Raw genomic sequence first — 461,373 nt, 5'->3', positions numbered from 1 at the left:
CCGATCTACAATTATGCAGTTGTTACCGACAGTGAAGAAGGACTAATTCTCGTCGATATCAACACACTGGCCGATGGCGAGTTCCGCAACAATTTTTTCAAGCGGGCTGTCACCTGGAATGCGGACGGCGTTCTGAACGGGGCCAGGCACATCACCCTGGCCGGTCATTATGCCTATATCACGGCCGCGAGCGGGCTGGTGGTCATTGATCTCAACGATCCTTTGAAACCGCGCCATGTCGTCACCATGCCCATGACGGATGCGCGGGCCTCCGCTCTACAATTCCGATACATTTGGGTTACCGATGCACAGGGCGTGAAATTGTTCAACATCACGGATATGGAAAATCCGATTGCTGTTCCATCGGGTACAATCCCGCTCAAAAATGCTCGCCGGCTCTATCTGGCCCGCACTTACGCCTATATTGCGGCTAAGGATGAAGGACTGGTCATCGCCAATATCACCAAACCGGAAGCGCCAGTCATTTACCGCAAGGAAACATTTGGTGGTCAGATGAATGACGCAGAAGATGTGATTGTAGGATCGACCAATGCCACTTTATTCGCCTACGTCGCGGATGGCCGCAACGGGTTGAAAGTCATCCAGCTTACATCGCCTGATAGCCAGCCAAACTATTACGGCTTCTCGCCGCCACCAATGCCAGAGCTGATTGCCTTTGCCCGAACCCCGAAACCTGCCCTTGCCCTATCCAAGGGACTGGACCGTGACCGGGCGGTGGACGAAACCGGCGGCCAGATGGCGGTGTTTGGACGGCTCGGCTCTCGCCCATTCAACCGCAGTGAGATGCAGCGCTTCTATCTCAATAGCAAAGGCAAACCCTATTTCGTGAACGACGAAACCAACTTGGCAGATTGGATCGGACCGGTTCCACCGATGTTGGCAAGACGCTAGGGCATGATATAGTTACAAAGCAAAGCGGGGGTCGCAGCCTCAGACTGCGACCCCCTTTCCTCGATACGCGACGCGAGGAAGAGAAGGCCCTCTGTATTCAAAACGGATACAGAGGGCTTAACTTTATGCGATATACGGCCCGATCTTAGCAGTTGCCGTCAATTGCACGTCCTGCCAGTGCGCCGACTGCGCCACCGATAATCGTGCCTTCGGTTTTGTCACCACGGCCCGCAATCTCGTTACCTAACAGTCCGCCGGCAATTGCGCCGATGATCGTACCACCTGTACCGCGGTCACAGCCACGACGGCGATCGTTGCGATAGCGACGCTTTTCACGATAATAGCGACGGTCCCGACGATCATAGTAACGATCATCCCGGTAATAGTCGCCGCGGCGATAGTGGCGCCGATCATTACGAACTTGCTGGTAATAGCCATCGTTATAACCCTGATAATAACCACCCCGTGCTTCAGCAGGTGTGGCAAATGCCATCGCTGAAACAGCAGCGGTGGTGATAGCGAGTGTTCCTAAAACCTTGTTGATCATTGCTTCTACTCCAAGAGGATCTGTCGTGATCCGAATCGTTTAATGCCCGACGAGATTGGTTCTAGGCGTGGTGGCTTGACCGATTGCTGAATGTTGATTTTATCTGAGGTTCATATTCAACGCCTCTTTTATGAACATATTGAAAGTTTTGCTTGTTCCCCAATATGTTGAGGGGCGCATATTTAATGCCCTAGTCTTTTCAATCATTGCCGCGCCCGTCTGCTGTCGATAGCTCTGGGAGATCGAAAAACGGGAGAAGATCATGCAACTTAAAGGCAAAACAGCGGCAATTACGGGCGGCACGGCAGGCATAGGGCGCGGTATAGCCGAAGCCTTTTTAGCGGAAGGGGCCAATGTCGGGCTGATGGCGCGCAATCCGGACAAAGGCGCTAAAGTGCTCGAAGAACTTGATGCCGGTGACCGCGCTATTTTTGTGGCCGGTGATGTTATGCAGCAAAATTCCGTTGAAGGCTTTATTGATCAGACCGTATCGAAGTTCGGCACAGTCGATATTCTCGTCAATAATGCCGGTGGTGCTGGCGCCTTGGCCCCGCTCGCTGACCTGACTGATGAAGCCTTTGATGAAGCGATGAAGTGGAATATCTATTCGACATTCTGGGCGACGCGCCGTGCGCTGAAGCCGATGATCGCGCAGCAATCCGGCCGCGTCATCAATATCAGCTCAACCGAAGGCAAGATGGGCAAGCCGACGTTCGCGCCATACACCATCGCGAAGCACGGCATAAACGGCATGACCAAAGCTGTCGCGCAAGAAGTTGGCACTATGGGCATTACCGTCAATTCCATCTGTCCTGGCTTGGTACTCACCGATTTGATCCTCGATAATGGACCGACCACAGCCGAAGGTCTTGGCATGACCTTTGAAGAGATGATCGATATGTTCGCTCGGGAAAGCGCTCTCAAACGGCCCAACACGGTCGAGGAAGTCGCGGCCATGGCATTGCTGTTGGCTTCCGACGCCGGCGCAGGGATTACCGGCGCCATGCTCAGCGTTGACGGCGGTACGGCGCAATATTAGACTTTGGGGCATGAAAGTCCCCTGCACATGATCGGCTTGACCGAGCTCATCATAATCGCCGTTATTGTCATATTCGCGCTCCTTTGGTGGTTGTGGCCGAAAAATGATCGGCCTGATTTAACGGCACCGCCCAAAGATCTGCAGCCGCGCCAGAATATATTGGGCGACCAACATCAGATATCGGGTGAGAAAGGTCCGGCGGCGGCGCATGATCCGCTTGCCGGGACCATCCGTCACGATAGGACCGAACAGCCCGACACCGATCCACTCATGCAGCAGGCCTAGGCTGCGGTGCGCCGCGAGCACAAGATTGAAGCGATCAAACTTGTCCGGCAGGCCAAGAATATCGGGCTGGCCGAAGCCAAAGCGCTTGTCGAACGCCTGGAACTGCGCGACCCGTAGCCGCATCCTGGCCGCACCGGCTGATCCCGATCACACACGATCACACAGCGCACGCCCGTCCGAGCATCGCGTGACAGCTACCTATTTGTGGATAGCGGCGCCGCTATCCGGTCGCTTGTCCCAATCTATACCCAAATTCTAAAACCAATTATTGGGGTATTTTCCCACTTTTCAGTTTCAAGCAATATTGAGCAATCCGGTATCTCGTTATAATACGTTGATATATATGGATTTTCTAAAACTGGCACGCCCTATGCAAAGCTACAGACATCTTCGCAAACACAACCGCGAAGAACCAAATTTAACCAGAAGGAATTTCAAAATGTCGAACGTAAATATCCAAAATCAAGTTGTTGCCGCTTTTGCCGCTCTGTTCTCCGCCGCTGTTCTGATCAGCGCAAGTGTCGGCCCTGCCGTTCAAAACACCGCTTCATTCATCGCTTAATTTAATAACCCATTTTTAAAGGAAACCCTATCATGACCAGCAATCTCCAAAATCAAGTTCTCGCCGCTTTCGCCGCCCTGTTTTCAGCAGCTGTTATGATCAGCGCCAGTGTAGGCCCCGCTGCCCAGAACGCCGCATCTCTGATTTCATAATTTCAAACCCAAAACCCCAAAGGATCACATCATGCCCCGCAATTTCACCGCTCAAATCACTGCCGCCATCGCTGCTCTTATTTCCTCCGCCCTGTTCGTCGGCGCTAGCATCGTCCCTGCCACTCAGAATGCCGCTTCTCTGATCATCTAATTCCAGCGAAAATCCGGCCCAGGCATTTGCCGTGACCGGATTTTTGCTGTGTTAAATGAGATCAGACAACCACTTCAATCCAGTCATCTAATCCTTATAATCGACCTATAATCTATCGGCAGCGCAGCTCCCCGCGATCTATCTCCCGGCCCAACAAGGCACCGCCAGCTGCACCCAATACCGTCCCGACCGTCCGGTCCCGGCCACCATCTATTTCCCGGCCCAGCAAGGCACCAACCGCACCGCCGATGATTAAACCCGTTGTCCCGTCATCGCGTTTACAACGATAGCGCCCGTTGCGATCACGCCAATAGCGATCTCCACGTTTCAGCCGACGCGGCTTGTAATAGCGATCATCGTCATCATCGTCCCAATCATCATCACCGATGCGCAGAAAGTTGGCGACCGGCGCTGCGAAATCTCCATATCCGTCGGACTGTGCCAGCGCCGGCGTGGCCGGCAGGAACAGGGCGGCGGCGGTGAGGCTTACTATTGTGTTTTTCATATCAAACTCCCTTCGTTACGTCTGATTGTCAGGAATAACGCGAGAAATATGAACGAAGTCCAACAGGTCTATTCATCCCCTGCGATTGTCGTCAGGCCGTTTTCCGATTGCGACAAGTAGCTGTTTGGTTCTCGGTCTTGTAGCCGCAACGCCGCTGTCACGAACAAGGCCCCGCCGAACAGTTCCAGCGTCTCCTCGGCAAAACGCACGGCCTCCATTACGTCTAGCAAAACCGCGGAACCGATAACCATCATCGCGGCGGCCAGAGTGGGCCGACCGTGATCAGCCTGAAACCACATGACGATCTGCACCAAATGCCCCGTGCGATACATGAGAATGACCGCCAATACCGGTCCGACGATCGCCAGGATCGCCAGCAAAGGCATAAACCCCGTTGCCGCCGCCTGACGATAAGCCAGCATCACCAGATCCTGTGCCCCGTCCAGTTCGCCGCCGCCGGCCATTGCCGGCATCGAAAAGCTGAACAGTCGCGCCCCGAAACTCAGCTCGCTTAAACAGGCCAACAGCGCCAGGCCGCATAGAACCAGTCCGGTCCCGTTCCTATATAATCTCCGCCGAACACCGATGATCAACGCCACCAGAAACAGGAGAGCCGCGGTCGTTTCGACAATCCCGTCTTCCTTGAAAAATGGCCCGTGGCGAAAGTCGAACGAGGCCACGGCTATCGCCAGGATGCCTATTCCGGTGGCCGCGTAAACCGCCAGTTCGTGTTTCAGAGTAATCACCCTGATAGTTTCATGACAGTTTTGTGAAAATGTAAAGCGGGGTGGATAGCAAATTCTCAGCAATCACCGCGAACCAGCCCCATGCTGCCCGATTTAATCCTGCCACATATCAGACTTTTCAATAGCTTAGGTTTTTCGGCCGGGACCCGGATAATCTGCCAGCCCGCGCGGTTGCTCGTCGTGCGTTTCCACATATGCATGGCACCAAAATCACCGATCATGATCATAGGGGTGGTCATGCTGCCCGGAACGGGTACGCGGCTTGCCGCCGCCACAGTCTCTCTTCACATCCGCGATAAACGCTTTGCTGCTGGTATAGGACAGACCGTCGCTGTCATGTTTACAGCCAAGCCCCCTTTTCATTGGCATCATCCAGCACGGCCTGATCCCACTCGTCCGGCGATGGTGCCAACTGGTCGAGACGCGCTATCGCAGACAAAAGCGCTGAATTATCAGCCTTTTTCTGTGTTCCGACATAACGCCCGGCACGCATCATCGGGCGATAACGGCCGATGCGAACGCGCCGCAGAAGCGTTTCGAGTGTGACCTTTGCTTTTTGTGTTTTCGGCGCGCCCAATATCTCGTCCCAGACCGCGGCGAAATCCTCCGCACCGCGTTTGCGGCGCAGCCGATATGCACTTTCCCGGCTCATACCGACCGCTGCTGCGGCCTGTTTAACGCAGCGGGTTTCGGCCAGAAAGCCGATAAACTCTGCTTGCCGGACCGGCGTCCACCCGTCATGCCGCGCGCGAAGCTCGGCCGGGGTAAAGGCTGGGATATAGGAAATGCGGCGATTCTGGACAGCGGCGCTGCGTGGATCGGGTCTGGTGGGTGGCTGGTTTTTCATAAAGCTGATTAGGGCATAGAACGGCATGTGTAGGAAAGCGGTTTTTGCGCAGCTACCCGATAGGTGCAGCCACGCTCACCCCCGTCTGTCCCAAATCGAGACGCCCGGCTTTATCGCGCCGAATCGGTTGTTCGCAGGTGCAAAAAATGTTAATGTTTTGTTAGGGTTCGCAAAACTCAAGCACCGAAAGGCGCTTCATCCTGGCTTTCTGTCCAGGATTTACGGGGATTTTTGATGAAGAAATTGATTTTTGGTTCGGCTGCGGTTGTAGCTATGGCTCTAACTGCGCCGGCACAGGCAGCGGTTATTTCGTTTGACGGTCTGAGCGGCGGCAATGGCTCTGTCTTTACTGGCCCTTATGTGGAAGATGGCTTCACTGTCAGCGCCGGCCGCGGCGATATCTTTGAAGGGCAACTCTTTGGTAACCCAGCGCCAAGCCTGGTTGTCGGATCTGTCTTTGGCGGCGGTCCCATCGGCTCGGTCCAGGTGCTCGGCGGCGTCTTCAACTTCAACTCTTTCGATCTGGTGACGCAAAACGGTACAGGCGATTATCAGGTTGACGGATTTCTCAACGGAAGTTCGGTCTTTTCGTTGATGGGCAGCCTGTCCCCGAGTGGTTTTCAGACCATTGGCGGTCTCGCTGGCAACATTGATCAGCTTAATTTCACCCTGACCGCTAACGGCACGTCAGTTAACCTGGACAATATCAATGTCTCGGCTGCTGTGCCTGAGCCTGCAACCTGGGCGTTCATGATCCTTGGCTTTGGTGCCATCGGTGGAGCGCTGCGTCGCCGCAAGGCAAATGTGAAAGTCAGCTACGCCTAAGCCGCGCTGACACACGAAACACACAGACCCTGCCGGAGCGATCCGGCGGGGTTTTTTGTGGGTGGATTGGGCTGTAGGTCATGGTCGAAATAAATGATTTTAGCCTTTCTTAAATATCCTCCTGATAATTTTCCACGATGAGAAGAAACAAGGTCGAACCCTTTCCAGCAGCGCGCCAGCGCGAAGCCTTTCGGCGTGCGCGGCAAGGTCCGTTTCGCCCGCTACCCAAGGACAGTGATCGTTCGCTTATCGGTTGGCCCGCTTTTGCGATCATTACCTTGGCTGCTTGTTCGGCCCTATTTGCCGCCATCTGGTTCAGCGGCGGGCCGCCCGCCTCGCACAGCGCCGCGATTGATCCGCATCGCGCCAGCTTTGGCATTTGCTTTGGCGCGGTCCGCACCAATTGCGTGGTCGATGGCGATACATTCTGGTTTGAAGGGCGCAAGATCCGCATCGCCGATATCAACACGCCGGAAATTTCGAGCCCCGGCTGCGCGGCGGAAAAACGTCTGGGCGAGCGCGCCAAGATGCGCCTGCTCCGCTTGCTCAATGCAGATGGATTTGACCTTGAGTCAATCGACCGCGATCAGGACCAATATGGCCGCGCCCTGCGCATCGTGACGCGCGGCGGGAAAAGTCTGGGCACGCAGCTGGTCGACGAAGGGCTGGCGGAAGAGTGGCAGGGTTTTCGGCGGGATTGGTGCTAGGTCGGGTGGCTAACTAGTCGGTGTATTTAGGAAACTGTCACCGTAATTCAATGAAAAACATGGCGGCCATGCCAGCCAGAAATTTGAAACGGCTCACAAATCCACTCCCTTTAACCCGTGTTACAACGTGATAGATCGCTTTTGGCCGTCCCGTCTATGCTGCGGGTCACAGATCAACGGCGTGGAGCGGAGCGGGATGATTATTGGTGGTGATGGTGGCGGTGGCTTGGTGATTTTTGGGAATTAGTGCGCTGTCACCTCAATACCAAAATACTCGACTTTTGACCAAGTGGCATTATATCGGGCTACAAAGCTTCCGCTGTTTTTCGCAAGTCGTTCACCATCTTACTATCATCGTTTTCCGAGAGCAGATAATACACACGTGCTATATCGTAGCGTATTGGTGCAATTTGATGCGCTAGGCTATGATTGAGTTCCACTAGTGGCTTCGACTTTTTTGAGGCTTTTGTAGGCAAGATATGAACTAGCTCGAATTTTTCATCCTCGCTCAGCTCTTTAAGCGGCTTGCCTGATACTGGAGAACTTTTTGCGTATCGAAATCTCGGTTCCCAAACATACAAGCGATCAGGGTCTAATCCTTTATTACTTATCAAGTGATCCCTGATCTGTTCACATTTTTGCCGACATGAATCGGCACCGCCATTTCCGGGTTGGGAGAATTTCTCGATAGAAAATATTTGCTTGGCAGCTTTCCTAAACAATACCGCATTTAGGTGATCTGATATCACGTTGTCAGCTTCGCTATTGGTAAGCGACAATTGAAGTTCACGAAATTTATTCACGAAAAGTGACTCATCATGCTGATGCCATGTTCCCTCAGAAATATAGCCAATCACGTCATCTTGAGAATATGAAAGCAGTTGATTGTCCAAACAGGCCGTTGTCACCGCATCCAAGCTCCATTCTAGGGCGGCAACGGTTTTGTGATAAGGAATTTGAGAAAAGTCAAAAAACCTTCCAACCAACAAATGATCGACAGCTCTTAAAGCCTTAGTTGAAAAACAATATCGACGGTCTTTATCTAAAGTGGCTTGGCTAATTATAAAATCGACATCCACAGATCCGTATGGCGCTCCGCTATGATGAGCAGTCCTTTTCAAATAGTCTAAGCGATCACAATCGAGGTCAGACGAAATTATCGTCTTGATCGATTTTTCAACAAACTTATTCTTAATATCGTTGAAAGAAATCTCTAAGTCATCCAAGATTTCACTAATCTCGGTATCCAGTTCCAGAATTTTCTCACCAAGTTTTTCATGTTCAAACGAAGATTTAATCGCCCAAAGTTCACCATTATTGCTACTTTTGTCCGATTCGAAAAAGTTTCCGCTATAATAGTCACCTACAGAATGCTCCGTGGAATGCGAAAAAGGATAGTGCCCAAGGTCGTGGAAAAGCGCTCCTATCCGAAATATTTCTATATCTCTTTCAGAAAATTCCTGGCGCGAACGGTTGTGATTTATGCTTTCCATTATCCGCCGAGCATTAACTGCAGCGCCAACTGAATGCGAAAAACGAGAATAGCTAGCACTCGGAAAGACCAAATGAGCTAGCCCAAGCTGCCTAACATTGTGTAGTCTTTGAAAAGATTTGGTAGACATCAAACGGGCTTCTGCGTCTGATAACTCAATAGACCCATATATTGGGTCGGTTAGTCTTTTCCCTGATGATCTAGCCACAGAGTTACAGCAGTTGATTAGCTTCTAAATGTTGCACTGCTCTATCGTAAAAAGGAACCAACAGAGGTTTATCTTTTTCGATCAAAGCTCTGGCTTTGTTATCATCGCGCCTCAATTCATGGCGAGAATAGTGAACTGAAGCCAAAAGCTCCATCCATCGAGATTTCGAAAGCTGCACATCGTCCGGCACTTCAACCATTTCACAAACCGCCTGCGCAATTTGTCTGGCCGCTGGATTCAACTCCCGACCATCAACCAACGTTTGGTTCTGCAATTCATCGAGCTCATAATAGTCCCGCGTCAATGAAGTAGAATAGGGGCCATTTATGTACCAACTATATGAATATCCGAGTTTAATTCCTTTAGCCTGCATTAGATAAACCGCCTTTTGAAAAACAAGACGATCTTCCTTTGAGTCTATCGACGTTCCTGTGCCCACATCATTTAGGAGCAAGGTAAGCACAGCAAGCTTACTGTTCATAAATACCCTCTCATTTCAGATCGAGGTTATTAAATGTTTGTTCTGCATTTGTACAGGTAAAGTTTTTACCAAACGCGGCCCCCTACTCAGCCGCAACCCCCGCCTGCTCAAACATATCTTCGCCGTCGTCATCATTATCGGTCGCTTCGATGCCGATAATCTTGCCGCCTTTGCGTTGGTCAAAGCTGCTCCAGACTTCGTTCCAGTCGCCTTTGGTGGCGCCTTTGGAATATTCGGTGGCGCGGGTTTCGAAGAAATTGGCATGCTCGACACCGTTCAGCAGCGGAGCGAGCCAAGGCAGCGGGTGGTCTTCGATCATGTAGATCGGTTGGAAGCCCAGCTGGCCTAATCTCCAATCCGCGATGTAGCGGATATAACGCTTAATCTCTTTCGCGGTCATGCCGGTCACCGGACCGTCGCTAAAGGCCAGATCGATAAACGCATCTTCCAGCCGCACGGTTTTCTGGCAGCAGTCGATAATTTCTTCTTTGACATTCTTGGTCAGGCAATCGCGTTCCTGCACAAAGGTGTGGAACATTTTGACAATGCCTTCGCAGTGGAGCGATTCATCGCGCACCGACCAGGACACAATCTGCCCCATGCCCTTCATCTTGTTGAAGCGCGGGAAGTTCATCAGCATCGCGAAGCTGGCAAAGAGCTGCAAGCCTTCGGTAAAGCCGCCGAACATCGCCAGCGTCTTGGCAATATCTTCGTCGGTATCGACGCCGAATGTGCCCATATAATCATGCTTGTCCTTCATTTCCTCATATTCAAGGAACATGGAGTACTCGCTCTCCGGCATGCCGATCGTGTCGAGCAGGTGCGAATAAGCGGCGATGTGGACGGTTTCCATGTTGGAAAAGGCGGTCAGCATCATCTTGATTTCGGTCGGTTTGAACACGCGGCCATATTTGTCGTGATAGCAATCCTGCACCTCGACATCGGCTTGGGTGAAGAAACGGAAAATCTGCGTCAGCAGGTTGCGCTCATGATCGGTGAGCTTCTGCGCCCAATCGCGGCAATCCTCGCCCAGGGGCACTTCTTCCGGCATCCAGTGAATCTGCTGCTGCCGCTTCCAGAAGTCATAGGCCCATGGATATTCAAAGGGCTTGTAGGTTTTGCGTGCTTCCAAAAGTGACATTTTATTCTTTACTCCGCTCTATTTCCAAACCCTCTCCCGCTTTAGGGGAGAGGATAGTAAGACTTGGTAGCTTGCCTACCTAGTCGATCTTGGAGAGGGGGAGCGGGATGCCATTACGGCCGGCCCCCTCTCCAACTCCAATTACGCTGCTAAAGCAGCTAATTTCCGTATCCTCTCCCCTAAAGCGGGAGAGGACTATGCGCCTTTACCATCTGAAGAAAACGGCCTCCTCCCAAAAGGAGCAAAGGGAGGAGGCAGTGGGCAAAATCAATTCATAAATATTATCATCTGTTGGTTGCTAATCGTTTGGATTCTGTAACTGGAAGACCAGCTTCCGTAGGTACGTAAATCAATGACGCCTTCGAAGATTCAAGTGCCTGAATTTGAAGATATCGAAGATACCCTTCCGGCCCTCCCAAGCTATTCTGCAAAATTGCATTGGCTTTGGCAGCACCTTCGGCCCGAATCACCTCTGCATCTGCTAGTTCAATCGCACTTTCCTTCTTCGCCCTAGCCTCTAGCGTTGCGACCTGGCGAGAAGACTGTGCTTCTGCCAATGCAGCCTCACCTGCCAAACGTTGAGAATAGACATTATATTGGGGCCACAACACCAGTAACAGAATGAACAGAATTAATCCGATCACCGTAATAATAGCATAACCTCCAAAACCCATTCTCATTAAGCATCAACCCAAATCAAAAACTCAACTCCAACTCGATCAAAGTAATACTTTGATCGAAACCCTTACTGACATGCCAGACACTCGTCATAGTCGGTGGTCTCGGCCGTCATCAGCTCAACCGTTTTCGGGTCGAGCGTATTGTCCGCTTCCACGCCGCCAGACGCTGTTTCTTCGTTATTGGCAAAGCCGGCGCGCTGGATCGATTTCGAGCGCAGGTAATAGAGCGACTTGATGCCCAGCTCCCATGCGCGGAAGTGCAGCATGAGAAGGTCCCATTTGTCGACATCCGCCGGGATGAACAGATTCAGTGACTGCGCCTGATCAATATAGGGCGTGCGGTCCGCCGCGAGTTCGAGCAGCCAGCGCTGGTCAATCTCGAAGCTGGTTTTATAGGCATCTTTTTCCTCGGCAGAGAGGAAGTCGAGATGCTGGACTGAACCACCCTGCTCCAGAATCGAGTTCCAAACATTGGTGCTGTCCTTGGATTTCTCGACGAGCAGTTTTTCGAGATGCGGGTTTTTGACGACAAAGCTGCCGGACAGCGTTTTGTGCGTATAGATATTCGCCGGGATCGGTTCGATACAGGCGGAGGCTCCGCCGCAGATGATCGAAATCGATGCGGTTGGTGCAATTGCCATTTTGCAGGAAAAGCGCTCCATCACGCCCTGGTCAGCGGCATCGGGACATGGTCCGCGTTCCTTGGCGAGCATCATGCTGGCCTCGGAGGCTTTGGCTGAAATATGCTTGAAGATCTTCATATTCCACGATTTTGCCAGCGCACTTTCAAAGCCGAGGCCGCGGGCCTGCAGGAAGCTGTGGAAGCCCATCACGCCCAGACCAACACTGCGTTCGCGGCTGGCGCTATATTTGGCGCGCGCCATTTCATCCGGTGCGCGGTCAATATAATCCTGAAGCACATTGTCGAGGAAACGCATGATGTCCTCGATAAAGTCCTTGTCTCCGCTCCACTGATCCCAGGTTTCGAGGTTCAGCGAGGACAGGCAACACACTGCCGTCCTGTCCTCGCCCAAGTGATCGCGACCCGTTGGCAGAGTGATCTCGGAACACAGGTTGGATGTGGACACTTTCAGACCCAGATCGCGGTGATGCTTGGGCATCATCCGGTTCACCGTGTCGTTGAAGATAATATAGGGCTCACCCGTGGCGAGACGCGTCTCGACCAGTTTCTGGAACAGCGAGCGCGCATCAACCGTGCCGCGCACTTCGCCGGTCTTGGGTGATTTCAGATCCATCTCTGCGCCATCACGCACCGCTTCCATAAATTCGTCGGTCAGCAATACGCCGTGATGCAGGTTGAGCGCTTTTCGGTTAAAGTCACCGGACGGCTTTCTGATTTCCAGAAATTCTTCAATTTCCGGATGATCGATATCGAGATAGCAAGCCGCCGACCCGCGCCGTAGGGACCCTTGCGAAATCGCCAAGGTCAGGCTGTCCATCACCCGCACGAACGGAATGATACCGGATGTTTTGCCATTCAGGCCAACCGGTTCGCCAATGCCGCGGACACTGCCCCAATAGGTGCCAATGCCGCCGCCCTTGGAGGCGAGCCAGACATTCTCGTTCCAGGTATTGACGATCCCGCCGAGGCTGTCGTCAACACTGTTGAGATAGCAGGAGATCGGCAGGCCGCGACCGGTGCCGCCATTGGACAATACGGGCGTTGCCGGCATGAACCAAAGCTTGGAAATATAATCATAAAGCCGCTGGGCATGATCCTGATCATCCGCATAAGCATCGGCCACACGGGAAAACAGGTCCTGAAAACTCTCGTCCGGAAGCAGATAGCGATCCTTCAGCGTCTCCTTGCCAAAGTCGGTCAGCAAGTCATCGCGGGCATCATCCTGAACGATTTTGAACCGGCGCTTCTCGACACTATGACTGTCGCGCTCCGCCTTCAGTTCTTTCTCGTCATTTTTCTTTGTCGCTGCCGCCTCGGACTCAGCCTTTTTGCTGATTTCCGGTTCTTTGACGGGTGCTTTCTTCGCGGTGTTTTTGGCTTTGTCTTTCGGCGTGTCCAAAACTTCGGCTGCCATGTCACTCTCACTCATATCTCTATCACTATTCCCGGCATCATCCCGGTTATCTCTAAAATCCATCAAAGCCCCCTAATCAAACTACCAAACCAATCTTATTTGCCAGCTTTTCAGCCAGCCTTCTGGTGGGTTTAATACCGGGCCATTTGTTCTTGTATTGTTCGACTCGGACAATCTCTTGTAGCCGAGCCGCCTAACATAACATTTTTACAGCCTGGGCGGGCATTTTATTTTGCCCAAAAACCCGAAAAAATTCCTTGTGATTTAGACCAAAGGGAGCCGTTCACCGAGTCGGCGTTACGAGCGCGTAATACTAGACGTTGGTGTGCCCCCTTGGCCTAACCACAACCTATAGTGGCTGAATCAGAATTATATGCAAGAGGGTAAATGACATTTTAACGACTCTATTCGTCGTATAAATGAATCGCTTCATCGACAGCCGATTCATGCTGCAGTGCAGCGACGCGTGGACCCGCTAAGAGTGCAGCATAAGGCAATAGCAGCGATCAAATTTTACAAAATAATTATCCACACTTCATGCACAGGTGTGAATGACGCATTTGTGACACCAGATATGGTGTTTGAATGATTCAACGCCATGAAATTTTATTTCATACACCTTATCCCGTTGATCATACCAAATATGTTGCACGGCCCCTCTGCCGGCAACAAGGACCAAGCTTATTTTAGGCACAGTCTGACTAGACAGCATAGGTTCATTGAAGCAGGCTCATTATCGCTATCTGATATGTCGCATTGGGCCACTATGCTGCATCGGGGATGCGGCCTCTCTTTTTGAAGAAAATCAACTATGCGTAGTTTTTTCAAACTCCAGTCGCATGACATTGCGATTGATCTGGGCACTGCCAACACGCTTGTCTATCAACGCGGGCGCGGAATCGTACTGAACGAGCCGTCGGTGGTCGCATTAGAGACTAATGATGGAGTGACGAAGGTACGGGCGGTTGGCAGCGATGCCAAGTTGATGATGGGCAAAACGCCTGACAATATAAAAGTCATTCGGCCGCTGAAAGATGGCGTGATCGCTGACCTTGATGTTGCGGAACAGATGATCAAGCATTTCATACAGAAGGTGCATGATAAAAAGACCGGGCTGCTGAGGCGATTCGACATCGCGGTTTGCATTCCTTCCGGCTCTACCAATGTTCAACGCCGGGCGCTTCGGGATGCAGCATCCAATGCTGGTGGATCGCGGATCTTTTTTATCGAAGAGCCCATGGCCGCTGCGATTGGTGCAGGAATACCTGTTGCGGAGCCGATTGGCGCGATGGTTGTCGATATCGGCGGCGGAACCACGGAAGTGGCTGTATTGTCGCTACAGGGCTTGGCTTATAGTACGTCAGGACGCATGGGCGGCGATAAAATTGATGATGCCATAACGTCCCATATCCGCCGCAAGCACAATCTTGCCATTGGCGAAACCACTGCAGAAACGATCAAACATGGGATGGCGAGCGCCGTCAGCCCAATCGATAACGGACGCACCATGCATATCAAGGGCCGTGACCTCGTTAAAGGTATGCCGCGAAAGATCATCATCACGGAAGCCGAAATCGCCTACGCAATAGCCGAGCCCGTCGGTCAGATTACCGATAGCGTTCGCAATGCGCTTGAGAATACCGCACCGGAATTGGCGGCAGACATTGTCGATCAGGGTATTGTCCTGACCGGGGGCGGCGCGTTGCTCGGACGGATCGATAACCATATCGCGGAGGAAACAGGTCTCGCCGTAACAATCGCTGATGATCCATTGACCTGCGTTGCCAATGGTGCGGGACAGGCATTTGAAGATCCGCTCTATCGCAACGTTCTGATCCCGGCCTAGCATCGCTGGCCAGACTGCCGCTAAACCATAGAAAAACTTGCCGCCTTTCGTCATATCCGCCAAAAGGCTACCGGATCGCACCCCAAGATAGTTTCCGGAGCCACGATGACCGTTACGATAAAAACCGCCGACCTGATCGAAAGCGTCGCCGACGCGCTGCAATTTATCTCTTACTATCATCCGATGGATTATATCCGGGCACTGGGCGAGGCCTATGAGGCAGAGAAATCACCGGCGGCCAAGGATGCGATTGCGCAGATTCTGACCAACTCCCGTATGTGCGCCGAAGGACATCGGCCGATTTGCCAGGATACCGGTATCGTCAACGTTTTCATAAAATGGGGTATGGATTGCCGGCTCGATGAAACATCGCAGTCGATGCAGGAAATTGTCGATGAAGGCGTACGCCGCGCCTATCTCCATCCGGAAAACAAGCTGCGTGCCTCGATCCTCGCCGATCCCGCTTTCACGCGGCGTAATACCAAGGATAATACGCCGTCCGTGCTCCATGTGGAAATGGTGCCCGGCGACACGGTCAGCGTCGATGTTGCGGCGAAGGGCGGCGGGTCCGAAAATAAATCGAAATTCAAGATGATGAACCCGAGCGACAATATTGTTGATTGGGTGCTCGACATGGTCCCGCAAATGGGCGCGGGCTGGTGCCCGCCGGGTATGCTCGGTATCGGTATTGGCGGTACGGCGGAACGCGCTGTCCTGCTTGCCAAACAGTCGCTGATGGATCCGATTGATATGGGGCAGCTGAAAGAACGCGGCCCGCGCAATGATATCGAAGAATTGCGCATTACGATTTTTGACAAGGTCAATGCGCTTGGCATCGGCGCACAAGGGCTTGGCGGGCTTTCCACGATCCTCGACGTGAAAATCAATGACTGGCCGTGCCACGCGGCGGGCAAGCCGGTGGCGATGATCCCCAATTGCGCCGCCACGCGCCATGCGCATTTCACGCTGGATGGCAGCGGGCCTGCTTATTTGGAAGCACCGAAGCTGGACGAATGGCCGAACGTGAACTGGACCCCATCATCCGAAGCGAAGCGGGTTCATCTTGATCAGCTCGACGAAGCCGAAGTGGCAAGCTGGAAACATGGTGACCGCTTGCTGCTCAACGGCAAGATGCTAACCGGCCGCGATGCCGCGCACAAACGGATCAAGGATATGCTCGACAAGGGCGAAGAGCTGCCGGTCGAATTCAAGGGGCGCGTCATATATTATGTCGGCCCGGTCGATCCGGTTGGCGAAGAAGTGGTCGGCCCGGCTGGCCCCACCACCGCCACGCGAATGGACAAATTTACCGACATGATGCTGGAACAGGGCCTGCTGGCGATGGTCGGCAAGGCGGAACGCGGCCTCGATACCGTCGGCTCGATCAAGAAACATAAGAGCGCCTATCTGATGGCGGTCGGCGGCAGCGCCTATCTGGTGAGCCGCGCGATCAAGGGCTCCAAAGTCGTCGGCTTCGAGGACCTCGGCATGGAGGCGATCTATGAGTTTGAGGTGCAGGATATGCCGGTGACCGTGGCCGTCGATGCCGAGGGCCAAAGCGTCCACCATCTCGCGCCGCTGGTGTGGCAGGAAAAGATTAAGCGCGAGAAACTGCTGGAGGGCGTTTGAAACATTGGCGCCAGCTGTTCGAACCGGAGACATATCGGCGCGAAATTTTGGAGCAGGATGTCTGCCTGTTTTCACCGCTGGACCCGATAACTCTTGCCAACCGGCTCAAGGATGAAATGGAATTGTCGAAGACACGGACCGGCAGACAAGTTTATGGCTTCGGGACCGAGAAGAAAATGAACCTTGTTTATGCCAAACGCAAGGGATCGCGAGGCTTCGCAGCACAGCTGGCGGCCACCATGGAAGAGCATGAGGGCGGCACTTTAATGACGGGCCGGACCAAGCAGATTTTGAAAGATATTCCTTTTGTCATTCTCTGGTGCGCCTTCACCGGCATTTTTTTCGCGGGTTCGCTGGTATTTTGGTTCCATGATTTTGACTGGCTGGCCCGCCTGATATTTTCGGGCATTCCTGCCGCGATGTTCATCATGGTGCTGGCGCTCGAATGGGGCCGGCCGGAACGCAGGCCGCCCGAGGATATTGGCAGTGCCCAGGATATTATCGACTGGCTCGCGAAAACCGTGAACGCGTATCCGGTCGAGCAGAACCCGGGAGTGCAGATCAAATGAATACAGACCGAAAAGTCAAACTCTTCTCCCCGCTAGATCCGATTACGCTGGCGACCAAGCTCAAGGCGGAGATGGAAAAGCGCGAAGACAGCAAGGACTTTCATGTCTTTGGCGGCGGCACCGAGGAAGAAATCACATTGCTCTATGGCCGCCCGCATATCTTGACCGGGATTGAACCCAAACTCAGGGGCACGATGCGCGCGCATGATGGCGGGACCTTGATCGAGGCGAAGACCATGAAGCGCGGCAATCCCAAGAAATTCTTTGTCATCTGGTTCGCATTTCTGATCCCATTTGTGGCCATTGGCATCGGCTCGTGGTTTTTCGACGGACCACCGCTGATGTTCAAAATCATGTTTACCGGGATACCCGCCATCATGATGGGCGCTGGCATTTTGATGTTTCGCCAGTCGCTCAAGAAAAAGCCGGAAGACTTTGGCACAATCTATCATATCCTCGACTTTCTTGAGGAAACCGTCGATGCGCGGCCATTTAGCCGCTATTAATCGATTGCGGCCTCTTTGACTTTCCCCATCTGGATACCTGCCGCTCTGCTGGCCGCGCTGTTCCTCGCCTGGCGGATGGCCGTACAGCAACGCATCCGCGCCGAAATGTCGGTCAATGCAGCGGCGCTGTCGCGCTTCTTCTTTGGCTGGCCGATCGCCTGCGCCATGCTTGCCAGCTATATGGCGGCGACCGGACGGAGCACCCTGCCCCCGCTGGACGCATCCTTCTGGTGGTTCGCCTGGGCCGCCGGCTTTGCGCAGATGGTGGCGACAAACCTCATCATCATGTCCTTCGGCTTTCGCAATCTGGTCAGCGGCACGGCCTATATGAAGGTAGAAACCCTGATCGTGGCGTTTCTCGGCTGGCTGATACTTGGCGAAACTCTCGCGCCCTTGGCATGGCTGGGCATTGCTGTGGCTTTCCTGGGCATATTATCCGTTTCCATCGACGGCGGCGCGCGCGGTTTGTGGCAATGGCTGCGCGGCCTCAAACAGCCAGCCGCATTGACGGGTCTCAGCGCCGGTTTCCTGTTCGCGCTGACCGCAATCTTTATCAAGCAATCAGCCAATGCGGTTACCGATGTCGAGCGCACCTATGCTGGATTGATTGTCCTGACTGCGGTGCTGGGATTTCAGGCGCTGATGCAGGGCAGCTATGTCACCATCCGCGAACCGGACCAGTTTCGCGCGATGCTCAAGCGCTGGCGAGTCACGGCACAAGTGGGTGTGCTCGCCGCAACGGCTTCGGCGGGCTGGTTCATCGCCTATGCCCATGCACCGGTTGCCCTGGTCGGGATTGTTGGCCAGACGCAGATTTTAAATACGCTGGGCTTTGGACGGTTCTATCTGAAGGAGCCGCTTGGCCGCGGCGAACTGACCGGTATCATGCTGGTCGGAATCGGGGTGATCATGGCGCTTGCGTCCGCGCTCTAAAAGCGGGGGCTGCTTATTGCGGTTCCCGCCACATGGCTTCCAAAGGCGGACCACCCTCTCCGCAAGCAAAAACCTCTTTCCGCGCGAATCCGTGATGCGCATAGAAACCATGATTGTCCGGATTGCTGTTCTCCAGATAGCAGGGAATAGCCTGCGCATCGCAGGCCTGCAGAACAGGCGCGAGTAATGTCTTGCCAAGGCCCTTCCCGCGGGCGGATTGCCGCGTGCCAATGGTAAACAGATAGCAATGCGGTTCGCGCGGATGATGCGCGGCCATGATCTCACCTGCGCGCATCGCCCGCTTGAGGCCGCCGATGCTGCCTTGGATCAGCTGCGCAAGTGCGAACCGGGCCGTGGCGATGGCACCCATGTCGCCGCTTTGGCCGGGGCCGAGCCACATGGTCGCGCCGTCGTCGCCAGCAAGATGGCAAAAGCCTTCGCGTGTATAGATGTCCCTTGCTAGCGCCCGAAAGGAAGCGCGGATGGCCGTCTGGCTGCCGAACAGCCAGCTGTTAACTGGGTCTTCGGCAAAGGCTTCGGCGGTGATATCGGCAACTTTTCTCCAATCGCCGGGATCCGCTCGCCTGATAGGACCGGGAAGCTCAATATTCATCAGCGTTGCATCTTCGCGACAAATTTTTGTACATCATATTGGTCATCGCCCTCTTCGCGCGGTGCATATTCTGCAAACGCGGCTTTCATCTCGTCATAGCGCTCATCAAAGCGCACGACATTATAGCCATGGCTGACGACATAATATTCGCCTGCCTCGATCTGCGGCGCGATGATGGCGGCATATGCACCAACATCCATGGCCGCTGGCGCTGTGCGATTGAAATCCGAAAGTTCGGATTGCACCCAACCGGGAATGATGACTCCGGTGGTCAGCCACTCTGGCGCTTCCCGGCGGAGCACGTCCATCAAGCCGAAAATGGCGTGTTTGCTGGCGACATAGGCCCCGCCGCCAAATGGGAAGGCATTGAACAGCGCATTTTCTGACGCAACCGAATAGATGGCAGCCGGCTTCTCCTCGGCGAGAAACCGTCGGCCAAATTCCGAGATGCCTTTCCACATGCCCCAGAAATTGACCTCGAATATCCGCCGCGCCTCTTCGGGATCAGTCTTGATCACCGATTTCATCGAGCCGCCAATTCCAGCATTGTTGATCAACATGTCTGCCCGGCCATTTTCAGCCCAGGCAAAATCGGCCAGCGCCTTCAGAGCATCGGGATCGGTCACATCGCCGCATTGCGTTTTTGCATCAATGCCATCTGCGGTCAGATCGGCAGCCGCTTCCGCCAACCGTCCAGCTCGCGGTTCAAAGAGGATCAGCCGCGCACCGCATTTTCCAAGCTCGCGTCCAAGCGCGAGGCCAATGCCGGTCGCACCGCCCGTGATGACCACCGTCTTGCCATCGACTTTCATGAAATCCTCCCTTTTTTCCGCCTATACTGTCACATGAAAACCACCGCCGCGAATATATCGCTCACGGTCCCTGACAACAGCGACGAGACATCCTATATATAGCTTATGTATGTTTTTATCATCTTTGTCTGCGGCGTTGGTAATTTCGCCATGCACAAGGCGATGATGGAGAGCAATCATCCGATGATCACAGAGGCGCGGGGCAGCTTCTCGAAATTTCTCGGCCCCTATGGCAGTTATATCTTAGAGTTTTTCATGCTTGCCGCCGCACTGATCTTCGCGAATATGGGGATGCTCAGTGCTGTGTTCTTTTATGGCATATACACTTTAGCCAATGGCGCGGGCGCTTACGTCCTATTTTCAAACAAACGTTAAGATAGAATAGTTTATATAACCGTATCACGGATTCGGAGTGTAAAGTTGTTGATCCGACTACAGATGTAGTTTGTCGAAAGCCGGTATCTCCTGTAACCAACCGGTCATAGCAGGCGGGCAAGAACCGAACCAAACAAACATAAATTTAGTTCCGTTAGGGGGGATTATCTTGATCAAAGCCAACTGGTTACGCGTTAGCGCTGCTATTTCTGCGCTGACCGCATCAATTGCCATCTCATCTCCGACATCTGCGCAAACCGAAACGACCGCCCCAACCGCGACCAGTAATAATCTGCAACCACGGATAGAAAATGGGCGTCAGGTTTATGATGCGTCGCAATTTTCCCGCTTCAATCCTCGCACCGCCTTGGACATCGTCTCGCAAGTACCCGGCTTCATAATCGATACCGGCGATGATGAAGCCCGTGGCCTGGGTCAAGCCGATGAGAATGTATTGATCAACGGGGCCCGGATTGCCGGCAAGAATAATGATGCCTTCACGGTTCTGGGCCGTATCTCGGCAGCGAATGTAATGAGAGTTGAAATTGTCGACGGCGCGACGCTCAGCATTTCCGGTCTGTCGGGTCAGGTGCTTAATCTGGTTACCAATAGCGACGAGACCACTGGTATTACCGGCAATTTCAAATGGCGTCCGCAATGGCGGCGCGCGGGCGACAACTGGTTTGCTGGCGAAGCGTCGATTAGCGGTCGGCTTTTCAACGGCGATTTCACGATTGCCGTTGAGAATGACGCGTTTCGCAATGGCGCACAGGGGCCGGAGCGGATTACAAACGGATCAGGCGGCTTGCTTTTCTTGCGGGACGAAGTTGCCCGCACACGCGGCGACCGACCCTCCATCAATGTCTCTTATAACCGCACCAGCACCGCCGGATCGGTATTCAATATCAGCGGCGAATATGGCCTCAACCATTTTCGCCAGCGAGTCGACACGCTGCGCACGCAGCCCGACACGCCAGATATAATTGAACTGTTCACTGGCCGGGAGCGCGAATGGAATGCAGAGTTCAGCGCAGATTATGAGTTTAATCTCGGCGGCGGACGGTTGAAACTGATCGGTTTGCAACGGCTGGAGCATAGTCCGACGGAAGATTTTTTCAGTCGCACATTTACTGACGGAATAACTCCAACCCTCATCAGCGCCTTTGATCGAACTGTCGACGAAGGGGAATCGGTTCTGCGCGCCGAATATGGCTGGAAAACTTCTAGCGGTACCGACTGGGGCTTCAGCCTTGAAGGGGCCTATAATTTTCTCGAAAGCGAGGCCCAATTATCCAATGGTGATCTGGATAATTCCAATACCAAAGTGGAAGAGAAACGAGCGGAGTTGATAACCACCTATGGTCGGCCATTGTCGGATAATTTGACCCTGCAGGCAACACTGGGCGGTGAGTATAGCGAAATCAGCCAGGGTGATCTCAGCCGTTCGTTCGTGCGGCCGAAAGGGTCGGTCGCTTTGGCATGGAGACCGGTCGATGATTTTGATCTCAGCGTCAAATTGTCGCGGGAGGTGGATCAGCTCGACTTTTTTGATTTCATCGCTTCGGTAGAAGTTTCGAACGATGTGATCGACGCTGGCAATCCTGATCTGGTACCGCCACAAAAATGGCGCGCCGAAATGGAAGCAACCAAAAAGCTCGGTGCGTTTGGTTCGGCGACGGTTACGCTATTCGGCGAGAAGATTAGCGATATCGTGGACACGGTTCCGCGCGGCCCGGCGGCAGAGGCGCGCGGCAATATCGATAGCGCAGATCGCTTTGGCATCGAACTGGTCTCCACCCTGCTATTCGACCCGATTGGCTGGCAGGGCGCCAAACTGGATATCGAAGTTGAAGCGGCAAAAAGCAGTGTCCGTGATCCGATCACCTTCCGCAATCGCCGGATCGGGCAAGACGATATCTACAGCTACGAAATCACTCTGCGTCACGATATTCCGAATTCGGACTGGGCCTGGGGCGCGGGTATCGAAGATTTTGATGATGTCGGCAATATCCGCCTCGACCAGATAGCGGATTTTGACACGCGCGCACCCTATTCATGGGTTTTCATTGAGCACAAGGATGTCTTTGGCCTCACGGTAAATGCCAATCTCGGCAATTTGTTTGATCGCGGAGAGCGTTTTGTCCGCACGGCTTACGGGCTATTGGATGAAGACACTGGCGAATTCACCAGACTTCGTCGTGATGGACCAATCGGCTTTATAGAAAACCGGAACCGCAAATTCGGTCTAATATACCGGCTCACCATCAGCGGGAGTTTCTAAAGCCGCACATCGGCGCGCATAGACAATCAAGCGTCGCATCCCTACATCCGAGGGATGCCGCCAGACTATAGCACCAAGGGTCAGATCGACCCACCGATGATCCCAACGTTGAAGCGCTTTCTGCCTTACTTGTGGCCGAAGGACGAACCTACGTTGCGTCTGCGTATTGTAATTGCGGGGGTGTTAGTGCTGTGCGCAAAGGCGGCGGTTCTTTCGATGCCATTCGCTTATAAAGCGGTGGTTGATGGCATGACTGCTGGTACGGAAGCAGCGCTGACCGTGCTGTTCGCCCTGGTTGCCGCCTATGGCTTGGCGCGTTTCGGCCAAGTGATGTTCGACAATTTGCGCAATATTGTGTTCGAGAAAGTCGGTCAGGAAGCCGCGCGGCGTCTCGCGACCAATGTTTTTACTCACCTGCACCAACTGTCGCTGCGCTTTCATTTGGGACGGCGCACGGGCGAAATCACGAAAGTCATCGAACGCGGCACAAAGAGCATCGATATCATGCTCTATTTTCTGTTGTTCAATATTGCACCGACACTGATCGAACTGATCGCTGTGTTAATTATTTTTCAGGTGAAATTCGGTTTTGGTCTGGTCGCGGCGACCATGACAATGGTCGCCATCTATATATTTTTCACCCGCAAGGTGACTGACTGGCGCAACGCCCTGCGTGCGGAAATGAATGACATGGATACCCGCGCTATTGGACGATCCGTTGATGCCCTGCTCAATTATGAGACAGTGAAATATTTCACCGCCGAAGACCGCGAGGGTGAACGCTACAATCGAGCCATGCAGGATTGGGCCAATGCGGCAGTGAAATCCGAAAACTCACTGGGCATGCTCAATATTGGTCAATCGCTGATCACCAATCTGACGATGTTTGGGGCCATGAGTTATAGCGTCTACGGTTGGAGCCAGGGACAGTTGACGGTTGGCGACCTGGTGCTGGTCAACGCGCTGCTGATGCAGTTATTCCGTCCGCTGGACCTGCTTGGCATGGTCTATCGCACAATCCGTCAAGGTCTGGTTGACATGGATGCGATGTTCAAATTGATCGACACCGATCCGGAGATTAAAGACAAACCGGGCGCGGCAACACTCCATGTGCGCGCTGGAGCCGTGGCGTTTGAGGATGTCGCTTTCGCTTATGATACGGATCGCGAGATACTCAAAGGTCTGAGCTTTACTGTACCGCCCGACGGAACGCTGGCCATTGTGGGACCGTCTGGCGCAGGAAAATCGACCCTCGCGCGGTTATTGTTCCGTTTCTATGATCCCAAAGCAGGCGCTATCCTGATCGACGGTCAGGACATATCCAATGTTACCCAGAACAGCCTGCGCGGAGCCATTGGCATCGTCCCGCAAGACAGTGTGCTGTTTAACGATACGATCGGCTATAATATCGGCTATGGCCGTAATGGCGCGACCCAAGAGGAAATTGAGGCCGCCGCCCAAGGCGCGGCGCTAGACGATTTTATCGCCAAGCTGCCGGATGGATATGAGACGCAGGTTGGAGAGCGCGGGCTGAAACTATCCGGCGGCGAGAAACAACGCGTTGCGATTGCCCGAACTTTGCTTAAAAACCCGCCAATCCTGATATTGGATGAGGCAACGTCGGCGCTGGACAGTCGTACCGAAGATGAAATTCAGGCGACACTCGGCAAAATTTCCGAACGGCGGACGACTTTGATTATCGCGCACAGGCTATCAACCATCACTTATGCAGACGAGATTATCGTCCTGAACGACGGCCAGATTGCGGAGCGTGGCAATCACCGAATGCTGTTGGCCAAGAAAGGGCTTTATGCCGATATGTGGAAACGGCAAGCCGAAGACCGCCAATTGGAGGCCGTGTAAACCCTATCCCATTACGTGATTGATGCTAAACGTGGGGCTTGGGGAGATGCCGGTTTAATCCTTTTGATGCCTTCATATTTTCAATTTCAATGTTTACATTGTTGGCAAATATATAAGCTCCAATCTGGCATTTTTACATTATATTACAAATTCCAAAACCCTATTATGTTGCAAATTCAACGCTGAATAGGTTTACGTAACAATGTAATAGTGTAAATAGTGGCAACAGGGTAAGTTGTATTGTGACGTAATCGCGGGGGTATTACAGGCAAAAATGGACGAGGTCGGTGTCGAGATTGCTGCAATTAAAAATGCTCTCGTCGCAGCAGCCAAAAAGGTTGACACTCTGAGTGAGTTGATCACGGTTTCTGACAATTTGATTTCTAAAGATGACTGCTCAACCGCAGATGAAATGGACAATGCCGAGCTGATTAATCGGGCCGAAACCATGCTCCGATGGAGCCGGCTAAAAGCTAACATGCTCAATATGGGTGCCGGATTATTTACGGATTCCTGCTGGAATATGTGCCTGGATATCTACGTTTGTGACCTTAAGGACGAAAAGATCACGGTTTCCTCCATTGCTCATAGTTCGGGCATTCCGATGACAACTGCGATGCGGTATATCAATGTGATGGTGGAAGAAGGGTTGTTGGAAAAATCTCCTAATCCGTCAGATAATCGCATGATATTCATTTCCACGTCCACATTCTGCAAAGACAAAATCTCCCTGATCCTGCAGAGTTTGGGCTCACAAAAATCATAACGCAGCGCCTCGGAATTACAGATTTCAAAAGACTTTCTCACGCTTTCTGATGAAGTTAACCCGACTTTAACTATCTTTGTTCATTTCTGAATTTACCAGGTGACGGTTCGGAGATTGCGGGATCTCCGAACCACGCTTCCCCGGCAGTGCCGGATTATGTGGTTAGTCATCTGGGTAGTTGTATGAACGACGCAAATGTAGAAACGCTGTTAGCAGCCAAGCTGATCGGCAATAGTCCGAAAATGCAACAACTGCGCATGCTGGTAAAATTTGCGGGGCGTTGCAATTCCTCCATTATGATTTCTGGTCCTTCCGGCAGCGGTAAGGAAGTTGTCGCTGACGCCATCCACACCATTTCACAGCGGGCAGATGCCCCCAATATCACTGTAAACTGCGGTGCATTGCCGGAGCAATTGATCGAATCCGAATTATTTGGTCACGAAAAAGGCAGCTTTACTGGCGCTTTCAAACAACATGTTGGCCTGTTCGAACAATCAAATGGCGGCACCATTTTTCTCGACGAAATTGGCGATATGCCGCTCAACATGCAGGTTAAATTGCTCCGCGTATTGGAATCGCGCATCGTGAACCGTGTTGGCGGAAATCAGAACATCCCGATTGACGTCAGGGTCATCGCTGCTTCACACAAAAATCTGGGCACAGCAATCCAGCGGGGCTCTTTTCGCGAAGATCTTTTCTATCGGCTTTGTGTTGTTCCTATCGAAGTTCCTGCCCTTCATGAGCGGACCGAAGATATTCCAGCCTTGGTTGAACATTTCCTGAAGCATCAATCAGAAGATGTGCCATCGCCTATTTTCACGCCAGAGGCTTATGCCGTCCTGCAGAGCTATGACTGGCCGGGTAACGTTCGCGAATTGCGCAATGTTGTAGAGCGTGCGACGGTATTTTTTGCCGGCCAGCTGGTTCAGGCGCGTGACATTGCCGCCTTGGTGCAATCTGATATTGTTCCAGCCGCCCCCCGTGTTGATACGCAGCCGTCGTCGACATTCCATAACCAATCGGCAGCTAGCGAGGCTCCGTTCACGAGAAGCTTCCCAAATAACGGCCGGGAGACCCCATTTTCTGGCATGTTATCCTCCGCTCTGGGTCAACAAACAACCGATGTCGTGGATCTCAACGCCCATCTTCAAAGTGAAGAGCGCCGGATAATTCTGCACGCTCTCAACACATCGCATGGCGTGGTCTCAAAAGCGGCGCGATCCATCAATATTAAACGGACGACGTTTATTGATAAGATGCGCAAACATAATATCGACAAACATTTTGAAAATGACATGGCCCTCGCCGCTGGCTTTTAGCTTGCCCGGCGTAGTGAATCGACCTGCTGTGCGCCTGGTGCGATAGCCATCCAAGCTTTTTCGATTTCGTGCAGCATTTCCCTTGCAGACTCCACCCGTTCAATGAACGATACATCAATTTCCGCCTGAATACGCCGCGCAGCCTCTACGTAGATGGTATGTAATGTTTGGGCGAGATCTCCCGCTGCATCAAAATCCAACGACTCATCCAATCCATTCAGAATAGACAGCGCCTTCGCCCTACATTCAAACATTCTGCCCTTGTCATTCCGCCGGGCACTCTCGATCATGAGATCCAGACTATCGCGCAACTCAGCAAAAAGTACGGCCACCAGATCATAAGGGTTGGCTGACAGGACATTGCTGTTTTTCTGGATCGATTTATAGCTCGATGCGCGGCGGATGTTCGATTGGAATGTCATGCTCTATTGCTTTCTGACGTTAGTTATTATCGTTAAACGAGGCGAATTGTTGTTCGACATAGGATTGGGTTGCCCGCAAGACGGAAAGCTGCCGCTCTAAACCGGCAAATGTGCCCTGTAATTGCTCGCGCAAGCGATCACCCTCGTCATTAATCTTGACGCGCCGCTCCTCGATTGACTCCCTGATGCTGTCCAATCGCTCCTGAGCTTGAGCCAGCGCACCGCTCTCATCTTGTAAAGTCGCAGAAATTTTATCCAGCGCGCCAGACAATCCGATATTCGTCTCGGTCTCAACCGCTGGTTCCAGCATCAGTTTAATTGCATCAGCATCAATTTCGAGAGCCGCGTCCAGACGGGCGTCATCTATGCTTAAGGTGCCGTCACTCTCCGTCCGGACACCGATATCAGCCAATGTGTTGAATTCGCCGGTGTCGCTCAAGCGTGTCGATGTTAACTGACCGAGCTGCCGGATAACCTCACGAGCACCGCGGTCTCCTGCAAGCGGTCCGCCTGTACCACCGCCCAAGCCGGGTGCGGTTGCGTCATTCAAGGAAGAGCGCAGCTCATTATAAGCGGTAACAAATTCCGTCACCAGGCTCCGCACGTCAAGCGGCTCAGAGCCGCCATTAATCGTCAGGTTTGTGCCTGGCTCAGCTGCAAGCAACGAAATTTCGACGCCCGGTATAGCGCCAGATACTGTGTTGCTGCTGTTGGTCAATTCAATGCCATCAACCCGAATGATGCTGTCCTGTGCATTATCAATATTCGTAAAGTTTAACGGCGTTCCCAGAATAGGCCCACCAGCGGGCGCATCAGTCAGGGTAAAACTGTTATCAGCCCCTTCCCGTGCCTCCATTACCAACCGTGATCCGGCTTTGTCGGTTATGATTGATGCGGTCACACCGCTATTGCTCGTGTTAATCGCATCTCTCAATCCCGCAAGGCTGTCATTGGAGCTGTCTATGACGATATCGAAACTGCCACCGCTATTGTTGATTGTGATTGTCCGCTCACCAATTGGGTCAGATGCGCTGGCAAAAACGTCTGTTTTCTCCCGCTGCGCCGAAGCAGTTTGCACAATTTCAACCGAAGCGGGCAGACCTTCGGGTCGTCCGCCGTCAACCACCTTTGCGGTCGCCAGATCGGTGCGCGTCGAAACCAAGTCACCAACAAATCCTTGGCCGTTCAACGTTTCTTTTACTGCTGCTGCAAAAGTACTCAATGCAGAAGCCGTCGCTGCCATCGCTGAAATCCGCGTGCTGTTTAATTGGTCACGCTGGTTGAGCTGTCCCAGCTTTGCGCCGGTAGACGCAGCAACCAGATCTTCCACCAGCTGCGCACTGTTGATACCAGAACCCGCGCCTACGCTGTTTATTACGTTTGAGAACATAGTTGTTTCACCTTTCGGGAGATAGACGGTGATTTCCAGATCGGATTAAGGGGCTGCTCATTTTTGGTCACGCGAGCCTGCTCCCGTCGGCCGCAAATTGCATATCTTCCGGCACGTCAATCCGCGGCTGGTGCAGCGGACTGACCATTTTTGCATCGAGTTGGATCAAGAAGCTCAGCACCGCAGCAATAGCGGCATACAACCGGTCATCAATGACCTCACCGACCTGTGACGTGAAATATATCGACCGCGTCAGCGCGGGATATTCCATCACTGGCGTTCCGACCTCTGCCGCCATTTCACGCATGCCCAGGGCGATGGCGTCACAGCCCTTACCCAAGACGATAGGCGCATAGTCCTGATCCCGGTCATATCGTAACGCCACGGCGAAATGGGTTGGGTTGACCAGGATAACCGTGGCATCCGCGACGGCCTTGCGGGTTGAGTCGCTCAGCATCTCACTGCGGCGCTGACGCTGGATCGCGCGCGTATCGGGCGAACCTTCGGTCTGTTTATACTCGTCTTTGATTTCCTGTTTGGACATTTTCAATCGCTTGCCGCGCTGAAATAACTGGATTGGCACATCGACCATCGCAATCAACATCAGACTGATGGTTATCCCGACCAGCAATTGCATGAACAACGATGCATAGCTCGCCACAGCGATATTCAAATCCTGCGCACCCAATTGCATCACATCGCCAAGATGAACAAAAATAATCACGCCGCCGACAATCCCGATCAGCAAAACCTTCACAATCGACTTGCCCAATTCCATCAGACCGTTCGTGCCGAAAATTTTTCCCATTCCTTTGATAGGGTCCATTTTGGATGGCTTCGGCTTCATGGCGGACCAGCGAAAACCGAAGGAGCCAAGCATCGCGGGGACCACTATAGCCGCTGCCAGCAAGACAGCGAACAGGCTCATAAATTCCGGAAGAAGACCAGATACGAGAGCAGAACTGCGGCCGCTAATGTCGAAAATCTCGACATCCCGGCTATCGAAAACCAGTGCGCTCGTCAGCATGTCAGCCAAGGCTTGAAACAACGCGCCGCCAAATGTGAACATGGCAGCCGTGCCGACAAATATCACCGTCGCACCGCCAAGATCTTGAGACTTGAGAACATCGCCTTTTTCGGCACTGTCCTTCAATTTCTTTGGGGTTGGTGCTTCGGTCTTTTCGCCGCCGCCAGGTGCTTCTTGCGCCACTATTTCCCTCCCGAAATCAAGGCTGCCTGATCAAGGCCCATGCCTAACGAAAGAATGATCGTGTCCGCCATAATGGGTGCGGTAATCGCCAGCATCACCAGACCAGCGGAAATCGTTACCGGGATACCGACGGCAAACAGGTTGAGTGCAGGCGCAGTACGCGCCAGAAAACCCATGATCAGCTGAATAAGAATAAGCGCGCCGCCAACAGGAAGCGCAATGAGCAAGCCCATCGAAAACAGGGTTCCGCCAAATTTGACAATGCCCCATGCCAATTCTGCACCCAGAAAAGCATATCCCGGCGGTAACGCAGAATAGCTTTCTACAATGACCGCCAACAGCATTAAGTGGCCGTCAATCGCCAACAGCAGCAAAGTCGCCAAAATAGTCAAAAATTGCCCGATAACCGGCGTCGATTGTCCGGTCTGCGGGTCCGACATGCTCGCAAAACCAAGACCCATGGCATTACTAATCGTCTCGCCGGCAATGACGACGCTCGAATATCCGAGCTGTAGTGAAAAGCCTATAGCAACGCCTACCAACACTTCGCCCAGCACAAAAATGAAATTGCCAAGGCTAATGGCAGTATCGGCAGGCAAATCGAAACTGGCGCTATTTGTCGCCACCATGCCAATCATAAACGCCAAAATAATACGAATCTGAACAGGCACATTGGCTGCGCCGAAAACGGGTGTCACAACCATGGCAGCGCCGGGACGGATCATAGCCATCATCCACATCCAGATTTGCGCTTCCACATCTGCAAAACCCGGTGCGATCATAGCAGCAAATCCGGGATGCGGTCGAAAATCTCTCTGGTGAAGTCGACGATCAAGACCAGGATCGATCCACCGAAAACCGCAGCCATAGCCGCAACAATCACCAACTTGGGAACGAAGCTCAATGTTTGTTCATTAATCGATGTTGCGGCTTGCACCATGCCAAGCACTAAGCCGACCAGCAGCGCAGGAATAAGCAATGGTGCGGCCGCCAGTGCGGTGATCCACAATGCTTGCTGGGCAATGCCGAGGAAGAAATCTGTATTATCGGCCATGGCTATTTCGCAAACGAGGCTGCGAGGGAGCCCATAGTCAGAGCCCAACCATCAACCAGAACAAAAAGCAGCAGCTTGAACGGCATGGATATGATCACCGGAGATAACATCATCATACCAAGCGCCATCAACACAGCAGCAACGACGAGATCAATGATCAGGAACGGCAGGAATATGAGGAAACCAATCTGAAAAGCTGTCTTCAATTCACTGGTTACAAAGGCTGGCAACATGATCGAGAACGGGATGTCTTCGGTGGTTTCGAAACCTTCCTCATTGGCAAGGTCCATGAATAACCGAAGGTCGCTCTGGCGGGTCTGTTTCGCCATGAAGCTGTGCATGACCTTGCCCGATCTATCAATCGCTTCGGTCAAGGTGATCTGATCGGAGGAATAAGGTTCGATCGCCTGCTGGTTGATTTGTTCAATACTCGGAGCCATCACAAACATGGACAGAAAGAGCGATAATCCGATCAAAACCTGATTGGGCGGCGTCTGCTGCAAGCCTAGGGCGTGACGCAGTATCGATAATACAATGATGATCCGCGTGAAGCTGGTCATCATAAGAACTATGGACGGCAAAACCGTCAACAGTCCCATGACGATCAGTATCTGCAGCGTCACGCTCAGCGGCTGACCGTCGCCCGATACATCATCCAGAGCGCGCTCAAGCGCTTCGGAAGCGCCTGCTGGTGCTGCGGCCGGTTCAGCTGCGGGCAGCGCTTGTGCAAAAGCCGGATCTGCAACCAATGCAGAGACAGCGAGCGCAACCATCGCCCAAAAATAGGTGAATTTAATCCGCATTTTGAGCATCAATCTTGGCAACACCGTTGCGGGTGACAGACAGGAGTATCTTCCGTCCTTCGAAACTCACCACGGCCAATTTGTTGTTCACGCCGATCGGATGCACTTCGACGATGTTGAGGCTGCCAGTTTTGGCGCGCATCATCGATTGCGGCTGATACTTGCGATAAAGCCAGAGTGAACCGTAAATCAGCAAGCCAATTAGCGGCAGCATGATGAGCAGTTTGACGATGTAAAAGGTCATCAGTTGCGCCTTTCCACACGCGCTCGGGCCATACCGTTCGAAACGATTTCCGCGATACGCACACCGAATTTATTCTTGACTGGAACGACTTCGCCGCGTGCGACCAAAGTTCCGTTCACATTGATATCGATCAGCTGATCGACCTGACGATCCAACTCGACAATGGAGCCTTCTTTAAGGTCCATTATTTCGGATACCGTCATCGATACGCTGCCGACCTCAACCGATAACCGGACCTTGATATCGGCGAGAAATGCATAGTGATCCTGAGGCTCGCTGATGTTAACGCTCGCTTGCTCTGCGGCTTCAAGAGCCTCGCTGTCATGTGTCATATCGTTCATTATCTGGTCCTATAAAAAATGTTTGATTTTGAAGGCGACACCGCCATTTTGCTCACCAATACAGCCATGGGCGAAGACCCGGTCACCGATAATCAGTGGCACGTTATCGGTTGGCGAGACGGGCAGAATATCGCCCACTGCCATCCGTGATAATTGAGATAATTCCATTGTTGGCCGAGCCAATACGGAGCGGACTGGCATGTAAACTTGATCCAGAGAATCTTTCAGTGCGCTTTGCCAAACTGGATCTATCACACTGATTTCATGGGATAGTGGACGGTTCAGCTGTGGCTCAATCTCGGCCAGTCCATCTATCGATTGAATGAAGTCAATCGCTTCAATTGCATGGCCGGACAAAGCCACCCGCGCCGATCCGACCAGAATATTGGGATCATCCAAATCCATCTCGATGTCACCCTTGTCATGGACAAATCCAACAAAGCGAACCTTGGTTTCCAACACCGCCGACCATCCGTCGGTTAGGCCATCACCAATCGCCGCCGCCAGCCGAGCAATCATCCCTTTTTCAGAGCGGGTCAGATTACCTTTTGTACATGTCTCGCCATCAAAGTTTCCGCCAAAAAAGCAATCAACACTTGCTGTCAGGAACAATCGGGAAATACGGACCCAGATCGGTGTTGTTGAAACACCAAAGTGATATCGCAGGTAAACCGCGTCGGTTTCTTGCGCGGCATACCAGTCTAAATAGGCCAACGTGTCGCTGCTGGCCATTTCCACTGCCAATTCACATCCGATAATATCGGTCAAGCGGCGCTTTAATTGACCAGCGAGTTTTTTCTCAACCTTATGATAAACCGTTAAAAGCGTATCATCCGGGCCGCTTTTTTTAAGCAAGCTATGCTCTACCGCGGCCTGAGCTCGCTGTGTGTCGGCGCCAGTGGATTGCATGGCATCAGGGGATGGATTGGACATGACCTCGGCCTCCTCTATTCTCTACTGAACCACCAGGCTGGTGAAATAGACGTCCTCTATCCCGCCAAATCCGCTCTTCTCTCGCAAGGTCGCATTGATGACATCGCGAAGTTTTTTCTTGAGCAGCAGCTTCCCTTCTGGCGTTTCCAACTCCACCGGGTTCTGTTGTCCCAGCTCCATCAGCACCGCCGAGCGGATGGCGATTTCGTGCGCTGTCACGTTTTCAAAAACGCGCTCGTCATAATAGGTTGAAATGGCGAGCGACAATTGCGCAAAGCTCTCGGAACTATAAAGATTTGATGTGAACGGCTGCTCTATCTGATGGTATGATATGGTGAACTTGCTGGCGTCCGGCTCGGGCATGGCCGACTTTGCCTCTTTTTCACTGACCGCAGTTCCGTCTTTAAGAATGATCTTGGGCTTATTAGGGTCTTCCGGTTCTTGGCCTTCGCTATTCATCGTTCCAGCTACATAGAAACCGCCAGCCGCGCCGCCGCCGCCGAGCACGGCAACCGCGACAAGACCGACGATAAGCCCCTTCATCTTACCCTTTTTCTTTTTGGGCTTTTCTTCTTCTGGATTGGCATCTGACATATTGACCTCTGGAATTTATATTGGTTCTGATTATCTGATATTGGTTCAGGCGTAGCGGCTGTTATCCGTCGCTTCGCGACCGGTGGGATCGCTTCCGGTTGATATAGTGGTGCCGCGGTTTTGTGGCTGGGTTGCGCGCTCCTGATTGGCATTCGCGCTGTCCTGCTGCTCAAAATTCATGTTCGGATTTGGGTTAGCTGAAGACAGATTTTCTTTGACATCGACCCGCAGGATCAGATCAGAGCGTCCCTGCCCCTTCAGCATCTCTTGAATCGCTTGACTGTGCTGCGCAATGACATCGCGCGCTGCATCGCTTTCGGCCTCAATCCGTATAATCTCATTCGCGCCCTGGGCGACCAAGGATATCTCCAAGCGTCCCATATTTTTCGGGTTTATCTCAAATTTCTTGAGGTCACCGTTGATCCTCAGGTCGCTAATTTCCGAAGCAAAGCGCTCGGCAAATTGTGGCGCATTCCAGTTAAAGCTTAATGTCTTTTGCGTGGCTGTTTGAGAGGGACTGGCACCGGTTTGGGAAGTGGGTGTCACCGTTTCAACAGAGCTATCCAAAGAAGCGGCGGCGGGAAGATTCTCTATCTCCACAGTCGACGATTTGGCTTCCATCTTGATCGGTTTATCAGCAGAAATAGTAGGTTCAGGACCTTCAATTTCACTATTTTGAGAAACCTTGAAACGCTCGTCTTTGAGGCTGTTCGCCAATCGAAGGTCCAGCAAATTTTCTGTTTTCTGGCCTGGGGTAACATTCTGCGACGTTGTCGGCGCATATGATATCTCGGCATTTTCATTATCTACCTTGGACAGATTGAGCATATCCGCATCTGAAAAAGGCTTCACCGAAACCAGTGCTTTTGCTGCGTTGTCCAACGGCTTATTTTCCGTCTGTGTTTGGACAGTTTTGCCAGATGAAAGCTCAGCCAGCACTCTGCTATGGATCACAGGTTTCAGAGCCTCTGGCGATTTGCCGTCAACCACATGCTTATTTTCAGAGCCCGGGATGCCCCGCTGTTGATCGATATCGCTTGGAACAGCCGCATCAGGTTTGCCGGCGGGGCCATCGACAAAAATCAATGGAATAGAAGCAACTTTATTGACGTCGTCCAGCGCAAGTTTCGGCTTTTCAGTACCCTTGTCGCTTGTCGGCAAATTGACCGGTGCCAGGATTGGTCCTGTAGGAGATGAGCCGTTTGCAGAAGTTGCTTCATCGGTCCTTATAGCGGATGGAGTTTCGCTGACCGGCAATTGCGAAATGAAGCGTTCCGTTTCCGAAGCAGCCACCGAGGTATGAAAAGAACCATCGGAGAGCAATTCGGCGTTTTCACTGCGGCCTTCAGCCGAAGCCTTGAAAGTGCTAGACTGGGGAAGATGAAAACCGTTCGCTGTTGATACCGGTTTAGCATCAGAGTTTACGAACTGCTCCAGGAACTGCTGACCGCGCGCGTCCTCCACCATATCGGGGAGGCCATCTTCAACTGTCAAACGCGCCCGATCTTCACCGGGAGCGAGAAGGGAGCTGAACTCATTATTTGCCGTGCGTGTTTCCATACCCAAAGGCTTTGCAGAAAGCATGCCAATTATGGATTGAGCGGTTTCTGACATGATTTTACCGATCATCGCGGCGACCCTTTTTCTTGTTTTTACCTATATTATACAGTATGTTGTGCTTAATATCGGCTTTGAATGTTTCTGCTTTTTGTGCTTTTCGAAGGTTCGACTGCAGGATCTTCTCGGTGCTCTCATAGGTCGTCCGGGCGGCAAGACTTTGCCGCTCTGCCTGGGCAAATTCTTGCCTTGCCGTTTCTATCGAGGCCTCTATCGAGCGTTCCGCATCGACCAATCGGCCCGAAAGTTCCATTCTGGCTGACAACATGTCGGCGTCGATCGCTTCGACGTCCGAAAATATGTCTGTTTGCAAACCTTTGATACGCGCCGCGCTATTTTGTAGCGCTGTGCAATGGTTCCCCGCTTTCGCCAGTTCGCTTTCCTTCAGTTTTTTCTGGGTGTCGCGCACCTTCAAAATGCGCTGAAGGCCCTTCACCTTTCGTTTCATGGCTCGAACAGACTGGCCAGGTCGCTAACGCTTTGTTGGAAATTGATCAGCTCGCGCGGCTTTTGCTTGATATAGTCCACCATGATCGGCCACTGCGCCAGCGCTTCGTCAATATTGGGATCGCTCCCGGCCTGATAAGCGCCCATCAAAACCAAATCTCGGTTCTCTTCAAAGATCGACCAGAGCCGCCGAAAATGTGTCTGCGCGGCATGATGATGATCGTCGATAATATCGACCGCGACCCGGCTGATTGATTTACCGACATCAATGGCTGGAAAAATACCCTGTTCGGCGAGGGAACGTGACAGGATAATATGCCCGTCCGCAATCGCACGGGCGCTATCGACAACCGGATCATCCAGATCGTCTCCATCCGCCAAGACGGTATAAATTGCGGTAATAGAGCCACCAGTCTCACTATCGTTGCCGGCCCGCTCGATTAATCGCGGAATCATCGACAGCGCTGACGGCGGGTAGCCTTTCATCGTCGGTGGTTCCCCTGCCGCCAAGCCAATTTCGCGCTGCGCATGGGCGACGCGGGTCAAGCTATCGATGACCAGCACGACGGATTTTCCTTGCGAGCGGAAATGCTCTGCAATGGCCGTGGCCCGATGCGCTGCTTTCAACCGGGATGAAGGAGAGTGATCCGCAGGGACTGCTACCGTTATCGTCGGTACAGCATCCTTTTTGGCATTGCGGCGATTGACGAAGTCATTCACTTCACGACCACGCTCCCCGATCAGCCCAACGACAACGACATCCGCGACCACGCCATCCAAAATCTGATTGATCAGCATTGATTTGCCGACACCGGACCCGGCTATGATAGCAACCCGCTGTCCCTGGCCAAAGGTCAACAACCCATTGAGCGCTCTTATGCCCATATCTATCGGTTTGGTAACGCTGGCGCGGCGCATGACATTGCCTTCGAGACCTGACAGGGGCACGCTTTCGGTGGCCAATATCGGCCCTTTGCCGTCAATCGGTTCGCCCATCGGACCAACAATGCGGCCAAATAGCGCGTCTCCAACAGCGGCTTCGTTTGATTTCAGATAAGGCATCACGCGGCTTCCGCTGCGCAGCGGAGCGTCCTGTACCATCGGGATCATCAGAGCGCGTGATCCTTTAAAGCCAACCACCTCAGCGCTAATTTCCCGGCCGTCCGTTGCTATGACGCGGCCCGAATAGCCCAAAGGATAAGCAAAACCAGTTACTTCCAGCATACCATTGTCATGGGCAGATAATTTGCCGACATAGCGCGGCTCGTTGCTGATATGCTCGATGCGCGCCAATAAGCCCTGGATACCCTTTCCAGTATTGGGATCACTGACAAATTCTGGTTGCCCGTCAGTCATAATCGCTGTCCGATTGCGGATCGCTAAATTCGTCAATCAGGGCGTGCAGCTCGTCGAGTACCACCTCAGACCCTTTTTCGATCCAGCCGCCGGCATGACTGAGTTTCAAATTTCCGCGCAGCATTAATGGATCCGGCCGCAGCACTAATTTGCAGGCATCCTGATCGATCAATGCCAAATCATCGGGATGGAGAACGAGACTGGCGCCCTTCTGGTCCTGATCAATTTTATCAGCCAGTTGGGTGGCCCAAGCCTGCAACAATACAGGATCGGGCACAGCGAGTTCCGAACAGCGCCGAAACAGCGATTCAATCGCGTTCAGGATTAGAGAAAAACTGCCAGTCGAATGGAGGTCATTCAAATGGCGGATAGCCTCAGCAATATTGGTCGCCGCTTGATCATCTTGCGCCCGTTCGGCTGCGACAGCGGCTTGTCCATCTTCCCAACCCTTGCGATAGGCCGCCTCAAATATATCCTCTTCTTGGTCACCAGCGGGTGCCATGGTTTCTGAAGCTTCTTGATCGCCAAAGCTTTGAAAATGGTTGCCAGAAGTGGAACCGCCGGCCGGGTTTCCCGACCAAGCTGAAAACTCTTTCTGTTCGATCGGCATACGCCACAGCGGAACGACATCATCACCGTGCAAGTTTTTTTCCGAATGCAGGTCAGACATAATCAGCGCCGCCGGTCGACATACTGATTTCGCCATTGTCGAGCATCAGCTTGGCGACTGCGATGACGCCTCGCTGCGCATCAACCACAGCTTCCATAGGCAGTGGCGGCGCCTCTTCCATTTCGTCCTGGATAGTTTCGGCAGCGCGCTGCGACATAGATTCGAAAATCTTGGCTTTGAGCTCGCTTGATGCGCCACGCAATGCGGGAACCAATATGCTGGAATCCACCTTGCGTGCGACAGTGCCGATATCCTTTTTCGACAAGTTGATCAGATCTGCGAATACGAACATTTCATCTTCGATTTGTTTCGCGATTTTCTTGTTGCGGCGGTTAACGCCTTTGAGCACAGCCTGACCGACTTGCTTGGGCAGGTTGTTAACGATGGAGGCACTGTCCATCACGCCGCCAATTTCCATTGGCGGTGCGATTTCCTCGGCCGATGGCGTGTTGTTCTCTAATAAACCATGGATTTGAGCCAAAGCATGGGCGCTTACTGGGCCCAATGTCGCCACGCGATAGACCAATTCTTCCATCAATTCCGGAGCCACTAATTGCAACATGTCTGCAGCGGCCTCGGGTGTCATGAACGAAATTAGCACGGCCGCGATCTGCGGCGGTTCGCTTGACACGAGTTCTGCAAGATCTTTTACAGGCACCCATTTCAGAAGCTCAGCGATATTGCTCGGCCTTTTCGGCGCAAAACGGTTCATCATCGTTTCCGCGCGCGATGTACCCAGTGCTTGTCGGAAAACCCGGCTTACTTTTTCATCGGACTTGTAAGCCACCATCGTCCGGTTTCTGGTCAGCTGCAAAAACTTGTCCAGCGACCCATTAATCTGGACGGCATCGACATCGGCAACGCTGAACATCGCCTCACCGAGCAGCTCAGCTTCGTCTGGCTCAAGCCGCTCAAGAATCTTGGCCGCTTCTTCGTCATCAAATAACAGCATTAAGATCGCGGCGGTCTGACGACCTGTGATCAATTCCAGTTGCGCACCATCTTTTTCGGAAGCGCTGTCTTTATCGGTTGCTGCTTCAGCCATCCGCTTCCTCCAGCTCATCCGTTTCTTTCAGGAGTTCTTTCACAACCAGCGCGGCATGATCAGGGTTTTGACGAACAAAATTCTGGGTCAGCAATGCGCGTTCCTGATAGCTCGGCGCCGCCTGGATCATGTCGATTGTGACGGGGCTACCTTCATGCTGGACTGCTGAGATCACGCCGTTTCCCGCGCTGCCATTTGCCTGCGTTCCGTTCGGCAAGCTGCGATTTTGCATCATCAGATCAGCCGGAACATTGGCGCCTGCAGCAATATCGGCTTTGCGCTCTTTCTCAGCATTTAACCAACGCTTCAAAATAGGACGAGCAATCAGGAAGATTATGAGGAGGGCAACAATCAGGGCCGTTACATTTCTGCTAACAATCCCGAACCAAGGCGATTCATACCAGACCGCTTCTGCTTCCGTCTCGGTTACCGGACGGAACTGGCTGGCAGAAACTGCGATCTGATCGCCGCGTTCAGCGTTAAAACCGATCGTTCCCTTTACCAGCTTTTCAATGTCCTGAATTTCTTTGGGCGATTTGGCGTTTTTCAAGGCCTTGTCATCAATTGCAACGGCCACCGAGAGACGCGATACTTGACCGGTCGCTTGATTGGTCACGGCTATTTCCCGTGCAAGTTCAAAATTCCGCTTATATTCTTCGCTGGTTCTCAGCTGCTGAGTTTGCGCCGCACCCTGCTCTTCTTCACCTTCAGGCTGTTCCTCAAGTGTCGCAGCATCGGGTGGTCGATTGGCAAGGGCACCGGGGATCCCGCCCACTTGTGAACCACCAATTGGTTCTTCCGAACGCATTCCCTGCTCTGATCGCAATACCGATCCGTCGGTGGGATAGATTTCGCTCGTGGCCTGTTTTTCGTCGAAATTCACATCTGCGGTTACTTCGGCAACAAAATTTCCGGGGCCGACGATAGGTGTCAAAAGGCTCGCTAAGGATTGCCGATACCGATCTTCGATCGCCGCTTTGATTTTCAGCTGCGTATCATTTTCGTCAGACTCAGCGTCTTCACGGCCGGACAGCAACCGGCCATTTTGATCGATCACGGAAACATTGGCAGCCGACAGGCCAGGTACGGAACTGGCGACCAGGTTCAATATTGCTCGTGTCTGCTTATCATCGAGCTTGTTCGAACCAGCCAGTTGTAAAATGACCGAAGCGCCCGGCTCATTTCTATCACGCAAGAAGATGCTTGGTTGTTCAACCGCCAAATGGACCCGCGCAGACATGACATTGTCGAGCGCCTCAATTGACCGCGCCAGATCCATTTCTCTGGCCGCGCGCAATTTTTCCGATTCAACCGCGCGACTAGCGCCCATTGGCATGCTCGACATGATGGTGTCGCCGCTAGGAGCGGTGCGGGGAAGTCCCTGACCTGCCAATTCTATTTTGGCGGTGTGATAATCCTCGTTGCTGACCGTTAAAGTCCCGGTAACATCATCAACCTGATAGGGGATATTCGCGCTTTGCAGAGCCTGCATCACGGCAGATTTGTCGTTATCAGGCAGCCCACGAAACAAATCGCGCTGCGGCGGTTCCCGCAACACCAACCAGGCTGACAATGCGGCAATCAGGACGGCGGACAATATGATAAGCGGCATCGCCCGCGCAATGGCAGGTTGCCGTGCGAAATTTTGGATTGATCCCAGCACACCGCCGGTACTGGCCCCGCCGCCATTCGCCGAAAATGCCTGTCCGCCTGATGGAGCAACTGGCGCTAGATTCTGACCAAGAGGTAGTTCTTCAGCCATCTATCACACCGACATGTTCATAATGTCTTTGTAAGCAGACAATAGCTTGTTGCGGACCTGTAAAGTGGATTCAAAACCCAGCGATGCTTTATGTTTGGACAGCATGACGGCCGCGACATCATTGGTTTCGCCCATCTGATAGGCGGTTGTATTGGCCTTCGCCGTCGCTTGCAGCTTGTTCACTTCCTGAATGGCATCGGTCAACTGATCGGCAAAGCCGGTTGGTCCTGATGCTTTCTCGGTCGGCGCTGCCTGACCGGGTCCAGAGAGATTGGACGTTTTGTTAGCTATATCCTGCAACGCATTATTGCGGTTCAGGATCGCATTGCGCGCCGCCATCAGGCTATTCATATTGACCGAAGACATCTTCTATCTCCTGCTCAAGCCGCCAGCGCACGCATATCGGCCATCCGATAGCGCAGCGTCCGTTCTGAAATACCAAGCTCTTTGGCAGCCTCACGGCGGTTGCCGTTGGTTTGTTCCAAGGTTCTGTTGATCGCATCATATTCGACGCTTTTGGAAATGGAATGCAGGTCGCGGCCGCGTACAAAGCGAGCTGAACTCCCCGGTTGTACGGCATCCTGTTTGGGTTGAGCAGACAGGCTCTCACCGGAAAACATCAAGTCGCTGGCTTTAAGACGATCGCCATCACACATGACCAGAGCGCGCTGCAGAACATTGGCAAGCTCGCGAACGTTACCGGGCCAATGATGCGCTTTTAAGCGATCGATGCAACATTGTGAAAGCGACACAAAATTCTCGCGCCCTTTTTGAAAATCCATCATCATGAAGGTTGAAATAGCGACAATGTCAGCGGGGCGTGCAGCAAGCGGTTCCAGTTCAACCGGCATAACGTTCAAACGCCAGTACAAATCTTCACGGAATTTTCCGGCTTTCACTTCTTCCGCAAAATTTCGGTTGGCTGCACAAATGATACGAACGTCAATTTTCTCGTGGCGGGTAGCACCAACGGGCAGTATCTCACCTTCCTGGAGCACACGGAGGAGCTTGGATTGGCTTTCCAGCGGCATCTCGGTAATCTCGTCGAGAAAAATAGTGCCGCCGTCGGCTTCCTTGAACAACCCAATGGCGCTGGCATAGGCACCGGTAAAAGCGCCTTTCTTATGACCGAACAAAATTGACTCGATCATAGTTTCGGTAATCGCTGCACAATTAATGGTGACAAGTTGCTTGTCTGCGCGGGTGCTGTTTTCGTGAATATATCTTGCGACACCTTCTTTGCCGGTCCCGGTTTCGCCGGTGATCATGACATTGGCGTCGCTCTGCGCCACGCGGGCGGCATATTTATATAAGGCAATAGATTTAGGATCTGCAAAGGCCGGCCCTTTGCCCCCGCGCATGGATTCGATGATACACGACAGACCAAAAACTTTGTCTGCCTCACCAAATTCAATGCGTGGGGGCTGGCTGAGGGTAGCCGGAACGAAACGGAATGGGCCATCGCGATAAATCACGACGGGATCTTTTGCACCACCATCAGCATCTGTTTTTGCTGCACCATCAATGTGGGGTAGCCGGGCAGCAGCAGATAACAATGTGTGGTTAGAGCCGATAGATTCGACACTCTTGAGCATATCAACAAGCTCTGGAAACCTAGAGACCAGGCTAGATTTTATTGCGTTGTTGATCATCTCATTCCCTCACGTTTTACTCTGAACACGGGATCCTTATTGTGTTCGCCTGATACCTCGCAATGTGCGTGCCAGTTTTGGGAAATGGCTAAAAACCAAGGTATTCCTGTCTAAAGCTGTCGGTTTTCCGACGATATTGTCGGAAAGCAGACAGTTATTGAGGGCGCCTGTCGGAGAACCGACAAAAATTTTTTATTAATTAATTTCAGACCCACCGTTAATTCTTCTGAGGCCGCTTCTGGAGACGAGGTGACCCACAGTATCAATCGACTAAGTAAATTGTGAAAAGGAAGTCACCATGACTGTAATAGGAACCAACGTAACAGCGCTCCGCACCAGCTATGCTTCAAACCAAGCTGAGATGGGTCTCGCTAAATCAATCGAACGCCTTTCAACCGGCCGCCGGATCAACTCTGCAGCTGATGATGCTGCCGGTAACGCTATCGCTACCCGCATGACCTCTGAGGTTCGCGGCCTGAACATGGCAATCCGTAACGCCAATGACGGCATTTCGCTGGCACAGACCGCAGAAGGCGGCATGAACGAGATTACCAGCATGTTGCAACGTATGCGTGAACTGGCCGTACAATCTGCCAACGGTACGCTTTCCGGCGGTGATCGCACCAATCTTCAGACCGAGGTTAGCGCGCTGATCAGCCAGATTGGCGACGTGGCATCCCGGACGACATTCAACGATGTCGCCTTGCTCGATGGCACCAACGCATCAATCAGCATCCAGACCGGCAGCGACGCAAGTCAAACTGTTTCTGTTGCTTTGACCGACGTTGACGCCACTGCATTGGCCGTCAACGCACTGGACATCAGCACAGAGGCTGGTGCTAATACTGCATTGGGCGCTCTGGACACTGCTCTGGACACGATTACCACGGCTCAGGCATCTTTGGGTGCGTCGCAGAACCGTCTTCAGACCACTGTATCCAACCTGTCTGACCGGGTCGCTAATATTACAGAATCCCGTTCGCGTATAATGGATGTGGATTTCTCGGCTGAAACCACTGAACTGGCCAAGAACCAGATTCTGAGCCAGGCTTCTGCAGCCATGCTCGCTCAGGCGAACCAGACACAACAGTCTGTATTAAGCCTGATCCGGTAATTGATAAGCTCAATGTTTAGCGAAAGGCCTCTTCCCGGGAACGGGGGAGGCTTTTTCTTTGCGTGCACGAATGGCTTTAGAGTGCAGGAAACGCTGCACTGTGCTTATTCGGAAGTCATCGCGGCTTGCAGCTTTTCCAATGCGCGCTTTTTTATCTGGCAAATACGTACTGACGATACATCCAGTACAGCGCCGATCTCATCCAGTTGCATCTCCTCGATAAAATAGGAGTTCAAGACCATTTGTTCGCGTTCATTCAGTTTTTTCAAATTTGCCGAGAGCAGCTCGATCATTTGACTTTTCTCAAGTGCTTCATGCTGATCATCCTCGTCATCAGTGAACCAGCTGCTAGAGTCGGAATAGACTTCATCAAGCGAGTCCACATGAATATCGGCCGCACGATCGGCGTTTTTACGAAATTCAGCCTGATCGATGCCCATGGCTTCCGCCAATTCGACTTCATTGGGCTCCCGGCCATTTTGCTGGGCAAGCTGATCGCTAACCCGCCGAAGGTTTTTATTCCACTCAACCGCGCTTCTACGAAGGCTGCACGTCGTTCTTAGATAGTCGATCATCGCGCCGCGAACGCGCACGTATAAATAGGTGCTGAAATTATGGCCTTGATCGACATATTTTCCGGCCGCTTCAACCATTGCAACCAATCCAACCTGGATGAGGTCTTCCAGTTCGATCTGTTCCGGCGAAAATGATTTAATCTGCCAAGCGATCTTATTCACCAGACTCTGATTTTCTCTTACCAGTCTGACCTCATCAATTTGCATGGCACCATAGGCCTGAGATGCTTTGTTTTTCGATTGCAGCATAAGTTCATTCCACTCGATTATAATATCTAATTTGCTTCGACGCGGGGCATTTCCGGCCGCGCTTGCGGGACGCCGATTTTCGCTAGCACCTCGATCGATTTGTCTTCAGGCAGTTCCTGGTAGGAAAGCACCGTCAAATCCGGGAACCGGTTCTTGAGCAATGCGCCCAATGGCCGCCGGACAATGGGGGAGGTGATCAAAGCAATATTGCGTGCTTCCATTGGCAGCGTCCGGGCCGTTTCGTCCACGGCTTCAACAAGTTGCTGCGCCAATTGTGGTTCAATTGGATGACTGGCCTCCTCCCCGACTTTCAGGGCTTTCACGAGCAAGCCTTCCAGTTCAGCGTCCAGTGTCACGACGGGAAGCGGCAGGTTCATCGGCACCATAGTCTGGATGATCAGGCTGCCAATATGCTGACGAATTGCATCGACGATTTGATCGGTTTCGGTATGCTTGCTTGCAGCATCCATCATCGCCAAACAGATTTTCTGAAAATCTTTCACCGGCACTTTTTCGGCCAAAAGCTCGCGGCAAATAGCGGTGATGGCGAATAGTGACAGCGGCTGCGGCGTCAGGCTGTCCACAAGCTGCGGCGATGTTTCCTTCAGCAGATCCAGCAGTTTTTGCGCTTCATCCATACTGAACAGCTGTGCTGCATTTCGCCGAACAACATCGTTCAAATGCGTGGCCACCACGGTAGGTGCATCCACGACGGTATAGCCTTCTGCCACTGCCTGCGATTTTTTATCCGCACCAATCCAGATTGCGTCCATACCGAATGTCGGGTCTTTGCAAGGCCGTCCTTCGATGACCGCATCGACATGACCGTCGTCCAGAGCCAGAAAATCATTTGGCCATACTGTGTCTTCGCCGAGTACCACGCCGCCCATCATGATACGATAGCTATTGGGTTCCAATTCCAGATCATCTTTGATCCGGACCAAGGGAATAACAAAGCCCAGTTCCTTGGAAATTTGACGCCGGATGCCAGTGATCCGCTTCATCAACGGCGCACCCTTGCGGTCTTCCACCATCGTGACCAGACCATAGCCAATTTCGATTCCCAATCGGGCCTTTTCAGAGACGTCTTCCCAGTCAATCTGCTCGGGCAGTTTCTCCGGCTCCGGATCGCTGACTATCTCAACCGGTTTCGGTTTGCGGATCAGGTAAAAGGCCATACCGCCCGCAACGGCAGCAGCGGACAACACAACCATATGTGGCATACCCGGCAAGATACCTAATATTGTTAGGATGACTGCTACCGGAACCCAGGCCGCACCCGACCCGAATTGTGAGGTTATCTGATCGGGCAGGTTCTTGCTGGAAGACACCCGCGTCACGATTGCAGCGGCAGCGATAGAGAGTATCAGCGCTGGTACCTGCGCAACCAGCGCATCGCCAATTGCAAGCATGGAATAAGTGCTGGCCGCTTCTGCAAAAGACAGACCATGTACAGTGGCGCCAAGAACGATACCGCCAATGATATTGACTGCGAGGATCAATATCCCAGCGACGGCATCACCCTTCACAAATTTCGATGCACCATCCATGGATCCGTAAAAGTCTGCCTCCGTGGCGACTTCCACGCGGCGCTCTTTGGCTTCCTCTGGCGCGATCAATCCCGCGTTCAAATCAGCGTCAATCGCCATTTGTTTCCCGGGCAATGCATCCAAGGTGAAGCGCGCCGACACTTCCGACACCCGGCCGGCGCCTTTGGTTATCACAATGAGATTGATGATCATCAGGATCGAAAAGACGAATATCCCGACAATATAATTGCCGCCGAGCAACAAGCTGCCAAAGGCTTCGATAATCTGACCAGCGGAATCCCCGCCTTCATGGCCCTGCACCAGAACCACGCGGGTTGATGCGACATTCAGCCCAAGCCGCATAAGAGTGGCGAACAACAAAACTGTCGGAAAGCTGGAAAAATCCAGCGGCTTGTTCGCGTTCAATGCGACCATCAAAATCGCCAACGAGATCATGATGTTGGTAATGAAGCCGATATCGAGCAAAATTGTTGGCAGCGGCAAGACCATGAAGATGACCAGCAACAGCGTGGCTAGCGGGAGCAAACCCGATTTCATATTATTGGCCATCCGGTCCAAAGAAAAAAATTGTCGGTTCATTCTGGTTTACATCCCCAATGTAGCGAGCATCAGATAAGCGGCACGCGCCGGCTCACTAAATGGCTTCGATCTGTTCATTTCATTCTGGTCGGCGGCGTGGGCGCGAGCGATCCGGAGATAATCTGCCGGTTGCACAGTTCGCGCAGTGCTTTCTGATGGCGGCAAAACATTTCCGGAGGTCGGCAATGGATTGCCGATGCCAATGCGCTCGACAGCATCGGAAAGCTTCTGCTCGAAACGCCCTCTTATGGCTTCAAGGCTTCGTGCTTCTCCTGCACGATTAAAGAATATATTGCGGTTTGCGCGCGCGGCCTGCGGAAAGCTGGCCGCTGCGGGCGCGCCGGGATTGCCATCCATCTCATTCAGAAATTTTGCTGCGCCAGCTGCCCCCAGGAAATGCGCCAGATAGAGGTCTACCGATTCCGGCTTACGCCCTGTTTGCTGTTCAAGATAAGCGCCGTTATCACGCGCAAACTCACCCGCTAGATTTGCCGAAAGCTCAGGATTGTTTCTAAGCGCCAATATGCTGGCTTTCTGGGCGTTATCAGCAACGTTTAGCTTGCCATTGCCATTTCTCGAAATAGCATCCTGAGCCCAGCCCACGCCATATTTTCCGCCATTTTCCTTAACAAGACCGAGCCAGGTTTGTTCGATAAACTGATATAGTCCGGTGGCCGAAGAGGTTTGCGCCTTTGCATCAGGGCGCATACCACTTTCAAGCTCCGCTTGAGCGATCAGATATTGAAAATCTACGCCTGTCCGTTGCGCTGATTGCGCAATGACGCTTGGCAGGTCGCCGCGCGGGATAGCGTTCGTGATTGAAATATTGGACATGCTAGTAACAAAATCTCCTGCGAAGGAGATAAGCAATCATCATGCCAAAAATTGATCTGGGCCGTTTGTGCAGCCGGTTTCTTGCTGGCGCGGGCTGTCCTTAATCCACACGCACGAAAACACTTATTGGCTTTGCCATAAGTATTTGTTTATTTTAGATTATAGAAAGTTTTTTGAGAGGCTCAGCGCCCGTTGGCGGTGCCTGAATATGTGTTTGCCTGACTCTCGCGCCAACCGGCCAAAAGCTGCAAACGCGTCGCGCTATGATCCCGCAAAAAACGCAAGCGATAGATAGATGCCTGCATCAATTCATCCGCTTCCGACAATAACGGTTGAAGGCTCGGCTTCAGTTCGGTCTTGTCAAGTGCGCCAAGCTGCGACGCGGCCTGACCAAGCTGTTGGCTTGCTTCAAAAATCGCTTCACTGTCGTGTCCGTCCAATGCGGAAAACAGCATATCTTGCGAATGACGAAAAGACTCAACTATCTGGTTCATTTTTTCGTTTCCACCCCGAAGACGCCGGTTTCGAGCATCTTTTTTGCAAGGGCATCTGTATCGACGCGATAATCACCAGCCACAATTTTCTCACGCACTTCCGATACTTTCTGATCATCAAAAGGGGCCTTTTCGGTAGCCAAAAGAGACGCTGTAGTATTGATTACTGAAGCGTCTTTAGCCTTAGCAGCACCGCTGTCAGGTTTATTGGCCACGCTTTCTTGCAAGACTGGGCGATCCAGACGCGTGTTTATGGCAGAGTAGCTTTCTACGGGTTTCATTTCATTCTATCCTTAGTCGGTTTAACGTCGTGTCTTGAAAAGGTTTCATGACCCTCGGTTGAAACAGATATGACCTCTTTCATAACAGTTTACGGCGCGTTCGGAAAAAATTAATACATTAATCAAAAAATAATTATTGAGCCAGCTCCACTGACCCGGAACCAGAAACCCGCGCCATGAGCATTTTCGATTTCCGGCTGGCACGCACCGGAATATAGTCCCCGATCCTGCCGTTTTTCTGAGCCACCACATTATAGCTGATGCTAAAGCTGGGGCGCTTGACAACAAGTGTCAGCGGTTGATTTCGAAAAACAACAAATTCATCTTTAGCTGCGGCCCGATCCAATTGTCGTGATTGACCGCCCTGCACGGGCACGAATATGCGCCATCCCCAATCAGCGCAACTGACCAATACTGCATTTCGATTGGTATTCGAAAATTGGACGGGCCCGGCGCACCGTTTCAATTTCAATTTCGCATCAATAGGTGCGCGCGCGCCGCCGACATCGCCGATCGACGCATTCAAATAGGTCGCGACCTGCTGATCGAGCTTGGCCGTATCTTCAAATGGTGAAGTTGCGGCCAATGTCAAAACGGACAATAGCGGAATGGCAATACGATAGCTGGAGCGATAATGGGGCATTGGTTTATCCTGTGCATTTGAATTCTCCAAAACCAAGCAGGTTTCATGCCAGTTTATCACTTTTTCAATCCATCATTCAAAAGAACATTCTCTCGCTTCTGAAAACTGAGCGTAATTTCTTTCGATTGCTCGAAGCCAGAAACCAGCTTTTCGGGCATCTTCAGAACGATCATATCGCCCGCTTGGCCAGCCACTTCAAAAGCGTCGGCAATTGCCGCGGAACGCGCGGCTACCATCTCCCACTGTCTCAATCTTGCCCCGCCCGCTGTCTCCGGCAAAGCTGGCACAGATATTGTCAGCTCCTTGTTTTGCTCAATGCTCATAATCTTTGCAATTTCTTGTCGCGCTTCGTCGGTCAGCATCGCGTTGCTTGCACCAAAGAACCGGTCAGATGCATAATTATATGTGCTGAGCGCAGAGGATGGAATGACGGCTGTCTGGGACAGCGTCTCGCGGGTTTCCGGGTCGGCCAGATTAACGAAATGCGCATAAGCAAAGGCGCTGAGCAGCATCAAAGCCAAGTCAAGAAATGACAGAGTGGTTCGACCGGCTTTCATGGCTCACCCTGTCGCCCGAAGCGGCTGCGCTGGCGAAAAGTGGACTGGACCTATAGTCAGCAACTCCCGTTTGGCAATCGCGACTGTATGTTGCACGACCGCGGCACGGTAGGCGTTTAATATCTCTGCTCTTGCTTGCAACCGGACATAGATCGGATATGCGACGATATTGGCGATAAATAGTCCGTAGAGACTAGTGAGCAGCGTAAAGCTCATCGCAGGGCCCATTTTCAGAGGGTCAATCCCCGTCGCGAAAAGCTGAATCAATCCTATGACTGTGCCCATTAGTCCAATCGCTGGTGCGATATCAGACACCGAGCTCCAGTAGGTCGCCGCCATAGTTTGTTTCTTTTGGACTATATATGCCTCGAGATGCGCCCATTCTTCGAACGTCTTCGCGTCCTTGCCATTCAGCAATTGTGCGATCAAACGGCGGACAAACGGATCTTCGCTGGTAACGCGCTCCAGCCCGACAAGCCCATTTTCACGCAGAGCAAAGTCAATCCGGCGACACATGAAAGTCGCGTTCTCCCCGCTTTCAGCAAACGGATCCCGTCCGCAATTTAACAGAGCTGCAAAAGAAACCCAAAGTGATGTCCGGCCATTTTGAATCCAGGCCATAACAAGCACGCTGCTTAGCACCATGGCCAATGTAAGTGGATCAAAAAATTTTCCAATATTGGCAGAGATAATATCGCTCACGTCACTTCCCATTCAAAAGCGGCAAAAATTTTCCGCTCAGCGGCAAAAACTTGCCGGTCGGGATTAGCCGCTTTGTCCACCTGCCAATTCATCACCCTTAAACCCTCAAAAAACCAACATTCTCTAATAGGCTCCATAAAACTGGCACGCGCTTTGCTAGGTACCGTTCGGAAATGCCGATTCCGGTTTTTCTCATGCAACAGTGACGGCCACTAGGCCCGATAGTTAAGACAGGAATAAGTTTCGATGCCGAGTTTAGACCAAGTATTCGCATTAAATGGTGGAGCACTTCAGTTGCGCTCGCAGCGCCTGAATATGCTTGCGTCCAACATCGCCAATGCCTCCACCCCTGGATATAAGGCAAAGGATCTCGATTTTGATCGCGCGATGCAACAAGCCCAGAATGGCAGCTCGATAGAAAATTCTATGAGCGATCATACTGGTTTCCGCGTTCCGCTGCAGCCGTCCCTTGATGGAAACACTGTCGAATTGTCAGTCGAGCAGGCTTTGTTCGCGGAAAACGCCATTCAGTATCGCACGACACTCTCATTTCTGCAGGGTCAGGTTTCCACAATGAAACGCGCCTTGAAAGGAGAATGACGATGAGTGGTAGCATGAATGTTTTCGATGTCTCGGCGCGCGCCATGTCGGCCCAGATGGTGCGGCTCAATACAACCGCATCCAATCTGGCCAACGCCCGCACCGACTATGCGAGCAAGGATGAAGCTTATCGCGCCATGCGTCCGGTATTCCGGGCGGTGATGGACGACAATATGGCAACGGTCGACGTAGAGCGCGTGGTCCAGTCCGATCTGGAACCCCAAAAGCGTTATGATCCGTCCAATCCACTGGCAGATAAAGAAGGTTTCGTCTGGGAAGCGGCCGTGGATGAAACGGCAGAGCTGATCGACATGCTCGAAACCGCACGAAATTACAAAAATAACGTCCAAGTTTTGCAGACCGCAAAATCATTAATTTTAGAAACGGTAAGGAACCAATAATGAATATCGCACCACAAGTCTTTGAAAATAATAGTTCAAATATTGCTGGTCTCACCGCTGCGCAGCCAGCGAACGCCACCGGCGGCGGCGCGCTTGATCAGGATTCCTTTTTGCGGCTGATGACCACGCAGTTGAAGTTTCAGGACCCTTTTGATCCACTGGACAATCAGGCAATGGTTGCGCAGCTCGCGCAATTCTCCAGCGTCGCTGGCATATCTGAGATGAACCAGTCACTTACCGACATTGCTTCCATGTTGGGTGACAATCGTTTGTCCGATGCCAAAGAATGGATTGGCCATTCTGTATTGGTACCGGGTAATTTTACCGTCGCAAATAGTGACGGTGAATATTCCGGAGAGTTTGAACTAAACCAGCCAACGGAAAATCTTTCAATTGATCTTCTTAATGATGCTGGTGAAATCGTAATGTTTGCTGAATTGGGGCAGCAAGAAGCCGGCCCCATCCAGTTCAACTTTGACAGCAAAAATACGGCGGGCGAGCCCAATGATTTGGGAAGATTGCGCGTTCGTGTGAACGGCGGTTCGGTCTCTGACCTCGCCACATGGGTTCCGGTCGCATCGGTTAAAACGTCAGAATCGAGCGGCCCGCCAATCTTGGTGACGCCGATTGGTAATGTGCTGCCATCCGAAGCCCTTCGTATCGGATAAACGGAACCATCCCTCGACAAATTTCAACCAGGAGAAGATAATATGTCATTCTTTACATCCCTCAGCGGCCTGAAGGCTGCGCAAACCGACTTGAATGTGATTTCGAATAACGTCGCCAACACCAACTCCACCGGCTTTAAGAAAAGCCGCGCGCAATTTGGTGATCTATTCGCGGCCTCCCCGACACAGACGACCAAGACTGTCGCGGGTCAAGGCGTCCGTCTAAGCGGTATCACGCAACAATTTACCCAAGGTACATTGCAGGCCACTGACAAAACGCTGGATCTTGCCATCGCAGGTGACGGATTTTTCGCGGTCCGTGGTCAACCGCCGCGCCAGGATCTCAGCTTCACGCGCAACGGCGCATTTTCAGTAAATAGTGCGCGTGAAGTGACTGACACCATCGGCAGCAAGGTGCAACTTCTGCCTGTTGATGCGTCCGGCGTGGCTACATCGACGAGCGTAGCGGATATGTTCGATTTCATCTTGCCTGATGAAGATCCGGGTGATCCGGGATCCCTGCTCACCAATATTTCAATTAACGGTGAAGGCGTGGTCGCGGCAACCTTTTCCAATGGCAATCAGATTAACCTTGGTGCTGTTGCCATGGCCAGCTTCTCGGCCATCGAAGGTCTACGGCCAATCGGTGATGCCCACTGGCAAGCCACCGGCGATTCCGGCCCCGCACAGGTGAACCAGGCCGCCAACGGTCCGCTCGGTCAAGTTCGGTCCGGTACGCTGGAACTGGCCAATGTCGATATTACCGAAGAACTGGTGTCCCTGATCGCCGCACAGCGCAACTTCCAAGCCAATGCGCAGGCTATTGAGACCGCCAATACACTCAGTCAGACCGTGATTAACCTTCAGGTCTAGACTCTGACGACACTATCAACCCGGGAATAGCTCATGGATAAAATTGCCTATACCAGCGTCAATACAATGCAAACGCTGATGAAGCGCCAGACAGCTATCGCCAATAATATGGCGAATTCAAATACCGTCGGTTTCAAAGCCGATATGGTTTCAGCCGAAGCCAAATATTTGAATGGCCCGGGTCATGATAGCCGCGCTCTTGCGGTGGAACGCGATATGCAGGCCGACATGAAAAGCGGCAGCATGACACAAACCGGCAGACCACTGGATATTGCCTTGGAAGGCGATGCGATGCTCGCGGTTCAGACAACGGATGGCAAGGAAGCCTATTCGCGGCGCGGTGATTTAAGGATCGCTGCATCCGGAGCAATGGTAACAGGTGATGGTTTTCCGGTCCTAGGTGAAAGCGGGCCGGTTACCGTACCACCCTCGGATCGCGTCGACATCGGCGCAGATGGAACAGTGTTTGTCGTTCCGCAAGGCGGTGACCCCACACAGCCACAGGAGGTGGGCAGGTTAAAGCTGGTCAGTATGACCGGTAGTGCCATTTCCAAGGGCTCCGACACTTTATTCCATGTTGCTGATGACGGACAACTACCAGCCGATGAAAATGCGCGCGTTGTCTCGGGCGCTTTGGAAGAATCCAACGTGAACATGACCGCTGCGCTGGTTGATATGATCGAAACCAGCCGCGCCTGGGAAACACAGGCCAAATTACTGAGATCAGCGGAAGAGCTGGACGAAAGCAGTGCCAGCATCATGAATCTGCCGCAGTGATAATCTTGGGCTGAGCCCATAAAGGAGACGATGAAATGAGCAATGCTGCCTTACAAGTCGCGCGCACCGGACTAGATGCGCAAAACACAAAGATGCGCGTGATCGCCAACAACCTGGCGAACGTCAATACCACGGGATTCAAGCGCGATCGCGCCGATTTCGCGACATTATCTTATCAGAATATCGTGACACCCGGAGCACCGTCTGATGCGCAAAACCGCTTTGCTAGCGGTTTGCAACTCGGCACGGGTGTACGATTGTCCGGGATCGGTAAAATCGATACCCAAGGTACATTGCAAAATACTGAAAATGCTTTTGATTTGGCTATTGAAGGCGGCGGCTTTTTTCAGGTTGAACGTCCCGATGGGTCTACCGGATATACCCGTGCAGGGAATTTCAACCTGACCGCGGAAGGCAATGTCGTAACCAGTGATGGCTTGCCACTAATACCGGCCATTCAGGTACCGCAGGGCGCAACAGCTGTGACTATCGGTAATAATGGAACGGTCAGTGCATCACTGGCCGGGCAATCCGAAATCAGTGAATTGGGTCAGATTGAACTCGCCAATTTCACAAATCCTGCTGGATTGCTGTCAGTTGGCAATAATATTCTGACCGAAACCGCTGCCAGCGGACCTGCCCAGGTGGGTGAAGCTGGCGCGGAAGGACGTGGCAACATCCGTCAAGGGTCCCTTGAACAGTCCAATGTGAACATCGTTGAAGAACTGGTGAACATGATCGAGACCCAGCGCGCCTATGAGGTCAATTCCAAAATGATCTCGGCCACCGACGAAATGCTGCAATTTGTGAACCAGCAAATCTAATCAATTTTCGAACAAGAGGCATTTCTATCATGCGCCTATCATCTAATATGTATAAATTTTGTGCCGTCAGCGTCGCCCCTCTTCTTCTCATCAGTTGCATGGGTTCTGGCGGCATGTCAGCCGAGCCCGGCTTTGTCGGCGCTGTAGCCGACCCCTTGCCCGCACCACCACCAGCGGCAGCCAATGGCGCAATTTTCCAGCAAGCATCTGGCTATGCTGCGCTCACCAGCGGAATGCGAGCCAGCATGAAAGGGGACATTATCACCATCCTTCTGGTCGAAAATACGTCCGCTTCCAAATCTAACAGCGCATCCAAAGATCGTGGTGGCAGCATTTCGCTAAATCCGCCGACAACCGGCCTATTATCACTATTTTCGCCCAGTGATGTTGCGACCAGTGGCTCGCAAAATTTTTCGGGCACCGGCAACGCGTCCCAATCGAACTCGCTGCAAGGACAGGTCAGCGTCACAGTGGCCGAAAGCTACGCCAACGGAACGATGTTGGTCCGCGGACAGAAGATGACTTCACTCAACCGCGGCGATGAACATGTCCAGTTTAGCGGACTGATCCGCGCGATCGATGTCTCGTCGGACAACACAATTCCATCGACCAAAGTCGCCAATGCGCGGATCATTTACGGCGGCTCGGGCGAAATTGCATCGGCGAGCAAACAGGGCTGGCTGCAAAAATTCTTCTCTTTCATTTCCCCCTTTTAGTTCCCGATCAGGCGAAAAAATATGACCCTATCCCCGACACCATCCCGCATCATTCATCTGTTTGCTGCTTTGGCGATCACATTGTTGATTGCCATCCAACCCGCACAAGCAGAGCGGATCAAAGATCTTGGCCATTTTGATGGGATCCGGACCAACCAGCTGGTTGGTTATGGCGTTGTGGTAGGGCTTGCCGGAACCGGTGATGACAGTCTGGAATATGCAACATTAGGCGTCAAAGGCATGACCAGCCGCTTTGGTTTGGCTCTACCGCCCGGCCTCAATCCGGCAACAAAAAATGCGGCCGCCGTCATGGTAACCGCCGAAATGCCGGCCTTTGCAAAACCGGGCCAAAGAATGGATGTTACTGTATCAGCGCTAGGCAAAGCCAAATCGTTACGCGGCGGGACATTAATATTGATGCCGCTCTACGGCGCTGATCAACAGATCTATGCAATGGCCCAAGGCAATTTAGCAGTTGGCGGCCTTGGCATTTCTGCAGCTGACGGGTCGAGGCTGACGGTCAATATTCCTTCGGTCGGCCGGATCTCTGGTGGTGCCACTATTGAAAGAACCGTTGCCACTGGTTTCGAGAGCCAACCATTTCTGAGTTTCAATTTGACGGATGCGGATCTCACCACTTCTTTGCGGGTGGCTGAAGCGATTAATGAAGCTGTCGGCACCGATATGGCCATCGCTTCCGATGCCGTTACCGTGCGTATTGTTGCACCCGTCGGCGCGCAGGAGCGGGTCATGCTCATGGGCAAGATCGAAAATCTGATCGTAAAACCGGCTGAAGCCCGCGCCCGGATCATCGTCAATGCCAGAACCGGAACAGTCGTCATTAACGGCGCGGTGCGCTTAGGCCCTGCGGCGGTGAGTCACGGAAGTCTAACGGTGCGTGTCGAGGAAAATCCGACGGTTATACAACCTGCACCCTTTAGCCGTGGACGAACCGCAACCGAACCCAATAGCGATATCGCCTTGGAAGATAATGGAGCCCCGGCTTTTGAGATTGGGCGGCGCGCTTCTTTGTCAGAAATTGTCGAGACTATTAATTCCATCGGCGTTTCACCGTCTGATCTAACAGCGATACTTGAAGGATTGAAGCAAGCAGGGGCGTTGAAAGCGGAGTTGATCATCATATGAACATTACTCACAACACAGGCGGTATTGCGCCGCAGTCCCTGGCAAATCCAGTAAGCGATGCTGCGAACGGCTCGAAAACCCCACTCGAAACGATGGCGGCCGATTTCGAAGCGATTTTTGTCCGGCAGATGCTCTCGACCATGCGCGCTTCGTCCCTCGGCGAAGGCTTGTTCGATGGCCAAGGAACGGAAGAATTCCGGGATATGCAGGATTCCATGCTCGCCAAGGATATGGCGGATAAAGGCGTGTTCGGCGTCGCCGAACTCTTGAGCCGCCATGTGCAAAATAGCAGTGGTGGAGAAGAATAATGTCTGATCTGCTGTCTATCGGGCGCTCAGCCTTGCTCGTGAATAATCGGGCATTGGAAATCGTCGGATCCAACGTCGCCAACGCCGAAAATCCCGATTATGTCCGCCGCACGTTAAGTGTCGGCGACACGACCATCGATGGTTCTACCAATCCTATCTATCGCAATTTCACTGGCACAGGCGGCGTTGCCATCAACGGCATCGTCCGCGCCAGCGATCAGTTTCTTGAAGCCGCCACCCGCCAGACAGGAGCCAACCGAGTCCAGACTGATGTTTTGGTGCAATGGCTGGACCAGGGAGAAATTGCGCTTGCTAACAATCAATCCGATGTTGGCAGCCAGCTCACGCAGGTTTTTGCTAGCGCCGAAGAGCTTTCCGCTGTTCCTTTTGAACCGGCGCTTAGAAGCCAGTTTCTAGGTGACATTCAAAGCACAGTTTCCCGGTTTAACCAAACCGCGTCGAACCTGTCGGCGACGAAGACACTGATAGACGGCGCGGCTACGCAGGAAGTGACAGAGCTGAATGCGGCTTTGGACGAACTTGCCGCCATCAACGAAAAATTGCGGCCCACCCGTTCCGGTACGGCTCAAAATACCGCGTTGCTGGATCAGCGCGACGCGGCGCTCACCGTGATCACGGAAAAGCTTGATGTCGATATTAGTTTTCAGGACAACGGGCTAGTCGACATTTCCCGTAACGGCACCAGTCTGGTTACATTCGACAATGCTAGCCCAATTACATTTGTGGCAAATCCCGGCGCTGGGTTTGATATCGAAATTGGCGGATCAGTCCAGCCATCCCCAACCAACGGTACGCTGGGCGGACTGTATCGCGCACAGTCGGACGTGGCTGCTGTATCTACAAATCTCGATGCTTTGGCTGTTCAATTTGCCGATGAATTAAACACATGGCAGGCCAATGGTCGCACCGATGCGGGCGCAGCTGGAGCAGCAATCGTCTCGCACGGCGGCACCGCAGCCAGCCTCACAGCAACGGGTTTGACAGCAGATGACCTCGCACTGGCAGCATCGGGCGGGGCAGCCAACGGCAATATTCTGGCCTTAGCCGATTTGAGGACGCCGACGGGTACCGAACAGCGCTATGAAAATATCGTTGTCGGGCAGGCGCAGAATTTGCTTTCTGCCCGGAGTGAAAGCGAGGCGGCGACCGCTTTTGACCGGGCAACGAGGGAATCGCGCGACCGTGTTTCAGCAGTGGATTTGGACCGTGAGGCGGCCGACTTGATCCGTCTGCAACAGGCCTATGAGGCATCGGCGCGGATCATTCAGGTCGCCCGTGAAACAGTCCAATCCGTTCTGGCGATTTTTTAACTCGGGGTAGCTTTTAGGGAATGAACCATGGAATCGATCAATAGAACCAGGCCAGCAGATGCTATTCAGCGACAGAGCGAGCTGACCACGCTCATCGGCCAGACTCAAGAATCCATTGCGACCGGGATCAAGTTGAACCGGCCGTCAGAATCGCCTTCCAGCTGGGTCGAAATCTCCAGTATCGGCAGAAAGACAACGATTGAGGACTCGTGGTTGAACAATATCGGGCGTGCCCGTATTTTGGCACAACAGGCACAATCGACGTTCGATACAATATCCAATGGTGTCGTGCGGGCCCGGGAATTGATGGTGCTTGCAAACAATGAAACACTCGCACCGCAGGATCGGGATGTTATCGCTCTTGAACTTGAAAGCCTTCGCGAACAGTTTAACCAACTGACTCAGGCAAAAGACAGCTATGGCGGTCAACTATTTTATACCGGTGACCCCATTCAGGTGCGCATCGATAACGGCATATTGGTCACACCTACGCCGCCACAACAGGCGGTCTCTCAGGATATCGACATTGGCGGCGGCGCTACTGATAGTCTTGACGCAATCATGGCCAACATGATTACAGCCGTCCGAACCGGTACACAAGCAGAGCGCGCGCAGCAATTGGATCGGGTAGAGAGCCTGACAGATCATTTTTCAGGCCTGCTCGCGAGCCAGGGATTAATGGTGAATAGGTTGGATGAACAGGAAGACCGGATAAAGCTGTCGCAGATCAGTTCGATCGAACGGCGCTCAAATCTTGAGAATACAGATATTGCCGAGGCCATATCCCGTTTTCAATCTCTGCTGGTTAATTTGGAAGCGGCGCAGCGGCTTTATGCTCAGTCAGAGAGCACGTCATTAATTAGCCTTATCGGCTGATTTCATCATTATTCTCCCCTTAACCATCTGGGGTTTCTTCCGTTCACAAATGTGATGATTATTTGCTTCGTCCCTTGTGATGAACAAATAAATCTAAACGGACCTGTGGATTGGAAATTACGTTATGTTCGCTGGAATTGGTATTGTTGTCCTGCTCGTCATGGTGTTTGGCGTGTTTATGATTTCCGGCGGTGATCTGGGCGTTGTTGCAGCTGCTCTGCCTGTTGAAATGGGTATCATCGGCGGAGCAGCCGTCGGCGCGCTGATCATCGGCAATAGCAGTGGGCAGCTCAAAGCGTTGATGGGCGGTTTTGCAAAAGTCTTTAAAGGTCCAACCTACGTCAAACAGGACTTCATGGACTGCATATTGCTAGTTTCCAAACTGACAAAAATCCTCAAAAGCGAGGGTCCGGTTGCCTTGGAACCGCATATCGAAGATCCGAAAGCATCCCCGATATTCAGCGAGTATCCAAAGCTATTGAAGGACGATACACTGATCCATCTTATCGCTGATAGTCTGAGGCTCGTGGTTGTTTCCTCAGGCACGCTCGATCCGCACGCGGTCGAAGATGTTATGGATCAAGCGATCAAAACGCACCATCACGAAGCGATCGCACCGGCTGACAATCTGCAAAATTTGGCTGATGCCCTGCCCGCTTTGGGTATTGTTGCTGCTGTTCTGGGTATTATCAAAGTTATGGGCTCCATCGACAAGCCACCAACAATATTGGGTGGGATGATCGGCTCCGCGCTTGTTGGAACATTCTTGGGTGTTTTGCTTGCTTATGGCCTTGTTGGCCCAATGGCCAATCGTGCGCGTTCCGTGATTGAAAGCGATGCAAGTATTTATCATGTCGCCAAACAGCTGATCATTGCCAGCCTACACGGCCATCCCCAGCCGCTCATTATTGAAGCTGCGCGGACGAGTCTGCAGCATGCAAACCAGCCAAGTTTTTCTGACGTTTTTGACGCCATAAGGGCGAAATAAGTCATGGCCAAGAAAGCTGCTCCGGAGCCAGTTCAACCAATCATTGTCAAAAAGATCATCATGGAAGAACATAGCGGCCATCATGGCGGTGCATGGAAAGTCGCCTATGCTGACTTTGTGACAGCGATGATGGCGTTTTTCCTGTTGATGTGGTTGCTGGGCGCGACCGATGAAAAACAGCGGAAGGGCATTGCCGATTATTTCGCACCGACTCTGGCACAAGTGAAGCGTGATAGCGCGGGCGGGAAAGGCATGTTCGGCGGCTCGTCCGTTACAGATCCTGACAAATATCCTCACCCAGCGAGCAATAGCGGAACAGCCGCAATGTCAGTACCTCGCAATACGATAGGTGTCGACGATGAAAGAAAAGGCAGAGATGGCGGCAAAGAGGGTAAAGCCAAGTCAATCACGGCCAAAGAATTTGAAGAACGTATTCGTGAACAACTCAAAAATGATCCGGCCAACCTCAAATTGCTCTCCAACGTGCGCTTTACCGATACCAAAGAAGGGTTGCGGATCGACATTATAGACGAGGCCGATTTCAGCATGTTCGCATTGGCGACTGACAAGCTGAAATCCCGTGCCACGGAGCTTATCGGGCAAGTTGCCAAAATCATCGATACAGTCGACAATGAACTCATTATCCGCGGCCATACAGACAGCCTGCCTTATGCTAGCGGAAAGAGCATGAACAACTGGCTGCTATCCTCTGGCAGAGCGGAAGCCACCATGCAGGAACTTGTGAGACAGGGTGTATCGATAGACCGGATGGCTCGGATCGAGGGTGTTGCGGATACAGAACCCTATAATCCTCAAGATCGTATGGACGACCGAAACAGACGCATTTCGATAACGATGAAGACAAGCTGATTTATCGGTGACCAGATTAGTCCCAATTTGGGGTTAAAATGGTGCCGTCCGACCAAATTGGGCTGAAAATCGATTGTAACTCGTCGCTTTCCTTTGGATAACAAATTCAGAAGTTTAACTTCTGCCAAGACCATCACAACCCCCGCAGGTTGGGTTTTGGTTTACGCAGCGCACCTGGTCTGCGTGCGAACCGATTGGGCGAGATAGTGAAAGCTATCTCGCCCAATTACTTTCCAATGTCATGACGCTTGATAACATGCGTTGACTTAGCCATGGTGCAGATGAGGCACTTTCATCCAGATAATATATAGCGCAACCGAGAAGGCTCGAAGTGAGGCTCGACGTTTTCGCCTGCCTCATTGCGATAAATTATAGACTGGTCCTAGTTATCTGGTGGTTGTGCAGGATCAGTGACTTCAGCACCGAAACCCTGTTCCAGCACTGGCCAATCGCGCTCCGCCTACCGGTCATTCGAATATTTGAGAACCGTATTGCGGCCTTGCGACTTCGCTTCGTAAAGAGCAAGATCCGCTTTTCTAAGAAGGGATCGCTTGGTATCTGAAGGCAAGCATTTCGCAATACCAGCGGAGAATGTTAGCGATCCCAGAGGTCTGCCGGATTGCAGGTCGACCAGCGAACGGCCGGCCAATGACTGGCGGCACTGGTCAATCATCTTCCAGACATTATTGATGGTCTGACCTTCAAAAATGACAGCAAATTCTTCACCGCCATACCGCGATGTGTGGCAGTGGCTGTCCGAAAGTGAAGCCAGCTCATCAGCAAACATCCTCAGAACGCGGTCACCGCATTCATGACCAAACGTATCATTCACTTTCTTGAAATGATCAATATCGATGAAAACCAAGACCAGCTGCAATTTTTCTTCAGCCAATTTTTTCAGTTTTTCATCCAATGTCCGGTCAAATTTTCGCCGGTTGGGCAATTTGGTCAGCTGATCAAAATCAGCTTCATTTCTGGCTTGCTCAAGCTCATTCTGCAGCGTGGCCAGCTTTTTATTGGTCTCAGAAATTCGTTCTCGATTTTCACGTGTCGACTCTACCATCAACTTTGAAAGACTGAGCAGCTTTTTTATAGCAGCATCGATATCGGCAGGTTTGGCTCGGATATTATCAGCCTGCTCCATCAGGTTTTCTTCACACTCGGTGGTCTTCTTGTTTCCATCCTCGATAATTTTCGTAGTGGTTCGGATATGCTCGATGGCTTCCAACACTATTTTATCGATTTGAGCACCAACATCAGGGCTCAGATATTTGTCGAACAATTCACTGGCCGAGGCATTGTCAAGCCGACCGGCCGAGGAAAGCCCCATAATCTCGCTCTTCAGCATGCTATTGCCACCACAAATAAAGGCCCAAGCCAATTCAAGGTTGCGAGACGAAAGCAACAATCCATGCTGCCGGATGAAACCAGCTATAGCATAAAGAGGTGACCTTTGGCCGTCCTCTTCAGTGCAAACTGGGCATGTTTCGTCATTGCCATTTTCACGAAAATAGCTGTCCAATATATTCTTAATATCGATTTTCACGTCATGCTCTCAATTTGGGTTGTGGCATTCGGTTGTAAGCGTCGAGCGCCGCAACTTTGTAAGCCTCTGCTAATGTAGGAAAATTAAATACGGTGTCGGACAAATAATCGATGCCGCCATTGAGATTGAGAACGGCTTGACCAATGTGAATCAATTCTGTTGCCCCCTCGCCAACAATATGTACGCCCAGCAGCTTTCGATCATTGAGATCAAAAATGCATTTCAATAGGCCTTTGCAATTGCCCAAAATATGCCCGCGCGATGTTTCTTGGAAACGCGCCAATCCAATTTCAACCTGTAATCCCTTGGCTCTCGCGTCCTCTTCCGACAAACCGATGCTGGCGATTTCGGGAATCGAATAAATTCCCAGCGGAAAGCTATGCTCTGAACTGTGAATAGGGTGATTAAAAGCGTGGCAGGCTGCTAGTCGCCCTTGCTCCATCGAGGTTGATGCAAGCGACGGGAAGCCGATAATATCCCCGGCAGCATAGACATGAGGTTGGGTTGTTTGCAGTGTTTTTGGATCGACTGTTAACCGCCCTCTATTGTCCGGGAACACGCCGATCTTGTCGAGGCCAAGCCCGTCCACAGCGCCGACGCGACCCGCTGTAAAAAGCAGCATATCTGCCCGTAATTGACGCCCGTCGTCTAGCTGGACTTGCGGATGATCTTCTTTATCCAGCGTAATCTTGTCAACGGAACGCCCCAGACGCAGACTGATGCCTCGTTCTGAAAGTTGATGGCTGAAGTTGGAAACAATATCTCGATCAATAAATTCCAATATATTTTCGCGCGCTTCGACAACGGTAACCGGGATCTCAAGGGTTGAAAATATGGTGGCATATTCCAGACCAATGACACCGCCACCAATAATGATGATGGATTTTGGCATCGGCATATTTGCCGCGATGCAATCACTGTCGAGAATAGTTGTCCCGTTAAACGGTATTTGTTTTGGTCTATATGGTTTGGTGCCGACAGCGATAAGGAATTTTTCAGCTGTGACGCTGTAACTTATCTTCTTACCTTGAACTGTTTGTGAGACAGCCAGTTTGTTCGGACTAGCGAATTTTGCTTTGCCTTTCAGCGTCGTGATATTGTTGCGAGATAGTTGGCTGTCGATCACTTCAACTTCGTCACCCAGCGTTGTGGAAAGGCGTGAGGATATAGAATCCCGCGTCGCATCCGCACCGTCACGCTGCCGTCCGGACTTGAAATACTGATCACGCCACCCGGTAACGGATAGGACGGACTCCCTGATTGTTTTTGATGGGAGGGTCCCTGTATGAACCGAAACACCGCCTATTTTCTTTTGATCATCGACAATAGCAACGGCTTTACCCAGTTTCGATGCCTGGATCGCTGCTCTGCGGCCAGCTGGACCGCCTCCGATTATAACAAAGTCATAGTCAAAATCTGACATATCAACCCCTTTCATCCATGGTTAACGGTGAGGGACAAGAAAATTAACGGTCAGACCAAGATATGTTTTGCATGATAGGTTGCGACGCTAGAACTGACTTATCGAGGGATAAATTTCCCTCAAAATTCATGCTTCAGTTTGGGACATTACGTAAAAAGTTATCTTCTAGATCAAGGCGTGGGCAATTTTTGTTGAAAATGTAACTGGTTGGAACTAGTGCCCTAAATTCGCGTGTCGAATTGTAACTATCTTATCCTAGCTTACGAATTCACAATATTAATTTGGTTTATGCCAGTTTTTTGCTCATCGAAAGGCAATGTCGATAATAATGAAAACGGACAAGGTCGACATGCAAGATTTGATCGAGAATCTGGAAGATATTCTATCTAAACTCGACGGTAGCGGTCATGCGATTGCGGCCATTAAAATCGAAGAGGCCATCAATGCCTTGCAGCGGCTAAATGACGAGCGCAAAAACCCCAGCGGTTCTGTATGATTGAACGAGTAGCAATGGCTATGCCGATGCATGGAAACTCAAGCTCCTCTTATCTCTTCAGCTACTGACTTTCATATATGATTAAGACGCAATTTTTGATCATCCGGCGGGCCTCAAAATCACATTCATGCATACTAATGTCGGGTAAATTAAGGCTGTTGGAGCCCTTCGTGTTTGCAAAATTGTCGGAACGTAATTCAACGCCCTTTTGAATTTGTGCCCGAGCGACAACTGTGGCTTTAGAGGCTTGGTCACCGGCAGTGCCCGATTCGGCCTTTGTGGGAAAAGATAGGCTACCGAGCAATATGATGAAAAAGGCGATCAGCCATTTCGATACAAGTTGAGAGCCGACTAAGCGGGCTCTTTGTGTCATGTTGCACCCTCTGATAGTGAAATATCAGAACGAGTAACGTGTGAATGTCCGAGAAGTTAATATCTGTGCTGGCTGTTCTTTGTGTCAGCGATTATTTTATTCCCGCATGGAATTCAAATAGTCCGTACATTCGGTTTGAGCATCTTGCGTCAACCGTACAAAATCCGGTCCGCGATTTTCGCAAATCTCAATATAACCTTGGTCGAGAAATACAGTAAGCCAGCGAGATGCTATGGAAGTAGAAACTGATAGCCCCTCGTAAAGATCACCTTTCTTCACACAATCATGCTGTTCCGTTTCGATATATAATGCCAGCAACAATTCCCAAGCCGGATCGCCAAAGATGACATTATTGGCGAAAAACAAGCCTCTTTTTCGTTGTCTGTCGAGTAGCTTTCTGGCGCTCTCGACAGTATTGGCCAATAGCTGGTCCGTCATAACAATTTCATCTTTCGAAAACTTGACCATTTGCTGCCACCTATGACGATATGGTCGTGCAATTTTATTTCCAGTTCGCGGCAAAGGGTCTTAATCAGCATCGTAAACTTTACGTCCGACTGACTGGGCTGCACATTACCCCCAGGATGGTTATGAACCAGAATGATTGCGCTGGCATTCAACTCCAGAGCTCTTTTCAATATGCTTCGTGGTTGTACAAGCACCTTGCTAGGTGAACCATTTCCAAAGATCTGATCGCTAATCAAATGGTTTACATTATCCAGAAACAACACGCGCATAGTCTCAGTGGCAAGCGAGCCCATGCTGGCCTGCAAATATCTGATCAACTTTTCGTCTGTTGCCGATATCAGCTTTTTCGGCAGCTCATTTTGCAACTGCGCCATGAAGAGCTTTTCTGTCGCCATCAAAAGATTGATCACGGCGTCCTGCGACCCTAATACACGCCGTAACGCCTCTTCTGATTCCGACAGAATTCGTCCAATCGATCCAAACTCCTTTAACAGCGCTTCCGATAGCGTCGTAGCCTGATCAGGGGCTACTGACGCTATCAGCTGCGCCAGGACGGATCCATCCCGTTGGTTTTCAGCCTGCGCTGATGACAATATGTCCCCACCGCGAGAATTATCAGCAAGGGATAGGAAGAGGCGACTTGCATGATGTAATATGCCTGCGGGTGTATCGACACGTCCATCAGCTTTGCCAAATGTCCTACCAAGGCTATTGTTTGTAGCGAGACTACGCATAATGGCCAAAACCTTCTCGCTCGCATCGCAACTGCAAAAAACGCAAACCAGATCGCGAAATACGAACCGGTGACTGCACGCTTAGGTACTTCGCCAAGCAGGATCGGTGCCGTGTGTCGTCAATCTGCGCTGGTGGTAATAAGTTCCTAGCGCCATCGTTATTAGCAGAAGATAGGAGGAAGCGACTTGCATGATGAGATATGCCTGCGGGTGTATCGACACATCCATCAGCTTTACCACGTGCGCAACCAGCGAGATAGTTTGCAGCGACGTTACGCATAACGGCCAAAATCTTCTGGCACGAAGCGCCACTGTGAGCACACCAACCCAAACGAACAAATCGATGATAAAATGCCCAGGATCCATTTCCGTATATTCGACTGGCGTGAAGGTGTGAACCATGGGGTCCAACAAAACGCCGGCCAAGAGGATGGACGCAATAGACCGCTCCGGCGCTCCTCCCCGGTACAACGCGTAAAATATAGTTGTACAGAGGAGAAGAAAGAATATTGCTGTTCGCATTGCATAAGAGGAACATGCCGAAGCATCATAGTCAACACCTTGCTAACTCAGGCGACTATCGAGAGACGATTGTCATCTTTATCCGCTGCTTGAGCTGCTGGCGGGCAGTCTTCATGCATATCACCCCAAGCATATTCCTTGCCGACTTTTTTAAGTTCGCCATGGACACGCAATATGTCACTGCTGGCATCGACAAGCGCCATTTGCGCCTTAGCAAGCCGTAAAATCGCGGCCTGGCCGGTAGAAGCAGGCACGCCTGTAGAAAGTCGTGCATTCACGAGTGTAGACATCAAGTTAGATACAGAGACAAGCGCCTGATCAATGCTATATTCGCTGTGCGGCATATCTTGGCCGATTTGATCTGTAGCTTTTTTGATTTCGTAAGACATAAGATTCCCTTTCCGCGAAACGCGAATTCCAAAAAATTAAATTTAAGGTAGGCCTGCCTTGGCTTGGTTAGCCCAGTAGACCTGAAAGAGACTGAGAGACGGCTAGACCGATCAAAACAATTGCCAAGATGCCGACGGTCATGCCGACAATGATAGCTAGTCTTTGAACGGTACCCAGATCACCACTCGGTTCCTTCAGGGCTTGCAGCCAAAGATCAGAATCATGCGTCGAGTTGAAGTCGTATGGTACGGCTGCTTCTTCTAACATGAACGATTGTGGTTGTTCGCCCTGACTTGCTTTTGCGCTGGAATCGGGTTGATTGGGAAGATAGGCCGGATCATATATGATCCGATCATAGTCTCCAGCGGCGCGGGCAAAGACAATTGCGGCCTCATCACGTGACGCTACATCCAGTGTCCGCCGCGCGCTATCAAGACGTTGGTCCACGGCTGGCTTGGATATGTCCAATATCCGGGCAATCTCTTTTGATGATTTTCTGAGTACTACCAGATGCAGGCATTCGCGCTGCTTCGCAGTTAATTTTGCGACCCGCGCTGACTCTAATTCAAACTGGTCCAAACTGTATTCCCCAAAATACCTTATTAATATAGCTTCCCTATCGGTTATAAGCAACCGGCCATCGGACTAAACCTGATTTCGACCGATGAGCGATCATATACCCCCAACATGCGATCTTCTTACTCTTTCATCCATATAGTCTTTATTCGGTCGTTTTTCCATTATCACTATTGCACATAAACTTGGCATTTTTTGGCTTATTGATAGATTTAATCTATTCTAGAATAGAATTTTACACATTGTGACAGATTACGTTCATAATAGACTGCTTAATCACAAGCACAGATCAGGTCCGGAACGCAATATGTCCACCTGATCGATCTGGTTACCAGAGATAATGGAGCAATAAATGAAAGACGGTAACGAGAATAGCGCGTTCACCAACAATGCTCTAGAAACGGATAAAATTGTTACCTCGCTGCAGGATTTGCTCTTAGAACTTGATAAACAGGACCTATCCGTACCAGCCATTAAAGTAGCAGAAGCGATCGACTGTCTGGAGCAGCCTTAAAAATCTAATCCGCCTACAAAATAGCGCTCAGTATCGGGTGGAAAATATCATCGAATTGATATTCTCCCTGAATATAGAAAAATCATCAGATAAAAATTAATTCGGCTGTTAATCACTGCGAAGCAGAGCCGTATATATTTTCGGGCAGTGCGAACTGCCTTATACCGGCTAAACCCCGCGCTAATCATCCCCACAATGAAGCGGACAGTTTAGTAGGAATCTGAAAGGGGCGATTTCTGTCTGCTGGTCCTTACTGGATCGCCCCTTTCTTAGATTTCAATCTCATTGCCATAATGATCACTGTCCAGTGATTTTGCGAAACAGCAAAATATTCTGTCGACGAAAAACATCCTCACACAATAGTGTTCGGCTTCCTAATCTGCCAAGCCGTCCCAGGCTTCTTTGATTTTTGAAAAGAAACCGCTGCTATTTGGACTTTCGTCACCCGTCTCGGTCTCTTGAAATTCACGTAGTAATTCTTTTTGCCGGGAGGATAATTTTGTGGGCGTTTCAACCTCTATTTGAACAACCATGTCGCCGTTGCCTCTTCCTCGCAGGACAGGCATGCCGGCGCCGCGTTGGCGGATTTGTTTGCCGGATTGAATACCTGCAGGGATACGGATTTCATGTTTGGTCCCATCAAGACCGGGAATCACAATTTCTCCTCCCAGCGCTGCCACCGAAAAGCTAATCGGCGCGCGGGTAAATAGAGTCGTGCCTTCGCGCTCGAAAAGATCGTGGCGCGCTAGGTGGATGAAAATATAGAGGTCACCGGCAGGGGCGCCCCGTGCACCCGCTTCGCCTTTGCCAGATAGCCGGATGCGCGTGCCACTATCCACACCGGCCGGTATCTCAACTTCCAACGCCTGTGGTCTATCGACCCGGCCTTCACCGAGACAGACATGGCAAGGACTCTCGATCACTTCGCCGCGACCCTGACAGCTGGCACAGGTGCGCTCGACGACGAAAAAGCCTTGTTGCGCACGAACCTTGCCGTGACCATTACACATGTTGCAGGTTTTTACGCCTGTACCAGGCTCTGCACCGGATCCATCACATTCATCGCAGCCCACCGATACATCAATTTCGATTTCGGTTTGCTTGCCATGAAAAGCATCTTCCAGTGAGATTTCCATATCGTAGCGCAAATCTGCACCACGCGCTGGGCCGCGTTGTTGCTGTTGACCGCCAAAGCCGCCGCCAGCTGCGCCGCCGCCAAAGATCGTTTCGAAAATATCGCCAATATCGTTGAACGCCGCACCGCCAAAACCGCCCCCGCCAGCATTATTGCCACCACCGTTGGTGAAAGCCGCATGGCCATATTGATCATAAGCAGCCCGCTTCTGAGGATCTTTCAGCACATCATAGGCTTCGCTGATCGACTTGAATTTGGCTTCCGCAGCAGCGTCACCAGGGTTTTTATCAGGATGGTATTTCATCGCCAGTTTGCGATAGGATGATTTCAGCGTCGCGCCGTCGCAGCCGCGATCAACCTGAAGCTGTTCATAATAGTCTATTTCGGTTGCCATTACTCTGCTTCCCCCGAAGCTTTACATATACTCAAAAGCTGTGCCCCCGCGCAGGCGGGGGCCTCCTCAACCAATGGCGCTTGCCAGAGGAGATTCCCGCCTGCGCGGGAATACACCATATGTCGCATTACTCGGCCGCTTTTTCTTTTTTATCAGAATCAGCGTCGTCGCTATCGTCCACTTCGGAAAACTCGGCATCTACAACATCATCATCTGCCTTGGCTGCTGCGTCGGCTGCCGCTGCATCTGCAGCATCACCGCCAGCAGCTTGCTCGGCTTCGTAGATTTTCTGACCCATTTGCATGGAAACCTGCGCCAGTGCTTCTGACTTGGTCTTCATCGCTTCCGGATCACCACTTTCGATGGCTTCTTTGGTTTCCTTGACGGCTTCTTCGATCTGACCTTTCAAATCGGCATCAATCTTGTCGCCATGTTCGGACAATTGCTTCTCGGTCGTGTGGACAAGGCTTTCGGCATTGTTTTTGGCTTCCGCCTCTTCACGCCGCTTTTTGTCTTCTTCCGCAAATTTTTCAGCATCCTCGACCATCTGATCGATATCAGTATCGCTCAGACCACCAGAAGCCTGGATCTTGATCTGCTGTTCTTTGCCAGTGCCTTTATCCTTGGCGGAAACGTTCACGATACCATTGGCATCAATATCAAACGTCACATCAATTTGCGGCACACCGCGCGGCGCTGGCGGAATACCAACCAGATCGAAATTGCCGAGCATCTTGTTGTCGGCAGCCATTTCACGCTCGCCTTGGAATACGCGAATGGTCACGGCTTGCTGATTATCATCAGCGGTTGAATAGACCTGCGACTTTTTCGTCGGGATCGTCGTATTGCGGTCGATCATACGGGTGAAAACACCGCCAAGGGTTTCGATGCCCAATGACAATGGCGTCACGTCGAGCAAAAGAACATCTTTGACATCGCCTTGCAAAACGCCGGCTTGGATAGCAGCACCCATGGCAACCACTTCATCAGGGTTTACACCAGTATGAGGTTCTTTGCCGAAAAATTCCTGCACGGTTTCACGAACTTTGGGCATACGGGTCATGCCGCCGACCATCACAACATCATCAATCTCTGATGCACTGATACCAGCGTCCTTCAATGCCTTTTTACAAGGATCAAGCGTCCGTTTGATCAAGTCACCGACCAGTTTTTCAAGGTCGGAGCGGGTTATCGATTTTACCAGATGCTTGGGACCGTTTTGGTCAGCCGTAATAAATGGCAGATTGACCTCTGTGGTCTGAGCCGAAGACAATTCAATCTTCGCCTTTTCTGCGGCTTCTTTCAAACGTTGCAGCGCCAGCTTGTCCTGGGTCAGGTCAATGCTTTCGGTTTTTTTAAAATCTTCCGCCAGAAATTCAACGACCTTGGCATCAAAATCTTCACCGCCAAGAAACGTATCACCATTAGTGGACTTTACTTCAAAAACGCCATCACCAATTTCAAGGATCGAGATATCAAACGTACCGCCACCAAGGTCATAGACCGCGATGGTTTTGCCGTCATTTTTCTCAAGACCGTAAGCCAAAGCCGCAGCCGTTGGCTCGTTAATAATACGGAGCACTTCCAGACCGGCAATTTTACCAGCATCCTTCGTTGCTTGACGCTGGGCATCATTAAAATAAGCAGGAACCGTGATAACGGCCTGTGTAACGGTCTCACCAAGATAGCCCTCGGCAGTTTCTTTCATTTTCTGAAGCGTGAAAGCCGAAATCTGCGCGGGAGAATAATCTTCACCGCCAGCCTTTACCCATGCATCGCCATTGGAACCTTTGACAATTTCATAAGGGACGAGCTTCATATCTTTCTTCGTCATCGGATCATCAAAGCGACGACCGATGAGACGTTTCACCGCGAAAATCGTACTTTCCGGATTGGTGACCGCCTGGCGCTTGGCCGGTTGGCCGATCAGCCGCTCGCCGTCTTTGGCAAAGGCCACAACCGACGGTGTCGTCCGCGCGCCTTCTGCATTTTCAATAACTTTCGGCTTGCCGCCGTCCATAACGGCAACACAGCTGTTGGTGGTGCCCAAATCAATACCGATAACTTTAGCCATTTTTCCCTCAATTCAATTTCAAGTATTTTCTATAATTAGCAAAATAACCGCCCGGCCCTTTTCAATTGGCACCGTTACGGCTTCGAATTGGGATATAGGTGGCATTTTCTTTGGCACAAGTCTTGGCACAGGCACCAGGAGGCTGTACATATTGAGAAACGATCTAACAGCCCCCAAATTCAGGAGTTTTCTGCGAGTCATGACGAAACATCTTTCGATTATTTTTGCAAGCCTTGCGGTTATTTTTCTTAGTGCCTGCGGCCAAGGTGATGTGCTTCGTGTTGATGAAGTTGTCGTCAATCTTTCGCCTGTCGATGGTAATCCTTCCTCCGGATATATGACGATCCATGGCGGTCCGGACGATGTATCGCTCGTCAGCGTAATCGCAGATGATGTGATGCGTATGGAAATGCACGAAACGGTCGAAAAAGATGGCATGGCACAGATGCAAACCTTGACCGAAGTTGCGGTCCCTGCTGGCGAAAAAGTTAAGTTTGAGCCTGGCGGCAAACATCTTATGATCTGGGGCGTCGGCAGCGGTTCTATCCAACGCGGCACTTTACGGATGATCTTCATTTTCTCCAACGACGACCGGATTCAGGTCGATGGCGTTATCAGACAAGTTGGCGGCGCTGCGGCTGAAACCGCTGACGAAGATGACACAACAGACGAAGATAGCGCATCATAGGTGATTGTGGATGCTGGAGGGAATTCGGGCCGCCCGCTTACCGAAGCGGAGATAAGGTTGTGCCGATCAGTGTTTGGTGATGCGATCAATTATCCAGAGGTTCGGATATTTAACCGAAAATGGTGGCCGTTCCATCCTCGGCGCGTCACTATGGCACCAGATGGGAATATGTGGTTCCACCCCAAAGGCGGTCTATTCCGAGACGATTATGGCAGTAGCGACTTAAACCTACAGGGATTGTTCATTCACGAAATGGTCCATATCTGGCAACACCAGAAAGGCGTATTTCTACCGCTCTCTCGCCATCCTTTTTGTCGTTATGATTACGAACTGGTTCCGGGCAAACCATTTGAGAAATATGGTATTGAGCAACAGGCTGAGATTGTTCGCCACGACTTCCTGCTTAAGCAAGGGGCGCGATTGAAAAACGGATTTCAAGCTGAACAGTTTGTTGGCCTAGTGCCGTTTTAGGGATTAATCGAACAGATCTTCCAAGAACGATTTGCGGCGCTTCTTTTTGTAGCGGCGATTATCATAGCTATCGCTGTAAATGGTACGGTCCGGTCGATAGGTTTGCTCTGCTCGCGGTATTTCGGCTGGCCGTGACCTTTCGATAATCTTGTCAATTTCGCCGCGATCAAGCCATACACCGCGGCATTGCGGGCAAAAGTCAATTTCCACCCCTTGCCTTTCACTAATCGTCAAGCTGACTTGGCAAATCGGGCATGGCATGGCTGGTGTCGCTTGAGGGGTGCGAGAGCCATCTGGGGAATGGGAAGTCATAGGATGTCCTGGTTAGCATTGAAGGGGACGATGATTGGCAAAGCATGCTGGGCGGTAGGCTTGAGTTTCCGGCGGGGACCGGGGAGTGAAACACGGTGCATACCGCCCAACAATCTGGCCTGTCAGGTTGTAACAGGTGCCAGTTCGCGCTTTGCAGCGGCGATCTTGTCCTTGATCTGCAGGCGGATGCGCTTCAACTGCTGCATTTCCTGCTGCCGGCCAGCGGCACGGCAATTGTCGATCAGGCGGTTCAACCGACGGTGGCGTCTCACAAGTTCGTTAACATAGTTTTTCATAACGGCCTCCTTTGGTTATATTGCGTGAACAATATTTGCCAAAGATCTCCCGATTGATCCAATCGAAACGATTGCCCATCTTTCATAGCTTTTTGCTATCAGAAATATTCGAACGAGCCACGGCGCTCCGACACCTTAACCGGGTTAAGGCAACAGCCCGATCCGCTGCCGCATCATCCAACGGGCCAGCATCAATATTGCGACAATACCCAAACCGCTGGCGAGGCCAGTCCAAACGCCAATACCTTCCCAGCCCTGCCAAAAAGCAAGGCCAGCGCCGACGCCAATACCAATAAACCAATAGCCCATTAAGGCGAACACCATGGGAACCGTGGTATCATGCAATCCGCGTAGCATCCCTGCCCCGACCACCTGTGCGCCATCGACGATCTGGAAAATTGCCGCAATCGCCAGAAAACTAACCGCGAGTGTAGCAACTTTTTCATTGCCCGGCGCGCTGGCATCGATGAAAATGGCAATCAGAAAATCGGGCGCGAGAACGAATACCAACGCCATCGCCGCCATGAAGGACGTGCCGAGTACGAAGCTGACCCACCCAGCCCGCGTAATGCCCGCATGATCTTTCCGACCATATTGGATTCCAACCCGTACGGTGGCCGCTTGCCCCAAGCCCATCGGCACCATGAACGTCAGCGATGCCAATTGCAGCGCAATCGCATGAGCCGCGACAGATTCAGCATTGATGAGTCCCATCAACAATGCGGCAATACCAAAGACCGAACCTTCGAGCCCCATGGTCACCGCGATCGGCAAACCCAATTTCCACAGCGCCCGATAACGTTGCCAGTCGGCACGCCAGAAGCGGCCGAATAGATGGTAGCGGCGAAAGCGTTTGTGGAGGATGACCACCAAAGCCATGCCGCCAAACATCAACATATTGGTCATCACGCTGCCAATACCAGCGCCGATGACGCCAAAAGCGGGAACACCGAATTTCCCGAAAATCAGGGCATAGTTGAACAGCGCGTTGGCCAGAACCGCGATCACACTGATAATGAGCGCCCAGACCGGTTGCTCCAAGGCGGAAATAAAGTTACGCAAAATGATAAAGCATAGAAACGGCAATATCGACCACATATAGGCCGAGATATAAAGCCCGGCATTGCGCGCCAGATCCGGTTGCTGTCCAAAGAAAACCAAAATGCTTTCCGTGTTCCACAGCAATATCCAAAACGGGACAATGACCGTCACAGCCGCCCAAATGGCCTGCCGAAAGGTTCGGCGTACATCGCGCACGCTATGTCCCATGCGGCCAATCTCGCTGGCCATCATTGGCGCGGACGCGGTCACCAGACCCATACAGAAAATCGCGCAGCTCATGGCGAGGTTGAAACCCAACGTCGCCGCAGCCAGTTCCCGCGCACCGAGCCAGCCGATCATCAGCACATCGGTGGCGCCAATAAGTGCCATCGTCAGGTTCGAAAGGATAAGCGGCCAGGCGAGTTTCAGCGTCACCGAAGCTTCGCGGCGCCACGGGTTTGGTGATGGGAAAGAGTGCGCTGCGCTAGCCATAAAAGCCCGTTAGCCGAGCTTGCCCTGCGGCGCTAGCGAAACTCTATCCAAAATATGGCTGCAAAACTGCGCGCTATCCATCGATATGGCCCAGCCTATATGCGCCAGTTTTCATTCGATACCACAGTCAAACACGTACAACCGAGGCCAACGCTGGCTTAGCAGTTCGTTAACCATAACTGTTTATACTTCGCGCGAGCGACAGCATAATTCAGGGATAAGAGCATGGCGGATCAGCGTAGGCGAATATTATTCTATTTGCCCGTGATCACGCCATGGTGGTTCGCCAATATCGCGGTCCATCTTATCCGAACAATCGCCCGAACCGAAGAGGTGCACGTGCTGGTACCGCCCTTGTGGTGTAATACCGGGCTTGGTGAAGAGCAACTCGACCTGATTGCGGATCTCGATCATGTCCGCTGGTATGTGCTGGACGGCCCCGATCACCCGCGATTGCGCACAGATGCCAGCGCCGAAGATGATCTGTTGGAGCTGGTTCGCGATATTGATCCCGATTTTGTCCTGTGCCGCAGCGCGGATATCATCACGCCCGCTCGGTTCCCTGGCACTATTCGCTATATGATGGAGGGTGCGGCGCCGCCTTTTCAAACGGGCAACAACTGGATCACTCTGGCACCATCGCTGTTCGATCACGGCCTGATCCCAACGTTATCTCCCGAAGATACTGCTATTCTAGATCAGCTCGCCGGATCATTATGGGCGCAAATGCTGTCACATACGCAATTGCCCAGCCGCAACGCATTTCTGGCCGCGACCAACTTGCCGGACGACAAGACAGTTATTGCCCTGCCACTCGAATATGAGCATGAAGAAAATTTCTTCGGCCAGCATCATCGCTATGACAGCAACGCTGCGATGATTGAGGCTTTGGCAGCCGCGCTGAATGACGATACTATTCTCGCTGTCACCAATCATCCGTTAAACGAGCTCTATGGCGACAACAGAGCCGTCAAGGCCGTCATATCAGAGCAAAAAGACCGGGTGGTGATGCTTAAAACGACGCAGGAAACAGGCCCGATAACCCTGGCGCTCAGCCAATATTGTGACGGCATGATCGTTGGCAATTCCAAGAGTTGGTCGGCATGCGCTGCCTTTGGCACGCCGCTGCTGCGCCTGTCGGATTTTGCCAGCGGTACATGGCTTCAGGCCTACGACAATTTATCCGAATTTCTCACAGATATTGCAGCTGGAAATTGCAAGCTGCCTGACCCTGTATCAGTGCGCCGCTGGTTCGCCTTTCATCTCAGCAATTGCGTTTTCGACCCGGCCGATCCGGCCCTAAATGCCGACGATATTATATCACGCATGACCCAGCCGGTTGATCCCGAACGCTGGCATCCCGCCGCTGCGCGATTTCGCGCGCAACCCTTGGCACATGTGGCGTGATAGCTCCCACCAGAAAGGCTTTTTATGTATGATCTCGCTGTAATAGTTCCGGTCCGCCGCGGCAGTTCCCGCATTGCAGAAAAATGCCTGCTCCCGTTTGGGGACCAGGAGACATTGATCGAATGGAAACTTGCGCAGCTAACTAAAGTCATCGACCCGCAGCGCATTTATCTGTCCAGCGAGGACGAGGCGTTTCTGGACTTAGCGGACCGTTTCGGCGTGTCCCGCCATCGCCGCGCGCGGCATTTGGCAATCGACCATATCGCGCCGTTTCGCGATGTCATTACCGGTATCGTCCGGGACATCCCGCATGCTCATATTGCCTGGTCCACGGTTGTTTGCCCGCTCATGGCCCCGCAGGAATATTGCGATGCGTTTCGCGCCTATCATGACAGTGTGATTTGCGGTGACGATGATTCCTTGCTGGGTGTCAACCTGATGAAGGAATATTTCTGGTCGCGCGATGGCGCGCTAAACTATGAGGCGACCCGCAATCACACGATCTCTCAAGACCTGCCGGATTGGTACAAAGTCACCAACAGCATTTATATGGCACCCCGCCAACAGATTTTGGCGCGCGAATATTTCGTCGGTGACAATCCGGTCCTTCAGCCGCTGTCCAAACTGGCTGGCGTTGATATCGACTATATTGAGGATTATCGGATCGCCCAGGCGCTTTATGCGGTCTATGCCGAGGACGGATTGGATGTGATTGACCCGGCAACCCGGCTGGACTGGACGCGCGATGATCCCGATATCGCCATGGCAGTATGACTGTTCTGCGGCAGCAAGATGACCGTCAGACAGTTCTGTAGCCGGAGGTCAAATCAGGCCTTCAGTCAGGGTAGCCGGGTTCACCGCGACAATCATCATCCAGCTCGCCGTCATCATTATAGCCATCACAGCGATCATCTTTGTCAATGAAATAGCCCGCTGCGGCTCCGGCCGCTGCACCAATGGCTGCACCTTTCAGGGCATCATCTGTATCACCGGTTACCGCACCGATAATCGCGCCAGTAGCTGCACCGGCGGCAGCGCCTTCGCCGGCATAGTTTCCGGCACAGGCCGACAGAGATAATGCCGACACAGCGGTTACGGAAAGAATAGAAAGTTTTTTTGCAAATAGTCGCATGACCAAACTCCTGAGATTGCCTGCCCCCAACCATCGGAATAAACCCGATGATCGCAGTCTGGTTGCTGAACGGGAGAGGTTTATCGGACGAACGGCACCCAAGTTGCGACAATCGCCGTAAGCCAGTGCAGGCAGGCGGTTACGCTTTCCTACATACCTCTTGCCATGATAGTAGGCTGACGTTCTTTCTCATCCTGAGTATTCATCATCAATTCGCTTCGAAGCATCGGGCCAGCCGGTGTGATTTGTGTGAACTTTGACATCGGATCGATGCGCAAAACCTGAATCTAGCTTCGGTGTGATTTGTGTGAACTTTGGAATATATCAATCAGCAGCAAGCGCATTTCACGTCCTGTGAACTGTGTGAACTTTGGGAAGATCATGTGATAGAAAGTGCCCCAATAGAACCTTGTACACATTGTAAACTTAACCTTTATTCATCCCCAACACATTACCACAAAAGTCGGTCCATCTAGGAACCGCAATCCGTCTGGCACATATCCGATTCTTCATCCTCCAGCTCAATCTGAATGGTAATATGATGAATAGCGAAACGCTTTTTCATGGCGGCTTCAACATCGGCAAGGAATCTTTTGCCGGGATGACCGCCGGGAATGACCAGATGCGCCGTCAACGCATTTTCGCTAGTGCTCATTGGCCAGATATGGAGATCATGAACCGTCTGTACCCCAGGCAGCTCGGAAAGCGCGTCGAGCACTTCTTCCGCATCAATGCCCCGCGGCACACCGGCCAATGACATCCGGACGGCCTCTGTCAACAAACCCCAGGTGCTCCAGAAGATGAGTGCCACAATGAACAGGCTGATCAGCGGATCGATCCAGTTCTGGCCGGTATAGAATATCGCAATACCGCCAATGACAACGCCGGCCGACACAGCAGCATCGGCCATCATATGCAAAAATGCGCCGCGGATGTTTATATCTTCCTTCTGGCCGCGCATGAACAGCATCGCGGTTCCGAAATTTATGACAATACCGATCGACGCGACAATAATGACCGTTTGCGACGCAACTGCCTGAGGCGCATTAAACCGCTCTATCGCTTCCCAGGCAATCGCCCCGCAGGCAACCAGCAGAAACAAGCCATTAAGCAATGCCGCCAAGATAGACGACCCGCCAAGACCATAGGTAAATTGCTTGCTGGGAGGTTTCTTGGCGAGTTCCGCACCGGCCCAGGCGACGGCCAATCCCAAGACATCAGACAGATTGTGCCCGGCATCAGCAAGCAGCGCCATCGAGCCGGAAAGGAGGCCATAGGTGACCTCGACGATGATGTAGATAGTGTTGAGGGCTATGCCGACAGCAAAGGCACGGCTGAAATTTGTTGGCATATGGCCGTGCGGGCCGTGGCGATCATGATGGCTGTGAGAGATATGCCCGTGATGATGATGGTGGCCGGACATCTACGCTCCGATAAATTACTCAATAGCTGCTTGCCATTAAATACACAGATTTATCAGAGCGGTCTATGATTATTATTCAATGTTTTCTGTATGTTATATCATTCACGTGAGATATGATTTCGCGATTAGTCTACAATCAGGCCGATGGCGAGGTAAATGATAATCGCAGAACCGAAGCCGAAGATTGTTGCGAGTACGAAAATGATCCGTAGAAGATTGGCATCCATACCGCTCCAATTTGCAAGACCGGAACATACGCCCATTAGCTTGCCATTGGCTTTGTCGAGTTTCAGTTTGTTTTTCACTGGGCTGTTTTTCCTTTTATTTGATGAAATGGGTTCGGGCCAACTGGTGGGTTTGTTTTTATCTGCCATCAGATCACCATTGAACCGGCGTTATTGATCGCTGGAGCGACACTGGCGCTGACGAAAATTGCGGCGGAGAAAAGAGCGGCGAAGCCAGCAAGGAATTTATTTTTTAGTTCGTAGGTCATGATATTTCCTTTCGAGGAATGGGAGAAAAATTAGATTACCAAAGAGCCGGCATTGTTGATTGCTGGTCCAACGCTGGCACCAATTAGAACACTGGCTGAGACGATGGCAGCGAAAGCGGCGGCGATATTATTTGATACATTGGTGAACATTTTGATTTCCTTTTCATTTAAAACTGGGCTTCGCAGTTATGTTAGCGAAGATAACTCATACTCTGCATAGGCCGTGCCAGTTTTATGATATCTTTGTTTTTCAATAGTTTAAGCAACTATTCCCGCGCATGTGAAATTGTGTAAAACCGTAAAATGGTAAATTACACCAACTTTTAGTATTTAACGAACGGAGAATGAACGGCAGTGCCTTGAATTGCGAATTTCCTTCTCATCATATCACTGCAAGGCTAGAGATGGCTGCCTGTCATGACGATCTCTCGGCTCACACTCCAAAATTTTCGGAACTATCCGCAACTGCGTCTGGAAACTGCACCGGGCTTCATCGTGCTCAGCGGCGACAATGGCGCGGGAAAGACCAATATATTGGAAGCCGTGTCGCTTTTATCGCCCGGTCGCGGGTTAAGACGCGCGCTGATCAAGGATATGGCCTATGAACAAAGCAGCGGCGATTTCGCGGTAGCGGCCGAGCTCGGCGACGTTCAATTGGGGACCGGGACCAGCGCGGAATATCCCGAACGGCGCAAGACACGGGTCAACGGCGCGGCTGTGCCGACTAATGATCTGGCGCAATGGCTGTCGATATTATGGCTGACCCCGGCGATGGACCGCTTGTTTATGGAAGGTGCATCGGGGCGTCGCAATTTCCTTGATCGGTTAGTAACGGCTCTTGAACCGGAACATGCCAGAAACTGCACGCGTTATGATGCCGCAAGGCGGGAACGCAACCGACTGCTGGCCGATGAATATATGCCGGACAGCGAATGGCTTGATGCTCTCGACGGGCAATTGGCTGGTTTCGGGAGCGCTGTCGCCGAGGCCCGCTTTCGCATTACCGAAGCGCTTAACAGCGCGCTGACGGTCACCGATGATGGTTTGTTTGCGGCGGCCAGGCTTCATCTTGATGATAAACAGTTGCGCAGTGAGATGGCTTTGCTGGAGGCACTCAAAGCGAGCCGTCAGGCGGATCGGGGCGCTGGTCGGACTTTGACGGGACCGCATCGGGCTGACCTGACCGTATTTCACGGAGCCAAAGCTCAGGCAGCGGAAAAATGCTCCACAGGCGAGCAAAAGGCGCTGCTATTTTCAATCATATTGGCCCATGCTGATCTGATTGCTGAACAGCGTGGAACCAGGCCCATGCTCTTGCTGGATGAAGTGGCCGCTCATCTGGACCCCGGGCGCCGCGCGGCCCTGTTCAACCAGCTAGAGGATAAAGGTGGGCAAGTCTGGCTTACCGGGACTGAACCTGGATTGTTTGATGATATCCCCGAAAACGCGCTTCATTTTCAGGTCGCTGGCGGAAACGTAACCAGGCGTTAACCATCAATCTTAGCCGTTGGTTCGTTCTTTTTCGCCAATCGTGTCGGTATGGGAATCGATCAACAGAACTACGCAACGCGATTTTTGACCCGATTGGGCAGTTCGATCGTACCGATCCTGCTGGCGTTGCAGGCCGTGCTGTTTCCAGTGTTTTCCTGAACGATCGGGGAATTACTGGACAGGGCGGGCGGCTAAAGGCAAATTGAGTTCAGCGCTGTCTGCGCCGGAGTCAACGTAAATGAATGATAATCCTGCAACCTGCCTCGTCATATTGGCCGGCGGCCAATCCCGCCGGATGGGCAAAGACAAAGCTGTGATCTCGCTTGACGGCAAGCGGATGATTGATCGGGCCATTGCGCGATATCAGTCGTCAGTCGGTCAAATATGGCTATCCGCAGCCAGCGACTTTGATACCGGTTTTGACATTATCACTGATGACCCAGACGCGCCGGGCGGGCCAGTTGGCGCGATTTACACTATAGCGGCTCATCTGCCGATACTTTGTCCGGAGGCCATCGGCTTTGTAACGATACCAGTGGACGCGCCGTTCGCGCCCGATAATTTGATCGCACGACTTAGTGCCGTATCTGGCTGTTCCGTTGCACAGGGACCGGAACGCTTGCATCCGGTGTTCGGCTATTGGCGTTGTGATATTGTCAACAGCGTAAGGGGAACCCATGAAGTCGGTGAGCAATCGCCTTCATTGCATTGGCTGGCACGGCAATGCGATGCTCAGTTGATTAGCTGGCCGGATGAAGAAGCATTCATGAATATCAACACCCCGGATGATCTCGCCAAGGCTGAAGCCCAACTATAAAAGCCGGCGCATGAGGGGGTGCACCGGCTCCTATCGTCGCCAAAGGCGAGAAATTTCCGTCTCGCTTATTTGAGGCGGCGCAATTCTTTCTTGGTCAATGTCGTCATCAACTTGCCGTCTGTGTTGGACAAAGTCTCTGCCTGCACGCGGCGCACTTTGCCTTTGTAGATAACCAACACGTCGCCGTTATCCGTAACACGGTTCACCTTGGCAACACTTGAGCCGCTGGCATCATAGAGGCGGTCATTACGCTGCACATCCGCTGCAAATGCAGCAGGAGCGGTCAGGGACAAGGCAGTGGCAGCAAGGATTATCGAAGCAAATTTGGTCATGTTAGTCTCCAGTTGGGTTCGGGGAGGTTGTTTAGCCACTATGCTTACATGAAGGTAAGTTGCAATGTGAAATGTTGCACCCGCGAGTTGCATTTTTGCAATTGACTTGCACTTTTCGCAAACTTTTGGTTCCCGTAATATTGTTGCGCGATACCCCTTTGTTATGCCATCCCATGCTAAATCATCATTGCCACGGGGAAATTTATGAAACGCTTCGGTATCCTGCTCGCTTTTGCAACGCTACCCGCTACTGCCTATGCGCAAGATGCGCAGGAGGCCGAAATCTTGGGACAAATTGAAGCACGCTATGATGAAACTGCCAGCGTCGCACGGCAAATCTGGGAATGGGCAGAGGTTGGCTATCAAGAGGAAAAGGCCAGTGAACTCTTACAACAAAATCTGCGCGCGCAAGGGTTCAAGATAACCGCTGGCGTCGCCGAAATTCCGACAGCCTTCGTTGCCGAATATGGCAAGGATGGACCAATTATCGCAATATTGGCCGAATATGACGCTTTACCCGGTATCAATCAGGATTCTGTCGCTACCCGCTCGCCTATAACGGGCAAGAACGCATCCCACGCGTGCGGTCACAATCTGTTCGCCGCGGGATCAGTGGAAGCGGCCATTGCTGTCAAAAAATGGCTGCGGGAAACCGGAACTCCAGGCCGCGTCCGGCTCTATGGCACGCCTGCTGAAGAGGGCGGCAGCGGCAAAGTCTATATGGTCCGCGCGGGCCTGTTTGATGATGTAGATTTCGCCTTGCATTGGCATGCCGATGATGAAAATTCGGCCGCTGCGCGGACAACGCTGGCCAATCGCTCAGCCAAGTTCCGCTTCCGCGGCGTGTCAGCCCATGCTGCTGGCGCGCCAGATAAAGCGCGGTCGGCGCTGGACGGCGTGGAGTCTTTCAACCTGATGGTCAACATGATGCGCGAACATGTCCCGCAGGACTCGCGTATTCATTATGTCATTACGGAAGGCGGCACGGCTCCTAACGTCGTGCCCGATTTCGCCGAAGTCTTTTATTATGTCCGCCATCCCGATCCCGATGGCGTCGATGCGATATGGAAGCGGGTCGAGGATGCAGCGCGCGGCGCGGCACTTGGCACGGGAACCAAAGTCGACTGGGAAGTCATTCACGGCAACAATCCACTGCTGGTCAATGAACCGCTCGCCAAGATGATGGATACCAAGCTGCGTCAGGTCGGCGGAATTACATACACGCCGGAAGAGCAAAAATTCGCCGAACGCATATATGCCAGCTTCGACGGTCCAAAACTGGCACTTGGTAGCGAGTCAGAAATCCAGCCCTATGATGTCTCCCTTGGCTATGGCTCAACTGACGTCGGAGATGTTTCTTACGCCACACCAACGGTCGGCCTGCGCACCGCAACATGGGTTCCGGGTACGTCGGCCCATAGCTGGCAGTCCTCAGCCGCCAGCGGCATGTCCATTGGCTTCAAAGGCACTCAGGCAGCTGCCAAAATGCTAACCCTTGCCGCCATCGAGCTTTACACCAACCCCGAACTGCGCGCCGAAGCCAAAGCGGAATTCGATAAGGCCCGCGGCCCGGATTATAAGTATAAATCCCTCCTTGGCGACCGCGATCCACCGCTTGATTATCGCAAATAGTCAGGAATCCTATTTTGTAAGGTTCAGTACGGACTGTTCGTTATCGCGTTCTGAGCCGACTCAACAGCATTCGGCTTCGTTGCGTTTGCTATTAGCTCCCGCGCTGTTTTTTTAGCTGCACCAGCATCCATTTCACCATTTGCTATCTTGGTGCCCATTTCCAATATGTCTGCACTAATCACAGTTCCCGTTTGCGCTTCCTCTTCAACCACGACGCCGTTGTTTGACGCAAAGGCTGTTTCCCACGACTTACGGACTTCGGCCCAATAGCCTTGGGTCTTTGTCCAATAATCTTCAGCTGCCTGCACATTATAGCCATCAAATTTCGTATAAGTGTTGAGAACATATTCCTGCACAATGGGCACCAACTTGCCGTCGACCATTCCCATTTTCGTATTGTCTTGAAAATGGATCCAGCCATTCGGCATCGGGCTGTGACGATTGATGGCATAATAGCGGTCGTAAACCGGATCCCTCACTGCGTCGCGCCTGGCAAGTGGCCGCCATGTCCAGTTGGAGCGCCAGCGCCGGACACCGCCTTGGGTTTCCCATTCACCCAGACCGGCATAGCGGGGACTATCATCCACTTGATAGACGGTTTGCGACCAGCGGCCATTGCGGCGTTTCTCGGATATCGGTTGATATTCCCAACTATTCCTGTCGGAATAAGCAAGGATTTTTTCGGGCTCATACTCCCAGTCTTGACGCCAATGTTTGACGATAAAATCACTGTCGCCAGTGTCGACGACCAATAGATGCTGGAGCACTATTTTTGTTCCGGTGTCTTCGACTATTTTCACGACTTCATGGCCGCCTGAAATTTTACGATCACGCGGCGTGTAATCGGAAACCCACGGGGTTGATTCCTGCATATCAAAGCGAACTTTAAAATTCCCTGCCATCGCCAATATGTCAGCCCGGTCGGCTTCAAAGGCGGTCTTTTCGACATCAGCAGGGCGATCTGGAATCGGAGGATGGGCCAGTGCTGGCGATGTGATAAGGGCTAGTGAAAATAAGGCGGTACCTAGCTTTGTGGTATATTTTATAGACATAAAGTTTCTCCCAAAATCTAGAATGACAAACTGATCGACACGCTGGCGTTCCGGCCAGGCTGTGTAAAGGCATCGAACGGAGGCTGTGTCGGTAAACCGGCGACGTTGAGCGGCGCGTTTTCTCGCAAGCCTCTGACATCACTCCACAAGGAATATTTCTTGTCAGTGATATTGAATATACCGGCACGGATCTTGACGTTGTCGGTAACCCGGTAAAATGCCGTGGCATCAATCATAGCAGATTCTTGCGGTCGGAAACAGGCGTCGGCACAGACGCCAATAGTCTCATTCGCTTCTTTGCGTGCATTATAGCTCACGATAAGCTCGCCGCCGAAGCCGCCGTCGGGATCGCGATAGCCAACGCCCAAAATCGCATTGAGCGGATCGATGGTCGAAAGAGATTGGTCTGGCTCGCCCGGCCGGCCAGTCTCACCATCTGCAAAAGCAATGGCAAAACGAGCGCGAAAGCCATTATCGGCCTCGTAACTGGCTTGGGCTTCAAACCCTTTTACCTTAACGTCGACGATGTTGACGAACTGAAAAACCGCCGGATCGCCGGGCCGGAATGATCCACCGACTTGTTCCTGACTGATGAAATCATCATAGTCCGCGTAGAAGCCGATCAGCCCAAGACTTATACCATCGGCCACATATCTTATGCCGGCTTCAAAGCTGGCACTCGTTTCCGGTGTGAGGTCAGGATTGGGCGCTGACGTGTAGCCAAAGGCGAGATTTTCGAAGAAATTATTGACCTGGCTCGGCGTTGGTGCGCGGAATCCCTGTGCGTAATTTCCGAACAGGCGCACATCACCCAATTTGACAACAGCGCCCATTTTTGGCGAGAATTTTGAGCCATTTTGACCGCTGGGCGTGAATGTCGGTAGCAAGGGATCGTTGCGGGTGGGGTTAAGGTCATAGAAATCAAAGCGGACGGCAGGATATAAAGTGACTATTCCCTCGCCAAATTCTATCGCGTCGCCGAGATAAAGTCCGCCTAAGGTAAAATCGGTAGATGGAAAAGCCCGGGAAGGAAAAACTTCTCCAAAGGGCGGTTCAACGCCGTCACGCAGGCCATCTTGCTCTGTCTTGCTAACGTCGCCGCCAAAGGTCAACGTGTGCTTAACCGCCCCGGTATTGAACGTGGAACGAAAGTCGGCAACCGCGCCATACACCGTATTGTTGAAGGTATTTAATCTTTCCCGGTCCGGGCGCGGCGTTGCGCCGGTTGGCGAGCGGTCTTCATCCGCAAATTGACTGTCTTTGCCATCCTGCCAATAGGCAGCAAGATGGGCATAGTCGATAATCCCACCGCTTTCTTCGCCTGCATCATAAGTATAATCGATCGACGCGCGGGCTCGTTCGGTCTCATCATTTGCGGTCAGGCTATCAACAATCCAGCTGGGCGTCGGCGGGATCGCAGGATTGGAAGGAGGGCCAAAGGATAGAAAAACCGGACCGCGCCCAGAAAGAATGTCGGAGAAGACCTCCCGCTCGAGATATTCGCCCGTCAATCGGACCTTATGATTGTCATTCTCCCAAACGAGCTTGCCCAAAAAGGCGTTCGACGCTCCATCTTGTGGATTTGGTGTTGATCTGTTTACCCCTTCGCCACCAACTGTGCCTTTGTTATCCAGCTCTTCGAAATCACGGCGCGAATAAGCCAACATAGCGGAGAAATTTCCGGTTTGGCCCGCCAAAGCAATGGTTTCGGAAAACTCCTGATCTGCGGAACTATAAAGTGCTCGTGCAAAGCCGCCGAAGCTATTTCCCTCGTTGATAAGATCGACCGGATCAGATGTAGTAAAACTAACCACTCCGGACAGGCCGTCGCTGCCATAAAGTGCCGACGCGGGACCGCGCAATATTTCCACCGACTTGATCAAACCAACATCAGTTGCGTTGCCACGCCCGACATTCTGTGCACCAAAACTAAATCCCTGCGGCGACCTGATGCCATCGACTTGAATGAGCACGCGGTTGCCGCCGATGCCGCGAATGTTGAAGTCTTCGTTCCCGGCGCGGCCCGTGGTTCCAAGCGCGGCGCCAAAGCGTGCCGGCGCACGGCGCACTGTAATGCCCGGTTCAAAGCGAATGATGTCACGGACATCTGTTGCCAATTCATCCGCGATCCGTTCTTGATCAATGACGGTCACGGTCGCTGGCGCATCTTCAATTGCTACAGGTGCACGCGTCGCGGTGACCGTGATGGTGTCATCTTCAAAAACGGAGCCAGCATCATCAGCAGCCATTGCCGCCTGAGAGAAACCAAATGCTAGAAAGCTGCAGGAAAGCACCATCGCTCTGCGCCGGAAGTTCAAATTCATTTAGATTCCCCTTTTTCTATTCGCATTAATGCTAATGCAAATGATTCTCATTTGTAATTAGAGCTCGGGATTGGAGTCTGTCAATCGAGTTTTTTATATTCGTTGAGACCGGCTCTGAAATATTCGCTTTCAGGGCAAAATCGACATCCCGTTATCATTTACTTCCCATTCAAACACACACGACTTGATGGCAGCAAAGAATTGAAAGTGAATTTGCAATTCCTGCCGCACGGCGCTTAGGTCATGTCAATTGGACTAGTGGCAATAACTGGTTATCAAGCCTTATGAAGCGCAAATATATCAATGTTCACATTGATCAAAAGTGCCTCTCTGGGGAAATGAGATAGAATGGCAGACACGAATCCGGGCGATTTAGACGTCCATCTATGGACTGCAAGATTTGCTGCACTATTGGCCAAAGCCGATGGGGTAAGCGCAAGCACGCTTTTTGCAAAACAAGCGGCCTGGCGCGATCTGCTGGCTTTTACATGGACGATCAAGACCTTTGAAGGACGCAATGCAATTGGCGATTTGCTGCGCACAAAGCTTACTAATATTGACCCGACGAACTGGGCAGTCGAGGCTGAACCGGATGCCGATGAAGGCTGGCTCAGTTTTGAAACCAGGTTCGTCCCCTGCAAAGGCTATGTCAGGCTCGAAAATGGTCAGGCTTTGACATTCTTCACGGCGCTTCAAGACCTACACGATCACGAAGAACCAAGCGGCAAGCGGCGTCCGTCCGGATTATATGATGATGACGGGGATAAGGAGGGGGGCACACGCAATTGGCGCGATCGTCAACGAAATGAGCAAGCATCTCTGGGACGGGACCGACAACCCTATGTCCTGATTGTCGGCGGCGGTCAGGGGGGATTGGCCCTGGGTGCGCGATTGAAGGTCAATAATGTGCCAAGCCTGATTGTGGATCGCCATGATCGCGCAGGCGACGCGTGGCGCACGCGCTATAAATCTCTGACGCTCCATGATCCGGTTTGGTATGATCACATGCCCTATATTCCGTTTCCCGATAGTTGGCCGATCTACACGCCAAAAGACAAGCTCGGCGATTTTCTGGAAGCCTATGCCAAGATCATGGACCTGAATATCTGGAATGGTACCGAATTTACCGCAGCGTCCTATGACGAGGAAAGCAAGCGTTGGAATGTGACAGTTGAACGGGACGGCGTGCCTCTGCAGCTACAGCCGACGCACATCGTCATGGCGGTTGGCAATGCCGGGTTTCCGCGCAAACCGGATTTTCCGGGCGCATCTGACTTTACCGGCGAGCAATATCATTCCAGCGAATATACCAGCGGCGAAGAATTTGCTGGCAAACGGGTCGTCGTCATTGGCGCCAATAATAGCGCGCATGATATCTGTGCAGATCTCGTCAACCACGGCATCCAACCGACCATGATCCAGCGCTCTTCAACGCTGGTACTGCGCGGATCCACCAACAGCAAGATGGCACGCCCGCTCTATTCCGAAGAAGCGGTTGAACAGGGATTGACGACAGACAGAGCGGATTTCCTCAATGCCTCCATGCCGATGCGAATGAGCGAGCAAGCGCAAAAGCAAATCTGGACACAGGTTGCGAAATCCGATGCTGACTTTTACGCATCGCTCACGAACGCTGGCTTCCAGTTGGATTTTGGCGAAGACGGCACTGGCCTGTTCATGAAATATCTCCGAACTGCATCGGGATATTATATCGACGTCGGCGCAGCAGCGATGGTGGCCGATGGCCGGATCGCGCTGAAATCCGGTGTTGAGGTCGAGCGACTCACAGATACGGCATTGGTGTTGAGCGACGGATCGGAATTAACCGCCGATGCGATCATTTACGCTACCGGCTTTGGATCAATGGAACAATGGGTCGAACGTCTAATATCACCAGAAGTTGCCAAGAAAATCGGCCCTTGCTGGGGATATGGCTCTGGCACAACGGGTGACCCGGGGCCCTGGGAGGGTGAAATTCGCAATATGTGGAAGCCGACGGCGCAAGAAGGTCTGTGGTTCCACGGCGGCAATTTACAACAGTCGAGATTTTACTCCCGCTATCTGGCGCTTCAATTAAACGCGCGGTTTAAAAATGTTGAGATTGCGATCTGAGGCCGTCCGCCAGTCAAACAACGGAACACCATCAAGCAGCTTTCAAAAAATCACTCATCGCACTTTCAAGCCTTTCCAGATTATTGGCCGCTTTCCACTCCAGCATCTGTGTTTCAATTTCGCGCGCCTGATCACCTAGTTCAGCCTCACCAAAAAACGCTGCTGTGCCGACAAATTTATGGAGAAAGTCTTTCGCTTCGTTAAGATCGGTCTTGGAATAGGCTTTCTCTTGGATCAGGCTTTCCAAGCAGTCGACAAGCTCGCTCTTGCGATCAAGATATTTTTGCTGAAGTCCGTTGCTCATCTGCATGCCGGCCGATTTTGACGCGCTGACATCCTTGTTCATTGCGGCAAGCTTATCCCCACTTTCAGGCTTGTTCTCTCCGTCGGGTTTGATCCACCGGTCCAACTCCTGTTTCAGCTTATCGATCATGATAGGCTTTGAAATGTGGGCTTGCATGCCAGCGGCAATGCAATTTTCTATATCTTCGGCATAAGCGTTTGCGGTAATCGCGAGTATCGGCATCTGCTCGGCTGTTATGCCTTTCTTCCGAATAATCTCGCAAGCTTCCAACCCGCCCATTATCGGCATTTGCATATCCATCAATACCAGATCAAACAGCTGACCCGAGGCTTGTGCCTCGTCGACTTTTTCCACAGCCTCCACCCCATTTACCGCCAAAATGGTCTCATATCCCATTTTGGTTGTCATGGCCGTTATCAGCACCTGATTGATATCATGATCCTCGACCAACAACAGGCGCTTTTGTGATTTTACGGGCGGTTGCGCGACTGGATTTGATCTATCCCGTGGGGAACTCTCATGTTGCTCATCATCGATTGTTGCGGAAAATTGCAATGTAAACGTCGTGCCGTGGCCTTCTTTACTCTCCACGGTTATTTTCCCGCCCATCACAGCCGCTAGTTGTTGGCTGATGGTCAAACCCAGCCCGCTGCCACCAAACTCCTCAGCTGTATCGGGGCGAGCCTGCTCGAAGGGATCAAAAATGGCCGCCAGCCGATCTTCTGATATTCCGATCCCACTATCTTGAACGGAGATATTGACCATAACGCTATCCACATCGTGAGGCGTGGCGAAGGCCTTTAACCTCACGGCACCCTCATGCGTAAATTTCAAGGAATTACCGAGCAGGTTCAACGCAATTTGCCGCACGAAACTGCAATCCCCAATAACATGGTCCGGAACTGATGGGTCAATCTCGAGATGCAGAGCCAGATTCTTCTGGTCAGCGGTGGGCGCCATCAAATCGCAGCAGCTGCGTAGAACGTTTCTCATATTCATTGGCTTGGATTGAGATCGGGCATTTCCCGCTTCAACCTTTGAGATATCAAGGATATTGTTTAACAAGCGCATCATCGCGTTGCCGGAATCGTGGATCATCTGCATCTGGACACGTTGTTCCTCGGTCAGCTCACTTTCCAACAAAAGCTGTGTGAAGCCCAATACACCATTCATTGGTGTCCTGATCTCATGGCTCATACTGGCAAGAAAACGGGTTTTTGAATGCGCTGCTTTTTCAGCATCGCGGCGCGCCGATACGAGGTTTTTTTCCATTGCCTTGCGTTGGCTGATGTCCCGGATATTTCCAATTGAACCGAGATAGGCACCGCTATCATCAGTGAGCCTGGAGAGGCTCAGCTCGACATCAAATACCGATCTATTTTTGTGCTGAAATTGCCATTCAAATTGACATTGTGTCTCCTCACCCGACCGGATGGGGCTTAGCTTTTCGCGCAACAAATCAATTTCGCCGTCCACAAGGACATTGGAAACATGCTGCCCGATACTTTCATCCACCGACCAGCCTGTCAGATTTTCCCACGCCGGGTTGAGGAACACCCATGCGCCTTCTTCGTTTGTTCGGAAAATCACTTCCTTCATATTTTGCAGCATAGAGTCGCTGAGATCCTTATACTCTCTTAGCTCACCACGCATTTTTGACTTGTCCGCAAGAACTATCGAAACGGGAATGCCCACGGCAAAACACGATAATAGAAATATTTGTAAGACAAATAATTTGGTCGAAAGAGAGATATCGAGGGCATAGAATGGGCCAAGCTTCAGTGCGGCGCATAATGCAACAATGATCGAAATCTGAATGATTGATAAGGCTGTGCCCCAGATACCCAAGCGAAATGCACTAAGCAAAACCATCGGCGCGACGAGAAAAAACGCGGGAAAAGACATTATCCCAAATAGAAAGCCGGTCAAAAGAAACGTGATTGTTTGAATTACAATCCACTCTTTCGTGTGGGATTGATGGCGTATGGTTGCTGGCGCATTGCCATCTGCCTTTAAGCGAATACTGTCGATGATCATCATCGTAGCTGGGCCCAACAGGAGCATACCCAAGCCGTCCGTAGCCGACCATTGTATCCAAAAAGAGAGAATGTTGCCGGTGCTGGCATCGGCCAAATATAATGCCGCAATCAAACCCGAGGCGGCTGGCGCCAAAAGGCCGCCAATGAGTGAAAATTTACCGAGATCAGAAAGGCTTTGCATGTTCGGTCTCGCAAGGCCGATTTTCCGCATTGCAAGCCAAATCACAATTATTTCAAACTGGTTTATCATTGAAAGCATGCTGGCATGCATGACAGTATCGCCGACCATCAAGCCAGCGGCTATATTTGCCAGAAACGCTGCTGGTAAAAAACCAATCGCCTTTCGCGCTTCACTTCTGAGAAGTACGGCGACCATCACGGCATTAGCAAGCCAAACAACAGCTACACTGTCATCACCCCGCGTGAGGGCCACACTGACCCACGCCAGACCGCCAAAAACAATGGCGACCATTAAAGTTGCGAACAGATTTCGCAGAAGGTCGTTACTTCGCAATTGCACTTTCATTCAAGCAGACCGATCCCTTGTCTTTTGAGCCTATTAGGTAACGGTCAAACGACGCCATGATTAATGGGTTCATCGTTTCAAAAAAGAGCAGCAGCGCTTTTGAAAGCGTCGACCTGGCAGCGCCATCTGATCCTGAAAGCCGATGCCGTTAATCGAAACGACCACAACCTTGGTCGAAATCACCTGAGCAAGTATCGTTTGTTACGATAATCCGTCCGTTCACGTTGCTTGAGGCATATTGGAGCCGGGAGGGTATCTACATGCGGAAGCCGAAGACTCGGTTGGATAATTGCGCTGGTGCAGGACAATGAGCCTCACCAACATTGCCCTGAAATATCCCGCTGCTATTGCGGCCGCGCTGGCTTTGATCGCGTTGATTGGTATCGTCTCGGCCTTCAGCACACCGATACAGCTTTTCCCCAATATCGACCGCCCCAGCCTGAGCGTACAGGCTGGTTGGCGGGCGGCTAGCCCCAAAGAAATCGAATCTGAAATCACCATCCCGATTGAGGATGAGCTGCGCGGACTGCCTGGCCTGACCAGCGTGCAATCTTGGTCCAACAACGGCAATGTCTGGCTCAATCTGGAATTTGCCCTTGGCACCAATATGGACAAGGCGTTTGCGCAAGTATCAAGCCGTGTCCAGCGTGTGCGCAACTGGCCGCTCGACGCCGATCGTCCTTCGGTTGGCGGGGCCAATGGCGATCAGGGCGAGTCTCTCATATATTTGTTTCTTCAGGCTTTGCCCGATAGCAATCTGGACTCAGAAGCGCTTGCGACCTTTGCCCGCGATACCATCGCTCCGGAGCTGGAGTCCGTCGAAGGCGTCCAAGGTGTTAGCGTCGAAGCACCGACTGGCGAACGGATATTGCGCATTCGCTTTGATCCATGGCGGCTTGCTCAGCTTAATCTGACCATCGAACAGCTGTCTGCTGCTGTTGGTCGGTTTCAGGATGTTGGTGGCGGCACGGTCGATGTCGGGCGGCGTGGTTATGCTCTGCGCTTTGAAGGGAATTTCTCGGCTGAGCAAATCGGTGACCTGACTGTTGCGCAACGCGGGTCGACCGTGATCCGGATGCGCGACGTCGCCGATATCAATGTCGGTCCCGACAAAGCCTTTGGCGTTACCTATCAAAACGGCAACCCGGCAATCGGCATGCGGGTCGTGCGCCAACCGGGCAGCAACACGCTCGATGCCATTGACGGGGTTCTCTCCACCATAGCCACGTTCAACGAGAATGAATTGAACAGCATGGGCGCCAGGATCGAGAAGAGCTTTGATCCGTCCGTCTTCATCAAACGCGCGCTGTCTTTTCTGAGCGGGAACCTGTTGCTCGGAACTTTGCTTGCCATCGGCCTGCTCTGGTTGTTCGTCCGGCGCTGGCGCGCGACATTCATCATCGCAGCCACGGTACCGATCTGTCTTTTGGCGACCCTTGCCGTGATCGGCATGACGGGCCGCACGATCAATGTGATCTCGCTCGCCGGTCTGGCTTTTGCAACCGGCATGGTGCTTGATGCCGCCATTGTCGTGATGGAAAATTTCGTTCGCTTGCGCAATCACGGGCGATCACCCGGAGCAGCCGCGATAGAAGCGGTATCGCAAGTTTGGCCCGCCCTGTTTGCGTCAACCGCCACCACCGTCGCCATCTTCATCCCGATCATGTTTATCGAGGACGTTGAGGGTCAACTGTTCGCTGACCTCGCTTTGACGATCGCCATTTCCGTTGTTGCCAGCCTGATTGTGGCGGTGACCCTATTGCCAGCGGCGGCGCGCCATTATGGCCAGATTGATATGGAGGATAACGAACGTCGCTGGGATGGCTATGCCGACCGCATATTTGCCCTCATTGACAGCAAGAAGAAACGGAAAATCTGGATTCCTTCGCTGATCCTTGCGCCATTGGTCATCTCTTATTTCCTATGGCCGCAAACCGATTATTTGCCCGATGTGAAGCGCGATGCGGTGGATGCTTGGGTCGGATTACCATCGGGCGCGACACTGGAATCGGCGCGAACCGAAATTGCCGAGGAAGTTGTCGAGCGCCTCGATCCCTATTTGAAGGGCGAGAAGCAGCCGGAGCTGCTCAACTATTATCTGTTCGTCAATCCATGGGGCATCAACACGGGGATCCGGATCAAGGATCAATCCCGCATTGATGAGATGACGGGCATTGTAAATAATGAAATATTGGCTGGCTTCCCGGATGTACAGGCTTTCGCCCAACAGGGCAGCCTGTTTGGCAATTTCGGCGGCAATGGGTCGATTGAGCTTTATCTGCAGTCGGAAAATGATGAAAATCTGAGAGAGGCCGCGCTGGTCGCAACCGATACCATTCAGGCGGCTCTGCCCGGTGGCATGGTGCGGCCCAATCCCGATCCCAATGTGGTTGTTCCGGAACTGCGGCTCACCCCGAATGATCGCCGCATCGCAGAACTGGGCATGACCCGCGATCAGGTGGGACGCGCGGTTCGTGCTTTGGGCGATGGTCTATATTTGGGAGAATATGTTTCCGATGGCGAACGGATGCGGGTCATCATGCGCGGCTCAGAAGCGGCTGATCCAGAAGCAATTGAAAGCGCGCCGCTTGTCACCCCAAATGCGGGTACAGTGCCGATGGGCGAAGTAGCGACTCTGCTGCGCGGGGTTGGGCCGACACAGATTAGTCATGTGGACGGGCGCAAGACGGTGACTCTCAATATCAGCCCGCCGCCGGGCATGGCCTTGGGTGAAGCGTTGGAGATCATCCAGTCGACGGCCGAACCTGCTATCCGGGATGCGCTGCAAGGCAGTGGCACATTGCGCTATGGCGGTGATGCCGATGCGTTGATCAAGGCGATAAAATCGCTGAGCACCAACTTCATTCTGGCCGCCGCTTTATTGTTCGTCATCATGGCTTCAGTATTCCGGTCCGCCCGCGATGCGGCGCTGGTCATCATCGCTCTCCCCCTCGCAACGGTTGGCGGCGTGATTGCGATCCAGATACTCAACCTGTTCAAGCCAACACCGCTTGATCTGCTGGGTATGATTGGCTTTGTTATCCTGCTCGGCATTGTGGTGAACAATGCGATCCTGCTGATGGCACAGGCCCGTGAGAGCGAACGCGAAGGCATGGACCGGTCAGAAGCCGCGCGCACCGCGCTGCGTTTGCGCCTGCGACCAATATTGATGACTACCGGCACGTCGGTCATGGGCATGCTCCCGCTGGCGCTGGTACCGGGCCCGGGTAGTGCGATTTACCGCGGTTTGGCCGTCATCATTGTCGGCGGCGTATTGGTCTCGACAATTTTCACCTTGGTATTGCTTCCTGCGCTGATCCAGCTGGGATCGGCGAAGAAAAGCAAACCAAGCGAACCAGACACGCCTGACAGACCAAAAACATCCCCCGAGCCCGAGCCAAGTTTTGGCGGCGGACTATTGCCGGAGCCTGCTGAATGAGTTTTGCCTTACCCGATATGATCCGAGACAATTTGCGCTGGATAGCGATTGGCGGCGCGTTGATAATCGTCGCGCTCGCTTATTTTCTATTCTTCGCGTCCGATGCGGCGGAAGGGCAGGGTGGACCGGGGCAAGGTGGCCCACCTCCGGCCATAGTCACGCTCGCGAAGATCGAGAAATTGGCGCTTACCCCTGATTTCACCGCCCCCGGAGACATTGTCGCCAACCGCGATTCTGTGGTCGCGGCAGAGGTTGCCGGACGCATAGAAACCACCCTGGACATCGGCGCGCGCGTCAATCGCGGCATGGTCATTGCCGTGATTGATGATCGATCCGCACGGCTGGCCAGAGACCAGGCGCGCGCCGAGGTTGCTCGCCTGCAATCGGATCTGACCTATCAGAACCGGCTGGTCGGAAGACTCCAGCAATTGCTCAAAGAAGAAGCGGAATCCGAAGCGTCTCTGGATGAGGCGATTTCCGCGCGGGACCAGACCCGGGCACGTTTGGCCGCTGCGACAGTCGCTTTGGAAACCGCGCAAGTGGATTTGGCGCGCACCCGCATCCGGGCGCCATTTGCCGGACAGATGGTAGAGCGCCGCATTGAAGTGGGCGAATATGCGACGCCAGGTCGTGAAATTGGTCGAATTGTCGGCAGAACGGGTTCTGAAGCCCGCGTTCGCGTGCCGATCGCCGTCGCCGGATCACTCTCGCCCGGGCAAGAGGTCACCATTCTCGCCAACGGAGAACGGCGGTCGTCTCGCGTGCGGACGGTTATTGAGACCGGTGATGAAGTCAGCCGCACGGTTGAAGTTCGCGCACCCATGGGTAGCCATAACCTGAAAATGGGCAGTGCGATTTCGATCACTGTGCCGACCGGGGTCGAGCGCGATGTCTTGACCGCGCCGCGGGATGCTTTGGTGCTGCGCGATAGCGGTATTTTCGTCTATGTGATCAATCCTAAAGACAAGACCGCCAAGCGCATCGATGTGCAGGTTGGCGAGCCTGCCGGTGACCGGGTCGCCATTTCCGGACAGATTGCTGCCGGTGATATGATCGTGGTGCGCGGCGGGGAACGGCTGCGCGATGGTCAAAATGTGACTTGGGACGATGGCAAGAAAGCCAAAGCCAAGCCAGCGGCGTCCGCAGGATGACCGGCATGAGTTTGCGCGCATTTCCGATAATATGTCTCATCGCTTTATCGGCCTGTTCCATCCGGGGCGGTCCCGACCTTGATAGGACCGCTATTCCGGCGGCTCCAGATGGCTGGGCATCGCGCCCCGACTTGCCGCTGACCAATGCTGATAGTTTGCAAGCCGGCACGATCAGCAATGGTTGGATAATGAAATTTGGTGACGCGGATTTGGAGAGCGCCGTTCAGGAAGCCTTTGCCAATAATCGAAATTTGCAATCGGTCTTGGCCCAGTTGCGCGCGTCGCGTGCCGCCATGCGTGTGGCCCGTGCCGATCTGTTTCCCACCATTGATCTATCGGGAACCGCGACCGATGCGGAAAATGCAGCGACCGTGTATGACGGCGCGCTCGAGGCCAGTTGGGAAGTCGATATCTGGGGCCGCAACCTTTCCCTCGCTCGCGCCGGCAATGCGGAAGCCAAAGCCGCTGCGGCGGATTTTGCCGCCGCCCGTCAAGCGTTGGCCGCTGCAGTAGCGCAAGCCTGGTATGATCGCAGCGCGGCGCGCATTTCTCTCGGTCTGGCAACCAGTGATCTGGAGCGCCGCAAGGACACGTTACGGATAACCAATGCGCGTTTTCGTGCCGGCCTAGCGTCTCGTCTGGATGTCCGGTTGGCGCAGGTGGCTGTGTCCAACAGCGAAGACCGATTGGAAACCGCCTTACGCACGGCCCGAAACGCCGCTCGTGCATTGGAGGTTCTGATCGGACGTTACCCATCCGGTGATGCTGCTGGCGCGGACGATCTGGTTATGCCGCAGCCACTACCCGATATTACGGCACCGGTGTCAGTTCTCGCTGGCCGACCAGATTTAATTGCCGCCGAAGCACGCGTCAATGCCGCTGGTCTGCGCGCAGTGGATGCCCGGCACGCGATGTTCCCGCAATTGACCCTGCGCTTTGAGGCTACGACCCGTAGCGGCAATTTCGGTGACCTGTTTGATCCCAGCACCTATATCAACGCCATATCTGCTGGCCTGCTACAGCCACTTTTCAGAGGTGGTGAATTGCTCGCAGAAGCCGACCGGCAAGGCGAACTCGCGAAGTCGGCACTGTTTGACTATGCGCAATCAACCTTGACGGCCTTTCAAGAAGTCGAAGACCGGCTTGATGCCGAGGCAACGCTTGAACGGCAAGTTGCCTCGACCGCCACAGCCGCCGAAGAAGCGCGCGCAGCGGTAGATTTGACCCGCAGCCGCTACATTAATGGCCGTTCTACGATCTTTAACCTCTTGGACGCGCAAACAACGGCCATCGCATCGGAAACGCGGGCCATCGAAACCCGCCGCGCCCAAATCGAAAATCGCATCAACCTTCACCTCGCCTTGGGTGATGAGCCTTTGCCCGCTGAAAGCTGATCGAGCGCGCGCTCTAAGACAGGCCCGCTGCCAAGCGCCTTCTTTACTCCCACCAATAGACCATCCGCCGCCGGTCGCCTGTCACAACTTCATTCATTGTCACCGGGTCATACATCCGCCCATTGACCATCACTCGGTGGATCTTATCGCTATTGCGGATATCTGCTGTCGGATCGGCGTCGAGCACGACCAGATCGGCCAGTTTACCTGCCTCAAGAGATCCAATCTCATCCGCCATACCCAAAGACTTGGCCGAATCAATCGTGCCCGCGCGCAGAGCCTGTAGCGGCGACATGCCGCCACGAACAAACGACCATAATTCCCAATGCGTCGCGATCCCCGCTTGTTGACCGTGAGCACCAATGGATACAAGCACACCCTTTTCGGCCAGCTTCTTGGCTTCGCGGGCGTTGTCGTCATCGACAAAGTCCTCTTCCGGCGCCTTCGTCCGGCGTACGTTGGCGGCGGCCAATTGTTTGGGCGGTGTGTGCGTCAACAACGGATGTTTGAAAACATCGGTCGCCTGCCGCCAATAGGGATCACCGGCAAGGCCGCCATAGCTGACCACTATGGTTGGCGTGTAGTTTGTCTGTGATTGCGCGAACATCTGGACAACGTCGTCATAGAAGATATCAAGCGGGATATTATGTTCGAGCGTTGAGTTACCATCAGCAATCAATGCCATGTCCATGCCATAAAGCGATCCGCCCTCCGCCACGACCAGCATGTCTTCCAACCGCGCGGCTTCGACAACCTGCTGCCGCTGTTCCCGGCGCGGCTGATTATAGTTTTTGACGCTACTGCCTCCCTGCGCCTTTAGTCGCCGGACATGGTCTAGCGCATCATCGAGATTGTTGATTTCCGCATAAACACGTGGCGCTTTGGCACCATAGACGATTTCGCCGGTGGAGAAGATGCGCGGTCCGATCAGCTTACCTGCCCGTTGCATTTCCGCCGCGACGAAAATTTCGCTGGCTCTGCTGGAAGGATCGTGAATGGTCGTGGTACCGAGCGCCAGATTCTGGATCAAGGACCAGTTTTGCTGGGGCACCAGCTCGTCCGTGCCCTGTGCACCGTGGGCATGAGCATCAACATAACCGGGGACAATGGTCTTGCCGGTCACGTCCACAACCGTCGCGCCCGCCGGCACGGAGGTATTTCCGCGCTGTCCAATCGAAATGATTTTATTGTCCCTGACGATGATCGTCCCGTCTTCGACGATCCCACCCATATCGTCGCCCATCGTGATCAACCGAGCGCCAACCAAGGCGATTGTGCCATTGGGTTTATCAGCGTCGATGGTTCGTTCCAGAGAGATACCGCTGGTCGGTGGGGTAAATTTTGGTGCGTCTTTGGCGGCTGGCGCGTTGGGGAACAACGCATTGGTTTTCGCAGTGAATACCTGCGGCCCGATGCTCCAGTGCAGCTGCTGCCCGTTTTGCGACCAGTGGATATAATCCGCGCCGCCCTTACTGACCCGCGTCACCGGCAGCGATTTGCTATCCGGCGCAACCGCCACCGCTTGCGTGCCCGGCAATAGCGGCATGACAAAGGCTTCGTAATTCTGGCGGAAGGCAACATAATGCCCGTCTGGCGAGACGATATAATCATTGGCCAGCTCGCCGGTCGCATGGGTGCGTTTCGCCTCACCATTAAGGTCGCTGCTCATCAATACGCGCTTATTTTCTTCCTGCGCCATCATAAACACCCGGTCGCTGCTCGCGCCATATTGCGGGCCAGCCGCGCCCTTGGCCACGCGTTCAGGCGTGCCGCCGGATGCGGCGACGCGATAGACGCCGTCCTCCACCGAATAATCTGGCGAGGTCAGATAGCCGCCGCCCTGCATTTCGAAAATGATCGTGCGGCCATCGGGGGAGAAATGCGGCCGGGCATAATGACCGGGGCGATTGGTCACCACGCGGGCCGAACCGCCCGATGCGTTGACCGTCTTGATCCGGCCAAGATTATTGTCCGTCCAGCTGACAAAAACTATCGAGCGGCCATCACGGGACCAGGACGGGAACAGTTCACGTTCACCATCACTATTGGTCAAGCGCCGTGCCGCGCCACCGCTCATTGGTTTGATGTAGAGTTGCCCAAGGCTCTCGAACACAACCTGTCGGCCATCAGGCGACACCTCGGCAAAGCGCGGCATCTTGGCGGTGAAGCTGTCGGGTGCCACAGCGATTTTCGGATGCGGAGCATTGGCAACGCCGCGCGTATCATTAATCGCAAAGGGAATGACCGATGCACCGGAGCCATCGGCGGCAACCTTGCGGATTTTGCCGCCAGCCCAGAACACCAGACTGTTGCTGTCCGGCGTCCAGTCCATATTGGGATAGACACCAGTGACCGCCCAGGTTTCCTGTACATCCTGATCGAGATCATCGTAGATTTTGCGTTCTATGCCGGTCGCCAAGTCTTTGACATAAAGCTTGGACTCGGTCCGTTCCCGCCGGACAAACGCAATGCTATTTCCATCGGGCGACGGTGTTGGCCGCACTGATCCACCGAGGCCCGATACGGCTGTGGAGATTTCACCGCTTTCCAGATCATATTCCTCAATATTGAACAGATCCGTGTTGGAATCCTGAGCATAGATAAACTGGCCGCCCGGCGTGATGTTGCGGGTATAGTAAAGTGACTTACCATCGGGCGCGTAAATTGGCTCGCCGAGTTCTTTCTGATGCTGCTCATTGGGTTTCTTGACTAGCACCACCCCTGCCCCGCCAGACACATGATAGACCCAGATTTCGCCCGTGCCGAGCGAACGGCCAGTGGTGAAGTGTTTCTTGGCAATGATGTAGCGGCCATCGGGGCTCCAGCTTGGCTGATAGAGCAGACGGAATTTCTCTTTGGTGACCTGCCGCTTGTCGCTGCCATCGCGGTTCATGATCCAGATATTGTCGCCGCCGCCGCGGTCCGAGGTAAAGGCGATCCGCTTGCCATCAGGGGAAAAACGCGGCTGGACTTCCCAAGCCAGTCCCTCGGCAATCCGGGTCGGTGTGCCGCCCGCCATCGGCATGGTGTATACATCCCCAAGCAGCGCAAAAGCGATACTGTTACCATCCGGGCTTACATCTACATCGATCCAGCTCCCCTCATCCGTGTTTATCGGTACTTGCTTGATCGTCGCGCCTTTGGGCGCGTTGACGTCCCATTTTTCCTCTTTCGCTTTGTCATCAGCAGGTTGGGCATAAGCCTGACCGGCAAAAGAAATGGCGGCAAGCGCGGTGATCAGGTGATATTTCATGCGGACTCCCAATAGCTTTATGACGGCTTTATTTTATGTCGTAGATAAACAACAAAATTAGGCTGATGAACAGGAGAAATTTGGCGGCGGGCACATAATCAGATTCGGCTATTTTCGTCCGCCATCGTTAGCATCGATAACGCATGGCGCTTGGCTACCGCTATATGGTCATGCCCATAACCACCGCCCAGAGCGCTGGCCACGGGAATATTCCTGCCTCGCACCTGCCGGATGACGTAGCGCTCTCTTGCAACCAGCCCTTCATCCGTTAGTCCCAAACGCCCCAATCGGTCATCGCGATGCGGATCTACGCCAGCTTGATAGAGAAGCAAATCAGGGCTAAAATCATCCAATATCATCGGGATATGGCTGGACAACAGTTCCAAATATCCAGCGTCATCGATCCCATCCTCCAAACCGATATCCAAGGTGGAGCGCGCTTTGCGCACTGGGAAGTTTTTTTCCGCATGGACGGAAACTGTCATGATATCGCTGCGCCCGGCGAGCAGCGAGGCAGTGCCATCGCCTTGATGCACGTCAAGATCGAGGATCAGAATACGGCCAACACCTCCCTCGGCAATCAGGCGGTTTGCGCTCACCGCCAAGTCGTTAAACACACAATAGCCCGCCCCGGTATCGGCGAGGGCGTGATGGCTACCCCCTGCGCTATTGGCGGCATAGCCGAATTCAAGCGCGAGCTTCGCCGCCAGCCATGTGCCGCCTGACGTAAAGCGCACACGCTGCGCAATTTCTGCCGATACGGGAAACCCAATGCGTCGTTCTTTTTCATAAGGCACCGTCGCGGACAGCACTTGATCGACATAATCCGGGTCGTGCACCGCCTCCAGCCAATGGCGCTCCATGGCGTGGGGAGCGTGGACCATATGCTTGTCCGAAAGCTCCTTCACCGCCTCCATAACCAGCCGATATTTATCGAAGGCGAAACTACCTCTCGTGGGCGGCGGGGCGACATAGTCGCTGTGGTGCACAATATGCAACATAGCAAGGGGATAGAACAGCTTGGGCAAAAAAGACACTGTCCCTTGCGCCGTATCAGGGACGTCCGCCGACAGCCGAAGACCCAAAATGACGCCTAGCTAAACAAAGGGTGTGCTGCCGCATAACAACGTGACAAAAGAGTGCATGGCCGGCCTAGAGACCACCGCAGCAAACAAATTATCGGCTTCCAGTCGTTATCCCAATTATGTGCTTGGCGTATTGTTTGTTGTGACGATGCTCAATTTCCTTGATCGGCAGATTATTTCGATTTTGGCGGAACCTGTAAAACGCGATTTGGGGCTCACCGACACGCAAATTGGTCTCATGACCGGGCTCTCATTTGCGATTTTCTACACCACGCTCGCCATCCCAGTCGCGGCGCTTGCGGACAAATGGAACCGCAGTCGGATCATTGCTATCGCCATTGCCATCTGGTCCGCGATGACGGTGCTCTGCGGGCTTGCCACCAATTTCGTACAACTCTTTCTTGCACGCGTTGGTGTCGGCGTTGGGGAAGCCGGGTCTGCACCTGCCTCTCATTCGCTAATTGCTGATCTGTTTCCGCCAGAACGCCGTGCTGGCGCGCTTGGCATATTGGGTATGTCCGTACCGATTGGCGCCTTTATCGCTTATGCCGGTGGCGGCTGGGTTGCCGAAAACTTCAGCTGGCGCGTGGCTTTCCTGATGGCTGGCTTGCCGGGTATCATCATCGCGCTGGTCATCTGGTTCACCGTTCCTGATCCGCGCGGCAATGTATCACTGGCTGCGGCCTTCAAGCCCGACCCCGATAAGGTGGGCCTTAAAGAAGCGCTCAAAGAGCTGTCTTCCAAACCCGCCTATTGGCATCTGGTTGCCGCCGGTGTGCTGGTGCAATTTGTCTCGTACGGACTTGCCAGTTTTTATGGCGGCCTGTTCGTTCGGGTGCATGAGATCGGCTATGGCGAACTGGGTTGGAAGCTCGGCGTCATGGTTGGCGTTTCTGGCGGCTTTGGCGCATGGGTAGGCGGGAAAGCCGGTGACTATTTTGGCAAGCTTCGCCCGACGCTGCCGCTTTTGGTTGCTGCACTGATCATGGTGCTTGCTGCCCCAGGTATGATCTGGGCAATCTATGGGCCAAGCGCCAATGTCGCCGTCATTTTGCTTGCCATCCCGACCTTTGCCGCGACTTTTTACTATGGCCCCAATTTCGCGGCGTTGCAGAAATTGGCGAGTGACGAGACCCGCGCCATGGCGGTGGCGATTTATCTGCTGATCGCGGGGATTATCGGTTTGGGAGTTGGTCCGGTCTTTGTCGGTATCCTGTCGGACACATTTGCCGGTGAACTTGGTGAAGCCGCAGCCTTGCAGCGAGCCCTTGCCATATTGGCGCTGTTCAATATCTGGGCCGGTTTTCATTTCTGGCGCGCTACGCGGTCCATGCCCGAGTGATCATCGCACAAAATCCTATATTTCCACTTTAACGGTTTCGCTCTTTCGATCTGCTGGTTAGGACGGAGGCATGATCGAAAATCTCTTACCGCTGCTGAAATCAACCTTTGGGTTCAATGCACTTCGCGGCGTGCAGGATCAGGTAATTACGCGCGTGATGGACCGGCAGAATACACTGACCGTGATGCCAACCGGCGCTGGCAAGTCTTTATGTTACCAACTCCCGGCGATTGCCAATGAAGGCACGGTAGTCGTGATCTCTCCATTAATCGCGTTGATGCACGATCAACTGCGGAGCGCCGAAGCGGTGGGCATCCGGGCGGCAACCTTGACCTCGGCTGATGACAATCGCGCCGAAACTATTGCCCGTCTGAAAGCAGGCGAGCTGGACCTGCTCTACGCGGCTCCAGAACGCGCCTCCGGTGAGCATTTCCGCAATCTGCTGGAACAGACCAGGATTTCACTGTTTGCGATTGATGAAGCGCATTGCGTATCGGAATGGGGACATGACTTCCGGCCTGATTACCGACTGCTGCGCCCCTTGCTAGATCATTTTAGCCACGTGCCGCGCCTCGCGCTAACAGCCACCGCAGATGCCCATACTCGCGATGATATCTTGGTCCAGCTCGGTATCGAACAAGACGGTTTGATTATTGCCGGTTTTGACCGCCCCAACATCCGTTACAGTATTTCGCCGCGCAAAGGCCTGACCCGGCAAGTCGCCGATCTCGTTGAGCGCATTCCAGGACCTGGCATTATCTACGCGACAACTCGCAACGCAACCGAGAAAATAGCGGATCAGATTGCTCGGACTGGCCGCAGCGCGCGCGCCTACCATGCTGGACTCCCGCCCGAAATCCGGCAACGTAATCAAGCAGATTTTGTCGCCTCGGAAGACATGGTGATGGTGGCGACCATTGCTTTCGGTATGGGAATCGACAAACCTGATGTGCGCTTTGTAGCGCATGCCGGTCTACCCAAATCCATTGAGGCCTATTATCAAGAAACCGGCCGCGCAGGGCGTGATGGCGATCCCGCAGAAGCGCATATGTTCTGGGGCGCCGAAGATTTTGCCAAAGCGCGACAAAGGCTGACAGAAGTTGACGAGCAGCGGTTGAGCAGCGAACGGACGAGGTTGGCAGCCCTCGGCGGACTAGTCGAGGCAGCGGGATGCCGCCGGGCGATATTGCTGAAACATTTTGGCGAAGAGCCTCCCAAAAGCTGCGGCAATTGCGACAATTGTCTGAACGCACCAATTACCCGCAATGTCACAGAGCTTGCGCGCAAGTTTCTATCTGCCGTTTATCGCACTGGTCAGAGTTTCGGTGTCGGCCATCTCGAAGCTGTCCTGACCGGCAAGCAGGAAGATAAAGTTCTATCACGCGGGCATGACCGGTTATCGGTCTTTGACATTGTTGATGGCGAAGAAGCGCCGCTCATCAAACCAGTCTCGCGCTCGTTGTTGCTGCGCGATGCGCTGCGCAATACCGAGCATGGCGGGCTCATGTTCGGGCCAGAAGCGCGCGCGATATTGAAAGGCGAAGCGGAGGTTGCGATTGTCGAGCCGCCCAAACGTGAACGTAAGAAACGGCGCAGCGGTTCTTCTCCCAATCCGGTTGGCGACCCGCTGTTTGATGCCTTGCGGGCCAAGCGGATGGAGCTCGCCAAGGAACAAGGCGTGCCGCCCTATGTAATTTTCCACGACAGCGTATTACGTGACATGACGGGCTTCAAACCGCGCAGCCTGTCTGCGCTAGCGGAGCTCCCCGGAATTGGCGCAGCGAAGCTTGAAAAATATGGCGACCCGTTTCTGACCGTGATTCAGCAGGTTACCGAAGCGCAGGAGGAAAGCGTGTGAAGAAGCTTGCTGTTATGGCCAGCGCCATATGCCTCTCAGTAGGAATATCAGTTTCGGACGCGGCTCCGCTTGCGAAATCGCCGAACGCAGACGACCATTTCCCGCCGCTGCCATGGACAGATTTCTATGGCACTGAGCATTCGGCTGCCATTCCTGATGCTGTGCGCTCCTACATGATTGCAAAGCAAGTCTGTCACTATTTCAGCACGCTCTACTCAAACCGGTTCGGCGAGGCCGAATATCGCTATATTGAGGCCAACATCAAAGCCAACTGCACTGGTCTGGAATCGCGCGAGAAACAGCTGCAGGTAAAATTTGCCGACAATCCGATTGCCATGTCTGCTATAAGGCGACAGATTGCCGCATTGGGAAAACCGCAACCATGAAAATCCGCCACTTAGTAATCCTGCTTGCAGTGACAGCATGCAGCACCGAGCAGAAAGCCTCGGACGACGGGGTCAGCCCTGCGGCCGAGCTATTAGCCGAAAAGGAAGCCTCCACCATGTTCCGCTCCATCAACGAGAAAGTCAGCGTATCTCCACAGATCACACTAGAGGACATCGCGGCCGCGAAAGCGGAAGGCGTGACTCTGATTGTCAATAACCGCCCCGATGGTGAGGAACCCAGCGCACCACAAAGCGCCGATATCGAAGCGGCGGCCAAGGCCGCCGGCATTGACTATGTTAGCATCCCGATCACCCATAGCGGCTTTTCCGCACCGCAGGTCGACGCCATGATCGCGGCTCTGGCTGGCGCCAAGGGCAAGACGCTGGCTTATTGCCGCTCTGGCACACGCTCGACCCTGCTATGGTCACTGGCACAAGCCAAGAAAGGCGTATCTCCTGACGAGATCGCGCGCCTCGCCGGTAATGCCGGGTATGATATCACGCCCGTGCGCGCGATGGTGGAGGCTTTGGCAGGTGAAAGCTGATAGACGCTAGACAGCAACTTACATTCATGTAAATACCGTGGGCATGGAGAGCTTTCCGTCCCCTACCCTTTGGGCGATTCCCTTTTTCGTGGCAACTGTCGCGGGTGAGTGGCTATGGAGCCGAAAGAACCGGCATATCCGCTATGAGACCAAAGACGCGATGACTTCACTGCTGCTCGGCACGGGCAGTCTGGTGGCCGGTGTCTTGACAGGTGGCATGGTGCTCGCACTGTCGCTTTGGGTTTACGAATATCGCCTGTTCGACTTCGCAATCGGTTGGCCGCATGCGTTGTGGCTGATCCCACTGGCTTTCATGCTCGACGATCTGGCTTATTACTGGTTCCATCGCACAGCGCACCGGGTTCGCTGGTTCTGGGCCGCGCATGTCATTCATCACAGCAGCCAACATTACAATCTGACCACTGCGCTGCGGCAAACCTGGACCGGCTTTTTTGCCCTCAGCTTCATCTTCCGCATGCCGCTATTCTTCCTCGGCTTTCCGCCCGCTTTGATTTTCTTCCTCGCGGGGGTGAATCTGGTCTATCAATATTGGATCCATACCGAAGCGATTGATCGGATGCCGCGCTGGTTTGAAGCGGTAATGAATACACCGTCCCACCACCGCGTCCATCATGCGACCAACCCGCGTTATCTCGACCGCAACTATGCCGGGGTCTTCATCATCTGGGACAAGATGTTCGGGACGTTCGAGCCAGAGACTGCGGAAGAGAAAATTCAATATGGCATCATCAAAAATCTGAACAGCTATAATGTCCTTTGGGCCGCCTTTCACGAGTGGATCGGTATCTTTAAGGATTTATGGTCAGCGCCTTGGCGTTATAAACTGAATTATCTGATAAAACCGCCCGGGTGGAGCCATGATGGTTCCCGAGAAAGCAGCGAAACCATAAAGAAACGCTGGGCAAAGCAGGAGAGAGCAGCATGGCAGAATATGACATTATCGTCATCGGCGGCGGATCAGCAGGTAGCGCGGTTGCCGGACGGCTAAGCGAAGATGGCAAACGGTCCGTCTGCTTGATCGAAGCGGGCGGCAACAACAATAACTTCCTCGTCAAGACGCCGGGGATGATGCCATTTTTGTTGAAAAACGCAAATTGGCGGTTTGATACGGTGCCGCAAAAAGGGCTGAATGGCCGGATCGGCTATCAACCGCGCGGACGCGGGCTCGGCGGGTCCAGTGCGATCAATGCGATGGTCTATATTCGCGGCAATAAATGGGACTATGACAATTGGGCAGCTCTTGGCTGTGAAGGGTGGAGCTATGATGACGTCCTGCCCTATTTCAAGAAATCTGAAGGTAATGAGCGAGGCGGCGATGACTATCATGGCGGCGATGGCCCACTATCGGTCTCCGACCAGAAATGGCTGAACCCCGGCAGTGTTGCCTTTGTCGAAGCAGCGCGCAATTTGCAGATTCCAGTTCTGGATGACTTTAACGGCGCAGAGCAGGAAGGCATGGGCGTTTATCAAGTCACGCAGAAAGACGGCGAACGCTGGTCCGCCGCGCGCGCTTATGTCGAGCCGGGTCGCAAGCGGCAAAATCTGGATATCAAGACCAAGTCACTGGTTGAAAAGCTGATCGTCGATCAAGGCCGGGTTACCGGCGTGCAGATCAAACACGGCCTCAAGCGCGAAACGCTCTCCGCCAAGGGCGCTGTTGTGCTTTCCGCTGGGGCGTTTGGATCGCCGCATATCTTGCAATTGTCGGGCATCGGTCCGGCAGAGCATCTTACAGAAATGGGTCTGAAAGTTGCAGCCGACAAACGGGAAGTCGGCGCAAACCTGAAAGACCATATTGATTTTGTCTCGGGCTATCAGACGGAATCCAAAGAGCTGATCGGTGACTCGCTGCAAGGGACCGTGCGTATGGGCAAAGCGATGATTGAGCACCGTATGAAACGCACCGGCATAATGACCACCCCTTATGCCGAAGCAGGCGGCTTCTGGAGCTCTGACCCTGATGTGCCCGCACCGGATATCCAATATCATTTCGTACCCGCCATGCTGGAAGATCACGGCCGCGAAAAGGTCAAGGGCCATGGCTTTAGCTGTCACGCCTGCGTGCTGCGCCCGTACAGCAAGGGCACCGTGCGTTTGGGTTCCACCGATCCCAAATCAGCGCCCGCGATTGATCCCAATTTCCTCGATGATGACCGTGATATCGCAACCTTGCGTAAAGGTGTCAGGCATATGCAGCGGATTATGGAAGCGCCGCCGCTGACTGATTTCAAACCCACCAATCGGCATCCGATTGACATGAGCAACGATGACGCGCTCGATGCTCTAATTCGGGAGCGTGCTGATACCGTCTATCACCCTGTTGGCACCTGTCGCATGGGCAGTGATGATGATGCCGTGGTTGATAGCCGTCTGAAGTTTAAGGGTCTGGATGGGCTCTATATTGCTGATGCGTCAATCATGCCGGAGATAATCAGCGGAAATACCAATGCACCGAGCATCATGATTGGCGAACGGGCAGCAGACTTTATCAAGGCGGACTTGGTATAAAAGCCAAGATAGAAAAGCATAGCTAGGCCAATATGGTATAGCCCTCATCGCCCTGCCCACGGCACATTTGTTTCGACACGCGGGTTTCCTGACCGTCGATAATCGCGACATCGGTGATGCTGAGGCATTTGCGGCCATTAGGCTGCGTATTGAGCGCGGTGACCGTTGATGATCCCGATACACCGGCCCGGGTCGGGCTTTTCCACGTAGCGGTGGCACCAACCTCTTCTTTTTCGGTAACTTCTACCGTTGCTGCTACCGCCTCTTTCTGTTCTTCTTCAGTCAACTGACAAGCGATTTCACCAACCAGCACCGCTCCGGCGGCGCTGGAAATCAGCGTCCCGATTTTGCCCAGACCAGCAGCATTGCCAGCTACTCCGCCCAAAAGGCCGCCAAGCACACCGCCGCGCTTCTTGGCTTTTTTACATTTTTGCGGGCCTTTTGACTTTCTCGCGCTTTTAGTCTCGCCATTCTCGCTTTTTCCGGATGCGTCATCTTCTGCTACATATTCCGGCACCGGATAACCACCGCAGCCGGTATTGAAACAAAAGCGATCCTGCAGATAGGCACGATCCTTCTGATAGCGTTCCTCTAACGTCCGATAAACTGCCAGATTAGCGCCATCAGGATCAGAAGCGCCATGTTCTTGCATCATTGCCTTGTAAAAATCATCCCGGCTTTTTGCGGAATATTCCATTTTGCCGGCAACTTGACCGGTATAAATCGCCGATATCTCATTTTGGTGTTCAATCATGCGCTGACGAAACGGGGTCAGCACTTCGGCATAATAACCATCAAGCAATATCGTGCAGCGATTGGTATCTTCAGCCTTGTCAAACGGGGCCGCGATTTTCTGAAAATCTTCCCGGCAGTCGGGATAGCCATCCTGGCTGAGTACCGGCGTCGGCGGCAAAGCTGGCAAATCCGGTTCGGCTGTCACAGGAGCGACATAGGCGCGATCGGCCTCTGTTCCTTCTTGCTCTTGGGCGAATGCGGGCGATCCAATAGCAGCAAGCAGCAACGCTGTGATGAGCACATGAAACATGCGGGTTATTCTCGTCGTCATTAGATTGCCTCCCCCTGAAATTAGCTAGCTTTAAAAACATGTCACCGCAAGCTTAGCCAACCTGCATCAGCTACCTATCCATGATGAAGATATAATTTACGCCGCCTGTTTCAGTCTGTCTGTGAAATATCGCACTTCTTGTTACAAAATTCATATTAGCCTATGATACGACTGCAGCAGGCGGGAAGAATAAACATGAACAGATATTGTAAACCATTGATATTGCTGACAGCGATGCTGGCTGTTCAAGGAAACACTGCACCTGAAATAGACGCGGAAAACCCGACATGCCCCGCGAAACCGAATTGGACCAGCAACAAGAAAATGGAGCTCACACCAGTGGAGCGCGGCGGAACGAAAGTTCTTTTGGCGGAAGGTGTGGTGGATGTTGATCTGCCCGATCGGTTAAAAAAGACATTATCGGAGAACCCCGATATTACCGAAATCTGGCTACGCTCTCCCGGTGGTCATGCGCGCGCTGGCAACGAGGCCGGCCGCGTCATCCGGGAATTAGGCGGCTTGATGATCACTCGCATTCCCGCCGGATGGACCTGTTTCAGCGCCTGCAATTTTGTCTTCATGGGCGGCCGTGCGCGGATCATAGAAGCGGATGGCGACTTCATGGTCCACATGTTCACCATGACCGGCGATCGCAACGCGATTAATTACAGCATTGAGATGGGCACCGACTCGACAGTGGAACTCATTGGTGAGGTCGAGCAGGAAAGTGCGCTTCTTGCTACCGAAGATAACGACTTTCTGATCCGGATGGGTGTATCGCGCAAATTGTTGACCGACATTATGTACAAGCAGAAGGCGGTAAAAACGGAAGGATCAGACCAATCCACCCGCCGGTGCCTCACCAAAGCGGAAGCGCTTAAATATAACGTTGCAAATGTGGAGTAGTCGGGGCGCCCTCGGGCAACCTAACGACCAAGGAATACACATTTCTGTAATCTAAATAGCGCACTGATCTATCATGTTTAAAAAACTTCTCATTCTCGCTTTGTTGCTTTCACCAACGCCTGCTTTCGCATGGGGCGCCTATGCCCATCGCACAATTGCCGGGATCGCGGAGCAGAATATTGACCCGGTTACTAAAGCGCGGATGAATAGCTTGTTCCGGTCCGCTGCTTTGTTGGGAACCCCGCAATGCGATCTTAAAAATATCGGTGATGCCAGCGTCTGGCCTGATTGCATACGCCGGGACCGGTTGCGGTGGAATTACACCAGCCCCTGGCATTATCAGAATGTCGATATCTGCAAGCCCTTTGATCTGAAAAGCGCATGCCGCAACGGCAATTGCGTATCCGCTCAAATTGACCGTAATGCGGCGTTGCTCAAGGACAAGGCGCTGCCCGCCCACGTTCGGCTGGAAGCGTTAACCTTTCTGGTACATTTCGTAGGTGACATGCATATGCCGCTCCACAGCGGTGATCGCAGCGATCGCGGCGGCAACGATGTCAGCGCTGCTTATGGCGCTATCGAAGGCCGCATGAACCTGCATTGGTTGTGGGACGGCCCGCTGGCAGAACGGGCTATTACAGATGGACCAGAAATGGTGCGCGTCTATAGCGCAGAGGAAAAATCCGATAAATCATTCGGAACTACCGACTTTTGGGCCATGCAGGCTTGGCAAATTGCACGCGACTACAGTTACACGACGGTTGAGGACCAACCATCTTGTGGTCCGAAACTTACGCGCCGGGGCAAAGTGGACAATGATGAAATCCGGATGCTGATCCCGACCGCGCGACTCCAGATAGAACGATCTGGCCTGCGACTCGCAAGACTGCTCGAAGAATCTCTAAATTAACCAATTTTAACAGTTTCTTAAGGATATCTGTCAATATTTGGCGGTTTTCCGTAACTTTTTTTTAACTTTTTTTTCCGCAGAGATTCAAAGACTTGCGATCACATGTGCGGAAGGTCACGCCGAGATGGCGGAAAAATCCTATCTACATTTGCGTGAACCTTTATCTCTTCGTCGACGGAAAGAAACGGTTCACCGTCAATTCAGTAACGAACCTTAGTCTGCTGCGTAGTAAGTTTGGCAACAACCGAGAAGGAAGAACGATGTATTTGTCCCCAAGATCATTCGTCAACCGTCCTCAAGACGCTTTGGCCGAATCTACCGATTCACAACAGGCAGCTGTGCTGCAACGCGGATATCAACCGATGTATCATCTGGATATCGTCAATCGCTGTCCTGGATGCGGTAAATCCCATTGGCATGTTGGCCGGTTCAGCGCAGAATGCGCACATTGTGAAACGGCACTGCCGCTCGCAATTGTATCCAGCCAGCCCATGGAACCGCGCTTTACAGAAAGTTTCAGCAAAACGGCGATGGCAGCCTGATTGATTAGATCGGCGTTAATCTGACGACCCGACGACCCGGCTAAGCCACTGGCTGACAGGGGCCACATATAGTTGATGCGCTGTGGCACGGTTTTGATAAGCATAAGCAGCATATTTGTCAGGATATAGTGCCAAACCATGATCAGCCTGTTTTATCTCCAGCCATTCCGCTTGGGCATGTGAACGCCGGTTAATCATATCGACAATCATCCGATGCCCATGACGGGTTTCAAATTGTTCATATTCGCCAAATACGACCAATACGGGGACATCAAGAGACAACCAGGCTGCAAGAAAATTTTTCTCCGCAGCCTGCCAATGCCAGGCAAATGGTCGGCCATAATGATCGTCGGCATTTGTCCCGCGGATTTTCTGCCATATGCCCGCCAGTTCAGGATTGTCTGATACGACTTCATCCGGCGTTTTCTGACCGATTAAATAATGCTGAAGAAACGCTATTCGCTGGAGCATTTCAGGATGAATATTTTCCGGTTTCACAGCACCAGATCGTTCCACATATAAGCGTTCGAAGTTTATCATGCGTTCCAGATAGGTGACCGCGCCGCCACCTTGCACGACTACACCAGCGACATCATTATTTTGAGCAACCAGAGGAGCTGTCGTTGAGCCCAGACTTGACCCCAGAATAACCACCCGCTGCGGATTTACCCATGGATGCTGCTTGGCCTGGACTAAAGCCTCGCGATAGTGCCGCACCTCTGTATCATAATCGAGCTTATCACAGCCTGCCCCTTCGCTATCACCGGTTCCGGAGCGCTCGATGCGGATCATGACCATCCCGGACTGTTGCGCAAGCAACCGCAATTGGGTGTCGCGCTCGCCGGGAAAGACTATCGTGTCGCAAGAAACCCATTGGGTCACAAATATTACCGGCAATCGCTCACTGGTCCCTTCGGGGCGGGTAAGAATGCTGCGTAGGCGCAAGCCCTCTTGAGTGGTGATCGTCCCATATTCGGTTTCCAATCCCTTGGTCTGTTCCAACGGCCCGTCCGATGCTGTTTCCAGACCTCCTGTTACCCGGGTCTGGGCGTATATCGGATTCCCGTTTAAACCGGCCATCGCCATTGCGAGGACCAACCCTGTCAAAATTTGTCGCATAACCATCCTTTTCAGCCTCTTTCCTATGATGAGAGCAAACTGATAGAGGGGTGCAATGTTGCGCAGAAAGGGCAATGTGACGAAGGGACGAAATTTACGCCCTTGATATCGTTTACAGCAAAGCCGAACGGTAACGATTACCAGTCTTGAAGGTCAGGCCATTATTTAGAGTGACAATGTTGCCGGTTAAATCCTGAATATTTCGCCGCCGAACGAGAACGGATCGGTGGATCCGAACAAAATCATGCGCGGATAAGAGACTTTCCATCGCGGAGATCGACATCCGGTGCAATATCGGTTTCCCTGATCCGTGTAATTCAACATAATTGCCAGCGGCCATGACCCAATCAATCTGGTCGATAAGGAGGGGCAGCTCGTTTGAGGAAACCAGTTTTTTGGCCATGGCACGGTCCGATACGAAACGCTTCAATACCCATGACAGTGCTAGCATTCCCACGATAATCGCTGCACCCGGCAATCGTCTGGTCAGCTCAAACACCACATCACTGTCAAAAAATATGCTATCCAGATACGACATTCCGGCGGCGAAGATAACCACGATGCCCAATCGAACGGACCATGATCTGAGCCGCTTTGCAGCTTCAAAACATATCAACCATGGAACGATATTGAGCGCAGCCCAGATAATCCCATCGATCAGGGGTTCACCTCGCCCAGCAAGCGTGGTGTAAATCACGCAATATAAAGATGATACTAGCGTGAGAGCAAATGCCACGAGCAAAGCCTGGGCAGCAGTCAAGGGGCGAATGAAAATTCTGTCCAAACCGTCGCTCAACAAAGCCTCTGTCCCGTGTTTGTTTTCAATCCCTCTTTATTATCAGGATAACTGATAGCTGACTAGACATCACCAAATGCTTCGAGTGCCGCCCGGGCAATGGGCTCTCCCCATTCCTGCACAAAGTGGCCGCCACCTTCGATCATCATCGGTGCGGGGCAGCCGTTGATCAGCTTTTGTAATTTAAGCATGGCAGGTGGGCCAAGCACCGGGTCGGCATCGCCGATAGCCATGAAGCTGTCACCTTGCCATTCATCTTTCCAGAAAACGGCAGCTTGCGTGCTAACTTCTACCCCATCCATTTCGGGCGACACCGGGACAAGAGCGGGAAATTTGCGCGCGCCTGCCTGATAGGTAGCGTCTGGAAACGGCGCATCGTAAGCTGCAATTTCCTGCTCGGTGAGATGCGGCGTGCCACTGGCGATAATTTGACCGGTTTTGAACTCCGGCGTGTTGAGGGCAAATTCTTTCCATGCATTAAAGCCATCACCCGGCGTGCGGCCCAAACCAAGCCCTGTATTCATGACGATCAACCGTGACAGGCGTGCTTTGAAGGCATCGTCGACAGGTAGCGTCAAGCCAATCAACCCGCCCCAATCCTGCACAACTAGCGTAATATTCTTCAGGTCCAGTCGTTCGACTAATGCAAGAATATAGTTACGGTGAAAATCAAACGTGTAATCATCCAGCTCAGTCGGCTTGTCGGATCGGCCAAAGCCGAAAAAATCAGGTGCAACAACGCGCGCGCCGCTTTCGAGAAAAACCGGCATCATCCGGCGGTAAAGAAACGACCAACTCGGTTCTCCATGTAAGCATAAAAACGTACGGTCTGCATCTCTCGCACCTTCATCAATCCAAGCAGCGCGAAGCCCCTCATAGCCCGGCAAATCCTCTGCATAATGAACTGGGTAATCAAAATCAGGAATATCGGCGAAGCGTTCATCGGGCGTGCGGACGGCATTTATGGTCATGGCGTAGGGCTCCTCTTTTGGAATTCTGTTCTAGTTTTGATTCGAAACCTGTCAGCCGATAGCCAATCGGTCAAGGGCGCATATCCGCACCGAGGCATCGCAAAATGAAGCGCATCGGCGCGTCGAACGGCCAGGATAATCAAGGCTCATCAACCGCTTCGGACTGAAACGAACTGATACAAACTGATACGAATTGACCACATTGTCTCCACATTTCGGGCCAAGAAATTTTGGTGCGGGGCAAGCTAGTCCGGAGTCTTAATGCTTATATCGCAAAAAGCGAAGAACGTGTCACACCAGATTCGCCGGCGATTGCTAACCGCCGGCATGACACTTATTCTTGCTGCCTGCGGGCGTGATGGCAACGCAGAGTCTTCGCCAGTCAGCTTGCCGCCATCTAACCCCGTTCCAGCACCCATCCCAACTCCAACCCCTGCGCCAATGCGCGAATTTATTCCTGTCCCGGCTCTTTTGACTGGACGCCATGGATTGATTTTGAAAATGGCTGTTTCGCATTGATTGCACGGCGAGGAGAGCGAGCAACTGCGGAAGTTGGCATTAGGCTGGAACAAATATTGCAGCCGCTCATCATGGAAGTCATCGCCAAGCGCTGATCACAGATAATAGAGCGAGAGCCATATAATTGGCCGGAATTGTCATACCCAGCCAGCATATAATGGCTAAAATACAACAGTTTCAGACAGATTTTACATTATTTTAATTTTGCGACGAACGGTGGCGATCTGTCATTTTCCGTTCAGCTAAATTCGCGCATCGGGCACCTGTTCACAACGAACATAGTAATGTCTGTGGTCTGTTTTTCCGCAGATTTGTATGAATAGTAATATTGGAGTTAGTTATGAAATCCCCCCTAATACTCTCTCTCCTCGCTGGCAGTGTTATGCTTCCAGCGGCGGCACAAGCGCAGGAGCAATCTTCCTTTTCCGGTCCCCGGATCGAAATTCTTGGCGGCTATGATACCCTGCGCTCCGGCAGTGATGTCGACATCGACACCGACGATGACGGCATTTTCGAAGATAATGACCTTGATCAGTCGGTTGACGGCTTCGCTTATGGTGTAGCCGCTGGTTATGACTTCGACCTTGGATCGGTGGTCTTTGGCGTTGAAGCCGAATATATGGACTCAACCGGCAAGCAGGAAACCGACGAAGACATTGCCGCGCCATTTGGTTACCGGATCAATGTCAAACGGGACCTGTATCTTGGTGCCCGGATCGGTGCCAAAGTTGCTCCGCGTACTTTGATTTACGCCAAAGGTGGTTACACCAACACAAGCGTTGAATCGCGATTTCAGGACCGGATCGAAGATGATGGTTTCGAATTTGAATTTGACGATACACAGACGATTGATGGCTTCCGCGTCGGCGCTGGCATCGAACAACTGATCGGTCCAGGCTATGTCAAACTGGAATACCGCTATTCCAATTATAGCGGTCTGAAATTCGATGACGAGCTGTTCTCCGACAATAGTGAGATTGGCATCGACCTTGACCGGCATCAGGTCTTGGCCGGCGTTGGTGTTCGTTTCTAGTCACTGACGATAATGAAAAAAGAGGGCGCGCCAACCAATTGGTTAGCGCGCCCTTTTTATATTTATAGTGTAACAGTCTAGTCGTTGCCGACTGTTTCACCGCCCTCGGCACTGGCGCTTTCACCCGGTACTGGGAAACCGCGTTTCTTGAGGATATATTTAACCTCTGGGTCGCGGCCGCGGAATTTCCGGTAAGCCTCTTTGCGATCCGTTTCGTTGGCGGTAGAGAGAATGATCGAACGGAAACGCTCGGCGGTTTCCTCGTCCCAGACATCGCCCGCTTCTTCAAAAGCCGCCCACGTATCCGCGTCCATAGTCTCAGACCACAAATAGCTGTAATAGCCAGCCGAATAAGCATCGGATGAGAACAGGTGGTTAAACTGTGGCAAACGATGGCGCATCACAATCGTATCCGGCATGCCGATTTCCGCCAGTGTCTCGCGCTCAAACGCATCAGGATCGGTCACAGGCTCAGAGCGGTTATGCAGCTTCATATCAACGATTGCGGACGACAGATATTCCACCGTTGAAAAACCTTCATTGAAGGTTTTCGACTTGTTGATCTTATCGACCAAAGCTTGTGGCATCGGCTCGCCCGTTTCGGCGTGCTTGGCATAGTTGTCGAGCACATAGCGTGTCAGCAGCCAATTCTCGTTTACCTGGCTGGGATATTCAACAAAATCGCGCGGTGTGCCACCAAGGCCGGGATATTTAATATCATAGTTGAGATAATGCAGCGCGTGTCCAAACTCATGGAACAAGGTAGAGGCATCGTCCAGACTGATCAGCGTTGGTGATCCTTCGCCGCCTTTGACGAAATTGTTGTTGTTCGACGCCAACACGTACCGGTTATTACCGCCCAGTTCATATTGACTGCGATAGGTAGTCATCCAAGCGCCGGAGCGCTTACCGGCCCGGGCAAAATTGTCGAGATAAAACAGCCCGACCAGCCTGTCGCCGCGTTTAACTTCAAAGGTTCGGATATCGGAATGGAAAACCGGCACCGTTCCCGTATTTTCGGTAAAGGTCATGCCGTAAAGTTTATTCGCTGCGTCGAACATGGCTTCCACCATGTTGTCGAGTTTGAAATAAGGTTTGATCTCCGCTTCATCGAGATCATATTTCGCTTTGCGAACTTTCTCGGCATAGTAGCGATAATCCCACGGTTTGATCGTGATGCCAGCATTCTCAGCATCCGCAATTTCCTGCATATCCGCGACTTCTTCCTCGACGCGTGCAACCGCAGCAGGCCACACCTGCATCATCAATTCCATCGCCGTTTCAGGCTCTTTCGCCATCGTGTCGGCCATCCGGTAATGCGCATGAGTTTCAAACCCCAGCAGTTTCGCCCGATCAGCACGTAGCTTGAGGATTTTGGCGATGGTCATATTCGTGTCATTCGCATCACCATTATCTCCACGATTAATATAGGCGTTATAAACCTTCTCGCGCAGATCACGGCGGGTCGAGTTTTGCAAGAAGGGCTGCATGACCGAACGGGTATTCTTCAGTGCCCAGCCTTCTTTGCCCTGCTCTTTCGCAGCTTCAGCGATCGAAGCGATAAAGCTGTCGGGTAGACCAGCCAGTTCCGCCTCGTCGGTCAAGAAAATAAAGGTTTCTTCGTCTGCTAAAACTTTGTTCGAAAATTCGTTGAACGCCTTGGACAGTTCGGTGTTGAGTTCGATCAACTTTTGCTTGTCAGCGCCTTCGAGCAGTGCACCGTTGCGGACAAGCCCTTCATAGTCACGCTCAACCAGCCGCAGTTGCTGTGCATCAAGGCCAGCTGTCATCCGGCCATCATAAACGGCTTTATAACGTGCAAAAATCTTCGGATCCAGCGTCAGTTCATTGAAAAACGCGGAAATTTTCGGAAGCCATTCTCCCTGGATTTTGCGGACTTCGTCATTGGACAGATTGCTGGAATGCACACCCCATATCGCAAATAGTTCATTCGCTTTATTACCCGCAAGTTCTAGTGGGACGGTTGTATTTTCAAAGGTTGCTGGCTCTGGATTATCGCGCACGGTTTCAAATTCGGCTTTGATATCTTTCATCGTCTGCTCGAATGCCGCAGGGAAATCAGAGACTTTCACTTCATCCCATGGTGGTACGCCATCATAAGGACCGGTCCACTCCTGCAAGACACTGTTTTCAGATGCGTCAGAGGTTTTCTTCATGCCGCTATTTCCATTCGCGCTCATTTTGTTGAGTTCTGCTGTGGTCATCTTCTTTCCATGATCATCGGCCAACGCTGGGCTGCCGCCAAAGCCGAGTAAGGCTGCCGTGGATACGCCCAGAAAAAATTTGCGGCTGGAAACTGAAAGTCGCATTTATGTCTCTCCAATAAATAGCTGTTGTGGCCCCTGTTCAGGACACAAATCTCTACATTTTTTTACGCTTGATACCCCGATACAATAACAGTGTATCAAAGGCAAAAAGGTTGCGTTTGAAATCATGTTTTAGATAAACAGCGCTTAGCCGTCGATGAACGACACGGCTTTGGGGCGGCTCGCGCTATTTCTTTACAAATGCGTTGATCCGGTCCTGCATATCAGGTCCGGTGCCTTCATTCTCCATGACTTCCCATTGCAAACCAGCGTCCAGCGGGTTTGAATCCGTTGCCTCAAGCAAGCGTTTGTTCGCAGCATGCGAAAAGGCCGAATTCTCCAACATCCGCCGGGCCAGCGCCTCGGTTTCGGCTTCAAAATCAGCGACCGGAAAAACCTGTTCGGCCAGCCCAATTCGCAATGCTTCATCTGCCAGTATCGTTTCGCAAGTGAACATCAGTTTTTTGGCAGTGGCTATGCCAACCCGGCGCGGCAGCCGCTGGCTCATGCCCCAGATGGGAGTCAAAGCCCATTTTGCATGGGTATCACCAAATTTGGCATTGTCCGCTGCGACGATGAAGTCGGCAGCCAGCGCCACTTCCAGCGCGCCTGTATAGCAATGGCTGTGAACCGCTGCGATCACCGGCTTTGGCAGCTTTTCCATCATCCGCAAGGTTTCCGAATGCCAGCCACGCGAGGGCACCTCTTCCCCTTCGGAAATGTCATTCAGATCGTGGCCCGCGGAGAAGCATTTGCCCGCGCCTCGCAAAATGACACAACCGACTGTATCATCCCTGCGGATATCCGAGATATGCTGACGCAATTGTTTAAACAGACCGACGGTTAGGCTGTTCAGCTTGTCCGGCCGGTTTAATGTGAGAACCGCCAGCCCATCTTTATCGTCACGCAGCACCAAGTCTGTCACATCCATTCTCCATTACACTGAAACAGTCTTTGATCAACTATGCGCTATAGGGGATGAATTGACCAAAGAAAAAGCCCCGCCAGATCACTCTGGCAGGGCTTTTTGGTAATTTTGTTTTATTGGCGCTTAAGCGTAGCTTACTTTCACGTTCGCCTTACGCTGACGGCGCATTGCGCCCCCAATGGCTCCAAAGCCAAAGATCATGAACGCCCATGTTGCAGGCTCTGGAACAGCGCCAAATTGAACGTTGTCCAATGCGAAACCATCATCTGCTCCAGCAATTGTCTGAAATTCAATCGTCGTGAACGCCACGTCCGAAACTATTCCGAAGAACCCATCAACAGGAGCAACTTGCTCACCACCTGCAAAAAGCAAGGTTTTGTTTGGATTGCCATTATTTATTTCATTGAAGATGCCGGAAAATGACGAAATGCTGCTATCAAAGGTGAGGAAAATCGAACCCCCGTTTGAGATCCGGCCGGACAAATTTGGTGTTCCGTTTACGTCGAAGCTACCATTGGTTGGCGCCGGGCCAATAAGGTTTTGCGCCGGATTATTGCTATTGCCTGACAATGAAACGGTAAATGGTCCTGCATCAACAGGAGCAGCATTGAACTGCGCCGCCGTCGTGAAGCTATCAAATGTCTCGGTTGTTGTCACACCGGCCGCGGCATCGAAAGAGGCCTGATCCGTGTAGACAATGATCGCAGCGGATGCTGAAGTTGCCATGAAGCTTGCTGATATTGCTGCAGTTGCCAAAAGAAGTTTTTTCATGTTGCTTGCCCTGTATTAAAGTCTAGATCGGGGGAAAATTTGTTTCGAGGATTATTGATCCTAACGATTTGTTAACAGTTTTTACTTGGTTGAGCAATCAACTTTGTGCGTTACGGTGTCCTGTACTAATCTGGGACATATCAACCGGATAGAGCGGTTATTCCGGCCGCTCTGCCAGCAACGCCCGCACTAACGGCTGCAAATTCTCGTCATAGCGGGCAAGCATCACATGCTCCTCCGCCGTCTCAAAATGGCTGACCAGCTGTTTGCCGTTCCACCAATGAAGCGCGATGGCGGGCGGATCGGCCACGATCATGTTACGACCATCAGGATTTTCCGGGTCAATCGGTTCGAGATCAAAGGCGACTTGCGGAGCGGTTGAGGCACAGATGGACAGGCTTGTGCCCTCAAACGAGGTCGAAATATTGCGATGCAAATGGCCCGTGATCATGCCTTTGACTTGGTTATGTCCTTTAATCGTATCCGCCAGCGTCGATACCCACGGTTCACGCGGATCCGTATTCATCCAGGCAATGCCGGATTCCACAGGGGGGTGATGTAATATCAGCAATGTTGGCTTGTCCTGCTTTTCAGACAGCCGGTCGGCCAGCCATTTTGCCCTGACATCACAAAATGCACCGCCATGACGCCCCTCTTCAAGCGTATCAAGAAACAACAGACGTAGCGGACCATCATCAACCTCATATTGAACAAAACCACCAGCGGTCGGAACGTCAGGAAACTGCTTTTGGAACGGAGCGCGCAAATCATGATTTCCAAGACACATATAGACCGGAAACGGCAAGTCTGAAAAAGCGTCTTCGAGACGCATATAGCTATCCTGATCGCCGCGATCGACCAGATCGCCGGTGGCGAGTAACGCATCAGGGCGCGGCGTCATCTCGCATAACGCCTTAAGCGCCTGATCGAGGCGCTTGCGATTAAATTCCGACGGATTATCTGGATCGAAACCCAGATGAATATCCGTTACTTGCGCCAATAGCATGGGCGCTTCCCCTCTCTTGCATCGCCTTTAACGACTGGCAATCTTTTGCTTTCGAATTTTAACAGTCAGCTTATCAGAAGGCTTCCGTGCCTTATTGTCATTTGCCATATTATCTGGTTTTTTGCGTTTGTCCTTTTGCTGCTCTTTGATCAACCACGGCGCACCGTCGTCGGCATGATAGTCATGACACATCGCGCATGTCGATGGGACATCAGACGATTTCTGGAACTCGCCCCCATGACATTCGCGGCAGGTTTTAATGCCGGGCAACAACAAGTCGCTTGCATCGTTGGACTTGGTGGCTGCGTGACAGCTCGTGCAATCCTCATCATTATGCGCTTCGTGGCTGAACCAGCCCTTGTGCATATAGCGGTCGGTTTGGGTCACTGGTTTGATGCCATAGTCGACACGACCACGCGCCGTTGGCGGGGTAACGCCGTGGCAATCGAAACAGGCGCCGCCGCGTGAAAATACTTGCTGGATGGCGAGATTGGCGCGGCTCGGCCGGAATTGAACGGCGCGTGCATAGTCGCTGGCGACGCGGTTGTTATTCTGGGCACCAGGCCGACGGCGCTTCATACCGCCAAGATTAATCGGCCGCTGTGGACCGGTAGAACGATAATAGGCCCGCAGGTCCGCGCGAACCATGTCAGGCTCGCCGTGGCGCAACGTTCGCACCGTATTGCCGATTTCTTCGAAAGCGAGACTGTGGCACATCGCGCAATCTTCTTTCATGTCCACCGGTTCAAACCGAACGCCATTAGAATCCGGCGTATGACAATCTGCGCAGACGAGCGAATCACCAAAATCATATTTCGCCGACAGCCGCCGCCCCATTTGCGCGACACCGCCAGTTTTCGACATATGAACATCATGCGGGAATTTCAGACCATTATATTCGGTTGGCTTCTCATCCAATGAAACCCTTTTACGAGGCGGGTTTTTACCGCCGGGCTTGACCAGCAACGCAGGACGAAACTGCGGGTGTGAAATCCCGAAATCAGCTGCATTTTCAAGCTTCGTATCCGTCAAGCGCCCGTCCATTCCCTCGTGGCAATCCGCGCAGAATTTTTGCGCAGTGGGCTGCATAGCACCCTCGCCCTCATGCTCGGTGTGACATTCGACACACCTGCCGGGTGGCTTGTTAAAAGCGGAAGCAAAAGCCGCACCGACTTTTTCAAATCCTTCGGGCTCACCCATCGCGGTCAGCAGACGGTCTTTCTTGGCATGGTCGTGGGCGTCATCCTCATGACAATTCATGCAGGTCTTGTCCTGCACCGTGACAAAGGCATCGACATGGCAAGCCTGGCAATCGCCTTCCAGGCTGTGATGCGCTTCGCTCAACTCGCCCGACGACCACATTGTATCAGCATGGAACCCTTCGGGCCGTTCTTCGATGCCGCGATAGGTTGCCCAAGTGTATATCGGCCAGACCAGAAACGCGGCGAGCAGAAGCCCGATGAAACCCCATGCACTAATCCGTTTACCGGGTAACAATCCTTTGAGCGTGTAAAGCGCGCCCTCTTCCCGGTCTTCAGCGGAATCAGACAGAGCTTCCACCCGTTTGACAGTTAGAATGACGCCTTCGGCATCCTGGCTGACCGCTATCACATGGCCGCCAAAGCCAAGTTCTGCGCCTTTGGCGGGATCAATCGCCGCAGACATTTTTTCGCGGCCATCGACGGAAAATTTCTGGCCCGAAATACTCTCAATTTCTATCTGGCCGTCATCGAGCTGGCGAATGACCGCATGATCAGGATTAACGGCCAGATCCGGTAAGTGAATGGCATTTGCAGCGTTCCGTCCGATCCCGATTTGCGGGTCCGTAAACGGATTGGCGCGGATAATCTCGCGGCCATCGGCGGTGACGGCAATTTGGCGAACGATAAAGGTCATCAGTCTATCCCCCGCCTACCAGTAAAAGAAAACGCTGATGATATGCGCCGAGAGCGACGCGATCAGGGCGAAAGTCATGGGCACATGGACGAATAGCCAGACCTGCAGCAAGGCCTTCAATCGGAGATGGCGGCGCACGCGGGCGAGCGTAGCCTCTTTCTTTTCGAGCAACGCATCGACTTTATCGAGCGGATCATCACCCCCCATGCGCGGCTGATAAGCGCGTTCTCGCCGCAAATCAGCCTGCGCAGCGCGGGTAGCGCAATTGGGATATTTTCCGGAAACCCGTTTCAGGAAACCGCCGCCGAAAGGGTCCTGTTCCAGCGATTGCAGCACCAAAGCGGCATGTTCCGCCGATAGCGGTTGCGCCGCTTCATGCAATTGCCGGTCGAGCGAGCGCAGGCTTTCCAGCATCTGCGTCTCGGTCATCTCGTCGCGGTTGTTGGAGAGAGCCTGCGGGATGGTGGCATAGAAATATATGCCGAATATGCCGGAAATAATGACGATCATCATGAAGGCATAGGCGGCGGTGTGAATATTCCAGCCAAACTGAAAACCGGTATGCAAAGTGCCGATGACGATCAGGCTGAGACCGAGATAAATATGCGCCGAGGTCCAAGCTTTCAGCGACCATTTGCCCGCCGTCATGGCACGCTTACGGACACCGAGCATGGTGAGCCAGAGGATCAGCCCGGCACCAATCGTACCAAGCGTATAGCCATACCAGCTACCGCCATTATGGCGCGGGGAAACGTCGATAAAGAGATAACTGACGATCGATACCAGCATGATGAAGGAGGCAATTTTCAGCCATTTATAGCCAGCATGTTTTAAGAAGCCGTCATGCATTGCGACTTTCTTTTTGGTGACGCCGCCGGGAACTGGAACGGAGGCCATTATGAATGCCCTCCCATTCCCAGCGTCATCCCAGCGAAAGCTGGGATCTCCTCAAGTAGAGCGGTAACCTTGGCGAAATCCCAGCTTTCGCTGGGATGACGGTGCACGATATCGAAAAGCAGGCTCCTCATCATGCGTCCTCCTGCTCAAGTTTGGCGACGGTTAGGAATTCCTCCGGTGCCACACGAATGGCGGCTCCAGTAGGACAGGCGCGCACACAGGCAGGACCACCGTTAATCCCGGCGCACATATCGCATTTGATCGCTTTTTTCGGTTTTTCGACCGCTGGATCGCTTTTTTCCGCAACCCATTTCTTGTCCGGCTCACCAGGGCCAGGGCCAAAACCAAAGAGCAGCCAGTTCAGGATACCGGGCTTCTTCGGCGGCACCTTATCCATTCGGATCACACCATAAGGGCAATAGCGCTGGCAATTGCCGCAACCGATGCAGGTATCATCGATAAATACTTCGCCATCAGGACCACGATGGATTGCATCTGGCGGACAATCCGACATGCAGTGCGGATGCTCACAATGGCGGCAGCTGGTTGGGACATGGAGATGCGCATAGGTGCGCCCCGCCTCGCGGTCGAGACGGCTCAAGCCTTCATGGCTGTCGGCGCAGGCCTTCTCACAATTGTCGCAGCCAACACAGAGATTTTCGTCAATCAACAGCACATCCGTCGCTTCGCCAATACCGTTGTCGACAAGGAAATTGGCGACGCCGGAATACATATCCACGACACCGGAAAAGCTGTCCTTTTTTGCTTCGACAAAGGCGTTAATATCTTGCCGTGCGGCCATGTCTTTTTTGGCGCGGCGGAGCAAATCAGGATGCGCGTCTAACACTTTTTTAAACGCATCGCCCTGTATCTTGATGACTTCAGACTTGATCGCCGCCTTTACTGTTGCGGTGCGCATGCCGCCCGCAATGAGTGTCATTTCACCGACATAAGAACCGGCTGGCAGATAGGATAGGAAAACGGGCTTGCCGCCAATTTCCTTCTCAACCACCATCGACCCGACGCGGATCACATAAATGTCATTCCCGTCATCGCCCTCGTTGATAATCGCTTCACCCGCGCGGACATTCATAATCTCGCTAGTCTCAACCGCTTCGGATATGTCCTCTTTGGTCAAACCGGAGCCGAACATTTGCAGCAATTGCCGCTCGGTCGAGATGCGGGTGATCGCGCGCTTGGCCGCGGGCACGGAGGCCTGCAATTTTAGTGCCGCCGTACGCGACACTTCAATCGCGATCATGTCTTCGGCGGCCCTGATGGTGGCACCACGGCGACGGCCGGAGATCAGACCAACTTCGCCAAAGATCGAGCCTTCCTCAATCGGAATGACCACAGAGCTATCGCTGGGGTCAACCTCAACCAACACGGACCCCTGCGCAATGGCAAAAAGCGATGATCCGGGATCATTACGTTCAAAGATCGTTTCCCCGCTGCGATAGGCAATCGGTTCGCTGTCGAGCATGAATTCGCGCATTTGCAAAGGCGACAGATCGTTGAGGATCGTAACCTTCTCGCGGAAAAATTCGAGCCATTCATCGACCGACTTACCGCCGGGCAGGCTGGCAAATTTTGTCTCGAGTATCGGTTCATCAGCGGGTTTCAGGTCTTTGTTGCCGTTGATAAATTCAATGACATCATAGCCTTGGTTCATACAGTGCTTGATCAGCGGATAACCGGCCAGCGCACCGATGACATAGATGCCCTTCTTGGTGCTTTCGAAAGCGGGCGTTAGCTTGGGATAAGCCTCCCGATCCTCGCTCGTAAACTCAATCCCGCATTCCTCGACAAATTTGCGCGGCGGCGCGGAGCCCATGCGCGCGATGATGCGGTTGCAGGGAATGGTTTCCTGACCATCGCGGGTTTCCAGAACCAGCTCGCCATCTTTGACTTCGGCCGGCGTCGTCTCGTTACGGATCATCACCTTGCCTTGCTCACCCGCTTCCATCAGCAGCTTCACATTGGCCTTTTTCGCGCGGGCAAATTCCGCCGAACGGTTGAGAATGGTGACAATATTATTCTGCGCCGCATCCGCCGCCAGGCCGAGCGCATTCTCAATCCCGGCATCTCCGGAACCGATGACCGTAATATGCTCGTCATAATATTCACCGGGATCATCCAGCTGATACTGCACCAGTTTGTTATCACCGCCGGGGCAGCGCATCAGGTTGGGGTTACCCTGCGTGCCAATCGCCATAACAATCGTCTCAGCCATTACTTTATCGCCGTTTTTCAGGGTGATCGTGAAGTTTCCTTCGTCCCCCTCGATCTTCACCGGCTCGGCATTAAACTGCACATTGACTGCGCAAGCCTCGGTCTGCTTGTCCCAGATTTCGAGGATCGCCTCACGCTTGCCAGCGTCAAAATCCATATCCGAACGCAGCACCAGCTGGCTCGGCGTTGCCATGACATGCTTGCCTTTTTGATATTTGTAGATGGTGTCGGAAAGATGGCCGGTTTTTTCCAGCAGCACATGCTTTAGCTTCAACTGTGCCGCACGGCCAGCGGCGCTCATGCCGGCCGGGCCAGATCCTACGATCACTACTCGAAACTTATCCGCCACGCGCTTCTTCCCCCTTGCACCGCTTCAGCCCAACGCTCCCTCATGCGTTTCACAGACCAATGCAGTAATCTTTTCCGGCTTTAGCGCGACCCCAAAAGACTTAACTTACCAGCATCTTACCAAAAAGCTTTTGAGATACCAGTGGAAAATATCACAGTTTGCACCGCTTTGGTCTCTATCGACCAACGCGAACAAAATACTTGTCAAAACGGTTCAGTTTACGACAATGCACAGCTATCAACGGGGTCGCACCCATTAAGAAACGAGTTATAACCATGAGCGAGCCAGAAGAGACAGCGCCATCTACTAAGAAATCGGGCAATAATATCAGCCGTATAGCGCTGATATCGGCTGCTGTTCTGGCAATTGGCGCTGTCGGTGTGCAGGTTTATCGCGGTATGGATGCGGAAGGATCCGACAGCAGCGCAGGCACCGAAGTGGCGGCCGGTGAAACCGAAGCCGCCCCGAGTGTCGATGAAGTCATCGCCGGTCTTGAAAAAAAGCTTCAGGATGACCCGGAAGATGCCGAAAGCTGGCGCATGCTGGGCTGGAGCTATTTCGAGACGCAGAAATTTGCCGAATCCGCCACCGCGATGAAACGTGCAACGACGCTTGATCCCGATAATCCCGAATATTGGTCCATGCTCGGCGAAGCGCTGGTGATGTCCAGTGACGGTCAGCAAGTGCCCGGCGATGCGGCTGACGCGTTTAGAAAGGCGCTGGCCATCGATAAGAGCGACCCTCGCGCACGCTATTTCCTGGCGGTCCAAAAGGATATTTCCGGCGATCATCGGGGCGCGATCAATGACTGGTTCGCATTGCTTGAAGATACGCCCGCTGATGCGCCTTATGCCGCGGACATCCGCCGGGTGATCGGACAGGTTGCCGAGAAAGAAAATATCGACGTGGCAGCGCGGCTCGCCAAGATAACGCCTGCAGCGCCCACGGGCGGCATCTCTACCGACGGTCCGCAAGTCGCCACCGCCGCCATCCCCGGCCCCAGCCGACAGCAAATGCAGGAAGCCGCAGCCCTGCCCGCCGGTCAGCAGGAGGCGATGATCGCCAATATGGTTGATGGGCTTGAAGAGCGGCTTCAATCCAACCCCAATGATGCCAATGGCTGGATCATGCTGATGCGCAGCCGCCAGCAACTGGGCCAGACCGCCAAGGCAAGAAAGGCGCTGGCCGACGGATTGGCCGCTTTCAAGAATGATGGTGCTGAGGCGAAGCGGATCAGGGAAGCCGGCATGGCGCTGGGTGTCGGGGGGTAGTTCATTCCAGGTGGCGGCGGACAAAAGGAGATCCCAGCTTTCGCTGGGATGACGATGTAATTTATTCGCTGGGATGACGATGTAATTTAACTGTGGGCCTTTTCGTCATCCCAGCGAAAGCTGGGATCTCCTCAAGACCGGCACAATTACCCGTTCAATGTATCCCACAAGTCCAGCCAGTCCGCATTATGCGTCGCGATCAACTCGTGTCCTTCCAAGGTCGTTTCCAAGCCTTCATCGCTTTTTCACGCGTAATGGCTTCTATCATTGTTGGATATTCTTCGATGTGGACCAGGCGCGTCAGATTATAGCGCTTGCAATAAGCAGAACCTTTACCCTGACGGTGTTGATACACGCGCTCAGCGACATTAACAGTCACACCGATGTAAACCGGGCGGCGCGCCTGATTGGTCATGATGTAGACATAGCCGCCTTTTCGCATTTCCTGCGTGTAGATGGCTGGCTCAGCAGATTCCAGCTTTTGCTGGGATTACGGCCGATTTTGACAAAGAATTCCGTTCAGCATGGCTTGAAAAAAAAGATCACGCAAAGACACCATGCTGCCAAGTTGTCCCTCCCCGGCGGCATGTGCCTTCGCGTGATCTCCCTCCCGAAACTATAACGCTAGTTCATCGCTATAGCTTTATGCCCAGACCGACACCGACCACAACGGGATCAAGGTTGATACGAACCCGCTGCGTTCCCGCAGCTGTCGTGCGCAGCGTTGCGGTGGTATCGACATCAAGATATTTGACATCAAGGTTCAGGAAAATCCGGTCGTTAATCGGAATATCGAAACCGGCCTGCAGTGCATAACCAAAACTGCTTTTCAGGCTCACATCCGTTTCACCGACGGCGGCTTCCAGAGCATCCGAGGCGTTTTCATTATAGAAAATTGTATAGTTGACGCCGGCCCCGATATAGGGGCGGATCGCCGCGTCGGGCGCAAAATGATATTGCGCCGTCAGGGTTGGTGGCAACACCCAGGTCGATGCCAGACGCCCAATGCCGCCGGTTGTGCCAGATACACCGCTGGCGCTATGCTTGGTGGTCGCGGCGATCAGCTCGAACCCGATATTGTCGGTCGCCATATAGGTAATATCAACTTCCGGTGCGGGGCTGTTATCCACGCTCACCTGCTCACCGGGAAAGGCAGGCAGGATTGATCCGCTTTCCTCGCTCGGCATCACGTTAATCGCCCTTACGCGAACCAATATGTCACCCTGCTCGGCAAAGGCCGGTACAGAGCTGATAGCCATGCCCGATACCGCTGCCAGCGCCAAAAATTTCACTGTCTTACGCATTTGGAAAAATCCTTCTTACTTAGTCCCCAATAGTGGTTAGGCTGAGCAAGAAGACACCGCATTGATCCAACGCAAAAATAGTTTTGATCTGGGTCAATCGCACACAGCTTATGATAATTTTGCTGTCCTACAGGTGACCTGCTGTGGCATGATGCGGGCAGGCTCTTTGACAATGTTATGAATAATCTCATGCGCCCATGAAGAGGGTGAGACTTGTGTGAACTTTGGAATTTCTATTGCATGATGAGACAGCCCAAAAAGGGTCTGTAAACTTTGTAAACTTCGTGACGCCCAGCTTGAGACGCGATAGGCTGTGATTTGTGTGAACTTTGGAGTCTGATTGCGCGAAAAAGCAGCCCCTATGGGTTTGTGCACTTTGTAAACTTAACCGGATTTTGGAGGGCTGAATGCACAATAGACCGTCATCCTGAACCTGATTCAGGATCCAGTATTGCAAGTCACTTCAAGACACTCTGGATGCTGAATCAAGTTCAGCATGACGATCAAATCTCTCCAGCCTGTTGGCCAAATTCGTTACCGAAACAAAGGCTCGCCAAAGCTCCGCAACTTGCGGCTGTGCAAAGTACCGGCATCCGCTTCCTTGGCCAGCAGATCAATCGTCCGCAAGCCAATGGCCAGATGCTGCCCCACCCGTTCCTGATAAAAGGCATCAGCCATGCCGGGCAGTTTAATCTCACCGTGCAGCGGCTTGTCGGACGCACAGAGCAATGTCCCGTACGGCACACGGTAGCGGTAACCATTGGCCGCTACCGTCGCCGATTCCATGTCGATGGCGATCGCGCGGGACTGGTTCAGACGCTTGGCAATCTGCTCAAAACGCAGCTCCCAGTTGCGGTCACCGGTGGTGACGACCGTACCGGTACGCAAATGCTGTTTGAGCTGGGACTGATCAATGCCGGTTTCCTCCTGCACCGCCTTGGTCAACGCCAATTGCACCTCGGCAATGGTCGGCAGCGGGATGCTCGGCGGCAGGACATCGTCCAAAACATTGTCATCGCGCAAATAGGCATGGGCCAGAACATAATCGCCCAACCGCTGCGTCCGCCGCAATGCGCCGCAATGACCGATCATCAGCCAGACATGCGGTCGCAGCACAGCGAGATGATCGGTAATCGTTTTCGCATTGGATGGGCCGACGCCCATGTTGACCAGCGTCACACCCGGGCTGCCATCCTTGCGAACCAGGTGATAGGCCGGCATTTGCGGCGGCTTGGCTATGGGGGACAGGATGGCTTGCCATCCGCGCCGGTGACCCTGTTGCCCGGCTCCACCAGCATTTCCGCTTTACCGGATTTCACCTCTTCCAGACCGAATTCGATAAACTCATCGACATAGCGCTGATAGTTGGTGAACAGAATGAAGGGTTGAAAATAGTCCGGATCGGTCGCGCAATAGTGACGGATACGGTGCAGGGAATAGTCCACTCGCTCAGCCGTGAACAGCGATAGCGCGCTGTCGACATGGTCCTGGAAAATCTGGCCACCATCGACAATCTCGTCGTTGGTTTTCATCAGATTGGGCGTGTGGAAATGATTGGGCAGCGCATCCTTGCGATCCCGTTCCAACCCGCCGGCGGCATTTTCAATCGCAAAAGCCAGCGGAATGGGCGTGCTGGACAGGCCCACATGGATTTTCGCGGTGAAGATGCGGTTGATCCGCTCCAGCTGATCGAGCAGATAGCGCCGATAGAGTTTCGGCTGGCTGATTGTCGTGCTGTAACAGTTGATATCGGAAATCCGGCCCGATGCCAGATTGCTGGTTTCTGTGGCCTGATCGGCCGGGATCTCAACCGAAATCATCGGATAGACGCCCTGCTCGCGGTCACCATCGGACAGGTCGCCCTTGGCATAGCGGGCAAAACGCGCGGTGATCAGGTCAATTTGTTCTTGATAGAGTTTTTCGAGAAGAGCGACGGCCGCTGCCGGGCTGTCGCATAGCGCCAAGGATTGGCGTGGGGAAGAAGTTGTCATGTAGTCTCCGTTTACAGTTACAGGCCTGTAGCGGAAAATGTGCAAAAAGGGAAAAACTAACTACGGCAGAGGGTCAAAAATTGCTGGGCGGCAAAAAATTCAGCTTGCTTGATCCCGCGATTGGCGACGGCCAGATCATCACGCCCCCATTGCTGCTCCTGCCAGAGTTCTTCGAGATTCATCAGCGGCCACAATGTTTCCGCATCATATTCGCCCTCAATCAAGGCCAGCACGGCGATTAGTGATCCGGCCAATCCGACGAGAGACAACATGGCGGCAAGCGTAAAATCATCCTGTGCCTCGACCACTTCTGACAGCCGGGCGATGGTATGCTTAGATTGCGGCCGGTGCATAATCCCGCGCGTCAGAGTGAAGCTGACATCATAACGGGCGCGCGCCCAATTAAGCAACGGGTCCCACTTCTCGGCCTGATGGTCGGCCAAGGCCTGCTGGCTATCATCGCCGCGATAGTAGAGCATATCGCTATCAGAAAATGCGGCTATGCGGCGAACAACCCGCTCCCGTTCATGGGCAACCTGATCCAACGCGCCCTGCGCCAAGGCAGTGAGCGGCATGGTGACCGGATCAATCTCGTCGCCCTGCGCCGCCCATTCCGACGCTATAGCCTCGCCGAGTTGTTTGGTCGGCAGATGGAGCGGATTTCGCGCTGGCGTTTTAATCGGGCGTCCGTCGAGATGTATAGAAAAACCATTCTCAGCGACGACACTTGCGGCCCGCTTATAAAATCTTTTCATCGGCCGCTTCTTTGTCAGCTTCCTCCGCCACCTGCCGCTTGACGAAAGACCGCACCATAGTGATCGGCAGAATCCACGTTTGCGCCAAGCCGATTACGACCAGAACATAACCAACCGCTGCCGGAATACCGCCAAGCCGTCCGAGCGAAATTGCAATGCCCAGCATCAATATCGCAATCCCCAGAAGGCGAATGATGCTGACCATGAAATGCAACGTCTTGGCCTGCTTTTCTTTTGCAGGATCAGCGATGTAGATCGGATCTTCAGATTTTTCTGGCGGCTGTGTCATTGATTGAGCGTCTCATATAATTCGTCCATCGTTGCGGCCACGATATGCGCGCCCGCTGAGAGTAATTCATCGCTGTCATGATAGCCCCAATCAACGCCAATTGGTCGGACGCTGGCATTAACGCCCATTTCCATGTCGAAAGTCGTGTCGCCGATCATGGCTGTCGTTTCCGCAGCAGCACCGGCTTCGGATATCGCCAGTTGCACCATGGCGGGATGGGGTTTGGACGGGTGGCGGTCGGCGGTTTGAAGCGTCACAAACCGGTCCGTCAGCCCGTGGAGTTCCAGAACATGATTTAGCCCGCGATCCGACTTACCGGTGGCCACACCAAGCACCCAGCCATCGCTTTCGAGTCGGTCCATCAACCCAAGAAGCCCATCATATAGCGGTTCATGCACCACGCCTTGCTGGCGCATTTCGAAAAATCCGTCGCGGTAAGACTGGGTGACAGCTGTAACCAATGGCTCTTCTTCATTGGGCAAGAGCTGCCTGACGGCTTCCTGGAGGCTGAGGCCAACAATCCTCCGGGTCTGGTGATGGTCTGGCGGGGTCAAGCCGTGGGCGATAAAAGCCTGATCCATTGAGGCGCAGATATTGGCCTGACTATCGACCATCGTGCCATCGCAATCAAACAGGGCTAGCTTGTTCATTTCGGGCTAAACTCCCGCATCATATGGGCCACAGCCCGGCGGCCTATCGCATCCAGAGCATCTGCCGCATTGTCACGGGCGACGGCTGGTTTGTTCTGGCTGAATTTGACTGTCGGCCTCCAGGCCATGATTTCCATCTCGAAACCGACGATGGAATCCACCATCTTGTTAAATTTTCCCACATCCATTTTATCGCGATGCCAAGGTGTTTTCGGCGCGAGCTTCGCTTCGTTATGTTCGGCCAGATCATCCATGAACGCAACCAGCCCTTCCCGTTCCATCTCTCGGACCGGCCCATCCAATTCTAAGGCAAGATAGTTCCAAGTCGGAACCTGGTCGTCGAGCCCGTACCAGTCGGGGCTGATATAGGCGTCCGGGCCATTGATGACACAAAGCGCAGTCATCCCAGGAAGAGATTTGGTCAGCGCATTGCCGCGCGACAGATGAAATTGCAGCGCGCCGTCTCCGGTTGAAAACACTGGAACATGTGCCACACGGGGACCGTCCGGCGTCGTCGCGAAAATCATGCCGAAGCCAATTTGGGCGATCAGTGCTTCGAGCGCGGCCCGCTCATCAGCGTCATTATGGTCATTGCCCGACTTGGGCCATCGAAACGCGGGATCAGGATGCATTAACGGCCCTTTTGTTTGACTTTGGCTCTATGTGGCATGTTTTTCTTATGGGTGGCTTTGCCGGCATTGGGGCGCTCACGTTTGGTTGGTTTACCTGCTTTCGCAGGCTTGCCATCGCTCTCCCCGCGCCCGCGTCGTTCGCCGCGTTTGTCCTTGCGAATTTGTTTGGCATGGGCGCGGCCTTGCTGTTTGCGGACCATCTTGCCGCCAGGTTTTTTCTCGTCGAGCGGAAGATCTCCGAGGCTGAGGTCGAGACCCAGATTTTCGACCGTCTCGGCAAAATGAGGCGGGAGCTCAGCCTTAACGTCGAGCTTGTGACCGTCGGGATGTTCAATCCGCAGCCGCCTTGCATGCAGGTGCATTTTCCGGCTGATGGAGCCGGTGAGAAACGCGTCCTTACCGCCATATTTTCCGTCGCCAACGATAGGATGGCCAATAGCGGCCATGTGCACGCGAAGCTGGTGGGTACGGCCGGTAAACGGCTGCAATTCCACCCAGCAAGCGCGATTGCCCGCCCGTTCTATAATCCGGTAGCGCGATTTTGCCGCCTGCCCGTTTTCCTCATCGACATGCATTTTTTCGCCGCCGGAACCCGGCTGTTTAGACAATGGCAAGTCGATCATGCCATCGGCAATTTCCGGCACGCCCATAACCAGCGCCCAATAAACTTTGCGCGCGGTGCGGCCAGAAAAGCGTTTCGAGAAAAAGGATGCGGCGCCCGATGACCGGGCCAGCAATATTGCACCACTGGTATCTTTGTCGAGCCGGTGGACCAGCTTGGGCCTTCCCTTCGCGTCATAGGTAAGCGCGTCCAGCAAGCCATCCAAATGGGTGGTCGTCTTACTGCCGCCCTGCGTCGCCAGTCCCGGTGGTTTGTTGACTATTATGGCCGATTTGTCTTTGTGAATGACCAGCTCTTGCGCAAAATCAATCTGGTCCTGCGATAACTCTGTGCGCGGTTTCGCGACGCGGCCGGGGCGTTCGATCTCGGCGGGCGGTACGCGAATGACCTGCCCTGCTGCGATCCTGTCGCCGGGGCTGACGCGCTTGCCGTCAAGCCGCAATTGCCCGGTTCGTGACCAGCGTGATACAACATTAAACGGCACATCTTCCATATGACGTTTGAACCAGCGATCAAGCCGGATATCATCATCGTCAGCCGACACGGTAAACTGACGCACATCGAGCACTTTCAGCGCCTGTTTCTGTTCCTTGAGCTTGCCCTGGCCTTTCGGCTTCTCTTCTTCAGAGCCGCTATCATCCGTCGGATCAAATCCGCTCATGCTATCGCCCTCACCGCCATTAAGCCCGCAAATAGGGCGAGCACCGAGCCGACCACGGACAGCAATGCGTAGCCCAAAGCTATGCCCCAATTTCCGCGCTCAATCATATTCAAAACTTCCAAACTAAAAGCGGAGAAGGTCGTAAACCCGCCCAGCAAACCGACGCCGAGCAGCAACCGCCACGGCTCGTCGACAAAATCACTGCGCGCCAGCACTCCGGCCAACACGCCCATTAACAACCCGCCCAGCAAATTTGCGATCAACGTCCCAAAAGGAAGGCCCGTCCCGCCCCAATGAAAGATCAGCCGCCCGAGATTATAACGGGCGGCTGCACCAACCGCGCCGCCAGCCATAACAAGAAGCGTTGCATTCATGACGTTGCCTTAGTCGGCTTGAGCGGAATTTCCAAGCAGATCATGGGTCAGCCACAAGCGGATTGCAGTCGCCAGCCCCGGCGGCTCATCGGCTTCGAGCCGCTGAACATCAATTTGCGCCACCAGGGCGTTGATCGGAAGTCCCTGTTTTTCAGACGCAGCCCTCAACAATTCCCAGAATAGAGGTTCCAGCGTGATTGATGTCTGGTGCCCCGCAATCGTAATGCTGCGCTTTACCGGCGGATGGAAAATATCATCCGCGCCTAAACCCATCCGGCCAGTTCCCGGCGCATCAATGTGTCGAGCAGGTCGATACCGATGTCACTATCGTTAAGACAAGGAATATAGGCAAATCGCTCGCCGCCAGCTTCTTCAAAATCTTCCTTGCCGCGGATCGCCAACTCTTCGCAGGTTTCCAAACAATCGCTGGAGAAACCCGGTGCGAAAATCGCGACCTTTTTCTTGCCGTCCTTTGCGAGTTCTTCAAGTGTCATGTCCGTCGCGGGCTCTAACCATTTGGCCGGACCAAAGCGCGATTGAAACGCGATGGTCAGCTCTCGCCCCATCGCTTCCGACAACAGCCGCGCGGTTTTCTGGCAATGACAATGATAGGGATCGCCCAATTCCAATGTCCGTTTCGGCATGCCGTGGAAGCTGGCAATCACCGCGTCCGGTTCAAAATCAAGCGCTGCCAAACCGGCTTCGACGCTGGATTTTAGCGCCGCGATATAGGCAGGATCGTCGTGATAAGGCGGCAGCGTGCGGATCGCTGGATGCCAGCGCATCGCCTTGACCGCGTCAAAAACCGCATCATGGACACTGGCCGTCGTCGCACCGCTATATTGCGGATAAAGCGGCGCGACCAAAATGCGGTCACAACCTGCGTCTTTCAAAGCCTGCAAACGACTGGCGATGCTAGGGTTGCCGTAGCGCATTGCCCAATCGACATGGACCGTGTCACCATATTTCTCATCCAGCGCTTCTGCCTGTCGCCGAGTGTATAACGCAAGCGGTGATCCGTCCTCTGTCCAGACAAGACTATAAGCTTCTGCTGATTTTGCCGGCCGAGTGTTCAATATGACCCCGCGCAATATCGGCTGCCAGAATATGTCGGGTATCTCGACGACACGCTTGTCCGAGAGGAATTCTTTCAAATAGCGCTTGACCGATTGCTTGTCCGGCCCGTCTGGGGTGCCGAGATTGACCAGCAATAGGCCAACCTTTCCGGTCGCCACTGGCGGATGCCCGTCAGGCAAATGTTCAAGCGTCTGCATAGTCATGAAACCTCGGCAAATAGCGGCAATTGGCGGAACCGGGTTCCAGTTGCTGAAAATAGCGCGTTCGCAACTGCTGGCGCAACTGCTGGTACGCCGATTTCCTCAACCCCTACAGGGTCCTCTTCGCTGCGAATAAATTCAATCTGGATGGGCGGAATTTCCGCAAGTCTTGGTAAAGACAAGTCACTCATTCGGCGGGCAAGTGGTAGTCCTTTATGAAAGCGGGTTGCGCTGCCCAAAGCCATGGAGAGGCCGAAAACAATACCGCCTTCAATCTGTTGCCGGGCGATGTCGGGATGAATGATCCGGCCAATATCCACGGTCGCGGAAATGCGCCGCACTCTTAGCCCGCTTTCACCGCGATTGGCGCTTACTATGACAGCGATATGACCGCCGCGCATAGAATGGCAGGCGAGCCCCTGGCCGCTCCCGTCAAGGCCGCCATCCCATCCCGCCATTGCCGCGACGCCGGTCAAACAGCGCGCCAGACGCGGCCGTCCTGACATTAATTGCATCCGATAGGATAAAGGTTCAATTTTCGCTCTCGCTGCCAATTCGTCAATAAAGGATTCTACAAAAAAGGCATTATAGCTGTCGGCATTGCTGCGCCAGTTGCCCGTTGGTGCACCCATATAGGCGGGATGGTGGTCCAGTGTGAAATTCGCTATATTATATTGCACATCAGCGCCCGAAACAGCCTTGGCATCCGCTTCACCGATCGATGCGCGCATGGCCTCTATCTCGTCCATGCCCTGCACCACACGCTTGCTTTGCTCTCTTGCCGCAGCGGGCGCTGCAACTTTAATTTGCAGTGCTTGTATGCGGCCCACTTTGTCGGTTGCGGCATTGAGCCGCGCAGCGGTAGGTGGACGATAATGATCATGCATCATCTCTTCCGCTCGCGACCAAATCAGTTGCACCGGTCGTGCCATTTTCTTTGCTATGAAAGCGACCTGAGAGGCAATTTTGCTGTCAAGATTGCGGCCAAAAGATCCGCCAGCCAACATCGGATAAAGCGTTACATTATCAGCGTTGATCCCTGCTGCCTCGGCGGCGGCCTGCACGGCGGCGGCAGGTGCCTGGGTCGCCAGCCATAATTCCAGTCGTCCGTCGCGATATTCCGCGGTTGCTGTTCGGGTTTCCACCGGCGCATGCAGCGCGGCTTCAACCTGGTAAATCGCCTGAAAATTTTCGAACTCATCAAATGCTGGCTTAGTCTCACCGCGACTGGCGAACCGAGTGCCCGGGCCATCTGACAGGGCATTTTCTAATGCCAGGTCAACCGTGTCACTATCTGGCAGCAAACCGGTCGTTTCAAACATCGGACTCATTTGATCGAGCGCTTGATTGGCCGCCCACCAATTCGTTGCAACAGCCGCAATCCACCGGTCATGTTCGACCACTTCGACAAGACCGATAATCTTGCCAGCACCCTCCCGATTAAACGACTTCAAGCGGGTCGCACCAATCGGCCCCTGCCGGATCGATGCATATACCAAATCCGGCAAACGGATATCGCCAGCGAAATTGGCCGAGCCATCCAGCTTCGACGGCAAATCAAGGCGCGGAACATCTTGTCCCACCAGATTATTCACCGGGTTCGAGCGGAGCGGAACAGGATCTGGCAAGTCCTGTTCCAGCGCATCGCCGACCAATTCGCCGAAACGCAGCTTCTTTTCGCCATTAGAGACGAAGCCATTTTCGACAATACAAGATTCCCAGCCAACATCCCATTTCGCACCCGCAGCCTTGCTGAGCAGCACCCGCGCCGCGGCACCAGCTTCACGAAAGCTTGATGCATAGGCAGGCACTGAAGCGGAATCAGCGGTCACGATAAAGTCGTTTCGCGTGGCAACATTCTTGGCCATCCACGTGGCCATTTCCTCTTCGGTTAATTTTCCAACGCCCGGTGGCAACAATGTTTCCGCCCATTGCTGCGCCAGAAAACCGTTCGCATAAAGCGGATTAATAGGTGCAGGTTCGACCGCAATTGTGCGCCAATCTGCGCCCAATTCATCTGCCAATATCTGCGGTAGGATGGTGTAAACGCCCTGGCCCATTTCGCTCTGGGGCACCACAACTGTGACTTGGCCTTCTTTGGAAATTTTGAGATAAGCGCCGAATATCTCTTCATTCTCGGCGGCGCTGATATTCGGTTCATAAGCGCGCGGCCATATCGCCCAAGCGAGCACCAGTCCGGTCGCTGCACTGCCTCCGATCAGGAAATTGCGGCGGGTGAAAAGCCTTGCTGTTTTCTCATCCTCTTCCCGTTCGGCTTCTGTTTCCGGTTCAATCGGCATTGGCGCCCTTCATCAAACCCAGCCGGGGAATTTCGATTTTCGGACAGCGGTCCATCACGACATCCAGCCCGGCTTCCTCTGCCCGTGCTGCGGCTGGCCGGTTGATCACATTCAGCTGCAACCATATTGATTTTGCGCCGACCGCTATGGCTTCATCAACAACGCTTCCCGCCGCTTCTGAATTGCGGAAAATATCGACCATATCAATTGGGCCTGTGATCTTGTCCAAGGCCGACACTACTTCTGCGCCGTGCAGTTGTTGCCCCGCCAGTCCCGGATTGACGGGCACCACATCATAGCCCTGATCTAATAGAAATTTAAGAATGCGGTTGCTGGCACGCTCCGGTTTAGCGGATGCTCCAACCAGAGCGATACGTTTTGTATCGGTCAACAGACGGGCGAGATCCTGATCATTTTCCAAAGGCATGGCCGGTCTTTCCCTTCCCTGTTTAAAACTTACTGATTATCCAACCATGCCGCGAGCCGTTTGGCAATATCATGGAATGCCTTTCCTTGAAGGCTTTCAGAATAAGCAGGCGGCGTGCCGCCATCGCTGGACTTGCGAATTTCGATATCGAGAGGAACTCGTCCCATGAAGGCCATGCCCATCGTCTTGGCCGCTGCCTCGGCACCGCCCGCGCCAAAGGGGTCACTGACTTCGCCGCAATGCGGACAGATATAGCCCGCCATATTTTCGACCATACCGATAATCGGAATTTGGGCCTGCTCAAACAAATCAACCGCGCGCACTGCGTCCATCAACGCTAGATCTTGGGGGGTTGATACTATTAACGCACCAACCGGCTTGTGGTTCTGCATCATCGACAATTGTACATCGCCAGTGCCTGGCGGCATATCGACAATCAGCAATTCGGTATCGCCCCAATGGGCATCAATCAGTTGCTCCAGCGCCTTGCCTGCCATTGGCCCGCGCCACGCGATCGCCTGACCGGGTTTGGCGAGATGGCCCATGGACAGAACGGGAATATCATATTCGTTCGGCACGGGAATAAGCTGTTTACCCTCAGCTTCGGGTTTGCGTCCTTCGCAATTCAGGAGGCGTGGCTGTGAGGGGCCGTAAATATCGGCATCGACCATCCCTACTTTATGGCCCAACGCTTTTAGCGCAATGGCCAAGTTAGTAGACAAGGTTGATTTACCCACGCCGCCCTTGCCGCTGCCCACCGCGATCAAGCGGCGCTCGACTTTTTCGGCTGTCATAACGACATCCACCTTTTCGATGCCGTCAAGTTCGCGCAGCTTACCTTTTACCGCGATCTCGATCTGTCCGCGGTCGCGGACGTCAAGCCCGCCAACATTTAATACGAGGGAAACGCGGCCCTCATCAAGACGAACGGCGCTAAATCTTCCGCTTGCGACTTCTTCAAGAGCCGCCTCAATCATAGAAATATCGGTCATTTGCTTCGCATAGTTGCACTTTTATCGGATTGACACTGTTTTTCTGACCCCACGCTACCTATAAAGAAAACATGGATAAAAAAATTGACGGGCAAGCGGCCCAAAAATCGTTCTTGGGTTCTATACTGAACATGGCTAGCCCTTGGGGCAATGGCGGCGGAGATGACGGCAAGGGTGGCGGTCCTCGCAACCCTTGGGGCAATCCTTCGGGCGGATCATCAGGCGGTGGTGGCCGTAAAGGCGGCGCGACATCGCTGGAAGAGCTTTTCAAAAAAGGAACCGGCGGCGGTTTTAAAGGCGGCATACCAACGCGGCCCGGCGGCCGGCCCTGGTGGCCGATACTGCTCATCGGTTTTATCATATTGTGGGTGGCCCTGACATCGGTCCATCGTGTCAGTCCGCAAGAACGCGGCGTTGTCACATTATTTGGATCCTATTCCAGAACCATGCAACCGGGGCTGCATTTCTCCCTGCCCGCGCCAATTGAACAAATCACCAAGCTCGATGTCGAAGAAATTCGAACGATCGATATCCCAACCGGTGAATCGGAAAAATTGATCCTCACCGGTGACCAGAATATCGTCGACCTCGCCTACTCGGTACGTTGGAATATCAAGTCACCCGAGCTCTTTCTGTTCCAGATTGCCGAACAAGAAGAAACAATTAAAGAAGTCGCCGAGTCTGCAATGCGTGCAGCGGTGGCCAATTTTACGCTTGATGATACAATTGGCTCCGAACGGACGGAGATTGAACAACAGGTCGAACAGAATATGCAGGGCTTGCTTGATGGCTATGGTGCCGGCGTCGTTATTCGCGGTATCGCGATTAAGAAGGCCGACCCGCCTGCGGCTGTGAATGATGCGTTTAAGGAAGTGTCGGCAGCGCAGCAAACCGCACAAACCTATCTCAACGAAGCACGCGCTTACGCACAGCAGCTTACGGCACAAGCGCAAGGTGAATCAGCGGCCTTTGACAAGGTCTATGAAGAATATCGCCTGGCCCCGCGTGTTACCCGTCAACGTATGTACTATGAAACAATGGAGCGCGTATTGTCGCAAGTGGACAAGACCATTATCGAGGCCGATGGCGTAACACCCTATCTGCCGCTCCCTGAGATCAAGAAACGGGCCCAAGCAACGGCGCCGCAAGTTGTGGAGGCGAAATAATGGGTAACGCAATGAAGAATCCCGTCGCTCTGGCGATTATTGTTTTCGGTTTGATCCTGGTCCTCGTCAATACGCTGATCATCGTGCCGGAAACCCGTCAGGGCGTCGTTGTCCGTTTTGGTGAACCAGTAAGGATTATCAATCGTTATCAGGATGCTGTTCCATTTGGTCAGACCGGCGCTGGTCTGCTTCCAAAAGTCCCGTTCATTGAACAGGTGGAGTGGATCGACAAACGGATACTCGACGTAGAAATGGAACAGCAACAGGTTCTGTCCACCGACCAATTGCGTTTGCAGGTCGATGCATTCGCGCGGTTCCGGATTACCGATCCTCTGCGCATGTTCATTGCCGCTGGCAACGAAGCACGTGTTGCTGACGAACTTCGCCCGATCTTGGGTTCGGCTCTTCGCAACGAGCTGGGTAAGCGGCCGTTTGCGGCTCTGCTGAGCCCTGAGCGTGGTCAGGTCATGGATAATATCAAGACCGGACTGAACCGGGTTGCTCGTCAATATGGTGCGGAAATTGTCGATGTGCGGATCAAGCGCGCGGATTTACCCGACGGCACCCCACTTGACAGTGCCTACCAACGGATGCGGACAGCGCGCGAGCAGGAAGCCCGCACGATCAAGGCCCAAGGCGCAAAACAGGCACAAATCATTCGCGCAGAAGCTGATGCGAGTGCAGCCCGGACCTATGCTGAAAGCTTTGGCAAAGACGCGGAATTCTATGATTTTTACCGCGCTATGAAAAGCTATGAAACAACCTTTCGCAAGGGCAATGAAGGCGATCCCAGTTCATCCTTCGTCCTGTCGCCAGACAATGAATATCTGCGGCAGTTCCGCGGACGGTAATCCGCGCTTTGACGTCTGATCGGGGTTCCAATAGAGCCATTGTGAACGCCTATTATGAGGCGCTAGCCCGATTAGACGTCGACGCATTTGAAGCTCTGCATCATCCCGATGTCGTGTATAATGTGTCCGGAAACACAATTATTTCTGGCCGTTATAACAGCTTTGCGGCCCTGAAAACCATATTGCCGTTGATCTTTGAAGCGCTTGATTTTGAGCGTTTTCAGTTCGCCAAAAACTGGAAGATCATGACCGAGGGGCATGATTCTATTACCGCAATTATGGAAGCAGAAGGCGTTGCGCGTAATGGCAAACGCTATGATCAGCGCTATGCCCATATCTTTGCGTTTCGTGACGGTAAAATTACCTCTGTCCACGAATTTTTCGACACTCAACTGGCCAATGAATCACTCGAATTCACCGACAAAGACCCATGCCAGACCGATGGTGAGTTTACGTTATAATCGCAAAAAAAATGTCGAAATATCAGCACAAATTGCTTTGGGCTGCGCAGTATTGACTACATTTGTCGTTTTTTCTACCGAAGCGCGATTTTTTTCGACAAATCAGCTATTTTTGGGTTGCGAATGCGTTTTGTCACACCCAAATATTATGAAGTTGGGTAAAAACACCGATCTTAAGGCTGATCTTGGGGATCGACTGTGGTAACATTCAAATTCGGTTCATAAATTCTGCGCCAATGATTTATGTAACTTGACGGAATTTGGCATCGAAAAGACATTGTCGATGCTAGTAAATTGAGAGGAATATTATTGTGCGTTACGCTTACGGAATTTCAGCAGCTTTGCTTTTGGCAGGAGGCGCCGCGACTCTGTCTGGTGTAGGCTCCGCTGGTGCGCAAGTTGCTGCAAATGATAGCCAGGTAATGAGAGCCGCGGCCCCCCGCCCCGGCGCTCCGATGAGCTTTGCTGACCTAACCGAGCAATTGCAACCAGCCGTGGTCAACATCTCCACAACGCAGCGCGTACGGGTTAACAATAATCCATTCGCGGGCACTCCGTTTGACGGTCTGTTTGGCAACCGCCGCGGTAACAATGGCGGCAACGGACAAACCCGCCAGGCGCAATCTCTGGGTTCCGGTTTTATCATTTCTGCTGATGGCTATGTGGTCACCAACAATCATGTGGTGGCTCCCGGCAATCGCAACGCGACAATTGAAACGATCACAGTGATCATGCCGGATCGCACCGAATACGAAGCCACTTTGGTGGGTCGCGATGCGGCATCGGACATCGCCGTGCTGAAAATCAACGCAAAAGAGGACCTGCCGTTTGTCGAATTTGGCGATAGTCAAGGCGCCCGCGTTGGCGACTGGGTCATTGCCATCGGCAATCCCTTTGGCCTTGGCGGCACGGTAACAACCGGCATTTTATCGGCGATCCATAGGAATACTGGTCAAGGCGGTGCCTATGACCGTTTTCTGCAAACCGATGCGTCGATCAACCGCGGCAATAGCGGTGGACCGATGTTCGACCTGAACGGCAACGTGATCGGGATTAACAACGCGATTATCTCGCCCACGGGCGGCAATGTCGGCATCGGCTTTGCTATTCCAGCGGAGGTTGCAGTTCCGATTGTTAACACGCTGCGCAAAGGCGAAAAGATCGAACGAGGATATCTCGGCGTACAGATCAGTCCTCTGACCGAAGACTTGGCTGATTCCCTTGGTCTTGAGAAAAACCGCGGTGAATTTATCCAAAACGTTGTGCCGGGTGAAGGCGCTTCCAAGGCGGGTATTCAGGCTGGCGACGTGATTGTGAAAGTCAACGGCCGGGCCGTTACACCAGATCAGACTTTATCTTATCTGGTTGCCAATCTGCCCGTCGGTACAAAGGTTCCAATCGAATTGCTGCGCGACGGCAAAACTATCAAAGTCAGTGCCACACTCGGTGAACGGCCAACGGAAGAAGAATTAGCGGCCAACAGCTTTGATCCTGATGCCGAGGATCCGATGGGTACGGACGAAGATGGCGCAAGTGCCGAAGCAACCGCGGAGGCTTTAGGCCTTTCGGTCGTTGACCTGACCCCCGCCATAGCCCGTCAAATCCGCGTGCCATCAACCCAAAAGGGCGTCGTCGTATCGACGGTTGATCGCAATAGTGACGCGGCCCGTAAAGGGATCAGACGCACGACAGTGATCATCAGCGTCAACCGCCGTCCAATTAATACATCTGCAGATTTAGATAGAGCAATTAGCGCTGCCAAACGATCCGATCGTGAAGCGGTGTTGCTGCAGGTCAAACAAGGTGGCCGTGATCCACAATTTGTTGCTGTCCGGCTAAACGACGAATAAGCCAATTTAAAATTGTAACATTACCCAAAGGCCAGCGCATCGCGCTGGCCTTTTTGCTGGGTCAGGGATATCTTTCAAATATAATTGATTGAGGGGATTCGGGTGATGAGCGGTGCAACAGAAATTTTCCTGGGATTAGGCGGAGACGAACGTCAAAACCTGAACCTCAAACGTGCCAATCGCCATGGATTGATTGCTGGAGCAACCGGCACTGGTAAAACTGTAACGTTACAGGGTTTGGCCGAGAGCTTCTCTGCCAATGGCGTCCCGGTGTTTGTCGCGGATGTCAAAGGTGATCTCGCAGGGATTGCCATGGCTGGTTCGTCGACCTTCAAACATGCTGACAAGCTGGAAGAGCGGGCCAAGGAACTCGGCATGGACGACTATGCCTATTCCGATAATCCGGCAATATTCTGGGACCTTTATGGCAAGCAAGGCCATCCGATCCGCACCACCATCACCGAAATGGGACCGTTGCTACTAGCGCGCCTGATGGACCTGAATGACACGCAGGAAGGCGTACTCAACATCGTCTTCCGCTTTGCCGATGAAGAAGGCTTGTTGCTGCTCAACCTTGATGATCTGCAATCCATGCTGGCTTACACTGCCGAAAATGCAAAAGAGCTGTCCGCCAAATATGGCAATGTCAGTAAAGCCAGTGTTGGTGCAATCCAGCGTCAATTGCTGCAACTCGACAGTCAGGGCGCAGGGCAGTTTTTCGGTGAACCGGCGCTGGAAATCGATGATTTCATCAAATGTGATGACCAAGGGCGCGGCTATATCAACGTGCTCGCCGCGGATCAGTTGATGCGTAGCCCGAAACTCTACGCGACTTTCCTGCTATGGTTGCTCGCAGAATTGTTCGAAACGCTGCCCGAAGTTGGCGACCCGGATAAACCGAAGCTGGTTTTCTTCTTTGACGAAGCGCATTTGCTTTTTGAAGACGCACCGAAGGCGCTCGAAGACAAGATTGAGCAAGTCGTGCGCCTGATCCGGTCCAAGGGCGTTGGCGTTTATTTTGTAACGCAAAACCCGGTTGATATTCCCGAGGATGTCGCCGGACAACTGGGCAACCGTGTCCAGCATGCCCTGCGTGCCTTTACCCCCCGTGACAAGAAAGCGATCAAGGCCGCCGCCGACACTTTCCGGATCAATCCTGATCTCGACGTCGAAGAAGCGATTACCGAGCTGCGGGTTGGTGAGGCCTTGGTATCCACTTTGATGGAAGATGGCGCACCATCCATCGTCCAGCGCACTTTGATCAAGCCGCCGCGCTCCCGTCTGGGGCCGGTGACGGCCAAGGAACGGGCGATCATGCAGTCGATCTCACCCTATGATGGTAAATATGATGAAGAGATAGACCGCGAGAGCGCCGAAGAAATATTGGCCCAAAAAGTCATCGACGCCACCGAAACCGCCAAGGAAGTCGATGAAAAGGGCGAAGAGGAAGTCCGCAAGCAACCACGCAAAAGCAAAAGCATGTGGGAAAAAGCCTTTAGTCGCGGCGCCAAAGTTGCCATGGGCTCCGCTGCGGGGATGGCGGCTTCAACTATGCTGGGAAAAAAATCGCGGGCTAACCCGATGCGGTCTGGCGTAACTTCGGCGGTCGGCTCTATCGCGACCGAACTGGCTGGCCCGGTTGCCGGCCGGTTTGTCCGGAACCTGATCGGCGGGTTGATGCGCTAAATACTGGCGGAACAGTGCCCCTGCGCAGGAATATGAAGCTATTCCTTGGAACCAAAGAAATTGGCCGCAATATCCTTGGCGATTCGCATCGGGCGTAAGGTGTCTGCATCTACACAGCACCAGCTTGATTGTACTTCGGCGAGCACATCTTCGCCGCGGCGGATGATTGTGCTGTAAAAAGCGCGCGCGCCGTGGACTTTCTCCAGCAGCACTTCGGCGATGACATCATCCTCAAGAAACGCTGGTTTTCGGTAGGTTATTTCATGTTTCAGCGCGACCCAGAGATGGGTAGCAACCGCTTCTGATGGCGCAATTTTCTCCCAATGGGCCACCACAGCATCCTGCACCCATTTCAGATAATTGGCATTGTTCACATGGCCCATGAAGTCGATATCATCCGGCTCTATGGCAATATTATAGTGGTGGGGAACGCTGCTCATGATGCTAACAATAATGTTAGCGGTGCGTGATTGATAGAGCAAAAGCAAAAAAGCGACATATCGGTGCAATATAGTGGCGAATAGACACAATATTTTATGATAAAGCACTCTCGGGAAAAATGGCGGGGAGACATAAGGTGTCGATCAAATATATGCAGTTTCAATCGGGTTTTAGCGTACCAAATCCCAGCCCCTTTTGCATGAAGGGCGAGATTCTTCTGAAAATGGCTGGCGTCGAATATGCGTCGGAAATCATGGACGATCCCCGCAAGGCACCCAAGGGGAAACTGCCGTTCCTTATCGATGGTGGTACTGAAATTGCCGATACTGCGTTGATCCAGAGGCATCTTGAAAGCAAATATGATGTCGATTTTCACGCCGGTCTGACGACGGAACAGCGGGCGACCTCTCACGCCATGGCCCGGATGATTGAAGAACGGCTCTATTGGGTGACACTCTATAGCCGCTGGATTGACAACCATAACTGGCCAATCATCAGGAATTTCTGGTTCGGAAGCATGCCGCCGGTCATCCGCAATCTCGTGCCGATTATTGCCCAAAAACAGGTTAAGACGGGTCTCCAGGCTCAAGGTCTCGGGCGTCACACGGTGGAAGACATCTACGCCTTTGGCGCGGCTGATCTAGCAGCACTATCAGCACAATTGGGCAAGCAAGCCTTCATGTTCGGCGATCAACCCAGCAGCTTGGACGCCGTCGCCTATCCGATCATCGCCAACAGTCTCATTGAAAAACTGCCGGGGCCGCTCCTGGACGCAGCCAAGTCACACGCCAACTTCGCACCCTATGTTCAACGCTGCGAGGCTTTATGGTTTGCGGATTCAGGTAATTGATGCACAGCTATGTAAACTAAGCCAGCGCCAGCTTGAACTTCTCAAACACCAGCCTGCGGCCGTGCTGAAACTGTTGGAAACCGTCAGCGCCGTCAACAGATGACAACATGCTATCCACGGCACTTTTGTGAGCTTCCGCCAAGCCCGCATAATAGTCGAGCGCCCGCCGCAACATCCACAAACTAAACGGCGGCGCAATGCGTTGGGCGGTCACGCCCTCAACCGTGAAGTCCGCCATACCCAACGCACGCGGTATCTCAGCCCCCTCGTTGTCCTTGGCCCAAGCATCAAGCATATGAGCGGTCGTTTGAAGAAACGGCATCTGCTCCCTCATCATTCGGTTCAAAACGGGAAACAAGCTTTCCGGAACCTCATCATCGGGCAGAAACTCCCCGGACAAAGGCGTTTTCACGTTGACCATGCGTTCCACCCAAGTCGCAACGCGCGGCGCCAAGCGCTTCATGATCTCGCCCGATGCCGGGTCGCGATAAAGATGCGCATAAAGCGGTCCAATCAAGCCATAGTCGCCAATAGAAGGCCGCGAACCCAAGAGATAATCATGGGCAGCAAAATGCACATCAAGATCAGCCAATAGAGCTTCGTAACTCGCTTCAATGGCTGGAATAGTATGCGGGTTAATCCCCAAAATCGGACAAAACCCTTTGAAATTCGCACCTCGCTCTCGGCCAAGAGCCAGCTGTTCCTCGCTGGTTGCATCAGGAGCTGCGGTGGCACCAAACTCGCCGTAAACCCACTCCTCATTATAATTCCAGCGATAATGCATAGCCGGGATAACCAGCCATTCATCGCCAAAAGTTTCGAGCAACAAAGCCACCAACCGCTGCTTCGGTGTGTCAGGATAAACCGAAGGACCGGGGACGACCGCCTCGAAATGATCGATAATACAGGTCGTGTCCTGAATAGTGTGGCCGTCATCCGTGTCGATTACCGGGATGACAGGACGACCCACTTTGGGAACGATAATATCCTTGTAAACTTCTCCCGAAGACAACACTTCTTCGTAATCCACATCCTTCCAATCAAGATAGGCTCGGGCCTTTCCGGAATAGAGCGATAGTGGTGCAGCGTATAATTTATGCGCCATTAGCCGCGCCCCCGATAAGAGGCTACGCCCTGATCGGGGATCCACAAACCCTTGGGCGGCTCGCCGGATTGCCAGAATACATCGATCGGAATACCACCACGCGGATACCAGTAACCGCCGATGCGCAGCCATTTCGGCTTCATTTCGGTGAACAGACGATGAGCGATCCCCACAGTACAATCCTCGTGGAAAGCGGCATGGTTCCGGAAAGACCCCAGAAACAATTTTAACGATTTGGATTCCACGATGGTCTTATCGGGTGCGTAGTCGATTACCAAATGGGCAAAATCTGGCTGCGCGGTCACTGGGCAAAGCGAGGTAAATTCGGGCACTGCAAAGCGCGTTAGATAAAGCTCTCCAGTCCGCGGGTTCGGAACATAATCCAGGATTGCGTCTTCGGGCGAGGTCGGCAGAGCGCTGTCCTGACCAAGGAAACGTGGAGTGGATTTTTGCGTGTCATCATTTGTCATGCAGATCATCTAATGCACGAGGCGGCTCATGTCATCCCTGCCCCGATATTCATTGATGGTTCAGCGAATGAGGCGGCAAAAAGCAGGTCAGGGTTAAAAAGGGCGATGACGATAAATCACATGGGACGAATGATGCGCGTAAAATCGCTGGCAATGGTGATTGCCGGAACGCTTGGTCTGTCTATCGCTGCGATACCTTCCGCACAGGGCCAAGCCGTACCGAGGCAATTGCCACCAGATCCACCACCGGAACTACCTTCGGTCAGCGACTATTCTCTCCCGCCAGGTGAAGGCCAAAATCCAGCTGATGGTCAAGCCGAGGGACCTACGGAGGAAAATGGGCCAGCGCCGCAAGCTGCTCCGCCGTCGGGCAGCGCCCTGCCTGGCACGCAACCTGCAGCCCAACCGGCCCCTATATCCCCTGTTGATGCTCCCACAATTGGTGGCCAGACCCGTCCAACACCAACTGGCCCTGCACTATCCGGCAGTCCTCGCACCAGCGCGCCTGTCACTAATCCACCAACGGCTACACCAACGCGTCGTCCGGCTGGCGATCCAGCGGTCGCTGCGCCATCGGTGAACCGTCCAGCAATTGATAGTGACCAGCCGCAGCCAGGCTTTTCCACGGAACTGCCCCGTCAAACTATGCCATCCAACCCATCAGCGCCAAAGACTGTATCAGAGGCATCTCCGGAAATAAGTTCTGGTGGGACCATCTTACACTATGCTGTCGGCGGAATAGTCTTGCTTCTGCTGAGCGGATTGGGTGCCTATTTCTGGCGGCGTAAGACCGTCATGCCCTCGCAGGAAGAAGAGATTACGGATGACCCGGAACTATTGACCGCGACGGACTCCATTCCTGCATCTAAACCTCATAAACCCGCACCGAAAATCTATTCACCGCCCAATCCTTCGGAACCCGAAAAGCCAAACCCGCTATCGTCGAACGGATTTGTAACATCAAAAATTGGCGCCGTACCCAAACCACTGCCAACAGCCGCTAAAGGTCCACCGATAGCTCCAAAGCCGGACCGGAAACCGGGCGCAACAGATTATCTACAGATTGATCTAGCCGCCAATAGCGCCTCATCCACGTTGCTCAACGCAGTACTCAATTATACCATAACACTGACCAACCAATCGGATCAGTCGTTGCACGACATCCACCTTTCCGGCACGATGATGCAGGCTGATTCTGAAAACGCCAGGAATGGCGATATTGAAACAGGCGAACCACTGCACAAGATTGAAAATCTGGCTGTAGGAGAAACTATCTCTCTCACCGGCGATATACGCCTGCCGCTCAATGCTATCCGTCCGATCACCTTCAAATCACAGGCGCTTTTCATTCCCTTGGCCCGTTTTGGTGTCGTGTATGCCGATCAGAGCAATGTCGAATACCGGCAAGCAGCGTCATTCATCATCGGCCGGGAATATGAGCCCCGGCGACCAAAAATGGCACCATTTCGACTTGATCTCGGCCCACGGAATTTCAGTCCGGTGGGACAGCGGCCGCTAAACATCTGAAACCCATTTGCAAAATGCACCAAAGCACAGACTGTCTTTCATCGCCAAGCGTGCGATAGCGACAAGATGTCTAAGAAAACGCTCATTCCAATACTTGGTGACCAACTATCATTGGATATCTCGTCCCTTACTGATCAACAGCCCGATACATCTGTTCTATTGATGATGGAGGTCGAAGCCGAAGCCACCTACGTAAAACATCACAAAGCCAAGATTGCCTACATATTTTCGGCCATGCGGCACCATGCCTCAGCATTGCGCGAACGCGGCTGGACCGTTGATTATGTGGCGCTCGATGATACCGATAATAGCGGCAGCTTTACCGGCGAAGTCGCCCGCGCTTGCGAACGGCACGACATCGAATCTATTCGCATTACCGAAGCTGGCGAATGGCGGGTCATGGCGATGATTGAAAACTGGGAAGACCAGTTTGATGTTCCGGTTACCATCTGCCCCGATCAGCGCTTTATCGCCACCCATCAGGAATTTGAACATTGGGCAGAAGGCAAAAAGCAACTGCGGATGGAGTTTTTCTATCGCGAGATGCGCCGCAAGACAGGATTGTTGCTGGACAAGGATGGCAAACCGGAAGGCGGAAAATGGAATTATGACGCGGAAAATCGCAAGCCCGCGAAAAGCGACTTGATGATGCCGCAACCAATCCGCTTTCAACCGGACCAAATTACGCAGGACGTGATTGATTTGGTCACAGAGAGATTTGCAGACCATCCCGGTTCACTCGAGCAATTTCATTTCGCCGTGACCCATGAGGAAGCGTTGCGCCAACGGCGTAAGTTTCTGGACCATGCCCTTGCCCAATTTGGCGATTATCAGGATGCCATGCTGACCGGTGAGCCGTTCCTCTGGCATTCTATCCTTTCACCCTATCTCAATAGCGGCCTGCTTGATCCACTAGCTCTCTGCCAGGAAGTGGCCGATCTATATGCGGGTGGCAAGGTGCCTCTTAACGCCGCTGAGGGTTTCATTCGTCAGATAATCGGCTGGCGTGAATATGTCCGCGGTATCTATTGGCGCGAAGGGCCAGACTATGCACAGCGAAATTTTCTGGATGCCCAACATCCTCTTCCCGATTTTTATTATAACGGCGAGACCGACATGCTATGTTTGTCGGAAGCAATAGGACAGACACTAGACCTTGCTTATGCCCATCATATCCAGCGGCTTATGATCACGGGCAATTTTGCACTAATTGCAGGGATTGATCCCCACGCGGTTCATGAATGGTACCTGGAAGTTTATGCTGATGCTTATGAGTGGGTCGAACTCCCCAATACATTGGGGATGAGCCAATTTGGTGATGGTGGAATTATCGCCTCAAAGCCATACGCCTCGTCGGGCAATTATATAAACAAAATGTCCGATCATTGTGCATCTTGCGCTTATGACGTGAAACAGCGCACCGGCGACGAAGCCTGCCCATTCAACGCGCTTTACTGGGATTTTCTTGCGCGAAACGAGGACAAGCTTGCCGATAATAACCGCTTGGCAATGCCCTATCGCACGTGGAATAAAATGGATTCCGACGTCCAGAAACAGCTTCGCGCCAGCGCAAAAGCCTTTCTGGAACGGTTGTAATTCAATCATTTGCCGAAAAGCCACATAAGCTGTGGATTCCATCTCCAATGCAATATAGCCTCGACGGCTTGAACACGAATCGATAAACGTTGGCATATGGACGCAGAGGCGAAGTGATCGCCCGCTTGCACAAGGAGCATAAAATGGAACTGCTGGTAACCACTGACTGGCTTGCGAATGAACTGGGCGCATCAGATTTGCGTATAGTTGATGCCACCAAATTCATGCCCGATGCCGGACGCGATCCGGCCGCCGAATATGAAGCGGGCCATATTCCCGGCGCTGTGTTTATGGACCTGGGCGAGCTTACAGACACCGGTAACCCAGTTGAAAATATGCTTCCACCGCCAGAAAAATTTGCCAGCCGTATGCAATCGCTCGGTCTCGGTGATGGCAGCCGTATCGTGCTTTACGATGACAGTCCGCTGAAAAGCGCCGCGCGCGCATGGTGGATGCTGACGATATTTGGCGCACATGAGGTCGCAATATTGGACGGCGGTATTGCCAAATGGAAAGCCGAAGGGCGTCCGCTTGAAACTGGCAAAGAAGCATTGCGTCATCGTCACTTCACAGTCTGGAAAGATGATAAAGACGTCCGTACGAAAGCCGACATGCTGGCAAACCTGCACAGCAAGGATGAGCAGGTAGTCGACGCTCGCCCGGCGGGACGTTTCTCCGGTGCGGAGGAAGATCCGCGTCCCGGTATTGTTTCCGGCAGCATTCCCGGTTCGGTCAACATTCCGCATAGCGACTTTTTCAATGCTGATGGTACTTGGCAAAGCGCCGATGAAATAAAAGCATTGTTCGACGGTGTCGGTGTCGACCTTGCCAAACCAGTGGTTACGACCTGTGGGTCCGGTATGACAGCGGCCGTTGTGTCCTTTGCTGCGGCTGTAGCCGGTGGTGATAAAATAGCTCTTTATGACGGCAGTTGGTCTGAATGGGGTGCCGACGCAGACACGCCCAAAGCAACCGCCTGAGAAAGTACGTCTGCTTTCACCGTTAGGGCTGAGCCTGTCGAAGCCCGTCTCCAGTCTAGCAGCGCCCTTCGACAGGCTCAGGGCTAACGGAAATAACATTGGCCAATAGAGAAGACCAATCCAGTCATAAACCGGCGACGCAGATTGTTACTGGCGGCAGACGCAAGGAATGGACCGAAGCGGTTGTCAATCCGCCGGTCTGGCGCGCAAGTACCCACCTTTATGACAGTGTAGCGGATTTGCGAGCAGGCATCGGAAATAACGAAGACGGTCGATTTTTCTACGGCCGCCGCGGGTCGCCTACCCAATGGTCTCTTGCCGAAGCGTTGACGGAGATGGAGCCGGGAGCCGTTGGAACCATGCTCTATCCTTCCGGTGTAGCCGCGATAGCTTGCGCTATGCTGGCAATCCTCAAACCCGGCGATGAAATTTTACTGACCGACAGCAGTTATGACCCTAGCCGTAACTATGCTGATGCTTTCCTGAAACCTATGGGCATCACCGCCCGTTATTATGACCCATTAATTGGTGCAGATATTGGCGCGCTGTTAACGGACAAGACCAAGGCCATATTACTCGAAAGTCCCGGCAGCTTGACCTTCGAGGTACAAGATATCCCAGCGATCTGTGCTATGGCTAAAGAAGCTCGCATCGTGACTTTCCTGGATAACACTTGGGCCACATCTCGTTTCTTTCCGGCACTGGAACATGGCGTTGACATTTCGATTGTCGCAGCCACCAAATATATTGTCGGCCATAGCGATGTAATGATGGGGGCAGCGACAACCCATGAAAGATATTGGACACGACTCCGGCGCACGGCGCAGCAATTGGGGCAGGTTGTTTCTCCAGATGATGCCTATCTTGCCGCCCGTGGCCTCAGAACACTGGAAGTCAGGCTGAAACAACATGAGCAATCGGCGCTGACTGTCGCTCATTGGCTCAAAGACCGGCCTGAGGTCGGGCAAGTTTTGCATCCCGCTCTGGCTGGTTGTCCGGGCCATGACATCTGGAAGCGCGATTTCAAGGGATCATCTGGTCTATTCTCTTTTGAACTTAGTCAAGGCGATGAGAAATCCCGCGCGGCCTTTATCGACGCGCTGACGCTCTTTGGCATCGGCTATAGCTGGGGCGGGTTTGAAAGTCTGGCCCTGCCAGTTGATCCCGGAAAATATCGGACTGCCACCGATTGGATGATGACAGGCGCGCTCGTGCGGCTGCATATTGGTTTAGAAGACCCGGACGATTTAATCGCCGATCTTGCCAAAGCGTTTGAACACTATAACAGCGTCTTATGATGGAAGAAATTCTCGGCTACATAGAATCTCTGGCGCCGGATACACCGCGCAATGTGCAATATATAGAGAGCGCAGTGGCTGGCGGACTGGTGACTTTAGCGCTGGTCGCCGGCTGGTTTCTCAGCAAATATATTGGACCGAAACTTCGCCATGTCTGGGAAACGCGTGCTGGATATGAGAGTGACTTAGCCGGACGCCGCATCCGCGATATGACGCGGCGGGCGACGACCTTTATATTATGCGGCCTGTTCTTGGCGATATGGGATTGGCAGCTTGTCCCGCAAGTGGTCTTTGCCCTCACTATCGCGATTACCATGGGTCTGTTTACCAATGATCTGATCCGGGGCGTTCGCATGCCGGATTGGCTCGGCACCGTGATGGGGCTGACGGTGTTTATATCCGCAGCCCTTGGCCTCGTGGGTAATATTGACCGTATCACTATTGCCTTAGAGCGGGTCGGTATTGATGTCGGCACGCACCGTATTTCGTTACTGGCGGTTGTCACGACAATCATGACCGCCGTTATCCTGCTGGCGGTTGCCCGTGTGCTGATGAAACTCGTCAGTCATGTGATCTCGAACAGCCAACTCGATGGCGCGCAGAAAGTATTGGGGCAAAAACTCGCCACCGTTGCCATTTTGGGCGCGGCCTTCGTCCTCGGGTTAGATGTCCTTGGGATAGATCTCACCGCTTTAGCCGTCTTCTCCGGTGCTTTCGGTTTGGCCATTGGTTTCGGGATGCAGAAAACGATTGGTAACCTGATCGCGGGGATCATTTTGCTTATGGACCGGTCGATCAAGCCCGGTGATGTGATCGCGGTCGGCGACAGTTTTGGCTGGGTCAACAAAATCGGTGTCCGCGCTGTGTCGGTCTTGACTCGTGAGGGCAAAGAGCATCTTATCCCGAATGAAGACCTAATGACCCGCGAGGTTGAAAATTGGTCATATTCTAACAAGAATGTTCGGATAAGCGTACCGGTCGGTGTTTCGTATAACAGCGATATGGATCATGTTATTGAATTAATGAAGCAAGCCTGTGTCGACGTGCCGCGCGTTCTAAATCACCCCAAACCGGTGGTCTGGATGATGGAATTCGGTGACAATAGCGTGAATTTCGAAATCAGATGCTGGATAAACGATCCGCAATCCGGCGTTGGTAATTTTAAAGCTGCGGTCCTGAAACGAGTATGGGATCTGTTTAAAGAACATGAAATCGAAATCCCGTTCCCGCAGCGCGATGTTCATATCAAATCACTTCCGGACAAAGGAACTGCTAAACTGTCTGCAGAATGACCGTTTATTTGCGAAGCAAATCCAAAGTTTGGCGGCCCGACATCTGAATTTCACGCATTAATCGCTGAGCAGCGGTGCCGGTCCGGCTGCGGCCTTTGGAATTTAGCGCCAGCAAAGCCTTGGCTCCCGTCTGCGCCATAGCCGCGAGATCATCACATCCGCGATCAAAGCGCTTTTGGGTCATTGGAAAGCTATTGCGATAGGCCGATTCCATTAAAGCAGAGTCTGTCAGTTCGAAAGAAGCAATCTCTTCCGATCCAGCCATATTGGCAACGAGTCCGGCAACCGACTCGACGGCCTTCAGCCGAGCAAAGCTCTCGGCAAAGGGATCGCCCTCTCCATTAGCTCTTTCGATGGAATCAATTTTCGACATAATCCCGCGATAGATACTCATAGTTAACAAGCCCTAAACAGGCGTGACTGCAGCGAACGAGTCACATGTGGCTCGATTGCCACACTATCAAAATATGTCATCTTTGCTGTCATTTTTTTGTTGTGCAGCGCAGCAATATGCTGCAACTTTTATCTGCATGTTTTGAGATTGTCTGTCGTTGGCCTCGCTGACGCAATAAAAAGACAACCGAGACAAATTCCAGGAGGGGCGATACGCATCAACCAGAAAGGGATTTTCATGCGCACGTCCACAAAAGCCACACTAGGCTCAAAAACCAAATCGGGGATAATCGGTCTTTCAGCTATTTTACTGGCTGGCACAGCAGTACCAGCCCTGGCTCAAGAAGTTGAAGGCAGCGGAATTACCATTTCCGGCAATGCTGCGCTTACATCGGATTACCGCTTCCGCGGCCTGTCTTTTTCAGACGGTGATATTGCAGTTCAAGGCGGTATTGATGTCGCGCATGAAAGCGGATTCTACATCGGCACATGGGCTTCTTCGATCGAAGACAGTCCAACATTCGGCCACACTGAGCTTGACCTGTATGGCGGCTGGTCAGGCGATGTCACCGACGGCCTGACACTTGATGTCGGCTTGCTCTATTATGTTTATCCCAATGGTGAAGGCGGAGCTGCTGGTCCAAGCGACTATTTCGAACCTTACGCCTCTGTTTCGACAACCCTTGGTCCTGTCGAACTGACAACGGGTATTGCTTATGCATGGTCTCAAGCCAGCCTCGGCGACAATGACAATGTCTATATCTACACCGGCGTTTCCGGTGGAATTCCAAACACACCTATTTCGCTCAATGCCAATATCGGCATTAACGACGGATCGCTGGGCAATCCTGTTGGCGTCCTTGGCGATGATAATTATATCGATTGGACACTGGGAGCCGATTGGGCAATTACCGAAAATCTGACGGCGAGCGTAGCTTACACAGATACTGATGCGCCTTCGGTCAATAATTTCACCGATAGTGCCGTTGTATTTACCTTGGGCGTATCCTTCTAAGACCCACCGGGTTTGAATTCACAATTGGGTTCGTCAAAAATAAAGGCCGTTCTGGGGGCAGGGCGGCCTTTGTTTGTCGGACTAAGCTAACTCGCTGCAATCAGTCTTTTCGTACTGTCCGCGGTTGGACTATCAATCACCGACCCCATATCTCCCTCTTCAACCATGCACCCCTCATCCAATACTATGATCCGATGGCAAAGCCGACGGGCCGAGGCAATATCATGTGTTATAAAGATGATGCTGAGTTTATGGCTTCGCTGCAGCTTCGCTAGCAATCTAAGAATAGAAGCACCCACCAGCGGATCCAAAGCCGACGTCGCTTCGTCAAGAACAAGCAGTTGGGGGCTCGCTATAATAGCCCGAGCGATGGCCACCCGTTGTGCCTGACCGCCAGACAGACTGCCCGGCATCCGATCAAGGAATTCAGCGCCAAGCCCCACATGATCAAGCGCTTCATCCACCATTTTATTTCGATCCAACCGCAAAAGATCTGGTCTCAGATTCCTCAATGGTTCGGCAACGATATCCGCTACTTTCCACTGGGGATCGAGGCTTGCCACCGGATCCTGAAACACAGGTTGAATTAGTCGGCGCATAGCAAGACTGCGAGCGCGGCGTTCCGGCAATAGCTTAGATTGCCAGCGAACTGTACCGGATGTCAGCGGGCCGATGCCCGCAATAGCTCTGCCCAAAGTCGATTTACCGGACCCCGACCCGCCGACAATCGCCACCGCCTCACCTTCCCTCACCGTTATGCTTGCATCCACGATCGCTTTTATCTTGCCTCGCCGCCAACCTGGACGAGGGAACACAACCGTGGCGGCTTCCGTTTCCATCAGTATGTTTCCAACCGCTGGCAGATCGGGTGCAGGTTCATCCAGACGCGGCGTCGCGGCCATCAGGCGCCTGGTATATTCCTGCTGCGAATTGGCAATAATGTCAGTCGTTGTGCCGCTTTCAACCATTTTGCCCTGATCCATCACGACGAGATCATCGGAATGCCCCTCCACTGAAGCGAGATCATGGCTGACGAGCAACATCGCTAGGCCTTGTTCTGCTCGTAATTCATCAAGCAGCGCCATAATCTCCCCACGCAAGCTAGCGTCCAAGGCGCTGGTGGGCTCATCAGCAATCAACAATTTGGGCCGGTGGGCAATTGCCGCAGCGATCATCACCCGCTGCCGCTCACCGCCCGATAGGCGATGCGGGAATTGATCTAGCCTTTCATCTGCGCGCGGCAAACCGACACGTTCAAGCTTTTGGGCAAGTTCATGCCGGGACAATCGCGGTGGTCCGGCTTGCGCAGCAGCTTCCTGAAGCTGAGCGCCGATGGTTAAATGGGGGGTCAGCGCCGTCAATGGCTGTTGAAAGACAAATCCCGTCAACCGGCTGCGTGCTTTATGCATTTGATGTGCGTCCGCGCGCGTTAACTCAATCCCGTCGAGCCTGATGGACCCCAGCGCTTCGCCCGGTGTAAGGCCAAAAGGCGTCAGGCAGGACAGGCTTTTCCCAGAGCCGGAAGCGCCAATAATCGCGGTACATTTTCCAGCTTCGACCGTCAGATTGACGCCTTCGACGAGCCGCTCCCCATCAATCCGAATGGCCATATCGCGTATCTTATAAACGCTCACGAGTAGATATCTCTCAGGCGCTCACCTTCAATCGTGAGACAAACCAGCAGCAGGACCAATAGCCCACCCGGCAACAACAGTCCAAGCGGCGTCATGTCCATGTCATCTGCGCCCTCCTTGACCAATATACCAAGCGATGTCAGCGGTTCCTGAACGCCCAAACCAAGGAAAGACAAGAAACTTTCGACCATCACCACCTGCGGCACAGTGAGCATAAGATAGGCCAGCGCGACGCCCGCGATATTCGGTAAGACATGTTTTAAAATGATCGTAAGCGGCGGAGTACCGGCCGCTTCTGCAGCCAAAATGAAAGGCCGTTGCTTGAGCGCCATAACCTGCCCGCGCACCACTCGGGCCATAGTCAGCCATTCGACCAGGCCGATGCCGACAAACACCAACAATATCGAACGGCCAAAAATTACCATCAATAGAATCACGATGAACATGAAAGGCAAGGCATATAGCGCATCGACAAACCGCATCATCGCTTCATCAACTTTACCGCCAACCCAGCCCGCGGTCGCGCCCCACGCGATGCCAACGATCAGCGATACCAGAGCCGCCGCTATTGCAACCATCAAAGTGACTCGGGTTCCTGCCGCCAAGCGCGCCAAACGGTCACGGCCGATTTCATCGGTGCCAAAAATATGGGATCCGCTGAACGCAGGCGCACGGACGGCGTCCCAATCAATCTCATCATAAGTCCATGGCAAGACGAGCGGCAGGATTAGTGCCATTGCTATCAGGGCCAGGACCACCCAAAGCGGCCAATGGTTGCGGTCCAGTAACGTCCTCATCCTTCGCGCATCCGCGGGTCCAGCCAACCGTAAATCAGGTCGGCGAACAGGTTGAACGCAATGATTAGCGCCGCATAAAGCGTCACCACTCCAAGCACCAAAGGATAATCCCGGTTCAACGCGCCTTGAACAAAATAGCGACCCAATCCCGGCAGTCCGAATACGGTTTCCACAACCACCGCCCCGGTCAGCAATCCGGCCGCCGCCGGTCCGAGATAACTGGCAACAGGGACTAAAGCTGGACGCAAACCATGTTTGAACAGAATATTCGTTTCCGACAATCCCCGTGCTCTGGCGGTGCGAATATGGTCCTGTTTCAATACTGTCGCCAGACCCGCTCTGGTCAATTTGGCGATAGCGCCCGATACCGGCAGTGCCAATGCAACAACCGGCATGATGAGCCAAGACCATCCTTGGCCCGTACCTGAAACGGGCAACAAGCCAAGCCAAAGCCCAAAAAGCAAAGCCAATGCCGGACCGGTCACAAAAGTTGGCAATGCCGTCGCGACCGTTGCCAGCATCATGATCGTCTTGTCTGCTGTTTTACCGGCTCGAACCGCCGCAAATAGCCCGGCGGAAATACCAATCAACAAAGCCAGCAATATCGCCAGGCCGCCGAGGGTCAACGAAATCGGCAATCCCTGCGCCACCAGTTCAGAAACAGTAAAATCACGATAAACGAGTGATGGTCCGAAATCACCTTGCACCAGCCGCGAGACATAAAGCCACGCCTGCTCCCAAAGCGGCTTGTCCAATCCATAGGCGGTTTGCAGAGCGGCCTGGGTCTCTGGCGGTAACGGTCTCTCGCCGTCAAAAGGTCCACCAGGCGCTAGCCGCATCAGGAAAAAGGAGACCAATATGATCGCAAGCAGCGTCGGAACCGCTGTCATCAACCGCTTTGCGACCAGCGCTAGCATCTGGCGTTACAGCTCCATCTGGCCAAAACAACTGCGCACTTCTTTGACGAACAGCTCCGGCACTTCCATCGCAGCAAAATGGCCGCCTTTGTCCGCTTCACCCCAATATTGGAGATTTTTGAAGCGTTGCTCCGCCCAGCGGCGAGAGGGTGCCATAATTTCATTTGGGAAAATGCTGCATCCGGTGGAAAGATGGACAGGATCGACATTGGGATTACCAAAGCTCTCTCGATAGAGTCGTGCTGAGGAAGCTCCTGCATTGTTCAGCCAATAGAGCATGATATTGTCGAGCAGGTGATCACGGTCAAAACTGTCATCAGGGGTCGTCGCTCTATCCGACCAGCCCTGAAATTTCTCTAACACCCAGGCCATCTGACCCACAGGAGAGTCGGCAAGACCATAGCCTAATGTCTGGGGTTTGGTACGCTGGATTTCGGCATAGCCGCCACCTTGCGTCTGATAATCCGAGAACCGCGCCAGCGAGGCCTGTTCCTCGGGAGTCGGGTTTTTCATCACCTCTTCGGGCGGTGTTCCTACGACAACCAGATTAATATGGATACCCGCACATGATCCGAGATTCTGAACCCCGATAGCAGATGTGACCAGTGCGCCCCAATCACCCCCCTGCGCAAAATAGCGATCATAGCCCAACCGTGTCATCAACACATCCCAAGCGCTCGCAATCTTCTCCACGCCCCATCCGGTTTCGGTCGGCTTACCGGAAAAGCCATATCCGGGCAGTGAAGGAATGACGAGATGATAAGCGTCTTTGGCATTGCCGCCATGAGCCACAGGATCCGTCAGCGGACCAATGACATCCATAAATTCGACGATCGAACCCGGCCAGCCGTGGGTCATGATCAGGGGCCGTGCAGCAGCTTCCGGGGAGCGGATATGCATGAAATGAATATCAACGCCGTCGATTTCCGTCATGTGCTGCGGATAGTGATTCAACGCCGCTTCACAGCGCCGCCAGTCGTAATTTTCTCGCCAATAATCAGTAACTTGCTGAACATAAGCCAGAGGTATACCTTGGGACCAATCATCAACCGGTTCAGGATCAGGCCAGCGAACCATTGCCAATCGGGTCTCCAAGTCGTCCAATGTCGATTGCGGAATATCAATCTGAAAGTCTCTGATATTATCGCTCATCACATGGCCTCCATTTAGTCCAGCTTACATCGCCAAGTTACATTGTAGGCACCGGCGCCTGTCCCGAATAGTCATAAAAGCCCTTACCAGTTTTGCGACCGAGCCAACCGGCTTCGACATATTTGAGCAATATAGGGGCGGGACGATATTTGGGATCACCAAAATCATTCTGCAGCACGCGCAGTATTTCGAGCAATGTATCGAGCCCAATCATATCGGCCAGTGTTATAGGACCCATCGGATGGCCAAGGCCTAATTGCACGCCGCGATCAATGTCTTCCATCGACGCAGTACCTTCGCCCAAGGCAAAAAATGCTTCATTGAGCATAGGCAGCAATATCCGATTGACCACAAAACATGGCGAATCTTTGGCCAATACCGCTTGCTTGCCCAGCGCCTTCACATAGTCATTCGCCATGGCAACAGTTTGGTCGCTAGTTGCCAAACCGCGAATGACTTCTACCAAGCCCATTAACGGGACGGGATTGAAGAAATGCACACCAATGAAACGGGACGGGTCTTTAACCGCCTGCGCCAACCGGGTGATTGATATGGAAGATGTGTTGGTGGCCAACAGCGACTGGTGACCCAAAATTTCAGAAGCCGCGCCAAAGATTTGGCGTTTGATATCCTCTCGCTCAGTCGCGGCTTCAACGATGATATCCGCACTGGCCATCGGATCAAGCGAACCGATCGTTTCAATGCGGTCCAGCGCTGTTTGCGCAGCTTGTTGTTCGATTTTCTCTTTTTCTACCAATCGCGATAATTGTTTGGCGATGCCAGCTTTGCCTTTTTCGGCAATCTCCTGATTCATATCAGATAGATAAACATGATATCCAGCCTGCGCCGAAACCTGTGCAATTCCTGCGCCCATTTGCCCGGATCCAATGATGCCGATTGATTTCATTTGCCGTCCTTCTTCTTTATCATGACTTCGCTGTTAATGCTGATGTAACAAGGCACTAGCGATTGTCGAGCAAACTGGCTAGATTGCAATTATGTTCCCAGCTATTTCCACCATCGCCCTTTTGGCACTTACAGCGGCAACAACGACCAGCGACGCACAGCCGATTCCGAATCCTGGCGAGATTAAGGTCTTTAAGGACTGGTCCGTCGGATGTGACAATGGCGGTGATTGTCAGGCGATTTCCTTGGTCGATGATGCCAGGGGTGGTTTCAAAGAATGGGGTGGCCCCATTTCAATTGTCCGCACCGCTGGCGCAGACGATATGCTAAAGATACGCGTGCTTTTGCAAGTCACTGGTATTGAGGGATATCAACTGGTTGTTGACGGCAAAGTCATTAGGACTGGTCCAATGGCAGAGGGCGAATATCCGATCGAGATTGTTGGCCAAGACGCCAAAAAAGTTGCAGCCGCGATTGCCCGTGGTCGAAAACTCGAGGTTCAGGCTCCGAACGGTGATAGTCTGACAAAAATATCCTTATCAGGCTCCACTGCTGCGCTACGCTATATTGACCAGCAGCAGAAAAGAGCGCGCACATCAACGGCCTTAATTGCCAAGGGGCGCCGCACGTTCCGGCCCATCAAAACTGAAATTCCGGTTGTAGCCGTCAATCAATGGACCTCCGCGCAACGGATTCCCGCCACTACAGAAATTGTCGATCTGGTCGAGAATTCACCGTGCAAAGACGATAGATTTGGTGTGGTCGAAGATCAGATATTTCCGTTGGGCCAAAAAGACGATCGTTATCGCGCACTTATTTTGATCTCTTGCGGTTCCGGTGCCTATAATTTTTCCAGCGCCGCCTATATCGGCGAAATTAAAGGGGATGAGAAAAAAGGCGCCAGTTGGGCCTTCCGCCCTGCCACCTATGACCTAAAGCCTACTTGGGGCGGGGAAGACCGTCCCCCCCTCTTGGTCAACGCCCACTGGGAAGAAAACCGCCAGATTTTAAGCAGCTTTGCAAAAGGTAGAGGCATTGGCGATTGCGGCAATGCAGAGAGCTTCATCTGGGACGGGGAGACATTCCGCTTGATCGAGGCCAGCGGCATGCAAGAATGTCGCGGAGCTTATGAGTGGATCACAACTTGGCGCGCGAAATATCAAGATGCCAAAGAACTGGCCACCCAGACCGTCGCTCAAGACGAGTCCAACAATCAATAACATTATTTAAGTCCGTCACGCAGAGTTAAGGCGCATTTTTGTAAGGTTGCGCCTCAGCAAGGATTAGTGAGAAGTAATTTTTTTCATCGCTCCACTCCGTCACCGGTGACCAACCGCCTGCCCGCAACATCAACCGCGCATCACGCAAGCCGTATTTGTGGCTGTTTTCAATATGGATTCTTTGCCCCTTAGCCATATTATATTGGCGTGCATCAATTGAGAAATTGAGGTCTGACTGGGCCTCCAGATAAATCTCGATCCTTGCATAGCGATCATTCCAGATCGCGATGTGGCGGAATTGGTCTACAGCAATATCACCATCCATTTCTCGATTTATCCGGTGCAGCAAGTTAAGCGAAAATTGCGCCGTTACTCCAGCGCTATCATCATAGGCCGCAACAAGGACGTCCGGATCTTTGATCCGATCAAAACCAATTAGCAGCTGAGATCCGATACCCAGAGTTTCACGCATGAAGCGCAGCAAATCAACAGATGTGCGTGCGACCATGTTGCCGATGGTCGAGCCCGGAAAAAACCCAAGCTTTGGCATATCGGAAATTTCATCTGGCAAATTTATCCGCCGCATAAAGTCTGCCTCAAGTGGATAAATGGGCAGTTGCGGAAATTGGATTTGCAATTGCGCTGCGCTGGCAGCGAGAAACTCACCCGATATATCTATTGGCACATAGGCCGCTGGCTGGGTAGCGCGTAAAAGATGCGGTGTCTTAGTTGAACTACCAGAACCAAATTCGACGACCGCCCGCCCTTTGCCGCCCTTATCGGCCACTTCTGCACTATAACCTGCAAGCAGCGCTGTTTCAGTGCGCGTTGGATAATATTCGGGTAGTTCCGTAATCTGTTCAAATAGCTCCGAACCTGCATGATCATAGAGCCAACGCGCCGGAATCGCGTAATTTTCCTCTTCAAAGCAACACCGAATATCGTCGCGAAATGCCGGATCAATCCGACCAATTGTCATATCCATTTAGAAAACCGTCCTTGGCGGTCAGGGTGAAAATCAGATATCTTTGGTTTCGGTCTAGATATCTTTGGCAAGGCGCAGACCCGAAAACTGCCAACGTTGATGGGGATAGAAGAAGTTGCGATAGCTATTTCGAATATGGCCCGGCGATGTCGCAACGCTTCCCCCTTTCAGAACAAACTGCCCGGACATGAACTTGCCGTTATACTCGCCAACCGCGCCTTCCGCAGCCCTAAATCCGGGATAGGGACGATAGGCACTGCCCGTCCATTCCCAAACATTGCCGATATCCGGCAACCCGTTTTCCGCCGCGACTTCCCATTCTGCTTCGGTCGGCAATCGCGCGTTCGCCCAACTCGCATAGGCATCCGCCTCGAAAAGACTGATGTGGCGGACAGGCGCACATAAAACGACCTCGCGCCATCCTTGTAGGGTAAATTCCTCGGTCACCCCGTCCCGCTCTCGCCAGTGGAGCGGAGCATCGATTTTCTGTTTCTGCACCCAAGACCAACCGTCGGACAACCAATGGCACGGATCTGCATAACCATCATCCGCAATAAACCTTTGCCATTCACCATTGGTTACCGGGCGATCAGCGATAGCATGGGGGTGCAGCATCACCTCATGCCGCGGCCCTTCACAATCAAAAGCAAAATCTTTGCCATGATGGCCAATAGATTGCACACCAGTCACGCCTTCAATCCAGCCCAGCGGCGTATCGATAATAGCAGGTCGCGGTTTGGGCTCCAGCAAGGCCGGGCCAATCGGGTTACGCGAAAATAGATGCAATATATCGGTTAGCAGTAATTCCTGATGCTGTTGCTCATGATGCAGGCCGAGTTCGACCAAATCCAGTAAAGCCTCAGAAAAACCGTCCATTGCCTCGGCCATAGCGTCATCGACATGCGCTCTGAAGTTTAACACCGCTTGCAACGACGGTCGGGTCAACAGACCACGCTCCGGCCGCGCATGTCGCGCGCCCTCTGCCTCATAATAGCTATTGAACAAATAGGCATAGGCTTCGTTGAAGGCTTTATAGTCCTGCACATTGTCGCGCAGCAGGAAGGTTTCAAAAAACCAAGTTGTATGCGCCAGATGCCATTTAGCTGGAGACGCATCCTCCATTGACTGGGCGGTGGTATCGGCATCACTTAGTCCAGCAATCAATGAAACACTATGCGATCGAATGGTTTCAAACCTATCCACCAAATCTTGCGTTCTAGCGGTATTTAATGAAGTCGTAGACGAGATTGTTTTGGTGTCGGCTTGGCGAGCGATTAGTCCTACTCCGTCGATATGTCCGTTGCCTTAGAACATAGAGCGAACGACCTTAGGGTCAACCGCTTATATTTGAGCCGCTGAGGTGCAAATTTGTGATTTACAGTGCGTTTAGATGATGCGTAGCTTTGCTAGCGGGAGGCTCCGGGAACCCATAAGATGTCGGCTTTACCGCCATCGTTAAGAATCCGGCCGAGGACAAAAAGATAGTCTGACAGACGATTGATATAAGCCAAAGCATGCGGATTAATCGCCATCACCTGTGCAGCGCCTACGGCGGTTCGTTCCGCCCGCCGGGCAATCGCGCGTGCCAGATGAATGGCTGCGGCTGATTTGCTACCGCCCGGCAGAATGAAGCTGGTGAGAGGATCAAGATGGTCATTGACCGCATCAATCTCGCTTTCGAGCCGCTCTATCTGTGGCGGCGTTACCCGAAGGACCATTTCCGATGGAGCGAAATCGTCGCCCTCAACTGCCGGTGTCGCGAGATCCGCACCAAGATCGAATAAATCATTCTGTATAGTCCGGAGCGATTGTACCAACGCTCCATCAGCAATCTCGCATATCGCAACGCCCAACGCGCTGTTCAGCTCATCCACATCACCAATTGCCGCCATGCGTGCATCATTTTTTGCGACGCGCGACCCATCGACCAGCCCAGTGGTCCCATCATCGCCCGTCTTGGTGTAAATCTTGTTGAGCTTAACCATCGCCGCGTGGTTTTAACTTTGACCGCCAGCCAGCAACAACAGCAAAGCAACCAATATGACCGCAATGGCTTGATATTTGACACGAGCGAACATCATTTCATTCTGCTTTTTGTGCGATGCGGTCACGCCATCAGCATCAACGTCTTCCGGTTCCATGTTTACAAAAGCGATAAGTCCTCGAACCAAGGCAAAGACAACGGCACCCGCAGCCAACAAGATTAATAAAATCAATAAATAGCTCATATTTTCTAACTAGCCCTTCGATAACATGATTCCAACAGGGAAAATGTTTTCTCGTAATTTATCAGCTACGAAGTAACCGCGTTCACCAGCTTCTCGCAATACGGCTAAAGATGCAGAATCCCGGCTTTTCGAGAGCTTAACCCCTGTTTCATCCAGCAAAACTGGGTGATGAACATAGCAAGGAACGGGTAAGTCCAGCAGCGCTTGTAGCAATCGGTGGATATGGGTGGAGGCGAACAAGTCCTCTCCACGCACAACATGGGTGATCCCATCCCGCGCATCGTCCAACGTCACTGCCAAATGATAGCTAACCGGCGTATCTTTCGGGATGAGCACAACGTCTCCCAATGCCGTTGGATCAGCAATCTGATCTCCATGTCGCTCGTCATGCCAGCTCAAGTCTCCAACCAAGCTGATCGCCTTTGCCACGTCAAGCCGCCAACTATGCGGTTCGTTTTCCATCCTTTCTGCAGCCTCGCCCGCATGGAGATTGCGGCATGTTCCCGGATAAATCGGACCATCCGGTCCCTCCTCCAAAGCTTCCATCTCTTGCACGGCACGCATAGACGACCGCGTGCAGAAACAAGGATAAAGGAGTCCCTCATTCTTCAATCTCGTGGCCGTTTCAGCATAGCTATCCAGTCGATCGGACTGGAAAATTACCTTGCCATCCCAATCCAATCCCAGCCAGCGCAAATCAGCCAATATCGCGTCGACAAATTCTGGTTTGCTGCGCTCACTATCAATATCTTCGATCCTGAGCATCAGCTTCCCACCACGCTCCCGCGCATAGTCATGGACCACACAGGCTGCATAGGCATGCCCCAAATGCAACAAGCCGTTGGGGCTTGGTGCAAAGCGCACCACAACATATTGGCCAACATCCCCCCTTGACGTCATAGGGCAGATAATGTTCTTTGCATGTCAGTTGTAATGACCATGTCATGTTCTTGCGGATAAAGAGCAGTCAGTCAAAGACTAAGGAGTAGTTAGACTATGTATCACCCCGACCTGTTGCGGCATCCCGAAAGTTGCCCGTCGCTGGTGCTGAACGCTGACTATACACCGCTATCCTATTACCCATTGAGCCTGTGGCCCTGGCAAACCGCGATCAAGGCGGTATTTCTGGATCGAGTGAACATTGTTTCCAGCTATGAACGCGAAGTGCATAGCCCTAATCTGGATATGAAAATTCCATCGGTTATTGCGCTGAAAAACTATGTGAAGCCCTCTGAATATCCTGCCTTCACCCGGTTTAACCTGTTCTTGCGAGATAAGTTTAGTTGCCAATATTGCGGTAGCCTAGACAATCTGACTTTCGACCATGTCATCCCTCGCCGCCAGAAGGGAAGGACGACATGGGAAAATGTCGCGACCGCCTGTCTGCCCTGCAACCTGAAAAAAGGCGGCCGGACACCCAAAGAAGCGCATATGCAGCTGTCAAACAAGCCGATCAAACCGACCAACTGGCAGCTACAAGAACATGGCCGTGCGTTCCCACCAAATTTCCTTCACGATACATGGCATGACTGGCTCTACTGGGACATCGAACTCGAGGGATAGAGACAGCAGGATTTTCTTGACCACGTTGTCACAGCCGTGCAGCAACAAGGCATGACTGATATCCTCCCCAATGATTCATCGGCAACACCCTCATTGGTTGTGCGCCAAAATCCCGATATTAAGTATCTCGGCAAATTGCTGGGTGATGTGATCCGCAGCTATGGCGGCGAGGAGCTATATCGCCGTACCGAATATATCCGCTCGACCAGTGTAGACCGGCACCGCGGACTGGCCGATGCCGATGCGATTGATCCGGGTCTGGATGCGCTGTCGCTTGATGAAACCACCGCCTTTGTCCGGGGCTTCATGCTCTTTTCTCTGCTCGCTAATCTTGCTGAGGATCGTCAAGGCGTGGCGGCAGAAGAAGGCGCCAGCGTTGCCGAGGCCATAACAAAACTGGCCAGCGAAGGGGTCGATGAAAAAGCGATATTGGCTTTGCTCGACAATGCCCTGATCGCGCCTGTGCTGACCGCTCATCCCACCGAGGTCCGGCGCAAAAGCATGATCGATCACAAGGCGCGGATCGCAGAATTGCTGCTGATGAAAGATGCCGGGGCCGACCACACGCCTGAAGGGGATGTGCTGGACGAAGCGATCATGCGGCAAATCGCGCTGCTGTGGCAGACCCGGCCATTGCGGCGCGAGCGTTTGTTCGTGACCGACGAAGTGCAAATCTCGCAAAGCTATATGCGTGATGTGTTCCTGCCCGTCCTCCCAAAGCTTTATGGCAAATGGGAAAAAGTGCTTGGTGCGCGTCTGCCCAATTTTCTAAAACTCGGCAGCTGGATTGGCGGCGACCGCGATGGCAACCCATTTGTTGACGCTGATGCGATGCGGGAAGCTTTGTCGCGGGCGGCTGAAACCGTTATCGGCTATTATCTGGCCCGCATCCACGCGATGGGCGCAGAGCTTAGCATCTCGACCGAATTGGCGGATGTACCCAAGGAAGTGGTCGCTTTGGCAGAAGTCAGCGGTGACGATGCACCAAGCCGTAAGGATGAACCCTATCGCCGGGCATTGTCCGGTATCTATGCGCGTCTGTCCGCAACCCATCTGAAACTTTGTGGTCATGTCCCTGGACGACCCTCATCGATCATAGCCGAGCCCTATGACAATCCGCAGCAATTGCGTGAAGACCTTGTCACCCTCGCTCATGGTCTGCGCTCCGGCGGCAAAGGCGTTTTTGCGACATCGGGGGCCTTGGGGCGCCTGATCCGCACGGTTGAACTATTTGGTTTTCACCTGGCCACGCTCGACATGCGCCAGAATAGCCGCATTCATGAGCGCGTCGTCGCCGAATTGCTGGCAGAGGCCGGTGTTGAAGGCGATTATCTCGCTCTGGACGAAGACACACGCGTAAAAATACTGCGACAGGAACTGGCGAACAACCGCCCATTGGTCAGTCCCTGGATTACTTATAGCGAAGAAACGGCGAAGGAACTCTCAATTCTGCGCGCGGCAACCGAAGCTCATGATCAATATGGCCCGGAAGTTATCGTTAACTACAATATCAGCAATGGCGAGACGGTGTCCGACATATTGGAAGTCTATGTTCTGCTGATGGAGGCCGGCCTTTACCGCGCATCGGCGGACAACAAGGCCCCACCAACCTGCCCGATCATGGCTGTACCGCTGTTTGAAACCGTTGCCGATCTGGAGAACGCGCCGCAGGTCATGACCGATTTTTTCGCACTGCCCGAGATGCACGCTCTCACACGCGCCCGCGGTGCACAGGAAGTGATGATCGGCTATTCCGACAGTAATAAAGATGGTGGCTATCTCACATCAACCTGGAGCCTGTTCAAAGCCAGTCAGGCGCTGACCCCCGTGTTCGAAAACGCAGGCGTAAAGATGCAACTTTTCCATGGTCGCGGCGGTGCAGTGGGCCGCGGCGGCGGTTCGGCCTTTGGAGCGATCAAGGCGCAACCGAAAGGCACTGTTGACGGACGCATCCGTATCACCGAGCAAGGCGAAGTCATCGCCGCTAAATATGGCACAATGGGCGTGGCCGAAGCCAATCTCGAAGCGATGACGTCAGCGGTCTTGCTGCGCTCGCTCGAACCTGATCCATCGGATGAAAAAGTTCAGGCCGATTTTGCCGATGCGATGGATCAGATTTCTCAAACGGCCTTCGCCGAATATCGTGATCTGGTCTATGGTGACGACAGTTTCCGGACCTTCTTTCGTCAGATGACGCCGCTCACTGAAATTGCCAAACTGAAAATCGGATCGCGCCCGGCGAGTCGCACCAAAAGTGACAAGATTGAGGATTTACGGGCCATTCCCTGGGTATTCAGTTGGGCACAGGCGCGTGTGATGTTGCCGGGCTGGTATGGTGTCGGACAGGCGCTGACCGCTTTTGACGATGTCGGTAAACTCAAAGATATGGCGCAAAGCTGGCCGTTTTTTCAGGCGAGCTTGTCCAATATGGAAATGGTTCTTGCCAAATCAGACATGGGCATTGCCGCACGCTATGCGGAGTTGGTCGAAGACAAGGCTATGCGTGAGGGTTATTTCAATCGCATTCGCTCAAGCTGGGAACAAACCCGTGACATTTTGCTGGAAATAACAGACCAGCCCCATCTGCTCGCGAAAAACCCGTCGCTGTTTAATAGCATCGAGCTGCGCTTGCCTTATATCGAACCGCTCAACCACTTGCAGATCGAGTTGATGAAGCGCCTGCGTGCTGGTGAGGACGATCCGCGTATCGGTGAAGGCATACAGCTTTCACTCAATGCCATAGCGACGGCGCTTCGGAATAGCGGCTAAAGCTAAGGTTCGTTGGAAGTTTGTCGCTGTAACGCCAGAACACCGCAATAGGCGGTTTAAACTTTCAACCGCAAGACCGGGTTCGCGCCGTCTTCAAACATGTAGACAGGGTTTTGCGCGAGAAATTCTTCAACGGCTATTCTACAGCCGCCATAGTCATGAAAATCATCGATCACGATCACGCCACCAGGGCTCAGTTTCGCCGCGATGACCTGTAGGCAATATGCAACGGGCTCATACCAGTCACAGTCCACATGAGCAAAAGCGAGTTTATCCACTTTTACCGCAGGCCAGCTATGCTCGAACAATCCTTTGTAGAGGAAAATACCGTCTTCTCCGACGGTCAGCCCATGGCGAGAGAAGTTGTGTTTAACATCTGCGAGCAGATCTTCCCTGTAACCATAATATTGTTGACCATCGATACCGCACGATGCCCCTGATTTAATCGCTTCATATCGCGATTTTGATTTGGCGTCGTCTTTATCGGATGCCGGCTCTGGGATCATGCCAAAAACATCCAAGCCGTGAAAACTGCGAGCCTCGCGCTGGCTTGCGATAATTATGGCAGAGCCACCCAGAGCCACACCAAATTCTGCAAAATCTCCATCAACATCACTGACAGATTGCAGCGCTTTCTCAATCCTGAGCAATTTTGCTGGTGAGAGATAAGTCAAGCCTTCCTTCCGCACAGAACGAGAAAGCTGCGAAAGGTCATGACTGACTAAACGGTCACGAAGGCTCCGCGTCAATGGCCGAAGTTGACTGCGCATGGACATGTGGTGACAATAAGTGGAAACCGATAGAAGCCAATTCCATTTCCACCTCATCTGCGCACCCAGGACGTAAAAAAAGCACGCAATTGCGATGAAGCGAACGATAACCCGGTGCGCTACGCCATAATCTCGTCAGACCATAGCTAGCCGGAGCATTTTACCTGTTTTTTTCAGCAATCATAGTGCTTCTAGTCGCACCGGCAAACCATCTCTGGGTTGCGGGATCGGGAAGACCTGCCAATCCGGTTCATAATCCGGTCCGCCGCTGAGCACGACCCGGTTTTGTGTCAGCATCGCATGCATCAGGATTTTGATCTGCATATAAGCAAAATGCAGGCCCAGACACATATGCGCGCCGCCGCCAAAGGGAACCCAGGCATATTTGTGGCGCCCAGCGCTATTTTCAGGCGTGAAACGCATCGGATTAAATTTAGTGGGGTTCGGCCAGTGCTTTTCCATCTTGTGGACAAATTGAGGGCTAATGCCAATATTTGTCCCTGCGGGTATGGTATAGTTGCGGAAGGTAAATTCCTTGATCGCTCGGCGCGGAATGCTCGGAACCGGTGGGATCAATCTTAGCGATTCTTTGAACGCCATTTCGGTCAGCTCCAACTTGCCGAGATCTTCATAGGCCAGCGGCTGACCAGCCGGTGCCACAGAGAGACATTCCTCGCGCAGCTTATCCTGCCATTCGGGATGCTTGGCGAGCAAATAGGTCATGCTGGTCGCCGAAGAGGTGATCGTATCATGCGCCGCCATCATCAGGAAGTTCATGTGATCGACGACTTCGTCTTCAGTAAGAAGACTGCCATCTTCATGGGTCGCAAGACAAATTTGCGTGAATATATCTTCGCCGCCCTTTTCGCGCCGCTCTTTCACTTGGGGAGTGAAATAACTGAGCAGATATTCCCGCGCTTTCACACCGCGCCACATTTTTGTGAATGGAATCGGTTTGCGGGCAACCCCGACAGAGGCCTGCACCTCGTCTACAAACGCCTTGTTAATCTTGTCCGCTTCGGGTCCCCAGGGAATACCAAGTATAGCGCTGGCGGCCGTATCAAGGGAAAGCGACTTGATGGCCGGATAAAATTCGAAGCTGGTCCCACTCCATTCTGCCACACGTTCAGATATACCTTCATTCAGGACGGTGCAGTGATGTTTCATTGGCCCTGGCTTGAACGCGACCGACAGCGCCTTGCGGTCCGCCCGGTGGCGCTCAAAATCCATTAGCATCAGCCCGCGTGGAAAGAGATTGTTGAGCACCGGTCCCCAACCTTGCTCGCTAGAGAAAATCTTGTCCTTGTTGAACATTACGAGTTCGGTGGCATCCGCGCCAAGTAGTGTCACATTGTCTTTACCAAAATTATAAGTCCGGTAGACAGAGCCATATTTTTCAAACATTTGCCGGCCAAAGCCAATCGGATCCTTGATGATTTTCAGGGTAGAGCCAATGATCGGCAGACCATCTTCACCCGGAATATGGGCCAGCGCTTCTTTACCGGGCGGCTTAATCCAATGCGGGTTTGCAGTTTCGGTATAGGGATATCCGTGGGCTTGTGCTGCGCTTGCCAATGTGAAAGCTCCTGAAATGCTTAGGGTGTACCCTTGTAATAGCTACTTTCATTAATGTCAGCAAGCATCTGCGTTCATTTCCAATTCAATCCATCAATGTTACATAATAGGGCAACAGGAAATGAAATCAGACTCGCCATGCCGAGCCAGTTTAGAAGAGAGAATATCCGATCGGTAGTGCTTGATATCGCATGATCGATCCAATGAGGGGGATGAACATGACACAGTCCGGGATCCAGCAGTTCGTTAAACCAATATTGCTCGGCGGCGCAATGCTTGGCCTCAGCGCCTGTGCCTATGGCGGCGGTTCCTATGGCGACGGCTATGTCAATGGCGCCGGCTATGCCTGCGACCCTTATGCACCCTTTGATGACTATTATGCCTGCGACAATGGTTATGGCTATGCCAATATCGGATTTGGCGGCGGCTGGTATGACAGTTTTTACTATCCCGGTTACGGCATCTATATTTTTGATCGGCGCGGTTCACGCTATGCGATGAAACGCCATCATCGTTACCATTGGGCACGCCAACGTGCAAAATTTGGTTCCCGTCGTGGCGGCTATGATGGAATAGGTAGAGGTGGCCGCAACCTAACCCCCGAACAGCGCGCCGAACGCCGTGAACGCATACGCAACCTGACTCCGGAACAACGGGCCGAGCGGCGGGAGCGAAGGGCGGAAAGACGCGCCGAAAGAAATAGTGGTAATCGTGCTACCACCGGCCGTGCCGCGTTGCGAGATGGCGCTATCCGCGGTCAGCGCAGAGGCGAAGCCAGACAAGCACGACGCGGCAACCGTCAAGGCAATGGCGTCCGTTCCGAACGCCGCACTCGGCCAGCGGCTACACAGCAGCGAGGCCAGCAAACACGGCCAGCAGCTCGTTCAGCGCCACGTCAGGCCACAAGGGCTCGTCCAGCAATGCGATCTCCCCGCAGCGAGACATCCCGCCGAAACATCAATGATGATTGATGGATAAGGCGATATACCTTCGTCCAAAATAGGCTCAGGGCTTTGACCGTTCTCGCGCAATGATGATCAAAACCGATTGGGACGCAGTTGACTTACGGCGCTCGAAATATCTATGTGACACTTCATTACATTTTATGGTTCTTAGATAAAACCATATCCCGATCAAAGGATGATATCGGTGCGCGCAAAGACAAATTTTGCACCCATTACGCTTACCTTTTCCATGATATTTTTCATGGCAGGCTGTGCTGGTGACGGTGTAACACCCCCATCCATGAGTTCAGTCAATATACAGGCTAGGGAGATTGCAACCCTCTCTCCTGATTATTGGGGAGAATGGGGCATTGATACGTCTCATATCAACGACAACATCCGTCCTGGCGACGATTTTTACCGCTATGTCAACGATGGCTGGCTCTCGACTTTCAAACTACCGGACGACCGAACCCGCTATGGTGCCGGTTCAATTGCGGCGGAAAAAGCGCGAAAGCAAGTTGAATATATTATCTCTGATCTTGCTGCCTCAAAGGCGCCTTCAAATAGCAAAGAAGGCAAAATTTCAAAATTTTATCGCAGCTATCGCGATAGCGCCGCTATCGACGCGAAAGGCCTCAATCCTGCAAAAAAGTATCTCGATCAAATCGCGGCTATTGAAACGGCTGAAGGATTGGCGGCGATATTCGGGCAACCACATTTTGCCAGCCCTTTTGATGTTGGTGTTTTTATAGACTGGAAAGCCCCGGAAACAAACATCATGTTTACGTCGATAGGCGGCATGCAATTGTCTAATCGGGATCAGTATCTGAGCCTGGACGAAGCGTCCCGGAACATTCGTTCCAGCTATGTTGAACTGTTGGCGTTCCTGCTCACAAAAATTGGCCATGACGACCCGCAGACGGCGGCGGCTGATATTCTGAAATTAGAAACCGCCATTGCCAGAGCAGATTGGGTCCCGACATTGAAACGCAATCCCGACCTGACATATAACAAGTTGAGCTGGCTTGAATTTCAGGCGTTGATGGCGGACTTTCCTATAGATGCTTTCGCAAAGTCGGCTGGTTTAGAGGCGGCTGATAATGTGCTTGTCGCGGAAATACCGCCGACCGAGGCAGAAATGGACAGGCTTAATTATTCAAATGCACAAATCGAAAATCTCCAACGCGGCTATCCCGCGGTTATCGCGATAGTCAACCAGACTGATCTCGAAACCTGGAAAGCCTATCTTGCCACACATTTTCTGATCGATCATGCAGCCCTATTGCCGAGCGAGATTGATGATGCCGTATTCGCTTTCTTCGGTACAAAGCTGAGCGGTCAAACCGAGCGATCATCCAGAGAGCAACGCGCTGCAGTAGCCGTCAACAAGGCTTTTGGCGATGCCATTGGTGAAATCTATGTCGCCCGCCATTTCCCGAAGAAACGCAAACAATATGTTCTATCAATGGTCAATAATATTACCAGCGCTATGGAAGACAGCCTGAATAATGTTGGCTGGATGGAAGAGACCACGCGTGCAGAGGCACTGCGCAAGCTAGCAACGTTAAATTTGAAAATCGGATATCCTGAAACTTTCAAAAATTATGATGGCGTTACGATATCCAATGACGCTCTGGATAATGCTGTTGCGATCAAGCAGTTTTCATGGGCAGAAAACCCTGCCCGACTAGGTCAACCGGTCGACCGCAACATATGGTTTTATCCCCCGCAACGGGTTGGTGCCTATTACGCCACTGCTTTCAATGAGATCGTTTTCCCGGCGGCGATTTTGCAACCGCCATTTTTTAATGCCAGCGCTGATGCTGCGGTAAATTATGGCTCAATCGGGGGAATTATTGGTCATGAAATCAGCCACGCTTTTGATGACGAAGGCGCGCGATATGATGCCAAAGGCATGTTGCGAAACTGGTGGTCGGAAGGCGACCAGAAGGCATTTCAGGCAGTCGGCGAACGCCTAGCCGAACAATTTGACCGCTATTGTCCTTTTGATAACGGCGCTACTTGCGTGAATGGCCAGCTGACCTTGGGCGAAAACCTGGCCGATCTCGGGGGTGTAGCGCTGGCCTATCGCGCCTATAGGAAATCGTTGAACGGCAAAGAGGCGCCGGTTCTAGATGGCTATACTGGGGATCAGCGCTTCTTCATGGCATGGGCACAAGTCTATCGGTTCAAAGTTCGTGAAGAAATTACGCGCAAACAGCTTTCTCGCGATCCACATTCGCCAGCCGAATACCGCGTGAACGGCATCGTTCGTAACTTGGATGCCTGGTATGAGGCATTCGGGGTCCAAGATACAGATAGCCTTTATATCCCGCCGGAGGACCGGGTGCGTCCGTGGTGAGCAAACCAATTATGTGGACCTAAGATTTGGGCATCGCATCAGAAAATACTTAACGATAGTCGCCCAATGCCTCCATTCTGCATTGGGCGACTTATCTAGATTATAGCCATATGATTGGGACGGTTACTGACCAACCGTCACGCGGCCGACGCGATAGCCTTTTTCTCGCATTTCTTTCTTATAGTCTTTGTTCGCATCAGCGATTTCGTTGCGATATTCTTCCCTCGCATCCCGGCGATCTTCTTCATCCGTTGCCCGGGCGAGGTCTTTTTGCAACTCGTGCTCCGCCTCCCGAATATCGGCGACATAGTCAAACCAGTAGTTATTTTGTACGTCAGCAATCGGTTGGGTCAGAATTTCTTCGTGCTCACCGCGATGGGACGGATGCGCCGCGGCTCCGACGGCCGGTAGAATAATCATCGTCGCGCCAGTGGCGGTTAATATCATATTGCGAATCTTCATGTTCATTCTCCTTATCGATATTTCGACCGCTACAGAACGAACGAAAAGCGCTTTCCGCTTCATGAACAAGGCAAATCCTCAGGCGAACGGTATTGTTGATGCGATAAGGCCACAGCTGCGACAGTGGTATTGACCTGATTCCAAAGGAATCTTTGACCGGTTCGGTCAACTCGCACCATTTCGGTTCGGATAATAGTTAAGAGAATTGTAATCTTTGCCCAAAACCGTTAATTTCATTGATGTAAATAGCAACAGGGGCATATTACGATGGCGACGGCATTTCGCGACATCCAACCGGGCGAGTTTGAACCTACAGAGGCCCACCCACAACATGGTGTGATCATCGGCGGCCCGGCGGCCCGGGCAAAGCGCATTGAATATGGCATTTTGTTATCATCCATGGTGATCGGTTCGCTCGGCGCGCTTTATTGGACGCTAACCCATGCGACTGGTTGGGTCGAATGGTCTGCTTTTCTGTTTGGCTATATCCTGATTAATATGGGCGTGGGCATTGGCTATCACCGTTTTTACACGCATCGCGCTTTTGAAGCAGGACCGAAAATGCGCCTCGCAATCGGTATTATGGCGCAAATGGCCTGTCAGGCTTCAGTGCTGAAATGGGCTGCAGATCACCGTCGTCATCACGCTTTTTCTGACCGAGTCGGCGACTTGCATAGCCCGTATATCGACGGTCACGGCAAGAAAATGTCGAAATGGAAAGGCCTTGGCATTGCTCATTTCGGATGGCTGTTCGACAACACGACATCGGATATGAATGTCTATGGCAAGGGCCTGATCGATGATCCGCAGGTTCTTTGGTGCCACCGCCACCGTTGGTCCATCGCCGTTTTCTCCAGCATCATCTTTCCCGCGCTATGGGCGCTGGCCTTTGGCGGGCCGGAACATATTATTGGCACGATCCTGATTGGCGGTTTTTTCCGGAATTTCTTCTTCCTCAATTTCGTCATGGGTGTAAACAGCATCGGCCATGTCTTTGGCTCACAGCGATTCAAGACCAAAGACGGGTCACGCAATAATTGGTTCATGGCGTGGATGACCTTTGGCGACGGTTGGCACAACAACCATCACCAGCATCCGCGCTCTGCCTATGCTGGCCTGATGTGGTGGGAAGTCGATGTAAACGGCTATATAATATCGCTCTGGGAAAAAATGGGCCTGGTTTGGAACGTCCAGCGCGCACCTAAATATGTCCGCGATTCCGACGGCAATTGGGTACAGAAGAAGAAACTGAACGTCCAAAGTCCAGAGGCTATGTCGGAGGATGATGGCGGCCTTATGTTCGCTGACGGGAAAAAGACCGCTGAAACGAAGGCAACTGCCGACGCCGGCTAGTCGCCTACCTCAGGTTTTACAGATCGTAGCAGCATTGTTGCGACAACAGTGTCGTTTGCACCGGGGTTAACCGAGAGTTCTTCAACGGAAATACCGCGACCTTCTAGCGATGCCAACCAGCCAAATAACGCAGTAGGTTTGGCAGAATCAATGGCCAACCTAATGGTTCCATTTGTCTGCGGATCAAGCCGCCCGACCGCAAAGCCGGTTTCCCCGGCATTCTGGCTAATAAAAACATCCAATGGACCTGTAACCGGCGTCACTGTCTTATCAGCAGGTGCTGTCAAAGCGTTAACCTTCGCCTCAATCCTCGCTTGACTGTCAACAGCATCTACATAGCTTTTTTCGGCTGAGACATAAGCATTGATAAACGGCGCCACAATTGCATAATATCCGACCACGAGCGCAACAAGAAAACCCATTACGCCAATCAATATTTTTTCCCGTTGGCTGAGCGCCTGAAACCAGTCCTTGATCGCTGTCATCATGGGGCCCTTACCGTAACGTCCGCCTTGGCCGATCCAGTCGCATCCTGACGCGGATTAGCCGTTATCACAAAGCCGGATTCTTGGATGGCTATAAGCACTGGGTTTATTTCTTCATTTCTGACACCCGACAGAGTAGCTGAAACCGTTCCATCCTTGCGATAACTGATCCGATCGATCGATACGGCCGGGCTTTGTTGAAGCGCAGAAAATAAGGCTGATGCAGGAACGGAAAAAGCAATATTTCCGCGATTTTCACTTATCAAGCGGTCGGCTAACCGTTTGTCCGCTGCTTCGATGGTATCAACGGGCCCGATAACCGGTTCTGCAATGGCCAGAGCAGCGGCTTTTGCCTCGCTAGCGGCCCAATGATATTTCAATAGCTGCACCACCGGAACCAGCAATGAAACTATAACGACTGCAGCGGCTAACCAACCCAATGTCCGTTTCTGTTGGGCGGTCATGTATCTGGCGACTTTTTTGGCAAATGCTCCTGAACGCAAGTTCAGTGCGTTGTGATCGCCAGCATCTATCCCAGCTTCTATCCCAGCATCTATCAATGCCTGTTCCACTGAGGCTTTTGAAAGGACAGCGACTTTGCTGTCACCGATCAAATGTGCCCGCAATGACGGCTCGTCGGGTGCAATGATATGCTCGCCGCGCAAAACCTTTTCAAAACCGAAATCCGCTTCGACACATTCGTTTTCTTGCGGCGACACCAGCCAGCCTAAAGGAATAATCGCATCTGGATCAATACCGATGGCTTTCAGATGCAGCAAGCCACTGGCCATCACGTCTTTGCCAACAGAAACTGTTGCTGCTTGCCCCGATTTATCCAAAACCCCAGCGATATGCAGATTTTCCACATCTAGGCTGTTTTCTTGGGCCGCAAGACATGCTGCCGCCAATACCTGTTGTTCGGTAAGATCATCCAGCGGTTCGTGCCAGCGAACAATGCCGAGCGCGGAAGGCATTAAAGCTATATGGACAATCGGCTGGTTCTCAACAGATGGCAGCTTAAGCCCAGAGGCCAATAATGGGTCAACGTCACAGCCTTCTGCTTCCAGTCGACCATCTACTACAAACCACCATTGCAGAGCTTGAACCTCTGCCGTGGGAAAAACGGTTATAAAGAACTGAGATGCCGACATCAGCCGCGAAGGTTCCGCTTCATTAGACAAACGACAAGAGGCAGTAACGGATCTTGTTCCAACATGGCCTCCCCGACTCGGCTGAAAAACTTCATTGCTTCTCTAGCCGTTAGCTAGTCAATTTTGGGAGCGCTGTCACCTTCGGCAATTTTCCTATTCCGCGTAAATGTCGGCATTGTCGTCTTCGCCGCCAGGGGCACCATCCGCACCCAGCGAATAAAGGTCAAAACCGGGGCCATTGCGTCCCGGATTATCATATTGATAGGGCCGTCCCCAAGGGTCATCAGGAAGTTTCTTGATATACCCGCCTTGTCGATAACGAGCCGACGGTGGAAGCGAAGCTGGAGCGCTTGTCAATGCCGCCAAACCATCGGACGACGCCGGATAGCTTAGGTTATCAAGCCGGTACATTTCGAGCGCCTGTCCTAAAGTTGCGATATCAGCCCGCGCTTTTTCCACCATCGCGCGGTCCTGACTTGGCAATACGTTGATAACAACAACGGTCGTCAACAAACCAAGAATGAATATGACGACCATAAGCTCCACCAGCGTGAAGCCATTAGGTTTCGGTTTTTGCTTGGCATCACTTGCGCGCGCGCGGGCAATTTCTGCGATGGCACTGTTTAAAAAGCGTGACATATATTTTCCTATCAATCCGGCTCTATAGACCGGCAAGATTTTGAAGCTGCAATATTGGTAATAATATAGCCAAAATCACGACCGCTACAACACCGCCCAACAGAACAATGATCAGCGGTTCGAGCAGCGATAAAGCCGTGGAGGTGAAATTATCAAATTCGCGTTCCAGATAATCTGCCGCTCGCGCGAGCATATCGTCCAGCTGACCAGATGCCTCGCCGCTTGCTGTCAGATAAACCAGCATCGGGGGGAACACGCCAGTATTTTTGAGCGCTTTGGACAGGCTGCCGCCACCTCGGATTGTTTCCACCATATCCTCAGACGCTTTACGCAAAACGGTATTGCTGATTGTGTTGGTGGTTAGTCGAAGACCTTCCAATATTGGTAAACGGCTCGCCACCATAGTCGAGAGCGTTCTGGCCAACCGCGCAGCATTCAAATCACGCAGCAACCGTCCGAAAAACGGCAGGCGGAGCAAAAAAGCATCGAAGCGATACCGGATATGCGGCTCTTTCAAAGCACGCCACGCGAGCAATATAAAAACAGCGATGCTGGCGACCAGCGCCCACCACCAATTGGCCAGGAAATCAGAGATACCGATCACCAGTCGTGTCACAAGCGGAAGCTGTTGGTTCACGTCGTCAAATTGCTCGACGACCTTGGGAACGACTGCAATCATCAGCAAGGCTACCACCAATATGGCAACCAATGCCAATATGATTGGATAAGCCAGCGCGCTGATCAGCTTGCCGCGCATTTCAGCCTGACGCTCCAGCAGATTAGCCAGACGTTCGGTGATATCCGGCAATGTCCCCGAGCTTTCGCCAGCAGCGATCATCGCCCGGTAAAGGGACGGGAAACTGGCTGGCTCACGCCGCATGGCTTCGGCCAGGCGCTGCCCCTCAATGACGCCCCCATGGACTGAGCTTATGCGGTCCCGGACATGTGCCTTTTCATTTTGGCCACCAATTGTCCGCAATGCTTCTTCCAGCGGACTAACTTGTACCAGTGAGGACAATTGCCGCGTAAACAAAGTAAGTTCTTTGGAAGCAAGCTTCTTGGGACCAAATAGCGAGCGGGCCGGTTTGACCTCTGTGTCCTGTGCGGTCTCCATTCTCACGATATAAAAATTGCGTTCGGTCAATTTCGCACGGGCCGCATCATTGCTATCCGCTGCTATGCGACCAGTTTTTTCCCGGCCTTTGGGGTCTATTGCCGTGTAAGAAAAATCAGGCATCAACCTGTTCATCCAGCGATTCGCGGCGCGAAATACGAATGCCTTCTTCTGCCGTGGTTAGCCCCTCCCGAACCAGCGAACGAGCGGCGGACCCCAGATTGGGCTTTTTCAGAAAAGCGTGCGCTGCGATGCGGGCTTCATCACCGCCATCATTGATCAATTTGCGAATTGTTTCATCGACCCGGATAGCTTCAAATACACCAATTCGGCCCTGAAATCCGGTATGATTGCATTCATCGCAGCCCACTTCACGATAGACAACCGTGCCATTGTCAAAACCGAGCAGCGAGGCAAGACTGCCATCAGCCTGTATCGGTATCCGGCAATGCGGGCAGAGCTTGCGCACCAGCCGCTGCGCAATCACAGCCCGCAAGGTCGAGGCCAATAGAAACGGCTCAACCTTCATGTCGCGCATGCGCGTAATGGCTCCAACAGCATCGTTAGTATGTACCGTAGAGAGCACCAGATGCCCGGTTAGCGATGCTTGAACGGCAATTTCCGCAGTCTCCCGGTCACGAATCTCGCCGACCATAACCACGTCTGGATCCTGTCGCAAAATGGCGCGCAGGCCAGCGGCAAAGGTCAGGCCGACCTTGGCATTGACCTGTGTTTGGCCGATGCCCTCAATTGCATATTCCACTGGGTCTTCAACAGTAAGGATATTGCGACTACCATCATTAAGCTGTTTCAGGCCGGCATAGAGCGATGTTGTTTTACCTGAACCGGTTGGCCCGGTGACCAATATGATGCCATTGGGTTCAGCCAATGCTTCGGTCAAAATCTCGTGCGTGGTTTCGGACATTCCGAGCAGATCGAGGGATATCGCAGCGCTTTCTTTGTCCAAAATCCGCATAACAACACGTTCATTGGCACGATTGGGCAGCGTCGAAACCCGCACATCCAAAAGTTTGCCGCCGAGGGTCAAGCTGATCCGGCCATCTTGCGGGATCCTGCGCTCAGCGATGTCGAGCCGTGCCATCACTTTGATGCGGTTCACGATGACCGAAGCCACATGCGGTGGCATGCGAAGCTTTTCCTGCAACACGCCGTCAACCCGCATGCGCACCACAAGACCGGTTTCATAGGGCTCGATATGAATATCCGACGCGCCCTGCCTAGCCGCTTCTGCGATGATGCCGTTGATCAATCGGATCGTCGGTGCATCATCAGCGCTGTCGAGCAAATCTTCTGCACTCGGAATATCACCGGCAATATCATCAAGTGCATCATTGCTAAGGCTCATGTCGCCCGCCATCGCTGCTGCGCTGCCGTCCATCGCATAATGCTCGGAGAGCATTTTTTCGAACGCCTCGGGTGAGGCCATTTCGACATCGAAAGGCATGGCCAGATAGCGACGGACTTCTAGCAGCGCCTGCGGGTCAGACCCTTCGCGCAGCGCGACTGACAAGCGCTCGCCATCGACGCGCATCAACAAAACCCCGTTATCTCGGGCAAAAGCATAAGGTATATCGAGCAGCGGGGGTGACAGGGTTGATTCTTCGCCAACGGGCTTGTCATTATCGCCGGAAACGTCAGCATCTGTTCCCTTCGCGATTTTCATCAGTCACCCTTCTCTGCATCAGGACGGCTTGGTACCAAAGGCACTTGCTCTACAGTAGTTGGGTTCTGAGCTGCCGAAACCGCTCCGGGTGCGTAGATGATCTGGTCGCCGGGTAGCGTTTCGGTCATCGGAGGCACTGCGCCCATATAGTCCCTAACCAACACATCCAGCGAAGGCTCCAACTCCGGATCGCGGCGAAGCTGTCTGCCCCGAATATAGCCGTAACGGCGGGCAGAAAACGCGCGCGCGTCGGCCCGGCTGCGTAAAATTTTGGGGCGAATAAAGACCATCAAATTGGTTTTGACACGCTCTTTGCCTCGCGACTTAAATAACTCACCGATCAGAGGAATATCCCCCAAAAACGGGATTTTTTCGATCGTGCGACGTTCATTGTCATCGAGCAAACCGCCCAGTGCAATTATCTCACCATCACCCACGGTCACGGTGGTCTGAATCTCGCGCTTGTTGATGATCAGTTCGTTGAAATCATCCGAAACCGGCCCAGCAATAGAACTGACTTCCTGCCGCAGTTCCAGCCGCACTTCGTCACCGGCATTAATCTGCGGCGTCACTTCCAACTCGATACCGACATTTTGTCTTTGTATGGTGCGAAAAGCATTGTCGAAATTGTCTGATAACGCTTCACCCGTAGAGACCGGGATTTCCTGACCGAATAATATGCTACCTTTGAGGTTGTTATTGACCGTCAGGGACGGGGTAGAGAGCAAGTTGGAGTCAGAATCCCGCTGCACTGCATTGATGATCGTTCCCAAAATCGTATTGCCGCCAAGCGAAGTTGCAAAACCGGTGAATGAACCGCGGGCTCCTAAGATCGCGTCAGCGGCATTTTCCAAAAGCTTGTCGCCAACCGCACTGTTGGTTGTTGTCGTCGTTGCCGTATCGGTGGTCGTGGTGGTCGTCGTATCAAATTGATCTGCAAGCAGGCCTCCGGCAATATCGACAATATTGGGACCAGCATTGGAAAAATTGGTCACAGCAAATGGTGTATTCTTACCACCAATAAGGAACTGGATACCCAACTCACGCGCCAAAGAGTCGGAGATTTCAACAATAATCGCTTCAACCGACACTTGTTCCTGACGCGTATCAAGCTGACGGATCAGCTCACCAACCATCCGTTGAACATCCGGACTAGCGGCGACAATGACTGCGTTCGTCCCTTCATAGCGGGTAACGACAGCTGGTCCGCGCCGAGATATCCCGTTGCCGGAGCCAGTACCTGTGGACGCGGGAATAACAGCCGCTCCCTCTCCATTACCACCATTTCCACCGGTTGGCTGAGCGACACTGGTAGCGACTGGTGTAGTCCCATTGGTAGCTTGTCCCAAAAGCTGCTCGATAACAGGCAATAGTTTTTCGGCATCAGCATAGTCCAGTTGATGCACCCGGATTTCCGTGCCGGATTCAGCGCGTTGGTCCAATTCGCGCGCCATTTGCGCAAATTTGGCGGTCGCACCGGGGTCGCCCCGCAGAGCAATACTGTTGCTGCTGTCAATCGCGACCACGGTCACAGGTGCAACGATTCCTTCACCGCCTTGTTGTGCCAGGGCCTGCAAAGACGTGGCTATTTCTCGCGCACCGGCATTTTTCAGGTTGACGATCGTTGATGCTGCGCTGTCGCGGTCGATCCTCCGCACCAGTTCACGAACACGCCGGATATTGTCAGCATAGTCGACGATCACCAGGCTATTGGCATTGCGATTGGCGGTTATAGCGCCCTGCTTGCTGATCAAGGGACGCAGTGTTTCCAAAGCGGCTGTTGCCTCTATCGACTTAAGTCGGACAACTTCGGTCACAAACTGATTTGCCGCAGATTGCCGGGTACCAATTCGGGTGGGTTGGGTTGCCGCGCCGTCAGCAGGCTGAATACGATAGGCCCCGCCGGTGGTGGGAATGGCGACCAGATTATTGGCCCGCAAGGTCGAAAGGAAAATTTCGAAATATTCCGATCGGGACAGCGGCCTGTCGGTCACGACAGATACCTTCCCCTGTACGCGGCTATCAACAATGAAAGTCCGGCCCGTCACACGTGCGGCATCCTGAACAAACGCCCGAATGTCAGCATCACGGACGTTCAGACTGTGCTGGGCCAAAGCGGGGACCGTAACGACCGGTCCCAATATGGCCAACGACACTGTCAGCTTAAGAGCGATTTTCGAGAAAACGGTCTTCATCATTGCGCTCCCATATTAATGGCTATGGGAACCGTGTCCGCCCCGCGTTCCACTTCGACGGAAAGCCGGGCACCGGGGACGATTTGCCTTTTCAAAGTTGCGATGTCGCTGGCTGATGAAACGGGCTGACCATTTACGGACACGATGATATCGCCGTCCTGGAAACCAGCGGCGCGAAACAATTCGCCTTCGCCGCGCGGACTCACGACGATGCCGGTTACCTGGCCGCCAGCATTGCGCGGAGAAAGATCAACGGCAGCGGCAATCATATCTGCAGACGGCTTATTTCCGGAAACGGATGCAGTAGGCCTGCTTGATTGCTCGCCACGCGTGTTATCTGTTCCGACGGTTTCCGCCGGAATAGATTGGTCAAGATACAGGCTTTCTCTTACCCCACCACGGTCTATGACAACATGATCGAACAATACCGTGTTCAATTTGACGCCGGACATAATTTCATCTCCGACAGCATAGCTTTCCTGAACACCATCTGGTCCGGCCAATATTGCCGAACCCAGACCGGACCCTTCATTCATGCGGATTCCAAATAAGGTAAGTTGCAATGAAGTCACAACATTGGCGGTTGTGGCTGAGCCAGAACGAAAAAACGGGTCAAAACTATTGAACAATGATAGCCGTGATTGCGGTGACAACACTTGCACCTCCCGCGACTGCCAGTCTCCTACCAGTCCTAGCGGCGTCACTATCAGCCAGATCAGTCTGATCAGCTGAACCACTAGCAATACAGCCAATATACCCAGCAAAATCGAATAGAGGCCGGACATTGATAAAGCCCGGCCCTTGGCCAAAAACTGGTTAAATGATTGAATGACCACGAATCCCCGCACTCTGCTTCCCAGAGTTGCTATAACGGTTTGGTGACCAATCTGCGACTCATTGATGACAGAAAAATTACAAGCGGCTTTCCGCTGCCATAATGCCCGAAATCAACGATCAGAAGTTGATGCCGATGGTCATCGACAACCGCGTGCCAATATCATAGCCATTATTGATGATCCGTGTGTCGTTCAACGTCTGTGACTCGCGGTAATCCGTGCCCAGAAGATTGCGAGCTTCGAACTTCAGCTCAAATTCCTGACCAGCAATTTCCAGTTGCTCACGCATCACAAAATCGATCTGCCAACCCGTACGCTCGATGAGATCCGGCTGATCCTGAGGTCCGCGGGCAGTAACCCGCGGGCTGTTATAGGTCAGCAAAATCGTTTGTTGGGACAAGCCTTCTTCCGCTTCCATCCCAAATTGCAAGTTAGCGACATGAGTGGACTGACCGGTCAGGCGATCCCCGTCATCAAACAGGTTCAATGCACTTGTGGGTTGCAATGTAACCGGGTTGATAGCCGTATCACCATCGGCAACATTAATTTCTGATTTGGTGTAGGTATAATTTGCTGCCAACAAAAGACGGCGGTCTTCAAAAAAGTCTCCGCCGAATATGTCATAGAGCGGGAAATATTTGACCAGCTCGACTTCCGCGCCATAAAGCTTTGCATTGGGTGCATTCGAAAAACCGGTGAACAACGTTCCGCCGCCCTGCACAAAAGCAACATTTTCAATCGGATTATCGATATCCTTGTAGAAACCGGCCAGCGTAATGCGCTCGCCCCGGCCGATATAATATTCAAACCGGCCTTCGACATTGATCAGCTCACTATCCTGCAGCAACGGGTTACCGATGAACGTCCGGTCCGTATCAAGATCCAGAAACTGCTGCGGTGCCAGTTCACGGAACTGCGGACGTGCGACAGTTTTGGAAGCCGCGAGACGAAATTGCATATCATCGGCGAAATTCCAGGTCAGTGTACCCGCCGGCAGCCAATAATCATTATCCAGACCGGTAGCGACCGAGGCTTGCCCACCGGTTAGCGTGATCGGTAGAACTTCCTGCTGCGCATCTTCATAACGCACGCCGAGATTAAGACGCAGACCATCGGCAAGCTCGGCGTCAACCTGACCGTAGCCACCATGGATTTCCAATTCTGCAGTATATGCCGGCACCGACGTTTGCGCCGCCACTTCGCGCAATTCAATATCCTGTGTGAAAATATTGAAATCGGAAAGCAGGAAATCGATCCGTTGTTGATCAAATGGGCTCCCTAGCCCGTTTGCAGGAACAAAACGAAAATCCCGGCGCTGTGCGTCCCGGTCATTGAGATAATAGCTGTAACCAGCAGTCAGATTGATCGGCACACCAATATTGGTTTCGTAACCGAGGTCAATCCCAGCGCCATAAACATCGTCGTTCAGGTCACTGAATCTTATACGCGCTGACTCGCCAGGTGATGTCAGGTCGTTGACGAAATCATTCGCAAACTGGCTATCAAACCGATAACTATATGTCCGCTGATAAGGCGCGTCGCGCTTCGAATTGGCGTAGCTGCCGCGCAAATCGACCGAGACTTCATCAAATTTCAGTTCACCGACAAACTGGGTCGTAAACAGCTGCCGCTCAAACCAGCTCGTGCGGCTTTGATTAAGCAGAGTTTCTTCATCAACGTTAATCGCATCAATGCCCTGCTTGATCGAGGCATCTTTGACCGTGTCGTGAATATAGAGATTGGTGAACCGGAATTTATGCTCACCGACTTCTGCAGAAAGAGCCAGCAGCCCATTGACAATGATACGGTTTTCTGTGGTCAGAAAATTGAAATTCTGGTCCGGACGCAGGCCTTCTGTGCCGTCAATATTGACAATGCCTTGAGACGTCTGTTGCAAACCACCACGTGTGCGCCAGCTATTTTCAAAACCAGCTGTGGCGATGATACCGACAAAGGCATCGCCCACATCAATGGTTGTGCCACCAGTAACCTCGGCAGAAAAATTTGCCGGGATGTCGTTGTTACGCTGAATGACGGACGTTTCCGCATTGTTCAGGCTGGCGGCAAAATTCTGCAGATCAAGGCTGCTGAAATCATTGCCAACGGATATTGGAACATTTTGTGCAATCGCTTGGCCAAGACCATTGGGAATATCCCGCACACCGCTGTCATAACCGATAATATCCAGGTCCGAGCCATCATAGGTGTAGCCCAGATTGCCAGTTGTTTCACTATCACCGCTGAGGCCAAAGCTGAATTTCAGGAACGGCTCTTCCGGCGTCGCTTTGGTCGTCAGATTGATAACACCGCCGCCAAACTCGCCAGGATAATTAACCGAGTAGCTTTTTTGGACAACCGTCGAAGCAATCACGCTGGTCGGGAACAGATCGAGCGGAACCACACGGCGTAATGGTTCGGGCGAAGGCAGTGGCAAGCCATTCAGCAAAGCCAACGAATAGCGCTCACCCAAGCCGCGGACAAAAACAAAACGGCCACCGACAACACTCAATCCGGTTACGCGCTGCAACGAGCCAGCAATGTCACCATCGGCGGCGCGGGCTATTTCTTCCTCGCCCAGCACCGAAACAACCTCTGAAGTCGCACGGATGGGGTTGGGGATGAATTTGCCACGAACGATAATCTCGCCGCTGAAATCGCCGCCGGGTGCCGAGATATCAACATCGTCATCCGGAAGTTCCTCGTCCGTTGCTTCATCTGTCTGGTCCGGCTGCGCCGCCGCATCGGTTGCTTGTGCCAAGGCAGCAGGCGAAAACAGCGCCGTGCTCAAAAATAGACTGGTGACCAAAGATGCCCGCTTCGTCATCGGAAATTTCCTTTTTAATAACTCAAAAAATGGGATGACGGCTGCCCCCAACCGCCATCCCATCACTGCTTTTTCGATCAACCAATTGTTGGAGCGGTCGCACAATCGTCAGCATACAGACCACATGTCCAGCCCTGGAACCGCGTGTCATTCGCGTCCTGAACCGCGCCGATATAGGTCACATCTTCAAAGAACGCGTCCACACCGCTAACCGCAAATGGGGTCACTGCATTTTCGTTTGCGCCATTGATAAACGCAGCGAGGACCGCTGATCCGCCACCACTGGCCAATGTGGACGTACCGGATGCGGTATTGTTGCTGCCGGCGTTAAACAGCGTCTCGATCTGAGCCGCCGTGATATTGCCATCGTCGACAAATGGCGTTGCGCAGCTCATGAACATCGATTCAAACACGGGCGGCCCATTTTCATCCGCAGCTGCACCTGCCGCCTGAATGGTGGTCGCACTGTCGATATCGATACAAGCGGCCGCGCTATTGAATACGCTGTTATAGAAAGCATAGTCGCCGCCACCGCGCAGCAGGATCACATGATCCTCACCGCTGGAAACGAACGTGACATTGGCCAGCTTGTGATCCTGACGGGGTTCAGCGTCTTCATCCCCGTTCGAATCTGCTTCCATGACGTGGTCACCACCACCGGCGCGTTGAACGACCAGAACAAACTGGTTGTTGCCTTTATAGCCGGAGTCTGAGTCAACCGAGTCATCGTCAATACCGGTCATCACCAGATTCTTGCCGTTCACCCGGCCACCAAACCATTCGACACCATCGTCCGAACTGTTGTGCACCTGAATATTCTGGAAGAATGTGCCGCTACCGACCCCGGCGAGGGTAATTCCATTCAATTCGTTTCCGGGCGACACTTCAAAGCCGGGGTAGCGAACCTGTAAATATGTCATCCGACCACTGGAATCGGCCGGCAAAGTGCCGCCGTAAACTGCGTTGGCTGGCCCCTCCACGATCGCTTGACAATCTGTCCGGGCACCACCCGGGTTGGATGCCCCACCGGTTGCACAGTCGGAAATAGGCGCGCGGCCCAGAACGACCAAGCCGCCCCATTGGCCGATGCTGTTCGCGCCGGCCGATCCTTCGACATTTTGGCGTGAGGTCATAATGACCGGTTCGGACGCAGTACCTTGAGCAAAAATTTGCGAACCGCGATTGATCAAGAGAAAATCGCCGCCCGATGAACCAAAGATGACGACGCCGGCTTCAATGTTTATTATGGCGGTTGTGCCACCATCGACACCAATTTCCACTCCACCATTTAATGAATATATAGTGCCAGCGCGCTTTGGAACCGTCAGATCAGTCGTAATAACGCCGGATATCTGACAGTTACGAACTTCCTCACCATTGCCAGTCGTAAGTGTACCCACATTGGAGGTACCGGTCGGGCAATCAGCCGCAGGACCCGTTGGTGTTGGGGTCGGGGTCGGCGTTGGAGTGGGGGTCGGGGTTGGCGTGGGCGTTGGTGCCGGCAGGACAATCGTGCCTTCACCAGGGGACGCGACATCATCGGCACCGCAAGCGGTGACCGCAACCGCGGCTGCGCTTGCAAAAAGGACGGAACGAATTTGCTTATTCAACATGGATCAAGTCTCCGCAGATTACTGATTTAAAAAAATGTCAGATCAGATGATGTGGAAACGAATCAAAAATGCCCCCATCGCCTTCGGTCTTGGGCACTAGGCGCAGCAAATGACCCGGCGATGCCGTTTGCGTGACGGTTCAGAGACAATAATATTTCAGGATTGTTGCAGCCGGTTCAGGAGTGGCTGAAGCACTTGGTTTTTGATGCTGCGATGCAAAAAAGCATCAGTGTAAATATTCTTGAAACAAAAAAAGGCGGCCGCATGAGCGACCGCCTGATCATGTTGACAGGATTATCAGCTCAGCGCGAAGCCAGCCGTCCGTTGAGATTATTCAAGGCGATTTCCGCCGCTTTGCGAGAATCAATAACTTGGCCATTGGCCAGCACCAAATCAAAGCTGCGATTGCTGTTCATGGCTGCTGTGAACATTTTCGCTGCATCACCGGAACGTCCGGTACGAGCATAAGCCTGACCCAGATTGATCATGACAGCAGGATCGGAAAGCTTTCCGCTTTCAAGCTTATCAACGGCACTCTGATTGTCGCCAGACATCAATGCATCATAAGCCAAAGCGCCTTTGGCATAACCAATTTCACCATCTTGCGCCTGCGCAAGACCAGGCAAAGCGACCATGGTCAGGCCTATGGCAATGGCAATAAATTTTCCGTTCTTCATAACTCGCTCTCCTATTTCTTTGCCCTATTATTACACTTTTGTGAATTGCTTTGCAACATAACTGTAATAAAATTGTCATTGAAAAGTCATTAAAAAATGGCCGATAAGCGCCATTTTTATCAAAAGCGCTGTGCTTTCAATATGTTAAGATCGGAGAAAAACGATAATTTTGTGACGAAAACTGCTGTTATCCGAACGGCATATCCAGCAATGCATGCAAATCTTTCAGCGCTTGCTCCTCGCCCGTCACCTTGATTGCCGCCATCCCCAGAGTCGCGGCGGGTTTGCAATTGATGCCCAGATCATCAAGATAAATGCACTGTTCCGGCTTAACGTCCAGCGCCTCGCACATCATTTGATAAATGCGCGGGTCTGGCTTTCTGATGCCCGCTTTGCTGCTCTCGATAATATGATCGAACCGCGCCATGATCGCCGCGATGGCCGCTGCCTTGCCGTCATTCAACGCCATGCCAGAGCCCTTGCCGGACGGCACGTTATTGGTGATGCAGCCAATGGTGAAATCCTTGGCCTTGAGCGTATCGAGCATCTCCACCATCGCTGGCCGGATATCGCCCGCCAGGCAGGCGAGCACATCGCTGCCCTTCAGTTCGATACCAATGGCGCGCGCTTCCTCGGCAAAAAGCGCATCAAAACCCGCCGCATCAATTTCCGAACGTTCAAACTTGGCCCAGGCATTATCATGCGGATTGGTACTGTTGATCGTCCGCACGCTGTGGATCGGCACACCGCGCTCCGCCTCCAGCCGGTTGAATGCGTCGAAAGGCGAGCTGGTGATCACGCCACCAAAGTCGAAAATTACGGTTGAAAAATTCACTTATGAACCATCCTTCTTCTCTATCCACCGGTATCGGATATCCGGCTGTTTTTCTTCATTACGTTCGCCGTCGGTCATGTCCTCAACCACAAAACCGGCCTTTTCATAAAAGCGGCGCGCTCGTTCATTTGACTGAAATGTGTATAGCTGCAAGTCAGGTTGCTGGGCTTTAACATGATCCAGAAGAGCGCGACCAATTCCCCGCCCCTGAGTATCCGGATCAACATAGAGATGCTCTATCCAACCTGCTTCCAGCGCAACATGCCCCAACAACTTCCCTTTTTCGAACGCACCCCAGAAAGGTCCACGATCGAATGCTTTTCTGTAAAATGCTATAGTCTCATCAAGCGTGTGAAGCGTTGGATCAAATCCCGGTATCAGCTTCCCGCTCTTCCGGTGCTGGATCGCAGCTGTTTCAATTTCGGTGTCACGCAAGAGCCGGATTTCCATCAAAAGTTTAATTTCAGCCCTGGCCGTTTCCAGCGGGTTTTGACTAGTTTTCCGGTTGCAGACAGACAGATATAGGCATCCATCATATCGTCACCGCCAAAACAGATATTGGTGGTGAAGATATCAGGCGTTTCCACAAATTCGACCAGCTCACCGCTTGGAGAAATAACGCTGATCCCGCATTCGCCGATCGTCGCGACACAGATATTGCCGCTTTCCTCGACCGCGAGGCTGTCGAAAAATTTATAGCCCGCTGGACGATAGACCGGGATGCCGGGACCGCCCGGCCCCGCATCCGGTGCCACTTTGCCCGGCTCGGTAATGTTGAACTTCATCAGTCGGCAGGTGAAGGTTTCCGCGACATAAAGCGTCTTGCCGTCGGGCGACAGACCGACGCCGTTGGGATTTTGCGAAGGGAAGACGACCTCTTCCATGTAACTGCCATCGGCCTTGGCATAGAAAATCCCGACAATATCATGACAGCGATTTTCATAGTCGGTCTTGCCATGATCGGTGAACCAGAAGCCGCCTTGGTCATCAAAGACGATATCATTGGGACCGCGCAGGACACAGTCAAAGTCGCCGCTCTTGTAGAGCACTTCCACCGCGCCGGTTTGCGGGTCTATCCGTTCGATCCGGCCACCTGAATAGTCTTTCGCTATGCCGGCAGGGGTCAGATAGCCGCCCGATTCCTGATATTCAAAGCCGCCATTGTTGCAGACATAGATTTTGCCATCCGGGCCCAAGGCCGCGCCATTGGGGCCACCGCCCGGTTTGGCTATCACGTCCTTTGTACCATCGGCGGCGATGCGGGTCAGCTGCCCGGCTGCGATCTCGACCAATATGACGCTGCCATCCGGCATCGCAATCGGGCCTTCGGGGAACCGCAGGCCATCGGTGACAAGTTCCATATTTTTCCTCTCGATCTTTGTCACAGTCATTGCGGGAAAGCAGCGACAAGTCTAGTGCTGTCTCAACCGGTTACAGGAGCAACTATGTCCAACACTTACCCCCCCTCCCTGCAACTCCATATTGATGGCGAATGGATCGATGTCGAGGATCGTGACGTCCATCACGTCGTCAATCCATCAACGGGAAAAACCATTTCCGATCTGCCCAAAGCCAGCAAGGCCGATCTTGATCGCGCGCTGGATGCAGCGAAGCGCGCCTTCCCGATATGGCGCGATACGCCAGTTGCTGCGCGCGCCGCGATATTGCACAAAGCCGCCGACCTGATGCGCGAACGGGCGCCGGAAATTGGCCGGATGATGACGGCGGAACAAGGCAAGCCCGTGGGTCAGGCAACCGGCGAAGTCACCGCATCGGCGGCGATGTTTGATGTCATGGCCGAAGAAGCCAAGCGCTGTTATGGCCGCGTGCTGGTCCGCCCGACCGGACAGAATAGCTTTGTCAAATATCAGCCGGTTGGTCCTGTGGCCGCGTTTAGCCCATGGAATTTCCCGGTCTATACGCCCGCCCGAAAACTGGCCCCTGCCCTGGCCGCTGGCTGTTCGATCATTCTCAAACCAGCCGAGGAAACGCCGGCCAGCCCGATTGAAATGATCCGCTGTCTGCTGGACGCCGGCCTGCCCGCTGGCACCGCGCAAGTCGTGTTCGGTGATCCATCCGAAGTGTCATCCCACCTGATCGCGTCCGACATTATTCGCAAGATCAGCTTCACAGGGTCGGTTCCGGTCGGCAGGCATCTGATGAAACTGGCGACGGAAAATATGCAGCGCACAACCATGGAACTGGGCGGCCACGCACCGGTTCTGGTGTTTGACGATTGCGATTTGGACAAGGCGCTCGACCTGCTCGCCATGCAAAAATATCGCAATGCAGGGCAGGTCTGCGTTTCCCCGACCCGCTTCTATGTCCAGTCCGGCATCTATGAAAAATTTGCGAACGAATTTACCAAACGCGCTGAAAAAGTGCAGGTTGGCGATGGCTTTGGTGATAATATCGACATGGGTCCGCTCGCCAATCCGCGCCGTCCGGAGGCAATGGAAAAGCTAATCAGCGATGCCAAAGCCAAAGGCGCAACCGTGCGTTTGGGCGGGGAAGCGATGGACAGCGATGGCTATTTTTACCGGCCGACCGTGCTGACCGATGTCCCGCTACAGGCAGACATCATGAGCAACGAACCGTTTGGCCCTGTCGCTGCGATGCGTCCGTTTGACACATTGGACGAAGCGATTGAACAGGCCAATCGCCTGCCACTGGGTCTCGCCGCCTACGCCTTTACCAACAGCCTGCGCACCGCCAATATTGTCGGGGACATGGTCGAAGCGGGCATGGTCGCGATTAACAATCTCACCGTCAGCCCCGGCGATGCGCCCTTTGGCGGCGTGAAACAATCCGGGCACGGATCAGAGGATGGTCCCGATGGCCTCAAAGCCTATATGGTGACCAAAGCCATTCACCAGAGTTGATTTCCTCCCCCCGGGGGAGAGGATGTGGAGACTAGCGAACATGTTCGCTAGTCGTAGCTGGTGAGGGTGCACAATGCGCGAAGGCAGAGCACCCTCATCCAACGCCGCCTAACCAGCAAGCTGGCAAGGCTTTTTATCCTTCTCCCTCAAGGGAGAAGGAAAAGAAGGAAGAAGCAGATGACAGAACGTACCCCAAATGGGAGAACGGGCGCGCAAGTTTTGGTCGATCAACTGGTGATCCAGGGGACTGATCGCATTTTCACTGTACCTGGCGAGAGCTTTCTATCCGTGCTCGACGCCCTGCATGATTGCGGTTCTATCGAAACCGTCTCAACCCGTCAGGATGGCAGCGCCGCGTTCATGGCCGAAGCCGATGGCAAGCTGACCGGACGTCCCGGCATCGCCTTTGTTACCCGCGGCCCCGGTGCAACCAATGCCAGCATCGGTGTCCATACCGCGATGCAGGACAGCACTCCGATGATCCTGTTCATCGGCGATGTCGCGCGCGATGACCGTGACCGCGAAGGCTTTCAGGAAGTCGACTTTACTGCCATGTTCACGCCGCTCGCCAAATGGGCGGCGCGGATCGACAATGCCGCGCGTATCCCCGAATATATTGCGCGGGCCTTTGACACCGCCAGCTCCGGACGTCCGGGCCCAGTGGTGCTGAGCCTGCCCGAAGATATGCTCCGTGATGTGGTCGAAACCCTCGACCGGCCAAAAGTGGTCGCGCCGGTACAGCCCATGTGCGCCAATGCGATGACCACGCTGACCGACTTGCTGCGCGATGCCACCGACCCGATTGCGATTATCGGCGGCGCCGGATGGTGCGCCAGTGCGCGCGAAAATTTTGCCACCTATGCCGAGCGGATTGGCCTGCCGGTCGCCTGCGCATTCCGGCGTCAGGATAATTTTCCCAATACCAGCCCGGTCTATGCCGGCAATCTCGGCTATGGCCCCAATCCCAAACTGGTCGAGCGGGTCAAGGCCGCCGATCTGGTCATCGCGGTCGGGGCGCGGCTGGGGGAAGCCACCACCGATGGCTATACACTCATCACGCCGGATCATCCCGATCAGATATTGGTCCACATCCACCCCGACCCGGACGAGCTCAACCACGTCTATCGCATCGATCTGCCGATTTGCGCGGAGATGCACGAATTTGCGGAACAAGCTGCATTATGGGATGACGACTTGCTGAGCTTTGATGCCGGTAAAGCGGCGCATGCCGACTATCAACAATGGACAGCGGTGAAACCAACCGATGCGAAGCTGGATCTCGGGCCCTGCGTTGCGGCAATGCAGGACATGCTGCCTGCCGATGCGATCATCTGCAACGGCGCAGGCAATTTCTCCGGCTGGTGGCATCGTTACTGGACCTATGGCGATTTTCCGAGCCAGCTTGCGCCGACATCCGGTGCGATGGGCTATGGCGTGCCGGCTTCGGTCGCCGCTGCTCTGCGCTTTCCCGAGCGTGTCTCGGTGGTGATAGCAGGCGACGGCGACTTCATGATGAACGGTCAGGAACTGGCAACAGCGGTGCAATATGACGCCAACCTGCTTGTGCTGGTGATCGACAATGGCAGCTTTGGCACCATCCGCCTGCATCAGGAGCGCGAATACCCCGCGCGTCTGTCGGCCACTTCGCTGCAGAACCCCGATTTCGCGATGCTCGCCAAAGCTTATGGCGGATGGAGCGCGACGGTCGAAAGCACGGAAGAATTTGCCCCGGCTCTGGAGGAAGCGATGCAGCATAAAGGCCTGCGTTTGCTCCATCTCAAGACCGATGTCGAATATCTCACCGCCGCGGGTGCCACGGTCAGCGGGTTGCGGAACAAATAAGCGCAAAAGCCGTATGCTACGTGCTCCGCACTGGATGCGGAGTTTAGGGTTAGCTGTCACGCTCTCTCATCCTGGGCTCCGCATCCAGTGCGGAGCACAAAGATCAATATGTTCTCATATCCTCAGCCCCTGCGCTCACCCTGAGCCTGTCGAAGGGTGGCCACGAGAGCGGTGGCGATAACACCCTTCGACAGGCTCAGGGTGAGCGCGGTAGAGTGGAAAAGGCGCTTGGATCAAAGCGCTTTCCTACACGAGCGGCTTTATGATATTTCCTGAAGCCTCGCTCTTTCTCAGTCTTGAATATCCATGCGCATCGGTTTGCCATAAGCCGTTATTTTCTTTGGCAAACCACAAAAATCTTTTCGCGCTTTAGGGGGTGTGACCCTGTGTGACCCTCTATCGAAAAGCGGGCTATGCGGCCATCGCCAAAATCTCTTCCCATTCATCCTCGGTCACCGGTGCCACCGACAAACGGGTCTGCCGAATGATCGCTAAATTGGCGAGTTTCGGGTTTTTCTTCATTTCTTTGAGCGGCACCGCATTATCCAACTTACGCACCGGCTTCACCTTCACCGCAATCCATCGCCCGGTATCATCAAACGGGTCAGGAAATTGCTCTTCGCTGACTTCCATGATGCCGACAATTTCCAGTCCCTGGCGCGAGTGATAGAAAAACACCTGGTCGCCGACCTTCATCTTTTTCATATTGTTGCTGGCCTGCGCATTTTTGACGCCGTCCCAGGTGCCTTCTTTTTCCGCGATCAGGTCATCCCAGCCATATTCATCCGGCTCAGACTTCATCAACCAATATTGCGCCACCAAACGCTCCTTTCATCAGATCACCAAACTCCAATAGCGGGACGATGACCAATAAAAAAGGCCCCGCCAGTCCGGCAGGGCCTTTTCATAATTACACAATACGTTCAATTATCCGGGCATTACAACCGTATCAATGGCGTGAATGACGCCATTGGTAGCTTCTACATCTGTCATGGTCACTGTCGATTTTCCGCCAGCTGCATCTTCCAGAACAACATTCTCACCGTCCAAAGACGCTTTCAGTTCAGCGCCTTGAACAGTCGTCAACGTCGCGGTACCACCGGCGTCTGTGATCGCTTTAACCACATCCGCTGCGGTCATCTTGCCAGCAACAACATGATAGGTGAGCAAAGCCGTCAAATCGTCTTTCTTCTCAGGTGTCAAAAGATCACTGAGCGTTTCTGGGTCAACCTTGTCAAACGCATCATTAGTCGGCGCGAAAACGGTAAAAGGGCCTTCGCCTGACAATGTTTCGCCAAGATCTGCGGCTGTTACAGCCGTGACCAATGTGGCAAAATCTTCATTGCCCTGGGCAACGCCGACGATAGTCGCTGGTTCGCTTGTCTCCGCTTCGGTTACGTCCTCGGCGACCACATCTGTATCTTCAGTTGCGTCAGTAGCTGTCTCGGCACAGGCAGCCAGAGCAATGGTGGCAGCGCTAGCCAAGACAATTTTCGAATAAATACGCATTATAATCCTTTCACTTTTAATCAAAATCTGGCCGGCTATACGGTCCAGCATTTGAAAGGAAAGACATGGAGTCAAAGACCCGGTGAACAAGCATTTTGTCGACGAACCGAGGTAAAAATTACGACCTACCGTTGCTCCATGAAGATGAAATCACGATCAAAACTTGTCATGTGTGCGCCGCCATCGACAAAAAGGGTCTGTCCGGTAATACTCTTGGCCTCCGCCAAATAGCAGACAGCCTGCGCTATATCATCTGGCGATGACAATCGGCCGAGCGGCATAAGCGCAGTCAAACGCTCCATCTGATCATCTTCATATTCGTCCGTCGGTATCGTCAAACCGGGAGCCACCCCGTTTACACGCAACTTATCAGAGCAGGCCATTGCCAACGTGCGAATGGATTCGGCAAGCGCCTGTTTGGACAAGGTATAACTGAGCTGGTCACCATTGGGATTGCGGACCCGCTGATCGACTATGTTGACGACAGCAGCACGCTCTCCGTCCGAAAGGCGGCTTGTAAGGGCGGTCGTCAGCACGGTCGGAACCATCATATTGATTTTCAGATGCTTCTCCAACGATCCTTCATCAAGAGTCCCAGCATCATCATAGTCGAAAAGCGAAGCATTGTTGACGACCAGGTCCGGGGCACGACCAAAATGACCGATGACCGCATCAAGCAATGCACCAGCCGCCCCGTCCTGACTAAAATCGGTTACAAAGCCGGACCATTGACTATCATGCGCGCCCAGCGTTTCGGCCAGGCTATCATCCGGATTGGCATCACTATGGCCATGAAGCGCCAAGGCATAGCCACCTTCCGCCAAACGTCCGGAGATATGGGCACCCAATCGTCTCAAGCCGCCGGTGACGAGCGCCAACTTCCGCGTCGGGTCGTTCATTTACGCGCTCGTGATAGCGTAATCCCTATGGCCTCGCCTTTTTCGGAGATAAGCAGTTTCACGATCTTGACCGTGACCCGCATGACATTTTTATCCTGCAGGAACAGCGTCTCTATGATATGATCTGCCACGGCCTCGATCAGTTTAAAATGTACGCCTTCTGGCAAGGCTATGGTCGCCGCGTCTTTGAGATCCATATAATTTTTGGAGCTTTCCAGCGGCGTATCTGCCTCATAACGCTCCTGAATTTTCAGATCAGCGGCAATCGAAATACGCAGTGGCTGCGGCAAATGGGTCTCTTCAGAATAGATGCCGGTCAGGACATCGACCTCTAAATCATTGACCTCTAATGTAAGTGTGTCTGTCATAACATGTCTTCACCACTTTGCAGCGCCAATGGCAAGCCGCGCCGCTTATTTGTTGGATTGCAAATGCATTTCTTGAGTGCTCTATTTGGACCAGCGCGCATATATTGCCGTCGGCAACAACAGGCCGCGCATCTCTTCGCGCACGGCAAGCTCGCCAACTTCAATGGTGCCGCCCAGATGGGCCAGTTTTTCCCTCAGCAACGAACCCAAAGCCAGCGCCGACATCCGCACCGCGTAAACGGTCAAGAACAGACATCGGCTGTTTTCGTCGAGTAGCTTCCCGCAATTTTCAATCAACGGCGCAAGGTCTTCCTCAAGCCGCCAAATCTCGCCATCTGGTCCTCGGCCATATTTGGGCGGATCCAATAGGATCGCATCATAGCGTCGCTCTCGCCTGACTTCGCGCGCGGCAAATTTCGCTGCATCGTCGATAATCCAGCGCACCGGGCGCTCCGACATACCCGACAAAGCCGCATTGTCACGCGCTGCTGATACGGATTTCTTGGAAGCATCGACATGAACAAGCTTCGCGCCCGCGGCCGATAGAGCCAGTGTACCCACACCCGTATAGCCAAAGAGATTCAATGCCTGAGCATCCTCTAACCCGGCCAAGTTCGACCGGATCCAGCGCCAGACCGGATCCATGTCGGGAAAATAGGCAAGATGACGAAAGGGCGTGCATTGCGCGGTGAATGTCACTTCTTCCCAACTGAGCGGCCAGCCTTCTTTCGGTACGGGCCGGCTGAAATGCCAGCGCCCGCCGCCATCATCATCTGAAGCTGGAATAAACTCGCCATCGGCCTGCCATTCATCGCGTGCAGGCGACCACATTGCCTGTGGTTCGGGGCGAATGAAATGATAGTTGCCATAGCGTTCCAGCTTGCGGCCATTACCACTGTCAATCAAAGCATAATCGCTGCGCGGATCACTGATCATTACACCGGGATTTTTTTCAGCATCACCCATTGGCAGGTGTCGCTCTTGAGGTGACAAAAGCCTTCACCGCATCATAGTCACCGGGTAGCTTGTCACAGGCTTCTTCACGGTCGAACAAATCGCCTATCCGGCGTGGCAAAGCCGGGCGACTGCCGGTTGCCCGCTCGACTGCATCCCGGAACTTAGCAGGATGAGCAGTGGCCAAGGTCACTATCGGCACGGAAGGATCAACGTCAGCTGAACGTGCCGCTGACAACCCGATAGCTGTGTGCGGATCAATCACCTGCCCTGCCGCCTCTTGCGCCTGACTCATCGCCAATGCCATACTTTCGGCATCGACACGTTCGCTGGAGAAAATCGAAGCGGCTTTAGCCAACATTTCTGGCGCTATCTGCATATCACGCGTTTCTTCAAATGCCTTCATCCTGGCCGCTGTCTTTGCGCCGTCCCGACCTTCAAGATCGAACAACAATCGTTCAAAATTACTGCTGATCTGAATATCCATAGATGGCGCGGCGGTTGCTGTGACAGTTCCAGCAGAATAATCGCCGTTACTTAGGGCGCGATGAAGAATATCATTGACGTTGGTAGCGACGATAAGCCGCTCAATTGGCAGTCCCATTTGTGCCGCCACATAGCCGGCAAAGACATCACCAAAATTACCAGTGGGAACCGAAAAAGCTACTTTTCGATGAGGCGCACCCAATTGCGAGGCAGCATAGAAATAATAAACAATCTGCGCCATCAACCTTGCCCAGTTGATCGAGTTGACCGCTGAAATGGCAAATCGGTCCGTCACCTCCGGGTCAGCGAACATCCGCTTGACCATCGCCTGTGCATCGTCAAAGCTGCCGTCCATCGCGATATTGTGGACATTCGGCGCCAAGACGGTGGTCATTTGGCGCCGCTGAACATCCGATATCCGTCCATCGGGATGCAGCATGAAGATATCGACTTTTTCGCGCCCGGCTAATGCATCAATGGCCGCTGAGCCCGTATCACCGGAGGTCGCTCCGACAACAGTCAGATGCTTGTCCTGCCGCGCCAGAAAAGTCTCAAAAAGCAAACCGAGCAGTTGCAATGCGACATCCTTGAACGCCAAAGTCGGACCGTGAAACAATTCGAGCAACCAATGCTGGCCATCCAATTGCACCAATGGCGTCACGGCCTTATGTGCAAAGCGCCCATAGGCTTGCTCACATAAGTCGCGTAACTCATCCTCTGTGAGAACATCCCCTATAAACGGCCGCATCACACGAACTGCTATTTCAGAATATGGCAGCCCTGCCATATCAGCGATCTCTGCCGACGTCAGTTTAGGCCAATGTGTTGGCACGTAAAGCCCACCATCGCCAGCCAGTCCAGCTAGAGTTACCTGTTCAAAATTTAGTGGCTCGGCGTCCCCTGAACCACTGGCGCGAGTTGAGATATATTCCATGATGGCCAGCGGGTTAGCGGCCTCGTTCTCATAGAGCAAGTTTTAAGCTTTATCGGCCGTCTTGTTGCGTCCGCGCAGAGCCAGAAAATAGATGATCAAAGCTATCCCGGCGAACAGAAACCATTGCACTGCATAGGCCATATGATTGTTCGGAATGTCGTCTGTCGAGGGTTCCTGGCTCTTTAATAAGCCTGCAACAGGTTCACTAGCCACCAAACGCAAAATATTCTGACTGTCGGGAGCAATTATCCCATCCACCGCGCCGCCGCTCCAATCCGGATTCTCGGATGACTGGGACCAGCCCGCAACAACTTGCGCGCCAGGTCCTTCGCCGCCTGACGTTTTGCAATGCGCGATATGAGCCCATCCCGACTGACCATTTGCATTGCGGCCACTGACGGCGCGCCAAGTCAGGACTTCCAGGCAATTGACTGACGACCGCCGAAAATACGGAGGATTATCTTCAACGGGTACCGAAGGGTAGCTGATGGCAGGCTGATCGCTCGCCGCTCGATAGGTAGACAGCAGTTCATTTTTCCACTCGGCGCGCTGCAATTGCCAGATACCAAGCCCTATCATTGTGGCGACTGCGGCCAGAACAACCATAGTTACGAAAATCGGTAGACGTGTCATCGGTCGCCACCATCGTCAATACTGCCCTCGCGGGCCTGATTGCGATGCTCCAATATCAGCAATATCGCCTTGGATACCCGTAAAGCTCCTACGACCGCGCCGATAGTCAGCGGAAACCACAAAATCGCATGAAGCCACATAGGCGGCTGGTAGTTCAGTTCGATAATCAGAGCGAGAGCCAGTACCAAGCCACCAACGATCAATGTCAAAAAGGCCGCTGGACCATCGCCAACATTATATTTTTCATAGTCCAGGCCACAAGCGCGGCATTTTTCAGAAAAAGCCGTTACGCTGCGGAACAAAGTTTTTTGCCCGCAATTGGGACAGAGGCCAAAAAGGGCAGCTGGAATGAGCTCCGGCTGCCCTTTTGAATTTTCCGATCCTGTCAAAAGACTGCCCTAATGAACCGGTGCGCCCCAGCCGCCCCATACGTAAACAGCAAGAAACAAGAACAACCATACGACATCGACAAAATGCCAATACCAAGCAGCGGCTTCGAAGCCGAAATGCTGCTTTGGCGTGAAGTGGCCTTTATAGGCACGCGCCAAACAGACAATCAGGAAGATTGTGCCGACAAGGACGTGGAAGCCATGGAAGCCCGTCGCCATATAAAAGGCGCTGCTATAGTTTAATCCAGCGAATGGGAACGGTGCAATGCTATATTCGTAAGCCTGAATTGCGCTAAACACCACACCAAGAATGATCGTCAGCCACAGGCCAGTAATCAAGCCCTTTCGATTGCCGTGAATCAGCGAATGATGCGCCCAAGTAACAGTCGTACCAGAGCACAATAAAATCAGCGTGTTGAGCAGCGGCAGTTCGAAAGCATTCAACACCTCAATACCTTTGGGCGGCCATTGCATAAGCGCTTCGGCGCCTTCCTGACCGATCATATTGGTTGCGATACCGTCTGCGAAATCAATCGGTTGCGGAAATAGGGAATAGTCAAACCATGCCCAAAACCAGCCGACGAAGAACATGACTTCTGACGCTATAAAAAGGATCATGCCGTAGCGAAGGTGCAATTGCACCACTGGCGTATGATCACCTGCATGCGCTTCTTTCACCACATTCGCCCACCAGGTGAAAAAGGTTAGACCAACAAGGCCAACGCCAATCGCAAACACAAGAGAACCGAAAGAGCCGAAAACATCAGGGTGCATCCACATGATACCACCAAAGGCCATGACCAATGCGGACATGGAACCAATAAACGGCCAGATGTCTGGCGGCAAAATATGATAATCGTGGTTCTTGGCTCCAGCCATGGTGTTATTCCCCAGGTTCTATTCGTTACTGTTCTTAGCTATCGCTCTTTGCGGGGTCTACCGCAATGCCGTCTTTCGAGCGATAAAATGTGTAGCTCAATGTGATTTCTTCAATGTCGCGCGTTTCCGGATCATCCATGATCGCCGGATCAACATAATAGAGCACAGGCATCCGCATCGTTTGTCCTGGCTTCAAGAGCTGCTCGGTAAAGCAGAAACACTGAACTTTATGAAAATATTTTCCCGCTTGCAGGGGAGTGACATTAAATGTTGCCGTACCAACCACTGGCTCATCCGATTTGTTGGTTGCGATATATATGGCCATGTCGCGCGCGCCAATACTGACACGATCCACGGCCTGTTCAGGCTTAAACGCCCACGGTAGAGCGGAATTGACATTGGAGTCAAAGCGGACGGACATTACCCGTGATGTGGCTTGCACGGTGGCTGCTTGCGCTTCACCTACGCGCTGTGTCGTTCCACCATATCCGGTCACACGACAAAAAATCTCGTATAGCGGTACCGCTGCATAACCCATACCCAACATGGCAAGGCCCATTGCCCCTGCCATCATAGCGCTGCGACGGTTCTTGCTCGATAAATCTCTAGCTTGTGCATGGCTCATGATACCGCACCATTTATCTTAACGAAGGTGATCAGATAAAATAACACGACCAGAAAAAAGAGCAACCCGGCCATGATGGCGGCACGGTGCTTTTGCTTCGCCTGATAGGCTTTCTGGTCTTCGGGCGACATAGTCGTTTTATTCGTGTCAATCTCGCTCATGCAAAAATTATCCTGTCCGCCACTAGCGCGCCGAATAGAGTGAATAGATAGAGAATGGAGAAGCTGAACAAATGTTTCTCAGCCTTCATGGCTGCGGGATTGTCTGTCTTGCTCAAACCAACACGGAAGGACAAGAAGGTGAAAGCTAAATTCAGCGCTATTGCCGTTACGCCATAGATAGGGCCGGTCATATTAAGCGCATAAGGTGCAATGGCACAGGCAGCGAGGATAAGGCTATAGCCAGCAATTTGCCGCCGTGTCGATTGCCTGCCTGCGACCACCGGCATCATCGGTACACCCGCCTTGGAATAGTCGCTGTTTACAAATAGAGCCAACGCCCAAAAATGTGGTGGCGTCCAGAAAAATATAATTGCAAAAAGCAAGAGCGGCGTGATTGTTACATCACCTGTCACCGCTGCCCATCCAATCATGGGTGGGAAAGCGCCTGCAGCGCCGCCTATCACGATATTCTGGGGTGTGCTGCGTTTCAGCCAGATCGTGTAGATCACGGCGTAGAAGAATATCGCGAAAGCCAGTATCGCCGCGCTTAGCCAATTCACTGCAACACCCATCAGCAAGACCGAGAAGACCGACAATCCGACACCGAAATGCAAGGCGGTTTCGCGGTCCATCCGACCAGCAGGCAGCGGACGACTGGCAGTGCGTTTCATCACCGAATCAATATCATGTTCATACCATTGGTTGAGAGCGGCCGACGCCCCTGCTCCAAGGCTAATGGCCAATATGGCCGTAAAGCCAATCACCGGATGAATTGACCCGGGCGCCGCCAGCAAACCGCAAATGGCTGTGAAAATTACGAGCGACATAACGCGCGGCTTGGTCAACGCAAACAGATCCTGTGCGCTGGCCAGCTTGTGAGGTGATGTCGAAGCGATAGTCATATCTGTATAAAAATCTCAAGTCGTCTTGATGGCTGTCTGCCCGGCACCTTAAGGCTACCGGGCAAACTAGTTCCGTTGTTTTGCCCGATTATTTAATCTGAGGCAGCGTCTCAAACTGGTGGAACGGCGGCGGGCTGGACAAAGTCCATTCCAGCGTCGTTGCGCCTTCGCCCCAGTAATTGGCCTCTGCTTTGCGGCCAGCAATAAATGCCCAGGCGATGTTGATGAAGAAGATCAACACACCTACCGCCATAATCGCATAGCCAATGGACGCGACTTCATTCCAATAAGCAAATTGTTCAGGATAATCGGGATAACGGCGCGGCATGCTCTGGTTACCCAAGAAGTGCATGGGGAAGAACAACACGTTTACGCCAATGAAGAAAATCCAGAAATGCAGTTGACCAAGCAACTCACTATACATCCGGCCCGACATTTTCGGGAACCAGTAATAGAAGCCCGCAAAGATCGAGAAGACTGCACCCAACGACAACACATAGTGGAAGTGAGCAACAACATAATAGGTATCGTGCAGGTTATCGTCGATACCACCATTGGCCAGCACAACACCCGTCACACCGCCAACGGTGAACATGAAGATGAAACCCAACGCCCAAACCATGGGAGTTTTGAAGGTCATCGACCCGCCCCACATGGTCGCGATCCAAGAGAAAATCTTAATGCCCGTCGGTACCGCAATCACCATTGTCGCCGCGGTAAAGTACATTTTCACGTTAACCGACATACCCGTGGTGAACATGTGGTGTGCCCAAACGACAAATCCGACCACGCCAATCGCAACCATTGCATATGCCATGCCAAGATAACCGAAAATTGGTTTCCGCGAGAAGGTTGAGATAATGTGGCTGATCATGCCGAAACCGGGCAGGATCATAATATAAACCTCTGGGTGACCGAAGAACCAGAACAGATGCTGGTACAAGACTGGATCACCGCCGCCAGAAGCGTCGAAGAAAGTCGTGCCAAAGTTACGATCAGTCAATAGCATCGTAATCGCCGCGGCCAGCACAGGAAGTGCGAGAAGCAGCAGAAATGCGGTTACCAATACCGACCAAACGAATAGCGGCATTTTATGCAAGGTCATACCCGGCGCACGCATGTTCAAAATGGTGGTGATAAAGTTCACCGCGCCCAAAATCGAGCTAGCGCCTGCCAAATGGAGCGAGAGAATTGCCATATCCACTGCAGGTCCAACCGAACCAGAGGTCGATAGCGGCGCGTAGACCGTCCAACCGGTGCCCGCACCGTCACCAGTACCGCCAGGCACAAAAGCCGAGCCGAGAAGCAGCAGAAATGCGGGAATAAGCAACCAGAAACTGACATTGTTCATCCGCGGGAAGGCCATATCTGGCGCGCCGATCATTAGCGGCACAAACCAGTTACCAAAACCGCCGATCATGGCGGGCATAACCATGAAGAAAACCATGATGAGGCCGTGCGCCGTGATCAACACATTCCATAAGTGAAGCGCTTCATCAGCAGAAGCTCCCGAACCCACCCAGCTTGTGAGATACTGGATGCCCGGCTCAGCCAGCTCCATCCGCATCATCCCCGAAATTGCACCGCCGATAATACCGGCAATAATAGCGAAAATCAGATAAAGCGTACCGATATCTTTATGGTTGGTCGACATGAACCAACGTTGGAAAAAGGCCGGCTTGTGATCCGCATCATGTGCGTGATCGTCCAAAATCTGGCCATCTGCTGCAATAGTTGTCATCGCTTGCTTATCCCTTAGTTCGCAGCGGCGGCTGCATCGGCAGGCGCGCCTTCTGTTGTCGTTTCATCTGATGCAGTTTCCGCAGCGGCTTCTTCAGCAACCTCATCATCGCTTTCAGCTTCCGCTGCATCATCCCCTTTTACGGTCCCGCCATTAGCACGCACCCAGTCGTTAAATTTATCTTCTGGCAGCACTTCTACGGTGATCGGCATAAACCCATGCCGTGCTCCGCAAAGCTCTGAGCACTGGCCATAATAAACGCCAACCTCATCGATCTGCAGCACTTTCTCGTTAATCCGTCCAGGAACGGCATCAAGCTTGAACCAAGCGGCCGGAATGGCGAAGCTGTGAATGACGTCAGCGCCAGTAATCAACATTTTTACAGGCTTACCGACGGGAATAACCATCCGGTTATCTACGGCGAGCTGGAATGGTTCCCCGCGCGCTTTTGCCTCATCTTCGGGAAGCATGTTGGAGATAATTTCGAAATCACCGTTGTCAGGATAGCTGTAACCCCAATACCATTGGTAGCCCGTCACTTTTACCGTCAACGCATCCTCTGGTGCCGGCTCAAATTGCTTGGCGAGCAAGCTAATCGAAGGAACAGCGATAACCAAAAGGATCAAGACCGGCACAACGGTCCAGACAATCTCGATGAAAGTATTGTGTGTCGTTTTAGAAGGCTCTGGATTAGCCCCGCGACGAAACCGGATCATTACCCAAAAGAGCAAGACCAGAACGAACAGACAAATCGCAGTCATTATCGGCAACAATATGGCGTTATTAATCCATTTCGCTTCTTTTCCGGTCTCACTGACCTGAGGTTGAAAATCGATGCCCTTATCCACCGGCATGCCTACACCTTCAGTCGGCTTCATCGGGGTATAAAGCGCTGGATCAAGGCCAGATACAGGTGCCGCTTCCGCTGCCGGCGCTTCTGCATCGACACTGGCCGCAGCCGGCGCTGCTTCCGCTCCCGGTGCTGCGGGCAAGGCATCTTGTGCCATTGCCGCCGCTGGCGTGAGAATCAGGCCCAATGCCAGAATCCATGCTTTCACATAATGAATCATTACTTGCTCAACCTTATCTAAGCCCTAATTTTCGGTCGTTTTCAGTCCATAGACCGGTCAGACATTCTGGTAAATATGCCCATTCGGACATCAGCCCCATCAACCTGAAACATCCCGTTTGAGGCGGCTTATAAGCAGGGTTGTCGCAAGCCTCAAGCTACTCTACGCATATTTTTTAAGTTTTCGGGCTTTCATTAGAACCAAGATGAACCCATTTCACGATTTCACAACCAAGCAAGACGGAATAAAAATATTGACCGAGACCGAAATATTAGAGGAATTCCGCGCCAGTGACGCCCTTTTAGAGGGGCATTTCATATTGTCATCAGGTCGGCATAGCGCGCGATATCTGCAATGTGCGCGGGTGCTTATGGACCCAGCCCGAGCCGCCAGACTCACCAATGCACTTGTTGCAAAAATGCCGCCGGATATTCGCGATGCCATAGACATTGTTGTTTCTCCGGCAATGGGCGGTGTCATTGTTGGTCACGAAATGGGCAGAGCGCTGGGAACCGAGGCTATTTTTCTGGAACGACCTGAAGGCATTTTTGAACTGCGTAGAGGTTTCAGTCTCGAATCCGGTCAAAAAGTCTTGATGATGGAAGACGTTGTCACCACCGGCCTGTCTTCTCGCGAAGCCATCAAGGCCATTGGCGAAGCGGGTGGAGAGGTCGTTGCCGCAGGCGCTCTGGTTGATCGGTCAAACGGAGCTGCCAGCTTTGATGTACCTTTCTTTCCGTTAGTTACACTCGAAGTGCCCTCCTATGCCGATAACGAAGTGCCAGCAGAGCTCGCCGCTATACCGACGACAAAGCCCGGCAGCCGCAAGATATGAGTGAAACGTCTGATACAGGATCCCAGCATCTCAGACTGGGCGTCAATATTGACCATGTTGCCACCATCCGGAATGCCCGTGGCGGTGATCATCCGCAGCCCATAAAGGCGGCCACCATCGCAGCTGAAGCGGGCGCTGACGGCATTACTGCACATTTGCGGGAGGATAGGCGCCATATTCGCGATGATGACCTGATTGAGTTGATGGACACACTTTCTATACCGCTTAATCTCGAAATGGCGGCAACAGATGAAATGCTGGATATTGCCCTGCGTCATAAACCACATGCCGCCTGCATTGTGCCTGAAAAACGGGAAGAGCGCACTACCGAAGGCGGCCTGGATGCCGCGGGCCAGCATAACCAGCTGACAGATTTCGTTGGACAATTGCGTGACGCCAATATTCGGGTCAGCCTGTTTATCGAACCCGATCCCCGCCAGATCGAAGCCGCGATCCATCTCGGCGCGCCAGTGGTTGAATTTCACACTGGCCATTATGCCCATGTCACCGGGGCGGAACGCGAAAAAGAATTGCGCCGGATCAGCGACGCCGCCGCACTCGCCGCGAAAAATGGTATTGAACCCCATGCTGGTCACGGCCTGACATTTGATAACGTCGTGCCGATCGCCGCCATCCCTCAACTGGTCGAACTGAATATCGGCCATTTTCTGATCGGCGAAGCGATATTTGGCGGACTGGCCGGAAGTATCCAGCAGATGCGCGCGCTTATGGACGACGCGCGATGATTATCGGTCTTGGCTCAGATTTGTGTAATATAGAGCGCATTCAAAATTCGCTGGACCGGTTTGGCGAGCGCTTTGAAAATCGCGTCTTCACCGAAGTAGAGCGCGCAAAAGCGACCCGCAGACCTTATACAAAGGCTGGTACCTATGCGAAACGCTTTGCCGCAAAAGAAGCCTATTCCAAAGCGGTTGGAACCGGCTTTAAAGCGGGTGTTTATATGAAGGATATCGGTGTCGTAAACGCCAAAAGCGGTGCACCGACATTGGCCCTTACCGGCGGTGCGAAAAAACGGCTCGACGCGCTGACTCCGGCGGGATATGATGCAATCGTTCATCTGACGCTCACGGACGATCATCCATGGGCACAAGCATTCGTCATTATCGAAGCGATACCCTCAACCTAGCAATAAACACGGGTACGACAAAAGAAGAAGAAAACAGAATATGACGTTAGAAAAGGCGGATGATCAAGCGATCAAATCGAAAGATTCTAAAAAAGAGAAGACCGATTGGGCGGGCGAAGCGAAAAGCATAGGCCTGTTGCTGCTTGCCGTCCTGGCCTTTCATAGCCTTGTTGCCAAACCTTTTTATATTCCGTCTGTTTCGATGATGCCCGGGCTATTGGTTGGCGATCGCCTGATCGTTAGCAAATATGCCTATGGTTGGTCATGGGCATCTCCCACATTTCATGTCTTGCCACGCATGGAGGGACGGCTTTTCGGATCTTTGCCCGAACGCGGTGACATAGTGATCCTTACGCCAAAGGATCAGAGCAGCGACTATATCAAAAGGGTTATTGGCCTGCCAGGCGACACGCTCGAACTGCGCGGCGGGCAAGTTTTCCTGAACGGCGTAGCGGTCGAGCAGGAAGCCCAGCCTGACTTACAATTGCCGATCGACGCCAATGCCCCTTGCGGCAGCCGCGAATTTCCCGGACTGCGGGGCACCAATGCGGCCGGCGACGCAATTTGCTCCCTACCGATTGTGCGCGAAACGCTGCCTAACGGAGTGAGTTACGATATTATCGATTTGGGTCCGCAAATGACCGATGACGTTGAACCGGTAATCATACCAGAGGGATTTGTTTACCTGCTGGGTGATAACCGTGATCTCTCCGCCGATAGCCGGGTCGCTAGCCCGCTCGGCTTAAATGGCACAATACCCTGGGAAAATATCGGCGGCCGCGCCGAGTTTATCACGTTCTCGCTGGATGGCACGACCAGTCTCAATCCAATCAGCTGGTTTACGTCCTTCCGCAGTGGCCGGGCAGGAACCAGTTTACGCCCTGATCGCGACGACAGCGCTGCTGAATAGGATGATGGGTTTAAAGGCGAAGGCCAAGCGTCTCGTCCAAGCCCGCCATGATATTGAGATCCTGTACGGTGCTCCCAGCCGCGCCCTTGCCGAGATTATCAAGCTTTGCAATCAGACGAACCTGGTCACCACTATCATTGGCAAAAACAAACAGGTCCAGCCGGTCCGTCGCCGCACCATTTTCATTTAACAGCAATTCACTAACACCTTTGCCTTCACGCGCGCGGACAATAGCCGAACCGTCATAGTGATGTTGCAACATGTTCAACAAGTCGCTGGCTTTTGCATCACAGCCCATGGCAGCAAGATTAAGCGGCACATCGACAATCATGCCGCGATAGGCGCGAACAACCGATGGCGCGAAAATAACGTCGTGGGTCAAGCCAGCATGGCGCTTCATCTCCGGCATGTGCTTGTGTTGAAGGTTTAAACCATAGCTACGAAACCCGATGTCCGATTCCTGCTCAAACCGCTCGATCAGTGCTTTGCCGCCGCCGGAATAGCCCGATACCGCATTGACCGCATAAGGCCAGTCTGCTGGCAACAAACCACCTGCAATGAGAGGAGCGACCAGTCCGAGAAATCCGGTCGGATAACAGCCGGGATTGGATACGAATCTTGCATTCGCAATGCGCGCTCGCTGACCGTCTCTAAATTCGGCAAAGCCATAGACCCAGTCGGCCGCCGTCCGATGCGCAGAGGACGCGTCGATGACCCGCGTGTGGTCATTTTCTATAAGCGACACCGCTTCTTTGGCGGCATCGTCCGGCAAGCACAGTATCACAAAATCGCTATCGTTAATCGCTTCGCGACGAGCCTCGGCGTCCTTGCGCTTATTCTCGGGTAAACGCGCAAGGTCAAATTCCACCCGCGATCCTAACCGGTCGGCAATTTCAAGGCCAGTGGTCCCGGCTGCGCCGTCAATAAAAACACTATATGGCATGGCCGTTCTTCAACCGAGCCGCTTACGTGCCAGAACTGGTTGCACGACATCATCATCAAAGCGAGCGATCACATCGTCCAACGGCTCAACCGCTACGCGCATCCAATGGATATTGGCATGAATAATCCGGTCGCTATCTGCCATGATTCCCACATGATCGGGGAAAAAGACAATATCGCCGCGCTTCAATTGTTCATCAGCCGTGATCTCGGTTCCCACCGCCTTCAACTGCTGATCGGCGTCCCGTGGTGCCGATTGCCCGGTCAGACCAAGCACCATCTGGATCAGCCCGGAGCAATCCAAACCATCACCACTGCGGCCGCCCCACAAATAAGGTGCACCGATGAGCTGTTCTGCAAAATCTACAGCGCTGTTCGTGCCATCAAAAACCCGCTTTGCGCCAATTTTCTGCACATGGCGAACATGAACATAACCCTTACCGGATTTTAAGAAGTTACCGCATTCGCTGGATTCACCGCACGCCAGTTTCGAACCCATAGGCAAGCGCTTGATGACACCGGCTTTAACATCTGGCTCGATGAATATTAAAGCCGCTCGCGCTGAAATCAGATGGGTAGGCTGCGCCGTCTTCCGTTGATGCTGCAAAGCGTGCACCGGCAAATACCCAACATAGCCATCATGGTCACAAAAACCCCAAGCCCAATCGCCGACGACGTCGAGCAGATGGAAGTCTTCGCCATGCAACAACTCGGATACCGCTTCGTGATCCTTGCCGCCTTGCTTGCGGATCATCGCCTTTGGTGCGGCACAGCGCATCGGCAGCGCCTCGGCATAATGCGGCGCGAACAATTTTCCGGCCAGAGCAATATCCGCCAGGTCACCGCGATGCGCGGTTGTCCGCGGATCGAAATCCTCTTCGGGACCATGCAGCGAAAATTTCGCGCGTGCGGACTGATCTCCGGCTTCTATGTCCCCGACAATGTTCATTTGTTCTTATATACCCCATTTACAGCTTGCGCCAAAATCGCAAAAACGCCGCGCTTTGTGACAAAGCTGTGACAACAGCCGCCCTTAACCGAGAATCTACCCGTTGATCAAGCAGCGACTGCGGCAGCTTATTTGCAATAGCGCGCCTTCAGATAATCCCAGCTTGCGCGCAAACCTAGCGCTTCCCCGCCTTTTGGTCGTCCAGCCTTGCTTGCTGGCCGCCAGGCATAGGTATCGAAATGCGCCCAAGGGATATCGTCAGGCACGAACTTCTTGAGGAACAATGCCGCCGTTATACAACCTGCAAAAGAACCAACAGCAACATTGTTGGTATCGGCAACCGGGCTGTTGAGGCGATATTCATAGCGTGACCACAGCGGCATACGCCATAACGGGTCGTCCTGTTGGTTGCCACTGTCCAGCAGACCCGCTGCCATATCTTCATCGCTGCAGAACATCGCTGGCAAGTCCGGACCCAAGGCAACCCGGGCAGCACCCGTAAGTGTGGCAAAATCTATAATCAGTTCCGGTTCTTCTTCACCGGCCAAGGTTAGCGCGTCACCGAGTACCAAGCGCCCCTCCGCGTCGGTATTGCCAATTTCCACCGTTAATCCTTTGCGACTTTGTAGAATGTCGCCGGGGCGCAGCGCATGACCATCGACAGAGTTTTCAACTGCAGGAACCAGCAAATGAAGCTGAACGGGAAGCTTTGCCTCCATGATCAACTTGGCCAAAGCGATCGCATGAGCGGCACCCCCCATATCTTTTTTCATGATTAGCATGCCAGCTGGCGACTTCATCGAAAGACCGCCGCTATCAAAGGTGACGCCTTTGCCGACAATCGCGATTTTGGGAGCATCGGCCTTGCCCCACTTCAGTTCGATCAGCCGCGGCGCGTGATCCCGCATCGCCGCTTTGCCGACACCGTGAATCATCGGAAAATTCTTTTCAAGCGTATCACCGCGGGTGACTTTCAGGTCGGCGCCATGCGCTTCGGAGAGCTTTTCAGCGATATCCTCAAGCTTATCGGGGCCCATATCAGCCGCCGGCGTATTGACCATATCGCGCACCAAAGCCGTCGCTTCGGCTTGCCTCACTGCTTCGTCAACCTTGCCGATTTCATCTTTGACAAGCAAAACACTCGGCCCCTGGCGATCCGGTAATTCCTTGTATTGATCAAACTCATGCTGGGGAATCAGCCAGCCAAAAAGTGCGTCTTTGGCGCTGGCGTCCGCCAACCTATATTTGCCTTCTGGCAATTTTCCGCCGAGTTTTGCCAAGGCCCAAGGATCGAGTCTTTTATGATTGTTGACACCTGCAACAACCGTGAAGTCGCCTTGTTCTGAGTCTTTATCCTTACCTTTGCCGCTGGTGACGGGCAGGATCAGATAAGATTCCGGATTAGCAACGAATTTATAGGCCTTCACTATATTGCGAATGCTATCTGGCTGCTCTTTCAACCAGTCTTCAAAAATAGTCACATCCAATATCTGGATGGTCCGGGCGGCTTGGCCTTTGTCGGCCTCTATCAATGTCTTGAAGTCAGTCATCGCCACCCTATAGCGGCACTGTGGATTGAACGCGAGTGCCTAATCAGGCTGTAACGGGTTCGGTTTTCGGAGCCGATTCAGACTTTGTCACCGGCTTGCTTCCAGCCTTGGCAAAGACCATTACGCCATCGTCAACTGTCTTGTGGCGCAAATTGACAATGTCCTTCGCGTAATTCTGATTGAGCCGCCATGGCTTTTTCTGCCCCTGTTTGGGCAGGTCTGCGGCAGCACGCTCGATATAGCCAGACGAGAAATCGACAATAGTCTCGGGAATCAATTCATCCGCAGCGGTCGGATGGGGATAGGCAATCTGCACGCCCTTTTGGTCCATCTTGTTGATCAACCGGCAAATATATTCGCTGGTGAGGTCTGCCTTCAAGGTCCAACTGGCGTTTGTATAGCCAAAGGTCATGGCGAGGTTGGGCACATCTGAGAACATCACACCTTTGTAATTGAACCGCGTGCCGAAATGGACGGGCTCACCGTCAATCTCGAACTGCGCATGACCACCCGACACCAATTTCAAACCAGTGGCTGTGACAATGATATCCGCTTCCAGCTTCTCACCGGATTTCAGTAATATGCCATCTTCGACAAACTGCTGGATATGGTCGGTCACAATCGACGCTTTGCCGGATTTTAGCGATTGAAACAGGTCGCTATCCGGCACCAGACAGAGCCGTTGATCCCAGGGATTGTAGCTGGGCGTAAAATGTTTCATCTCGACGCCCTTGCCCATTTCCTCACGGACCATTTTCAGCAGCGTCTTTTTGAACCCTTCCGGCTTGCTGCGCGCCAGATTGAAGGTGAACAGCTGGTAGAGCACATTGCGCCAACGCGTGACACCGTAAGCCCATTTGCTCGGCAAGAACTTGCGCATCGCAAGCGCGAATTTATCTTCAGCAGGCCGCGACACGATATAGGTTGGTGAACGTTGCAGCATAGTCACATGATCTGCCGTTTCGGCCATGGAAGGAATCAGTGTAACAGCGGTTGCGCCGCTACCAATCACGACTATTTTCTTGCCGGTATAGTCGAGATCTTCTGGCCATTCCTGCGGGTGGATAATAGGTCCGGCGAAATCATTCTGTCCCTTGAAATCCGGTTTATGCCCGCCCTCATAACTATAATAGCCAGAACACATGAAGAGGAAATTGCATTCTATCTCGCTAGTCGATCCATCGCCGTGAGACAGCGTCACCGTCCACCGCGCCGTTTCGCTAGACCATCTCGCATGCGTTACTTTCCGCTCGTAGCGGATGTGCTTTGCCAATCCATGTTCGTCCACCGTCTCTTGCAAATAATTGAGAATGGTAGGCGCGTCGGCAATTGCCTTGCGGGCTGTCCAGGGTTTGAAATTATAGCCCAGTGTATACATGTCGCTGTCTGAGCGTATGCCAGGATAGCGGAACAAATCCCAAGTTCCGCCAAGCCGTTCGCGGCCTTCAACAATGGCAAACTGTTTGCCGGGGCAGCGTTTGGTGAGGTGAACAGCGGCACCAATACCGGACAGGCCAGCACCGACGATGAGGACATCGAGGAATTCATTTTTCATGTAATCTATTTACTGACATTAGTGTCAATTGCAATGTTGTATTCCTGTGTAAGCTGGAATCTATCTCCCCAGGGCGCATCTGGTTGAAGCTGGGAGGAGACAAACCCCGGCCTGCACCCGGGCACGAGATTGCTATTCCGCTGCCTCAAGCTGCGGCTCATCGCCCGACACGGCTGCACTATTCGGTCCGTAAAACTGGATCACACCATCATCGACCGGCTCTTTAAGCAGGATTTTTTTATCAAACAGATAGTCCTGATTAAGCTTCCACGGCATCTTCGTGCTGTTGCGAGGAAGTTCGTTGATCGACCGTTTGATATAACCGGAGGAAAAGTCGAAAAGCTCCTCTTCTTCGACAGGCTCCGATAATACAGGATTGGCTATCCTCGTGCTGGTGGCGTCCATATGATTGAGGAGCCGGCAGGTATATTCCGACACAATATCCGCCTTGAGCGTCCAGGAAGCATTTAGATAACCGAACACGATCGCCATGTTCGGTATATCGGAGAACATACAACCTTTATAATAAAAATGATCGTGGAAATCGATGGACTCGCCGTCGACCTCGAAGGCTACTTTACCCGCCACGGCTAGCTTCAGCCCGGTTGCCGTTACTATGACGTCCGCTTCCAGTTTTTCGCCGGATTTGAGGATAATACCATCGGCAGTCACAGTATCAATATGGCCGGTTTTCACATCCGCTGCACCCGAACTGATCGCCTTGAACATATCACTGTCCGGGACCAAGCACAGACGTTGTTCCCACGGGCCATAGGGCGGCGTGTAGTCTTCCTTGTTATATTTATCGCCCAACTCTTTCTTAAGCGGTTTTTCGAGCTTTTTCACAATCTTTTCAGGCTTGTTCCGCGCCATATTAAAGGTCAAATCCTGCATCTTCACGTTTTTCCAGCGGATGATATTATAAGCCCACTGGTCCGGCATGATCTTACGCAAGAAGTTGGCGAGATGATCCCGCGCATCGCGGGCAAAATACCAGGTTGGCGTGCGTTGCAGCATGGTCACATGGGCCGCCTTTTCCGCCATCACCGGGACAATTGTCACAGCGGTCGCACCGCTGCCGATGATCACCACTTTTTTGCCGCTATATTCCAAATCCTTTGGCCAGAATTGTGGGTGTACGACATCACCTTTGAAAGTCTCTATGCCCGTAATCTGGGCGTCGTAGCCCTGATCATAATCATAATAGCCCGATCCCATGTAGAGAAAATTGGCGTACATGACCGCATGGCTACCGTCTGATTTTTCGGCGGTTACGGTCCAGCGAGCCGCTTCGCTCGACCAACTTGCCGACAGCACTTTGTGGCCAAAATGGATGTGTTTTTCCAGATCATGCTTCGCTTTGATTCGATGGAGATAGTTCATGATCGACGGACCATCGGCAATCGCCTTTTGCTCGGTCCATGGCTCAAATTTGAAACCTAGTGTATGCATGTCACTGTCCGACCGGATGCCGGGATATTGAAATAGGTTCCACGTCCCGCCAATCTCGTCACGGCGTTCAACTAGCGCAAAGCTCTTACTCGGACATTTGTCGCGCAGATGGACCGCCATTCCGATCCCGGAAATACCAGCCCCAACAATCAGAACGTCCACCGCTTCCATCGGCGTGTTTGAATCATTGCCGCTTTTTTCTCTTACCTGCGTAGCCATTTGCCGTCTCTCCCAGCTTTAGCGATACTATGCCATTCCTGGGACAAGGTTGCAAATGACAATTTAATCGCCCGATTAACCGCCAAGTCGGGGCAATTGTCGCCAGCGGATCGACATAAACAATCGACGATTCTGTCGCGCAAGATTATTCAGCGGTCTTTATATTCTGATCTTCCCGAGCCGGAACCCATGTTATATTAGGCTCGCTATTCTCTACGCGGAAAAGAGGCGCGCCCGGGGCGTCAATATCGGCGTTGCGGATTTCGATATTGGCTGGCGTATCATTATCGAACAAAAACACCGGCGCGTCATTACCCGAAGAAGAACGAACAATTGGCCGATCGATAACATATCTTGTGCTGCTGCCATGAAATGAAAAATGCGAAGGTCTACCAGAACCGCCGCGTGATCGCGGATCTTCACTGCGGCAATTTTCAACCTCACCGTCACCCCAAAAGCGAAAATTGCGCTTATTGTCCTTCGCAACACAATTGGTCAGCCGAACATCAGTCGATTTCAAGTCAAAACCGCCATCCGTGCTGCCGGTTGCAATACAATTAAGATATTGGATAGCCGTATTGCCGCGCTCGTCGGAAAAACCATCGCCATTCCAATAATCGCTGCTCGACCTGCCCCGTTCAGCAAAGCCATGGGCTTCACATCTCCGATAGATAATCGCTCTCGCTTCGTCATCGAGAACAAAGCCGGTACAATAACGTTCCGTATTTTCGCCCGCGCGCGCAATCACATCTTCAATCAACCCATCGCGCGATCGATAGCGGATGCGGGTCATGGCCCGGCGTATGTCGTCGCCCGTAATCCCGCGCAGCTTAAAGTTCGTTAGCGACGCCGGCTTCGACCGATCCGAGGCGGTGTTTTCCAGGAATCTGTATAGATTTCGCGCCTCTATTTGTTCCACCACCAACCCGTCGGTCGCGACATTGACTCGTATCCCGCCGTTCCCGAGATTGAGGAAACGTGAGTTGCGAATAGTAAGATCCGACTGTGCTCTAAGGCCTTCCCCCGTCCCATCACCTTGAAAAGTTCGACCATCTATGGTTGCGGCCTTTGCCGAGCGCGAGCATCCAATCAGCGACGCCAGAACCAGTGTCGAGATGACAGTGCGGCGGTCGAGATGAGTGGTCATGTCACATTCCTGCTATGGTGATGCCCGCCAGGAAACGGTGCCGGGAAAATTCACGCCCCGGGAAGGTGCCCGAAGCCTCTTGGTCGCGAAAATCATATTGTGCGTGAAGCGCATAGCGAGGGCTAAGCCGCCATTCCGCGCTCATTTTGGCACTAGCGATCGTATAGCGCCGGTCGATGTCTTGAAATTTGTTTCGTTCGTAACCGCCGCTGGCGCTGATGATCAGATTGCGAAGCAACTCATAATCAGCCGTCAGCGAAAAGGATGTTGCTACAAAGGCACCGGAACCTAGAGTAGAAGATTCTTCGACACCGCGATTGGCACGGGCAGTTAGTGTCACTAAAGGGGTCACGAAATATTCCAACTTGGCGCGGGCCGCAAACCCCTCCACATCCTCAAATCTGGCATCCTCAAAATCCTGCTCGAAATAGCCGATGCCAATTTCCGAACGAACGAGACTGCTTAGTTGAAAGCTCGTCCCCGCGGTAATCTCATATCCCTTAGAATCGCGGGATGGCGAGAATAGCGGCTGGGCCTTATAGTCTCGCTGATTGACGCTGCCGTTCACGAAGACGGATATATCGGGATTGATTGCAAATTCGGCCGCTAGGTCTGACGTCAAAATGGTGCGGTTGCGAAAATCCTGATCCACCGGCAGGTCGAGGCCATCACGGCCATCTTCATAATCACGCCTCTCTATGCCGACACGACCAGCAACGCGGAGCCGGTTAAAACTGCGCGCCGCCCCGACAAAGCCAGAGGCAAAGCGATATTGCACGGGTTCTTGGACATTAAGCGGAGAGGCGGGGTCCGTCCTGTCTTCCGTCCGCTGGCCGTTTCGGGTACCAGCGTAAATCTGACCTTCACGGTCGATATCGAACCGCCCACGCAAACCGAGTATGTAATCGGTCGTGCTCTGACTGTCTGTGCTAAGATATTGTCTGTGATCCACTTCCGCCGCGGTGGCAATATTGAAATTACCAAACTGCGTTGATGCGGCCACCTTAGGCCTGATCCGAATGATCAAGTCATCGCGGGCGTCACGTTCTGCGAAAATATTGCTGTTATATAAGCTGTCCACCTTAATACTCGGCATGATTTCTATTCCCGCATCCCGGTAAGGGACGGGATCAAAGGCAGGCTGAGGCCGTTCTTGCACGCTGAGAACATCAGGGCGTTGGAATTGCAGACTTTCGTCGCGGAAATCTTCAAGCACATCCGATTGCTGCGCGTGAACGGTGGCAGGCAGAGATGCGAATAAAAACACCGCAGCAGCGGAGCAGAGGCCAGGCTGACGCATATATGTTCAACTCCTTGCATAGCCCCAAGGTTGAACAGCAAGCTGGCAAGCAACTATGCCGTATGAAGACCCTGCTCTATCACGTGCCAGTAGCGCTGTGCCGCCTTTTCCGGTGTATAGTCTTTGGTGCGCGTCAAAGCGAGCCGGGCAAAGCGTTCACGGGCGTCATCCTCTTGTAAATAGCGCAAAGAATCGGCCATGGCGATAACATTGTTGCAAGGCACGAGGATTCCAAAATTCCCCAAAGTCATACTTTCAATCTTCAATGCAGCTTTGTCGGCCAGAATTTCGGATGGTCCCGATCTGCAATTGGTCGCCACCACAGCTATTCCTGTGCTCATTGCTTCAACCAAAGCGTTGGGAAAACCTTCGGCATTAGATGACAGTACAAAAAATTGCGCCCCGGCCAGTAAGGGAAACGGGTTCTGGACAAAGCCCGGCAAGATTATCCGTTCTTGCAAACCATGACTTGCAATTTGTCGTTCCAAATCGGTACGCAACGGACCATCGCCAATGATGATGAGTTTCCCGGTGATGGAGGAGGCCGCAAACGCATCTATCAACAGACTGAAATTCTTGTTCTCCACCAGCCGGCCCATTGCCATGATATAGGGCTCGTCAGGATGGGCGGGATATTTTTCCAACGCTTGCCGGGCAATATGAACAGTATCAACGGGGTTGGCGATGACGCTGATAATGTCGCTCGGTACTTCAAACCCATCACACAAGCTGTCAGCGACACCCTGAGACACGGCAATGACATGGGTAGCATTGCGATAAGAAAGTCTTACAAGGCCGCGGCTCAAACGCCCTGAAAGACCCGTGCCGAGATGCGCGCTCGTATTCACACGCTCGCTAATGATCCACGGCCTGCCCGTTCCAGCACGACTCGCCCAGTTGGCGACGTTTGAACGGGTTAGAAAACTTAGCGTCATTGCCGGTCGCAAAGATCGTTCCAGCGTCCGCAATTGCATAATCGATTGTAACAGCGTGCCGCGACAGTTGAGCTGGTGCAAAGTAACCCAGTCGGGTATCTCATAAGCCGCCGGCTCATCATCCAACAACGCCAGGGACATGTCATAGCGGTCGCGATAAACTTTGGAATGCAGCAGCAGCGCGGCCATCACCCGCTCTGCTCCGCCGCCGGTCAAGGAATTGATGATAAAGAGAATTTTTGGCCGCAAGAAATAGTGATCCCGATCAAGAAAGCCCACGTTCGCTATCAAATCCGACCAGTCAAACAAATACTCGGGCGTTACACCGCACCAATTTCGGGGCGACGAGATACGGTATAGATCAGAAAAAAATTAGCAATATGCCGATGGCGATCACAATCCAGATGAACAATCCAGCACCAGCGATAACCAACATCCGCCCCGGAAGTTGTTGCGCTTTTTCAGATGCCGACGATGCTTCAAACTGTTCTGCTGTCTCTAATTTTGCCGGATCGACCGAAGCCGAGGCATTGGCAGGTGTTCGGGCACTGATGTTCTCAGCCATAGCGTCCTTGGAAATAGCGGCTGGACTGTGCCGAGCGATATCGTCGCTTTTTTTGTCCAATCATGCCTCCCCTGCTCCCAATGAAGGGAACGAAAAAGTCACACAGGGCGCAGGCTTGTTTTCAAATGGCTTCTCATTGCCCCTGTTTCCACTTTCCTGAATAGCGAAAAACCACAAATAATGGCATAAAAAATTACACCTTCTATTTGCCATAAAGCCATTGTCGACAAGTTCATGAAAAGAAATGACAAATGCGCGAACAATAAGGTCGCACGATCTTCGGCAGGTGCCTGGATGGCCAATTTGGCCATTGTGAACCAAAAAATAAGAAGCAAAAATACGCCTGCCCAACCCAATTCGTAAAGATACGCGACAATCGTATTATGGGGGTAGACTTTGAATATCTCCTCCCAGCTATCAGGACCGAAGCCGATCAGATGATTGAGCGCCGATCCATCGAGCCATGCATAAATATAACCGGACCAGATATAGACCCGGCCCGATAACAGGCGGCGCTCGTCAAAAGAAAACTCGGCTTGTGGTTTGATATATTGGCCGGGATCGCCGAAAAATACCGCCAGATCATTGAACCGTTCGGCGGAATAGCTCGCCAACACAAATATGCCGGCCAATGTGATCAATGATAGGATGACGGCCAATATTGCCCGCTGTTCGCGAACGAAGGAAAACATCGCGCTACTGACCACCTGAATGGCTGCCAGTGGCAAAACGGCGATCATCGTCGTGCGATAATTGGCGAGAATGATTCCGCCGAGCAGACTGGCGGACAGAACAGCCTGAATCAGGCGCGGCAACGTGACCGCAAAACAGGCCACCACAAAAAACGTCGCCATAGCGATGGAAAAGGTGGCTTCATGATTATAGCCGCCGATATAGCTGCTTGAACCGTCAAATTCTGATGCCTTCACCGCCCCCAGGCCAATTGACAGAATTTGAAATACCAACAATGGCGCAAAGGCCCAAAGCAGCGGTCGGAAAAATCGCGCGCCGTCATTTTCCAAAAGAGCGCGATAGACAGCGATCATCATGACCATGAAATAAATATGTTTGACGGTTGCATTCAGCGCCGTAAATAATCCGTCATTCGCTGTTGCACTGATGAGCGAAAGTATAATCAGCGCATAGACCGGCAATAGCGGCTTTAGCAGAAAATGGCGCGGGGACACCAGCAGCAGGCCGATGCCAGCAATGGCGACAGAACCAAGCGCGTTCAAGCTTAGTCCCGCGACCACCGGCGAAAAGGTAATCTCGTGAAATGCGCTCATGATATAGCGCAACCAGATGGCAAAAATCACAAACCGCGCCGGATAGCCGCGAACCTGTTTGAGCGCGACGACCATCGGGACAGCAAGCAAAACGGTCACCAATGCCAAGAGCGGTAACGGGAGAGATGGTGCGCCTCCGCCCATTATGATCCTCTTCTGATTTGCAGGGAAATTACAGCCAAAACGAAACGCCCTAAGCGTAATATTCCTTATATTGTTTGAAATAGAGGCCCGCATCGCCGAAGCCGGTTCGCGCCTGTTCCACAACATCCACCCTGCTAAGCACGACTCCGGCAATATTGGCGCCGACGCCATCCAGCTGATGCAAACCGATTTCCGCCGCTTTCGCCGGTGTCTTCTTCCACTGGACAATAAACAGGGTCATGTCCGCCAATGCTGCAAGCATCCGCGATTCGGCCACCGGAAGGACCGGCGCCGTATCAAGAATGACCAGTTGAAACTGCCCCCGCAATTCTTCCAGTAAATCAGCCATGGCCTGCGATCCCATCAGGTCGAAGGGCGTTTCCTGATCCGGTTTCTGGCCCAGAAAATAGGTGCCGCTATCCTCGTCATGTACCACCGCTTGTTGAAGCGATGCATCACCGTTCAAGACATCAGTCAAACCATGCGTAATCGACTTAGCCAGCGACCGAGATGACGCCTGCCGCCGGGAGTCGCAATCCACCAATAATGTTCGAATGCCGGATCGAGCAGCCGCGCTGGCCAGACAAATAGCGGAACTGGTCTTCCCTTCACCTGGCAAAGCAGAGGTTATGGAGATTATTTTCGTTTTTTGCCGAACCGCCGACCGTCCGCCGGGCGTCATCACCAGACTGGTTTTGAGCGCGCGGAACGCTTCGGCAAAGGCAGACTTAGGATGCTCGATCAGAAATTGCGGCGGCCATGATATTGGTTCGCGTGATTTTTTCACTTCAGGGAGTGACCCGATTTCCGGGATAGATCCCAGCGCGCTGACCTGCAGCCTCTTTTCTATATCTGCAGCTGTTCGAAGACCCGTTTCCATAAATTCCCGACCCGCAACCACGGCGGTGGAGCAGGCGCCAGCGGCGACAAAGGCGATAGCGATGTACAATAACGGATTGGGCGATATCGGCATGGCCGGGATCGCAGCGCGAGACACCTCTTTGGCGCCGCTGGTTTCCGTGCCTTGCCGGGCGAGCGATTCTTTGTAGCGATCAAGAAAACCCTGATAAAGCTCACGCGCGGATGCGGCGTTACGCTCCAATTCACTCAGCCGTACCGATGCATCGCTATCGACCGCGAGCCGGTTTTGCAGCCCGGCGATTGATGAAGCAATCGACGATGTCCGGCCGCGGGCCGCGCTCGCTTCGGTTTTCAAACTTGCCACAATCCGCTCGACTTCAGCTCCGATTTGTACATCAATATCGGCCAGCTGGCTCTGCGCCTTGATCAAGCTGGGGTGCCGCGCTCCGTAGCGCGTGTTGAGATTCGCTACTTCCGCGCTGGCCGTTGCACGTTGCGACCTTAATGCGCCAACCACTTCGGATTCCAACGCTGCTCCCAGTGCCTCGCCGGTCATGCCTTGAGACATCTGCGAGCGAGCGGTTGCCAGCCTGGAATTTGCAACGGCTTCTGCCGCCCGCGCTTCGGCAAGCTGGTTATTAAGAACCGATAATTCCTGCTGGGTGATTGAGCTGACATCTGTTGCCGCAAACAGCCCTTCATCGGAACGATATCGCGCAACTTGTGCTTCGGCAGCCTGCACTTCGCCGCGCAATTCTTCCAGCCGCGTTTCGAGCAGATCGGCACTGCGTTGGGTAGAGCCTTCCTCACCCTCAACCCGCGTCAATAGATATTCATCAATTGTGGCATTGGCGATGTTGGCCGCCATTTTCGGGTTTTCGGATGTATATTGGACTGCGATCGCATAGGACACGCCTTCGCGCTGAACACTCAAAGAGCTGCCCAATATCCGGATGGCGCGATCCCGCGCCGCCTGTTGCTGTGCCTCGGTATTTGGGGGCAATGCGCCGGCCTTCAATAGGCCGGGATTAAATTCTGGATCCTCGACCAGCTTGAGCGCATCCACCACGCGGCCAGCGATAAATGGGGACTGCAATATCTCCACCGTTGTATCCACTGTCGGTGAGTCTGTTGTGAGGGCTGGTGTATCATTGTTCACGGGCACCACATCCTGGGCTTGCCGTTCCACTACCATCGTCGCAGTGGCGAGATAGCTGGGTGTGGTCATGAAATAGACCGTGGCAGTGGCAACAATGGCAGCAATCGAAACCAGAAAAACCGGAATAATATGTTTCCGAAAAGCCCGTCCAATGGCGCGCAAGTCGATCAGCTCGCTGGTTTCCTCGGCGACAAACCGGTCCAGCGGCAATGGTGTTTCCGACATTTTATTCATGGCACGCCAGCTCCTATGTAAAAGCCCCCTGCGTTTTGCCCGTATTCCGACTCTAACCTAGTATATCACACCCCTTTTACCGCCCGATAAATTCTGTGCCGCAACGCCGTTGGCATCAGCCGCAAAGCCTCTATCAGCACAAATAGCCCGACCCCCTCGGGCAAGCAAAGATTGCGCGAAAATTGACGCGAAATTGTCCCGCTCTTGAACGAGAAGCGGGCATATAGACCGATTTGCTGATTGATGAGTTTCCGCAGCAACACCTTTTCTTCACCGTCTGCGCGCTCCGCCATCGTGCGCGCTGTGTCCACCATGATGGGAATAGTATCAGGATGCGTCAACTTGCTGACTTTATTGTCCGTATCGCGATGAAATTCAGCGCTAATCTTGGGGACATAGGCAAAGGGCGCCAGCGCCAGAGCGCGCAACCACATATCCTTGTCACCGCCGCGGACCGCCTTGCCGGCCGGAAACGGACCGGCCCGCTCAAGCACATCCCGGCGAAATGCTGCGGCGCTCGTCCAGATAGGACATTCGCCGCTCTCCACCCATATCTTCAGGCTTTCGCGAAAATCTGCCGCGCGCCCTTCCAGCGAAGCCAATGCGCCAGTCATCTTGGAGGCTGTCCGGTGTGTCTTGAAAACATGGTCATAGCGCGTGGCAACACAGCCCGCTTTCGGTGTACGTTTTATCGCCTTCGCCATGTCCGCCAGATGCGATGGATGCCAGATATCATCAGCATCAAGAAACGCGATCCAGTTCCCATTAGCCTCGGCAATGCCAAGGTTCCGTGCGGCATAGCCACCCGGGCCGGGCGTATCGCGAAACAGCATGCGGATTCGCGGATCGGTCATCTGCGAGACAATCGCGGCGCTCTCGTCAGTAGAGGCGTCATCGATCACGATTATCTCTTCGGGCGGCAGGGTTTGTTGCAGGGCGCTTTCAAGACTCGCAGCGACATGACGGGCCTTATTATGGACCGGAATGACAACAGAGAAACTTAGATCGATCATTCTATCCCGTTTTTTGCAGTGCCGAAGATAATATGTTGCGTGACATCGACGAATGGATTTTTGTCCTTGCCAACTGCGCATTACAGGCATTTATAGAACTCAGCTCCTTCGTTGTGCAATGCAGTAAAGTTCGGTCGGTCTGGGGATTCTAACGACCGAACCCGAACACTGGTTAGATCCGCATCACCCGATGCCGGATGAAGGAACTGTAATGTCGCGTCGCTCCGTCCGGACCAAGATTTTTGTCATCAGCATGCGCAGCGCGACGCAACGTCGCCACACATTTATCAGCAGCGGCATACCCAAATCGATGAATTGGGATTTTTTTGATGCCCATGAAAAGCTACATGCCGGCCTCCATTATGACGAAGACAAAGCGATTATCGCCAAAGGCCGACCATTGAAGGCTGGCGAACTGGGTTGCTATTCCAGTCACCATGCTTTGTGGAAGCAACTAATCGAAGATGATGCCGACCAATATCTCATCCTGGAAGATGATATATTAGCGGACTGGAGCTTCATCAAACCTCTGATCGCCGAAGATCATGGAGAGGCCGGCCGCGATTACATCAGGCTCTATTACAAAAAACCCGCGCCAGCCCGCATCTTGCAGAAGGATTTTATATGCAGGACTACACGGTTGATCGAAATTTCAGGCTATTGTTTCGGTACCCAGGCCTATTTGCTCACCAAAAATGGAGCGAGACGATTTCTTGACCACATGTCCGCAGTAGTCCGGCCGATCGACGATCAGATGGATCGGTCCTGGGTGCATGGCGTTCCCAATCTTGCGGTTTTCCCGTTTCCGGTGCTGGAGCGCGCTATTCCCAGTGAAATCGGTACCTCGCGTTTCGACACCTTTCAGATCCCCGAACGACTGAAACTCAGGCGCTTCGTCGCGCGGCACCGCCAGCGTGCGCAATATCAACTTTTCGGCAGACGCCGTTTTCGATTCCAACTTTAGTTTAAGTGAGCAAACAACCTATGACGGAAAAAAGCACTGATTTTTCTGACAATGCTTCCAGCAGCGCTGGGGCAATGTTTGACGATTCATTGCGTCAAAAATCCAAAAGCTCTTTGGGATGGACAGTGACCAAAGCGCTTAGCGATCAGGTCTTTTCGTTGGTCATATTCATCATGCTCGCGCGGCTGCTGACCAAGGAAGAGATCGGCATATTCGCCATGGTCTATGTTTTTTCCGAAGTCGGCCGGATTCTGGCTACTGGCGGCCTGGTCCAGCTCATCGCGCGTGCCAAGAAAATCGATAATCTGCAAATTAACACGATTTTCTGGACCAACATGGGCATTGCGTTTGTTTATGTCGGGTTGATCTGGGTCATAGCTCCGCTGTTGGCTGCGCTGCTCAACCAACCAGGCCTTACCGACCCATTGCGCATATTATCGCTCGCTTTGCCGATCAATGCCCTGGGTGCGTCTCATTTCGCCCTGCGGCTCAGGGAATTTGGCCACAAGACCGTGGCCGTCCGGTCGATATTGGCCGGGATTATCGGCGGCACCACCGCGGTCGTTGCCGCTATGTCGGGATGGGGCATTTGGTCGCTTGTCGTCCAGCGCTGCGTTACCGAGGCCGTCAGTACGATTTTGGCCTGGACCTCCTACCGCTGGGTGCCGAGATTGCAGTTTGACTGGATGCAAGCCAAGCAGAACTTCGCTTTTACCAGCAATTTGACTATTGCGCAGCTGATTTTCTTGATGCTCGTTCGGGTACAGGACTTGTTGATTGGGGCCAGCCTTGGCGCCGCTGCGGTCGGTATCTACCGTGTTGCATGGCGCTCCACCGAAATGTTTGCCGCCGCCGCCATCCAGCCCTTTTCCGCAGTAGGTTTGCAAATATATTCGCGACTTCAGGACAATCCAGTCGCGATGAAACAAGCCTATAAAGCGATGCTCGGCGTATGCGCCGGCCTATCCTTTCCCGCGCTGGTTGGCTTTGGCGTCATCGCGCCTGATCTTGTGCCCCTGGTTTTCGGGTGGAAATGGCAGGCAGCAGGTGAACTGGCGCAGGTCTTTGCCTTTATGGCCATACCTTACACGCTTAACTTCTTCGCATCGCCAGTGCTCTCTGCTGTCGGTAATTCGCATCGGCAGCGCACGCTGGCAATCACGCAGTTGGTCGTCACCTTGACGCTTACTCTAATCGCTTTGCCTTATGGCCTCACTGCCGTAGCGATAGCCTATGTGGTTCGTTCTTACCTGACCCTGCCACTGCAGATTTATTTCCTCAAAGAAGCTTCCGGTATCGGATCAAGAACGACTTTTGACGCCGTCAAAGCGCCGTTCCTCGCCTCTACTCTGATGGGCGTCCTGCTTTGGACCACATTGGAAATCTTTGCAGATGACCAAACGCTGTCCTGGGTCAAGCTCATCGGCGCCATCACCGCCGCGGCTCTATTTTACATCGCCATTTTGCTGGCTATTTCATCAACTTATCGCCGTTTTATCGCAGACGTCCTTCCCCCAAAGGAGCTATCCCCCCATGCCTGAACAACTTGCTTTAGAAAACACCCATCCCCGCACTATCATGCACAATCTGCGCGACGTAATTACAGAACGGCTCCAACCGCTGCTGAATGACCAGCCTTTCGCACTGCTGGATTTTCCCGATCATTCAAATGTTGGAGACTCAGCCATCTGGTTAGGCGAGACTCAGTTTTTTGGAGATCATGCCAAACCTCCTGCTTATGTAAGCAAATTGAAAACGCATGATTCCTTGCAGATGGAGCAAGCCATTGGTGATGGCACAATTTTCCTTCATGGCGGCGGCAATTTCGGAACCATTTGGAAATCGCATCAGGATTTTCGTTTGGAACTATTGTCCCGCTTTCCGGGTCAGCGGATCGTACAGCTGCCGCAATCTATTTACTTTGACAATTATGAGGCCGTCGACGAAACGGCTCGCGCGATCGAAAAGCACGGCAGTTTCACGTTGCTCGTTCGTGATCAGCGCTCGCTGGAATTCTCGCGCTGCCATTTCCAGTGCGAGGCTGTTCTATGCCCCGACATGGCGCTCTACATGGAGCCGCTCGAACGCCAGACGCCGGTTCATGATTTCTACTATCTCATGCGTACCGATTTTGAACGATCCGTCAGGGGTAAAGCCAATCACCCAGGGCACGCATTTGAAAGCGGTGACTGGCTGACTGAAGACAAGCTGCAAATGCGCATGTCATCAGCAACATCAAAGCTGATGGATTTTGGGCATAGCCCAAACGCCGCACGCGCGTTGAAATATGACCGGCTGGCCAATACCCGCCTTAAGCGCGGCGTGGCTTTGCTATCGTCCGGGCGCGTCGTGGTGACCGACAGATTACATGGCCACATCATGTCGACCTTGCTCGGTATCCCACACGTCGCATTGGACAATAGCTACGGCAAGCTCCAAAACTTCATTCAGGCATGGACCTCAGACATTGGTTTCCTGCGCACAGCGGATACGCTCGAAGAAGCACAGTCTCTGGCAGAGGAGTTACTGTCATGAAAGTAGCTGTAACCGGCCTGCGCGGTATCCCCAACGTCATGGGCGGTGTGGAAACGCACTGCGAAGAAATGTTGCCACGCGTCAAGGGGCTAGACCCCGATCTTAACATCACGGTCTTTGCCCGGGCGCCCTATGTGAAAAAACCGCGTTATAAATATCGCGGAATTTCGATTGTGAGCCTACCGTCCCCGGTCTCGGTATGGCGAGAGGCGATAACCTCCACCTTCAACGCCATAGTTGCGGCACGCCGAACCAAAATGGACATAATTCACATTCATGCCATTGGTCCGGCTCTGCTCACACCCTTGGCTCGTCTGATGGGGTTGAAAGTCGTCGTAACGCATCATGGCGAGGACTATAATCGCGCCAAATGGGGCCGCTTTCCACGTTTCATATTGCGCATGGGCGAACGGCTCGGAATGTTATTCGCCAATCATGTGATTGCGGTTTCCCCGTCGCTGGCCAAGAAGCTGCAAAAGTCATTCCCGGGATCAACCAACCGGATTTCCTATATCCCCAATGGCACTCCCGAACTGCCTCGTTCACGCGGCGATGCGCTGGCTCGATTTTCGTTAAAGTCGAATGAATATGTACTGGCGGTTGGCCGTCTGGTCCCGGAAAAGGGACTCCACGATCTGATCAAAGCCCATGCTGATATCAAGGACGGACGAAAGCTCGTCATCGTCGGCGGGGCCGATCACAACAGCGAATATTCGGAGTCGCTCCTAAAGCTAGCCAACGAGCGGGTTATATTTACCGGACTGCAAGACCGCGGAACCTTGCGCGAGCTTTATGAGAATGCAGCTTTGTTTGTGATGCCATCCTATCATGAAGGCTTGCCGATCGCTGCGTTGGAAGCAGGATCATGCTCCACACCCATGCTACTGAGTGATATTCAGCCCAATCGTGATATTGGATTGCCCGAAAAAGACTATTTTCCGGTAGGCGACACCAGTGCATTGGGACAGGCGCTAAATAAACCCAATTACCTGTACCAGGTTGATGCAGCAGAATTTCGTAAGAAATTTGATTGGGACGAGATCGCACTTAGCACCTCGTCCATTTATCACAAGCTTATGGACTGATCGGGGACATCAAAAGCCGTTACGGTGGACGATGACGCCGAATGTCCGCGCAAGGATGAGCAGATCATAACCCAGCGACCAACGCTGGATATATTCCAGATCTGATGCCAGCCGCAGTTCCAAGTCTGCTCGAGTCATTGTTGCGCCGCGGAAACCTCGGACCTGCGCAAGTCCGGTCAAACCAGGTATCGTGGCATGGCGCAGCCAGTAGTTTCGGTCAATTTCCCAGAAAAGTTTGCTGTCCGCCTTGGAACCGAGCGCATGCGGGCGCGGACCGACGAGGCTCATCGTACCAAACAGGACATTGAACAGCTGTGGCAATTCATCAATACTGGTGGCCCGAATGAATCGACCAACCCGCGTTATTCGGTCATCGTCCCGATCGGTTGATCGATCACCATTTAGATCGCTCAAATCGTCTCGCATGCTGCGAAATTTATAAATATGGAACAGACGATTGCCGTGACCCAATCGGCGCTGCTTGAACAAGACCGGGCCGCGACTTTCAAGCTTGATGGCAATCGCCGTAACGAGCATCAGCGGCGCCAGAAACAATATCGCAATCGACACGAGAACAAGATCCATGAGGCGCTTCAGCCATAATTGCACGCGCGTCAACGGTTTGACCTGCGAAGCGTGGATGAGGGCCATGCTATTGGTCTCTGCTGGAGCGGAGCGATAGTGGCGATACACCTCACCAGTCACGCCAGTGCTTTTTAGAACCAAAGCCCAATCATTATGTCGTTCCACCGGGCAGGCCACAACGACGCGGTCGATGGACCGGAACAGATTTCCCAAACGATCCAGCATGGCCGGATCAGATATATCGGGATGCAGTCCGATGGCCTTTGCATCAATAACCGGCTGATCGAAAATCGGGCCATGCGGAACGCCATCCACGATAATCAGTTCGCTCAAAGGATTGGTACCCAGCATTCGCTTGGCAAATCCATGACAGATATATCGACCTGCCACGATAAAGGCCGATGAGATCAGGAAACCGAAAGCCAAGAATGGCGGATGATGGGGTTTCAATATCGACAGACCAAAGAGAACGAAAAGGATCAAGGCAAAAGTCGCAAACAGCGCTGCGATACTGCGGACCGTTGCGCTAGCACTGCGGTAGAGCGCGCTGCGACCATAAGCCTTACTGTTCAACGCAAGCGCGAGAAAAATTGGCAGGGATAATAAGCCGAGCTTTAGTCCCGGAGAGGCAAAGGGTTGGCCGAGCAACAAGGCGTTGCTGATCAGGAAGCCGATGCATACGGCAAGCGCATCCGTCGTCAACATGATGGAATATAGGCCGGCTCTACGCGACCGTTTGGTCAAGCTGGAGCCTTTATTGGTAATTTTAGAGGCGGTGAAAGTTGTGTTTTGTAGAGCGCGTAAACTTGCAGTCATCCCAGAACCCTTTCACGATCGTCTCGAATATATGCCAAGGCCAGCGAGTGGATCAGAAGTGTGAGGCGATGCTGCGCCGCAACAATCAAATCTCTACTTCGGTCCAATCTTCTCCAATTCGAACCGGCTTTACTGGCACCCTACATAGGGAGACGGGTTAAAAAATTCCCCTGAGTATTTTTTCTGCCATCCCAAAACTGGCTTGTCACCATAAGTTTATAGCGTCCAAGACAGGGTGTGTATTCAACACGATTAGATACCATATGGTCTATCGACGGTTGCCCAACACAGCATTTGCGGCGAAATAGATTCAGTTCCGCCCAATGTTGCGGCGCAATATATCAATATCGGGGAGCCGAGTCTTTGAATGACATGCAGCCAATAAATATCGGTGCAGACGACATCGGTCCGAATGTTGATCGCAGCCTTCAATACACATGGGCGCTGATTCTATCCGATCTGTATCGCTATGCCGGGAACCGCAACACATTGTCCTTTCTGCGCCACTTTCTTTTTACACCCGGTTTCAAATATTCGACCGTCATGCGCCTTTGTGGCTACCTAAAAAAGCGCAGGCTGATGCGCTTCATCCTCTATCCACCGCTGAAACTGCTGTTGCTGCGCTATCGTTATAAATATGGCATTGCCATTCCGGAATATACCAGAATCGGCCCAGGGTTTTTCATCAACCGCTTTGGCAATATCATGGTCAATGGCGACGCGATTATTGGTGCCAATTGCAATATCACCCATGGATCGATGCTCGGACAGATGAATCGTGGCCCCAATCAGGGATCGCCAATATTAGGGGATGGCGTTTTTCTGGCAGCGGGATGCAAGGTCATCGGCAAGATAACGATCGGCCATCGCGCCGCAGTAGGAGCCAATGCCGTTGTCACCAAACCTGTGCCCGACGATGCTGCGGTTGGCGGAATTCCAGCCAAAATATTGTCAATGAAGGGATCGGAAGGCTATATTAATCGCCGCGTCGATCCCGACTATGGCACGCGATTCCGAGCAATTTCCTGATCTTGGCGGTTAAAAAAACCGCTCGACGATCCGGATCGTATCGCCCGGATAGATACGAGTATTGCTCCCCAGCCTGATCTTCACTTCATTAGGCTGGTCAGAGCGTTTAATGAAAATCTGCTTCTGCTGCGCGCGATAGGTAAAGCCATCGGCTTTCGCGATCGCCGCCAACACCGTCATGTCCGGATTATAAGGATATTCACCCGGCTTGTTGACCTCACCCAATATGTAAATAGGCCGAAAGCTTTTAACCTCCACATTCACTTGCGGGTTGATCACATAGCCATCCGCCAGTGCCGCGGCGATATTCAGCCCAAGATCGGCAGGCGTCAGACCGCCCGCCTGAATATTTCCAACCAGCGGGAATGCCAGAATGCCGTTCGCACCAATGATAAATTCCCCGGTCAGCGTGTCTTCGCCATAAGTAATTATCTGAACTGTTTCGCCTGCACGCAATTGATAGGATTGATTGATATCCGGCTGTTCCGCCGTCTCGACCGGAAATGCCGACGAGGACGCGCAAGCCGTTAAAAGTAAAGCCGCCATAAAAACCGAGCAAATCTTGTGAGAAGTTTTTACGCCAAATCGGGTTTCCATATAATTTTTCCCACTAGCAAAAGCCTATAGCCCCCAATTGTGAATAATATTTGTGAGTAACGCGCTCAAGTTCCGCACGACAATCGGAAAGACAAATTCGGTCAATGGATAGAAATGACGTAGCAAGACAGATGTGAACCTCTGGCCTCCGCATTCTAGCGAGTTCAATAATTGGGAATGTCTGCAAAACAAATCTTGGTATTTTGTCTGGATTGCACTGCATTATCGGCTTTTACGACCGCTGATCGGAATATATTTATCCGTTTGCTTTAAGCCTTTCAGAATTATACGCTATTATTTGAAAACTGCGGCTTGGAGCCATTTCATTGATAACAGACAACCTCTTTCTTACAATTGCTAGCTGCGTTTTCTTCATGGGGCTCGTCGCCTGGATTTCATGGCGCAAAACGCGTGGCGGCGTTGACAGCAAAGACGGGTATTTCCTAGCCGGTCGCGGATTGAGCAGCGTCTTTATCGCCGGTTCGTTACTGCTGACCAATTTATCGGCCGAGCAGTTAATCGGTCTCAATGGCTCTGCTTATGGCTATAATCTCAGCAGTATGGCGTGGGAAGTTACGGCCGCCGTCGCGACTATCGCAATGGCCCTTATTTTCCTGCCGCGTTATCTCGCCGGGGCGTTCACTACCTTGCCCCAGTTTCTCAACGACCGCTTTGATGCTGATGTCCGGCGGATGTCAGTTATTCTGTTCATGCTCGGCTATGGCTTGGTAACGATCCCTTCGGTGCTATATTCTGGTTCGATAGCCGTTATACAGCTCTTCGACGTACCGGAATTGCTAGGTCTTGGCTATTTTGAGGCGCTGGTGACGACCGTTATAGCTATTGGGGTAATCGGTTCAATTTACGCAATATTCGGGGGCCTGAAGGCGGTCGCGGTTTCCGATACTATTAATGGCATCGGTCTGTTGCTCATCGGGATTTTAGTGCCTGTGCTTGGCCTGATCGCGCTCGGCGAAGGAAGCTTTGGCGGAGGCCTGACCAAACTGCTTAGCGACCATCCTGACAAGCTTAATGCAATTGGAAAAGCCGATGATCCGACACCTTTTGGCACCCTGTTCACCGGCATGTTATTTGCCAACCTGTTCTACTGGTGCACTAATCAATATGTGATTCAACGGACATTGGGCGCAGCATCACTCGCCGAGGGGCAGAAAGGTGTGCTTTTCTCTGGCTTCTTCAAGGTACTTGTCCCCTTCATGATGATGATCCCGGGAGTGATTGCCTTTCATCTCTACGGTCCGGGTTTAGGCTCGATTGATCAGGCTTATCCGCGGCTCATCAAGGATGTCATGCCCGTCTATCTTGCCGGCTTCTTCCTGGCCGTTTTGCTGGGTGCCGTGTTCAGTTCGTTCAACTCCCTGCTCAACAGCGCTGCGACTTTATTCTGTCTGGACGTCTACGAACCGTGGAGAAAGGGCAAGGCGAGCGATAGGGAATTGGTCCGGATCGCGAAAGTCGCCAGCATTGTGATTGCGCTTTTCTCGTTTGTCGTCGCGCCTTTGCTCTATTTCGCCGAGCAAGGGTTGTGGCAGATAATTCGGATTTTTACTGGTTTCTATAATATCCCGACCGTTGTGATCGTGATTGTCGGCCTGTTCACAAAACGCGTGCCGGCGTTGGGGGCAAAGATTGTGATTGTCTTTCACGTCATGGCATATGCGCTACTGCGATTTGTTTTTGACGAACAGATCACGCTGCATTTCCTGCACCAATATGCAATTTTGTTCGTTATCGAAGTGGTTATCATGCTGGCCTTGGGGTATTTTCGGCCTCGGGGAACCGCCTGGAAATTCGTTGCCATTGCACAAGTCGATCTCACACCATGGCGCTTTGCCAAACCTTTGGCCGCGACGTTGTTTTCCTGTGTGGTTGGTCTTTATTTGCTGTTTTCGTCCATCGGATTGGCTTCAGGCAAGGGCATGAGCAGCCTTTTTTATACGCTTATGGTTTCGATAATATTGGTTAATAGTATCTATTGGGCCTGGGCTGCGAGAGCTGGGCGCCAAATAGCAGCTATTTGATTAAGGACGCGAGTACCTTGCGCGTACCCTTAAACGGTCTACGGCCATGCATGACCAGAAAATTATCGATCAGGGCAACATCTCCTGACTGCCATTCCAAGTCAAAACTAAGCGTATCCGCCAGATCAATCGGGACCCGCATCTGATCCGCGTCAATGGAGCTACCATCGCCGAAACAAATTGATTTGCTTGGATCATTACGCTGGTCGGCCCAGCCGCGATAGGCTGCAATTAGTTGATTGAAAAAAGTTCGCCGTCCATCAGAAAGCGTCCGTACAGCGTCCAGTCGGGCAGATGTTACACGTAGTGCGTCATCATCCATCCATTGCCAATCATAGCTCAGGCTATGAAGCCGCTGCTCCGCCGACTCTATATCTTCAACACCCAAGGTGCTCCGCCAGCTACGGCCTTGACCGGACCGCGCATCATCTTGCGCCGGCATAGTGTGCGTATAACGCACACCTTTTGCGATAAAATCTTCCACGAGACCTTTGTTTTCAGCGTCCATTTTTTGCAGCAAAATATCGGATCGGCAAAGAGGAGTGGCACCGCCCTCGTCCGCCGCAATATTGCAATAGAAGAACAGCTTGGACGGATAGATTGGTGTTTGCGCCATTTCGTGATGCAGAAAAATACTGGTCTCGGGCGGCGCTTCATTGGCGGTGAATACGCGCTGCGTCAGGTTTATCCGGACAGCGTTAGACAGCGAATCCGCATAAGGGAAATTCTTTTCCCCATAAGCCTCGACTGCGAAATCAAAATCATCAATTGTCGGTACATGAAATCCGCGGAACAATATCGCACCGGCTTTCGCGAGATCTGCGTCTATCTGGGCTTTGGCATTTGCCAAATATTGCGAAAGATCATAAGTCGCATCCGCCTCGATGATCTTGGGAAATACAGTTTCCTGCCATTGCTGTTGCTTCATTTTAAGCCCCTTAGTCGTATATCGGACATCGCAAACCAAAGTCGATTTTGCGGACCGCTTTCATTTACTTTCGTTCGAATGGTTGGAAGACAAAACTACCGGTAATCCGGTATCTATAGACTGATGTGCCGCCGCACCAATCTCTACTGACCTCAGCCCATCCCATGTTGAAATCTCCGCATCACAGCCATCCATCAACGCTTGATGAAATTTGGTCAATTGGAAGAACGTTGCACCATGATGATCGCCGGCTTGCAAGGCGTCAGTCGGCGTTTCAACGCGCTCGACAAACGGCCCGCTCTTGTCACGCGGTGACCATGTCAGCTTTGCGGACGGGATACCGACCTGTATTTTGCCTTTGTCGCCAAGCGCATAAATTTCTTCTTGTTCTTCGGCTCCCTCGGCAAACATGCACAGGTCAAGAACAGCGCGGGTCCCTTTAGCAAAATCCAAAACCACATAAGCATTGTCGAGAATGTCGGGCTGCCGGCCATTATAACGTTCATCCAGATGGTTTACATCTTGACCGCCAGAGGCATATATCCGCACGGGTTCGTCACGCAAAATATGCCGCATCAAATCGAAAAAATGACAGCATTTCTCAACCAGCGTCCCGCCAGTATTCTCACTGAACCGGTTCCAATCTCCAACCTTCTCAAGAAAGGGAAAACGATGCTCCCTTATCGACAGCATTTTTACCGGACCGGTTATGCCGCTGTGCACGCTTTCGATAAATTTGGTGACCGGCGGCATATAACGATATTCCAAGCCTATCCATAGCAAATGGGGATATGTTTTCGCTACATCATGTAAGGCCTGCGCATCCTCAACAGTTGTACACATCGGCTTTTCGAGCAAGATTGCCGCAGGGCGCTGCATCACTTCTCGCATAATCGAAAAATGCGTGTGGTTTGGCGCCGCTATGATAACCGCATCAAGCGCGGCTTGCGCCATCATATCAGTCAAGCTGTTATAGGTTGCTGGATTGAAATCATGGGCTTTGGCATGTGCCAATGATTGCTCTAACGAACCAGAATTGGGATCAGCCAAGGCAACCAATTCGGCACCGTTTACCAGCGCTATATTGCTGATGTGCTCCCGCCCCATCATACCTGCGCCGATAATCCCGTACCGTTTCATTCTATCAATTGTCTTTCAGAGCGATATTCAAGCTATGTGCTACTCCCTGATAGTATCCACAAGCAAAATGCAATCTTCAAAACCGATATCGGCTTTTTCATTCAAAGCAGATACTATGCCAAGGGATACAGATTAACTGCCGCCCAAGGCCTGCCACAAGGCGACCCGGGCTCTTAAAGCGCGGCCTTTTGTGATAGCGCCTTGTGTCCGCGTATTATTGAGAACGCGGCGAGCGTTGAGGACGTCGCGAAAGTCACTCAAGCCGTTACGGTAGCGAATGCCGAGCAGATATTCAGCGTCTTTTTCAAGCCTTTCCTGTGCGGTCAGAGAGGTGACCTCCGCATCAATAGAGGCCACTTGACCATAAGCCGTCTCGGCTTCGCCCAAGGCAGTGAAGACGGTGCCGCGATAGATTGCAAAGGCTTCGCGTGCATTGGCTTTGCTTTGGTCAATCTGGGCATCCACGCGGCCAAAATCCAACAATGGCCCGGCTATCCCGGCGCCAAGACTGCCGACAACAGAATCATTGCTGAACAAGTCGCCTAGTGCAAAACTAAGCAAACCGATTGCTCCTGACAGGGTCAATTTGGGGAAGCGCTGTGCCGCTGCAGCTGCAATGTCTGCATCGGCGGCGGCCAGTCTCGCCTCAGCTGCGGCGATATCGGGTCGCGCGCGCAGCATTTCAGATGGCGTGTCGAGCGGCGGCTGAGGCGCATCGGTTTCGGCCGCTTCGCTTTTCAGGCTTTGTAATATGGTTGCCGTATCCTGACCGGTCAGCGTAACCAGTGCCCCTACAATGACCGCCCGTTCGCCCGGCAATGCCGCCAATCGCGATCGGGCATCGGCGATCAGGCTTTGGGCCTGCACGGCATCAAGGCCCGGTGCGATACCGGCTTTTGCGCGGATATCGGTCAAGCGCATCAAATTTTCAGCCGCAGTCAGATCTTCTTCAAGAACAGTCGCGCGGGCCTGCAAGGTACGCCAATCGACAATATTCGCGGCAACTGCAGATATGAGCCCCAGTCGCACAGCGGCGGCGTCAGCGGTCGCCGCATCAATCCGAACATTGGCGGCCCGCGCACTGGCTCGCAAACCACCAAAAATATCGGCATCCCAATTGGCGGTAATATTCCCGCCATAGCTGGTTTGATTGCGATCAATACTGATACCTGGCGGCAAATTGTCGCCAAAATTATTGGGGTTGATCCGGGATCGGGTAACGCTGGCATCGATATCCACTGCGGGCAATCGATTGGCCTGTGCCCCGTCCGCCATCGCCCGCGCCGCATCAATACGCGCCAGAGCGGCGGCCAATGTCGGCGCGCTATCTTCAACAGCGGCGCGCAATGCCGTGAACGCGGGATCATCGATAGGCAAAAGATGTTCAAGCGTTTTGCGATCTTGGGACGCGACATCGGATGCGAGGGCAAATGTACCAGGAGCAATAACGCGCACGGGATCAAGCGCCGGATCTGGCTTTGCTCCCAATGTGGAACAGCCTGCCGTGATAAGAGACGCAGTCAAAACAAGAGCGATCCTGACAGACTGGGTCATTTGGTTTCACCGGCTTTTTTTACGTTATTCTGGGCACCATTTTTTGCCCGAACAAAAGCATCGACCTGCTGGCCGACAAAAAATCCCTGATCTGTGGGTATTTGATAGATGAGCTGTAGCACTCTTACATCAACCCGTTCTGTGGCGGAGTTGGTCAGCGATGTTTTTGGTGTGACCAAAGGTTCAGCCCGGACAAACTGTGCCTTGACGCGCTCGCTGGCTTGTCCGCGCGGACTGACCACTGCTTCCTTGCCCATCGCAACTCGGCCAATTTCATTCTCGTCAATATCAATCCGGACATGCAGCGGCGTGGTATTGCCAATTTCCATATAGGGGTCTCCACCGCCGCCTTGGGGTCCGCCGGGATTGGCATATTCTCCGGGGCGAATGTTGACCGACAATATTTCGGCCGCAATTGGCGCTCTTACCGTCAGCCGTCCGAGGTCGGTTGAGGCGCGAGCGCGGGCAGCCTCGGCACTGCGTATGTCGGCCTCGGCCTGTCGTAACTGGGCTTGTGCCGTGCGAACAGCGCCGCTGCGGTCAATAACTTCCTGACGCGATACAGCCCGCGGATCTTCGATACCATTGTAGAGAGATGATTGCTGCTGCGCCGTCGCCAATAGCGCCCGTGCGGTTTCACGGGCCGCGCGCGCCCTTGCTATCGCTGCGCTGGCTTCACTGATTTGGGAGCGGATGGCGCGGTCATCAACGAGGAACAACGGCTGCCCCTCGGTGACCTGATCACCGGGAGACACATAGACCTTGGTCACAATACCGGCAAGGCTGGTGCCGATATTGATTACTTCACTGGACGGCTCAACCACGCCGGCCCCGGCGACGCTCGGCTGATTGCCAAAAGCTGCTGTGGCTTTGGGCGGATTGATCGCTGGTTGTTCTTCGCTGCGGTCCGGTTGGCCACTGAGGACAATGATGACAGCAACGATAATCGCAACTATCGCCAAGACAGGCAAAATCGTGCGCACAAAACTGACTTCTTTAAGCCGGTTAAAAAATGTCTCTAACATTTTGTCATCCTTTGTATACGTCCCCGATCAGTGATCGGGCATCTCTTTGCCATCATGGGTGATCCGGCCGTCTTCCATCACCAATATGCGGTCCGCCAGATCGAAAATGCGGTTGTCATGGGTCACAATGATTACCGTGCGTTCCGGCGCGAGCGCGACTTCCCGCAACAAGTCCATCACCCGCCGCCCAGATTTTGCATCCAGTGCCGCTGTTGGTTCGTCGCACACCACCAATCGTGGCTCGTGAACCAAGGCCCGCGCAATCGCGACTCTTTGCTGCTGCCCGCCGGATAATTGCCGCGGCAACTTGTCGGCCTGATCGGCAATATTCAGCTTTTCGAGCATCGCTCGTCCATGCTCCACCGCTTCGTCGCGTTTCATCCCGGCTGCTACCAACGGCACCGAGGCGTTCTCCGCCGCCGTCAAGGTCGGGATCAAATTATATTGCTGGAAAATGAAGCCGATATTCGAAAGCCGAAACCGAACCAGATCATTGTCGGACAGGCCGTAAATATCCTGCCCAAATACCGATACCGAACCATCGGTTGGATAGAGTATTCCGGCGATGATCGAGATCATAGTGGTTTTGCCGGAACCGGATTCGCCCACCAGATAGGTCAGCTCGCCTGAACGAATCTCAGCATCAATACCATGCAACACCCGGATCATCTGGCTACCAGCGCTGAATTCCTTGACGATACCATTAATGGTAATTGCGGTGCGTGTCTCGCTCATCTGAACACCTCAGCCGGTTCCGTTTTCAGCACACTGCGCAAAGCGAGCCACCCGGTGATCAAGATCATCGCCAGTACAACAAAAGCCGTGAGTACCGGGATTTCCCATGGTGTATAAAACCCTTTGAAATCGGGACTGTTGGCGGCACCTGATGCGATGAAAATAGCGGCCAGCAATATACCAATCCCATAGCCGACCAGACCGACCAGTAACGCCTGCGCAGCAACCATCATGCGGATTTTGTTGTTGGTAACACCGATCGCTTTCAGCGCACCAAATTGCTTGATATTGTCTCGAATGAACAGGCTGAATGTCAGACCGACGATCGCGACTCCCACAATGAATCCGAGCGCAACCGTGATACCAAAGTTCACTGGAATACCGGTATTTTCGATAATGAAATCAACGCCATCCCTTGCGAATTCTTCACGGGTTCGCGCTTTCAGTCCGGTGGCCTCCGTAATCCGGGCCGTGACTTGTTTGGCGGTCAGCCCATCTGAAGCATTGGCCAAAACGAAAGACATGCGGTTGCGAGTCCCGGGTACAAAAGCCAAGGCGTTGGAATAGCGAGTGTAAAGGATGACCTGGCTGGTAAAACTAGGATCGACGTCAACAATGCCGCGAATAACCGCGCGCCGGTCGTTCAATTCAAGCCGTACCCCAATGGGATCAAAACCTTCGGGGAATAGTTTCGCGGCACCGACGCTGTCGATAATTACGGCGTCCGGCTCATAAAGCGCATCTCGGCTGCCTTTTAGGAATTTTTTGGGCAGTCCGATAAGCGTTGCATCGTCGACACCAACGACGGTCACGCCCTCTAAATCCCCCTCCGGCGTCCGGACAGTCGCGCCGGATCGCAGCAGCGGCGACGCCCATTCGACGCCATTGACAGATCGCACCTTGTCCAGGGCTGTCGGTGGCATTGGCAAAGCGACATCTGGAGTACGGCTTACCGGATCCATGACCCAGATATTAGCGGTCGGAATATTATATACTGCGGTTGCTCCGCGTTCGATCAGATTAATAAAAATGGTCAGTTGTTGTGAAATAAGCAATGTTGAGAACGCCACGCCGAATAACAGGCCAAAAAATTTCTGGCGATCTCCTGTCAACATTCTGATCGCGATCCACGTCATGAGACTCGGCCTTTGCTGATTTGGGTTGAACTAGGGGATAGTAAGAGACATAATGAACGTCAACGTTTTATTATACGGAACCGTTCATTAATGTCAGATAAGACATCAGCGACCAACAAACCGGCCACAACGAATAAGGTTATGGGCCGTCCGGTCGATACGACAAAAAGCGCAATGATATTGGACGCCGCGCGCCATGAATTCTTCAACATAGGCTTTGCGCAATCGAGCATTGAGTCCATTGCTGCACGGGCGGGCGTTTCCAAGGTAACCGTTTATAACCGCTTTAAAACAAAGGAAAACCTCTTTACCGAGGCCGTTGGAAACGAATGTGCAGTTATGCGTCAGGCCTTATCCGCTGAAGCGACCTCTGGCGGAAATATAAGAGAAAGGCTGGTCCATTTCGGCATGGAAATGGTAGCATTTCTCTGGCGTGACGAGATGGTCCGATTTGAACGTCATCTGGCCGTGGAGGTGGAGCATAATCCCGAAATCGGACTGCTATTCCTCGAAGCCGGGCCGCGGCGGCTGCACCAAGCCTTGTCGCATTTACTGGACCAAGCCGTCCTGGCCGGCGAGCTACAAATTGATGATACGGAACAGGCAGCAGAACATCTATCAGGCATGATAAAAGGAATGGCGGATCTCGAGCGCCGCTTTGGAGCCAATATCTCACAAGCAAAAATACCAGACCCGAAAGCGAAGAAACGCGTCAACAGCGCAGTGGATCTTTTCCTAAAAAGCTATGGTAACGAGAATACCAAGCTCGCCAAATCTTCTTGATAGTTGAGAAACTGGCGCACCCGAGAGGATTCGAACCTCTGGCCTCTGCCTTCGGAGGGCAGCGCTCTATCCAGCTGAGCTACGGGTGCTTGGCGCTTTGATAGCGAACAAGCGCTTAGCAGCGGGTGTGCTGCTTTGCCAATCACTAATTTGCCAATTATCGGTTAGAAAAACCCGGCGCCAATTTAGCCTTCGCTCTTTTCCCGTTTTGTCTTGGTGATTTTCTGAAATTTTCCCAGTCCGCACGCGCCGCGGGTATCGAGACGACCAGCGGTGTTGTCCAACACTCTTATGATATCGACACTGCATAGCCGATTGGTGGATGTGCGATAGGAAAATGCTTCTTCAAAGCCAAGGCCGCTGCACTTATTGGGCAGTTTATTGCGATAAACATCGCCGTTGCGCATTTTGAAATCGATAGTCTGATCATCAATCACATCGGTCGAACGGATTTGAAATCGCGTTACGCAGCTTTTCGGTTCGCCGACCTTTTCGATGACATATTTATCATCTTTTGAGCGCTTTTCGCCGGCATAGGCCGCACCAGCGGCGACAGTCAGACAAGAGCCGATCAGGATGGGGGTTAAAAGTTTCATAAGGTCTTTCCTTGCTTTCAATGACGAACCCTCACTCCCATAAAAATAGGTGAGACGTTCTTTCTGAAAGCTGAACAGCCCAAGGGGCGGCCGCTATTCAGTCCGCAGACGCAGGTGCGGGTGTCTTCTTTTTGAACCGGCAAAGGTCGGCGACCGGACAGCGCCAGCATTCCGGCTTGCGCGCCTTGCAGATATAGCGGCCGTGCAGAATCAGCCAGTGATGGGCATGGACGCGGAACGGACTCGGAGTCTGTTTTTCCAGTTTTTTCTCGACCGCCAATACGGTTTTACCGGGCGCCAGTCCGGTGCGGTTGCCAACCCGGAAAATATGGGTGTCGACGGCAAATGTCTCCGCGCCAAAGGCGCAGTTCATCACCACATTCGCGGTCTTGCGGCCCACACCGGGCAGCTTGGTCAGCTCATCGCGGTTTGCCGGAACCTCTCCGCCATAGTCGGCGATCAACAGCTCGGACAGCGCGATCACGTTCTTGGCCTTGTTGTTATAAAGCCCGATGGTCTTGATATGCTCTTTCAGGCCATCGAGTCCGAGATCGACCATTTGCTGCGGCGTCTTCACCTGTTCGAACAGCAAGCGTGTCGCCTTGTTCACGCCGATATCGGTGGATTGCGCGGACAGAGCCACCGCGACGACCAGCTGATAGACATTGCCGTAGTTCAGCTCTGTCTCCGGTGCAGGATTGTCGGCGGCCAGCCGCGCATAAAATTCGAAGATATCGTCCTTTTTCATAAGCGCTTCATGGCGGCCTGGCGGCGAAAATACAATTGTGATTGCTGCTCCAAACAAACTGATGGCTATATTCACAGGAAAGCCGCTTGGACTTTATCCTGAACACGGAGGCTGTTCTTGACTTTGGTAAACGGAACTATGAGGTGGATTTGCGACTGTCCGCTCATGGGCTTGGTATTGTCTGGCTTCAAGAAGCCTGCGCTATTTGGTTGAATATCAGTTATCGCAAGCCTATTCTATAAAGCTAATCAAAAGGATTTTATCATGAACAACTCTGTTTTGGATCGCCTGCCTCATTTCCAAACTATCGAGTTGTTTTATGTCTGCCTTTCTCACATTCGATCATCTATCGGTCGCCGCACCTGACGGCCGCCGTCTATTTTCCGATCTGACAATATCAGTCGGGCGCGAGCTCGTGGGGATTGTCGGGCGTAATGGCTCTGGCAAGTCAACCCTTCTCTCCGTTGCAAGCGGCGAGCGCGAACCCAGTTCCGGCACTATAAACCGATCATCGCACATCGCGATGCTGCGACAAATTCAACCCGATGACAGCAGCATTGCCGAGGCATTGGGTGTCGCAAGCGACCTAGACCGACTCCGCCGTCTCGAAATCGGGGAAGGCTCCGCCGAGGATGCTGGTCTCGCCGACTGGACACTGGAACAACGGATTGAGGATGTGTTCGATCGGGTAAAGCTACCTTCCATTAATACCCAGCGAAGCGTCGCCTCGCTCAGTGGGGGTGAGAGGACCAGGCTTGGCCTCGTTGCGATGCTTTTGACAAATCCAAATCTGCTTCTGATGGACGAACCGACCAACAATCTCGACGTACAAGGCAGAGAAGCTATTGCCGATCTGCTCGACGCCTGGCCCGGCGGCGCGCTGATCGCCAGCCATGACCGCGATCTGCTCGAACGAGTGGATCGGATCGTCCACCTTTCCCAAGTCGGTATATTTTCTGTGACCGGAGGATGGAGTGCATTTATCGCAGAACGCGACGCCTTGCGCGAGCGGCTCGAAACCGAACTTGCAAGTGCCGAGCATGATCTGAAACAGCAAAGAATTGCCGTTCAGCGCCAAGTAGAAAAGAAAGCCCGCCGCGATAAAGCGGGACGCGCGCGGCGCGCAAAAGGTATCGATTCAAAGCTGTTCTTGAACGCACAGGCAGAGAGAGCCGAGCACAGCGCAGCACGTGATTCACATCTCGCTGATCGATTGATCGGCGACGTCCGCAACGCTGTCGATGAAGCGCGGCGACAGGTCGAGATCGTCACACCGCTGACAATCGATCTGCCACAACCTGATCTGCCAGCAAATCGTACGCTCCTCAAATTCGACGAGGTAAGTTTTGAATGCGATGGCAAAATGCTGTTTGGTCCGCTATCTTTTTCCCTTACAGGTCCGATGCGCGTGGTGGTGAGCGGCCCTAATGGCAGCGGTAAAACCAGTTTACTGCGGTTGGCGATGGGACTTTCGGAGCCGAGCAGCGGTCATGTGAAGCGCATCAATAACGCGCTTGCAATGCTCGATCAGCATGTTGAACTTCTCGATCCCCGCCTCGATCTTGTCGCGAATATGCAGGCACGTCATGCCAAGATGACGAGAGGGCAGGCGCATGAAGTGCTTGCCCGCTTCGCGTTTCGTAACCAGGATGCCCTGCGTTCTGTATCAACCCTGAGCGGAGGTGAACGACTTCGCGCAGGACTGGCAATGATTACGGGTGGTCCATCCACGCCGCAGATGCTGGTTCTCGACGAACCGACGAACCATCTTGATGTCGAGTCAATCGAGATGCTGGAGCAATCGCTCTCATCCTACAAAGGCGCGCTCATGCTTGTGAGTCATGACCGGAAATTTCTCGACAACATTGGTTATGATGACGAAATTCATATCGCAGGATATTGCGAAAATGGATGACTGGTTTGAGGACAATCTGGAATCACCGTGTATGGCGACAATCAGGGGCGTCAGCCGAATGGCAATTACCACAACCATAACTTCCCTTCTGCGCCCAAAGCAGACTGAAGTTAAAAACCCAACACCCCGTCCATGCCGATAACGCCGTCAGTCGAGACCGAGCATATCAGTCATGTCATAGCGACCCGGTTGCTGCTGCGTAAGCCAGAGCGCGGCTTTCACTGCGCCGCGCGCAAAGATCATCCGGTTTTCGGCGCGGTGGCCCAGTTCAATGCGCTCCTCGTCGGTCGCCAAGATCACCTGATGATCGCCCGCTACCGATCCGCCGCGCAGCGCGGCAAAGCCGATTGCCCCCTTTTGCCGCGCGCCGGTCTGGCCATCACGCCCGCGTTCACTATGGTCGTTCAGATTGATCCCGCGTCCTTTTGCTGCCGCTTCACCCAGCAGGATGGCTGTACCAGACGGCGCGTCAACTTTATGCCGGTGATGCATTTCGACAATCTCAATATCCCAGTCATCGCCGAGCCGGGACGCCGCTTGTTTCACCAAGGCCGCCAGCATATTCACGCCCAGTGAGGTGTTGCCGGTCTGCAGCACGGCAACGGTCTTTGCAGCGGCGTCAATCGACAGGTGATGCGCAGGTTCCAGACCGGTGGTACCAACCAGCATCGGCTTGCCAGCCTCTGCGCAAAGATCCAGGCGGTTACTCAGGCCGTCAGGTACCGAGAAGTCGACCAACACATCGCTTTGCGCGAGCAATGCGGCAAAATCGTCATCCTGATCGACGCCGCCGGCATGGCTCAGTTCTTCTTGCTCGCCAATGGCGTTCACAAGAGCATGGCCCATTCGGCCCTGGCTGCCAATAATCCCGATTGATGTCATAACTTTCCATCCTAGGCTTGCGTTATTTTGCAGAAGCTGCTGGCATAGCGTTATGCGCGAAATAAACAATATTGTCATTCTGACCGGTGCGGGGATTAGCGCCGAAAGCGGCGTTGCAACCTTTCGTGGACCCGATGGTCTGTGGGAGGGGCACCGGGTTGAAGATGTCGCGACGCCAGAGGCGTTTCAGCGCGACCCGGCACTGGTCCAGAAATTTTATGACGAGCGCCGCGCCAAGTTGCAGACGGTGCATCCCAATGCCGCGCATAAGGCGCTGGCGCGGCTGGACGCGGACTGGGGCGGCGATTTTCTGCTGGTGACGCAAAATGTCGATGACTTGCATGACCGGGCCGGATCAAAACGACTGCTGCATATGCATGGCGAGCTGTTAAGCGGGCTGTGTCTGGCTTGCGGCGAGCGTTCGGCCGTGCACAAGGATTTATCGAGCGGGCCGGCCTGTCCCCATTGTGATCAGGTCGCGCTGCGGCCCGATATCGTCTGGTTTGGCGAAATGCCCTATCAGATGGAGCGGATTGAACTGGCCTTGGCACAATGTGATTTGTTTGTTTCCATCGGGACATCTGGCGCGGTGTATCCGGCGGCCGGTTTTGTCCGATCCGCAGCTCATTATGGGGCGAGGACACTGGAGATGAATTTGGACCCGTCAGATGGCAGCCTGTATTTTGATGAAAGCCGGATGGGTAAGGCGGGGGATCTGGTGCCGGCTTGGGTGGAGGATATTCTGACCAATGGTTGAATTGAAAGGCCAGTGCCATTGCGGCGCGGTGCAGATCACCGTTCCGTCACCGCCGGAAGAAATCATCCAGTGCAATTGCTCTTTATGCCGAAAAAGTGGTTGGACAGGCAGCTTCTGGAATCCGGATGTGGTGGAGATCCAAGCCGAACCCGAAATACTGAATAGCTATGTCCAGGGCGACAAGATGATTACGCTTTGGAATTGCAAACGCTGCGGTTCGCATACCCATTGGACACCGCGCACCGCGCCGCCCGACCGGATGGGTGTGAACATCAAGATGTTTGATGCGGGTCATTGGCGGCACTTGCCCGTGCGGAAAGTGGATGGGGCCAACCTTTAGGCCTCTGCTGGCGCTCCGCAGCTTTTGCATTCCGGGTCTTTGGGTAGATTGATACTACGCATGGAGGGTTTCAAGCCGTCGAAAAGTTGTAACTTGCCAGCCGGATCATCGCCAAAGCCGGTGACAACCCGGATCGCTTCCGTGGCGGCAAAGCTACCCATAAGGCCTACCATCGCCCCAAGGACGCCAACTTCCGAACAATTGTCGCAATCATCTGGGTCAAGCGCATCGCCGACGAAACAGCGATAGCACGGCTTGTCCTTTTCCCAGCCGCGGAAGATGCCAAGCTGCCCCTGAAACTGACCAATAGCCGCCGATACCAGCGGGACTTTGTGGGCGATGGAATAGTCCGACACCAGAAGCCGGGTCTGATAATTATCGGAGCCGTCGATAATGACGTCAAACGAGCCAAAAAATGCTGCAGCATCCTCAGAAAAATGCTGCGCGGTAAGGCGCTGATTAAACACGTTTATTAAGACTTCTGGATTGATCCGTTGCGCGGCCCTTTTGGCAACTTCGACTTTCGGATGGCCTATATCGGCAGTAGTGAACAACACCTGCCTTTGCAGGTTGGATAAAGACACGACATCATCGTCAATAATCGTAAGCGCACCAATGCCAGCCGCAGCCAGATACTGGATTGCTGGGCAGCCTATGCCGCCAGCGCCGATGATCAGGATATGGGCGTCAATTATCTTCTTCTGACCAATACCGCCAATATCTCTCAGGACAATGTGACGGGCGTAACGGTCAAGCTGTTCGTCGGTTAAATCGCTCATTCAGGCCAGCGGAAATGCATCGCTGTTTTATACCAGGTAGTTTTGTTGTTGGTTGATATGGGACCAGCTTTTTTTCCATATTTGCTGAGATGATTGACCATATAGACTTCCAGTTCGCGGCAACCGCTCTCCACCGGAACCACTTTTACAAGCTCACCATCGGGCGCAACCAATATTGCGGCCTCAATGCGGGCATAGACCCATTGTTCGGCCGTCGGCAGTTTGCAATTGGCCTTTTTTGCAGCCCGTTCTGCGGCCATTTCATGGCGCTGTGCATAGTAAATAGGTTTACTGAATTGGGCCGTTTCAAGGGCAGAATAATCCGCTGGCATCGCAGAAATCGTGTCTGCACCCTGCGTTGTCGTGCTCGCAAGAGCCATAGCAAAAAGAAGGTCAATCATAGTTTATTCCTTTCCAAAAGCAGTTGGTCATCAATTTATACACCGGTGGAACCAAAACCACCAGTGCCGCGTGCAGTGTCATCAAGTATTTCGACTTCGACCAGATTGCCGCGCTGCACCGGCGCCACGACAATTTGGGCAATCCGATCACCACGTTCAATGATGAAGTCCTCATCGCCGAGGTTAGCGAGGATGACCTTTATCTCTCCGCGATAATCGCTGTCGATGGTTCCCGGCGTGTTGAGAACAGATATACCCTTTTTCAAAGCCAATCCGGAGCGCGGACGCACCTGCACCTCATAACTTTCCGGAATGGCGAATGCGAAACCGGTGCCAACCAGACCGCGCTTTCCAGGAGCGATAGAGGCTGCTTCAGCGGCGCGAACATCCATACCGGCAGAGCCGCTGGTCTCATAGCTAGGCAAAGGCAGATCACCCGCACCATCCAGCCGCTTCACGGCTATCTCAATTGGTTCAAACATAGTCTCTCAAATCTCTTCGATGATTTTTCTTAACAGCCGCCGCGCCACTTCTGGTTTGGGAAGGCGTTCCCAGATTTCTGTACCGTCCGCAGTGACAATATGCACGCTATTCTCCGCTCCGCCCATGACATCACCAGACACATCATTGGCGACGATCCAGTCACAAGCTTTCTTGACCAATTTCGCGCGAGCATGTTCCTCGATTTTCTCGGTTTCAGCGGCAAAGCCGATGAGCAGGCCGGGCCGTTTTTCGTGCTGGGCCAGGCCCGCCAAAATATCGGGGTTCTCGATCAGTTCGAGCGGCGCGAGGGCGTCTCCCTTCTGCTTCTTTATCTTCTGTTCCGCGCGAGAATCTGCTCGCCAGTCAGCGACGGCGGCAACCATGATCGCGATATCAGCGGGTAGCGCGCCGTGCACTGCCGCTTCCATTTCCAAGGCCGTCTCGACATCGACCCGCATCACACCCGCTGGGGTCGGCAGATGCACGGGCCCGGCGACCAAAGTGACTTGAGCGCCCGCTTCGGCGGCAGCAGCGGCGATCGCGAAACCCTGACGCCCGGACGACCGATTGGCGATATAGCGCACTGGGTCAATTGGCTCACGCGTTGGACCGGCGGTTATCAGGACATGTTTGCCATGGAGCGGGCGATGCTGGTCAGGCGCAAAGGCCGGTTGCCCTTCCAGGGGATTGGGGCCGAGTTCAGTTTCACCGGTCAAGGTTGATGATCCATCACCGCCACCCAAATGCCGCATAATCTCTGTCATCACCGCTGGCGGCTCAGGCAAGCGGCCCGGACCAAATTCACCGCATGCCATATCACCTTCATCGGGAGGCATTACGATCAGACCATCGACGCCCAATTGTTCGATGTTGCGCTGGGTCGCCGGATGATCCCACATGCGCACATTCATTGCTGGTACGGCCAATACTTGTGTGTCGGTCGCGAGTAACAGGGTCGTCGCCAGATCATCGGCAATACCGCCAGCCATTTTTGCAAGCAGATTGGCGGTCGCTGGACAAACCACCACCAAATCCGCCTCGCGGGACAATTGGATGTGCCCCATCTCGGTTTCGTCTTTTAGTGACCACAAAGTGGTGTGCACTTCATTTTCGGATAGCGCCGCCAAAGTCATCGGCGTGACAAATTGCCCGCCAGATTCAGTCAACACACAGCGCACTGTCATTCCGGCCTTCTTGATCAGGCGGATAAGTTCGGACGATTTATAGGCCGCAATGCCGCCGCCGATGATCAGCAGGATGTGTTTGGGTTCGGTCATAACTGCGGTTGTGGCCTGCTATATTCGGAGAGTCCAGTCACTGACCGGCAGATTGTTTCTGGAACGTTGTTTTGTTAAACTCCCGCCATCCGTCGTCGGTCAAAAGCCAGTCGGTCACTTGCAGTGCTCCATCGGGCAACAAAAGATATTCCGTTAGCCCCTGTTTGCTTCCGGCTTCGCCCCAGATTGTTCTCAGGCGATCAGCTCTTACCTTGCCGTTCAAAGGATGAAGGTCGCCGCTATTATCCGCCCAATAGCCGGTAACGTCGGGTTTATCCGCCACTCGGTAATGACCAATCCCGGAAAATCCCTCCTCGGGGTTGCCCCTGGTGGAAAAGCTGTAATCGATGCGATAAAATCGGTCACCCAGCGTCTTGGACCAGATCATCTTGGATTGCGCTTTTTCGTAAAAACTATTGCCCGTTGCAAGCCAAGTGCCTTCGAATTTTTCCAAGAGGAATTGCTCGTCCTGCGCCCTGGCCGGGTTAATGACCATAGAAACCGCAGCCAATAGCATCATCAATCGCAAGATCATTCTTCTGTCCCCACAATCCACTATCCCAACATCCATAGCGCACCTGCGCCAGCCGATGCTGCTATAACAGCTGTTAGCGCATAACGCCAAAATCCGCCGCCATTTCCCGCTTTACGGCGTTCCCAAAGCAAATCCACATCGGCCACGGGCGGTGGTGGCGGAGCGCCGCCTTGCCTCGGAAGTTGTTGGTCCAGCCGCCTGACGATGTCGGGCAGCATCAAAAGCGTGTCCATATCGGAATTAATCCGGTCGGCAATCGCGGCTTCAGGCCCGAGTTCGCCGCGGATCCAGTTTTTTACATAGGGGCCGCTGGCGTCCCACATGTTTATACCGGGATTAAGATCAGTCGCGATGCCTTCGACCATTACCATCGTTTTCTGGAGCAGCAGCAGATGCGGCTGGGTCTCCATGTCGAAATCACGGGTAATCGCAAACAGGCCGTCGAGCATGTCACCGACCGACAGCTCACTCACCGGCTTACCGCGCATGGGTTCACCAACGGCGCGCAAGGCCGTCGCAAATTCCTCCATGCTATGATGATCGGGCACATATTGTGCTTCGAAGTGAATTTCCGCTACGCGCTTATAATTACCGGTCGTCAGGCCATAGAGAATTTCGGCTAGCCAGAAACGGGCTTTCTTGTTGATCCGCCCCATGATGCCAAAGTCGATCGCGACAATCGTGCCATCGGCTTTCACGAACAAATTGCCCTGATGCATGTCGGCGTGAAAATAGCCTGCCTCAATCGCTTGCTTCAGGAACGTGTGGACCAGTCGATTGGCGATATCATTCAAATCATGGCCCGCGGCGATCAGATCATCGCGGCGCGAAATCTTGATGCCATCCACCCAATCAAGCGTCAGCACGCGGCCGGATGTTCGGTCCCAGTCAATGGCCGGCACTTCAAATTGCTCGACATTGGCCATATGTTCGGCAAGCTCGGAAGACGATGCCGCTTCCCGGCGCAAGTCGAGCTCGCGCATGGTCCACCGCCGGAAATTGGCTATGACCAATTGCGGCCGCAGCCGCTTCGCTTCGCCGCCCATAGCTTCGAGATGAGCTGCCGCCCATTCATAGGTTTCGATATCAGCGGTGAATTTTTTGATGATGCCAGGGCGTAGAACTTTGACCGCAACGTCTTTACCGTCAATCGTGGTCGCACGGTGGACCTGCGCAATCGACGCAGCGCCAACTGGCTCCGGGTCAATATGACTGTAAAGCGCATCAACCGGCTTACCGAGGCTCCCCTCAATTTCATCTTTTATGCTATCGAAAGACACGGGTGGCAGATTGTCCTGCAGCTGCAGGAGGTCGCGTGCGGCTTCTTCACCAATTATATCTGGCCTTGTCGCCAGTGTCTGGCCCAGTTTGATCGCAGCCGGACCGATTGCCTGCAGCGCGGCAGAATAATTGGGTGTCTTTGGCTGGATCGTACCCAGTCGGGCCAAGCGAAACAGGCGGCGCACCGGCGGCGGGGTCGTCTTGTGCTTCTCGATATCGCGCAAGGCACCATGTTTGGCGAGCGTGCGGCCCCATTTGAGCAAGCGAAAGATATGGGTTCTGGATGATGTCATGCTATGGAAATGCTCAGACTTTCCAACCGCTATGGATGGCAACGAGACCCCCCATCATTGGTTCGACCTTGGTCTGAGAAAAACCGGCATTTTCAATCATAGCGCGAAATGTCTCCATTGGCGGAAAGCGGTCAATGGACTCGGCCAGATAGCGATAGCTGTCTTCATCATTTGCAACCGCCTTGCCAATTTTGGGCAGTACTCGATGCGAGTAAAAATCATAAACCTTGTCAAAGCCAGGCCACAGCGTCTTGGAAAATTCCATGCAGTAAAACCGCCCGCCATAACGCAGGACCCGATGCGCTTCGGCTAGCGCTTGTTCAATATGGGTCACATTCCGGATGCCAAAGACAATGGTGTAGGCATCAAAATGGGCATCTGGGAAATTTAGGTCCTCGGCATTTTGTTCGCTCCAAACCAACCGGCCTTCGCCTTTTTTAATGGCGCGGTCCAGCCCCTCGGACAGCATGTCGGGGTTGATATCGGCAACCGTAATATTCGCACCGCTATCGACCATACGAAAGGCGATGTCACCCGTGCCGCCCGCCATATCGAGTATCTCTTCCCCTTCGCGCGGCTTGACCCGGCGCGCAAAACGATCTTTCCAGAGCCGATGTGTACCAGCGCTCATCGCATCGTTCATCACATCATATTTGCTCGCGACGTTGGAGAAGACCTGACCGACACGGCCAACCTTTTCATCTTCATCCACCTCTTCATAGCCGAAGGAGACTGTCTTGGTTTCGATCATAAAATGGTTGCTCACGTCTTTGGTATCGGACCCCAAGAATCGGATTGGCAGAATCTGTCCAGAGTCAATTTTCGAACACAGCTTTAGACGACGCTTGGCAGCACTGCAATCACCCTGTAGCTGCTGGATAGAGCAATAGCTTTGATAATCTAAGGGGCATGATGCCAGAACTACCAGAAGTGGAAACAACGGTTGCAGGTTTGCGACCTGTATTGGAGGGCAACAAACTGACCCTGGTCGAGCCGCGGCGCGCTGATCTACGCCGTCCGATCCCGTCTGACCTTCGCCAAAGAATGACTGGCGCACGAGTTACCGGGTTGTCGCGGCGCGCCAAATATGGCCTGATTGAAACCGATCGCGGCGATATCATGATCTTCCACCTTGGCATGTCGGGCCGCTGGCGGATTGACCCCGTAGAACTTGAAAAACATGATCATCTTGTGCTGGAAACTGAAGAAAACCGACGGCTCGTGCTGAATGATCCGCGCCGTTTCGGCTCGCTTGATTTGGTCCGGGCCGACGAAGTGGACATATTTGGACCTTTCGCAGCCATGGGACCAGAGCCATTAAGCGATGCGTTTAACGGCGCCTATCTGAAAGCGGTAACAAAGGATCGCAAGGCTCCGATCAAACAATTGCTGCTCGATCAGCGCAATGTCGCTGGTCTTGGCAATATCTACGTTTGCGAAGCGCTGCATATGGCCGGTATTTCGCCCAGCCGGATGGGAGGTGGTATTTCAAAGCCGCGTTACGACAAGCTGGTCACTGCGATCAAACATGTGCTCGAATCTGCAATAGCGGCGGGTGGTTCATCCTTGCGCGATTTCGTCCAGCCAGACGGTGAATTAGGCTATTTTTCGAAAGAATGGCTGGTCTATGGCCGCGAGGGCGAGGATTGCGCCTGCGGAGCTCCGGTACTGCGCAAAATCGATAGTGGGCGTTCCACCTTTTACTGCCGAAAATGCCAGAGCTGAAAGAGCTTGCGGCTTGTTTGACTAAGCTATTGACGGGAATCACCAAGAGAGCTAATGACCGCCGACTTGAGCCAAGGTCGCAATAGCGATATATGGCACTTCAGCATTTCAGTTTTTTGAGGAAATTTCATGGCTAATACGCCGCAAGCAAAGAAACGTATCCGTCGCAACGAGCGCCGCACGGTCATTAACAAGAACCGCGTGAGCCAGATTCGCACGAAAATTAAGTCCGTTGAAGCGGCTTTGGAAGCAGGCGATAAAGCCGCTGCAACCACTGCTCTTGCTGCTGTCCAGCCAGAATTGGCCCGCGGCGTGGCCCGCGGTGTGTTCCACAAAAACACGGCATCGCGCAAATTCAGCCGCCTGACAAAGCGTCTCGCTGCGCTGGGATAAGTTTTTCTGGCACAGCCCGGATAAGCTATCACGAAAGAATCACCCGCCCGGCGACTGGCGGGTTTTCTTTTGCCTGAATCAGATCAGTATGAGCCCCTCACGGCGAATCATGGTCAAAAGTCCAACCATTCCCGCGGTGGCTTCCTCACTTAATTCTATAAATATCCGGCGGCCGTCTCTTTCATCGGCCTTTCGCTCAAAAACACCTTCCTCGGTCATGGTTTTGATCCAGCGCAGCGCCGTAGTCGGCGGGACGGATGCCGCAATACAAAGGCTGGAAACCGCGACTTTTGTTCCTTCAAGTTGAGCAGCCATCAAGTCGAGCAACATGTCCCATGCCGGATCGGCAAAAAGCTCCCCGTCGAAATACTGATCGCGCAGCCGCCTTGCCCGAATCAGTCCCCGTACTTCATCGGCAGATATGTTATCGAGTACTGTGGTAGGCCGATGTTCCGGCGCACGGTCGCTATCTGCTCCCTGCAAATCGCCTGATGCTCCCGCTTTGAAACCAATCGGAGAATCCGCGACTTTTGTTTGCGCCTCCGGCTCAAGAAACGGGCTATTGATCAGACGCCTTTCACCAGCAGCTGGCTTCGTCCCGGACAATTTTACCAAGGCCCTTGCAATACGTTCGACGTCAGCAGAAATTTTCTTGAGATCGACCAGATCTATTTCGTCCCGGTCTGCAAACAAGCTGCTGATTGGGCGTTCCGTGCGATGTTCCAGTGATACAAAAAGCTCCGCCACGCTGTCGCTCAGCAGATGCTCAACATGCGGATATTCTACTTCTGCCAAAATCATATCCAGCAGATTGAGATCAGTGCGTATCAGCATCGGCAGACGAGAGGCTTCACAAAACCGCTCAACTCTGCCCAGCGCCTCGCGCTGAACGCCATCCCATTCGGTAATCTGCACCACGATGGTCGCAACATTTATCTGTTCACCTATATCATCACTATTGAAGCTGATAGGCAATGCGGTGCAGCGTCCGCCAAGCAGTTCAATCGCATGGACATAGAGCGCACGCAGCTCGGTATCGTCAGAGACCAATAAAATCTGACCGCCCCAAATGTCCTTCTGAATATTTTGATCCATGGTAATATGCTGCTTTTCTGAAACAATTGATGGAGAGGGCCGGTATCCTACGTCTAGCATCATCTAAGCTGTCTTGACTATTCGTATCAAGATGTAACTTGATGTTTCTCAGGATTTTAAGGTCGAAATACGCGGCAGCTTGGTCATCATGTCCAGCCTGACGATATCGCTTTGCTATGTTGCCATGATCGCAGATAGTAGGTGCGCTATATATCCTTATAAAGTTTGATATTTGGAACCTCGATCCTCTGTACACAGAGTCACTATCCGGCACGAATTGACCCCTCAACATATGGAAAACGGCGATGAGTTGCATTATATTGTCGTTCAATGGTGGTTCAGCATGATAGTCTTAGTGTGATATATGGATGGCGGGCAAGTTGAAGGAATGACGATGACAGCGTCTCGATTTAAGAATTCAAAGCATATGAAATTGACAATTTTTGCGCCCGTCGCCTTTCTGGCGCTGGGAGCATGTGCCAGCCCTTTTCGGGCTGATGTTCAAAGGTTTGAAGCCTTGCCGCCCGCGCAGGGACAAAGTTTTGCGGTGGTAGCGGGTGATCCCGAGCTTTCTGGTGGATTGGAATTTGGCCAATATGCGGCGCTCGTCGAACAACGCATGGCTGACCTTGGCTATCAGCCCAGCGACGATCCGGCAGCCGCGCAGCTCATTGTCAGCTTGGACTATGATGTCGACAATGGCCGCGAAAAGGTGGTGGCAGACTATGATCCGTTTTTTGCGACCGGATACCGCGGCTTTCGTGGCCATCGCGGTTTCTATGGCCGCCATCACTATCGGTTAGGCTATTATGATCCGTTCCTGTTCGGCGGCCACGGCTTTTCCGGCTATGGCGGCGTTCGCAGTTTCACCGTTTATACTTCGGAGCTCGATCTGAGAATTGACCGGAAAGTCGACGGCGAACGGTTATTTGAAGGCAAAGCAGAGGCCATGTCCCGGTCCAAAAACCTGACCTATCTTGTGCCGAACCTGGTCGAAGCCATGTTCACTGACTTTCCTGGCAGCAGCGGCGAAAGAATCCGCATCTCAATAGCGCCGGAAAAAAAATAGCAGCTACACCGAGATAACCGTAAAAAAATACGCCATCCCAGCATTGGCCGGGGTGGCGTTTTTTAATGTCATCTTTTCATTTGGGGCGGCCTTAGCTCTCAAGTTGGCGGAGCAGCATCCGGACATCATTATCCATTTCGGTATCCTCGCCGCGCAATTGCTCGACCAGTTTGACCGCGTGGATAACCGTGCTGTGATCCCGGCCACCAAATTTGCGGCCGATTTCAGGATAGCTGCGCGGCGTCATCACCTTGGCGAGATACATGGCGACCTGACGCGGGCGGGCTACGGCACGCGCGCGGCGTTTTGATGACATTTCATTGCGATCAAGCCGGTAATATTCACACACAGTCCGCTGGATCTCATCAATCGTGATCCGGCGGCGGCATGCGCTCAATATGTCCGACAATTGTTCCTCTGCCAGTTCCTTGGTAATCGCGCGTCCGGTCAACTGGGCATAAGCGAGCAGCTTGTTGAGGCCGCCTTCCAGTTCACGCAGGTTGCGGCTGATCGTGCGGGCAAGAAACTCGACGACATCTTCGGAAACTTGCTGATGCGGCATGCTCGCCAGCCGGTGATGCAAAATGTCGCGGCGTAGTTCCAGGCCAGCGGATTGAATGTCCGCGACCAGTCCCATAGACAGGCGCGACAAGAGCCGCTGATCCACACCATCGAGCGCCTGTGGCGGGCGGTCGGCGGCAACAACAACACGCTTGCCGCGGCTGATCAGAGAATCAACCGTGTGGAGAAATTCTTCCTGGGTTGAATTTTTGCCGACGATAAATTGAATATCGTCGATCATCAACAGATCCGCTTCGCGCAGTGCTGCCTTGAATTCCATCGCCTCGTTGCGGCGCATGGCGGAAACAAATTCGATCATGAACCGTTCGGCAGACATATAAATAACCCGCGCGGCGGGGCATTCAGCGCGGTAAGCATGGCCGATGGCGTGCATGAGATGGGTTTTGCCCTGTCCGGTCGAGGATTGCAGGTAGAGCGGGTTGAATAGCGGTTTTTCCGCAGCAGCCATCCGCTGTGCAGCGTTTTGCGCCAGTATATTGCTATGCCCGGCAATAAATTCCTCAAATGTCATGCGAGGATCGAGGTCGAGCTGAAATTTTCCGGTCTGCGGCGCCGTGATCCCCTGATCAATGGCAGCGCCATTGCCTTTTTTGACCTGGGCGATCCGAGCAGCACCCGCTTTGGCAGCAAAGCTGATATTTTTTACGTCGGAAAAATGGCCTTTCCAGGCGAGGGTCAAGCGCTCGGCATAGCGTTCGCGCACCCAGTTGGCAGCAAATTCGGAAGGCAGCACAAGCTGCAAATCACCATTGTCCGAATCGAAGCGCGCAAGTTTGATCGGTTTAATCCATTGACCATAAATTTGGGCACCCAGGTCGCGGCGCAAACCGGAACAGATAGTCTGCCACGCATCAGCAAGCTGAGCAGCAACATCATCCTGTGCTTCCGAATTACGAATTTCCACGCTAGTTGCTCCTGCCCCGTCGGTTTTTGCCTCAATGGACAGATTCGTGCCTGATCTTTCTATACGCTCTACCACTAACATCCCCCGACTTGTCTCCACCCGCATCATTGCGGGGCCGCTCACCGACCAGCAAAAAACTTAACCTTGTTAGTCAGTTCCCAGCCAAAGGAGCCGCAAGGCACAGAAAAACCTATGCTGAAAACACGTTTTCAACGCTATTTTTTCAAATGTCATAGAGGCCAGGAGTTTGGAATCCGTGGCCACCAGCCGATGTCTCTTAGTAAGCTTGTCCGAGCGAGTCGGACAAGGCCGGTAGCGTAAAAAAAATGAAATAATTTTATTGACAGCCACTAGCAAAGGAAAATTCGTTTATTCTGGCTAAGTGCATGGTATAAAACAATTATTACCTGTGGATAATAAGGCATAACCTGCGAATCGCGGAAGGAGCTTGGTTTTTGCAGCCTGTTACAAAAATAAGCACAAGCGCCATCGCCACGCGCCTCTCATTCTCAAAATATCTGACAGTGAGAGGAAAGGTGCTTGCCAAAGCGCTCATGATTTGGCAATGGCCGCGAACACTTCGTAGGACAGTCCTATGGAAGGGCGATTAGCTCAGTTGGTAGAGCGCTTCGTTTACACCGAAGATGTCGGCAGTTCGAGCCTGTCATCGCCCACCATTTTTTTATTTAACCTCAGGCGCCGGGCGCGGGCATCCGCCCGCTTGGCTTTCCTCGCATAAGCTCGGGCGCGCGGTCGCGCTAGCCGACGCTCCGCGTCGGTTCAGCGCGACATTCAGAGGTAGTGCCTAACCGACGCGCAGCGGAGGCAAGGCCGACCGGCCGCCGTGCCTTATTGGCGCGATAGCCAAGGGCACGGATGTGCCCGCCCGGCGCCTGAGGTAAATAAAAAACTCCCGCGCCCGGCGCTTGAGGTCAAATAACAATCCTCCCCTCACCCCTCCGACAACGTCTCTTCCATCAACATCGCGGCTCTTGCGCCGTCCCAGTCCATCGCACCAATGACCCGCCACACTTCCTTGCCGCTGGCATCATAAAGCACGGTGGTCGGCATTAGACCTGATCCGAATCCAAAGCTCAGCCCGTTTTCCTGATCGGTATAGGCTTCGAGTTCGTTGAAATCCGCCTTGGCGAAAAACGGATCCACTTTTTCCGCGCCCTGAATGTCCTGCGAAACGACCAACACTTTCAACCGGTCTTTCTCGCGCGCCGCTAGCTCGTCCAGCATCGGCATTTCCACCACGCATGGTGCGCACCACGTCGCCCAGATATTCACCAGCACTGGTTTGCCGACAAAGTCTGACAGGCTGACGATCTTGCCGTCGGGATCTTTAAACGGTGTATCGACCATCGCACTGCCGCGTTTTGAGATGTCCAGACGCCCGACTAGTCCGCTTTCGCTTTCGATGGCCTCGCCTTCCTGAGCAGCATCAATAGCTTGCTCCGCATGCTCAGATTGCTTATCGCCAGATTGCACACCACAAGCGACAAGCATTGCCGGAAGGCTCAGGAACAGGAAAAATCGCATCACTAATCGCATATCAGATTCCAACAGCCAGAGTTCTAACAGTATGTGGGGCGGCAGGTTTGCCGACGGCCCTTCATCCATCATGCGCGAGATAAACGCGTCTATCCCGTTCGACAAGAAATTATGGCGTCAGGATATCCGCGCATCGCTCGCCCATGTCGAGATGCTTGCCAAACAAGACATTGTCGCGGCGGAAGACGCGGCGAAGATTATCGACGGTCTCAATCAAATCGCTCAGGAATATGAAGCGGACGGCGTTCCGGAAAATCTTGACCTTGAAGATATACACATGACAATTGAGGCGCGGCTGACCGAAATTGTCGGCCCTGTCGCGGGCCGCTTGCACACAGCGCGCTCGCGCAACGATCAAGTCGCGACGTCTTTTCGCCTGTGGGTGCGCGATGCCATGAACGATGTATCGGACGGCCTTTGGGATCTGCGGGAGGCATTGATCGCCCGCGCCAAGGAGCAGGCCGATACGATCATGCCCGGCTTCACCCATTTGCAAGTCGCACAACCGATTACCATGGGCCATCACCTGCTCGCTTATTATGAGATGTTCACGCGCGATAGCAGCCGGTTCTGGGCGGCCAAAGAGCGCCTGAATCAATGTCCGCTGGGTGCGGCCGCATTGGCTGGCACCGGATTTCCCAATGACCGGCAGATGACCGCAGAAGCGCTGGATTTCGCCGCCGCTACGGCCAATTCGATGGATAGCGTATCGGATCGCGATTTCGCGCTGGATTATCTGATGGCGGCATCGCAAACGGCGCTGCACCTGTCGCGGCTGGCGGAAGAAATTATCATCTGGGCGTCGCAGCCTTTTGGTTTTGTAAAGCTGTCGGACGAGTGGTCGACGGGCAGCTCGATCATGCCGCAAAAACGCAATCCGGATGCAGCGGAACTCGTGCGCGGTCACGCAGGGCGGATTGTTGGATGCCTCAATAGCTTGATGATGACGATGAAGGGCCTGCCCCTGGCCTATTCCAAAGATATGCAGGATGACAAGCCGCCGGTGTTTGAAGCCCATGACCTGCTCGGCCTCTCTTTGGCAGCGATGACTGGCATCGTCCAGAGCGTCACATTTGTCCCAGAAACAATGCGGGCTGCTGCCGATAGCGGGTTTTCCACGGCGACCGATCTCGCCGACTGGCTGGTGCGCGACGTCAATATTCCGTTTCGCGAGGCGCATCATATTACCGGCGCTGCCGTCAAGCTGTGCGAAGAGCGCGGATGCGGTCTTGCTGACCTCAGCCCTGCCGATCTCACCGCCATTGATGGCCGGGTTGCGGGCCATGATATGCCGGATTTAAGCGTCGAAGGGTCGGTCGCCAGCCGCACCAGCTATGGCGGAACCGCGCCAGAGCAGGTAAGAGAGCGAATTGCAGAACTCGAACAGACGAATCGCTTATGAATATTACCGGAAAATTTGCGGCCATGGCTGCGCTGATCATTCTGTCCGCCTGCGGCAATCGCGGGACATTGGAACCGCCCAAAGGGCAATCGCTGCCGAATGCGGTTTACGGCGAGGCTGAAAAGCCGACCGGCGAGGAATTAATCACGCCATCAACCCAGGCACGACCAGAACGCAGCGATGAATTGCTTCGCCGCTCGGAGAAACGGCAGGATGATAAATTCGACTTGCCACCGCCCGGCTAAAACCGCACCCCGCTCCATTATCCCATTTCTGAAAGCCTCGCTCGATGGACCATTTTCAACTTAAAGATGGCGTGCTGCATGCCGAAAACGTTGCACTGCCCGCCATTGCGGAGCAGGTCGGCACACCGGTCTATGTCTATTCCCGCGCCACGCTGGAGCGTCATGCCCGCGTATTCCGTGAAGGTCTGAAAGATGCGGGCAAAATCCATCTCGCCTTTGCGGTAAAGTCCAACCCCAATCTCGCCGTGCTGAAAATTCTCGCCAATCAAGGCTATGGCGCAGATGTGGTATCCGGCGGCGAGCTGGAGCGCGCTTTGGCAGCGGGCATGAAGGCGGAAGATATCGTCTTTTCCGGCGTGGGCAAAAGCAGTGCTGAGCTGATGCTGGGTCTCGACAAGGGCATAGGCCAGTTTAATCTCGAGTCCGAGGAAGAAGGCCAGATGCTGGCCGAAATTGCGGCGGCGCGCGGAGAACAGGCTCCGGCCACCTTGCGCGTCAATCCCGATGTCGATGCCGGGACCCATGCAAAAATTTCCACCGGCAAGGCGGAGAATAAATTCGGCGTCGCGATCGATGTCGCGCCCGATATTTTTGCGCGTCTGTCCAAACTGGACGGCCTGAACCTGCGCGGTGTGGCCGTGCATATTGGCAGCCAGCTGCAAAAGCTAGACCCGCTTGAGAAATGCTATACGCGCATGGGACAACTGGTCAGCGATCTGCGTGCCGCCGGTCACACCATCACCCATGTCGATCTCGGCGGCGGTCTTGGCGTGCCTTACAAGCCCGAAGAAAGCCCTCCCAGCCCGGCGGATTACGGCGCCATGATTGCGCGCGTGACCCAGGGCTGGGACGTCACGCTGATGTTTGAACCCGGCCGGGTCATTGCCGGCAATAGCGGCGTCATGATGACGCAGGTCATCCGCATCAAACCCGGCGTGAACAGCGATTTTGTGATTGTCGACGCGGCGATGAACGATCTGATGCGACCTGCCATCTATGATGCTTGGCACCATTTCGAGGCCGTGCGACCGACCGGTGAAACCATGACCGCATCGATTGTCGGCCCAATTTGCGAGAGCAGCGATATATTTGCCAAAGAACGCGACGTTGACCGGGTGCAAACCGATGATTTCGGCATATTCCGGACCGCTGGTGCCTATGGCGCGACCATGGCCAACACCTATAACAGCCGGCCATTGGTCCCCGAAGTGCTGGTTGATGGTAATAAATTTGCGGTGGTGGCCGAGCGGATTGAACCAGCGACGATCATGGCCGCCGAACATGTGCCGGACTGGTTGAAATAACCGCGTTCTGTTTGTGCTGAACAGCGTTGGCGAAAAGGAGATCACAAGAAATGGACCAGCTACCGATCTTCGTGACGCTCAAAAACCGTAAGGTCATCTTACTCGGCAGCGGCGAAATGGCGGATGCTAAACGGCGGCTCTATGAACGCGCGGGTGCGGTTCTGACAGATGACGAACAGGCCCAAGCAGCGCTGGCAGTCGTCGCAATCGAAGATGATGACGAAGCGGCGGCGGCAGTTAAGCGGCTGAAAGCACGCGGCCTGCTGGTCAACGCCGTCGACCGGTCGGCACTATGTGATTATACAACGCCAGCAATTATTGACCGCGATCCGGTGCTCATCGCTATTGGAACCGGCGGTGCGTCTGCTGGCCTCGCCAAAGCCATACGACAACGGCTGGAACAAATGCTGCCCGCGAGACTGGGGCAGCTCGCCAAGGGCCTTTTTACTGCGCGAGGCCAAATCAAACAGCGGTGGCCCGACGGTTCCGATCGCCGCCGAGCGATTGACGCAGCGCTCAATCCAGGCGGAACCTTGGATCCGTTTGCCGATCAAGATGCTGACGCCATCGACGCATGGCTGAACGATCCGGAAGCAGGCAATCAGACGGGCGTTGTAGAAGTCACGCTGCACAGCGCCGACCCTGATGATCTGACTATAAAACAGGCCCGGCTGTTGGGGCAAGCCGATGCTATTTATGCCGAAAAGAACACACCGGACGCGGTTTTGATCCGGGCGCGTGCTGATGCAGAACGCTTTGATCTGGAAGCATTTGATGCGACGCAGGTCACAGGGCTGACCTTGGTAATACGGTATAGCTAGCCAATACAGGGGATCGATATGACATTGGGGAACTTGGCGCAGGGCGATATCATAACAGTGCTGCAAACCGCATTGGCACCGGCCTTTTTATTGGTTGCCGTCGGCGGGATGCTGAGCCTTTTTGCCGGACGCCTGGCCCGGATTATTGACCGATCACGCATATTGCAGGATTTGTTCAACCAAACCGAAGGCTATGAGCACCAATGCATTGTCGATGAACTCCATGATCTTCAGCTACGGATCAAAATCGTAAACAGTGCAATCTATCTCAGCGTCGTCAGCGCAATTGTCGCGTGCATTCTTATCGGATTGCTCTTTGTAATGGGACTGACGGGTCTGAACCTGTCCGCCGTGGTCGCTGGCGCGTTCATAATCGCGATGAGTCTGTTGTCGGTCGCCCTCATCCAGTTTTTGCGGGAAGTACGGATTGGCGTGCAGGACTTCATGATCCGTGAGGAATATTTGGAAAAGTCCGAGAACAACGTGGGCTAATCACACGACGTCGGCAGGCTTAGTCAGCAGCGGCTGGCCATTTTTGCCTGAAAACTCTCAAGCAAAACCCAGGAAATGGTCAACATACCGCAATCTGTTCGTCAGTGGTTGCGCATCCTGTAGAATGAGCGCCGTCAAAGCAGGCGGGACCAGCTGAAGGAACTATCATGCACAAGCTAACAGCCCTCGCAACCGCAGCATCTTTAACTCTTATCCTGGGAGCCTGCGTTGCTGGTGATGAAGATATCGATTCATCATCGGACCGATATGAGCCAGAAGGATTTGATCCCGAACGCGGTCTTGAACCTCCCGAGGCCGATCCAAACGAGCCATCAGAACCGCAAAAGTGAAAAGAGCCAAAAAGTGAAAAGAGGCTGTCGATCGCTATGGATCAACAGCCTCTGAACATGGGTCAGCGGTTGGAAGTGCCGCTGCCGGGAAACTTGATCGTTAGATCAAATACGTCCCCCGAACGGATTTTTCCGACCCCTGTGCTGAACCATGAGACATCGGACCACCTCCTTTCGCTTGTTGATAAGATACGAACTGTTGCATTGAAAATCTCCGCTTGTTCGACGATTCGAATGTGAATCATTCACTAGCTGTGATCAAGACTTGAATTATTATTATTTGCTGTCACAATCTCTCGCTCGGCCGCGAACCGGTTGATCGCTCTCCACTCACCTTCCAGCTTTTAAATGTGCGCTACCTGCGCCTAATTGGGTGACCAGGCGGTCGGCTAATTGCGGCAATCCTCGACGATGCGGGTGAATTCCGGCCAGATCGGAATGGCCAGCGGGGCCAATCCGGTTGTTTCCACCGCAAACCGGCCACGACTAAAAGCAATCCTGTCCATCATGTAATCGTTCACCGGCAACACAGCTGCGGCATAATTCAACGCTCCACCGCTATTGCGTGCGGGGTAGCTTTGCAGGCCGGAGCTGGCCCGGAGCGTCATTTGCGCGCCGCTATTGGCGACTATGCCCTCGCGCGACAGGAACAGCTGATTGCGCCCCTGATCACAGCGGATCATGAACGTTGCCTCTGCATTGGGCGGGCCAAACAGAGCGATGGAGCCGCGCTCATCCCTGCGATAAACCCAGTCGCCTTGTGCGATCGGCCAATCGGTCCAGTCGCCGCTAACCGGCGCAGGCGCGGGTGCCGGAGTGGCTGTTGGTGCCGAAACAGGCGCCGATGCCGGTGCCGGTGCAGGAGACGGCGCCGGAGTTTGTGCGGGGGCTGCCGTGGGTGATGGCACCACGGCCGAGCAACCGGCGGCTAACAATATGGCGAAAAAGGGTAAAGTGATTCTCATAGCGCATGAATATGGTCAAAAGCATCGCGCTAGGCTAGTCCCATTTTACTATGCCCCAAGAAGAAACCAAGTCCGTCAAACCGGTCAAGTTGCGGATCGATCAATTGCTGGTCGAACGCGGACTGGCCGAGAGCCGTGCCAAGGCGCAGGCCTATGTCATGGCCGGGCTCGTCATGGTGGCGGATCAGAAAATCGACAAGCCGGGTCACAAGGTCGCCAGCGATGCTGCGGTTGATCTAAGGGGCAAGGACCACCCATGGGTTTCACGCGGCGGGATCAAGCTGGACCATGCACTGGACCATTTTAAAATCGACGTGACCGGCCTGACCGCCATGGACGTGGGCAGCAGCACCGGCGGCTTCACCGATGTCATGCTGACCCGCGGCGCAGCCAAAGTCTATGCGGTGGACAGCGGCACCAATCAACTCGCCTGGAAATTGCGGCAAGATGACCGGGTTATCGTGCACGAGCAGACCAGCGCGCGCATATTGACCGATGCACATATAACCGATCCGATAGACCTGATTGTGTGTGACGCCAGCTTTATATCGCTAACCAAAGTGATCGAAAGACCGATGGAATTTGCGGCGGATAAAGCGCGGATGGTTGCGCTCATCAAACCGCAATTTGAAGCCGAGCGCGAAGATGTCGGTAAGGGCGGCGTAGTGCGCGATACGATGGTCCATGAACAGGTTTGCCAAAAAGTAAGAGACTGGTTGACCGAAAAGAACTGGATAGTGGAAGGCATTTCGCAAAGTCCGATCACCGGACCAAAAGGCAATGTGGAATTTCTGATCGCCGCTCGAAAAACTTCATGACGCGTAAGCGACAAATCACACGGGTTGTTTTTCCGCTCCATCCTTATTAGCAGCATCAGCATATGACCCAGTCCACAGATCCAACCATCGTCCCAGAAATTCCTGATTTCGCAGGCACAATTGACCGCTTCATTGACGCGAGCACCGATTGGGTCACGCTGCATTATGTCGAACTGATCATTGCAGTCGTGATCGGCACCAGCATATTTTTCATCCTCGGCGCGATTAAGCGGCTGGCCGCGCGCTATATCCGCAATCAGGACAGTCTGATCGGCTATCGCGCTATCCTCACCAAAGCAATCTCCAAAACGACCAAGCTTTTCATGCTGATGGTATCGATCGAAATCGTGATCGTGGCCTCCAACGCCCCGGCAAAGATCGTCAATTTCGTTGGTGTGCTGTTCACCATCGCTGTGGTTGTTCAGGTCGCGATCTGGTTGCGGGAAATCATTCTCGGCTTTTTTAAACACAAATTATCGACTGATCCGGAAGAAAACGAGACGCTGGCCAATGCGATGACGCTCATCCGGCTGTTGGTGACGTTTGTGCTCTTCGCCATCGCCGCGATTATGATTCTCGACAATCTCGGCGTCGATGTCACCGGACTGATTGCCGGTCTTGGCGTCGGCGGTATCGCCATTGGTTTGGCGGCGCAGGGTATTTTCTCTGATCTGTTTGCGGCGCTGTCGATCATCTTTGACAAACCGTTCAAGCGCGGGGAGACGATAACTTATGACAGCACCACTGGAACGATCGAGAAAATCGGCCTGAAAAGCACCAGGCTGCGCGCCATAACCGGCGAAGAAATCATCATTTCAAACACCAATTTGCTCGATAAGGAAATCATCAACCTGACCCGCCTGGCACGCCGCCGGACTCGCTTTGGCATTGGCGTGATCTATCAGACGAAGCCAGATGAAGCGCGCCGAATACCGGGGCTGTTAAAGGACATTGTCGAACAGCATGATGCTGTGTTTATCCGCTCCGGCTTTGTCGGTTTTGGGGACAGCTCGATCAATTTCGAAGTCGATTTTGACATCATGAGCAGCGAATATGAGCCGGTCTATGAGGGCCGCCACGCCATCGGCCTCGCGATCTTGCAAAAGTTCAACGAAGAAGGTCTTGAATTTGCTTATCCAACGCAAACAACCTTTACCTCAGCGCCCGATGGCAAGATGATCATGCCCTATCCCGAAGGCGGCTTTCCGGTCCATATCGAAGAGAGCTAGCTTGCCGTAACGTCAGGACCAGTGGCAAAGAAAAACCTTGTTAATTGGCCGATTAAAAGAGACTATACGCGCCAAATTCGACTCAAAACCTCATCATAAAGGATCATATCATGCGTGACGCAGTCATCGTTTCTACCGCCCGGACCCCCATCGGACGCGCCTACAAGGGGGCGTTTAACGCAACCGCCGGTCCAACCCTTGGCAGCTATTCAGCCAAAGCAGCTGTGGAACGCGCCGGCATTGATCCCGCTACGGTGGAAGACGTGGTTTGGGGCAGCGCGCTGCAACAAGGCTCTCAGGGCGGCAATCTTGGTCGTAACGTAGCGCTGCGCGCCGGTTTCCCGATTGAAGTGCCGGGCATGACGCTTGACCGTCAATGTTCATCCGGCCTGATGGCGATTGCGACAGCCTCCAAGCAGGTCACGATTGACCGGATGGACGTCGTCGTCGGTGGCGGGCAGGATTCCATCTCGACCGTGCAGACACCAGAAATGCGGATGGCGCCGGACAAAGCATTGGTCGCGATGCATGATGATATCTACATGCCCATGCTGCAAACTGCCGAAGTGGTTGGTGAGCGTTATGGTATTTCCCGTGAAGCATGTGACGAATATGCGTTGAAATCGCAGCAGCGCACGGCCGCTGCTCAGGAAGCGGGCAAGTTTGACGATGAGATTGTCGAAGTTACCGCAACCATGGGCGTGCAGGACAAGGAAACCAAAGAGATTTCCATGCACGAAATCACACTCAGCAAAGATGAAGGCAATCGCCCATCAACCACGCTGGAAGGCCTGCAGTCGCTGAAACCCGTGCTTGGCGAAGACAAGATCATCACTGCCGGCAACGCATCACAGCTTTCCGACGGCAGTTCCGCCAGTGTTGTGATGGAAGCCAGCGCCGCAGAGAAAGCAGGACTTAACCCGCTTGGCCGTTATGTCGGCATGGCGGTCGCTGGCACCAAGCCGGATGAAATGGGCATTGGTCCCGTTTTCGCGATCCCCACATTGCTTGAGAAATTCGACCTGAAAATGGATGATATCGGCCTGTGGGAACTGAATGAAGCCTTTGCGGTGCAGGTGCTCTATTGCCAGCAGAAACTCGGCATTCCCGATGAGCTGTTGAACGTCAATGGCGGCTCCATCTCCATCGGTCACCCCTATGGTATGACCGGCGCACGGTGTACGGGTCACGCCCTGATTGAAGGCAAGCGGCGCGGCGCGAAATATGCCGTGGTCACCATGTGCATTGGCGGCGGACAAGGCGCAGCCGGACTGTTCGAAATACTCTAAACCACACGAGACAATCCGGGGCCGGCACAGCGATGTCGGCCCTGGCCCAATCAAAACAAAAGAGGACGGATCATGGCAGCAGTAGGCGTAGTGGCAACTTTAACCGTAGCGGAAGGAAAGAATGCCGATTTTGAAGCGGCCTTTTCTGAATTGACGGCTGCCGTTCGGGAAAATGAGCCCGGGAATGAATTTTACTCTGTTTTTCAATGCAAGGATAATCCCCAGCAATATAAAGTGCTGGAACGCTATGCCGATCAGGCGGCGCTGGACGCCCACGGGAAATCCGATCATTTCCGTGCTAGCGGGCCCAAGCTCGCGCCTTGCATGGCCGCCGCTCCTGTTATTGAATATCTCGACGGAATCTAGTGGATTTGGCGATGGCAGGCCAAACGGCTCAACCAAAAATATCGCGAAAATACAAATAGTTCTGACCGGTTAATCGACAGGCGCTGCGACCGTTACTCTATGCATGGCCGAAGCAAGTCTAGTCTTTCGAATCTTGATGGTCGTAATCCTGTTGGTTTTTACGATCGTTTTTGCAGCGCTCTACGCTTATGATCGCGACCAAAAGGCACCGGCCTGGATCGCGCTGGCGTATTTTATTGGCCTCACCTCGTTTCTGTTTGATTTGGGGCGGTCTGTCTTTGATCCCGTCATTTCCGATATTCTCGCGAAAATAGCGCTTTGGATGGTGAGCGCGTTCTGGGTGTTGAGCGTTTTTGAATATCACAAAGTGAGGCCTCCGCGAGCAGTTTTGCTTTCCATATTCGGCGTCGGCTTGAGCTTGTTACTCTGGTTCAGCCTGAAACAACCAGATATCATCCAGCGGTCGATATTTTCCAGCAGCACCGGCGGGTTGTTGCTGGCTTGTGCGTTGCCAATATTATGGCGATATCGCAAGAATATGCTCGAAACCGCCTGGTTTTGGGCATTTGCCGGGTTGAGCGCGACCTATTTCGTGCGCCCGGTTATCATCTACGGATTGCTTGGGGAGCGCTATACCGAAACATCCTATAATGCCTCTTCCTATGCCGCCCTGTTGCATTCCAGCAGCGCCCTCTGGGGGCTCGCCTGCGGTCTGGTTATGATGCTGGTGATGGGTAACAAGATCATCGAAAAACATCTGTTGGCGTCGATCAAAGACCCGCTGACTGGTTTACTCAACCGTCGCGGACTGGACAATTACGTCAGCACGCATTGGAGCAGCAAGAAAAACAAAAAGCGGACGCTACTGATTCTTGACCTTGATCATTTCAAAAGCGTGAATGACGAATATGGGCATGAGGCCGGCGATCAGGTGCTGGTGCGAACCGCTGACATGTTAAGAACGCTAACCCACGGGCTTGCCACCATCGCCCGAATTGGCGGGGAGGAGTTCGTCATTCTGCTCAATAAGATGGAAGCAAAGGATGCCCGGTTGGTCGCGGAACATCTCCGACTATCAATTGGCATGATCATGCATCCCGAGCTTGGCAAGCGCGGCACCGTGACTGCCAGCATCGGTATGGCCTCTATGTTCCCCCAGGAAAGCTTCGCAATGGCATTACGCCGCGCCGATCAAGCGCTATATCAAGCCAAAACCCGGGGCCGGAACCTGCTGGTCGTTGCGCCAGAAGATCGGCGTGAGCCGCATCTGAAAATAGCGCAATAGGCGCTATGCGGTTTATACGAAAGCAAGCCCGGCCGATGCCCTGAGCGGCTAGTCGTCTTTATTGGCGGTCAGCTCTTTTTCAAACCGATGCAACATGGCCGCGCTCTGCATCGAAGCAGAAACATCAGCCGGGCTATTATAGAGCGAACTCAGCAACACCAGATCCATTTCGCTAACCGAAGCCGGTTGCTTGGCATCCGGATCAGCGTCATCGAACAGCGCCAATATCGAATAAGCCGGCGGCTTACTGGCCGGACTGTTTCTGGTATCGATATAGGACCGCATCGCAGCATAATCTGCAATCTGGACCGTTGTCAGATCAACCAGCGCATCTTTTTCCAGCAATAGAAAGCTATGGGTTATCGCTTTCGCTGTGGTCCGCTTAATCTTCGATTTGACGTTGGAATACATGATCGGCACCTCGGTTTTTGCCGGCCCATCTGAAGGAACAATATCCGTGTCATCCGAATTTTGCAGAGCACCAGTTTCGGCGGACCCGGTTTGAATACGCTTCCAACCAAAGGCCGGGCCGCTGCTTTCGGCAATCCGTGCTTTCTCATAATGCGACAAGCCGCCAAATAGCCGCGACCTTTTTTTGCGCAGCAAAGATACAGCTTCATTGCCGTTGGACACGACCATCACATAGACATTAGGGGTACACTCCTCTGCCGCGACCCTCATATCCGCGGCAAGCGCAACGCCGCGCATGCGGCGTTCCACCTGTTCGACATTCTCTTCCGACAAACCGACAACTTTGGGACAAATCGCTTGAGGAAAGCGGGCATATTGTCCCTCATGCTTTCCGCCTTTTGGCGTGGCGATGGTTGTCTGGATAAAGTCCGCAATCGCCTCTTTGGTCGTTTTATTGCCGGTAACAACGATATCGTCTTCCGCTGAACGCGGATCGGTGAATGTTGCCGCCGCTGGCAAGGGGAGAAGCGCCAGTCCCGAAGCCAAGCCCAAGGCTATATAAATTTTCCGCTTCAATCCCATTGCAAACTCCTTTTCTATGCCAAGGCTTGCATAATATCACAGTCTTGTAAAGAAAACGGGCCGTGAGGGACACTTCGCGACAGAAGATAGTCACTGTTTCGGGTTAATCGAAAACCGACAAAGCTTGCGCATGGTCGTCGAAATTTAACGCGCACCGATCCAAAAAACGCTGAATCTCTGACACATCATGGATCACAATATCATCGCCGGGCGGTGTAATCTTTGCGTCATCCGGAAAAGTGCCATAGCCAGCTAAAAGACTGTGCCAGCTGATGGCGCTATAATATTTGCCGATGCCGAGCCGGGATATTTCGGCAGTCAGGTCGCCCCCGGTATACCAGCTGGTGAGCACGGATTTCAGATCATCTGACAGGTTTTGATTGGCCCGATTGGCGGCCCAATAATCGATCCCAGCGGCATCTTCGCGCCGGTTTACCTTATAGTGACAGACAATATAGTCGCGGATGCCTTCATATCGGGCCGCGATGTCGGCGTTGAAACTATCGCGATGTTCCGGTGTGAAGTCGCCAGCTTCAAACGATCCGATAAATTGTTCGACCGTGGCGATCACGATATGCAGCGCGGTTGCTTCCAGCGGTTCGAGAAAGCCTTGGGAAAGGCCGATGGCAAGCGCGTTATGGGACCAGCTGTTGCGCACCCGGCCGACCCGCATTTTTAGATGCCTTGCTTCACCAGTATCGCCGACGCCCAAATGCTGGCGCAGCTCGCATTCCGCCGCCTCCGCGTCGATATGGGAAGAGGAATAGACATAACCGTTGCCGCTGCGCGTGGTCAGAGGAATGTCCCAAACCCAACCCGCTGATAGCGCCGTCGCCTTGGTCTGGCTGGGCAAGCGTGTCTGATCGGCACGAGTGGTTGGCATGACCACCGCGCTGTCATTAAACAGATTATCCGAAAAAGGCAGAAACGGTTCGTCCAAGGCGCCATTGAATAATATGGCGCGAAAACCGCTGCAATCGAGGAAGAAATTCCCTGCAATGCGCGATCTGTCTTCCGTGATGAGCGCAGCTATATCGCCGTTATCTGCCCGCTCGACATTCTCGACCCTACCCTCAATATGTCTGACGCCCAGATTTTCTGTTGCATGGTCTGCCAGAAAAGCGCCGACTTTATGGGCATCAAAATGATAACCATAAGTTGGTTCAAAAGGGAAATGCTCGGGTGCTATTGGCGCTTTTTCGGTCGCGGCTAGAAGCGCTGGCAGGAAGAAGCGATCAGGGTGCGCGTCAACATCCCGACCGGTCCGCCGGGCCCGGGTGTTATAGAAAAATTTGGCCGCTGTATGATTGTCGATCGGGGCCGGAAAAGGATGAAAATAGCTTTCATAGCCGGGCCGGTTGGACCAGCCATGAAAGCTGATGCCGTTCTTATAAGTGGCATCGCAGGCGGGCATCCACTCGCGTTCCGCTATGCCCAGCCTGTCAAAAAAGGCTTTCAATTGTGGTGTGGAGCCTTCGCCAACACCGATAATACCGATTTCCTTGCTTTCGATCAGCGTGACTGTTGCGCCGCGACCACGCCATTGGTTTGCGAGTAAACAGGCCGCCATCCATCCGGCCGTCCCGCCGCCCAATATGACGAAATCTTTGGCGGCGGGATCGGTCATGTCATTCTATTGCGCGGCTTATCGTGCTGGTGTCAAACGAATGGCAAAGCCACCGCCCGGTGCGATACGCAAGGGTAGTTTATCCTTGGTCGTAACATTGCGGTTTTCCATTTCGATATCGTGACGCGCGGCGGTGCGATAGTCGGCCTTGTCGCCATCGCGCCAGATTGTCGCAACATAGTCCGCGCCTTCTGGCAGGAAGGACATGTCGACGGATATGTCCCGCGCCTCTTCGTCCGTCACGCCGCCGATATACCAGTCTGCGCTTGCCTTATCCTTGCGAGCGATCACCGCATAGTCACCGACTTCACCGGCCAGTGTTCTCGTTTCAGACCAGTCGACCGGGACTTGTTCGAGAAACGCCAGCTCTTTCGGATATTTGGCAAGATTTTCGGGCAGGTCAGCCGCCATTTGAATAGGCGAATAGACCACCACATAAAGCGCCAGTTGCCGTGCCAGTGTCGATTCCAGATCCCGGCCGCCCCGCCCTTTTAGGGAGAATACACCCGGCGTATAATCCATCGGACCCGACAGCATGCGAGTGAATATCATGGTCGGCACATGATCTGGTCCATTGCCGGGTTCTCCCCATGCCTGATATTCCATGCCCCGCGCGCCTTCGCGGCTGACCCAATTGGGATAGGTCCGACGCAGACCGGTATCCTTGATCGGTTCATGGGGATTGACGGCGACTTTATGCTTGGCGGCCGTCTCAACAACCTTCAGATGATGGCGGACCATGGTCTGTCCGTCATGCCATTCAAAGCGTTCTTCGTCTGCGCTATCGCCCGGCGCGATAATCCCGCCGGCATCGGCCACATAGCCCGTCTTTACCGCATCAATACCAAGCCTTTCATAAAGCGCCATCGCATCGTCCAGTTGCGCCTCATAGACTTTGATATTGCCGCCGGTTTCGTGATGGCCGATCAAGCGCACGCCTTTTTTGCGAGCATAGTCAGCAAGCCATTCAATATCGAAATCAGGATAGGTCTCGGTGAAGGAATAATCGCGGCCGTTGCCAAACCAATCGCCATCCCAACCCTTGTTCCAGCCTTCCACCAGCACACCGCGAAAACCATGTTTGGCGGCAAAGTCGATATAGCGTTTGGTATTGGCCGTGGTCGCGCCGTGTTTTTCGCCGGAAGCCCAACTCGCGGTATCGAGGTGCATTTCCCACCAGATGCCGATATATTTGAACGGCTCCACCCAGCTGACATCGCCGAGCTTATTGGGCTCGTTGAGGTTCAGTTCCAGATCACTGTCATATAGTTTCGCTGCATCGTCTGCGATGCGGATGGTGCGCCAAGGCGTGTTAAATGCGCCGGTCCGCGTGACCCGTGCATCACGGCTGGACGGTGCCAACGTCGAACGAAAACGCCGCCCTTCTATCCGCTTCAACCACATGCCCGAATAATCGACCAGCGCGGCTTCGTGAAAAGACAAATGGGTGCCGTCGGCAAGCTTCATTGTGATTGGCGTGTGGGCCGATGAAACACTGTCTATCGAGGTTTCGTGGTAGAGATATTCATAGCGGTTCCAATCGCCCGCCGGCGTCCACCAGGACGTGCCCTCTTGCGCGATTACAAATTCGGTATTTTCATCGGCGATATTCCACGCCTTGCCATCGGCCCGTGCAGGAAACTCATAGCGAAACCCGACGCCGTCATCGAACACCCGAAAGCGGATGGTCATGGGCCGTTTTGTCGTGGCTTTGTCGCCGCCCATGTCATGGACTTTGACGGCCAGTTCATTGTGGCGATCCACGACGGTCGTGCGCTCGCCCCAAGGCAAGTCCCATTGCGTATCAACGGTATTGGTTTCGGCACTATCAAATACCAAGCCCCGCGCCATCGGGATGGCATCGGTAAACTGAAAACCCATTTGGGATGGCGCAATAATCGCCGCACCATCCTTTGCCACGGCATATTGTACGCGGCCTTCGCCATTGATCATCACAGATACAGTGATTTGGCCGTTCGGAGAGGCAATCGAGGCAATATCTTCCGCCAAGGCCGGCGTGGACAAAAACGCTACTATCAGCAGCAACATATGGCGGACGGGGGCTTTGGCCATAGTCATTCTCCTTGATTTGTGGACAGCACGATACCGGAATAGGCGGGCAGATTGATGGATGTGGCTTCATTGACGGCATGGATTTGCGCGCGTTCTTCGGCGCTCCATGTCAGATCAGAGGCGCCCATGTTAAACGCACAGACCAGCTTTTCACCGCCAGCCTCGCGTTCAAAGATCAATAGGTCGCCATCGGCCTGCAGGATGGTCAATCGGCCAGACCGCAGCGCTTCATGGTCCTTGCGCAACTGGATCAGCGCCCGGGTCAGGTTGAGCAGCGATAATGGATCATCATTCTGCTTGTCCACGGCCAGCGCATGATGCTCATCAGCTACCGGCAGCCAAGGCTGGACCTCCGAAAAACCGCCATTGAGCACGCCCGACTGCCATGGCATTGGGGTCCGGGCACCATCACGGCTCAGCGTCAAGGGCCAATTGGCGATTGCCTCAGGATCCTGCAAGTCTTCAAAGGCGATATCCACCTGCGTCAGACCCAGTTCTTCGCCCTGATAGATGATGATCGTGCCGCGCAACGCGACCAACAGCAACATCTTCATCCGGGCAAAAGCATCAGCATATTCCGGAGCGACCCAACGTGAAACGGCGCGCGGGGCATCGTGGTTTTCAAAGGCCCAGCTTGGCCACCCCACGCCCGGAATATCTGGCCACTGCTCGACCGCCTCTCGCACCAGGCGCGGCGTCAAAACATCGGCGTAAAGAAAGTTAAATCCATAAGCGCTGTTGAGATGGGTGTCTCCCGCAGTGAACAATTTCATCTCGCGCTCGGCATCATCACCGCCAACTTCGGCAACGGTAAAACAGCCGTCATATTCATCCGTGAGCGCGCGAATGCGCTCGATAAACACCGGGATATCGGGATGTGATTGATTATAGAGCCGCTGCTGAAAATCGAACGAGCGCGTGCGTTTCTTGTTAGACGGCCGTGCCGGTGGATTGTCGCGCAATGCGGGATCGTGCATCGCAAAATTAAGCGCATCGATGCGAAAACCATCGACGCCGCGGTCCAGCCAGAAGCGGCCGACATCGAGTAACGCCTCCTGCAATTCTAGATTATGCCCATTGAGCTGCGGCTGGCTGGACAGAAAATTGTGCAGATAATATTGCCCGCGCCGCGCATCCCAGGTCCATGCTGGCCCGCCAAAGACGGACTGCCAGTTGGACGGCGGCGAGCCATCGGGCTTCGCATCGGCCCAGACATACCAGTCGGCTTTGGGATTGTCTTTGCTGCTGCGGCTTTCGGCAAACCATGCATGTTGGTCGGACGTGTGCGAATAGACTTGATCAATCGTCACACGCAGGTTCAGTTCATGCGCCCGCTTTATCAGGGCGTCAAAATCCGCCAATGTGCCAAAGATCGGGTCAACATCGCGGTAATCGGCAACATCATAGCCGAAATCCTTCATCGGCGATTTGAAGAATGGCGACAGCCAGATCGCATCGACACCCAGCTCGGCGACATAATCCAGATGCGCCGTAATACCGGCGAGATCACCAATGCCATCGCCATTGCTGTCGGCAAAGCTGCGCGGATAGATTTGATAAATGGTCGCACCCTTCCACCAAGGCGTGGTCGTGTCGGGATCGGTATCAGTCATGTTCTTAAGTTTCTGGAGCACGGGTTTACTTCTTATCCTGGGGAGCGGCTTGGCAGATGGCATAGCCAAGCGGAGGCAGGTTGACGGCAACCGATCCGGGGGCCGAAATGGTGGCGGGGCATTGGCCGGCCAGAGTGGAAAAAACCTCTGAATTCATACCCACTTCGACATTGTGTTTGATCGCTTCGTTGGTCATATTGAGCGCCACAAATACCTCGGTCCCATCGTCGTCTCCGCGGGTGAAGGCGAGCAGCCCAGGCTTCTCGTTGCTGGCCCGCAGCACCGTCCGGCCATAGCGCAATTGCGGCGTCTGTTTCCGTATCGCGCTCAGCTGGGCGATGAGCCGGTAAAGCGGATGCCGATTATCAAAATTCGCCTCGGCGGTGGTGGCATCGGTGCCGACCAAGCGGTTGTCGTTATAGCTGGCGACTTGGCTGGAGAACATATCCTCACGCGCAGCCTGATCGCCGCCATCGCCGACAAAACCTTGTTCGTCGCCCGAATAGATGGTTGGAACCCCGCGCGTCGCCATCAGCAAGACATGCGCCAGCGATATGCGCGCCAGCCGTTCTTCTTCGCTCGCATCGGGATAAGCCTTATCCAGCATATGCGCCATCCGGCCCATGTCATGATTGCCGAGGAAAGTTGGCAATTGGCGCGCGGTGGCCTCGCCGCCTGCGTAAAGCACATCGCCGTCAATCAGCTTGCCAAAAAGATGGGTTCCCGCCTTGCCCGTCAACATATCGTGCGCCGCGACCTGAAACGCGAAATCGAGAACAGTTGGCAACTCATCGCGCTTTGTGAATTGCGCGAGAAAACCGGGATCGACTTCATGCGCATAGACTTCGCCAAAGATATGAAAATTGTCTATGCCTTTGGCTTTCGCGCGTTCGAGCATGGCAGGGGTGAAGCGTGTCCAGAATTCCGGGTTCACATGTTTGGCGGTATCGATGCGAAAGCCATCAATGCCATATTTGTCGATCCAGTCGCCGAATATTGCGATAATCCCTTCCACCACGCGCGGGTTTTCCGTCATCAGGTCATCGAGGCCGACAAAATCACCATAGCGCGATGATTCCCCTTCAAAGGTCGTATCACCGCGATTGTGATACCAGATCGGATCATTGAGCCACGCGGGAACCTTGATATTTTCTTCGCCTGCAGGCGTTACCGGTGTGTAAGCATAGGTCGGATCAGTCAGCTTCGCGAAATTTTCCGCTGTCATCACCGTGTCACCGGCAAAGCCCTCATTAATAGCCGTGCCATCGACGCCGCCTTTTCGGTGATAGGGATAATCGGCCTTGCTGCGATAAACGCATTCCTTCTGGCCTTCACATTCCTTGGGATACAGGACATCCGCCGTGTGATTGGCAATAATGTCCATATAGACTTTCATGCCGCGTGCATGGGCGGCGTCAACAAAAGCGCGAAATTCGTCATTGGACCCGAAATGCGGGTCCACCTGGGTAAAGTCGGTGACCCAATAGCCATGATAGCCAGCGCTCTGGTTTCCGGATGGACCTTGCACCGGCTTGTTTTTAAAAATCGGTGCAAACCAGATGGCGGTGATACCAAGCCCTTGAATATAATCGAGTTTCTCGGTCAGCCCTTTCAGATCGCCGCCATGATAAAAGCCCTTATGGGTTGGATCATAGCCGGATTTCAGGCGCCCGCCTGCTATGCTGGCGGTGTCATTCTGTGGATCACCATTTTCAAACCGGTCTGGCAGCACGAAATAGATGATTTCATCTTCAGGCAGCCGCGTTCTGACATCGTTTAACGCAACAGCTGCCTTACCCGTGCCATAGACCGGCGCATCTTGCGCTTGCGCTTGGCCGCAGCCGCTTAGAAGCGAAGCCGACAATACCAGACTAGAGAGCAAAGAAATTTTCTTTATCATGCTAAGATCCTGTTGGTTGGGGAGGATATTTGTGCGGCGGCGCAGTGCTGCGCAATATAGTCGCCGTGATCCGGCATACGCGACGCGACGGCCGTGGCATGCTGCCCGGCGAGCTTCAGAAACTCACTCAAATCCTTCTCGCTAAGTTGATCGGCAAGCGGATGATAGCCATCGGGCATGATCCCCTGCCCGATCAAAACCTGCAGCCAGCCCGCTTCGGTGAACAATTCTTCATGTTCACGCACGATCCGGCCGTTGGCTTCGAAAAGGGCGATTTTATGGGCCAGGCTATCGGGGATTTCGGCGTCGCGGACGGCCTGCCAGAACGGTTCGTTCCGGCCATTGGCGTGGTAATGCAGGATAAGGAAATCGCGAATGCGTTCCCATTCAAAGTCTGTCTGACAGTTATATTCGGCGATATCCGCCTCAGCGATATGCGCACCGGGAAGCAGTTGCAGCAGCCGCGCGATAGCGGATTGGATGAGGTGGATGCTGGTCGATTCCAGCGGCTCCATAAAGCCTGCGGACAGGCCAAGCGCCACACAGTTTTTCACCCATGCGCGCTTGCGTTTGCCAGTCGTGAATTGCAGCTGGCGGGGATCATCCAACGCGGCTCCGTCCAGATTATCGAGCAGGATTGATGCGGCCTCGTCATCCGAAATATGGGCGCTGCTATAGACATGTCCGTTGCCGGTGCGGTGCTGCAGCGGAATACGCCATTGCCACCCAGCCTTGCGTGCGGATGCCTTGGTGTAGGGCGTCAGCGGCTGGCTTGCTTCGCAGGGCACAGCTACCGCACGGTCGCATGGCAACCAATGGCGCCAGTCATCATAGCCAGCGTTCAACGCCCCTTCGATCAGCAGACCGCGAAAACCGGAACAATCGATAAAAAAATCGCCTGCGATCGCCTGCCCGGATTCCAGATGCAGCGATTGGATCACTCCACTTTCGGGATGTTGCGCAACCTCCGCGATGGTTCCCTCGATACGCTTAACACCGTTCGTTTCAGCATATTGCCGAAGGAACTTGGCATAGAGTCCCGCGTCAAAATGATAGGCATAAGCAACACCGCTCGGAAGCTGGCCGGGCCGTTCTTCGACACGCGCAAAGCGGTTCTCGTTAGCAGCCACAGCGCAAGGACTGGCGGACCATAAGTCATTGTTTTGACTGCCTTTCAGCGCGCGCAGCCAATAGTGGTGATAACCAACAAGTCCGAGCTGCCGGCCGATATTGCCAAAGGCATGAATATAGTGCTGATCGTCTCCATTCCATCCATCAAACTGGATGCCGAGTTTGAAACTGCCCTGGGTCGCGGCAACAAAGGCATTTTCGTCAATGCCAAGACCGTGATTGAACAGGCGGATCTGGGGAATGGTCGCTTCGCCGACACCGACTGTCCCAATCGCATCGGATTCGATCAATGTGATATTGGCCTGTTTTCCAAGGAAGCGGCTGAGCGCTGCCGCTGCCATCCAGCCAGCGGTCCCCCGCCGGCAATGACAAAATTCTGCATTGCCGCCTCCCTCATCCAGTTGTTACACCGCTATGCCAACTGCCGGATCCATTCACAACGCCCCTTCAAGCTTAGGACATCGTCAACAGATCCGGCTTTCGACACTATCAGAATTTAAATGACGCTCCGATCAGGAATCGGCGGCCATAAATCTGATAATCGATCACTTTCAAACGGGTGCCGTCACCATCAATGGATGCAAAGCGCTCGTCGGTCAGGTTTTGACCCTGCAGATAAAGGGACAGACCTTCCAAGGCGCTGCCCTCCTGAAAGTCATAGCCGATTTGCGCATCGACAATAGTTTCCGGCAAGGCGAGTCGCCGGATCAAATTGCCACCGAAACCACTGAAATCTGCGAGGAACCGTGACCGATAACGGGCGCTGACACGGGAGTTAAAGCCCCATTTTTCAAAGAATAATGTGCCGTTGGCCGTCCATTTGGAATAGCCGGGAATAGGATCAATATCACCATTGGCATCTACTACCTTGCTTTCGGTATAGCCAACACCGCCGGTCACACCAAAGCCGTCCAGAGCCTCGGTAATATTGTTGAAGGGCAGTGTGATTGCGAGTTCGCCGCCGTAAAAATCACCGCCGCCCGTGTTAACCGCTCGCTCCAGCAAGCCAATAGGCGTATCAATTGGCAGGCCTTGCGGAAGCGGCAGGCCAGTAAAATCAAAGGGCTGTTTTGCCGGATCAATATAGCTGACGATATCCTTGTAGAACAGCTGCAAAGAAATAACCGCCGACTGGCCAAAATATTTTTCAAAGTTCAGGTCAATCGCATTCGCACGATAGGGCCGTAGAAACGGGTTGCCACCTTTACCGTCGAGGAAAACGCCACTGGGATCGGTTTCATTGCGGCCATATTCCAGTGATACTTTCATATCATCAATCTGTGGCCGCTGAATCTCGCGTGCGGCAGCAAAGCGGATGATGAAATCACTGTCGAAACGCAACGATAAATTGAGGCTAGGAAGGACATCCCAGTAGCTGTCACCCAGCGTACGGTCAGAACGCACACCGTCAGCAAAAGTGGGGCCACTGGAAGACTGATCGGTATTGATTGCTTGCACCCCGAAATTGCCGGTCAGGGTTGCGTTACTGAATTCCTGCTCGATATCCGCTTGCAGATACATGGTCATGATATCTTCGCTGACAGTAAAAGCTTTGGCGAAAACATCCGGCACATTATTGGGCTCGAGTATCAAGACGCCATCGTCAATTAACTGGCGCGCGTCATAGCTGACAACCGGACCAAGGCCGAGATAGTCCAGATTGGTCGGGCGCAGCAGCGCGTCCTGGGGAATGGCTGTCTGTAAAGCGCCACCAGCAAGACGCACTAGGGACTCGTCCGGCGTCAGGCTTTTGTCGCGATCTGTATAGTTAAGACCAAATTTAACGGCCTTGATAAACCCGCCATCAAATTCTTTTTCAACACCAACGCGATATTGCTTGAGTTCGTCTTCAACGATCCGGTTGTTATAATAGCCGGCCTGCGGCACCACACCGCCGCCCCAACCCAACGGATCGGTCAGGAAAATCGCGCTGGAGTCGCTGTAATCCAGCGACGGATCAAAGACTGTGCCGCTGGAGCCGGACTGGAACCCGATGGTCGCCGAAGCACCGTTGCCGGTATCATCGCCGTTAAAACCGGTTCCCGAATAGCTCTCAATGCTCAGTTCGTTGCGATCGGTTTTGGAATAGCCGATATCAATAAAGGCTTTCCATCCATCATCGCCTTCATAGGTGGCATTATAGCCGAAGGAATAGAGATCAGCTTTGCGCTGAAAAATATCATTGCGAATGACCCCGCGGACGTTTTCAAATGTACCTGCCGTGGCAAATCCGTCCGAAACCGTCGCCGTACTGGGATCGCCCGTCGTGCCAAATCCGGCACCAAAGGCGAGAGGCAATTCAATACCGCGCTTCGACTGGTCGTCGTTAAAGTTCGAATAGAAACCATCGAACGTCATCATGACGGTATCGGATGGTTTATACTGCAACGTACCGTTGATACCGAAACGCTTCAATTCCGTAGAGGTCACAAATGATTTCGAACCGCCGATAACGAATGGCTCCGCTGCTGATCCATCGCCTGCATAGCCCCAGGCGTTAAATTCCTGAAGCTGATAAGGCTCGTCAACATAGGCCGCGGCGATCGCGATACCGATGGTATCATCGGCAAACTGGTCGACATAAGTGCCGTTGACGCGGTAGCCATATTTTGACGATCCGGCGTTCAGGGCGCCAAGATCAGCATATGTCCCGCGCGCACCAACCGCGATGACCCGCTCGCGATATTCCAGCGGGCGGATCGTGCGAACATCAATCGTGCCAGCCAGGCCTTGTCCGACCAAAGATGCATTGGGGGATTTATAAACAACGACCTGGCTGACCACTTCGGAGGGATATTGGTCAAATTCAACCGCGCGATTGTCACCGGTGGAAGTTTGCTCGCGGCCATTAAGCAATGTTTGCGAGAAATCCGGGCCCAGACCGCGAACGGCGATCACATTGGCGCGGCCATTAAGCCGCTGCGATGTCAGGCCAGGTAAGCGGGCAATGGACTCACCGATAGATGCGTCAGGCAGCTTGCCGATATCTTCAGCCGTGACCGATTCCAAAATCTGGTCGCTCTGCTTTTTCTCGTTAACTGCACTTTCCAGACTGGCGCGAAAACCGGTGACGACGATAACGCCTTTATCCTCGTCAATCTCAGCCGTGGATTGGTTTTCCTGATCGGCATCCTGGGCAAATGCCGATGTGCTGCCTGCCGCGATTGCCAGCGTCAAACCCAAAGCCATACGGCTCGCCTGAACCAGACAGCGCTGCTTGTTGATTGGTGATCTCTTCATATTCACTCCCCTAATCGGGTGCCCGATTCGTGCCGGAAACACCCATAAATTCAATTTGATATCGTCACGATTTCCGCAAATATCGTGCGTCAAACTCGCTTCCTTATGATCGGAAATTGCGCGCTGCATAGTTCACATACGTATGCACACATCAGGAGGTGGGGTGGGTTGTTACAATTTGGCGACAAAGCTTTTTCGCGCCGATATTTGCAATATAGAGAGAATGTCCTAAGCTATTTCAGGACAAAAAAGACCATGCCGGCAACCGCCTCGGCATGTCGGGAGAGACAGCGCATGGGTAGCGTGCCATCACGCAAACCGACATCGTTCGACATAGCCTATCTGGCCGGCGTGTCGCAGCCAACTGTCTCGCGCGCGCTCCGCAACAGTCCGTCGGTCAGCCCCGCGACACGCGAAAAAATTCAGCAAATTGCAAAAGAGCTTAACTACAAGGTTGACAAAAACGCGTCTTCCCTGCGGTCCCAGCAAAGCAATACGCTGGCGCTGCTATTCTTTGAAGATCCTACGCCCGATGACAGCCATATCAACCCCTTTTTCCTCTCGATGCTGGGATCAATCACCCGGCAATGTGCCCGGAAGGGTTATGATCTTTTGATTTCGTTCCAACAGCTTTCCGGCGATTGGCACACGGATTATCAGGATAGCCACCGCGCAGACGGTATCATCTTGCTCGGCTATGGCGACTATGAAGATTATCGCGACCGGCTCACCCATCTGGTGGAACAAGGGACACATTTCGTGCGCTGGGGCCTTGCCGGAACCGACGAGCCGGGATTGACACTGGGGTCCGACAATCGCGGCGGCGGTAAAAAGGCAGTCCAGCATTTGTTGGAAAATGGCTGCCGGAATATCGCATTTATCGGCACCGCATCCAGCCATGCGCCCGAATTTGAAGCCCGCTGGCTGGGATATTGTGACGCATTGACCGAAGCGGGAATTGCCGTTGATCCGGCCTTGCAGCGAGACGGGATTAGCAGCGAGGAAAGCGGCACCGAAGCTGTGCAATCCATGCTCGCCAGCGGCCAGAAATTTGACGCGATCTTTGCGGCATCCGACCTCATCGCCATAGGCGCGATGCGCGCGGTGCAGGATGCGGGCCTGAAAATCCCGGATGATGTCGCGGTGGTCGGCTTTGACGATATTCCCGCATCCAGCATGACCGCGCCGCCGCTAACCACCGTGACCCAGGATTTGAAGGCGGCGGGCGAAGCGCTCGTGACCGCGCTATTGCAACAAATTAGCGGGGAAAAGGTGGAATCTTTCGCGCTTCCGGTTAATCTCATGATCCGCGATTCCTCGGCCGCTTCGAAAGCATAAAGCATACGTATACAACAGCTGCCGCATTGTATGGCCGCCTACAATTTGCCACCAACGCTTGACGACGCGGCCTTATAACCGCGCTAGGGGAGAGGATTATGGCGGAGAAACCACGGCAGGGCTTTTGGGGCCTATGGAATATCAGCTTCGGCTTTTTCGGCATTCAAATCGGCTTTGCATTGCAAAATGCGAATATGAGCCGGATTTTCCAATCACTGGGCGCAGAGCTCGATAATCTATCGGTCCTGTGGATCGCCGCTCCGCTAACCGGATTGCTGGTGCAACCGATTGTCGGCTATTTTAGCGACAAGACCTGGCTCGGCAAGCTTGGCAGGCGGCGTCCCTATTTTCTGGCGGGCGCAATATTGGCCACTATCGCCCTACTCGTCATGCCGCAATCGACTGTCTTGTGGTTCTCGGTCGCGATGCTCTGGATTCTCGACGCCTCAATCAACATTTCGATGGAACCGTTTCGCGCCTTTGTCGGGGATATGCTCCGAAAGGACCAGCATAGCGCGGGCTATGCCGTGCAAACCGCTTTTATCGGCGCGGGTGCGGTTGTCGGGTCGATCTTCCCATGGGTGCTGGAACAACTCAGTGTTTCCAACGTGGCCCCGGATGGCGGGATCCCTGATACCGTACGCTATGCCTTCTGGTTCGGGGGGATCATGTTCCTGCTATCGGTATTGTGGACGGTGTTCCTGACCGAAGAATATAGTCCAGAGGAAATGGCTGCCTTTGATGGCGTCGCCAGCGAAGAAGAGGCAGGCCACACCATCCGCGCGCTAGCCGCAAAAAGCTTCACTTCCAGCTTTGTCTGGATCGGGGCGGGCATTGCCGTGATGCTCGCAGTGGCGCAATTCAGTCTCGAAAAAGAAGTCTATCTGCTCGGCGCCCTGCTCGCGGGCTATGGCGCCGCCAGCATCGGGGGGATCATGCTCGCCCGTGGCGGCAGTTCCAACAATATGCTCAGCAGCATCGTCGGTGATTTCTCTGGCATGCCGGATTTGATGAAGCGACTGGCAGTCGTTCAGTTCTTCAGCTGGTCTGCGCTGTTCATCATGTGGATCAACACCACGCCGGTGGTCGCCCAATATGTGTTCAATTCGGCAGACCCGCAAAGCGCCGGCTATCAGGAAGCGGGCAATTGGGTGGGCGTGCTCTTCACGGTCTATAACGGCGTTGCGGCCTTGGCAGCGCTGTCCCTGCTCCCCTGGCTTGCCGGCAAGTTTGGCAAGGCCAAAACCCATATCATCTGCCTGCTTTGCGGGGCCGCGGGCTATGCAAGCTTTTTCATCTTGCGCGACAAAAGCTTGTTGCTGATCAGCGAAATTGGCATCGGCATCGCCTGGGCATCGATATTGGCCATGCCTTATGCGATATTGGCCTCTAGCCTGCCGCAACGAAAGCTTGGTATCTATATGGGACTGTTCAATATTTTCATCGTTGTGCCGCAATTATTGGTGGCCACGGTCATGGGCTCGATCATGAAAGCGTTTTTCCCGACCGAGCCGATCTGGACCATGGCTTTTGCCGCATCAGTGTTGGTGATAGCCGCGCTGGCAATGCTCCGCGTCGATGCTGTCCTGCCGAAAGAGTCCGCGCTCAAGGCGAAGACCGCAAGTTAACGAACGCGGCTTAATCAAGGCAGCGGCACGCCTCTTGCGGCGACCAGCACTGCATACCAGTCCTGCCTGTTCCACTGCACCGTCATCGCATCCATGGCGTCGGCGACCCGGTCAGCCCGCTGCGATCCGATAATCGGAATCGGGCGCGATGGATGCGCCATGATCCAACTATAAGCCGTTGCTGCCCGGCTGATGCCAAATGTTTCGGCAATCCGGTCCAGTTCCTTGGCGACAGCTTGGGCGCGGTCATCATCCGGTGACGCAATCCGCCCGCCCGCAAGCGGTGACCAAGCCAGCGGGGTCATATCCATCACCATCGCCTGATCCAGCTCGCCATTTTCCATCGGGTCGATGCGCAGAGCCGAAATTTCCGGCTGTGTGCTGACAATGGGCTGATCGAGAAAATGGTTCAGTGCGGCAATCTGGCTTTGGGTAAAATTGGATACGCCAACGCATTGGATCTTCCCGGACTGGACCGCTTTCTCCAGTGCGCGCGCCGTTTCCTGTGGATGCGCCAAAATATCGGGCCGGTGAATTTGCCAAAGCGCAATCGTGTCGAGAGCCAGCCGTGATAATGTCGCATCAATCGCTGTCTCCAGATAGGCGGCGCTGCTGTCATAGGGTAGCGGCAACATGATACCGCCCTTACTCGCCACGATCATCCGGTCGCGCAGGCCCTTGTCCTTGGACAGGACTTCGCCAAATAACGACTCGGCATCGCCAAAACCGTCAGTCCCGTTAAATCCATAAATATCGGCGGTATCAAAAAGCGTAATCCCGCAATCCAGCACCGCATGAACCAAGCGCGCCGCCTCTGCAACATCCCGCCCCGCAAAGCGCCACATGCCCCACGCCATGGATGTTACTTCAATACCGGATTGCCCAAGCTGGCGCGTAGGAGAAATGTTTGGAAGATCACTCATGTCATAGGTTCTTTGCTTCGGGATAATGGAATCGCGACATATGATTATGCCAACATCCCGCAGCCATAACGCCCGGCGATCACAATTCAAACCCAAGAAAAGCGATGTCCGATTTGGCGTAAACCAGACAATATATGTTTCCCGCTTGGTTTCAATCACGTTTGGACCGATCGGGAAGCCATTATGAAAGTGATAGCTTGCGTCGCGGTCCTCGGGCAAGATTTCAAGATAATCCTGAGGGGCGCTGCATATTGCAGCATAGAGTTTTAGACGAATCGCATGGTTGGCGGCATAAAAACGATCTTGCATCTCTTCAGAGCGGTTAGTCGCAAACAGGTCTTCGGGCCATTTCCGGCTTTCCTACAATGTACCATATGGGTTATATGTGGTGTCATCTATTACCATAAAGGAAAGCGCCATGACCTCATCCCCTCACATCCCCAGCGAACAGGATCTGCCCGAACCCACGTTGCGGCCGCAGCATAATGGCTGGAGCAAGCCCAAGATGCGCAGCTTTCTCGAAGCGCTGGCAGCGTCTGGTTCGGTGACCACCGCAGCCAAGTCGGTCTATATGACCCGCGACAGCGCGTATAAGCTGCGCGCGCGGCTCGCGGGGACGCCGTTTGATCTCGCCTGGGAGGCGGCGCTGGAAAATGCGTTGCGGCAAATTACCCATGAAGCGGTGGACCGCGCCATTAACGGTGTCGCCCAGCCGATATTCTGGAAAGGCGAGCAGATTGGCGAGAAGCGGGTGTTTAACGAGAACCTGACCAAGTTCCTGATCGCCAATCCCTCACGCATTGGGCGCAATCCGATGGCGCGGGAATTTGCGCTGACCAAATGGGACAGCATTCTCGACCGGGTGGAACATGGTCCGCTGGACTGGAACGAAAAGGAACGCGAGGAGGACCCGGAAGGTGCTAAGATAGCGCGCGACTATATCAAACAGCATAGCGAATATGCCGCCGGCTGGATGTGGGAGCTTTCTGAGGACAAACCCCGCAAAACCGGCTGATTGCGGGCTGATCCCTGTCCGATGGCATGCGCATCGCTTTTACCGCCTCTCGCGTATAAAGCGTATAATCCCGGCGCCATCCTGTCGGATCGATCGGCCCGATAACGTGATTGGGGCGGTAATATCACCCCGCCAGATCGCTGCTTCACCCGTTTTCATCACCCAGCATCACCGCACCGCCCGCAAATTGCACGGCGGACCGGCGGTCCTGCGCGAGTAACAGGGGGCCGTCGAGATCGACCCAAGTGGCCCGCTGGGCCAGCGCAAAGGCGGGACGGATGGCGAGCGACGTGGAAAGCATACAGCCCACCATCAGTTTCAGCCCGACTTGCTCTGCGGCATCGGCAATACGGATCGCTTCGGTCAGGCCGCCGGCTTTGTCGAGCTTGATATTCACGGCCTGATAGTAGCGCGCAAGGCCGGGGACATCGGCGCTGGTGTGACAGCTTTCATCGGCGCAAAGCGGAATCGGCGAGCGGACACCGGTAAGCAGGTCATCGCGGCCCGCGCTCACCGGTTGCTCGATCAGCTCGACACCCAGCGGAAACAGCGCAGCGGCTTCGGCGGCTATATCAAGGTTGTTCCAGCTCTCATTGGCATCAACGATCAGGCGGGCATCGGGCGCTCCGCGATGGACAGCGGCGACGCGGCCCCGGTCATCGTCGCCAGACAGTTTGAGCTTGAGCAGACTATGGGCACCTGATGCGGCACGGGCATCGGCTTCCATCTTGGCGGGATCGCCCAGGGAGATGGTGAAGGCGGTGGTCAGCGGCTTTGGCTCGGGTAAAAAGGCATGCTGCCACAAAGCCTGACCATGCTGCCGACATTCAAGATCCCATAGCGCACAATCCAGTGCATTGCGCGCCGCGCCGCGCGGCATCTGGTCCAGCAGAGTCAGGCGGTCGAAACCGTCATGGCTGTCCGCAAAGGCGGTGATCGCGGCAGCGCAGCTTTCAGCGCTTTCTCCTTCATAATAGATCGGTGTGGCCTCCCCCCTGCCGATATGGGTGCCATCGCTGACCGTACACAAGACGACATCGACATGCGTCTTGGCACCGCGGCTGATGATGAAAGACCCGTTGACCGGCCAGCGTTCGGTGGTGGTGGTGACGGAAAGAGGCTCGGCGGACAATGTCATGTGGTAACCGTAGCGGACGGCGCGCGCCTGTCACATGCTTTATAAGCCCTCTGCTTTATAGAAGACGGCGCATCAGGAAGCCGCCTGCGACCATCCACCGCTACCGCTCGGCAGCGGCTTGCCAATCGGGCGCGCTTTTGCTTCCTGCGCCCGGCGGCTCAAATAGGTATCAAGACCGATTTGCAGGGCAACCAGCATATAGACAAAGGGCTGGAACGCGACCCCGACGAACAGCGAGCCGGCCATATAGATGATATGGGCATTGGACAGCGCGGTGGCCAGCGGTGCAATCCACAGCTCGCTGTCCTTCTCGCTCTTGCGATAACGCCGCCGCAGCACCTCCATGCGCCAGATACCGCCGAGATGAATGAACAACCACAGAGACAGGCCCGGATAGCCCTGCTCGCCAAGCATCTCGAAATAGCTGCTGTGGAAGGCGCGGCCTTCGTCAACCACTTCGATCGGGCCATCATCCTCCAGCGCGTAATCATAATCTTGCTCTAGCTGGTCATCATTCCTGTCCGGGGCCAGTTCATAACGCAGCTTGTTGAGCCGGTAGACGTTAAACCCGCCGCCCATCGGATTGGCATTGGCATAGGCGATCGTCCATTCCCACACCGCGATACGGGTCGAGGCGGACTCATCGGCCTTGTAATTCTGGATCGTACCCATGCGTTCCGAGAAGCTCTGCGGCAGGAACGGGATCGCCATCAGGCCGACCGTGACCGCAAGACCGGCATAGAGGAAGCGATATTTGACAAAGCGCAGCTGCAGCACGGCCAGCACGGCGATACATACCAAACCAGTCCGCGCCTGCGTTCCGATGGGGATCAGCAGCGCGGCGAAGATCAGCGCCATTGTGAAATATTTCACCCGCCAGTCAGGAGGAAAAATCGTGCCATGTTTCGACAGCCACAGCATCAAGGGGATGATCGCAATCGCCACCATCGAGATAATCGAGCCTTCATATAATCCGGCATTATCATCGATCAGAAGGACCAGCGCGCCATAACCGCCACCGGAACCCAGCGTCTTGATCCCGCCAGTGATAATCAGCGTCGCGGCGCACAGCACCATGAACAGGGTCAGCGCCTCAATCCGTAATTTGGTGCGCAAGGTCAGCGGCAGGAAAATCGCGAACACCAGCGCCTTCCACACCCAGTCCCATTTCTCCATCGCGTCCTCTGGCAGGGCGCCGGTAAAGGTGGTCAAACCGCAATAAAGCAGGAGCAGGGCCATCGCCCCCTGCCGCACCGAAAAGCGGCTGTCTTTCTTGTCATCTGCAACCAGATACCCAAGAAACGCCATGCCGAACACTATAAGCGAAAGCGGCACCGAGTTGAGCAGAAAATAGCTCAGCCGCTGCGGCGCGACAATGTCGATATAAGTGTAGATCAGGGTGAAGCTAAAAGGGCGTTTAAACGCCAGAAAGAGGAGCGCCAAAAGATACGCGACAAAGACCAGATCACGCATCAGGTTTGCTCTCGGGAGCAAAAAAGCCTCGCGGCTCAGCATCCGGTTCGGGCGGATCTTCGATGTCAAGATCAGGACGGTGAATCAGCCGCCAGACCGCAATCAACAGCAGACCATGAGTCAAAGCGATGGAAAAATTGTCGATCATTCGGGTTTTCGCGGCCTTAGCTCTCGCTCCAGATTCATGGCAATATGGATGCGCGATACCGGATTTGGGTTGACGGGACGTTAATCCTTTTCATGCAGAAACAGGTGCGATGACGCGGATTTTGCACATATTGGATCACAGCCTGCCGCTACACAGCGGCTATTGCTTTCGCACACGGGCGATCATGAAGGCGCAAATCGCCAGTGGTCTACATGTCGCGGGCGTAACCGGCGTCCGTCAGAATCAGCATGGATTTGAAGCCACTGCGCCGCTGGAACAGGCCGATGGGTTGGATTTTTATAGAACGCTAAGCGACGTTGGCGGGCCATCACCTGTGCGGGAATGGCGCGAGATATCGGTCTTTGCTGACCGAATCGGCGAAGTTGTGGAGGAATGGCGGCCCGATATTTTGCATGCCCATTCGCCGGCCCTTAATGGGCTGGCGGCTTTGCGGGTTGCACAAAAAACAGGACTACCGCTGCTCTATGAGATTCGCGCTTTCTGGGAAGATGCAGCGGTCGGCAACGGAACCGGACGCGAGGGCAGCCCACGCTATTGGTTGACCCGGCAGCTTGAAAACCATGTGGTCAACGGAGCGGACGCCGTCGCTGTCATTTGCGAAGGTCTGAAGTCCGATCTGGTGGCGCGCGGCGTGGCGAAAGAGAAAATAACCGTATCGCCTAATGGGGTCGACATGCGCCTGTTTGGCAAACCGCCTGCGCCGGATGAGGCTCTGCGAACCCAATTGGGCCTGACGAACAAGTCGGTGCTCGGCTTTATTGGCAGCTTCTACGACTATGAGGGGCTTGATGATCTGATTGCGGCGATGCCGTTATTGCGGGACCTGGGCCCTGACACGCATTTGTTGCTGGTCGGCGGTGGACCCATGGAAAAGACGTTGAAACAGCAAGTCGCCGCCTCGCCTGCATCGCCCGCAATCACCTTTACCGGCCGCGTGGCGCATGAGGACGTTGAGCGTTATTATGGTTTGATGGATGTGATGGTCTATCCGCGCAAATCAATGCGGCTGACCGAATTGGTCACGCCCCTCAAACCGCTTGAAGCCATGGCGCAGGGCCGGATGGTGGCGGCATCCGATATTGGCGGCCATCGCGAGCTGATCGAAGACGGTGTCACCGGCACCTTGTTTCCGGCTGGATCACCGGAAAAAATCGCTCAAAAACTGGGCGAATTACTGAAAAATCGCGACCAATGGCCGCAAACAATTGAAACAGCGAGGAATTTTGTGGAGGCGGATCGTAACTGGTCGTCAAACATTTTGCGTTACAAACCTGTTTACCAAAGGTTGATCGCACATAAATCCTATCGCCGAGCAGCCTGAGATGGTGGAGAATGAAGTGGAATTGACACAGCAGAATCTGACGGCTCATAAGATATCGGTGATGGCGGTCGCCGCGGGCGTCGGCGCCGCGCTGGTGATCGTCACGATGCCGCACGTCTATCTGGAGTCCGTCATTGGCGCGAGCGGATTATCAGAAATTCTTCCCGCTGCCGCACCGCCGCTTGGCAATACTGCACGCGGCCTGATCGCCATCATGGCCGGGTTGGTATCGGCATCCGCCATATATTTTTTTCTAAATCGCAAAGGGAGCTCTGACATGGGCGTCGCACTTCGAGAACAAATTAACGCCGCTAATCCGGTTGAACTGGAGTCAGAAGAAACGGCCAGTGCCAAGAAAAGCCGGTTTGCATTACCCAAATTTGATGCCAAATCGCTGACCAAATTTCTCAAGAAGCCGAAAAAGGACAAGGCCAGAGTCATGGACCTTGCCGATCTGCCGCAGTTGCGGAAACTGGACGACGAAGAAGAGGCCGCACGGCCATCGATTTTTAGCGTCGCAGAAGCAAACAGCACTATGCCCGAAACCATTCAACCGTTTGAGGAAGAGGCTGCCGGGGAACCAATGGCCGTGGAAGAAGCGGCGCAAGATATCACCCCAGAGCCAGCTGAGAGCGTTGCAGATGATGAGCAGCCTGCCGAACCGGCACCGATGGAACCTGAAACAGTTTCGGTGCCAGCCCCCGATATTCCAGCGCCAAAAATTACAGTACCCGCCGAAGATTTGTCCGATCTAAACATCGCACAATTGGCCGAGCGCCTGGAAGCAGGTCTGAGCCGTTTGAAACAGTTGGAAGGTATCGGCACCGGAACGACGGACATCGCTTCGAAACCGGCAACGGCCGCTTCGCAGCACAGCGAAGCACCTGCGAACGATCAGGTTCGCGAAGCACCGGCATTTGCACCCACCCCGCTCAGAGAAGTGGGACAACCAGCAGCTTCGGCGTTAGACGAGCGCCAGGCGGATATGGACGTGGCCCTGAAGGCGGCGTTGGGAACTTTGGAGAAAATGACGGCGCAACGCTAAACGCAAAGCGGTAGGCAGGAATAATATACTATTATGCCACCGGATCATCGATCGCCAATATTTCTATAGTGACCGTCTGATCCGCGTCATCATCGGGTCGCTCGCTCACCAGATCCGCAACAAAATGACCGTGCAGATCGTAGGAGTGGCCGAGCAACCGGGCGCAACAAGATTGCGAGATGGCGGGGCTCCCCCTCCATAACGGCGCAATAGCAAAGCGGCAGCGTACGCCGGAAAATGTGATGCTTGCCCATGGCCGCTCCCGCAGCAGGCGGACCTGATAATCCAGTCCCACCAGCGCCTGCATTTGTTCGGCCAACTGGTCCGTAACGTTCTTCGGCTTTTTTACCCATAGCGTGGGAACATCTGATTTAAGAGGCATGATCATTCCGCCATTTGTTCATGAAATGTTCCGCACGTTGGGAAATTTTTTTACCCGGTTGGCGTCCGTTGCGCAGATCTTCGACAAAGCGCGGATCATGCACGGAAAGCCGACCAAATTTGGTCCAGGGCATCTCTGTTTCCGCCATGAACTTCTCTATTTCACGTAATAAATACATGGGCTGTTCTCCTTTCGAGTGCGCCTATCTCTGCGCCGATGCGACGCAGCCGACTCGATTATGATAGGCAATTTCCTATCTGAAATGTAATTTCCTACATGTCTAGGATTTTTCCTATTGCCATTTCCGGCCAGCGGCGATAGGATAAGGGCATGGCTCAGAATATTCTTGCCCCCGGCGACCTTCCGCGCGCCAATCTGGAACGGCTGATCCGGGAAAATGGTGATGATTTTTCATCATTGTCGCGTTTTCTCGGCAAGAATCCTGCCTATATCCAGCAATATATAAAGCGCGGCACACCGCGAAAGCTGGACGAGGAAGACCGCCGGAAGCTCGCGGAATTTTATGCGGTCGATGAACAACTTCTGGGCGGAGGCGTTGCTTCGGTGTCCGCGCCAATGTCGGCGGTTGGCACACAGGATATGGTGCGGATCAAACAGCTCCAGCTCGGTGCATCGGCTGGGCCCGGGTCGCTGGCGGACGATGAAGCCCCGCAAGACAGCATGGCGTTCGGTGCCAAATGGCTGAAACAAATTGGCACCGATCCCGATAAATTATCTCTGATCGTGGTGGACGGCGACTCAATGGATCCAACTTTATGCGATGGCGACGACATCATGGTCGATCACAGTGCCGCCGAGCGGCCGTTGCGCGATGGCATATATGTTCTGCGCATGGACGATGTGCTGCTGGTCAAAAGGCTGGCGCTGCGCCCGTCCGGCAAATTGTCGATCCGCAGTGATAATATACGCTATCCCGACTGGGATGATGTCGAGCCGCAAGAGGTTAATATTATCGGGCGTGTCGTTTGGAAAGGACGACGATTATAAGCGCTATTGCCAGCCAATAAGGCCGAATATCGCTCGCCAAATGCATCCTGGTCCGCAATAGAAGCGCAATGTGTATCGTTACTTTTGCATGGCAATCCCATCCGCGCTGGAAACTGATTGCGATCGGTAACCGCGATGAAATGCACGCACGACCTGCAGCGCCGCTTAGCCGCTGGGACAATCCAGCCCATTTGCTAGCCGGACGGGATACGAAAGCGGGCGGCACATGGCTGGGTGTTTCTGAAGAGGGCCGTTTTGCAGTGGTCACAAATTTAAGCGGTTATGGTGCGCCCGATAGCGGGAAAAGCTCACGCGGCGATCTTTTGAAAGACTTTCTGTCTGGCGAGGGTTCCTATTCGGATTTTTCTGTGTCCGAGTTTGAGGATTTCAATCCATTCAATCTGATTACTATTTCAGGCGACCAAGCGCTGATCCACTCCAACCAGCCCGAGCCGGTTAGCGGAGCTTTGACAGCAGACATATATGATCTTTCCAATGGACCACTGGAAAGGCCCTGGCCAAAATCAGGCACTCTCAAAATGTCTCTGAAAACATGGATGAACGGCAGCGCGGAAAATCCCGAACATCTTCTAAATGCCTTGCAGGATGAGACGCCATATTTCCCGCAGGGCGAAGCCGAGAATTACGCAAAAGACGACTTGGCCCGCCACCCGCAATATTCGCCGATATTCATTCGTAATCCGGTTTATGGAACGCGTTGCAGCACGGTGGTGGTGATAGACCATGAAGGCGATGGGTTAATAATCGAACGGCGCTTTGCGTCGTCTGCCGAGATCACGGGGCAAACCGCCCTTACCTTCTCTTGGCCGGTTTAAAGCATATGCGCCGCCGCTTCATCGCGATGCTTTTTGAGATATTTCATAAACGGTGTGCCGCCGGTGCCGACATCTGAAGTGTTGCCAACCCCGCCCTTTGACTGTTTGTTGATGTAACTGGCGGCATATTCGAGATGCCGCGTCCGGAACCGGGTCAGATTTTCCACGCATTCATTGTAAAGGCCTGCCAGCATCGACGAACCAACTGACTGTATGAAGGGTCGCAAAACACTGTTCGCCCGAATATCATCAATAAATTTGCGATGCTCGGGCGGGCGATAGATATGCAGCTCATCGAGATAGGTGCGCAAGGGATCGCCGGCATGATCAACACCCAGAAAGGCATCCATGGATGGTACGATAGAGGATTGTGACCCGGTCTGTCCGCGGAATATCTGCGGCTGTCCGGCGGTTTCTTCGACGCCTTCGTAGATTAGACCACCTGCAAGAGCTGGATTGTCTTTCCATCCATGAATCCAGGGTCTGACACGATGAAAATAGATGTAGGGGTCACAACGGTCTGGCATACGGCTAAAAATATCATTCATATCATCCCAGACGGCGGACATGGCCGACAAGCCCGTTTCCAGGGTGTCTACATCCTCGTTCCGGCACGCTTGTACCAGCGCCGGTATGGCCGCCAGCATTTCGCCGGCCCGGGCTTCGATGGCGACATGAATGAGTATGAACCATGCCTCATCCTGCCCTCCCAAAAAAGGTTGCAGCATATGAATATTGGATAAATCTATCGGACCTTCCGGGTCAAGCCGGGCCCAATTGTCGAGCACGTAGCTGGAATAGGTCAAGAGCGGCGGCTGTCCGATGGACTGGCCCAATTGCCAGATTGGAACGGCAAGACATTGGGGGAGATGTCTCGGCGGCTCTGGCTCACCCCATATATATGCCTGCACGAGAAAGGAATAATGCACCATCGCAACGCGCCTTTCTCCCAAACTGGCGGACGCGCAAAAGTCGGCCAGGTCCAATCGTGGCAGGTCTTCTATATGGCGGCGCACTGATCCCGAAGGGATGGTTTTCGGCAATGCCATCGCGGCTTGGCATATGATTGCCAGGTCTTGGGGTAACGCGATCTTTTCGGGGTCGAATGACGACAGAAAGCCGCGCTCTTTGCAGATGTCATAATCAGTAAGGTTAAAGGCGGCCACGTCATGATCCTTGCTATTATTGCTGAGTACACAATAATAGCGCAAATTGGGCGCAAGGTGCTTGTCTATTGGCGTCAAAATCGCCATCATAAGCAATATATGACCAAAATTGATGCTATAAGCCGCAATATATTGCATGCACTCGAACAAGATGGCCGATTGAGCAATATCGATCTGGCCGCGAAGGTTGGGCTGTCTGCATCAGCCTGTCTGCGGCGCGTGCAGGACCTGGAAAGCAAAGGCTTGATCAAAGGCTATCGCGCCATTCTCGATCCAGCCGTTCGCGGCGCTGCTATCACGATTTTCGTCATGGTCGGGTTGTCGGAGCATCTGAAAAAGGATGCCCAAGCCTTTGAGCAAGCCGTTGCCCGCGCGCCAGAGGTCCGCGAATGCCACAATATCACTGGATCAGTGGAATATCTGCTGCGCGTGGAGGTTGCGGATTTGGCTGCGTATAAAGCCTTTCATGCTGATGTCCTCGGTACCTTGTCACAGGTCAGCAGCATTACGTCCCATATCTGTCTGGGATCACCAACGGACAAACGGGCCTGACCCCCTATTCGTCCGTTGAGATCACTATATTGCCGCTGACCAAGCGGCTTCAAATCGCCTTGATCTCAGGCTCTCTGATAATGTTCCCGGTTATCCTGCAAGTGCGTCACTCGCAATCCTGGCATACCTGCACGCTCAATCGCCTGCTGCCACGAGATAAATTCCTCTAGCGAGAGATTGTAGCGATCACACGCTTCATCGGTAGTCAGCATGCCGCCGTTAACAGCTGCAACAACTTCGGCTTTTCTGCGCACGACCCACCGGGTGGTCGACGGATGAGGTAAATCATCCTTGGTCATGGCTTCGCCTAGGGGACCAATGACAATAGCTGGTCTTGGACGTTGGTTCTCGATCATATTTACCTCTTATATGCCCAACGGCATTTCTTTGCGTTTGCCCCGCGCAAGAAAATTAGCGCGAGGGAGATAAATCAAACTCGAATGGATAAGGTTAACGGGTCTATGGCTCTGAAACTGTTAGTTTTTCAGTCCAGATAAAGCGGCCCGATCAGCTATCTTGATTCGTTTAATATCGCATAGGTAGCATCGACCAATGATTGACCACGATCATTGAGCAGCAATCCCATGCCCATCTGGTTCATTGTATAGCTAAACGCCAAACCATAATCCGGGTCAGCAAAACCAATGGAGCCGCCCGCGCCGACATGACCGAAGGCTGCATCACCGATAACGGCAGACATTTGGTCACCGCCTGGATAGGCACGGTTGTCCATTGATTTCATGAAACCTGAGGCAAAGCGAGTGGGTGCAAGCAAGGTCGCATCAATCTGTGTCGCTGTGGACACTTGGCCCATGTGCGCCAATCGTTCGGGTGAAACCAATGTCACGCCTTTGTGAGAACCGCCAAGCGCAAGCGGTTCATACATCGCCACCTGACCGCGCGCATTGGACAATCCCCCGGCCCCGCCGATTTCAGCTTTATGGGCTATAGGATCATTTTGGTTCCAGCCGCCGCTATTGAGGAATGAAAGCGCCTGGATCGATTGCGGGTCAGTGAGCAGTTTTTTGGTGAAAGGGCTTAGCTCTGCCGACGGATCTGGCGTCGCCATGATGATCGGCGCGATCGGATGCGTGATATCGTCGGGCAATCCAATCCAGAAATCAGCATTTAGAGGCCCAGCGACCTCAACCTGAAAAAATTGCCCCAGCGACTTACCTGAAACGCGCCGGACCAGCTCTCCCACCGTCCAGCCAAAACTGACCATATGATAGCCATTACGGGTTCCCGGTTCCCAAAACGGCTCTTCATCCTCCAGCCGCTTGATCATATAATCCCAATCAAGATAGCCGCCCGGTTTCACCGGTTCGCGTAGCGCAGGAACCGCGCTTTCGTGGTTGAGCATCATTTGGACAGTGGTTGCCTCTTTGCCATTTTGGGCAAATTCAGGCCAATAGTCCGAAACCGGCGCGTGTAGCTTCAATAAGCCGCGATCAATCAATATATGCGCGCACAAGGCTGTCGCCGCCTTTGTACAAGAGAAAACGATCGAAATTGTATCGCGCTCCCAAGGCGTATTGGTCGCCGGATCAGCAACGCCGCCCCAGAGGTCAGCAACCGTTTCACCATTAACGCTGACACAAACCGACGCCCCGACTTCACCGCGCTCGGCAAAGTTACGTGCGAACTCGTCTTTTAGACGTTCAAATTTTGCAGTTGTCGTGCCGCCGATATTTGCTGTCATGCTGGTCAGACTCCGGATCGCTAATATTAGCGAAAGACTTGGCTGATCCGGTCAATTTTGACAACAGATTCATTCACATATGCGGCAATGCTGCGCCGATAGACAATATTACCTACAGCGCATCATCACTGAGCACTTTGCCATGATCTTCGTTGTCAACGCGCAGCAATCCCTCCATCACAGCGCAAGCGACCATATGTGTCCGGTTCTTTGCTCGTAATTTTAGTCGTACATTCTCGACATGACGGTCGACGGTGCGCGGCGCGATATCAATATGCTGCGCCACTTCCTTGGTCGACAATCCCTGAGCAATAAATTCCAATATCTCATGCTCTCTCAGCGTGAGTACGGGACCATTGGTCAAACTCTCTTGCTGTAACATCACGAGGCCTACCTTCTATAGTATCGGACAGAATAGAACCCTGCCGACGAACAAATGCCCCCATTTGATCAGTCTTTTGGACACCCGCGGCACTATTCCTGCACGCAGACGTCAGTCGCAACATAGCGCAGCCCGAACAGGCTGACTGAATAAATTGTTGGTTGTTCCCTCCCCAACAAATCGTCGCAGTAATTCTCATCGCCATGACTATGTGGTTCGGCGATGTTTTACTTCTACTCTCATACCACAGAATCGGGATAGGACAAAAACGTCCATGCCAACTGCTTGAATTTACGGTAGTTTACAAAGTCGCAGGATTCCATAGGTAAAATTACTTAGTGAAAATCAGCAGGGAGAATCGCTTGGCGTTCGAAACAGGCGAATCGCTGGATGGACGATTACCGGGTCGCTGCCCTACATAATCCCCACAAAACAACAAGAAGGTCGCATCTGAGGCCGGGTTGATATTCTGGGAATATCGACGCGGATTGAACAAATCGGGTCGTGCTGAAGTCTTAGAGGAGACAGCACGGATGCAATCGCTAATCACCGCACCTGCCATGATGCAGGAGCTTCATTCTAACCTGCGCTCGACCACTTTACGGTTTCGCGCAGGACAACTGATATTTGACGAAGGTCAGAAAGCCACCCGCTGGTACGAAGTGATCCAGGGGACGGTTCGCACCTGCCGATTCCATATGGATGGCCACCGGCATTTGACCGGTTTCTTTTTCAGCGGCGATGTTTTCGGCGCTGACCATGGCACTTATGGCACCGCAGCAGAGGCGGTCACGGACGTGGTCGTGCGCTGTTACCGGGTCGGCGACATTACCGACGACTCCACGCCAAAGCCGCAACTGGACGAAGCGGTGTCGATATTGTTTCGCGCAATGTCGACGGCTCAGCGCTATCTGTTCATCATGGGACACCGGACAGCGTCTGAAAGACTGGCCGCTTTTCTGTTGTGCCTGAAGCAGCAAGCCAATGATGATCCCAATATTTTTGTGCCGATGTCGCGCAGTGACATAGCCGATTTCCTCGGCCTTACGGTGCACACGGTCAGTCGGACCTTTACCGACCTGGCGCGCCGCGGCCTGATCGAAATTAATGGCCGGGACTCGGTGATCATCACAGATAATGCCGGACTGTGCCGCCTTGCTGGCGAATATCAGGACAGCATGACGCCTGATGTCGACACCGACATTCACCCCGCAGCAGATTTATGCCTCGGCGAGCTATCCGCCGCTTGAAATGCACATGCCTAGCATGTCCGGAGAAAACCCATGACTAGCCAACGTTTAATCCCCCTAACCGCCTTTATCGCCCTTCCTGTCGCCGCCTTTTATGGCGGATCAGCCTCGGCGGCCACGGATGACGAAACCGCAACGGACCAGGTGCGCCCTGCACCCCCGTTAACCGCTGCCGAAGCCGAAGCAGAATCGGCCCGGATCCTCGCTCGATTAAAGGCGCTGCAATCGCCCGTCGTAAAGCAGCAGCGGGAGCCAGAGAAACTTCCAACCACGCTGACCGTCGCGCCGATCGAACAACCGCCGGCCAATCCCCCATTGGCTGCGAAGGCGCCGATCGAAATCGCGCAAGCCGAAAAGCCACCAATAGAACAACCGGCAATGCAAGCGTCAGCCCAAAAGCCCGCGGCAAAAGTCACTGATCAGGAAACAACCAATATCACTGCTGCCTTGCAGGCGATCCAATCGGAGTTGTCGGAACAGAAAGCGCTGATCGCCAGCCAGAATGCGCTGATCCAGTCGCAGAATGACAAGATCAAGCAACTGGAATTGCACAATCAACTGGTGCGTGCAGCCGTGCCGGTCGAAACCCCTTTTGCCCTGTCGCAAATGCGCGCAGCCGGCATTCAGCCCAGCCAGGTCGAAACCGCATCGGTGCAAATCGGCACATCACCGGATGACGAGCTGACCATGCCGGATGGCCCGGTTGGCGAGGCACCACCAGCGGCGAATAATATCGAACAAAAGGTCGAAGCCGTGCCAGAGGGACAAGGCGTGCTGACACCGCGCGGGCAGTTCGTGCTCGATCCATCGATCGAATATACCAGATCCTCCACCAACCGGCTCGTCTTTCGCGGGATTGAGTTGATCCCCGGCATTCAAATTGGCGCGATTGAAGCCAGTGACGCGGACCGCGATACCATTATCGGAACTTTTGCCATGCGCTATGGCCTGACCAACCGGCTTGAAATCGAGGGTCGCATACCCGCGCTCTATCGCAAGGACAGGATACAGGTTGTCCAGCAGCGCGACGAACAGATTACCCGCGAAGTTGGTCTCGAAGAAACCGGCATTGGTGACGCGGAAATCTCGCTGCGCTATCAATTGAACCGGCCCAAACCACAAAGCCCGATCTGGGTCGCCGGCCTGCGCGTCAAGACCGATACCGGAACCAGCCCCTATGAAATTCCGTTTGACGAATTTGGTGTGGCAACCGGTCTGGCCACCGGTTCCGGCTTTTGGGGCGTGCAGCCCAGCCTCAGCTTCCTGCTCCCTTCCGACCCGGTCGTGATCTATGGCGGCACTGGCTATTTGTGGAATATCGAGCGTAACATCAACAAGGTCGTCGGCGATGTCTTGGTCGGCAAGGTTGATCCTGGTGACGCCATCAACGCCAGCGTCGGCTTTGGCTTTGCGCTTAATCCGCGCTTTTCCTTTTCGCTAGGCTATCGTCATAATTACATATTCTCGACCAAAACCCAGCTCGGCGACACGTTGCAGGAAAGCAATGACATCCAGGTCGGATCGCTCAACTTCGGCATGTCTTATCGCCTCAGCCAAAAGCAATCGCTGAACCTCGGTTTCCAATTTGGTGTGACCGAGGATGCACCGGATGTCAGCATCGTCGCGCGCATACCGTTCCGCTTTTAATCGCGAAAATCAGTACAAAAGGGGCCAAGTTAACATAGCGAGCTGGCCCCTTCTTTCTGTTTACGCCGTGCCCGCCTGATCCGACAAAAACTGGCGAACATGGGCAACAAACAATTCGGAGCTATGCTCTCGGCCCAGCAGCAGATGATTATCGGTCGGCAGCGTAACAAACTCTGCGCCGCTAATCCCGCTGGCAAGTTCGGCCCCCTTGGCAACCGGAACGCGTTGGTCCCCTCGGGCGTGCATCACTAAGGTTCGACATTGGATCGCGTCAAGACGATGGCGCACATCAATATCCGCAAAGGTTTCCAAGAAACGGGCAGCATTGGCGGCCGATACGGTTTTCCTTTGAAATTCATCAAACGCTGTTCTCTCCGCTTCCGTCGCGCCAGGGATGAGCGCCCGGGAAAACAGGTTGCGATAGCTGGCATCATCGCGTCCCCAACCATTTGCTACCAGCGTGATTAGTGCTTCTCGTTCGGCTCTCGACTCAGTACTTTCATCATCAACCCGCCAACCCGCCGCATAGCCGCCCCATAAGATCAGATGGCTGACACGGTCAGGGTTTCGTGCGGCATATTCGATCGCGACCGCAGCGCCTTGTGATATACCCAGCAAAGGAAAACGATCGATGCCGCTTTGTGCCACAACGCCTTCGAGATCGGTTACGAATGAGTCGAATTTTAGATTAGCCACCTCCCAATCGGACATCCCGTTGCCTCGGCCATCGTAACGGATAAGAGTATGATCGCGTGCTAGCTCTTGAAACAATGGTGACCAGACTTCGCTATCCCAATCCAACTCGAGATGATTCAGCCAATTGGCCGCTTTTAGCAATGGCGGCCCGGATCCAATACGAGCCCATGCGATACGAGTCCCGCCTTTGGTATGAGCAAAACCGATTTTTTGCCGCGCCAAGTGAAGCTGGCCGGTTCTGTCGAGCCGCGAGCCAGTCCTGGCCCCCAAGTCCGGCATGAGACGAGCGCGCAACGCTTCTGCTTCCTCTCTCATCGCCGTGAGCCAGGCTTGATAATGATCATGATCTGGCAGATCGAGCCCAGCTAACAGAGGTTGGTCTAGAGCTGCACGAACATCTGCAAATTCCTGACCAGCGAGCTCTAGCTGGCGCTCGGCTCGTTCCGTCAAATTTTTATAGTCGATCTGAACGGAAACCGGCTCGAAGCGAACGGTTTCTCGGTCGGCCACGATCCGTTCTGCTTCTGGCTCATTGAGCAACCTGCGCAATTTCCAAAGAGCTGATCTGAGCGCACCTCTGGGGTCATCGGGCCCCTCCCAAAAGAGGTCACACAACCTTTCGCGATGCTGTGGTTTTCCCGTCAATAGAAGAAACGCCAGCATTGCGCGCGCCTTGCGTGAAGCGGGCAATTTCACGGGATGACCTTCGCAGCGCACGGACAAGCCGCCGAGCACTTCGATTTCCAGGTCTTTCATAGTCGCTCCGCTTACTCGCCCCCGAGATTTATTTCGTCTTATATTTGCAACCGGCGGCCATCGGCATTTCCAGTGGTGGGCCAATAATTCACGGCCCGGCGATCTGCAGCGCTACTGTTTAATACTGAAAATGAAAAAAACAACGGAAATGACATGCTGGTTAACATGCTGAGTGACACGCAATGGTACCATTGGGGGCGCGCTTGTTGAACACCCATTCAGCTATCGAAAACATAGAAGGAGTAAATAATGTTTCCCCCGAATTATATGTTTAAGCGACGAAGGAGGCAAGGATCGCTTATCGGCAGCACCGTTCTGACGACAGCAATGATTGTGACAGCTTTGGTTGCTGTCATGCCGTTTGTTGCCAATGCAAAAGGCGCTAAATTCAAGACCCAATTTGTTCACCATGATGATTTGGATCTCGCTCTCGCGAAAAATCTATGTTCACTGCCCGGCATCGCTGCCGAAACTTTGAGACGCGAGATCAGCGACGGTGTCAACGAGACAAAGGCAAATGCGCTGCAAAATCTTGAACGGAAGATTCTCGCCTTAAACGCCGATGCACGGCCTTAACACTGAGTTTCAATTTATTACACGACCCACACGACCCGACGACCTCCCGCAAGGAAAAATATCCTCAATATTTTCTCTTGCCAACTTGGGGCTGCGCGAAAGTGCAGCCCCCATTTTCAAAAGTAGATTCAATTCTGCTGCATTGCCCCCGCGCAGATTTTCGAAAGGATAAACCTTATAATGGGACAGTTACTTACATTGATAAATGATCCGATGCTCACCAACAGAGAGATAGAGATACTGGAATATGTTACGCTGGGGCTATCCGCAAAGGAAGTCGCTCGCCATATCGACATATCGCCGCGCACCGTCGATCGGCATGTTGAAAGTGCAAGGCTGAAGCTGCGCGCAAGAAATCGGACCCACATGGTCGCTTGTGCGGTCAAAGCAGGACTGTTGACAGTCAACAGTAATGACGATCGCGGTATATTCAGGATGAGTTCTGACGATGGCCTTGCCACTATTGAGAGTTGATTTTTCGACTGAAAAAGCGCTCTGTTGATAGAGATATTGATCGAAAAAGGGGCAAAACCCTTATGCGGTCTTCTTTCTTCGGGAGAGGAATTTCAGGTGGCAAATGCGCTAGCGGAAACACATCAGTTTGAGAGCGACAGCGACCTGGAAGTGTTGCTCGAACGCGTTTCCATTCGAAAACCGGAAGATATCCGACAAGCGGCTATTAACCTGCAAAATATAGCGCAAAAACGGGGTTTCAGGGTTACTCTTTGCGCGGACATATCGTCGGGAAAACCGATGGCGGATGCCGACGGTAATTGTCTGAACTCAGATATATTTGGCTGGGTTAAAAAAACCGAGCGTTGGTGGAAAGACTCCCAATATGCCTTGCATTGTGCAATTCCCCGCGCTTGCCGATATGAAAGCGAACCGTTCTGGTGCGACAAATATGGCTTTCATGGTCACGCGCCCAATGGTTTCTTGGACGATATTGATTTGCACAATTATTTCGCTCAGCTGAAAGGCCGATATCACGCGTTAATTGTCGTACCGGTGCATTTGCCCTTTGGTCAGGTGTCGGCAAATAGTTTTCCGGCCACATATGCATCTGCCGATAGTTTTTCCACGGAATTTGCCAAATATGGCAACTTGCTAGGCACGCTCACTCGCCGGATTATCTCAGGCTACATATCGCTATCCCGGAAATCAAAGCACATCCCGTCAGATTGTGGTTTGTCCAAGCGCGAAGCGGAATGCATCCGATGGGCTTCCATCGGCAAAACGGATGAAGAGATCGGTGAGATAATTTCTGTTTGTCGATCAACAGTGCGCTATCATATTGGCCGAGCTGGCGAAAAACTGGAATCGGTTAACCGGACCCAGACCGTTTTCAAAGCGACCCAACTGGGTTATTTGGGCAATAGTCACCATTAGACTGAGGGATCTTCGGAACTCAGGTATCCATAAAACCGAGGCCTTGCGCAGGCCCATCGCGTCAAAGCATTTTCGGTGATATATTGTGTTATAGGGCAATCATTTTATATAATAATATTTCTTTCAGTGTAGCTTTCTTGACCTTTTGGCCAGTTGAGTAAGCAAGCAACCCGCGTCAATCTCTCCTTACAACAATGCTGGGCAAACCAGCGAATAACAAAAGTTTGTCACAAAAATGATGGACTGGACTGGGAGAGAGCCATGAACATACATGCAAAACGCGATGAATCCGAGATCTCTGTAAAATCCGTAAAAGCAATTTTGCTGGGAACCGCCGCCACCTTAGCCATTTCGTGCTTCGCAACACCGGCCATCGCGCAGGATTCCGAAGAGCTGGACGAAAATAACATTATTACTGTGACGGCGCGGAAACAGACTGAGTCTCTACAGGAAGTACCGGTAACGGTCACTGCTATTGGCGGCGACACGCTCGACAAATTTCAGGTCAACGAAGTCGCGGATGTCGTGAGCCGAGTTCCTGCGCTTAACGTTCAAGTAGGTGGTTCAGGCGCCGGCGGTCAGATCAGTCTAAGAGGTGTTGGTACGACCAATATTTCGGCAGCTTTTGACTCGGCTGTAGCATTTGACTTTGATGGTGTACAAGTGAGCACGATGCGTTTGGTTCAAGCGTCGTTTTTCGATGTCGAACAGATTGATGTTTTGAAAGGCCCGCAATCGTTGTTCTTTGGCAAAAGCGCGACCGCCGGGGTCTTCTCTGTTCGATCAGCCAATCCGACGCCGGATTGGGAAGCCGGTGTAAAGGTTTCTCAGGAATTTGAGGAAAATGGTACCACCATCGGTGGCTATATTTCGGGACCACTCAACGATACGTTGGGGATCAGGGTCGCGGGCCAATATCAGAATATCGAGAAATATGTGGAACTGGAGGCAGGTACGCCATCGGTGTTCGCAAATTCGGGCAAGGGACTGGAAAATATTGTTGGCCGCGTGACGCTGCAATGGGATCCGACCGACGATTTCTCGGCCAACCTGAAGGTCAATTATAATCGCAACGAAGGCGACAGCCTGCTGGGCCATTCCGACATAGACTGCGGCGCGAACGGTGTAGCTGACCCTGTTTTTTTTGCGCTCACAGGTACTTTCTTTGAATCAAACTCGACTTGCGACATTCAAGACGGCCTATACCCACATCCCGATGGCAATCCTGATCTGCTGGTAATCGCACCTGGAACGACGGGCGCAGATCGGTATGTTGGCCAATCTTATAATGAGACGACGACATTCTTCGCTCGACTGGCGATGGACCTCGACATTTCCGACACCCTCACATTGTCAACGGTCAGCGGCTATCTTGACCTTGAGAATGAGCATCTTGATCACTTCAGCTATGTAGGCGTTCGTGCCGATGGCTTGCCAGGTGGTGCTCCTGCGCCTTTCTCCGATGCTTTGGAGCAATTTACGCAGGAAATAAGACTGGCCAGTGACTTTGATGGCATGTTCAACTTTGTGGTTGGCGGCTTCTGGGAAAGCAGGAAACAGCCTCTGGAAACGTCACAAAACGCTTTTCTCGGCACTTTCCTGTTCCCTGATTCACGAGGAATTACCTATGACTGGGTAGCGCAACGGACGACAAAAAGTGAGGCGTTGTCCTTCTTTGCCAGCGGAACCCTGGATATTACGGATCAATTGGAACTTTCCGGCGGTGTACGCTGGACGGACGAGCAGAAAACACATCGATCAAACTTTCCTTTTGTTCACAATGCATTGTCATTTCTGAACCCGATCGTTGGCGGATTGGGACTGGTTGTTCCGGAAGGTTTTAACACCGGCCCGATCAAATTTTCTGACAGCAATATTTCGCCAGAAGTCACTTTGAAATATCAGGCAACGCCTGATCTCAATTTCTATGCTTCCTATAAAACCGGCTTTAAATCAGGCGGTATAGACAATAGCATTTTGCCAACCGCTTCGGTTCAATTGGTCGTTCCCGGCTTTGCTGAGATGTTCCCCGCATTATTCCCCGATCCGGAAGCAGCGCGGGAAGCGGCACTTAGTTCAATCGTTTACGATTCCGAGACCGCCAAAGGCGGCGAAGTCGGGATGAAAGCATTATTAGGCGGCGGCGCGTTGAGGGTGAATACGTCAATTTATTATTACGTATTCGATGACTTACAGGTTCAGAATTTTGATGGAGCCAATACCCGTTTCCTGACCGTCAATGCCGGCGAACTGACTACCCAAGGCTTTGATGTCGACTGGTCTTGGCGGACACCGCTTGAAGGACTGAACCTGTCCGGAGCCTTTGGATATACCGACGCCAAATTTACCGATACATTTCTTGCAGATCCTGGGCCGGACGGGGTTGGCGGAAACGCGGATGATATTGACATCGATGGTCGCCGGGCCGCTCGTGCCCCGAAATGGTCGGGCAATATCGCGTTCGATTGGGTAATCCCTGTGGGTGATGCACTGGAATTTGGCCTTAATGGCAACGCATCATATAGTGGTTCCTATTTCGCCGGTAACAACAATTTCGCTGATTTCGTCCAAGACGAATATGTGTCTCTCGACGCCTCAGTCTCGGTCGGCGATCCGGAAGCAAAATGGAAATTGTCGCTTATTGGCGTCAACCTCACCGACGAAATCTGGGCGAATACAGTGGGTGACCGGCCGTTTCTGGACGCCGGCAATGTGCTAGGCCGACCCACCGGCGGTGGAGATGATCGTGTCGTGACACAAAATCGCGGTCGTCAAGTATTTGTCGAAGCTGCTTTCAAGTTCTGATCAGCTCTCCCGTTGATCAAATATGACCGGAATGGCTCAAACCATTCCGGTCTTTTTTGACTATACAGATTGTAGGATCCTATCCTCATCAATGGGCAGAAGCAGTCGACTGTTGTTTCTGTCCCTTGGGCGGATAGACGCGATGGAGGGTCTTGGGATTGTAGCTCTCAATCTCATTCCACCGATGATGCGCTTCGGGTGAAACATCCATAGTTCGAACAGGCCCATGTCGATCGAAAGATTTGCCAAGTAGTCCAAATAGCCGGCGTTCTTTAGCCGGCAGATCAATGAGAGGATCGCTTTCGGTATATTTCCCGACATCGCTTTCATTGAACGCCAGATCGAAATGCTTGGCTTCTTCCATCATCCACAATAATGGTCCATCCGAACATTGCCGTAAATCGCGCACGCCGCCACCGACGCCCCCATGATTGCCGGGAAACCAGCGTTCTTTCAGCACTTTTTGATCATGACTACTATCGGGTTGCTGCATCGATGTAACATCAAATACGCGGCGATGTTCATCAATGGCCACAGCGTGACGGGCATTTTTAATGTGCGAACCGAGTTGGGTGTCGTGAAATTCATATTTGCGATCAAACCGGTTGTCCACAGGAAGCATCGGAATAGCATCGGGAATTCCCAATGCGCCAACAGTATCCCAGCATCCCAAAAAGCAAATCTGTGGCGGGGCGTTGTCTTCCAAAATGGAATTGGAATTGCGAAACGTTACACATTCATCATGGTCGGGTTTGATTTCGCGATCGCGGTAAAGTTCCATGGCGCGAGAAATGGTTCTTATCTTGCGGCGTTTCACAATACCGCAGCATCGAATAAGCCCCGCGAGGCTACGCACCGAATACGCCCCGCGACTGAAACCGAAAAGATAGATTTCATCACCGGCTTCAAAGTTCATGCTCAAAAAGCTATAGGCTTCCAATATCTGCAGATCGAGACCCGCACCAAAGGCACCCCCGGCAATGCGATCGACTGCGTTTTTCATACCAATGCCCGGGTCATAATAGAGCGTCTGGGCGATGCCATTTTGATCTGAAGGTAACAGGAATTGGGCAATTCGCTGAACGTTGGTGGGCCAGTCATTATCCAGACCTTCCCAAGTACCGTCGCAGCACACAATCAATCTTTTCACGTATATTACTCCGAACAAAATTTGTCTTGGACGCCGTCCATTTTCTACAAACAAGCTTGTCCCAAGAAAGACAGGGATGTTGTATGTTTTGAGTTGTCAAAAAAAGCGCCGCGAACCCGCGTGATGGTTCACAGCGCTTTCAGTTAAGGACCGGCAGGATTGGCAACCGGTCACTTCCACCTCAGATCCGTATCAGTTTCCGAGGGCCCCGATCCCTGCTTGACCGGCAATATCTTGCAGCGCGCTGCCGATACGGTCCATCATCAGATCGTTGTTGAAACTTTCATATCCGGAAAGATTGAGTGTCGCGTCCACTTCCTGCACCGCTTCAAATCCATTGGCCGTATTGATCAGCATGTTCTGGACACCATTGGTGGTCTCATGAACGATCGCGGTTTGCCCGTTATTCAATAGATAGACGGGGGTGTCGCCGACCTTCATGCGGATATTGCCACTGGATAATACACCGTTTTGCAACGAAGAAACATCGACCGGGCTCAGTCCGGCAGCGGCCGTCTGGGTGGTGTGTGCGCCATCATCATTGAGGTTCAGCACCGTCTGCAGCAGCAACTCGCCATTCACATAAGTGCGGATATCGGCGCCAAAATTGACGCCCAGTCCGTTGACTATGAACCCGCCGCGCAACTTGTCCAGATCTTCGTCCGGAACAAGTGCGGGCAGACCGACCGCCGCCGCGGGGTCGGCATTGGCGGTCTGGGGTACTAGCATCGCGGTGAAGGACGCGATGCAGGCGACCGTGGCGAAATATCTATGTCTGTAGCTCATGGCTTATCTCTCATCTGACGGTACCCACTCGCACATCGAGAAGAAATTCCGGCGAGATTTGGTACAGGGGGGGAAGGTGATTGGTTAGATTGCCGATGTCAGCCATGGCCGATACCTGATCGGTCGGCGCGGTGGACCAAGGATTCCAGTCACCGGCAAGATTATAGGTGGGCCGCTTGGTTATCGGACCATCGACGATGGCCAAAGCAATGCCGTTCCAATATTTATGGAATTCCTCATAGGAATATTTGTTGATGCCAAGCACGGAATCGCCGACCAGCACCTGATCTCTGGTCTGACCTTTGACCACAACAAAATGTTTGAACCCATCAATGTCGAGCAGCACTATGACCGGGCGTTTCACCTGGATAAGCTGCCCGGGTTTCAGTTTGAAACCCTCGGCACGATAACCGATGGATTGTAGATAGTTACGCATGTCGAGCATCGAAAAGCCGACTTTCTTGATCGCTTCTTTATTGCCCAGATCCCACATCGCCTTGAACGGTGTCCGTTCGCTCGTGGGCCGGTCGTAATGATAGGTGAGCAAGGTCGCGACAGCGGCGGAACCGCAGCTAAAATCATAGCGCTGGCGGATGACGGAACGGAATGGGATATCCCACCAGGTCATGACGCCGACATAATAGTCTCCGCCACTCGATTCCCGTGCCAAACGGACTTCGGATTGCGCGACGGAACTGCAAAACAGGCTGGCACCGGTCAGGGCCAGCAGTCCGCCCTTCAAGAAAGATTTCAAGCCGCTCTTGAAGGGCGGAAAGGCTGGGTATAGGCCATTTTTGATGGGGGAAGTGAGGGTCATGGCCTATACCTTACCTAATCGGTAATATTGATCGTCACCGCCAGGCCCGCCTGGAGTGCGGACTGGGCGCCGGTGTTGATCACTACATTACCAAGACCGTTAAAACCGGACAGCGAGTTGTCCGACAGATTGACATCGCCGGCGGTAAAGTCGCCGCCTATCGTGTTGCCGGTATTCTCAGAGTTAAAGGTTTGTTGGTTAATCGCTACTTGGGTGCCGCCACGCAGCTCATCGAGTTCGTCGAGCGACATTAGCGGGGATTCAGACGGCTGCGCGGTAGTCGCGGGTGCCTGGGGCGCAGCGTCCTGATCCGTGACCTGCGCGCTCGCATGGGAGGCGGTCATGGCGGGGGCTATCATAAGAAGCCAAAAATGCTTTTTCATCGTCTTTACTCCCGTTTGGGGATGCAGATGTTTGGGGAATGGAGGGGCCGGTTCCATCGGCGGAAACCGGCCCAACCTTCATCACGTCAGCGAATAGCGATTAATCGCCGCCGCCAGCCCCACCTTCAGCTGCTGCAGCGCCATCACCAAAGTTGATGGTGCCTTGTGCTGCAATATTCGTTGCAGACTGAGCGTTGGAGTTGATGCCGGTGTTCCATGACTGGTTCAGGATACCCGCAAAAGCTGCAAAGGCATTGCCGCGAACATAGTTGTCGCCGCTGTTGTAGCCAACTGGAGCTGGTGTACCGTCTTCACCATCCAGATCGACGAGTTCGTCCATCAGAGAGTTGGTGTTGTAGGCAGTCAACGTCTGCGTAGCAATAACAAGGTCGTTGTTATTATTGTTGTTGCTGGCAACGTCATCAACTGTAGTTGTGGTGCTGGCATCTTGTGCAAGATAGATATCAAGCAGATCGTTAATGACGAGCGAGTCTGCATTGTCATAAACGTCATTGCCTTGATTTTGCTGAGCCATGGCAGGGGCGCCAACGGCCAAAGCAGCTACTGCAGCAGATGCTGCCAATAGTTTAGTCATTTTCATCGGTATTCTCCTTAGGGTCTAAGGCATCTCATCTTTCCCTGCGCAAACAAGGAAGGGGGTAAAGAGGCCCTGTTATATGCCGCTTCATGCGACATCCCTCTGTTAGACCGATTCGCTTTTTCGCTTGTTGCGATTTGGCAATTGGTTAAAAATTTTGGATTTTGGCGGGAGGCTCAGCCTTTTTTGTCAAATTCTGATCTGCTAACCTTGGCGAGCAGTAGTGACAGAAAAAACGGGCGGCGAACTGTGGAATATTTGCTCCACAGTTCCCCGCCCGCATAGGAGGAGTATTTTTGTCGCTAGCGACTAGTCCATGCAGATGCGCCTAAAAACCGATCCGCAACGACAGCCGTGCACCATATGAAACATGATCTCGTAACTGCTCTTCAGCACTGAATTCGCCTGCGATGAGCAGATTGCCCGTCCCGCTGACCAGCCGAACGCCGGCGAGCCAGCCATCGGTTCGGGTATCAGGGGACAGTGTAAACGCATCACCATCTTTGAATTTCGCTGTCGTATTACCGATATCGCCACCAATAATCTGACGATAGCCGCCTTCGACCTCGGCCCGGAACCAGACACCATCGGGGTCTGTATCACCGAAGTTCAGCGCCGCCGCCAATGTGGTATTGAGTGCCAACTCGTCGCTGTCGCGATCTTCCACGATCAAGTTAAACGCATCGCCGCCCTCGGTTTCGGTATAACCTTCTTCGGACAGGTTATAATAGTCGACCGATACAGAAGGACGCAGGGAAACCCGACCAATATCCATTTCATAGGCCAGCCCGCCAGCAAAACTGTAAAGATCACCAGACCAATCAGCGACGGCAAAGCGGCGTTCTGTCTTATCATCTCCGTCAATTTTAGACTCAAACCGGCGCTGCGAATCAAATTCGACCTTGGCGTAGGAGCCTCTGGCAAAAGCGCGGAGGCCACCCCAACGCGCACGCCAATAGGCCGCGAATTCATATTGATCGCTATCCACTTCATTGGCCGCGTCATCATCGCTGTCATTGCTGTTCAGATAACCGAACGAAACACCGAAATTGCCGATGCTGCCGGTTTCGACTTCTATACCCGCAGTCGTACCGAGACCGGTAATATCGTAGCTATCCGTCTGACCGCGATCCTTGGAAACACCCCAAACGGTCTGTTGCAGCCAGAAACCCCAGCCGCCCTGATCGCTATAGGGCGCAACCGGATCGGTCAGGAAGCGCGCGGTAGAGCGCGAACCCTGACTGACCGTCGCAAACACGCCGCCCGCATGGTCCGGCAGCATTTGCTGAATTGTTTCGTCAAAAGTCTCTGCCGTTGTCGCACCGAGAAAGCTGGAGGACACCGCCGCATCATTGTCGAGCACCTTGAAGATCGCGTCATATGCGCTGGTTTGCGATCGGGTGAGCTTCAGTTCCTCTGCTGTCTTGCGTTTGATATCAACCCAGACAGCACCCTCGTCATCATCGCCAGTCACGCTGCTCTTGAACATATAGGCCGTAACCACGCCGTCTTGTGCGAGATTTTCACTGCCGACCAGATTATTCGCATCGACAATCTGATAACGGCCTTCAGACTCGCTGACGCTGACTAACTGGATTTCGAGATTGGTTCCCTCGCCAAATTCAGCCGTATCCGCAACGTTCAATTGTGTGAACTTGCCAGACTTGCCATCAATAGTGACGCCGATGGTGCTGTCATTCTCGGTAACGATGGAATTGATGTCAATTGTCCCCGTGTCGGTCAGCAGCATCGAACTATCGTTTATGGTGATATCCGTCCCTGCTGCCTGACTGAGCCAACCGGTAAATTGCGCGCCTTTTTCCAATTCAAATTCGTCGAAGCCGCCACCAAAATCCAGCCGCCCCTCTATCCGACCCGCTGCACTACCGACAAAATCGTCCCCCGAACCGAGCAGGATATCGCCAATAATTACGGGCGCCGGGGATTGCGAGGAGTTTCTAAATTGAGCGATTTCTGTGCCGTTATTATTGTTGGAAAGGTCAATTGCAACGGCTTTCCCTTCACCACCATTTTCGCTTATCGCTTCAATCGTGCCGCTATTAAAGACAAATTCCAGCGTACCCGAGCGGTCAATAATCGCCCCCGCTTGCCCGTCTTTCGCTGCTGTGGCGCTAATCTTTTTCGTAGTGTAGATCCCTTCAAGCGCGCCACGCTCCTCTACCAGAATGGCATAAACAGCCGTGTCGGCGGCACTACCGCCACTAGCGACGATTTCGCCATCGTTATTAATCTGTACCATAGTGGCGCGGTCACCAATACGGATCGCCGTAGCATCATCGTCAAGAGACACAGCGCTGATCGAGCCTCTGTTTAGGATACCACCGACAATTTCTGTCGCGCCACCAAGACCACCAATAACAAGAGCATTCGCAGCCACGCCCTCATAAACCCCGAGACCGCGGATACTGCCGTTATTGAAGATGCCATTGCCCTCAGATTCATCGTTTTTTACTTCGCCGATAGTTACCGTATTAGTCGCCGAACCGATTTGAACAGCCGCAGCTTCGCCATAGGAGGTGACGGACGCATTGCCTTCTTTATCATCATCAATGCCGTCGCCATCTTCATCCTTGTTTTTCGGGTCGGTATTTTCTGGTCGAACATCAAAAAATATTCCGTCCGCAACATCATTATAAATGGCGATCGCCGGACCGCCTTGCAGCAAATCATCAGCATCCAGTTTTGACACATCGCCTGGTCGCGTTGTGCTACGATAGCCCGATGCAGTGACCGTATTTTGGATTAGCAACCCACCCTCAACTTGACCCCAAATCGCCACGCCGACTGCGTTTTCACCGCGCACAGCGACAGAACCGCGCACTGTTACGTCGCCAGCCACATCACTTGTTTTTATCCCAACACTGTCATCCCCGGTCACTGTGATCTGGCCGCTGTGATTTAGCGAGCCATCGAGCCGGTCTCCGAGATAAATTCCAGCGCTATCATTGCCTTCAATCGTTATCGTGCCGCTATTTACGATTGCACCGGAATACCCTCCTTCTGTTCCAATACCAAAACGGAACTTACCGTTAGCAAACCGACCATCCAGATCACCATCATCGTCGGAATCCTTCGGGGTATAATCTTCATCGATGATGATGGAACCGCTATTGGTAATGGTTCCAGAGGTACCGGTTTCGGCAGAAATCCCGACGGCGCTATCCGCTCCGGTAATCTGGATGGTGCCCTCGTTTGTAACATCATGATTGCTGTCGATGATCACGGCGGTGCCGCCGGTTGGCTTGATCGAACCTTTGTTGGTGATCCGGATATCATCATTGTTATCGCTCGTCGCAATCGGCGTGGTGCGCGCGCTGTCGATCACGGTTTCGGCATGAACGGGGCCAGCGGCAACTAACAATATCGGGGTAAGACTGGTGCAGGCGAGAAGTTTATGCATGGGGGTTTGGTCCTTGTCCTGAAAATCTTGTGTTGGATATTCGACAAGACGGTACCACCGGAGTTAACCCGCAATGACAACCTTATATTTATAAGTAATTTAAAGCTAATTATTTGTAATATCAGGATTTTTATAGATTTATTTCGATTAATTAAAATCTGGTATCGAAACCAATTCTGATAGTACGCGGACGCAATGGAGTGATCTGTTTTCCAAAAGCCAAGATGAATGGTGACCCCAAAGCAAAGCGATTGCCTCTGGCATTGAAAATATTGGATCCTTCCAACCAGAACGAGTGTGCGCCGAAATCGAGATTTGCCGACAGACCTGTATCCACATAGTCGCCCTGCTTCACGCCGAGTATCGGACCGATACCCAGCCGGGATTCACCAGTATACCGAACCCAGGCAGATAGCGAAAAATCTGATTCGTCCGATAATGCATTTGTGTAGCTTACCCCTAATCGCCCAGAAAAATCAGCGACATTGGGTAGATTATCACTTTCGACAATCACCGCCCCTTCCGGTAGTTCATCGGCAAAATCGGACTCAGAATTACCGACAAAAATGGTCTCAGCCGGTTCAGTCAGTTTGCTGTCAGACCAGATAGCGCTTGCCTCAATCGACAAGCCAGGTAGCGGCCGCCAGTTCATGGACGCATCGACTGTCCATATCCGACCGTTGCCGATGTTCAGGGTGCCTGGCAGGCCAATATCACCACGAATCAGGTCAGCCTGCATATCATCCCATTTGGTGTAGGCCGCCGAGATACCGGCATCAAAGCCGGTTTCGCCGCCAATGCTAAAAACCAGCCCGGCTTCGATAGCCGCAACTTCGTCATTGCGAAACCGCTCCACTTGATCATCGCTTATATCAATTCCGGCAGCGCGAAACCCTTCTTGGTAACGGACATGCCCGGTCAGACTTTCAGCAAACCGATATTGCACACCGACCGCAGGCAAAAAGGCGGTCTGATTTCTTTTTACAGTTGCCTCTTGGGCGGACAAGACCAACGAAGGCGTTTCCAATGTCGTCCCCTTTGTCCATACGTGACTAATCCGCCCTCCGGCATTCACCATCAGACGATTGGAGAGGGGCCATGTGATCTCACCAAAGGCGGTGGCCTCACTGGTCTCATTTTCAATACCCACGACACTGGCATTAAAAAAATCACTCTCAATGGCGCGCCTGATGCGATAGCGGTTGTTGACTAGGCTCGTCCCGAAGAACCAGTTGCCGCCATTATCCAATGATCGCGACAAACGTATTTCAGATGTGAACAGACGCATGTCACCACGCTGATGGAATAAACCAGGCAATTCGGGATAAAAGGGCTCAGAGGCTGGCAGGGTCAAGTCGAATGTCTCCGATATCTCCTGATCAACAAGATTAATCGCCGCAGTCAATTCCGTATCATCCCATGTTTTACGAACAACCAACTGCCCCAAGGCAAATTCGTTATTATAAGGCTGCGCAAAGAGTGTGGAGCGTTCCAGCCGATCTCCTGTACCATCAACATATTGCGCATCACGCGCTTCAATTACCTGGACAGCCGCCATCGTATCGATCGACCAGCCAGCACCGGGATCCACACGCAAAATGAACCGACCGCCCATTGTGTCCATCCGGTTGACATCTCTCAACTCGCGGCGGCGATCGTCAACATAGCCGCCCTGACGGCCGGTATAAACCGAAGCCCTGACCCCCATGACCCCTTCTATTACGGGTATGTTCACGGTTGCATTAGCATCTGCCGAAGGATCACCATCTTGCGTTGCAGCCAAAGCGATTGAGGTTTTACCGCTCAGCTCGTCCAGCTGCACTGCATTGGGAACAAGACGAACAACGCCGCCCAGTGTACCAGCGCCAAAACGCGTGCCTTGTGGCCCTTGATAAACCTCAATGGTACTCAAGTCGATGAGCCGCAAATCCGGATCTGGCGCATTATAGTTGAGCCGCGCCTCACCCAGATATTGGCCAGACACGGCTTGGTTAGGGCCATTAAAGCTGGAATCAGCGATCCCGCGGATAAACAACCGATTACGACCCGGACCCAATTGCGTGGAGCTTAGACTAGGCAGCGTTTCTAACAGTGCATCGGTTCCGCGCACCTCTGCCGATGGCCCGACGTCGTCCAGCGACAATGTCAATCGATTACCGGCAGCATCACTTTGAATGGTGTGGCGCATCAACAGACCGGTGACCACGATATCCGGATTGATAACGGGTTGTGGAGGCGATTTGACAGGATTGAATTTTCTTGCGACTCGTTCGGACGTGAGCCGCTTCGGTATCCGCACTATCCGCCAATGACGGGCATGTACACGCTGTGGTTTTGCTTCGGTACCGGCCAATAGGCGGGTCAAAGCTTGGTGCGAGGTCATCCGCCCCTTAATCCGCGGGACCCGGCTTGCCCCAATATGCGGATCAGACAATCCGATACTAATACCGGCCTGTTTCCCAAGTACAAAAATCGCAGAGTCTAGTCGACCTGCGGCAATATCTACTTCAACCTGACTTTCGGCATGAGCAGGAGCAGCGATAACAACACCCAGAACAGCGGCCGCTATACTAAGGTACCGCATCATCCCCGATCAAAATCCAACCCTTTCCTGTTTTTTTCGCTTGCACACCAAGAACGGCTGCAATTGGCTCAATATTTTGTTGGCCATCGCCATCCAACTGGATCACACCGCTGAAAGGCCGGCCTGCAATATCTGGAGATACGGCAATGCTGACCGGTAGATTTCGGTCTAGCGCAGCAGCAACTTCGCCCAGTGTCTCGCCAGCAAAACTAAGTCGCCCAGTACGCCACGAACCAACCTGTTCAATCGCAATAGTGGAAACGGTCACCCGGTTTTTCGCTGCTGGTCGGTAAAGGCGTTTGCCCGCTGGTAGGCTAACATTTTCGCGGTCCGGGTTATAGATGACCAAACCCTCGGAAACCGTGACATCAAGGGCATCGGCGGTGCGGATAACATTAAATTCCGTGCCGGCATCGACGAGGCGAACATCGGCTGTATCGACAACAAAAGGGTCATTTTGCTGATGAACGACGGTGAACAATGCCTCCCCACCGACTAGCCGTGCATAGCGCGGCCTTTTATGGTCGAGAGCAATTTTCGTGTTGCCATTCAAGGTGATTTTACTGCCATCAGGAAGAGCAACTATTTCCCGCTCCCCGGGTCCCGTCATCACATCATAGGGCTGTGGCATCTGGGTCCAGACGCCAGCGCTAACTGCAACCACTAGCGATGCCGCAATCGCGCCGAACATAACGCGGCGGCGATTTGGCAGGCGTTCCGGCGTGATATATTCATCGTTTGCAGGTTTGGGAAAAACGGTTTTTTCGCTTTTAGCTTGCGTAATACTTACTGTTAAATCAGAAAGATTGTCTACCGCACTCAACACTTTCTCATAGGCCAAATTGTGTCTATGGTCAGCTTCAAGCCAAAGGGTAAATTCCTCCCATTTTGCGAAATCAGCAGCCTGCGTTCGGATTACCCAGGCAACGGCCTGATCCCGGATATCGTTGTCTTTTTCAGCCATCATATATGTCCTGAAACATAGACGTAGCCAATGCTTGAATCCCGCATTGCAATCCGTCTATCATTCTGCACCTTCCCTATCTTGCCAATCGACCAGCGCGCGATAGGCTTTTTGCAAGTCTTTCTCGACCGCGCTCAGGCTGATGCCCATTTCTTCTGCTATCTTGCGCTGACCGATACCGTCGACGCGAAATCGGCGAAAAATTGTGAACACACGCGGTCCCTCTTTGCTGATCCGCGCTTCCACAGAAGCCAGTTGCTGGTTAGCGATCAGTGCACGATCAGGAGGCGGCAAGTCGGAAGCCTCACCTGTTCCTCGATTAACATCGCTCCATTCATTGTCTCGCTGGCGCGCACGCTCATCCTTCCGATAGCGGTCATGCATGGCATTGTTCGCGGCCCGGTAAAGATAAGGGAGCGGACTGACAATATTGCTATCGTCCACATCGGACAGCTTCAGCCATAAATCTTGCAATACATCTTCTGCGTTATCGCCAGCACCGCGCGCATTCAAGAAACGCAGCAGAGCATCGCGATGCGCAAGGAAAACGGCCTGAAGTTTCTGATGCTCCATAAGCTGAAGAATCTCTATATCCGGGGGACGGCGGACTTTAATGAACGGAGGGAAATCATTCTGCAAGCCCTGCTAGATGCGAATTTCGATGTAAGCATAGCGGTTTTTGCAACTGTGTCACGATCTAATTTTACACATAGATACATATAGTTTCACCCTGCCGAAAAAAATTTGAGTTTTTTTTACGGGTTTCGGAAAGCCACGACGTCTCAAATATCGGACCCATCCCGAACCCTGCGGGTCCAAATTCTTCCGATTCTTTCCCCGAAGATCGGAATCCCGAGGGAAGGTTGAAATCCACCTTCCCTCGGGTCTTTTCGGACATTCAATCTTCAGGAGCGCACACATTGAAGCATTTGGGATTATTAATGCTGCCACTCATGCTAGCTGGCTGTGCATCCTCGACTTCTACGGGAAATTTTGCCGAAAAGCGCGAGATGATTTTTGTTCCGCCAGTCGATATTTACGAAACGACCAATTGTATTTCTCTCAACCAAGTCCGTTCGACCAAAGTGATCGATCGCATTGGTATTGCTTATGAAATGCCCGACCGTAAAATCTGGTTAAACCGTCCCAAATGGGGTGCTTCCACTCTTAACGATGATCTGGTGATGGTAGCGCAAGCCGGTGGGGACAGGCTTTGCTCAGGTGATATCATCCGGGTCATTGACCGGACGTCAATCGGATATCGCGGTTCCCTCGCGCTTGGACAATTTATTAGCTATTCCGAAGTCCAATAACCGACTATCTTGGCGCGATTATGATTTCGCTCCAGAACAATGACATAGCCCTTATTATTGACCCCTCGCGTGGCGGCGGAATATTGCGATTTGACTGGCGCGACACAGCCATTTTTCAACCGGCCAGAGACACAGACTGCAGCCCTTTGGGACTCGCCAATTTTGTACTTGTCCCTTTTTCCAATCGTATCGCGAAAGGTCACTTTTCGTTCGAGGGTGAATCGGTAAACATTCCGCCCAACCATCCGCCTGCGTCAACAGGCCATGCAATCCACGGCCATGGATGGATGGCGCCTTGGGAAGTGGTTGCAAAATCAGAAGAAGTGCTACATCTCCGCTATCAGCATACTGCCGATAGTTGGCCGTGGGATTATAGCTGCGATCAAGAGATGATCTTAACCGCCCAAGGCTATATTCATAAACTATCAGTCACCAACCAAAGTGCCGCCAATATGCCAGCAGGCCTGGGCTTTCATCCGTATTTTCCGAGTGCCAACGTCCATTTATCAACAAAATTCGAAGGCCGCTGGCACGTTACAGAACAAGGGCTGCCGACCGAATGGGTGGGCAAGGCGGGCATTTACGATCTCTCAACAGATGATCCGGTAGATACCGTTTTTACCGGTCGCAGAGGCGCACTCGAAATCGAATGGCCCACACACCGGCTGACCATGACACCCAATCCGGACTTGCCCGAAACTCACATTTTTGCGCCGTCTGATGAGGATTATTTCTGTGTCGAACCGGTCAGCCATATGACCGATGCGATCAATCGTGATGGATTGAAAATTCTAGCGCCCGGTGAATGCTGGTCCACGCAGGTCGAATTTTCAGTCGCACCGCAAATTAGTTGAGTTTGACAGCAGAGGCCGTTCGCGCCAATTGCTTGACCTTATCAAAATCACGCGTCCCTTTCGGTACAATCCAGCTGCCACCCACACAAAGCACCGCATCCAAGGCCAACCAATCGCCAGCAGTCCTCGGGTTAATGCCGCCAGTGGGACAAAAACGGCAATCCTTAAACGGTCCGGAAATTGCCTTTAAAGCCGTAATTCCGCCAGAGGCTTCGGCAGGGAAAAATTTGAAATGGTGAAGTCCCATATCCATGCCGCGCATGATATCGCTGGCATTCGAAATGCCGGGTAGCAAAGGTATGTCATGTTTTAGCGCGGACTCGACCAGTGCTTCAGTAAGGCCTGGTGACACAATAAATTCAGAACCGGCATCGGTCGCAGATGTCAGATGGGCATCGTTTAGAACCGTTCCGGCACCGACAATCGCACCGTCGACCTTTTTCATCTCGGCAATGACTTCCAGTGCGCAATCGGTCCGCAATGTGACTTCCAAAATCGGTAGTCCGCCTGCAACCAAAGCCTCGGCAATCGGCCGCGCTGTCGCGACATCATCGATAACCAGCACAGGGATAACCGGCGCAGCGCGCATGAGTTTCTCGATCGGTTTCAAAGTTCATGCTCCTGCAGAAAGGCTGATGCCGCGCCAAAGAGACCCGGCTGTGGATAGTTCAATAATTTGACCGGAATATTTTGCATAACCGATTCGAAACGTCCCTTGGCGACAAAGCGTTCACAAAATCCCGATTGCGGCAATATGTCGGCAATTCTTGCGCCGACGCCGCCGCCAATGACCACGGCTTTCGCCCCCTGCGCCAAAGCCAGATCGCCCGTGACCGAGCCGAGGCTGAGACAAAACCGGTCCAATGCAGCAGCCGCCAGACTGTCTTCGCCCGCTAACGCCAGCTCCCATAGTTCGCGATCGCTCATGGGTGCGGCTGACCGGCCCTCCAGATCAGCCAATACCGCATGGATTGCGACCAACCCGGGGCCGGATACAATCCGCTCGACCGACACCCGCCGATGGCGTTTGCGCAGTGTCTGCAATATCTTGTCTTCAATACTGTCCAGCGGTGCAAAATCGATATGACCGCCTTCGGCTTCAATCACATGATAATCATCTTTGGTGCGCAGAAGCTGCACCGTACCCAAGCCGGTGCCGGGACCAAATATCGATATCGGGCCGGTCGCGGGCAGCGACACATCAGGACCACAGCAATGCATCAAATGATCGCCATTCAGATGGGCGACGGCATGCGCGACAGCACCAAAGTCATTGATCAGTGAAAAGCGATCAAGCCCCAGTTTGACCGGAATGGCATGGGGCCGAACAATCCAGGGGTTGTTGGGCAAGCGCAACAGCGATCCGCCAACCGGGCCGGCAACAGCAATCGCGCCATCCTTAGGCAGCGCGCGGCCGATCTGATCCGCATAGGCTTCCCAGGCGGTTTGCAGGCTAGCATGTTCGGCGCTTTTCATGACCACTTGATCGGTCAGTGCTTCGACATGATGACCATCCACTTGGGCAATCGCAAAACGCGCATGGGTGCCGCCTATATCGGCTGTCACAATTTCCTGGGTCAAATCTACAATCCCGCCTGGTTGAGCATGGCTGACGCCCCTGCTTCTGCATTGTCAGATAGATTGCGCATTAGCGCGAATAGTTCCCGGCCGGTGCCTGCGCTCTCAATCGGCGTTTCGGCAAGCGGCCGCGCTTGCCATTCTGCTTCGTCAACCAAGGCGGTCAGCTCGCCGGTTTTGGCGCAGATACGAACGATATCGCCATCCTCCAATTTTGCCAAAGGTCCGCCGTCTTTCGCCTCTGGCCAGCAGTGGATTGCCGCGGGAACCTTGCCGCTGGCCCCCGACATGCGTCCATCGGTCAGCAATGCGACCTCATGACCGCGATCTTGTAAGACGCCCATTGGCGGAGTGAGCTTGTGCAGCTCCGGCATGCCATTGGCGCGCGGTCCCTGAAAGCGGACGACGATGATCACATCGCGGTCCAGTTCGCCAGAATCAAAGGCGGTTTTAATATCATTTTGATCTGCAAAAACCCGGACCGGCGCCTCGACAGTCAATCGGCTAGGATCAACGGCGCTGGTTTTTATCGCCGCGCGGCCCAAATTACCGGTCAACAATCGCATCCCGCCATCGGGCGAAAACGGATCGGACACCGGACGGAGGATCTCGTCATTGCGGCTTTCCGATGGCGCAGCGCTCCAGCCCGGCTTGTCGCCTTCCAGCACCGCCTCTTTTGCATAAGCATCCATATCATTCCCCGCGACGGTCATGATATCACGATGCAATAAGCCCGCATCCAGCAGTTCGCGGATCACAAACGCCATCCCGCCCGCCGCATGAAAATGATTCACATCGGCAGAGCCATTGGGATAGATGCGGGTCACCAGCGGAACGACAGCCGACAGCGCATCAAAATCTTCCCAGTCGATGATTATACCGGCCGCCCTTGCAATGGCGGGCAAATGGATCAGGTGATTGGTCGAACCGCCCGTGGCCAAAAGCCCCACCGCCGCATTCACAATCGCCTTTTCATCGATACAGCGCCCGAGTGGACGATAGTCATTGCCTGCTTTTCCAATGGCGGAAATCTGGTGCACCGCCGCGCGGGTCAGCTCCTGCCGTAGCTTGGTACCCGGATTGACAAAGGCTGCGCCGGGAACATGCAGCCCCATCATTTCCATCATCATCTGATTGGAATTGGCGGTTCCATAGAAGGTGCAGGTGCCCGCGCCGTGATAGCTCGCCGCTTCCGCTTCGAGCAGTTCGTCTTTGGTCGCCTTGCCCTCTGCATAAAGCTGACGCACGCGCTGCTTTTCCTTGTTCGCTAGGCCCGATGGCATGGGTCCGGCAGGAACCAATATCGTCGGCAAATGGCCGAAGCGCAGCGCGCCGATCAGCAGACCCGGCACGATTTTATCGCAAATGCCGAGCAGCAACGTGCCTTCAAACATGCCATGGCTGAGGCCGATGGCGGTGCCCATCGCGATATTGTCGCGGCTGAACAGGCTAAGCTCCATGCCCAATTGCCCCTGCGTCACGCCATCGCACATCGCCGGAACGCCGCCTGCAACCTGAGCCGTAGCGCCTGCTTCGCGCGCAAAAATTTTGATCTGTTCGGGATAGCGGCCATAGGGCTGATGCGCCGACAGCATATCATTATAGGCGGTGACGATACCGATATTCATCGCCGCGCCAGAACGAATGGCAGGCTTGTCATCGCCGCTGGCTGCGAAACCATGGGCGAGATTGCCGCAGGACAGGTTGGGCCGATGTACGCCCTTGTCACCTTCACGATCGATCAGATCGAGATAGGCTGCGCGCGACGCTTTGCTGCGCTCGATAATGCGGCTGGTTACCGCGTCCAGAGTGGGGTGCAGGCTTATGACTCGCTCCAAAAAATTGTTATCGGGCAGGAAGCCGCCTTGATCAGCTTTGCAATCGGCAAATCATGCTCTTCCTTGATTGCTTGTTCCAATATAGTTTTCTTGTCGGCTCCGCGCACGACAATAATTATGGCATTGGTGTCGATGAGCGCGGCCATGTTAAGGCTCAACCGCTCAAAAGGCGCCTCTGACGGAAGCGGGTCAGGTACGGTTCGAACAACCAGAGGACTGGTTTCATCACCCTGCACAGGTGCTTTCATGGTCGGGAACAGCGAAGCAATATGCCCGTCCGCCCCCATGCCGACCCAGACAAGATCGGCACGCGGCGGGGTCATGCCCTCCGTCAAATCGATCAGTTTGGCGTCACTGTCCGCAAAGGCTCTCGTGAGCTTGCCAAAATTGCTGGCTTCATGATCTTCCGCGACAATCCGGTCGTCGGTGAGCATCAAGGAAAGGTCATTCCACGGCAGATCTATGGTCGACAATTTATCGAATATCGCCACGGGTGTGCTGCCACCGGGAACAGCCAATAGGCGTGCGCCGTGTTGCTCAATCGCTGTTGCGAGATGCGCAGCGACCGCTGCAGCATCGGCATGATCCGCCCAAGTGATATTTGCAGATGTAGCGGCGTCACTCATGCCAGCTCACTCCATCCCGTTCGGTTAGGGCGATCGCGGCCGATGGCCCCCAGCTGCCGGCGCCATAGCTTTTCGGTGCGACCGCATGATCGGTCCAGATCTTCCGGATGGCATCGACCCAGGACCATTGCGCTTCGACCTCGTCGCGGCGGACGAATAGGGTCTGATCGCCCTCAATCAGGTCGAGCAGCAATCGTTCATAAGCAATGCGGCGACGGGCGCTAGCAAAGGCCTGCGTCAGAGACAGATCGAGCGGCACTTCGCGTAGGACAATGCCATCGCGGTCGAGACCTGGCTCTTTCGCCATGACTTGCAGGCGGACATATTCTTCCGGCTGCAACCGAATGACGAGTCGGTTGGCAATCGGTTTGCCCGAGCGGTCACCAAAAATGCTGTGCGGTACATCCTTAAACTGGATAACGACTTCGCTCCGCCGTTCGGCCAGACGTTTCCCGGTACGCAAGTAAAAGGGCACGCCCTGCCAGCGCCAATTGTCGACATGAGCTTTCAGCGCGACAAAGGTTTCCGTGTTCGATTGGTCGCCCAAATCGGTCAGATATCCCTCGACAGCTGCGCCATTTACCGCACCGGCTTCATATTGACCGGTGACGACTTCCGCCGGATCGAGCGCACGTAGCGAGCGCAGCACTTTGACTTTTTCATCGCGAATGGCAGTCGCGTCATAATTGGCTGGCGGCTCCATCGCGGTAATCGCCAAAAGTTGCAGCATGTGGTTCTGCACCATATCGCGCAAAGCACCGGTATCATCGTAAAAGCCGTGGCGCCCTTCCAGACCGACGACTTCCGACACGGTAATCTGGACATGATCAATACCGCCGGCATTCCACAGCGGTTCAAACATCATATTGGCGAAACGCAGCGCCAATATATTCTGCACGGTTTCCTTGCCGAGATAATGGTCGATCCGGAAAATTCGATCTTCGGGAAATGCAGCGGCCACCGCATCGTTAATCTCAGTCGATGATGCAAAATCATTGCCCAGCGGTTTTTCCAGCCCGATGCGGACATTGTCGCCGGCCAATCCGGCCGATTGCAGCCCCTTGATCGTCGGCTCAAACAAGAACGGCGCGGTAGACAGAAAGATCGACATTCCCGATGAAATGTCGCCAAGCTTTTCGGCCAGATCCGCAAAGCCTTCGGTCTTGGACGCATCAAGTGGCTGATAGAACAGCCGCTCTAGAAACTGAGCGATATTAGCGGCATTTTTGCGTTCTTCGGGGAGAAACTCGTGCAGCGCCTCGCCGATCATCTCACGATATTCTGCATCGTTCAGGCCGCTGCGTGCGGTGCCAAATATCCGTAAGTCCTTGGCGATAAGACCGTCGGCGTGCAACGCATAGAGCGACGGCAACAGCATACGCCGCGCCAAGTCACCGGTGGCCCCGAAAAGAAGCAATGTGTTGGATGGATGGGAATTCAACAAATTTCTATTTTCCCTGTTGGCGATGCATTTCTTTTAGAGATGCTGCGCTCATGAAAATGCCCATGAAGCAAGATTGAAGAGCCATTTCTTTTAATCGGCATCGGCAACCTGTCAACGTTGTCTCGTTTGCAAAAACTGCAGTTTGATGACTGAATTCGTATACAGGAGCTGCGGCCGGCTCATAGGCCGCAGCTTCCGCAATTCCGAATGGATCAGCCTTCCATTTCCTCCAGTTCCTTACCGCGCGTCTCCTTGACCATCTTGTAAACAAACAAGACCGAAATCGCCGCACAGAGGGCATAGAAACCATAAGCACCCGCCAAACCGATGCTGACCAGCATGATGGGAAACGCCATGGTAATGCCAAAATTGGACAACCATTGTGCCAGACCGCTGACCGCAAGACCGGATCCGCGAATCTGGTTCGGGAACATCTCACCCAGCATGACCCACATGACCGGGCCCCAGCTGAAGTTGAACAAAGCCGCATAGGCATTGGCACTGATCAGCGCGATCGTACCGGCATTGTCGGACAATACCAACTGACCATCGACAATAGAGCCGCTGGAAAAGGCGACCGCCATGATGCCTAGCGTCACTGCCATCCCGGCTGATCCGATGATCAGCAAAGGCTTGCGGCCAATCCGGTCGATCAAGGCAATGGCTGCGAGACAAGCGATGATCGACAATGATCCGCTCAAGATATTGATCAACAGCGCATCATTCTCACTGAAACCAACCGCCTGCCAAAGCACCGCGCCATAATAGAAGACGATATTGATACCGACCAGTTGCTGGAATGTCGCAAGGCCGATACCGACCCAGACAATCGTCCGAACTTTACCGGTTGTCTTGTCCATCAAGTCGGAGAATTTTGGCGCATGGTCATCGGCCAGAGAGGCTCTGATCTCTTTGACTTTTGACGCGGCCGCGTGACCGCCGAACAACCGCGTGAGCACGCCTTCCGCTTGCGCATCTCGGCCTTTAACGACCAGGAAACGAGGACTTTCGGGAATGACCAATAGTGCCAGCAGGAAAATCGTTGCCGGAATCATTTCAATCCAGAACATCCAGCGCCATGCTTCATAGCCCATCCAAAAGACGTTGGTCGATGCACCGGCAGCAGCCGCAAGCAAATAGTTGGAGAGAAACGCAGCAGTCAAACCGACAATGATCATGATCTGCTGAATGCTCGACAGCCTGCCGCGCATCACAGCCGGTGTGACTTCGCTGACATAGGCGGGGGCAGTGACGCTCGCCGCACCAACAGCTAGTCCACCGAGGATCCGGTAGATGACAAATTCGATCGATGATCCGGCAATACCGGACCCGAAAGCACTGATGAGGAAGAATATCGCCGCAACCAGCAACAGATTCCGCCGTCCGAACATATCGGACAACTTACCCGCTGCAAAAGCGCCAACCGCGCAACCCAGTAACATCGACGCAACGTTGAAACCCGTACCGACACTATCGGAGTTAAAGGCCGCCCTGAGCCCATCAACAGTGCCGTTAATGACCCCGCTGTCATAGCCAAATAGAAAACCGCCTATGGTCGCAATGGACACAATCAGCGCGATGAACCCCATATTCGTCTGCTCATATTCACGCGTTTGCATGGATCAATCCTCCCCTTCCTTAGAATAGACAACGTTGACTTTTGCCATTGCACGTTGCCGGAATATGTTTTTACGTTCTAAAATCTACGCTGAAACTTCGGCTTTTGCAGGCCCGGCGGACTCGCGCTTTACGAGATGATGGTCGAGAAATATCGGCTTGGACCGATCACCCGACTGAAAGGTTTGATCGGTCAACAGACCAACGGCTTCCGACACCAGGTCGGCAATCGGCTGGTTCACCGTCGTCAACTGCGGGCTGATCACCGCAGCGACTTGCGTATTGTCAAAACCGACAACCGACAGATCATTAGGTACATGGATGTTCCGGCGATAGGCCGCCGCAATAACCGCTGCCGCCATATCGTCATTGCTGGCAAATACGGCGCTCGGTGGATTTGGCAAGTCCAGCAGCTTTTCTGCTGCCGCGAGACCGGAAGCCCAAGAAAATTCCCCCTGCTCGACCAGTTCGGGGGCAATTTCGAGAGCCGCTGCCTGCATCGCCTTCGAATAGCCAGCATAGCGTTTGGCCGATACACTGTGGTCGGGATGGCCTTTGATAAAGCCGATACGTTTATGTCCCAATGACAACAGATGCCGCGTCATTTCTTCCGCAGCGCTTTCGTCATTGATATTGATCGAAGCCTGTGTCGCCGATGGATTGCGCGGGGCAATCAGGACGTAACGGATTTTTTTGGTATCCAGCATCTTGATCAGGTCCGGATCATCGCAAAGAGGCGGCGTTACGACCACTCCTACTGGCGACGTATTGTCGATCATCGCCTCTATCTCGGCCAGTCCGTCCTCACACTCCTCCATGATCAGGTGCATGCCGGTTTTGTGGCAGCGCTGCAAGGCGCCAAGGTGGACGCTTTCAATATAGCTGCGGCTGGGGTTCTGCACGAGCAACGCGATAATTTGCGGTCCGCCGACACGCAAGCTGCGCGCCGCGACGTTGAGTTTATAGTTTAACCGCTCCGCCGCACTCATCACCAGTTGCCGGGTTTCTTCCCGAACATTGCTTTCGCCGTTGAGCACGCGCGACACGGTCTTGAAAGAAACGCCTGCATCCTTCGCCACATCAATCATGGTCGCGCGCTGATGCGGCCGCTCGGTCGTACTATTCTCCAAACCTCATCCCTTTCGGCGAATGCCGTTCATCCTCACTATTGAGCTTAGAATCAAATTGGCACAAGAACAAGGTTTTGACAAGGTTGTCATTACTGAAACTCTCACTTAAAAGAGCGGTTGATTCAAAAACATACGAATGCACGAGTCTGCGCATGGAGAGAGGAAAAGACAGGATGGGGCCGGGACAGCAGGCAATAGGTCTGGATATGACGCTTGATAGGCCCAATTTGCTGTATCGGATAGCGGCATGAAGGAGTCTCTTTATCTTGGCATCGATCTGGGCACATCCGGTGTCAAGGCGGTCATCGTGGATGTCAACGATATTGTCCTGGCAGATACAAATCCGCCTCTTCAAATCCAGCGCCCAAAGCCCCTACACAGCGAGCAGAATCCTGATGGCTGGATGATCGCTGTTGATGAAGCCATGCGTCGATTGCCGGCAAACCTGCGGGAAGATATCGGCGCGATGGGCCTCGCCGGCCAGATGCACGGCGCGGTTCTGCTGGGAGAAGACAACGAAATTCTGCGACCCGCTATCTTGTGGAACGATGGTCGCAGCCATGACCAGTGTCAGACATTGGAAAGCGCTGTTCCCCGGTTGGCCGAGATTACCGGCAACCGGGCCATGCCGGGCTTTACCGCCCCCAAACTGCTCTGGGTCCGCGAAAACGAGCCTGAGATTTTTCCGAAAATCGCAAAAGTGCTGCTGCCCAAGGACTGGCTGCGGTTCAAGCTGTCGAGAGCCATGGTTTCGGACATGTCCGATGCTGCGGGAACCTTGTGGCTGGACACAGGCAAACGGTCATGGTCTGAAGAGATGTTGCAGGCCACTGGGCTGACCCGCTCCCATATGCCGGATCTGGCCGAGAGCCCTGACCAAACCGGTATTTTATCAGCCGATCTGGCATCCCGTTGGGACATAGCACAGGTTCCCATTGCAGCAGGCGGCGGCGACAATGCCGCTGGTGCCGTGGGGTCTGGCGTCGCGCGACCCGGCGACACGATGCTTTCGATCGGAACTTCCGGTGTGATTTTTCATGTGGATGACCAATATCGTCCCAATCCCGCTGGCGGTGTCCATACATTTTGCCATGCCCTGCCCGGCCTTTGGCACCAGATGTCGGTGATGCTTAGTGCTGCCAGCGCGGTCGATTGGGTCGCAAAAACCATCGGCTTTTCCGATACGCCGGCTTTGTTTGCAGCTGCCGAACAACGCGGTTTATTGACCGAAAGCGAGATTTTCCTCCCTTATCTTTCCGGCGAGCGTACGCCGCATAATGACCCACATGCGACGGGCGCGTTTTTCGGACTCACCCATGATACCGATCCGGCGGCGCTGGCACAGGCGGCGCTGGAAGGCGTTGCCTTTGCCTATGCTGATGGCGCGGAGGCAATTGCAGCCTGCGGCAACGAGATAGAACAGCTCAACGTCATCGGTGGCGGATCGCGCTCGCTCTATTGGGGTCGGATTTTGGCCTCAGCCATCGGCAAACCATTGGTCTATCGTAAAGGTGCAGACCGCGGCGCGGCCTTTGGTGCCGCCCGGCTTGCCCGCATCATGATCGAAGGCATGGATGCTCCTGGCGTACTTACCGCTCCAGAGATTGTCGAGACCATCGCGCCCGACCCGGAGCTTACCGAGCCGCTTGCCAAAAAGCATCAGATTTTCAAAGATTTATACAAAGATACCCGTAAGGGATAAGGAGTAACATAATGACCGATCACCAAGCCGCCGCCAGCGCCTATTTCAAATCATTGCCACAGGCCCGCTATGAAGGTCCGGATAGCCAGAGTGATTTTGCCTATCGCTATTATGACAAAAACCGGGTGGTCATGGGCAAAACAATGGAAGAGCAACTACGCCTCTCGGTCTGCTTCTGGCACACATTCTGTTGGGATGGATCGGACGTCTTTGGTGCTGGCGGTTTCAACCGGCCATGGTATCAGATGGATGATCCAAGGGCCGCCGCCAAAGCCAAACGCGAAGCGGCGTTCGATCTGTTCAACCTGCTTGACCTGCCATTTTACAGCTTCCACGATGTCGATGTCATGGCACCGGCGGAAACTGCGCAGGAGCATGTCGCCAACATTGCCGAAGCGGTCGATCATCTCGAACAGCTGATGGCAAGCTCGGGCCGGAAATTGCTTTGGGGCACCGCCAATAATTTCTCTCACCCGCGATACATGGCCGGGGCTTCGACCAATCCCAATCCGGAAATTGCGGCCTTTGCCGGCCTGCAAGTGCGCGAGGCATTGAATGCCACGCACAGACTGGGCGGCGCCAATTATGTTCTATGAGGCGGCCGGGAAGGCTATGATACGATACTCAACACCAATATTCGGCAGGAGCTGGATCAACTGGGAAAGTTCCTCGCGCTGGTTGTCGAGCATAAACACAAAATCGGCTTCACCGGTGACATATTGATTGAACCCAAACCGCATGAACCAACCAAGCATCAATATGACAGCACCGTGCAAACCGTACACGCGTTCCTGCAACGCTATGGCCTGGAAGGCGAGGTACGGGTCAATATCGAGGCCAATCATGCCACCCTTGCCGGGTTGAGTTTTGAGCATGAAGTCGACATGGCCTTTGCTCTCGATATATTCGGATCGCTCGATCTCAACCGCGGTGACCCGCAAAATGGCTGGGATACGGATCAGTTTCCCAATGATCTGCGCGAAGTGACGCTGATGATGAAATCCATCCTCTCCGCCGGTGGCATGAAAAATGGCGGGATGAATTTCGATGCCAAAGTCCGCCGTCAGAGCATCACCGCCGAAGATATTGCGCAATCGCATATCGGTGCCGTCGACCTGATGGCCCGCGCACTGCTGAATGCCGAGGCGATGATTAAGGACGGCCGGATCGACCAGTTCAAGGAACAGCGCTATGCTGGCTGGAATGAGGGCATTGGAGCAAAAATGCTCGCCGGCGATGTCAATCTAGACGCAGTTGCGGATTTTGCGCTGACCAGCAATCACGCGCCAGCGCCGGTCTCTGGCAGACAGGAATGGCTCGAAAATGTGGTGACCCAGTTGGTCAAGTAGCGGGAATTGATATTGTTTTTCTGCGCATGATCTTCACACCCAAACATTTGTAAAATCGAAACGAGGTCACATTAAAGAACAACAACCTTTGCCGTAAACAGCAGTGACAATCGACCAGACTAAGAGTTTCGGTAAATGCTGCACAGGATCAAGACCAGTGAGTTGGAGGTGGGGATGTTTATCGATTCCCTCGAATGCTCTTGGCTTGAAAGTCCTTTTTGGCGCTCGCGGTTTCCGATAACCGACGCTGAGCAGCTGGAAACCCTCCTGTCCAGCGACGTATATTGGGTGCAGATTGACGATAGCAAAGGCAAGGGACTCCCGGGTCCATCCTCGCCGCAGAGCCAGGTGCGTGTGGAGACCCCGACGCACGTAAAGACAGTGACAAAGGCCGCCCCTTCGCCTGCGGTTCAGAAACGGCCAGCCATATCGGTAATGGAAAGGCAGGAGATTAAGCGACTATCCCCGCGTGAGCGCGCAGCGGAAATGCGCAGGGCCTCTACTACAATCAAGCGCTCGCGCGAAGACGTGATGACTCTGTTCGAAGATGCGCGCCTCGGCAATAGCGTGAAATCAGAGAAAATGGCGCCGTTGGTGGAGCGCATATCCAATTCGGTCGATATTGACCCGAGCGTCATTCTGAATATGGCACGGCTCAAAACAAAGGATGAATATACCTATCTTCATTCTGTTGCCGTTTGCGCTCTGATGATAAACCTCGGTCGTAAACTGCGCCTTCCAGAAGCGCAAATTCACGATATCGGCATGGCTGGTATGCTGCACGACGTCGGGAAAACATCTATCCCGGACAGCATATTGCTGAAACCTGGCAAGCTAGAAGATGCGGAATGGACTACTGTTCGCGACCATCCCCAGAGAGGCCATGACATCTTATCCGCTTCAGAAGGCGTGAGCGATATCGCGCTTGAAGTCTGTCTCCGACACCATGAGAAGATGGACGGGACTGGATATCCGGGAAAGATGGAGGCAGATGATTTAAGTATTTTTACACGTATGTCGTCAATCTGCGATGTCTATGACGCGTTAACCTCACAGCGCCCTTATAATGTGCCACTATCCGCGTCGCAGGCTCTTGCCAAAATGCAGTCTTGGTCCGGTCATTTCGACCAACTTATCCTCCGTGATTTTGTTGATAGCCTTGGCATATTGCCGGTTGGAACCTTGGTCAAACTCGATCACAATGAACTGGCTATAGTGATTGGGGAATCACCAACTGACTTCGCAGCGCCCATTGTTCGCAGCTTCCATTCAATGGATAAGGATAGGGCCATTGCGCCCCAAGATATCGACACAGGCCGGAAAAAATCGCGGAAGGTGCTCTCAATAGAAGATCCTGAAGATTGGAATTTTTCCGACTGGTCTAATTTATCAGCCAAGTTGCTAACGAAACAGATGTAGGTCTGATTATCAGAAAGTCAGACCGTGACCGGATATTGGTCTGTTTCTATCAGCTCAACCCGCAAACCGAAAGACAATTTTGACGTGCGGTCGATGACAGATGCGCTGGGTCTGAAAGTTCTTGGATCACATATCAACTGGAAGCGGCTGCGCGAAGATCCGCCTTATACTGTTGAGGAATCCTTCATGCACCACGTCTTGCAAGACGATGTCCAGAAGATCCGCGATCACGTTGCGCGCACCGGCAAAACACCGTTCATGGGTGAATTTGGCGCTATTGACTTGATACCTGTCGCGGAACGGGTGCAATATCAAAAAGCCGTTCGCACCGCTTTTGATGCTGTCGGCATTGGCATGTGTGCGTGGGCTTACACCAATACATTCCCGCTCTATGACAGCCGTACGAAGGAATGGCTGCCCGGGATGCTTGATGCCATGGGCTTGAAAGACAAATAGTTTTTCGGGTCAGCAAACCTAAAAAGCGGCATCGACGACGACAGTGTAACCGGTTATGCCCTAGCCACGAATAATAGAAAATTATTCTGTTCAGGGGCTAAGGAAAAACCGGCATGTTGAAAAAATTATTGGTTCTGGCTGTCATCGTGGCGGCGATATTTGCGTTTTTTCACTATGACCTTGGTTCCCAGCTGACGCTTGAGAACCTGAAGTCGCAGCAGGAAGCAATAGATGCGCAATATCGCGCCAATCCGCTAGTCATCATCGGCATATTCTTCCTCATCTACGTCGCAGTGACCGCGCTTTCTATCCCGGGCGCAGCAGTCATGACGCTCGCTGCGGGCGCGCTATTCGGCGTGGTAGTCGGAACGATAGTGGTGTCCTTTGCATCCACCATCGGCGCAACTATGGCTTTCCTGGCTTCCCGCTATCTGCTTGGCGACTGGGTGCAGGACAAATTTGGGCAGCGGCTCAAGAAAATCAACGAAGGTATTGAACGCGACGGCGCTTTCTATCTTATCTCCATCCGGCTTGTCCCTGCCTTTCCATTCTTCGTCGTCAATCTGCTCATGGGTCTGACGAAGATCCGATTGCTGACCTATTTCATTGCCAGCCAAATCGGTATGTTTGCTGGCACCATTGTATTCGTCAATGCCGGGACACAACTGTCCCAAGTGGAATCGGTCAGCGAAGTCTTTTCGCCCTCCGTCATTGGATCTTTCGTTCTGCTTGCGATTTTTCCGTGGATTGCCAAAGGCGCTATTGGCCTCATCAAGAACCGCAAAATCTACAAAGGCTGGACCAGACCGAAGAAATTTGACCGCAACCTGATCGTCATCGGTGCGGGTTCCGGCGGGCTGGTATCCTCGCTGATCGCGGCCACGATCAATGCCAAGGTCACACTTATCGAGTCCGGCAAGATGGGCGGCGACTGCCTGAACTATGGCTGTGTCCCCTCAAAAGCGCTCATCAAAAGCGCCAAAATTGCCGAGCAAATGCAACATGCCGATCGCTATGGCCTGACCGCCACTAAGCCTGTCATCAATTTCAAAAATGTGATCGCCCGGGTCGAAGATATTATCAAAACCATCGAACCCCATGACAGTGTCGAGCGGTTTGAAGGCCTCGGCGTGGATGTGGTGCAAGGCTATGCCCGGCTGACCGATCCATGGACCGTCGAGATTGAACGCAATGACGGCGGCACCCAGACATTGACCGGCAAGGCGATTGTCCTAGCCACAGGTGCGCGGCCCTTCGTTCCGCCCCTGCCCGGCTTGGAGGACACCGGCTATCTGACCAGCGACACGCTCTGGGAAGAAATGGCGAAGCGCGAAGCTGTTCCTGAAAAAATGGTCGTGCTCGGCGGAGGCCCGATTGGTTGTGAATTGTCGCAGTCCTTTGCGCGTCTGGGCAGCAATGTCACCCTGATCGAAATGGCGGGCCGCGTCATGGGTATCGAGGACGAGGATGTGTCCGAGATCGCATCCAAAGCGCTGACCGATTCCGGCGTTACGTTGCTCTGCAATCACAAGGCTCTGCGTACCGAGATGCAGAACGGCACCAAAATGATCATTGTCGAGAATGACAGCGGCGAACAGGCCCTGCCCTTTGACGATCTGCTCATCGCTGTTGGCCGCGCGGCGCGGCTTGAAGGTTTTGGTCTGGAAGAGCTTGGCGTTGAAACCGACCGGACGCTGGTGACCAATGAACATCTGCAGGCCACATTCCCGCATATCTATGCCGCGGGCGACGTTGCCGGTCCTTATCAACTGACCCATAATGCCTCGCATCAGGCTTGGTTCGCCACGGTCAATGCGCTGTTCGGGCGGTTTAAGAAGTTCAAACCAAGCTATGAATTTCTGCCGTGGACGACGTTCCTCGATCCCGAAATCGCGCATGTTGGTCTCAATGAACAAGAAGCCGAAAAAGAGGGCATCGAATATGAGGTCACCAAATATGGCCTTGATGATCTCGACCGCGCGATTGCCGAAAGCGCGACCGAGGGTTTTGTCAAAGTCCTGACACCGCCGGGCAAGGACCGGATTTTGGGTGTGACCATTGTCGGTCAAAATGCTGGCGAGTTACTCACCGAATATGTGCTGGCGATGAAGCATGGCCTGGGCCTCGGCAAGATTTTGGGCACGATCCACACCTATCCGACGATGGCGGAAGCCAACAAATTTGCTGCCGGTGAATGGCGCAAAAAGCATAAGCCGGAATGGGCATTGAAATGGCTGGAGCGCTATTTCAACTGGGCGCGAAGTTAGGCCAAAGTTCACACGGTTCACAGATGGTTTTCCAGCTGGTGGTGAACAGATGAAAACGGGTTAAGTTTACAATGTGCACAAAGTCCATTCGGGACTTTTCAAAGCGCGATTTTGCTCAAAGTTCACACAATTCACAGCATATTAAGCCTGGAAAACTGTCGATAGTGATTTTTCAAAACTGAGAAAGAGCCGGGGCAAAACTATCATGAAACGCACTCTGTAGGAAAGCCGATAGTGCAGGTTATTCAGCTCAATCGCGAAAGCTGGTCCGCGCCAAAACGCTGCGCTGGAGCACCGTCACCACACACAATCCCGCAAAAACATAGGCCAGTGTCGCGAAATGCATCGGGAACAGGCACATGATCAGGAAAAAGGCAATTGTCTCTCCACCCTCGGCCAAGCCGGTACTGTAGAAAAAACTCTTCTCGCCATGAGCGCTGGTCTCGGCGCCTTGTTCTGCCGCTGTCACTGCAAAGGCAAGAAAGCTGATCCCGGTTATCGTGAAAGCGGCGACCAGCGTTACGGCAGGCAATAGATTGACGGGGTCCGCTATCCCGAAAGCTAGCGGAATTGAGACATAAAAAATGAAATCACAAACAATATCAAGGTAACCGCCAAAGGCTGTCTTTTGAGTAGCGCGCGCTACAGCGCCGTCCAGACCATCTAGAATGCGGCTGACGACGACCAGCGCCAGCGCCCAATCATAATGCTGGACTGTGACAGCATAAGCGGCGCCCAAGCCAAAGCCGAGGCCGAGCAGCGTAACCATATTGGCGGTCAGACCGATCTTCGCCAATCCCCGCCCAACGGCGTTAAGGGGCGGATCAATCAGCGGCCGGATTTTGGCGTCAAACATCTGCGCTTCCAAGACCCCAGTTCAATCTCTCTTCTAAACCCATGTGATAATACCGATCACCGCGCCCGTCATCGCGGTGGCGCAATTGCCGGCAAACCAGCTTTTCATACCCAGCCCTGCAACCTCGGCCCGGCGGTCAGGACACAATGTACCGATGGTCGAAATAATCAAGCCAACGCTGGCCAGATTAGCCACCCCGCAAAGCGCATAAGTCACGATAAGCTGGCCCTTGGCGCTGAAAGTATCGGCAGGCAGTGCGGCCAGTTCCAGATAAGCGACATATTCGTTGAGGATCGCCTTGGTACCCATAAGCGATCCCGCCGCCGCCGATTCCTCCCACGGCACGCCAATCATCCACATCAGCGGCGCGAATATCCAGCCGAAAATTCGTTTCAAGGTCAGCGCTTCGCCAGCGACCGATGGCAGCACAGACAGTATTTGATCGGCCAAGGCGACAAAGGCAAAGATAACGATAATCACCGCGATCACCGCCAGGAATAGTTGGACACCATCCATCGTCCCCTTGATAATCGCATCAAAGCTATTGTCATATTTCAGCCCCGGTTCTTCACGGTTAACCTTGGTATCGGACAGTCCAGGCACCATCAGCCGAGCCAGTAGGATCGCGGCTGGCAAAGATATTAACGAGGCCGAGATCATATGGCCAACCGCATTCGGGACGGTCTTTTCCAGCGTCGTCGCATAGAGCACCAATATCGCACCCGATATGGTCGACATAGCCAGCACCATGATCGCAAATAGCTCCGCGCGGCTCATCTTTTCAAAATAAGCGCGCACGGCGAGCGGCGATTCCACTACGCCGAGAAAAATATTCGCTCCGCCGCTTAGGCCAACCACACCGCTGACGCCGAGGGTCTTTTGCAGCGCCCAGGACAGACCTTTGACCATCAGCTGCAACACACGCCAGTGCCATAGGAGCGCGGCAAGCGCCGAGAAGACGATGACCAGCGGCAATATCTGAAAAGCGATGATCAGCGGCGGCGCAGCGCCTTCCTTGAGAACAAAGGGCAATTCCGCCCCACCGACATAGCCGAACATATAACTGGAACCAACGAGCGTCGCTTGTTCGATCGCTTGCACGCCTTGGTTAGCAAGGCCGATAATGTCCCAGATAAAAGGAATGCGGACGATGGAAACCGCCAGAATGAACTGCACCGCAATCGCGCCCGCGATCCAGCGCCAGCTTGGCCTGTCCTTGCGATTTTCCGACAACGCCCATGCGACGGTCAGGATGAACGCGATACCGATCAGGCCCTGAAGCTGGCTCAATATTTCAAGCAATAGCACTCTTCCCCGTGACAATGCGATAATGCACTACCATGGCGGAAAATTAAGACAGCGCCAACAGGCTTTGTGTGGCCTCGCTAGGAAGCGGCAGCAACAGCCCCCATCATCAATTCCTGATCCTTGCGCGTGGGATTGCCGCGCAGGCACAGGCCGCCATTGACCTGCAAATTCTCACCGGTCATGAAACATTCGTCGCTGGCAAGGAACACAGCCGCCGCTGCGATATCTTCGCTGGTCCCAATCCGGCCCAGTGGATAGCGTGCTTCGAAAGACTCGACCAATCCCGGAACCTGATCAACGCCGGCGGTCATCGGTGTACGGGTCAGACCCGGCGAAATGCTGTTGGCTCTGATACCCCGATCGCCAAATTCATGGGCAATGCAGCGAATGATATGATCGGTCGCTGCCTTGGTGCCCATATAGGCAGCATGGTCGTTGAGCATGATTGTCGCGGTCGCCGAGCTGATCTGGATAATTGAGCCCCCGTCCTTCATGGCTTTGATCATCGCCTGATAAAATTGGAACGGGCCGACCAGCTGCAATGCTGACATCAGCTCAAGCTCTTCTCTGGTATTTTCCAGAAACGGCTTAAGAAAGCCGAGACCAGTCGCATTGATCGCAATGTCGACACCGCCCATTTTGCTGGTCGCGGTTTCGGCAAGCGCGTTGACTTCCTCCTCGTTGGTCAGGTCGCACAGTGCATAATGGCCGCCGAGCTCTTCGGCGAAGCGTTTTAGCTCGTCTTCCTTGCGGCCCGCCACAAGAACATCAGCCCCTTCGTCCCGCAAACGCTTGGCAATGACCTGCCCCATATTACCTGCGCCTGCTGCGCCCAGAATAATGGCTTTTTTTCCTTCAAGACGTCCCATATTTCGCTCCTCAATTTCTAAATTATCTCAGTCAGACTAGATTATCGATGGCCAGAGGCCACTCTCAATATGGCTATCTTCATGTGCTTTCGATCAGCCAATAAAAAGGCCGGGAGCAGCCCCAACTGCCCCGGCCTTCTACGATCAACGGGAGAGTTGATCAGAACTTGAAGGCGGCTTCCAGAAAGACCTGACGACCGCGATTTTGCGTGACGACTTGATCATCACCAATGGTAAGACCCAAGCCTGGACCGGCTAAGAAAGGACGGCCACCGCTGGTATTGATCCATATCTCATCCGTAAGGTTCACGCCGACAAGCGACAATCGCCACTTTCCGTCTGGATCACCCACAGAAACTGATCCATCAATGGTCACATAGCTATCCTGCTTGAGGTCATCCAACGTATCTTCATTTGTAAAATACGAACCGGTGTATAGCAGATTTCCGTTAAGCCCGAATTCGAGAGAATCGCTCATTGGCATGGTCCAATCGAACGCGATATTACCAGCAAATTTCGGTGCCCGCGCTGCTGTCCGCCCATCCAAATTTGTGTCATCAGCGCTGAAGGGACTATTTGGGTCACCCTCACCACTAATACCTGTAGGTCCAGGAGCTCCGGGACCATCTGTTCCGGGATCAGTTATGAAAGTATCCGTGAATTTTGCATCGGTATAAGCCAGAGCACCGGAAAAGTTCAGACCTTCGACAGGTGTCTGCCAAGCCCATTCAACATCGATACCTTTGCTGGTTAGCTGACTAGCATTAAATGTCTCGAACTGGACCGTTGTTGCGTCAAAATTCTGTACTTGCAGGTCATCAAATACATAATAAAAAGCCGAAACATTCAAGGTAACTGACCGATCTGCAAACTGACTTTTTACCCCGATTTCGCCGCCGAGACCGGTCTCGGATTTAAACCGCAGCGAATCAGCAACTGCCTGACGTACCGCCGGGTCGGGACTGTCGAAGCCGAGCAGACTAGAAGATGGGAGCGCACTATTATCAATACCGCCAGATTTAAAGCCCGTTTTGAACGCACCGTAAATGTTGATGTCTGGTGTTGCTTGATAACGAAGCGATACTTCTGGTGAGAAATTCGAGTCTGAGAACTTAATTGGTCCCGAGAAGAAACCGCTATCAATAAAGTTAGGAGTTGCTGATAAGAATGTATGAACATAGGGGACCGAAATCGTACTTGTCTTAGTTTCGTCGGTCCAGCGAACACCGCCAGATAGCTGTAGTTGATCGGTGAAATCAAGAGTGACACTGCTGAAAAGAGAAACAGCTTCCGTTTTCGTGTTCTGCTTCTTGAAATAGTCAAACGTGCTCCCGGTTACTGGGTCCGGTGCGACAATCGATATGTTGACCGCCTGTTGGGATGTATTAAAATCGATTTCTCGGCTTTCATAAAATGCTCCAATCATGAAGTTAAACATGCCATCAAAATCGCTGGCCAACCGAAGTTCCTGAGTGAATTGTTCGGTTGCGTTTTGTGGATCACTACAACCGAAGCCCTGTGCCGATCCAGCAGTGTTGACCGCAGCCAGTGCCGGCGCAATTGCACCAACCGGAGCACCACCCGGATTGAACGCAGGTCCAACACCGACATAGCCGTAACAATCAAAATCCACCGCGTCCAAATTAAGATATCCTGAAACCGAAGAGACAGTGAGCGTATCAGAGACATCAAGGTCCCATTTCAAGCGGCCGAAGATAATGTCCGTTTCGCCAAATGGCGTACCTTTAAATTTACCTTGACCGGGACTCCCGTCCGGAAATTGCTGAACCAGTGTGGCCGAAGGATCCGCCGTTGGATACAGCCCGTCGTTCGTGTCACAACTCGCGTTGGACGGAACTGCAATTCCACCGCCAAGCAAAACAATTTCATCGGCACGACCATTTGGGCCGCAATCGATGTCTGAATGCGCAATGGCGCCGTCATTTTCGTTTCTGATATAATTCAATTTCAAATTTGCATTAAAGTTATCAGATGGTTCCCACTGCAATGTTAAGCGACCCACAAAGTCTTTTAAGCCACGTGATTGATTGATAGCCGGCGTCCCAGCCTCTAATTCAACGTAGTCTTCGACATTGGTATACTGTCCTGCCAAGCGAATGCCTAAGGTATCGCTTAGTGGGCCAGAAATATAACCGCCAATAACTGTTCCATTTTCTTCAAATTCCTGTGATACCTTCACACCCATTTCCCAATCGGGGGTAGGGTTCGCTGACCGGATAGAGAACACACCGGCCGAGGCACTTTTACCAAAGAAAAGAGATTGAGGTCCTTTCAACACATCAATCTGTTCAACGTCAAAGAAGCCCGCCTGAACCATCCTCATCGTGCTGACCTGAACTCCATCAAAGTCAAAAGCGACAGCTGAATCAAATGCGGCCGAAATGTTCGAGGAGCCGACACCGCGCAATGAAATCTGTCCGCCAGATCCGGAACCACCCACTTGCACGTTCAGCGCAGGAACACGGCTCACCACATCCGCAATCTGGTCAACCTGGAATTTTTCCAATGTGTCGCCGCCAATAGCGGTCACGGTCACTGGCACTTCCTGCAACGTCTCCGTCTGCTTACGGGCGATAACCGTGATAACATTGCTGTCATCATCTTCGGCAGCATCCTGTGCATGGGCAGGGGCAGCGACGCCGGCAAAGGCCAAGCTAGCGGCAGAACCCATAAGCAACCCGCGCATGGGTTTTGTTGCAAAAATACTATTGTGGCGTTTCGATTGTTTAGTCATCACTCTCTCCCAAAAAGCCCCGGTCTATGACCCGGGTCCCATCCAAAATAACTGGCGGTTTTTCCGCCTTAATTATGGGATCATCTTAAGCAGGAGTTTCGCAGCGCTCTGCTAGCCAATTTGATAGCAAATATGCGAAACTGTGATATTCGCGCAACATTATGATCGGTGCGGATCAGAAATCCCCTACGGAAACTAACGATAATGGGGATTGCTATGATGAGCCTGTTCACAGCCTATAGGTTCTAGAATCAGGTTTGGAGGGAGTTGTTATGGGCCGGTTAGATGGTAAAATTGCGATAGTCACAGGAGCAGGTTCGGGACTGGGAAAAGCCATAAGCGAGAGCTTTGCAAGCGAAGGCGCAAAGGTGGTGGTCACAGATGTGAATGCCGAGAGCGCCGAGAGCGTTGCCACAGCGATCGGTGCCAATGCCATGGCGCTGCATCAAGATGTGGCCGACGTGCAGCGCTGGCAGGCGGTTTTTGAAGAGACAGAAAAAGCCTTTGGAACGCCGCATATATTGGTCAACAATGCTGGCCTGGTCATTCCCGCCACTATCGAGGATTGCACATTGGAGCAATTTCGGCTGACCAACTCCATTATGCTGGAAGGTGTTTTTCTTGGTTGTCAGACAGCGGTCCGAGCCATGAAGGCACAAGAGGAGCTCTGCTCTATTATCAACCTGAGCTCCATGGCAGCTTTGCAGGGCTATTCGCCTTTCCTCGCCTATGCAGCGGCCAAGGGCGGCGTGCGGTCCATGACCAAATCGGTCGCGCTCCACTGCAAGGAACAAAATTACCCGATCCGCTGCAACAGCTTGCATCCTGCGGGTATCGACACGCCGATGGTCCGGCAGGCGGCAGTCGGCGCAGAAGGTGATCCAACACCGGAAACCGGCATGATCCCGCTAGGCGGATTGGGCCATACCAATGATGTTGCGGAACTATGCGTCTATCTGGCCAGCGATGCATCGCGCTTCATGACGGCGGGCGAGTATCCAGTGGACAATGGGACGCTGTATCAGCCGAATTGAGCAGTCAGGCGTTGCCAGCACCCATCACGCGCGCCATCTCGTTCTGGAATTCGGCAAGATCGAAATAGTCGCGCCATTTTGCGATCTTGCCGCCTGCAATTTCAAACGTGCCCATCACCCGGATCGCGATCCATGCGCTATTGATGCGGAACTTGTCGGTCCGCTCGGTCAGAACCACATTTCCGTTGGTGGCGATATGGTGGGTTATCCATTCCGCGCCATCGGACCCCATGCCGGAGCCTTCGAAAAAAGCGCGTACCGCCTCTATCCCTTCGCACGGTTCCATCGGGATATTGTGGTAGAAAATATCGTCCGCCATCGCGGCGTAGATCGAATCATAGTCAAGATTGTTCCAGCTTTCGATAAAGTCGAGAACGATTTTTTCAGCAGCATTGGACATGGTTGAAATTCCTATTCCTGTGGTGAGACATCCAGAATCATTTTGCCTTGATTGCCGCCAGAGAACAGCTTCATGAAGGCATCATAGCTATTTTCGATGCCTTTTTCGATATCCTCATCATGCTTGATTTTCCCCTCGGCCAGCCATTGTCCCATTTGCGCAATGCCTTCGGGAAAGCGCGGCGGATAGTCACGGACCAAGAAGCCTTTGATCGTCGCCTGACGCGAGATCAGATACCACAGGTTTCGCGTGCCCACGGGCTCCGGGCTGTTATATTCGCTGATCAATCCGCACAGCACCATCCGGCCATATTCGTTGATCGATGCGATGCCGGCATCCATGATTTCGCCACCAACATTTTCCCAGATCAGATCCACGCCGTCGGGCGCGGCGGCGGCAATTTCTGCCTCAAGCTGCGCCTGACTCTTGCCGCGATAATCAATAGCTGCGTCAAAGCCATAATCATCGACAAGTTTCGCACATTTATCTGCGCCGCCAGCAATACCGACCACCCGGCAGCCCTTGATCTTGCCGATCTGTCCGACCAGCGAGCCAACCGCACCCGCCGCGCCGGTGACGAGCAACGTCTCGCCCTCTTTGGGTTTGCCGTCATCGATCATGCCGAAATAGGCGGTCATGCCGACAGCGCCCAATACGGAAAGGAAATTGGTCGGTGATGGGACCAGCGATGCGTCGACAGGCGCGGTAAAGCCGCCTACCTGACAAACTGAATATTCCTCCATTGCGGCCAAGCCAACCACCCATTGACCTTCGGGGAAATCCGGATTTTTTGACGCATGGACCCGGCCAACGGCGCTCGCCGTTACCGCCGCGCCCAAGGCGATGGGCGGCATATAGCTTTCCGCATCACTCATCCATCCGCGCTGGGCTGGATCGAGAGAAATATAGTGATTGCGGACGAGAAAGGAGCCATCTTCCAGTTCCGGCAGGTCTTCTTCCACCAGTGCGAAATCGCTCGGCTTGGGTTCTCCGTCAGGGCGGCTGACGAGCGTAAATTTGCGGTTCTTGGTCATGGGTTTCTATATCCTATTGCTGCTTTTAACTTCAAAATCGCGCTCACCCTGAGCCTGTCGAAGGGTCGTATCGGCAATATGCTTCGACAAGCTCAGCATGAGCGCATTGGTCTAATTTAGCTGCCCGTGGGATTTCTTGATTTTCTTGGCGAGCGACCATTTGTGCACTTCGGTCGGGCCATCATAAACACGGAACGCACGCACTTCGCGGAAGACCTGTTCGACAACCGTATCCTGGCTGAGGCCGGTGCCGCCCATCACCTGCACGCATTTGTCGGCGATGCGGAACAGCGCTTCGGACACCGCGACTTTCGCCATCGAACTTTCGGTCGTGCCAATTTCTCCGGTATCAAGAACCTTCGCGCACCAGTCGATCATCAACTCTGCCTGCTTCAGATCAATCTGATTTTCCGCCAGCATGAAACCGACACCTTCGTGATCAACCAACGGTTTGCCAAAGGCCATCCGCTTGCAGGCATAGTCGGTGGCAATTTCCTGCGCCCGGTCGCAGCAGCCAAGCCAGCGCATGCAATGGGTCAGCCGCGCTGGAGCCAACCGAACCTGCGCATATTTGAAGCCCTCACCGCTTTCGCCAAGCATCTGGTCAGCAGGCACCCGCAAATTGTCGATATTCACCACCGAATGACTACCGGGCATGGAGCTGTCAATCGTATCCAGCACGCGCTCAATAGTGATTGCCGGATCGGGCAAATCGACAAGGAACATGCAGGCACCGTCATCGGACTTCGCCATCACAATCCCGACCGTCGCCCCTTTGGCCCCAGTAATAAAGGTCTTGCGGCCATTGATGATCCAGTGATTGCCATCCGGCTTGGCCGTGGTCTGCATCATCATCGGATCAGAACCCGCACCATTTTCACTGGCTGGTTCGGTCATAAAAAAGGCGGAGCGCGTGATACCTTCCACCAGCGGCTTGAGAAAATGCTCTTTCTGTTCCGGCGACGCGCATTTGCCGAGCAGGTACATATTGCCCTCATCCGGCGCGAACGTGTTAACGGCCAGCGGCCCGAGTGGCGACAGTCCCGATTTGCGCAGCACCAAGGCAGTTTCAAGATGCGTCAAATGGCTACCATCGTCGCGGATATGCGGCGTAAGGACACCCGCTTCCCTTGCCAAGGCGCGCATTTCCTGAACCAGTTCATCGGTGGGTCCATGATCCTCGCAACGCGGATCTTTTTCAAAGGCGAAGATTTTGTCGCGCACGAAGGTTTCGACTTTGTCGGCGATGGTCCGGGCTTCGGCGCTGATTTCGTGGTTCAATGGTTTTCCTTTTTAGAGCTTCGTCATGCTGAACTTGATTCAGCATCCAGTATTGCAAAACGCAACGCTAGACGCTCTGGACCCTGAATCAAGTTCAGGGTGACGATCATGACAATCAACGCTGCAATATCGTGACAGCGGAAACACCCGGCGCGCCATAGACCTGTGTATAGGCGGTCTTCGGATCGCCCGGCACCTGCCGCTCCCCGGCCGTCCCGCGCAGCTGCACGACATTTTCGTAAACTTGCCGCAGACCGGACGCACCAATGGGCTCTCCGCAAGCCAGACAACCGCCATCAGTATTCACTGGCAGTGCGCCGTTTATTTCGGTGCGCCCTTCAATCAGCCATTTTTCCTGATCGCCATGCGCACAGAAGCCATTTTCCGCCATATGCATGATTTCAGCACCCGCCTCGGTATCCTGAAGCTGCGCAACATCGATATCTTCCGGCCCCATCCCCGCCTGTTCAAAGGCAGCCTTGGCCGCCAGTTCGGTCGCTGTGCCGCCCCGCTCATTATCGATCGAAGCCGCAAAAACCTCAAACGATCCCGGTGGACGGGTACGCATCACCGAGGTCTTCAGACGGATCATCGGCCCGCCGAGTTCCTTGGCTTTTTTCTCGCTCGCGAGGATCAGGGCAACCGCGCCCTCAGCTGGTGAGCAGAACATATATTTATTGAGCGGATCGCTGATCATCGGCGCGTTCATGATGGTTTCAAGGTCCACCTCACTGCGCCGCCATGCGTGATCCGTCTTTGCCCCATTGCGGAAAGCCTTTTCAGAAACCCGTCCCAAGGCTTCGGTGCTTAAACCGTTCTCATGCAGGTAGCGCATGATTTTCGCGCCGAAAAACTGCGTGGTCAGCATATAGCCCGCTTCGCCATACCAGTTGGGCAGACCATAAGCCGCTGGGTCAGCATTAAACGCGCCGCGCGGATGTTTGTCGAAACCAACCGCCATGCCCATCTCATATTCGCCGGATTTGATCGCGCTCGCCGCCGCATTAAGCGCAGAACCACCTGTAGCGCAGCCATTGGAGACGTTGATAAACTGAATACCGGTCAAGCCGAGCTGTGACACCATTGTGTCCGCTGCGCCCGATGCGCTGGAACCGCCAAAAGCAAATTCAACATCTTCCCATTTTATACCAGTATCAGCCAAAGCCTGTTTCACGGCGTAAACGCCCTGATCCATCCCATCGCGGCCTTCGGTCCGGCCAAAGGGATGGATACCTGCGCCTACAATACATACGTCGCTCATTGCAATATCTCCTCAAACCGGCTGGAAAGCGTGGATCATAATTTGTTCGTCAGCAGGGGCATCCGGGTCCAACGGAATCGCCGTTAGCTCGACTTCCATGCCGATTTTAACGTCCTCCGGCTCCACACCCGTCAACCGCGATTCCACCATCGTCTGGCCGGGCAAGGACACATAGGCCACCACATAGGGCTTAAAATCCATCGGGTCGGCGGGCCCCGCATAAGGCGTCTTGGGCGGAAAGCGCTGTACCGTATAGGTCCACACAGTACCGCGGGTCGCCAAGGCTATCGGTTCAATATCGTCATTCGGTGTGAGCGGCAGCGGGAAAAATATATGCCCCGTTTGCTTGTTGCGTGCACCGACCAAGGCCGTCATATTCTCATCTGTGAACAGATTATCTGCGATTGGCTGTGCGCCCATTCGCCCTCTCCTTTTCTATGCCCTAGCATTAGGCCAAAGCCGGTCGGCCAATAACTGCCAAAACGGCTAGTTAGAATTTGGCAGCCCGCCCATTTAATAGCCCGGATGCACAGCCAGCATCCCCCCGTCGACGAGCAAATCGCTGCCGGTCACAAACGCTGCATCCTCGCTCGCGAGATAGACCGCTGCCCCCGCCATATCCGCGCCTTCACCCATGCGGTTCATGGGCGACATGGCAGCAACCCGGTCATAAATGTCCGGCACCACTTGCTTAGCCGCATCGATAATCCCGGTATGGGTTCCGCCCGGCACGATATTGTTGCAGCGAATGTTGAGGCCCTGCTGCGCGCAATGCACGGCCACAGACCGGGTCAACATGCGCACTGCGCTTTTCGATGCTGTATAGGTGACATCTCCGGGCAGCGCCGTAAAAGCCGAGGTGGAAGCGATATTGATGATCGAACCGGATGACCCACCGGGATTCTGCTTCATCGCCTTAATCGCATTCTGACAACCGAGCATCACGCCAGTCAGGTTGATACCAAGCAAATGGTGCCAGCTTTCCAGATCAATATCCTCAATCGATTTCGCCGCCACGATTCCGGCATTATTGACGAGAATATCGAGACGGCCAAATTCGGATTGTGCCTTGGCCACCACCGTCTGCCAACCTGCTTCGCCCGACACATCCTGCTCGACAAAAAGCGCACCGGCTTCATCGGCAACCTGTCGACCAAGCTCCACCTGAACATCGGTGGACAGCACTTTCGCGCCCTCTTGCGCAAAGCGCTTGACCATCGCCGCGCCAATGCCACTGGCACCACCGGTGATGATGGCCGTTTTCCCCTGCAACCGCTCTGTCATATCCATTCTCCTCAAGTCCCTATCAAATTAGGGAGACGCCGGTTTGACCCGCACCTCTATTATTCATGCTGTTCTTCAGAAAGGAAGCCCGATGCCTACGCCCGAACATATGACCGAGATCGTCAACCGTTACATGGCGGCGATTAACGCCGGTGACATGCATGCGGTGATGGACCTTTTTGCTGACAATGCTGCCGTCGAAGATCCGGCTGGCACCGAACCAAAGACGGGCGCCGATATCTTGAGTTTCTACCAAAATGCGTTTTCCGGCGGTGCGAAAGTAGAATTGACTGATAACATCAGAATGAGCGCCAAGACGGCGGCCTTCCCGTTTCGTGCGGAGATTGGTCAAGCGGATGGCAAGGTTCTCAACGTGGAAGTGATCGACATTTTTGAATTTGACGAGGCCGGTAAGGTGGAGAAAATGACGGCGCATTTCGGCCCATCCAATATCACGATGAGCGAAGGCTAAGCCGACCTTCAACGGCTCAATAGCCGGAGCGTTTTGCCAGCCGGTCCGCATGGAAACCGGCATCGCCAAACATTTGCTGCGCGACATGGACACGCTTGAAATAGAGCCCGACATCATATTCGTCGGTCACGCCGATCCCGCCATGCATCTGAATTGCTTCCTGGGTGGATAGCTGCGCTGTCATGCCGGATTTGGCTTTGGCCATGGAACAGGTGGCCGAGGCGCTTTCAAAGTCGTCGTCGAGCAATTGCAGGGATTTCAAAACCGCTGACTTGGTCATCTCGATTTCCGTCGCGAGATGCGCAGCGCGGTGCTGCAATCCTTGAAACGAACCGATTTTCTGGCCAAATTGCTCTCGCTCTTTCAGATAATCGGTCGTGATATCAAAAGCCTGTTGCGACGATCCGGACATTTCCGCGCCCAACACGGCACGTCCTGCCGACAATATGCCTTCCAACGCTTCATAGCCGCCATCGACTTCGCCCAATATATCATCGCCAGTGACCTCCAGATCATCGACTGTGATATTGGCGGCATTGCGGCTGTCGATCATCGGCGTATGCGTGCGCTCAATCGCCGCTGCATCGGCATCGACCAGAAATAATGTAATGCCGGACGGGTCGCGTGCCTCGCCCGAGGTGCGGGCTGCGATAATCAGTTTATCGGCGACATGGCCGTCGGCCACAAAGGTTTTGGCACCGGATAACTTATAGCCATTGCCATGCGGCGTGGCGGTAAACTCGATATGCTCCGGGCGATGGCGCGGCCCCTCATCGACCGCCAGTGCGAACAGGGTAGAACCATCGCAAATTGCACCGAGATGCTGCTCTTTCTGCTTGGCCGTGCCGTAACGCTGGACAGCGGTTGCGCCTAACACCGATGTTGAGAAAAACGGCGAAGCGGTCAGATTGCGTCCCATTTGCTCGGCCAGAACGCCGGCGCCGACATAGCCAAATTCGCTACCGCCATATTCCTCGTTCACGATGATTCCGGCCCAGCCCATGGCGGCCATTTCTTTCCACAAATCACGGGAAAAACCGTCTGGATTTTTGCTGTCCCTGATCTCACGAAACGCGGCAACTGGGGCATTCTCTGTCAAAAAACCATTGGCCGCATCTTGCAGCATTTCCTGTTCTTCGGTGAGAATTAGGGACATATCTATCTCGCCTTATTACGCGCTGGGCAAGTCCAAGACGCGCTTGGAAATGATGTTGAGCTGAACCTCGGTCGTGCCGCCAAGGATGGAATAGGCGCGGTTATAAAGCCATGTATTGGCGAGGCTGCCATATTCAATTCCGTCAGGACCAATGGTCGCTGCTTCCGTCCCGCCAATATCCATGCGCAGCTGACTGCCCTTCTTGGTCAGCTCGGACGCCGCATATTTCAGCATGGACGATTTGGCACCAAGCCCGTTTCCGGCATTGGCTTCGTCATTCATCCGCTCAACTGTCAGGTTATAGGCCCAGTCATCAATTTCGGCCTGGGCGATTTTTTGCCGCAAAGAGGGATCATCCAGGCGGCCAGTCTCGTCAAAGCCAATCGCGTCGGCAGCATAGCCGCCAAGATTTTCAGGCCCCGTAGCGCCGCGCAGTGGCGACATCGTGCCCAACATGCCGCGTTCATGCACCAACAGATTTTTCGCTACATCCCAGCCGCGATTCACTTCCCCCACGACGGCCAGATTACCGTCGCCATAAGCTTTCGGCACCTTCACATCGTCAAAGAAAGTTTCGCAAAATGGCGAATGGCCAGAGATCAGGATGATCGGCTTCACGCTAATCCCCTCACTGGCCATATCCATCAGGATGAAAGTAATACCTTTGTGCTTGGGTGCGTCAAAATCGGTACGGACCAGACAGAATATCCAGTCGGAAATATCGGCGTTGGACGTCCAGATTTTCTGGCCGTTGATCAGCCAGTGATCGCCCTTGTCTTCACATTTTGTTTTGAGTGACGCGAGGTCAGACCCGGCACCGGGTTCGGAATAGCCCTGACACCACCGAATTTCACCGCGCGCAATCGCACCCAAATGCATTAATTTCTGCTCGTGCGTACCAAAGGCCAGCAATGCAGGGCCCAGCATCGAAATTCCGAAATTGCTAAGCGGCTTGCGCGCGCTGATCCGGTTGCGCTCTTCATCAAGGATTTTCGCTTCGTCCGCCGTCAGTCCAGCACCGCCATATTCTTTTGGCCAGGTCGGAACGGTATAACCCTTGGCCAGTGCTGCCTCAAACCAGCGTTTCTGTGCATCGGACTGGAACTCCCATTGGCGGCCACCCCAGCATTGATTCTCTGCTGTAATGTCACCATCACGCATTTCTTCCGGGCAGTTTTCCGCCAGCCAAGCCCGTGTTTCCGCGCGAAACTGTTCCAAATCGCTCATAATTTCCCTCTCGTCATCAAACGGTCATATTGCAGACAGCGAAGGGCTGGCACTGCGTAAATAGTTAGCCTGAAGGAAGAACCAGCCCAATAGCCTGTCAGTCCAGTCGCAACATTTGCTTGCCGAAATTCTGGCCTGCAAACAGCCGCTTCAGCGTATCAGGAATATTGTCGAAACCTTCCTGGATATCTTCCTTAAAGGTAATTTGTCCTTCCTTAATCCACTGCCGCATACGTTTCTGCGCTTCAGGATATTCACTCATATAGTCGAGTACAATGAATCCCGACATGGTCCCCCGCTTAAAGATCAGGTTGAAGTAATTTTCCGGGCCAGCAGGCATATCACCTTTCTCATAGCGAGAAATACCGCCGCAAATCACGACCCGAGCGTGCATGGCAATATGGCCCAGCGCATCGTTCAAAATCGTGCCGCCGACATTGTCATAAAATACGTTGATTGACTGATTGCAAAGCTCTTTCAGCTTTGCCTTCACATCTTCGTTTTTATAGTCAATTGCGTGGTCATAGCCGACATCCTGGGTCAACCAGTCGCATTTTTCCTTGCCGCCCGCTATGCCAATGGTCCGGCATCCGGCAATTTTGCCAATCTGACCAACCATGGATCCGGTTGCGCCAGCCGCGCCCGAAACCACTAGCGTATCACCCGGTTGCGGCCGACCGTGTTTGAGCAAGCCGAAATAGGCGGTCATGCCGGTTGTTCCGAGAGCGCCCAGATTGGCGCCCAGCAATTCATCATCGGGAACCTTGTTAAGTTCGCTGCCCGGAACCATGGCATAATCCTGCCAGCGCAGCATGCCCATGACCTTGTCACCAACCGCGAATTTCGGATCGCGGGACTCGACCACCGTACCAACGCCGCTGCCGCGCATGACTTCGCCAATCTCCGTCGGTGCGACATAACCACCAATATTTTCCATCCAGCCTTTTTGCGCGGGATCGAACCCGAGAATTTCGTTCTTGACCAGCACATGGCCCTCGGAAACTTCGGGGACAGGTGTCACGACTTTCTTGAAATCATCGTCCACAAGCCCGCGTCCTTTGGGACGTCCGTTGATCAGCCACTGTCTGTTGTCAGTCATCATCTTCTCCATCAAAAACACAGTTCTAATAGATCACAGATTGATGATGGCATAACTGCCAGCTTTGATAGCAGACTAGGGCTGGAAAAAGCACCTGCTTCTGGCATAGCGTCACAATGAAGAAGTTTTTGCTGGCGACTTTCTTTCTTATTCTGCTGGTCATCGGCGGGCTGTTCATGCTGCGATTATTCATGGGGTGGAATAATGGAATGCACGAAGCGCGCTCCGAAATCCATGCGACAACGCTCAACAATAGGCTCTATGTCGCAGGCGGTATCGGACTGTTCCGGGTGCTCGATAGCTGCGAAGCGCTGGATCTGACATTGAATGTCTGGTCAGACTGCGGCAAGCTGCCGCGGGCTCTACATCATGTGGCGATGGCAGCGGACGATAGCCATGTCTATGCGTCAGGAGGATATGTGGCGCTGCCGTTTGAGGCCGACAAAGAGGCCGGTCTTTTCCGACATGATCCCGCGACCGGCACTTGGACCGAGGTCAGCAAACTACCGCATCCGATTGGCCAGCATGCAATGACCCATTTTAGCGGCGCACTTTATCTGATTGGTGGTCAGGATAACGGGAAGGATCTCGACACCATCTGGCGCTACGATATTGCGGCCGACACATGGTCAGCCATGCAGCCGATGCCGACGGCGCGCCATTCCCATGCCATCGCCCGTTCAGGGCCGCTGCTCTATGTGACCGGCGGGCGCAGCACCGAATATGGCACCGAGATGAGGCAAGTCGATGCCTATCATTTGATCGAAGACCGCTGGGAGGAGCTGCCGGACATGCCAAAAGGGCGGGGCGGGCACGGGACGTTCGTTAGCGGCAACAGACTGCATATATTTGGCGGGGAATCACTTAGTGACGGCAAGGTTCTTGCCAATCATGACATATTGGATCTCACGACACTGCAATGGTCTGTCGGTGAGCCTCTCAATCAACCACGTCATGGCTTTGCGGTCAGCGATACAGAAATGCCAGGCGGCATTACAGTCGTTGGCGGTGGTGCGCGGCCCGGGTTTGAGACCATCTATTCAGTGACCGGAACGGCCCAAACGCTGAGCATTGAGCCTGCCATGCCGTCCGTTGGTGATATTGGTAAGTAACAGGGCGCGGGGAACAAACATGAGAACCAGCAAAGATGAAGGTGTCCTGCTCTATGCCTTTACCTGCGGCTATATCACCTTGCCGATGAGCTTCTTTCTGGATGGCGAACCGGGCAAGGCGAAAGTCCCGGCCTGTGTCTTTCTGATCGATCATCCCGAGGGTCTGGTGCTATTCGATACGGGCTTCAGCGACCGGTTCATTGGTATGGAAAAGGGGCTAGGGAAAATTATCGATATGCCGGAGGGTTAGAGCGTTGCCGATCGATTGCGTGCGCTGGACATTGATCCGGCACGGATCGACTATGTCATCAACTCGCATCTCCATATCGACCACGCCGGCGGCAACGCGCTGATTCCCGATGCCACTATTATCGTGCAAGGACCGGAATGGGATTTTGGCATGGCGGGCGAAGACACCGCCTATGACTTGCAGGACTTTGACACGGGCCAGCCGGTCAAGCGCATTGCAGGAGACCATGATCTGTTTGGTGATGGCACTGTCGTTATTTTCCCAACGGCAGGTCACACACCCGGCCATCAGTCAGTTCGGGTGAAGACGGCAACCGGCGAAGCCGTGCTGGCTGCCGATTGCTGCAACATGCGGCGTTCGCTGGACGAGATGCATCTGCCCGATCATTGCTTCGACGTGGATCAGTATCGCGGATCTCTGGAAAAGCTTTCGCAATTGCGGCGAGAGGGCGCACAGATTTTCTACGGTCATGACCCGGATTTCTGGGCGACTATTCCGCAGGCACAAGCGCTGGATCTAGGCGGCTGAGACGCCATCTGAAAAACGCCCTACTCCCTATAACAATAGTGGCGAGTGCCCCTGCCTGCGCTATGAAGAATTGAGAGTAAATTCCCCGGCAGAGGGTAACCATTAAAGGAGCGAAGCCTTGAGCGATACACAGATGGCAGACAAAGATGTGCTGATTGACATCTTTACCCGAGCAGACCTGATCATGCAGTCGGATATCAAGTTCCGCAAAATGATCGGCGCCGGACAGTTACAGATTGTATATTATCCCGTGCGCGGACAGGAAGTGGTCTCTGCCGCGATGATGGCGGCGGTCAATCAGGAAGATTATCTGGTCACAATCTATCGCGGTCTGCACGACCAGCTCGCCAAGGGCATCCCTTCGAAAGACCTCTGGGCCGAATTTGCCGGCAAGATGGCCGGTACATGCAAGGGCAAAGGCGGGCCGATGCATATTACTCATCCCGAAACCGGGGTGATGGTGACGACCGGCATTGTCGGATCGGGTATCCCGATTGCCAATGGCTTGGCGCTGGCCAGCCAGCTGGAGAAAGATAACAAGGTCACGGTCTGCTGCTTTGGTGATGGCGCATCCAATATTGGCGCTTTCCACGAAGGGCTGAACATGGCGCAAGTCTGGAAGCTCCCGGTTATTTTCCTTTGCCAGAACAACCTCTATTCCGAACATACGCCGATGGCCTTTGCCACCAGTTCCGAAACGATAAAACAACGCGGCGATGGGCTGGGCATGCGGTCGGTACGGGTCAACGGCAATGATGCCAGCGAAATGTATGCCGCAGCAAAAGAGGCTGTTGAATATGCGAGAGCTGGCAACGGGCCGACATTAATTGAGGCGATGACCTTCCGCTTCCACGGCCATTTGCTCGGCGATACCGGCCACTATATTCCCGAAGCGGAAATGGAACAGGCGCTCAAAGACGATCCGATGCCGATCCTGCGTCAGCAGCTGCTCGACATGCAGATCAGCGAAGCAGACATCGCGGCGATTGAAGCGAAAAACAAAGAAATTATTGATGAAGCCGCGCAATATGCGCTCGACGCGCCCTATCCGCCCGGAGATGAATATCGCATCGATGTTCTGGACGTGGAGATTGCAGCATGAGCACCCCCGAAACAAAAGACGCACCAAAGGAAATCATGTTCGCACAGGCCTGTAACATGGCCATGGCCAAAGCGATGGCGGATGATCCCAAAGTCATCCTGCTCGGCGAAGATATTGCTGACGAACAGGGCGGCGGTGTGTTCAAGGTTACGGCGGGTTTATCCGAACAATTTGGTACAGACCGGGTCCGCTCGACGCCCATTTCCGAACAGGCCATTGTCGGTGCCGCCGTTGGCTCCGCACTGGTCGGGTATAAACCCGTTGCGGAAATCATGCTGATGAACTTTATCACAGTGGCAATGGACCAGATTGTCAACCATGCTGCTAAATTGCGCTTCATGTCGGGCGGTCAAACCAGCGTGCCGCTGACCATCCGGACCACGACCGGTGCGGGCACGGGCCTGGGCGGACAGCATAGTGATATGCTGGAGGCGTGGTTGGCGCATGTCCCCGGCCTGAAAGTGGTTGCCGCCTCCAATCCAGCGGATGCTTATGGTCTGCTCTATTCCTCGATCATGGATCCCAATCCGGTGATCTTTATCGAAAATACGCCAACTTATTTCACCAAGGGCCCGGCACCCGCGCCCGATCATGTCGTGCCACTTGGCAAGGCATCGGTCCCGCGAGAAGGAACCGACATCAGCCTGATCACCTATGGCCGCGGCGTTGGCGCATCTCATGCGGTTGCCGAAAAACTGGCCGGTGAAGACATTTCATGTGAAATTGTCGATCTGCGGACCATTGCACCTTTTGACGAAGAAACTGTGCTGAAAAGTGTCGCCAAGACAAAGGCCGCCGTTGTGGTCCATGAGGCCGTGAAAAATTTCGGCACCGGTGCAGAAATTTCCTCGCGCATCCATGAAGAACTATTCTCTGAACTCAAAGGTCCGGTTGGCCGGGTCGGATCTGGCTATGCGCCTGTTCCCTTCTCTCCCGCTATCGAGAAAGCATGGATGTTCAGCGAAGAGGATATCGAACGCGAAATTCGTAAAATATTGGGGTAAAAATGGCTACTGAAATACGCATACCAAAACTGGGGTTCAGCATGGAAGTCGGAACGCTGGCAGAATGGCTGGTACCTGACGGCTCCGATGTTACGGAGGGGCAGGAAATCTATGCCCTGGAAAATGATAAATCGACGCAGGAAGTCGAATCTCCTGCCACCGGAAAACTCAAAATCCTGATCGATACGACAGGGGAAGAATATCCGGTTGGCGAGTTAATCGGGACGATAGAATAATCGCCAACCAAGAGGTGCGGCTGAAGCCCTATCAACATTGATAGTAATGTTTGGTTGACTGCAAAACCAAACAACGCGACAAGTGACGCAAATCGAGAGTCCAAATAAGGACTCCGGGGAGGATGAGCGTTATTATGGCTGAAAATTTTGTCGCGGAAATACCTGATGTTTCGAAGGCGACTTTTCGCCGTAATCTCGACAGCGTAACAATCACCAGCGCGGCAGAAATCCGGTCGGCTGCCGAAGCGATCCATAAGATTGCGCAGTCTTATGGTTTCCGTATTGCAGTCAGTGCAGACATCTCGTCAAAGGCTCATTTGGTCGATGCCGAGGGCGAGTTAATCAACAAAGATATTTTCGGCTGGGTCGCCGAAGGAGAGCGCTGGTGGGAAGACACCAGGCTCGCGCTGAGCTCGCCTCTACCCCGCGCCTGTCGCTATGAAAGCGAGCCGATCTGGTGCAATGCCGACGGCTTTCACGGGCATTGGCAGAATGAATATCTCGATGAAATTGATCTGAAGGATTTTTACGATAACGGTGCCACGGCCAAATCCGCGATCCTGATCCCCGTCCATTTGCCCTTTGGTCAGATTGCAGCGGTCAGCTTCACACCGATAGACTATGATGTCACTGATCTAAGCGAACCCTATCGCCTCTATTCCGATTTTCTGTCCATCGTCACCAGCCGTTTCGTCACCGGCTATGTCCTGGCGATGCGCAAGAAGCACCGGATGCCGACCAATTGCATCCTGTCCAAGCGCGAAGCGGAATGTCTCCACTGGGCCGCCATAGGCAAGACCGACAAGGAAATCAGTATGATCCTCTCGCTCAGCCACGCGACGATCCGCTATCATGTCAACCGCGCCGGGCAAAAGCTAAACAGCGTCAACCGTGGCCAGACGATTTTCAAGGCCGGACAACTGGGGTATCTTGGTGCAACTGACTAGCATCGATTATTTTCGAAGTAGCGCGAACACTCCCGTCATTGTCATCAGCAACCGCTCATCGGCGAAAATTTCCCCATGACAATAGGCCGTGCGCTTGCCTTTGCGATCAATATGCGCATGCGCTACCACCCAATCCCCGAGTTTCGCCCCCGTTAGAAAATTCGTGTTAAGATTAATCGTCGCAATCGGAAGTCGCGGTTTCTCACTCACAAAAAGTTGATAGCTGAGTGCGACGTCAGCCAAGGTTGTCAACACGCCGCCATGGGCCACCTCGATTCCGTTGAGATGCCCTTCGGTTATACGGATACCAACCGCGATATGGTCATCGTCTTTGCGGGTATAATAGGGACCGGCAACGTTTAGAAATCCGCTAGAAAAACTGGCAGGCGCAAATCCTTCCGGAATAGAGTCCAAAGCCTTATTCAGCCGCTTGCAGTTTCGGGCTCTTGGGCGGCTCTTTGCTGGTCAGCCATTTCTCAAGAGTCTCATGGAAATGACGGATCTTGCTTTCCTGATATTGGGCAAAGATGGAAACGCCGTGCGGCTGGTTTTTCACGCCTTTTTGCATCGCTTTATGGTTTAGATAATCCTGATTGAATATCTTGTTCAGATAGCTGCCAAATTCGGTGGCTTCGGTATAATCGTCATGCAAATCAAGGAACGTGCATTTTGCCGGTTCCGGACGCTCGGCCCCTTCGGGTAGCGCAACCATGAACATCACTTCATGCAGCGATTGCTCTGGATTGTCGCCATCGGGACGGAACCGGTAAAAGATCGGATTATAGTCTGCCCACGGACTCATGTTCGGGAACACACTGTAAAAGATCGCGTCGGTCAAATCAGCATCGCTGATATCATCGACCTTATCGCCCCAGGTCGGGCGCATTTCTTCACGGCGTGCTTGCGCCGCTTCGTCTCGCATCTGGTGAGGCGAAACATCGGTATACACCATCGGCGTATCTTCTTCTTCGGGGGCAATTTTGCCGCCGATCCAGTTACACATATGCGGGTCAGCGGATTTCAAATCGCCTTCGATATAATTGGCTTCCATATCGAAAATGCCGCTCTTGCCATTAGGCAATGAGACTTGAACCCGGTTTTCTTCCAGCCGCTTGAAGGTGTGTTTGCTGATCGGATGAATGAAGCTTTGAAAGGCTTTCTGATCAGGGAAGGCTGTCGGATCGGGATTCACGAGATCCGTATGCGGGCTGGGCGCGCCATGGGCTGACATCGCGCGTGATACATTATGCCACACGTCATATTTGCTGTTCGCGTCCGCAAAAGCAGGCATTAATTCGGGATGTGTGCCCACCACATGATAGGATTCCATAAACGCTTCCTGCGCAATTTTCCAATTGCATGGCAGTCGCTTGATCATATGCGCAGCTTTGTAGCGGCGCTCAAACGGGATCTGGAAATGTCGGTCGAGGTCGCCCAGAAAATCTTCCAGCGGCTCACAATCACGATCGGGATTGATGAATACGAAACCGCCCCACTCGCCAACGCTAACGGGCTTCAGACTGTGGGTTTCTTCGCTAACCGATGGAAAGTCCCACTGACATGGCACTTCCTTCAGCTTGCCGTCCAGTTCCCATGACCAGCCATGAAACGGACAGCGTAGGGCTTTCTGGCCCTTTTTATGATTGTCGCAAATGGCGCGGCCGCGGTGCATACAGCTGTTGGGATAAGCTTTGATCTCATCCTCGGAGACGCGCACGATGATGAAAGACAAGCCGGCAATATCATAAACAAAGGTATCACCGACATCTTTGATCTCATCTTTGTGGCAAGCCATTTGCCAAACCCGCTTCCACAGCATTTCCACTTCACGGTCATGCTCTTCTTTGGTCCAATAGCGGCTGACTTCGACTTCCGTCAGGCCCGGCTCCATGGGAGATTCCTCGAAAAATACTTCTGGTGCCCGGACTTTGTCGCCCTCGAGTAATTCTGTATAAGCAATGCCGTTTGACCGATTATGACCCGTTAACGTCTCGACCATTATTTTCTCCTGAAAACTAAACTTATTTGGCGTTAGATTACCGCAACAACCGGCAAACTCCACTAGTGAATCTGGCAGCTTGCGGAATTTGCCAAGTGAATTTGTGACGGCGCGTTTTCACCACATTACCTAATGTTTTTGAGAGGACCGTTCGACCCTGTTACCTGTGTATCTTCGAGACAACGAGGCCGAACCGAATCTGCCCAAAAGGAGAGCAAACCCGTGAAACTTTATTCCAGCCTTGGTCCCAATCCTCGGCTAGCCCGCATGTTTCTTATGGAAAAAGGCATCGAGGTGGAGCGAATCCATCTCGACATCATCACCGGCGAAAATCGCAGTGAGGAATATGCCGCCAAGAATGTTATGCAGACCACGCCCACTCTGGAACTGGATGACGGTACGCTGCTGAGCGAATCCACGGTCATCTGTGAATATCTGGAAGAGATTAAACCCGATCCCGTTTTGATCGGATCAACAGCGGAAGAGCGGGCTGAAACGCGTCGCTGGGCTCGGCGCATTGATCAGGAGATCGCAGTACCCATGACCCTTGGTTTTCGCGGCGGTGGCGGCCGGCCGATGTTCGAACCGCGCATGAACGTGGTTAGCCCCGAAGCTGCCGCTGAATTGTCCGCCATGTCGGACAAACATTGGATATGGCTGGATGGGCAGCTGGGCAACAAAGATCATATCTGCCACGACAAGCTCACGCTGGCAGACCTTGTCGCCTTCTGTTTCATCAAATTTGGCGGTACTGTAGGATGGTCGCTACCTGAAGGCACCGACAATCTGGCGCGCTTTGCGGCCAAGATGGAAGAACGGCCTTCGGCCGAAATCTGGCGCGGCGAAGAATGACCGATACGTCTACTTGTTCTTCGGCTACTCTCGCCAAGCTCGGCACCATCATGCAGATCAGCTATGTGCCGGATGATTATGATGCGGCGCTGGATTACTGGACGCAAAAAATGGGCGCAGGTCCGTTTTTTCATACCGAAGGCGTGCAGGTTGAAAATGTGAAATATCGTGGTGAGCCTTCCGACATCCAGTTTTCCATGGCGATCGGCTATTGGGGTGACGTGCAGGTCGAATTGATCCGGCCCGACAATGATGCCCCTTCCATGTTCAAGGACTGGCGCGCCAAGGGCCTGCAAGGGGTTCAGCATCTGTGCATTATCGTCGATGATCTGGCCGAAGCCCGGCAGCTTACCGAAAGCAAGGGCGGCGAGGTGATTCAGGAAGTCAGCCTGCCGGGCGGTGTCGGCGGTGCTTTCTATGCCGATTATGGGGGCGGCCCCGGTACTATAATCGAATATCTGCAAATCCCGCAGGCGGGCCTCGACGGCTTTGCGGCCATACGGCAAGCCCATCTCGATTGGGACGGCGTCACCAATCCTGTAATAGGAAAAGAATAGATATGAGCGAAACTCCACCAGAACGCCGGCCCGACCAGAAACCGATAAAATGCGTATTGGTCGCTGCTGGTAAATATCACGACATTGATTTTGCCCGGCTCGAAATATTGAAACTGCTCGCCGAGGATGACCGCATCCGCGTTCGGGTTTTTGAAGACTATGAAAATCTCGAGGCGATCAAAAATGCCGACATATTGATCAGCTACACCTGCGACCTGCTACCCAGCGAAGCGGCACAGAAGAATATTCAGGATTTCGTCAATGGCGGCGGGCAATATTTTGCCTTGCATGGCACCAACAGCGTTCTACAATTTATCGAAGACGGGCGGGTCGACGCGCCCGATGATATGCCAACCTTTGTCGACACATTGGGCAGCCGATTTCTGTGCCACCCACCGATTATCCCATTCACTGTCGACAACGCGCAGCCAGATCATCCACTGGTACAGGATATTCCCAGTTTTGAGACGGTGGATGAGCAATATCTTGTTGAAACCCGAGCCGAAATAGACGTCTTGCTCGATACCGAATATAATGGCGAGGATGATATTAGCGGCTTCGTGCATAGCGACATCAAAAAGAGCCGTCATCCGGTCTTTTACATTCGCAAAATGGGTGACGGCGCAGTGCTCTATCTGACCTTGGGTCATTGTCGCGGGCATTATGATATGGATCCCGTCCTCGACTGGTGGCCGGAAGTGGACCGCTCTGGTTGGCAGCAACCGATTATCTATGATCTGCTGCGCCGCGGTATCAAATGGTGCTGTCAGCCCGCGATTGCCAAATTCTAGACACAAGATTTAGACGCAAACCAAACCTCAATTTTTTAAAAGGAGAGCAAAATGGATTTAGGACTGAAGGGCAAAAAAGTTATTCTCACTGGCGGTAGTCGCGGCCTGGGACGCGCAGCACTGGAGCACTTCGCCAAGGAAGGCGCTGATGTCGCATTTTTCTCGCGCAATGCAGAACAGGTTGCCGCAGCCAAGAGCGAACTCGAAGCGCACGGCGGCAAGGTATTCGCTGAAGCGTTCGATATGACAGATGCCGAGGGCTATCCTAAATGGCTGGAAAAAGCGGCCGGTGAACTGGGTGGCTGCGATATTTTCATCCATAATGTCAGCTCTTCTGGCGCTGGCGGAACCGGTGATTGGGAAATGACATTCAACACCGACATTATCGGTGCGGTCAAAGCGATGGAGGTATTGGAGCCCCATCTTGAGAAATCAGACGATGGCTCGGTGATCTTCATGTCATCCACCGCTGCATTCGAAACTTTCGTTGCACCACAGGCCTTTAACGCGATGAAGGCCGCGCTTATTACCTATGGCAGCCAGCTTAGCCAAGCACTTGGTCCCAAAGGCATTCGCGTCAACATGGTGTCCCCGGGCCCGATCAAATTCCCGGGCGGCAACTGGTCGCAGATTGAAGCGGGCATGCCGGACTTTTACAACATGACGAAAGCGGGCTTCGCGCTGGGTGATTTCGGTGAAGCCGATGATGTGGCGCGCAGCGTCGTATTCCTCGCGAGCCCCGCATCAAGCTATACCACGGGCGCACATCTCGTGATCGACGGCGGCTTTACGAAACGCGTGCAGTTTTAAGCTTAAATCCTCTCCCCTTGAGGGAGAGGAAACGGAGACTTGGCAGCTTGCTGCCTAGTCGAGTTGGAGAGGGGGCTGGCTTGGCGCTTCCTCTCAACCCCTCACCAAGATTTTCTAGCGAACAAGTTCGCAAGCAAATCTGTCCTCTCCCTCAAGGGGAGAGGATGCGTTTGTCTAGTTCACCGCCCGGTCTTTCCCTTCCCAATAGGGCGCTCGCAGTTCGCGGCGCAGAATTTTCCCCGACGGATTGCGCGGCAATTCCGGGATAAAGTCCACAGATTTTGGACATTTGAAGCCCGCGATGTTGGTCCGGGCATGGGCGATAATATCGGTTTCGCTAATTTCCGCCGCGTCCTTCAACACCACACAGGCTTTGACTGCCTCGCCCCATTTTTCGTCGGGCACACCGATCACTGCGACATCTGCAATGGCCGGATGGCCATAGATGGCATTTTCCACTTCGGCCGGATAGATATTCTCTCCACCAGAGATGATCATATCCTTCACCCGGTCATGGATATAGAGATAACCGTCTTCATCAAAATAGCCCGCATCGCCAGTGCGCAGCCAGCCATCGGCATCGATGGTCGCTGCCGTGGCTTCATCCATGTTCCAATAGCCTTTCATATTGAAAGAAGAGCGCGTGGCAATCTCGCCTACTTCGCGCGCAGGCAATGTGTTGCCATCTTCATCGATAATCTTGACCTCAACGCCCTGCAGCGGCTTGCCGACTGAGCGCATCTTGTCATTGCCATTGGGATCATGATCCTCCGGCGGCAGGGCGACAATCGTTCCCGATGTCTCGGTCATGCCGTACATCTGGATGAATTCGCAACCGAACATATCGATGCTCTGCTTCATCATTTCCAGCGGAATCGGAGATGCACCGTAAGAGATATATTTGAGTTTGGAAAAATCGACCTCGCCCACCCTTGGATGATTGAGCAATATCTGGATCGCGGCGGGCACCATGAAAATCTTGCTGATGCCATATTGCTCGATAAAATCGAGTGCTTGTGTCGGATCATATTCGCGCACCACGATCGCATGGCCGCCGCTATACATATTGCCAAGACCTGATCCCGTCCCGCCAATATGGAAACAGGGCATGGCGAGCAACATATTCTCACCCGGTTGTGATTTCTGCCAGTCAGCCAGATCATCATCCGTCAGCTTGGCGCGCGCGCCAAAAATCGAATAACCGGACATGATAGCGCCCTTGGGATGGCCGGTTGTGCCCGATGTATAGAGTTGCAGCGCATCGTCATCCGGCGCGCAAGCCACCATTGGGTCAGTATCAGGAAATCCATCGCGCCAGGCCGGATAACCAGCAAATTCCTCATCCGCTTGTTCCGAACAAAAGATTGTTTCGACATGGTCGAAATTGGATTTGATCTGCTTCACCAGATCAACAAATTCCGGTCCAATGAACAGGATTTTAGCCTGGCAGTTATTGACAATATAAGTGACTTCCGGTCCCGCCAGCCGCCAGTTGACCGGGGTCATCACTGCACCGATCTTCGCCGCACCCAATAATATCTCAAAATAAAGATGCGAATTTTTGCCCATATAGGCAATCCGGTCACCCTTATTGACTCCCAGCGAAGCCAACGCATTCGCCGCCCGACTGCTACCAGCGTCGAGCTGGGCATAGCTCATCTGCTGCCCTTCAAAGGTGAAGACCGGCGCTTCGCCCTGATCCTTGGCCTGTTGCCGGATGACATCTGCAATGGTGACAATATTTTCGTTCAGCATAGTCCTGTCCTATTCTGGCGGCCTTCATCGAGACCGATTCTCATATCTCTATCTAAGCGCCGTAGCGTTCCAGACAGCCTAACATATTGACTAGCCCGTCGATATGCTCCTCCACCAAATTCATAGGTGCAATGACGTGGACATGGATTAGGGTTAAGACATGCGCCACATAGCTCTCCACCAGATTACCATGACGCAAGACGGGCCAGCCGGACTTGTGCGGTTCGCAGCCAAAGCTGGCCTTAAGAAAATTTGCTTGTTCACCGCAACACCGCTGACAGAGGATGGTCAGCAGATGTTTGCCATTGTCGATCCATCAGAAAAAGCAGACTTCCAAAGCCTGCTCACCGACCATGACATATCGATCATCAACGCGGAATATTTCCCAATTATGCGGGGTATAGATATTGCCCAATATCGGCCCGCTCTGGAGCTAGCTGCCGAGCTGGGCGCCAAACGGGCTGTCACCCATATCTCTGAGACTGATCCTGCACGCATCGCCGATCAGCTCGGTTCGCTCTGCGAAATGGCGAGTGATCTGGGCATGGAAATCGGATTGGAATTTACCGGCTTTGCGAAAGGCTGCGACAGCCTGGAAAAAGCGGTCAGGCTGCATCAGGCGATGAAGCAATCGAACCTGAAAATCGCGATTGATGCGCTGCATTTATTTCGAACTGGCGGAACGCTGGAACAACTCAAAGCCATTGATCCCAGCAGCATTGGCTATGCCCAAATATGCGATGGTCCGCACTTTCGAAAATCCGATGATTATTTTGAAGAAGCCATGAACCGGATGATCCCCGGTGAGGGCATGTTCCCGCTGCGCGCCTTGATTGACCTTTTGGGGGCGCATGTCGATTGGGATATTGAAGTACCACATTTTGCATCTGTACCGCATTTCGATGCGGAAGATTGGGCGCTTCAGGCCATAGCGGCCTGCAAGACACTGCTGGAGTGATTGGAGACGATAATGACACATGATGATTTGATCGACCGGGCGGCCATCACAGACCATGTGCTCAAATATGCCACTGGCATCGATCAGCATCAGTGGGGCCTGTATCGCTCTATCTTCGCCGATGAGATCATATTGGATTTTTCCAGCTGGTCGGGTGATCCTGCCAGCACTATACCAGCCGATGACTGGGTGGCCGGTGTGCGGGCCACACTGGAACCGTTTGACGCGACCCAGCACGTGCTGACCAATTTTGCCATCGACCTTGATGGCACCCGCGCCACCTGCACCTGTTACATGGCCGCCCATCATCATCTTGTCGTTGATGGCGACCGGCAGATGCATTCCATAGGCGGCTATTATGTGCACGAGCTGCAGCGAACGGGCGATGGTTGGTTAATCCACAAAACCCAACTCAACGTGACTTGGGAAATGGGTGATCGCGGTCTGTTCGAACTGGCCGCCAAGCGCGGTGCGGCGACAATGGCCTAACAGTTGCGTCGTGCGCAATTGATGCTAAGTTGTCCAGACAAATACTGTGAAGGATCGGCCTTATGCTTCTTACCAGCCTCTCTATGTTGACCCTCGCCGTCGGATCGCAACATGGCGCGGTGCTCGATCAGCACCTACTGGGTGTTTATACAAATGAAGAGCAGGTTTATTTTGAAAAAGATGCCGGCCGGACTCCGCCGCCTTGGATCGCACTGAAGATCGAAAAACAAGGCGATGATCTGATCGTCACACGCACAGATGCATTCGGCAAAACGGTTGCAGCCCCCTTGAAAGGATATGCCGCAGTGGGTGTGGAGCAAGACAGCCTGACACTGGGAGGGTGTACGCGCTATTTTGATCGCGGGGATGCGGGTTGGACCTATAGCAAGCTGCAAAACAAAAAAGCCTGTCTTCAGGATTTTCAGATTATCGGCGTGACAGCCGATGAATTGAAACTGCGTTTTGGCGATGGCACCGAAACCCGATTGAAACGCGCCCGGCCTGTTGAGTGCTGGGCCGCCGCCAAGAAGAGCAAACCCAAGGCCGATGGCAGCCCGGACTGGATGTTCGTCCGGAAACTGAATCTGCATGACCAGGGTGGACGCGTGACGATTGGCGGCGGCGACACTGGCATCGAACCGCTAGTCCTGCGGATGCGGGCGGTCTACTGGCCCAAGCCCAGCACCAACCGACCGAGCATGGTGCTCTACGTCCATAAGCCAGACGATCCCGATCGCGCGGTCAGCTATAGCTGGGCTGACATCAATGCCAGTCGTGTCGGCCTAAACTTGCGCTGGATGCAGGCGAGTTGCACGATCAAGGGTGCTGAACAAACATCCGATGTGACGAGCCAAAATTTCCGCGGCTGATCATTTTTCTGGCGGTGCAAACAGCGCAGGATCAATCGTCGCATTCACTTTGGTTTCCGTCCAGAATACCTCATTGGATTTACGGCCGTCATAATAGAGCGTGACATGCCGTGCCTGCAGCCAACTTGGATTTTCGAGGACTACGAAATCATCATAGACCCGCAGATGCCAGCCTTTTGGCGTCCTGAACCCCATGGTCCGTATCGCGTGGCTTTGCTGATCTATGCCAAACAGAGTCTTGCCACCTTTGGGATCGACTAACTCAACCATATACAGCGCATGGCCGCCGACATCGTCATCCGGTAAACGGGTTGCGGTAAAACCGGGTTTATCTGCTTGGCGGATGATACCGAAGCCGAAATTGCTCGCCCAGAATTTATCGGCCTCTGCCTTCGGTGTGATCCCGCGCTCCGTCCAGGTGGTCTCGCCGTCATAGCCTATTTCGAAAATCAGCGCGTCCGCATTTTTTGCAATGATACGAACTTTGCCATCGGCCCCATGTGCGGCGGTGCGATCCGGATCAAATTTGCGCCACATCCGATAGTCGCTGGCAATGGTTCGCGGCTGGTGACCCTTTGGCCCATAGAAAATCGCATGACCGGACAGCATCAGCGTCTGTGCGTTAGCCCAATCATCTCCCCCAGCCGCTTTGCGCGCCATCGCCAATATCGCTGCCCCATCAGGCTCGGCTTCCATGGCTGAAATGGCACTGGCTGACATCGCCAGCAACAGCAGCATAACTATCTGACAATATCGCAACATTATCCACGCCTTTGTTTTTGTCCGGACAAATTAACCTTGCCTTGATCCCCCTGTTTCTGTCAACATGGAGCCATGTCCAATCAAGCCAATCGGATCAGCAGACGCGCGTTTGTGGGAGGCCTGAGTGCTTCGCTGCTCGCCGGTGCTGCACCGCGCCGCACGTGGAGCAAGACCACTGCCGATGTGATTGTCATCGGTGCAGGTCTCGCTGGACTACATGCGGCAAGCCTTATGGAAAAGGCGGGCTATAGGGTGATTGTGCTGGAAGGTGCCGGCCATGTCGGTGGCCGCCTGCATACGCTGGACGATTTGCCCGGCAAGCCGGATGCGGGCGGCATACAAATTGGTGCGGGTTACCAGCGTTTTCACGCTATTGCCGATCAACTGGGCGTAGAGCGCTACGTCCCGCCGCCGTCCGGGCGCGGCGCTCTTTATCATATTGGCGGAACATCGATGACTGCAAAGCAATGGCCAAAAGCGATGGAGAACATACTATCCGAAACAGAAAAAGCAATTCCGCCGGATCGCTTGCTTTTCTCCTATCTCAAAAACCTGCCAAAATTCGAAAATATCGCAGACTGGATGCAGCCAGAACATCAGACCGTGGATATGGCGCTGAGCCAATATTTGCGGGATCAGGGGGCGTCGGCAGAAGCGCTGCGCCTGATCAACGCCAATCTCAATGGCAACAGCATTGATCAACAATCGGCCCTGCATTGGGCGCGCAGTCTGGCCATATTTCGCATGGGCGGCGGCCCCACCCGTTACGTTCGCGGCGGCACGCAGCGGATGACGAATGCCATGGCCGCATCGCTGCGTAGTGAGATCCTGCTCAACAGCGCCGTCATGGCCATTCAGGATGAAGGCGACGGTGTGGAAATCGCGCTGACAGACGGGCGCAAATATGGCGCGCGCCATATTATCTGCACCGCCCCGTTTTCCGCCCTCCGTTCGATACGGATTGAAGCGGATTTGCCACCTGACCTTCGCATGATGATCGCACGTCTGCCTTATACCAAAGCCAGCTTTGCCTATCTCGCGGCCAGCGCGCCCTTTTGGAAAAGTGACGGCCTTCCGGAAACGATCTGGTCGGATGATCCGATGCTGGGCCGGATGTTTGTGCTTGGCGATGATCCGGCCATGGTCAAAATCTGGCTGAATGGCCCCAGCGCCGATCTCGTCGACGCGATGGACGATGCGACCGCTGGCGCTGCAATCATTCGCAAGATTGAAACCGCGCGGCCCTCTGCCAAAGGAAAGCTCAAATTCCTGCGTATGTTCAGTTGGCAGAAAAACCCGTTCGCACGCGGTATCTACCACCATATTGGCGCGGGTCAGGGATCGGCTTTGGTATCCGCAACCCGCCATCGCGGGCGCCGCCTCCATTTTGCTGGAGAACATCTTGCGCAGCATAGCTCTGGCATGGAAGGCGCGCTGGAAAGCGGCCAGCGGACGGCAGCGCATGTGCTGGAAAACTTATGACAATGAAGGGCGAGGAAACTGGCGAGATAAATAGCTTGAAGCAGGAAAAATGGAGCCGGCGGCAAATCATCGCAAACGCCGCCATGGTCGGCCTGACAGCCGCGTTAAGCGGATGTGCCAGCACGCGTAAACAGCCTGTAATTGCACAGCGCGCCGGGCCATCAAAGACTTTCGTGCTTGTCCATGGAGCTTGGCATGGCGGTTGGTGCTGGCGCGATGTCCGGTCGCAACTCGAAGCGTTGGGCCACCGCGTGTTTACGCCGACTCTCACGGGGTTAGCGGAGCGCGCCCATCTGCTCTCAGCGGATGTCGGGCTGGATACGCATATCACTGACATCACGTCGCTGATCGACTATTATGATTTGAACGACATCGTGTTGGTCGGCCACAGCTATGGCGGGATGGTGATTACCGGCGTTGCTGATGCGATGAAGGACCGGATAGAAGCCATTATCTATCTCGATGCGGCTTTGCCAAAAAATGGTGAAACGATGATTTCGCAAGGGCCCGAACGGAGCCCCGCAGTCATCGCACAAATCCAAACAGCCCTGTCAGGATTGGCCCCAGATGGCGTTGGCATGGCGGTGTTCCCATCCGAAAGCCTTGGCATCCCTAAAGGCCATCCGAGCTATGATTGGGTCGCCCAAAAACTCACGCCCCATCCCCTGAAAACCTGGCTGGACCCCATCACGCTTGAAAATGGGGGCTCAAGCGGTTTGCAGCGCAGCTATATCCATTGCACCGCGCCCGCCTTGCCCAATAGCAGCTTTCCCTATCACGCGGCGCAGGTCGAGACCGATCAAAGCTGGACCTACCACGCGCTGGCTACGGGTCATGATGCGATGGTGACTGCTCCCGGTGAGATTGTGCGAATATTGACAACTGCATGAAAAACCCCGCCATCTTCTCGGACAGCGGGGTTATGGATTAGACTTTCTTTCGTTTAGAATTTAAACTTGGCTTCAGCTCCAAAGCTGCGACCGCGGCGAAGCGGAATGAAGAAAGCTCGTGGTCCACTGGTATCAGCACTTTGACCGGCGGCTGCCAAAGCGCCGAACGGGATATCCCGCGGTGCGAAGCCATAGCCGAAATCGAGCCAGCGTGTGGCCAATGGAGTTGAATCTTCATCGAACAAGTTGCGGCCAAAGACAGCAATTTCCCAATTTTCTCCGCCAATGCCAATCTTGGCACCGCCGATTGTTGCTGAGCCAGTTTTTGCGCGATTATGCACCTGCACGAATTTCGAAGATTCATGGCTGATATTAAAGTTGATGAAATATTCCATCGTGTCGGAGAGGCCATCACGCCAGTCAAACGCTGTCGATAGCTGCCAATCAGATCCAAGTGGCAACCGGCGACCGCTAATATCGCATAGCGCATATTCCGGATCATTCGGGCGGCTCTCTAAACCGACCGGCTGTTTAAGCCCCCGGAATTGAGCGTATATTCAAACTCGTCACACCCGCGTGTAAATTTAGCATCGGTATATGCTGCCGTTGCTGTCACGGTAAATTGTTGAACGGGACGCATGATCACTTCAAGTTCAAAACCTTTGACTTCTGCATCGCCTTGGTTGGATGCAATAGATGTGGTTGCTGTTCCCGCCCCAGGGGTGGTCAGCACCGGCTGAGTCAGCTGCACATTTTTAATCTCGTTATAGAATAGCGAAAGATTGGTTTGAAGCTGTCCGCCAAGCCAGGTTTTCTTGATCCCCAACTCACCACCACGCAGCGTCTCATCCTCATAAGTCGGCAATCCATTGGCCGCACCGATGCTGCCATTGAGACCACCAGGTTTGTTACCTTCTGTATAAATGGCATAGACAAGCGTGTCGGGATTGGGTTGCCAATCCACGGTTACACGCGGGACAAAATCGGTTGTTTTGAAAGGTGGCGTCTCAAAAAGATCACCATCGGTAGTAGCGGTTGCACCGTTAATCTCGAGAAAGCCCTTTTCCTCATCAAGATAGCGACCTTCGACGCCGATCGTGACTGTTTCACCCAAATCAGCTTCGATACGTCCAAAGATCGATTTATTTTCGATCGTCTCAATCTGATTATCATTGTCGCGGAAAAAGTCGGTGCCTGCGCGACCAGATTGTTTGGTGATGTCAAATTGCTTGCGCCGGAAATCATAATAATAGACGCCAAGCAATCCGCGAATAGGCTGGTCTTCCGGACTGAAGATTTTTGCTTCTATGCTGAAATCTTCAAATATCCGCCTGTTTGTCGAAGAGAAAAACGCTTCGGAGACAGACGGAGGACCAAAGAATAGATTGAGATTGCTGTGATCAGAATCAAATCCAGTAAATGTTTCGTCATGCCGATAACCGGTGACTGTGCTCAATACCCAGCCGGAACCGCCAATATCCCAATTCATTTTGCTGTTCAAAGTCCAGCGTTCCAATGAGATACCGGAAATACCGGCAAGCCCAGGTGTCGTGGAATCAAGACTGGGTCCACCGTTGAAGATGCCTGGCTCATCACTGTTCAAGAAAATATTATCTGGGTCCGGGCGCAGGACACCACAAAAATATTGGTTTTCATTATCATTTTGTCCGCGCGGACCAAAGTTGCGAAAGCGTACACTGCGAAAACCGGGCTCACAGTTATTTTCCGATGCAAATTGCAAAGTACGCGGGAACTCCTCGTCGCGGTCTTTTTGATATCCGACGCGAATGCGGAAATCGAAGTCATCGGTCGGCGTATAGAATAGCGTACCGGAAATGGACTTAGTCTCTTCACCACCCACATCCTGACGACCCGAAATCTGGTTGGTAAACTCGCCTTCATAATTATAGTAACGGCCATCGACACGCGCCGCCAAAACGCCGGGAACAATCGGCAGATCAAGGCTGCCTGTCACTTCATATTCGCCAAATTCTGCAATTCGGCCGCGAACCTGTCCGCCAAATTCATCACCAGGATTTTTGGTGATGAAGTTGATCGCGCCGGAATAGGTGTTCCGGCCGTAGAGCGCCGATTGCGAACCCTTCACGACTTCAACCCGCTCCAGAGCATCGAAATTGATCGATTGAATATCACCACGGAACAATGCGCCGTCGATAAAAACCGATGCGCCGGATTCAACACCAAATTGAACGCCCGCCAACACATTACCAAGGCCGCGAATGACCGGACGGTCCGTCCCACGGCCAAACGCCTGACTAAAGCTCAAGCCTGGGGTCAAGGTGGCAATGTCATTTACGTCCCGCAGGTTTTGCTCATCCAGGCTTTCAGATGTAAACGCAGTAACGGCGACGGGGGCATCGTTGATCGATTCCGCTGTTTTTCGAGCTGTGACGATGATGACATTGGGGTCTTCTTCAGCCGCTTCTTGCCCCGTTTCCTGGGCATATACCGATACAGGTGTTGCAGCAGTAGCAGCCAGAAGAGCCGCCTTCAGTAACGTTTTCATGATGTTGTCTCCCTCGACCGGATGACTCCGGCTTTTTCTTATCCTCTTTTATGGAATTCCAACAAATCTGATAATTTGTCCAGACAAATTTTTAATAACAGCTGTTTGAGCCGGAAAACTGTCACAAAAATACAACGCTTACCGCCGGGTTGGAAGGAAAAGACCTAGAATCGCGATGACGCTAATTGATAATTTGTCCGGACATTTGCAGGATTTTCTGATAGGCCATGGCAAAATTATATGCCGAGCGAGGACCGATGCGGCTCATAAGAGATCACGTTTTTTTGCCCTGCTTTGCGGCATTGGCACTTTTTTCAGGGACCACAGATGCTCTGGGACAATCCGATTCGCCCATCACAGCTGAAACAATATCGATAAGCATGGAGCGAGACTTTATCGCCGGTCCCTTTGGCCAAGTACATGTTCGGATTGCGCGGCCGGCGACGAAAACCCAAAAACCACCGCTGGTGCTGTTTCATCCAACCCCCTATTCCAGCGACTATTTTGTCAAATTCATGCAACTTATGGCCGCGGACCGTGTGGTCATAGCCATCGATACACCCGGCTATGGCGACTCCGATCGGCCAAAAGAGTTGCAGTCAATTGAGGGCTATGCTGGTTCCGCTGCTGCTGTGCTCACAGCGATGGGCTATGGCAACAAGCAGAAGCAGCCTGTTGATATACTCGGCTATCATACGGGCACCCTGATCGCCACCGAACTGGCCATCCGCCATCCTGACCTCGTCCGCCGACTGGTGCTGCCTGGCCTACCCTTTTTCACGGGAGAAAAACGCAAAGAGGCTTATAAAGCCAATGCCAAGCCTGAACCTGTGACGTCCGACGGATCACATCTCAACAAGAAATGGGAATTCGCCACGGCGGCAACCGACGTCGGCATGCCTCTGGAGCGCGCGCAGGCACATTTCAACGACCTGATGCAATGTTATCCGCATTGCTGGGAGGCCTATCATGGCGTCTTTACTTATCCGTCGGAAAACCGCTTTCCGGCAGTCCAGCAGCCGGTTCTGCTGGTCACCAATGACGGCAGCTTGAAACAGGAAACGGGAGCGGCTCTGCCCTTGTTTCCAGATGCACAGCTTATGCATATTAGTGGGGTGACGCTTGGTGGTTTTGATCTTGCGCCAGAGAAATATATCGCTCTCATCCGCCCCTTTCTGGACGGTGAGCTCGACAAAAAAATGCACAGCGGAAGGGAAATTAGTGATGGACGAAAATGATGGTGTTTCGCGGCGCAGCCTGTTCGCTGCCGGAACCGGTCTCGCCGCCGGTGCGGCGCTAAGCTGGACCGATTATGCGCAAGCCGCCGTCAAGGGCGGGCCGGACAAGCTCAACTTCACGCCGGACGGCCGTTATGCAACGGTGCCGCTGGCCAAAGACACCATATCACTGGGCGTCGCGCAGGCGCGAGTCGTTCCGGTGGAGCTCACAAATCTCAAGCAAACCCGCCGCGCCAATGTGCAGCATATGGTGGACCTGATCGATGCCGCGAACGGTTTCTCGGGTCCAAAAGATATAATTTTTTTCCATGAATTCCCCATCACCGGCTATTATCACAAGTGGAACATCAACGACGCCCGGCGTGCTGCGATTGAAATACCGGGCGAAGAAACCGAGATGCTTGCCCGGAAGGCCCGTGAATATGGCTGCTGGCTTGTGTTTGGTTCCTATGTCCGCGACCCAGACTGGCCGGAAAGTTTGCTATCCATCACCACGATCATGAATGGCAAGGGTGAGGTTGTCGACAAGCACTGGAAAGCGCGCAATATCAAAGGCTTTTTCGGCGGCGATTTCGAACTGTTCACCACCACTATTTATGATGTGCTGGACCGCTATGTCGAAATGTACGGAGCCGACGCGGTCCTCCCCGTCACACGCACGCCGATCGGTAATATTGCGACCAGCTCGGTACAGCGCGAACCAGAGCTGTTCCGGGCCTTTGCCATGAAAGGCGCTGAAATCATCCTGCGCACGGCGACCGGCGGTTTCAACCCGATCGATATGCAGGCAACGAGCCTCTATAATGGCGTTTATACCGCTGTCGCGAACAACGCCGCATCGCCGGAAAACCCTTATTATTTTGCCGATGCTGGCGGAGGAGGCTCAGCCATTTACGCACCGGATGGCGAGGTTATGAAAATTGCCAAAACTGCCTTTGAAACACTGGTGACGGCCCGCATCCCGATTGCCAATTTCCGGACGCGCAATCGCCAACCCATTGTCCATAGCGAACTCTTCATGCCCGTGTTCGAACAATATCGCTCTCGCTACGGGCCCAATCTTTTTTCCGACTATCAGCCAAAAGATACTGCCGATTCCGGCCGCTATTTGCGGGACAAAGCCAGGTGGCCGAAATAGCCGTGAAATAGCGGTTGCAATAAGCCGCCTCTTGCGTAATTTGTCCGGACAACTTTTGGAAGAGAGGACTCGCCCATGCCCGCTTACATGATCGTTACCGCCAAAATATCCGATCGCGACAAATTTATCTCTGGCTATGGCGCCGCTGCTGGCGCTCTGGTCGAAAAATTCGGTGGCAGATATGTCTTGCGCGGCCCGGGCGCCGAGCTTCTCGAAGGAGATTTTGGCGACGGCGCCTCCATGGTCATTTCCGAATGGCCGGACAAAGCGGCGGTTCATAAATTCTGGAACAGCCCGGAATATCAGGAAGCCAAAAAACTGCGGGCCGACATCGCCGATTGCCAGGTCCTCGTCATAGAAAGCCCCAAAATCGTATGACTGATATTATCAAACGCACGACCCTGATGGTTCGCGACGGGGATGCCGCGTCGAACTGGTATGAAACTGTTTTTGGCATGACCAAGTGGATGGACACGCCGTTCACCCTGTCAGGCACGCAATTGGCTGCGGGTAAAAAGGGCGACAAGACCCGCCTGATCATCCTGAAATGCGAACATGACATGATCGGCATGATTGGCCTGCTCGAATGGCTCGACCCCAAACAGGATGCACCGGAAGAATTGCCCACCGAAATCAAGTTTGGCGCACCGGTTTTCGTCGTTGCATCCGAGGACGCCAAAGGCGCGGTGGAACGGGCACGAGCGCTTGGTTCACGCATCCACAGTGAACCGCGCGAATGGAGCGTGACCGGCGCTGATGGCAAACAAAAGGATATGATCGGCTGTTCTTTCTGGGACTTGGACGGCTATTTCTTTGAAGTGAACCAGGTCGTGAAGGTTCATGACTGAGTGACCGCCGCCGGTTCCTCTCTTGCGGATTTTGATGCCCTCTCCACGGGCAAGCAGATTGATGATGATGCCAATTACCAATGGCGGGTCGCAGCAAGGCCGGTGGGCAATGTCGTGCCGTCTGATTTTGAATGGGCGGTCACTGACATACCGGAACCCGGAGAAGGCGAAGTGCTGCTCAAGACCCATTATCTTGGCCTTGCTCCTGTCATGCGCTTTTATATGCAGGGCACCGGTGCAGCCGGAGAACGCGTGCTGGAACCCGGTGATGTCATTCACGGCCGCGGTGTGGCGCAAGTTGTCAAATCGCGTCACCCGGACTGGCGTGAAGGCGAGATGGTGCAAGGTCAATTGGGTTGGCAGACTTACAAGGTCTCCAAAATGACGCCGCAGGAGAAATTTTTCCGGATGCCGCCCAATGGGTTGCCTGCGGCTCTGGGTTCCGGAGTGTTAGGTATGACGGGCCTCTCTGCTCATGCCGGGCTATTTTCCTGCGGCGATCCCAGAGAAGGCGATCGCATGGTTTTGTCCGGGGCCGCTGGCGGGGTCGGATCAATGGTCAGTCAAATGGCCACGAATGTGGTTGGTTGTGATGTTGTCGGCATGGCCGGAGGACCGGAAAAATGCACGTTCATCCTCGATCACGGCTGTTCTCATGCCATCGATTATAAATCCGAGAATATCGAAGCACGGCTTGATGAATTGCGACCCGATGGTGTTGACCTATATTTTGACAATGTTGGCGGCGAAACGCTGGAGGCTTGTCTCGAACGGCTAAGGCTTCACAGCCGGGTCGTGCTGTGCGGATCGATCAGTGAATATACGCGGGACGAGCCGTTCAAGCTGTCCAACTATACCCGGCTGCGCGCCACGGAAACGCGGATGCAGGGCTTCTTTGTCTATAATCATCTGGACCGCTGGAATGCCGTTATGGATGATCTGGCAGGATGGATACATGACGGCAAGCTGAAGCCTGTGCAGGATGTCGAACAGGGTTTCGAACATATGCCCCGGGCGCTGGCCAATCTCTACTATGGCCAGAATGTCGGGGTGCAATGCTGTTCGGTGCGCGGCGAGCCAGAGGCATGGAATTGAGGCACAAGGGAATTGAGGGAGACGGGATCATGAGTGAGAAACAACAGACGCGATTTCAGCGAGGCAATTTTGTCGTGGCCGATATCGACCGGGCGCTGACCTTTTACCGCGACGTGCTGGGGTTCGAGGAAACCTTTCGCAAAGGTCATAATCCCGACAGCTATTCCTTCCCGGTTTTTGAGATACCCAAAGAGGCAGAGATCGGATTTTCGATCCTGTCGCTGCCGGGTCAGCCGCGCGTTATGGCTCTGTCGGAGGTAAAAAACGTACCGCTGGAACCTGTCCCCCATCCCCGGCGGGGCGCGATTGTGCTGGATGTCGCCGATCCCGATGCTGTGATGGCAGGGGCACGGAAACTGGGCTTGCAGGTCTATGAAGAAGGCCGGCTTGAAACCCATGACGGGCGGATCGGTCGCGAGATCGGGATTGTCGATTTTGATGATAATCTGGTGGTCATCTATCTCATTCCGGACGCGCAATAATGGCCAGTCAGACGGATCAACCCCAGGCAGACGCACCCGCTGTTCCAGCCAAGCCCTATCCCAGCGCCGCGGCGGGCTGGTTTCTGGTGGTCATGCTCACCATCGCCTATATTTTCAGTTTTGTTGATCGCTATATCCTTGGCCTTTTGATTGAACCGATTAAGGCGGAGTTTGATCTGTCCGACCGCCAGATCGGCTGGTTGCTCAGCGCCTTCACGCTGGTCTATGGTTTTGTCGGTATTTTCATGGGCTGGCTGATTGATCGCGGTAAACGCATCTGGATCGTGTCAGTGGGGGTAGCCTTATGGTCAGCCGCTACCGTCGCGACCGGCATGGCCAAAAATTTCTTCCAGCTATTCGCCGCGCGCATGGGCGTCGGGGTCGGAGAAGCGACGCTCAGCCCCGCAACATTTTCGATGATTGGTGACAGTTTCCCGACCGAGAAACGCGGCAAGCCGATTGCCTTCTATTCCTCTGCTCTACCCATTGGCGCGGGCCTCGCCTCGCTGTTGAGCGGCGCGATCATCGCCTGGACCGCGGCAAGTGGTAGCCAGTCCCTGCCCTTTTTTGGGGAATTATCACCCTGGCGTTTCACGCTGGTCATCGTCGGTCTTCCCGGGATGATTTTTGCGCTCTTCTTCCTGTTCATGAAAGAACCGGCACGACGCCCCGTCGCAGCATCAGAAGATGTGATCAGCGGCAGCGGCTTTTTCGATGCGCTGAAATATATCTGGCGCAACAGGATGCTCTATATCGGCTTTGTGCTGATCATCTGCACGATGACGACCATTGCTTATAGCCAGGGATTTCTGGCCCCTACTTTTGAACGGACATGGGGATGGTCGGCACAGAAATATGCTTTCGTCAATGGCGTCGCACTGCTGATAATCGGCCCGGCCAACATGATGATCATGGGCACAATTTCCGACTGGTGGACGAAAAAGGGCGTGCAGGATGCGTCCTTGCGCATCCTCTATATCGGCTTTTTCATCATGGTCCCGACCGCCGCGATCCCGCTGTTCATGCCCAGCGCCGAACTGGCCTTTGCGATATTGTGCATCAATACGATCGGCATTGGGATCGTGTCCGCCATTGGTGTCACATCTTTGCTGGTCATCACACCGGCGCAAATCCGGGGTCAGGTGGTCGCGCTTTATTATCTGGCGATCAGCTGGTTCGGGTCACTCGGCCCCATCGCCGTGGGCGAACTGTCGAGCAGCGTGTTTGGCGAAGATAATCTCCGCTATGCGGTCGCGGCGGTCCCGCTGATTTTTGGCGTGGTGCCATTTCTCATGATGCCAGTGACGCGGCGGCTTTACCGTGAACAAATGGTGCGCTTGGGCGCTGCTAGCGAATGATCCGCAAAGGATATAGCGACGGGCCATTCGGCCAAGTGCACTGGCGGATGCTGGAGCCGAAAGGGGCGGCGTCAAAACCAGACCTTTATTGCCTGCACCCCGCCCCGTTTAGCGGGCTCGCCTTTACCACCATCATGCCGTATCTCGCGCAAGACCGCTGTATCTTTGCACCGGATTATCCCGGCCATGGGGGCTCAGATGCTTTCAAAGAAGAACCGGCAATAGAAGAATATGCCGCGGCGATGATGGCGGTGGTTGATGAACAGTCGAGCGGTGGCGCGGTTGATCTGATGGGCTTTCACACCGGAAATCTCGTTGCAGCCGAAATGGCCCTGACCGCACCGGAGAAAATAGGGCATCTAGCGCTGATTGACGTCCCCGCTTTTGATGCCGAAACGAGCGCCAAGTTCAGAGCCGCGAGCGCCAGGACATTTGAAATCACGTCCGACCTCGCCTGCCTCGAAGGACCTTGGGAACGGGGGATGACTAAGCGCATTGAAAGCCAGACAATGGAGCGCAGTTTTGAGATGTTTACCGAGCAGTTGCGCCCGGGTAGGCTGATGAACAAGGCGTTCCATGCCGCGTTCAGCTATGATGTTGAAGCCAGACTGCCAGCGGTGAAGCACGAGACACTGATTTTGGCGTCCCAATCAGCCCTGCTGGACGCCACCCGTCATGCTGCCGAGATCATGCCGGGCGCGACATTTATCGAGCGGCTGGATATCAAACGCGCTGTGCTTGACGAAGCGGCGGAAAAAACGGCAGCTGAAGTGCTAAAATTTTTGGATAGGAGATCGTCATGAAAGCTTTTGCCATCTATTGCACGGACAAGCCGGATACCGAACAAAAGCGTCTCGACACACGCAGCGCGCATTTTGCCCATATCGAGACGACGCTCGATAATCTGTTTGTCGCCGGACCGTTCAAGAACGCGCACGGTGACACTGTGGGATCGCTGTTGATCGTCAAAGCCGAGACGGAGGCAGATGCCCGTGCGCAGCTTGAAGCCGATCCCTATTTTCACGCGGATATCTGGGCCGATATTCGGATTCACGAGTTTACCGCAGCCGCCGGTGACTGGATTGGCGGCAAGATATGGTAGACTTTTCTATTCCCTGAGGAGATCAGAAAATGACCCGCATCACACCGCTGACCATGGATGAACTGCCGGACGAAACACAGGCGGCCCTCAAATTTTCTGAAAATCTGATGGGCTATGTCCCCAATTCGGTGATGACCATGGCGCACTGGCCGGAATTGCTCGGCGCGTTTCGCGGGTTGGTCAGCGTCATCTATGGGGAAAGCGCCATCGACAATGGTCTGAAGCGCCTGATCGGAGCCGTGGTGAGCGCTGCGGCCGGATGCCAATATTGCAAGGCGCATACGACATTGGGCGCCCGCGATGTCGGCGTGGACGAAAAGAAAGTGAAAGCGGTCTGGGACTATCAGTCCAGCGACCTGTTCAGCCAGGCCGAGCGGGCGGCGCTGGACCTCGCCTTTGCCGCCGGACAGGTCCCCAATGCGGCAACCGACGCACATTTCGCCGCGCTGGATGCCCATTATGACGAACGCCAGAAAACCGAGATTATGGCCGTGATCAGCATGTTTGGTTTTCTCAACCGCTGGAATGACAGCCTGGCAACCGCGCTGGAAGACAAGCCGTTTGAATCAGCCAGCAGCCTGTATCAGCCAGACCAATGGCAGGCCGGGCAGCATCGGCGGTAGATACTCGTGCCGCTGCGCAGGCAGGGGTACATCTCCTTAGCGTTCATCCGGACGCGAACTTTGGAGATAGGTTCCTGCCTGCGCAGGAACACAGCGTCTAGCTAATTTCGATCAACTCCAGCAATTCACCCGCCGGGCCAAAAGCCGTCGCGGTTCGGCGATCCCTATACAGCGCGCCCGCCCGTACCTGTGGCGGCGTAATCCAGCCCACATCAATCGCGTCCAGATCATCAACCGCCAGTGTCACCAGCGCATTGCCCGGCGGTAACATACCGTCATGTCTCGGCCGCGACGTCGCCTCTTCCGGATAATCATCCACCTCGACAATCGGCAGGCGATCATTCTGAACCATGGTCAGATCGGATACCGTCCCTGCCGGTTTCCCGAACGCCTCGTTGATCATGCTATATTCCAGCGTATAGGTATCGCCCACCGTCAGGTGCAGCTGGTCACGATACCAGTCGATAGTGCCCACACGATCCGGCGTCGCCAATATCACGATGAAAATATGATCGGTCAGCGACCGGGCCATGGGTAGATCGGTCGAAGGCGTATTTTCGCGCACTTCGTTGAGATAGACCATTTCACGCCCGGTGCCGAGCACCTGCATCGGCACGAAAAAGGGCAGCCCCTCGAGCTCTTTCGGCGGCCCGATAATATCAAAACCGCTGCCCTGCAAGCGGTCCGGCCAGCCAAATACATCCTCGACCGTCAGCTCATAGGCCGCCCAACCATAGGTTCTGGTCGGTTTGAAATCCGGATGATCGGGCTGTTCCACCAGACGGATGAAACAATCGGCCCTGCTGGCCGGTTGCAGCACCGCCATGGGTGCCCCCGCACTGCCCGGACAATTCCAGCCTTGCGCCAGATCATCGCCCAGCGGCCCCGTTTCGGCAACTTGCATGCCCAGAACATCGCGATAGTCTTTCAGGGCCGCTTCCAGATCGGGCACTGTTGCTACGCCGCCGAGTATCGAGCCATGTTGTAAAGCATGTGTCATGTTCGCTCCTGTATTCCTGCGCAGGCAGGAATCCATCTCCTGCCGTTTCGTCTATTCGTCAGCCTCTAAGATGGACCCCCGCCTGCGCGGGGGTTGACGCTTCGGAACGCGGATGCATTCCGTGGCGCGTCAAAATTCCGGCTTTCTTTTCTCCATGAAGGCGCTGACGCCTTCCTTGAAATCATCGCTCTCAAAGGCAGAGTCGAACAGCGCGGACGTCTCGGCATCATCGTCAGCCTGTCCGTCCAAAATGCGCTTGATAATCGACTTGCTCATGGTCTGGCTGTGCGAGGATACTGACGCCATCGTCGCCGCCAGCGCTTCGGCCTCGGCATAGGGATCGTCAGCCAGCAGGGTGATCAGGCCAATATCGAGCGCTTGTTGCGCGGACATCAATTGGCCGGTGAACAATATCCGCTTGGCCTGTGAAGGCCCGACCAGATCGACAAGCAATTTTGTGTCGTGCAGCGGATAAACCAGCCCCAGTTTCGAAGGCGTAATCCCGAACCGCGCTTTCGGCCCAGCCACCCGCATGTCACAGGCCAACGCGATGCCACATCCACCGCCCACACAATCGCCATCAATAATCGCGATTGTCGGCTTGGGCGCCTGCGCCAGTTCATGCTGGACCCGGCCAATGGCCGCCTGATTGCGTGCGCGCCATTCCGGATCGGTTGAACCGGTTGCAAATTCACCAATGTCTGCGCCAGCGCAAAAAGCGCTATCCTTGCGGCTGGCGTGCAGCATCAACACACGGATCGTATCGTCCGCCATCGCATCGGCCAGCAATTCCGGCAACAACTCCCACATGGCTTGATTAAACGCATTGCGCTTGTCCGGCCGGTCAATCAGCAGATGCGCGACCTTGCCCTGTTTCTCAAGCCGCAAGGTCATAGAGGATCAACCTTCGCCAAATGCTGGGCAATCTGATGGCGGGTGGTTACCCAGACGTCCTTTTTAGATCGCACATGTTTCAGAAATTCCTCAAAGGCCCAGATCCGGCCTGGTCGGCCGATGATGCGCAGATGCAGGCCTAGGGACATCATTTTCGGATTGCCTTCTTCGCCTTCGCGATAAATCTGGTCGAAATTATGCTTGGCATAATCCAGCCATTGCTGCGGCGTCATCGCGGGATCGGTCCACATTTTCATGTCATTGCTATCAAGCTGATAGGGCACAATCGCAATCGGTTTTTCCGCCACGGTTTCCTTGTCCCAAAATGGAATATCTCCGGAATAGTCGTCCATATGATAGGCAAAGCCCTCTTCGATCAGCAGACGCCGGGTATTATCGGTATGGAAATAGCGCGACAGCCAGCCATAGGGGCGCGTGCCGGTGGTCTTTTCAATCGATGTGACAGCCTTGCGGATGAACTCGCGTTCTTTTTCCTCGTCCATCTTGAACTGGTGGACCCAGCGATAGCCATGGCTTACCGGCTCATGACCCATTTCTGCAATGGCCGCGGCAATTTCCGGATGGTTTTCGAGACTCATCGCCGCGACGGTCCAGCTCGCCATAATCTCATAATTTTTGAGCAGCTTGATGATACGCGGCGCGCCCGCCTTAATACCATAAAGATAATTGCTCTCATTGCCATAGTTACGGATCGGGGACTTGATATGGATGCCAAGCTCGTCCACCGGCTCCATCCCGCGATCCCCCCGCGCCACGGTCATCTCGCTGCCTTCCTCGACATTGACGACAATGCTCAGCGCCATTTTCGCACTATTGGGCCAATCCATTCGTTCTTCGATCAATGCATCTCCTCCCCACCAGAAACGTTAATCGCTTCTCCGGTGACATAAAAGGCGTCGTCGCTCGCCAACCATGCACAAGCGGCGGCGGTATCAGACGGCAGGCCGGGCCGCCCCATCGGATTGCTCTTGCTCATATTGGCGAGATAGGCCTCAACACTATCAAAGCCGAGCAGCTTTGAAAAATATGCATTCTGCTGCGCACCAAGACCGGTGGTCACATGATTGGGGCAAACCGCGTTGACGGTAATGCCGTGCGCACCCAGCTCGACCGCACTCGCCCGGGTCAGGCCAACCATGCCATGTTTGGAACTGACATAAGCAGGCAGATGCGGAAAACCGGTCTTTGCGGCTTGCGACGCGATATTGATGATCCTTCCGCCATCACCCGAAGCCACCATCGCCTTCGCCGCCGCTTGCGTGCAGTAAAACGCGCCCGATAAGTTCACACCGATGACCTGATCCCATTCCTTGGCCGTATCCACTTCCAGCAACGGTTTCATCATGAAGCCGATACCGGCATTGTTGACGAAAATATCAACCGCGCCAAAAGCATCCACGCTTTGATCGACCAGAGCCTGACATTGCGCCGCATCGCTGACATCACAGGATATGGTCGCGACTTTGACTCCGCGCCCGCGCAACTCTTCTGCCACGCCTTCTTCCTGATCGCCGATGGTGAGGTCCGACACGACGCAATTCGCGCCTTCATCGGCAAAACGCTGCAATATGCCCTGTCCCAGCCCCTTTTCCTTACCGGAACCGGTAACGACGATGGTTTTGCCTGCAAATTTTCCGGACATCAGAGGTCTTCTGTCAGTATGAATTGCGGACCATCAGCATAGTCCTGAAACGGCGCCGCCATGGCCTGAAATTCAGGATCCGACACATCGGCAACAAATGCATCCAGGCCGGTAATGTCGATAATCTCGAAATATTCATAAGGGGACGGATCATCGGAACCGAATAAACCGGTTGCCTTATGGATCGTGAAAGATGTCACCGAGCTCAGCGCACTTGCCGTTGGAATATCGCGCGTTTTGGCCCATTCCTCATATTCGCCGATATCCACGCCTTCTTTCAGATTGAACAATACAATGATGCGCATAGTTTCTCTCCTCTTATGTGATTTCCAAATAGGTTTCGGGACGACGATAGCCGCGTAACTTCTCGTCCAGTCTCCGCGCCAGCGCAAATAGATCCGCTTCGCATCCTTTGGACGCCAGAATCTGGAGCCCCAAAGGCATGCCATTGTCGTTAAAGCCGGACGGAATGGTAATCGCGGGAAGGTCTGCAATATTGGCAAGACAGGTATAATCAGCCTGATTGGCCGGTGCATCTTCGCTATGCGGAAAGGCACCTTGCGGGGCGGTCGGCAAGATACAAAAACCGTGTTTTGAAACCAGCGCCTGCATCGTTTCAGAGGTCTGTTCGAGAATCGCCTGATCCTCGTCCCAATCGGCGGCGCTGCGTTTCGGACCATAGGTGAGCAATTTTTTCAGATTATCGGAAAGCTTGCTTTGATCTTCGTCCGCCAAATGTGCAGCCATGGCTTTCGATGTTTTTATAAATCCGGCAAAACGGATGCGCGACAACGGATATTTCAGCTGAGCCACGGCAATGGTTTCCCCCGCCCAGCGCATGATGTCACGGAAATTTTCGATGACTTCCAGTTCGCAATCAACACCCGTTTCAACCAATGTCGCCAGTGATCCTGTCTCAGCCTTATCCTCACCGAAATCGCTAATGACCCGTGCGACCTTTTCGAGCAGGTTTAAATTCCGCGCCAGCGGTCCGATGCAGTCCAGTGATTGCTCCGCTAACTCTAGTCCATCCTGGCTAATCGCCGATTGCGCGGGTTTAAATCCGTACACGCCGCAATAAGCAGCCGGTATACGCACAGACCCCATTGTGTCCGTGCCCAAGGCGACATCGCATAGACCAGCCGCAACCGCAGCGCCGCTTCCGCCAGATGAACCGCCGGGCGTATAACCTTCCTTGTGCGGATTATATGTTTTGCCGAACCACGGATTGTCGGTCTTTGCGCCCAGCGCGGCCTCCTCCATATTCAGCATCCCTATCATGGCCCCTCCAGCTGCCCGCAGCCGTGCAACGACCGCCGCGTCTTCGCTCGCAACGCGGTCACGATAGAGTTCGCAACCGGCGGTCCAGGGCATATCTTTAACCGCGATATTGCCCTTCACGCCGACGGTGACCCCGGCAAGAGGTCCGGTACCACCCGTCGCGGTCCGATCAAAATCGGTAAAGGCGTTTAATCGCCTGTTGGCCGTTTCCAAGGCATCCCAGTCGATCATAAACCCCGCTCATCAATCAGGCGAATGGGCTTTTGACGCGTGTCAATCTGCGTATCTTTTGCAGTTCCTCCGGCATCAACCAACGCTACACCGACTTCAATACCGATGCCTTTACGAAGCAGGTCCACCAACTCCGCCCGGCTGCTGCTGCCTTTGCTTTCCAGCGTTACGTGCATCTCGTCCCGTCCGGCATCGTCACGCGTCACGCGGCAGACATATTCGCCGGTCAGGTCGCCACGCCCTTCGATAATGGCTCCAATGGCATGCGGGAATATGTTGATACCGCGCAGCTTGACCATATTGTCGCTGCGTCCCTTGAACCCGGTAATGCGCTTGAAAACCATGCCGGTGGCATTGCTGTCGGTGCGTTCCTCGGTAATATCATGGGTGTTAAAGCGGATACAGGGCGCAATATCATCCTTGAACAGGCAGGTCACTACCATATCGCCGGTTTCTCCGGATGCTACGGGCTCACCAGTGTCGACATCCAGCAATTCAAGATATTGCGCGTCTTCCCACACATACATGCCGTCGCGTTCAGGGCCTTCGCCAGCAATGCTGCCCGTATCGCCGACCCCGTACCAGTCAAAGGCCTTGGCCCCTTGCCACGCCGCTTCGGTTGACGCGCGATCTTCGGTTCCCAGATGACCTATGATCATCTTGAGATTGATGCGGTCAAACAGATCTTCCGCCGCTGCGACCTCGGCTAGCTTGCGAATATAGTCGACAAAGCCAACCATGCAGCTGACATTGAAATCCGCCATCAGGTTTACCTGATTGATCGACCGGGTTTCTATGCCGGTGCCAGCGCTGAGGAACAGGGCATTGGTAAAATGGGTCACCGCCTCGCGAATATAATGCCCGCCATTGATCATGCCGTGCCCATAGACCGACTGCACCACATCATCGCGCCCCAGACCCATCCAGCGATACATCCGCCCGACCAGCAAATTGGTGATTTCCCGTCCCTTGGGCCCAAACATCAGCGGTTGCGGACGGCCTGTTGTTCCCGATGTCGTGTGGAAAACCACTGGCGTGTCTCCGCGCCCGTCAAAATCCCCATAAGGCGGATAGTCGTTCACCGAGGCCATCAGATCGCTTTTGTCATAAACCGGAAGCTTGGTAATATCCTCCAGCCCCTTGATATCGCCCGCTTCTATGCCCTGATTGCCCCATAAGCGATGGTAAAAGGGAATTTCCCATCCGCGTTGCATCAGCTTCAAAAACTGTTTGTTTTGGATCGCAAAAAGCTCATCCCGGGACATGCCAATGTAGCGCGCGGTGAACGCATCGCCGACGGGATAATCTGCGAGCATCTGCTTGGCATCAAAGGCTTCGAAATAGGTCGGAAAAGTCATCGGGGCTCCGTGGCATAAGCTAAGGGGTTGTCAAATATTCTGGGGTCGCAATCATCGCGCGCAAGCGAACGGGCAAGAGCGCGTTTGGATTGTGTCTGGGCATCGGACATCGGCGAAGTAGGGCTGCCAAGATTGTCGGCGATGGTGCGCTCTATCATCCTGCCGTCCAAGAGCGTGATGCTCAGTTTTTGTGGAGCCAGGGCATTGTGATCAGGATTGTCATCGATACGGACAACAACCTTGCTGCCGAGCTCCATCAGGTCGGGATTGGCAAATTCCTGAGCATGGAAGCAGCACGGATCAATGATGCGGTCCCGCAGCATCAGAGGCACGAGAAAGGGCAAACAAAGCCGCGCATAGCCTGGTGTCATATCGGTTTTATAAGGGCGTCCGACAAGTCGGTGGATCAATGGCGGCGCTGCCACATCAACCGACCGGACCATTGCCGGGTCCAGTGATCCGTCGCGGATCATGTCGTCAATCGCGCCCAATATTCCATGACTGGCCCGACCAGACGGAAAGGGTTTTGTGCTGACTTCCTCAATCAACCAACGCTTCCCGATATCATCGGTATAGCGCGTCAGATCACCCGGTTCGAACAGCTTGAAATAGCCAAAAGGTCCTTCAAGTGCATCATGCGGACCATCCATGCCGGCCTTTGCCAGATCCACAGCGGAGATCGCCCCGCGGGATGCGTTGGCGATCTGTAAGGGCAGTGCAATAGATGCCTCGACATGGGCCTGCATCGTGCCCGCCGCTTGGGAGTAAGCCAGCCCCAATATGTCGGCAAATTTTTCCGCTGGAACGCCTTCCAATCTCGCGGCTGCCAGAGCCGCACCGATTATACCTGCCGTCGCGGGGCGGAAAAACTGCATCGCGCCGGTCGCGGCGACACCGATGCCGCTGGCAATATCCACCCCGACAGCCAAGGCGGTCAGAAACTGTTCCGCTTCGCATCCGCCCATCCGATCCGCGCTGGCCAGCAAAGCTGCCGTTACGACCGACATGGCATGGACCACTGCGGGTTCATGCACGGCGTCCCATTCCAGACAATGGATGGCGAAGCCGTTAAACCAGGCCGCCGATGGGGCGGGCAGCCGATCCGCCAAGCCCAGCAACCGGACATCATCCCCAGTGCCCCAGCTGCGAACAGCAGCCAGCATGGCTTGTGCTTCATCGGACGCCCCGCCGGCTGCGCCGCCAGCCAATGTGTCACCGAGCAACCGAATTGCCGCCGCCCTGACGCTGTCGGGCAGGAAATGTTTGGCCGCTGCGAAATCCAGAATTTGCTGGGTTGCTGTCATGATAGCCACTCTGACAACATCTCATGGATGTCTGCTGGATCATCTCCGTTTAACACGAGATCAATCGCCCGATCCGCTTCCTTGTCGTCCAGCCCTCCCCAGGCAATCAACGTCCGCGCCTTCTCGATTATACCCTCTTTCGGCAACGGTCGTTCGGGATCGCCAAGCGTGTCGACCAGTTCAATAGCTTCTCCGCCACATGTAACCCGTGCGCCATAGTGTTCGGGATAGCGAGTGGTTATGTCACCGGCTTCGGAAACCGTGACACGGGCACGAGCATCAGTCAGAGCTGCGATGGCATCGGGTTCAAAATCGCTGAGTTGCGGCACGCCGCGTTCCGCCACCACGGCCACCGCGTGTTGAAGCGAAAATTTCGCGTCGATCACGGTTTGAGGATCCGGGCGATCACAGAAACCAATGGCGTCAACATAGGTTTCAACGTGGATATCACCGTCCAGCGCCCCCAGCTTGGCCTTGAGTTCCAGCGCCGCATCAATAGCTGGATGAGCATGGCGGCAAGCGCCCCATGGCTTGAAGCTGACTTCATGGATGCGCCATTGATCGGGGAAGGTCATTGGTTTTGGGTTTTTGCAGGTGGCGGCGTAGAGGCCTTGTGGGCCTTCAAGAATGAAGCGCGGGCCAACGACGCCTTCCAAGACAGCGTCGGCCGCACGCCATCCTGTCTCTGCGGCATGGGAAATATGCCATTGCTTGGCCTGCCCCTGCTCGTGCCGCATTTGCCAGAGCCCTCCTGCTACCGATCCGGCAAGCCCCATCGCAGACACAAGGGCATTATAATCCATTTCTGGCTCAAACAAATGACAGGCTGTCACTGCAGCCCCGAAAATTCCGGCCGTACTGGTGTTATGCCACATGGCATAGTGACCGTCATCCAAAGTAGCGCCAATGCAAATTATTGCGTCATAACCGCGAACAGCCGCATCGACGATCTCGTCCATATCGCCTATCTGATTTCCAAAGACCGTGCCCCAGACCACCGGTCCGGGATGTAGAATGGCGCTCCTGTGAATATCGTCCATTTCCAGCAGATTGCCGAGCCAAGCTGCTTCTACTGATGGTCGAATGTCAAAAATATCTTTGGGAAGCGTTCCCAGTTCTGACTTGAGCGCACCCGCCACACATCCCAACCAATCGAGCAAATGCAACCGGGCGCGTTGCCGTGTCGCTTCGTCAACAGGGCGCATCAAATGAGTCGCCAATTTCTCGGTCAGGCTCTCTTGCGTCATAGCGGCGCTCGTCCTAAGACGGCCTCATGTCCGGGAGAGAAAAATTGGCTGCCAAAGCGCCCGCTAAATCGAAAAGCGCGTCCAAGAAAAAGCCGCGCTATCTTGAGTTGGCAGACGAACTGCGCGAGGCGGTGTTGCGCGGAGACTATCCCGATCCCGGTGATTTTCCGACCGAATCTGTCTTGTGCAAAAAATATGATGTCAGCCGCTTCACCGTGCGAGAGGCTCTGCGGAAGCTGACCGCCGAGGGCTTGATTACGCGCAAGCGGGGCTCCGGAACGGTGGTTCAGCCAGCGACCGCCCGCGCCGGCGCACTGCACCAGCCGCTGAGCAATGTCGGCGAAATTTTGCAATATGCGCGTGATACGACCATTGCTTTTGAAAAGAAGAAAGCGGGCACCATTCCCAAGGATGTGGTCGAGCAAATCGGCGCGAAAGCCGATGGCGACTGGTTTGCCTTTCGCGGCAAACGGATGAAGCCCGGGCGCAAGCGGCCCATTGCGGTGACCGAGGCCTGGGTTCACCCCGAACTGGCCGATGCTGTCGCTCAGATCGACGTCAACGCCACGACCCTGTTCGGGCAGATTGAGACGCTGGGCGAAGTCAGTGTGGCCCGAGTGACGCAGGATATCCAAGCTATTAAAGGCGCGAAGGATATACTGGCGGAGCTTGGCTTGGAAAAAGGCGATCCGGTGCTGCGTATATTGCGTTGTTATTTTGACGAAAGCGACCGGATGTTTGAAATTTCGGCGAGCTATCATCCCGGCGAGCGCTTTGCCTATTCGATGCATATCGAGGTAGACTGAAGCCCGCATCATTGCGGCTCATCCAAGACCGGGGCATCATCTGCCTGCCAATCAGTTTCCGAAGCAAAGCGAAAGGATGGCGCGATTTGATGACTGCCATGCGCTTCGATCAAGAGGCCGCGTTCACGCAGAAAATCCTGGTCCAGCGCTTCGCGAAAATCGAGCACGGGGGAGAAGGCGACGTCCTTGTCCGCAAACCACTCAATCCATTGATCGCGCGTTTTGGTCGCGAAAATCTCCCGCAAAAAAGCGACCAAGGGCGCTTGCCCCGCGCCCGGTTCAGCCTCGGCGAGCGGTAACAAATCCAGTCGTTCCAGCGCGGTCAAAAGATTGCGCGCAAATTTCACCTCGCGCGCGCCCAGTACGACATGTTTGTCATCTGCGGTTTTATAGACATTGTAAAAAGCCGCGCCGCCCAATGACCGTTGCGACTGCGATTGAGGCGAAGCGCCGCCAGCGATAGCCGATCCGGCAATATGAGCACACCACGGCAACATGGAGTCAAACATGGCTATGTCGATATAATCGCCCTCGCCTGACTTGTCCCGCCCGATCAGCGCCATTAAAACCGCTGACAATCCATTGAGACCCGCGGCCATATCCGCCGAAGGCACACCGGGCACCACTGGTGTGCCATCAGCACCATCGTTGACAGACAAAAAACCGGACAAGGCCTGCACCGCCAGATCATGCGCGGGGTGATGCGCCATTTCGCCCTCCTGCCCAAAGGCGGAAATCGAGCAATAGACAATCTTCGGGTAGCGCGCCGATACCGTATCATAGTCAAAACCGAGCCGCTTCATCACGCCGGGGCGAAAACCCTCGATCATCACATCGGTATCGGCCAGCAATTCCCAAAGCTGCGCCCTGCCTGCGTCGGATTTCAGGTCGAGCGCCAGCGCCTGCTTGCCGCGATTGAGGTTGCGGAACCAGACAGATTGCCCTGCCTCCATCGGCTCCATTGCGCGGGCGGGATCACCGGTCGGCGGCTCAACCTTGATCACCTCGGCACCATGGTCGGCCATCATCATGCTGAGCATCGGGCCCGGCAGAAAAAGCGAGAGGTCGATGACCTTGATACCCGTCAGTTTGGCCATAAGATGTTCAGACTATCCCTTTCGCACGCAGGTCAGCAATCGCACCCGAATCATAACCGGCTTCCGCCAGAACCGCATCACTATCAGCCCCGAGCAACGGCCCTGCCCGATTGGGCAGGCGTTCGCCATTCAGTTTGATCGGGCTGGACAGGACATTCATGTCCGCACGATCCGGATGGCTGACCGTGTCCCGCATGCCGATGGTCTTCAACCAAGGACTGTCGAGTGCCTGATCAAGACCATAGACAGGCGCAATCGGCATCAGGCCCTGCAGCAATTCCAGCCAATGCGCGACCGGATGAGCGGCAAAGATATCGCTCAAAATATCCGACAAGGCCGAGCGGTTGGTCAGGCGATTGGCCGGTGTGTCAAAGCGCGGATCCGTCATTAACTCTCCATGACCGATCCGCTCGCATAATATGGTCCAGAATTTTGGCAGCTGCGCCATGACGAACATCCAGCCGTCGGCGGCCTTGAACATCTGGCTCGGCGTTGCGGACGGATGAGCCCCGAAAGGCGCACGGCCCGTGACATCATCCTCATTCATGTACCAGAGCGCGGGATAGCTGGTCTGATGGACAGCGGCAGACAGCAGGTCGACGTCGACATCACAGCCTTCACCGGACCTTTGGGCATCGAGCAAGGCGGCGAGCAAGCCAACGGCTGCCATGGTCCCGGTCATGAAATCGACCATCGACAGACCAAAGCGCACGGGCGGCCCGTCAGGATCACCGGTCAGCGCACAAAAACCGGCCTCGGCCTGCATGAGATAATCATAGCCCGGCCATTTCGATCGCTCATTGCCGCGCCCGTAGGCGGAGATATGGGCACAGACGATGGCCGGATTGACTGCTTTCAGCGCATCATAGTTGAGGCCAACCTTGTCCGGCACATCACCGCGCAAATTATTCGCCACGACATGCGCGTCTTTGGCGAGTGTGTGCAGCACCTGCTGCCCTTCGTCGGTGCGCAGATCAAGGGTGAGCGAGCGCTTGTTCAGATTGAAGCTCTGAAAATAGAGGCTTTCCTGTTCGCGCAGCCAGTGCGGCCCGACATGGCGTGCCGTGTCACCGCCTTTTGGCGGTTCGATCTTGATTACATCCGCGCCCATCTGGGCGAGGAACATGGTTCCATAAGGACCGGCACCATATTGTTCGGCGGACAAGACACGAAAGCCTTTCAGCGGTTGCTTGACGGTCACGCTATATCGTCATTCCAGCGAAAGCTGGAATCTCCCCGAGACTTCGAAAGGCCTTGAGCAGATCCCAGCTTTCGCTGGGATGACGGACTTATCAAGGCAAACCCCATCACGCAGGATTCCTCTTGACCCATTGTTTGGAAATAATCATCCGCTGCATCTCGTTGGTCCCTTCACCAATACACATAAGCAATGAATCGCGATAATAACGCTCGATTTCATATTCCTTGGAATAGGCATAACCGCCATGGACGCGCATGGATTCCTCAGAATTGCGCACCGCCGCTTCCGATGCAAAATATTTCGCCATACCCGCTTCCAGATCACAGCGCTCCCCGCGATCATAGGCTTCCGCCGCATCGAGGGTCAGCAAGCGCGCCGCTCTTGCGCGGGTCACCATTTCACCCAGTTTCAACTGGATCGCCTGATGTTCGGATATTGGCTTGCCCATTGTCTCGCGCAGCTGCGCATATTCGGTGGCAAGCCGAAGCGAACCCTCGGCCAGACCAACGCCCCGCGCCGCAACATTGATACGGCCCAGCTCCAGACCACCCGTGGCCTGAAAAAAGCCCTGGCCTTCGACACCGCCGATAAGATTGTCCGCTGGGATGCGATAATTGTCGAACACAAGCTCCGCACTGTCGATACTGTTATAACCCAGTTTTTTGAACTTCTTGCCAACCGTAAAGCCTTCCCCCTTGGGCGCGATCATCAGGCTCATACCCTTATAGCGCGGGTCTGCCTTGGGGTCGGTTTTGACCAGCAGCGCAAAACAGCTGCCGTTAATACCGTTGGAAATCCAGGTCTTGGTGCCGTTGATGACATATTCATCGCCGTCGCGGACAGCCGTGGTGCGGATCGCCTGCAAATCCGTACCCGCATTGGGCTCGGTCAGCGCCAGCCCGCCGCGAATTTCGCCGCTGGCAAATTTGGGCAGCCATTTGGCTTTTTGCTCAGCCGTACCAAAACGCTCGACGGCACAGGCCATGATCAGGTGCGAATTGAAAATGCCGGTTATCGCCATCCAGTGCGAGGCTATTTCCGCGACGATCTTGGCATAGCTGGTCGCCGGCAAGCCGAGGCCGCCATATTCCTCGCCAATGGTGGCGCCGAACAGACCCATGTCGGCCATTTCGCCCACCAGCTCTTCCGGCCATTTATCCTCGTGATCATGTTCCATGACCACAGGCTTCACCGAACGATCAATCCATTTCTGAATCGCATCCATGAAAGCCTGTTCTTCTTCCGGATCAATCATATGCTGCGCATTATCAATTGCCGTTGCCATTTTCGTCGCTCCTGAGTGTTTTAAAACTGGGGTTCCCTCCCCCGTTTATTTTGTCGTCGACTGTTTAATCGTCCGCGCCGCCAAAGCCGCGCTTCCAGATCAGCATGGTGCGTTCAAACGTGCACACGACTTTGTCATCCTGGTTTTTGCCAATCGTCTTGATCGTCACGATGCCTTGCTCCGGACGCGAAGAGGATTCCCGCTTTTCCAGCACTTCGCTCTCGGCATAGAGGGTATCACCGGGAAATAACGGATGGGTGAGACGGATTTTGTCCCAACCGAGATTGGCCACCGCTTTCTGGCTGGTATCGGAAACGCTCATCCCGACCATCAACGCGACGGTCAGCGGAGAGCAGACCAGCGGCTTTTCAAATTCGGTTTTCTTGGCAAATTCATAGTCAAAATGCGCCGGATGCGTGTTCATCGTCAGCAGGGTGAAATGCACATTGTCGGTATCGGTGATCGTCCGGCCGGGACGATGCTCGTAGATATGGCCCTCTACAAAATCTTCAAAATAGCGTCCAAACGTTTCGCGGAAACGTCCCGGGCTGACTTCTATAACTCCATCACGCATGTAATTGTCCTTATTCGCTAAACTAGTTTCAACATTCAGGCGGCGGCGACAATGTGTCGATATCGTTGCATAACCGGCGCTTCTAACATACGCCCATTATAACTAATCGCCTTGCCTCCTGCCGCATCAAACGCTTCGATCGCCTCCTTGGCTTCGGCAATTTCTGCATCACTGGGTTTCATCGCGGTGGCAATGGTGAAAATTTGTTTCGGATGAATCGCAGCCTTGGCATGAAAACCCATCGCCTTTGCCTTACGGGATTCTTCCTCCAGCCCTGCTTCATTGCTCATATCGATATAGGGCACATCTATCGCCGCTATGCCTGCGGACGCACAGCATAATATGAACGCTCCGCGAGCGGCGAGCAAAGGCTCCCATTCCAACTTGGTGCCAAGCTCAGCCGAAAAATCACCGCCGCCAAACATCATACCGGTTACTCCGGCACTGGCGGCCAGTGCATCACCAGCGCGCAAGCCTTTGACGGTTTCGATCAGCGGGATCAGACCATCAATCCGATCGCCCAAAATGCTATGGGCAATTTCAACCTCTGCCGCACTTTCGACCATCGGCAGGAAAACCAACGAGGGAAGATGATCAGAAGCAGATAACGCTAGCAAGTCAGCCAAGCCCGCTTCCGTCTTCAGTCCGTTGATTCGCACCGCCGTTTCTGACCGGTCGAGCGTTTTTAGCGCCTCCAACACGGATTCGCGTGCGCTGTCCTTTTGATCTCCAGGCACTGAATCTTCCAGATCAATACAGATCAAATCTGCACCACTATTCGCCGCTTTCTCAAAGCGTTCAGGCCGATTGGCGGGCACAAAAAGGAAGTTGGTAAAACCGGTCATAGGGTCCATTATCATGTTCGATCAATATTGCCTCTTCACAATTTGTCCGGACAAATCTAAAGTCAACCAGAAAGTGAAATTAATTGCAGCATCACTTGGTATGTTTTTAGGGAGACGCGTGAAATGAATCGATTTTTGAAACAGACAGCTTTGGCAACAATGGTGGCATCCTTTGCTCTTGCCAATCCCTCCTCGGCACGGATGCTGGATCCCGAAAAACCGGAAGACGCTCTGGAAATCATGAAACGAACCCAATGTGGCACGGCTGATGGTGTGCCTGCCGTCTATCACTGGTCCGGCAAGGTCTATTCCCGCGTTCAAGGAGAACCTGACCGGCATTTGTACAATGGCGAAGGCATGAATATCCGGCAATGTGTCCGGATCGAAGACCCCAAGCGTGGCGTCGGCTATCGGCAGGTCAGCCGCGAAGTGATGTTCTATCTTGATCCCAAAACCAATGAAGTGCTGCGCACCTGGGACAATCCGTGGACGGGGGAGACGGTCAAGGTCATGCAAATTGCCAATGATCCGGTGAACAGTCGGCCCAACTATCCTTACCGCGCCGATGGCACGCCATATACGCTGCCCAATATCCGGCAGCAGGGCAACTGGATGTTCATGCCAATTGAAGTGCCGCTCTTTTACCACAATGTGCTCGCGGGCGATTATCAGGATTATGTCGGCAATAAATATCATGCGATGGAGATTTTCGACTTCACCATGCTCGCTGATGAAATTCTCGATACCAATAATCCCACCGCTTATCCGTCGATCAGTTGGGTACGGATTTCCGACTGGATGCCGTGGATGAAAATGCGCGGGCGGCAGGGACAGATGGTGTTCAACGCCATGGGCGCGAAGCTGAAAAGCTATGATGAGCTGCCGGACGTGATCAAGGATGAGATTGCGCTCAACTATCCAGAATATACCGCTCCGCCACCCGGCGATGATCCGCGCAAGAATGAAACCACCTGGACCGTGTTCAAGAAGATGATTGATGTGGAACGAGCGGCTGAAGCGGACAAGAAGTAACGCTTCCCGTCAGAGTTTTCTCCCTGGGGGTCGGCCGCGTTGGCCGGCCTATTTTTTGTCGCTAAAACGGCTTGATATTGCCCAGAAATGCAGTGGCGAGCAACAACAGATAGACAATCCAAACCCAAATACGCGTGGTGTCCATCGTCTTGCGCAGCGGGATTTCGGTCTCATCCGATGATCCTTCTGCGATCAGCTTGCCAAGCTGCGGCCCGACCGGTTTGAACGCGACATCGATCATGATGGCGGCGGCAAAGATTAGACCGAACATCAGCGCCTTGGTTGCCAACCATATCGGGATCAGCGGCTCGCCCTGCACCAGCGATAATATGCCCAGACCAAGATAGAACAGAGTGAGGCCGATTTTCAGCACAAACTCGATTTTCCGGTCGCGCGCGGCGCGTTCTGTCTGGTCATGGATATGCGCATCCCACACCAGCCACAGCCACGCTGCGCCTACCACCCAGGATAAAGCCACACCCCAGCCCGGCACATCCCACCAGCCGCCGGCATCGACCATCGTAATCGTCAGCGGGACCATCAAGGCCCAGGCTGTCCGCGGCGTCATGTCGAGATTCACCAGCAGTTGCAGCAGAACCAGCCGCTGTGGCAGATCATATTTTTCCCGCTTGCGAAAATGCTGGCCGAGCATGAACACGCCAACATCGGCACCCAGCCACAGGACGAATAGCAGGATGTGGACGAAGACCAGCCATTGGTAGAAAGAAATATTCAATAGCTCTGTCATCGCTTCGGACCCCCGCAGGTTGCTGTATGAGCCATCCATAAATATGTCCGGACAAATTGCAATGTTTCAGTCTGGATCCGTCAATCGATTACGCGACGTTCATCGCACAAAGTGCGCTTAAACAATTGCCCGTCCTTGAACCAGTGCCAGGTCCGCGCCCGGTGATTCCCATCGTCACCGAGACAAATAATCTCGTAGAAATTGGCGCCGAGATCATCCTTGCGATTGAGGTTGAGCAGGATAAGCCCGAAGTCGGTTTCCCATCCACAACCATCGAAATTCTTATTGTCCCACCACAGCTTGCCGTCGCGCAGCACACCGTTCAGGGTGGAGCGATATTCGCGGCCGTCATCCCACTGGAACAGGTTTTTCTGGATATAGGCATAGGGGCCGTCATGCGGAAATATACATTCCACGCGCGCCTGGTGTTGGTCGACCAGCTGATTGTCCGTGTCAACGTGGCGGTAGACACCGGTCCATATGCCTTTATGCCTCATCATGCCCGGCATAAGATCAGTCAGTATCGCTTTGGTCTGCGCTGTCACGGCCATCCACCCTTCTCGCTACGTGAAATTTCCGTTTCGTTAGGCGACGTGATATTGACCTGCTAACAACCATTATTGGCTTTTGCACAGCCGTTGATTGTAACAGGCCCCAAAAGGAATATTGATGACCCAACCTGACTTGCGCCAACGCTTTATCAAGCCATCAATGGATCCACAGAAATTGCAGCATTTCCTCTCCGTCTATGACACAGGCAGCTTTTCGCGCGCCGCCAGCAATAATGACGTTAGTCAACAGGCCGTCTCCAAAAGCGTCGCAAAGCTGGAAGAAAGTCTGGGCGTGAAGCTGTTCGAACGCGGCGCTTTCGGGGCGGAGGCTACGCAATTTGGTCATGCTCTGGCCCGCCGGGCAAAAGTCATTACGGCCGAGAGCCGGCTCGCGGCCGCCGAAATAAGCGCGCTGCGAGGGGCGGATCGCGGCTATGTCCGTATCGGCCTAGGCTGGTCTTTTCTCACCCGCATAGCGCCGATGATCATTAACCGGTTCAGCGAGAAACAACCGGGAGTAACGCTCAGTATCACATCCGGCGACAGCAGGTCGCTCTACGAAAAATTACTGCGCGGCGAAGTGGAGTTTGTCGCCAGTGCACCGCCAACAGATCTGGAAATCGACAATGCCATCGACACGACCGAGATGTTCGAGGACCGCGATGTGATCATGATGCGCCGCGACCATCCGCTAGCCTCCAAGTCCGACATCACGCTGGAAGATCTGGCTTCGCAGACATGGCTGGTATCGATGCAGCTGCAGATGCAATGGCAGCGCATCTGTAACGTTTTTCTTGCCGCCGGCCTGCCCCCGCCAGCGAAATATGTCGACATGGATTCGGTCATCCTCGCCAAGTCGACCTTGTTGCAAAGCGATGCCGTCATGTTGCTCGCCAAAGAACTGTTCGCCACGGAAGAGGAACGCGCCCAATATCATATCGTGGAAGGGACCGAGTTTCCGGTGGCGCGCACCGCCTATTTTGCGATTCGCCGTAATTCCGTGCTGCAACCGGCGGCCCAGAGCCTGAAGAACGAGCTGATCGCCGCCTGCCGCACGGTAGTCGGTATCAATCAACTGCGGGGTATCACTGTGGCGGAAAAGCCATAAAAGCTCGAAAAATCCATCTGGTTGTAGATTCAAACCAATTGGTTGTTAGCGTTTGCCCTATCAAGAAGATTAGCCAAGACTCCTAAAATTTGTCTGGACAACTTGGATGCGCATCAAGCATTCTCATAATTTCCGGAACCAGGGAGACGAAAATGATAACGCGCAAAGCAACCTATCGAAATACCGCCATTTTTGGATTGGCACTGACGGCGCTCGCTGGTGCCCCGGCCTCTGCACAGGAAGGTGAACAGGCAGAAGCGGCTGAAACCAGAGACAATGTCATCATCGTGACAGCCCAGCGCCGCGAGCAGAGCATTCAGGATGTTCCGATCGCTATTTCCGCTTTCACGCCAAAGCAGCTCGATACGCTGGCGGTAAAGAAGACCATTGATCTCGTTGATACTCTTCCCAACCTGGTCGGCAGCAACAACACCTCGCTCGGTAGCGCCAATGTCTACTTCCTGCGCGGACAGGGTCAGGATGAATCCTTCCCGACCTTCGACCCGGCCGTGGGTACATATGTTGATGAAATTTTTTACGCGCGCCAGAATGGCAATAATATTGCCCTATTCGATATCGAGCGGACAGAGGTCCTGCGCGGACCGCAAGGTACGTTATTTGGTAAGAACACGACCGGCGGTGCTATCAACGTTGTACTGCGCAAGCCGGGTGAAGAATTTGGCGGATTTGCAGAGGCCAGCTATGGTCGGTTCGATGAGGTCACGCTACGTGGCTCCGTTGATCTGCCGCTTTCGGACCGTGTCCGTTTCCTTGTCAGCGGCTTTTATGTCGATGATAATGGCTGGCTGAAAAACACCGCCCTCGACCGTAATATTAACGACCGGGAAGCATATGGCGGCCGGATTGCGATAGACATAGATATCACGGACGACCTCAACTGGTATGTTGCAGGTGATATCATTCGCGATAGCGGCACGAATATTACCGGGCGGGATATCAACCTTGATACTAATGCCGGCACAGGACCGACCAGAACATCGGGCAATTATGGCGAAGTCGATCTGGTATCCACCTCCATTCTTCCCTTGGGACTGGATGCCGTCTTCCCTGGCGCCGTATCCAAGGCGGATTATGGTAGCCTGACCAAATCCTACAACACATCATCCAATCTGACCTACAATATGGACAATGGCTCGGTGTCACTAATCATGGGATATCGCAAAGTTGAAAATGACTTTCTGGTCAATTTCCCATTGCCGCAATTTGGTCCGAATGACGACATTTTCGTCATCGATAATATTGGCGATTTCAAGCAATATTCAGCAGAGTTAAAATATAATGGTTCGCTATTTGATGATTTTCTCAACCTGACCGCTGGCCTGTTCTATCTGAAAGAAGAAAACCGCAGCGACTTTGCGGCCTATTTCGCCGGACCAACGCCATCACGCGATCGTATCATTACTAATGATACCGAAAATATTGCTGGCTATATTCAGGGCGATTTTGCGCTGACGGACCAGATTACAGCCACGGCCGGTGTGCGTTATACGGATGAGAAGAAAGATTTCCGTATTTCCGACAACCGGCCCGTTGGAGATATTACCGATCTGACCACTGCCAACATGATCGCACTCGGGATTCCGATCGATCAACGCGAAAAAGTATGGACGCCGCGCTTTGCGCTGCAATTTGAGCCGAATGATGATCTGATGTTCTATGCCTCCGCCACACGCGGGTTCCGCTCAGGCGGTTGGAACGCGCGGGTTAATACGGCGTCGGGACTCCAGCCTTTCGGTTCCGAAAAAGTCTGGTCCTATGAAGCCGGTACGCGGATGAACTTTGGCAGCGCCCTGAGCATTGCCGCAACCGCATTCTATCTGGAAGCCAAGGATCTACAAGTTAACACTGCTATCTCACAAGGTGTGTTTGCCATAGGAAATGCTGGTAAATTGTTGAATACAGGTCTTGAGGTTGAAGCCTTTATCAGCCCGGTTCGGAATTTGAACCTCTACGCTGCGCTCGGCATCATGGATGCCCGATACGAAGCCAGTGCAGCTGATGCTGCCGCCTGCGTGCCACCAAACGGAACAGTCTCGGTATTCGACGTGAATTGCGAGCTGATCGAACCGAAACGCAGTCCGGATGTTCAGGTCACTTTGGGTGGATCCTACGATATCGAAATCGGCAGCGCGATGATAAGTCCGCGCGGCAGTATTCGTATGGTGTCCGATCAGGAGACATCAACGCGTGGCGTGGGTCCTGCGGATGGCTATGCGCTGGTCAACGCCGGTATCGACTTCAAACCCTTTGGAGATCAGCTCAACTTCGCTGTCGAATGTTCGAATTGTTTCAACAAACGATATCTCGTTGCATCCTTCGGAAACGGAGACACCTATTTCAACCAACCCGGCCGATGGACAATCCGGGCAACTTATAAATTTGGCGGCCGTGTTAATTAGACCGACCGGGACGAATGGGGGAGAAAGCGGGTCAGCAATGGTCCGCTTTCTTTTTCTGGCGTATAAAGCAAATCAGGCTATACAAAATATGTCCGGACAAATTTAGAATCATAGAGGGTGCATGACTGACCAGAACACAAGCCGTAATGAATTTGCGATGGGCTGGAAGGTCCTGCTTGCCGGCGTTCTCGGCGTGGCCTGTGGAGCATCGCCCATACCCTTTAATGTCATCGGCTTCACCGTCGAACCGTTGATTGAAGAATTTGGCTGGACCCGCACGCAGATACTCTTTCCGATAACGATTTTCGGGATTATCGCGTCCTTGCTGGCACCGTTTTTTGGCTCGCTCGCGGATAAATATGGTGTCCGGAAAGTGGCGCTCTATTCGCTGCTGGCTTTTGGCCTATCCTTTGCGGCTATGTCCTTCACGCCGACAGCTCAGGTGACATCCACGCTCTATATTTACTATGCCCTTTGGGTGGTTGTCGGACTGATTGGCATCGGCTCAACTCCTGTAAGCTGGAGCCGGGCGATCAACCTCTGGTTTTACAAAAACCGCGGACTTGCGCTCGGCATCTTGCTTTTGGGAACAAGTCTCGCCGCCATCGTCGTCCCCAAGCTCGCTGTGTGGGGCATTGAGAATTATGGCTGGCGGGCGATGTTTGCGATTGTCGCGGCGCTGCCGCTATTCGTTGCCTTGCCGCTGGGCTATTTCCTGTTTCGCGAACCGCGCCCGGAAGAACGACCCAAAGCAATTTTGAGCGACAGCGGCAACCTGACCGGCGTTACCTTGCGCGTGGCGCTAAAAGATTATCGGTTCTGGCTGATCTGGTTATCAATTGCCGTGATTGCCACAGCCTTTGGCGGCGCATTTATCAACCTGCCAACCATGCTCGGCGACCGCGGGCTCGATGCGCAAACGGCTGCATCCGTCATGGGCGTTCTGGGTATCGGCATATTGTCAGGCCGGATCATCACAGGCGCCTTACTCGACCGGTTCTGGCAGGGATTTGTAGCTTTTCCCCTACTCTGTCTGCCGGCCATCTCCTGCTACGTTCTGCTCGGCGACAGCATCACCTTTCCGCTCGCCGCGCTGGCGGCTTTCCTCCTCGGCTTTGCTGCCGGTGCGGAAAGCGATCTGATCGCCTATCTCACCGGACGCTATTTCGGCATGGCCAACTATGGTAAAATCTACGGCATGCTTTACATGCCCTTTGGTTTTTTCTCGGCCCTGTCACCGATTATCTATGCCAGCGTGCGTGACAATATGGGCAGCTATGACCCGATCCTGAGCGTCGCGATCTTCGGTTTCGTGATTGGCGGCGGGCTGCTCCTGTTCCTCGGTCGCTATCCCGATAGCTTCCCTGAAACCGATCCTTCCCCCACAGAAACCCTAGCCACGGAGCCAAGCTGATGGCCACAAAAGCCAATCCGACCGCCGCCCAATACATATCCGATACGGGTGCAGAAGTGCTGACCGACGGCGAGAGCCTGAATTTCTATGCGCATGATGTCTATCAACGCGGCGCAGATTTGTTGGCGGTAGTGCGACCGAAAAATACGGATGAACTGTCCGCCGCGATTGCCGCGACCACATCGCAGAATATCCCGGTCATCCCGCGTGGCGGCGGCATGAGCTATACGGGCGGATATACCACGGACAAGGCCGGTGCGGTGCTGTTCGATCTGGCGGCAATGGACCGGATATTGGAGATTAACGAGACAGACATGACGGTCACGGTCGAGGCCGGCTGCACCTGGGCAAAGCTCTATGAAACGCTGGCCCCCAAAAGATTGCGGACACCATTTTGGGGAACCTTGTCGGGTCTGAAAGCATCCATAGGCGGCGGGATGAGTCAGAATTGCCTGTTCTGGGGATCGGGGCGCTATGGCACGGCAGCGCAAAGCTGCATCGCGATGGAAGTCGTGCTGGCCGATGGGACAGTCCTGAAAACCGGCGCAAATTTCACCCGGCCTTATGGCCCGGACCTGACCGGCCTGTTCCTTGCCGACACTGGCGCATTGGGTATGAAGGCGACCATCACCTTGCGGATGATCCCAGAAGCCGAGGCCCATGGCTATGCCAGCTTTACCTTCGAAAATCATGAAGACATTCTCTCAGCAATGGGAGCCATTGAACGTTCAGGTGTGTCCACAGAATGTTTCGGTTTTGACCCCAGTCTGAACGCCATTCGCATGCAGCGCGACAGTCTGGGCAGCGATGCCAAGGCGCTCGGTCAGATGATGAAGAAACAGGGCAGTGTCTGGGGCGCGCTCAAGGAGGGCGCAAAGGTTGTCGCCGCAGGCCGCGACTTTATGGACGAGGCGAAATTCTCGCTCCACGTGCTGACCGAGGCGCGCATTCAGGCAGCGGCCGATGATGATCTGGAGCGCGCGCGCAAAATCGCTTTGGACCATGGAGCGACGGAGACCGAGAATACGATCCCCAAGATCATCCGCGCCAATCCGTTCGGGCCGCTCAACAGTATGCTCGGGCCCCAAGGCGAACGCTGGGCTCCGGTGCATGGCCTGTTGCCACATAGCCGAGCGGTTGCCTGTTATGATGCGATCCTGGCGCTGTTCGAGGAGCATCGCGAAGAGATGGATCGGCACGGCGTCTTCACGGGCATATTGGTATCGGCGGTCAGCAGTTCCGGCGCGATTATCGAGCCGTGCCTCTACTGGCCCGATGCATCCAACCCCGTCCATGAAGCGACCATAGAGTCTGCGCATTTCGCCAAGCTTCCGACACTTGACAGCAATAGCGCCGCATGGGAACTGACCCAGAAGCTCAAACAGGCCTTGGTCGACCTGTTCCATGATCAGGGCGCGGCGCATTTGCAGATTGCAAAAACCTATCGCTATCGCGACAGCCTCGATCCAGCTGCTGATAGCTTACTGCAAGATTTGAAAAAAACCGTTGATCCAAAGGGGCTTATGAATCCGGGATCGCTCGGTCTATAGAGTGGGATGGACTTTGACCGCAGACAGATGATGGCCGCGGCACTTTGTGCCAGTGTCGCATCGCCTGTTTTCGCCTCGACCGGAAAAGATGATAAAGAAAAGACTATGACCGAGACCAAAAATTACGCTGCCGTCGCGATGCAACTGGCCGCGCGTTCGATTGAAAAGACGCCGGACAAGGCCGCGGCGCGCGCGCAGATGCTGGCGATGATTGGCGAAGTCGAGACGAAAATCCGCTCCGCAACGATTTTCGTCCAGCAATATGGCGGCAGTCCGGTCAAACTGGTGGTGCTGCCGGAATATCTGCTGACCAGCTATCCGGGGCGCATTTCCATTCCCGATTTTGCCGACAAGGCGGCGCTGGAAGTGGACGGCCCGGAATATGAGGCGCTGGGCGCGATGGCGCAGCGGCTGAAAATGTTTGTCGCTGGTAATGCCTATGAAGTGGATGCGAATTTCCCCGGCCTCTATTTCCAGGCCAGTTTCGTGGTCGCGCCATCGGGCGATGTGGTGCTGCGCTATCGCCGGCTCAATTCCATGTTCGCGCCGACGCCGCATGATGTCTGGACGAAATATCTCGATATTTACGGCCTCGACGGCGTGTTCCCGGTAGCGAAGACAGAAATTGGCAATCTTTCTGCCATCGCCTCGGAAGAGATACTCTATCCCGAAATCGCCCGCGCCCATGCGCTGCGCGGCGCCGAGATTTTCCTCCATAGCTCATCGGAAATCGGCTCCCCGCTCGACACGCCCAAGGATATTGGCAAACGCGCGCGGGCACAGGAAAATATGGCCTATGTCGTCTCCGCCAACACGGCGGGCATAGAAAACACGACCCTGCCGCTCGCCTCAGCTGATGGCAACAGCATGGTGGTTGATTATAAAGGCCGGGTGATGGCGGAATCGAATAGCGGCGAGACCTTTACCGCTTTTGCCGATATCGATCTGGGTGCCTTGCGCGCCGCACGCCGCAAACCGGCCATGACCAATTTCCTTGCGCGCCAGCGACTGGAGCTTTTTGCGGCCACTTATGGTAATTTGTCCGTACAAAAAGCCGATGGTTTGATTCAGAACAATGACATCATCTCTCCGGACCGCGACTATTTTCTGCGTACCCAGGAAGAAACCATCGAACGCATGATAAAGGAGGGCTTGATATGAGCACCACACCGACCGAGCAAAAACTCGACGTCGCACCGCCCTATAATGCGGTAGCACGTCATGGCGTTTCGCCCGAACCATCGCATGACGAGGTTGCGCGCTTTGATTTTCTCGCCAATTTCAACAAATTCCTTTCCGGCGCGCTCGGCCCGGGCAACAAACTTGCCTATGACCGACGCGTCCTGCCGGCTTTTCTGAAGGAACATGGCCGGGAACCGCAGGACCGTTTCGAGATCCGCCACGCGATGAACAAGGATCCCTTCCATAAATTCTGGTCCGCGCTCAAACGCAATTCGATGGAGATGCGCCAGCAAAACGGCCGGTCCATGGTGCTGCGCCAGATTGATGAACTGAATGCCAGGGCCCGGCAATTTAATGAAGGCCGTGATACATTGGAGCTGAACCCGGAAATCGACGTGCCGCGCTATCAGTCGGCCGTGGATATCCACTGCATGCCCGGCAGCTATCATGGTGAAGAGCTGCCCGGTGATGTCTCGGCAGGCGCCAATTATGATTGCGGTATCTTTGCCACCACCGCCGGCGGCCTTGGCGCGCTGTCCGATGGCGGCGGTCAGGCGCTGGTGGAATGGATCAAGAAGGAACGCCCCGGCTGGGAACCCAGACGTGTACTCGATATCGGGACCACGGTTGGTCATAATATCGTGCCGCTGGCGCTGGCTTTTCCCAATACGGAATTTATCGCGATCGATACGGCTGCGCCCATTTTGCGTTACGCCCATGCCCGCGCGCAATCACTCGGTGCGACCAATATCACATTCATTCAGGCCAATGCCGAAGATTTATCGCGCTGGGACGATGGCACATTTGACTGGGTCCAGACCACCATGTTCCTGCATGAAACCAGCGGCAAGGCGCTGCCCCGGATTATCGCAGAGGGCTATCGCGTGCTTGCTGATGGCGGCCTGATGTTCCATCTCGAACAACCGGAATATTCCGATGCCATGCCGCTTTACGAGCAATTTATCCGCGACTGGGATGCGTTTAACAATAACGAACCCTTCTGGTCCTCGATGCACGCGCTCGATATGAAAACTGTCATGGTTGAAGCCGGATTTGACCGGGCAGAGCTGTTTGAAAGCGGAGTCCGGGCAGTGGTCGATACGGATATCTTCCCCGAGGCCGCGACCGGTGACGATGAAGATCATGGCCGGGCGGCCTATTGGCATGCCTATGGTGCATGGAAAAATAGCGATCAGATGCAACACGCGGCGGAGTGAAACATGGCTGAAGAGAATTTTGACTGGATGGCCACGGCCAATAAAAAGGCCAAAGGCAAACGTCCGGAATATTTTGACGATCCCGAAGACGAGCGGATGCTGTCGATCCTGATGGCCGTGGTCGGCGAAGTGTCTGTGCTGCGCGAGCGGATGGATACGGTCGAACGGCTGCTCGAAGCCAAGGGGTCAATCAACCGTGCGGATATTGAGAGCTATACGCCCGACAAACAGGCCGCCTATGAGCGCGGCGCGATGATCCGCGAATATATTTATCGCGTCATGCGCGGCCCGCATCAGATGGTTCAGGAACTGGAACAAAGCGAACCGCCCGTCGAAGAAGTCAGCCGGGAACTGAAGGAAATCTAGCAGCGCAAACCGCTAAAAAGGTTTCACCGCCCCCAGGAAACAGACCCCGGCAATCGTGATCCAGTAGATATAGGCGGCAATCCGGGCCTGCCCGATTTCCCGTTCGAGCGCATTTTCTTCTGCCGCATCCGGACCCTCGGCCAGCTTTCGAAACCGCACGGTCCAGCGGCGCATGACCACGCGCAGGAACAGACCGATACACAGAGCAAAGGCATAAAGACCGATTTTGGCGGGATACCAGTGGTTGCCCTCGCCTGAGGTAATCGGTCCGTTGCCCTCCAGAGCCATGAACGTGACGATGAACAGAATCGCGATCAAGGGATAGCGCAGCATTTCCTCGATTTTGGTCACCTTGACGCCGATATCGGTTTCACGCTTGATGAAGGCGGTCCATGTCATCGCGAGCCAAATCGCAAAAAACAGCCACATCCACCAGATTCCCGAACCATCAAGGGAAGGCACAAAACCATAAAGCTTGCCCATGTGAAGGCCGAGCGGAAGCAACAGGACTATTCCGGTTCGGGCCAATATGTCGATCCGGTAAGCCGTTTCCATATGCCGCCGCCGTTCCTCCAGCGACAATTCACGGTTGGTGACATTATAGCTGGTCTGGAAAACCCCCCATTCGCCGCCCAGCCAGTAAACCATCGCCAGAATGTGGATCCAGCGCAAAATGCTCAGTTCATTTGTGGTGAGAAATTCCATTACCAACGTCCTCCCAGACCGTGTAATTAGTTGATTATAATTTGTCCGGACAAATTCCTCTTGGCAAGAGAAAAATGCACTGGCATGAAGAAAGATAAGGAGAAACGGGATGAAGCATCGCATTATCGAAGGCCGTCTGGAATATACGTCGCGCAAACCGGAAATGGAGGGCCAGAATCGCGGTTTTGAAACCTTCATGTTTACTCATCATAGCGACGGCAAGGTGACGATGCGGGCGCATTGCGAGATTTACGATCCGGAACCGACCGTGATGCGCGACATCATTTACGCCATTGACGAGCATAAGCAGCCGATGGACTGCCACGTCCGGCTGACGGTTGGCGATGAATTTATGGGGTCAGGCTGGATGCGGTTTGATGGCAGTCATGTCGAAATGGAATCCTATGGCCCCACCATCGGGCGGCTGTCCCAGCGGGTTGCAGCGGAGTTACCGCTCGACGGTTTTGGCACCCATCCGATTGTGTCGGACGGCTATATGCTCTCGACCAAGGACTGGGACAAGGAAACCAAGCGACTGCTCAATTGCTATCTGCCCTCACCCGATCACCGCGGAGCCACGCCACCACAAATTGCGCAGGTGAAGATCGGCGCCATCTATCTCGGCAAGGAAGAGGTCACCGTCCCTGCCGGTACTTTTCAATGCAAACATCTGCAATTTGTCGATGATGCCAGCATCGTTCCGGGAACCGGCGGCATGGCGGGCGAGCATCCCGCCTATGATGTATGGATTACCGACGACGAAGACGGCCTGTTCGTGCAAGGCGGCGTCGGCGGCTATATGATGACCTGGTACGAGCTGGTCGAACTCAAGCGGTAATCATCACCTTGCCCATATGGCTGCCGCTTTCCAGATGCGTGAAAGCGGCCGGCGCATCATTGAAATCGAACACGCTTTCGACCAGCAGCTCGATATTGTTTTGCGCGACCACATCCAGTGCCTGCTGCAACATTGCACGATTGCCGGACGCGATACCCTTGATGGCGATATTCTTGCCGATCAGCGCGCCCTGACTGGCACTGGCTTGATCCTGCGGCGTTCCGGAAAGCGCGCCCAATGTGCCGATACGCGCATTGACGGCGCACGCCGCCACGGTCTCGCCCAGCGCCGGAAAGCCCAATGTGTCGACAACCACATCTGCGCCGCGCCCGCCGGTGGCTTCCAACAAGGCGGCGCCCCAATCCGGCCGGTCGCGATAGTTGATCCCGTAATCCGCGCCCATATCCTTGGTCCGCGCAAGCTTTTCGTCGCTGGACGAGGTGATCGCGAAATCCATACCCATGGCCTTGGCCAGCTGCAGCGCGAATATGGACACACCGCCGGTGCCTTGCGCGAGGACAAGATCGCCCGGCTTCGCCTCCCCAAAAGCGATCATCGCATGCCAGACCGTGCTGCCGACCACCGAAAAGGTCGCCGCACTGCTGTTACTGACATTTTCAGGCACGATGATAGCGGCATTGGCGGGAAGGATGATTTTCTCGGCCAGCCAGCCATTGGCCGTCACGCCCAGATCGCCGGCAAATACAGCGAAGCTATAGGCCCCATCGAGCCAGGTGGTAAAATGCGGCGCCATTACGCGCATGCCCACTTCCAGCCCCGAAACATCAGCACCAACAGCCTCGATCACGCCGACACCGTCGGACAATGGCACGCGATCTTCGGGCAGATCCGTACCATAATCGCCGCGCAGGACCATCAAATCGCGATAATTGAGGCCCGCCGCAGAAACCTTGACCAGAATCTCGTCTGCCCCCGGTTCCGGTTCGGGATGGTCGGCCAGCTGCAGTCCGCCGATGCCGGTCCTTGATCCGATTTGCCATGCCTTCATGCGTCGTCACTCCCTTGTTCGCGCAGCGGCGCAAAAATGCGGTCGATAAATATTTTCAGTTTCGCTTCGCGGTCTGCGTCAGAGGCTTCCTGCCCTTCAAGCGCCATCAGCCGCTCTTCCTGAACCCACATTTCCTGTGCCATATTCATCACAACGGCGACGAAGCGGTCCATGCCGGGGTCGTCGAAAAATTTTGGTTTGCCGTCCGGACCATAGATGTCCTTGGGCGTGTCGTCGGGTTTAAATGCCGGACCCGGATTTGCGGTTTCGCCGCTCACCGTTTCCATGCTCCGAAACCGAACCACATAATGCCTTCGGCCAGCCGTCCGGTGGTTTCACTATCGACCGCATTGGCATTCTCATCTGCAATCGCCTGCGCTACGGCTTCCTCACCATAGATGCCGATGCTGGGGACAACGAACTGGAAATAGTCATCCGCCGCAAAGCCGCCAGCCTTGCACAATTCGGGCGGGCTTTCGTCGCGATAGCCTTTGTAAAACGGTTCCGAATTATACCAGCTATCCCAGTCGAGATAAAAGCCGTCAAAGGCATTCATCTGGTCATTGGGCGGCAATTCCATATGCAAAAGCAAGCCGCCGGGTTTCAGCACGCGATAAGCTTCCTTAAACGCCGCCGCACGCGCCTTTTTTGACAACTCATGCAGGAACATGGATGAAAAGACGAGGTCGAAACTGGCATCCGGATAGTCCAGCGCATCGGCGGACATTTGGGAGAAATTGACCTCCTGCCCCTGCATCTTCGCGCGCGCCGAGGCATAGCGCAGACCGCCAGCCGCCGCGTCAATCGCCTCGACCTTTGCGTCGGGATAGGCCTGTTTCCACGGCAGGGTGTTGTGGCCGATGGTGCAACCCGTATCGAGAATGCTCTGCGGCTTGAAGTCCGGGAATTTGCCCTTCACATAGGCGGCCATGGACAGGCCGATATCATCCAGATTGGCCCCCATCAGTCCCATGGAAAATACCGCCAGCCCCTGATCATAGACCGCGCCAGCCTCCAGCGTCGCACCGCCGCGCGTATAGCTGCCCGGCATCAGATGCACTTCGATGGCATCGACATTGCGGGGAATATCGAGATCAAGGTTCAAGTCTACAGAGCCGGGCGCATCGGCGACTTTCGCCGCTTCCGCTTCCAGCCGTTCGAGATCGCGCGCGACGACAGCGCCCGATGCCTGCCAGACCATTTTTTGCGCCTGCACCCGCATGGCCGAATAGATGTTGAACGCCGGATCACCGCGGAGCGCCAGATGCGCTTCGTTGCTGGTTTCCGGCGCGCGGCCTGTTTCGCGGGCAAAGGCCGGGGCCGCACGCTTGTCATAGGCGATGCGCAAGTCTCCGGCGAGATCATTGAGAATGAACGCCCGGATGCCCGATACAAAGCGCCCGCGGGCCGCCTCTTCCGCCGTCAGTTCCGGTTTCATCGGATGTTGTAGTTCCACGCCCATCAGAAATTCTCCTCTGCAAAAGCCTCTATCCGCGCCGCGTCGCCCGATTGCCGGATCAGCGCCTGTTTACGGAAAAAGCGCATCAGGCCGCTTGCGCCCATCCGCGACGCGCCGAGCCCGGAATAGCCGAAGCTCGATTTTTCGGCTTCCCAGACCATTGACGTCAGCGACCCGTCATTGATTGAGACCGCGCCCGCCTTCAACCTGGTGCCGATCCGCTCCGCTTCTGTGGCACATCCGCCAACAACCGCGGCGGACAATCCGAAGATACTGTCATTCGCCTGCGCAATCGCCTGTTCAATCTGATCATAGATCACGACCGGGATGACGGGGCCGAAATTCTCCTCCCGCATGATGTCCGCATCCGGCGGAACATCGGTGAGTATCGTAGGCCTGAGATAGAGTCCGCCGCCGAGATTTTCGACGGTGCCGCCGGTGACAAGTTTCGCGCCCTTGCTGACCGCGTCGTCAATCTGATGCTGGGCAATTTCTGCTTGTTTTTCAAAGATAAACGGCCCGATATGGCCCTGATTGATATTAGGGTAATTGAGCTCCACCGCCTCTGCCTGAACGGTCAGACTGGCGAGGAACGGCGCGGCAATTTCCCGCGCGACATAGACCCGCTCGATCGATTGGCAGGCCTGCCCCGTGTTGACGATACTGGCCCTCAGCGCCGTCGCCGCCGCCCTTTCCGGATTCGCACTCGCCAGCACAATCATCGGATCCTTCCCACCCAGCTCGAGACTCGCCGGAATAAAGGCCTGCGCGGCACTTTCGCCAACTTTCCGCCCCGTCGCCACCGACCCGGTAAAACAGACATAATCCACGTGTTCGACCATCGCCGCCCCCGTCGCGCCATCGCCCTCGATGATGGCGAGCACTCCCGCCAGCTCCGGGATTTGCCCTATGGTTGCCATCAGCGGCCTGATAAAACGCGGTGTGACCTCCGAAGGCTTAACCAGCACCGCTGCTCCCGCCATCAGCGCCGGAATGACGTCGATCAGTGCGAGGGTCATGGGGAAATTCCATGGGCTGATCACACCAACCAGCTGATAGGGCACCAAACGGGTCGAAGTGGTGATTGTCGGCACCGAAGTCGGTTGTTCGACAGGCTGGCCTTCTGCGATCAGCTGTGGCGCCATCTGAGCCCAACGCCTGATCTGGCCCGGTACGCCCGCCGCTTCGATCTTGGAGATGCCGCCACGCCCCGTATCAGCGGTCAAAGCCGGGATGATCGCGCCAAGATGAGCTTCAATCGCATCAGCCCATTGCAGCAGTATCGCACCACGCTGTTCCGGTGTTTTTGCCGCCCAGTCGCTTTGCGCCTCCCGCAATCGCCGCGCTTCCTTCGTTACCGCTTCACTGCTCAGCGGTGCAATTGCATAGTCCGACTTGCCGGTACGCGGGTTGCGTATCTTCATTGCTGCGCCATCCAGCTATCGAGTATCGTATCACCCCGTGCGAACCCGATATCTGTACGCTCCACAAGATCTGCGATCAGCTTCTCAAAACTGCCAATCCTGTATGGGAGCCCCATGATATAGGGCGTCAAATGCATAGGCATCATCCGGCCACCATAGTGCTCCGCCTCAGCAAGCAACCAATCGGCTGCATCCATCATTTGCTCGGCATAGCTGTCCACCGACTGCTGCTGGACATTGATAATCTGCCGATCGGAAAGTTCATGATTGAGCGGAATATTGGTGATCGCTCCCGCATCCGTCTGAAACGCATAAGGCAATTCATCATTTACCCAGTCGCACATATAATCGACCCCTGCCTCGGTAAGGAGCTTTGCAGTGTTAAAGCTTTGCGAACGCGCGATGGATAGCCAACCGCGCGGGCGGGTTCCGGTCGCCATTTCTAACGCTGCGAGAGAGGCTTCGATTAGCGCTTTTTCTTCAACCTCAGTCAGTCCGCTTGCAATTGTACCGTTCATGTCGGTGCTATGCGCGATAATCTCATGACCGCCGGAAACTATATCCGCAATCAGCTGCGGATAGCGTTCTGCGATAACGCTGTTGGTCGCGACCGAAACCTTTGCTCCAACCTTCTCAAACGCACCCAGCAACCGGTAAATACCGATCCGGGTGCCATATTCGCGCGCTGTGTAATGGCGATAGTCGGGATAGGCCGTCTGCATATGCTCCGGTGCACGAAATGGATCATCATTCGGAACCATCGGGAAATATTCGAGGGAGACGACCGGCCAGATCAGTAGCCTTTTATCGTCGGGCCATTGCACCGGTTTGCGATCGAACAAACTGCTATAGGGATAATAGTCATGATCCATCCCGCGGCGACGTTTGGGATAGTCGAGATAGCTGGGATCAAGGCTCATGACTTAGCTCCAAGACAAATACGCCAAATATCGTCATCCTGAACTTGGTTCAGGATCTGACTTGCACGTTTTCTAACGAGATCCTGAACCAAGTTCAGGATGACGATTGGGAGCCTCATAACACGCCTCCCGCTTGTTTGCGGAAGGCGTCAACAATGTCGCCAGCTTTGGTAATCCATGCTCTGCCATCCGCTGCAATATGTTCCAGCACCGCCTCAAACGGGCCTATACGGTGGGGCTGGCCAATTAAATAACTGTGCAGCGGGATACACATCACCGTGCCGGATTGCGCGCCTTCTTCAGCGAGCCGATCATATTGCCGGATCAGCGTATCGGCATAGTCCCGGGGGCTCATGTTATAGATGAAAAAGCCATAATGATCATTGACCTCTAGGCTGTAAGGTATCGCCGTTAGCTGACCCGATTTCACCTTCACATCCGTTGGCTGATCATCATGATAAAGGTCGCAGGTATAGTCCATGCCATATTCCGCGAGCAGGTCGAGCGTACGCGGCGTATGGGTCAGTGCCGGAGCCAGCCAGCCTCTGATCCGTTGACCCGTCGCGCGCTCCACGGTGGTAATCGAGTCCTCGATAATCGCGCGTTCCTGCGCTTCATCCATGCCATAAGAATAGCGGGTATTGTAAATCCCGTGGCTGAAAAATTCCCAGCCGCGCTGGTTGGCATCTTCGACCACTTCGGGAATATGATCGCACAGCGCCACCGACAGGCTCACCGAACCGGGAAATCCATGCTTGGTCATCATCTCTGCCATGCGCCAGTGCGAGACGCGATTGGCATGGTCACGGTGGCTATAACCGACCACATCGGGATGCGGCTTTGGCCAGCTTTTGCGATAAGGGTTTACCGCAGGGTCCAGTTCGTAATATTCCAGATTAGGCGCGACCCATACTGCGCAGGTCTTCCCATCCTGCCACTTAATTTTGGGGCGACCACGATAAGGTGCATAGTCATATAGGCCCGGGTCGGATTTCTGTGCGTCAGACACTAGCGCGCCTCCAGCCAGTCGACCACTGTCTGCACCGGCTCCACGTCCGCATATTTCAGCTGCAAATCCGTGAGATTCGCAAAATGATAGCTTTCATGTTTGTCGGCACATGTCTCAATCGGAACAATGGCCCGATATCCGTGACTCAGCGCGTCGACTGCCGTTGCGCGAACGCAGCCAGACGTCGAACCACCCGTCACCACCACGGTATCAACTTTATGCCATGTCAAATAGCTCGCCAGTGGCGTTTCAAAAAACGCGCTCGGCATGCGCTTGGTATATTGCAGATCATCGCCATCCACATCGCAGCGCGGATCCAGTAAATGGCGCTCGCTGTCATATTTGATGTTCTGCAGGGAATCTTCTGTATCCGTGCGCGTGCCCCAGACTCCGGCATCTCCGGCGTCGTCCTTATAGGCCACACGGCTCCAGATGACTGGCATGTCCCTGGCCCGTGCGAGAGCCGAAATCTGATTGATATAGTCAATCTGCTTCGGGTCCGTTTCATAGGCCGTCTTGAACATATCGGTCCGCGTATACGATTGCTGGACATCGACATTGACGATCGCGAGTTTATCGCCGAAACCGAATTTCTTTCGGGCGGGGTTGCCAATGACTTCTTCAAAGATTTCCCGCGCCGTGCGGCCATCTGAAACCATTTTTGTACCAACAAGCGTCATAGTTTTTTCTCTCCGGATTCGATAAAATTACAATAATCTGCAAAAAAGACTTGTCGAGACAAATTTGTCCGGACAAATTGGAAAAATGATCACAAGGCACTTTATCGATGTTTCGAGCGGCGGCAATAAACGCCGTGTCCATTATCGCAAGGCGGGCAAAGGTCCACCGCTGCTAATGGTGCACCAAAGCCCACGCAGCTCAAAAGAATATGAAGCGCTGATGGAAAAATGGTCACCCCACTTTACCTGCATCGCCCCAGATACGCCGGGTTTTGGACAATCTGGCCCGCTTCCCGGCAATCCCGAAATTGCCGAATATGCAGACGCAGCCATCGCATTTCTCGACGCGTTGAACATCGAAAAGTGCGCCGCTTATGGTTTCCATTCCGGCGGCATCATCCTGGTAACAGCGGTCAAACGCCATCCGACTCGCATCACGACTTTGGCGGTGGGCGGCTATGCCATCTGGTCGGCTGAAGAAATGGCGTTGTTTAGCGATCGCTATCTGCCGGAATTTCACCCTTCGGATTACGGCGAGCATCTGACTTGGTTATGGAACCGCATCCTAGAGCAAAGTTGGTTCTTCCCATGGTTTGCGACTGATGATGCCCACCGGCTATCGGTTGCCAATGATGATCCGATGCGGGTTGATGCGATTGTTCGCGAAATGCTGGATGCTGGTAATGCTTATCAAGCCGGTTATGGTGCCGTGCTGCGCGCCCCTCGTGATATCCCGGCGGTAGATGCCGATGTACCTCCCTGCCTGATCAGCGCCTATAATGGCGATCCGCTGCAAGAGCATATTGACCGGTTGGGCGATATGCCGCCGACTTGGTCCGCCCAAAAAGTAGCTACGCCAGAGGAACATCAAACCGTTAGCCTCAATCACTTGTTGGCCACCGAAACGGCAATGATTGATGGTTTACCTGACGCGAATGACGAAGGCTTTATCGCTGTTCAAACCGGTGAATTTAATGGTCTGATCCACTGGCGCGGAGAGCGTGGAGCAAACCAGCTGGTCCTCCATGCCCCGTCCTATAATGTAGCAGGCAATCAAACGACGGGACAAATCGCCGTTGATCTACCCGGCCACGGTCTATCAGACAATTGGACCGATGCAGTACCTGTCGCATGGGCCCCTTGGCATACACTCGTCTCTGATGTTGCTGATGTGCTTGGTACGACAGAAATCGTGTATCCAAATCTGCAAGTTGGCGAACCAGAACAACTCTATCCTGATTTATCGCCTGACCGGTTCGGCAATTATCTCAATATGGCGTGGCAGATTGTCCGGGCCCGTCATATGTTTGCACCATGGTACAAGGTGGACGCGCAACATGTGGTTGCTTTTGATGAACAGCAGCTCAAGCCAGAGCACCTTGCCGCAGAGCATCTCGCGCTAATCAACGGACATAGCGCCAAAGAATATCATATCGCCCTTCAATCCAGACTAAAGGAAGACTAATGGGAATCAGAGAAGACATGCCGCTTTTGGCCCGCCATGAAGGGGTTTGGGACGGCACCTATACCTATTTCAATGCACAGAATGAGAAGATTGACGAGCACGCTTCCCGCCTGCTGTGTCGCCTCCCCGATAACGGAGATATCCCGTATCATCAGACCAATCACTATTCATGGGCTGATGGCAAAACCGAGATTCGCGAATTTCCCGCTGAATATCGTGATCAGCGAATATGGTGGGACAATGACCTTATAAAAGGCTGGGCCGCCGAAGTGCCGCTAGACGAATATAACCGCACCATGATGTTGTATTGGCAACGGCAAGGTGATCCATCGCTATATCTTTACGAGCAGATCCAGATTTCCGATGACGGCCAGAACCGATGCCGGACATGGCACTGGATTCGAAACGGAATGCTCGAAACACGGACGGCCATACAGGAGACTTTTGTGACAAAGGACTGGCGCAGCATCGATGCGGAAATGGAGGCTGTTTCTGCCTGAACCGACGACGCTCTTTGACAAATTATGGAATAGCCATACCGTCGCCGCTTTGCCGGGTGGTGGCACGCTTTTGGCGATTGACCGCGTATTTCTGCACGAACGAACCGGTGCATCAGCGCTCAATTCGCTGGCGGAAGCGGGGCGAGCAGTGGCCGATCCAGCGCGCGTCTTTGCGGTGACAGACCATATTGTCGATACCCGGCCGGGACGCACCGATAAGACGCTGATGCCCGGCGGGCAGGATTTCATAACCGAAACACGGGCAGCGGCAAAAGCGGCAGGCATCACCCTGTTTGATGTTAACGACCCGGACCAGGGGATCGTTCATGTCATCTCGCCAGAGCTGGGCATCATTCTGCCAGGATGTACGCTGGTAGCGCCCGATAGCCATACCTGTACCCAGGGCGCTTTTGGCGCGCTCGCATGGGGTATTGGTTCGTCGGAAGCCGAGCATGCCATGGCCACCGGAACATTGCGGCTCAACAAGCCCAAATCCATGCGGGTGCGTTTTTCCGGAGCACTGGCAGAAGGCGTCACGCCCAAGGATATGATCATGACATTGATCGCCCGTCATGGTGCCGCAGGCGGTAAAGGGCATGCAGTTGAATTTGCCGGACAGGCGGTACAGGCGCTGGACATGGAGGGGCGCATGACCCTTTGCAATATGGCGACGGAATTTTCAGCCATGTCGGGGTTCATTGCGCCTGACACGAAAACATTGGCCTATCTTGAAGGTCGGCGATACGCGCCATCCGGCGAAGATTGGGATCGAGCGACCCAGAATTGGCGACAGTTGGTCAGCGATACCAATGCGGCTTTCGACACCGAGATCGAGATCGATGCCAGCGCGATCAGTCCCATGATCAGTTGGGGGACGAGTCCCGAACATAGTGTTGGCATAAGCGGCGCGGTACCCGACAATGCCAGCGAACGCCCGCTGAAATATATGGCGTTGAAGCCCCGGCAGAAGCTTGCCGGAACGCCCATCGATGCCGCCTTTATAGGCAGCTGCACCAACAGCCGCCTGTCCGACTTGCGCCGGGCCAGCGCCCTGTTGAAGGGCAAGACCATTGCCAGCCATGTCAAAGCCATTTGCGTCCCCGGCTCTTCCCGCGTCAAACGCCAAGCCGAAGCTGAAGGCATTGATGCCATCTTCCGCGAGGCCGGATTTGAATGGCGGGAAAGTGGCTGTTCCATGTGCTTCTACGCAGGCGGCGAGAGCTTCGATGCGGGATCGCGGGTCATATCGACGACCAATCGCAATTTTGAAAGCCGCCAGGGACCAGGTGTCAAAACGCATATCGCCAGCCCCGAAACCGTTGTGGCCAGCGCGCTGGCAGGTGTAATCGCTGATCCAAGGGCATTGCAGGATGGCTGAGCCTTTCACCACCCTCACCTCGCTGCCGATGCCCTTGATCCGGGATAATGTTGACACCGATCAGATCATCCCTTCCCGCGAGATGAAGAGCACCGGCAAAACCGGCCTTGCCGACGGCCTGTTCGCTGGATGGCGCTATACGGCAATTGGCGGCCGTGATCCCGATTCCGGTTTCGTCCTCAACGATCCGCATTATGCTGATAGCCAGATCATTCTCGGCGGTGCCAATTTCGGATGCGGGTCGAGCCGCGAACATGCGGTCTGGGCGCTCGCCGAATATGGCTTCCGGGCCGTCATCGCGCCGAGCTTCGCACCGATATTTGCGGGTAATTGCGTGCGCAACGGCATATTGCCAGCTGTTATCGATGCTGACGCGATCACCGGTATAGCAAAAGTGGATAGCCCGATTACCATCGACTTGCGCGCGCAAACCATTAGGCTCGACGACGATCAAAGCTGGTCCTTTCCGATTGATGAAGAAGCCAAGGCGATGCTGCTGGAGGGATTGGACGCGATCGACCTCAGTTTGAAAATGGCCGACCACATTGCCACATGGCAAGCGGCCGACCGCGCAAAGCGGCCATGGATATATTTAGGAGCCAAGCAATGACCTCTTCCGTAACGATCAGCGAAGTGGGACCGCGCGACGGCCTGCAAAGCGTCGATGCCGTCATGCCAACCGCCGCTAAAAAGGCCTGGATCAAGGCCGAGGCCGAAGCCGGTGTCAGCGAGATTGAAGTGGGCAGCTTTGTGCCACCGTCCCTGCTCCCGCAGATGGCGGACACCGGGGACATTGTGGCTTATGCGAAGACATTGCCCGGTCTCGATGTCGTTGCCCTGATCCCGAACCTGAAAGGGGCAGAACGCGCCATCGCTGCTGGTGTCGACAAGATGTCGATCCCCTTCTCCATGTCCGAAACCCATTCCATCAAGAACGTCCGTAAAGATCATCCCGCCATGCTCGCCGAGATCAAAGCGATTGCCGATCTGGTCGCCGCACAGCCCGAAGGACAGCGCCCCCATTTTGAGGTGGGCCTGTCCACGGCCTTTGGCTGCACGATCGAAGGCCCTGTCAGCGAAGATCAGGTCGCAAGACTTGCAGAAGCAGCCATGGCGGCGGGAGTTGCCGAGGTCGGCCTGTCCGACACCACTGGCTATGCCAATCCAGCGCAAGTCACGCGGATGGTGCGCCAGATCAAGGGCGTGATCGGTAGTGACAAGCTCAACACCCTGCATCTTCACAATACCCGAGGGCTTGGCCTTGCCAATGTCATGGCCGGCCTTGCGGAAGGCATTACCACCTTTGACGCGTCCCTTGGCGGTCTCGGCGGCTGTCCCTTTGCCCCCGGCGCATCGGGCAATATTGTCACCGAAGATCTGGTCTTCATGCTCGAAGCCATGGGCATTGAAACCGGCATCAATCTCGATAAGCTTTTGAAAGTCAGAGAGATTATCGCAGAGGCCCTGCCGGGCGAGCCTCTATATGGCTTCACGCCCGATGCCGGCCTTCCCCTGGGCTTTGCAAAGGCAGCAGCATGAGCGGTGAACAAAACGGACCCACGCCCCTTGCTGGCCTGAAAGTCATCGAATTCACCCATATGGTCATGGGGCCAACGGTCGGTGCAATCCTCGCATCCCTGGGCGCGGAAGTCATTCGCGTCGAACCGATTGGCGGCGACCGCACCCGCAATTTGGTGGGCTCCGGCTCTGGCTATTTCCCGATGTACAACCGTCACAAACAGAGCATATCGCTCAACCTGAAAGACCCGGAAGGCCTCGGCATCGCTCGCCAGCTTGTCGAAGGCGCCGATATTTTGGTCGAAAATTATCGCCCCGGCGCGATGGATCGATTGGGCCTTGGCTATGATGCGCTGAGCAAGGCCAATGAGCGACTGATCTATGCGTCGGAAAAAGGCTTCCTCCCGGGACCCTATGAAAACCGCACCGCACTGGATGAAGTCGCCCAGATGATGGGCGGCCTCGCCTATATGACCGGCCCGCCCGGACAACCGTTGCGCGCTGGCTCCAGCGTCATTGATGTCACCGGCGGCATGTTCGGCGTCATCGCGATCCTGGCGGCGGTCGAAGAACGCCACCGCACCGGCAAGGGCCAAAAGGTCCAAAGCTCCCTGTTCGAAACGACGGTCTACATGATTGGCCAGCACATGGCGCAAATGGCGGTGACCGGCAAAGCCGCCGATCCGATGCCTGCACGCATCTCGGCCTGGGCGATTTACGATGTGTTTCAAACCAAAGACGAACCAATTTTTATCGGCGTTGTAACAGATGCCTTGTGGGAAAAATTCTGCAAATTGTTCGCACTCGATGATCTGTGGGCGGATGAAAGCATCCGCGAGAACAATAACCGCGTCGCAGCACGTGACCGCATCATGCCGCAAATCCGCGACCTGATCGCAGGCTTTAGCCGAGACAAATTGATCGACAAATTGGAAGGCACTGGGTTACCCTTCGCACCCATTGCGCGACCCGAGGACATGTTTGATGATCCCCACCTGAATGAGAGTGGCGGATTGGAGCCGGTAACATTGGCAAATGGCGAACAAACCAAATTGCCCACGCTTCCGATTGAAATGAACGGCCGGCGGCCCTCCGCACCAGCGCAGTTATCGGCCATCGGGGAACATAGCGACATCATTTTGGCAGAACTGGGCTTGACCGCCGATCAGATTCAAGCGCTGCGGATATCGGGCATACTTGATTAGACGGGCCCAAAAGTAACAGTGGTGCCGTTCGACCAATCTCCCTTATCAGACAAGCCAATAGGGGAGTGGTATCGCCAATGAAAACGGATGTTCTGATCATCGGAGCCGGTGCGGCTGGACTTAGCGCTGCACTTGCTGCGCATGAGGCCGGTTCGCGCGTAATGGTCATCGAAAAGCAACCAAAACTGGGCGGCACCGCATCCATATCCGGCGGTATCGTCTGGATACCCGGAAACCGCCAAATGCAGGTTCATGGCATCGAAGACAGCCGCGAAGATGCCTTGGCCTATTTCCACTCGCTCGATCAGGGCGATATTGATGACACCAGTTTGACCGCCTTTGTGGAAGAAGGCCCAAGAGCGCTAGCCTTTCTCGAAGATCTCGACGCCGCGCGTCTCAGCTTGCTGGAAGGCTATCCTGATTATTACCTCGACCGGCCAGGAGCTAAGCCTGATGGCGGCCGCGCGCTCGATAATGATCTTTTCGATTTTTCTACGTTGGGCGAATGGGCCGAGAAAGTTTTCGAGCATGGCCCCGTGCCGCGCATGATGCTGCGGGAAACACCGCTGGGCGGCGGTACCGGGCAAGTTGATCCAGCCGAGATGGCGCGGCGTGAAAGCGAGGACCTGCGCGGCTGGGGACAGGCCTTGATCGGGCGACTGTTAAAGGCTTGCCTTGACCGAGGGATTGAACCCCTGCTTGACGTGAATGGCTATCGTTTGATTGTTGAGAATGATCGCGTAACGGGCGCAACCGTGCGCCGAGATGGTACCGATTTGATCATCCACGCTTCACAGGGTGTAATCCTCGCCACCGGCGGCTTTGAATGGAATGAAGAGCTAAAACAGACATTCTTGCGCGGTCCACTGGATGCACCCGCTTCGCCGCCAAGCAACACAGGCGATGGGCTGAAAATGGCGATGGCCGCCGGAGCCGGCTTGGGTAATATGACTAGCGCCTGGTGGGTGCCAACCCTTTCGATGCCAGAGGTGAAATGGGAGGGAGGTGAGCAGCGCTCGATGCCTGTCCTGATTGAGCGTACCTTGCCGCATACGATAATGGTCAACACGGCTGGCAAACGCTTTTGCAATGAAGCGAACAATTATTCTGCGCTGGCCGGGGCCTTCCACCAATTTGATCCTGCCACATACTCCTATCCCAACCTACCAGCCTATCTGATTTTCGATTCGCAATATATCTCCCGTTATCCGCTGGCCTCAGTCATGCCCGGTCAACCGATACCAGATTGGATCGCGAGCGCGGATGACTTAGCAAGTCTGGGCAAAGCAATAGCTATTGATGGCGCGCAACTGGAAGAGACCGTCACCCGTTTCAACGCCCATGCCATTAAGGGCCATGACCCTGATTTCGCGCGTGGTGAAAATAATTATGACCGCTTTTACGGCGATCGATCCCGCGATGGCGCGGCTGCCACATTGGGTCCGATTACCAACGGCCCATTTTATGCGGTGGAAATTAAAATGGGCACATTGGGCACTAATGGCGGGGCCAAAACCGATGGATCCGCAAAAGTTTTGGACCTCGACGGCGAACCGATCCCCGGACTATTTGCCGCTGGCAATGTCATTAGCTGCCCCACTGGCGGTGTCTATGCGGGTGCCGGCGGAACCTTAGGCCCTGCACTAACCTTTGGATATATTGCTGGCCGCTCAGCAGCACGCCGTATCAACAGTTGAAAGACAGCCAACAATGGAAAAGAAGAGGATAAGACCATCAGAATTTTGACCATCGGCGCAACCGGCGACCAAGGCCATCCTCTCTTGCAGCGCCTGCTAGAGGCGGGGATGCGTCCTGTGGCGGCTCTGCGCAATACCAGCGCGCTGGCCAATACGCCCTTTGCGAATGTCGAGACAGTGGAAGCCGACCTATATGATGAGCAATCAATGATCGCTGCCGCGCAGGGCATGGATGCCATCGCGATGCATCTGCCGTTTGTGTTTGATCTCGAAAAAGCAACGGAACTAGGGCACAATATCGCAGCGGCAGCCAAGGCCAGCAGCGTTAAGAAAATCGTTTTCAACACCAGTTGTTATGTAGCCGATAAAGATAATGGCAATCCCGCACATGATGGCCGGCGAGCCATTGAAAAGGCGATAATCGACAGCGGCGTCGGCTATGCGATTTTTGAAACAAAGGTGTTCATGGACAATATGATCCGCAGCTGGAACAAACCGTCCATCGTCAACAGTTCGATATTTGCCTATCCGGCCAAACCGGATCTGAAAATATCATGGATCTGTCTCGACGATGTCGCAGCCTTCATGGTCGAAGCTCTTCAGAACGACGATCTGCCCAGTGGGCGCTATGCAATAGGGGGGCCACAAGCCTTAGTCGGCGACGAGGTCGCAGCTATTCTCAGCGATGTGGCAGGCAAGCCGATCACCTTCAAAAGTATGACACCGGATGAATTTGCGTCTGCGATGAGCTTGCTGGTAACCGGATCAGCGACAGTCGAACCAATGTCTATTTATAGCGGCATGGCGAGCTTCTATAGCTTCTATAATGAACAGCCGGTTTCACCGCTAATCGCCGATACGACCGAAATGGCAAAATATTTCAAAACCAGACCGACACCGCTCTCCGAGTGGGCGGCAAGGCAAGATTGGAACGATCCTACTGATCCAGCACTGACAATCAGAATGGCCGGCATGCAGCAAGGCGGGTAAGGCGCGATTACTATTGCCGTCCTTCAAAATTCTGTCATGTTCAGACGCTAAACTGTCATTAAATTTCAGTCAGGCATTTCGCCTTCGATCAGCGCAATTACAGGATAGCCAACCATGCAGTTAAACCGTCGCAATTTTACCGGAGGACTAACGGCTCTCGCCTTTTCCGGCTTTGCCCAGCATAGTAGTCTAGCGCGCACAGGTGCCGCGATGTCCCACAAGGGTTATGGGCCGTTGCTGTCTGATCCCAATGGCTTGCTCGATCTTCCTGAAGGATTTTCCTACCGCGTCATATCCGAATTTCGCGGGGCCATGTCTGATGGCAATCGTGTTCCTGATCGGGCTGATGGCATGGGCTGTTTCGCGATGCCAGATGGCAAGATGGCGCTGGTACGTAACCATGAACTGAAAGCCAGTCATTTTGATGATGGTCCGTTTGGTAATGTCCCTTCAACCGTGATAACTTACGACCATAGCCAGGATGGCAAGCCGCTGGTCGGCGGCACCACTACATTGCTGCTCGACGGCAAAACGTTGGCAATAGAGCGCGAACATCTCAGCCTAGTCGGCACGATCCGCAACTGTGCGGGCGGCAACACACCCTGGGGCAGCTGGCTGAGCTGTGAGGAGGACGTTACCCGCGCCGGTGACGGTGTAAAGCGCGACCATGGTTGGGTTTTCGAAGTCCCTGCGGCACATGAAGGGCTGGTTGATCCCGTACCACTAAAAGCCATGGGGCGGTTCAACCACGAGGCCGCGGCCGTCGATCCCGCTACTGGCATAGTCTATTTGACCGAAGACAAGAATGACAGCCTGTTCTATCGGTTTATTCCCAACGTGCCCGGCAAACTTGTCGAGGGCGGCAAACTTCAGGCGATGGCCTTTGCTGATGAAGCGCTGGATAACGACAGCCGCAACTGGGACAATATCACATATAAACCTGGATCATGGCAGTTTGTTCGCTGGGTTGATGTAACCGAGGTGGAGAGCCCGAAAGATGACCTACGCAATCGCGGGGCTAGCGACGGTGCAGTTAAGTTCGCGCGCGGCGAAGGCATAATCTACGGCGATGGGGAGTTTTATTTCTGCTGTACGTCAGGCGGCGCGGCCAAAGAAGGTCAGATCATGCGCTACCGGCCTTCTCGCTTTGAAGGGCAAGAAGGTGAAAGCAGTGCGCCCGGGCTTTTGCAATTGTTCATGGAATCGACGGACCGCCGCCAGTATAGCTATGGGGACAATATCACGATTGCACCCAACGGGCATCTCATCGTTTGCGAAGACCAATATAGTGCGACCGTCGACAACCATCTGCGGGGCATTACGCCGCGTGGAGAAGCCTATGCGTTGGCGCGGATCAGGGTGCAAACGGAGCCAGCGGGCGCCTGTTTCTCCCCAGATGGCCGTACAATGTTTGTGAACCTCTATAGCCCGACAAAAACGCTTGCGATTTCAGGGCCTTGGGGAAAAACGATTTAATATTTCGGACTGCTAGAGCTTTAGGCCGCCTAGATAATCTAATATCGCAGACGTTGGCAGAACGTCAGCATATTTTGCCTGCATATCGAACAAATTGGCTTTGTGCGGCGCCTCGTGCCGGTCACCGACGGCATCTTCGGCAATGATCGGGATGAAGCCGTGCGACGAACAATCGACACAGCTGGCGCGGACACAGCCGCTGGTCGATAGACCGGTGATGATCAGACTGTCATTACCATTTGCCGTCAGAGTTGAGGCAAGAGAGGTGCCGAAAAAGGCGCTCGGATAATGTTTGGTGATGACCAGCTCATCATCCGTTGGCTCAAGCCCCTTGGGCCACGCGCCCATTGGATGACCCGCGACAAAATTCTTCAGCGGTGGCACTTTCTGGGCAAAGCGGCCACCTTCAATCATCGATTCCGTATAGCTGACATTCGTATAAATGATCAGCAATCCCGCATCGCGAGCAGCATCACGCAGTTCGAGGGCCTTTTCTAATGCATCTTCAACGCCGGCATAGAGCGCGCAAGACGGATCAAAATAGGCTTCGACGAAATCGATAAGAATTAGCGCAGGTTTTGCACCGAAACCCATCGATCCGTCGAAGACCCCCCCGTAATTATCCGCCGTATCCACTCGCTTGTCATCGGCCATCGATCAGAATTTATACCCGACCTCGACACCAAAGCGACGCAGATCGCCAGGTGACAGGAAGGACCCGCCAAATTCAATCGCAGGAATAACCTCGTTGAGATATTTGCGGTTGAGCAGATTATCGGCAAAAGCGGTGATGTTCCAGTTATCGCCTTCCAACCCGAAGCGCACGTCAAGCACGCCGAAAGCCTCTCGCTCGGTAATCGAATAATCGGCGTCGCCGACAAAAGCTGGCAGGGCAAGAGCAGAGCCGGGCAGCAACCCGCTGAACAGCGTCGGACTGGTATTATCCTGAACCGAATGGAACCAGGTCGGCCCGGTAATCCGATAATCCGCCCGCATCACCAGATCAAAATTATTGGCAATCGGAGCGACCATCTGCGTTCCGATATTGATCGTATAATCAGCCGTATAAGGAGATTTGTTGCCGACCGTGTTGGGCCGTGAGGCATTGGCTTTGATTTCGCTTTCGGTCACATTTACTGAACCGAAAATATCCCAACCTTCCACGATTTCGGCATTTGCGTTGAACTCCAGACCGTAAAGCTCGACTTCATCGATATTGGAAACCACCCGCAAAAGACCGAAACCGCCGACGAAAAATTCGAAAAACTGCATGTCATCGACATCGGTGTAATAGCCCGCCAGATCGAAGGTAATACGGCCATTGGCCAGTGATCCTTTAAATCCGGCTTCAAATGCACTGGATGTCTCCTTGCGGAAGATATCGTTGATGAGGACATTTGTACCGATGAACTGGTTGAAATTCTGGTCTACGATCGCTGCGGAACCCTGATTGTTGAAGCCACCGGATTTAAAACCAATTCCCCAGTTAGCGTAGAAGTTGATATCGTCTGTCAGGCCATAGCGCAGTGATACTTTCGGCTGCAGCTGCTTGAAGGTTTCGGATTGATCCGGAATCGCTCCGAAAGCCTGGCCCGGATTGATCGGCGTTCCGGTAATCGGGTCTGTCGCGAGCGGAACCTGACTAGAAACCTCTCTGTCTTCTATATCGTAACGCAAGGCTAATCCGACATCAAAATTGTCCGATACCTCATAATCCAAAGAACCAAATACGGCATAGACATTGGTATTAAAATTATCGGCGAACAGTTGTGACGTTGGGTTAGCGCTGTTGGGATCGTTAAACAATTCACGGATCACGCCCTGTCCCAAATCAGCGCCCAGGCTGACGCCCACATCACGGTCGATATTCAGGAAATAGCCGCCAATCTGCCAGCCGAGCGGGCCATCGCCATTGGATGCGAGCCGAATCTCCGCACTGATATCGGTTTGCTCGCGAATCTGGTACTGTGTGCCATCGCAGGTCGTTGGACTATAGGGTCCGAACGTGGACCCATTAACCGGATCAAAGATAAACGGCACAGGACTTGTCCCAATGAAACCAGGCTGGTTTACAGGGAAACCGGTCAATGCTGCCGTCGTACCAATACAGCTGTTGGATGCATCGATCGAGGCCTGAGTCGCACCCGGGAAGGTGTAACGCGCAAAATCAGCGGATGTACCGTCCGCGGTTAGTTCCTGATCGACATCTGCGTAAAGGGCCCAAGCGGTCAATGTCGCAAAATCAAAGTCATGGGTTAGCTTAACCGATGCTTCAAACGTCTGTTGCTCATTGGTTGGGCGGATGTTCGAATAATAATTAAACGGGTGATCGTTCACATCCTCGAAAAAAGCCGGATTAGTGCCTGCAAAATTGGGCAGATGAAAAGCTGCGTTAAAGTTAATCGACGCGCCAGACAGATCGGCATAGCGCGCTTTGACGTCTACTTCCGTATCAGGGCCCAGCTCAGCAACAAACCGCCCGTCGACAGACCATGTTTCCTGATCATCGACAACTTTGCGGTTGTTGAGGAAACTGTTTCGGTAAAAACCGTCGGTTGTATTGTACGAACCGGAAAGGACGAAGCCAGCGCTGTCGCCAAGCGGTGCCGATACGTAAGCCGATGCCTTGTAGGTATTATCTTCTGCCGCACTTAATTTCACACCGCCTTCTAGAAAATCACCTGGTTTCAGCGTCTGAATAACAATCGCGCCTGCGGCGGCGTTACGGCCATAAAGTGCGCCTTGCGGACCTTTCAATATTTCAATCTGACGCAAGGTGCCCTGATCCTGATTGAGCTGCGCGGTGTTGGTTTTCAATATGCCGTCCACCACCAGAGCAACGGAACTTTCCGCATCCCGCGCGCCGTTGATACCGCGAATATTAATCTGCGTATCGCCCGCTTCCGCAGTACCGCTCACAATGGTCACACCGGCAGTAAGTTGAACAAATTCGTCGGCCTGCTCAATACCCGTCCGCGCCAATGTTTCGGCCGTAAACACAGTGACCGAAGCAGGCACTTCTGCAAGCAATTCATCCTGCCGCCGGGCGGTGACGATAATCACGTTGCTGTCTTCGCCTTCGCTGGTACCTTGGTCACCAGTCGATTGGGCTAGAGCCGGGTTAAAGCTTACCAAAGCGGCGAAACCCGCCGAGAGTGAAAGAGCTGTTTTGATGTGACGCATATTAAATACCTTCCCTGAATGGAATATTCTGCGGACCTTTTTGACCCGTCATTTTCGCGTTAAACGAGGACGTTTTCCCCGCTCATATAAACATAAACCTCCTGAAATTTTCCGTCGCGTATGCGCCAGAAATTGGTGTTGTTGAGCAAGGTGACATTGCCATCCGCATCAGTGAGTTCCGCGACAAAGCTGGCAGCGATCCGGCCATTGGCTTCATCGACAGTGCAATTAAAGTCCCGGTGAACGATTGTTTCATAAGCGCCGAAAAAATCTTCAAACATGCGCTTGATTTCGGCTTTGCCGCTATGGCGCGTGAAACTCGTCTGAACACAGAACAAAGCTTCGTCATGAAAGCACGCCAAAGCGGCATCCATGTTTTTCGCATCGACATTGCCGAAATAGGTTTTTGTCGCGAATTCGATCAATTCTGCGCGGGATAAGCCGGGTTCATATTGCATCAGGCATCTCCTTCTTTGAGCAGATTATCGCCGCTCATATAAACAAAGACATGCTGGAACAGCCGGTCCTTGCAATAGAAGCGATTGCAATTTTCATAGCGCAATTGCTCGCCGCCATTAGGCGTAATCAACACCGTAAACTGTGAACAGACCGCATTGGTGTCCGGATCAGCGACATGGACAAAATTGCCATGCCAAATCGATTCAAAGTCCGCGAACAGCTTTTCGAACATCGCCCGGATCGCATCGCGGCCCTCGTGGATCGTGTTGGATGTTGCTTCATGCAAGACGGCATCCGGCGCGAAGCAGTTCAGCACCTGTGTCATGTTCTTGTTGTCGACACCGTCAAAATAGCGCTTCGTGACGATGTCGATATAAAAGGGGTAAGGAAGCGGAACCTGTCCTGCCATACCCGGGGTCCAGTCTGCCATTAATACCATCCTTTTCTGATATCATCATCTTTGGGCACTTCGGGTGCCGGAAAAGCAACTTTGCTGTGGGTGAGCCCGAGTTCGATCAGCGTTTCTAGGAATTTATAAGCCACTTGCCCGGGATTGAGCACCGGAATCGGCATATTATCATCGAGAAACTTCGCCGACTGGTGCATCGTTGTGGAGCCGAGCACGATCACATCGGCACCATCTTCTTCCATCGCGGCCGTCGCTTCGGCCTTCAGCTTGTCGAATATCACTTCTTCCTTGCCCGCCAGCAACTCCGTCACATCGGGGCGCGTGTCTATGGACCGCAGCGAGGCCACACGATCCCACCAGCCATATTCGGTGAGGGTCTTTTCATAGAGCGGGAACCATTCGGGCCACATTGTCAGCACGGTGAATTTCTTGCCCAGCATCATCGCGGCGGCAAAGGCCGCCTCGCCGGGACCAACAACTGGTATGGAGAGACGAGAGCGTAATGCCCGCATGCCGCTATCACTGACAGTATCGATCAATATGCCGGAATAGCCTTCTTCTTCGGCTTCGACACCGGCCTGAAATACCGTCCAGTCCATCAGCAAGGTATCATGATAGCTGTCACCCAAGGCGGCGCCCCAAGGCACGGCGACAAATTCTGGCGCAAACCCTTCGCGAACAAAATCGGCGGGCAATTGTTCGGCGCGGGCAGCGACGCCGGCGTCATCCATCGGGATCGGAACAATGACTTTAATGCGTTTGTTTTCGGTCATAGCGGTTGACAAAACTCCCTGATACACTTCTATTGTATACAAATTCACCCCGTCAAGCAGAAACTGTTCGCCCTATGACTAACGCCAGCACCAAATCCGAGAGACCATAGCCAAAGCGATGATGCCTGCGTCCGAAACCGCCTATCAGAAAATCCGGGCCTTCATCCTGCAAGGGGAGGCTGTTCCGGGCATGCAATTGACGGAGGAAAAACTCGCCGAGATATCGGGCGTCTCTCGGACCCCGGTGCGCGATGCTGTGCGGCGGTTGGAAAATGAAATGCTGGTCGTGCGCAGTGCCTCGAAACGCCTTTCCGTGGCGGATTGGTCCGAAGGCGAGGTCGATGAAATGTTCACCCTTCGCGCCATGCTGGAGGCCCATGCCGCCGCCCGCGCAGCGCGGCGGATAGATGGCGATGCCCTGAACGCATTGCGCGGCATCAACGACGAGCTCAAACGGGCGATCAAAAAGTCTCCGCCCGATGTCACGGCTTTTCTTGAGGCGAATCGGCGCTTTCATGATTTGATCCTGGAATGTGCGCAATCACCGCGGCTGAGCAAGCTCATGCCCGCGCTGGTCGAACAGCCGGTGGTCCGGCAGACCGCCCATCAATATTCCAAGACCCAGCTCCATCAATCGGCGGTTGATCATGACGAGCTGATTGCCGCCTTTGCTGCCAAAGATGCCGACTGGGCCAAATCGGTGATGACCAGTCATATCCGGCGCGCCTTTCACTCGTTCAGCATCACGGCAGCACCGAAATCCTGAAAGACTAGATGATGCCGCGGTCTTGAAGGTCGGCTATTTTGGCGCTGTCCATACCTAACAACTCGCCATAGATCGCTTCATTATGCGCACCTAAATCAGGACCGATTGTTTCGATTTTACCAGGCGTGTCGGACAATTTCGGCGCGACATTTTGCATCACGAAATTGCCATGTTGCGGATGATCCATGGTCACTAAGGCATCCCGCGCTTCAAAATGCGGATCGGCCAGCATCTCCGGCGCGCGATAAATATTCCCCGCCGGAACGCCATTGGTTTCGCACAGATCCAGCACTTCTTGGCTGGTGAGTGCCCGCGTCCAGACATTGATCAAGTCATCCAGTTCAGTTTGATGCTCGCCGCGCGCCACATGAGTGGCGTAGCGGGGGTCATCACCCAGTTCAGGTTGCCCCATCATCGCTGACATGCGCTTCCAGACGCTGTCCTGATTGCCGCCGATCAGCACGCTGCCATCCTTGGTTTCATAGACATTGGACGGTGCGATTTTTGGCAGAATTGATCCGGTGCGTTCGCGAATATGACCAGCGACCGTATATTCCGCGACGGTGGATTCCATATTGGCAAGCACCGCTTCGTAAATAGCCGAGTCAACAACCTGCCCCTTGCCAGTCACATGCCGGTGATGCAGCGCCATCATCGCGCCAAGGCAAGCATAAGTGGCCGCCAGCGAGTCGCCAATTGATAGGCCCGCGCGGCTTGGCGGTCTGTCTGGTTCCCCAGCAATATAGCGCATGCCGCCCATGGCTTCACCGATTGATCCATAGCCAGCGCGCGACGCATAGGGGCCAGTCTGCCCGTAACCGGAGACGCGGATCATGATCAGCGCCTGATTGATGGCGCTCAGCTGATCATAGCCCAGGCCCCATTTTTCCATCGTACCGGGGCGGAAGTTTTCCAACAGAAAGTCGCTCTTTTCGACCAGTTTCTTGACAATCCCCTGACCTTCTTTTTCGCGCAGGTTCAGCGTGATCGACTTTTTATTGCGTCCCACAACCGAGAACCAAAGCGGTATCCCTTGTCCCCAGCTACGCATCGCATCACCAACCTTAGGTGGTTCAATCTTGATCACTTCCGCGCCGTGGTCGCCCATGAGCTGACCGCAAAAAGGTCCCGCAATAAGTTGCCCCATTTCGATCAACCGAAGTCCGGTCAGTGCCCCTTGCGCCATTAAAAAACCTCCTGCATGATGCTTTTGCTATACAAAGCACAATATGGATTGTATACAATTTCTATGGCGCATGAAAACCCCATATCAGTTGATATCGTCGAGGTCGGTCCACGTGACGGACTGCAGAACGAGTCCGAGATTATATCAACCGCCGATAAGCTGGGCCTGATCAACCATATGATCGACGCCGGTATCCGCCGGATGGAGGTTGCCAGCTTTGTGCATCCAAAACGCGTCCCGCAAATGGCAGATGCCGAAGCCGTGATCGAAGGCCTGCCAGACCGCGAAGATATGTCCTATATTGGACTGTGCCTCAACAAACGCGGGGTTTTACGTGCACTAGCGACCAAAGAAGGTGGCAAACGCGGCATCGACGAAGCGGGCTGCGTGATCGTTGCCAGCGACACATTTGGTGAGAAGAACCAAGGCCAGACCATTAAACAAGGCATCCGCGAAAATCGCGAGATGATCCGCTTTGCCAAGAGCGAAGGTCTGAAAGCACAGGTCACCATCTCTGCTGCCTTTGGTTGCCCATTCGAAGGCCATGTCCCGCCAGAAACCGTACTTAATATCGCCCGCGAAATGGCGGAAGAGGAACCTCTGGAAATCGCACTGGCTGACACAATTGGCGTCGGCGTTCCGGGTCAGGTCGAAGACCTGTTCGGCCGCCTCAATGAGATATTGCCGGATCACATCACGACGCGGGCGCATTTTCACGACACGCGTAATACCGGTATTGCCAATGCATGGGCGGCGGTGCGGTCCGGCGTATCGACGCTGGATGCAAGCCTAGGCGGGCTTGGCGGCTGTCCGTTCGCGCCCAATGCCACCGGCAATATTGCGACCGAAGATCTGATCAACCTGCTTGACCGGTCAGCGGTCAAGCATGGCGTTGATCTGGCAAAAACCATCGCCACCAACCAATGGTTTGAAACAATAATGAAACGGCCTTTGCCATCGCTTGTCGCAAGGGCCGAAGCCTGAATGCATGAATAATAAGAGAGAGACTGATATATGGGGTATCGACTAGGCGTTGATGTCGGGGGAACCTTTACCGATCTATTGCTGTTCAATGATCAATCCGGACAATTCTGGCGGACCAAGACGCCGTCCACACCTCATGATAGTTCCGAAGGCATATTAAATGGCGTGAACGCGATTTGCGCAGATGCCGATGTCAAAGCCAGCGAAATCGAATATTTTCTACACGGCACAACCGTTGCGACTAACGCCGTACTGGAAGGCAAAGGCGCAAAAGTCGGTCTGATCACCACCGAGGGCTATCGCGATATCATGCAGATTGCGCGTAGTTTTGTGCCCGGCGGTCTTGCGGCTTGGATTATCTGGCCGAAACCGCAACCTTTGGCGGCTCTGGAAGATACAGTGACCGTCAAAGAGCGGATGGATGCGGATGGCAATAAAGTGCGGCCTTTGGATGAAGCAAGCGTCACAACCGCCATTGAATATCTCAAAAATCAGGGCGTGGAGGCAGTCACGGTCTCGTTGATGAACGCCTACACCAATGGCGCGCATGAAAGCCGGATTGGTGAGATGGTCGCGGCCGAAATGCCGGACGTGCCCTATTCGCTAAGCCATGAGGTTCTTCCGGAAATGCAGGAATATGAGCGCACGCTAACGACAGTTGCCAACGCAGCCGTGCGGCCGGTGGTTGGTCATTATGTCTCCAACTTACGCGCTAAGCTGGCTGATGCTGGCATGGCCGGACGCTTTTCGTTGCTGCGCTCTGATGGCGGCTTGATGTCTTCGCAAAAAGCGGAAGAGCATCCGGTGAACATATTGATGTCGGGTCCAGCAGGCGGCGTTACTGGCGCTGTCTGGGTGGCGAAAAATGCGGGACTGAAAAATATCCTGACGCTAGATGTGGGGGGTACGTCCACCGACGTAGCGCTGATCGAAAACCTTGAACCGCGCCGAGTTCGGACAACCGAGGTCGGTCATTTATCAGTGCGAGCTTCTTCGTTGGACGTGAAAACCGTTGGCGCTGGCGGTGGTTCGATTGCTTATGTGCCAGAGCTAACCGGCGCGCTGCGTGTCGGTCCGCAATCGGCTGGCGCGGTGCCGGGACCAGTGGCTTATGGCAAGGGCGGTGAAGAGCCGACAGTTACCGATGCCAATGTTGTACTCGGGTATCTGCCCGAAAACCTGCTCGGCGGTTCTTTCCAACTGGACCGTGAAGGCGCGAAAAAGTCGGTCCAGAAAATCGCGGACGCGCTTGGTATTGACCTGATGGCGGCGGCGCGCGGCATCATCGACATAGTGAACGAGAATATGTTCGGCGCGCTGCGGATGATCTCTGTGCAGCAAGGCTATGACCCGCGCCACTTTGCCCTAATGGGCTTTGGTGGAGCAGGACCGCTGCATGTCAATGCAGTCGCGAAATTGATGGGCAGCTGGCCGGCCGTATCCCCGGTATCGCCGGGCGTACTTTGCGCCTTGGGCGATGCAACAACGCGCATGCGCACGGAAACGGCGCGGTCCTTCTCAAAGCTGGCCACCAATACGGATGCATCAGAATTGATCCGGATTTTGAAAGAAATGGCCGACCAAACCCGCGCAGAATTGCTGTCAGACGGTGTCGCCGAAGAGGATATTACCAGCGAATTTGAAGTCGATGTCCGCTATGCCGGACAGGCTTTTGAAGTGCCTCTTACGATCACGCCGGAAGTGCTCGAACAAAACGGCATTGACGGGATATTGACTCGCTTTGATGAAGAGCATCACCGGCTATTCACTTTCAACATGGACACACCTCATGAAATTGTGAACCTGCGTGCCGTCGCCATGGGCCAGTCTCTTAACCTGCCCGCCGCCGAACTGCCCAAGGGCAATGGCGACCCATCAGATGCCAAAATCCGGGATCACAAATTGTGGATGGACGGGGCCGAACAGGATGGTGCCATTTATGATCGCGCCAAGCTGAAACAAGGCGATGTCATCACTGGCCCGGCCATTGTTGTGGAAATGGATTCCACCACCCTGATCGAAACAGGCTGCATCGGCGAAGTGGACGCAGTCGGCAATATCCTCATCAACCTTGCAGAGGGGAAATAAAATGCCCGCAACAATCATCGAAACCAGTGACACGCCGTTCGAGAAGATCGATATTGATCCGGTTACGCTGGACATTATTGAAAACGCGCTACGCAACGCCCGGATCGAAATGGATGCCACGCTCGTGCGGACGGCCATGTCTCCCGGCATCCGGGAACAAGGCGACGCCTTTCCCTTAATCGCAGATCATACCGGCAAGATGATTGTCGGCCAGTTTGGTAGCTTTATCGACGGCTTCCTTCGCCAATATGATGGGACCTTGGAAGACGGCGACATGATCTTCCTTTCCGATCCCTATAGTTGCGAGGGGGCTGTCAGCCACAATAATGACTGGCTAATCCTGTTGCCGATATTCAAGGATGGTCGTTTGATCGCCTATACTGCCATGTTCGGGCATCAGTCTGACATTGGCGGTAAAGTTGTCGGCTCCATGCCCATTGATGCCAAATCTATCTTTGAGGAGGGCGTGCGTATTCCGCCTGTAAAAATCTGGAAAAAGGGCGAATATAATGCAGACTTGATGAAGCTAGTCATGCACCAGACCCGCAAACCGGATTGGTGTCAGGCGGATCTCAACGCGATTATTGCGTCCTGCCGCGTGGCGGCGCGGCGGGTCATCGAAATGGCGGAACGGTTTGGTGACGATGTCTATGTTTCCGCAACACAAGAATTGCTGGCGCGCAATCATCGGGCAATGAAAACGCTCATCGGTCAGGCTATCGGCGAAGAACCGGTCAGCTTTGAAGATTATATTTGCGACGATGGTATCGGTGCTGGTCCCTATAAGATCAAATGCACCATGCGGCGCGTGGGCGATAAGGTCATTCTCGATTTTGAAGGGACTGATCCGCAAAGCGGTGCCTCTATCAACTTCTTTCTCAATGAAAATATGTTCAAGATGTTCTTTGGAATATACATGATCATGGTTTTCGACCCGCAAATCCTGTTCAACGACGGCTTCTATGACCTGATTGAGGTGAAGATTCCGGAAGGGTCGCTGCTCAAGCCGAAATTCCCGGCTGCGCTTTCTGGCCGCACCCACGCGCTGGGGCGTATTTTTGACATATTGGGCGGTCTGCTGGGTCAGAAGACGCCGGAGTTTCTTAATGCTGCAGGTTTCTCGTCCTCGCCGCATCTATTCTATTCCGGCAACGACAAGAAAGGCGACTGGTTTCAACTGTTCCAAATCGGCTTTGGCGGCATACCGGGACGGCCGCTGGGTGATGGGCCGGATGGTCACTCGCTTTGGCCAGGCTTTACCAATGTGCCAAATGAGTTTCTGGAGCGCTATTTCCCGCTGCGGATCGAGCGATATGAGACAGCGCCAGATAGCGGCGGTGCGGGACTGCACCGCGGCGGCAATGGCATCTATCTGAGCTATCGTTTTCTCGCTGCTGGCACGATTTCCATCCATGATGATCGATGGTTTGTACCGCCATGGGGCGTGAATGGCGGCGAGCCTGGCAAACGGGCACGCAAAATTCTGCAGAAAGCGGATGGCACCAGCACCATTGTCGGGAACAAAGTTGAGGAAGTCACCGTGGAAGAGGGTGATCAGCTGCACTTCATCACCTGGGGCGGCGGCGGATGGGGGAGCCCGCTGGAACGCGATCCCGAGCTGGTAGCCTTGGAAATCCGCCAGGGACTGGTCACGGTCGATGGCGCGCGCGAATATGGCGTGGTTATCACGGATGACGGGAAAGTTGACGCTGCTGCCACGGAAAGGTTACGCGCGGATATGGCAAGCCGGATCACTGAAACCGACAGTCCGTTTAACTTCGGACCGGATATCGAAACGCTGCGCGCCAATTGTGAGGAAGAAACCGGACTGCCAGCACCGGTACAACCGGGACATGCCGCCGCCTAGCCAACCGCTGCCTGGCCACCAATGCTTCTGTTAGTGGACTTCCCCCTTGCCGCCGATCATCACGGCGGCAAAGGAGAGGTTCACCCATGAGTATTTTGGACAATTTCAAACTCGAAGGCGACGTTGCGGTCGTGACCGGCGCCGGCAAAGGGATTGGCCGTGCTATCGCGCTGGGTCTGGCTGAAGCCGGCGCGGACGTGGCGCTCGCCGCCCGCACGGCGGGTGATCTCGAAGCCGTTGCGGAAGAGATCCGCGCGCGCGGCCGCCGGGCGATAACCGTTGCTACCGATGTCACAAATATGGCAGCGCTCGAACATCTGGCGGAACGCACCGTTACAGAACTGGGCAAGCTCAGCATTTGGGTCAGCAATGCCGGCGGATTGCCGGATGGCACGCCGCGCTATCTGACCAAAACACCGGAAGCCAATTGGGACGCGCAAATTGATCTCAATCTCAAAAGCGTCTGGATGGGTGCCGTTGTCGCGGCCAAGCATATGAAGGAGGATGGCGGCGTGATTATCAACACCTCATCCCGCGCCTCCTTTGGCGGGCAGATTAAAAACGGCCCCTATGGCGCCTCGAAAGCGGCGGTGAATAGCCTAACCAGCACCTTGTCGCTGGAACTCGCGCCGAAAATCCGCGTCAATGCGGTGGCGCCCGGCCCGATCCCGACGGAGAATTTCGATGAATCCATGGGCATAGAAACCGAAGAGGACCGCGAGAAACTGCTCAAGCATATTGGCATCCCGCTGCAACGCTACGGCACCGAAGAGGATATCGCCGCAGCCGTCATCTATATGGCCTCGCCTGCCGCCAGCTGGGTGACCGGCCAGTGCCTGTTCGTAACCGGGGGACGCTAAACGAAAGATTGCAGGCATCTGCCAAACTGCGCTAGCATATTGGAAACAATAGATTGCGGCGCGCTTGAACAATATATTTCCGATATTCCAGTTTCTGAAAGACAAGACTGAGGCCGGTCTGGACTGCGCCCTTGTGACATTGACGGCGGTCACAGGGGCCTCTACCCGCAATCCCGGCGCGCATATGGCGGTCGCAGCGGATGGCAGCGCGGCAGGTTCCTTTTCGGGTGGTTGTATTGAAACTGCGGTCATCGCGGAGGCGGTGGATTGCATCAGCGCAGGTGCCCCCGCGAAGTCCGCTTTGGCGCGGGATCGCCTTATCTCGACATTCGCCTGCCCTGCGGAGGCGGCATAGATTTGCTTTTTACGCCCTTACCCGATGCGCGCGTTGCAGCAGAACTGTTCCAAGCGGTTACCGAAAGACAGCCCTTCACCATCAGCATGGATCGCGAGACGGGCGCACTAACCAGCGCACCAGCCGAACAGGGTCAAGCCGTTATCCGTGCAGGATCATGGGTTCATGTCAATCATGTCCCTCCCGCAAAAATCGTGATCCTCGGCCATGGCGCGGTGGTGGAGAATCTTGCCAATCTCACGGCATCCTATGGCCTCGACTGCGAAATATTGACGCCTGATGTCGACATCGTGGCGCGTGTCACCGGACAAGGCGGAACCGCTAGCCTGCTCAAGACACCGGCGGCGACCGATCTTTATCAGGCTGATCCATGGACCGCCTGCATCTTCTATTTCCACGATCATGATTGGGAAGCGGAGCTTATGAAACAAGCGCTGGCATCCCCGGCCTTTTACATCGGTGCTATGGGCAGTTTCAAAACCCATGACACGCGCAAGACTTTGCTCAGCGACATTGGCGTCAGCGATAAAGATATAAAACGCATGAAAGCACCAATAGGCATCATCCCATCTACGCGTGATCCGGCGACGCTGGCCCTTTCCACGCTAACAGAGATTATCGAAACCTATCATAGCCGGTTCAGCCGCACCCATGGTACTATCGCGCTATAAAGACTGCCTCAAAGAGATTGGCCGTCATCCACAACCATATCTGAACCCGTCACCGACTGTGATGCATCGGATGAGAAGTATAACATCATCGCATCGAGCGACGCCATGTCCTGCAACCGCCGCCGATGGAAACCCGCGATTTGTTTCTGACCACCTTCGGTCTGATACCAGTCGCCTTGAATCTCCGTCGCGATATAACCGGGATGGATGGTGTTCACATTCACCCCCTGCCGCACCCATTCCCGCGCCAGATTGCGACCGAGATGCGTGACACCCGCCTTGCTGGCGGCATAGGCGCTATCGCCCTCTCCTGTCAGGCGTGATGTGATCGATCCAATGATCGTGATCCGGCCATTTTCCTTGGCGCGGCTATCATTGGCAATAAGCCGTTTGGCTCCTTCTCTGGCAACCACATAGACGCCAGTAAAATTTGTTCCGATAAGAGTCTGCAAACGGTCCAACGGCACATCGGTGGAGCGTCCAGCGGCGCTGACGCCAGCATTGGCAATGATCGAATCCACCACACCAAATTCGGCTTCGGCTGCATCATAGGCCGCGACAACCGATGCCTCATCGGTGACATCCAGGGGCACGGCCAAGGCATTACCTCCTGCTGCGACTATTTTCTCCACCACTTCCGCCGTGCGATCCATACGCCGCGCACCCAGCACAACATTGGCTCCTGCCGCTGCAAACAGTTCGGCGAAATGCGCGCCCAAGCCCGATGATGCCCCGGCGATCAATGCGGTCCGGCCCGCCAGTGAAAATGGAATGTCCATGATTTCTCCTCTGGAACATGCTTATCACAATAGGCTCTAGACCATCGCCATCGGCTCGGCCAATATCGCTTTGCATAGGGGCAAAAGAAGAGGATAGATATGGTCGACGCATCCCAAAATCATCAGGCACTGGATTATGAAGGCAAGATAGTTTCCGTCATTGGCGGCTCCAGCGGGATAGGCAATGCCACCGCGCAGGCCTTTCGCGCATGCGGGGCGCAGGTTCATGTTACGGGCACGCGCGCGGGGCCAGATGATTATTCCAAGGACGAGGGCTCTGATCTGGAAGGCCTGCATTATGCCCAAGTCGATGCCGCCGATGATGGAGCCATTGCGGCCTATCGCCAGACGTTCGACACGCTGGATGTACTGATCTGTTCGCAAGGCATGGTGCTCTACAAGCGGCAGGAATTTGAACCGGACAATTTTGCCAAGGTGATACAGGTCAATCTCAACAGCCTGATGACTTTTGCCGGACAATTTCATGATCTGCTCAAAGAGGCCAAAGGTTCGCTAATCATCATCAGCTCGACCGCCGCCTTTCACGCGACCGTTGGTAACCCCGCCTATAATGCATCAAAAACCGGAGCGATGGGATTGACCCGAACACTTGGCAAAGCGTGGGCTCCAGATGGCATCCGTGTGAACGGCATCGCGCCTGGCCTGATCGCCACCAAGATGACGGCGGTGACAACGGAAAATCCGAAACGCCGGGAAGCAACAATCCGGAATATCCCGGTTGGCCGGATTGGCGATCCCGAAGATATGGCAGGGCTATCACTGTTTCTGGCATCACCGCTGGCCAGCTATGTTGTGGGGCAGACGCTGATCGCAGACGGCGGATTGTTGTTATAATGGTTCGCGGCAAGACCATGATTGCCGGGTCGATTTTATTGGGGCTCGCGATGGCCGGACCGGGACAAGCGGCGGGTAGTGAAGGCTATCGCTATGATCAATATAGCGCCTCAACCGATTGCGGGGATCGCAAACCGCTTACCGAAAAAGAGCAAATTGGCTTGTCGCGGTCTGGCGATATATTTCGCATCCTGACGATGACCGGCACCCAGGCGGAGAAGAACGAAACAGCCCATTGGATGATACTGGCCGTCGATGACACACCGCTAAACAAGGCGATGGAGTTCCCGCCGGAGCGTTGCGCCAGTGCAGCGGTATTGCAAATGTCTGATGGCACGGAATATCGCGGTCTGTTGGAATATAAGGACGCGTCGGGTGACCGCGAACATCCTGATCGCGCCTACCGCGTTCTATTTGAGCCAGCCAGTCCCATTCCCGAATTGCGCTATGATTATGGCGGTTATCGCATTGATGGACATCTCAGCTATCCGAAACATGGCGACAAGCCCCGCCCCTTTAGTGGGTGGTGGATCATGGTTGAAGGCTGATCAAGCGGACTTAGGCGGTGCTCCTGTAACTGCTCTGGCAGCATAGATATAAGCCAATATCGCCAAGGTGAGGCTCAATATCGTAATACCAATAACCGCATAGTTGAGCGATAAGGTGCCATAGTCCGGTGCCAATCGATCACTGATAGCCCCTGCTACCGCAGGACCGATGAAATAGCCCAGAAAAGTTGCGGACAGGCTGGCGATGGAAGAGGCAGTGCCGCGTTCGGTCGGAGATACGGACGATTGCATCATCGCAATGGCCGGTCCCTGTGTGGATGAATGCACACCATAGCCTATCGCATAAAGGACCAGCGCCAGCAAAAGATTATCGGTCAGCAAGCACAGACAGAGAAGCGGCAGCGAAAGTAACACCGCAATGGCGCTATACCATGCCCGCCATTTCGGATTTTTGAGGGCCAGCTTGTCCGTCACATAACCGCCAATGATCATGCCGGGCACACCGCCCGCGATCCAGACGATCCCAAGATAGATCCCAACCTGCGACACTGGAATTTCAAAATTACGGATCAGGATGGGCGCCAGCCAGATGGCAAAAGCGTAAGAAGCGGTGACCGCCAGGGCGTTGGCCAAGGCCACACGAATGAATATCCGATTTTTCCAAAGCGAAGCCATGGTCGTGGCAAAAGGTTCCTGGGTTTCCGCCTTGGCTTTATCCTCAACAGCTTTTGAAAATTGGCTGCGGTCGGGCTCGCGGACCGTCAGATAGATAAGCACACCGAGCAGCACACCCGGCAGTCCGAGAATGATGAATGTCCAGCGCCAGCCATAGGCTTCGGCAAGCAGGCCGCCTGCGACAAATCCGACTACAGGTCCAAGCACCGCACCGATGGAGAATATGCCCATCGCTCTGGACAGTTCATGGGACTGAAAATAGTTGGTGAGAATAGAGATGGCTGGCGGGTTACCGCCTGCTTCCCCGACACCGACACCCAGTCGGGCGAGAAACAGCGTCCAGAAGCCCGTCGCGACGCCGCAAAGCGCTGTCATCAGGCTCCACAAGCTGACCGCAATGGCGACCATTTTCTTACGGTTGGTGCGGTCCGCCAAACGGCCCGCCGGTATGCCCAGCACAACGTAGAAAACCGTAAAAGCCGTTCCTGCCAACAGGCCGATTTGCGTGTCGGTCAATACAAAATCGGCTTTGATGTCCTCGATCAGGATCGACATCACCATACGATCCGTGATGTTGAACATATAGGTCAGCATCATCACGAACAGGATGTAGTAACGATACATAGTGCCCGGCGCCGCGGCAGACTGCTGAACCATCGCCATCCCCTCTAAAAGAAAGGAAGAGATAACGTGAAAAAGGGGACACAGCCAGAGTGACCGCACCCCCTTTTATGATAGGGCTTTGATATTTGTTTTAGGCGGCTGCGGTTAGCTTGATATGCCGCCGCATATGATGGTCGACGCTGCCAAATTCGCTTTCAATGATGGAAAGCCGTTTGAAATAGCTGCCGACCGCCGTTTCATCGGTTACGCCCATGCCGCCATGGGTCTGAACCGCGGACTGGCCGACAAAGCGCGCCGACTGGCCAATGCGAACCTTGGCGGACGAGACCGCATGCTTGCGCTCCGCTTCGTCTTCGTCGAGTTTGATTGTCGCGAGATAGGACATCGAAATTGACTGCTCATATTCCATGAACATATCGACCATCCGGTGCTGGAGCACTTGGAAGCTGCTGATCGGCACGCCAAATTGCTTGCGCTGCTTGGCATATTCCAAGGTCATGGCGTGGGTCACTTGCATAGCGCCGGTGGCTTCTGCGCAGACCGCTGCGGTGGCTTCGTCGACAACCGTCTCGATCAGCGGCAGACCGTTATCCAGTTCCCCGATCAGGGCATCTGCCGACACCGCAACATTCTCAAAATAAACCTCCGAAGCGCGGCGACCATCGACAGTCGCATAATCGCGCAGACTGACGCCTTCGGCATCCTTTGCAACGATGAACACTGATACGCCGCCTACATCCGACTGTCCGCCGGAGGTGCGGGCCGTGACAACAAAATGACTTGCCCAGGGTGCGCCGATCACCACTGCCTTTTGGCCATTGAGCGAGAAACCGTCGCCGTCTTTCTTCGCCGTAGTTGTCAGATTGGCCAGATCATAGCGGCCCTGCGGCTCAGCATAGGCGAAGGCAAAGACCTTCTCGCCCGCAATGATCGCGCTGAGATATTCTTCTTTCTGCGCAGCCGTTCCGGCATGTTTCAGGAAACCGCCGGCACAGACAACACTGGGAATAAATGGCTCGACCACCAGGCCTTTGCCAAATTCTTCCATGATCAGCATGGTTTCGACCGCACCGCCGCCAAAGCCGCCATCTTCTTCGGAAAAAGGCGCGGCCAGCATGCCCAGTTCCGCCAACTGTGCCCAGAATTCCGGGCGCCAGCCGGACTCGCTGGATATTACGGCGCGCCGCGTATCCCAGTCATATTGTTCCCGAACAAGCCGTGAAATACCGTCACGAACCATATTTTGTTCGTCAGAAAAGTTGAAATCCATAGTTTCGCTTTCTTATTATATTTGCGGGTTGGATCTAAAGTCCGAGGACCATTTTGGTGATGATGTTGCGCTGAATCTCGTTCGATCCCCCATAGATCGATGTCTTGCGCATGTTGAAATAGGTCGGAGCGGCGCTGTGCGCATAGTCCGGACCAATCGGGAAATCGTTCGAGCCATCGGCGGGGAAGCTGCGGAAATCGGGCGTGCCGTAATAGCCGACCGCCTCTAGCGTCAATTCCGTCAGACGCTGCTGAATTTCCGTGCCCTTCACTTTCAAGAGCGAACTTTCGGGGCCCGGGCCTTTACCTGCCTGTTCGCCGGCCAAGGTCCTGAGCTCGGTAATTTCCAGAGCCGCGAGATCAATTTCCAGCTGGCTGACCTTGGTTGCAAAACCCATGTCCTGCAGCAGCGGCTCGCCGTCGAGCATCTCATGTTGAGCGATCTCTTTCAGCTGCTCGACACCGCGCTTGGAGCGCGCCACGCCAGCAATGCCGGAACGTTCATGCGCCAACAGGAATTTCGCGTAGGTCCAGCCCTTATTCTCTTCGCCGATCAGGTTTTCTGCTGGCACGCGTACATCGGTGAGCCACACTTCATTGACCTCATAGCCCCCATCGATGAGCTTGATCGGACGCACTTCGATGCCCGGTGTGTTCATGTCCACCAGAATGAAGCTGATGCCTTGTTGCGGCTTGGGCGCATCGGGATCGGTGCGGCACAGGAAGAAACCCCAGTCGGCATGCTGCGCCAAGGTCGTCCAAGTCTTCTGGCCATTGAGGATATAGTCGTCGCCATCGCGCACAGCAGTTGTTTTCAGCGATGCGAGATCAGATCCGGCACCGGGCTCGGAATAACCCTGACACCACCACACATCGCCGCTGCGGATACCGGGCAGATGCTTGGCTTTCTGTTCTTCATTGCCGAATGTGTAGATAACCGGGCCGACCATCGCGACGCCGAATGGCAATGGCATCACGGCATTCACCCGCGCATTTTCCTCAGACCAGATATAGCGCTGCGTCGGCGTCCAGCCGGTGCCGCCATATTGCTCCGGCCATGCTGGAACCGACCATCCTTTTTCGCCGAGAATTTTGTGCCAAGCGGTCATGTCTTCAGGGCTCATGTCGTCCTGAACCGCTGCACGTTCGATATTCTGCGGGTAGTTATTCTCGATAAAACTGCGCACTTCGTCGCGAAACGCATTTTCCTCTGCAGTGAATTCCAAGTTCATGACCGACTCTCCAATGATGAATTTGGCGCCAACATACGCCAAAAACGGCAGAAAACAAGCTGATCTAAAGGCCGTAGCAGGTGACGCTACGGCAAGCAGGAGTCACGCCTGTGGTTCACAGCGCAGAATGGATGGCGCGTTTAATCGACTCCTTAAATATCGGCTGAATATTTATCCTTGCGCCGTTTTCCGAAACGCATCCCGCCCTCCAGTTTGGCGCGCAAAGCAGTATAATAGGATTCCAGAAATATCCGCTTATCACCGCTGCCCGGTTCCCATCCAATTTTATTGCAGATCGAGCTCGTCACTGTCTCGAGGGCTTCGTCGGTCCCGGTTCTGAGCACGCTTTCCAACGTCTGCAATTCATATTCGCCATAGACGGACAGATCCTCATCCGAGAATTCGTAACGGGTTGTCGTCGTGCCGGTGGCCGGATCAGCAATGGCTTCCGCGGAAGGTGCGACAACCCCGCCCAGATTGCGTTTCACATTCTGGATCACCCAGGTCCCTGCGATCAAATCACCGCAGCGTAACCGATCTTTGTTAAACACAGGGAAAAGGAGAAACATCAGCACCCATAGAAAACCCGCCCAAGCGGTGAAGTCCGTCATCGTTCCTTCGGCTTCTCCAGACGTGATAAACATTAAGGGCAGGAATAGTTCGATGTCGCGGATGATATTGCGCGCAATGACCGCTTCGGCTGTCAGGCGTCCGCCATCGCGGGCCGCAACCCTGATACCAACGGCGCGCTTTCCCCATGTGGCGGCACGGTCACCGAGTTCAAAATAAAGGAAATAGGCGTTGCGGAACAAAAACACCGCGATGATCCAGAGGACCGCAACAACGCTGAGCGGGCCGCTTTCCTCCAGTATGAGACCCTCGCCAAAGGCGGATTCAAAGCCCCATAAAATCAGTAACCCCAGCAAGGTCACACCGAGGATTAAACCCAATATAATAATAATATCCAGCGTCAGAGCGCCTGCACGCGCGCCTGCTGTAGCAACGGTCACGTTCAGCGGAACGCCTTCTGGTGACACCATAACCCGGTCCAGCTTGGGATTGGCGGATCGTCTTGTCCACGGATCGGTCGTTGTCGCACTCATGTCCCGGTTTCCACGCGGCTGCGGCCAAAGACAAAGAAATAGACCAGCCAGAATGTCAGCATCGTACCGCCAACCAGATAGCGCAGACCAGTATCATTGATGAGTTGGCGCGCAAATCCTTCCAGCAATCCAGCACAGATCAACATTATCACTACACCTGCCATGACCAGAGCCGCGCGTTTGCCGGCATCACTGGCCGCCTTCAAATGTGATTTAGCGCCGGGAAAGGCAATCGAGCGCCCGACATGTATGCCGGCAGCTCCGGCCAATAATATGGCGAATAATTCCGTCGTCCCGTGGATCGAGAGCCAACCGATAAATTCAACCGTCAAATCACGTTGCGCAAATACCCAGACCATGGCACCGAGCAGCGCCATATTATGGATGAGCAACAATATGCTCGGCACCGCAAAAGCAAAACCGAGCGCAAAGGCAAGGATCGCAACTTGCGCGTTGTTGCTGAACAAATAAGCGGCAAATACGCCAAGCCCATCATGTTCTTTGGTGCTGAATAATGTCTCGCGCAGCGCCGCTTCGCTGGCACCAGGCACGCGCGTATCGGCAAAGTTTCCGGGAACCAGCGCATAATACCAATCGCTGTCACCGGCGACCAGGACATAGCCGATCAAGGTTCCGGCAATCATCACAAATAATGCAATCCAGATATCGACCTTGATTTCACGGATTGATTGACTCCACCCGCCGCCGAAAAAGCCCTTAAGCCACTGTCCGAAGCTGGTCTGTGTCCCGTAAACCATGAAATAGGACCGCAGCGCCAAGCCTTCGAGATAATCGATTAATCCAGCATCCAGTGAACTTTCGCGCGCAATTGAAAGGCTCGACAATAAGGTGCGATAAAGCGTGGGAAGCGCCAGCACATCGTCGTCACTTAATCGCCGGGCTTTGCCCTTCTCCATCTTCGTGACTATGTCTTCAAGCCGCACCCAATCCGCTTCCCGTTCTAACCGGAAGCGATCGCTTTTAAGGGCAGCGTTCTCGATAGCCTGCTCGGCGGTCGGATCTGTTACCATATTGGCCATCAGATTGCCCCTCGCCGTTTGATCTTGAGATAGCTGTTTATCAGCCGCGTACCGATATGTTTGTGAGGCCCTTCAATCACATCAATGCCCATATGCTGCAGCCGTGTGACGACCAGTTTCTTCTGCTCCAGCAAGCTTTGTGCGGTAACGCTGCGTGCCACATCTTCGGCATTTTCAGGTTGCTTTTTAATAAATTCAGAAAGCTCTTCATCTTCCAGCACCACAAACAAAACCAGATGCTTGTCGATCAGCCGGCCGGCCGCTTCCAGCATCAAATCAGCGCTCGTCGGATCGGTGAAATCGGTAAAAATGATGATCAATGAGCGCCGCTGTAAACGATTGGAAAGCGCCGACAAAGCCAAGGTATAATTGCTTTCCTGATGCCGATAATCAATGGTCGCCGCATCCTGCTGCATGCGATAGAAATTCCGGCTACCCGACAGGAAGGGCGTGGACAGTTCCGGCTTGGCAGCGAAACTGAACAAGCTGGTTTGGTCACCGGATTTCAAAGTGATATAGGCGGTTAGCAAAGCAGCGGAAACAGCGCGATCTATGCGCGGCAAGCCATCAATCGGTTCACACATCGCCGATCCGCAATCCAGCGCGAATACAATCTGGTTGTTGCGTTCAGTATCATATTCCTTGGCCAGCAATTTGCTGTGCCGGGCAGAACCTTTCCAGTCGATGCTGCGCCGATCCATGCCCGGTTGATATTCGGCCAGCGCTTCAAACTCGCTTCCCTCGCCGCGAAATTTGCGGGCCAAAAGACCGAAGATGGAATCGCGCAGGAACATCTGGACCGTTGGGCTGCGCACCGCCGAGATGTTCGGCATGACGGCGACAGATTGATCGCTTTGCTTGGAAGTTTGACGCCACGCGAGACCCAGCGGTCCTTTCCAGCGTAGCCAGAGTTTCCCGATATCCCCTGTGCCGCGGCGGCTCGGTGTTGTTGTTGAAGCACCGCTATAAATACGTTCTTTTGGTTGAGATCTGTCGAGCGTAAACGCGATCCGGCCATTGTCTGACAAACGGTCATCAACGCCCAGATTTCCGCTGATCGTGCGCGGTGCCATCAACCCCGCAAATTCCGCTTGCACGCCGAGTTCCAACGGCGCGCCAATTTCGGTTGTCTTGGGAACGGCCAATTGCACATTCCCTGCCTTTGCGGCGATCAATCCGTCTATCACCAGAAGCACGACTAGCATAGCTGCCCAGGCGATACCGATGGCCCACAGGTTCGGCATGATGGCCGCGAGCACCGCAGCAACAGGCGCCCCGATTGCGATCAGGAAAACAGCACGGGCGGTCGGGTAGATCAACGCGGTGCTTCCGTTCGTTCCACTAACGCTTCGATAATCGTATCGACCTGACGGCCTTCAATCTCTGCCGCAGGTGACAACAGGGTGCGGTGACGCAAGACAGAGGGCGCCAGCGCCTTTACGTCGTCAGGTACCACATAATCCCGACCGGATATCGCCGCCCTTGCGCGCGCGGCCGTGGCCAACATTATCGCGGCCCTTGGGCTTGCGCCATTTTCCAAATCGGCCGTTTCGCGGGTCGCGCGCACCAACCGGACAATATAATCGGTCACATCTTCCACCAGCTTGACCGACTTCACCACTTCCGCCGCTGCCATCAACGTCTGTTCATCCACCTGTGCGCTGATCCCGAAATCCGCAGGCCCTGGTGCGCCAATACGTTCACCATATTGTGTGACGATTTTCTTCTCTTCCTCTGCATCAGGATATTCGATCAGCAACTTGAACAGAAACCGGTCGAGCTGCGCCTCGGGGAGCGGATAAACGCCTTGTTGTTCAATTGGATTTTGGGTTGCAACCACCATGAACTGCGAAGACAGATCATGGGTCTCACCGTCAATCGTTACCGCACGTTCCTGCATCGCCTCCAGCATCGCGGCTTGGGTTTTCGGCGGTGTACGGTTGATTTCATCGGCAAGCAAAAGATCACAGAAAATCGGGCCGCGCGTCAGGGTGAAGGTACTGGTCTGGAAATTGAACAGGTTAGAGCCGACGATATCGCCGGGCATCAGATCGGGGGTGAACTGGATCCGACCGAAATCCAGGCTGAGCGTCGCGGAGAAACATTGCGCAAGAAACGTCTTCGCGGTTCCCGGAGGCCCTTCAAGCAAAACATGGCCAGAGGAAAATAGCGCGATCAAAAGATGATCGACAATTTCTTCCTGCCCGATAATCGCCTTGGCAACCTCGGTTCGGATATTATCCGCCAGTGTTTTCAATTCGCCAATGTTCATCCGATGAGTTCCTTTTTCCAATTATAAAGCGCGGCTGCATGTTCCGCAGTTTCGCGAGAATTTTGCGCCTGGTTGAGATTATTGAGCAAAGCGGTGAAACGGTTGCCGCGCACCTCTCCCAGCATATCAAGTTTGCGATTCAAGTCTTCACGGCTAGCACTTGGCGACAAGCCAATGGCATCGATAGCTTCGCTACGGATCATCTCTCCATAAGGGTCCGCAACCAGATGCTCGCGTTGCATTCTGTGGATAAAGCCGGCGCTGTTGTTGACCAAAGCAGCCTTGCCAAAATCGATGCTCCGTCGTTCCCGTACCGGCGGACCGAAGCGGTTAAACGCTATCCAGGCCGCAGCCAAGGCAGCAATGATCAAACAGATGGTCGCCGACAAAAAGGGCGGCTTGAATGCCAGCGACAACAGATTGTCTGAAGAACCAAGGCCGTTGAAAGTCAGATCGAACATAATCGGACCATCCGTCTGCGCCTCAAGCGCTGTGATGAGGTCGTAAGCGTGGCGCGCAATACGCTCATTGCCCATGCCGGTATTATTCATCAAATCCGCATCAGCTACGATCACAACGGGATAATAAGCCGCGTCTATTTCATCGTCGGCGGTTATCTGTGACGGATCAAGACTTTCCAGGCTGTCATAAACACCCCCGTCATCGACATAGCCAATCAGCGATTCTCCATTTTCCGGATCTTCTACAATGCTGCGCATATAGTCACCGGTCATGGTGATGTGGATGTCAGGCACCGGAATCGGATCACCCACGGCGGAACTGGCAATTTCAGACATATTGAATTTCGACTCTGTGGATTGCCTCTCGCTAGCAATCACTGCTTCACTTTTTCCTTCATTCGCTTGGTTGTCTTGTTCCGGAGTGATGGTTTGCAATTTTATGTCGACAATATCGCTCAGCATTTTCACACCGGAATCGCTCGCAACGATACCCAGGCGCTGCGCCCAACCCTTTTTCGATTCCATTCCCACCAGATTTGTCGTGGCAACATTCCATTTGGGCAGGATAATCATGGTCGGCCCGACATAGGCGCGCTCTTGTATGACGTCGGCGAGTTTATCCGCTTCGGCATAAACATTGGGCGTCACTATCAACAGTCCGGGCTTATCGATGTCTGCCGCACTGCGAGAAAATTGCACTTCACGGCCGGTTTTTTCCAATAGATTGGCCAGAGCTTTATAGCCAACCAGGCTGTTTGATGCTCCGTGCGCCCGGCCATTATTACCCGAACTCAATTGATCGCCAGCACCCAAGCCATAGAGCAGCGCGATAAAGGCCGCGAAGCCAATGGCAAACATGATGATGATCGTCGTCCGTTTAAACGGATTGGCCTGAACACTCATGGGAACACACTCATCTCGCGTCAGCCTTTGGCTTGCGCCAACTGTCGGCCAGGGCAAATTCGCCATAGGCGTTACGCGAAGCTGTCCAGCCTTCTTCGCCAATAGGAGTGGCGGCAAAAATACCGCGCTCGACATGATCTGCAATGACGGCAAACATCGCCCGCGCGGTTTCGGGCAAGCTGTCAAACCGTTCAATTTCGCGAGACGTGTTAGACGGGCGCAACAGATCGGGACGGCGCTTCTCTATATCCTCGATACTACGAAACAATAACAGATGCGCAGCTTCATCAAACTGCCCTTTGCTAGCGAGAGCATCCGCTTCTTCCAGTAATCGGCGGGCAGCGACATGATCCGGTCGCCATTCTTCTTCCTGCTTGGGTTTGCGGCCGCGCCATTCCTCCCAATAAGGGGATAATATCACCCATAGCAGCGTCAAAACACCCGCAGCCAGCAGCACTATTAATATGATCCGTAGAACCGGCCATGCTGCGGCCATCGCTTCAGCAGCAGGGGCAAGTACTTCGCCCAACCATTCCAGAAAATCCTTCCACCATTGGGGCGGTTCTTCCGGTGGTTTGGGCGTAATATTAGTGAATTGAATTTCTTCATCAGCGCGCACGTCTTTCCATGCGGCGTCAAAAGAAGCGTTCTCTTCATTACCCTGTACTACTGCGTTTTTTGCCACGTCTCCGATGTTGCAGAAACGGGGAGCAGGAGCAAGGGCCAAGATTGCCCTGTGTCAGCCTGTTCACAAAACATGGATCGATTGACAGAAAAGGACAGAGCAGGAATAAACCAGCAATTATCGAAAAGGGGTTCGGGCATAATGACATTTGATATCGGCCGCGTAATGAGCGCGGCTTTTACTGTTATCGCGCGCCATCCGGTTGTCTTTTTGGGGCTATCTTTGATCGTCGCGGGACTGCCTTATGGGTTGATGCAATTTTTTGCGTTAAATCCCGATGGTCTTGCGGCCCCTTTTTTAGAAGGAATGTTTACCGATTTCGATGATTACTGGCTGACATTTATCTTTGCTGGGACCGGCATGTTCTTCGTTTATTTCACCCTGACGATCTTGCTCCAAGCCATGTTGATCGTGGCAACTGTCCGCGACATGCGCAGTCAGGATGTTGATATCGGCCTGTGCTTTGCAGAAGCAATGAAGCGCTTTCTACCGCTCATCGGATTGGCGATTTTATCGTTGTTGGGCATCATGCTGGGGCTTGTCCTGTTCATTGTTCCCGGCGTCATTTTATTCCTGATGTGGATGGTCGCGGCACCCGTGATGGTGATCGAAAATCTCGGGATCACAGATTCACTCAAGCGCAGCGCCGAACTGGCCTCCGGATCCAAGGGTATGATGTTTCTGTTGATGATCATCTTTATGATTGCTTCGGGGATATTGTCCGGCATGGCCGAAGGGCTTGGCTTTTTTAACAGCACCGCATCGGTTTTCCTGACCATCATCGCCGAGACCGCCATTGCAGCCGTTCAGGCCGCGGGCGTGGCCGCTCTATATGTTGAACTGCGCACCGTGAAAGAAGGCCCCTTTACCGACACGCTTTCCGATATTTTTGCCTGAACAAACCCTGTCCTATAGTGCCACTTGGCGAACCCCATACCATCAGGTATAGGTTGCAGAATGATATCGAATTCCAACGGGTGAGGCTTCCATGATTACACTGAACGTTAACGGTCAGGCGAAAGAGGTCGATGTCGATCCCGCAACGCCGATATTGTGGGTAGTCCGCGAAAACTTGAAAATGACCGGCACCAAATTTGGTTGCGGTGTTGCGCTTTGCGGGGCGTGCACCGTGCATCTGGATGGCAAGCCGATCCGGTCCTGCTCCACTCCGGTTTCCGAAGCTGATGGCAAAGCGATCACCACGATCGAAGGTCTGGCCGACGAAGACGGCACGTTTAGCAAGGTTCAGCAAGCCTGGGTTGACCAGCAAGTGGCCCAATGCGGCTATTGCCAGTCGGGTCAGATCATGTCGGCCACTGCTTTGCTGAAAAAAACCCCCAATCCCACGGACGAACAGATTGATGCCGCCATGGCGGGCAATATCTGTCGCTGCGGTACCTATGTGCGGATACGCAAGGCGATCAAAACCGCCGCGGGTGCATCCTCTGAAACGCAGGAGGCCTGATCATGGCGGATACCAAGTCTTCTAAAACAGCACCCAAAAAAGGCAAATGGACTCGCCGCGCCTTCATCGGTGCCGGTGTGGTTGCTGGCGGCGCATTGGTTGTCGGTGTCGCGGTACGCCCCGACAACCCGGTGGAGCGGCTCAGCCCGATGCTCGCCAAAAGAGACGGCGAACAACTCATCAACGCCTGGGTTAAGATTGATAAAGACAATATTGTCACGGCCATCATTCCCCATGTCGAAATGGGTCAGGGCGTTTTCACATCACTGGCGCAAATGCTGGCCGACGAGCTGGATGCGGACTGGAGCAAGGTCAAAATCCTCGAAGCTCCGGCCGACAAGAAATATGTTTCCCATGATATTGGCCGCGAATTCCTCGCTCCCAATTTGGAAGTCCCAGCCATATTGGAGCCAACCGTTGGCGGTACCTTCTTGCAACTGGCAACCGCCATGAATCTGCAAATTACCGGCGGCAGCTTCTCGGTTCGCGGAACCGGTCAGCGCGCGATGCGGGTGGCGGGCGCAGCTGCCAAGGAAATGCTGATCGCGGCAGCGGCAGAGGAATGGAATGTTCCCGCCGGTGAATTGCGCGCCGAAAACAGCATGATCCTGCACGACAAGAGCAGTAAATCAGCGCCATTTGCAGATTTTGCCGCCGCTGCAGCCGAACAGGGCCTTCCGAACAAGCCCAAGCTGAAATCGCCCAAAGACTATAAGCTGATGGGCAAGGCCATGGCCCGCCATGATATTCCAGACAAGTCCGATGGCACAGCACTATTTGGCATTGATGCGGACCTGCCCGGCATGAAATATGCTGCGGTAAAGGCAGCACCGGTCGTCGGCGCAACGGTTGAATCGATGAACGTCGAGACCGCCAAAACCATGCCCGGCGTTTTGCAAATCCTGAACATGGGTGATTTTATCGCTGTGGTTGCCGATGGGTATTGGCAAGCGCAGCAGGCGCTTGGCACGATCGACGCAAAATATTCCAAGACCGAGGGTGACGCGCTCAATCAGGATGCCCTGTTTGCGCGCTACGCAACGGTGCTGGATGAGGCCGGCGATGATGGCGGCGATGTCGAGACCGAGCAAGGCGACGTCACGGAGGCTTTTGCGGGTGCGGCGACGAAAGTCGAAGCGGAATATAAAGTACCCTTCCTCGCCCATGCCGCAATGGAACCAATGAACTGTACCGCCTGGGTGCGGGACGGGAAATGCGACGTCTGGTCTGGTCACCAAGCACCGCTGATGGCCCGCAAAGCGGCGGCGGACACGCTGGGCATTGATATGGATGCTGTAACCTATCACAACGCTTATCTTGGCGGCGGGTTCGGTCGGCGGTCGGAAAATGACGCGATTATCATGGCCACACGCATTGCCAAGGCAACGCAATATCCGGTGAAGATGATCTGGTCGCGCGAAGAAGATACGATGCAGGATCATTATCGCCCGTCGGCCACGAGCCGGTTCCAGGCCGGTCTGGACGAAAATGGCAAGGCAGTGAGCTGGAGCAATATCCATACCCACCTGTTCGATCCGCAAGAAGCGCCGACTGTGCCTTACTATAATATCGCCAATCACAAGATCCGTAAAATTGATGTGCCAACCCATTTGCGCTTCGGTCCATGGCGGTCGGTGGATCATAGCCAACATGGTTATTTCATCGAGAGCTTTGTCGACGAACTAGCCCATGCAGCAGGCAAGGATGGCTATGCCTATCGCCGCGAATTGCTCGCGGGGTCAGCGCGCCATCTGGCGGTTCTGGACAAGGCCGCGGAAATGGCCGGTTGGGACACACCACTACCCGAAGGCCACGGACGCGGCATTGCCTTTGTCCCGTCTTTTGGCACCATTGTGGCGGAAGTGGCCGAAGTCGATATGACCGGCAAGAAACCCAAGGTGACAAAAATCTACGTCGCGGCTGACCCTGGTTTTGCTGTTAATCCCGACGGTTTTGCCGCCCAGATGGAAAGCAGTGTAGCCTATGGCCTGACCGCCACGCTTTACGGCGAAATCTCGGTCAAGGATGGCGCTGTTCAACAGAGCAATTTCCATGATTATCCGATCTTGCGCATCAACGAGATGCCGGAAGTGGATGTGGAAATTATCAACGGCGACCACAAGCGTTTGGGCGGAGCCGGAGAACCCGGACTGCCGCCGCTCGCCCCGGCCGTAACCAACGCCATTTTTGCCGCCACCGGCAACCGCGTTCGAGAGCTGCCGTTGAGCAAAGTGGATTTCGCTTAAGGCCGTTCGTGCCGGCATTTGTAAGGAAAAAATGATGAAAGCAGTGCTTCGCGCATCCGCTCCGGTTTTGGTAATGGCGCTAGCCGCTTGCGGGACCGACCCCGCGCCGGGACCCACTGAACAGATTGTTGTTCGCGAACCCGGTGCAGCAGCCGATCCCGTTGGCGCACCGGACAGCGGCTTGATCGCTTCTGGTAAAGCGGCCTTCAATTCCTGTCTCGCTTGCCACGGTATCGACGAGGGCGGTGCCAATAAGGTCGGCCCGAATCTCCATGGCATTATCGGTCAAGCTGCTGGCAGTGTCGATGGTTTCGCCTATTCCGATGCGCTGGCATCTTCAGGGATCACTTGGACCAAAGAAGAATTGGACAGCTACATCGCAAATCCTGCCGCCAGGGTTCCCGGCACCACGATGATGGCCGGTGCTATCACCGACGCCGGACGGCGCGAAGCCATTATCGCCTATATTGAAGATGTTTCCGCTAATTGAGCGAAGCAGCAGACAATGAGATCATGTTGGCCGTGCTCGCTGCCGGCCAATCGCGCAGATTTGGTGATCAAGACAAGCTGACCGCATTGCTGCATGGTAGGATGCTGGGTCTCCATGCCGCTGACACCTTAACCCGAATAGCTTTTGATCGCCGCACCATCATCGCATCTGATCCAGGCCATCCCTGCGCCATTGGTTGGAGAGCAATGGGCTATGATATCATTCTCAACGAACATGCCGCAGAGGGGCAGTCGGCGTCAGTGCGGTGCGCAGCACAGCACGCAATGAAATACGGTGCCAGCGCGCTATACGTCTGTCTGGCTGACATGCCCTATATCGTTCATCAGCATATCCAGAAGCTGTCTCGGGCTTTTGACGATCATGACCACCAAAAGATCATTGCATCAGGCGAAGGCGATAAAGCGATGCCACCTGCTATTTTCCCATCTAGCGAATTTGGGACCCTTCAGGATTTACAGGGGGATCACGGTGCCAGAAAACTGTTACAAACAGCATATCGTGTTGCAGCGCCCGACGGCAGCTTGCTGGATATCGACACACCGCAAATATTGGCGACGGAAAACCAGAAAAATCCCAGAATTTAGCCAGAAAACAGCTCGGCAGCATTGATCAACTGAATATCGTCGCGTGTCTCCAATTGCTCCAGAAACCAATATTTGTGCCAAGCACCATAGAGGATCAAAATCCGCTTCTCCTGACCTTTTACATCATCCAGAGCCGCAGCGACTTTCTGAAAATGGGCCGCGTTGATAGTCTGCCAGCCGCCTGCTCCCAGATCATCACCGAACAGCTTTTCATAACTCTCCTGCCGCGCTTTTACGGCGTTGTCATAGGCCTGACTGTGAATGAACAACGGGTCATCTGAACGCCCGCGGACGGCTTGGTTGTAGGTAGTAATAGCAGCTTGATGCGCCGCCCAATCTTTCGCTCGAGACGGATCTTGTTTCACCCGAGCCAAAGTCGCACGCCGATCATCCGCGATGTTCTGTGTCCATGCTGCAACTGGGACCATTTCAAAATCCAACGCCTCACGCAGCGGGAAAACGACATCAATCAGTTCCGGAAAATCATCAGCGCGACTTTCCCGCACTTCACCAAACTGTTGGTAGTTAGCTGATGCCTTGGAAAAACGCTCAGTCGGCAGTTCAACCATGATAATCTCAGGATCAAACTTGGTAATCGCAGCGCGCAATACCGTCAGTGAATAACTCTCGCTGCGTCTATGTTGTCCATGGACCGCACCTATTACCGCAACGACATTCGTGCCCGGGGATGGCTCTGGTATTTCAGCCGGGGCCGAGCATGCAGTGATTACCGTCAGCAACCCGAACAGGCAGAGCTTGCCGAAATTCACTCCGCATCAAGCCGCTTGGCCAATCGTACAATGCCGTAGACCAGCGGCGGCACGAACACAGCAGATAATATGACTTTTGCCAACAGTTGCCCCGGCATGATTTTCATCAATGGCGCCACTCCATAAAAAGCGATGGTGATAAAAATAACGGTATCAACCGCTTGGCTAACAACCCCGGCAATCATGCTTCGCAGCCATAACAGCTTGCCGCCTTCTCCTTTCAGCCGGGTGATGATGAAAACATTGAGCAATTGGGATGTGCCGTAGGCGATAATCCCTGCAAACATCAGCCGGGTCGATTGATTGAGAATGATGTCAAAGGCAACGCGCTTTTCTTCTTCCCAGAATGACGCTGGCGGCAAGGCCAGAACTAGCTGGATTAATATCATCGACACGATGATCGGAACGAATCCGAACACAACTATTCGATTGCCCGTGGCACGTCCATAAACCTCGGCCACCGCTCCTGCCAGCACCACCAGCAGGATGAAAGCGAATATGCCTGCTTCAACCGCCAATGGCCCCAGCGCCACTAGTTTGTTGCCCAAAATTCCTGCCAGACTAGCCATTCCGCCATAGAGAACGCAAATGACGAAGAGGCCGCGTGGGATGTGCTTTGTTTCTGAGTTTGCTGTCATCTTCATTGCCTAGCGTGGTCACGACGGAAAAAAAAGCATCAAAAACAAACAGGAAAAAAGGAATCGTGACTCTCCACGATTTTCCTCTAGGGAGGAATCAATAAAGTTCTGGCTTAGCTAGCTGGACACGTCTGGGGGCGAAGGTCGGTCCAAAGGGGAATCTGTGCGAAGACTAGCGGTTTATTGTGGCGCGAGCGCTGGGGGGACCCCGTTTTCGCCGAGACAGCAAAAAAATTGGGCCAGATCATGGCTCAGCGGAACATCGATCTGGTCTTTGGCGGCGGACGTCTCGGCCTAATGGGTATTATTGCCGATGCAGTGCTTGATGGTGGCGGGAAAGTTTACGGCGTTATTCCTGAAATGCTGAAAGATCATGAGGTCGCTCATACCGGGCTGACTGAGCTGCACGTCGTTACGTCCATGCATGAGCGCAAAGCAAAAATGACGGAACTTACCGACGGTTTTGTTGCCATACCTGGCGGAATCGGGACGTTGGATGAACTGTTTGAAGCATGGACCTGGAAAGCACTGGGATATCACGGCAAGCCGATCGGGCTGCTCAACGTCAATGGCTACTGGGATTCTCTCACAATGTTTTTGGACAATGTCGCGGGCCATGGGTTTATGTCCTCAGCGCGCCGCGAACAGTTGATATTGAGCGATGATATCAATGAAATATTGGATCAGCTGACATCTGCATACACAGGTTCGAATGGGGAAGTGACGTGGTAAAATCAACCGGGACAACCCGCTAATGACCTCGATTCTGACAAGCATTGCCGGAATGGCGGTAATCCTTCTACTCGCTTTTTCCCTTTCAACCGGGCGCCGCAAAGTGCGTCTTCGTGTGGTCTCGGCAGCCTTTGCACTTCAGGCCGGGATTGCTGTGCTCGTACTTTATGTGCCAGCGGGTAAAGATATCATCCAAGCCATGTCTACTGGCGTTTCGAACCTCCTTGGATATGCAGCAGACGGCACGAATTTCATTTTTGGCCCGCTCGCAAACCCTGACATGGGCGGAAACAGCTTTGCCATCGCCGCACTGCCCGTCATCATCTTTTTCTCGGCTTTGATTTCAATTCTCTATTATCTCGGAGTGATGCAATTCATCATCAAATGGGTGGGTGGTGGAATCCAGAAAGTCACTGGAATATCGAAAGTTGAATCTCTTTGTGCCGCAGCGAATATTTTCGTTGGCCAATCGGAATCACCTCTAGTTATTCGTCCTTATCTAGCAAAGTTGACTGAGTCTCAGCTGTTTACGGTAATGAGTGTCGGCATGGCCGGGGTGGCTGGCACCATATTGGCCGCATATGCCTCGATGGGCATACGGATTGATTATCTTCTCGCCGCCGCTTTTATGTCGGCGCCTGGCGGTATCTTGATGGCAAAAATTATCATGCCTGATGATCCTGATGCCGAAGCACCGGAAGAACTGGTGGTTGCCGTGGACTATGAGGAAGAGAAACCGGCAAATATCATTATGGCCGCGTCTATGGGCGCGCAAACCGGTGTTAAAATTGCCGTAGCTGTTGGTGCCATGGTGCTCGCCTTTGTCGCGCTTGTGGCCTTGGCCAACGGTATATTGGGCGGCGTCGGAGGCTGGTTTGGTCAACCCAACCTTAGCTTCCAGCAGATTATCGGCTATGTCTTTGCGCCCATCATGTTCCTGCTGGGCGTACCTTGGGAAGAGGCTTTTGCAGCCGGCGGCCTGTTCGGAACCAAGGTGGTCTTGAACGAATTTGTGGCTTTTAGCGATCTGGGCAATATGGGTGATACATTGTCGCCCACTACCGTTGCGATCGTGACTTTTGCTTTATGCGGATTCGCTAACTTTCTGTCGATTGCTATTCAACTGGCCGTTACCGGCGGACTGGCACCCAATCAGCGCCCTGTAATTGCCCGCCTTGGTCTGAGAGCACTAGCCGCCGGATCGCTCGCCAATCTAATGAGTGCAGCCTTGGCCGGATTATTATTATCCCTGGGTTGAGTGGATAGATTGACAAAACGGATAAGCAGAGCATCATAGAAGCATGTCGCATACCAATGATACATTATCGTCTATCTCTCTTGCTTTGTCTGACAAAGACAAGGATGCTTTTTCATCACGCATCGGCCAGTCTTTTTCCGACTGGGGCTTTG

The 461,373-nt window shown here is 53.6% G+C and carries 446 protein-coding genes and 2 tRNA genes (2 of these 448 running past the window's edge); 188 read left to right on the top strand and 260 right to left on the bottom strand.

The genetic code is table 11. The features are described from left to right. A protein-coding gene (locus tag J4G78_RS14975; protein ID WP_243457119.1) for a hypothetical protein crosses the window boundary here: on the top strand, positions 1-912 show its 3' portion. The gene continues 3,327 nt to the left of window position 1, outside the view; only the last 912 of its 4,239 coding nucleotides appear in the window; the start codon falls outside the window, past its left edge; it ends in the stop codon at positions 910-912. A gap of 145 nt (positions 913-1,057) precedes the next feature. Here the strand turns inward: J4G78_RS14975 and J4G78_RS14970 are convergent, their stop codons facing one another. Further along, positions 1,058-1,459, bottom strand: coding sequence for a glycine zipper 2TM domain-containing protein (locus tag J4G78_RS14970; protein WP_207987331.1), 402 nt, complete (start codon positions 1,457-1,459; stop codon positions 1,058-1,060). A gap of 262 nt (positions 1,460-1,721) precedes the next feature. Between J4G78_RS14970 and J4G78_RS14965 the strand changes: the two genes are divergently transcribed. After that, positions 1,722-2,498 (top strand): SDR family NAD(P)-dependent oxidoreductase, encoded by a 777-nt coding sequence (locus tag J4G78_RS14965; protein ID WP_207987330.1) that lies wholly within the window; start codon positions 1,722-1,724, stop codon positions 2,496-2,498. Between the two features lie 117 nt (positions 2,499-2,615). Here J4G78_RS14965 and J4G78_RS18445 read toward each other — a convergent pair whose 3' ends face one another. Beyond that, a complete protein-coding gene (locus J4G78_RS18445) occupies positions 2,616-2,906 on the bottom strand; it encodes a hypothetical protein (protein WP_243457118.1) in 291 nt (96 codons plus the stop codon). 316 nt (positions 2,907-3,222) lie between these two features. Here J4G78_RS18445 and J4G78_RS18295 point away from each other — a divergent pair, with 316 nt between their 5' ends. Further along, positions 3,223-3,345 (top strand): hypothetical protein, encoded by a 123-nt coding sequence (locus tag J4G78_RS18295; RefSeq protein ID WP_259371339.1) that lies wholly within the window; start codon positions 3,223-3,225, stop codon positions 3,343-3,345. Positions 3,346-3,760: 415 nt separating this feature from the next. On the opposite strand, the gene J4G78_RS14950 is transcribed toward J4G78_RS18295, so the two are convergent. The 4 genes from J4G78_RS14950 to J4G78_RS14935 all read right to left on the bottom strand — a co-directional run bounded on the left by J4G78_RS14950 (position 3,761) and on the right by J4G78_RS14935 (position 5,746). Beyond that, positions 3,761-4,153 carry a glycine zipper 2TM domain-containing protein gene (locus J4G78_RS14950; RefSeq protein ID WP_207987327.1) on the bottom strand — a complete coding sequence of 131 codons (393 nt, stop codon included), beginning with the start codon at positions 4,151-4,153 and terminating at the stop codon, positions 3,761-3,763. Between the two features lie 68 nt (positions 4,154-4,221). Further along, a complete protein-coding gene (locus J4G78_RS14945) occupies positions 4,222-4,899 on the bottom strand; it encodes a hypothetical protein (RefSeq protein WP_207987326.1) in 678 nt (225 codons plus the stop codon). Between the two features lie 56 nt (positions 4,900-4,955). Further along, positions 4,956-5,174, bottom strand: coding sequence for a hypothetical protein (locus tag J4G78_RS14940; protein WP_207987325.1), 219 nt, complete (start codon positions 5,172-5,174; stop codon positions 4,956-4,958). 65 nt (positions 5,175-5,239) lie between these two features. Beyond that, entirely contained in the window at positions 5,240-5,746 is a 507-nt protein-coding gene (locus J4G78_RS14935) for a hypothetical protein (RefSeq protein ID WP_207987324.1), read from the bottom strand. Positions 5,747-5,980: 234 nt separating this feature from the next. Between J4G78_RS14935 and J4G78_RS14930 the strand changes: the two genes are divergently transcribed. Both J4G78_RS14930 and J4G78_RS14925 read left to right on the top strand, forming a co-directional pair. After that, positions 5,981-6,571, top strand: a complete 591-nt coding sequence (locus J4G78_RS14930) for a PEPxxWA-CTERM sorting domain-containing protein (protein WP_207987323.1) — start codon at positions 5,981-5,983, stop codon at positions 6,569-6,571. Positions 6,572-6,708: 137 nt separating this feature from the next. Next, entirely contained in the window at positions 6,709-7,278 is a 570-nt protein-coding gene (locus J4G78_RS14925; protein WP_207987322.1) for a thermonuclease family protein, read from the top strand. Positions 7,279-7,583: 305 nt separating this feature from the next. Here J4G78_RS14925 and J4G78_RS14920 read toward each other — a convergent pair whose 3' ends face one another. The 5 genes from J4G78_RS14920 to J4G78_RS14900 all read right to left on the bottom strand — a co-directional run bounded on the left by J4G78_RS14920 (position 7,584) and on the right by J4G78_RS14900 (position 13,400). Continuing rightward, positions 7,584-8,900 carry an HD domain-containing protein gene (locus J4G78_RS14920; protein ID WP_207987321.1) on the bottom strand — a complete coding sequence of 439 codons (1,317 nt, stop codon included), beginning with the start codon at positions 8,898-8,900 and terminating at the stop codon, positions 7,584-7,586. A gap of 82 nt (positions 8,901-8,982) precedes the next feature. Then, positions 8,983-9,459 carry a hypothetical protein gene (locus J4G78_RS14915; RefSeq protein ID WP_207987320.1) on the bottom strand — a complete coding sequence of 159 codons (477 nt, stop codon included), beginning with the start codon at positions 9,457-9,459 and terminating at the stop codon, positions 8,983-8,985. Between the two features lie 82 nt (positions 9,460-9,541). Next, a complete protein-coding gene (locus tag J4G78_RS14910; protein WP_207987319.1) occupies positions 9,542-10,600 on the bottom strand; it encodes a ribonucleotide-diphosphate reductase subunit beta in 1,059 nt (352 codons plus the stop codon). 284 nt (positions 10,601-10,884) lie between these two features. Continuing rightward, entirely contained in the window at positions 10,885-11,280 is a 396-nt protein-coding gene (locus J4G78_RS14905; RefSeq protein ID WP_243457117.1) for an SPFH domain-containing protein, read from the bottom strand. A 65-nt stretch (positions 11,281-11,345) separates the two neighbouring features. Next, on the bottom strand, positions 11,346-13,400 hold the full coding sequence (locus J4G78_RS14900) for a ribonucleoside-diphosphate reductase subunit alpha (protein WP_207987318.1): 2,055 nt from the start codon (positions 13,398-13,400) through the stop codon (positions 11,346-11,348). Positions 13,401-14,148: 748 nt separating this feature from the next. Between J4G78_RS14900 and J4G78_RS14895 the strand changes: the two genes are divergently transcribed. From J4G78_RS14895 to J4G78_RS14875, 5 genes are all read left to right on the top strand, one after another. Continuing rightward, positions 14,149-15,183: a rod shape-determining protein gene (locus J4G78_RS14895; protein WP_207987317.1), complete on the top strand. Its 1,035-nt coding sequence runs from the start codon at positions 14,149-14,151 to the stop codon at positions 15,181-15,183. Between the two features lie 105 nt (positions 15,184-15,288). Continuing rightward, complete coding sequence (locus tag J4G78_RS14890) at positions 15,289-16,812, top strand: fumarate hydratase (protein ID WP_207987316.1); 1,524 nt, start codon at positions 15,289-15,291, stop codon at positions 16,810-16,812. Further along, positions 16,809-17,381 (top strand): hypothetical protein, encoded by a 573-nt coding sequence (locus J4G78_RS14885; protein ID WP_207987315.1) that lies wholly within the window; start codon positions 16,809-16,811, stop codon positions 17,379-17,381. Before J4G78_RS14890 ends, J4G78_RS14885 begins: the two co-directional genes overlap by 4 nt. Continuing rightward, positions 17,378-17,887: a hypothetical protein gene (locus J4G78_RS14880; protein WP_207987314.1), complete on the top strand. Its 510-nt coding sequence runs from the start codon at positions 17,378-17,380 to the stop codon at positions 17,885-17,887. Before J4G78_RS14885 ends, J4G78_RS14880 begins: the two co-directional genes overlap by 4 nt. A 15-nt stretch (positions 17,888-17,902) precedes the next feature. Beyond that, entirely contained in the window at positions 17,903-18,820 is a 918-nt protein-coding gene (locus J4G78_RS14875; protein WP_207987313.1) for an EamA family transporter, read from the top strand. Positions 18,821-18,833: 13 nt separating this feature from the next. On the opposite strand, the gene J4G78_RS14870 is transcribed toward J4G78_RS14875, so the two are convergent. Beyond that, on the bottom strand, positions 18,834-19,433 hold the full coding sequence (locus tag J4G78_RS14870; RefSeq protein ID WP_207987312.1) for a GNAT family N-acetyltransferase: 600 nt from the start codon (positions 19,431-19,433) through the stop codon (positions 18,834-18,836). Continuing rightward, positions 19,433-20,245, bottom strand: a complete 813-nt coding sequence (locus tag J4G78_RS14865) for an SDR family NAD(P)-dependent oxidoreductase (protein ID WP_207987311.1) — start codon at positions 20,243-20,245, stop codon at positions 19,433-19,435. Before J4G78_RS14865 ends, J4G78_RS14870 begins: the two co-directional genes overlap by 1 nt. Before the next feature lie 105 nt (positions 20,246-20,350). On the opposite strand from J4G78_RS14865, the gene J4G78_RS14860 reads away from it, so the two are divergent. The 5 genes from J4G78_RS14860 to J4G78_RS14840 all read left to right on the top strand — a co-directional run bounded on the left by J4G78_RS14860 (position 20,351) and on the right by J4G78_RS14840 (position 26,849). Continuing rightward, positions 20,351-20,620, top strand: a complete 270-nt coding sequence (locus J4G78_RS14860; RefSeq protein ID WP_207987310.1) for a hypothetical protein — start codon at positions 20,351-20,353, stop codon at positions 20,618-20,620. A 169-nt stretch (positions 20,621-20,789) separates the two neighbouring features. Continuing rightward, positions 20,790-22,901, top strand: a complete 2,112-nt coding sequence (locus tag J4G78_RS14855; protein WP_207987309.1) for a TonB-dependent receptor plug domain-containing protein — start codon at positions 20,790-20,792, stop codon at positions 22,899-22,901. Between the two features lie 54 nt (positions 22,902-22,955). Further along, positions 22,956-24,764 (top strand): ABCB family ABC transporter ATP-binding protein/permease, encoded by a 1,809-nt coding sequence (locus J4G78_RS14850; RefSeq protein ID WP_207987308.1) that lies wholly within the window; start codon positions 22,956-22,958, stop codon positions 24,762-24,764. 274 nt (positions 24,765-25,038) lie between these two features. Next, positions 25,039-25,530 carry a helix-turn-helix domain-containing protein gene (locus J4G78_RS14845; RefSeq protein WP_207987307.1) on the top strand — a complete coding sequence of 164 codons (492 nt, stop codon included), beginning with the start codon at positions 25,039-25,041 and terminating at the stop codon, positions 25,528-25,530. A 182-nt stretch (positions 25,531-25,712) separates the two neighbouring features. After that, positions 25,713-26,849: a sigma-54 interaction domain-containing protein gene (locus J4G78_RS14840; RefSeq protein WP_207987306.1), complete on the top strand. Its 1,137-nt coding sequence runs from the start codon at positions 25,713-25,715 to the stop codon at positions 26,847-26,849. Here J4G78_RS14840 and J4G78_RS14835 read toward each other — a convergent pair. From J4G78_RS14835 to J4G78_RS14750, 18 genes are all read right to left on the bottom strand, one after another. Further along, the gene (locus tag J4G78_RS14835; protein WP_207987305.1) at positions 26,846-27,271 is read right to left on the bottom strand and encodes a flagellar export chaperone FliS; all 426 of its coding nucleotides are present in this window, start codon (positions 27,269-27,271) and stop codon (positions 26,846-26,848) included. The two genes, J4G78_RS14840 and J4G78_RS14835, sit on opposite strands and share 4 nt — an antisense overlap. A gap of 19 nt (positions 27,272-27,290) precedes the next feature. Further along, the gene (gene fliD, locus J4G78_RS14830; protein WP_207987304.1) at positions 27,291-28,661 is read right to left on the bottom strand and encodes a flagellar filament capping protein FliD; all 1,371 of its coding nucleotides are present in this window, start codon (positions 28,659-28,661) and stop codon (positions 27,291-27,293) included. 67 nt (positions 28,662-28,728) lie between these two features. Further along, on the bottom strand, positions 28,729-29,871 hold the full coding sequence (locus tag J4G78_RS14825) for an EscU/YscU/HrcU family type III secretion system export apparatus switch protein (RefSeq protein WP_207987303.1): 1,143 nt from the start codon (positions 29,869-29,871) through the stop codon (positions 28,729-28,731). Beyond that, the gene (gene fliR, locus J4G78_RS14820; protein WP_207987302.1) at positions 29,871-30,653 is read right to left on the bottom strand and encodes a flagellar biosynthetic protein FliR; all 783 of its coding nucleotides are present in this window, start codon (positions 30,651-30,653) and stop codon (positions 29,871-29,873) included. Before fliR ends, J4G78_RS14825 begins: the two co-directional genes overlap by 1 nt. After that, the gene (fliQ, locus tag J4G78_RS14815; protein WP_207987301.1) at positions 30,650-30,925 is read right to left on the bottom strand and encodes a flagellar biosynthesis protein FliQ; all 276 of its coding nucleotides are present in this window, start codon (positions 30,923-30,925) and stop codon (positions 30,650-30,652) included. Before fliQ ends, fliR begins: the two co-directional genes overlap by 4 nt. 2 nt (positions 30,926-30,927) lie before the next feature. Beyond that, positions 30,928-31,728, bottom strand: a complete 801-nt coding sequence (gene fliP / locus J4G78_RS14810; RefSeq protein WP_207987300.1) for a flagellar type III secretion system pore protein FliP — start codon at positions 31,726-31,728, stop codon at positions 30,928-30,930. Further along, positions 31,718-31,972: a flagellar biosynthetic protein FliO gene (locus J4G78_RS14805; protein ID WP_207987299.1), complete on the bottom strand. Its 255-nt coding sequence runs from the start codon at positions 31,970-31,972 to the stop codon at positions 31,718-31,720. Before J4G78_RS14805 ends, fliP begins: the two co-directional genes overlap by 11 nt. Next, positions 31,972-32,313 carry a flagellar motor switch protein FliN gene (gene fliN, locus J4G78_RS14800; RefSeq protein ID WP_207987298.1) on the bottom strand — a complete coding sequence of 114 codons (342 nt, stop codon included), beginning with the start codon at positions 32,311-32,313 and terminating at the stop codon, positions 31,972-31,974. The genes J4G78_RS14805 and fliN overlap by 1 nt, the downstream gene beginning before the upstream one ends. A gap of 9 nt (positions 32,314-32,322) precedes the next feature. Then, the gene (locus J4G78_RS14795) at positions 32,323-33,246 is read right to left on the bottom strand and encodes a FliM/FliN family flagellar motor switch protein (RefSeq protein WP_207987297.1); all 924 of its coding nucleotides are present in this window, start codon (positions 33,244-33,246) and stop codon (positions 32,323-32,325) included. A gap of 21 nt (positions 33,247-33,267) precedes the next feature. Further along, positions 33,268-33,840 carry a flagellar basal body-associated FliL family protein gene (locus J4G78_RS14790; protein WP_207987296.1) on the bottom strand — a complete coding sequence of 191 codons (573 nt, stop codon included), beginning with the start codon at positions 33,838-33,840 and terminating at the stop codon, positions 33,268-33,270. 45 nt (positions 33,841-33,885) lie between these two features. Next, complete coding sequence (locus J4G78_RS14785; protein ID WP_207987295.1) at positions 33,886-35,469, bottom strand: flagellar hook-length control protein FliK; 1,584 nt, start codon at positions 35,467-35,469, stop codon at positions 33,886-33,888. Continuing rightward, complete coding sequence (locus tag J4G78_RS14780; RefSeq protein ID WP_207987294.1) at positions 35,459-35,893, bottom strand: hypothetical protein; 435 nt, start codon at positions 35,891-35,893, stop codon at positions 35,459-35,461. Before J4G78_RS14780 ends, J4G78_RS14785 begins: the two co-directional genes overlap by 11 nt. An 8-nt stretch (positions 35,894-35,901) precedes the next feature. After that, positions 35,902-37,260 (bottom strand): FliI/YscN family ATPase, encoded by a 1,359-nt coding sequence (locus J4G78_RS14775; RefSeq protein ID WP_207987293.1) that lies wholly within the window; start codon positions 37,258-37,260, stop codon positions 35,902-35,904. Next, entirely contained in the window at positions 37,253-37,930 is a 678-nt protein-coding gene (locus tag J4G78_RS14770; RefSeq protein WP_207987292.1) for a FliH/SctL family protein, read from the bottom strand. The genes J4G78_RS14775 and J4G78_RS14770 overlap by 8 nt, the downstream gene beginning before the upstream one ends. Beyond that, on the bottom strand, positions 37,923-38,975 hold the full coding sequence (locus J4G78_RS14765; protein ID WP_207987291.1) for a flagellar motor switch protein FliG: 1,053 nt from the start codon (positions 38,973-38,975) through the stop codon (positions 37,923-37,925). The genes J4G78_RS14770 and J4G78_RS14765 overlap by 8 nt, the downstream gene beginning before the upstream one ends. After that, complete coding sequence (gene fliF / locus J4G78_RS14760; protein WP_207987290.1) at positions 38,968-40,737, bottom strand: flagellar basal-body MS-ring/collar protein FliF; 1,770 nt, start codon at positions 40,735-40,737, stop codon at positions 38,968-38,970. The genes J4G78_RS14765 and fliF overlap by 8 nt, the downstream gene beginning before the upstream one ends. Before the next feature lie 3 nt (positions 40,738-40,740). After that, positions 40,741-41,103, bottom strand: coding sequence for a flagellar hook-basal body complex protein FliE (gene fliE / locus J4G78_RS14755; RefSeq protein WP_207987289.1), 363 nt, complete (start codon positions 41,101-41,103; stop codon positions 40,741-40,743). 14 nt (positions 41,104-41,117) lie between these two features. Then, a complete protein-coding gene (locus tag J4G78_RS14750) occupies positions 41,118-42,332 on the bottom strand; it encodes a sigma-54 interaction domain-containing protein (RefSeq protein WP_207987288.1) in 1,215 nt (404 codons plus the stop codon). A gap of 355 nt (positions 42,333-42,687) precedes the next feature. Between J4G78_RS14750 and J4G78_RS14745 the strand changes: the two genes are divergently transcribed. Continuing rightward, positions 42,688-43,503 (top strand): flagellin N-terminal helical domain-containing protein, encoded by an 816-nt coding sequence (locus J4G78_RS14745; protein WP_207987287.1) that lies wholly within the window; start codon positions 42,688-42,690, stop codon positions 43,501-43,503. A 104-nt stretch (positions 43,504-43,607) separates the two neighbouring features. Here the strand turns inward: J4G78_RS14745 and J4G78_RS14740 are convergent, their stop codons facing one another. The 8 genes from J4G78_RS14740 to J4G78_RS14705 form a co-directional block, all read right to left on the bottom strand. After that, positions 43,608-44,327 (bottom strand): sigma-70 family RNA polymerase sigma factor, encoded by a 720-nt coding sequence (locus tag J4G78_RS14740; RefSeq protein ID WP_207987286.1) that lies wholly within the window; start codon positions 44,325-44,327, stop codon positions 43,608-43,610. A gap of 26 nt (positions 44,328-44,353) precedes the next feature. Beyond that, positions 44,354-46,456, bottom strand: coding sequence for a flagellar biosynthesis protein FlhA (gene flhA / locus J4G78_RS14735; protein ID WP_243457116.1), 2,103 nt, complete (start codon positions 46,454-46,456; stop codon positions 44,354-44,356). Positions 46,457-46,462: 6 nt separating this feature from the next. Further along, complete coding sequence (locus tag J4G78_RS14730; RefSeq protein ID WP_207987285.1) at positions 46,463-47,290, bottom strand: transglycosylase SLT domain-containing protein; 828 nt, start codon at positions 47,288-47,290, stop codon at positions 46,463-46,465. 182 nt (positions 47,291-47,472) lie between these two features. Beyond that, on the bottom strand, positions 47,473-47,784 hold the full coding sequence (locus J4G78_RS14725) for a hypothetical protein (RefSeq protein ID WP_207987284.1): 312 nt from the start codon (positions 47,782-47,784) through the stop codon (positions 47,473-47,475). Beyond that, positions 47,781-48,065 (bottom strand): flagellar biosynthesis anti-sigma factor FlgM, encoded by a 285-nt coding sequence (locus J4G78_RS14720; RefSeq protein ID WP_207987283.1) that lies wholly within the window; start codon positions 48,063-48,065, stop codon positions 47,781-47,783. Before J4G78_RS14720 ends, J4G78_RS14725 begins: the two co-directional genes overlap by 4 nt. A gap of 133 nt (positions 48,066-48,198) precedes the next feature. Then, positions 48,199-48,708, bottom strand: coding sequence for a flagella basal body P-ring formation protein FlgA (locus J4G78_RS14715; protein ID WP_207987282.1), 510 nt, complete (start codon positions 48,706-48,708; stop codon positions 48,199-48,201). Between the two features lie 56 nt (positions 48,709-48,764). Then, entirely contained in the window at positions 48,765-49,265 is a 501-nt protein-coding gene (locus J4G78_RS14710; protein ID WP_207987281.1) for a hypothetical protein, read from the bottom strand. 3 nt (positions 49,266-49,268) lie between these two features. Then, positions 49,269-49,967: a MotA/TolQ/ExbB proton channel family protein gene (locus tag J4G78_RS14705; RefSeq protein WP_207987280.1), complete on the bottom strand. Its 699-nt coding sequence runs from the start codon at positions 49,965-49,967 to the stop codon at positions 49,269-49,271. Between the two features lie 246 nt (positions 49,968-50,213). Here J4G78_RS14705 and flgB point away from each other — a divergent pair, with 246 nt between their 5' ends. The 13 genes from flgB (at position 50,214) to J4G78_RS14640 (ending at position 60,345) form a co-directional block, all read left to right on the top strand. Next, on the top strand, positions 50,214-50,567 hold the full coding sequence (gene flgB / locus J4G78_RS14700) for a flagellar basal body rod protein FlgB (protein WP_207987279.1): 354 nt from the start codon (positions 50,214-50,216) through the stop codon (positions 50,565-50,567). Next, positions 50,564-50,968: a flagellar basal body rod protein FlgC gene (flgC, locus tag J4G78_RS14695; protein WP_207987278.1), complete on the top strand. Its 405-nt coding sequence runs from the start codon at positions 50,564-50,566 to the stop codon at positions 50,966-50,968. The genes flgB and flgC overlap by 4 nt, the downstream gene beginning before the upstream one ends. Next, positions 50,968-51,636, top strand: a complete 669-nt coding sequence (locus J4G78_RS14690) for a flagellar hook assembly protein FlgD (protein WP_207987277.1) — start codon at positions 50,968-50,970, stop codon at positions 51,634-51,636. The genes flgC and J4G78_RS14690 overlap by 1 nt, the downstream gene beginning before the upstream one ends. 42 nt (positions 51,637-51,678) lie before the next feature. Next, positions 51,679-52,509 (top strand): flagellar hook-basal body complex protein, encoded by an 831-nt coding sequence (locus tag J4G78_RS14685; protein WP_207987276.1) that lies wholly within the window; start codon positions 51,679-51,681, stop codon positions 52,507-52,509. 33 nt (positions 52,510-52,542) lie between these two features. Then, a complete protein-coding gene (flgF, locus tag J4G78_RS14680) occupies positions 52,543-53,286 on the top strand; it encodes a flagellar basal-body rod protein FlgF (RefSeq protein WP_207987274.1) in 744 nt (247 codons plus the stop codon). Between the two features lie 35 nt (positions 53,287-53,321). After that, positions 53,322-54,110: a flagellar basal-body rod protein FlgG gene (gene flgG, locus J4G78_RS14675; protein WP_207987272.1), complete on the top strand. Its 789-nt coding sequence runs from the start codon at positions 53,322-53,324 to the stop codon at positions 54,108-54,110. Positions 54,111-54,223: 113 nt separating this feature from the next. Next, the gene (locus J4G78_RS14670; protein ID WP_243457115.1) at positions 54,224-54,826 is read left to right on the top strand and encodes a flagellar basal body L-ring protein FlgH; all 603 of its coding nucleotides are present in this window, start codon (positions 54,224-54,226) and stop codon (positions 54,824-54,826) included. A gap of 21 nt (positions 54,827-54,847) precedes the next feature. After that, entirely contained in the window at positions 54,848-55,972 is a 1,125-nt protein-coding gene (locus J4G78_RS14665) for a flagellar basal body P-ring protein FlgI (RefSeq protein WP_207987268.1), read from the top strand. After that, positions 55,969-56,280 (top strand): rod-binding protein, encoded by a 312-nt coding sequence (locus J4G78_RS14660; RefSeq protein WP_207987266.1) that lies wholly within the window; start codon positions 55,969-55,971, stop codon positions 56,278-56,280. Before J4G78_RS14665 ends, J4G78_RS14660 begins: the two co-directional genes overlap by 4 nt. Next, entirely contained in the window at positions 56,280-57,611 is a 1,332-nt protein-coding gene (gene flgK / locus J4G78_RS14655; RefSeq protein WP_207987265.1) for a flagellar hook-associated protein FlgK, read from the top strand. Before J4G78_RS14660 ends, flgK begins: the two co-directional genes overlap by 1 nt. Positions 57,612-57,638: 27 nt before the next feature. Next, entirely contained in the window at positions 57,639-58,487 is an 849-nt protein-coding gene (locus J4G78_RS14650; RefSeq protein ID WP_207987263.1) for a flagellin, read from the top strand. A 124-nt stretch (positions 58,488-58,611) separates the two neighbouring features. Continuing rightward, positions 58,612-59,475: a flagellar motor stator protein MotA gene (motA, locus tag J4G78_RS14645; RefSeq protein WP_207987262.1), complete on the top strand. Its 864-nt coding sequence runs from the start codon at positions 58,612-58,614 to the stop codon at positions 59,473-59,475. 3 nt (positions 59,476-59,478) lie between these two features. Next, entirely contained in the window at positions 59,479-60,345 is an 867-nt protein-coding gene (locus tag J4G78_RS14640; RefSeq protein WP_207987260.1) for a flagellar motor protein MotB, read from the top strand. A 460-nt stretch (positions 60,346-60,805) separates the two neighbouring features. Here J4G78_RS14640 and J4G78_RS14635 read toward each other — a convergent pair whose 3' ends face one another. Together J4G78_RS14635 and sthA are read right to left on the bottom strand one after the other, a co-directional pair. Further along, entirely contained in the window at positions 60,806-61,891 is a 1,086-nt protein-coding gene (locus J4G78_RS14635) for a GGDEF domain-containing protein (protein WP_207987259.1), read from the bottom strand. 1 nt (position 61,892) lies between these two features. Continuing rightward, the gene (sthA, locus tag J4G78_RS14630; RefSeq protein ID WP_207987257.1) at positions 61,893-63,314 is read right to left on the bottom strand and encodes a Si-specific NAD(P)(+) transhydrogenase; all 1,422 of its coding nucleotides are present in this window, start codon (positions 63,312-63,314) and stop codon (positions 61,893-61,895) included. A gap of 328 nt (positions 63,315-63,642) precedes the next feature. On the opposite strand from sthA, the gene J4G78_RS14625 reads away from it, so the two are divergent. Continuing rightward, entirely contained in the window at positions 63,643-63,810 is a 168-nt protein-coding gene (locus J4G78_RS14625; RefSeq protein WP_207987256.1) for a hypothetical protein, read from the top strand. A 61-nt stretch (positions 63,811-63,871) separates the two neighbouring features. Here J4G78_RS14625 and J4G78_RS14620 read toward each other — a convergent pair whose 3' ends face one another. The 5 genes from J4G78_RS14620 to J4G78_RS14600 all read right to left on the bottom strand — a co-directional run bounded on the left by J4G78_RS14620 (position 63,872) and on the right by J4G78_RS14600 (position 66,876). Then, positions 63,872-64,183 (bottom strand): hypothetical protein, encoded by a 312-nt coding sequence (locus J4G78_RS14620; RefSeq protein ID WP_207987255.1) that lies wholly within the window; start codon positions 64,181-64,183, stop codon positions 63,872-63,874. A gap of 96 nt (positions 64,184-64,279) precedes the next feature. Then, a complete protein-coding gene (locus J4G78_RS14615; RefSeq protein WP_207987254.1) occupies positions 64,280-64,621 on the bottom strand; it encodes a hypothetical protein in 342 nt (113 codons plus the stop codon). After that, complete coding sequence (locus tag J4G78_RS14610) at positions 64,618-65,244, bottom strand: JAB domain-containing protein (protein WP_207987253.1); 627 nt, start codon at positions 65,242-65,244, stop codon at positions 64,618-64,620. The genes J4G78_RS14615 and J4G78_RS14610 overlap by 4 nt, the downstream gene beginning before the upstream one ends. A 710-nt stretch (positions 65,245-65,954) precedes the next feature. Next, positions 65,955-66,296, bottom strand: a complete 342-nt coding sequence (locus J4G78_RS14605) for a hypothetical protein (protein WP_207987252.1) — start codon at positions 66,294-66,296, stop codon at positions 65,955-65,957. A 67-nt stretch (positions 66,297-66,363) separates the two neighbouring features. After that, a complete protein-coding gene (locus J4G78_RS14600) occupies positions 66,364-66,876 on the bottom strand; it encodes a helix-turn-helix domain-containing protein (RefSeq protein ID WP_207987250.1) in 513 nt (170 codons plus the stop codon). A gap of 349 nt (positions 66,877-67,225) precedes the next feature. Here J4G78_RS14600 and J4G78_RS14595 point away from each other — a divergent pair, with 349 nt between their 5' ends. Continuing rightward, a complete protein-coding gene (locus J4G78_RS14595; protein WP_207987248.1) occupies positions 67,226-67,387 on the top strand; it encodes a hypothetical protein in 162 nt (53 codons plus the stop codon). Between the two features lie 374 nt (positions 67,388-67,761). Here J4G78_RS14595 and dnaJ read toward each other — a convergent pair whose 3' ends face one another. Together dnaJ and dnaK are read right to left on the bottom strand one after the other, a co-directional pair. Beyond that, positions 67,762-68,916 (bottom strand): molecular chaperone DnaJ, encoded by a 1,155-nt coding sequence (gene dnaJ, locus J4G78_RS14590; RefSeq protein ID WP_207987246.1) that lies wholly within the window; start codon positions 68,914-68,916, stop codon positions 67,762-67,764. A gap of 127 nt (positions 68,917-69,043) precedes the next feature. Next, positions 69,044-70,990, bottom strand: coding sequence for a molecular chaperone DnaK (gene dnaK / locus J4G78_RS14585; protein WP_207987244.1), 1,947 nt, complete (start codon positions 70,988-70,990; stop codon positions 69,044-69,046). A 199-nt stretch (positions 70,991-71,189) separates the two neighbouring features. Between dnaK and J4G78_RS14580 the strand changes: the two genes are divergently transcribed. Continuing rightward, positions 71,190-71,678, top strand: a complete 489-nt coding sequence (locus tag J4G78_RS14580; protein WP_207987242.1) for a copper chaperone PCu(A)C — start codon at positions 71,190-71,192, stop codon at positions 71,676-71,678. Positions 71,679-71,684: 6 nt separating this feature from the next. After that, positions 71,685-72,149: a vgr related protein gene (locus J4G78_RS14575; protein ID WP_207990758.1), complete on the top strand. Its 465-nt coding sequence runs from the start codon at positions 71,685-71,687 to the stop codon at positions 72,147-72,149. A 3-nt stretch (positions 72,150-72,152) separates the two neighbouring features. Here the strand turns inward: J4G78_RS14575 and J4G78_RS14570 are convergent, their stop codons facing one another. The 3 genes from J4G78_RS14570 to J4G78_RS14560 all read right to left on the bottom strand — a co-directional run bounded on the left by J4G78_RS14570 (position 72,153) and on the right by J4G78_RS14560 (position 74,290). Then, positions 72,153-72,461, bottom strand: coding sequence for a TFIIB-type zinc ribbon-containing protein (locus J4G78_RS14570; protein ID WP_207987240.1), 309 nt, complete (start codon positions 72,459-72,461; stop codon positions 72,153-72,155). Between the two features lie 122 nt (positions 72,462-72,583). Then, complete coding sequence (locus tag J4G78_RS14565; protein ID WP_207987239.1) at positions 72,584-72,757, bottom strand: HP1242/YdcH family protein; 174 nt, start codon at positions 72,755-72,757, stop codon at positions 72,584-72,586. A gap of 144 nt (positions 72,758-72,901) precedes the next feature. Next, positions 72,902-74,290, bottom strand: coding sequence for an MATE family efflux transporter (locus tag J4G78_RS14560; protein ID WP_207987238.1), 1,389 nt, complete (start codon positions 74,288-74,290; stop codon positions 72,902-72,904). A gap of 225 nt (positions 74,291-74,515) precedes the next feature. Here J4G78_RS14560 and J4G78_RS14555 point away from each other — a divergent pair, with 225 nt between their 5' ends. Both J4G78_RS14555 and J4G78_RS14550 read left to right on the top strand, forming a co-directional pair. Then, a complete protein-coding gene (locus tag J4G78_RS14555; protein ID WP_207987237.1) occupies positions 74,516-75,697 on the top strand; it encodes a hypothetical protein in 1,182 nt (393 codons plus the stop codon). Between the two features lie 24 nt (positions 75,698-75,721). Beyond that, complete coding sequence (locus J4G78_RS14550; RefSeq protein ID WP_207987236.1) at positions 75,722-76,471, top strand: acylneuraminate cytidylyltransferase family protein; 750 nt, start codon at positions 75,722-75,724, stop codon at positions 76,469-76,471. Between the two features lie 61 nt (positions 76,472-76,532). Here the strand turns inward: J4G78_RS14550 and J4G78_RS14545 are convergent, their stop codons facing one another. The 3 genes from J4G78_RS14545 to J4G78_RS14535 form a co-directional block, all read right to left on the bottom strand. Continuing rightward, a complete protein-coding gene (locus J4G78_RS14545) occupies positions 76,533-76,829 on the bottom strand; it encodes a YMGG-like glycine zipper-containing protein (RefSeq protein ID WP_207987235.1) in 297 nt (98 codons plus the stop codon). Between the two features lie 472 nt (positions 76,830-77,301). Further along, a complete protein-coding gene (locus J4G78_RS14540) occupies positions 77,302-78,252 on the bottom strand; it encodes a cation diffusion facilitator family transporter (RefSeq protein WP_207987234.1) in 951 nt (316 codons plus the stop codon). Positions 78,253-78,377: 125 nt separating this feature from the next. Next, complete coding sequence (locus tag J4G78_RS14535; protein ID WP_089132939.1) at positions 78,378-78,557, bottom strand: PspC domain-containing protein; 180 nt, start codon at positions 78,555-78,557, stop codon at positions 78,378-78,380. A gap of 605 nt (positions 78,558-79,162) precedes the next feature. Between J4G78_RS14535 and recF the strand changes: the two genes are divergently transcribed. Next, positions 79,163-80,236, top strand: coding sequence for a DNA replication/repair protein RecF (gene recF / locus J4G78_RS14530; protein ID WP_207987232.1), 1,074 nt, complete (start codon positions 79,163-79,165; stop codon positions 80,234-80,236). A 238-nt stretch (positions 80,237-80,474) separates the two neighbouring features. Continuing rightward, positions 80,475-81,053, top strand: coding sequence for a molybdenum cofactor guanylyltransferase (gene mobA, locus J4G78_RS14525; RefSeq protein WP_207987231.1), 579 nt, complete (start codon positions 80,475-80,477; stop codon positions 81,051-81,053). 65 nt (positions 81,054-81,118) lie between these two features. Here the strand turns inward: mobA and J4G78_RS14520 are convergent, their stop codons facing one another. After that, the gene (locus J4G78_RS14520) at positions 81,119-81,385 is read right to left on the bottom strand and encodes a hypothetical protein (RefSeq protein ID WP_207987230.1); all 267 of its coding nucleotides are present in this window, start codon (positions 81,383-81,385) and stop codon (positions 81,119-81,121) included. A 204-nt stretch (positions 81,386-81,589) separates the two neighbouring features. Between J4G78_RS14520 and J4G78_RS14515 the strand changes: the two genes are divergently transcribed. Further along, on the top strand, positions 81,590-83,017 hold the full coding sequence (locus J4G78_RS14515; protein ID WP_207987229.1) for an amidohydrolase: 1,428 nt from the start codon (positions 81,590-81,592) through the stop codon (positions 83,015-83,017). A 23-nt stretch (positions 83,018-83,040) separates the two neighbouring features. Here the strand turns inward: J4G78_RS14515 and J4G78_RS14510 are convergent, their stop codons facing one another. Next, positions 83,041-84,069, bottom strand: coding sequence for a DUF6607 family protein (locus J4G78_RS14510; RefSeq protein WP_207987228.1), 1,029 nt, complete (start codon positions 84,067-84,069; stop codon positions 83,041-83,043). A gap of 17 nt (positions 84,070-84,086) precedes the next feature. Beyond that, entirely contained in the window at positions 84,087-86,393 is a 2,307-nt protein-coding gene (locus J4G78_RS14505) for a TonB-dependent hemoglobin/transferrin/lactoferrin family receptor (RefSeq protein WP_207987227.1), read from the bottom strand. Between the two features lie 348 nt (positions 86,394-86,741). On the opposite strand from J4G78_RS14505, the gene J4G78_RS14500 reads away from it, so the two are divergent. Then, complete coding sequence (locus J4G78_RS14500; RefSeq protein WP_207987226.1) at positions 86,742-88,505, top strand: flavin-containing monooxygenase; 1,764 nt, start codon at positions 86,742-86,744, stop codon at positions 88,503-88,505. A 31-nt stretch (positions 88,506-88,536) separates the two neighbouring features. Here the strand turns inward: J4G78_RS14500 and J4G78_RS14495 are convergent, their stop codons facing one another. Beyond that, a complete protein-coding gene (locus tag J4G78_RS14495) occupies positions 88,537-91,374 on the bottom strand; it encodes an MASE1 domain-containing protein (protein WP_207987225.1) in 2,838 nt (945 codons plus the stop codon). Positions 91,375-91,681: 307 nt separating this feature from the next. Between J4G78_RS14495 and J4G78_RS14490 the strand changes: the two genes are divergently transcribed. Genes J4G78_RS14490 through J4G78_RS14480 form a run of 3 tightly spaced genes read left to right on the top strand, consistent with a single transcriptional unit; the run spans position 91,682 to position 97,358 of the window. Beyond that, positions 91,682-94,813: an efflux RND transporter permease subunit gene (locus J4G78_RS14490; protein WP_207987224.1), complete on the top strand. Its 3,132-nt coding sequence runs from the start codon at positions 91,682-91,684 to the stop codon at positions 94,811-94,813. Continuing rightward, positions 94,810-95,964, top strand: a complete 1,155-nt coding sequence (locus tag J4G78_RS14485; protein WP_207987223.1) for an efflux RND transporter periplasmic adaptor subunit — start codon at positions 94,810-94,812, stop codon at positions 95,962-95,964. Before J4G78_RS14490 ends, J4G78_RS14485 begins: the two co-directional genes overlap by 4 nt. A gap of 5 nt (positions 95,965-95,969) precedes the next feature. After that, positions 95,970-97,358, top strand: a complete 1,389-nt coding sequence (locus tag J4G78_RS14480; RefSeq protein ID WP_207987222.1) for an efflux transporter outer membrane subunit — start codon at positions 95,970-95,972, stop codon at positions 97,356-97,358. A 43-nt stretch (positions 97,359-97,401) separates the two neighbouring features. On the opposite strand, the gene J4G78_RS14475 is transcribed toward J4G78_RS14480, so the two are convergent. Then, positions 97,402-100,611, bottom strand: a complete 3,210-nt coding sequence (locus J4G78_RS14475) for an amidohydrolase family protein (protein ID WP_207987221.1) — start codon at positions 100,609-100,611, stop codon at positions 97,402-97,404. Between the two features lie 98 nt (positions 100,612-100,709). After that, positions 100,710-101,612, bottom strand: coding sequence for a histone deacetylase family protein (locus J4G78_RS14470; RefSeq protein WP_207990756.1), 903 nt, complete (start codon positions 101,610-101,612; stop codon positions 100,710-100,712). A gap of 142 nt (positions 101,613-101,754) precedes the next feature. On the opposite strand from J4G78_RS14470, the gene J4G78_RS14465 reads away from it, so the two are divergent. The 6 genes from J4G78_RS14465 (at position 101,755) to J4G78_RS14440 (ending at position 108,356) form a co-directional block, all read left to right on the top strand. Continuing rightward, positions 101,755-103,038 (top strand): spinster family MFS transporter, encoded by a 1,284-nt coding sequence (locus J4G78_RS14465; RefSeq protein ID WP_207987220.1) that lies wholly within the window; start codon positions 101,755-101,757, stop codon positions 103,036-103,038. A 70-nt stretch (positions 103,039-103,108) separates the two neighbouring features. Continuing rightward, complete coding sequence (gene recQ / locus J4G78_RS14460; protein WP_207987219.1) at positions 103,109-104,896, top strand: DNA helicase RecQ; 1,788 nt, start codon at positions 103,109-103,111, stop codon at positions 104,894-104,896. Next, on the top strand, positions 104,893-105,282 hold the full coding sequence (locus tag J4G78_RS14455; protein ID WP_207987218.1) for a hypothetical protein: 390 nt from the start codon (positions 104,893-104,895) through the stop codon (positions 105,280-105,282). Before recQ ends, J4G78_RS14455 begins: the two co-directional genes overlap by 4 nt. Next, positions 105,279-105,827 carry a protein tyrosine phosphatase family protein gene (locus J4G78_RS14450; protein WP_310737221.1) on the top strand — a complete coding sequence of 183 codons (549 nt, stop codon included), beginning with the start codon at positions 105,279-105,281 and terminating at the stop codon, positions 105,825-105,827. The genes J4G78_RS14455 and J4G78_RS14450 overlap by 4 nt, the downstream gene beginning before the upstream one ends. A 43-nt stretch (positions 105,828-105,870) precedes the next feature. Next, the gene (locus J4G78_RS14445; RefSeq protein ID WP_207987217.1) at positions 105,871-106,836 is read left to right on the top strand and encodes a sterol desaturase family protein; all 966 of its coding nucleotides are present in this window, start codon (positions 105,871-105,873) and stop codon (positions 106,834-106,836) included. Beyond that, entirely contained in the window at positions 106,770-108,356 is a 1,587-nt protein-coding gene (locus J4G78_RS14440; RefSeq protein ID WP_207987216.1) for a GMC family oxidoreductase, read from the top strand. The genes J4G78_RS14445 and J4G78_RS14440 overlap by 67 nt, the downstream gene beginning before the upstream one ends. A 22-nt stretch (positions 108,357-108,378) precedes the next feature. On the opposite strand, the gene J4G78_RS14435 is transcribed toward J4G78_RS14440, so the two are convergent. After that, the gene (locus J4G78_RS14435; RefSeq protein ID WP_207987215.1) at positions 108,379-109,422 is read right to left on the bottom strand and encodes a hypothetical protein; all 1,044 of its coding nucleotides are present in this window, start codon (positions 109,420-109,422) and stop codon (positions 108,379-108,381) included. A gap of 195 nt (positions 109,423-109,617) precedes the next feature. Between J4G78_RS14435 and J4G78_RS14430 the strand changes: the two genes are divergently transcribed. The 3 genes from J4G78_RS14430 (at position 109,618) to J4G78_RS18210 (ending at position 111,780) form a co-directional block, all read left to right on the top strand. Then, positions 109,618-110,328: a COG3904 family protein gene (locus J4G78_RS14430; RefSeq protein ID WP_243457114.1), complete on the top strand. Its 711-nt coding sequence runs from the start codon at positions 109,618-109,620 to the stop codon at positions 110,326-110,328. Positions 110,329-110,401: 73 nt separating this feature from the next. Then, positions 110,402-111,238, top strand: coding sequence for a S1/P1 nuclease (locus J4G78_RS14425; RefSeq protein ID WP_207987214.1), 837 nt, complete (start codon positions 110,402-110,404; stop codon positions 111,236-111,238). Positions 111,239-111,498: 260 nt separating this feature from the next. Then, positions 111,499-111,780, top strand: a complete 282-nt coding sequence (locus J4G78_RS18210; RefSeq protein ID WP_243457113.1) for a hypothetical protein — start codon at positions 111,499-111,501, stop codon at positions 111,778-111,780. A 15-nt stretch (positions 111,781-111,795) separates the two neighbouring features. Here the strand turns inward: J4G78_RS18210 and J4G78_RS14415 are convergent, their stop codons facing one another. The 3 genes from J4G78_RS14415 to J4G78_RS14405 all read right to left on the bottom strand — a co-directional run bounded on the left by J4G78_RS14415 (position 111,796) and on the right by J4G78_RS14405 (position 114,666). Further along, positions 111,796-112,899: an alpha/beta hydrolase gene (locus tag J4G78_RS14415; protein ID WP_207987213.1), complete on the bottom strand. Its 1,104-nt coding sequence runs from the start codon at positions 112,897-112,899 to the stop codon at positions 111,796-111,798. A gap of 112 nt (positions 112,900-113,011) precedes the next feature. Continuing rightward, positions 113,012-113,695, bottom strand: a complete 684-nt coding sequence (locus J4G78_RS14410) for a LytR/AlgR family response regulator transcription factor (protein ID WP_207987212.1) — start codon at positions 113,693-113,695, stop codon at positions 113,012-113,014. Positions 113,696-113,757: 62 nt separating this feature from the next. Beyond that, positions 113,758-114,666 (bottom strand): haloalkane dehalogenase, encoded by a 909-nt coding sequence (locus J4G78_RS14405; protein WP_207987211.1) that lies wholly within the window; start codon positions 114,664-114,666, stop codon positions 113,758-113,760. 859 nt (positions 114,667-115,525) lie between these two features. Here J4G78_RS14405 and J4G78_RS14400 point away from each other — a divergent pair. Next, positions 115,526-116,218 (top strand): outer membrane protein, encoded by a 693-nt coding sequence (locus J4G78_RS14400; RefSeq protein WP_207987210.1) that lies wholly within the window; start codon positions 115,526-115,528, stop codon positions 116,216-116,218. A 77-nt stretch (positions 116,219-116,295) separates the two neighbouring features. Here the strand turns inward: J4G78_RS14400 and J4G78_RS14395 are convergent, their stop codons facing one another. The 7 genes from J4G78_RS14395 to J4G78_RS14365 form a co-directional block, all read right to left on the bottom strand. Continuing rightward, positions 116,296-118,548 carry a M3 family metallopeptidase gene (locus J4G78_RS14395; RefSeq protein WP_243457112.1) on the bottom strand — a complete coding sequence of 751 codons (2,253 nt, stop codon included), beginning with the start codon at positions 118,546-118,548 and terminating at the stop codon, positions 116,296-116,298. Between the two features lie 184 nt (positions 118,549-118,732). Then, positions 118,733-119,470, bottom strand: coding sequence for an enoyl-CoA hydratase/isomerase family protein (locus J4G78_RS14390; RefSeq protein ID WP_207987209.1), 738 nt, complete (start codon positions 119,468-119,470; stop codon positions 118,733-118,735). Between the two features lie 126 nt (positions 119,471-119,596). Continuing rightward, a complete protein-coding gene (locus J4G78_RS14385) occupies positions 119,597-120,244 on the bottom strand; it encodes a PEPxxWA-CTERM sorting domain-containing protein (RefSeq protein WP_207987208.1) in 648 nt (215 codons plus the stop codon). Between the two features lie 157 nt (positions 120,245-120,401). Beyond that, positions 120,402-121,250 carry a phosphodiesterase gene (locus J4G78_RS14380; RefSeq protein ID WP_207987207.1) on the bottom strand — a complete coding sequence of 283 codons (849 nt, stop codon included), beginning with the start codon at positions 121,248-121,250 and terminating at the stop codon, positions 120,402-120,404. A 27-nt stretch (positions 121,251-121,277) separates the two neighbouring features. Next, a complete protein-coding gene (locus J4G78_RS14375) occupies positions 121,278-123,146 on the bottom strand; it encodes a cytochrome c3 family protein (RefSeq protein ID WP_207987206.1) in 1,869 nt (622 codons plus the stop codon). A gap of 15 nt (positions 123,147-123,161) precedes the next feature. Next, entirely contained in the window at positions 123,162-124,043 is an 882-nt protein-coding gene (locus J4G78_RS14370) for a hypothetical protein (protein ID WP_207987205.1), read from the bottom strand. Between the two features lie 130 nt (positions 124,044-124,173). Continuing rightward, entirely contained in the window at positions 124,174-126,576 is a 2,403-nt protein-coding gene (locus J4G78_RS14365) for a cyclic nucleotide-binding domain-containing protein (RefSeq protein WP_243457337.1), read from the bottom strand. A 323-nt stretch (positions 126,577-126,899) separates the two neighbouring features. Here J4G78_RS14365 and J4G78_RS14360 point away from each other — a divergent pair, with 323 nt between their 5' ends. Continuing rightward, positions 126,900-127,895: a tetratricopeptide repeat protein gene (locus tag J4G78_RS14360; protein ID WP_207987203.1), complete on the top strand. Its 996-nt coding sequence runs from the start codon at positions 126,900-126,902 to the stop codon at positions 127,893-127,895. Positions 127,896-128,094: 199 nt separating this feature from the next. Here the strand turns inward: J4G78_RS14360 and J4G78_RS14355 are convergent, their stop codons facing one another. The 15 genes from J4G78_RS14355 to J4G78_RS14285 all read right to left on the bottom strand — a co-directional run bounded on the left by J4G78_RS14355 (position 128,095) and on the right by J4G78_RS14285 (position 140,169). Continuing rightward, positions 128,095-128,310, bottom strand: a complete 216-nt coding sequence (locus J4G78_RS14355) for a GIY-YIG nuclease family protein (protein ID WP_310737220.1) — start codon at positions 128,308-128,310, stop codon at positions 128,095-128,097. 220 nt (positions 128,311-128,530) lie between these two features. Beyond that, positions 128,531-129,154, bottom strand: a complete 624-nt coding sequence (locus J4G78_RS14350; RefSeq protein ID WP_375140372.1) for an OmpW/AlkL family protein — start codon at positions 129,152-129,154, stop codon at positions 128,531-128,533. Positions 129,155-129,733: 579 nt separating this feature from the next. Next, on the bottom strand, positions 129,734-130,420 hold the full coding sequence (locus tag J4G78_RS14345; RefSeq protein ID WP_207987201.1) for an AMP nucleosidase: 687 nt from the start codon (positions 130,418-130,420) through the stop codon (positions 129,734-129,736). Positions 130,421-130,434: 14 nt separating this feature from the next. After that, positions 130,435-131,190 carry an AMP nucleosidase family protein gene (locus tag J4G78_RS14340; RefSeq protein WP_207987200.1) on the bottom strand — a complete coding sequence of 252 codons (756 nt, stop codon included), beginning with the start codon at positions 131,188-131,190 and terminating at the stop codon, positions 130,435-130,437. 56 nt (positions 131,191-131,246) lie between these two features. Continuing rightward, the gene (locus J4G78_RS14335; RefSeq protein ID WP_207987199.1) at positions 131,247-131,945 is read right to left on the bottom strand and encodes an ATP12 family chaperone protein; all 699 of its coding nucleotides are present in this window, start codon (positions 131,943-131,945) and stop codon (positions 131,247-131,249) included. After that, positions 131,929-132,234, bottom strand: a complete 306-nt coding sequence (locus J4G78_RS14330) for a hypothetical protein (RefSeq protein ID WP_207987198.1) — start codon at positions 132,232-132,234, stop codon at positions 131,929-131,931. The genes J4G78_RS14335 and J4G78_RS14330 overlap by 17 nt, the downstream gene beginning before the upstream one ends. Continuing rightward, a complete protein-coding gene (locus J4G78_RS14325) occupies positions 132,231-132,884 on the bottom strand; it encodes an HAD-IA family hydrolase (protein WP_207987197.1) in 654 nt (217 codons plus the stop codon). Before J4G78_RS14325 ends, J4G78_RS14330 begins: the two co-directional genes overlap by 4 nt. Then, complete coding sequence (locus tag J4G78_RS14320) at positions 132,881-133,516, bottom strand: FMN-binding negative transcriptional regulator (RefSeq protein ID WP_207987196.1); 636 nt, start codon at positions 133,514-133,516, stop codon at positions 132,881-132,883. The genes J4G78_RS14325 and J4G78_RS14320 overlap by 4 nt, the downstream gene beginning before the upstream one ends. After that, entirely contained in the window at positions 133,516-134,799 is a 1,284-nt protein-coding gene (locus J4G78_RS14315) for an RluA family pseudouridine synthase (protein ID WP_207987195.1), read from the bottom strand. The genes J4G78_RS14320 and J4G78_RS14315 overlap by 1 nt, the downstream gene beginning before the upstream one ends. Then, positions 134,796-135,173, bottom strand: coding sequence for a fluoride efflux transporter CrcB (gene crcB / locus J4G78_RS14310; protein ID WP_207987194.1), 378 nt, complete (start codon positions 135,171-135,173; stop codon positions 134,796-134,798). The genes J4G78_RS14315 and crcB overlap by 4 nt, the downstream gene beginning before the upstream one ends. A gap of 9 nt (positions 135,174-135,182) precedes the next feature. Beyond that, complete coding sequence (locus J4G78_RS14305) at positions 135,183-135,446, bottom strand: ribbon-helix-helix domain-containing protein (RefSeq protein ID WP_207987193.1); 264 nt, start codon at positions 135,444-135,446, stop codon at positions 135,183-135,185. Continuing rightward, complete coding sequence (gene hemH, locus J4G78_RS14300; RefSeq protein WP_375140341.1) at positions 135,437-136,453, bottom strand: ferrochelatase; 1,017 nt, start codon at positions 136,451-136,453, stop codon at positions 135,437-135,439. Before hemH ends, J4G78_RS14305 begins: the two co-directional genes overlap by 10 nt. Further along, positions 136,450-138,750 (bottom strand): xanthine dehydrogenase family protein molybdopterin-binding subunit, encoded by a 2,301-nt coding sequence (locus tag J4G78_RS14295; protein ID WP_207987192.1) that lies wholly within the window; start codon positions 138,748-138,750, stop codon positions 136,450-136,452. The genes hemH and J4G78_RS14295 overlap by 4 nt, the downstream gene beginning before the upstream one ends. Further along, on the bottom strand, positions 138,740-139,177 hold the full coding sequence (locus J4G78_RS14290) for a CoA-binding protein (protein ID WP_207987191.1): 438 nt from the start codon (positions 139,175-139,177) through the stop codon (positions 138,740-138,742). Before J4G78_RS14290 ends, J4G78_RS14295 begins: the two co-directional genes overlap by 11 nt. Before the next feature lie 29 nt (positions 139,178-139,206). Then, complete coding sequence (locus J4G78_RS14285) at positions 139,207-140,169, bottom strand: Mrp/NBP35 family ATP-binding protein (protein ID WP_207987190.1); 963 nt, start codon at positions 140,167-140,169, stop codon at positions 139,207-139,209. A gap of 131 nt (positions 140,170-140,300) precedes the next feature. Between J4G78_RS14285 and hflK the strand changes: the two genes are divergently transcribed. The 5 genes from hflK (at position 140,301) to J4G78_RS14260 (ending at position 146,183) form a co-directional block, all read left to right on the top strand. Next, positions 140,301-141,335 (top strand): FtsH protease activity modulator HflK, encoded by a 1,035-nt coding sequence (gene hflK, locus J4G78_RS14280; RefSeq protein ID WP_207990746.1) that lies wholly within the window; start codon positions 140,301-140,303, stop codon positions 141,333-141,335. After that, positions 141,335-142,186: a protease modulator HflC gene (gene hflC, locus J4G78_RS14275; protein ID WP_207987189.1), complete on the top strand. Its 852-nt coding sequence runs from the start codon at positions 141,335-141,337 to the stop codon at positions 142,184-142,186. The genes hflK and hflC overlap by 1 nt, the downstream gene beginning before the upstream one ends. 41 nt (positions 142,187-142,227) lie before the next feature. After that, positions 142,228-142,647: a nuclear transport factor 2 family protein gene (locus tag J4G78_RS14270; protein WP_207987188.1), complete on the top strand. Its 420-nt coding sequence runs from the start codon at positions 142,228-142,230 to the stop codon at positions 142,645-142,647. A 311-nt stretch (positions 142,648-142,958) separates the two neighbouring features. Then, a complete protein-coding gene (locus J4G78_RS14265) occupies positions 142,959-144,497 on the top strand; it encodes a Do family serine endopeptidase (RefSeq protein ID WP_207987187.1) in 1,539 nt (512 codons plus the stop codon). 105 nt (positions 144,498-144,602) lie between these two features. Next, the gene (locus tag J4G78_RS14260) at positions 144,603-146,183 is read left to right on the top strand and encodes a helicase HerA-like domain-containing protein (RefSeq protein ID WP_207987186.1); all 1,581 of its coding nucleotides are present in this window, start codon (positions 144,603-144,605) and stop codon (positions 146,181-146,183) included. A gap of 38 nt (positions 146,184-146,221) precedes the next feature. On the opposite strand, the gene J4G78_RS14255 is transcribed toward J4G78_RS14260, so the two are convergent. After that, on the bottom strand, positions 146,222-146,623 hold the full coding sequence (locus tag J4G78_RS14255) for an acyl-CoA thioesterase (protein ID WP_207987185.1): 402 nt from the start codon (positions 146,621-146,623) through the stop codon (positions 146,222-146,224). A 137-nt stretch (positions 146,624-146,760) separates the two neighbouring features. Here J4G78_RS14255 and J4G78_RS14250 point away from each other — a divergent pair, with 137 nt between their 5' ends. Further along, entirely contained in the window at positions 146,761-147,474 is a 714-nt protein-coding gene (locus J4G78_RS14250) for a glutathione S-transferase family protein (protein ID WP_207987184.1), read from the top strand. A 16-nt stretch (positions 147,475-147,490) separates the two neighbouring features. Here the strand turns inward: J4G78_RS14250 and J4G78_RS14245 are convergent, their stop codons facing one another. Together J4G78_RS14245 and queF are read right to left on the bottom strand one after the other, a co-directional pair. Continuing rightward, complete coding sequence (locus tag J4G78_RS14245) at positions 147,491-148,579, bottom strand: glutathione S-transferase family protein (protein WP_207987183.1); 1,089 nt, start codon at positions 148,577-148,579, stop codon at positions 147,491-147,493. Then, positions 148,579-149,049: a preQ(1) synthase gene (gene queF, locus J4G78_RS14240; RefSeq protein WP_207987182.1), complete on the bottom strand. Its 471-nt coding sequence runs from the start codon at positions 149,047-149,049 to the stop codon at positions 148,579-148,581. The genes J4G78_RS14245 and queF overlap by 1 nt, the downstream gene beginning before the upstream one ends. A 105-nt stretch (positions 149,050-149,154) precedes the next feature. Here queF and J4G78_RS14235 point away from each other — a divergent pair, with 105 nt between their 5' ends. The 5 genes from J4G78_RS14235 (at position 149,155) to J4G78_RS14215 (ending at position 155,742) form a co-directional block, all read left to right on the top strand. Beyond that, a complete protein-coding gene (locus J4G78_RS14235; RefSeq protein WP_207987181.1) occupies positions 149,155-150,576 on the top strand; it encodes a hypothetical protein in 1,422 nt (473 codons plus the stop codon). A 66-nt stretch (positions 150,577-150,642) separates the two neighbouring features. Beyond that, a complete protein-coding gene (locus tag J4G78_RS14230; RefSeq protein WP_207987180.1) occupies positions 150,643-152,172 on the top strand; it encodes a cryptochrome/photolyase family protein in 1,530 nt (509 codons plus the stop codon). A gap of 143 nt (positions 152,173-152,315) precedes the next feature. Further along, positions 152,316-153,152 (top strand): 3-mercaptopyruvate sulfurtransferase, encoded by an 837-nt coding sequence (sseA, locus tag J4G78_RS14225; protein WP_207987179.1) that lies wholly within the window; start codon positions 152,316-152,318, stop codon positions 153,150-153,152. Positions 153,153-153,250: 98 nt separating this feature from the next. Then, on the top strand, positions 153,251-154,450 hold the full coding sequence (gene metC / locus J4G78_RS14220) for a cystathionine beta-lyase (RefSeq protein ID WP_207987178.1): 1,200 nt from the start codon (positions 153,251-153,253) through the stop codon (positions 154,448-154,450). Continuing rightward, on the top strand, positions 154,447-155,742 hold the full coding sequence (locus J4G78_RS14215) for a mechanosensitive ion channel family protein (protein WP_243457111.1): 1,296 nt from the start codon (positions 154,447-154,449) through the stop codon (positions 155,740-155,742). Before metC ends, J4G78_RS14215 begins: the two co-directional genes overlap by 4 nt. A gap of 4 nt (positions 155,743-155,746) precedes the next feature. Here the strand turns inward: J4G78_RS14215 and J4G78_RS14210 are convergent, their stop codons facing one another. Beyond that, the gene (locus J4G78_RS14210; RefSeq protein WP_207987177.1) at positions 155,747-156,136 is read right to left on the bottom strand and encodes a hypothetical protein; all 390 of its coding nucleotides are present in this window, start codon (positions 156,134-156,136) and stop codon (positions 155,747-155,749) included. 237 nt (positions 156,137-156,373) lie between these two features. Between J4G78_RS14210 and J4G78_RS14205 the strand changes: the two genes are divergently transcribed. Then, entirely contained in the window at positions 156,374-157,150 is a 777-nt protein-coding gene (locus J4G78_RS14205; protein WP_207987176.1) for a TorF family putative porin, read from the top strand. Between the two features lie 86 nt (positions 157,151-157,236). On the opposite strand, the gene J4G78_RS14200 is transcribed toward J4G78_RS14205, so the two are convergent. Genes J4G78_RS14200 through J4G78_RS14180 form a run of 5 tightly spaced genes read right to left on the bottom strand, consistent with a single transcriptional unit; the run spans position 157,237 to position 162,557 of the window. Continuing rightward, positions 157,237-158,760: an ATP-binding cassette domain-containing protein gene (locus J4G78_RS14200; RefSeq protein ID WP_207987175.1), complete on the bottom strand. Its 1,524-nt coding sequence runs from the start codon at positions 158,758-158,760 to the stop codon at positions 157,237-157,239. A 20-nt stretch (positions 158,761-158,780) separates the two neighbouring features. Next, on the bottom strand, positions 158,781-159,581 hold the full coding sequence (locus J4G78_RS14195) for an ABC transporter permease (RefSeq protein WP_207987174.1): 801 nt from the start codon (positions 159,579-159,581) through the stop codon (positions 158,781-158,783). Further along, positions 159,578-160,498: an ABC transporter permease gene (locus tag J4G78_RS14190; RefSeq protein ID WP_207987173.1), complete on the bottom strand. Its 921-nt coding sequence runs from the start codon at positions 160,496-160,498 to the stop codon at positions 159,578-159,580. Before J4G78_RS14190 ends, J4G78_RS14195 begins: the two co-directional genes overlap by 4 nt. A gap of 6 nt (positions 160,499-160,504) precedes the next feature. Next, positions 160,505-161,650 carry an epoxide hydrolase family protein gene (locus tag J4G78_RS14185; protein WP_207987172.1) on the bottom strand — a complete coding sequence of 382 codons (1,146 nt, stop codon included), beginning with the start codon at positions 161,648-161,650 and terminating at the stop codon, positions 160,505-160,507. A 37-nt stretch (positions 161,651-161,687) separates the two neighbouring features. Further along, complete coding sequence (locus J4G78_RS14180) at positions 161,688-162,557, bottom strand: 3-hydroxyacyl-CoA dehydrogenase NAD-binding domain-containing protein (RefSeq protein WP_207987171.1); 870 nt, start codon at positions 162,555-162,557, stop codon at positions 161,688-161,690. A gap of 91 nt (positions 162,558-162,648) precedes the next feature. On the opposite strand from J4G78_RS14180, the gene J4G78_RS14175 reads away from it, so the two are divergent. Then, entirely contained in the window at positions 162,649-163,776 is a 1,128-nt protein-coding gene (locus J4G78_RS14175; protein ID WP_207987170.1) for a DUF1176 domain-containing protein, read from the top strand. 25 nt (positions 163,777-163,801) lie between these two features. Here the strand turns inward: J4G78_RS14175 and egtD are convergent, their stop codons facing one another. The 5 genes from egtD to gluQRS all read right to left on the bottom strand — a co-directional run bounded on the left by egtD (position 163,802) and on the right by gluQRS (position 167,889). Next, positions 163,802-164,761, bottom strand: coding sequence for an L-histidine N(alpha)-methyltransferase (egtD, locus tag J4G78_RS14170; RefSeq protein ID WP_207987169.1), 960 nt, complete (start codon positions 164,759-164,761; stop codon positions 163,802-163,804). A 54-nt stretch (positions 164,762-164,815) separates the two neighbouring features. Continuing rightward, complete coding sequence (gene egtB, locus J4G78_RS14165) at positions 164,816-165,967, bottom strand: ergothioneine biosynthesis protein EgtB (RefSeq protein ID WP_243457110.1); 1,152 nt, start codon at positions 165,965-165,967, stop codon at positions 164,816-164,818. Positions 165,968-166,167: 200 nt separating this feature from the next. Then, positions 166,168-166,746 carry a cob(I)yrinic acid a,c-diamide adenosyltransferase gene (locus J4G78_RS14160; protein ID WP_207987168.1) on the bottom strand — a complete coding sequence of 193 codons (579 nt, stop codon included), beginning with the start codon at positions 166,744-166,746 and terminating at the stop codon, positions 166,168-166,170. A gap of 12 nt (positions 166,747-166,758) precedes the next feature. Then, entirely contained in the window at positions 166,759-166,989 is a 231-nt protein-coding gene (locus tag J4G78_RS14155) for an HIG1 domain-containing protein (protein ID WP_207987167.1), read from the bottom strand. A 9-nt stretch (positions 166,990-166,998) separates the two neighbouring features. Continuing rightward, positions 166,999-167,889, bottom strand: coding sequence for a tRNA glutamyl-Q(34) synthetase GluQRS (gene gluQRS / locus J4G78_RS14150; RefSeq protein WP_207987166.1), 891 nt, complete (start codon positions 167,887-167,889; stop codon positions 166,999-167,001). 96 nt (positions 167,890-167,985) lie between these two features. Between gluQRS and J4G78_RS14145 the strand changes: the two genes are divergently transcribed. Both J4G78_RS14145 and ppc read left to right on the top strand, forming a co-directional pair. Further along, complete coding sequence (locus J4G78_RS14145) at positions 167,986-168,552, top strand: HNH endonuclease (RefSeq protein WP_207987165.1); 567 nt, start codon at positions 167,986-167,988, stop codon at positions 168,550-168,552. Between the two features lie 51 nt (positions 168,553-168,603). Further along, a complete protein-coding gene (ppc, locus tag J4G78_RS14140) occupies positions 168,604-171,321 on the top strand; it encodes a phosphoenolpyruvate carboxylase (protein WP_207987164.1) in 2,718 nt (905 codons plus the stop codon). A gap of 56 nt (positions 171,322-171,377) precedes the next feature. On the opposite strand, the gene J4G78_RS14135 is transcribed toward ppc, so the two are convergent. Both J4G78_RS14135 and J4G78_RS14130 read right to left on the bottom strand, forming a co-directional pair. Continuing rightward, complete coding sequence (locus J4G78_RS14135; protein WP_207987163.1) at positions 171,378-172,091, bottom strand: TylF/MycF/NovP-related O-methyltransferase; 714 nt, start codon at positions 172,089-172,091, stop codon at positions 171,378-171,380. A gap of 180 nt (positions 172,092-172,271) precedes the next feature. After that, positions 172,272-173,666: a cytochrome P450 gene (locus J4G78_RS14130; protein ID WP_207987162.1), complete on the bottom strand. Its 1,395-nt coding sequence runs from the start codon at positions 173,664-173,666 to the stop codon at positions 172,272-172,274. A 218-nt stretch (positions 173,667-173,884) separates the two neighbouring features. Here J4G78_RS14130 and J4G78_RS14125 point away from each other — a divergent pair, with 218 nt between their 5' ends. Together J4G78_RS14125 and J4G78_RS14120 are read left to right on the top strand one after the other, a co-directional pair. Then, the gene (locus tag J4G78_RS14125; protein ID WP_207987161.1) at positions 173,885-174,637 is read left to right on the top strand and encodes a hypothetical protein; all 753 of its coding nucleotides are present in this window, start codon (positions 173,885-173,887) and stop codon (positions 174,635-174,637) included. A gap of 178 nt (positions 174,638-174,815) precedes the next feature. After that, a complete protein-coding gene (locus J4G78_RS14120) occupies positions 174,816-176,975 on the top strand; it encodes a M13 family metallopeptidase (RefSeq protein ID WP_207987160.1) in 2,160 nt (719 codons plus the stop codon). Between the two features lie 123 nt (positions 176,976-177,098). Here J4G78_RS14120 and J4G78_RS14115 read toward each other — a convergent pair whose 3' ends face one another. Next, complete coding sequence (locus tag J4G78_RS14115) at positions 177,099-177,437, bottom strand: hypothetical protein (protein WP_243457108.1); 339 nt, start codon at positions 177,435-177,437, stop codon at positions 177,099-177,101. Positions 177,438-177,704: 267 nt separating this feature from the next. Between J4G78_RS14115 and J4G78_RS14110 the strand changes: the two genes are divergently transcribed. After that, complete coding sequence (locus J4G78_RS14110; protein WP_207987158.1) at positions 177,705-178,790, top strand: acyl-CoA desaturase; 1,086 nt, start codon at positions 177,705-177,707, stop codon at positions 178,788-178,790. On the opposite strand, the gene J4G78_RS14105 is transcribed toward J4G78_RS14110, so the two are convergent. The 13 genes from J4G78_RS14105 to J4G78_RS14045 form a co-directional block, all read right to left on the bottom strand. Then, a complete protein-coding gene (locus J4G78_RS14105; RefSeq protein WP_207987157.1) occupies positions 178,787-179,275 on the bottom strand; it encodes a type II secretion system protein M in 489 nt (162 codons plus the stop codon). The two genes, J4G78_RS14110 and J4G78_RS14105, sit on opposite strands and share 4 nt — an antisense overlap. Continuing rightward, positions 179,275-180,426: a type II secretion system protein L gene (locus tag J4G78_RS14100; protein WP_207987156.1), complete on the bottom strand. Its 1,152-nt coding sequence runs from the start codon at positions 180,424-180,426 to the stop codon at positions 179,275-179,277. The genes J4G78_RS14105 and J4G78_RS14100 overlap by 1 nt, the downstream gene beginning before the upstream one ends. 153 nt (positions 180,427-180,579) lie before the next feature. Then, the gene (gene gspG, locus J4G78_RS14095; RefSeq protein WP_207987155.1) at positions 180,580-181,065 is read right to left on the bottom strand and encodes a type II secretion system major pseudopilin GspG; all 486 of its coding nucleotides are present in this window, start codon (positions 181,063-181,065) and stop codon (positions 180,580-180,582) included. Positions 181,066-181,087: 22 nt separating this feature from the next. Further along, positions 181,088-182,302 (bottom strand): type II secretion system inner membrane protein GspF, encoded by a 1,215-nt coding sequence (gene gspF, locus J4G78_RS14090; protein ID WP_207987154.1) that lies wholly within the window; start codon positions 182,300-182,302, stop codon positions 181,088-181,090. Next, positions 182,295-183,863: a type II secretion system ATPase GspE gene (gene gspE / locus J4G78_RS14085; protein WP_207987153.1), complete on the bottom strand. Its 1,569-nt coding sequence runs from the start codon at positions 183,861-183,863 to the stop codon at positions 182,295-182,297. Before gspE ends, gspF begins: the two co-directional genes overlap by 8 nt. After that, positions 183,863-186,061 carry a type II secretion system secretin GspD gene (gene gspD, locus J4G78_RS14080; protein ID WP_243457107.1) on the bottom strand — a complete coding sequence of 733 codons (2,199 nt, stop codon included), beginning with the start codon at positions 186,059-186,061 and terminating at the stop codon, positions 183,863-183,865. The genes gspE and gspD overlap by 1 nt, the downstream gene beginning before the upstream one ends. Then, positions 186,058-186,906: a type II secretion system protein N gene (locus tag J4G78_RS14075; protein ID WP_243457106.1), complete on the bottom strand. Its 849-nt coding sequence runs from the start codon at positions 186,904-186,906 to the stop codon at positions 186,058-186,060. Before J4G78_RS14075 ends, gspD begins: the two co-directional genes overlap by 4 nt. A gap of 106 nt (positions 186,907-187,012) precedes the next feature. After that, entirely contained in the window at positions 187,013-189,718 is a 2,706-nt protein-coding gene (locus tag J4G78_RS14070) for a TonB-dependent receptor domain-containing protein (RefSeq protein WP_207987152.1), read from the bottom strand. 77 nt (positions 189,719-189,795) lie between these two features. Then, on the bottom strand, positions 189,796-191,331 hold the full coding sequence (locus J4G78_RS14065) for a beta-helix domain-containing protein (protein ID WP_207987151.1): 1,536 nt from the start codon (positions 191,329-191,331) through the stop codon (positions 189,796-189,798). Between the two features lie 302 nt (positions 191,332-191,633). Beyond that, positions 191,634-192,008, bottom strand: a complete 375-nt coding sequence (locus tag J4G78_RS14060; protein WP_207987150.1) for a tetratricopeptide repeat protein — start codon at positions 192,006-192,008, stop codon at positions 191,634-191,636. Between the two features lie 187 nt (positions 192,009-192,195). Continuing rightward, positions 192,196-192,843 carry an HAD-IA family hydrolase gene (locus J4G78_RS14055; RefSeq protein WP_207987149.1) on the bottom strand — a complete coding sequence of 216 codons (648 nt, stop codon included), beginning with the start codon at positions 192,841-192,843 and terminating at the stop codon, positions 192,196-192,198. Beyond that, positions 192,844-193,278, bottom strand: coding sequence for a GNAT family N-acetyltransferase (locus J4G78_RS14050; RefSeq protein WP_207987148.1), 435 nt, complete (start codon positions 193,276-193,278; stop codon positions 192,844-192,846). It abuts the gene before it with no gap. Between the two features lie 14 nt (positions 193,279-193,292). Further along, a complete protein-coding gene (locus J4G78_RS14045; RefSeq protein ID WP_207987147.1) occupies positions 193,293-194,204 on the bottom strand; it encodes an SMP-30/gluconolactonase/LRE family protein in 912 nt (303 codons plus the stop codon). 84 nt (positions 194,205-194,288) lie between these two features. Between J4G78_RS14045 and J4G78_RS14040 the strand changes: the two genes are divergently transcribed. Together J4G78_RS14040 and J4G78_RS14035 are read left to right on the top strand one after the other, a co-directional pair. Beyond that, a complete protein-coding gene (locus tag J4G78_RS14040) occupies positions 194,289-195,725 on the top strand; it encodes an NAD-dependent succinate-semialdehyde dehydrogenase (RefSeq protein WP_207987146.1) in 1,437 nt (478 codons plus the stop codon). A gap of 177 nt (positions 195,726-195,902) precedes the next feature. After that, a complete protein-coding gene (locus tag J4G78_RS14035; RefSeq protein ID WP_207987145.1) occupies positions 195,903-197,567 on the top strand; it encodes a thiamine pyrophosphate-binding protein in 1,665 nt (554 codons plus the stop codon). A gap of 411 nt (positions 197,568-197,978) precedes the next feature. Here J4G78_RS14035 and J4G78_RS14030 read toward each other — a convergent pair whose 3' ends face one another. The 14 genes from J4G78_RS14030 to coxB form a co-directional block, all read right to left on the bottom strand. Next, positions 197,979-198,386 (bottom strand): EVE domain-containing protein, encoded by a 408-nt coding sequence (locus J4G78_RS14030; protein ID WP_243457105.1) that lies wholly within the window; start codon positions 198,384-198,386, stop codon positions 197,979-197,981. 108 nt (positions 198,387-198,494) lie between these two features. Then, positions 198,495-199,076, bottom strand: a complete 582-nt coding sequence (locus J4G78_RS14025; protein WP_207987144.1) for a fasciclin domain-containing protein — start codon at positions 199,074-199,076, stop codon at positions 198,495-198,497. Between the two features lie 125 nt (positions 199,077-199,201). Beyond that, positions 199,202-199,975, bottom strand: coding sequence for an SDR family oxidoreductase (locus J4G78_RS14020; RefSeq protein WP_207987143.1), 774 nt, complete (start codon positions 199,973-199,975; stop codon positions 199,202-199,204). Then, a complete protein-coding gene (locus tag J4G78_RS14015; RefSeq protein WP_207987142.1) occupies positions 199,972-200,343 on the bottom strand; it encodes a dihydroneopterin aldolase in 372 nt (123 codons plus the stop codon). Before J4G78_RS14015 ends, J4G78_RS14020 begins: the two co-directional genes overlap by 4 nt. Before the next feature lie 81 nt (positions 200,344-200,424). Then, positions 200,425-201,309, bottom strand: coding sequence for a class I SAM-dependent methyltransferase (locus J4G78_RS14010; protein WP_243457104.1), 885 nt, complete (start codon positions 201,307-201,309; stop codon positions 200,425-200,427). Then, positions 201,302-202,717, bottom strand: coding sequence for a threonine synthase (gene thrC, locus J4G78_RS14005; protein ID WP_207990732.1), 1,416 nt, complete (start codon positions 202,715-202,717; stop codon positions 201,302-201,304). The genes J4G78_RS14010 and thrC overlap by 8 nt, the downstream gene beginning before the upstream one ends. Positions 202,718-202,759: 42 nt before the next feature. Further along, positions 202,760-203,350: an SURF1 family protein gene (locus tag J4G78_RS14000; RefSeq protein WP_207987141.1), complete on the bottom strand. Its 591-nt coding sequence runs from the start codon at positions 203,348-203,350 to the stop codon at positions 202,760-202,762. Continuing rightward, positions 203,347-203,739: a DUF983 domain-containing protein gene (locus J4G78_RS13995; RefSeq protein WP_207987140.1), complete on the bottom strand. Its 393-nt coding sequence runs from the start codon at positions 203,737-203,739 to the stop codon at positions 203,347-203,349. The genes J4G78_RS14000 and J4G78_RS13995 overlap by 4 nt, the downstream gene beginning before the upstream one ends. A gap of 9 nt (positions 203,740-203,748) precedes the next feature. After that, entirely contained in the window at positions 203,749-204,618 is an 870-nt protein-coding gene (locus J4G78_RS13990) for a cytochrome c oxidase subunit 3 (RefSeq protein WP_207987139.1), read from the bottom strand. A 34-nt stretch (positions 204,619-204,652) separates the two neighbouring features. Then, complete coding sequence (locus tag J4G78_RS13985; RefSeq protein ID WP_207987138.1) at positions 204,653-205,243, bottom strand: cytochrome c oxidase assembly protein; 591 nt, start codon at positions 205,241-205,243, stop codon at positions 204,653-204,655. Further along, positions 205,240-205,404 (bottom strand): hypothetical protein, encoded by a 165-nt coding sequence (locus J4G78_RS13980; protein WP_207990873.1) that lies wholly within the window; start codon positions 205,402-205,404, stop codon positions 205,240-205,242. The genes J4G78_RS13985 and J4G78_RS13980 overlap by 4 nt, the downstream gene beginning before the upstream one ends. Beyond that, the gene (locus J4G78_RS13975) at positions 205,401-206,306 is read right to left on the bottom strand and encodes a heme o synthase (protein ID WP_207987137.1); all 906 of its coding nucleotides are present in this window, start codon (positions 206,304-206,306) and stop codon (positions 205,401-205,403) included. The genes J4G78_RS13980 and J4G78_RS13975 overlap by 4 nt, the downstream gene beginning before the upstream one ends. 88 nt (positions 206,307-206,394) lie before the next feature. Beyond that, on the bottom strand, positions 206,395-208,047 hold the full coding sequence (gene ctaD, locus J4G78_RS13970; protein WP_207987136.1) for a cytochrome c oxidase subunit I: 1,653 nt from the start codon (positions 208,045-208,047) through the stop codon (positions 206,395-206,397). Positions 208,048-208,061: 14 nt separating this feature from the next. Continuing rightward, complete coding sequence (gene coxB / locus J4G78_RS13965) at positions 208,062-209,114, bottom strand: cytochrome c oxidase subunit II (RefSeq protein ID WP_375140371.1); 1,053 nt, start codon at positions 209,112-209,114, stop codon at positions 208,062-208,064. Positions 209,115-209,370: 256 nt separating this feature from the next. On the opposite strand from coxB, the gene pyrE reads away from it, so the two are divergent. The 4 genes from pyrE to lepB are packed head-to-tail and all read left to right on the top strand — an operon-like array spanning position 209,371 to position 212,009. Further along, the gene (gene pyrE / locus J4G78_RS13960; RefSeq protein ID WP_207987134.1) at positions 209,371-209,952 is read left to right on the top strand and encodes an orotate phosphoribosyltransferase; all 582 of its coding nucleotides are present in this window, start codon (positions 209,371-209,373) and stop codon (positions 209,950-209,952) included. Continuing rightward, positions 209,949-210,698: a pyridoxine 5'-phosphate synthase gene (locus tag J4G78_RS13955; protein WP_207987133.1), complete on the top strand. Its 750-nt coding sequence runs from the start codon at positions 209,949-209,951 to the stop codon at positions 210,696-210,698. Before pyrE ends, J4G78_RS13955 begins: the two co-directional genes overlap by 4 nt. Further along, a complete protein-coding gene (gene acpS, locus J4G78_RS13950) occupies positions 210,695-211,099 on the top strand; it encodes a holo-ACP synthase (RefSeq protein ID WP_207987132.1) in 405 nt (134 codons plus the stop codon). The genes J4G78_RS13955 and acpS overlap by 4 nt, the downstream gene beginning before the upstream one ends. A gap of 40 nt (positions 211,100-211,139) precedes the next feature. After that, on the top strand, positions 211,140-212,009 hold the full coding sequence (lepB, locus tag J4G78_RS13945; protein ID WP_207987131.1) for a signal peptidase I: 870 nt from the start codon (positions 211,140-211,142) through the stop codon (positions 212,007-212,009). Positions 212,010-212,019: 10 nt separating this feature from the next. On the opposite strand, the gene argC is transcribed toward lepB, so the two are convergent. The 12 genes from argC to J4G78_RS13885 all read right to left on the bottom strand — a co-directional run bounded on the left by argC (position 212,020) and on the right by J4G78_RS13885 (position 227,320). Then, complete coding sequence (gene argC, locus J4G78_RS13940) at positions 212,020-212,952, bottom strand: N-acetyl-gamma-glutamyl-phosphate reductase (RefSeq protein ID WP_207987130.1); 933 nt, start codon at positions 212,950-212,952, stop codon at positions 212,020-212,022. 9 nt (positions 212,953-212,961) lie between these two features. Beyond that, a complete protein-coding gene (locus J4G78_RS13935) occupies positions 212,962-213,900 on the bottom strand; it encodes a C40 family peptidase (RefSeq protein ID WP_207987129.1) in 939 nt (312 codons plus the stop codon). A gap of 128 nt (positions 213,901-214,028) precedes the next feature. Further along, positions 214,029-215,450, bottom strand: a complete 1,422-nt coding sequence (locus J4G78_RS13930; RefSeq protein WP_207987128.1) for a leucyl aminopeptidase family protein — start codon at positions 215,448-215,450, stop codon at positions 214,029-214,031. A gap of 43 nt (positions 215,451-215,493) precedes the next feature. After that, entirely contained in the window at positions 215,494-217,005 is a 1,512-nt protein-coding gene (locus tag J4G78_RS13925; protein WP_207987127.1) for a flavin-containing monooxygenase, read from the bottom strand. Positions 217,006-217,137: 132 nt separating this feature from the next. After that, a complete protein-coding gene (locus J4G78_RS13920) occupies positions 217,138-218,676 on the bottom strand; it encodes a flavin-containing monooxygenase (RefSeq protein WP_207987126.1) in 1,539 nt (512 codons plus the stop codon). Between the two features lie 145 nt (positions 218,677-218,821). Beyond that, entirely contained in the window at positions 218,822-219,823 is a 1,002-nt protein-coding gene (locus J4G78_RS13915; RefSeq protein ID WP_207987125.1) for a hypothetical protein, read from the bottom strand. 1 nt (position 219,824) lies between these two features. Continuing rightward, on the bottom strand, positions 219,825-221,123 hold the full coding sequence (locus J4G78_RS13910; protein WP_207987124.1) for an outer membrane beta-barrel protein: 1,299 nt from the start codon (positions 221,121-221,123) through the stop codon (positions 219,825-219,827). Positions 221,124-221,176: 53 nt separating this feature from the next. Beyond that, on the bottom strand, positions 221,177-222,307 hold the full coding sequence (locus J4G78_RS13905) for a glycosyltransferase (protein WP_207987123.1): 1,131 nt from the start codon (positions 222,305-222,307) through the stop codon (positions 221,177-221,179). A gap of 112 nt (positions 222,308-222,419) precedes the next feature. Further along, positions 222,420-222,683, bottom strand: a complete 264-nt coding sequence (locus J4G78_RS13900; RefSeq protein WP_207987122.1) for a hypothetical protein — start codon at positions 222,681-222,683, stop codon at positions 222,420-222,422. A gap of 38 nt (positions 222,684-222,721) precedes the next feature. Continuing rightward, positions 222,722-224,053, bottom strand: a complete 1,332-nt coding sequence (locus J4G78_RS13895; protein ID WP_207987121.1) for an O-antigen ligase family protein — start codon at positions 224,051-224,053, stop codon at positions 222,722-222,724. 49 nt (positions 224,054-224,102) lie between these two features. Beyond that, positions 224,103-226,307, bottom strand: coding sequence for a GumC family protein (locus J4G78_RS13890; RefSeq protein WP_207987120.1), 2,205 nt, complete (start codon positions 226,305-226,307; stop codon positions 224,103-224,105). Between the two features lie 65 nt (positions 226,308-226,372). Continuing rightward, positions 226,373-227,320: a glycosyltransferase family 2 protein gene (locus J4G78_RS13885; protein WP_207987119.1), complete on the bottom strand. Its 948-nt coding sequence runs from the start codon at positions 227,318-227,320 to the stop codon at positions 226,373-226,375. 211 nt (positions 227,321-227,531) lie between these two features. Between J4G78_RS13885 and J4G78_RS13880 the strand changes: the two genes are divergently transcribed. Genes J4G78_RS13880 through J4G78_RS13865 form a run of 4 tightly spaced genes read left to right on the top strand, consistent with a single transcriptional unit; the run spans position 227,532 to position 231,904 of the window. Next, the gene (locus J4G78_RS13880; protein ID WP_207987118.1) at positions 227,532-228,284 is read left to right on the top strand and encodes a glycosyltransferase family 25 protein; all 753 of its coding nucleotides are present in this window, start codon (positions 227,532-227,534) and stop codon (positions 228,282-228,284) included. Positions 228,285-228,304: 20 nt separating this feature from the next. Beyond that, on the top strand, positions 228,305-229,825 hold the full coding sequence (locus J4G78_RS13875; protein WP_207987117.1) for a lipopolysaccharide biosynthesis protein: 1,521 nt from the start codon (positions 228,305-228,307) through the stop codon (positions 229,823-229,825). Continuing rightward, positions 229,818-230,819: a polysaccharide pyruvyl transferase family protein gene (locus J4G78_RS13870; protein ID WP_207987116.1), complete on the top strand. Its 1,002-nt coding sequence runs from the start codon at positions 229,818-229,820 to the stop codon at positions 230,817-230,819. The genes J4G78_RS13875 and J4G78_RS13870 overlap by 8 nt, the downstream gene beginning before the upstream one ends. Next, a complete protein-coding gene (locus J4G78_RS13865) occupies positions 230,816-231,904 on the top strand; it encodes a glycosyltransferase family 4 protein (protein WP_207987115.1) in 1,089 nt (362 codons plus the stop codon). The genes J4G78_RS13870 and J4G78_RS13865 overlap by 4 nt, the downstream gene beginning before the upstream one ends. 9 nt (positions 231,905-231,913) lie before the next feature. Here J4G78_RS13865 and J4G78_RS18205 read toward each other — a convergent pair whose 3' ends face one another. Then, positions 231,914-233,305 (bottom strand): sugar transferase, encoded by a 1,392-nt coding sequence (locus tag J4G78_RS18205; RefSeq protein WP_243457103.1) that lies wholly within the window; start codon positions 233,303-233,305, stop codon positions 231,914-231,916. Positions 233,306-233,677: 372 nt separating this feature from the next. Between J4G78_RS18205 and J4G78_RS13855 the strand changes: the two genes are divergently transcribed. Further along, entirely contained in the window at positions 233,678-234,334 is a 657-nt protein-coding gene (locus tag J4G78_RS13855) for a serine O-acetyltransferase (protein ID WP_207990728.1), read from the top strand. Between the two features lie 9 nt (positions 234,335-234,343). On the opposite strand, the gene J4G78_RS13850 is transcribed toward J4G78_RS13855, so the two are convergent. After that, a complete protein-coding gene (locus J4G78_RS13850; RefSeq protein ID WP_207987114.1) occupies positions 234,344-234,931 on the bottom strand; it encodes a polysaccharide biosynthesis/export family protein in 588 nt (195 codons plus the stop codon). 326 nt (positions 234,932-235,257) lie between these two features. On the opposite strand from J4G78_RS13850, the gene J4G78_RS13845 reads away from it, so the two are divergent. Next, positions 235,258-236,973, top strand: coding sequence for a solute:sodium symporter family transporter (locus J4G78_RS13845; protein WP_207987113.1), 1,716 nt, complete (start codon positions 235,258-235,260; stop codon positions 236,971-236,973). Here J4G78_RS13845 and J4G78_RS13840 read toward each other — a convergent pair. From J4G78_RS13840 to J4G78_RS13815, 6 genes are all read right to left on the bottom strand, one after another. After that, positions 236,966-237,901 carry a TauD/TfdA family dioxygenase gene (locus J4G78_RS13840; RefSeq protein WP_207987112.1) on the bottom strand — a complete coding sequence of 312 codons (936 nt, stop codon included), beginning with the start codon at positions 237,899-237,901 and terminating at the stop codon, positions 236,966-236,968. The genes J4G78_RS13845 and J4G78_RS13840 overlap by 8 nt on opposite strands. Before the next feature lie 60 nt (positions 237,902-237,961). Then, a complete protein-coding gene (locus J4G78_RS13835; RefSeq protein WP_243457102.1) occupies positions 237,962-239,041 on the bottom strand; it encodes a Gfo/Idh/MocA family protein in 1,080 nt (359 codons plus the stop codon). A gap of 132 nt (positions 239,042-239,173) precedes the next feature. Beyond that, entirely contained in the window at positions 239,174-240,595 is a 1,422-nt protein-coding gene (locus J4G78_RS13830; RefSeq protein WP_207987111.1) for an efflux transporter outer membrane subunit, read from the bottom strand. Further along, on the bottom strand, positions 240,592-241,620 hold the full coding sequence (locus J4G78_RS13825; RefSeq protein ID WP_207987110.1) for an efflux RND transporter periplasmic adaptor subunit: 1,029 nt from the start codon (positions 241,618-241,620) through the stop codon (positions 240,592-240,594). Before J4G78_RS13825 ends, J4G78_RS13830 begins: the two co-directional genes overlap by 4 nt. Positions 241,621-241,647: 27 nt before the next feature. Then, complete coding sequence (locus tag J4G78_RS13820; protein WP_207987109.1) at positions 241,648-242,355, bottom strand: ABC transporter ATP-binding protein; 708 nt, start codon at positions 242,353-242,355, stop codon at positions 241,648-241,650. Next, positions 242,352-243,470, bottom strand: coding sequence for an ABC transporter permease (locus tag J4G78_RS13815; protein WP_243457101.1), 1,119 nt, complete (start codon positions 243,468-243,470; stop codon positions 242,352-242,354). The genes J4G78_RS13820 and J4G78_RS13815 overlap by 4 nt, the downstream gene beginning before the upstream one ends. Positions 243,471-243,581: 111 nt before the next feature. On the opposite strand from J4G78_RS13815, the gene J4G78_RS13810 reads away from it, so the two are divergent. Next, positions 243,582-244,274: a TetR/AcrR family transcriptional regulator gene (locus tag J4G78_RS13810; RefSeq protein ID WP_243457100.1), complete on the top strand. Its 693-nt coding sequence runs from the start codon at positions 243,582-243,584 to the stop codon at positions 244,272-244,274. 12 nt (positions 244,275-244,286) lie between these two features. Here J4G78_RS13810 and J4G78_RS13805 read toward each other — a convergent pair. The 3 genes from J4G78_RS13805 to nth all read right to left on the bottom strand — a co-directional run bounded on the left by J4G78_RS13805 (position 244,287) and on the right by nth (position 245,618). Further along, a tRNA-Arg gene (locus tag J4G78_RS13805) sits at positions 244,287-244,363 on the bottom strand. Between the two features lie 96 nt (positions 244,364-244,459). Further along, positions 244,460-244,870, bottom strand: a complete 411-nt coding sequence (locus J4G78_RS13800) for a hypothetical protein (protein ID WP_207987107.1) — start codon at positions 244,868-244,870, stop codon at positions 244,460-244,462. 97 nt (positions 244,871-244,967) lie between these two features. After that, a complete protein-coding gene (nth, locus tag J4G78_RS13795) occupies positions 244,968-245,618 on the bottom strand; it encodes an endonuclease III (RefSeq protein WP_207987106.1) in 651 nt (216 codons plus the stop codon). A gap of 319 nt (positions 245,619-245,937) precedes the next feature. Between nth and J4G78_RS13790 the strand changes: the two genes are divergently transcribed. Then, complete coding sequence (locus tag J4G78_RS13790; RefSeq protein ID WP_207987105.1) at positions 245,938-247,533, top strand: ABC-F family ATP-binding cassette domain-containing protein; 1,596 nt, start codon at positions 245,938-245,940, stop codon at positions 247,531-247,533. Positions 247,534-247,680: 147 nt separating this feature from the next. Here J4G78_RS13790 and dapB read toward each other — a convergent pair whose 3' ends face one another. Continuing rightward, on the bottom strand, positions 247,681-248,415 hold the full coding sequence (gene dapB, locus J4G78_RS13785) for a 4-hydroxy-tetrahydrodipicolinate reductase (RefSeq protein ID WP_207987104.1): 735 nt from the start codon (positions 248,413-248,415) through the stop codon (positions 247,681-247,683). A gap of 52 nt (positions 248,416-248,467) precedes the next feature. On the opposite strand from dapB, the gene J4G78_RS13780 reads away from it, so the two are divergent. Further along, entirely contained in the window at positions 248,468-249,172 is a 705-nt protein-coding gene (locus tag J4G78_RS13780) for an NAD-dependent deacylase (RefSeq protein WP_207987103.1), read from the top strand. Further along, the gene (locus tag J4G78_RS13775) at positions 249,165-249,512 is read left to right on the top strand and encodes a GFA family protein (RefSeq protein ID WP_207987102.1); all 348 of its coding nucleotides are present in this window, start codon (positions 249,165-249,167) and stop codon (positions 249,510-249,512) included. Before J4G78_RS13780 ends, J4G78_RS13775 begins: the two co-directional genes overlap by 8 nt. Here the strand turns inward: J4G78_RS13775 and J4G78_RS13770 are convergent. The 7 genes from J4G78_RS13770 to J4G78_RS13740 are packed head-to-tail and all read right to left on the bottom strand — an operon-like array spanning position 249,509 to position 255,312. Then, entirely contained in the window at positions 249,509-250,291 is a 783-nt protein-coding gene (locus J4G78_RS13770) for a HesA/MoeB/ThiF family protein (protein ID WP_207987101.1), read from the bottom strand. The genes J4G78_RS13775 and J4G78_RS13770 overlap by 4 nt on opposite strands. Further along, entirely contained in the window at positions 250,288-250,692 is a 405-nt protein-coding gene (locus J4G78_RS13765; RefSeq protein WP_207987100.1) for a hypothetical protein, read from the bottom strand. The genes J4G78_RS13770 and J4G78_RS13765 overlap by 4 nt, the downstream gene beginning before the upstream one ends. A 35-nt stretch (positions 250,693-250,727) precedes the next feature. Next, positions 250,728-251,174 carry a dUTP diphosphatase gene (gene dut / locus J4G78_RS13760; protein ID WP_207987099.1) on the bottom strand — a complete coding sequence of 149 codons (447 nt, stop codon included), beginning with the start codon at positions 251,172-251,174 and terminating at the stop codon, positions 250,728-250,730. A gap of 6 nt (positions 251,175-251,180) precedes the next feature. After that, entirely contained in the window at positions 251,181-252,452 is a 1,272-nt protein-coding gene (locus J4G78_RS13755) for a bifunctional phosphopantothenoylcysteine decarboxylase/phosphopantothenate synthase (protein WP_207987098.1), read from the bottom strand. 37 nt (positions 252,453-252,489) lie between these two features. Further along, positions 252,490-252,987 (bottom strand): hypothetical protein, encoded by a 498-nt coding sequence (locus J4G78_RS13750; protein WP_207987097.1) that lies wholly within the window; start codon positions 252,985-252,987, stop codon positions 252,490-252,492. 20 nt (positions 252,988-253,007) lie between these two features. Further along, a complete protein-coding gene (gene ubiB / locus J4G78_RS13745) occupies positions 253,008-254,561 on the bottom strand; it encodes a 2-polyprenylphenol 6-hydroxylase (RefSeq protein WP_207987096.1) in 1,554 nt (517 codons plus the stop codon). A gap of 13 nt (positions 254,562-254,574) precedes the next feature. Then, positions 254,575-255,312, bottom strand: a complete 738-nt coding sequence (locus J4G78_RS13740; protein WP_207987095.1) for a class I SAM-dependent methyltransferase — start codon at positions 255,310-255,312, stop codon at positions 254,575-254,577. 161 nt (positions 255,313-255,473) lie between these two features. On the opposite strand from J4G78_RS13740, the gene mutM reads away from it, so the two are divergent. Both mutM and rpsT read left to right on the top strand, forming a co-directional pair. After that, on the top strand, positions 255,474-256,286 hold the full coding sequence (mutM, locus tag J4G78_RS13735) for a bifunctional DNA-formamidopyrimidine glycosylase/DNA-(apurinic or apyrimidinic site) lyase (RefSeq protein ID WP_207987094.1): 813 nt from the start codon (positions 255,474-255,476) through the stop codon (positions 256,284-256,286). A gap of 129 nt (positions 256,287-256,415) precedes the next feature. Then, positions 256,416-256,679, top strand: a complete 264-nt coding sequence (gene rpsT, locus J4G78_RS13730) for a 30S ribosomal protein S20 (protein ID WP_207987093.1) — start codon at positions 256,416-256,418, stop codon at positions 256,677-256,679. A 78-nt stretch (positions 256,680-256,757) separates the two neighbouring features. On the opposite strand, the gene J4G78_RS18200 is transcribed toward rpsT, so the two are convergent. Beyond that, the gene (locus J4G78_RS18200) at positions 256,758-257,774 is read right to left on the bottom strand and encodes a winged helix DNA-binding protein (RefSeq protein ID WP_243457099.1); all 1,017 of its coding nucleotides are present in this window, start codon (positions 257,772-257,774) and stop codon (positions 256,758-256,760) included. Positions 257,775-258,201: 427 nt separating this feature from the next. Between J4G78_RS18200 and J4G78_RS13720 the strand changes: the two genes are divergently transcribed. After that, the gene (locus J4G78_RS13720) at positions 258,202-258,843 is read left to right on the top strand and encodes a DUF4136 domain-containing protein (protein ID WP_207987092.1); all 642 of its coding nucleotides are present in this window, start codon (positions 258,202-258,204) and stop codon (positions 258,841-258,843) included. 91 nt (positions 258,844-258,934) lie between these two features. Here the strand turns inward: J4G78_RS13720 and dnaA are convergent, their stop codons facing one another. Continuing rightward, on the bottom strand, positions 258,935-260,410 hold the full coding sequence (dnaA, locus tag J4G78_RS13715; RefSeq protein ID WP_207987091.1) for a chromosomal replication initiator protein DnaA: 1,476 nt from the start codon (positions 260,408-260,410) through the stop codon (positions 258,935-258,937). A gap of 520 nt (positions 260,411-260,930) precedes the next feature. Between dnaA and J4G78_RS13710 the strand changes: the two genes are divergently transcribed. After that, positions 260,931-261,006, top strand: a tRNA-Val gene (locus J4G78_RS13710). 274 nt (positions 261,007-261,280) lie between these two features. Here J4G78_RS13710 and J4G78_RS13705 read toward each other — a convergent pair. Then, complete coding sequence (locus J4G78_RS13705) at positions 261,281-261,886, bottom strand: TlpA family protein disulfide reductase (RefSeq protein ID WP_207987090.1); 606 nt, start codon at positions 261,884-261,886, stop codon at positions 261,281-261,283. A 31-nt stretch (positions 261,887-261,917) separates the two neighbouring features. Between J4G78_RS13705 and argH the strand changes: the two genes are divergently transcribed. The 6 genes from argH (at position 261,918) to J4G78_RS13675 (ending at position 266,500) form a co-directional block, all read left to right on the top strand. Further along, complete coding sequence (gene argH / locus J4G78_RS13700) at positions 261,918-263,288, top strand: argininosuccinate lyase (RefSeq protein WP_207987089.1); 1,371 nt, start codon at positions 261,918-261,920, stop codon at positions 263,286-263,288. Beyond that, positions 263,285-263,533, top strand: a complete 249-nt coding sequence (locus tag J4G78_RS13695; protein WP_207987088.1) for a hypothetical protein — start codon at positions 263,285-263,287, stop codon at positions 263,531-263,533. Before argH ends, J4G78_RS13695 begins: the two co-directional genes overlap by 4 nt. A gap of 44 nt (positions 263,534-263,577) precedes the next feature. After that, on the top strand, positions 263,578-264,837 hold the full coding sequence (lysA, locus tag J4G78_RS13690) for a diaminopimelate decarboxylase (protein ID WP_207987087.1): 1,260 nt from the start codon (positions 263,578-263,580) through the stop codon (positions 264,835-264,837). A gap of 50 nt (positions 264,838-264,887) precedes the next feature. Then, complete coding sequence (locus tag J4G78_RS13685; protein WP_207987086.1) at positions 264,888-265,658, top strand: precorrin-2 dehydrogenase/sirohydrochlorin ferrochelatase family protein; 771 nt, start codon at positions 264,888-264,890, stop codon at positions 265,656-265,658. A gap of 18 nt (positions 265,659-265,676) precedes the next feature. Further along, the gene (locus tag J4G78_RS13680) at positions 265,677-266,150 is read left to right on the top strand and encodes a DUF2721 domain-containing protein (protein WP_207987085.1); all 474 of its coding nucleotides are present in this window, start codon (positions 265,677-265,679) and stop codon (positions 266,148-266,150) included. A 167-nt stretch (positions 266,151-266,317) separates the two neighbouring features. Beyond that, positions 266,318-266,500, top strand: coding sequence for a hypothetical protein (locus J4G78_RS13675; protein WP_207987084.1), 183 nt, complete (start codon positions 266,318-266,320; stop codon positions 266,498-266,500). A gap of 389 nt (positions 266,501-266,889) precedes the next feature. On the opposite strand, the gene J4G78_RS13670 is transcribed toward J4G78_RS13675, so the two are convergent. After that, entirely contained in the window at positions 266,890-267,465 is a 576-nt protein-coding gene (locus J4G78_RS13670) for a hypothetical protein (protein WP_207987083.1), read from the bottom strand. A 50-nt stretch (positions 267,466-267,515) separates the two neighbouring features. Between J4G78_RS13670 and J4G78_RS13665 the strand changes: the two genes are divergently transcribed. The 5 genes from J4G78_RS13665 (at position 267,516) to J4G78_RS13645 (ending at position 272,452) form a co-directional block, all read left to right on the top strand. Next, on the top strand, positions 267,516-268,283 hold the full coding sequence (locus tag J4G78_RS13665) for a TlyA family RNA methyltransferase (protein ID WP_207987082.1): 768 nt from the start codon (positions 267,516-267,518) through the stop codon (positions 268,281-268,283). Positions 268,284-268,345: 62 nt separating this feature from the next. Further along, the gene (locus J4G78_RS13660) at positions 268,346-269,512 is read left to right on the top strand and encodes a mechanosensitive ion channel family protein (RefSeq protein ID WP_207987081.1); all 1,167 of its coding nucleotides are present in this window, start codon (positions 268,346-268,348) and stop codon (positions 269,510-269,512) included. 110 nt (positions 269,513-269,622) lie between these two features. Next, positions 269,623-270,801 carry an acetyl-CoA C-acyltransferase gene (locus J4G78_RS13655; protein ID WP_207987080.1) on the top strand — a complete coding sequence of 393 codons (1,179 nt, stop codon included), beginning with the start codon at positions 269,623-269,625 and terminating at the stop codon, positions 270,799-270,801. A 72-nt stretch (positions 270,802-270,873) separates the two neighbouring features. Beyond that, positions 270,874-271,167 (top strand): putative quinol monooxygenase, encoded by a 294-nt coding sequence (locus tag J4G78_RS13650; protein WP_207987079.1) that lies wholly within the window; start codon positions 270,874-270,876, stop codon positions 271,165-271,167. Between the two features lie 103 nt (positions 271,168-271,270). Continuing rightward, positions 271,271-272,452: a GGDEF domain-containing protein gene (locus J4G78_RS13645; protein WP_207987078.1), complete on the top strand. Its 1,182-nt coding sequence runs from the start codon at positions 271,271-271,273 to the stop codon at positions 272,450-272,452. Positions 272,453-272,500: 48 nt separating this feature from the next. On the opposite strand, the gene J4G78_RS13640 is transcribed toward J4G78_RS13645, so the two are convergent. The 7 genes from J4G78_RS13640 to J4G78_RS13610 all read right to left on the bottom strand — a co-directional run bounded on the left by J4G78_RS13640 (position 272,501) and on the right by J4G78_RS13610 (position 284,978). Further along, positions 272,501-273,445: a hypothetical protein gene (locus tag J4G78_RS13640; protein ID WP_207987077.1), complete on the bottom strand. Its 945-nt coding sequence runs from the start codon at positions 273,443-273,445 to the stop codon at positions 272,501-272,503. 103 nt (positions 273,446-273,548) lie between these two features. After that, a complete protein-coding gene (locus J4G78_RS13635; RefSeq protein ID WP_207987076.1) occupies positions 273,549-275,072 on the bottom strand; it encodes a tryptophan halogenase family protein in 1,524 nt (507 codons plus the stop codon). Between the two features lie 18 nt (positions 275,073-275,090). Next, on the bottom strand, positions 275,091-277,145 hold the full coding sequence (locus tag J4G78_RS13630; protein WP_243457098.1) for a glycoside hydrolase family 97 protein: 2,055 nt from the start codon (positions 277,143-277,145) through the stop codon (positions 275,091-275,093). A gap of 2 nt (positions 277,146-277,147) precedes the next feature. Beyond that, positions 277,148-278,758: an alpha-glucosidase gene (locus J4G78_RS13625; RefSeq protein ID WP_207987075.1), complete on the bottom strand. Its 1,611-nt coding sequence runs from the start codon at positions 278,756-278,758 to the stop codon at positions 277,148-277,150. 25 nt (positions 278,759-278,783) lie between these two features. Continuing rightward, complete coding sequence (locus J4G78_RS13620) at positions 278,784-280,658, bottom strand: alpha-amylase family glycosyl hydrolase (RefSeq protein WP_207987074.1); 1,875 nt, start codon at positions 280,656-280,658, stop codon at positions 278,784-278,786. After that, the gene (locus J4G78_RS13615) at positions 280,655-282,130 is read right to left on the bottom strand and encodes a tryptophan halogenase family protein (RefSeq protein ID WP_207987073.1); all 1,476 of its coding nucleotides are present in this window, start codon (positions 282,128-282,130) and stop codon (positions 280,655-280,657) included. The genes J4G78_RS13620 and J4G78_RS13615 overlap by 4 nt, the downstream gene beginning before the upstream one ends. Positions 282,131-282,278: 148 nt before the next feature. Further along, a complete protein-coding gene (locus tag J4G78_RS13610) occupies positions 282,279-284,978 on the bottom strand; it encodes a TonB-dependent receptor (protein ID WP_207990720.1) in 2,700 nt (899 codons plus the stop codon). A 345-nt stretch (positions 284,979-285,323) separates the two neighbouring features. Here J4G78_RS13610 and J4G78_RS13605 point away from each other — a divergent pair, with 345 nt between their 5' ends. Together J4G78_RS13605 and J4G78_RS13600 are read left to right on the top strand one after the other, a co-directional pair. Beyond that, a complete protein-coding gene (locus J4G78_RS13605; RefSeq protein ID WP_207987072.1) occupies positions 285,324-286,367 on the top strand; it encodes a LacI family DNA-binding transcriptional regulator in 1,044 nt (347 codons plus the stop codon). A 98-nt stretch (positions 286,368-286,465) separates the two neighbouring features. Then, positions 286,466-287,995 carry an MFS transporter gene (locus J4G78_RS13600; RefSeq protein WP_207987071.1) on the top strand — a complete coding sequence of 510 codons (1,530 nt, stop codon included), beginning with the start codon at positions 286,466-286,468 and terminating at the stop codon, positions 287,993-287,995. A 14-nt stretch (positions 287,996-288,009) separates the two neighbouring features. On the opposite strand, the gene J4G78_RS13595 is transcribed toward J4G78_RS13600, so the two are convergent. Beyond that, entirely contained in the window at positions 288,010-288,918 is a 909-nt protein-coding gene (locus tag J4G78_RS13595; RefSeq protein WP_207987070.1) for an aldo/keto reductase, read from the bottom strand. Positions 288,919-289,336: 418 nt separating this feature from the next. On the opposite strand from J4G78_RS13595, the gene J4G78_RS13590 reads away from it, so the two are divergent. Next, on the top strand, positions 289,337-289,933 hold the full coding sequence (locus J4G78_RS13590) for a hypothetical protein (protein WP_207987069.1): 597 nt from the start codon (positions 289,337-289,339) through the stop codon (positions 289,931-289,933). Positions 289,934-290,078: 145 nt separating this feature from the next. Here J4G78_RS13590 and dgcA read toward each other — a convergent pair whose 3' ends face one another. From dgcA to J4G78_RS13575, 3 genes are all read right to left on the bottom strand, one after another. Next, positions 290,079-291,071 carry an N-acetyl-D-Glu racemase DgcA gene (gene dgcA, locus J4G78_RS13585; RefSeq protein ID WP_207987068.1) on the bottom strand — a complete coding sequence of 331 codons (993 nt, stop codon included), beginning with the start codon at positions 291,069-291,071 and terminating at the stop codon, positions 290,079-290,081. Between the two features lie 72 nt (positions 291,072-291,143). Beyond that, a complete protein-coding gene (locus tag J4G78_RS13580) occupies positions 291,144-292,544 on the bottom strand; it encodes a putative O-glycosylation ligase, exosortase A system-associated (protein WP_207987067.1) in 1,401 nt (466 codons plus the stop codon). After that, positions 292,537-292,692, bottom strand: a complete 156-nt coding sequence (locus J4G78_RS13575) for a hypothetical protein (protein ID WP_207987066.1) — start codon at positions 292,690-292,692, stop codon at positions 292,537-292,539. Before J4G78_RS13575 ends, J4G78_RS13580 begins: the two co-directional genes overlap by 8 nt. Before the next feature lie 109 nt (positions 292,693-292,801). On the opposite strand from J4G78_RS13575, the gene J4G78_RS13570 reads away from it, so the two are divergent. Together J4G78_RS13570 and J4G78_RS13565 are read left to right on the top strand one after the other, a co-directional pair. Further along, positions 292,802-294,034 (top strand): TIGR04063 family PEP-CTERM/XrtA system glycosyltransferase, encoded by a 1,233-nt coding sequence (locus J4G78_RS13570; protein WP_207987065.1) that lies wholly within the window; start codon positions 292,802-292,804, stop codon positions 294,032-294,034. 16 nt (positions 294,035-294,050) lie between these two features. Continuing rightward, the gene (locus J4G78_RS13565) at positions 294,051-295,079 is read left to right on the top strand and encodes a hypothetical protein (RefSeq protein ID WP_207987064.1); all 1,029 of its coding nucleotides are present in this window, start codon (positions 294,051-294,053) and stop codon (positions 295,077-295,079) included. Between the two features lie 31 nt (positions 295,080-295,110). On the opposite strand, the gene J4G78_RS13560 is transcribed toward J4G78_RS13565, so the two are convergent. Next, entirely contained in the window at positions 295,111-295,461 is a 351-nt protein-coding gene (locus J4G78_RS13560) for a hypothetical protein (protein ID WP_207987063.1), read from the bottom strand. Further along, positions 295,451-295,639 (bottom strand): hypothetical protein, encoded by a 189-nt coding sequence (locus J4G78_RS13555; RefSeq protein ID WP_207987062.1) that lies wholly within the window; start codon positions 295,637-295,639, stop codon positions 295,451-295,453. Before J4G78_RS13555 ends, J4G78_RS13560 begins: the two co-directional genes overlap by 11 nt. 152 nt (positions 295,640-295,791) lie before the next feature. Here J4G78_RS13555 and J4G78_RS13550 point away from each other — a divergent pair, with 152 nt between their 5' ends. Beyond that, entirely contained in the window at positions 295,792-296,469 is a 678-nt protein-coding gene (locus J4G78_RS13550) for a S24 family peptidase (RefSeq protein ID WP_207987061.1), read from the top strand. Positions 296,470-296,537: 68 nt separating this feature from the next. Further along, entirely contained in the window at positions 296,538-297,305 is a 768-nt protein-coding gene (locus tag J4G78_RS13545; RefSeq protein WP_207987060.1) for an NRDE family protein, read from the top strand. Here J4G78_RS13545 and J4G78_RS13540 read toward each other — a convergent pair. Continuing rightward, a complete protein-coding gene (locus J4G78_RS13540) occupies positions 297,302-298,471 on the bottom strand; it encodes a PrnB family protein (RefSeq protein WP_243457096.1) in 1,170 nt (389 codons plus the stop codon). The genes J4G78_RS13545 and J4G78_RS13540 overlap by 4 nt on opposite strands. A gap of 3 nt (positions 298,472-298,474) precedes the next feature. On the opposite strand from J4G78_RS13540, the gene J4G78_RS13535 reads away from it, so the two are divergent. Further along, positions 298,475-299,023 (top strand): Lrp/AsnC family transcriptional regulator, encoded by a 549-nt coding sequence (locus J4G78_RS13535; RefSeq protein WP_243457095.1) that lies wholly within the window; start codon positions 298,475-298,477, stop codon positions 299,021-299,023. Between the two features lie 65 nt (positions 299,024-299,088). Here J4G78_RS13535 and sciP read toward each other — a convergent pair whose 3' ends face one another. The 3 genes from sciP to J4G78_RS13520 all read right to left on the bottom strand — a co-directional run bounded on the left by sciP (position 299,089) and on the right by J4G78_RS13520 (position 301,107). Then, entirely contained in the window at positions 299,089-299,379 is a 291-nt protein-coding gene (sciP, locus tag J4G78_RS13530; protein WP_207987058.1) for a CtrA inhibitor SciP, read from the bottom strand. A 155-nt stretch (positions 299,380-299,534) separates the two neighbouring features. Next, entirely contained in the window at positions 299,535-300,725 is a 1,191-nt protein-coding gene (locus tag J4G78_RS13525; RefSeq protein WP_207987057.1) for a serine hydrolase domain-containing protein, read from the bottom strand. Positions 300,726-300,837: 112 nt separating this feature from the next. Continuing rightward, complete coding sequence (locus tag J4G78_RS13520) at positions 300,838-301,107, bottom strand: helix-turn-helix domain-containing protein (protein ID WP_207987056.1); 270 nt, start codon at positions 301,105-301,107, stop codon at positions 300,838-300,840. A gap of 533 nt (positions 301,108-301,640) precedes the next feature. Here J4G78_RS13520 and J4G78_RS13515 point away from each other — a divergent pair. Beyond that, positions 301,641-302,357 (top strand): helix-turn-helix domain-containing protein, encoded by a 717-nt coding sequence (locus tag J4G78_RS13515; RefSeq protein ID WP_207987055.1) that lies wholly within the window; start codon positions 301,641-301,643, stop codon positions 302,355-302,357. Between the two features lie 33 nt (positions 302,358-302,390). Then, positions 302,391-304,004 carry a transporter gene (locus J4G78_RS13510; RefSeq protein WP_207987054.1) on the top strand — a complete coding sequence of 538 codons (1,614 nt, stop codon included), beginning with the start codon at positions 302,391-302,393 and terminating at the stop codon, positions 304,002-304,004. Positions 304,005-304,064: 60 nt separating this feature from the next. Here the strand turns inward: J4G78_RS13510 and J4G78_RS13505 are convergent, their stop codons facing one another. Next, positions 304,065-305,456, bottom strand: a complete 1,392-nt coding sequence (locus J4G78_RS13505; RefSeq protein WP_207987053.1) for a bifunctional AfsR/SARP family transcriptional regulator/alpha/beta hydrolase — start codon at positions 305,454-305,456, stop codon at positions 304,065-304,067. A 249-nt stretch (positions 305,457-305,705) separates the two neighbouring features. On the opposite strand from J4G78_RS13505, the gene J4G78_RS13500 reads away from it, so the two are divergent. From J4G78_RS13500 to J4G78_RS13485, 4 genes are all read left to right on the top strand, one after another. Then, the gene (locus J4G78_RS13500; RefSeq protein ID WP_207987052.1) at positions 305,706-306,032 is read left to right on the top strand and encodes a hypothetical protein; all 327 of its coding nucleotides are present in this window, start codon (positions 305,706-305,708) and stop codon (positions 306,030-306,032) included. A 180-nt stretch (positions 306,033-306,212) separates the two neighbouring features. Next, positions 306,213-306,506, top strand: coding sequence for a response regulator transcription factor (locus J4G78_RS13495; protein ID WP_207987051.1), 294 nt, complete (start codon positions 306,213-306,215; stop codon positions 306,504-306,506). 96 nt (positions 306,507-306,602) lie between these two features. Then, on the top strand, positions 306,603-307,421 hold the full coding sequence (locus J4G78_RS13490; protein WP_207987050.1) for a helix-turn-helix transcriptional regulator: 819 nt from the start codon (positions 306,603-306,605) through the stop codon (positions 307,419-307,421). 261 nt (positions 307,422-307,682) lie between these two features. Continuing rightward, entirely contained in the window at positions 307,683-310,226 is a 2,544-nt protein-coding gene (locus tag J4G78_RS13485) for a TonB-dependent receptor (protein WP_207987049.1), read from the top strand. 88 nt (positions 310,227-310,314) lie between these two features. Here J4G78_RS13485 and J4G78_RS13480 read toward each other — a convergent pair whose 3' ends face one another. The 9 genes from J4G78_RS13480 to J4G78_RS13440 form a co-directional block, all read right to left on the bottom strand. Next, positions 310,315-311,376 carry a T6SS phospholipase effector Tle1-like catalytic domain-containing protein gene (locus tag J4G78_RS13480; protein ID WP_207987048.1) on the bottom strand — a complete coding sequence of 354 codons (1,062 nt, stop codon included), beginning with the start codon at positions 311,374-311,376 and terminating at the stop codon, positions 310,315-310,317. A 192-nt stretch (positions 311,377-311,568) separates the two neighbouring features. Then, positions 311,569-312,162, bottom strand: a complete 594-nt coding sequence (locus tag J4G78_RS13475) for a hypothetical protein (protein WP_207987047.1) — start codon at positions 312,160-312,162, stop codon at positions 311,569-311,571. 10 nt (positions 312,163-312,172) lie between these two features. Next, positions 312,173-312,979 carry a C39 family peptidase gene (locus J4G78_RS13470; RefSeq protein WP_207987046.1) on the bottom strand — a complete coding sequence of 269 codons (807 nt, stop codon included), beginning with the start codon at positions 312,977-312,979 and terminating at the stop codon, positions 312,173-312,175. A gap of 14 nt (positions 312,980-312,993) precedes the next feature. Continuing rightward, on the bottom strand, positions 312,994-313,362 hold the full coding sequence (locus J4G78_RS13465) for a hypothetical protein (RefSeq protein ID WP_207987045.1): 369 nt from the start codon (positions 313,360-313,362) through the stop codon (positions 312,994-312,996). 100 nt (positions 313,363-313,462) lie between these two features. Next, on the bottom strand, positions 313,463-313,963 hold the full coding sequence (locus J4G78_RS13460) for a hypothetical protein (protein ID WP_207987044.1): 501 nt from the start codon (positions 313,961-313,963) through the stop codon (positions 313,463-313,465). Between the two features lie 325 nt (positions 313,964-314,288). Then, positions 314,289-317,381 (bottom strand): autotransporter outer membrane beta-barrel domain-containing protein, encoded by a 3,093-nt coding sequence (locus J4G78_RS13455; protein ID WP_207987043.1) that lies wholly within the window; start codon positions 317,379-317,381, stop codon positions 314,289-314,291. 151 nt (positions 317,382-317,532) lie between these two features. Next, a complete protein-coding gene (locus J4G78_RS13450; protein ID WP_207987042.1) occupies positions 317,533-319,968 on the bottom strand; it encodes a TonB-dependent receptor in 2,436 nt (811 codons plus the stop codon). Continuing rightward, positions 319,952-320,929 carry a FecR family protein gene (locus tag J4G78_RS13445; RefSeq protein ID WP_207987041.1) on the bottom strand — a complete coding sequence of 326 codons (978 nt, stop codon included), beginning with the start codon at positions 320,927-320,929 and terminating at the stop codon, positions 319,952-319,954. Before J4G78_RS13445 ends, J4G78_RS13450 begins: the two co-directional genes overlap by 17 nt. Positions 320,930-320,989: 60 nt before the next feature. Next, positions 320,990-321,502 carry an RNA polymerase sigma factor gene (locus J4G78_RS13440; protein ID WP_207987040.1) on the bottom strand — a complete coding sequence of 171 codons (513 nt, stop codon included), beginning with the start codon at positions 321,500-321,502 and terminating at the stop codon, positions 320,990-320,992. Positions 321,503-321,870: 368 nt separating this feature from the next. Between J4G78_RS13440 and J4G78_RS13435 the strand changes: the two genes are divergently transcribed. After that, positions 321,871-322,242, top strand: a complete 372-nt coding sequence (locus J4G78_RS13435; RefSeq protein WP_207987039.1) for a hypothetical protein — start codon at positions 321,871-321,873, stop codon at positions 322,240-322,242. A 20-nt stretch (positions 322,243-322,262) separates the two neighbouring features. Further along, entirely contained in the window at positions 322,263-323,096 is an 834-nt protein-coding gene (locus J4G78_RS13430; RefSeq protein ID WP_207987038.1) for an aldose 1-epimerase, read from the top strand. Here the strand turns inward: J4G78_RS13430 and J4G78_RS13425 are convergent. The 7 genes from J4G78_RS13425 to J4G78_RS13395 form a co-directional block, all read right to left on the bottom strand. After that, positions 323,089-323,706 (bottom strand): bifunctional 4-hydroxy-2-oxoglutarate aldolase/2-dehydro-3-deoxy-phosphogluconate aldolase, encoded by a 618-nt coding sequence (locus tag J4G78_RS13425; RefSeq protein ID WP_310737216.1) that lies wholly within the window; start codon positions 323,704-323,706, stop codon positions 323,089-323,091. The two genes, J4G78_RS13430 and J4G78_RS13425, sit on opposite strands and share 8 nt — an antisense overlap. Then, positions 323,703-324,677: a glucokinase gene (locus J4G78_RS13420; protein ID WP_207987037.1), complete on the bottom strand. Its 975-nt coding sequence runs from the start codon at positions 324,675-324,677 to the stop codon at positions 323,703-323,705. Before J4G78_RS13420 ends, J4G78_RS13425 begins: the two co-directional genes overlap by 4 nt. 2 nt (positions 324,678-324,679) lie before the next feature. After that, complete coding sequence (edd, locus tag J4G78_RS13415; RefSeq protein ID WP_207990716.1) at positions 324,680-326,500, bottom strand: phosphogluconate dehydratase; 1,821 nt, start codon at positions 326,498-326,500, stop codon at positions 324,680-324,682. Further along, on the bottom strand, positions 326,497-327,138 hold the full coding sequence (locus tag J4G78_RS13410) for a 6-phosphogluconolactonase (protein ID WP_207987036.1): 642 nt from the start codon (positions 327,136-327,138) through the stop codon (positions 326,497-326,499). The genes edd and J4G78_RS13410 overlap by 4 nt, the downstream gene beginning before the upstream one ends. Further along, positions 327,131-328,579 carry a glucose-6-phosphate dehydrogenase gene (zwf, locus tag J4G78_RS13405; RefSeq protein WP_207990712.1) on the bottom strand — a complete coding sequence of 483 codons (1,449 nt, stop codon included), beginning with the start codon at positions 328,577-328,579 and terminating at the stop codon, positions 327,131-327,133. Before zwf ends, J4G78_RS13410 begins: the two co-directional genes overlap by 8 nt. A gap of 215 nt (positions 328,580-328,794) precedes the next feature. Beyond that, positions 328,795-330,201, bottom strand: a complete 1,407-nt coding sequence (locus J4G78_RS13400) for a sugar porter family MFS transporter (RefSeq protein WP_207987035.1) — start codon at positions 330,199-330,201, stop codon at positions 328,795-328,797. An 84-nt stretch (positions 330,202-330,285) separates the two neighbouring features. Next, entirely contained in the window at positions 330,286-331,329 is a 1,044-nt protein-coding gene (locus tag J4G78_RS13395; protein ID WP_207987034.1) for a LacI family DNA-binding transcriptional regulator, read from the bottom strand. Between the two features lie 247 nt (positions 331,330-331,576). On the opposite strand from J4G78_RS13395, the gene xylB reads away from it, so the two are divergent. The 6 genes from xylB (at position 331,577) to J4G78_RS13370 (ending at position 338,522) form a co-directional block, all read left to right on the top strand. Beyond that, complete coding sequence (gene xylB, locus J4G78_RS13390; RefSeq protein WP_207987033.1) at positions 331,577-333,031, top strand: xylulokinase; 1,455 nt, start codon at positions 331,577-331,579, stop codon at positions 333,029-333,031. Between the two features lie 11 nt (positions 333,032-333,042). Continuing rightward, positions 333,043-333,627, top strand: coding sequence for an apurinic/apyrimidinic endonuclease family protein (locus J4G78_RS18440; protein ID WP_445669899.1), 585 nt, complete (start codon positions 333,043-333,045; stop codon positions 333,625-333,627). 123 nt (positions 333,628-333,750) lie between these two features. Then, on the top strand, positions 333,751-334,380 hold the full coding sequence (locus tag J4G78_RS18435; RefSeq protein ID WP_445669898.1) for an apurinic/apyrimidinic endonuclease family protein: 630 nt from the start codon (positions 333,751-333,753) through the stop codon (positions 334,378-334,380). Between the two features lie 135 nt (positions 334,381-334,515). Then, the gene (locus J4G78_RS13380) at positions 334,516-335,799 is read left to right on the top strand and encodes a cyclic di-GMP phosphodiesterase (protein WP_259371338.1); all 1,284 of its coding nucleotides are present in this window, start codon (positions 334,516-334,518) and stop codon (positions 335,797-335,799) included. 24 nt (positions 335,800-335,823) lie between these two features. Beyond that, positions 335,824-336,255, top strand: a complete 432-nt coding sequence (locus tag J4G78_RS13375) for a glycoside hydrolase family 5 protein (protein ID WP_207987031.1) — start codon at positions 335,824-335,826, stop codon at positions 336,253-336,255. A gap of 113 nt (positions 336,256-336,368) precedes the next feature. Beyond that, a complete protein-coding gene (locus J4G78_RS13370) occupies positions 336,369-338,522 on the top strand; it encodes a dihydrolipoyl dehydrogenase family protein (protein WP_207987030.1) in 2,154 nt (717 codons plus the stop codon). 250 nt (positions 338,523-338,772) lie between these two features. Here the strand turns inward: J4G78_RS13370 and J4G78_RS13365 are convergent, their stop codons facing one another. From J4G78_RS13365 to J4G78_RS13350, 4 genes are all read right to left on the bottom strand, one after another. Next, complete coding sequence (locus J4G78_RS13365) at positions 338,773-339,378, bottom strand: CDP-alcohol phosphatidyltransferase family protein (RefSeq protein WP_207987029.1); 606 nt, start codon at positions 339,376-339,378, stop codon at positions 338,773-338,775. A 33-nt stretch (positions 339,379-339,411) separates the two neighbouring features. Then, positions 339,412-340,680, bottom strand: a complete 1,269-nt coding sequence (locus J4G78_RS13360; RefSeq protein WP_207987028.1) for a NupC/NupG family nucleoside CNT transporter — start codon at positions 340,678-340,680, stop codon at positions 339,412-339,414. Positions 340,681-340,763: 83 nt separating this feature from the next. Beyond that, complete coding sequence (locus J4G78_RS13355) at positions 340,764-341,555, bottom strand: SDR family oxidoreductase (RefSeq protein WP_207987027.1); 792 nt, start codon at positions 341,553-341,555, stop codon at positions 340,764-340,766. Between the two features lie 160 nt (positions 341,556-341,715). Beyond that, positions 341,716-344,247: a TonB-dependent receptor gene (locus J4G78_RS13350; protein WP_259371370.1), complete on the bottom strand. Its 2,532-nt coding sequence runs from the start codon at positions 344,245-344,247 to the stop codon at positions 341,716-341,718. 335 nt (positions 344,248-344,582) lie between these two features. Here J4G78_RS13350 and J4G78_RS13345 point away from each other — a divergent pair, with 335 nt between their 5' ends. Continuing rightward, entirely contained in the window at positions 344,583-345,344 is a 762-nt protein-coding gene (locus tag J4G78_RS13345; RefSeq protein WP_207987025.1) for an SDR family oxidoreductase, read from the top strand. Positions 345,345-345,348: 4 nt separating this feature from the next. On the opposite strand, the gene J4G78_RS13340 is transcribed toward J4G78_RS13345, so the two are convergent. The 6 genes from J4G78_RS13340 to J4G78_RS13315 form a co-directional block, all read right to left on the bottom strand. Beyond that, positions 345,349-345,744 (bottom strand): limonene-1,2-epoxide hydrolase family protein, encoded by a 396-nt coding sequence (locus J4G78_RS13340; protein WP_207987024.1) that lies wholly within the window; start codon positions 345,742-345,744, stop codon positions 345,349-345,351. Positions 345,745-345,755: 11 nt separating this feature from the next. Next, on the bottom strand, positions 345,756-346,778 hold the full coding sequence (locus J4G78_RS13335; RefSeq protein ID WP_207987023.1) for an NADP-dependent oxidoreductase: 1,023 nt from the start codon (positions 346,776-346,778) through the stop codon (positions 345,756-345,758). A 111-nt stretch (positions 346,779-346,889) separates the two neighbouring features. Further along, positions 346,890-348,059: an acyl-CoA dehydrogenase family protein gene (locus J4G78_RS13330; RefSeq protein WP_243457094.1), complete on the bottom strand. Its 1,170-nt coding sequence runs from the start codon at positions 348,057-348,059 to the stop codon at positions 346,890-346,892. Between the two features lie 115 nt (positions 348,060-348,174). Continuing rightward, on the bottom strand, positions 348,175-349,320 hold the full coding sequence (locus J4G78_RS13325; protein WP_207987022.1) for a thiolase family protein: 1,146 nt from the start codon (positions 349,318-349,320) through the stop codon (positions 348,175-348,177). A 12-nt stretch (positions 349,321-349,332) separates the two neighbouring features. Further along, positions 349,333-349,740 carry a Zn-ribbon domain-containing OB-fold protein gene (locus J4G78_RS13320; RefSeq protein WP_207987021.1) on the bottom strand — a complete coding sequence of 136 codons (408 nt, stop codon included), beginning with the start codon at positions 349,738-349,740 and terminating at the stop codon, positions 349,333-349,335. Positions 349,741-349,833: 93 nt separating this feature from the next. After that, positions 349,834-350,604 (bottom strand): SDR family NAD(P)-dependent oxidoreductase, encoded by a 771-nt coding sequence (locus tag J4G78_RS13315; RefSeq protein ID WP_207987020.1) that lies wholly within the window; start codon positions 350,602-350,604, stop codon positions 349,834-349,836. 91 nt (positions 350,605-350,695) lie between these two features. On the opposite strand from J4G78_RS13315, the gene J4G78_RS13310 reads away from it, so the two are divergent. Continuing rightward, on the top strand, positions 350,696-351,076 hold the full coding sequence (locus J4G78_RS13310) for a nuclear transport factor 2 family protein (RefSeq protein ID WP_207987019.1): 381 nt from the start codon (positions 350,696-350,698) through the stop codon (positions 351,074-351,076). A gap of 16 nt (positions 351,077-351,092) precedes the next feature. On the opposite strand, the gene J4G78_RS13305 is transcribed toward J4G78_RS13310, so the two are convergent. From J4G78_RS13305 to J4G78_RS13295, 3 genes are all read right to left on the bottom strand, one after another. Continuing rightward, a complete protein-coding gene (locus J4G78_RS13305) occupies positions 351,093-352,232 on the bottom strand; it encodes an acyl-CoA dehydrogenase family protein (RefSeq protein WP_207987018.1) in 1,140 nt (379 codons plus the stop codon). 15 nt (positions 352,233-352,247) lie between these two features. Further along, on the bottom strand, positions 352,248-353,459 hold the full coding sequence (locus J4G78_RS13300; protein WP_207987017.1) for an acyl-CoA dehydrogenase family protein: 1,212 nt from the start codon (positions 353,457-353,459) through the stop codon (positions 352,248-352,250). Between the two features lie 97 nt (positions 353,460-353,556). Then, entirely contained in the window at positions 353,557-354,558 is a 1,002-nt protein-coding gene (locus J4G78_RS13295; protein ID WP_243457093.1) for an NADP-dependent oxidoreductase, read from the bottom strand. Positions 354,559-354,674: 116 nt separating this feature from the next. Here J4G78_RS13295 and J4G78_RS13290 point away from each other — a divergent pair, with 116 nt between their 5' ends. The 7 genes from J4G78_RS13290 (at position 354,675) to J4G78_RS13260 (ending at position 359,737) form a co-directional block, all read left to right on the top strand. Beyond that, entirely contained in the window at positions 354,675-355,670 is a 996-nt protein-coding gene (locus J4G78_RS13290) for a Kelch repeat-containing protein (protein ID WP_207987015.1), read from the top strand. Between the two features lie 19 nt (positions 355,671-355,689). Further along, positions 355,690-355,920, top strand: a complete 231-nt coding sequence (locus J4G78_RS13285; RefSeq protein ID WP_207987014.1) for an MBL fold metallo-hydrolase — start codon at positions 355,690-355,692, stop codon at positions 355,918-355,920. Positions 355,921-355,935: 15 nt separating this feature from the next. After that, on the top strand, positions 355,936-356,448 hold the full coding sequence (locus J4G78_RS13280; RefSeq protein ID WP_207987013.1) for an N-acyl homoserine lactonase family protein: 513 nt from the start codon (positions 355,936-355,938) through the stop codon (positions 356,446-356,448). A gap of 118 nt (positions 356,449-356,566) precedes the next feature. Then, complete coding sequence (locus J4G78_RS13275; protein ID WP_310737214.1) at positions 356,567-357,550, top strand: thiamine pyrophosphate-dependent dehydrogenase E1 component subunit alpha; 984 nt, start codon at positions 356,567-356,569, stop codon at positions 357,548-357,550. Further along, positions 357,547-358,554 (top strand): alpha-ketoacid dehydrogenase subunit beta, encoded by a 1,008-nt coding sequence (locus J4G78_RS13270; RefSeq protein WP_207987012.1) that lies wholly within the window; start codon positions 357,547-357,549, stop codon positions 358,552-358,554. The genes J4G78_RS13275 and J4G78_RS13270 overlap by 4 nt, the downstream gene beginning before the upstream one ends. A gap of 2 nt (positions 358,555-358,556) precedes the next feature. Next, entirely contained in the window at positions 358,557-358,790 is a 234-nt protein-coding gene (locus tag J4G78_RS13265; RefSeq protein ID WP_109355276.1) for a biotin/lipoyl-containing protein, read from the top strand. A gap of 134 nt (positions 358,791-358,924) precedes the next feature. Beyond that, positions 358,925-359,737 (top strand): helix-turn-helix domain-containing protein, encoded by an 813-nt coding sequence (locus J4G78_RS13260; protein ID WP_207987011.1) that lies wholly within the window; start codon positions 358,925-358,927, stop codon positions 359,735-359,737. A 6-nt stretch (positions 359,738-359,743) separates the two neighbouring features. On the opposite strand, the gene J4G78_RS13255 is transcribed toward J4G78_RS13260, so the two are convergent. Together J4G78_RS13255 and J4G78_RS13250 are read right to left on the bottom strand one after the other, a co-directional pair. Further along, complete coding sequence (locus J4G78_RS13255) at positions 359,744-360,151, bottom strand: PaaI family thioesterase (RefSeq protein WP_207987010.1); 408 nt, start codon at positions 360,149-360,151, stop codon at positions 359,744-359,746. A gap of 4 nt (positions 360,152-360,155) precedes the next feature. Beyond that, positions 360,156-361,736, bottom strand: a complete 1,581-nt coding sequence (locus J4G78_RS13250; RefSeq protein ID WP_207987009.1) for an aromatic ring-hydroxylating oxygenase subunit alpha — start codon at positions 361,734-361,736, stop codon at positions 360,156-360,158. Positions 361,737-361,958: 222 nt separating this feature from the next. On the opposite strand from J4G78_RS13250, the gene J4G78_RS13245 reads away from it, so the two are divergent. The 4 genes from J4G78_RS13245 to J4G78_RS13230 are packed head-to-tail and all read left to right on the top strand — an operon-like array spanning position 361,959 to position 364,746. Further along, entirely contained in the window at positions 361,959-362,588 is a 630-nt protein-coding gene (locus tag J4G78_RS13245; RefSeq protein ID WP_207987008.1) for a glutathione S-transferase family protein, read from the top strand. After that, entirely contained in the window at positions 362,585-363,145 is a 561-nt protein-coding gene (locus tag J4G78_RS13240; RefSeq protein ID WP_207987007.1) for a VOC family protein, read from the top strand. Before J4G78_RS13245 ends, J4G78_RS13240 begins: the two co-directional genes overlap by 4 nt. Before the next feature lie 2 nt (positions 363,146-363,147). Further along, positions 363,148-363,936, top strand: a complete 789-nt coding sequence (locus J4G78_RS13235) for a ThuA domain-containing protein (RefSeq protein ID WP_207987006.1) — start codon at positions 363,148-363,150, stop codon at positions 363,934-363,936. A 51-nt stretch (positions 363,937-363,987) separates the two neighbouring features. After that, positions 363,988-364,746 (top strand): SDR family NAD(P)-dependent oxidoreductase, encoded by a 759-nt coding sequence (locus J4G78_RS13230; protein WP_207987005.1) that lies wholly within the window; start codon positions 363,988-363,990, stop codon positions 364,744-364,746. Positions 364,747-364,920: 174 nt separating this feature from the next. Here J4G78_RS13230 and J4G78_RS13225 read toward each other — a convergent pair whose 3' ends face one another. After that, complete coding sequence (locus J4G78_RS13225; RefSeq protein WP_207987004.1) at positions 364,921-366,501, bottom strand: fatty acid--CoA ligase; 1,581 nt, start codon at positions 366,499-366,501, stop codon at positions 364,921-364,923. 160 nt (positions 366,502-366,661) lie between these two features. Here J4G78_RS13225 and J4G78_RS13220 point away from each other — a divergent pair, with 160 nt between their 5' ends. From J4G78_RS13220 to J4G78_RS13210, 3 genes are all read left to right on the top strand, one after another. After that, positions 366,662-367,459, top strand: coding sequence for a sugar phosphate isomerase/epimerase family protein (locus tag J4G78_RS13220; RefSeq protein WP_207987003.1), 798 nt, complete (start codon positions 366,662-366,664; stop codon positions 367,457-367,459). A 12-nt stretch (positions 367,460-367,471) separates the two neighbouring features. Next, positions 367,472-367,948, top strand: coding sequence for a nuclear transport factor 2 family protein (locus J4G78_RS13215; RefSeq protein WP_207987002.1), 477 nt, complete (start codon positions 367,472-367,474; stop codon positions 367,946-367,948). 62 nt (positions 367,949-368,010) lie between these two features. Continuing rightward, positions 368,011-368,817 carry a hypothetical protein gene (locus J4G78_RS13210; protein ID WP_207987001.1) on the top strand — a complete coding sequence of 269 codons (807 nt, stop codon included), beginning with the start codon at positions 368,011-368,013 and terminating at the stop codon, positions 368,815-368,817. On the opposite strand, the gene J4G78_RS13205 is transcribed toward J4G78_RS13210, so the two are convergent. After that, entirely contained in the window at positions 368,818-369,579 is a 762-nt protein-coding gene (locus J4G78_RS13205; protein WP_207987000.1) for a hypothetical protein, read from the bottom strand. Positions 369,580-369,651: 72 nt separating this feature from the next. Here J4G78_RS13205 and J4G78_RS13200 point away from each other — a divergent pair, with 72 nt between their 5' ends. After that, positions 369,652-371,061, top strand: a complete 1,410-nt coding sequence (locus J4G78_RS13200) for a flavin monoamine oxidase family protein (RefSeq protein WP_207986999.1) — start codon at positions 369,652-369,654, stop codon at positions 371,059-371,061. Beyond that, the gene (locus tag J4G78_RS13195; protein ID WP_207986998.1) at positions 371,058-371,951 is read left to right on the top strand and encodes an alpha/beta fold hydrolase; all 894 of its coding nucleotides are present in this window, start codon (positions 371,058-371,060) and stop codon (positions 371,949-371,951) included. Before J4G78_RS13200 ends, J4G78_RS13195 begins: the two co-directional genes overlap by 4 nt. Positions 371,952-372,004: 53 nt before the next feature. Here J4G78_RS13195 and J4G78_RS13190 read toward each other — a convergent pair whose 3' ends face one another. Together J4G78_RS13190 and J4G78_RS13185 are read right to left on the bottom strand one after the other, a co-directional pair. Next, positions 372,005-372,412, bottom strand: a complete 408-nt coding sequence (locus J4G78_RS13190; RefSeq protein ID WP_207986997.1) for a hypothetical protein — start codon at positions 372,410-372,412, stop codon at positions 372,005-372,007. Positions 372,413-372,465: 53 nt separating this feature from the next. Continuing rightward, positions 372,466-374,478 carry a TonB-dependent receptor gene (locus tag J4G78_RS13185; protein ID WP_207986996.1) on the bottom strand — a complete coding sequence of 671 codons (2,013 nt, stop codon included), beginning with the start codon at positions 374,476-374,478 and terminating at the stop codon, positions 372,466-372,468. A gap of 227 nt (positions 374,479-374,705) precedes the next feature. On the opposite strand from J4G78_RS13185, the gene J4G78_RS13180 reads away from it, so the two are divergent. The 10 genes from J4G78_RS13180 (at position 374,706) to J4G78_RS13135 (ending at position 382,362) form a co-directional block, all read left to right on the top strand. Then, entirely contained in the window at positions 374,706-375,716 is a 1,011-nt protein-coding gene (locus tag J4G78_RS13180; protein WP_207986995.1) for an alpha/beta fold hydrolase, read from the top strand. Then, positions 375,703-376,854, top strand: a complete 1,152-nt coding sequence (locus J4G78_RS13175; protein ID WP_207986994.1) for a nitrilase-related carbon-nitrogen hydrolase — start codon at positions 375,703-375,705, stop codon at positions 376,852-376,854. The genes J4G78_RS13180 and J4G78_RS13175 overlap by 14 nt, the downstream gene beginning before the upstream one ends. Positions 376,855-376,929: 75 nt before the next feature. Beyond that, complete coding sequence (locus J4G78_RS13170; protein WP_207986993.1) at positions 376,930-377,232, top strand: DUF1330 domain-containing protein; 303 nt, start codon at positions 376,930-376,932, stop codon at positions 377,230-377,232. After that, on the top strand, positions 377,229-377,702 hold the full coding sequence (locus J4G78_RS13165; RefSeq protein ID WP_207986992.1) for a VOC family protein: 474 nt from the start codon (positions 377,229-377,231) through the stop codon (positions 377,700-377,702). Before J4G78_RS13170 ends, J4G78_RS13165 begins: the two co-directional genes overlap by 4 nt. Continuing rightward, positions 377,703-378,797 carry an NADP-dependent oxidoreductase gene (locus J4G78_RS13160; RefSeq protein WP_207986991.1) on the top strand — a complete coding sequence of 365 codons (1,095 nt, stop codon included), beginning with the start codon at positions 377,703-377,705 and terminating at the stop codon, positions 378,795-378,797. Positions 378,798-378,826: 29 nt separating this feature from the next. Then, positions 378,827-379,279: a VOC family protein gene (locus J4G78_RS13155; RefSeq protein ID WP_207986990.1), complete on the top strand. Its 453-nt coding sequence runs from the start codon at positions 378,827-378,829 to the stop codon at positions 379,277-379,279. Continuing rightward, positions 379,279-380,637 carry an MFS transporter gene (locus J4G78_RS13150; RefSeq protein WP_207986989.1) on the top strand — a complete coding sequence of 453 codons (1,359 nt, stop codon included), beginning with the start codon at positions 379,279-379,281 and terminating at the stop codon, positions 380,635-380,637. Before J4G78_RS13155 ends, J4G78_RS13150 begins: the two co-directional genes overlap by 1 nt. Next, positions 380,634-381,440 (top strand): alpha/beta fold hydrolase, encoded by an 807-nt coding sequence (locus tag J4G78_RS13145; RefSeq protein WP_207986988.1) that lies wholly within the window; start codon positions 380,634-380,636, stop codon positions 381,438-381,440. Before J4G78_RS13150 ends, J4G78_RS13145 begins: the two co-directional genes overlap by 4 nt. Further along, positions 381,437-381,739: a YciI family protein gene (locus J4G78_RS13140; protein ID WP_207986987.1), complete on the top strand. Its 303-nt coding sequence runs from the start codon at positions 381,437-381,439 to the stop codon at positions 381,737-381,739. Before J4G78_RS13145 ends, J4G78_RS13140 begins: the two co-directional genes overlap by 4 nt. 29 nt (positions 381,740-381,768) lie before the next feature. Then, on the top strand, positions 381,769-382,362 hold the full coding sequence (locus J4G78_RS13135) for a carboxymuconolactone decarboxylase family protein (RefSeq protein WP_207986986.1): 594 nt from the start codon (positions 381,769-381,771) through the stop codon (positions 382,360-382,362). A 97-nt stretch (positions 382,363-382,459) separates the two neighbouring features. On the opposite strand, the gene J4G78_RS13130 is transcribed toward J4G78_RS13135, so the two are convergent. The 9 genes from J4G78_RS13130 to J4G78_RS13090 all read right to left on the bottom strand — a co-directional run bounded on the left by J4G78_RS13130 (position 382,460) and on the right by J4G78_RS13090 (position 391,340). Then, complete coding sequence (locus J4G78_RS13130) at positions 382,460-383,362, bottom strand: VOC family protein (protein WP_207986985.1); 903 nt, start codon at positions 383,360-383,362, stop codon at positions 382,460-382,462. A 129-nt stretch (positions 383,363-383,491) separates the two neighbouring features. After that, positions 383,492-384,256 carry an enoyl-CoA hydratase/isomerase family protein gene (locus tag J4G78_RS13125; RefSeq protein WP_207986984.1) on the bottom strand — a complete coding sequence of 255 codons (765 nt, stop codon included), beginning with the start codon at positions 384,254-384,256 and terminating at the stop codon, positions 383,492-383,494. After that, entirely contained in the window at positions 384,253-385,119 is an 867-nt protein-coding gene (locus J4G78_RS13120; protein ID WP_207986983.1) for a polysaccharide deacetylase family protein, read from the bottom strand. The genes J4G78_RS13125 and J4G78_RS13120 overlap by 4 nt, the downstream gene beginning before the upstream one ends. Continuing rightward, positions 385,116-385,919 carry an SDR family NAD(P)-dependent oxidoreductase gene (locus tag J4G78_RS13115; protein ID WP_207986982.1) on the bottom strand — a complete coding sequence of 268 codons (804 nt, stop codon included), beginning with the start codon at positions 385,917-385,919 and terminating at the stop codon, positions 385,116-385,118. Before J4G78_RS13115 ends, J4G78_RS13120 begins: the two co-directional genes overlap by 4 nt. Further along, positions 385,919-386,224, bottom strand: a complete 306-nt coding sequence (locus J4G78_RS13110) for a RedY/HapK family protein (RefSeq protein WP_207986981.1) — start codon at positions 386,222-386,224, stop codon at positions 385,919-385,921. Before J4G78_RS13110 ends, J4G78_RS13115 begins: the two co-directional genes overlap by 1 nt. 13 nt (positions 386,225-386,237) lie before the next feature. Beyond that, positions 386,238-387,431: an amidase gene (locus J4G78_RS13105; protein ID WP_207986980.1), complete on the bottom strand. Its 1,194-nt coding sequence runs from the start codon at positions 387,429-387,431 to the stop codon at positions 386,238-386,240. After that, on the bottom strand, positions 387,428-388,789 hold the full coding sequence (locus J4G78_RS13100) for a phenylacetate--CoA ligase family protein (RefSeq protein ID WP_207986979.1): 1,362 nt from the start codon (positions 388,787-388,789) through the stop codon (positions 387,428-387,430). The genes J4G78_RS13105 and J4G78_RS13100 overlap by 4 nt, the downstream gene beginning before the upstream one ends. Next, positions 388,786-390,093, bottom strand: a complete 1,308-nt coding sequence (locus tag J4G78_RS13095) for an MmgE/PrpD family protein (protein ID WP_207986978.1) — start codon at positions 390,091-390,093, stop codon at positions 388,786-388,788. Before J4G78_RS13095 ends, J4G78_RS13100 begins: the two co-directional genes overlap by 4 nt. After that, positions 390,090-391,340, bottom strand: coding sequence for an MmgE/PrpD family protein (locus J4G78_RS13090; RefSeq protein ID WP_207986977.1), 1,251 nt, complete (start codon positions 391,338-391,340; stop codon positions 390,090-390,092). The genes J4G78_RS13095 and J4G78_RS13090 overlap by 4 nt, the downstream gene beginning before the upstream one ends. Before the next feature lie 44 nt (positions 391,341-391,384). Here J4G78_RS13090 and J4G78_RS13085 point away from each other — a divergent pair, with 44 nt between their 5' ends. Further along, positions 391,385-392,146, top strand: a complete 762-nt coding sequence (locus J4G78_RS13085; RefSeq protein ID WP_243457092.1) for a GntR family transcriptional regulator — start codon at positions 391,385-391,387, stop codon at positions 392,144-392,146. A gap of 8 nt (positions 392,147-392,154) precedes the next feature. Here J4G78_RS13085 and J4G78_RS13080 read toward each other — a convergent pair whose 3' ends face one another. From J4G78_RS13080 to J4G78_RS13060, 5 genes are all read right to left on the bottom strand, one after another. Continuing rightward, on the bottom strand, positions 392,155-393,243 hold the full coding sequence (locus J4G78_RS13080; RefSeq protein ID WP_207986975.1) for a CaiB/BaiF CoA transferase family protein: 1,089 nt from the start codon (positions 393,241-393,243) through the stop codon (positions 392,155-392,157). Positions 393,244-393,250: 7 nt separating this feature from the next. Then, the gene (locus J4G78_RS13075) at positions 393,251-394,444 is read right to left on the bottom strand and encodes a CaiB/BaiF CoA transferase family protein (protein WP_207986974.1); all 1,194 of its coding nucleotides are present in this window, start codon (positions 394,442-394,444) and stop codon (positions 393,251-393,253) included. A gap of 106 nt (positions 394,445-394,550) precedes the next feature. Continuing rightward, complete coding sequence (locus J4G78_RS13070) at positions 394,551-395,729, bottom strand: acyl-CoA dehydrogenase family protein (RefSeq protein ID WP_207986973.1); 1,179 nt, start codon at positions 395,727-395,729, stop codon at positions 394,551-394,553. A gap of 64 nt (positions 395,730-395,793) precedes the next feature. After that, positions 395,794-396,303: a MaoC family dehydratase gene (locus tag J4G78_RS13065; protein WP_207986972.1), complete on the bottom strand. Its 510-nt coding sequence runs from the start codon at positions 396,301-396,303 to the stop codon at positions 395,794-395,796. Positions 396,304-396,338: 35 nt separating this feature from the next. Then, positions 396,339-397,163 carry an HpcH/HpaI aldolase/citrate lyase family protein gene (locus J4G78_RS13060; RefSeq protein WP_243457091.1) on the bottom strand — a complete coding sequence of 275 codons (825 nt, stop codon included), beginning with the start codon at positions 397,161-397,163 and terminating at the stop codon, positions 396,339-396,341. 108 nt (positions 397,164-397,271) lie between these two features. On the opposite strand from J4G78_RS13060, the gene J4G78_RS13055 reads away from it, so the two are divergent. After that, complete coding sequence (locus tag J4G78_RS13055) at positions 397,272-398,180, top strand: DUF1838 family protein (RefSeq protein ID WP_207986971.1); 909 nt, start codon at positions 397,272-397,274, stop codon at positions 398,178-398,180. A 61-nt stretch (positions 398,181-398,241) separates the two neighbouring features. Here the strand turns inward: J4G78_RS13055 and J4G78_RS13050 are convergent, their stop codons facing one another. Beyond that, positions 398,242-398,928 carry a hypothetical protein gene (locus J4G78_RS13050; RefSeq protein WP_243457090.1) on the bottom strand — a complete coding sequence of 229 codons (687 nt, stop codon included), beginning with the start codon at positions 398,926-398,928 and terminating at the stop codon, positions 398,242-398,244. Between the two features lie 80 nt (positions 398,929-399,008). After that, on the bottom strand, positions 399,009-399,479 hold the full coding sequence (locus J4G78_RS13045) for a hypothetical protein (RefSeq protein ID WP_243457089.1): 471 nt from the start codon (positions 399,477-399,479) through the stop codon (positions 399,009-399,011). A gap of 118 nt (positions 399,480-399,597) precedes the next feature. On the opposite strand from J4G78_RS13045, the gene J4G78_RS13040 reads away from it, so the two are divergent. The 7 genes from J4G78_RS13040 to J4G78_RS13010 all read left to right on the top strand — a co-directional run bounded on the left by J4G78_RS13040 (position 399,598) and on the right by J4G78_RS13010 (position 408,736). Next, entirely contained in the window at positions 399,598-400,587 is a 990-nt protein-coding gene (locus tag J4G78_RS13040; RefSeq protein ID WP_207986970.1) for a LysR family transcriptional regulator, read from the top strand. 152 nt (positions 400,588-400,739) lie between these two features. Then, the gene (locus J4G78_RS13035) at positions 400,740-403,007 is read left to right on the top strand and encodes a TonB-dependent receptor (protein ID WP_207986969.1); all 2,268 of its coding nucleotides are present in this window, start codon (positions 400,740-400,742) and stop codon (positions 403,005-403,007) included. Positions 403,008-403,128: 121 nt separating this feature from the next. Further along, entirely contained in the window at positions 403,129-404,421 is a 1,293-nt protein-coding gene (locus J4G78_RS13030) for an MFS transporter (RefSeq protein WP_207986968.1), read from the top strand. Next, positions 404,421-405,971: an FAD-binding oxidoreductase gene (locus J4G78_RS13025; RefSeq protein WP_207986967.1), complete on the top strand. Its 1,551-nt coding sequence runs from the start codon at positions 404,421-404,423 to the stop codon at positions 405,969-405,971. Before J4G78_RS13030 ends, J4G78_RS13025 begins: the two co-directional genes overlap by 1 nt. A gap of 105 nt (positions 405,972-406,076) precedes the next feature. Continuing rightward, the gene (locus J4G78_RS13020) at positions 406,077-407,132 is read left to right on the top strand and encodes a nitrilase-related carbon-nitrogen hydrolase (RefSeq protein ID WP_243457088.1); all 1,056 of its coding nucleotides are present in this window, start codon (positions 406,077-406,079) and stop codon (positions 407,130-407,132) included. After that, positions 407,129-408,370, top strand: coding sequence for a class I SAM-dependent methyltransferase (locus J4G78_RS13015; RefSeq protein ID WP_207986965.1), 1,242 nt, complete (start codon positions 407,129-407,131; stop codon positions 408,368-408,370). The genes J4G78_RS13020 and J4G78_RS13015 overlap by 4 nt, the downstream gene beginning before the upstream one ends. Before the next feature lie 3 nt (positions 408,371-408,373). Further along, positions 408,374-408,736 (top strand): hypothetical protein, encoded by a 363-nt coding sequence (locus J4G78_RS13010; protein WP_207986964.1) that lies wholly within the window; start codon positions 408,374-408,376, stop codon positions 408,734-408,736. 12 nt (positions 408,737-408,748) lie between these two features. On the opposite strand, the gene J4G78_RS13005 is transcribed toward J4G78_RS13010, so the two are convergent. After that, positions 408,749-409,441 carry a hypothetical protein gene (locus tag J4G78_RS13005; protein WP_207986963.1) on the bottom strand — a complete coding sequence of 231 codons (693 nt, stop codon included), beginning with the start codon at positions 409,439-409,441 and terminating at the stop codon, positions 408,749-408,751. A gap of 109 nt (positions 409,442-409,550) precedes the next feature. Here J4G78_RS13005 and J4G78_RS13000 point away from each other — a divergent pair, with 109 nt between their 5' ends. Continuing rightward, entirely contained in the window at positions 409,551-410,279 is a 729-nt protein-coding gene (locus tag J4G78_RS13000; RefSeq protein WP_207986962.1) for a hypothetical protein, read from the top strand. Here J4G78_RS13000 and J4G78_RS12995 read toward each other — a convergent pair. The 7 genes from J4G78_RS12995 to J4G78_RS12965 form a co-directional block, all read right to left on the bottom strand. Next, positions 410,269-411,288 carry a zinc-dependent alcohol dehydrogenase family protein gene (locus J4G78_RS12995; protein ID WP_207986961.1) on the bottom strand — a complete coding sequence of 340 codons (1,020 nt, stop codon included), beginning with the start codon at positions 411,286-411,288 and terminating at the stop codon, positions 410,269-410,271. The two genes, J4G78_RS13000 and J4G78_RS12995, sit on opposite strands and share 11 nt — an antisense overlap. Continuing rightward, on the bottom strand, positions 411,285-411,575 hold the full coding sequence (locus J4G78_RS12990; RefSeq protein ID WP_207986960.1) for a hypothetical protein: 291 nt from the start codon (positions 411,573-411,575) through the stop codon (positions 411,285-411,287). The genes J4G78_RS12995 and J4G78_RS12990 overlap by 4 nt, the downstream gene beginning before the upstream one ends. Then, positions 411,563-412,750: a class I SAM-dependent methyltransferase gene (locus tag J4G78_RS12985; RefSeq protein WP_207986959.1), complete on the bottom strand. Its 1,188-nt coding sequence runs from the start codon at positions 412,748-412,750 to the stop codon at positions 411,563-411,565. The genes J4G78_RS12990 and J4G78_RS12985 overlap by 13 nt, the downstream gene beginning before the upstream one ends. Next, positions 412,750-414,171, bottom strand: coding sequence for an aldehyde dehydrogenase family protein (locus J4G78_RS12980; RefSeq protein WP_207986958.1), 1,422 nt, complete (start codon positions 414,169-414,171; stop codon positions 412,750-412,752). The genes J4G78_RS12985 and J4G78_RS12980 overlap by 1 nt, the downstream gene beginning before the upstream one ends. Further along, positions 414,168-415,091, bottom strand: a complete 924-nt coding sequence (locus J4G78_RS12975; protein WP_207986957.1) for a polysaccharide deacetylase family protein — start codon at positions 415,089-415,091, stop codon at positions 414,168-414,170. Before J4G78_RS12975 ends, J4G78_RS12980 begins: the two co-directional genes overlap by 4 nt. Before the next feature lie 115 nt (positions 415,092-415,206). Then, entirely contained in the window at positions 415,207-416,100 is an 894-nt protein-coding gene (locus J4G78_RS12970; RefSeq protein ID WP_207986956.1) for a polysaccharide deacetylase family protein, read from the bottom strand. Then, entirely contained in the window at positions 416,100-416,780 is a 681-nt protein-coding gene (locus tag J4G78_RS12965) for an isochorismatase family protein (RefSeq protein WP_207986955.1), read from the bottom strand. The genes J4G78_RS12970 and J4G78_RS12965 overlap by 1 nt, the downstream gene beginning before the upstream one ends. Before the next feature lie 85 nt (positions 416,781-416,865). On the opposite strand from J4G78_RS12965, the gene J4G78_RS12960 reads away from it, so the two are divergent. From J4G78_RS12960 to J4G78_RS12920, 9 genes are all read left to right on the top strand, one after another. Further along, positions 416,866-418,245: an alpha/beta fold hydrolase gene (locus J4G78_RS12960; protein WP_207986954.1), complete on the top strand. Its 1,380-nt coding sequence runs from the start codon at positions 416,866-416,868 to the stop codon at positions 418,243-418,245. Continuing rightward, a complete protein-coding gene (locus J4G78_RS12955; RefSeq protein ID WP_207986953.1) occupies positions 418,245-418,745 on the top strand; it encodes a DUF3598 domain-containing protein in 501 nt (166 codons plus the stop codon). The genes J4G78_RS12960 and J4G78_RS12955 overlap by 1 nt, the downstream gene beginning before the upstream one ends. Then, positions 418,717-420,123, top strand: a complete 1,407-nt coding sequence (locus J4G78_RS12950) for a 3-isopropylmalate dehydratase large subunit (protein ID WP_207986952.1) — start codon at positions 418,717-418,719, stop codon at positions 420,121-420,123. Before J4G78_RS12955 ends, J4G78_RS12950 begins: the two co-directional genes overlap by 29 nt. Continuing rightward, positions 420,116-420,733: a 3-isopropylmalate dehydratase small subunit gene (gene leuD, locus J4G78_RS12945; RefSeq protein WP_207986951.1), complete on the top strand. Its 618-nt coding sequence runs from the start codon at positions 420,116-420,118 to the stop codon at positions 420,731-420,733. Before J4G78_RS12950 ends, leuD begins: the two co-directional genes overlap by 8 nt. Beyond that, positions 420,730-421,662: a hydroxymethylglutaryl-CoA lyase gene (locus J4G78_RS12940; protein WP_207986950.1), complete on the top strand. Its 933-nt coding sequence runs from the start codon at positions 420,730-420,732 to the stop codon at positions 421,660-421,662. Before leuD ends, J4G78_RS12940 begins: the two co-directional genes overlap by 4 nt. Continuing rightward, positions 421,659-422,846 (top strand): CaiB/BaiF CoA transferase family protein, encoded by a 1,188-nt coding sequence (locus tag J4G78_RS12935; protein WP_207986949.1) that lies wholly within the window; start codon positions 421,659-421,661, stop codon positions 422,844-422,846. Before J4G78_RS12940 ends, J4G78_RS12935 begins: the two co-directional genes overlap by 4 nt. 35 nt (positions 422,847-422,881) lie before the next feature. Then, complete coding sequence (locus tag J4G78_RS12930) at positions 422,882-424,543, top strand: FAD-dependent oxidoreductase (RefSeq protein ID WP_375140370.1); 1,662 nt, start codon at positions 422,882-422,884, stop codon at positions 424,541-424,543. A 45-nt stretch (positions 424,544-424,588) separates the two neighbouring features. Continuing rightward, positions 424,589-425,533: an SDR family oxidoreductase gene (locus J4G78_RS12925; protein ID WP_207986947.1), complete on the top strand. Its 945-nt coding sequence runs from the start codon at positions 424,589-424,591 to the stop codon at positions 425,531-425,533. A gap of 114 nt (positions 425,534-425,647) precedes the next feature. Continuing rightward, the gene (locus tag J4G78_RS12920) at positions 425,648-427,009 is read left to right on the top strand and encodes an alkaline phosphatase PhoX (RefSeq protein WP_207986946.1); all 1,362 of its coding nucleotides are present in this window, start codon (positions 425,648-425,650) and stop codon (positions 427,007-427,009) included. A gap of 12 nt (positions 427,010-427,021) precedes the next feature. Here the strand turns inward: J4G78_RS12920 and J4G78_RS12915 are convergent, their stop codons facing one another. The 5 genes from J4G78_RS12915 to J4G78_RS12895 are packed head-to-tail and all read right to left on the bottom strand — an operon-like array spanning position 427,022 to position 431,833. Further along, positions 427,022-427,663: an isochorismatase family protein gene (locus J4G78_RS12915; RefSeq protein ID WP_207986945.1), complete on the bottom strand. Its 642-nt coding sequence runs from the start codon at positions 427,661-427,663 to the stop codon at positions 427,022-427,024. A 3-nt stretch (positions 427,664-427,666) separates the two neighbouring features. Next, on the bottom strand, positions 427,667-430,192 hold the full coding sequence (locus J4G78_RS12910; protein ID WP_207986944.1) for a TonB-dependent receptor: 2,526 nt from the start codon (positions 430,190-430,192) through the stop codon (positions 427,667-427,669). 59 nt (positions 430,193-430,251) lie between these two features. Further along, positions 430,252-430,650, bottom strand: coding sequence for a nuclear transport factor 2 family protein (locus tag J4G78_RS12905; RefSeq protein WP_207986943.1), 399 nt, complete (start codon positions 430,648-430,650; stop codon positions 430,252-430,254). Next, entirely contained in the window at positions 430,650-431,081 is a 432-nt protein-coding gene (locus J4G78_RS12900) for a nuclear transport factor 2 family protein (protein ID WP_207986942.1), read from the bottom strand. The genes J4G78_RS12905 and J4G78_RS12900 overlap by 1 nt, the downstream gene beginning before the upstream one ends. Further along, positions 431,081-431,833: an aspartate/glutamate racemase family protein gene (locus J4G78_RS12895; protein WP_207986941.1), complete on the bottom strand. Its 753-nt coding sequence runs from the start codon at positions 431,831-431,833 to the stop codon at positions 431,081-431,083. Before J4G78_RS12895 ends, J4G78_RS12900 begins: the two co-directional genes overlap by 1 nt. A gap of 118 nt (positions 431,834-431,951) precedes the next feature. Between J4G78_RS12895 and J4G78_RS12890 the strand changes: the two genes are divergently transcribed. Further along, positions 431,952-432,599 carry a GntR family transcriptional regulator gene (locus tag J4G78_RS12890; protein ID WP_207986940.1) on the top strand — a complete coding sequence of 216 codons (648 nt, stop codon included), beginning with the start codon at positions 431,952-431,954 and terminating at the stop codon, positions 432,597-432,599. A gap of 4 nt (positions 432,600-432,603) precedes the next feature. Here J4G78_RS12890 and J4G78_RS12885 read toward each other — a convergent pair whose 3' ends face one another. Continuing rightward, positions 432,604-433,785 (bottom strand): CaiB/BaiF CoA transferase family protein, encoded by a 1,182-nt coding sequence (locus J4G78_RS12885; RefSeq protein ID WP_207986939.1) that lies wholly within the window; start codon positions 433,783-433,785, stop codon positions 432,604-432,606. 63 nt (positions 433,786-433,848) lie between these two features. On the opposite strand from J4G78_RS12885, the gene J4G78_RS12880 reads away from it, so the two are divergent. From J4G78_RS12880 to J4G78_RS12855, 6 genes are all read left to right on the top strand, one after another. Next, a complete protein-coding gene (locus J4G78_RS12880; protein WP_207986938.1) occupies positions 433,849-434,769 on the top strand; it encodes a hydroxymethylglutaryl-CoA lyase in 921 nt (306 codons plus the stop codon). Between the two features lie 30 nt (positions 434,770-434,799). After that, entirely contained in the window at positions 434,800-436,857 is a 2,058-nt protein-coding gene (locus J4G78_RS12875) for a hydantoinase/oxoprolinase family protein (RefSeq protein WP_207986937.1), read from the top strand. Between the two features lies 1 nt (position 436,858). Beyond that, positions 436,859-438,724, top strand: a complete 1,866-nt coding sequence (locus tag J4G78_RS12870) for a hydantoinase B/oxoprolinase family protein (RefSeq protein WP_207986936.1) — start codon at positions 436,859-436,861, stop codon at positions 438,722-438,724. Between the two features lie 86 nt (positions 438,725-438,810). Next, a complete protein-coding gene (locus tag J4G78_RS12865) occupies positions 438,811-439,584 on the top strand; it encodes an SDR family NAD(P)-dependent oxidoreductase (RefSeq protein ID WP_207986935.1) in 774 nt (257 codons plus the stop codon). Between the two features lie 64 nt (positions 439,585-439,648). Further along, positions 439,649-439,939 carry an XdhC family protein gene (locus J4G78_RS12860; protein ID WP_207986934.1) on the top strand — a complete coding sequence of 97 codons (291 nt, stop codon included), beginning with the start codon at positions 439,649-439,651 and terminating at the stop codon, positions 439,937-439,939. A 2-nt stretch (positions 439,940-439,941) separates the two neighbouring features. Further along, a complete protein-coding gene (locus J4G78_RS12855) occupies positions 439,942-440,610 on the top strand; it encodes an XdhC family protein (protein ID WP_207986933.1) in 669 nt (222 codons plus the stop codon). An 8-nt stretch (positions 440,611-440,618) separates the two neighbouring features. Here J4G78_RS12855 and J4G78_RS12850 read toward each other — a convergent pair whose 3' ends face one another. Beyond that, positions 440,619-441,389, bottom strand: coding sequence for an SDR family NAD(P)-dependent oxidoreductase (locus tag J4G78_RS12850; RefSeq protein ID WP_207986932.1), 771 nt, complete (start codon positions 441,387-441,389; stop codon positions 440,619-440,621). Positions 441,390-441,488: 99 nt separating this feature from the next. Between J4G78_RS12850 and J4G78_RS12845 the strand changes: the two genes are divergently transcribed. Both J4G78_RS12845 and J4G78_RS12840 read left to right on the top strand, forming a co-directional pair. Then, the gene (locus J4G78_RS12845) at positions 441,489-442,244 is read left to right on the top strand and encodes an SDR family NAD(P)-dependent oxidoreductase (protein ID WP_207986931.1); all 756 of its coding nucleotides are present in this window, start codon (positions 441,489-441,491) and stop codon (positions 442,242-442,244) included. Next, positions 442,244-442,792 carry a hypothetical protein gene (locus tag J4G78_RS12840; RefSeq protein ID WP_207986930.1) on the top strand — a complete coding sequence of 183 codons (549 nt, stop codon included), beginning with the start codon at positions 442,244-442,246 and terminating at the stop codon, positions 442,790-442,792. Before J4G78_RS12845 ends, J4G78_RS12840 begins: the two co-directional genes overlap by 1 nt. Here the strand turns inward: J4G78_RS12840 and J4G78_RS12835 are convergent, their stop codons facing one another. The 9 genes from J4G78_RS12835 to J4G78_RS12795 all read right to left on the bottom strand — a co-directional run bounded on the left by J4G78_RS12835 (position 442,793) and on the right by J4G78_RS12795 (position 453,017). Beyond that, the gene (locus J4G78_RS12835) at positions 442,793-444,085 is read right to left on the bottom strand and encodes a spinster family MFS transporter (protein WP_207986929.1); all 1,293 of its coding nucleotides are present in this window, start codon (positions 444,083-444,085) and stop codon (positions 442,793-442,795) included. 97 nt (positions 444,086-444,182) lie between these two features. Then, on the bottom strand, positions 444,183-445,322 hold the full coding sequence (locus J4G78_RS12830; protein ID WP_207986928.1) for an acyl-CoA dehydrogenase family protein: 1,140 nt from the start codon (positions 445,320-445,322) through the stop codon (positions 444,183-444,185). Positions 445,323-445,356: 34 nt separating this feature from the next. Beyond that, on the bottom strand, positions 445,357-446,553 hold the full coding sequence (locus tag J4G78_RS12825) for an acyl-CoA dehydrogenase family protein (protein WP_207986927.1): 1,197 nt from the start codon (positions 446,551-446,553) through the stop codon (positions 445,357-445,359). Positions 446,554-446,705: 152 nt separating this feature from the next. Further along, positions 446,706-447,656 carry an RDD family protein gene (locus J4G78_RS12820; protein WP_207986926.1) on the bottom strand — a complete coding sequence of 317 codons (951 nt, stop codon included), beginning with the start codon at positions 447,654-447,656 and terminating at the stop codon, positions 446,706-446,708. After that, positions 447,653-448,696 (bottom strand): stage II sporulation protein M, encoded by a 1,044-nt coding sequence (locus J4G78_RS12815; protein WP_207986925.1) that lies wholly within the window; start codon positions 448,694-448,696, stop codon positions 447,653-447,655. The genes J4G78_RS12820 and J4G78_RS12815 overlap by 4 nt, the downstream gene beginning before the upstream one ends. After that, positions 448,696-450,015 carry a DUF58 domain-containing protein gene (locus J4G78_RS12810; protein WP_243457087.1) on the bottom strand — a complete coding sequence of 440 codons (1,320 nt, stop codon included), beginning with the start codon at positions 450,013-450,015 and terminating at the stop codon, positions 448,696-448,698. Before J4G78_RS12810 ends, J4G78_RS12815 begins: the two co-directional genes overlap by 1 nt. After that, complete coding sequence (locus J4G78_RS12805) at positions 450,012-450,968, bottom strand: AAA family ATPase (RefSeq protein ID WP_207986924.1); 957 nt, start codon at positions 450,966-450,968, stop codon at positions 450,012-450,014. Before J4G78_RS12805 ends, J4G78_RS12810 begins: the two co-directional genes overlap by 4 nt. Next, complete coding sequence (locus J4G78_RS12800) at positions 450,965-452,332, bottom strand: hypothetical protein (RefSeq protein WP_207986923.1); 1,368 nt, start codon at positions 452,330-452,332, stop codon at positions 450,965-450,967. Before J4G78_RS12800 ends, J4G78_RS12805 begins: the two co-directional genes overlap by 4 nt. A 10-nt stretch (positions 452,333-452,342) precedes the next feature. Beyond that, positions 452,343-453,017: a hypothetical protein gene (locus J4G78_RS12795; RefSeq protein ID WP_207986922.1), complete on the bottom strand. Its 675-nt coding sequence runs from the start codon at positions 453,015-453,017 to the stop codon at positions 452,343-452,345. A 141-nt stretch (positions 453,018-453,158) separates the two neighbouring features. Between J4G78_RS12795 and J4G78_RS12790 the strand changes: the two genes are divergently transcribed. The 5 genes from J4G78_RS12790 (at position 453,159) to J4G78_RS12770 (ending at position 457,823) form a co-directional block, all read left to right on the top strand. Next, positions 453,159-453,914: a hypothetical protein gene (locus tag J4G78_RS12790; RefSeq protein WP_207986921.1), complete on the top strand. Its 756-nt coding sequence runs from the start codon at positions 453,159-453,161 to the stop codon at positions 453,912-453,914. Between the two features lie 91 nt (positions 453,915-454,005). Beyond that, positions 454,006-454,482 carry a (2Fe-2S)-binding protein gene (locus tag J4G78_RS12785; protein WP_207986920.1) on the top strand — a complete coding sequence of 159 codons (477 nt, stop codon included), beginning with the start codon at positions 454,006-454,008 and terminating at the stop codon, positions 454,480-454,482. 2 nt (positions 454,483-454,484) lie between these two features. After that, the gene (locus J4G78_RS12780; protein ID WP_207986919.1) at positions 454,485-456,728 is read left to right on the top strand and encodes a xanthine dehydrogenase family protein molybdopterin-binding subunit; all 2,244 of its coding nucleotides are present in this window, start codon (positions 454,485-454,487) and stop codon (positions 456,726-456,728) included. Positions 456,729-456,762: 34 nt separating this feature from the next. Then, on the top strand, positions 456,763-457,218 hold the full coding sequence (locus J4G78_RS12775; protein WP_207986918.1) for a c-type cytochrome: 456 nt from the start codon (positions 456,763-456,765) through the stop codon (positions 457,216-457,218). After that, on the top strand, positions 457,215-457,823 hold the full coding sequence (locus J4G78_RS12770) for a nucleotidyltransferase family protein (protein ID WP_207986917.1): 609 nt from the start codon (positions 457,215-457,217) through the stop codon (positions 457,821-457,823). Before J4G78_RS12775 ends, J4G78_RS12770 begins: the two co-directional genes overlap by 4 nt. Here the strand turns inward: J4G78_RS12770 and J4G78_RS12765 are convergent. Both J4G78_RS12765 and J4G78_RS12760 read right to left on the bottom strand, forming a co-directional pair. Continuing rightward, positions 457,820-458,593, bottom strand: coding sequence for a hypothetical protein (locus J4G78_RS12765; protein ID WP_207986916.1), 774 nt, complete (start codon positions 458,591-458,593; stop codon positions 457,820-457,822). The genes J4G78_RS12770 and J4G78_RS12765 overlap by 4 nt on opposite strands. Further along, the gene (locus J4G78_RS12760; RefSeq protein ID WP_207986915.1) at positions 458,590-459,231 is read right to left on the bottom strand and encodes a queuosine precursor transporter; all 642 of its coding nucleotides are present in this window, start codon (positions 459,229-459,231) and stop codon (positions 458,590-458,592) included. Before J4G78_RS12760 ends, J4G78_RS12765 begins: the two co-directional genes overlap by 4 nt. A 246-nt stretch (positions 459,232-459,477) precedes the next feature. On the opposite strand from J4G78_RS12760, the gene J4G78_RS12755 reads away from it, so the two are divergent. The 3 genes in view from J4G78_RS12755 to J4G78_RS12745 are tightly spaced (at most 43 nt apart) and all read left to right on the top strand, a layout consistent with a single transcriptional unit that may run on beyond the window. Further along, positions 459,478-459,963 carry an LOG family protein gene (locus tag J4G78_RS12755; RefSeq protein ID WP_310737211.1) on the top strand — a complete coding sequence of 162 codons (486 nt, stop codon included), beginning with the start codon at positions 459,478-459,480 and terminating at the stop codon, positions 459,961-459,963. A gap of 22 nt (positions 459,964-459,985) precedes the next feature. Continuing rightward, on the top strand, positions 459,986-461,221 hold the full coding sequence (locus tag J4G78_RS12750; RefSeq protein ID WP_207986914.1) for a NupC/NupG family nucleoside CNT transporter: 1,236 nt from the start codon (positions 459,986-459,988) through the stop codon (positions 461,219-461,221). Positions 461,222-461,264: 43 nt separating this feature from the next. Further along, positions 461,265-461,373 carry the 5' end (the start) of an isopenicillin N synthase family dioxygenase gene (locus tag J4G78_RS12745; RefSeq protein WP_207986913.1) on the top strand. 836 nt of this gene lie beyond the right edge of the window, so 109 of the gene's 945 nt are visible here — the first part of the coding sequence; its start codon is at positions 461,265-461,267; the stop codon falls past the right edge of the window.

Source organism: Parasphingorhabdus cellanae (assembly GCF_017498565.1).
Classification (GTDB): Bacteria; Pseudomonadota; Alphaproteobacteria; order Sphingomonadales; family Sphingomonadaceae; genus Parasphingorhabdus; species Parasphingorhabdus cellanae.
Note: the sequence above shows the minus strand (reverse complement) of the source record. Positions and strands in the feature narration are given on the sequence as shown.

Coding starts and splice junctions, on each gene's coding strand:
- J4G78_RS14970 (WP_207987331.1), bottom strand. CDS start 1,459: ATGATCAACAAGGTTTTAGGAACACTCGCTATCACCACCGCTGCTGTT.
- J4G78_RS14965 (WP_207987330.1), top strand. CDS start 1,722: ATGCAACTTAAAGGCAAAACAGCGGCAATTACGGGCGGCACGGCAGGC.
- J4G78_RS18445 (WP_243457118.1), bottom strand. CDS start 2,906: ATGCGGCTACGGGTCGCGCAGTTCCAGGCGTTCGACAAGCGCTTTGGC.
- J4G78_RS18295 (WP_259371339.1), top strand. CDS start 3,223: ATGTCGAACGTAAATATCCAAAATCAAGTTGTTGCCGCTTTTGCCGCT.
- J4G78_RS14950 (WP_207987327.1), bottom strand. CDS start 4,153: ATGAAAAACACAATAGTAAGCCTCACCGCCGCCGCCCTGTTCCTGCCG.
- J4G78_RS14935 (WP_207987324.1), bottom strand. CDS start 5,746: ATGAAAAACCAGCCACCCACCAGACCCGATCCACGCAGCGCCGCTGTC.
- J4G78_RS14930 (WP_207987323.1), top strand. CDS start 5,981: ATGAAGAAATTGATTTTTGGTTCGGCTGCGGTTGTAGCTATGGCTCTA.
- J4G78_RS14925 (WP_207987322.1), top strand. CDS start 6,709: ATGAGAAGAAACAAGGTCGAACCCTTTCCAGCAGCGCGCCAGCGCGAA.
- J4G78_RS14920 (WP_207987321.1), bottom strand. CDS start 8,900: ATGTCTACCAAATCTTTTCAAAGACTACACAATGTTAGGCAGCTTGGG.
- J4G78_RS14915 (WP_207987320.1), bottom strand. CDS start 9,459: ATGAACAGTAAGCTTGCTGTGCTTACCTTGCTCCTAAATGATGTGGGC.
- J4G78_RS14910 (WP_207987319.1), bottom strand. CDS start 10,600: ATGTCACTTTTGGAAGCACGCAAAACCTACAAGCCCTTTGAATATCCA.
- J4G78_RS14905 (WP_243457117.1), bottom strand. CDS start 11,280: ATGAGAATGGGTTTTGGAGGTTATGCTATTATTACGGTGATCGGATTA.
- J4G78_RS14900 (WP_207987318.1), bottom strand. CDS start 13,400: ATGGATTTTAGAGATAACCGGGATGATGCCGGGAATAGTGATAGAGAT.
- J4G78_RS14895 (WP_207987317.1), top strand. CDS start 14,149: ATGCGTAGTTTTTTCAAACTCCAGTCGCATGACATTGCGATTGATCTG.
- J4G78_RS14890 (WP_207987316.1), top strand. CDS start 15,289: ATGACCGTTACGATAAAAACCGCCGACCTGATCGAAAGCGTCGCCGAC.
- J4G78_RS14880 (WP_207987314.1), top strand. CDS start 17,378: ATGAATACAGACCGAAAAGTCAAACTCTTCTCCCCGCTAGATCCGATT.
- J4G78_RS14870 (WP_207987312.1), bottom strand. CDS start 19,433: ATGAATATTGAGCTTCCCGGTCCTATCAGGCGAGCGGATCCCGGCGAT.
- J4G78_RS14865 (WP_207987311.1), bottom strand. CDS start 20,245: ATGAAAGTCGATGGCAAGACGGTGGTCATCACGGGCGGTGCGACCGGC.
- J4G78_RS14860 (WP_207987310.1), top strand. CDS start 20,351: ATGTATGTTTTTATCATCTTTGTCTGCGGCGTTGGTAATTTCGCCATG.
- J4G78_RS14850 (WP_207987308.1), top strand. CDS start 22,956: ATGCCGCCAGACTATAGCACCAAGGGTCAGATCGACCCACCGATGATC.
- J4G78_RS14845 (WP_207987307.1), top strand. CDS start 25,039: ATGGACGAGGTCGGTGTCGAGATTGCTGCAATTAAAAATGCTCTCGTC.
- J4G78_RS14840 (WP_207987306.1), top strand. CDS start 25,713: ATGAACGACGCAAATGTAGAAACGCTGTTAGCAGCCAAGCTGATCGGC.
- J4G78_RS14835 (WP_207987305.1), bottom strand. CDS start 27,271: ATGACATTCCAATCGAACATCCGCCGCGCATCGAGCTATAAATCGATC.
- fliD (WP_207987304.1), bottom strand. CDS start 28,661: ATGTTCTCAAACGTAATAAACAGCGTAGGCGCGGGTTCTGGTATCAAC.
- fliR (WP_207987302.1), bottom strand. CDS start 30,653: ATGATCGCACCGGGTTTTGCAGATGTGGAAGCGCAAATCTGGATGTGG.
- fliQ (WP_207987301.1), bottom strand. CDS start 30,925: ATGGCCGATAATACAGATTTCTTCCTCGGCATTGCCCAGCAAGCATTG.
- fliP (WP_207987300.1), bottom strand. CDS start 31,728: ATGCGGATTAAATTCACCTATTTTTGGGCGATGGTTGCGCTCGCTGTC.
- J4G78_RS14805 (WP_207987299.1), bottom strand. CDS start 31,972: ATGACCTTTTACATCGTCAAACTGCTCATCATGCTGCCGCTAATTGGC.
- fliN (WP_207987298.1), bottom strand. CDS start 32,313: ATGAACGATATGACACATGACAGCGAGGCTCTTGAAGCCGCAGAGCAA.
- J4G78_RS14795 (WP_207987297.1), bottom strand. CDS start 33,246: ATGTCCAATCCATCCCCTGATGCCATGCAATCCACTGGCGCCGACACA.
- J4G78_RS14790 (WP_207987296.1), bottom strand. CDS start 33,840: ATGTCAGATGCCAATCCAGAAGAAGAAAAGCCCAAAAAGAAAAAGGGT.
- J4G78_RS14785 (WP_207987295.1), bottom strand. CDS start 35,469: ATGATCGGTAAAATCATGTCAGAAACCGCTCAATCCATAATTGGCATG.
- J4G78_RS14775 (WP_207987293.1), bottom strand. CDS start 37,260: ATGACTGACGGGCAACCAGAATTTGTCAGTGATCCCAATACTGGAAAG.
- J4G78_RS14770 (WP_207987292.1), bottom strand. CDS start 37,930: ATGTCTGACCTGCATTCGGAAAAAAACTTGCACGGTGATGATGTCGTT.
- J4G78_RS14765 (WP_207987291.1), bottom strand. CDS start 38,975: ATGGCTGAAGCAGCAACCGATAAAGACAGCGCTTCCGAAAAAGATGGT.
- fliF (WP_207987290.1), bottom strand. CDS start 40,737: ATGGCTGAAGAACTACCTCTTGGTCAGAATCTAGCGCCAGTTGCTCCA.
- fliE (WP_207987289.1), bottom strand. CDS start 41,103: ATGTCTTCGGTCAATATGAATAGCCTGATGGCGGCGCGCAATGCGATC.
- J4G78_RS14750 (WP_207987288.1), bottom strand. CDS start 42,332: ATGCTCAAGAGTGTCGAATCTATCGGCTCTAACCACACATTGTTATCT.
- J4G78_RS14745 (WP_207987287.1), top strand. CDS start 42,688: ATGACTGTAATAGGAACCAACGTAACAGCGCTCCGCACCAGCTATGCT.
- J4G78_RS14740 (WP_207987286.1), bottom strand. CDS start 44,327: ATGCTGCAATCGAAAAACAAAGCATCTCAGGCCTATGGTGCCATGCAA.
- flhA (WP_243457116.1), bottom strand. CDS start 46,456: ATGAACCGACAATTTTTTTCTTTGGACCGGATGGCCAATAATATGAAA.
- J4G78_RS14730 (WP_207987285.1), bottom strand. CDS start 47,290: ATGTCCAATATTTCAATCACGAACGCTATCCCGCGCGGCGACCTGCCA.
- J4G78_RS14725 (WP_207987284.1), bottom strand. CDS start 47,784: ATGAACCAGATAGTTGAGTCTTTTCGTCATTCGCAAGATATGCTGTTT.
- J4G78_RS14720 (WP_207987283.1), bottom strand. CDS start 48,065: ATGAAACCCGTAGAAAGCTACTCTGCCATAAACACGCGTCTGGATCGC.
- J4G78_RS14715 (WP_207987282.1), bottom strand. CDS start 48,708: ATGCCCCATTATCGCTCCAGCTATCGTATTGCCATTCCGCTATTGTCC.
- J4G78_RS14710 (WP_207987281.1), bottom strand. CDS start 49,265: ATGAAAGCCGGTCGAACCACTCTGTCATTTCTTGACTTGGCTTTGATG.
- flgB (WP_207987279.1), top strand. CDS start 50,214: ATGCCGAGTTTAGACCAAGTATTCGCATTAAATGGTGGAGCACTTCAG.
- flgC (WP_207987278.1), top strand. CDS start 50,564: ATGACGATGAGTGGTAGCATGAATGTTTTCGATGTCTCGGCGCGCGCC.
- J4G78_RS14690 (WP_207987277.1), top strand. CDS start 50,968: ATGAATATCGCACCACAAGTCTTTGAAAATAATAGTTCAAATATTGCT.
- J4G78_RS14685 (WP_207987276.1), top strand. CDS start 51,679: ATGTCATTCTTTACATCCCTCAGCGGCCTGAAGGCTGCGCAAACCGAC.
- flgF (WP_207987274.1), top strand. CDS start 52,543: ATGGATAAAATTGCCTATACCAGCGTCAATACAATGCAAACGCTGATG.
- flgG (WP_207987272.1), top strand. CDS start 53,322: ATGAGCAATGCTGCCTTACAAGTCGCGCGCACCGGACTAGATGCGCAA.
- J4G78_RS14670 (WP_243457115.1), top strand. CDS start 54,224: ATGTCAGCCGAGCCCGGCTTTGTCGGCGCTGTAGCCGACCCCTTGCCC.
- J4G78_RS14665 (WP_207987268.1), top strand. CDS start 54,848: ATGACCCTATCCCCGACACCATCCCGCATCATTCATCTGTTTGCTGCT.
- J4G78_RS14660 (WP_207987266.1), top strand. CDS start 55,969: ATGAACATTACTCACAACACAGGCGGTATTGCGCCGCAGTCCCTGGCA.
- flgK (WP_207987265.1), top strand. CDS start 56,280: ATGTCTGATCTGCTGTCTATCGGGCGCTCAGCCTTGCTCGTGAATAAT.
- J4G78_RS14650 (WP_207987263.1), top strand. CDS start 57,639: ATGGAATCGATCAATAGAACCAGGCCAGCAGATGCTATTCAGCGACAG.
- motA (WP_207987262.1), top strand. CDS start 58,612: ATGTTCGCTGGAATTGGTATTGTTGTCCTGCTCGTCATGGTGTTTGGC.
- J4G78_RS14640 (WP_207987260.1), top strand. CDS start 59,479: ATGGCCAAGAAAGCTGCTCCGGAGCCAGTTCAACCAATCATTGTCAAA.
- sthA (WP_207987257.1), bottom strand. CDS start 63,314: ATGTCAGATTTTGACTATGACTTTGTTATAATCGGAGGCGGTCCAGCT.
- J4G78_RS14625 (WP_207987256.1), top strand. CDS start 63,643: ATGAAAACGGACAAGGTCGACATGCAAGATTTGATCGAGAATCTGGAA.
- J4G78_RS14620 (WP_207987255.1), bottom strand. CDS start 64,183: ATGACACAAAGAGCCCGCTTAGTCGGCTCTCAACTTGTATCGAAATGG.
- J4G78_RS14615 (WP_207987254.1), bottom strand. CDS start 64,621: ATGACGGACCAGCTATTGGCCAATACTGTCGAGAGCGCCAGAAAGCTA.
- J4G78_RS14605 (WP_207987252.1), bottom strand. CDS start 66,296: ATGTCTTACGAAATCAAAAAAGCTACAGATCAAATCGGCCAAGATATG.
- J4G78_RS14595 (WP_207987248.1), top strand. CDS start 67,226: ATGAAAGACGGTAACGAGAATAGCGCGTTCACCAACAATGCTCTAGAA.
- dnaJ (WP_207987246.1), bottom strand. CDS start 68,916: ATGGCAACCGAAATAGACTATTATGAACAGCTTCAGGTTGATCGCGGC.
- dnaK (WP_207987244.1), bottom strand. CDS start 70,990: ATGGCTAAAGTTATCGGTATTGATTTGGGCACCACCAACAGCTGTGTT.
- J4G78_RS14580 (WP_207987242.1), top strand. CDS start 71,190: ATGACGAAACATCTTTCGATTATTTTTGCAAGCCTTGCGGTTATTTTT.
- J4G78_RS14570 (WP_207987240.1), bottom strand. CDS start 72,461: ATGACTTCCCATTCCCCAGATGGCTCTCGCACCCCTCAAGCGACACCA.
- J4G78_RS14565 (WP_207987239.1), bottom strand. CDS start 72,757: ATGAAAAACTATGTTAACGAACTTGTGAGACGCCACCGTCGGTTGAAC.
- J4G78_RS14560 (WP_207987238.1), bottom strand. CDS start 74,290: ATGGCTAGCGCAGCGCACTCTTTCCCATCACCAAACCCGTGGCGCCGC.
- J4G78_RS14555 (WP_207987237.1), top strand. CDS start 74,516: ATGGCGGATCAGCGTAGGCGAATATTATTCTATTTGCCCGTGATCACG.
- J4G78_RS14550 (WP_207987236.1), top strand. CDS start 75,722: ATGTATGATCTCGCTGTAATAGTTCCGGTCCGCCGCGGCAGTTCCCGC.
- J4G78_RS14545 (WP_207987235.1), bottom strand. CDS start 76,829: ATGCGACTATTTGCAAAAAAACTTTCTATTCTTTCCGTAACCGCTGTG.
- J4G78_RS14540 (WP_207987234.1), bottom strand. CDS start 78,252: ATGTCCGGCCACCATCATCATCACGGGCATATCTCTCACAGCCATCAT.
- recF (WP_207987232.1), top strand. CDS start 79,163: ATGACGATCTCTCGGCTCACACTCCAAAATTTTCGGAACTATCCGCAA.
- mobA (WP_207987231.1), top strand. CDS start 80,475: ATGAATGATAATCCTGCAACCTGCCTCGTCATATTGGCCGGCGGCCAA.
- J4G78_RS14520 (WP_207987230.1), bottom strand. CDS start 81,385: ATGACCAAATTTGCTTCGATAATCCTTGCTGCCACTGCCTTGTCCCTG.
- J4G78_RS14515 (WP_207987229.1), top strand. CDS start 81,590: ATGAAACGCTTCGGTATCCTGCTCGCTTTTGCAACGCTACCCGCTACT.
- J4G78_RS14510 (WP_207987228.1), bottom strand. CDS start 84,069: ATGTCTATAAAATATACCACAAAGCTAGGTACCGCCTTATTTTCACTA.
- J4G78_RS14505 (WP_207987227.1), bottom strand. CDS start 86,393: ATGAATTTGAACTTCCGGCGCAGAGCGATGGTGCTTTCCTGCAGCTTT.
- J4G78_RS14500 (WP_207987226.1), top strand. CDS start 86,742: ATGGCAGACACGAATCCGGGCGATTTAGACGTCCATCTATGGACTGCA.
- J4G78_RS14495 (WP_207987225.1), bottom strand. CDS start 91,374: ATGAAAGTGCAATTGCGAAGTAACGACCTTCTGCGAAATCTGTTCGCA.
- J4G78_RS14490 (WP_207987224.1), top strand. CDS start 91,682: ATGAGCCTCACCAACATTGCCCTGAAATATCCCGCTGCTATTGCGGCC.
- J4G78_RS14485 (WP_207987223.1), top strand. CDS start 94,810: ATGAGTTTTGCCTTACCCGATATGATCCGAGACAATTTGCGCTGGATA.
- J4G78_RS14480 (WP_207987222.1), top strand. CDS start 95,970: ATGAGTTTGCGCGCATTTCCGATAATATGTCTCATCGCTTTATCGGCC.
- J4G78_RS14475 (WP_207987221.1), bottom strand. CDS start 100,611: ATGAAATATCACCTGATCACCGCGCTTGCCGCCATTTCTTTTGCCGGT.
- J4G78_RS14470 (WP_207990756.1), bottom strand. CDS start 101,612: ATGTTGCATATTGTGCACCACAGCGACTATGTCGCCCCGCCGCCCACG.
- J4G78_RS14465 (WP_207987220.1), top strand. CDS start 101,755: ATGGCCGGCCTAGAGACCACCGCAGCAAACAAATTATCGGCTTCCAGT.
- recQ (WP_207987219.1), top strand. CDS start 103,109: ATGATCGAAAATCTCTTACCGCTGCTGAAATCAACCTTTGGGTTCAAT.
- J4G78_RS14450 (WP_310737221.1), top strand. CDS start 105,279: ATGAAAATCCGCCACTTAGTAATCCTGCTTGCAGTGACAGCATGCAGC.
- J4G78_RS14445 (WP_207987217.1), top strand. CDS start 105,871: ATGGAGAGCTTTCCGTCCCCTACCCTTTGGGCGATTCCCTTTTTCGTG.
- J4G78_RS14440 (WP_207987216.1), top strand. CDS start 106,770: ATGGCAGAATATGACATTATCGTCATCGGCGGCGGATCAGCAGGTAGC.
- J4G78_RS14435 (WP_207987215.1), bottom strand. CDS start 109,422: ATGACGACGAGAATAACCCGCATGTTTCATGTGCTCATCACAGCGTTG.
- J4G78_RS14430 (WP_243457114.1), top strand. CDS start 109,618: ATGAACAGATATTGTAAACCATTGATATTGCTGACAGCGATGCTGGCT.
- J4G78_RS14425 (WP_207987214.1), top strand. CDS start 110,402: ATGTTTAAAAAACTTCTCATTCTCGCTTTGTTGCTTTCACCAACGCCT.
- J4G78_RS18210 (WP_243457113.1), top strand. CDS start 111,499: ATGTATTTGTCCCCAAGATCATTCGTCAACCGTCCTCAAGACGCTTTG.
- J4G78_RS14415 (WP_207987213.1), bottom strand. CDS start 112,899: ATGCGACAAATTTTGACAGGGTTGGTCCTCGCAATGGCGATGGCCGGT.
- J4G78_RS14405 (WP_207987211.1), bottom strand. CDS start 114,666: ATGACCATAAATGCCGTCCGCACGCCCGATGAACGCTTCGCCGATATT.
- J4G78_RS14400 (WP_207987210.1), top strand. CDS start 115,526: ATGAAATCCCCCCTAATACTCTCTCTCCTCGCTGGCAGTGTTATGCTT.
- J4G78_RS14395 (WP_243457112.1), bottom strand. CDS start 118,548: ATGCGACTTTCAGTTTCCAGCCGCAAATTTTTTCTGGGCGTATCCACG.
- J4G78_RS14385 (WP_207987208.1), bottom strand. CDS start 120,244: ATGAAAAAACTTCTTTTGGCAACTGCAGCAATATCAGCAAGCTTCATG.
- J4G78_RS14380 (WP_207987207.1), bottom strand. CDS start 121,250: ATGCTATTGGCGCAAGTAACGGATATTCATCTGGGTTTCGATCCAGAT.
- J4G78_RS14375 (WP_207987206.1), bottom strand. CDS start 123,146: ATGACCTTTATCGTTCGCCAAATTGCCGTCACCGCCGATGGCCGCGAG.
- J4G78_RS14370 (WP_207987205.1), bottom strand. CDS start 124,043: ATGGCCTCCGTTCCAGTTCCCGGCGGCGTCACCAAAAAGAAAGTCGCA.
- J4G78_RS14365 (WP_243457337.1), bottom strand. CDS start 126,576: ATGAGCGCCGCTGGCCGTGCGGCACAGTTGAAGCTAAAGCATGTGCTG.
- J4G78_RS14360 (WP_207987203.1), top strand. CDS start 126,900: ATGAGCGAGCCAGAAGAGACAGCGCCATCTACTAAGAAATCGGGCAAT.
- J4G78_RS14355 (WP_310737220.1), bottom strand. CDS start 128,310: ATGACCAATCAGGCGCGCCGCCCGGTTTACATCGGTGTGACTGTTAAT.
- J4G78_RS14350 (WP_375140372.1), bottom strand. CDS start 129,154: ATGGCTATCAGCTCTGTACCGGCCTTTGCCGAGCAGGGTGACATATTG.
- J4G78_RS14345 (WP_207987201.1), bottom strand. CDS start 130,420: ATGCCGGCCTATCACCTGGTTCGCAAGGATGGCAGCCCGGGTGTGACG.
- J4G78_RS14340 (WP_207987200.1), bottom strand. CDS start 131,190: ATGACAACTTCTTCCCCACGCCAATCCTTGGCGCTATGCGACAGCCCG.
- J4G78_RS14335 (WP_207987199.1), bottom strand. CDS start 131,945: ATGAAAAGATTTTATAAGCGGGCCGCAAGTGTCGTCGCTGAGAATGGT.
- J4G78_RS14330 (WP_207987198.1), bottom strand. CDS start 132,234: ATGACACAGCCGCCAGAAAAATCTGAAGATCCGATCTACATCGCTGAT.
- J4G78_RS14325 (WP_207987197.1), bottom strand. CDS start 132,884: ATGAACAAGCTAGCCCTGTTTGATTGCGATGGCACGATGGTCGATAGT.
- J4G78_RS14320 (WP_207987196.1), bottom strand. CDS start 133,516: ATGCATCCTGATCCCGCGTTTCGATGGCCCAAGTCGGGCAATGACCAT.
- J4G78_RS14315 (WP_207987195.1), bottom strand. CDS start 134,799: ATGAGCGGATTTGATCCGACGGATGATAGCGGCTCTGAAGAAGAGAAG.
- crcB (WP_207987194.1), bottom strand. CDS start 135,173: ATGAATGCAACGCTTCTTGTTATGGCTGGCGGCGCGGTTGGTGCAGCC.
- J4G78_RS14305 (WP_207987193.1), bottom strand. CDS start 135,446: ATGGGTTTAGGCGCGGATGATATTTTCCATCCGCCGGTAAAGCGCAGC.
- hemH (WP_375140341.1), bottom strand. CDS start 136,453: ATGACTATGCAGACGCTTGAACATTTGCCTGACGGGCATCCGCCAGTG.
- J4G78_RS14295 (WP_207987192.1), bottom strand. CDS start 138,750: ATGCCGATTGAACCGGAAACAGAAGCCGAACGGGAAGAGGATGAGAAA.
- J4G78_RS14290 (WP_207987191.1), bottom strand. CDS start 139,177: ATGCCTTTGGAAAATGATCAGGATCTCGCCCGTCTGTTGACCGATACA.
- J4G78_RS14285 (WP_207987190.1), bottom strand. CDS start 140,169: ATGACCGATATTTCTATGATTGAGGCGGCTCTTGAAGAAGTCGCAAGC.
- hflK (WP_207990746.1), top strand. CDS start 140,301: ATGGCTAGCCCTTGGGGCAATGGCGGCGGAGATGACGGCAAGGGTGGC.
- hflC (WP_207987189.1), top strand. CDS start 141,335: ATGGGTAACGCAATGAAGAATCCCGTCGCTCTGGCGATTATTGTTTTC.
- J4G78_RS14260 (WP_207987186.1), top strand. CDS start 144,603: ATGAGCGGTGCAACAGAAATTTTCCTGGGATTAGGCGGAGACGAACGT.
- J4G78_RS14255 (WP_207987185.1), bottom strand. CDS start 146,623: ATGAGCAGCGTTCCCCACCACTATAATATTGCCATAGAGCCGGATGAT.
- J4G78_RS14245 (WP_207987183.1), bottom strand. CDS start 148,579: ATGGCGCATAAATTATACGCTGCACCACTATCGCTCTATTCCGGAAAG.
- queF (WP_207987182.1), bottom strand. CDS start 149,049: ATGACAAATGATGACACGCAAAAATCCACTCCACGTTTCCTTGGTCAG.
- J4G78_RS14235 (WP_207987181.1), top strand. CDS start 149,155: ATGACGATAAATCACATGGGACGAATGATGCGCGTAAAATCGCTGGCA.
- J4G78_RS14230 (WP_207987180.1), top strand. CDS start 150,643: ATGTCTAAGAAAACGCTCATTCCAATACTTGGTGACCAACTATCATTG.
- sseA (WP_207987179.1), top strand. CDS start 152,316: ATGGAACTGCTGGTAACCACTGACTGGCTTGCGAATGAACTGGGCGCA.
- J4G78_RS14215 (WP_243457111.1), top strand. CDS start 154,447: ATGATGGAAGAAATTCTCGGCTACATAGAATCTCTGGCGCCGGATACA.
- J4G78_RS14210 (WP_207987177.1), bottom strand. CDS start 156,136: ATGAGTATCTATCGCGGGATTATGTCGAAAATTGATTCCATCGAAAGA.
- J4G78_RS14205 (WP_207987176.1), top strand. CDS start 156,374: ATGCGCACGTCCACAAAAGCCACACTAGGCTCAAAAACCAAATCGGGG.
- J4G78_RS14200 (WP_207987175.1), bottom strand. CDS start 158,760: ATGGCCATTCGGATTGATGGGGAGCGGCTCGTCGAAGGCGTCAATCTG.
- J4G78_RS14195 (WP_207987174.1), bottom strand. CDS start 159,581: ATGAGGACGTTACTGGACCGCAACCATTGGCCGCTTTGGGTGGTCCTG.
- J4G78_RS14190 (WP_207987173.1), bottom strand. CDS start 160,498: ATGCTAGCGCTGGTCGCAAAGCGGTTGATGACAGCGGTTCCGACGCTG.
- J4G78_RS14185 (WP_207987172.1), bottom strand. CDS start 161,650: ATGAGCGATAATATCAGAGACTTTCAGATTGATATTCCGCAATCGACA.
- J4G78_RS14180 (WP_207987171.1), bottom strand. CDS start 162,557: ATGAAATCAATCGGCATCATTGGATCCGGGCAAATGGGCGCAGGAATT.
- J4G78_RS14175 (WP_207987170.1), top strand. CDS start 162,649: ATGTTCCCAGCTATTTCCACCATCGCCCTTTTGGCACTTACAGCGGCA.
- egtD (WP_207987169.1), bottom strand. CDS start 164,761: ATGGATATGACAATTGGTCGGATTGATCCGGCATTTCGCGACGATATT.
- J4G78_RS14160 (WP_207987168.1), bottom strand. CDS start 166,746: ATGGTTAAGCTCAACAAGATTTACACCAAGACGGGCGATGATGGGACC.
- J4G78_RS14155 (WP_207987167.1), bottom strand. CDS start 166,989: ATGAGCTATTTATTGATTTTATTAATCTTGTTGGCTGCGGGTGCCGTT.
- gluQRS (WP_207987166.1), bottom strand. CDS start 167,889: ATGACGTCAAGGGGGGATGTTGGCCAATATGTTGTGGTGCGCTTTGCA.
- J4G78_RS14145 (WP_207987165.1), top strand. CDS start 167,986: ATGTATCACCCCGACCTGTTGCGGCATCCCGAAAGTTGCCCGTCGCTG.
- ppc (WP_207987164.1), top strand. CDS start 168,604: ATGACTGATATCCTCCCCAATGATTCATCGGCAACACCCTCATTGGTT.
- J4G78_RS14135 (WP_207987163.1), bottom strand. CDS start 172,091: ATGCGCAGTCAACTTCGGCCATTGACGCGGAGCCTTCGTGACCGTTTA.
- J4G78_RS14125 (WP_207987161.1), top strand. CDS start 173,885: ATGACACAGTCCGGGATCCAGCAGTTCGTTAAACCAATATTGCTCGGC.
- J4G78_RS14115 (WP_243457108.1), bottom strand. CDS start 177,437: ATGAAGATTCGCAATATGATATTAACCGCCACTGGCGCGACGATGATT.
- J4G78_RS14110 (WP_207987158.1), top strand. CDS start 177,705: ATGGCGACGGCATTTCGCGACATCCAACCGGGCGAGTTTGAACCTACA.
- J4G78_RS14105 (WP_207987157.1), bottom strand. CDS start 179,275: ATGACAGCGATCAAGGACTGGTTTCAGGCGCTCAGCCAACGGGAAAAA.
- J4G78_RS14100 (WP_207987156.1), bottom strand. CDS start 180,426: ATGTCGGCATCTCAGTTCTTTATAACCGTTTTTCCCACGGCAGAGGTT.
- gspG (WP_207987155.1), bottom strand. CDS start 181,065: ATGTCACGCTTTTTAAACAGTGCCATCGCAGAAATTGCCCGCGCGCGC.
- gspF (WP_207987154.1), bottom strand. CDS start 182,302: ATGCCTGATTTTTCTTACACGGCAATAGACCCCAAAGGCCGGGAAAAA.
- gspE (WP_207987153.1), bottom strand. CDS start 183,863: ATGAAAATCGCGAAGGGAACAGATGCTGACGTTTCCGGCGATAATGAC.
- gspD (WP_243457107.1), bottom strand. CDS start 186,061: ATGATGAAGACCGTTTTCTCGAAAATCGCTCTTAAGCTGACAGTGTCG.
- J4G78_RS14070 (WP_207987152.1), bottom strand. CDS start 189,718: ATGACGAAGCGGGCATCTTTGGTCACCAGTCTATTTTTGAGCACGGCG.
- J4G78_RS14065 (WP_207987151.1), bottom strand. CDS start 191,331: ATGTTGAATAAGCAAATTCGTTCCGTCCTTTTTGCAAGCGCAGCCGCG.
- J4G78_RS14060 (WP_207987150.1), bottom strand. CDS start 192,008: ATGAAGAACGGAAAATTTATTGCCATTGCCATAGGCCTGACCATGGTC.
- J4G78_RS14045 (WP_207987147.1), bottom strand. CDS start 194,204: ATGGAACTTGTCACCGATGGCCTGCGGTTCCCCGAAGGCCCGATTGCG.
- J4G78_RS14040 (WP_207987146.1), top strand. CDS start 194,289: ATGTCCAACACTTACCCCCCCTCCCTGCAACTCCATATTGATGGCGAA.
- J4G78_RS14035 (WP_207987145.1), top strand. CDS start 195,903: ATGACAGAACGTACCCCAAATGGGAGAACGGGCGCGCAAGTTTTGGTC.
- J4G78_RS14025 (WP_207987144.1), bottom strand. CDS start 199,076: ATGCGTATTTATTCGAAAATTGTCTTGGCTAGCGCTGCCACCATTGCT.
- J4G78_RS14020 (WP_207987143.1), bottom strand. CDS start 199,975: ATGAACGACCCGACGCGGAAGTTGGCGCTCGTCACCGGCGGCTTGAGA.
- J4G78_RS14015 (WP_207987142.1), bottom strand. CDS start 200,343: ATGACAGACACACTTACATTAGAGGTCAATGATTTAGAGGTCGATGTC.
- J4G78_RS14010 (WP_243457104.1), bottom strand. CDS start 201,309: ATGGGTGATGCTGAAAAAAATCCCGGTGTAATGATCAGTGATCCGCGC.
- thrC (WP_207990732.1), bottom strand. CDS start 202,717: ATGGAATATATCTCAACTCGCGCCAGTGGTTCAGGGGACGCCGAGCCA.
- J4G78_RS14000 (WP_207987141.1), bottom strand. CDS start 203,350: ATGACACGTCTACCGATTTTCGTAACTATGGTTGTTCTGGCCGCAGTC.
- J4G78_RS13990 (WP_207987139.1), bottom strand. CDS start 204,618: ATGGCTGGAGCCAAGAACCACGATTATCATATTTTGCCGCCAGACATC.
- J4G78_RS13985 (WP_207987138.1), bottom strand. CDS start 205,243: ATGAGCCATGCACAAGCTAGAGATTTATCGAGCAAGAACCGTCGCAGC.
- J4G78_RS13980 (WP_207990873.1), bottom strand. CDS start 205,404: ATGAGCGAGATTGACACGAATAAAACGACTATGTCGCCCGAAGACCAG.
- J4G78_RS13975 (WP_207987137.1), bottom strand. CDS start 206,306: ATGACTATCGCTTCGACATCACCTCACAAGCTGGCCAGCGCACAGGAT.
- ctaD (WP_207987136.1), bottom strand. CDS start 208,047: ATGACAACTATTGCAGCAGATGGCCAGATTTTGGACGATCACGCACAT.
- J4G78_RS13955 (WP_207987133.1), top strand. CDS start 209,949: ATGAGTGAAACGTCTGATACAGGATCCCAGCATCTCAGACTGGGCGTC.
- acpS (WP_207987132.1), top strand. CDS start 210,695: ATGATTATCGGTCTTGGCTCAGATTTGTGTAATATAGAGCGCATTCAA.
- lepB (WP_207987131.1), top strand. CDS start 211,140: ATGACGTTAGAAAAGGCGGATGATCAAGCGATCAAATCGAAAGATTCT.
- argC (WP_207987130.1), bottom strand. CDS start 212,952: ATGCCATATAGTGTTTTTATTGACGGCGCAGCCGGGACCACTGGCCTT.
- J4G78_RS13935 (WP_207987129.1), bottom strand. CDS start 213,900: ATGAACATTGTCGGGGACATAGAAGCCGGAGATCAGTCCGCACGCGCG.
- J4G78_RS13930 (WP_207987128.1), bottom strand. CDS start 215,450: ATGACTGACTTCAAGACATTGATAGAGGCCGACAAAGGCCAAGCCGCC.
- J4G78_RS13925 (WP_207987127.1), bottom strand. CDS start 217,005: ATGAAAAATGAATTCCTCGATGTCCTCATCGTCGGTGCTGGCCTGTCC.
- J4G78_RS13920 (WP_207987126.1), bottom strand. CDS start 218,676: ATGGCTACGCAGGTAAGAGAAAAAAGCGGCAATGATTCAAACACGCCG.
- J4G78_RS13915 (WP_207987125.1), bottom strand. CDS start 219,823: ATGACCACTCATCTCGACCGCCGCACTGTCATCTCGACACTGGTTCTG.
- J4G78_RS13910 (WP_207987124.1), bottom strand. CDS start 221,123: ATGCGTCAGCCTGGCCTCTGCTCCGCTGCTGCGGTGTTTTTATTCGCA.
- J4G78_RS13895 (WP_207987121.1), bottom strand. CDS start 224,053: ATGGGCGGAGGCGCACCATCTCTCCCGTTACCGCTCTTGGCATTGGTG.
- J4G78_RS13890 (WP_207987120.1), bottom strand. CDS start 226,307: ATGAATAAAATGTCGGAAACACCATTGCCGCTGGACCGGTTTGTCGCC.
- J4G78_RS13885 (WP_207987119.1), bottom strand. CDS start 227,320: ATGATCGATCTAAGTTTCTCTGTTGTCATTCCGGTCCATAATAAGGCC.
- J4G78_RS13880 (WP_207987118.1), top strand. CDS start 227,532: ATGTCGCGTCGCTCCGTCCGGACCAAGATTTTTGTCATCAGCATGCGC.
- J4G78_RS13875 (WP_207987117.1), top strand. CDS start 228,305: ATGACGGAAAAAAGCACTGATTTTTCTGACAATGCTTCCAGCAGCGCT.
- J4G78_RS13870 (WP_207987116.1), top strand. CDS start 229,818: ATGCCTGAACAACTTGCTTTAGAAAACACCCATCCCCGCACTATCATG.
- J4G78_RS13865 (WP_207987115.1), top strand. CDS start 230,816: ATGAAAGTAGCTGTAACCGGCCTGCGCGGTATCCCCAACGTCATGGGC.
- J4G78_RS18205 (WP_243457103.1), bottom strand. CDS start 233,305: ATGACTGCAAGTTTACGCGCTCTACAAAACACAACTTTCACCGCCTCT.
- J4G78_RS13855 (WP_207990728.1), top strand. CDS start 233,678: ATGCAGCCAATAAATATCGGTGCAGACGACATCGGTCCGAATGTTGAT.
- J4G78_RS13850 (WP_207987114.1), bottom strand. CDS start 234,931: ATGGAAACCCGATTTGGCGTAAAAACTTCTCACAAGATTTGCTCGGTT.
- J4G78_RS13840 (WP_207987112.1), bottom strand. CDS start 237,901: ATGAAGCAACAGCAATGGCAGGAAACTGTATTTCCCAAGATCATCGAG.
- J4G78_RS13835 (WP_243457102.1), bottom strand. CDS start 239,041: ATGAAACGGTACGGGATTATCGGCGCAGGTATGATGGGGCGGGAGCAC.
- J4G78_RS13830 (WP_207987111.1), bottom strand. CDS start 240,595: ATGACCCAGTCTGTCAGGATCGCTCTTGTTTTGACTGCGTCTCTTATC.
- J4G78_RS13825 (WP_207987110.1), bottom strand. CDS start 241,620: ATGTTAGAGACATTTTTTAACCGGCTTAAAGAAGTCAGTTTTGTGCGC.
- J4G78_RS13820 (WP_207987109.1), bottom strand. CDS start 242,355: ATGAGCGAGACACGCACCGCAATTACCATTAATGGTATCGTCAAGGAA.
- J4G78_RS13815 (WP_243457101.1), bottom strand. CDS start 243,470: ATGTTGACAGGAGATCGCCAGAAATTTTTTGGCCTGTTATTCGGCGTG.
- J4G78_RS13810 (WP_243457100.1), top strand. CDS start 243,582: ATGTCAGATAAGACATCAGCGACCAACAAACCGGCCACAACGAATAAG.
- J4G78_RS13800 (WP_207987107.1), bottom strand. CDS start 244,870: ATGAAACTTTTAACCCCCATCCTGATCGGCTCTTGTCTGACTGTCGCC.
- nth (WP_207987106.1), bottom strand. CDS start 245,618: ATGAAAAAGGACGATATCTTCGAATTTTATGCGCGGCTGGCCGCCGAC.
- J4G78_RS13790 (WP_207987105.1), top strand. CDS start 245,938: ATGTCTGCCTTTCTCACATTCGATCATCTATCGGTCGCCGCACCTGAC.
- dapB (WP_207987104.1), bottom strand. CDS start 248,415: ATGACATCAATCGGGATTATTGGCAGCCAGGGCCGAATGGGCCATGCT.
- J4G78_RS13780 (WP_207987103.1), top strand. CDS start 248,468: ATGCGCGAAATAAACAATATTGTCATTCTGACCGGTGCGGGGATTAGC.
- J4G78_RS13775 (WP_207987102.1), top strand. CDS start 249,165: ATGGTTGAATTGAAAGGCCAGTGCCATTGCGGCGCGGTGCAGATCACC.
- J4G78_RS13770 (WP_207987101.1), bottom strand. CDS start 250,291: ATGAGCGATTTAACCGACGAACAGCTTGACCGTTACGCCCGTCACATT.
- J4G78_RS13765 (WP_207987100.1), bottom strand. CDS start 250,692: ATGATTGACCTTCTTTTTGCTATGGCTCTTGCGAGCACGACAACGCAG.
- dut (WP_207987099.1), bottom strand. CDS start 251,174: ATGTTTGAACCAATTGAGATAGCCGTGAAGCGGCTGGATGGTGCGGGT.
- J4G78_RS13755 (WP_207987098.1), bottom strand. CDS start 252,452: ATGACCGAACCCAAACACATCCTGCTGATCATCGGCGGCGGCATTGCG.
- J4G78_RS13750 (WP_207987097.1), bottom strand. CDS start 252,987: ATGATCTTGCGATTGATGATGCTATTGGCTGCGGTTTCTATGGTCATT.
- ubiB (WP_207987096.1), bottom strand. CDS start 254,561: ATGACATCATCCAGAACCCATATCTTTCGCTTGCTCAAATGGGGCCGC.
- J4G78_RS13740 (WP_207987095.1), bottom strand. CDS start 255,312: ATGATCGAAACCAAGACAGTCTCCTTCGGCTATGAAGAGGTGGATGAA.
- mutM (WP_207987094.1), top strand. CDS start 255,474: ATGCCAGAACTACCAGAAGTGGAAACAACGGTTGCAGGTTTGCGACCT.
- rpsT (WP_207987093.1), top strand. CDS start 256,416: ATGGCTAATACGCCGCAAGCAAAGAAACGTATCCGTCGCAACGAGCGC.
- J4G78_RS18200 (WP_243457099.1), bottom strand. CDS start 257,774: ATGGATCAAAATATTCAGAAGGACATTTGGGGCGGTCAGATTTTATTG.
- J4G78_RS13720 (WP_207987092.1), top strand. CDS start 258,202: ATGAAATTGACAATTTTTGCGCCCGTCGCCTTTCTGGCGCTGGGAGCA.
- dnaA (WP_207987091.1), bottom strand. CDS start 260,410: ATGTTAGTGGTAGAGCGTATAGAAAGATCAGGCACGAATCTGTCCATT.
- J4G78_RS13705 (WP_207987090.1), bottom strand. CDS start 261,886: ATGCGATTAGTGATGCGATTTTTCCTGTTCCTGAGCCTTCCGGCAATG.
- argH (WP_207987089.1), top strand. CDS start 261,918: ATGTGGGGCGGCAGGTTTGCCGACGGCCCTTCATCCATCATGCGCGAG.
- J4G78_RS13695 (WP_207987088.1), top strand. CDS start 263,285: ATGAATATTACCGGAAAATTTGCGGCCATGGCTGCGCTGATCATTCTG.
- lysA (WP_207987087.1), top strand. CDS start 263,578: ATGGACCATTTTCAACTTAAAGATGGCGTGCTGCATGCCGAAAACGTT.
- J4G78_RS13685 (WP_207987086.1), top strand. CDS start 264,888: ATGGACCAGCTACCGATCTTCGTGACGCTCAAAAACCGTAAGGTCATC.
- J4G78_RS13680 (WP_207987085.1), top strand. CDS start 265,677: ATGACATTGGGGAACTTGGCGCAGGGCGATATCATAACAGTGCTGCAA.
- J4G78_RS13675 (WP_207987084.1), top strand. CDS start 266,318: ATGCACAAGCTAACAGCCCTCGCAACCGCAGCATCTTTAACTCTTATC.
- J4G78_RS13670 (WP_207987083.1), bottom strand. CDS start 267,465: ATGAGAATCACTTTACCCTTTTTCGCCATATTGTTAGCCGCCGGTTGC.
- J4G78_RS13665 (WP_207987082.1), top strand. CDS start 267,516: ATGCCCCAAGAAGAAACCAAGTCCGTCAAACCGGTCAAGTTGCGGATC.
- J4G78_RS13660 (WP_207987081.1), top strand. CDS start 268,346: ATGACCCAGTCCACAGATCCAACCATCGTCCCAGAAATTCCTGATTTC.
- J4G78_RS13655 (WP_207987080.1), top strand. CDS start 269,623: ATGCGTGACGCAGTCATCGTTTCTACCGCCCGGACCCCCATCGGACGC.
- J4G78_RS13650 (WP_207987079.1), top strand. CDS start 270,874: ATGGCAGCAGTAGGCGTAGTGGCAACTTTAACCGTAGCGGAAGGAAAG.
- J4G78_RS13645 (WP_207987078.1), top strand. CDS start 271,271: ATGGCCGAAGCAAGTCTAGTCTTTCGAATCTTGATGGTCGTAATCCTG.
- J4G78_RS13640 (WP_207987077.1), bottom strand. CDS start 273,445: ATGGGATTGAAGCGGAAAATTTATATAGCCTTGGGCTTGGCTTCGGGA.
- J4G78_RS13635 (WP_207987076.1), bottom strand. CDS start 275,072: ATGACCGATCCCGCCGCCAAAGATTTCGTCATATTGGGCGGCGGGACG.
- J4G78_RS13630 (WP_243457098.1), bottom strand. CDS start 277,145: ATGGCCAAAGCCCCCGTCCGCCATATGTTGCTGCTGATAGTAGCGTTT.
- J4G78_RS13625 (WP_207987075.1), bottom strand. CDS start 278,758: ATGACTGATACCGATCCCGACACGACCACGCCTTGGTGGAAGGGTGCG.
- J4G78_RS13620 (WP_207987074.1), bottom strand. CDS start 280,658: ATGATAAAGAAAATTTCTTTGCTCTCTAGTCTGGTATTGTCGGCTTCG.
- J4G78_RS13615 (WP_207987073.1), bottom strand. CDS start 282,130: ATGGCAGCGGCAGCGCTCAGCCGCTTCCTTGGAAAACAGGCCAATATC.
- J4G78_RS13610 (WP_207990720.1), bottom strand. CDS start 284,978: ATGGCTTTGGGTTTGACGCTGGCAATCGCGGCAGGCAGCACATCGGCA.
- J4G78_RS13605 (WP_207987072.1), top strand. CDS start 285,324: ATGGGTAGCGTGCCATCACGCAAACCGACATCGTTCGACATAGCCTAT.
- J4G78_RS13600 (WP_207987071.1), top strand. CDS start 286,466: ATGGCGGAGAAACCACGGCAGGGCTTTTGGGGCCTATGGAATATCAGC.
- J4G78_RS13595 (WP_207987070.1), bottom strand. CDS start 288,918: ATGAGTGATCTTCCAAACATTTCTCCTACGCGCCAGCTTGGGCAATCC.
- J4G78_RS13590 (WP_207987069.1), top strand. CDS start 289,337: ATGACCTCATCCCCTCACATCCCCAGCGAACAGGATCTGCCCGAACCC.
- dgcA (WP_207987068.1), bottom strand. CDS start 291,071: ATGACATTGTCCGCCGAGCCTCTTTCCGTCACCACCACCACCGAACGC.
- J4G78_RS13580 (WP_207987067.1), bottom strand. CDS start 292,544: ATGCGTGATCTGGTCTTTGTCGCGTATCTTTTGGCGCTCCTCTTTCTG.
- J4G78_RS13575 (WP_207987066.1), bottom strand. CDS start 292,692: ATGATCGACAATTTTTCCATCGCTTTGACTCATGGTCTGCTGTTGATT.
- J4G78_RS13570 (WP_207987065.1), top strand. CDS start 292,802: ATGACGCGGATTTTGCACATATTGGATCACAGCCTGCCGCTACACAGC.
- J4G78_RS13560 (WP_207987063.1), bottom strand. CDS start 295,461: ATGCCTCTTAAATCAGATGTTCCCACGCTATGGGTAAAAAAGCCGAAG.
- J4G78_RS13555 (WP_207987062.1), bottom strand. CDS start 295,639: ATGTATTTATTACGTGAAATAGAGAAGTTCATGGCGGAAACAGAGATG.
- J4G78_RS13550 (WP_207987061.1), top strand. CDS start 295,792: ATGGCTCAGAATATTCTTGCCCCCGGCGACCTTCCGCGCGCCAATCTG.
- J4G78_RS13545 (WP_207987060.1), top strand. CDS start 296,538: ATGTGTATCGTTACTTTTGCATGGCAATCCCATCCGCGCTGGAAACTG.
- J4G78_RS13535 (WP_243457095.1), top strand. CDS start 298,475: ATGATCCTTGCTATTATTGCTGAGTACACAATAATAGCGCAAATTGGG.
- sciP (WP_207987058.1), bottom strand. CDS start 299,379: ATGATCGAGAACCAACGTCCAAGACCAGCTATTGTCATTGGTCCCCTA.
- J4G78_RS13525 (WP_207987057.1), bottom strand. CDS start 300,725: ATGACAGCAAATATCGGCGGCACGACAACTGCAAAATTTGAACGTCTA.
- J4G78_RS13520 (WP_207987056.1), bottom strand. CDS start 301,107: ATGTTACAGCAAGAGAGTTTGACCAATGGTCCCGTACTCACGCTGAGA.
- J4G78_RS13515 (WP_207987055.1), top strand. CDS start 301,641: ATGCAATCGCTAATCACCGCACCTGCCATGATGCAGGAGCTTCATTCT.
- J4G78_RS13510 (WP_207987054.1), top strand. CDS start 302,391: ATGACTAGCCAACGTTTAATCCCCCTAACCGCCTTTATCGCCCTTCCT.
- J4G78_RS13505 (WP_207987053.1), bottom strand. CDS start 305,456: ATGAAAGACCTGGAAATCGAAGTGCTCGGCGGCTTGTCCGTGCGCTGC.
- J4G78_RS13500 (WP_207987052.1), top strand. CDS start 305,706: ATGTTTCCCCCGAATTATATGTTTAAGCGACGAAGGAGGCAAGGATCG.
- J4G78_RS13495 (WP_207987051.1), top strand. CDS start 306,213: ATGGGACAGTTACTTACATTGATAAATGATCCGATGCTCACCAACAGA.
- J4G78_RS13485 (WP_207987049.1), top strand. CDS start 307,683: ATGAACATACATGCAAAACGCGATGAATCCGAGATCTCTGTAAAATCC.
- J4G78_RS13475 (WP_207987047.1), bottom strand. CDS start 312,162: ATGAGCTACAGACATAGATATTTCGCCACGGTCGCCTGCATCGCGTCC.
- J4G78_RS13470 (WP_207987046.1), bottom strand. CDS start 312,979: ATGACCCTCACTTCCCCCATCAAAAATGGCCTATACCCAGCCTTTCCG.
- J4G78_RS13465 (WP_207987045.1), bottom strand. CDS start 313,362: ATGAAAAAGCATTTTTGGCTTCTTATGATAGCCCCCGCCATGACCGCC.
- J4G78_RS13460 (WP_207987044.1), bottom strand. CDS start 313,963: ATGAAAATGACTAAACTATTGGCAGCATCTGCTGCAGTAGCTGCTTTG.
- J4G78_RS13455 (WP_207987043.1), bottom strand. CDS start 317,381: ATGCATAAACTTCTCGCCTGCACCAGTCTTACCCCGATATTGTTAGTT.
- J4G78_RS13450 (WP_207987042.1), bottom strand. CDS start 319,968: ATGATGCGGTACCTTAGTATAGCGGCCGCTGTTCTGGGTGTTGTTATC.
- J4G78_RS13445 (WP_207987041.1), bottom strand. CDS start 320,929: ATGGCTGAAAAAGACAACGATATCCGGGATCAGGCCGTTGCCTGGGTA.
- J4G78_RS13440 (WP_207987040.1), bottom strand. CDS start 321,502: ATGGAGCATCAGAAACTTCAGGCCGTTTTCCTTGCGCATCGCGATGCT.
- J4G78_RS13435 (WP_207987039.1), top strand. CDS start 321,871: ATGCTGCCACTCATGCTAGCTGGCTGTGCATCCTCGACTTCTACGGGA.
- J4G78_RS13430 (WP_207987038.1), top strand. CDS start 322,263: ATGATTTCGCTCCAGAACAATGACATAGCCCTTATTATTGACCCCTCG.
- J4G78_RS13410 (WP_207987036.1), bottom strand. CDS start 327,138: ATGAGTGACGCCGCTACATCTGCAAATATCACTTGGGCGGATCATGCC.
- J4G78_RS13400 (WP_207987035.1), bottom strand. CDS start 330,201: ATGCAAACGCGTGAATATGAGCAGACGAATATGGGGTTCATCGCGCTG.
- xylB (WP_207987033.1), top strand. CDS start 331,577: ATGAAGGAGTCTCTTTATCTTGGCATCGATCTGGGCACATCCGGTGTC.
- J4G78_RS18440 (WP_445669899.1), top strand. CDS start 333,043: ATGACCGATCACCAAGCCGCCGCCAGCGCCTATTTCAAATCATTGCCA.
- J4G78_RS13380 (WP_259371338.1), top strand. CDS start 334,516: ATGCTGCACAGGATCAAGACCAGTGAGTTGGAGGTGGGGATGTTTATC.
- J4G78_RS13370 (WP_207987030.1), top strand. CDS start 336,369: ATGTTGAAAAAATTATTGGTTCTGGCTGTCATCGTGGCGGCGATATTT.
- J4G78_RS13365 (WP_207987029.1), bottom strand. CDS start 339,378: ATGTTTGACGCCAAAATCCGGCCGCTGATTGATCCGCCCCTTAACGCC.
- J4G78_RS13355 (WP_207987027.1), bottom strand. CDS start 341,555: ATGGGACGTCTTGAAGGAAAAAAAGCCATTATTCTGGGCGCAGCAGGC.
- J4G78_RS13350 (WP_259371370.1), bottom strand. CDS start 344,247: ATGGGTTCTGCCGCTAGCTTGGCCTTTGCCGGCGTCGCTGCCCCTGCC.
- J4G78_RS13345 (WP_207987025.1), top strand. CDS start 344,583: ATGGGCCGGTTAGATGGTAAAATTGCGATAGTCACAGGAGCAGGTTCG.
- J4G78_RS13340 (WP_207987024.1), bottom strand. CDS start 345,744: ATGTCCAATGCTGCTGAAAAAATCGTTCTCGACTTTATCGAAAGCTGG.
- J4G78_RS13335 (WP_207987023.1), bottom strand. CDS start 346,778: ATGACCAAGAACCGCAAATTTACGCTCGTCAGCCGCCCTGACGGAGAA.
- J4G78_RS13325 (WP_207987022.1), bottom strand. CDS start 349,320: ATGAGCGACGTATGTATTGTAGGCGCAGGTATCCATCCCTTTGGCCGG.
- J4G78_RS13320 (WP_207987021.1), bottom strand. CDS start 349,740: ATGGGCGCACAGCCAATCGCAGATAATCTGTTCACAGATGAGAATATG.
- J4G78_RS13315 (WP_207987020.1), bottom strand. CDS start 350,604: ATGACAGAGCGGTTGCAGGGGAAAACGGCCATCATCACCGGTGGTGCC.
- J4G78_RS13310 (WP_207987019.1), top strand. CDS start 350,696: ATGCCTACGCCCGAACATATGACCGAGATCGTCAACCGTTACATGGCG.
- J4G78_RS13305 (WP_207987018.1), bottom strand. CDS start 352,232: ATGTCCCTAATTCTCACCGAAGAACAGGAAATGCTGCAAGATGCGGCC.
- J4G78_RS13300 (WP_207987017.1), bottom strand. CDS start 353,459: ATGAGCGATTTGGAACAGTTTCGCGCGGAAACACGGGCTTGGCTGGCG.
- J4G78_RS13295 (WP_243457093.1), bottom strand. CDS start 354,558: ATGACTGACAACAGACAGTGGCTGATCAACGGACGTCCCAAAGGACGC.
- J4G78_RS13290 (WP_207987015.1), top strand. CDS start 354,675: ATGAAGAAGTTTTTGCTGGCGACTTTCTTTCTTATTCTGCTGGTCATC.
- J4G78_RS13285 (WP_207987014.1), top strand. CDS start 355,690: ATGAGAACCAGCAAAGATGAAGGTGTCCTGCTCTATGCCTTTACCTGC.
- J4G78_RS13270 (WP_207987012.1), top strand. CDS start 357,547: ATGAGCACCCCCGAAACAAAAGACGCACCAAAGGAAATCATGTTCGCA.
- J4G78_RS13265 (WP_109355276.1), top strand. CDS start 358,557: ATGGCTACTGAAATACGCATACCAAAACTGGGGTTCAGCATGGAAGTC.
- J4G78_RS13260 (WP_207987011.1), top strand. CDS start 358,925: ATGGCTGAAAATTTTGTCGCGGAAATACCTGATGTTTCGAAGGCGACT.
- J4G78_RS13250 (WP_207987009.1), bottom strand. CDS start 361,736: ATGGTCGAGACGTTAACGGGTCATAATCGGTCAAACGGCATTGCTTAT.
- J4G78_RS13240 (WP_207987007.1), top strand. CDS start 362,585: ATGACCGATACGTCTACTTGTTCTTCGGCTACTCTCGCCAAGCTCGGC.
- J4G78_RS13235 (WP_207987006.1), top strand. CDS start 363,148: ATGAGCGAAACTCCACCAGAACGCCGGCCCGACCAGAAACCGATAAAA.
- J4G78_RS13230 (WP_207987005.1), top strand. CDS start 363,988: ATGGATTTAGGACTGAAGGGCAAAAAAGTTATTCTCACTGGCGGTAGT.
- J4G78_RS13225 (WP_207987004.1), bottom strand. CDS start 366,501: ATGCTGAACGAAAATATTGTCACCATTGCAGATGTCATCCGGCAACAG.
- J4G78_RS13220 (WP_207987003.1), top strand. CDS start 366,662: ATGCGCCACATAGCTCTCCACCAGATTACCATGACGCAAGACGGGCCA.
- J4G78_RS13215 (WP_207987002.1), top strand. CDS start 367,472: ATGACACATGATGATTTGATCGACCGGGCGGCCATCACAGACCATGTG.
- J4G78_RS13210 (WP_207987001.1), top strand. CDS start 368,011: ATGCTTCTTACCAGCCTCTCTATGTTGACCCTCGCCGTCGGATCGCAA.
- J4G78_RS13205 (WP_207987000.1), bottom strand. CDS start 369,579: ATGTTGCGATATTGTCAGATAGTTATGCTGCTGTTGCTGGCGATGTCA.
- J4G78_RS13200 (WP_207986999.1), top strand. CDS start 369,652: ATGTCCAATCAAGCCAATCGGATCAGCAGACGCGCGTTTGTGGGAGGC.
- J4G78_RS13195 (WP_207986998.1), top strand. CDS start 371,058: ATGACAATGAAGGGCGAGGAAACTGGCGAGATAAATAGCTTGAAGCAG.
- J4G78_RS13185 (WP_207986996.1), bottom strand. CDS start 374,478: ATGAAAACGTTACTGAAGGCGGCTCTTCTGGCTGCTACTGCTGCAACA.
- J4G78_RS13180 (WP_207986995.1), top strand. CDS start 374,706: ATGGCAAAATTATATGCCGAGCGAGGACCGATGCGGCTCATAAGAGAT.
- J4G78_RS13175 (WP_207986994.1), top strand. CDS start 375,703: ATGGACGAAAATGATGGTGTTTCGCGGCGCAGCCTGTTCGCTGCCGGA.
- J4G78_RS13170 (WP_207986993.1), top strand. CDS start 376,930: ATGCCCGCTTACATGATCGTTACCGCCAAAATATCCGATCGCGACAAA.
- J4G78_RS13165 (WP_207986992.1), top strand. CDS start 377,229: ATGACTGATATTATCAAACGCACGACCCTGATGGTTCGCGACGGGGAT.
- J4G78_RS13155 (WP_207986990.1), top strand. CDS start 378,827: ATGAGTGAGAAACAACAGACGCGATTTCAGCGAGGCAATTTTGTCGTG.
- J4G78_RS13150 (WP_207986989.1), top strand. CDS start 379,279: ATGGCCAGTCAGACGGATCAACCCCAGGCAGACGCACCCGCTGTTCCA.
- J4G78_RS13145 (WP_207986988.1), top strand. CDS start 380,634: ATGATCCGCAAAGGATATAGCGACGGGCCATTCGGCCAAGTGCACTGG.
- J4G78_RS13140 (WP_207986987.1), top strand. CDS start 381,437: ATGAAAGCTTTTGCCATCTATTGCACGGACAAGCCGGATACCGAACAA.
- J4G78_RS13135 (WP_207986986.1), top strand. CDS start 381,769: ATGACCCGCATCACACCGCTGACCATGGATGAACTGCCGGACGAAACA.
- J4G78_RS13130 (WP_207986985.1), bottom strand. CDS start 383,362: ATGACACATGCTTTACAACATGGCTCGATACTCGGCGGCGTAGCAACA.
- J4G78_RS13125 (WP_207986984.1), bottom strand. CDS start 384,256: ATGACCTTGCGGCTTGAGAAACAGGGCAAGGTCGCGCATCTGCTGATT.
- J4G78_RS13115 (WP_207986982.1), bottom strand. CDS start 385,919: ATGTCCGGAAAATTTGCAGGCAAAACCATCGTCGTTACCGGTTCCGGT.
- J4G78_RS13110 (WP_207986981.1), bottom strand. CDS start 386,224: ATGCGCATCATTGTATTGTTCAATCTGAAAGAAGGCGTGGATATCGGC.
- J4G78_RS13105 (WP_207986980.1), bottom strand. CDS start 387,431: ATGATCGACTGGGATGCCTTGGAAACGGCCAACAGGCGATTAAACGCC.
- J4G78_RS13100 (WP_207986979.1), bottom strand. CDS start 388,789: ATGACTTTTCCGACCTATTTCGAAGCCTTTGATGCCAAGCAGATGCTC.
- J4G78_RS13095 (WP_207986978.1), bottom strand. CDS start 390,093: ATGACAGCAACCCAGCAAATTCTGGATTTCGCAGCGGCCAAACATTTC.
- J4G78_RS13090 (WP_207986977.1), bottom strand. CDS start 391,340: ATGACGCAAGAGAGCCTGACCGAGAAATTGGCGACTCATTTGATGCGC.
- J4G78_RS13080 (WP_207986975.1), bottom strand. CDS start 393,243: ATGGCCAAACTGACGGGTATCAAGGTCATCGACCTCTCGCTTTTTCTG.
- J4G78_RS13070 (WP_207986973.1), bottom strand. CDS start 395,729: ATGGCAACGGCAATTGATAATGCGCAGCATATGATTGATCCGGAAGAA.
- J4G78_RS13065 (WP_207986972.1), bottom strand. CDS start 396,303: ATGCGTGATGGAGTTATAGAAGTCAGCCCGGGACGTTTCCGCGAAACG.
- J4G78_RS13060 (WP_243457091.1), bottom strand. CDS start 397,163: ATGATAATGGACCCTATGACCGGTTTTACCAACTTCCTTTTTGTGCCC.
- J4G78_RS13055 (WP_207986971.1), top strand. CDS start 397,272: ATGAATCGATTTTTGAAACAGACAGCTTTGGCAACAATGGTGGCATCC.
- J4G78_RS13050 (WP_243457090.1), bottom strand. CDS start 398,928: ATGACAGAGCTATTGAATATTTCTTTCTACCAATGGCTGGTCTTCGTC.
- J4G78_RS13045 (WP_243457089.1), bottom strand. CDS start 399,479: ATGGCCGTGACAGCGCAGACCAAAGCGATACTGACTGATCTTATGCCG.
- J4G78_RS13040 (WP_207986970.1), top strand. CDS start 399,598: ATGACCCAACCTGACTTGCGCCAACGCTTTATCAAGCCATCAATGGAT.
- J4G78_RS13035 (WP_207986969.1), top strand. CDS start 400,740: ATGATAACGCGCAAAGCAACCTATCGAAATACCGCCATTTTTGGATTG.
- J4G78_RS13030 (WP_207986968.1), top strand. CDS start 403,129: ATGACTGACCAGAACACAAGCCGTAATGAATTTGCGATGGGCTGGAAG.
- J4G78_RS13025 (WP_207986967.1), top strand. CDS start 404,421: ATGGCCACAAAAGCCAATCCGACCGCCGCCCAATACATATCCGATACG.
- J4G78_RS13020 (WP_243457088.1), top strand. CDS start 406,077: ATGACCGAGACCAAAAATTACGCTGCCGTCGCGATGCAACTGGCCGCG.
- J4G78_RS13015 (WP_207986965.1), top strand. CDS start 407,129: ATGAGCACCACACCGACCGAGCAAAAACTCGACGTCGCACCGCCCTAT.
- J4G78_RS13010 (WP_207986964.1), top strand. CDS start 408,374: ATGGCTGAAGAGAATTTTGACTGGATGGCCACGGCCAATAAAAAGGCC.
- J4G78_RS13005 (WP_207986963.1), bottom strand. CDS start 409,441: ATGGAATTTCTCACCACAAATGAACTGAGCATTTTGCGCTGGATCCAC.
- J4G78_RS13000 (WP_207986962.1), top strand. CDS start 409,551: ATGAAGCATCGCATTATCGAAGGCCGTCTGGAATATACGTCGCGCAAA.
- J4G78_RS12995 (WP_207986961.1), bottom strand. CDS start 411,288: ATGAAGGCATGGCAAATCGGATCAAGGACCGGCATCGGCGGACTGCAG.
- J4G78_RS12990 (WP_207986960.1), bottom strand. CDS start 411,575: ATGGAAACGGTGAGCGGCGAAACCGCAAATCCGGGTCCGGCATTTAAA.
- J4G78_RS12985 (WP_207986959.1), bottom strand. CDS start 412,750: ATGGGCGTGGAACTACAACATCCGATGAAACCGGAACTGACGGCGGAA.
- J4G78_RS12980 (WP_207986958.1), bottom strand. CDS start 414,171: ATGAAGATACGCAACCCGCGTACCGGCAAGTCGGACTATGCAATTGCA.
- J4G78_RS12975 (WP_207986957.1), bottom strand. CDS start 415,091: ATGAGCCTTGATCCCAGCTATCTCGACTATCCCAAACGTCGCCGCGGG.
- J4G78_RS12965 (WP_207986955.1), bottom strand. CDS start 416,780: ATGACGCTTGTTGGTACAAAAATGGTTTCAGATGGCCGCACGGCGCGG.
- J4G78_RS12960 (WP_207986954.1), top strand. CDS start 416,866: ATGATCACAAGGCACTTTATCGATGTTTCGAGCGGCGGCAATAAACGC.
- J4G78_RS12955 (WP_207986953.1), top strand. CDS start 418,245: ATGGGAATCAGAGAAGACATGCCGCTTTTGGCCCGCCATGAAGGGGTT.
- J4G78_RS12950 (WP_207986952.1), top strand. CDS start 418,717: ATGCGGAAATGGAGGCTGTTTCTGCCTGAACCGACGACGCTCTTTGAC.
- leuD (WP_207986951.1), top strand. CDS start 420,116: ATGGCTGAGCCTTTCACCACCCTCACCTCGCTGCCGATGCCCTTGATC.
- J4G78_RS12940 (WP_207986950.1), top strand. CDS start 420,730: ATGACCTCTTCCGTAACGATCAGCGAAGTGGGACCGCGCGACGGCCTG.
- J4G78_RS12935 (WP_207986949.1), top strand. CDS start 421,659: ATGAGCGGTGAACAAAACGGACCCACGCCCCTTGCTGGCCTGAAAGTC.
- J4G78_RS12920 (WP_207986946.1), top strand. CDS start 425,648: ATGCAGTTAAACCGTCGCAATTTTACCGGAGGACTAACGGCTCTCGCC.
- J4G78_RS12915 (WP_207986945.1), bottom strand. CDS start 427,663: ATGGCCGATGACAAGCGAGTGGATACGGCGGATAATTACGGGGGGGTC.
- J4G78_RS12910 (WP_207986944.1), bottom strand. CDS start 430,192: ATGCGTCACATCAAAACAGCTCTTTCACTCTCGGCGGGTTTCGCCGCT.
- J4G78_RS12905 (WP_207986943.1), bottom strand. CDS start 430,650: ATGCAATATGAACCCGGCTTATCCCGCGCAGAATTGATCGAATTCGCG.
- J4G78_RS12900 (WP_207986942.1), bottom strand. CDS start 431,081: ATGGCAGACTGGACCCCGGGTATGGCAGGACAGGTTCCGCTTCCTTAC.
- J4G78_RS12895 (WP_207986941.1), bottom strand. CDS start 431,833: ATGACCGAAAACAAACGCATTAAAGTCATTGTTCCGATCCCGATGGAT.
- J4G78_RS12890 (WP_207986940.1), top strand. CDS start 431,952: ATGATGCCTGCGTCCGAAACCGCCTATCAGAAAATCCGGGCCTTCATC.
- J4G78_RS12885 (WP_207986939.1), bottom strand. CDS start 433,785: ATGGCGCAAGGGGCACTGACCGGACTTCGGTTGATCGAAATGGGGCAA.
- J4G78_RS12880 (WP_207986938.1), top strand. CDS start 433,849: ATGGCGCATGAAAACCCCATATCAGTTGATATCGTCGAGGTCGGTCCA.
- J4G78_RS12875 (WP_207986937.1), top strand. CDS start 434,800: ATGGGGTATCGACTAGGCGTTGATGTCGGGGGAACCTTTACCGATCTA.
- J4G78_RS12870 (WP_207986936.1), top strand. CDS start 436,859: ATGCCCGCAACAATCATCGAAACCAGTGACACGCCGTTCGAGAAGATC.
- J4G78_RS12865 (WP_207986935.1), top strand. CDS start 438,811: ATGAGTATTTTGGACAATTTCAAACTCGAAGGCGACGTTGCGGTCGTG.
- J4G78_RS12850 (WP_207986932.1), bottom strand. CDS start 441,389: ATGGACATTCCATTTTCACTGGCGGGCCGGACCGCATTGATCGCCGGG.
- J4G78_RS12845 (WP_207986931.1), top strand. CDS start 441,489: ATGGTCGACGCATCCCAAAATCATCAGGCACTGGATTATGAAGGCAAG.
- J4G78_RS12840 (WP_207986930.1), top strand. CDS start 442,244: ATGGTTCGCGGCAAGACCATGATTGCCGGGTCGATTTTATTGGGGCTC.
- J4G78_RS12835 (WP_207986929.1), bottom strand. CDS start 444,085: ATGGTTCAGCAGTCTGCCGCGGCGCCGGGCACTATGTATCGTTACTAC.
- J4G78_RS12830 (WP_207986928.1), bottom strand. CDS start 445,322: ATGGATTTCAACTTTTCTGACGAACAAAATATGGTTCGTGACGGTATT.
- J4G78_RS12825 (WP_207986927.1), bottom strand. CDS start 446,553: ATGAACTTGGAATTCACTGCAGAGGAAAATGCGTTTCGCGACGAAGTG.
- J4G78_RS12820 (WP_207986926.1), bottom strand. CDS start 447,656: ATGAGTGCGACAACGACCGATCCGTGGACAAGACGATCCGCCAATCCC.
- J4G78_RS12815 (WP_207986925.1), bottom strand. CDS start 448,696: ATGGCCAATATGGTAACAGATCCGACCGCCGAGCAGGCTATCGAGAAC.
- J4G78_RS12805 (WP_207986924.1), bottom strand. CDS start 450,968: ATGAACATTGGCGAATTGAAAACACTGGCGGATAATATCCGAACCGAG.
- J4G78_RS12800 (WP_207986923.1), bottom strand. CDS start 452,332: ATGAGTGTTCAGGCCAATCCGTTTAAACGGACGACGATCATCATCATG.
- J4G78_RS12790 (WP_207986921.1), top strand. CDS start 453,159: ATGACATTTGATATCGGCCGCGTAATGAGCGCGGCTTTTACTGTTATC.
- J4G78_RS12785 (WP_207986920.1), top strand. CDS start 454,006: ATGATTACACTGAACGTTAACGGTCAGGCGAAAGAGGTCGATGTCGAT.
- J4G78_RS12780 (WP_207986919.1), top strand. CDS start 454,485: ATGGCGGATACCAAGTCTTCTAAAACAGCACCCAAAAAAGGCAAATGG.
- J4G78_RS12775 (WP_207986918.1), top strand. CDS start 456,763: ATGAAAGCAGTGCTTCGCGCATCCGCTCCGGTTTTGGTAATGGCGCTA.
- J4G78_RS12760 (WP_207986915.1), bottom strand. CDS start 459,231: ATGACAGCAAACTCAGAAACAAAGCACATCCCACGCGGCCTCTTCGTC.
- J4G78_RS12755 (WP_310737211.1), top strand. CDS start 459,478: ATGGCTCAGCGGAACATCGATCTGGTCTTTGGCGGCGGACGTCTCGGC.
- J4G78_RS12750 (WP_207986914.1), top strand. CDS start 459,986: ATGACCTCGATTCTGACAAGCATTGCCGGAATGGCGGTAATCCTTCTA.